Source organism: Thermogutta hypogea (assembly GCF_055386265.1).
On record NZ_AP042425.1, the window covers coordinates 346,029 to 807,401 of the forward strand.

General features: G+C 61.7%; 313 protein-coding genes and 5 tRNA genes (2 of these 318 running past the window's edge). 140 read left to right on the forward strand and 178 right to left on the reverse strand.

Annotated elements, in window-relative coordinates:
* Window positions 1-239: the 3' portion of an HDOD domain-containing protein gene (locus ACZ5B4_RS01125; protein WP_464912598.1), read on the forward strand. The gene continues 802 nt to the left of window position 1, outside the view; 239 of the gene's 1,041 nt are visible here — the last part of the coding sequence; the start codon falls outside the window, past its left edge; its stop codon occupies window positions 237-239.
* Between the two features lie 84 nt (window positions 240-323).
* Here ACZ5B4_RS01125 and dnaB read toward each other — a convergent pair whose 3' ends face one another.
* The 3 genes from dnaB to ACZ5B4_RS01140 form a co-directional block, all read right to left on the reverse strand.
* Window positions 324-1,790, reverse strand: a complete 1,467-nt coding sequence (gene dnaB, locus ACZ5B4_RS01130; RefSeq protein WP_464912599.1) for a replicative DNA helicase — start codon at window positions 1,788-1,790, stop codon at window positions 324-326.
* A gap of 207 nt (window positions 1,791-1,997) precedes the next feature.
* The gene (locus ACZ5B4_RS01135; RefSeq protein ID WP_464912600.1) at window positions 1,998-2,906 is read right to left on the reverse strand and encodes an SAM-dependent methyltransferase; all 909 of its coding nucleotides are present in this window, start codon (window positions 2,904-2,906) and stop codon (window positions 1,998-2,000) included.
* A gap of 186 nt (window positions 2,907-3,092) precedes the next feature.
* The gene (locus ACZ5B4_RS01140) at window positions 3,093-3,698 is read right to left on the reverse strand and encodes an isochorismatase family protein (protein WP_464912601.1); all 606 of its coding nucleotides are present in this window, start codon (window positions 3,696-3,698) and stop codon (window positions 3,093-3,095) included.
* Window positions 3,699-3,946: 248 nt separating this feature from the next.
* On the opposite strand from ACZ5B4_RS01140, the gene ACZ5B4_RS01145 reads away from it, so the two are divergent.
* Window positions 3,947-6,706, forward strand: coding sequence for a M16 family metallopeptidase (locus tag ACZ5B4_RS01145; protein ID WP_464912602.1), 2,760 nt, complete (start codon window positions 3,947-3,949; stop codon window positions 6,704-6,706).
* A 144-nt stretch (window positions 6,707-6,850) separates the two neighbouring features.
* Here the strand turns inward: ACZ5B4_RS01145 and ACZ5B4_RS01150 are convergent, their stop codons facing one another.
* A complete protein-coding gene (locus tag ACZ5B4_RS01150) occupies window positions 6,851-8,218 on the reverse strand; it encodes a hypothetical protein (protein WP_464912603.1) in 1,368 nt (455 codons plus the stop codon).
* A gap of 461 nt (window positions 8,219-8,679) precedes the next feature.
* Between ACZ5B4_RS01150 and ACZ5B4_RS01155 the strand changes: the two genes are divergently transcribed.
* Window positions 8,680-9,951, forward strand: coding sequence for a glucose-1-phosphate adenylyltransferase (locus tag ACZ5B4_RS01155; RefSeq protein WP_464912604.1), 1,272 nt, complete (start codon window positions 8,680-8,682; stop codon window positions 9,949-9,951).
* 32 nt (window positions 9,952-9,983) lie between these two features.
* Window positions 9,984-11,393: a sulfatase-like hydrolase/transferase gene (locus tag ACZ5B4_RS01160; RefSeq protein ID WP_464912605.1), complete on the forward strand. Its 1,410-nt coding sequence runs from the start codon at window positions 9,984-9,986 to the stop codon at window positions 11,391-11,393.
* Window positions 11,394-11,462: 69 nt separating this feature from the next.
* Here ACZ5B4_RS01160 and ACZ5B4_RS01165 read toward each other — a convergent pair whose 3' ends face one another.
* The 6 genes from ACZ5B4_RS01165 to ACZ5B4_RS01190 all read right to left on the reverse strand — a co-directional run bounded on the left by ACZ5B4_RS01165 (window position 11,463) and on the right by ACZ5B4_RS01190 (window position 20,037).
* Complete coding sequence (locus tag ACZ5B4_RS01165; protein ID WP_464912606.1) at window positions 11,463-12,581, reverse strand: ABC transporter ATP-binding protein; 1,119 nt, start codon at window positions 12,579-12,581, stop codon at window positions 11,463-11,465.
* Entirely contained in the window at window positions 12,571-13,605 is a 1,035-nt protein-coding gene (locus tag ACZ5B4_RS01170) for an ABC transporter ATP-binding protein (RefSeq protein WP_464912607.1), read from the reverse strand. The genes ACZ5B4_RS01165 and ACZ5B4_RS01170 overlap by 11 nt, the downstream gene beginning before the upstream one ends.
* Window positions 13,606-13,632: 27 nt before the next feature.
* Window positions 13,633-14,901, reverse strand: coding sequence for an ABC transporter permease (locus ACZ5B4_RS01175; protein ID WP_464912608.1), 1,269 nt, complete (start codon window positions 14,899-14,901; stop codon window positions 13,633-13,635).
* The gene (locus ACZ5B4_RS01180) at window positions 14,898-16,715 is read right to left on the reverse strand and encodes an ABC transporter permease (RefSeq protein ID WP_464912609.1); all 1,818 of its coding nucleotides are present in this window, start codon (window positions 16,713-16,715) and stop codon (window positions 14,898-14,900) included. Before ACZ5B4_RS01180 ends, ACZ5B4_RS01175 begins: the two co-directional genes overlap by 4 nt.
* Before the next feature lie 96 nt (window positions 16,716-16,811).
* Window positions 16,812-18,512, reverse strand: coding sequence for an ABC transporter substrate-binding protein (locus tag ACZ5B4_RS01185; RefSeq protein ID WP_464912610.1), 1,701 nt, complete (start codon window positions 18,510-18,512; stop codon window positions 16,812-16,814).
* Window positions 18,513-18,993: 481 nt separating this feature from the next.
* On the reverse strand, window positions 18,994-20,037 hold the full coding sequence (locus tag ACZ5B4_RS01190; RefSeq protein ID WP_464912611.1) for an NAD-dependent epimerase/dehydratase family protein: 1,044 nt from the start codon (window positions 20,035-20,037) through the stop codon (window positions 18,994-18,996).
* A 161-nt stretch (window positions 20,038-20,198) separates the two neighbouring features.
* Here ACZ5B4_RS01190 and ACZ5B4_RS01195 point away from each other — a divergent pair, with 161 nt between their 5' ends.
* Complete coding sequence (locus ACZ5B4_RS01195; protein WP_464912612.1) at window positions 20,199-21,248, forward strand: glycosyltransferase family 9 protein; 1,050 nt, start codon at window positions 20,199-20,201, stop codon at window positions 21,246-21,248.
* 33 nt (window positions 21,249-21,281) lie between these two features.
* On the opposite strand, the gene ACZ5B4_RS01200 is transcribed toward ACZ5B4_RS01195, so the two are convergent.
* The 4 genes from ACZ5B4_RS01200 to purH all read right to left on the reverse strand — a co-directional run bounded on the left by ACZ5B4_RS01200 (window position 21,282) and on the right by purH (window position 26,283).
* Complete coding sequence (locus ACZ5B4_RS01200; RefSeq protein ID WP_464912613.1) at window positions 21,282-21,752, reverse strand: TraR/DksA C4-type zinc finger protein; 471 nt, start codon at window positions 21,750-21,752, stop codon at window positions 21,282-21,284.
* Between the two features lie 22 nt (window positions 21,753-21,774).
* Entirely contained in the window at window positions 21,775-23,412 is a 1,638-nt protein-coding gene (locus tag ACZ5B4_RS01205; RefSeq protein ID WP_464912614.1) for a GH39 family glycosyl hydrolase, read from the reverse strand.
* Window positions 23,413-23,597: 185 nt separating this feature from the next.
* Window positions 23,598-24,674 (reverse strand): mandelate racemase/muconate lactonizing enzyme family protein, encoded by a 1,077-nt coding sequence (locus ACZ5B4_RS01210; protein ID WP_464912615.1) that lies wholly within the window; start codon window positions 24,672-24,674, stop codon window positions 23,598-23,600.
* 34 nt (window positions 24,675-24,708) lie between these two features.
* Window positions 24,709-26,283, reverse strand: coding sequence for a bifunctional phosphoribosylaminoimidazolecarboxamide formyltransferase/IMP cyclohydrolase (gene purH / locus ACZ5B4_RS01215; RefSeq protein ID WP_464912616.1), 1,575 nt, complete (start codon window positions 26,281-26,283; stop codon window positions 24,709-24,711).
* Window positions 26,284-26,823: 540 nt separating this feature from the next.
* Here purH and ACZ5B4_RS01220 point away from each other — a divergent pair.
* Window positions 26,824-27,615 carry a ThuA domain-containing protein gene (locus ACZ5B4_RS01220; protein WP_464912617.1) on the forward strand — a complete coding sequence of 264 codons (792 nt, stop codon included), beginning with the start codon at window positions 26,824-26,826 and terminating at the stop codon, window positions 27,613-27,615.
* A 29-nt stretch (window positions 27,616-27,644) separates the two neighbouring features.
* Here ACZ5B4_RS01220 and ACZ5B4_RS01225 read toward each other — a convergent pair whose 3' ends face one another.
* The 5 genes from ACZ5B4_RS01225 to ACZ5B4_RS01245 all read right to left on the reverse strand — a co-directional run bounded on the left by ACZ5B4_RS01225 (window position 27,645) and on the right by ACZ5B4_RS01245 (window position 34,251).
* On the reverse strand, window positions 27,645-28,919 hold the full coding sequence (locus ACZ5B4_RS01225; RefSeq protein WP_464912618.1) for a sialidase family protein: 1,275 nt from the start codon (window positions 28,917-28,919) through the stop codon (window positions 27,645-27,647).
* Between the two features lie 98 nt (window positions 28,920-29,017).
* On the reverse strand, window positions 29,018-30,745 hold the full coding sequence (locus tag ACZ5B4_RS01230; RefSeq protein ID WP_464912619.1) for a hypothetical protein: 1,728 nt from the start codon (window positions 30,743-30,745) through the stop codon (window positions 29,018-29,020).
* Between the two features lie 141 nt (window positions 30,746-30,886).
* Window positions 30,887-32,068: an FG-GAP repeat domain-containing protein gene (locus ACZ5B4_RS01235; protein WP_464912620.1), complete on the reverse strand. Its 1,182-nt coding sequence runs from the start codon at window positions 32,066-32,068 to the stop codon at window positions 30,887-30,889.
* A 56-nt stretch (window positions 32,069-32,124) separates the two neighbouring features.
* On the reverse strand, window positions 32,125-32,724 hold the full coding sequence (locus ACZ5B4_RS01240; RefSeq protein ID WP_464912621.1) for a flavodoxin family protein: 600 nt from the start codon (window positions 32,722-32,724) through the stop codon (window positions 32,125-32,127).
* A gap of 318 nt (window positions 32,725-33,042) precedes the next feature.
* Window positions 33,043-34,251, reverse strand: a complete 1,209-nt coding sequence (locus ACZ5B4_RS01245; RefSeq protein ID WP_464912622.1) for a cobalamin-independent methionine synthase II family protein — start codon at window positions 34,249-34,251, stop codon at window positions 33,043-33,045.
* A gap of 540 nt (window positions 34,252-34,791) precedes the next feature.
* Between ACZ5B4_RS01245 and ACZ5B4_RS01250 the strand changes: the two genes are divergently transcribed.
* Together ACZ5B4_RS01250 and rimO are read left to right on the forward strand one after the other, a co-directional pair.
* Window positions 34,792-35,922: a GNAT family N-acetyltransferase gene (locus ACZ5B4_RS01250; RefSeq protein WP_464912623.1), complete on the forward strand. Its 1,131-nt coding sequence runs from the start codon at window positions 34,792-34,794 to the stop codon at window positions 35,920-35,922.
* A 362-nt stretch (window positions 35,923-36,284) separates the two neighbouring features.
* Entirely contained in the window at window positions 36,285-37,742 is a 1,458-nt protein-coding gene (gene rimO, locus ACZ5B4_RS01255; RefSeq protein ID WP_464912624.1) for a 30S ribosomal protein S12 methylthiotransferase RimO, read from the forward strand.
* A 430-nt stretch (window positions 37,743-38,172) separates the two neighbouring features.
* Here rimO and ACZ5B4_RS01260 read toward each other — a convergent pair whose 3' ends face one another.
* Window positions 38,173-39,630: a Mur ligase family protein gene (locus tag ACZ5B4_RS01260; RefSeq protein WP_464912625.1), complete on the reverse strand. Its 1,458-nt coding sequence runs from the start codon at window positions 39,628-39,630 to the stop codon at window positions 38,173-38,175.
* Between the two features lie 550 nt (window positions 39,631-40,180).
* Here ACZ5B4_RS01260 and ACZ5B4_RS01265 point away from each other — a divergent pair.
* On the forward strand, window positions 40,181-41,590 hold the full coding sequence (locus ACZ5B4_RS01265; RefSeq protein ID WP_464912626.1) for a hypothetical protein: 1,410 nt from the start codon (window positions 40,181-40,183) through the stop codon (window positions 41,588-41,590).
* A gap of 124 nt (window positions 41,591-41,714) precedes the next feature.
* On the opposite strand, the gene ACZ5B4_RS01270 is transcribed toward ACZ5B4_RS01265, so the two are convergent.
* The 6 genes from ACZ5B4_RS01270 to ACZ5B4_RS01295 form a co-directional block, all read right to left on the reverse strand.
* Window positions 41,715-43,676, reverse strand: coding sequence for a YgiQ family radical SAM protein (locus ACZ5B4_RS01270; protein ID WP_464912627.1), 1,962 nt, complete (start codon window positions 43,674-43,676; stop codon window positions 41,715-41,717).
* A gap of 215 nt (window positions 43,677-43,891) precedes the next feature.
* Entirely contained in the window at window positions 43,892-45,496 is a 1,605-nt protein-coding gene (locus tag ACZ5B4_RS01275) for an amidophosphoribosyltransferase (RefSeq protein ID WP_464912628.1), read from the reverse strand.
* 378 nt (window positions 45,497-45,874) lie between these two features.
* Window positions 45,875-46,081 (reverse strand): YgaP family membrane protein, encoded by a 207-nt coding sequence (locus tag ACZ5B4_RS01280; protein WP_464912629.1) that lies wholly within the window; start codon window positions 46,079-46,081, stop codon window positions 45,875-45,877.
* Window positions 46,082-46,168: 87 nt separating this feature from the next.
* Window positions 46,169-46,426 (reverse strand): hypothetical protein, encoded by a 258-nt coding sequence (locus ACZ5B4_RS01285; RefSeq protein ID WP_464912630.1) that lies wholly within the window; start codon window positions 46,424-46,426, stop codon window positions 46,169-46,171.
* 62 nt (window positions 46,427-46,488) lie between these two features.
* On the reverse strand, window positions 46,489-46,737 hold the full coding sequence (locus ACZ5B4_RS01290) for an anti-sigma factor family protein (RefSeq protein WP_464912631.1): 249 nt from the start codon (window positions 46,735-46,737) through the stop codon (window positions 46,489-46,491).
* A gap of 142 nt (window positions 46,738-46,879) precedes the next feature.
* Window positions 46,880-48,136, reverse strand: a complete 1,257-nt coding sequence (locus tag ACZ5B4_RS01295) for a hypothetical protein (protein WP_464912632.1) — start codon at window positions 48,134-48,136, stop codon at window positions 46,880-46,882.
* 412 nt (window positions 48,137-48,548) lie between these two features.
* On the opposite strand from ACZ5B4_RS01295, the gene ACZ5B4_RS01300 reads away from it, so the two are divergent.
* Window positions 48,549-48,905: a cupin domain-containing protein gene (locus ACZ5B4_RS01300; RefSeq protein WP_464912633.1), complete on the forward strand. Its 357-nt coding sequence runs from the start codon at window positions 48,549-48,551 to the stop codon at window positions 48,903-48,905.
* Window positions 48,906-48,944: 39 nt separating this feature from the next.
* On the opposite strand, the gene ACZ5B4_RS01305 is transcribed toward ACZ5B4_RS01300, so the two are convergent.
* Entirely contained in the window at window positions 48,945-52,427 is a 3,483-nt protein-coding gene (locus ACZ5B4_RS01305) for a glycosyl hydrolase (RefSeq protein ID WP_464912634.1), read from the reverse strand.
* 1,617 nt (window positions 52,428-54,044) lie between these two features.
* Between ACZ5B4_RS01305 and ACZ5B4_RS01310 the strand changes: the two genes are divergently transcribed.
* On the forward strand, window positions 54,045-55,067 hold the full coding sequence (locus tag ACZ5B4_RS01310; protein WP_464912635.1) for a site-2 protease family protein: 1,023 nt from the start codon (window positions 54,045-54,047) through the stop codon (window positions 55,065-55,067).
* Between the two features lie 376 nt (window positions 55,068-55,443).
* On the opposite strand, the gene ACZ5B4_RS01315 is transcribed toward ACZ5B4_RS01310, so the two are convergent.
* On the reverse strand, window positions 55,444-55,896 hold the full coding sequence (locus tag ACZ5B4_RS01315) for a TraR/DksA family transcriptional regulator (RefSeq protein WP_464912636.1): 453 nt from the start codon (window positions 55,894-55,896) through the stop codon (window positions 55,444-55,446).
* 976 nt (window positions 55,897-56,872) lie between these two features.
* Between ACZ5B4_RS01315 and ACZ5B4_RS01320 the strand changes: the two genes are divergently transcribed.
* Entirely contained in the window at window positions 56,873-58,738 is a 1,866-nt protein-coding gene (locus tag ACZ5B4_RS01320; RefSeq protein WP_464912637.1) for an FHA domain-containing protein, read from the forward strand.
* A gap of 12 nt (window positions 58,739-58,750) precedes the next feature.
* Here the strand turns inward: ACZ5B4_RS01320 and ACZ5B4_RS01325 are convergent, their stop codons facing one another.
* From ACZ5B4_RS01325 to nusA, 5 genes are all read right to left on the reverse strand, one after another.
* A complete protein-coding gene (locus ACZ5B4_RS01325; RefSeq protein ID WP_464912638.1) occupies window positions 58,751-59,329 on the reverse strand; it encodes a hypothetical protein in 579 nt (192 codons plus the stop codon).
* A 229-nt stretch (window positions 59,330-59,558) separates the two neighbouring features.
* Window positions 59,559-60,668: a hypothetical protein gene (locus tag ACZ5B4_RS01330; protein ID WP_464912639.1), complete on the reverse strand. Its 1,110-nt coding sequence runs from the start codon at window positions 60,666-60,668 to the stop codon at window positions 59,559-59,561.
* Between the two features lie 70 nt (window positions 60,669-60,738).
* Window positions 60,739-61,194: a 30S ribosome-binding factor RbfA gene (rbfA, locus tag ACZ5B4_RS01335; protein WP_464912640.1), complete on the reverse strand. Its 456-nt coding sequence runs from the start codon at window positions 61,192-61,194 to the stop codon at window positions 60,739-60,741.
* Between the two features lie 129 nt (window positions 61,195-61,323).
* Window positions 61,324-64,467, reverse strand: a complete 3,144-nt coding sequence (infB, locus tag ACZ5B4_RS01340; protein ID WP_464912641.1) for a translation initiation factor IF-2 — start codon at window positions 64,465-64,467, stop codon at window positions 61,324-61,326.
* A gap of 227 nt (window positions 64,468-64,694) precedes the next feature.
* The gene (gene nusA, locus ACZ5B4_RS01345; RefSeq protein WP_464912642.1) at window positions 64,695-66,071 is read right to left on the reverse strand and encodes a transcription termination factor NusA; all 1,377 of its coding nucleotides are present in this window, start codon (window positions 66,069-66,071) and stop codon (window positions 64,695-64,697) included.
* A 695-nt stretch (window positions 66,072-66,766) separates the two neighbouring features.
* Here nusA and ACZ5B4_RS01350 point away from each other — a divergent pair.
* The 4 genes from ACZ5B4_RS01350 to ACZ5B4_RS01365 all read left to right on the forward strand — a co-directional run bounded on the left by ACZ5B4_RS01350 (window position 66,767) and on the right by ACZ5B4_RS01365 (window position 70,352).
* Entirely contained in the window at window positions 66,767-67,405 is a 639-nt protein-coding gene (locus ACZ5B4_RS01350) for an ABC transporter ATP-binding protein (RefSeq protein ID WP_464912643.1), read from the forward strand.
* Entirely contained in the window at window positions 67,402-67,974 is a 573-nt protein-coding gene (locus tag ACZ5B4_RS01355; RefSeq protein ID WP_464912644.1) for an efflux RND transporter periplasmic adaptor subunit, read from the forward strand. Before ACZ5B4_RS01350 ends, ACZ5B4_RS01355 begins: the two co-directional genes overlap by 4 nt.
* A 308-nt stretch (window positions 67,975-68,282) precedes the next feature.
* Window positions 68,283-68,876 (forward strand): glycine cleavage system transcriptional repressor, encoded by a 594-nt coding sequence (locus ACZ5B4_RS01360; RefSeq protein ID WP_464912645.1) that lies wholly within the window; start codon window positions 68,283-68,285, stop codon window positions 68,874-68,876.
* Between the two features lie 102 nt (window positions 68,877-68,978).
* Window positions 68,979-70,352 carry a DUF711 family protein gene (locus ACZ5B4_RS01365; protein WP_464912646.1) on the forward strand — a complete coding sequence of 458 codons (1,374 nt, stop codon included), beginning with the start codon at window positions 68,979-68,981 and terminating at the stop codon, window positions 70,350-70,352.
* Between the two features lie 152 nt (window positions 70,353-70,504).
* Here ACZ5B4_RS01365 and mgtE read toward each other — a convergent pair whose 3' ends face one another.
* Window positions 70,505-71,884 carry a magnesium transporter gene (gene mgtE / locus ACZ5B4_RS01370; RefSeq protein WP_464912647.1) on the reverse strand — a complete coding sequence of 460 codons (1,380 nt, stop codon included), beginning with the start codon at window positions 71,882-71,884 and terminating at the stop codon, window positions 70,505-70,507.
* A gap of 923 nt (window positions 71,885-72,807) precedes the next feature.
* On the opposite strand from mgtE, the gene ACZ5B4_RS01375 reads away from it, so the two are divergent.
* The gene (locus ACZ5B4_RS01375; RefSeq protein ID WP_464912648.1) at window positions 72,808-76,875 is read left to right on the forward strand and encodes a hypothetical protein; all 4,068 of its coding nucleotides are present in this window, start codon (window positions 72,808-72,810) and stop codon (window positions 76,873-76,875) included.
* Between the two features lie 197 nt (window positions 76,876-77,072).
* The gene (locus ACZ5B4_RS01380) at window positions 77,073-78,002 is read left to right on the forward strand and encodes a sugar phosphate isomerase family (RefSeq protein WP_464912649.1); all 930 of its coding nucleotides are present in this window, start codon (window positions 77,073-77,075) and stop codon (window positions 78,000-78,002) included.
* Window positions 78,003-78,139: 137 nt separating this feature from the next.
* Here the strand turns inward: ACZ5B4_RS01380 and ACZ5B4_RS01385 are convergent, their stop codons facing one another.
* From ACZ5B4_RS01385 to ACZ5B4_RS01400, 4 genes are all read right to left on the reverse strand, one after another.
* On the reverse strand, window positions 78,140-78,727 hold the full coding sequence (locus ACZ5B4_RS01385) for an LURP-one-related family protein (protein ID WP_464912650.1): 588 nt from the start codon (window positions 78,725-78,727) through the stop codon (window positions 78,140-78,142).
* A gap of 40 nt (window positions 78,728-78,767) precedes the next feature.
* Window positions 78,768-80,111 (reverse strand): outer membrane protein assembly factor BamB family protein, encoded by a 1,344-nt coding sequence (locus tag ACZ5B4_RS01390; RefSeq protein WP_464912651.1) that lies wholly within the window; start codon window positions 80,109-80,111, stop codon window positions 78,768-78,770.
* A 253-nt stretch (window positions 80,112-80,364) separates the two neighbouring features.
* Window positions 80,365-81,438: a prephenate dehydratase gene (gene pheA / locus ACZ5B4_RS01395; RefSeq protein WP_464912652.1), complete on the reverse strand. Its 1,074-nt coding sequence runs from the start codon at window positions 81,436-81,438 to the stop codon at window positions 80,365-80,367.
* 299 nt (window positions 81,439-81,737) lie between these two features.
* Window positions 81,738-85,277 (reverse strand): hypothetical protein, encoded by a 3,540-nt coding sequence (locus ACZ5B4_RS01400; protein WP_464912653.1) that lies wholly within the window; start codon window positions 85,275-85,277, stop codon window positions 81,738-81,740.
* A 332-nt stretch (window positions 85,278-85,609) separates the two neighbouring features.
* Between ACZ5B4_RS01400 and hisD the strand changes: the two genes are divergently transcribed.
* The 3 genes from hisD (at window position 85,610) to hisB (ending at window position 88,871) form a co-directional block, all read left to right on the forward strand.
* Entirely contained in the window at window positions 85,610-86,974 is a 1,365-nt protein-coding gene (hisD, locus tag ACZ5B4_RS01405; protein WP_464912654.1) for a histidinol dehydrogenase, read from the forward strand.
* A 126-nt stretch (window positions 86,975-87,100) separates the two neighbouring features.
* Complete coding sequence (hisC, locus tag ACZ5B4_RS01410; RefSeq protein WP_464912655.1) at window positions 87,101-88,189, forward strand: histidinol-phosphate transaminase; 1,089 nt, start codon at window positions 87,101-87,103, stop codon at window positions 88,187-88,189.
* 94 nt (window positions 88,190-88,283) lie between these two features.
* The gene (gene hisB, locus ACZ5B4_RS01415; protein ID WP_464912656.1) at window positions 88,284-88,871 is read left to right on the forward strand and encodes an imidazoleglycerol-phosphate dehydratase HisB; all 588 of its coding nucleotides are present in this window, start codon (window positions 88,284-88,286) and stop codon (window positions 88,869-88,871) included.
* A gap of 52 nt (window positions 88,872-88,923) precedes the next feature.
* Here hisB and ACZ5B4_RS01420 read toward each other — a convergent pair whose 3' ends face one another.
* Entirely contained in the window at window positions 88,924-89,865 is a 942-nt protein-coding gene (locus tag ACZ5B4_RS01420; RefSeq protein ID WP_464912657.1) for a nicotinate-nucleotide diphosphorylase, read from the reverse strand.
* Window positions 89,866-90,073: 208 nt separating this feature from the next.
* Here ACZ5B4_RS01420 and ACZ5B4_RS01425 point away from each other — a divergent pair, with 208 nt between their 5' ends.
* From ACZ5B4_RS01425 to ACZ5B4_RS01435, 3 genes are all read left to right on the forward strand, one after another.
* Complete coding sequence (locus ACZ5B4_RS01425) at window positions 90,074-90,508, forward strand: ComEA family DNA-binding protein (protein WP_464912658.1); 435 nt, start codon at window positions 90,074-90,076, stop codon at window positions 90,506-90,508.
* Between the two features lie 425 nt (window positions 90,509-90,933).
* On the forward strand, window positions 90,934-95,493 hold the full coding sequence (gltB, locus tag ACZ5B4_RS01430) for a glutamate synthase large subunit (protein WP_464912659.1): 4,560 nt from the start codon (window positions 90,934-90,936) through the stop codon (window positions 95,491-95,493).
* Entirely contained in the window at window positions 95,486-96,913 is a 1,428-nt protein-coding gene (locus ACZ5B4_RS01435; RefSeq protein ID WP_464912660.1) for a glutamate synthase subunit beta, read from the forward strand. The genes gltB and ACZ5B4_RS01435 overlap by 8 nt, the downstream gene beginning before the upstream one ends.
* 26 nt (window positions 96,914-96,939) lie before the next feature.
* On the opposite strand, the gene ACZ5B4_RS01440 is transcribed toward ACZ5B4_RS01435, so the two are convergent.
* From ACZ5B4_RS01440 to ACZ5B4_RS01450, 3 genes are all read right to left on the reverse strand, one after another.
* Window positions 96,940-97,902 carry a S1C family serine protease gene (locus ACZ5B4_RS01440; protein WP_464912661.1) on the reverse strand — a complete coding sequence of 321 codons (963 nt, stop codon included), beginning with the start codon at window positions 97,900-97,902 and terminating at the stop codon, window positions 96,940-96,942.
* Between the two features lie 197 nt (window positions 97,903-98,099).
* Complete coding sequence (locus ACZ5B4_RS01445) at window positions 98,100-98,912, reverse strand: hypothetical protein (RefSeq protein WP_464912662.1); 813 nt, start codon at window positions 98,910-98,912, stop codon at window positions 98,100-98,102.
* A 284-nt stretch (window positions 98,913-99,196) separates the two neighbouring features.
* On the reverse strand, window positions 99,197-99,790 hold the full coding sequence (locus ACZ5B4_RS01450) for an RNA polymerase sigma factor (protein ID WP_464912663.1): 594 nt from the start codon (window positions 99,788-99,790) through the stop codon (window positions 99,197-99,199).
* Window positions 99,791-100,284: 494 nt separating this feature from the next.
* Between ACZ5B4_RS01450 and ACZ5B4_RS01455 the strand changes: the two genes are divergently transcribed.
* Window positions 100,285-101,154: a hypothetical protein gene (locus ACZ5B4_RS01455; RefSeq protein ID WP_464912664.1), complete on the forward strand. Its 870-nt coding sequence runs from the start codon at window positions 100,285-100,287 to the stop codon at window positions 101,152-101,154.
* Window positions 101,135-101,383: a hypothetical protein gene (locus ACZ5B4_RS01460; RefSeq protein WP_464912665.1), complete on the forward strand. Its 249-nt coding sequence runs from the start codon at window positions 101,135-101,137 to the stop codon at window positions 101,381-101,383. The genes ACZ5B4_RS01455 and ACZ5B4_RS01460 overlap by 20 nt, the downstream gene beginning before the upstream one ends.
* An 80-nt stretch (window positions 101,384-101,463) precedes the next feature.
* On the opposite strand, the gene ACZ5B4_RS01465 is transcribed toward ACZ5B4_RS01460, so the two are convergent.
* Window positions 101,464-101,658 (reverse strand): hypothetical protein, encoded by a 195-nt coding sequence (locus ACZ5B4_RS01465; protein ID WP_464912666.1) that lies wholly within the window; start codon window positions 101,656-101,658, stop codon window positions 101,464-101,466.
* 252 nt (window positions 101,659-101,910) lie between these two features.
* Here ACZ5B4_RS01465 and ACZ5B4_RS01470 point away from each other — a divergent pair, with 252 nt between their 5' ends.
* Together ACZ5B4_RS01470 and ACZ5B4_RS01475 are read left to right on the forward strand one after the other, a co-directional pair.
* On the forward strand, window positions 101,911-102,900 hold the full coding sequence (locus tag ACZ5B4_RS01470) for a DUF6807 family protein (protein ID WP_464912667.1): 990 nt from the start codon (window positions 101,911-101,913) through the stop codon (window positions 102,898-102,900).
* Window positions 102,901-103,116: 216 nt separating this feature from the next.
* The gene (locus ACZ5B4_RS01475) at window positions 103,117-103,497 is read left to right on the forward strand and encodes an STAS domain-containing protein (RefSeq protein WP_464912668.1); all 381 of its coding nucleotides are present in this window, start codon (window positions 103,117-103,119) and stop codon (window positions 103,495-103,497) included.
* 84 nt (window positions 103,498-103,581) lie between these two features.
* Here ACZ5B4_RS01475 and ACZ5B4_RS01480 read toward each other — a convergent pair whose 3' ends face one another.
* Window positions 103,582-104,487 carry a hypothetical protein gene (locus ACZ5B4_RS01480; protein WP_464912669.1) on the reverse strand — a complete coding sequence of 302 codons (906 nt, stop codon included), beginning with the start codon at window positions 104,485-104,487 and terminating at the stop codon, window positions 103,582-103,584.
* A gap of 503 nt (window positions 104,488-104,990) precedes the next feature.
* Between ACZ5B4_RS01480 and ACZ5B4_RS01485 the strand changes: the two genes are divergently transcribed.
* On the forward strand, window positions 104,991-107,915 hold the full coding sequence (locus ACZ5B4_RS01485; protein ID WP_464912670.1) for an HzsA-related protein: 2,925 nt from the start codon (window positions 104,991-104,993) through the stop codon (window positions 107,913-107,915).
* 68 nt (window positions 107,916-107,983) lie between these two features.
* Here ACZ5B4_RS01485 and ACZ5B4_RS01490 read toward each other — a convergent pair whose 3' ends face one another.
* Window positions 107,984-109,123: an SGNH/GDSL hydrolase family protein gene (locus ACZ5B4_RS01490; protein ID WP_464912671.1), complete on the reverse strand. Its 1,140-nt coding sequence runs from the start codon at window positions 109,121-109,123 to the stop codon at window positions 107,984-107,986.
* A 92-nt stretch (window positions 109,124-109,215) separates the two neighbouring features.
* Window positions 109,216-110,688 (reverse strand): hypothetical protein, encoded by a 1,473-nt coding sequence (locus tag ACZ5B4_RS01495; protein WP_464912672.1) that lies wholly within the window; start codon window positions 110,686-110,688, stop codon window positions 109,216-109,218.
* A 353-nt stretch (window positions 110,689-111,041) separates the two neighbouring features.
* Here ACZ5B4_RS01495 and ACZ5B4_RS01500 point away from each other — a divergent pair, with 353 nt between their 5' ends.
* From ACZ5B4_RS01500 to ACZ5B4_RS01515, 4 genes are all read left to right on the forward strand, one after another.
* Window positions 111,042-111,770, forward strand: a complete 729-nt coding sequence (locus ACZ5B4_RS01500) for a YggS family pyridoxal phosphate-dependent enzyme (RefSeq protein WP_464912673.1) — start codon at window positions 111,042-111,044, stop codon at window positions 111,768-111,770.
* 68 nt (window positions 111,771-111,838) lie between these two features.
* The gene (locus ACZ5B4_RS01505; RefSeq protein WP_464912674.1) at window positions 111,839-112,144 is read left to right on the forward strand and encodes a DUF167 domain-containing protein; all 306 of its coding nucleotides are present in this window, start codon (window positions 111,839-111,841) and stop codon (window positions 112,142-112,144) included.
* 94 nt (window positions 112,145-112,238) lie between these two features.
* Complete coding sequence (locus ACZ5B4_RS01510) at window positions 112,239-112,967, forward strand: HAD family hydrolase (RefSeq protein ID WP_464912675.1); 729 nt, start codon at window positions 112,239-112,241, stop codon at window positions 112,965-112,967.
* Between the two features lie 45 nt (window positions 112,968-113,012).
* A complete protein-coding gene (locus tag ACZ5B4_RS01515; protein ID WP_464912676.1) occupies window positions 113,013-114,347 on the forward strand; it encodes an endo-1,4-beta-xylanase in 1,335 nt (444 codons plus the stop codon).
* A 34-nt stretch (window positions 114,348-114,381) separates the two neighbouring features.
* On the opposite strand, the gene ACZ5B4_RS01520 is transcribed toward ACZ5B4_RS01515, so the two are convergent.
* Window positions 114,382-114,720, reverse strand: a complete 339-nt coding sequence (locus ACZ5B4_RS01520) for an Hpt domain-containing protein (protein WP_464912677.1) — start codon at window positions 114,718-114,720, stop codon at window positions 114,382-114,384.
* A gap of 493 nt (window positions 114,721-115,213) precedes the next feature.
* Between ACZ5B4_RS01520 and ACZ5B4_RS01525 the strand changes: the two genes are divergently transcribed.
* The gene (locus ACZ5B4_RS01525; protein WP_464912678.1) at window positions 115,214-115,771 is read left to right on the forward strand and encodes a hypothetical protein; all 558 of its coding nucleotides are present in this window, start codon (window positions 115,214-115,216) and stop codon (window positions 115,769-115,771) included.
* A 225-nt stretch (window positions 115,772-115,996) separates the two neighbouring features.
* On the opposite strand, the gene ACZ5B4_RS01530 is transcribed toward ACZ5B4_RS01525, so the two are convergent.
* On the reverse strand, window positions 115,997-116,989 hold the full coding sequence (locus ACZ5B4_RS01530; RefSeq protein WP_464912679.1) for a family 43 glycosylhydrolase: 993 nt from the start codon (window positions 116,987-116,989) through the stop codon (window positions 115,997-115,999).
* A gap of 501 nt (window positions 116,990-117,490) precedes the next feature.
* On the opposite strand from ACZ5B4_RS01530, the gene ACZ5B4_RS01535 reads away from it, so the two are divergent.
* From ACZ5B4_RS01535 to ACZ5B4_RS01565, 7 genes are all read left to right on the forward strand, one after another.
* A complete protein-coding gene (locus ACZ5B4_RS01535; RefSeq protein WP_464912680.1) occupies window positions 117,491-117,730 on the forward strand; it encodes a hypothetical protein in 240 nt (79 codons plus the stop codon).
* 158 nt (window positions 117,731-117,888) lie between these two features.
* Complete coding sequence (locus tag ACZ5B4_RS01540) at window positions 117,889-118,011, forward strand: hypothetical protein (protein WP_464912681.1); 123 nt, start codon at window positions 117,889-117,891, stop codon at window positions 118,009-118,011.
* Window positions 118,012-118,303: 292 nt separating this feature from the next.
* On the forward strand, window positions 118,304-118,546 hold the full coding sequence (locus tag ACZ5B4_RS01545; protein ID WP_464912682.1) for a helix-turn-helix domain-containing protein: 243 nt from the start codon (window positions 118,304-118,306) through the stop codon (window positions 118,544-118,546).
* Entirely contained in the window at window positions 118,543-121,137 is a 2,595-nt protein-coding gene (locus ACZ5B4_RS01550) for a YfjI family protein (protein ID WP_464912683.1), read from the forward strand. The genes ACZ5B4_RS01545 and ACZ5B4_RS01550 overlap by 4 nt, the downstream gene beginning before the upstream one ends.
* The gene (locus ACZ5B4_RS01555) at window positions 121,134-121,550 is read left to right on the forward strand and encodes a hypothetical protein (RefSeq protein WP_464912684.1); all 417 of its coding nucleotides are present in this window, start codon (window positions 121,134-121,136) and stop codon (window positions 121,548-121,550) included. The genes ACZ5B4_RS01550 and ACZ5B4_RS01555 overlap by 4 nt, the downstream gene beginning before the upstream one ends.
* 52 nt (window positions 121,551-121,602) lie before the next feature.
* A complete protein-coding gene (locus ACZ5B4_RS01560) occupies window positions 121,603-121,980 on the forward strand; it encodes a hypothetical protein (protein WP_464912685.1) in 378 nt (125 codons plus the stop codon).
* A 35-nt stretch (window positions 121,981-122,015) separates the two neighbouring features.
* Window positions 122,016-123,254 carry a tyrosine-type recombinase/integrase gene (locus ACZ5B4_RS01565; protein ID WP_464912686.1) on the forward strand — a complete coding sequence of 413 codons (1,239 nt, stop codon included), beginning with the start codon at window positions 122,016-122,018 and terminating at the stop codon, window positions 123,252-123,254.
* Between the two features lie 53 nt (window positions 123,255-123,307).
* Here the strand turns inward: ACZ5B4_RS01565 and ACZ5B4_RS01570 are convergent.
* The 9 genes from ACZ5B4_RS01570 to ACZ5B4_RS01610 form a co-directional block, all read right to left on the reverse strand.
* Window positions 123,308-123,394: transfer RNA gene (locus ACZ5B4_RS01570), tRNA-Ser, on the reverse strand.
* A 278-nt stretch (window positions 123,395-123,672) separates the two neighbouring features.
* Window positions 123,673-128,025 (reverse strand): tetratricopeptide repeat protein, encoded by a 4,353-nt coding sequence (locus ACZ5B4_RS01575; RefSeq protein WP_464912687.1) that lies wholly within the window; start codon window positions 128,023-128,025, stop codon window positions 123,673-123,675.
* A 383-nt stretch (window positions 128,026-128,408) separates the two neighbouring features.
* Complete coding sequence (locus ACZ5B4_RS01580) at window positions 128,409-129,140, reverse strand: type 1 glutamine amidotransferase (protein WP_464912688.1); 732 nt, start codon at window positions 129,138-129,140, stop codon at window positions 128,409-128,411.
* 282 nt (window positions 129,141-129,422) lie between these two features.
* Window positions 129,423-137,102 (reverse strand): hypothetical protein, encoded by a 7,680-nt coding sequence (locus tag ACZ5B4_RS01585; protein ID WP_464912689.1) that lies wholly within the window; start codon window positions 137,100-137,102, stop codon window positions 129,423-129,425.
* Window positions 137,099-140,680 (reverse strand): hypothetical protein, encoded by a 3,582-nt coding sequence (locus tag ACZ5B4_RS01590; protein WP_464912690.1) that lies wholly within the window; start codon window positions 140,678-140,680, stop codon window positions 137,099-137,101. The genes ACZ5B4_RS01585 and ACZ5B4_RS01590 overlap by 4 nt, the downstream gene beginning before the upstream one ends.
* Window positions 140,681-140,879: 199 nt before the next feature.
* Window positions 140,880-141,668, reverse strand: coding sequence for a 3-ketoacyl-ACP reductase (locus ACZ5B4_RS01595; RefSeq protein ID WP_464912691.1), 789 nt, complete (start codon window positions 141,666-141,668; stop codon window positions 140,880-140,882).
* A 357-nt stretch (window positions 141,669-142,025) separates the two neighbouring features.
* On the reverse strand, window positions 142,026-144,371 hold the full coding sequence (locus ACZ5B4_RS01600) for a heavy metal translocating P-type ATPase (protein ID WP_464912692.1): 2,346 nt from the start codon (window positions 144,369-144,371) through the stop codon (window positions 142,026-142,028).
* 378 nt (window positions 144,372-144,749) lie between these two features.
* Window positions 144,750-146,039, reverse strand: coding sequence for a Gfo/Idh/MocA family oxidoreductase (locus ACZ5B4_RS01605; protein ID WP_464912693.1), 1,290 nt, complete (start codon window positions 146,037-146,039; stop codon window positions 144,750-144,752).
* Between the two features lie 121 nt (window positions 146,040-146,160).
* A complete protein-coding gene (locus ACZ5B4_RS01610) occupies window positions 146,161-147,288 on the reverse strand; it encodes a formylglycine-generating enzyme family protein (RefSeq protein ID WP_464912694.1) in 1,128 nt (375 codons plus the stop codon).
* A gap of 929 nt (window positions 147,289-148,217) precedes the next feature.
* Here ACZ5B4_RS01610 and nhaA point away from each other — a divergent pair.
* On the forward strand, window positions 148,218-149,495 hold the full coding sequence (nhaA, locus tag ACZ5B4_RS01615) for a Na+/H+ antiporter NhaA (protein WP_464912695.1): 1,278 nt from the start codon (window positions 148,218-148,220) through the stop codon (window positions 149,493-149,495).
* Between the two features lie 136 nt (window positions 149,496-149,631).
* On the opposite strand, the gene ACZ5B4_RS01620 is transcribed toward nhaA, so the two are convergent.
* On the reverse strand, window positions 149,632-150,489 hold the full coding sequence (locus ACZ5B4_RS01620) for a hypothetical protein (RefSeq protein ID WP_464912696.1): 858 nt from the start codon (window positions 150,487-150,489) through the stop codon (window positions 149,632-149,634).
* Window positions 150,490-150,623: 134 nt separating this feature from the next.
* A complete protein-coding gene (locus ACZ5B4_RS01625; RefSeq protein ID WP_464912697.1) occupies window positions 150,624-151,151 on the reverse strand; it encodes an RNA polymerase sigma factor in 528 nt (175 codons plus the stop codon).
* Window positions 151,152-151,365: 214 nt separating this feature from the next.
* Between ACZ5B4_RS01625 and ACZ5B4_RS01630 the strand changes: the two genes are divergently transcribed.
* Window positions 151,366-151,599, forward strand: a complete 234-nt coding sequence (locus ACZ5B4_RS01630; protein WP_464912698.1) for a hypothetical protein — start codon at window positions 151,366-151,368, stop codon at window positions 151,597-151,599.
* Between the two features lie 184 nt (window positions 151,600-151,783).
* Here ACZ5B4_RS01630 and uvrB read toward each other — a convergent pair whose 3' ends face one another.
* On the reverse strand, window positions 151,784-153,877 hold the full coding sequence (gene uvrB / locus ACZ5B4_RS01635; RefSeq protein ID WP_464912699.1) for an excinuclease ABC subunit UvrB: 2,094 nt from the start codon (window positions 153,875-153,877) through the stop codon (window positions 151,784-151,786).
* Between the two features lie 325 nt (window positions 153,878-154,202).
* Here uvrB and ACZ5B4_RS01640 point away from each other — a divergent pair, with 325 nt between their 5' ends.
* The 3 genes from ACZ5B4_RS01640 to ACZ5B4_RS01650 all read left to right on the forward strand — a co-directional run bounded on the left by ACZ5B4_RS01640 (window position 154,203) and on the right by ACZ5B4_RS01650 (window position 157,865).
* Window positions 154,203-155,090, forward strand: a complete 888-nt coding sequence (locus ACZ5B4_RS01640) for a phosphoribosylaminoimidazolesuccinocarboxamide synthase (RefSeq protein WP_464912700.1) — start codon at window positions 154,203-154,205, stop codon at window positions 155,088-155,090.
* 500 nt (window positions 155,091-155,590) lie between these two features.
* Window positions 155,591-156,730, forward strand: coding sequence for a chorismate synthase (gene aroC, locus ACZ5B4_RS01645; protein ID WP_464912701.1), 1,140 nt, complete (start codon window positions 155,591-155,593; stop codon window positions 156,728-156,730).
* A gap of 73 nt (window positions 156,731-156,803) precedes the next feature.
* Complete coding sequence (locus ACZ5B4_RS01650) at window positions 156,804-157,865, forward strand: hypothetical protein (protein ID WP_464912702.1); 1,062 nt, start codon at window positions 156,804-156,806, stop codon at window positions 157,863-157,865.
* Here the strand turns inward: ACZ5B4_RS01650 and ACZ5B4_RS01655 are convergent.
* The 4 genes from ACZ5B4_RS01655 to ACZ5B4_RS01670 form a co-directional block, all read right to left on the reverse strand.
* Window positions 157,856-157,929, reverse strand: a tRNA-Val gene (locus tag ACZ5B4_RS01655). The genes ACZ5B4_RS01650 and ACZ5B4_RS01655 overlap by 10 nt on opposite strands.
* A gap of 44 nt (window positions 157,930-157,973) precedes the next feature.
* Complete coding sequence (locus ACZ5B4_RS01660; protein WP_464912703.1) at window positions 157,974-158,351, reverse strand: YbaB/EbfC family nucleoid-associated protein; 378 nt, start codon at window positions 158,349-158,351, stop codon at window positions 157,974-157,976.
* A gap of 613 nt (window positions 158,352-158,964) precedes the next feature.
* Complete coding sequence (locus tag ACZ5B4_RS01665; protein WP_464912704.1) at window positions 158,965-159,852, reverse strand: PEP-CTERM sorting domain-containing protein; 888 nt, start codon at window positions 159,850-159,852, stop codon at window positions 158,965-158,967.
* 79 nt (window positions 159,853-159,931) lie between these two features.
* Entirely contained in the window at window positions 159,932-160,408 is a 477-nt protein-coding gene (locus ACZ5B4_RS01670; RefSeq protein ID WP_464912705.1) for a hypothetical protein, read from the reverse strand.
* A 340-nt stretch (window positions 160,409-160,748) separates the two neighbouring features.
* Between ACZ5B4_RS01670 and ACZ5B4_RS01675 the strand changes: the two genes are divergently transcribed.
* Window positions 160,749-161,288 carry a transposase gene (locus ACZ5B4_RS01675; RefSeq protein ID WP_464912706.1) on the forward strand — a complete coding sequence of 180 codons (540 nt, stop codon included), beginning with the start codon at window positions 160,749-160,751 and terminating at the stop codon, window positions 161,286-161,288.
* 89 nt (window positions 161,289-161,377) lie between these two features.
* Here ACZ5B4_RS01675 and ACZ5B4_RS01680 read toward each other — a convergent pair whose 3' ends face one another.
* A complete protein-coding gene (locus ACZ5B4_RS01680) occupies window positions 161,378-162,559 on the reverse strand; it encodes a GTPase (protein ID WP_464912707.1) in 1,182 nt (393 codons plus the stop codon).
* 583 nt (window positions 162,560-163,142) lie between these two features.
* Between ACZ5B4_RS01680 and ACZ5B4_RS01685 the strand changes: the two genes are divergently transcribed.
* Complete coding sequence (locus ACZ5B4_RS01685) at window positions 163,143-163,604, forward strand: hypothetical protein (RefSeq protein ID WP_464912708.1); 462 nt, start codon at window positions 163,143-163,145, stop codon at window positions 163,602-163,604.
* Here the strand turns inward: ACZ5B4_RS01685 and ACZ5B4_RS01690 are convergent.
* The 4 genes from ACZ5B4_RS01690 to ACZ5B4_RS01705 all read right to left on the reverse strand — a co-directional run bounded on the left by ACZ5B4_RS01690 (window position 163,576) and on the right by ACZ5B4_RS01705 (window position 170,089).
* Window positions 163,576-166,974: a polysaccharide lyase family protein gene (locus tag ACZ5B4_RS01690; protein ID WP_464912709.1), complete on the reverse strand. Its 3,399-nt coding sequence runs from the start codon at window positions 166,972-166,974 to the stop codon at window positions 163,576-163,578. The two genes, ACZ5B4_RS01685 and ACZ5B4_RS01690, sit on opposite strands and share 29 nt — an antisense overlap.
* 279 nt (window positions 166,975-167,253) lie before the next feature.
* The gene (locus ACZ5B4_RS01695; protein ID WP_464914042.1) at window positions 167,254-167,691 is read right to left on the reverse strand and encodes an RrF2 family transcriptional regulator; all 438 of its coding nucleotides are present in this window, start codon (window positions 167,689-167,691) and stop codon (window positions 167,254-167,256) included.
* A 66-nt stretch (window positions 167,692-167,757) separates the two neighbouring features.
* Window positions 167,758-168,633 (reverse strand): phosphoadenylyl-sulfate reductase, encoded by an 876-nt coding sequence (locus ACZ5B4_RS01700; RefSeq protein WP_464912710.1) that lies wholly within the window; start codon window positions 168,631-168,633, stop codon window positions 167,758-167,760.
* Between the two features lie 340 nt (window positions 168,634-168,973).
* Window positions 168,974-170,089 carry an IS4 family transposase gene (locus tag ACZ5B4_RS01705; RefSeq protein ID WP_464912711.1) on the reverse strand — a complete coding sequence of 372 codons (1,116 nt, stop codon included), beginning with the start codon at window positions 170,087-170,089 and terminating at the stop codon, window positions 168,974-168,976.
* 192 nt (window positions 170,090-170,281) lie between these two features.
* Here ACZ5B4_RS01705 and ACZ5B4_RS01710 point away from each other — a divergent pair, with 192 nt between their 5' ends.
* Window positions 170,282-170,839, forward strand: coding sequence for a YqgE/AlgH family protein (locus ACZ5B4_RS01710; protein ID WP_464912712.1), 558 nt, complete (start codon window positions 170,282-170,284; stop codon window positions 170,837-170,839).
* Between the two features lie 108 nt (window positions 170,840-170,947).
* On the opposite strand, the gene ACZ5B4_RS01715 is transcribed toward ACZ5B4_RS01710, so the two are convergent.
* Window positions 170,948-171,982, reverse strand: a complete 1,035-nt coding sequence (locus ACZ5B4_RS01715) for a GGDEF domain-containing protein (protein WP_464912713.1) — start codon at window positions 171,980-171,982, stop codon at window positions 170,948-170,950.
* 420 nt (window positions 171,983-172,402) lie between these two features.
* Here ACZ5B4_RS01715 and ACZ5B4_RS01720 point away from each other — a divergent pair, with 420 nt between their 5' ends.
* Window positions 172,403-175,528: a DUF4091 domain-containing protein gene (locus ACZ5B4_RS01720; RefSeq protein WP_464912714.1), complete on the forward strand. Its 3,126-nt coding sequence runs from the start codon at window positions 172,403-172,405 to the stop codon at window positions 175,526-175,528.
* A 30-nt stretch (window positions 175,529-175,558) separates the two neighbouring features.
* Here the strand turns inward: ACZ5B4_RS01720 and ACZ5B4_RS01725 are convergent, their stop codons facing one another.
* Window positions 175,559-176,164, reverse strand: a complete 606-nt coding sequence (locus ACZ5B4_RS01725) for an RNA polymerase sigma factor (RefSeq protein WP_464912715.1) — start codon at window positions 176,162-176,164, stop codon at window positions 175,559-175,561.
* A gap of 291 nt (window positions 176,165-176,455) precedes the next feature.
* Here ACZ5B4_RS01725 and ACZ5B4_RS01730 point away from each other — a divergent pair, with 291 nt between their 5' ends.
* Together ACZ5B4_RS01730 and ACZ5B4_RS01735 are read left to right on the forward strand one after the other, a co-directional pair.
* Window positions 176,456-177,259 carry an ABC transporter ATP-binding protein gene (locus ACZ5B4_RS01730; RefSeq protein WP_464912716.1) on the forward strand — a complete coding sequence of 268 codons (804 nt, stop codon included), beginning with the start codon at window positions 176,456-176,458 and terminating at the stop codon, window positions 177,257-177,259.
* Window positions 177,256-178,254, forward strand: a complete 999-nt coding sequence (locus ACZ5B4_RS01735; RefSeq protein WP_464912717.1) for a FecCD family ABC transporter permease — start codon at window positions 177,256-177,258, stop codon at window positions 178,252-178,254. The genes ACZ5B4_RS01730 and ACZ5B4_RS01735 overlap by 4 nt, the downstream gene beginning before the upstream one ends.
* 50 nt (window positions 178,255-178,304) lie before the next feature.
* Here ACZ5B4_RS01735 and ACZ5B4_RS01740 read toward each other — a convergent pair whose 3' ends face one another.
* Window positions 178,305-179,747: a neutral/alkaline non-lysosomal ceramidase N-terminal domain-containing protein gene (locus ACZ5B4_RS01740; RefSeq protein ID WP_464912718.1), complete on the reverse strand. Its 1,443-nt coding sequence runs from the start codon at window positions 179,745-179,747 to the stop codon at window positions 178,305-178,307.
* 468 nt (window positions 179,748-180,215) lie between these two features.
* The gene (locus ACZ5B4_RS01745; RefSeq protein ID WP_464912719.1) at window positions 180,216-180,455 is read right to left on the reverse strand and encodes a hypothetical protein; all 240 of its coding nucleotides are present in this window, start codon (window positions 180,453-180,455) and stop codon (window positions 180,216-180,218) included.
* A 606-nt stretch (window positions 180,456-181,061) separates the two neighbouring features.
* Here ACZ5B4_RS01745 and ACZ5B4_RS01750 point away from each other — a divergent pair.
* Entirely contained in the window at window positions 181,062-182,624 is a 1,563-nt protein-coding gene (locus tag ACZ5B4_RS01750; RefSeq protein WP_464912720.1) for an MFS transporter, read from the forward strand.
* Window positions 182,625-182,723: 99 nt separating this feature from the next.
* Here ACZ5B4_RS01750 and leuS read toward each other — a convergent pair whose 3' ends face one another.
* The 3 genes from leuS to ACZ5B4_RS01765 all read right to left on the reverse strand — a co-directional run bounded on the left by leuS (window position 182,724) and on the right by ACZ5B4_RS01765 (window position 187,416).
* A complete protein-coding gene (gene leuS, locus ACZ5B4_RS01755) occupies window positions 182,724-185,591 on the reverse strand; it encodes a leucine--tRNA ligase (protein WP_464912721.1) in 2,868 nt (955 codons plus the stop codon).
* Between the two features lie 394 nt (window positions 185,592-185,985).
* A complete protein-coding gene (locus ACZ5B4_RS01760; protein ID WP_464912722.1) occupies window positions 185,986-186,489 on the reverse strand; it encodes a ferritin in 504 nt (167 codons plus the stop codon).
* Between the two features lie 477 nt (window positions 186,490-186,966).
* Window positions 186,967-187,416 carry an Hsp20/alpha crystallin family protein gene (locus ACZ5B4_RS01765; protein ID WP_464912723.1) on the reverse strand — a complete coding sequence of 150 codons (450 nt, stop codon included), beginning with the start codon at window positions 187,414-187,416 and terminating at the stop codon, window positions 186,967-186,969.
* Between the two features lie 636 nt (window positions 187,417-188,052).
* On the opposite strand from ACZ5B4_RS01765, the gene dxr reads away from it, so the two are divergent.
* Complete coding sequence (gene dxr, locus ACZ5B4_RS01770; RefSeq protein ID WP_464912724.1) at window positions 188,053-189,219, forward strand: 1-deoxy-D-xylulose-5-phosphate reductoisomerase; 1,167 nt, start codon at window positions 188,053-188,055, stop codon at window positions 189,217-189,219.
* Entirely contained in the window at window positions 189,204-191,444 is a 2,241-nt protein-coding gene (locus tag ACZ5B4_RS01775; RefSeq protein ID WP_464912725.1) for a site-2 protease family protein, read from the forward strand. Before dxr ends, ACZ5B4_RS01775 begins: the two co-directional genes overlap by 16 nt.
* Window positions 191,445-191,500: 56 nt before the next feature.
* On the opposite strand, the gene ACZ5B4_RS01780 is transcribed toward ACZ5B4_RS01775, so the two are convergent.
* Together ACZ5B4_RS01780 and ACZ5B4_RS01785 are read right to left on the reverse strand one after the other, a co-directional pair.
* Window positions 191,501-193,111, reverse strand: a complete 1,611-nt coding sequence (locus ACZ5B4_RS01780) for a GTPase family protein (RefSeq protein WP_464912726.1) — start codon at window positions 193,109-193,111, stop codon at window positions 191,501-191,503.
* 15 nt (window positions 193,112-193,126) lie between these two features.
* Complete coding sequence (locus ACZ5B4_RS01785; protein ID WP_464912727.1) at window positions 193,127-194,341, reverse strand: YcjF family protein; 1,215 nt, start codon at window positions 194,339-194,341, stop codon at window positions 193,127-193,129.
* Between ACZ5B4_RS01785 and ACZ5B4_RS01790 the strand changes: the two genes are divergently transcribed.
* The 3 genes from ACZ5B4_RS01790 (at window position 194,340) to ACZ5B4_RS01800 (ending at window position 196,812) form a co-directional block, all read left to right on the forward strand.
* Window positions 194,340-194,573: a hypothetical protein gene (locus ACZ5B4_RS01790; RefSeq protein WP_464912728.1), complete on the forward strand. Its 234-nt coding sequence runs from the start codon at window positions 194,340-194,342 to the stop codon at window positions 194,571-194,573. The two genes, ACZ5B4_RS01785 and ACZ5B4_RS01790, sit on opposite strands and share 2 nt — an antisense overlap.
* A gap of 176 nt (window positions 194,574-194,749) precedes the next feature.
* Entirely contained in the window at window positions 194,750-195,616 is an 867-nt protein-coding gene (locus ACZ5B4_RS01795) for a ThuA domain-containing protein (protein WP_464912729.1), read from the forward strand.
* A gap of 230 nt (window positions 195,617-195,846) precedes the next feature.
* Window positions 195,847-196,812, forward strand: coding sequence for a sugar phosphate isomerase/epimerase family protein (locus ACZ5B4_RS01800; RefSeq protein ID WP_464912730.1), 966 nt, complete (start codon window positions 195,847-195,849; stop codon window positions 196,810-196,812).
* A gap of 101 nt (window positions 196,813-196,913) precedes the next feature.
* Here the strand turns inward: ACZ5B4_RS01800 and ACZ5B4_RS01805 are convergent.
* The 3 genes from ACZ5B4_RS01805 to ACZ5B4_RS01815 all read right to left on the reverse strand — a co-directional run bounded on the left by ACZ5B4_RS01805 (window position 196,914) and on the right by ACZ5B4_RS01815 (window position 200,894).
* A tRNA-Leu gene (locus ACZ5B4_RS01805) sits at window positions 196,914-196,997 on the reverse strand.
* Between the two features lie 291 nt (window positions 196,998-197,288).
* On the reverse strand, window positions 197,289-199,028 hold the full coding sequence (locus ACZ5B4_RS01810; protein ID WP_464912731.1) for an L-lactate permease: 1,740 nt from the start codon (window positions 199,026-199,028) through the stop codon (window positions 197,289-197,291).
* 333 nt (window positions 199,029-199,361) lie between these two features.
* On the reverse strand, window positions 199,362-200,894 hold the full coding sequence (locus tag ACZ5B4_RS01815) for a sulfatase family protein (RefSeq protein ID WP_464912732.1): 1,533 nt from the start codon (window positions 200,892-200,894) through the stop codon (window positions 199,362-199,364).
* 337 nt (window positions 200,895-201,231) lie between these two features.
* Here ACZ5B4_RS01815 and acs point away from each other — a divergent pair, with 337 nt between their 5' ends.
* Window positions 201,232-203,193, forward strand: coding sequence for an acetate--CoA ligase (gene acs / locus ACZ5B4_RS01820; RefSeq protein WP_464912733.1), 1,962 nt, complete (start codon window positions 201,232-201,234; stop codon window positions 203,191-203,193).
* Window positions 203,194-203,448: 255 nt separating this feature from the next.
* A complete protein-coding gene (locus ACZ5B4_RS01825; protein ID WP_464912734.1) occupies window positions 203,449-204,198 on the forward strand; it encodes a cytidylyltransferase domain-containing protein in 750 nt (249 codons plus the stop codon).
* Window positions 204,199-204,213: 15 nt separating this feature from the next.
* On the opposite strand, the gene ACZ5B4_RS01830 is transcribed toward ACZ5B4_RS01825, so the two are convergent.
* Window positions 204,214-204,765, reverse strand: a complete 552-nt coding sequence (locus tag ACZ5B4_RS01830; protein WP_464912735.1) for a hypothetical protein — start codon at window positions 204,763-204,765, stop codon at window positions 204,214-204,216.
* Window positions 204,766-205,262: 497 nt separating this feature from the next.
* On the opposite strand from ACZ5B4_RS01830, the gene ACZ5B4_RS01835 reads away from it, so the two are divergent.
* Window positions 205,263-206,567, forward strand: coding sequence for a tetratricopeptide repeat protein (locus ACZ5B4_RS01835; RefSeq protein ID WP_464912736.1), 1,305 nt, complete (start codon window positions 205,263-205,265; stop codon window positions 206,565-206,567).
* Between the two features lie 157 nt (window positions 206,568-206,724).
* Here the strand turns inward: ACZ5B4_RS01835 and ACZ5B4_RS01840 are convergent, their stop codons facing one another.
* The 7 genes from ACZ5B4_RS01840 to ACZ5B4_RS01870 form a co-directional block, all read right to left on the reverse strand.
* Complete coding sequence (locus ACZ5B4_RS01840; RefSeq protein ID WP_464912737.1) at window positions 206,725-207,042, reverse strand: FmdB family zinc ribbon protein; 318 nt, start codon at window positions 207,040-207,042, stop codon at window positions 206,725-206,727.
* Window positions 207,043-207,262: 220 nt separating this feature from the next.
* Window positions 207,263-207,853: a nucleotide exchange factor GrpE gene (gene grpE / locus ACZ5B4_RS01845; protein WP_464912738.1), complete on the reverse strand. Its 591-nt coding sequence runs from the start codon at window positions 207,851-207,853 to the stop codon at window positions 207,263-207,265.
* Between the two features lie 227 nt (window positions 207,854-208,080).
* Window positions 208,081-209,211: a molecular chaperone DnaJ gene (gene dnaJ / locus ACZ5B4_RS01850; RefSeq protein WP_464912739.1), complete on the reverse strand. Its 1,131-nt coding sequence runs from the start codon at window positions 209,209-209,211 to the stop codon at window positions 208,081-208,083.
* 379 nt (window positions 209,212-209,590) lie between these two features.
* Entirely contained in the window at window positions 209,591-211,210 is a 1,620-nt protein-coding gene (groL, locus tag ACZ5B4_RS01855; protein WP_464912740.1) for a chaperonin GroEL, read from the reverse strand.
* 67 nt (window positions 211,211-211,277) lie between these two features.
* Window positions 211,278-211,577: a co-chaperone GroES gene (gene groES, locus ACZ5B4_RS01860; protein WP_464912741.1), complete on the reverse strand. Its 300-nt coding sequence runs from the start codon at window positions 211,575-211,577 to the stop codon at window positions 211,278-211,280.
* A 144-nt stretch (window positions 211,578-211,721) separates the two neighbouring features.
* A complete protein-coding gene (gene groL, locus ACZ5B4_RS01865) occupies window positions 211,722-213,359 on the reverse strand; it encodes a chaperonin GroEL (RefSeq protein WP_464912742.1) in 1,638 nt (545 codons plus the stop codon).
* Window positions 213,360-214,078: 719 nt separating this feature from the next.
* On the reverse strand, window positions 214,079-214,951 hold the full coding sequence (locus ACZ5B4_RS01870; protein WP_464912743.1) for a ThuA domain-containing protein: 873 nt from the start codon (window positions 214,949-214,951) through the stop codon (window positions 214,079-214,081).
* A 304-nt stretch (window positions 214,952-215,255) separates the two neighbouring features.
* Between ACZ5B4_RS01870 and ACZ5B4_RS01875 the strand changes: the two genes are divergently transcribed.
* The 5 genes from ACZ5B4_RS01875 (at window position 215,256) to ACZ5B4_RS01895 (ending at window position 223,219) form a co-directional block, all read left to right on the forward strand.
* A complete protein-coding gene (locus tag ACZ5B4_RS01875; RefSeq protein WP_464912744.1) occupies window positions 215,256-215,804 on the forward strand; it encodes an archease in 549 nt (182 codons plus the stop codon).
* A gap of 199 nt (window positions 215,805-216,003) precedes the next feature.
* Window positions 216,004-218,109 carry a glycoside hydrolase gene (locus ACZ5B4_RS01880; RefSeq protein WP_464912745.1) on the forward strand — a complete coding sequence of 702 codons (2,106 nt, stop codon included), beginning with the start codon at window positions 216,004-216,006 and terminating at the stop codon, window positions 218,107-218,109.
* Window positions 218,110-218,282: 173 nt separating this feature from the next.
* A complete protein-coding gene (locus ACZ5B4_RS01885) occupies window positions 218,283-219,827 on the forward strand; it encodes a M20/M25/M40 family metallo-hydrolase (protein WP_464912746.1) in 1,545 nt (514 codons plus the stop codon).
* 268 nt (window positions 219,828-220,095) lie between these two features.
* Window positions 220,096-221,937 (forward strand): bifunctional homocysteine S-methyltransferase/methylenetetrahydrofolate reductase, encoded by a 1,842-nt coding sequence (locus ACZ5B4_RS01890; protein ID WP_464912747.1) that lies wholly within the window; start codon window positions 220,096-220,098, stop codon window positions 221,935-221,937.
* An 88-nt stretch (window positions 221,938-222,025) separates the two neighbouring features.
* A complete protein-coding gene (locus tag ACZ5B4_RS01895; RefSeq protein WP_464912748.1) occupies window positions 222,026-223,219 on the forward strand; it encodes a glycosyltransferase in 1,194 nt (397 codons plus the stop codon).
* Between the two features lie 23 nt (window positions 223,220-223,242).
* On the opposite strand, the gene ACZ5B4_RS01900 is transcribed toward ACZ5B4_RS01895, so the two are convergent.
* From ACZ5B4_RS01900 to ACZ5B4_RS01910, 3 genes are all read right to left on the reverse strand, one after another.
* Complete coding sequence (locus ACZ5B4_RS01900; protein WP_464912749.1) at window positions 223,243-223,626, reverse strand: ASCH domain-containing protein; 384 nt, start codon at window positions 223,624-223,626, stop codon at window positions 223,243-223,245.
* 66 nt (window positions 223,627-223,692) lie between these two features.
* A complete protein-coding gene (locus ACZ5B4_RS01905; RefSeq protein WP_464912750.1) occupies window positions 223,693-224,481 on the reverse strand; it encodes a class I SAM-dependent methyltransferase in 789 nt (262 codons plus the stop codon).
* An 85-nt stretch (window positions 224,482-224,566) separates the two neighbouring features.
* Entirely contained in the window at window positions 224,567-225,757 is a 1,191-nt protein-coding gene (locus ACZ5B4_RS01910; RefSeq protein ID WP_464912751.1) for a BtaA family protein, read from the reverse strand.
* 352 nt (window positions 225,758-226,109) lie between these two features.
* Between ACZ5B4_RS01910 and ACZ5B4_RS01915 the strand changes: the two genes are divergently transcribed.
* The 3 genes from ACZ5B4_RS01915 to ACZ5B4_RS01925 all read left to right on the forward strand — a co-directional run bounded on the left by ACZ5B4_RS01915 (window position 226,110) and on the right by ACZ5B4_RS01925 (window position 231,380).
* On the forward strand, window positions 226,110-228,173 hold the full coding sequence (locus ACZ5B4_RS01915; protein ID WP_464912752.1) for a hypothetical protein: 2,064 nt from the start codon (window positions 226,110-226,112) through the stop codon (window positions 228,171-228,173).
* Between the two features lie 89 nt (window positions 228,174-228,262).
* Entirely contained in the window at window positions 228,263-230,173 is a 1,911-nt protein-coding gene (locus ACZ5B4_RS01920; protein WP_464912753.1) for a right-handed parallel beta-helix repeat-containing protein, read from the forward strand.
* A gap of 511 nt (window positions 230,174-230,684) precedes the next feature.
* On the forward strand, window positions 230,685-231,380 hold the full coding sequence (locus tag ACZ5B4_RS01925) for a 3-keto-disaccharide hydrolase (RefSeq protein WP_464912754.1): 696 nt from the start codon (window positions 230,685-230,687) through the stop codon (window positions 231,378-231,380).
* 76 nt (window positions 231,381-231,456) lie between these two features.
* Here ACZ5B4_RS01925 and ACZ5B4_RS01930 read toward each other — a convergent pair whose 3' ends face one another.
* The 11 genes from ACZ5B4_RS01930 to argC form a co-directional block, all read right to left on the reverse strand.
* A complete protein-coding gene (locus tag ACZ5B4_RS01930; RefSeq protein WP_464912755.1) occupies window positions 231,457-231,933 on the reverse strand; it encodes a dTDP-4-dehydrorhamnose 3,5-epimerase family protein in 477 nt (158 codons plus the stop codon).
* Between the two features lie 112 nt (window positions 231,934-232,045).
* Window positions 232,046-232,384, reverse strand: coding sequence for a hypothetical protein (locus tag ACZ5B4_RS01935; protein ID WP_464914043.1), 339 nt, complete (start codon window positions 232,382-232,384; stop codon window positions 232,046-232,048).
* Between the two features lie 780 nt (window positions 232,385-233,164).
* On the reverse strand, window positions 233,165-233,467 hold the full coding sequence (locus ACZ5B4_RS01940) for a hypothetical protein (protein WP_464912756.1): 303 nt from the start codon (window positions 233,465-233,467) through the stop codon (window positions 233,165-233,167).
* 22 nt (window positions 233,468-233,489) lie between these two features.
* Entirely contained in the window at window positions 233,490-234,188 is a 699-nt protein-coding gene (locus tag ACZ5B4_RS01945; RefSeq protein ID WP_464912757.1) for an FHA domain-containing protein, read from the reverse strand.
* Window positions 234,189-234,788: 600 nt separating this feature from the next.
* Window positions 234,789-236,711, reverse strand: a complete 1,923-nt coding sequence (gene speA, locus ACZ5B4_RS01950; protein WP_464912758.1) for a biosynthetic arginine decarboxylase — start codon at window positions 236,709-236,711, stop codon at window positions 234,789-234,791.
* Between the two features lie 316 nt (window positions 236,712-237,027).
* Window positions 237,028-238,431, reverse strand: coding sequence for an MATE family efflux transporter (locus tag ACZ5B4_RS01955; protein WP_464912759.1), 1,404 nt, complete (start codon window positions 238,429-238,431; stop codon window positions 237,028-237,030).
* A 354-nt stretch (window positions 238,432-238,785) separates the two neighbouring features.
* Window positions 238,786-239,349: an O-acetyl-ADP-ribose deacetylase gene (locus ACZ5B4_RS01960; protein ID WP_464912760.1), complete on the reverse strand. Its 564-nt coding sequence runs from the start codon at window positions 239,347-239,349 to the stop codon at window positions 238,786-238,788.
* 109 nt (window positions 239,350-239,458) lie between these two features.
* Complete coding sequence (nikR, locus tag ACZ5B4_RS01965; protein WP_464912761.1) at window positions 239,459-239,896, reverse strand: nickel-responsive transcriptional regulator NikR; 438 nt, start codon at window positions 239,894-239,896, stop codon at window positions 239,459-239,461.
* A 99-nt stretch (window positions 239,897-239,995) separates the two neighbouring features.
* The gene (locus tag ACZ5B4_RS01970; RefSeq protein WP_464912762.1) at window positions 239,996-240,748 is read right to left on the reverse strand and encodes a YebC/PmpR family DNA-binding transcriptional regulator; all 753 of its coding nucleotides are present in this window, start codon (window positions 240,746-240,748) and stop codon (window positions 239,996-239,998) included.
* A gap of 264 nt (window positions 240,749-241,012) precedes the next feature.
* Window positions 241,013-242,206 (reverse strand): bifunctional glutamate N-acetyltransferase/amino-acid acetyltransferase ArgJ, encoded by a 1,194-nt coding sequence (argJ, locus tag ACZ5B4_RS01975; protein WP_464912763.1) that lies wholly within the window; start codon window positions 242,204-242,206, stop codon window positions 241,013-241,015.
* A gap of 68 nt (window positions 242,207-242,274) precedes the next feature.
* Entirely contained in the window at window positions 242,275-243,282 is a 1,008-nt protein-coding gene (argC, locus tag ACZ5B4_RS01980; RefSeq protein WP_464912764.1) for an N-acetyl-gamma-glutamyl-phosphate reductase, read from the reverse strand.
* 432 nt (window positions 243,283-243,714) lie between these two features.
* On the opposite strand from argC, the gene bioA reads away from it, so the two are divergent.
* The gene (bioA, locus tag ACZ5B4_RS01985) at window positions 243,715-245,079 is read left to right on the forward strand and encodes an adenosylmethionine--8-amino-7-oxononanoate transaminase (protein ID WP_464912765.1); all 1,365 of its coding nucleotides are present in this window, start codon (window positions 243,715-243,717) and stop codon (window positions 245,077-245,079) included.
* 83 nt (window positions 245,080-245,162) lie between these two features.
* Here bioA and ACZ5B4_RS01990 read toward each other — a convergent pair whose 3' ends face one another.
* Window positions 245,163-246,125 (reverse strand): lysophospholipid acyltransferase family protein, encoded by a 963-nt coding sequence (locus ACZ5B4_RS01990; RefSeq protein WP_464912766.1) that lies wholly within the window; start codon window positions 246,123-246,125, stop codon window positions 245,163-245,165.
* Window positions 246,126-246,265: 140 nt separating this feature from the next.
* Complete coding sequence (locus ACZ5B4_RS01995; RefSeq protein WP_464912767.1) at window positions 246,266-247,141, reverse strand: hydroxypyruvate isomerase family protein; 876 nt, start codon at window positions 247,139-247,141, stop codon at window positions 246,266-246,268.
* Between the two features lie 387 nt (window positions 247,142-247,528).
* Here ACZ5B4_RS01995 and ACZ5B4_RS02000 point away from each other — a divergent pair, with 387 nt between their 5' ends.
* Both ACZ5B4_RS02000 and acnA read left to right on the forward strand, forming a co-directional pair.
* Window positions 247,529-248,530, forward strand: coding sequence for a FliM/FliN family flagellar motor switch protein (locus ACZ5B4_RS02000; RefSeq protein ID WP_464912768.1), 1,002 nt, complete (start codon window positions 247,529-247,531; stop codon window positions 248,528-248,530).
* 377 nt (window positions 248,531-248,907) lie between these two features.
* A complete protein-coding gene (acnA, locus tag ACZ5B4_RS02005; protein ID WP_464912769.1) occupies window positions 248,908-251,625 on the forward strand; it encodes an aconitate hydratase AcnA in 2,718 nt (905 codons plus the stop codon).
* A gap of 23 nt (window positions 251,626-251,648) precedes the next feature.
* On the opposite strand, the gene ACZ5B4_RS02010 is transcribed toward acnA, so the two are convergent.
* Complete coding sequence (locus ACZ5B4_RS02010) at window positions 251,649-252,194, reverse strand: CxxCxxCC domain-containing protein (protein ID WP_464912770.1); 546 nt, start codon at window positions 252,192-252,194, stop codon at window positions 251,649-251,651.
* A 402-nt stretch (window positions 252,195-252,596) separates the two neighbouring features.
* On the opposite strand from ACZ5B4_RS02010, the gene ACZ5B4_RS02015 reads away from it, so the two are divergent.
* The 4 genes from ACZ5B4_RS02015 to ACZ5B4_RS02030 all read left to right on the forward strand — a co-directional run bounded on the left by ACZ5B4_RS02015 (window position 252,597) and on the right by ACZ5B4_RS02030 (window position 259,976).
* Window positions 252,597-254,348 carry a vWA domain-containing protein gene (locus ACZ5B4_RS02015; protein WP_464912771.1) on the forward strand — a complete coding sequence of 584 codons (1,752 nt, stop codon included), beginning with the start codon at window positions 252,597-252,599 and terminating at the stop codon, window positions 254,346-254,348.
* 418 nt (window positions 254,349-254,766) lie between these two features.
* A complete protein-coding gene (locus ACZ5B4_RS02020) occupies window positions 254,767-256,083 on the forward strand; it encodes a DUF6807 family protein (RefSeq protein WP_464912772.1) in 1,317 nt (438 codons plus the stop codon).
* A gap of 48 nt (window positions 256,084-256,131) precedes the next feature.
* A complete protein-coding gene (locus tag ACZ5B4_RS02025; protein ID WP_464912773.1) occupies window positions 256,132-258,189 on the forward strand; it encodes an FG-GAP repeat domain-containing protein in 2,058 nt (685 codons plus the stop codon).
* A 140-nt stretch (window positions 258,190-258,329) separates the two neighbouring features.
* On the forward strand, window positions 258,330-259,976 hold the full coding sequence (locus ACZ5B4_RS02030) for a sodium:solute symporter family protein (protein ID WP_464912774.1): 1,647 nt from the start codon (window positions 258,330-258,332) through the stop codon (window positions 259,974-259,976).
* An 85-nt stretch (window positions 259,977-260,061) separates the two neighbouring features.
* Here ACZ5B4_RS02030 and ACZ5B4_RS02035 read toward each other — a convergent pair whose 3' ends face one another.
* Entirely contained in the window at window positions 260,062-261,861 is a 1,800-nt protein-coding gene (locus ACZ5B4_RS02035; RefSeq protein WP_464912775.1) for a hypothetical protein, read from the reverse strand.
* 683 nt (window positions 261,862-262,544) lie between these two features.
* Here ACZ5B4_RS02035 and ACZ5B4_RS02040 point away from each other — a divergent pair.
* Window positions 262,545-265,790: a peptidylprolyl isomerase gene (locus tag ACZ5B4_RS02040; RefSeq protein WP_464912776.1), complete on the forward strand. Its 3,246-nt coding sequence runs from the start codon at window positions 262,545-262,547 to the stop codon at window positions 265,788-265,790.
* On the opposite strand, the gene lnt is transcribed toward ACZ5B4_RS02040, so the two are convergent.
* From lnt to rpsU, 6 genes are all read right to left on the reverse strand, one after another.
* The gene (gene lnt / locus ACZ5B4_RS02045) at window positions 265,767-267,602 is read right to left on the reverse strand and encodes an apolipoprotein N-acyltransferase (protein WP_464912777.1); all 1,836 of its coding nucleotides are present in this window, start codon (window positions 267,600-267,602) and stop codon (window positions 265,767-265,769) included. The genes ACZ5B4_RS02040 and lnt overlap by 24 nt on opposite strands.
* Window positions 267,603-267,761: 159 nt before the next feature.
* Window positions 267,762-268,346, reverse strand: a complete 585-nt coding sequence (locus ACZ5B4_RS02050; protein ID WP_464912778.1) for an anthranilate synthase component II — start codon at window positions 268,344-268,346, stop codon at window positions 267,762-267,764.
* A 106-nt stretch (window positions 268,347-268,452) separates the two neighbouring features.
* Window positions 268,453-269,217 (reverse strand): RluA family pseudouridine synthase, encoded by a 765-nt coding sequence (locus ACZ5B4_RS02055; RefSeq protein ID WP_464912779.1) that lies wholly within the window; start codon window positions 269,215-269,217, stop codon window positions 268,453-268,455.
* Entirely contained in the window at window positions 269,214-270,623 is a 1,410-nt protein-coding gene (locus ACZ5B4_RS02060; protein WP_464912780.1) for a hypothetical protein, read from the reverse strand. The genes ACZ5B4_RS02055 and ACZ5B4_RS02060 overlap by 4 nt, the downstream gene beginning before the upstream one ends.
* Before the next feature lie 169 nt (window positions 270,624-270,792).
* Window positions 270,793-272,868 (reverse strand): hypothetical protein, encoded by a 2,076-nt coding sequence (locus ACZ5B4_RS02065; protein ID WP_464912781.1) that lies wholly within the window; start codon window positions 272,866-272,868, stop codon window positions 270,793-270,795.
* Window positions 272,869-273,208: 340 nt separating this feature from the next.
* Window positions 273,209-273,406 (reverse strand): 30S ribosomal protein S21, encoded by a 198-nt coding sequence (gene rpsU / locus ACZ5B4_RS02070; RefSeq protein ID WP_464912782.1) that lies wholly within the window; start codon window positions 273,404-273,406, stop codon window positions 273,209-273,211.
* Window positions 273,407-274,143: 737 nt separating this feature from the next.
* Here rpsU and ACZ5B4_RS02075 point away from each other — a divergent pair.
* The 4 genes from ACZ5B4_RS02075 (at window position 274,144) to ACZ5B4_RS02090 (ending at window position 281,708) form a co-directional block, all read left to right on the forward strand.
* The gene (locus ACZ5B4_RS02075; RefSeq protein WP_464912783.1) at window positions 274,144-274,728 is read left to right on the forward strand and encodes a hypothetical protein; all 585 of its coding nucleotides are present in this window, start codon (window positions 274,144-274,146) and stop codon (window positions 274,726-274,728) included.
* A gap of 355 nt (window positions 274,729-275,083) precedes the next feature.
* The gene (locus ACZ5B4_RS02080; RefSeq protein ID WP_464912784.1) at window positions 275,084-277,606 is read left to right on the forward strand and encodes an MMPL family transporter; all 2,523 of its coding nucleotides are present in this window, start codon (window positions 275,084-275,086) and stop codon (window positions 277,604-277,606) included.
* Window positions 277,607-277,852: 246 nt separating this feature from the next.
* Entirely contained in the window at window positions 277,853-278,917 is a 1,065-nt protein-coding gene (locus tag ACZ5B4_RS02085; RefSeq protein WP_464912785.1) for an SAM-dependent methyltransferase, read from the forward strand.
* A gap of 235 nt (window positions 278,918-279,152) precedes the next feature.
* Window positions 279,153-281,708, forward strand: a complete 2,556-nt coding sequence (locus ACZ5B4_RS02090) for a hypothetical protein (protein ID WP_464912786.1) — start codon at window positions 279,153-279,155, stop codon at window positions 281,706-281,708.
* A gap of 24 nt (window positions 281,709-281,732) precedes the next feature.
* Here the strand turns inward: ACZ5B4_RS02090 and ACZ5B4_RS02095 are convergent, their stop codons facing one another.
* From ACZ5B4_RS02095 to ACZ5B4_RS02120, 6 genes are all read right to left on the reverse strand, one after another.
* Window positions 281,733-282,314, reverse strand: coding sequence for a thioredoxin family protein (locus ACZ5B4_RS02095; protein ID WP_464912787.1), 582 nt, complete (start codon window positions 282,312-282,314; stop codon window positions 281,733-281,735).
* 561 nt (window positions 282,315-282,875) lie between these two features.
* Complete coding sequence (locus ACZ5B4_RS02100) at window positions 282,876-283,982, reverse strand: saccharopine dehydrogenase family protein (RefSeq protein ID WP_464912788.1); 1,107 nt, start codon at window positions 283,980-283,982, stop codon at window positions 282,876-282,878.
* A gap of 48 nt (window positions 283,983-284,030) precedes the next feature.
* A complete protein-coding gene (locus ACZ5B4_RS02105; RefSeq protein WP_464912789.1) occupies window positions 284,031-285,734 on the reverse strand; it encodes a vWA domain-containing protein in 1,704 nt (567 codons plus the stop codon).
* Window positions 285,721-287,142 carry a magnesium chelatase gene (locus tag ACZ5B4_RS02110; RefSeq protein ID WP_464912790.1) on the reverse strand — a complete coding sequence of 474 codons (1,422 nt, stop codon included), beginning with the start codon at window positions 287,140-287,142 and terminating at the stop codon, window positions 285,721-285,723. Before ACZ5B4_RS02110 ends, ACZ5B4_RS02105 begins: the two co-directional genes overlap by 14 nt.
* 196 nt (window positions 287,143-287,338) lie before the next feature.
* The gene (locus tag ACZ5B4_RS02115) at window positions 287,339-287,992 is read right to left on the reverse strand and encodes a cyclase family protein (protein ID WP_464912791.1); all 654 of its coding nucleotides are present in this window, start codon (window positions 287,990-287,992) and stop codon (window positions 287,339-287,341) included.
* Between the two features lie 153 nt (window positions 287,993-288,145).
* A complete protein-coding gene (locus tag ACZ5B4_RS02120; protein ID WP_464912792.1) occupies window positions 288,146-288,985 on the reverse strand; it encodes a hypothetical protein in 840 nt (279 codons plus the stop codon).
* Window positions 288,986-289,356: 371 nt separating this feature from the next.
* On the opposite strand from ACZ5B4_RS02120, the gene gcvH reads away from it, so the two are divergent.
* From gcvH to ACZ5B4_RS02175, 11 genes are all read left to right on the forward strand, one after another.
* Window positions 289,357-289,818: a glycine cleavage system protein GcvH gene (gcvH, locus tag ACZ5B4_RS02125; RefSeq protein ID WP_464912793.1), complete on the forward strand. Its 462-nt coding sequence runs from the start codon at window positions 289,357-289,359 to the stop codon at window positions 289,816-289,818.
* A gap of 298 nt (window positions 289,819-290,116) precedes the next feature.
* Complete coding sequence (gene gcvPA, locus ACZ5B4_RS02130; RefSeq protein ID WP_464912794.1) at window positions 290,117-291,499, forward strand: aminomethyl-transferring glycine dehydrogenase subunit GcvPA; 1,383 nt, start codon at window positions 290,117-290,119, stop codon at window positions 291,497-291,499.
* A 57-nt stretch (window positions 291,500-291,556) separates the two neighbouring features.
* On the forward strand, window positions 291,557-293,023 hold the full coding sequence (gene gcvPB, locus ACZ5B4_RS02135) for an aminomethyl-transferring glycine dehydrogenase subunit GcvPB (RefSeq protein ID WP_464912795.1): 1,467 nt from the start codon (window positions 291,557-291,559) through the stop codon (window positions 293,021-293,023).
* Window positions 292,996-293,964, forward strand: coding sequence for a lipoate--protein ligase family protein (locus tag ACZ5B4_RS02140; protein ID WP_464912796.1), 969 nt, complete (start codon window positions 292,996-292,998; stop codon window positions 293,962-293,964). Before gcvPB ends, ACZ5B4_RS02140 begins: the two co-directional genes overlap by 28 nt.
* A gap of 77 nt (window positions 293,965-294,041) precedes the next feature.
* The gene (locus tag ACZ5B4_RS02145) at window positions 294,042-294,908 is read left to right on the forward strand and encodes a DUF6920 family protein (protein WP_464912797.1); all 867 of its coding nucleotides are present in this window, start codon (window positions 294,042-294,044) and stop codon (window positions 294,906-294,908) included.
* Between the two features lie 48 nt (window positions 294,909-294,956).
* Window positions 294,957-295,979 carry a uracil-DNA glycosylase gene (locus ACZ5B4_RS02150; protein ID WP_464912798.1) on the forward strand — a complete coding sequence of 341 codons (1,023 nt, stop codon included), beginning with the start codon at window positions 294,957-294,959 and terminating at the stop codon, window positions 295,977-295,979.
* Between the two features lie 265 nt (window positions 295,980-296,244).
* Window positions 296,245-298,545 (forward strand): hypothetical protein, encoded by a 2,301-nt coding sequence (locus tag ACZ5B4_RS02155; RefSeq protein ID WP_464912799.1) that lies wholly within the window; start codon window positions 296,245-296,247, stop codon window positions 298,543-298,545.
* Between the two features lie 78 nt (window positions 298,546-298,623).
* A complete protein-coding gene (locus tag ACZ5B4_RS02160) occupies window positions 298,624-300,054 on the forward strand; it encodes an amidohydrolase family protein (RefSeq protein WP_464912800.1) in 1,431 nt (476 codons plus the stop codon).
* A gap of 46 nt (window positions 300,055-300,100) precedes the next feature.
* Entirely contained in the window at window positions 300,101-302,029 is a 1,929-nt protein-coding gene (locus tag ACZ5B4_RS02165; protein WP_464912801.1) for a right-handed parallel beta-helix repeat-containing protein, read from the forward strand.
* A 78-nt stretch (window positions 302,030-302,107) separates the two neighbouring features.
* Window positions 302,108-303,148, forward strand: coding sequence for a porphobilinogen synthase (gene hemB, locus ACZ5B4_RS02170; protein WP_464912802.1), 1,041 nt, complete (start codon window positions 302,108-302,110; stop codon window positions 303,146-303,148).
* Window positions 303,149-303,312: 164 nt separating this feature from the next.
* On the forward strand, window positions 303,313-305,181 hold the full coding sequence (locus tag ACZ5B4_RS02175; RefSeq protein WP_464912803.1) for a B12-binding domain-containing radical SAM protein: 1,869 nt from the start codon (window positions 303,313-303,315) through the stop codon (window positions 305,179-305,181).
* A 96-nt stretch (window positions 305,182-305,277) separates the two neighbouring features.
* Here ACZ5B4_RS02175 and ACZ5B4_RS02180 read toward each other — a convergent pair whose 3' ends face one another.
* The 4 genes from ACZ5B4_RS02180 to ACZ5B4_RS02195 all read right to left on the reverse strand — a co-directional run bounded on the left by ACZ5B4_RS02180 (window position 305,278) and on the right by ACZ5B4_RS02195 (window position 311,132).
* Window positions 305,278-306,609 (reverse strand): alkaline phosphatase family protein, encoded by a 1,332-nt coding sequence (locus tag ACZ5B4_RS02180; RefSeq protein WP_464912804.1) that lies wholly within the window; start codon window positions 306,607-306,609, stop codon window positions 305,278-305,280.
* 334 nt (window positions 306,610-306,943) lie between these two features.
* Complete coding sequence (locus ACZ5B4_RS02185) at window positions 306,944-307,969, reverse strand: hypothetical protein (RefSeq protein WP_464912805.1); 1,026 nt, start codon at window positions 307,967-307,969, stop codon at window positions 306,944-306,946.
* Window positions 307,970-308,046: 77 nt separating this feature from the next.
* Complete coding sequence (locus ACZ5B4_RS02190; RefSeq protein WP_464912806.1) at window positions 308,047-309,816, reverse strand: hypothetical protein; 1,770 nt, start codon at window positions 309,814-309,816, stop codon at window positions 308,047-308,049.
* Window positions 309,813-311,132: a MotA/TolQ/ExbB proton channel family protein gene (locus ACZ5B4_RS02195; protein WP_464912807.1), complete on the reverse strand. Its 1,320-nt coding sequence runs from the start codon at window positions 311,130-311,132 to the stop codon at window positions 309,813-309,815. Before ACZ5B4_RS02195 ends, ACZ5B4_RS02190 begins: the two co-directional genes overlap by 4 nt.
* 424 nt (window positions 311,133-311,556) lie before the next feature.
* Here ACZ5B4_RS02195 and bioB point away from each other — a divergent pair, with 424 nt between their 5' ends.
* The 7 genes from bioB to ACZ5B4_RS02230 all read left to right on the forward strand — a co-directional run bounded on the left by bioB (window position 311,557) and on the right by ACZ5B4_RS02230 (window position 321,321).
* Entirely contained in the window at window positions 311,557-312,585 is a 1,029-nt protein-coding gene (bioB, locus tag ACZ5B4_RS02200; RefSeq protein ID WP_464912808.1) for a biotin synthase BioB, read from the forward strand.
* A 347-nt stretch (window positions 312,586-312,932) separates the two neighbouring features.
* Window positions 312,933-314,516 (forward strand): serine/threonine protein kinase, encoded by a 1,584-nt coding sequence (locus tag ACZ5B4_RS02205; protein ID WP_464912809.1) that lies wholly within the window; start codon window positions 312,933-312,935, stop codon window positions 314,514-314,516.
* Between the two features lie 288 nt (window positions 314,517-314,804).
* Window positions 314,805-316,226 (forward strand): 3-isopropylmalate dehydratase large subunit, encoded by a 1,422-nt coding sequence (gene leuC / locus ACZ5B4_RS02210; RefSeq protein ID WP_464912810.1) that lies wholly within the window; start codon window positions 314,805-314,807, stop codon window positions 316,224-316,226.
* 91 nt (window positions 316,227-316,317) lie between these two features.
* Window positions 316,318-316,911 carry a 3-isopropylmalate dehydratase small subunit gene (gene leuD, locus ACZ5B4_RS02215; RefSeq protein WP_464912811.1) on the forward strand — a complete coding sequence of 198 codons (594 nt, stop codon included), beginning with the start codon at window positions 316,318-316,320 and terminating at the stop codon, window positions 316,909-316,911.
* A gap of 317 nt (window positions 316,912-317,228) precedes the next feature.
* Window positions 317,229-318,581 (forward strand): Gfo/Idh/MocA family protein, encoded by a 1,353-nt coding sequence (locus ACZ5B4_RS02220; RefSeq protein WP_464912812.1) that lies wholly within the window; start codon window positions 317,229-317,231, stop codon window positions 318,579-318,581.
* A gap of 169 nt (window positions 318,582-318,750) precedes the next feature.
* Window positions 318,751-320,373, forward strand: coding sequence for a hypothetical protein (locus ACZ5B4_RS02225; RefSeq protein ID WP_464912813.1), 1,623 nt, complete (start codon window positions 318,751-318,753; stop codon window positions 320,371-320,373).
* 69 nt (window positions 320,374-320,442) lie between these two features.
* Window positions 320,443-321,321, forward strand: coding sequence for a deoxyribonuclease IV (locus ACZ5B4_RS02230; protein WP_464912814.1), 879 nt, complete (start codon window positions 320,443-320,445; stop codon window positions 321,319-321,321).
* Between the two features lie 41 nt (window positions 321,322-321,362).
* Here ACZ5B4_RS02230 and ACZ5B4_RS02235 read toward each other — a convergent pair whose 3' ends face one another.
* Together ACZ5B4_RS02235 and ACZ5B4_RS02240 are read right to left on the reverse strand one after the other, a co-directional pair.
* Window positions 321,363-323,450 carry a glutaminase family protein gene (locus ACZ5B4_RS02235; protein WP_464912815.1) on the reverse strand — a complete coding sequence of 696 codons (2,088 nt, stop codon included), beginning with the start codon at window positions 323,448-323,450 and terminating at the stop codon, window positions 321,363-321,365.
* A gap of 117 nt (window positions 323,451-323,567) precedes the next feature.
* Complete coding sequence (locus tag ACZ5B4_RS02240; RefSeq protein WP_464912816.1) at window positions 323,568-324,923, reverse strand: Gfo/Idh/MocA family protein; 1,356 nt, start codon at window positions 324,921-324,923, stop codon at window positions 323,568-323,570.
* 463 nt (window positions 324,924-325,386) lie between these two features.
* On the opposite strand from ACZ5B4_RS02240, the gene ACZ5B4_RS02245 reads away from it, so the two are divergent.
* Both ACZ5B4_RS02245 and ACZ5B4_RS02250 read left to right on the forward strand, forming a co-directional pair.
* A tRNA-Met gene (locus ACZ5B4_RS02245) sits at window positions 325,387-325,459 on the forward strand.
* A 923-nt stretch (window positions 325,460-326,382) separates the two neighbouring features.
* Entirely contained in the window at window positions 326,383-328,866 is a 2,484-nt protein-coding gene (locus ACZ5B4_RS02250; RefSeq protein ID WP_464912817.1) for a BNR-4 repeat-containing protein, read from the forward strand.
* A gap of 149 nt (window positions 328,867-329,015) precedes the next feature.
* Here ACZ5B4_RS02250 and ACZ5B4_RS02255 read toward each other — a convergent pair whose 3' ends face one another.
* From ACZ5B4_RS02255 to ACZ5B4_RS02280, 6 genes are all read right to left on the reverse strand, one after another.
* The gene (locus ACZ5B4_RS02255) at window positions 329,016-329,576 is read right to left on the reverse strand and encodes a BMC domain-containing protein (protein WP_464912818.1); all 561 of its coding nucleotides are present in this window, start codon (window positions 329,574-329,576) and stop codon (window positions 329,016-329,018) included.
* A 55-nt stretch (window positions 329,577-329,631) separates the two neighbouring features.
* Window positions 329,632-330,963: a 4Fe-4S dicluster domain-containing protein gene (locus ACZ5B4_RS02260; RefSeq protein ID WP_464912819.1), complete on the reverse strand. Its 1,332-nt coding sequence runs from the start codon at window positions 330,961-330,963 to the stop codon at window positions 329,632-329,634.
* A 204-nt stretch (window positions 330,964-331,167) separates the two neighbouring features.
* Window positions 331,168-331,683: a transcription elongation factor GreA gene (gene greA / locus ACZ5B4_RS02265; protein ID WP_464912820.1), complete on the reverse strand. Its 516-nt coding sequence runs from the start codon at window positions 331,681-331,683 to the stop codon at window positions 331,168-331,170.
* Window positions 331,684-332,139: 456 nt separating this feature from the next.
* Window positions 332,140-333,723 (reverse strand): trypsin-like peptidase domain-containing protein, encoded by a 1,584-nt coding sequence (locus ACZ5B4_RS02270; RefSeq protein ID WP_464912821.1) that lies wholly within the window; start codon window positions 333,721-333,723, stop codon window positions 332,140-332,142.
* Between the two features lie 323 nt (window positions 333,724-334,046).
* Window positions 334,047-336,080 (reverse strand): RiPP maturation radical SAM C-methyltransferase, encoded by a 2,034-nt coding sequence (locus ACZ5B4_RS02275; protein ID WP_464912822.1) that lies wholly within the window; start codon window positions 336,078-336,080, stop codon window positions 334,047-334,049.
* Between the two features lie 88 nt (window positions 336,081-336,168).
* Window positions 336,169-337,164, reverse strand: a complete 996-nt coding sequence (locus ACZ5B4_RS02280; protein ID WP_464912823.1) for an aldo/keto reductase — start codon at window positions 337,162-337,164, stop codon at window positions 336,169-336,171.
* Window positions 337,165-337,742: 578 nt separating this feature from the next.
* Here ACZ5B4_RS02280 and ACZ5B4_RS02285 point away from each other — a divergent pair.
* From ACZ5B4_RS02285 to ACZ5B4_RS02295, 3 genes are all read left to right on the forward strand, one after another.
* Entirely contained in the window at window positions 337,743-338,039 is a 297-nt protein-coding gene (locus tag ACZ5B4_RS02285; protein WP_464912824.1) for a hypothetical protein, read from the forward strand.
* Between the two features lie 645 nt (window positions 338,040-338,684).
* Window positions 338,685-342,443, forward strand: a complete 3,759-nt coding sequence (locus ACZ5B4_RS02290; RefSeq protein ID WP_464912825.1) for a hypothetical protein — start codon at window positions 338,685-338,687, stop codon at window positions 342,441-342,443.
* The gene (locus ACZ5B4_RS02295) at window positions 342,430-350,301 is read left to right on the forward strand and encodes a hypothetical protein (protein ID WP_464912826.1); all 7,872 of its coding nucleotides are present in this window, start codon (window positions 342,430-342,432) and stop codon (window positions 350,299-350,301) included. The genes ACZ5B4_RS02290 and ACZ5B4_RS02295 overlap by 14 nt, the downstream gene beginning before the upstream one ends.
* An 89-nt stretch (window positions 350,302-350,390) precedes the next feature.
* On the opposite strand, the gene ACZ5B4_RS02300 is transcribed toward ACZ5B4_RS02295, so the two are convergent.
* Window positions 350,391-351,431, reverse strand: coding sequence for a DUF1559 domain-containing protein (locus ACZ5B4_RS02300; RefSeq protein ID WP_464912827.1), 1,041 nt, complete (start codon window positions 351,429-351,431; stop codon window positions 350,391-350,393).
* Window positions 351,432-351,851: 420 nt separating this feature from the next.
* Between ACZ5B4_RS02300 and ACZ5B4_RS02305 the strand changes: the two genes are divergently transcribed.
* The 8 genes from ACZ5B4_RS02305 to yidD all read left to right on the forward strand — a co-directional run bounded on the left by ACZ5B4_RS02305 (window position 351,852) and on the right by yidD (window position 360,004).
* Window positions 351,852-352,796 carry a hypothetical protein gene (locus ACZ5B4_RS02305; protein WP_464912828.1) on the forward strand — a complete coding sequence of 315 codons (945 nt, stop codon included), beginning with the start codon at window positions 351,852-351,854 and terminating at the stop codon, window positions 352,794-352,796.
* Between the two features lie 64 nt (window positions 352,797-352,860).
* Complete coding sequence (locus ACZ5B4_RS02310) at window positions 352,861-354,438, forward strand: hypothetical protein (RefSeq protein ID WP_464912829.1); 1,578 nt, start codon at window positions 352,861-352,863, stop codon at window positions 354,436-354,438.
* 195 nt (window positions 354,439-354,633) lie between these two features.
* Window positions 354,634-355,836 carry an iron-containing alcohol dehydrogenase gene (locus tag ACZ5B4_RS02315; protein ID WP_464912830.1) on the forward strand — a complete coding sequence of 401 codons (1,203 nt, stop codon included), beginning with the start codon at window positions 354,634-354,636 and terminating at the stop codon, window positions 355,834-355,836.
* Complete coding sequence (locus ACZ5B4_RS02320) at window positions 355,833-356,759, forward strand: 1-phosphofructokinase family hexose kinase (RefSeq protein ID WP_464912831.1); 927 nt, start codon at window positions 355,833-355,835, stop codon at window positions 356,757-356,759. The genes ACZ5B4_RS02315 and ACZ5B4_RS02320 overlap by 4 nt, the downstream gene beginning before the upstream one ends.
* Before the next feature lie 112 nt (window positions 356,760-356,871).
* Window positions 356,872-357,828: a DUF1559 family PulG-like putative transporter gene (locus tag ACZ5B4_RS02325; RefSeq protein ID WP_464912832.1), complete on the forward strand. Its 957-nt coding sequence runs from the start codon at window positions 356,872-356,874 to the stop codon at window positions 357,826-357,828.
* A gap of 334 nt (window positions 357,829-358,162) precedes the next feature.
* The gene (locus ACZ5B4_RS02330; RefSeq protein ID WP_464912833.1) at window positions 358,163-359,167 is read left to right on the forward strand and encodes a DnaJ C-terminal domain-containing protein; all 1,005 of its coding nucleotides are present in this window, start codon (window positions 358,163-358,165) and stop codon (window positions 359,165-359,167) included.
* A complete protein-coding gene (gene rnpA, locus ACZ5B4_RS02335) occupies window positions 359,161-359,646 on the forward strand; it encodes a ribonuclease P protein component (protein WP_464912834.1) in 486 nt (161 codons plus the stop codon). Before ACZ5B4_RS02330 ends, rnpA begins: the two co-directional genes overlap by 7 nt.
* A gap of 46 nt (window positions 359,647-359,692) precedes the next feature.
* The gene (gene yidD, locus ACZ5B4_RS02340; RefSeq protein WP_464912835.1) at window positions 359,693-360,004 is read left to right on the forward strand and encodes a membrane protein insertion efficiency factor YidD; all 312 of its coding nucleotides are present in this window, start codon (window positions 359,693-359,695) and stop codon (window positions 360,002-360,004) included.
* Window positions 360,005-360,155: 151 nt separating this feature from the next.
* Here the strand turns inward: yidD and accC are convergent, their stop codons facing one another.
* The 3 genes from accC to ACZ5B4_RS02355 form a co-directional block, all read right to left on the reverse strand.
* The gene (accC, locus tag ACZ5B4_RS02345) at window positions 360,156-361,499 is read right to left on the reverse strand and encodes an acetyl-CoA carboxylase biotin carboxylase subunit (protein ID WP_464912836.1); all 1,344 of its coding nucleotides are present in this window, start codon (window positions 361,497-361,499) and stop codon (window positions 360,156-360,158) included.
* Between the two features lie 84 nt (window positions 361,500-361,583).
* Window positions 361,584-362,162 carry an acetyl-CoA carboxylase biotin carboxyl carrier protein gene (accB, locus tag ACZ5B4_RS02350; RefSeq protein WP_464912837.1) on the reverse strand — a complete coding sequence of 193 codons (579 nt, stop codon included), beginning with the start codon at window positions 362,160-362,162 and terminating at the stop codon, window positions 361,584-361,586.
* Between the two features lie 82 nt (window positions 362,163-362,244).
* Window positions 362,245-363,351 (reverse strand): M24 family metallopeptidase, encoded by a 1,107-nt coding sequence (locus ACZ5B4_RS02355; RefSeq protein WP_464912838.1) that lies wholly within the window; start codon window positions 363,349-363,351, stop codon window positions 362,245-362,247.
* A gap of 430 nt (window positions 363,352-363,781) precedes the next feature.
* Here ACZ5B4_RS02355 and ACZ5B4_RS02360 point away from each other — a divergent pair, with 430 nt between their 5' ends.
* Window positions 363,782-364,525 (forward strand): pyridoxine 5'-phosphate synthase, encoded by a 744-nt coding sequence (locus ACZ5B4_RS02360; protein ID WP_464912839.1) that lies wholly within the window; start codon window positions 363,782-363,784, stop codon window positions 364,523-364,525.
* A 103-nt stretch (window positions 364,526-364,628) separates the two neighbouring features.
* Window positions 364,629-365,519, forward strand: a complete 891-nt coding sequence (gene dapA, locus ACZ5B4_RS02365; protein WP_464912840.1) for a 4-hydroxy-tetrahydrodipicolinate synthase — start codon at window positions 364,629-364,631, stop codon at window positions 365,517-365,519.
* On the opposite strand, the gene ACZ5B4_RS02370 is transcribed toward dapA, so the two are convergent.
* From ACZ5B4_RS02370 to ACZ5B4_RS02395, 6 genes are all read right to left on the reverse strand, one after another.
* Window positions 365,516-366,265 carry an anthranilate synthase component II gene (locus ACZ5B4_RS02370; RefSeq protein WP_464912841.1) on the reverse strand — a complete coding sequence of 250 codons (750 nt, stop codon included), beginning with the start codon at window positions 366,263-366,265 and terminating at the stop codon, window positions 365,516-365,518. The genes dapA and ACZ5B4_RS02370 overlap by 4 nt on opposite strands.
* Complete coding sequence (locus ACZ5B4_RS02375) at window positions 366,262-367,182, reverse strand: response regulator (protein WP_464912842.1); 921 nt, start codon at window positions 367,180-367,182, stop codon at window positions 366,262-366,264. The genes ACZ5B4_RS02370 and ACZ5B4_RS02375 overlap by 4 nt, the downstream gene beginning before the upstream one ends.
* 168 nt (window positions 367,183-367,350) lie before the next feature.
* Entirely contained in the window at window positions 367,351-370,896 is a 3,546-nt protein-coding gene (locus tag ACZ5B4_RS02380; RefSeq protein ID WP_464912843.1) for an efflux RND transporter permease subunit, read from the reverse strand.
* The gene (locus tag ACZ5B4_RS02385) at window positions 370,893-372,317 is read right to left on the reverse strand and encodes an efflux RND transporter periplasmic adaptor subunit (protein ID WP_464912844.1); all 1,425 of its coding nucleotides are present in this window, start codon (window positions 372,315-372,317) and stop codon (window positions 370,893-370,895) included. Before ACZ5B4_RS02385 ends, ACZ5B4_RS02380 begins: the two co-directional genes overlap by 4 nt.
* A gap of 143 nt (window positions 372,318-372,460) precedes the next feature.
* A complete protein-coding gene (locus ACZ5B4_RS02390) occupies window positions 372,461-373,165 on the reverse strand; it encodes a TetR/AcrR family transcriptional regulator (RefSeq protein ID WP_464912845.1) in 705 nt (234 codons plus the stop codon).
* A gap of 379 nt (window positions 373,166-373,544) precedes the next feature.
* Window positions 373,545-374,744, reverse strand: a complete 1,200-nt coding sequence (locus tag ACZ5B4_RS02395) for a NupC/NupG family nucleoside CNT transporter (protein WP_464912846.1) — start codon at window positions 374,742-374,744, stop codon at window positions 373,545-373,547.
* Window positions 374,745-375,154: 410 nt separating this feature from the next.
* Between ACZ5B4_RS02395 and ACZ5B4_RS02400 the strand changes: the two genes are divergently transcribed.
* The 7 genes from ACZ5B4_RS02400 to ACZ5B4_RS02430 all read left to right on the forward strand — a co-directional run bounded on the left by ACZ5B4_RS02400 (window position 375,155) and on the right by ACZ5B4_RS02430 (window position 384,055).
* A complete protein-coding gene (locus ACZ5B4_RS02400; protein WP_464912847.1) occupies window positions 375,155-376,444 on the forward strand; it encodes a diphosphate--fructose-6-phosphate 1-phosphotransferase in 1,290 nt (429 codons plus the stop codon).
* Window positions 376,445-376,572: 128 nt separating this feature from the next.
* Entirely contained in the window at window positions 376,573-377,442 is an 870-nt protein-coding gene (locus ACZ5B4_RS02405) for an HAD family hydrolase (protein WP_464912848.1), read from the forward strand.
* A 133-nt stretch (window positions 377,443-377,575) separates the two neighbouring features.
* Window positions 377,576-378,337, forward strand: coding sequence for an imidazole glycerol phosphate synthase subunit HisF (gene hisF, locus ACZ5B4_RS02410; RefSeq protein WP_464912849.1), 762 nt, complete (start codon window positions 377,576-377,578; stop codon window positions 378,335-378,337).
* Between the two features lie 287 nt (window positions 378,338-378,624).
* Window positions 378,625-380,508, forward strand: a complete 1,884-nt coding sequence (lepB, locus tag ACZ5B4_RS02415; protein WP_464912850.1) for a signal peptidase I — start codon at window positions 378,625-378,627, stop codon at window positions 380,506-380,508.
* A gap of 76 nt (window positions 380,509-380,584) precedes the next feature.
* Window positions 380,585-381,382, forward strand: a complete 798-nt coding sequence (gene lptB, locus ACZ5B4_RS02420; protein WP_464912851.1) for an LPS export ABC transporter ATP-binding protein — start codon at window positions 380,585-380,587, stop codon at window positions 381,380-381,382.
* 382 nt (window positions 381,383-381,764) lie between these two features.
* Entirely contained in the window at window positions 381,765-383,216 is a 1,452-nt protein-coding gene (gene gnd / locus ACZ5B4_RS02425; RefSeq protein WP_464912852.1) for a decarboxylating NADP(+)-dependent phosphogluconate dehydrogenase, read from the forward strand.
* A 53-nt stretch (window positions 383,217-383,269) separates the two neighbouring features.
* Window positions 383,270-384,055, forward strand: coding sequence for an SDR family NAD(P)-dependent oxidoreductase (locus ACZ5B4_RS02430; protein ID WP_464912853.1), 786 nt, complete (start codon window positions 383,270-383,272; stop codon window positions 384,053-384,055).
* Window positions 384,056-384,144: 89 nt separating this feature from the next.
* Here the strand turns inward: ACZ5B4_RS02430 and ACZ5B4_RS02435 are convergent, their stop codons facing one another.
* From ACZ5B4_RS02435 to fliD, 26 genes are all read right to left on the reverse strand, one after another.
* The gene (locus tag ACZ5B4_RS02435) at window positions 384,145-385,353 is read right to left on the reverse strand and encodes a type II secretion system F family protein (RefSeq protein ID WP_464912854.1); all 1,209 of its coding nucleotides are present in this window, start codon (window positions 385,351-385,353) and stop codon (window positions 384,145-384,147) included.
* Window positions 385,354-385,511: 158 nt separating this feature from the next.
* On the reverse strand, window positions 385,512-387,293 hold the full coding sequence (locus ACZ5B4_RS02440) for a GspE/PulE family protein (protein ID WP_464912855.1): 1,782 nt from the start codon (window positions 387,291-387,293) through the stop codon (window positions 385,512-385,514).
* Between the two features lie 66 nt (window positions 387,294-387,359).
* Entirely contained in the window at window positions 387,360-387,695 is a 336-nt protein-coding gene (locus tag ACZ5B4_RS02445) for an STAS domain-containing protein (protein WP_464912856.1), read from the reverse strand.
* Between the two features lie 82 nt (window positions 387,696-387,777).
* A complete protein-coding gene (locus ACZ5B4_RS02450) occupies window positions 387,778-388,167 on the reverse strand; it encodes a response regulator transcription factor (protein WP_464912857.1) in 390 nt (129 codons plus the stop codon).
* Window positions 388,168-388,193: 26 nt separating this feature from the next.
* Window positions 388,194-388,937 (reverse strand): sensor histidine kinase, encoded by a 744-nt coding sequence (locus ACZ5B4_RS02455; RefSeq protein WP_464912858.1) that lies wholly within the window; start codon window positions 388,935-388,937, stop codon window positions 388,194-388,196.
* Window positions 388,938-388,988: 51 nt separating this feature from the next.
* Window positions 388,989-389,672 (reverse strand): PAS domain-containing protein, encoded by a 684-nt coding sequence (locus ACZ5B4_RS02460; protein WP_464912859.1) that lies wholly within the window; start codon window positions 389,670-389,672, stop codon window positions 388,989-388,991.
* 166 nt (window positions 389,673-389,838) lie between these two features.
* Window positions 389,839-390,609 carry a hypothetical protein gene (locus tag ACZ5B4_RS02465; protein WP_464912860.1) on the reverse strand — a complete coding sequence of 257 codons (771 nt, stop codon included), beginning with the start codon at window positions 390,607-390,609 and terminating at the stop codon, window positions 389,839-389,841.
* Window positions 390,606-392,909, reverse strand: a complete 2,304-nt coding sequence (locus tag ACZ5B4_RS02470; protein ID WP_464912861.1) for a type II secretion system protein GspD — start codon at window positions 392,907-392,909, stop codon at window positions 390,606-390,608. The genes ACZ5B4_RS02465 and ACZ5B4_RS02470 overlap by 4 nt, the downstream gene beginning before the upstream one ends.
* Window positions 392,910-392,988: 79 nt before the next feature.
* Window positions 392,989-393,684 (reverse strand): hypothetical protein, encoded by a 696-nt coding sequence (locus tag ACZ5B4_RS02475; RefSeq protein ID WP_464912862.1) that lies wholly within the window; start codon window positions 393,682-393,684, stop codon window positions 392,989-392,991.
* Window positions 393,685-393,753: 69 nt separating this feature from the next.
* The gene (locus tag ACZ5B4_RS02480; RefSeq protein ID WP_464912863.1) at window positions 393,754-394,299 is read right to left on the reverse strand and encodes a hypothetical protein; all 546 of its coding nucleotides are present in this window, start codon (window positions 394,297-394,299) and stop codon (window positions 393,754-393,756) included.
* Between the two features lie 145 nt (window positions 394,300-394,444).
* Entirely contained in the window at window positions 394,445-395,191 is a 747-nt protein-coding gene (locus ACZ5B4_RS02485; protein WP_464912864.1) for a PilN domain-containing protein, read from the reverse strand.
* 48 nt (window positions 395,192-395,239) lie between these two features.
* Window positions 395,240-396,358 (reverse strand): pilus assembly protein PilM, encoded by a 1,119-nt coding sequence (gene pilM, locus ACZ5B4_RS02490; RefSeq protein WP_464912865.1) that lies wholly within the window; start codon window positions 396,356-396,358, stop codon window positions 395,240-395,242.
* A gap of 73 nt (window positions 396,359-396,431) precedes the next feature.
* Window positions 396,432-397,040 (reverse strand): prepilin-type N-terminal cleavage/methylation domain-containing protein, encoded by a 609-nt coding sequence (locus ACZ5B4_RS02495; protein WP_464912866.1) that lies wholly within the window; start codon window positions 397,038-397,040, stop codon window positions 396,432-396,434.
* On the reverse strand, window positions 397,027-397,335 hold the full coding sequence (locus ACZ5B4_RS02500; RefSeq protein WP_464912867.1) for a hypothetical protein: 309 nt from the start codon (window positions 397,333-397,335) through the stop codon (window positions 397,027-397,029). The genes ACZ5B4_RS02495 and ACZ5B4_RS02500 overlap by 14 nt, the downstream gene beginning before the upstream one ends.
* 44 nt (window positions 397,336-397,379) lie before the next feature.
* Entirely contained in the window at window positions 397,380-398,948 is a 1,569-nt protein-coding gene (locus ACZ5B4_RS02505; protein WP_464912868.1) for a hypothetical protein, read from the reverse strand.
* A 5-nt stretch (window positions 398,949-398,953) separates the two neighbouring features.
* The gene (locus ACZ5B4_RS02510) at window positions 398,954-399,778 is read right to left on the reverse strand and encodes a hypothetical protein (protein WP_464912869.1); all 825 of its coding nucleotides are present in this window, start codon (window positions 399,776-399,778) and stop codon (window positions 398,954-398,956) included.
* A 34-nt stretch (window positions 399,779-399,812) separates the two neighbouring features.
* Window positions 399,813-400,454 carry a type IV pilus modification PilV family protein gene (locus ACZ5B4_RS02515; RefSeq protein ID WP_464912870.1) on the reverse strand — a complete coding sequence of 214 codons (642 nt, stop codon included), beginning with the start codon at window positions 400,452-400,454 and terminating at the stop codon, window positions 399,813-399,815.
* 449 nt (window positions 400,455-400,903) lie between these two features.
* Window positions 400,904-401,161: a hypothetical protein gene (locus ACZ5B4_RS02520; protein ID WP_464912871.1), complete on the reverse strand. Its 258-nt coding sequence runs from the start codon at window positions 401,159-401,161 to the stop codon at window positions 400,904-400,906.
* A 225-nt stretch (window positions 401,162-401,386) separates the two neighbouring features.
* Entirely contained in the window at window positions 401,387-402,193 is an 807-nt protein-coding gene (locus ACZ5B4_RS02525; RefSeq protein WP_464912872.1) for a sugar phosphate isomerase/epimerase family protein, read from the reverse strand.
* Window positions 402,194-402,395: 202 nt separating this feature from the next.
* Complete coding sequence (locus ACZ5B4_RS02530) at window positions 402,396-403,526, reverse strand: hypothetical protein (RefSeq protein ID WP_464912873.1); 1,131 nt, start codon at window positions 403,524-403,526, stop codon at window positions 402,396-402,398.
* Window positions 403,527-403,878: 352 nt separating this feature from the next.
* Entirely contained in the window at window positions 403,879-404,103 is a 225-nt protein-coding gene (infA, locus tag ACZ5B4_RS02535) for a translation initiation factor IF-1 (protein ID WP_464912874.1), read from the reverse strand.
* 230 nt (window positions 404,104-404,333) lie between these two features.
* Complete coding sequence (gene folD / locus ACZ5B4_RS02540; protein ID WP_464912875.1) at window positions 404,334-405,224, reverse strand: bifunctional methylenetetrahydrofolate dehydrogenase/methenyltetrahydrofolate cyclohydrolase FolD; 891 nt, start codon at window positions 405,222-405,224, stop codon at window positions 404,334-404,336.
* A gap of 29 nt (window positions 405,225-405,253) precedes the next feature.
* Window positions 405,254-406,834 carry a phosphoenolpyruvate carboxykinase gene (locus tag ACZ5B4_RS02545; RefSeq protein WP_464912876.1) on the reverse strand — a complete coding sequence of 527 codons (1,581 nt, stop codon included), beginning with the start codon at window positions 406,832-406,834 and terminating at the stop codon, window positions 405,254-405,256.
* Window positions 406,835-407,250: 416 nt separating this feature from the next.
* Window positions 407,251-408,111, reverse strand: coding sequence for a menaquinone biosynthesis family protein (locus tag ACZ5B4_RS02550; RefSeq protein ID WP_464912877.1), 861 nt, complete (start codon window positions 408,109-408,111; stop codon window positions 407,251-407,253).
* Between the two features lie 44 nt (window positions 408,112-408,155).
* Window positions 408,156-408,689, reverse strand: a complete 534-nt coding sequence (locus tag ACZ5B4_RS02555; protein ID WP_464912878.1) for a flagellar export chaperone FliS — start codon at window positions 408,687-408,689, stop codon at window positions 408,156-408,158.
* A 157-nt stretch (window positions 408,690-408,846) separates the two neighbouring features.
* A complete protein-coding gene (gene fliD, locus ACZ5B4_RS02560) occupies window positions 408,847-411,609 on the reverse strand; it encodes a flagellar filament capping protein FliD (RefSeq protein WP_464912879.1) in 2,763 nt (920 codons plus the stop codon).
* A gap of 442 nt (window positions 411,610-412,051) precedes the next feature.
* Between fliD and ACZ5B4_RS02565 the strand changes: the two genes are divergently transcribed.
* The 3 genes from ACZ5B4_RS02565 to xerC all read left to right on the forward strand — a co-directional run bounded on the left by ACZ5B4_RS02565 (window position 412,052) and on the right by xerC (window position 414,302).
* Window positions 412,052-412,999: a hypothetical protein gene (locus ACZ5B4_RS02565; protein WP_464912880.1), complete on the forward strand. Its 948-nt coding sequence runs from the start codon at window positions 412,052-412,054 to the stop codon at window positions 412,997-412,999.
* A 92-nt stretch (window positions 413,000-413,091) separates the two neighbouring features.
* Window positions 413,092-413,337, forward strand: a complete 246-nt coding sequence (locus tag ACZ5B4_RS02570) for a hypothetical protein (protein ID WP_464912881.1) — start codon at window positions 413,092-413,094, stop codon at window positions 413,335-413,337.
* A 50-nt stretch (window positions 413,338-413,387) separates the two neighbouring features.
* Window positions 413,388-414,302 (forward strand): tyrosine recombinase XerC, encoded by a 915-nt coding sequence (gene xerC / locus ACZ5B4_RS02575; RefSeq protein WP_464912882.1) that lies wholly within the window; start codon window positions 413,388-413,390, stop codon window positions 414,300-414,302.
* Between the two features lie 184 nt (window positions 414,303-414,486).
* Here the strand turns inward: xerC and ACZ5B4_RS02580 are convergent, their stop codons facing one another.
* Window positions 414,487-415,479, reverse strand: a complete 993-nt coding sequence (locus ACZ5B4_RS02580; protein ID WP_464912883.1) for a DUF1559 family PulG-like putative transporter — start codon at window positions 415,477-415,479, stop codon at window positions 414,487-414,489.
* Between the two features lie 127 nt (window positions 415,480-415,606).
* Window positions 415,607-417,184: a prenyltransferase/squalene oxidase repeat-containing protein gene (locus ACZ5B4_RS02585; RefSeq protein ID WP_464912884.1), complete on the reverse strand. Its 1,578-nt coding sequence runs from the start codon at window positions 417,182-417,184 to the stop codon at window positions 415,607-415,609.
* An 855-nt stretch (window positions 417,185-418,039) separates the two neighbouring features.
* Between ACZ5B4_RS02585 and ACZ5B4_RS02590 the strand changes: the two genes are divergently transcribed.
* Entirely contained in the window at window positions 418,040-418,261 is a 222-nt protein-coding gene (locus ACZ5B4_RS02590) for a CDGSH iron-sulfur domain-containing protein (protein WP_464912885.1), read from the forward strand.
* Between the two features lie 65 nt (window positions 418,262-418,326).
* Here ACZ5B4_RS02590 and ACZ5B4_RS02595 read toward each other — a convergent pair whose 3' ends face one another.
* Entirely contained in the window at window positions 418,327-419,151 is an 825-nt protein-coding gene (locus ACZ5B4_RS02595) for a sugar phosphate isomerase/epimerase family protein (protein ID WP_464912886.1), read from the reverse strand.
* Window positions 419,152-419,442: 291 nt separating this feature from the next.
* On the opposite strand from ACZ5B4_RS02595, the gene ACZ5B4_RS02600 reads away from it, so the two are divergent.
* Window positions 419,443-420,672, forward strand: coding sequence for a hypothetical protein (locus tag ACZ5B4_RS02600; RefSeq protein WP_464912887.1), 1,230 nt, complete (start codon window positions 419,443-419,445; stop codon window positions 420,670-420,672).
* Between the two features lie 90 nt (window positions 420,673-420,762).
* On the opposite strand, the gene ACZ5B4_RS02605 is transcribed toward ACZ5B4_RS02600, so the two are convergent.
* Window positions 420,763-422,316 carry a glycosyltransferase gene (locus tag ACZ5B4_RS02605; protein WP_464912888.1) on the reverse strand — a complete coding sequence of 518 codons (1,554 nt, stop codon included), beginning with the start codon at window positions 422,314-422,316 and terminating at the stop codon, window positions 420,763-420,765.
* A gap of 543 nt (window positions 422,317-422,859) precedes the next feature.
* Between ACZ5B4_RS02605 and ACZ5B4_RS02610 the strand changes: the two genes are divergently transcribed.
* The 9 genes from ACZ5B4_RS02610 to ACZ5B4_RS02650 all read left to right on the forward strand — a co-directional run bounded on the left by ACZ5B4_RS02610 (window position 422,860) and on the right by ACZ5B4_RS02650 (window position 440,697).
* Complete coding sequence (locus ACZ5B4_RS02610) at window positions 422,860-426,684, forward strand: outer membrane protein assembly factor BamB family protein (RefSeq protein ID WP_464912889.1); 3,825 nt, start codon at window positions 422,860-422,862, stop codon at window positions 426,682-426,684.
* Window positions 426,685-427,110: 426 nt separating this feature from the next.
* A complete protein-coding gene (locus ACZ5B4_RS02615) occupies window positions 427,111-428,244 on the forward strand; it encodes a prenyltransferase/squalene oxidase repeat-containing protein (RefSeq protein ID WP_464912890.1) in 1,134 nt (377 codons plus the stop codon).
* A 103-nt stretch (window positions 428,245-428,347) separates the two neighbouring features.
* A complete protein-coding gene (locus ACZ5B4_RS02620) occupies window positions 428,348-430,753 on the forward strand; it encodes a BatA domain-containing protein (RefSeq protein WP_464912891.1) in 2,406 nt (801 codons plus the stop codon).
* Window positions 430,750-433,269 carry a hypothetical protein gene (locus ACZ5B4_RS02625; protein WP_464912892.1) on the forward strand — a complete coding sequence of 840 codons (2,520 nt, stop codon included), beginning with the start codon at window positions 430,750-430,752 and terminating at the stop codon, window positions 433,267-433,269. Before ACZ5B4_RS02620 ends, ACZ5B4_RS02625 begins: the two co-directional genes overlap by 4 nt.
* Window positions 433,266-435,008, forward strand: a complete 1,743-nt coding sequence (locus ACZ5B4_RS02630) for a hypothetical protein (protein WP_464912893.1) — start codon at window positions 433,266-433,268, stop codon at window positions 435,006-435,008. The genes ACZ5B4_RS02625 and ACZ5B4_RS02630 overlap by 4 nt, the downstream gene beginning before the upstream one ends.
* Complete coding sequence (locus tag ACZ5B4_RS02635; protein ID WP_464912894.1) at window positions 435,005-438,265, forward strand: coiled-coil domain-containing protein; 3,261 nt, start codon at window positions 435,005-435,007, stop codon at window positions 438,263-438,265. Before ACZ5B4_RS02630 ends, ACZ5B4_RS02635 begins: the two co-directional genes overlap by 4 nt.
* Window positions 438,266-438,290: 25 nt before the next feature.
* A complete protein-coding gene (locus ACZ5B4_RS02640; RefSeq protein WP_464912895.1) occupies window positions 438,291-439,352 on the forward strand; it encodes an AAA family ATPase in 1,062 nt (353 codons plus the stop codon).
* A gap of 50 nt (window positions 439,353-439,402) precedes the next feature.
* Window positions 439,403-440,311 (forward strand): DUF58 domain-containing protein, encoded by a 909-nt coding sequence (locus ACZ5B4_RS02645; protein WP_464912896.1) that lies wholly within the window; start codon window positions 439,403-439,405, stop codon window positions 440,309-440,311.
* Between the two features lie 313 nt (window positions 440,312-440,624).
* Window positions 440,625-440,697, forward strand: a tRNA-Phe gene (locus tag ACZ5B4_RS02650).
* A gap of 325 nt (window positions 440,698-441,022) precedes the next feature.
* On the opposite strand, the gene ACZ5B4_RS02655 is transcribed toward ACZ5B4_RS02650, so the two are convergent.
* The 5 genes from ACZ5B4_RS02655 to ACZ5B4_RS02675 form a co-directional block, all read right to left on the reverse strand.
* Window positions 441,023-441,862: a DUF480 domain-containing protein gene (locus ACZ5B4_RS02655; protein WP_464912897.1), complete on the reverse strand. Its 840-nt coding sequence runs from the start codon at window positions 441,860-441,862 to the stop codon at window positions 441,023-441,025.
* Window positions 441,863-441,903: 41 nt separating this feature from the next.
* Window positions 441,904-444,153 carry an ATP-dependent helicase gene (locus ACZ5B4_RS02660; RefSeq protein ID WP_464912898.1) on the reverse strand — a complete coding sequence of 750 codons (2,250 nt, stop codon included), beginning with the start codon at window positions 444,151-444,153 and terminating at the stop codon, window positions 441,904-441,906.
* A gap of 81 nt (window positions 444,154-444,234) precedes the next feature.
* Complete coding sequence (gene serC / locus ACZ5B4_RS02665) at window positions 444,235-445,341, reverse strand: 3-phosphoserine/phosphohydroxythreonine transaminase (RefSeq protein ID WP_464912899.1); 1,107 nt, start codon at window positions 445,339-445,341, stop codon at window positions 444,235-444,237.
* Between the two features lie 415 nt (window positions 445,342-445,756).
* Window positions 445,757-447,244 (reverse strand): DUF1501 domain-containing protein, encoded by a 1,488-nt coding sequence (locus ACZ5B4_RS02670; RefSeq protein ID WP_464912900.1) that lies wholly within the window; start codon window positions 447,242-447,244, stop codon window positions 445,757-445,759.
* A 108-nt stretch (window positions 447,245-447,352) separates the two neighbouring features.
* On the reverse strand, window positions 447,353-449,479 hold the full coding sequence (locus tag ACZ5B4_RS02675) for a DUF1549 domain-containing protein (protein WP_464912901.1): 2,127 nt from the start codon (window positions 449,477-449,479) through the stop codon (window positions 447,353-447,355).
* A gap of 626 nt (window positions 449,480-450,105) precedes the next feature.
* Here ACZ5B4_RS02675 and ACZ5B4_RS02680 point away from each other — a divergent pair.
* The 4 genes from ACZ5B4_RS02680 to ACZ5B4_RS02695 all read left to right on the forward strand — a co-directional run bounded on the left by ACZ5B4_RS02680 (window position 450,106) and on the right by ACZ5B4_RS02695 (window position 455,747).
* Window positions 450,106-451,161 carry a sensor histidine kinase gene (locus ACZ5B4_RS02680; protein ID WP_464912902.1) on the forward strand — a complete coding sequence of 352 codons (1,056 nt, stop codon included), beginning with the start codon at window positions 450,106-450,108 and terminating at the stop codon, window positions 451,159-451,161.
* A 395-nt stretch (window positions 451,162-451,556) separates the two neighbouring features.
* Window positions 451,557-453,602, forward strand: a complete 2,046-nt coding sequence (locus ACZ5B4_RS02685; protein WP_464912903.1) for a tetratricopeptide repeat protein — start codon at window positions 451,557-451,559, stop codon at window positions 453,600-453,602.
* Between the two features lie 149 nt (window positions 453,603-453,751).
* Window positions 453,752-454,474, forward strand: coding sequence for a polyprenol monophosphomannose synthase (locus ACZ5B4_RS02690; RefSeq protein ID WP_464912904.1), 723 nt, complete (start codon window positions 453,752-453,754; stop codon window positions 454,472-454,474).
* A 286-nt stretch (window positions 454,475-454,760) separates the two neighbouring features.
* Complete coding sequence (locus ACZ5B4_RS02695; protein WP_464912905.1) at window positions 454,761-455,747, forward strand: DNA-methyltransferase; 987 nt, start codon at window positions 454,761-454,763, stop codon at window positions 455,745-455,747.
* A gap of 63 nt (window positions 455,748-455,810) precedes the next feature.
* On the opposite strand, the gene ACZ5B4_RS02700 is transcribed toward ACZ5B4_RS02695, so the two are convergent.
* The gene (locus tag ACZ5B4_RS02700) at window positions 455,811-457,637 is read right to left on the reverse strand and encodes a heparinase II/III domain-containing protein (RefSeq protein WP_464912906.1); all 1,827 of its coding nucleotides are present in this window, start codon (window positions 457,635-457,637) and stop codon (window positions 455,811-455,813) included.
* Window positions 457,638-458,298: 661 nt separating this feature from the next.
* Here ACZ5B4_RS02700 and ACZ5B4_RS02705 point away from each other — a divergent pair.
* Window positions 458,299-460,677 (forward strand): hypothetical protein, encoded by a 2,379-nt coding sequence (locus tag ACZ5B4_RS02705; RefSeq protein WP_464912907.1) that lies wholly within the window; start codon window positions 458,299-458,301, stop codon window positions 460,675-460,677.
* Here ACZ5B4_RS02705 and ACZ5B4_RS02710 read toward each other — a convergent pair.
* On the reverse strand, window positions 460,572-461,373 hold the 3' portion of the coding sequence (locus ACZ5B4_RS02710; protein ID WP_464911496.1) for an IS630 family transposase. 284 nt of this gene lie beyond the right edge of the window; only the last 802 of its 1,086 coding nucleotides appear in the window; the start codon falls outside the window, past its right edge; its stop codon occupies window positions 460,572-460,574. The two genes, ACZ5B4_RS02705 and ACZ5B4_RS02710, sit on opposite strands and share 106 nt — an antisense overlap.

Consider the following 461,373-nt stretch of genomic DNA (forward strand, 5'->3'; position numbering starts at 1 on the left):
TTCAGGAATTCCTCGAACGGCATTTCGACTTCGATCTCGACCGTTTTATCGATCTGGCGATGGAGTGCAAAGCGGACATCGCCGACGCCGCCGAGATGTTCGCCGTGCGCATCGAAGGGGATATCGACTGCCGTCGCTTGCGGCATGAGGCCGCCCGCCGCTTTCGTGAAGAGGCCATCGACACGGCCATCGACTACGACGGCGTGACCGCGGTCTTGGACCAAGACTTCGGCCCCTGAGCGCCGCCGCGTCTTCGCCTTGCCCCTCGACTGAGATCGTCCGGCCGGGCGTACGCAGCACGCTCTCCGCAGGCAGACGCGGCTTCAGAATGGGGCCTCGCCGTAGTCTGGCGGGCCATAATCGTCGGGCACGTAGTCAGCCGCATACCCGCCGTCGTCCATGGCTTCGCAATTCTCGAATCGCGTGAAGTCTTTCAACCAGGTCAGCTTCACCTCTCCAATCGGTCCGTTCCGCTGCTTGGCGATAATGATCTCCGCCAGACCGACGAGATTTTGCGACTGCGCCTCTTCTTGCGTGTGGTAATACTCTTCGCGATGGACGAACATGACCACGTCGGCATCCTGTTCGATGGCCCCCGACTCGCGGAGATGGCTGAGCCGGGGTCGGTTGTCCTTCGCCACTTCCGTCTGCCGGTTGAGCTGCGCGAGGCAAAGGATGGGCACCTTGAGTTCCCGGGCGAGGGTTTTCAGCCGCCGCGTGATCTTCGCCACTTGCTCCTGCCGAGGATCCTTGGCGTTGTCCGGCTCGATCAATTGCAGGTAGTCGATGACGATGAGCCGAAGGTCCTCCTTGCGTTTCAAGCGCCGAGCCACCGCCGCGATCTCGGTCACAGTCCGGCTGGGAGCATCGTCGATCAACAGCCGTCCGCGGCTCAGTTCGCCCGCCGTCTTCACGAGCTTCTCGCGATCATCGGCCGAAAGAAAGCCGCTGCGAAACTTGTGCCCGTTGATCTTGCCCCGGGAGCAGAGCATTCGCTGGACCAACTCCAGCCGGGACATTTCGAGGCTGACGAAGAGGCACGTCATGCCGGCATCGACGGCGACGTATTCGGCGATATTCGTCGCCAGCGCGGTTTTCCCCATGCTGGGTCGGGCGGCCAGAATGACAAGTTCGGATTCGTGCATCCCGCCCGTCAGCTTATCCAGATCGCTGAAACCGGTGGGAACCCCGGTGCCCGCTCCGTGCTCCATGCGGTGATCCAGGTGCTGGAACGCCTCCATGAGCACGTCGCCGATGGGGGCGATCTCGCTGGTGGAGCGGCGGTCCCGAACGGAGAAGATTCGCTCTTCCGCCCGATTCAATAGCTCGCGCGGCTCCAATTCGAGGTGAAACGCGTCGCGCACGATCTCGGTGCCGGCCTGAATCAAAGCCCGTACAAAGGCGTGATTCTGCACGATCTCGGCATAATAGACGGCATGCGAAGCCACCGCGACGGATTGGGCGATCTCGGCCAGATAGGCTGCCCCACCCACCGCCTCGTATTCTCCGTGACGCCGCAATTCCTCGACCAGCAGCATGGGGTCGATGGTGCGGTTTTCGGCGTGCATCGCCAACATTCGGGCATAAATGCGGCGATGGGCGTCCTGATAAAAATCGTCGGTGACGAGACGGATCGCTACGTCATCCAGGACGCGAGGATCCAGCAGAATGCTGCCCAGCACGGCCTTTTCAGCGTCGTCGCTATGCGGCGGCGTCCGCCCGAAAGGCGCTCCATCTCCGCCGTGCCGCCCAGAGCCTTTCTCGCCATCTTTGCGTCCGTTCTCGCTCACGGCAAACCTCGACCAGCAGTGCTCGGCATCGCCATCAAATCCTCCGCTTGACGCAAATCTAACGCTCCCGCCCGGATCGGGCAATTCACCCGTTTTAGGTCATGCCCCTGATCTCGCCGGGGTGTATCCGGGGCGCAAAAAAACTCGCCCCAACCGGCAGGGGCGAGTCGCAGGGGCTCCTCAAATACCGCGGAGGCGAAAACGCGGTCAGTGAGCATGTGCGCCGGATGGGGCCGTCGCTGCCGGCCGCTTGTGGCGAAACGTCAGAAAGTCGCCCACGTAAATCATGTATTCGAAAGGCAACTGCTCCGGAATCACCTCCGCTTGAATTTTCTCCAGCGTGGATTGGATGACCTGTTCCCTGCCCTTATATCCGGCCTGAATGACGACCGCCACGGGCGTTTCCGGCGGGTAATGCGTCTTCAATTTCTCGATGAAGAAGTTGAAGTCCGCCCGCATCGTGAACAATACCATCGTTGTTCGCAGTTGGGCCAGCTTGTCGATGGTGTCCGTTTTGCCGGGCCAATCGTTGGCCGACAGAATGACGGACTTGGTCTCCGACGCATTGGTCACTCCCTTGCCGATAGCGGCATTGCCGGCGTTGAACGCACTGACTCCGGGCACTACCGTGGGATGAAGGTCCTCGAACTCTTCCAAGCACCAAGACCACGGGCCGTAGATCAACGGATCGCCGTTGTCCAGGATCACCACGGTCTTGTCCTGCTCGATCGCCTGCCGGACCCGGGCGATGAATTCGTCGCGTTTTTTCGCCAATTCCTCGGCTCGTGGACGCTCTCCGGGGGGCAAGGTCTCCGGATCGGCTCCGTAGTATTCGAACAGTCGCCAATAGCCGGTGACGACCTCTTTGCCGGCCAGATATTCACCGAATTTGTCCTGAATACCATCGGTGCAGAAAATGAGGTCGGCTTTCTTGATGGTTTCGATGGCTCGCAATGTGATCAAATCCGGATCGCCCGGCCCGACGCCCACCAAGAACAGCCGCGTGGGATGCCCAAAAGCCGAACCGGCAAAGGCACACAAGAGCAAGGCCGTCCCCAGAACTCGGACGAATTGCAGCTTCCACCTCAACGCTTCCCAACGCTTTCGCGGCGACATCAATTCCGCTCCTTTCAACGGTGAGATCTTAAGGGGCTTTGGGAATCCGCGTTCGTTCTCTCGGAATCCCAAGTGGTAATACGATTTGTGTAAGTGTAATACGCGGGGAGGCAGACGACAAGACCGCGGAAGGTGGGAAAAATCCCCGGCCTGCCAAGTAGAGTAGAATTATTCAGCCGCGCAAGCTCAAGGCGCCGGGTCGGCGGGCGCGCCGGGCGGCGTTTCCTTGGCAAGTCGGCTGATTTCGCGAAACTCCGGCGTCCCGGCTCGAACGCACCATTCGAACATCGCGGACTCCGCCGTCGTCAGAACGACGCCGCACAGCTCCATCCGCCGCAAGGCAGTGAGATAATCCACCTCGTAACGCGAGCCGACGGCGTCCACCGCCACATAGACCCGAAACCCCATACCCAGCAAATCCAAGGCCGTCTGCTGCACACATACATGGGTTTCGATGCCGCACAGCAAGATGCGGTGGATGCCGGTTCGCCGCCAGTCCTCCAACAATTGTTTGCACTCGCGGCAACTGAACATCAGCTTCTCCAGCCGGGGACCCAATCGCTCCGCCAAGGGGGCCGCGGTAGTCCCCAATCCTTTTGGATACTGCTCCGTGGCGGCGAAGGCCAGGTTCAGAATCTTAGCGGCGTCGATCAGGCGGCGGATGTTCCACACCACCCGTTCCCGATCTCGAATCGCGGGCAACAACCGCTCCTGCACGTCGATGACCAACAGGGCCGTATCATCGGCCGCCATCAACTCCGGACTGCGCGGTAGGAATGGACTCTGATTCATGCCGAATGCACTCCCTGAAACGCTTATCTGCGACGATCGTTTTCGCTTTCGATCCCCCTTCCGGCGAGTCCCGCGAGGCGATGGTTCGCGTGTCCGTTCGTTGCGACTCGCCCTTGGCAACCCCGACGGCCTAACCAATAATGTTAAACGATCGGCTTAGGCTCCGCCTCGGGCGGCGGCCCAAACCGTCGGCGGGTTTCCCGAATCCTCGAGACGCCGCTCCCTCCGCCCAATGGAGAAACCATGGTATGATGCGTTTCCTTTCACGGTTGCGTGGTGTTGTCGTCGCCAAGTTCATCGCTGGAATGATCGGGGGGCTGACGGCGGCCTCCTGTCTCGTGCATGCCGCGGAACCCTCCTCTTCCGCGGAGTCCCCTGTGGAGGCTGAAGTGTCCGACGTCCCGCAGATTACCAAGCAAGTGGCTTTCCCGGACGGTATCTCCCTGTTCGAGCTGTCGAACGGTTTAACCATTCTGGTTCAGGAAAACCACACGGCGCCCGTGGCCACCGTCCGCTGCTTCGTCCGCAACACCGGCAGCATCTATGAAGGCAAGTATTTGGGCGCCGGATTGAGTCACGTTCTGGAGCACGTGGTTTCGGGAGGTACGACGACCAACCGCAGCGAGAAGGAAATCGCGGAGCTGATCGACCGTTTCGGCGGGAAGACGAACGCCTTTACCTCCAGCGATATGACCGCGTATTTCATCGACTGCCCGGCGAGAAATGTGGCCGAGGTAATCGAGCTGATGGCGGACGCCATGCAGAACATCGCCTTCGAACCGGCCGAGTTCGAGCGGGAGCTGAAGGTCGTGAAGCAGGAATTGGCCGACGGCGAGGCGAATCGGCAACGCGTGCTGTGGAAGATGTTGAATCAAACCTTGTATTTGCAACATCCGGCGCGGCACCCGGTAATCGGCTATTTGGACGTGCTCAGCCGAACGGACAACGAGGCGATCATCGACTTCTATCGCGCGCGTTACGTGCCGAATAACCAAGTCTTCGTCGTGGTGGGCGACGTGAAGACGGACGACGTGGTCGCACGCATCGCCCAGTGCTACCGAGGCAGCCGTCGATCCGCCGAGACGTATGTGCCGCTGGTCGAAGAGCCGCCGCAAACCTCGCCCCGCGAGTCGATTCGAGAAATGGAGGGCGAAACGTGCAATTTCGTCCTGGCTTGGCCCACGGTGCGCTTGAGCGATCCTGACCTTTATCCGCTGGATGTGGCCGCCGAGATCCTCACACGAGGCGAAAGTTCGCGGTTAGTCCGCCGGCTCAAGCGCGATCGTTCCTTGGTGCTCGATGTCACGGCGGCCAGCGCCACGCCTTCCTATGTCCGCGGCTGGTTCGGAGTGATCGTGGACTGCCCAGTCGAAAACGAGGCCGAGGCGGAGAAAATCATCCTGGAGGAGATTCAAAGGCTGTGCGATGAACTCGTGCCGCAAGAGGAGCTGGACCGCGTCAAACGCAAAAAGGCGGCCGACCTGATCTTCGATCGCGAAACGGTGGAATCCGCGGCGGACAGTCTGGGGCGAGCCTTCTTGGCGACCGGCGATCCGCGTTTCGACACCGCTTACACCGAGGCCGTCCAACGCGTCACGGCGGAGGAAGTGCGCGAGGCGGCTCGTCGTTATTTCGTGCCTCAGCGATTGAACCGCGTAGCGATTTACCCGCCCGGCAAGTCGCCCGTGCGTCAAGCGGAAGCTGCGTCCGCCGAAGAAAGCCCGGTGCAAATGGTTCGGCTGCCGAACGGTTTGCGCGTTATCCTGAAACGGCAGGCCAATCTGCCGCTGGTCACCATGCAGGTGGCGATTCTGGGAGGCAATCTGGTGGATGACGACACGACGGCGGGCCGCTCCAATCTCGTCGCCCAGATGCTGGACAAAGGCACGGCAAGTCGTTCGGCCCGGGAGATCGCCGAGCTTTTCGACACGTATGACGCCCGAGTCAGCTTCTCCGCCAATCGGCACACCTTTACGGCTCGGCTTTGGACCGTGCGCGATCAATTTTCCGCTGCGGGAAGCCTGGTCGCGGAGTGCCTGTTGAAGCCGACGTTCCCGGAGGAGGAATTGGCCAAGGTCAAGCAGCTCACCCTGACGGCCATCGCCAACCGCAAGGCCTCCCCCAACGCCGAAACGATGGAGCTGTTCTGCGACCTCCTGCCCCCGAGTTCGCCGTTCCATCTCCTTCCGGAGGGCAAGAGGGAAAGCGTGGAGGGCTTGACTCGCGACGACCTGATGCGGCATCACCAGCATTATTTTGTGCCGGAAAATACGGCCGTGGCCGTCTTCGGCGATATCGAGCCGCAGGCGGCGCTGAACCTAGTTCAAGAGTGGTTCGGCGCGATGAAACCGGGCGAAAAGCCCGTGGAGATTGCCTTCGATCGCGATAACTCCATTCCTCGCGACATCGCCAGGCACATGCAAACGCAAAAGCCGACGGCCTTCTTGTTTCTGGGGTACAGCGCGCCGTCCGTCCGCGACGAACGGGATTACGCCGCCATCCAGGTGCTCGATACGATCATGTCCGGATACGGTTATCCCGGCGGCTGGCTGCATGAGGAATTACGCGGTCAAGGACTGGTCTACATGGTGCACGCCACCACGTTCGCGGGCCCGACCCCCGGCTTTTTCGTGATCATGTCCCAGACATCGCCGGAATCCCTGGCAGAGGTCGTTTCCCGAATCGAACGCCGCGTGGAACAGGCCAAGTCCGGCCGCATCGATCCCAAGGAGTTCGAAATCGCGAAGCAACTCTTGACGGCATACCACGCCCAAGAGAATACCACCATCGGCGATCAGGCCTTCCAAGCGGTGCTGAACGAGCTTTACGGATTGGGCTACGACTACGAAAAGACGTTCGACGCCCGGATCGAAGCCGTCACGCTGGAGGACGTGATCGCAGTTGCACGGAAGTACCTCGGCCACGCGATCCTGGCGACGACCTCTCCGCTGCCGGCCGTGTCAGCCGAGGCGACTGTCAATCCGGAAACGACCTCCTCGGCGCGCTAGCGGAGCGCCGTCCCCGGTATGACGCCCGGTATGTCGCACCGTCCAAGAGAAAACGAATGCGGCCCGGATTCCTGCGATTCCGGGCCGCTGTCATTATTGGGGTGGGAAATATCGGCCGTCGGTTTGCCGTCGCAGCTCAAGCCGTCAGAATCCGTACTTCGCTACGAACTCCAGCCGGAAACTATCACCGGGCAGCTTACCCGCCCAATTCGTCTTCCATTGGCCGGCTTCCACGCCTACGAGGAACTTCTTGGTCAAGTCGTAACTAAGGTTGGCAAAATAGAACTGGTTATACGTTCGGCCGGAGGTGATGTCGCCGTTGAAGGGATCGTCGATGGAATAACCCACGTGACTGTGCAGCCGGTCGGTCCAGTCGTACCAAACGTCCACCCAGCCGCCGGTGGACCGAATGGTGGCTCGCGTCACGGTGTTCACGCCCTGAAGGGCACCGCCCAGGTACGCGCCCAGATTCTCACCGGTGAAGAATTCTCCCTGAACACCGAATCGCTTGGTAATGGGATAGCGGAAATCGACGTTGAAGGACCAGGTTCGCAATTCCACGTCATCCGCGGCAGGCGGCGTGAGGAAGTCCCAAACCTGTTCCCCGATATGTCCGGAAATGCCGAACTCCAAAGGCCGCCCGTCCTTGCCGCGATCGCCCAGGGTGAAAGCCAGACGCCCCTCCACGACCGGCCAATCGGCATGATCTCCGATGAAGTTCGAGCCGAACTCGGAAACGATGTCGGCGTTGATGGATGCCTGCGTTGTGACCAAGAGAAAATCCGACACGTGGAAGTACCTCTCCGCACGGAACTGCGCCCTGCGGTACCCGATGTTCCCCGCCCCCCAACCCACCGAGTACATCAACGTCCCCGGCAGAAGCGGCGATACGACATCCCATGTTTGGCCCGCCAGGAGCCGGAAATACTCGTCTTTGACCTCCACGTAAGCGTGCCGCAGAAGGACGGTCCCCTTGTTCTCCTGCGTAAAATTGCCCTGGAAGTCGATCTCCACCTTGCCGCCGCTCTGGGCACATCCGAGTGCCGGAATTCGCGGTCCCGTGAAATCCAGACCGAGCCGCGTAGACTTGGCGTCGACGTGCCAAGCAGCCTCGCCTTGATCGCTCGCGGAAAAGACGTAGAGCGAGTAGTCGCCGAGGTTGGAGTGGGAAGACTCATAGCTCGTCGATCCCCATAGGATGCCGTACGGCACGATCTGATAATCACCTTTGGTCCAGGCCAGTTTCTTCATTTCGGCCCGCAACTCATCCATCGTGTAATACTCGGCTTCCGATTCCGTCGGGGCGTTAACGGCGTAGGAAGCCGTCTCGTGGGTGACGGGCGGTAAGGGCCGAAGGGACTCCGACCGCAGTCGAACCAATTCGTCACGCAACGCTTGCGTCTCGGCCTCCAGCCGTTGAAGCCGCTGCTCGGCGGACTCTTGGCCGGACACGGGCGGCGGGAGAATCACTGAGGCAGCCGTTACCACGAAAAACAACCAACGCCATTTCATCGGATCCGTCCTTTCCTTCCCGGAAGAATATTCCGCCACGGTTTTGCGGGGAGTACCGTGGAGCGTCACAAGACAAGAGCGGCATAATCCGTGCCGCCCTTATCTCTGTCATCGTCTGTGAGTTACTGATATTTGATGCAAGTCGCCCGCCGCCCGCCGCGATATCCGCCCGGACGCCGGGATTGCGCGCGAAATGACAAGGTTAACGATTATGAGGGGACGTTGCCGGCGATCTCGCTTCCCTCCCGACGCTCCGCTATCGGATCACCTTTCCGCCGGCCCGATCGCCGGACTCTCGGGACCCGAACCGGCCTTTTCGCGGCGCCGTTTGCCTCGGCAAGCAAGACCGCTTGACGGTAGTTGAACTCGGTGGGCATTGTGATACCATGCAACCATCGGGAGATCGGTAGGGCAAGGCATCTCGGAGCGACGGACAGGCAACTCCTCGGGGAAGACATGTCATGAAGCAGACCTTGGCACTCATCTTGGGCGGCGGCCGCGGGACGCGACTCTATCCACTGACCAAATTCCGCTCCAAGCCGGCCGTGCCCATCGGCGGCAAATACCGCCTCATCGACGTACCGATTTCCAATTGCATCAATAGCGGCATCGAGCGAATCTACGTCCTCACCCAGTTCAACTCCGCGAGTTTGCACCGGCACATCCGCGCCAGCTACAATTTCGACGCCTTTCACGGCGGATTCGTCGAGGTTTTGGCCGCCCAGCAAACGCTGACGCATTCGGATTGGTACCAGGGCACCGCGGACGCCGTTCGGCACAATCTGACCTACGTCCGCCGTAAGGATGTGGGCCATGTCCTGATTTTGTCGGGCGACCAGCTCTACCGCATGGACTACGGCCGACTGATGGCCTTGCACCAAGAGCGGAATGCCGACGTTACGATTGCCGTCATCCCCGTCCATCGCAAGGCGGCGCCCGGCCTCGGAATCGTCCATTTGAAGGAAGACGGCGAAGTCGTGGCCTTTCACGAAAAACCCAAAACCGAAGAGGAGCTCGACGCCGTTCGCACCGAACCGGCCTGGATCGAAAAACTGGGTATTCCCGCCAAAGGCCGCGAATACGTGGCCAACATGGGCATCTACCTCTTCAACCGCGATGTCCTGGCCGACATTCTGGAACGCACGGACTACCGCGACTTCGGCAAGGAGGTCTTTCCGTCCGTGATCGATTCTTACCGCGTGCAGGCTTACATCTTCGACGGCTATTGGGAGGACATCGGGACGATCGGGGCTTTCTTCGATGCGAACCTGGCATTGACCCGACCTGACGCCGAATTCTCGCTGGAAACGCCGAACGCACCCCTTTACACGCGCGCCAGGTTCTTGCCGCCGTCTCGCATCGCCGCCGCCAACATCAAGAACAGCCTGGTTGCGGACGGCTGCGTGATCGGAGAAGGCTGTGTGATCGAAAACAGCATCGTGGGGCTGCGAAGCATCATCCGCCCTGACTGCGTGATCCGAAACGCGATCATCATGGGCAACGACTTTTACGATCGCGACGGCGCGATGCAAGACCCGCCCATGATGATCGGCGAAGCGTGCCACATCGAAAACGCCATCATCGACAAGAACTGCCGCATCGGGAAAAAGGTGCGCGTGGTCAACGCCTCGGGAGTGCAGGAATCTCCCGAGACTCAATTCGGCATGATTCGCGACGGCGTCATCGTCGTGCCGAAAGAGACGGTCCTGCCCGACGGTTGGTCGATGGCATGACGACGCCGGGCCCATTCAGAGAAGTGCTTGCCATGTTGTTACATCCATTGCGGGCCGTGATTGCAGCGGCTATCGCGGCCGCCTTTTTTGCGACGCTGCCGGGCTTCTCGCCGGGTACGCCGCATTGTTCGGCCGGGGAACCGCAAAAACCCAAAAACGTCCTGTTCCTCTTCAGTGACGATCAGCGATTCGACACGATCCACGCGTTGGGGAACGAAGAAATTCGAACTCCCGTCCTGGATCGGCTGACCGAGGAGGGCTTCACGTTCACGCACGCCTTCATCGTGGGTTCCACGCATCCCGCCGTTTGCATGCCCAGTCGAGCCATGCTCATGAGCGGACGCGGCCTGTGGCGGAGCCCCGTGAATTTGGAAAATGTGCGGACCTGGCCCGAGGTCTTCCGCGCTCACGGATATTACACGTTCGGCGTCGGGAAATGGCACAACGGAGCCCCATCCTATGCCCGCAGCTTCGAAGGCGGCGGTGCGGTCTTTTTCGGCGGCATGCACGACCACTTCGCCATCCCGATTTTCGATTTTCACGCCGACGGCAAGTACCCCGCAAAAGACCGCAAGATCGGCGAAAAGTTCTCTTCGGAACTGTTCGCGGACGAGGCGATTCGATTCCTGAAGACATACCAGGACGATCGCCCGTTCTTCGCCTATATCGCATTCACGGCGCCGCACGACCCGCGGACGCCCCCCGGCGAATTCGCCCGGATGTACGGACCGGAGACCGTCGCGCTGCCGCCGAATTTCATGCCGGAACATCCGTTCGATAACGGCGAGCTGAAGATCCGCGACGAGTTGCTCGCCTCTTTTCCCCGCGACCCGCAAGACATTCGACGGCAAATCGCCGAGTATTACGGCATGATCTCGCACTTGGACGCGCAGGTCGGAAGAATCCTGCAAGCCCTGGAGGAAAGCGGTCTGGGTTCCCAAACGCTGGTCATCTTCGCTTCGGACAACGGCTTGGCGGTCGGGCGTCACGGCCTGATGGGCAAGCAGAACCTGTACGAGCACAGCATCCGCGTGCCCCTGATCCTGAGAGGTCCCGGCGTGGAAGCCGGAAGGCGGAGCGACGCCTTGGTCTATCTTTTTGATCTGTTCCCAACCGTGGCGGAATGGCTCGATGTCCCCCTGCCCGACGGCGTCGAGGGCAAGTCGCTCTTGCCCGTCTTACGGGGAGAGGTCGCCGAGGTCCGCGACGCCGTGTACGCGGCCTACCGCGATTGGCAGCGGACGGTGCGAGAAAAACGGTTCAAACTCATCCGCTACCACGTGGGCGAAGATCGCCGTACGCAGCTCTTCGATCTGGAGCAAGATCCCTGGGAACTGCACAATTTGGCGGACCGGGCGGAGTACCAGGCGGAGAGAAAGCGACTCGAACGACGTCTGGAAGCGTTGCAAGCGGAATGGGGAGATCCCGCGACCGACTTTTGATCGCCGAACGTCTTGAGGTCGTTGCCGGCCGCTTCCGACGTCGCCTTTGGGGCGGGCGCTGCGTCGTATTCACCCGGCCGAGGCAGTGCCGGTCGGAAGACCGTCCGGCTCCTCATCCGTGAGGATTCGGCCCTCCTTGCCGCGCTCCATTTCCACGACATGGCACTTGACGAGGTGCCCGTCCAGGTCCAGCGTCCGCGGGACTTCTCGCTTGCAAATGTCCCGCACCAGCGGGCAGCGAGGGTGAAAGCGGCAGCCGCTCGGCGGATTGTCCGGGCTGGGGACGTCGCCCTCGAGCACGATCCGGCGACGTTTCGCGGTGGGGTCCATCTGGGGAACCGCCGACAGCAACGCCTGGGTGTAAGGGTGAAGCGGCTCCGCATAGAGGCGGCGGCTGTCCGCCGTTTCCACGATTTGCCCCAAATACATCACGGCGACGCGGTCCGACAAATACTCGACCACGGATAAATCGTGCGAAATGAACAGATAGGTCAAGTCGAAGTCCGCCTTCAACTTCATCAGCAAATTGATGATTTCGGCTTGCAGCGAGACGTCGAGGGCGGACAAAGGCTCGTCCAGTACCAAGAATTTCGGACGCAAGGCCACCGCCCGGGCCACGCAAATCCGCTGCCGCTGTCCTCCCGAAAACTCATGCGGATAGCGGTCGTAAATGTCGGGGGGTAGACGCAGCCGCCTGAACAAGTCCGTAACGATGCCGCGACGCGTTTCGGGATCCGTCCAATCTTCGTCGGGAACGTCTTCACGGGAACGCGAGGTCGCATCGTGTCGGCGGTCCGCTTCCTTCTTTCGTGCGGCGTGAATGAGTAAACCTTCCTCCACTGCGGCGCCGACCGTCATGCGCGGATTGAGGGAACTGAAAGGGTCTTGAAAGACGATTTGCATCCCGCGTCGCAGATCGCGAAGGGCCTTGCCTGGAAGATGGGTGATATCCCGCCCCAAGAACTCGATCGTGCCGGAGGTCGGTTCGATCAGTCGAAGGATGGTTCTGCCGACCGTGGTCTTGCCGCAGCCCGATTCCCCGACCAACCCCAAGACTTCTCCCTTGCGGACATCGAACGAAACACCGTCCACCGCCCGCGCCACCTTTCTCTCCCTGGAGAACAGGCCGCCCGGGCCGGGAAAGTATTTCCGCAGTCGACGCACTCGCAGCAACACGTCATCGCTCATAGTCAAGCTCACCCGCGAAATGGCAACGCACCTCGTGCCCGGGTTCGAGGATTCTCAGCTCCGGCTCCTCCTCTCGGCAACGGTCCTGCACGAACTTGCAGCGGAGGCAGAACTTGCAACCTTGCGGCAGGTCGGCGGCATTGGGAACGTCGCCGGGAATCGTCACTAATTCCTTCCCCTTCGTCATTCCCAAGACCGGCCGAGCGCGGAACAGGCCCCACGTGTATGGGTGCAGGGGATTGGCGAAGAGCCGCAGCACCGATGCCTGCTCCACGATCCGCGAGGCGTACATGACCAAGACCTCGTCCGCCATCTCCGCGATGATCCCCAAATCGTGCGTGATCATGAGGACCGCCATGTCCTTCTCGGCCTGCAATTGTTTGAGCAGTTCCAAGATTTGCGCCTGAATCGTCACATCGAGGGCCGTCGTAGGTTCGTCCGCGATCAATAGCCGCGGCTCGCACGACAAGGCCATGGCGATCATCACACGTTGCCGCATTCCGCCCGAGAGTTGATGCGGGTACCAATGCCGGCGGGCTTGAGGGTCGGGAACGCCCACCTTCTGCAACAGGTCGACGACCAACTCCCTCGCCTTGCGCGATCCCAAATCCGGCTGGTGCAACTGGATGGCTTCCAGGATCTGAGACCCGATCGTGAACACGGGATTGAGCGACGTCATCGGCTCTTGGAAGATCATGGCGATTTGGGAACCGCGAATCTTCCTGATTTCCGGCTCCGGCAAGCGGGCCAAATCCTTGACCGTATCGCCGTCGCGAAACATGATTGAGCCTTGCACGATCCGACCGGGGGGAGCCACCAACCGCATGATCGACAACCCGGTTACGGACTTGCCGCAACCCGACTCGCCCACGATTCCCACCGTCCTCGCCTTGGGAACGTCGAAGGAGACGCCGTCCACCGCCTTGACCACGCCCTTCTCGGTGAAGAAATACGTGCGCAAATCTTGAATGCTCAAGAGCGTCGAGGGCTGCTTGGTCGTATCGTGATCGACGAGCGTGGACACGTAGCTGATCCTCAGACCGTTGTCGTTCTAAACTCGCAACCGCGGATCCATGGCATCCCGCAGCCCGCTTCCCACCAAGTTGAAGACCGTGACGGTGAAAAAAATCGCCAAGGACGGGAAGACGACCAACCACCAATAGTGATAATTCTCGCTGCCGCTTCGCAGAATCAAGCCCCAACTGGGAGCGGGGAGTCGGACCCCGAAGCCGAGCAAGCTCAATCCCGCTTCCGTGATGATGGCCCCGGCGATGCCGAACGGAGCCGCCACGAGCGCCGGTGACACGGCGTTGGGCAGAATGTGCCGAAAGATGATCCGCATGTGGGATGCGCCCATCGCGCGAGCCGCCTGCACGTAGTCGATGGCGCGTTGCTTGAGCACCTCTCCTCGGATCAGCCGAGCCACCGTGGGCCATCCGGTCAGTCCGATCACCACCATGATGATATAGATGCTTTGCCCCAGCAGTCCGACCAGCGTCAAAATCAGAAAGAAGCTGGGAAACAGGATTATGACTTCAATGACGCGCGAGATGAGGATATCGACGGCTCCGCCGAAATACCCTGCGATCGCCCCCAGAATGACTCCGATCGTGATATATAGTCCCACGGCCACGAAGCCCACCGTCAGAGAAATCCGCAGGCCGTAGATCATGCGGACCAGCACGTCGCGGCCGACGTCATCCGTTCCCAGAAGGCGGGGAAAGCCGTCATTGCTCTTGCGCCAGTTGAGGACTTCTCGACCCGCCGAGTCGATTACGAATCGCGGCTTGCGGTACATCGGGGGCTTGACGGACGATTCGATATCCTGCTCCGTCGGGCCGAACGGGATCGGCGGATAGATCGCCGTGACGCCCTCGCCCTTTCGGAACTGTTCCTCGGGAAACGTCCTCGCGCGGTAGCGATTGTCCGGCCGGACGCCGGGAATCAGCAAGACGCCGCTCACGACTCCGATCAAGCCCACGTAGAGCGCCGCAATCCTTCCCGTCCTCGCCCATCGCCCCACCTCTTGCCGTCGCCAAATGCGATTGGCCGGTGTCGCGATGACGAGCCACGGAAAGAAGGCGACCAAGGCCGTGTTGAACCAGAAGTCGACCGTCTCCTCGGGATTCAAAAGAGCCCGAAACCAGGGCCAGAGCGTTTCGCCTCGGTCGTTGTAATAAAAGGGCACGTTCGAGGCGATGACCGGCGCAAAGATCGCCAATAGAAAGAGCGGGGCCAGTAAGTGCAGCGCAATGTAAGCCGCCCGGTTCTTCCGGAATTGCGACCACAGGATGTCGAGATAACCGTCTCGCTGACTCATCGCTGCCGATCCTGCGACGCAAAGCTGATTCGCGGGTCCACCACCGTATACAGAATATCCGTCAATAAAATACTGACCAAAACCACGATGGCATCGATATAAATTAAGGCCATCAAGGTCGGATAGTCCTTTTGCTCGATCGACTCCCAGCTTAGTCGCCCCATGCCGTGAATCCCGAAAATGTACTCCACCAGCACCGAACCGCCCAAAAGAGCCGGCAGGAACGATGAGAAGAGCGTCAGAATCGGAATCAGGGCGTTCCGCAACGCATGCTTCAGGATGACCTTGGATTCCGACAGCCCCTTGGCTCGGGCCGTCCGTATATAATCTTGCGATATGACGTCGAGCATGGCCGTCCGCGAGTACATTGCCAATCCGGCGAGGCTGAATAGAGATAAGCACACTACGGGAAGAAAGGCGTGCCAAAGGTAGTCCGCGAGATACCGCCCCCAGCTATAACGATCGGCATCCGGTGAGTGCAGCCCCAGCATGGGAAACCACTTCAAGTAGTCGCCGTAGCAGAAGAAAAGCAGAAGCAACATGCCGGCAACAAACGGGGGGATGGAATATAGGAGGAACAGCTTCAAGGTGATCCAGCGGTCGATCCAGGTATTCCGGTACACGGCGGCCGCGATCCCGGCCGGGATGGCGATGAGGTAGATCACCAACTCCGCCATCAGCATCAGTGGCGCGGAGACCAAAACGGCATTCCAGATCTTGACGGCGACCGGTTCCCGAGTCTTCGTAGCGGACCGGCCGAATTGGAACGTCGCCAACCGCCACAGCATGTGGGCGTACTGAGTATCCGTCCACAGATACACGCAGCGCTTCCAAAGCGGCGGCTCGTACTGTTGCCGGTTCAGCTCATAATGAACCAGCCAATTATCGGCCGCCTCGTGAATCCATTCATCGGGGGCCCGATTCGGCACGTCCAATCGCAACGGATCGCGGACCAAGCGGCGCAGAGCCAGCGCGGCGAGGAACCGCTCTTGCAGCGTAGACTCGGAAAGAAGCTTTTCGATGTAGAATCGCGTATCGGCCGGATCGAGATAATCCAGCTCCTCGAACAATTCGCGGCGGGGGAGGGAGAGCATTTCTCGAAAGCGCTCGTCGAGTTCAGCCCGCCGCTCGTCGGACAGAGGACGCGTCAGCGGTTCCGCGCGGCGCCACCACTGCCGCCAGGCGCCAACGACGCGCGGCGTCTCCGCATCCGCAGGCGTGTGAGAGTAAGTATAGGTAAAGGGCTGCACGACCATCGCATTCAAGGCATGAATCACGCCGATCTTCTCGGTTGAATCGATATCGCGCCGGCGAAGGAGATCGATCAGCGGCGGTACCCCGTGCATCCCGAGATCCTCGCAATACACGCGGGCATACGCGGCGACGGCCTTCGCCAGGCGAGGATGTTCGGCGGAATCGGCGAGGCGTTGTCGAAACCGAGGGATTCCGAGTGAATGCAGGAAACGCAGCGTGGCTCGATGATCGGGGTTATCCGGGGCCGCGGTGAGCGCCCCCAACAGTTCCGCGATCTCGGCCTCGTTAGAGACGAGAAGACGTGCGGCTTGGCGTACGGCGTCGGAATAGTCGCAAAAATAACGCAGGTTGATAATCAGGGGCCGATCCAATTTGAGGTCCCGTTTCTGAATGAGATAGGCTTCCCGAGTCTGGGTGCCTTGCCCGGCCAGCCCGCTCGCGCCCAATTGCATGAGCAACGGGTCCCCCGGCGCCAACTGCATGATGCAGAAAGACACGACCGTCACGCCGAAAAGCGTCGGCAGGATCAGAATCAGGCGACGAGCGATATAACTCAGCACGGGATCGATCGGTTCCTAGAGGGTTCAGCCGCATTGACAGCCCCCCGGCGGCCAATGTTCCATCGGAGCGACGGGAAAGCCCGCCGGCGTCTGCCGTCAGGGCATCTCTCGACCCGTCAGGCGGGGGCGGTCCGAATACCATTCGCGACCGTCATAGCAGGGACGAATCTTATAGAAATTGACATTGCGTATGCGGGTATCGTACCCGCCGGTGGCGCGGTCCGAAAATAGAAACGTGTAGGGCTGATCCTCATAGATCAGTCGATGGATTCGGCGATATAGTTCGTGCTGTTCGCTTTCATCCATGGTCACCCGCAGTTTCTCGATCGCAGCATCCACCTCCGGGTTCCGATAAGCGACGTGATTCGAGCTATCCGGCAGGTCGGCTTGGCTGCTATGCCAAACTTGGTAGGGGTCTTGCCTCCAAGAGAGGGCCCAGCCGAGCATGGCGGCATCGTAATCGCGCTTGCGGAGCTTTTGCAGCATCAAGTTCCACTTCGTGGGCGCGATGACCACGTCGATGCCGATCTTGCGACATTCCTCCTTCACGATCTCGGCGACCTGGCGGTAACTTGCCGAATCCGCGTAGATCATCAGCTCGAATCGCGCCGGAATCCGCTGATTATCGACGACCTTGTCGCGAATCCCGTCGTTGTCGGAATCCTGCCAGCCGGCCTGTTCGAGAAGAGCCTTGGCCTTTTCCAAATCGTAGGGAATGGGTTCCAATGTGGAATCGTAGCTGCTGCTGCCGGGCAAGAAGGGGCCGGTGGTGCGCTCCGCCAATCCCCGGAACACGCGCTCGATGATGGCATCGACCGGGGTCGCATGGGCCAACGCCCAGCGGAATTCGCGATCTCGGAAGACCGGGCGGTCCAGATTGTAACCGATGTAACGATAGCCGGGATAACTATAATCCACCAGCTTGACCTTGCCGGACTTGACGTTCGGGTGCGTTTGAGCCTGGAGGAACTGGTCTTTATCCGGCATGCCGGCGAAATCCAACTCGTTTTGCAGCAATTTCTGCGTCATGGTATTCGTATTGGAAATGCATTGGTAGAGCACGTCGCTGAAGTAATACGGCGATCCCCAATAGTCGGCGAATCGCGTCAGGGAAAGTCTCTGCTGGGCTCGCCATTCCACAAAGACCATCGGCCCGCTGCCGCACATCAGTTTGTTGGCCCAATGATTGTTGAACCCGTCGGCGAATTCCTTGGAGGAGAAATCATAGGAAATGGGATCGCCGCGTTCATCCACCGAGTACACGTGCCTGGGAATAATGGGAAAACCGAAAAGCGTGAAATCGCGGGCCAAAAAGTACGGCTTCTTCCATCGCACGACGAACGTGTATTTGTCCTTCATGCGATATTCGATCTTATACGGATCGTCCGGATTCTCCGGCTGCGAGTCTTCGAAATAGCTGCGGATGTGCGCGGCCTCGATGTTGGGGTTCAAAACGCAATCGAAGCTGAAGGCGACGTCGCGCGCCGTGACCTCGGCATCCGGCAGGGGTTTGCCGTTGGGGAGCTTCATGGGGTGCCACTTAACGCCTTTGCGAATGTGGATCGTGTATTCCAGGGTCTCGGGATCGAAGTCCCAGGACTCGGCCAAGACCGGCTCCAAGACATCGGGATCGGCAAACTTCGGCTCGGCGAGGGTCTCGTAAACGCGAGATTGGAAGGCCTCCGAAACGGTATCGCTGGAGGTGATGGGGTTCAGGGTATCGGGGTCCTCGGGATAGGCCAGCAGCAGCAAGTCCGCTGCGGCCGGTTCGCGATCCGATCGCGTCAGTTTTTTCACAGCCGGGCGTGCGGATTCACGAACTTCCGAGGCGGTTCCCGCAGTCTCGTCGTCAAGGGAATCGCCGGCGGGTCTCGGGCATCCCGCGAACATTGCCGGCAACGCGGCGAGGCAAGCCAAGCACACAAGCCGTTGCACGAAACGGGTGCCGCGCGACATCGGGCGTACCGATTCCCCGATGCAGGCCGAGGTTGTGAAATAGCAACGGATCGAAGGACGCAGCATGGCTGGCTCACTCGCGAAACGGGCGGCGCGGACCGCGTGCTAAGGACGGACGATATCTCGAAGCGCCGGGCCTATCGTATATCGTTCCCATGAAAACGCTGCGAGTCGCCCCGCGCAGGTGCTCCCCACCGCGTGGGCGGACCTCTTGTTCGGCATGGTAAAAGAATTATGCAAGGCGGTCAATAACACTTCGGGTTTGCACAGGCTGGGCAAAGTGGGATGGGTCGTGCGCAATGCGGCTTTGAGCCGAGGTCCGTCATGCCGCGCGTCTGGGGGGGCTCAGCCAACCTTGAGCAACATACCAATCGGCGGTTTGCCGGATCCGTTCCGCGAGGGTGGCGGCGACCTGGAAACCGAGTTGCCGCTGGGCTTTCTCCGACGAGCAAACCCAAGAACCGGCCAGGGCCTCCCGGGCTTTGTCGAGCGAGAAGGCTTTGGGGGTTCGGCTCAGTCGGCCGATCAAGGTGTTTACGCCGGCGACGAGCCAAACGACGGGCGGAGCAACGGGGAGCACCAAGACGCGTCTCCCGACGGCCGCACCCATCATTTTGCCGAATTGACCGTAAGTCGGGTTTTCCGGTCCGGCCGCAAAATAGTAACCGGTACCCGGCGCCGCACCGCCGGCTCGGGGGTCGGGCAAGCGCTCGCCCCGCTCGGCGGCCGACATCATCAGCGAAACGAGATCTTGCGCGTGAATGAACGAGAAGTACTTCCGTCGGTAGCCGGGCACCAAATGAAGTCCCCATCGTCGGATCGGCCGGAACATCAAGAAACAATCTCGGTCCCACTCACCGAACACGATCGCCGGCCGCACGATGGTGATGGGTACGTCGCCGGCCCGGTCCTCGGCGGCCAATTCTCCCGCACGCTTGCTGTGCCCGTAGAAAGAGACCGGACGAGGCGGGTCCTTTTCGGTGCGGAGGATCAGGCGACCGGCAGGCGTCGGCCCGGCCGCGGCGAGGCTGGATACCAAAACGACCACCGGCGGGTCGGAGACCCGGCGGCAGGCCTCCAGCAGTTCCACCACGCCGGTCTCATTGGTGCGATAGAGGTCGCGGCGTCGCAGGGCCTTGGTGGTCCCGGCCAAGTGATAAACCACTTGCACGTCGCGCAGGGGTTCCATTAGGCTTTCTCGATGCGACAGATCGCCCTCGACGAATCGCACCCCGAAGGGACGGATCTGCTCGACACGGGAAGTCTTCCGGATCAGGCACGTCGTATTGTGGCCGCCTTCGGTCAAGGCCTTGACCAGATGATAGCCGATGAAACCCGTGGCGCCTGTGACCAAAACTTTGGACATTTCCGCACACTTGCCCGGCGTGGTGGGGACAGGAAAAAAGCGTCGGCGGAGCAGGCCGGCGCTTAGGTTGAGGCGGCGCTCTCCGGCGCTCCGAATATCGCATAGCTTTGAAGAAGCCCGGTTTTTCGTCAAGAGGATTCTACGTCAAAGGATGGGGTAACGTGAACGCTTGCGAACGGATTTCGCTTTCGCCTCGCCCGCGAATCTTGATCGTGCGTCTCAGCGCGATCGGCGACGCGGTTCTAACGCTTCCCGTCTTGTGCGCGCTGAGGCGTCGTTTTCCGGACGCCTTTTTGGCTTGGGCGGCCGAGTCGCACGCTGCGGCCGTCCTTCGTGGACACGAATTTCTGGACGAATTGATCGAACTTCCGCGGGGGTGGCCCAAATCGGTTCATTACTTGCGGGAGTTTCGTCGCCGCCTGAAAAACCTGCGATTCGACGCGGTCGTGGACCCCCAAAGCCTCACCAAGAGCGCTCTGCTCGCGTGGCTCTCGGGGGCCGAGCACAGGATCGGTCTGGCCCGTCCTTGGGGCCGTGAATTGGCGCCGCTACTGAACAACCGTCTCATCCGAACGACCGGTCCGCACGTCGTTCAGCACATGCTTCAGTTGGTCCGGCCGTTGGGTGGGGACGCCGACCTCGTCGAGTTTCGCCTGCCGAGCACGCCGGTTGCAACGGCGGCTTGCGACGAGGTATTGCGTGCGTGCGGTGTGAACGGCCGGTTCGTGGCGATCAATCCGGGGGCCGGCAGCTCGTCCCGCCGGTGGCCGACGGAACGGTACGCCGAGGTGGCCTGCCGCGTGTGGCGCACCTTGGGCGTGCCTTCGGTGATTGTGTGGGGAACCGATTCCGAACGGACCGCGGCGAATCAGATCGCGGAATCCGGCGGAGAGGGATGTCGGGTCGCGCCGCCGACCTCGCTGACTACGCTCATCGCCGTGCTCCGGCGAGCGGCGTGCGTGGTTTCCGGGGATACCGGGCCGCTTCACATGGCCGCCGCCGTGAACACCCCCTGCGTCGGCATTTACGGTCCCACTTGGCCGGAATTCTCCGGACCGTTCGGCCCAGGGCATATTGTGGTGCGAGGCGGTTGGCGAGCGCCGCATCCCTTGAAGTGGCGTTCCGCCCCGCCGGACGTGATGCTGCAAGTCCCGGCCGAGGACGTGTTCCAGGCCTGCCTTGCCGTGCTGAATCGCCCCTGCGACGTGTGAACGGGGATTGCCGCGCCCGAGCAATCCTCCCGGTCAAACCCCGCGGCAGGGCGGATTCTTGGTGCAAACCCAAACGTAGCGCGTGACGCCGCTGATGTCGCGCGGCGTTAATTTCATCGGGTTACCGCAGCGGGGGCAAAACCTCTCCGGCTCGGCGGAACGTCCCGCTTCCCACGCGGCTTGGCAGTCCGCGCATCTCTCGGCATCGGCAAGAACGGCCAAGCGGGCGGGTGGAATCACGCGGCCGCAATCGCGGCATCTCCGCGACTCGGACCAATCGTCGGCCGACTCCAGACCCGTGATCCGCCAATGCTTCTCACCGCAGGAACAGGGTAGCTGCGAAAGAAGGGCGGGAATCAGCTCATCCAATAGGCTTTCATCGGAATCCCAAGCCACCGCCCGCAGCTTGCGCGCGGCGACAAGCCGAACCTGGGCTTCGTGGCGCGAGATCGTCTCGCGCTTGCCGCAGGAGCCGCAGGACAGCTTGTAGTATCGCACCGGCATGGGACTTCCTTTCGTGCAGGTCTCACGAGTTCAGAACCGTCGAGTCCGCCACGATCAGGGGATAGTCCGCCAGGGGAACCTCTTCGATCTGCCAACCGCCTGCAAAGCGACGTGCATGCAGGAGGTGGTGCGCGCCGCCGGAGAGCGGGTCGATCAAGACCGGCCGCCGCAGGGGCGCGCCCGGAGAATCCTGAATTCGGAGATCAACGATTTGCGGCACGGCATCCGTCGTGGTCGAAGAAGCCGTCCAGAAGACCCAGAGCGGTACTCCGCGGCGCAGAAATCCCGCCGGGCCGATCAGTTCTCCATCCACTTCGGGAACGCTCGGCAAGACCTCGGGGTGGGAAGCGTCCTGCTCGGCCAAAAGGCAGACCGCCGATGACGTGTCTACAACGGCAGCCTGGTCGGCTTCGGTACTCCGCTGGGTGGCGGCGTCGAAAAGGGCGCACACACGCTGATAGGCCGAATAGGCCGGCTTGGGCGAATAGTCCTTTCCTCGTAGCAAACCCTTGAAATTGCCGCGATCCGTCGGGCCGGAGCCCCAGTTGTAACGCAGCAGATCGACCAAGTGGAAGTACGAAGTCAGCTCCACTCCCAGCACCAAGTCGTAAAGGATACGGCGCAACAGCCACTTCGCCTGCCGCACTTCATTCCAGTCTTGATCGGCCAGAGCGCCGGCGCTGCCTTTTTGGGAGGGGCAACCGTTCTCGCCCTGCCACAGCCCGGGGACGGGGCGATTCCCGGCGTACTCGCGGAGGAGCCGCCGCCACGTCTCCAGCGTCTGTGCATAGCCTTTTTCCGGTATGGGACGGTAGGGGTGGTAAGACACCTTGTCCACATGATCCAAGAGCCCGTGCTGAAGGGCCGACGTGAGGTAATCCGTCGGCATGCCCGCCAAAGCGCCGCCGATCAAAACGGCATCCGGGATTTCACGGCGAATCGCAGAGGCGGTTTGCGCGACGAAACGAACGTAGATTTCGGCCGAGGGAGGATTCGGTTTCCAAAAGTTGGCGATGTTCGGCTCGTTCCAAAGCTCCCAGTGGCGCACGCGCCCGCGAAAATGTCGGGCGCAAGCGCTCACGAATTTGAGCCAAGCCGTCATCGCATCCTCGCGAAAAATCGGAATCCAGCCCACGGCGGAATCGTCAGGGGCCTCCGGTGTGTACAGGCGGTTTCCGTAGCCCAGGTTGAACCAGGGTTGAACGCCCCGGTCCGACACCGCGTCCACAACTTCGTCAAGCCAAGCGAAATCATAGACGCCGGGCCGGGTTTCGGTCCTAGCCCAGCCGGTCTGGAGGCGGGCCCATTTCACTCCCAATTCCGCCAGGGCTTCATAGGTCCGATCCGGCTCGAACATCCGCCGATCCAAGGTCTCCATTCCAACGGACAAGGGCGAGGCTGCGATATCTCGGGCGGGACGCGGCCGAACGACCCCGAATCGCGGTCCCACGTTTGTGCTCAGCCAATCTTGTGCCGCGGCGGAGCCGTCGAGCATGACGCGGGTATGCGTGCATGTCCGGGGATGGGGAGCTCGGACGACCGGAGTTGAGGTCTCGGCCGAGCTCCGCCGAATGATGCCGACGCCGACCCCCATGCCGGCCAGACCGGTCAGAATCGAACGGCGCGAGATTTTGACGAATCGCTCTTGCGGTGACGCCATGATACGAATTCCTACCAATGCCGGAGATTGGAATAAGAGCACATTTTGGACGCATGCCACGCAGATTAATTCACACTCGACCCAGGGGCAAGCGATCACCTTGGTTGACACGGCGACCGAGTTTGCCGATTCCGCATTCCGCTCCCAAATCGTCCCGTCGCACGACGGTCACTTGTGTTGCCGGTCTATTGCGGAAAAAGGTCGTCCACATCGCGAGCAGCCGCCAAGCCGTCGATCTCCTCGCGATCGATTTCGATACCCAACCCGGGACCCAGGGGGGCCTCGAACATTCCGTCCGACATCTTGAGGCCGCGGACGGCGGAAGCGCTCACTGCTTGGGGAGAGGGCAGGTCGTGCCCCACGGTCAAGGCCGGCAAGGCGGAAGCAAGCTGTAGCGCGGCTGCCGACTGGATTCCTACCGACGAGGGACAACAGAGCGAACACCCAAGATTGGCAGCCTCCGCCACCGCGACGCAATCTCGCGCGCGGAGAATCCCCCCGACCCTGGCAGGGTCCACGATGACATGATCGACCGCAGCCGCTCGGGCGGCCGCAAAAACGTCCGCCGGGCAAGTGATCTGGCGGTAGGCGGCAATCGGCACATCGCTGCCGCGCTGCAATTGATAATAAAGATCCCAGCCGGCGCGGCGCAAAGGATCGATGATTAGGAGCGACTCGAAGGCCTCCAGCTCGTGAGCCAATCGCACGGCGGAAGGGAGGTCGAACAATTCGGCCGCGTCGAAACGGAGGCTGACATGCGGCCCGGCCGCTGCGCGGACCGCCTTCAGGCGACGGACGTCGTTCTCCACGTATCCCGATGCGGCCAGCAGGAGCAACGCGTGCCCCGCCTCGATCGCGCGGCGAGTTTCGGCCTCCAAATCCTCCGGAGCTTCCGACTGAAGCCGCAGGGAGCACGGAATGCGTTGCCGATAGACGCCGCCCAACAGTCGCGCTATGGGCTGCCCTGCCGCACGCCCCAAGGCGTCCCAACAGGCGGTTTCCACGGCGGCTTTGAGTGCTCGCGGATAGAGCGGTTCCAGTTCGAGCAGTTCGGCGATGTCGGAGACATTGCGGCCCGCCAAAATAGGGAGCAGGAAGTCGCGTCTCGGCCCGGGTTCCGTGATGCGCCAAGGCAGGGCCGCCTCTCCCCAGCCTTCCAAATCCGCGTCGAAAACTAAACGAACCAGTACCAGGCGATCCCGCGCGTACCCCCGTTCATTCGGGACTCGGATCAATTGAAACTCCAGGTCGCGGATGATCATGGCTGGGAGAACGCGGCTCTCCGGGTCGGAGAGATCAATGTTTGAAATGCCGGCGTCCGGTGAAGATCATCGGCACGCCGCGCCGATTGCAGGCCTCGATGACCTCTTGATCGCGAATGGAGCCGCCGGGCTGAATGATCGCCCGAATCCCCGCGGTTGCCGCTCGATCGATCGAATCGGGGAAGGGGAAGAACGCGTCGGAAGCCAGCACCGAGCCTGAGGCGCGGTCGCCCGCCTTCTGAATGGCGATTTCCGTGGAGTCGACGCGACTCATCTGCCCGGCTCCCACTCCCGCCAACATCCCGTTCTTGGCTAGGACGATGGCATTGGACTTGACGAATCGGACCATGGACCAGGCGAATCGCAGATCGTCCATCAGATCGTCGGGGGGAGCGGATTGCGTGACCACCTTCCAATCGGTCTCGTCATCCGGTAGGTTATCGGCCTGCTGAAGCAACAGTCCGCCGGCGAGAACCCGAAACGACCACTCTTCGCGACGTCCCTCGATGTTCCCGACTTCCAACAAACGAACATTCTTTCGCCATTTGGGTCGCTCTTGTAACATCGCCAGCGCGGCCGGGTCATAAGCGGGGGCCACGATCGCTTCCACGAAAAGCCCTTCTCCGCAGAGCACCTCGGCGGTCGCAACATCGACGGTCCGGTTGAAACCTAAAATCGAGCCGTAGGCGCTGACGGGATCGCCCGCGAGGGCGTTTTTCGCAGCCTCGGCCAGGGTTGGGGCCGCGGCCGCGCCGCACGGGTTGTTGTGCTTGATGACCACCGCTGCCGGCGACGTGAAGAACCGAGCGATTTCCAGCGCGCTATCCAGGTCCAATAGGTTGTTGTACGATAGCTCCTTGCCGTGGAGTTGGCGGGCCGTGACCACGCCGACGCCGGAAAAGCCCGGAAAGACGTACACACCGGCCTTTTGATGCGGGTTCTCGCCGTAACGCAGGGCCGAAAGGCGGTCCGCCCTCAAATCGATCCGTTCGGGAAGTTCTTCCTTTGTCGACCGAGTTCGGTCGGCGAACCAAGCCGCGATCGCCCGATCGTACTCGGCGGTATGGGCGAAGGCCGCCGCCGCCAATCGTCGCCGGGTTTCCAACGTGGTGGAACCGCGCTCCTGCACTTGGGCCAGAATATCCGCGTACTGACTGGGATCCGTCGCGATCGTCACGAAGGCGTGGTTCTTGGCCGCCGCTCGCACCAGCGACGGTCCGCCGATGTCGATCTTCTCGATGGCTTCGTCCTCGGTACAATCAGGTCGGGCGACGGTGGCCTGGAAGGGATACAGATTGACCACGACCAATTCGAAACTCAAAATCCCGTGCGTCTCCAGGGCCTGCATGTCCTCGGCGTGGTCGTGCCGGCAAAGAATACCGCCGAAAACCTTGGGATGAAGCGTCTTGATCCGCCCATCCATCATCTCGGGAAAGCCCGTGTAACCGGCCACGTCGCGAACCGGAATTCCTTCCTGTTCCAGAAAGGCCCGCGTCCCCCCCGTGGAGAAGATTTCCACGCCGGCATCCGCCAGACCCCGCGCGAACGAAGCAAGGCCCAACTTATTACTGACGCTGACCAAAGCTCGCTGAATCTTGGGGTCGGGCATTTTTTCGAAACTCTCAGATTTCACTTTTCCAGCAAGGTTCAAGATGGAGGGTGTGTTTGCTCCGCCTCCGAACGGCAGCCGACAGCTCCGGCGCGACCGATCTCCTTCGTAGAGCCGGCGGCGTGCATTGCACAGCAGCAAATCACGCGGTCAAGGAACGGCCCGCAGACCCGCGGCGCGGGTCACGGTGAACGCATCGAAAGACCGCATCGGCTCACCAAAACCGGAGTGTAGCGCACGCTGCCCCATCGGTCAAGGATACGGGATAAGAAGCTGGAGAGAGCGACCGGTTTGACCCGCCAACCCCTATTCCCGGAAGACCTTGCCGCTAACACATCGTTTACCGGTTCGGCTCGCCTTGCCTGGGCCGTTCTCGCGGAACGCACTCCGAAGAAAACCTCGACAAGGGCGCTGGGAACGATTGGACGCGCGGCGATCGGCCGGGAATAATTGAGTAACGGCCCTGTCGGGAAGAGGGCAGCGGATCGGCATCTCGCCAAATTGTTACGCATCCTGCCATACGCCTGTGAGAGCGGAGCCATGTCTCGCCTGAACCGCCGACGTTTCATTTTCCACTCCGCGCACCAGACGGTCGGGCTTACCGCCACGTTGGCGGCGCTGCCGCATTCGGAGGTCGTGGCCGAGTTTCTGGAAGTTGAAGACGCACCCAAGCCGCCGCCCAAGACGTTGCGATTGTGCTTGGTTTCCGGCTCGGAGGAATACCGTTCGGACGAATCCTTGACCTGGTTGGCCGATTACCTTGAGGAGAATTTCGGCATCGTTTCGGATAAGGCCTTCGCGCGAGGTTTGACGGACCTCCCGGGCTTGGAGGCCCTGGATCGCTGCGACTGCATGGTGCTTTTCACGCGGCGGTTGGAAATCGACGGCGAGCCTTTGGAGCGGATCAAGCGCTACTTCGCCTCGGGGCGGCCGGCGATCGGTATTCGCACGGCGAGCCACGCTTTCCAAAAATGGCTTGCACTCGACAAAGAGGTTTTCGGCGGCGACTACGGCAACCATTACGGCAAGGACCTGCTGCCGCGAATCGAGCTTGCCCCAACCGGCAAGGACCATCCGATCGTGCGGGGATTCGAGCCGTACGTATCGCAGGGCAGTCTGTATCGCAATCCGAATGTGGCGGATGACGTTACGGTTTTGTTAAACGGCACCATCCCCGGGCATACGGAGCCGGTAGCCTGGACCCGAATCCACAACGGCGGTCGCATCTTCTATACGTCGCTCGGCCATCCGGATGATTTCCGTCATCGGTCGTTCGTCCGCATGCTCACCAATGCGATCTACTGGGTCTGCAAGCAGGAAGTGCCCGATTGAAGGCGGCGAAGTCGTGCCGTCATTGCCGGTCAACGTTTCGACTGCTGCTTGCCCAAGGGACGACTGATCAGCATTGCCAAGCGGGATTTGGCCCCGACGAGCTGCCGCGCCAAGACATCCTCTTCGGTGAAACGGGCCATGAGGATTTCGCCATCCGTGGCACGATTGCGGTCGTAAGAGACGTAGATCGTGCCGTCCGGGGCCTGAAATCCATCGGGATAGGACACGCCCGCGCGATCATCCAGGATCAGTCCGCCTTGCCAGGTCTTGCCGTCGTCTTCGGAAAGCCATGCGCTGAGCTTCACTCGGCCTTGGTGGGAGTCGATGGCGTCGCCGTGCTTGACCAAGAGGATACGCCCTGAAGCGAGGCGGCGGATAAAGAATCGGGCATTGGGATGCGCGACGCCCGATAGCTCGGTCGGTTGCGACCAGCTTCGTCCGCGGTCCGCCGAGGTCGATTGCATGATGCCCGACCGAGTCCGTGCCAACATCCACAGGGTACCGTCCTGACGCTCAATAAACATGTGCTCGATCCAATCCGGGTTGGGGAACTGGACGGGTCCCCCCCGTCGCTCCCAACTTTCGCCGTGATCGGTTGACACGAACATGTGAGCGCCGCGCCAAGGATCCAATTCCCGGAAGAGGTCTCGGAACGGCCCAAAACCCGGGAATTGGTTCAAGTAGATCGGCAAGACCCATTCGCCGGTGGAAAGCACGATCGGTTTGTTCAGCATGCCTCCGTGCCAGATGCGTCGCGGCGGCGACCATTGCGGCTTGGCATCGTCGGGGTTACTACAGATGGTTGCCCAAACGCCCGCCCGGCCGTCGAAGTGATTCATGGTCTGGTCGAAGAACAGCCACAATCGGCCCAAGGGATCCGTCCAAAGATTGCCGATGATCACGGTCCGGTCCATGGGCAAGTTGGCAGAGTGCGAGTCGATGACCAGGCACGGCTTGGACCAGGTTTCACCGTCATCGTCGCTCACGGCAAGGACGAAAAACGCTTTGGGGCTGTCTCCTCCGGCGACCCAACAGGCCCAAAGCCTCCCCTGCGGGGTGCGCTCGATACCGATCGTCATGCCGTAATCGAGCTTATCGTAGTCATACTGCGGCAGAGGGGTCGTGTTAAGCCGCGGCGGGATGAGAGCCAAATCGGCCACGCGACGCATGAGGTCCAGTTCGTATGCCCGAATCTCTTCGGGCGTCATGGCCAAGAATCGAGCCGCTTCGTCGTCGCCCAGACCGAGGCCCGGCCGAAACAGAAGCGAGAGCCACGCCAAAATCAAGAACCCGAGTCGGCGCATGATGCATTCCCTCTTCAAGAGTCCGGGCGACCCGGCCGCTGGTTGCGAACCATTTCGGGATCGGCCGCGAAGGCAATCGGCAGGCCGCTTTGGCCGATTCAATCCGCTCGCCCGCCGATCAGCCGGCCGAATTGCGGCAAGAGATCGTAGCGTTTCGTCCACGGAGTGTACATGAAGCCGCGCACGCCGGATAAATTGCGGGCCTCTCGCATCCAACCCTGGACGTCCTCCAGATCATCCGCGTCGTAATAGCACGCGACGAGCATGCGGAAACCCTGCTTGTCGAAGAACGTGAGGCTCTCGGGACGCGGCTTTCCACCCCACACCGCCATGATCACGTCCTTGGGCACGTGCTTCCACGATCCGGTGAAATCGCCCTCCACCAGGTAGTAATCGCCGTGAGCGTTGTGGTTGGGGTCGAACATGTCGGACCAGATATAGACCTCAACACCGGGATTGTACCGCCGCAGCGACTCCACCTGCCGCTGCACGCACTGTCCCAAAAGCTCCGCCATATCGCGACCGCGACAGGCCTCGCACGTTCCGCCCATGCGGACTTCATCCATGTTCAGCAAGACCTTTTTCGGCTGGAGGTGCTTCGCCAAAAGAGCGGCTTCATGGTCGAAGATCTCGTACAGTTCCGGTTCGCCCATGCAAACCGTGATTTGCGAGCCGTGAATCTTCTGCGAGTGATACCAGCTCACGCGCAGTCGCTGCCCGGGGCGGATGCGGCTGTTTTCCGTCAATCGAAGGACGGGAGCCTCGCGATCCGCACGGTACGGACTATAGGCGGGGTCCTCGAGGGGCAAATAGTCCTTGCCCTCCTCGTAGAGCGTGCCGTCCTCGGCTTTGACCGTGACCGGAGTTCCCGGACGCCGCAGCACGTTGAGCGGGCCGATCTCCTCGATCGACCAATCATCCAGCCAAAACCGTCCCCCTCGACCGCCCCAGACTCCGGCATACAGCCGCACGCGATCGAACTGAAGACTGTTGAAAACGAACGTGCACTTGGTCCAATCGGCCGTCTCAGGCAAGCCGAACTCCAGAGGGGCCAGCGTTCGGCTCCCCGCCAAAACTTGAATCCGGAACGCGCCGCGCGGCGTTAATTGCTCCGTCTTCACCCAGCACGTGACGCGATAGCAGCGGTAGGGATGGACGGCGATCTCCTGCATCACGCGGCCGTGCCCGTGCGGATTGGAGCCGAAATTCTCCATCCGCAGGGATGCCTTGCCGCCACGGAAGACGTCGGTATCGGCGAAGCTCACCTCCCCGGGCTGGTCATGGAAGTTGAAACCGCGAAAACGGTTGCCTGAAAAATCCTCGAATCCGCCGTTTGCCACTTCCACCGGCGGTTCCGGCGTCAAAACAGCGCGGTCGCCCTGCGTTACGAACAGGGCTTCCTTGACGGGCAAGCCCTCGGCCAGATAGCGATTGTGGCTGAGGATGCCTCCGCCGTAACCCACCGAAAAGACGGCGGGGATCAACTCCAGATTCAACCGTCGGCAGGTCTCCTGAACCGCCTCCAGGCGACGGAAATACTCGGGTGGTCGCTTGCACAGGCTGTCCAAGCCGAACGAAACCACGGCCCCGTTGCAGCCGTTTTCGGCGGCGGATTGGAGGACTCGGTTGACTTCGTCCACATCTCCGTCGCGGCCCAGCCCCCAGCCGAAGACCCAGACGAATCGGTCCTGATATTCCGCCGCGCCAGCCGCCGGCAAGGCGGATAGCGAAAGCCAGGCGACCAAAAAGACACCCAAGCGCGCAAGAGACATGCAAGGCGACTGCGGAAAGGAACCGACCCATGCCTGCGACCGCGGGCGACTCATGTTGCACCTCCGCTTCTGTCCATGCGCAACCCCATAATTCGATCCGGCAAGGGAACGGTCCCCGCGGTTCACGGCGGAATTTCGATCATTCCCCGTCGCACGCATTGAACGCGCGGCGTGTGGATCGTTCGGTCGCCGCGGCTATTTCTCAGCGTCGGGTGCCGGGCCCTTGTTCTCGAACCACATGGGTCCGCCCCACTTCCCTGTGACGACGACGTCCAGGTCCCCATCTCCGTCGAGGTCCACGACGGGAACGTTCAGCCCCGAGCCGATGCCTTGGTCATACGTGATGACGTGCTTGACCCAGCGGACTTCCGGCGTCCTTTGCAATTCGTACCAATACACGCCGAGCGGCTCGAACTCGCCCGGATCGCCGCCGTTATGGGCCATGAAGCGCTTGCCGGTCACCAGGTCGGGCAAGCCGTCGCCGTTAATGTCGCCCAGGGTGAGGGAATGGGCCTGCGTCCAGGAGTCGTCGATGACGTGCCGTTGCCAGGAGATCTGATCGCCCTGACGCCGCTGTTCGTACCAGAAGATGCCGTACTTGTGGGCCGAGCTGGTCAACACGTCGTTCAGTCCGTCCCCGTTGACGTCGATCACCAAGATCTGAGGCGTATGATCGGAGGTATTCTCGTCGGCGCCGCCCAGCTTCCAGGGGTGTTCGATCCAGGTACCATGTCGCGGATCGGCGGGAGCCTCGAACCAGGCGTCAGGCCGCAGGAAATCGGGACGCCCGTCGCCGTTGAGGTCTCCGACTCCCGCACCGAAGTTCATCCGTTTCTCGCTGATGACGTACCGCTTCCATTGCACGGAGCCGTTTACCCGCACGGCCTCCCACCATACCGAAATTCCCAGATTCGGGATGATTTCATGCGCGACGCCGTCGCCGTCCAAGTCGCCGATATCGGCCGTTTCGTGGTTTTCGCTGACGTCGATCACGGTTCGCGGCCACATGCGGCCGTCGAACCCGACGTTCCGATGCCAATCCAGGCATTTCTCGAACCAATCGCACGAAACGACGTCGATCTTGCCGTCGCCGTCCACGTCCAGCGGCAAATCGGCGAAGTTCCACATGTAGCCCTTACCCTGCTCGTCCACTTCGCCTTTGATATCGCGAATCTTGACGGCCTTCCAATCCGGGGCCAGGTAGACGAAAGGGCCTGCCACGACGTCGAGTTTGCCGTCGTTGTTGAAGTCGGCCACGCCGCAGGCCTCGCTGCGATAGTTGCCGATGCGATGCGCCTCGAATACGATCTCGGCCGCCCGAAGCGATGAAGCCGCAGGCAAGGCCGCAAGCAGGGCCAACCCAAGTGCTCGCAACATGATGCTTTCTCCATTTGCGCGGGAGTCGATCGCCGGCCGCGCGGCAAGGCTTTCGCTCACGAGGATGCGCGACCGACCTTCATTTGATGTGCTACCTCGGCTATGCGCCGACCGTAAGCCTCGGCCGTCTCCAGGTCGCCGAGCGGCGGGGCCTCATCCGGAGCAACCTGAAAGCTGGCAGCCATCGGCCCGATGCAAGATCCGACACGGTTGTGCGCGTCGGGGCCCGGACCTTGGAGGGAATTCATGCTGTCCGGCCGGTTGGCGGCGGGCGGCATTCCCAGGCCGACATAGATCATACCATGCTGAAGCGCGTTTATCATCAAGCCCACCAGCGTATTGAGTTTGTCGCCGGAAAACGAGCTGGAATTCGTGAACGCACCGGCGATTTTGTTGCGCCACGATTGCGTAAACCACTTGCCGAGCGCGGCCTCCAAAAATCGCTTCATCTCCGCCGACATGTTGCCCATGTAGGTGGGGCACCCGAAAACAATGGCATCGGCGGAATCCAAGCCGTCCAAATTGTCGATTGCTTGCTGCACGGTCCACAATTCGGCCTGCGTGCCGGACACGCTGCCGGCGCCTCTCTGAACGGCCTCGGCCTGCCGCTGCGTGTGGCCGAATCTGCTGTGATACACGACTACGACCCGCACCATATCCGCTGCCTCCTAAACCACAAGCCAAGCACTCCTGACGCGAATCCAGACGCAATAAGCCGGGCACAATAATGATGTTACCGGTGGCCGCTCCTTCAAGCCGGCGCGCAAGAAGCACAGTCCTCCGGGGACGGGAGGAGCCTGCGGAATCAACAGACGCCACACCCCGGCGCGATTCTGCGCACGGTCGCAACACAATCAAGTGGAAACACCCCGTGGGCCGGTCAAGCCGAACGCAAACCTTTCTCGCCCGTTTGACGCGGGGCCGTCGCCGTGTCACCGAGGAGTGTGCATCACCGAGCCGGGCGGTTCGCTCAATCAATTCGTGGCGGCAGCGGTCTTGGGCACGATGTCGATCTGCAAGGCGGGGTCCGCGGCAGGCACGCGAGTGGTCGGCAACCCCAGCTCTTGCCGGACGATGTTCACCCCCTGGGCAATCGCCGCCGACTTGTAAAAGGCGATTTCCCGATTGCACCCCTGGCGACCGAAGCCGCAATCGCTGGAAATGACCAGTTTTTCGGGCGGGATATACTTCAAGGCGCGACGCACCTCCGCGGCCACGTCTTCCGGGCGATCCGCCTGGAGCGTACGGTGGCTGACCACGCCCACGCAAATCTTCTTTTCCAGCCCGCGCGACAGCGACCCGAAGAGTTCGATGTCCTTGAAGTTGCGGTCCTTCATCTCGAGGGTCCACACGTCGCCTTTACACTCGTACAGGTACATCTCCAAGGAAGCGGCGTAGCTGGTGTCCTCCATCACGCGCTGCATGTTGGGATTTCCCCAGCAGGTGTGGATCCAGATCTCCACGTCGTCCAGCCCCTCCACCTCGCGATTATAGGCCTCCAGCATGAATCGCACGTCGGGATGGTCTTTTCCTTGGCTGTTGGCCATGAAATGCAAGCACGGCTCCTCCACCTGAATGCACTTGCAACCCGCGTCGCGCAGGGCCAGCAGCTCCTTGTTCATGGCGACGGCCATGTCCCAGATCAACTCGCGTTTGTCTTTGTACTTCTCCGTGTGGATGTCGAGAAACAAGCTCATGACCTGGGAGCAGCACGTGCCGAATCGCACCGGTTTTTGGGTCTTTGCTTGGGTCATCCGCCAAATCTTGGGGTAATCCAAGGGGCGATGCTCCACCTTGTCGGTGACGATGGGCCAACGCCAGCCGGTGTAGATTTCGTGCAGCAACGTTCCGGGCGGGTACCGCAACCAAGGCGACCGCGTCTCTTCCGATTGCAGCAAGTCGCCTTCCAATCCCTTCCAGCGTTGAAGCGGGTAGTGATGCCAGGATCGGCCCGCGAAATCCTCGTCGCAGTGGAAATCGCCGGGCGTCACAAGGTCCAACCCTGCCCGCTCCTGATCGCTGACCACCACGGCCAAGGCGTCCTGGAACTTCTCTCGGAAGCGGACATCCATCATGCAGGTGTCGAGCGGCCGTCCCCACATGCTTACGTCGAACCAGCGGGGGCGAGGAAAAGAACCGGTGGTCGTGCACGGCAGCATCAAGTCTTTGGTCACGGTGAACATGTTCACATCTCCCCGAGAGCAGCGCCGGATGGGACGTTTCCACACGAAACGGCCGTCAAGACCTTTAGGGATCGTCGAACGGTGTCACAACCGGCACGAAAACGAGACCGATTTCCAGCAACAACAGGTGACATTTTAGGAGCGGTGTTGCCTCGGAGCAACGAGGCAGCAAAGTGGGATTCGCAAAAAGACGCAGGATTTAGCTCGGGCAACCAAGCTTTGGTTTATCAGGCGATGTCATAGTGACTGCGCCTTGGCTGTCGGTTTGCTTGCCGTGCCAGCGGGTTGCGGGGGCGGGCCCAGTGCCCGCGGTATGGCGAGGCTGCGGAACATTCATAATCCGATTTTGAAGTTCCGTTGCGACAATAATCAAAGGACGTTTGGCTAGATTGTGCAATTTGCCCAATCGCTGGAATGTCTTTTGCTCGATAAGTAATCTCAGACTGGTCCCTTCGGTAGCACGCGTAGGGACCGCATTGCCGCCGTGAAGGGCATCCGCAACTCAGCGATCACCCTTTTTCGCCGAACTGCCTCCTCCGCATGGCCCGAGTGCTCGAACTCAATTCTCTGGACGCCCTCGAAGCCTACCGCTTCGTCTGGCATCGGCTTTGGGAGGAGACTCGCCGCGCCGACTTCTTTTTGACCTACGAGTGGTTCGCCATTTATTGGCGGCATTTTGGACACGATAAGCAGATGCGTGTCCTGCTGGTCGAGTCCGAGGGGGAAATCGTCGGGATCTTACCGCTGGTGGTACTCCGCCGCCCTTCACCGCTAGGACCGGTCCGCACACTCACCTACCCCCTGGATGATTGGGGAGGATTTTACGGCCCGGTCGGAAGCCGACCCACGGCAACCCTGCTGCCGGCTTTACGCCATGTTGCTGATTCCTCCGAGGGCTGCGACATCATCGATCTGCGCTGGGTTGACGGTCATCGGACGGACGGGATGCGAACCCCGGCGGCCATGCGTCAAGTGGGTATGACGCCGATCGCTCAACCCTGGATGGAGTACCCGCTGATCGAGACGGGCGGGGGTTGGGACGCCCTGCAACGCGCGCGGTCTCCCGAGCGTCGCCGCGAAGTGGAAAGGCACCTCCGCCGCTTGAGAGAGCGGCACAACGTGCGTTTGGTCCGCCACCGACCGGCCGGTCGCGGGCGGCAAGAAACAGACCCGCGATGGGACCTGTTCAACGCATGCGTTGCCATTGCCGAAAAGAGTTGGCAGGGAAAACAAGATTCCGGTACGACCCTGGCCCATCCGGCGACGCGGGAGTTTCTCCGCGACCTGCACGCCGCGGCCGCCCAACTTGGGTGTCTGGACCTGAACCTCCTGTATCTGGACGATCAGCCCGTCGCCTATGCCTACAACTATGTCCACCAAGGCCGCATCATCGGTCTTCGGATGGGCTACGATCCCGCCCGACGGGCAGATGGTCCGGGAACCGCCCTCATGCGTTTGATGGTCGAAGATAGCTGTCGGCGGGGCGATGTGGAATTCGACCTCGGCCCGGGACGTAGCCGGTTCAAGGATTACTGGGCCACCCAAGTCGCCGTCAGTTACCGGTACACGTACTACTCCGAGTCGTTCCGCGGTCGGTTGCTCCGATTGCGGCGCTGGTGGGGCGACCTGTTTTCGTCGCGGGACGCGATCCTCGCCCGGCGATCGGCTTGAGCCGGCCTTCAACCCAGCTGAAACCGCCCGCCGCTGCGGGAAAGCATCGACGGGCCCTCGCATCGTCCCGCACCCATTTCAGAGAGAATCCGCTTCCGAAAGCGATCGGTCGCCCCTTACCCAACCAGGGTATTGCGTATACGATGAATCGTTCACCCTTTAGAGTGCCGCTACTTAAAAAAAGGCCACAAAGGGGACGATGGTCGGAACGGCGCCGCAAATGCGCTGCAGGATGATTCGCCTGAAAGCGGCCGGCCGTCGAGGTGCCGCGTCGCTTCCCAACGGGCTCGGCACAATTCTAGGGGATCGGCGGTCCGCCGCCGGTTCGTTCTTGCATTCTTAGGTGTAAGCGAGATCGCTCGATGTCTGAGTCGCCGGACTCTCTACCGATCCTTCAGCATCCCCCGCGTTCGGACTCCAGGAATGCCTCCGGTGACGGCCCGGTATCCGGTGATGGCCGGATCAAGGGGACGTGCAGTCTCATCGCGCTGGGGTGTCCCAAAAACCTCGTGGACGGAGAACACATGCTCGGCCTGCTCGAGGCCGACGGCTATCGACTCGTGACCGAACCCGATCGGGCCGACATCGTCGTTATCAATACTTGCGGGTTTCTGCAAGCGGCACGTCAGGAATCCTTCTCGGTCATCGAGGATATACTCAAGCTGAAGCGCCGGGGGCGTATCTCGGGGGTGGTCGTGGCGGGCTGTTTAGCGGAGCGCGATCGCGAAGCGCTGCTGAAGCGCTATCCCGACGTGGATCAGGTGGTGGGCCTGTTCGCGCGAGAAGAAATCGTCCGTGCCGCGGACCGCGTCTTGGGCGGCATCCGGGAACAGCGGACGCTGTTCCAGCCCGCCTCCGTCGTGCCGATGAATGATGCCCGGCGCTTCCGCGTAACTCCCAGGCATCTCGCGTATTTGAAGATATCCGAGGGCTGCGACCGGCTCTGCACGTTTTGCACGATTCCCCACATCCGGGGAAAGCACGTCACCAAACCGATGGAAGAGGTGGTGGCAGAAGCGCGGAGCCTGGCGGCGGACGGCGTCCGCGAACTCATCGTGGTGGCTCAAGACACGACGTACTACGGCCTGGACTTGTACGGTCGTCCGATGCTGGCGGAGCTGCTGCGGCAACTGCGGGAAATCGAGGAAATCCGCTGGATCCGCCTGATGTACTTGTATCCCATGTACTTTACGGACGAACTGATCGAGGTCTTGGCCGAGGGGGGCAAGATTCTGCCGTATTTGGATCTTCCCCTGCAACACATCAACGACCGGATTCTGCGACGGATGAAGCGCCGCGTCGGCCGGGCGGAAACCGAGGTCTTGCTGGATCGCCTACGCTCCGCCGTCAAGAATCTGGTGCTGCGGACGACGATGATCGTCGGCTTTCCCGGTGAAACCGAGCGCGAGTTCGAGGAGCTTACCGAGTTCGTCCGGGAGCAGCGTTTCGAGCGCATGGGAGTATTCGAATTCTCGCGCGAGCCGGGCACGCCCGCCGACCGCATGAAGGAGCATCTTCCGCGTCGCGTGATCCAGGAGAGGCGCGACCGATTGATGGCCGTCCAGCAGAAAATCACCTACCAGTGGTCGCGAAACCAAGTGGGACGAAGGCTGACCGTGCTGCTGGATCAACCCGTGCCGGAGCAGGAGGGCGTCTGGCTCGGACGTTCGTACGCCGATGCTCCGGAGATTGACGGCGCGGTTTACGTGACCGGTGAGGGACTGCGGCCCGGACAGTTCGTGGAATGCGAGATCATGGCCGCGGAGGGCTATGACCTGGCGGCCGCGCCGATCGAGGAGGCCGCGGTCTCTGAGCAGTAATCGCCTTGCACACTCGGCCGGCGAAGCGGGACACAGGAAATGTGTGCTTGCCGATTCGGATGAAGAAGCCCGAATTTCGATCCCCTGACCGGCGAGGAGCGACGCGGCAAGCGTCGCCCCCGCCGTCAGGCAAATCAAAGCCCCACCGCGAAGCGCTCGCCGGAGCGGCCGACCCAGAAACCGCAATTTCCGACAAGCTTCGTGCTTCGACCCCAGGAGGGAGGGCTGCGCTAGGCTCCCGCAAACCCAGTCGCAATCGATGGGGCTTCCCGCTGGCTCCTTCCTTGATGGATTGGTTTTTCCGACGGTCCGCTCGAACCGCCGGCCCCTTCAAGGGGTAAAACAGCCGCACCTTCGATCCGTCGACACCGTCCCGTCTCTCCCGGCACTTCCGGTCGTTCGCGGCCGGCGTGCGGCGGAGGGCTTCGCATTAAGCCGACGGTTCAAACTCTTGATATAGCCACTGCTTGGCAAGTTGATAGTCGTCCACTCGCAGCGGATCGTGGGGACGCGGTTGCCACAACCTGTGCCCGTTGCCCGCTATCACCACGCAGTCGTTTTCTCGCGCTTGGTGCAAGGTCCACGCAATCGCTTCCGTGCGATTGGCAACGCGTCGAAAACGAGCGGGCGTATAAATATGTTTTTCCACGCGATCGATCAAGAGGGAAAAATCGTCGTGGGCGGGGTCGCCCGTCGTGAGCACGGCCAAATCAGTGCGGCTCTCCAGTACCCGGACCCACGCCGCGTCGTCGGCACGTCGGGCCGGCGGTCGGCTAATACAAATCAGCCGGCCGGCTACCATCGGCCGCAGGGTGGAGAGAACGGCATCCAAGGTGTGCGCGTCGCCCGCGGCGTCCACGAACACGGAAAACGGTTGGCCGCAAATCACCGGCTGCATGCGGCCGGGCAGCGGCGTAACGGCTTCCAGCCCTTTGACGACGGTCTCAATGGGCACGCCCGCCGTCAAACCCACACCTGCCGCAACCAGGCAGTTCCGTATATGGTGCCGACCGAACAATTTGGTTTGAACGGGAAAGGTTTCGTTCCCGGCCGTCAGGAAGAACGTCTCCTCTCCCAGCTCGCGCGTAATCTCTCGCGCTTGGATGTCCGCGGACTCTTGCAATCCGACCGTGAGCACCGGTTTGGACGCACAGGCGGCGGACGCTCGGCATGCCGCGTCGTCTGCATTCAAGACGGCGCAACCGTCCTGAGCCAAATACCGCAGCACGTCCAGCGGCATCGCGTCTGCATGCCCTGGGGTGCCCCGCTGATTCGTAACCGCGACGGCGCGGAAGGCGAGCCCGGCCAGGCGTTTGTCCGCAAGCCCCGCCGCAGAGACCTCCAGCACGGCATGGGTGCATCCGCTCTCGACCATGCGCGACAAGCGGCCGGCCAATTCATCCGGGTCGGGAGTGGATTGCGACGCCGCGGCCGAATCTTCGCCGTCGAAATAACCCAAGCTGCTCAACATGCCGACGCCGTGTCCGGCCTCGCCCAGGATTCTTGCGATGAGGCACGCCGTGGTCGTCTTGCCCGCCGATCCCGCCACACCCACCAGGTGCAGCTTGCGGGCCGGATAACCGTGCAGCGCCTGAGCAATTTCTCCGAAGGCCGTCTTCGCGTCGCGGACATAGCAGACCGGGACGGGCAGCTCTCCCAAGGGGGCATCGGCCAAGACGGCGGCACAGCCGCGTTTTACCGCCTCCCGCAGCGCCGCGTCGCGTTTCGGTCCGGGACCCAGAGTCACAATGTAAAGGTCGCCCGGCCCAATGCGCCGAGACTGTCGTCGGCACCCCGTGATTTTTACATCTTGGGCGCCGACCAGATGAAGATCGGGCAGCAGTCGGTTCAACCGAATCGTCGTTGCCGTATCGGGGCAAACACCCATCGCCAGAGGCCTCCATACCTCCGCGGTGATCCTCCAAGAGCGCCGACCGTGCGATAACCGGGCGACGCGGACCGCTGGGCGGAGAACGTCTCCACCCCCGGCAGGGCCCAAAAGGCCTTGCCTTTGCCGGCTTGGTGCGTCCGGCCCGTCGCAGCCGGCCACGCACTTCCTTGTGCATGTCAGGCGGGATTTTCCGGATTCCGCCGGATATGTCAAGCCGGGAAATGGCGGACCGCAATCGCGCGGTCCGTCAACCGTGGACGGAGGTCACCGAAGCGTCGCCGTCGAGCGGTGGCGCGGAAAATGCGGATCGTAACACGGCCGACTGCCGACGAGATCGCCGAAAGCCGAATCGAAGCGGGAACCGCCGGGCTTTTCGTTGACACTGCCTATTGGCGTATTTAGAATCGACTTAGGTCTCGCTGCTTATCCAGCTTACCCGGACCGCAAGACCCAGGGCACACTATTGGACATGCTGAGACGACCCCCCGTCCGGTCGTTCGCAGGCCTTTCTCCCAGCACCGAGTGATTTCTCAGGAGCGGATTCGTCATGGCGAGAGAAAACCAAGGGCTTCAAATCGCCTTGATCATCTTTGTCATTCTTACGCTTTTGCTGGGAGTGACGACGTACCTCTTTTTCCGGCAATACGACGAGCAATACCGGAAGGCTCAAACGGCCGCGGAAGAGGCGGCCAATGCCAATAATGCCGCCCGCTCCGCGCAGACCGATCTGAATACGCTCAAGGGCATCCTGGGTTTCAGCACCACGGAAGCGATGGACAAGATTACCCAGGATGTGAAAACCGAAATGGATACCTATGCCGCCGATCTCGACGATTCGCAGAAGAATTATCGCTCGGTGGTGAAGCACTTGTTCGACACGCTTCAGGCGAAGAGCGCGACCCTGGTGGCTACGGAACAGAAACTCCGCGATGCGGAGACCAAGATCGCCCAATTGGAACAGAGCAAGGCCCCTCTGATCGCCCAGCAGCAAAATCGGGCGGACGCCGCGGAGCAGACCCTCGCTCAGGAGCGGCAGAAATTCATGGCGGATATGCAGGCTTCCGTGCAGGCTCGGAACGATTTGCAGGGACGCATGGACAACCTCCAGCAGCAGGCCCAGGAGGCCCAGGCTCAATTGGCGTCCTTCAAGCAGGAGGCCGAGACTCGGCTGCGCACGGTATCCAATCTGCTCAACGCCCGCACCCAGGAAATCGAGCAACTGAAGAACCCGCGATTGGATTCTCCGGATGGAAGAGTTCAATGGGTGAATCAGCAGCTTGGCACCGTGTGGATCAACCTGGGTGAGGCGGACGGCCTCAGCGTCGGTGCGACGTTCGCCGTTTTCCCGGGCGACACGCTGAACGTCGCGGAGGCTCAGCGGAAGGGCGCGATCGAGGTGACCGCCTTGCGGGGACCGCATTTGGCCGAGGCCCGCATCGTCGATGACGTCATCTCCAACCCTGTGGTACCGGGCGACGTCATCCACACGCCGATCTGGTCGCCCGGCGACCGCCGGCGATTCGCGCTCACGAATTTCGTCGATATCGACGGCGACGGCAAGAGCGATCAAGAGTTGCTGATCTCGATCATCCGCAACAGCGGCGGCGTGGTCGACGCCTGGTTGGACGATCAGGGCAACATCAACGGCAGCATCACGCCGGAGACGGACTACATCGTCCTCGGGGCGGAACCTCCGGAGGGAACGGACGTCGCCGTCATCCAGGCCCGATCCGACTTCTTGAAACGGGCCGGGGAATTGGCCGTTGTCTCGATTTCGCTCAAAGACCTGCTCCGTCGCATCGGTTACAAGCGAGAATCGCAGGTCGTGCGCTACGGATCGGCCGCCAATCCCGAAGATTTCCGCGCTAAACCGCCCGAGGGCGTGGTTCGCGAATCGCCCGGCACCGTGAGCGAAATCTTTCAGAAGCGTCAACCGCCGCGAGGCGGCAACCGCTGAAATGGCGCCGGCCCCGGGCCGGAGTGCGAGGACTCCAGTGATCCTTAAAGGCGGCACGGGCCGAAGCTCGGAGATTCTCGCCGGCCCGCTGTTGGGTTAGGCCAGCCGATTGCCGGATAGCGGCTCACGGTTTCTTCCGCTCCCGGACGCCTTGCTCCCGCCGCACGGCGGTGGCTCGGTGCGGTCGGTAACCGGGGCGTGACGGCCCGGCCTGTCCGCCGCTTCGATTCCGCCCGGCCCGCGATTTGCCGGGAGGCGTTTTCTCTCGGGTCGCCCGTGCCTCCCTCGGAGGCTTGGCCGGGATCAGGCAGTGCGGACCGTCGCCGATCAAATCCTCCCGCCCTCCGGTCAACAACGCCTCCCGCACGGCGAAATAGTTCTCCGGCTTCCAGTATTGCAGCAACGCCCGCTGAAGACGCCGCTGCTTCTCCCCTTTGGCGACGTACACCGTTTCGCCCGTAATCGGATCGATCCCCGTGTGATACATACAGGTGGCGATATCGAAAGGCGTCGGCATGAAGTCTTGGACCTGGCGCGGGCGATAGCCGGTCCGCTTTAGGAACTGCGCCAGCCGAATCATGGCCGCCAGGTCGCAACCGGGATGGCCTGCGATGAAATACGGCACCAAATATTGCTCCTTGCCGGCCGCCCGCGAACTTTCGTGGAACTTGGCCGCGAATCGCTCGAAGTCCTCCACGGAGGGTTTCTTCATCAGCCGGAGGACGTCGGCGTCGCAATGCTCGGGAGCGACCTTGAGGTGCCCCCCGACGTGATGGCGGACCAACTCGTCGATGTATTCCGGGCTTTGTTGTGCCAAGTCCATGCGGATGCCGGACGCGACGAAGGCCTTTTTCACCCCGGTCTCTTGCCGCACCGCCCGATAGAGTTGAATCAGCGGCTCATGATCGACCTTCAACAGCTTGCAGATTTTGGGGTGGATGCAGCTTAGGCGGCGGCATTTCTCCCGGACCTCGGGGCGGCTGCAATTCATGCGATACATGTTCGCGGTGGGACCGCCGATATCGCTGATGACCCCTTTGAAACCGGGGTCGGCGGCCATCCTGCGCACCTCGTCCAATACCGAGGCCGCACTCCGGCTCTGGATGATCCGCCCTTCATGGGCCGTAATGGAGCAAAAAGTGCAACCGCCGAAGCAACCGCGCATGATTTGCACGGAGTGTTTCACCACCTCGAAGGCGGGAATCGGCTCGTCGCCGTAGCAAGGATGCGGGCGGCGTTGGTAGGGCAAGCCGTAGACCCGGTCCATCTCGGACTCCGAGAGGGGATAGGCGGGCGGATTCACCACGACCGCCTCGCGCCCGTGAAACTGCACCAGCCGTCGGGCATTGTAGGGATTCGTCTCGAGGTGGGCGATCCGCGTCATTCGGGCGAAGGCCTGTTTGTCCGCGGTCACCTCCTCATAGCTCGGCAGGAGGATGCCGTCTTCCGGCGGCGATTCCGCGGCCCCCAGCCGGTACGCCGTGCCGCGAACGTCGCGCACGGCACGGATGTCTTCTCCCGCCGCCAAACGGCGCAAGATCTCGATCAGAGGCCGCTCTCCCATTCCGTAGACGAGCAGATCGGCCTTGGAATCGAGCAGGATCGAGCGGCGGACCTTGTCGCTCCAATAGTCGTAGTGGGCGATACGGCGGAGACCGGCCTCGACGCCCCCCGCAATGATCGGAACTCCGCGAAACGCCTCTCTGGCCCGCTGGCAATAGACCGCCGTCGCGCGGTCGGGACGCAAGCCGATGCGGCCGCCCGGACTATAGGCGTCGTCGTTGCGAACCTTGCGGTTGGCGGTGTAGCGGTTCACCATGGAATCCATGTTGCCCGCGCTGATCGCGAAGCAAAGCCGAGGTCGCCCGAATTGACGCCACGGTTCGCAGGAACGCCAGTTCGGCTGGCTCAGCACCGCCACCCGATATCCCTCCGCCTCCAGCAGGCGGCTGATCAATCCCACCGCGAAACTAGGATGGTCCACGTAGGCGTCGCCGCTGACGAACACCACGTCAACGTACTCCCAACCGCGAGCGAGCATATCGTCCCGGGTAGTCGGCAAGAACGATTGACAATCCGGTTTCATGCGGACACTCTGCGTCTTCGAGCATTCAGGCCGCGGCGGGATCGGTGAACTTGCGGAACGATGACTCGTCCGTGTCCGACGGGGTAATCGGCGGCTTTGTCATTCTACGGAAGATTATGCGCCGGGCCACTGCAAATCGGTCCGCCGCGCCATGCTTGCGCGAGAAACCGCACCGGACTGGGTTTGAGAAAGGACCGGACCGTTGAATGTCGGCCCTACGAACCGCATTTGGCCCCCGAGGCCGCAGCTTCCTGGGTATCGATCTCGAAGGCTCGCCCGCTGATGCCGCGGCGCGAGTGCTCCAGCGATTCGGCGGCCAAAATCTGCCCCCAAGGCGTAGGATATCGGCCCGTAATGCAGGCTTGGCAAAGGCTTTCGGCGGGCAAGCCGATCGCCCTCGCCACCGCTTCCACCGGGAGATAGCGCAAGGAATCGGCCCCCAAGTGCTGGGCCATCTTGGCCTGAGCTTCTTCGGTCAATTTGCCGTCGGCCAAAAAGGGCGGGGCGAATAACTCCTTCACGGACGACATGTCGATCCCATAGAAGCAGGGGGAAATGATGGGCGGGCAGGCCACGCGGACGTGGATTTCGGCAGGGCGTCCCAACTGACGCATCCGCTGCAACAAGACGCGCATCGTCGTGGATCGCACAATGGAGTCCTCGACCAGCAGCACGCGCTTACCCTCCAGCACCTCGCGGAGCGGCGTGTACTTGGCCCTGGCCTTCCGCTCGCGGCTTTCCACGCCTTCGATGAACGTACGACCGGCGTAGCGGTTGCGGATCAAGCCCTCCAAGCAGGGAATGCCCAAGGCATAAGCCAAGGCGTCGGCCGCGGCCTTGCTGGTATCCGGAACGGGCACGACGATCGTCCGCCCGTCATGCACGTCCAGGGTTTCCAAGCGGGCCAATTCCTCGCCCAACGCCTTTCGGGCCAGGTAGACGCTGCGGCGATCAAGCGTGCTGGCCACATTGGAGAAATAGACCCATTCGAAAAAGCAGTGGGCACGCCGCTTCACCTCGCAGAACGCCTCCTCGCGGAGTCCGCGCGAGGAAACGATGATCGCCCGGCCCGGTTCCACCGGCTTGATCTCCTCGGGCGAGAAACCGAGGTTCAGCAAGGCCACGCTCTCGCTCGCTGCGGCGAAAAGCCGGCCGTCGAAGGCCCAACTCAGGGGTTTGATGCCGCAGGGATCTCGCACCACCATCATTTCGCCCAAGGCGTTCAAGAACACCAGGCTATAGGCGCCGTCGAATTCGTCCGGCAAGACGCGGCAAACGTTCAAGAGGTCCGGTGCGGGATTCGGCATCAGTTCCCGACACAGGACGTGCATCATGACTTCCGTGTCCGTCTCGCGTATCAAATGATGGTCGTTATCCTCCAGCAGTCGGTCTCGCAACTCCCGATAATTCGCCAATTGGCCGTTGAAGGCGAAGCTGAACCACTTGTGCTTCTTGATGTGACGCCGCTCAAAGGGCTGTGCATAGCCCACGTCGTCGCGGCCGCAAGTGGCGTATCGCACGTGGCCGATCCCCGCCGGTCCCGCCAAGCTCGACATCAAGCGATCGTACCGCTCGCGATGCCCCAAAGCGAAGACCTCGCTGACCGAACCGACTTCCTTATGAGTCAATAGAAGCTGCGGATCATCGGAGCGATAGCGGGTCAAGCCGGCGGCCAATTGCCCCCGATTCTGGATATCCAGCAGCATCTTGGGAAGAAGGCGGGTAGCCTGTTCCGAGCCTTCGGGGCAGAGAGGGCTTTTTTCCCGGCCCGGCAAATGATAGACGGCCACCACGCCGCACTCTTCGCGCAACTCACCCATGGGAGCTTGATTCCCAGTTCGGTTCCGGAACCGCTGTAAAGATCGCGGGGAGGGATCGGCATGTTCGAAGCACGAAGCATGTCGCGGCGGCCCCGGATGCCGACGCGTTTAGCCGGTCCACGCTCGGGCGCTTCCTCCCGCCAGGCCACATTCTTATTTTAAGGCCGCAACCGCGCTATCTCAACGGATACCCGAGCGTGGAAGGCCGCTTCTCCTCCCCGTGTGGCGATCAGCCTTGACCCCAGAAAGTGCGGCGAGAATCACAGACGACCCCGATGGCTAGGCCGGCATGCCGCCGGGGAGCGGCGGTCCGGCGGATTCGGGATTGGGCGGGAACACGCCGAGCGTCTGCATGGGGTGCACCCAACTTGCGGCCTGTCACCCGGCGGGCGAACCGCAAGGTTTTAGCCCCAGTTTTTGCAGCAACCAAACGGCCGGACACCAATTCGTGAAGGCCGACTGAAGCAAATTCAGCCCGGCAAACAGCGTTAGGAACAGCCAGTATTCGCTGTGAACCATCGCCAACACGACGCTTGCGGATACCACTACGCCGGCCATCAATCGCAATCCACGTTCTACGGTCATATTTTCACCTCCGGATATCGAGCAAAAACCAAGTATCCACTTCCAGGAAATCAAGGAATTCGGATCATTCCGCAATTCGGGGGCCCGCTAGGGACGCCCCGGAATGACGGACCGGTCTCCCGCCGGTATCGCCTCCTCTGCCCGATTCGCGGGCACAGCTTCTTCGACGCCCTTCGCATCGTCGCCATCCGCTTCCGTATCCGCGTATGTCGGCGGCAGGGGACAGCCCGTCGAGCAGCTACCGCTCATGCATGTGGGGATCCCCATCCAAGGCAGAACCCAACGATTGAGGGCGAACCAGGAGGCGAAAATGACCAAGAAGAGCAGGATTTCTTTTCCATTCATGACCTTCATCCTTCCAACGTCCACTCGTGTCGGTCGGTATTACAAAGAACCGGAGTTCGCGTTCACCGATCACCACCGAACTTCCGCCGCCACTTCTCGCGCAGTACTCCGCACAGCTTCTGATGGAACTCCGGGGGCAACTCGTACAATTGCCCCGACTTATACAGCGTGACCGTCTTGCGGATGTTGTCTACCACGATTTGGCAGGGATTACACCCCTCCAAATGCTTTGAAAACTCCTCGCACAAGGCGGGATCCACATCACCATCCAGGTAGTCATTGAGTGCCAGCAACAACTCTCGGCATTTCATGGCGTTTTCCCGACCCGTGGGAATCCGGACGACGCAACGTCGGCCATCGCTTGCGTCACACTGGATGGACGCGCGACCTGGGCGAACGGTTACAACGGTGCCGATGCCTTGTGGCCGTACCGCAGAGAGAAGCGGCAAGGTTCTATGGGAGCGAGGCCAGATACTCCCGTAGTGCGGCGGCGAGTTGGGAGCCGAAACTTCGGCCTGCCTCGGGATCAACCACGGCTTTTCCCGCGCAGGCATAAGGGAATTCGAGGGTGGCGGCCAGACGGATTCCCTCCAAGGACGATGCCCAGCGGGAAAACATCCGCGGTTTCTCCTCGGTGTTCCATCCCACACCGAAAGGGATGTTGTTTCGGGAGCGATAAGGCAGCGGTTCGCGGGCCTCGCTCTCCAGAATCTGCGAAAGGCGGTCGATTTCACCTTGAATACCCTTATCCGGGCTGCCGACCAAGAAAATCTCCTCATCGCGTGCGCCGCGGATGTAGGGACAGTGCAGGTCCAGCGCGACCCGCAAGAGTCCGTTCGACCAACCGGGCACAAACTCCTTCAGGGCGCGGACGCTCGGGTAAATGGGTTCATCCAGATAATCGCGATTATGGTCGTGCGGGCGGCGGTTCTTGCCCTGGTCGCCTTCCTCCACACCGTCTTTATCCATGAAGGGAACGGCCGCGAATTCCACGTTGTCGCAAAACCAGGCGGCATGGGGACCGGTGAGAACCGCTTCGATAATCCCCTCCAAGACCCAGTTGGCCATCATTTCGCACGCGTGGTGCCGACAGGTGAGCAGGACGCGGTGGACCGGTGATCGGCTCAGGCAGCCGAAATGGAGCCTTTCCGTACGCCGGCCCTTCCGAGTAAGGGAGTGATCCCTCACCTGCAAGCGAGGCTCGTCCCGGAAACGCTCAAGGAACCGCCGCAAGTCCTCTTTGAGATACGGTATCGCCAAGCAGAATCGGGCCTCTTCAACGTCGACCGGGAAGGCAAAGGATAGGGTGGTCCCGTCAACGGCGTGGCGGCCGAGCCAACGCCAGGGTTCCCCGCCAATCTTCGCTGCGGGACCTCGGCAGGTGAAGACATCTTTATTGGTGAAGTGGAAGTGCCACTCGGTACCAGGCTGCCCGCGGACCCGAAAGTACCAATAGAACCACCACCCCTCCGTGTCGCGCAGGTCCTGTCGAAGATAGACATGCCGGTCTTCGATCCGCTCGACAAGAATGTTGCCGCCGGGGAAATTCGCGTCAACGATCACGCTTGCTTCTGCGTCCGCCGCCGTTCGAGGCGATTCGGAGGCCGACAAGATGCGAGATGGCGACGCCGTCCCCAGCATGGCGCTGCTTACAATACCCGCCGTAAACTCCCGGCGTGTTACAGTGCGAATGGGCGCGCGATTGGACATTGCAGGATCCTTCCGGTGGCTGGAGATTGCGGAAAGCACGTTCTCAAAATAACCGGCCGAGCGTGAAAACGACGACCCTTCGCCCGCGGCGGGGCCGGAAAATCGCACAGCGCGCGTGACGCTGTGACACGGCTCTCAGTATCCGCGCTATCGTCTCGACCGTCAAATAGGTGGCGATGTCGGTATAGAGATATCGGCGGCATTGAGATATCGGCGGCATCAAGCCGTGATCCCAAATTTCCAGCGTCTTTGTCGAGGGACGGCGGCGAGCTGCGGTGCGGAGACAAGATTCGCAGGGTTTTCGGCACCTTCAAGCCCCAGTCCGCTACAATTATCCTGAGAGCAAGCGGCCGGACCGAACGGGGCTCCGCCGTCGCGTTTCGCTCATGTCCATACCAACAGGAAACACACGATGAATGCCGAGACGCCCTCGAATGGAAATCCGTCCGCCCGATCCGCCGCTCAAGTGATCGTCCCGCGAGCGATGATCGACATCCCATCGCAGGCGATCGTCAGTCGAATTCTGGTGAAGAACGCTTCCGGTTCGATTACGTTGTTCGGATTCGACGCCGGCCAGGAGGTCTCGGAGCACACGGCGCCGTTCGAAGCGATGATCCAGGTTCTCGAAGGGGTGGCCGAAGTTTCGGTAGCCGGAACTTGGCATACCGTCGGCGAAGGTCAGGCGATCGTACTTCCCGCCGGCGTTCCGCATGCCGTCCGCGCCAAGCAGGCGTTCAAGATGTTGTTGACCATGCTGCGAAACGCCTAGACGTCGTGCCGGGCCGAGGCCGCCCCGGTGTTGCGACTGCTAGCGTATCGGCGTTCGATGACGCACTTGAAGCGAGGCCGGGCCGATTAAGCCCGAGCGAAGCAGCGGCGTATCCTTCCACGCCACGCGCCACGAGATCGAGTACGGCATATTGGTTTCGGTAAACCGAGGCCCGCCGGAGCCGAGGGCGTCCCCGACCAAGCGATTCGACCAGGTGTTCGCCACGCGGATCGTGAGTTGATTCTTTCCCGGCCGCGCCGCGGAGGACAAATCCACCTCGAACGGCGGGGTCCACACCGTCGCCAATCGCCGGTCATTGAGCCAAACCTCGCCGATGCATCGGACGTCGCCGAGGCTCAAGATCAGCGACCCGTCTCTCGGGCCCTCATCCGGCAGGGTGAACTCGGTTTGATAGACGGCCATGCCCGAGAAATAACGCACGCCCGGATCGGGGTGCTCGGTCCACGAGATCAACTCGTTGAGCACGACTTCTTCGGGTGCGCCCCAACCAGGCGGAAACCGGACGGTCCACGGCCCGCTCAGCACCGTCTCAGCCGCCGGCTCCGCACGGACCGTAATCTCGCGACCGCCCGCGAATCGGACGCGGTATTCTCCCGGTTCGCGGGCTTCCAGTTGCGGCGTCCCGTCGGCATCGAGGTAGATCGCCATCGGAATGATGTCATGTGCCACGGCGGAGCGAAAGAGCACCTCGCCGCCGTCTTTCAAGATCGATACGATCGGGTCCTCGTTCACTCGGGAGGTATTCGCGACAAACACGACGAAGATCGATCCTTGCGGCGGCAAGTTCAAGGGGACGGTCATGCCGTGCTGCGAGCGTCGATAGGCCGGGCATGGAACGATCGACGCCTGACAGGGGTCCCACAACTCGGGCGGCCCGGGGCAATCGCGAAAGGTCAGGGTAAGCTGCCGTTGACGTGGCTGCCGGTTCCACACGAAATACACTTCCGCGTGGGGCAGGCTGCGGTGGATGAAGTCCAAATCGGCATCACCGGCTTCTTCCAAGGAGACATCCGGCAGCACGCCTTGCTCGGCCAAGACGTCGCGGAGCGGCTTTCCCCAAACGACGCGGCCGCCGCCGCGGCGATGCTCCATCGCACCGTTCTCGGCGCCATCGCCCCAAAGCGCGGCGGCGAGGTTCCGGACCTGATCGTCGCACCGGGGGTAATCGGTCAGCGAATTGCCGCGGACCGGTCGCGGTCCCACCACCGTCAAACCCTGCTCGACCAACTCCGCCAACTTGGCGAGCACGGCCGGTTGAATCTCGCGCTTGTCCGGAAGCACCAGGACGGCATAGGAGGTCCCGTTGCCGAAACTCAGCCGCCCCCTCTCCATGCGGGCGCGCGATAGCAACACCTCCGCATTGACGACGTCGTAATCAAAGCCGAAACCTGAGGAGGGGTCGATGTGCTTCGGCGGCACGGTGTTGAATCCCTGGTCGCCGTAGTAGTAACAGACATCCGCCACGAAACGGCCTTGCTGGAGGAGGAAACACGAGCGGGAAAGATAATCGACGAAACTGCCGGCCAGAGGCCACCAGGCGATGTGCGGCGAAAAGTGGGTGCCGGCGGTGTAGACCCAGCCGGGTAACCCGACCTCCGGCGGCCGGTGTGCCGCCGTATGGAACGTGAAGTGATTCGTGCCCTCGCAGAAGGCGCGGTCGGCGAGCGGTTTCAATTCGGTCGGCCCGTCCTGCCAGTGGCGCCAACTGGTGAACGCCTCCATATCCACCAACGGTTTGCCGTAGATATGGGCGGCGGCGGCCGTTTCCTTGACGACCCAGATGTTGTGTTCCTTCCAAAACTCTCCCCGCGGAATATCGACGGCGCCTTGGGCCTGTAGGGCGTCCACCGGCACCTGATGGAGAGGCAGGCCCGGCCCGCCCGCCTCGGCACAAAGCAACAACCCCTCCGCCCGCGACAGCTCGCTCGCCCGGCGGTAGAAGGCGTCCACCAGAAGCTCGCCCAAAGTCTTGCGAAAATCGTGCAGAAAGCGGCGGGTCCGATACTCATCGCCGATGAGGCAGCCGTCCAGTGCCGGCAGCACCCGTTTCATATCGTATCCCCGGCGGCGCCGAAACTCATCCAGAAAGCCGGGCGTCCAGGTCGCGCCGCGAAGCTCGTAACTGCACACATACATTTGCTTGAGCGCGGTGTCGCCGAGCGGTCCTAACTCCGCTTTGAGCGGTTCCAGAATGTGTTGAAAATGCCATTCCGTGGCCGCGGGATTGAAGTGATCGATTGCCAGGCCGGCCGAATTGGGGCTGGGCAGCACGAGCTTTTGTCCGGTATTTGCACAGACGTACCGCCGAACGAGAAAACGTCCCGGCGGCACTTCCACCCGCAGCCTGCCGTCGGCGTCCAATCGGTCGCTCCAATCGAGGATCTGTTGCGGGTCATCCACGGCGGGCGACGGCAAGCCGGCGGAGGACCAGCTCCCCCGCGGTCCGCCCCGGTTCCCATCATGAATGGCCGAAGCCGACCAGGGACCGTCCGGCTTGAGCTGAGATGTGTAATCCAGTAGTTTTCCGCCGGTCCGGCTGCCATCCTCATGCAGGGACGTGATGACGTTGCGTCCGTCCGTCGAATACAGCTCGAATTCCCCCAACTCGATGCGTTCCTCGGCCGGGTTGTGACCGCTGAGAATTCGCAGCTTGACGAACCTTGCCGGGCGGGCCGAGAAGTCGAAACGCTGCGGTTCGGTGTGCGCTGCGAGCTGCCCACGGACTGCCGGCTCAAAGCACTCCGGTTCGTCCGAGAAGTCGGAGATCCATATCTCAAAGTCGCGTGCAAAACGTTGCAACGGGCCGATCGCATCTCCGTCGCTGCTCGCCGTGTTGCACAGAACGGCGTGATCGACGTGGTGTCGTCCTGGGGAGCAGACCTCGAATACGAACTCATGGGCCGGTCGCCGCCGCTCCAGTGGAACGGCCAAGACGGCGACCTCCTGCCGAAATAGCGGGCGTCCGTCTCCGTCTCGTGGAGCGGCTGCCGGTAGCTCCGGGAACGGCAATGCGCCGTCGAAAGTCCCCGGCCCTTCGCAGACAATCTCGGAAGAGAACAGGCCCATCGCGGCATATTCCGGCGTCACCCAAGGGCCTCCCGCGTTCCAACTGCTGGAGGTGATGAGCCCGACCTCCAGACCCAATCGTCCCGCCTCGCGGACGGCGTGGGCGATCGACTTGACCGATTCCGGCCCCATGAAGGCGGGGCCGGCCGGGATGCGGTTGTTCGGATCGCGGGCCCCGATGTCGAAGATGTAGACGCCGCGGACGCCCTTTCGTTGGAATTCCTCTAATTCTCGGCTTAATTGGCCGGGGTCCACATGGCCGTTGAGCCAACACCAATACACGGCCGGCCGGGCAATATCCGGCGGGTCGGTGAACCCTTGCCGCCATGCAGGCGGATCGCCCGTTACTTCGCTGAAACCGGGAGAAACGGCAACCGCCGCGAAAATGCCGATCAACGTTGCCCAACAATAAAGGCGTCCACTTCGAACAGCCATGGAATTGCCTCTCTCAAAGGTCTCGCGAAACTTGCTCGATCATCTCCGGCAGGATCAGAAAAACCCAGCTTCGCGGGCGGATAGCCCGATCGTGCCCTGCGGTTGGAACTGCGCCGTGGCGGTGTTGCCAGTGTAACGCGGACGAGGAGGGCGCTACAAGAAAGCGACGATTATCTTGGCAGCGGGCGATTGCCGTTGCCATGCTCTTCCTCTCGGCATCAGCAGCCGCTTAAACCGGCGGCCGCCTCGCCTCGGGCGGACTAGGGGAAAAAGGGCGGGTAACCTGTGTCGGGGTAGAGAGGGATGGGTTCGACGGCCTCGGCTGCGGACCGAAGTCTATCGTGCGTGTCGCCGGCGGTCGCTCCCGGCGGAGGAAGGCGTCGTACGCGTCGCGATTCCGGGCTCCCCAGCTCGCGGGAATCGTGCGGAGGCGACGGCGGCACGCTCGGCTCTGCGGCGGCTAGCGGGCTAGTGCGGATTCCGTCGCTCTTGCCTCGTGGCCAAAGAATCGGTTCCAGCGGCGGGACATCATCACCCCCATCGGCACTCGCATCTGAGTCGCCAATCGCTGATTCCCCAGGCTCTGCCGCACCCTTTTCGCGGCCGTGGCCTGCCCGCGGTGCTTTCGCACTTCCGCTCGCGGACGAGGAATCGGCCGGGTTGGCTATGGCTGGCTGCCTCAAAGAGTCGCCTGCGCTGGCGCCGTTGCCCGGGCGAGCGCCATCGTCCGGGTTTCCTTCACCGTCTGCCTCGGCGGGAATGTTCGCGATTTCGGCCGCGGTGTCTCGCGAGACCTTAGGGCTCGAACCCGCCTTGGAGGGGATATCGTCTCGGGAGGTTTGTCCCGGCGCCGCCAGGACTTCCCTCGCGGTATCAAGGTGCCGCGAATCGGCATGGAGCGACGCCGGCGGAGGGACGGCTTTGTCCCTAGTTTCTGCGGAATCCGCAGAGTCTTCCAATCGTGCGTCGCTTGCCGTGGCAACAGCACCTCCATCCGGCGAAGCACCATTCTGGGGGGGCAACCCGGCCTGAGTGGCGGGAAGCGGACACGCCGGTTCCGGTTCGGACTGGCGATGGGTACCGCGGGCAAGGTCGGGCGGCGGGACGGACTCGGAAGCTGCGGCTGAGACCACCGGCTCGTCCCGTCCGACAGCATCAGACGGGTTTAGAGAAGCGTGCGGCTGGCGAACGGTCTGGACGTAACGCCGGACCTCTTCCCGGACCTGGGGATACAGAAAGACGTTGGCAACTGTGCAGATCGCCGGTATCAAGATGACCGGCAGAATCATCGGCCGTCGAGCCATCAAAACCCACAGTTTCCGAGAGTGTTTTGTTCACGAACCGAGAGGGCGCCCGATCGGGGCCGGATTACCTTCGCAAACATACACCACGGCGGAACGCCGCGCGGCGAGAAACGTCGGAAGAACGAGGATTCACCGGACCGATGGCGGTCAAGTTAAGCCGCAGAAAACGACTGGCGAAACTATGGCGGCCGACGTGCAAATGGGCGTAACCTGCGACTGGGCGCAGCCGCGGAGTCGCAGCCGAAACCTTCTACCACGTCCTGCGTGCGGACGTGCGATGACGTGGTTGGTAAGGCACGGAAAAAAGGGTAGGATGAAGAGGTCGTCGCGCAGCAGCTTGATTGTCGGACGAAAGTTTGGATTGATGGATATTCGCCGGCCCTCGAACAATGGTTATGAGCATCCCCAAGCCGATCCGCCTTTGGATTGGGGGCTCTCCGTCCCGAACATAACGCGCCGGGAGCCTACCGCGGATGAAGTGATCGTCGCCGAGCTGGTACCTCCTCGGTCGATCGCCCCGCGACCGCCCCGGCGGAACTGGCCGCTGTTTTTCGTGCTTCTCCTAGCGACGTGCCTCAGCACGTATTTGGCCGGCGGCGGGCTAAGCTCCCCCTGGGACGGCCTGACGTACAGCCTCTGCCTTATGACCATCCTGTTCTGCCATGAGATGGGGCACTTCCTTCAGGCGGTTCGCTATCATGCGCCGGCCACGCTGCCGATATTTCTTCCCATGCCCTTCTCTCCCATCGGAACCTTCGGCGCCGTGATCGCCATGGATACGCGACGTTTGGATCGGCGGCAGCTGTTCGATATCGGTATCAGCGGCCCGCTGGCCGGATTGATCCCAGCCTTGGTTTTTTGCGTGCTCGGACTTTATTTCTCCGAGGTCAAGCCCATCCAGAACGGACTCGGCGCGATTCAGCTCGGTGAACCCTTGATCTTTCAATGGTTGACCCGGTTCTTTTTCGGAGAGATTCCCAGCACGCACACCGTGTATCTCAGCTCCATGGCATTCGCGGGTTGGGTGGGATTGCTGATTACCTCGCTGAACCTATTCCCCATCGGGCAACTCGACGGCGGACATATCCTGTACGCCCTGCTGGGGCCGGCGGCCAACCTGGTGTCGCTCTTTGTGTTGATGGGTGCTACGGCGGCGGTCGTCCTCGGCGGCTATTGGGGCTGGATCCTGTTGTTGTTCTTGTTGGGGTTGATGGGGCCGGCTCACCCGCCCACGGCGAACGACGCAGCTCCACTTGGATGGACGAGGCGCATTCTCGGCTGGGCGGTTCTTCTGCTCCCAATCATCGGTTTCACGCCGCAACCGCTGACGCTGTAGGGTATTGGACGTCGCCCGGATGCGGAACACGAAGAAAAACTCCACGTTCCGGATCGCGGTGATCCCTGCTTCCGGGGACATAGTCCGTCGTGTCCGCCTTTTTTACCAACGGAGTGCCCTCTCCACGGAGTTGCGGTTTCATTTCCAAATACCCTCGGGCATATCGCCCGCGGTTTGGATGGCAGCCGGCGGTCCGATCCCATAATCGTCTGATAATCCTCTGAGAACCGTCGGCGAAAAGCTGTTTTCGTATCTTCAGTCTTTCGTTCAGCTCAGGGACCGGCTCAAGAAAACGCGACAGGGTGTACCGTTTTGATACACCCTGTCGATTCGCTTTCAAAGGAGTTGGAACGGTTCCCCGACCTCGAAAGAAGGGTCAGGAGACGTCTAGCTCGATGTCGTTGATGGTCAATTCGGCATCCGAACCGCCGGAATCGGATAGCCGACTCCAATCGACGTCACGGGCGTCGTCATCGCGATCTTCCAATTCGGCCTCGCGTTGGCACTTGATGCAAAGCGTGGCGTAGGGAAGGGCGGTCAATCGCGCCAAGGGGATGCTGCAACCGCACCCTTCACAAATGCCGTACTGGCCTTCCGCCATCCGCTGCAAGGCCTTTTCGACACGGAGCAACTCGCGGCTCTCCAACTCGGCGAGCTTGGAGCTGATCTCGTCCTGGACGGAGTCGAGCGCGAAATCGACGATGTCTCCGCCGGCTTCGGTCTTGATCTCCTTGAGGAGACTCAAATCGCCCGCCAACGCCCGGCGCAGAGCCTCTCGCCGCTTCAGCAGAATCTGCTGCATGTTCAGAATGGATTGTCTTCGGTTCATGATTCTTCCACCTCGGTGTCCGATCTTAGAAGTAGCTGAAGCCCCGCCCTCAGTCTTTCTTCGTCGAACGACCCCTTCTCATTAGTTGCCGTAACCCGTCGTTCCTTACCAGCCAAGACACATCTCTTGAGACCGGCCCAACCGACCCCACGCACCTCAAAAGCACTCTTGAGAGAAACACGCCATCGCAAGTATAGTACGCTTAGCCCAGTCGCGAGTTTCACAAAAATCGGGAAAACCGGCCTGAAACCACAAACGAAGAGCCGATTGTCGCTAAAACCTTTCCAATCAACCCAAAGTTACAAACCGCGCCCACGATTTTCCGTACTACCCCGGCGACGGCCGCAGTGCCGCCTGGCCCGGAGACTATCAGACCCTTATTTCGTTTGAACGGTTCGCGCAAAAATTGGTAGAACCAACTCGGCCGCTCCGAGAGCCGACACGCCATCGGCCGCCGATGGTATCACCCAAATCGGGGCGCTAAGCCGCAGAAACCGTTTCAGGTCGGAATCGACCCGCTTGTCATTGCAATCAGCGGGTTCGCCCAAGCGGGCCTCTGCACCGCCGATTGATACACCCCCTGCCGCTCTGGAATTGCTACCACAAGATCGGCAAAAGCGAAAAATATATCCAGAGCTTTTTCAATTATCTATTCCCCAAACGGGTGGAATAGTCCCACCGGCTTGACGATCTGAGTCGCGTGACCTACATCATCACAGGGCGACGGGTGTCTCGGCCTTCCGTGTCGAATCCGCTTCGCCGCACCACCCACCGTGAACTCTCCGGAGCGGCACTTCCGGATCTAGCAAATCACATACCACGCAGAGAAGTACGCCGAAGATAAGGCCCCTTAAAAACTCCCGACATTTGAGACCGTGGAATCTTACCGCCGATAACGCACGCGGAAAATAACCCCATCGAGGGGTTGCACCCCACGGCTCGGGATGGCGTCGTTCCAACTCCAAAGGGAATTCGCATGTCTGCCACGGTTCAGGACCTGTCATCCCTGCCGGAATCCGGATCGAGCGCGCGATGTCCCGTGACGTTGCGCGTACGGGGAAGTTCGCAGGACGGACGGGAGGTCCGTTTGTATGCGTCGCGGATCAGCATCGGATCGGCCGAGGGTTGCACGCTTCGCATCCGAGCCAGAGGCGTCCGAGCCGTGCATTGCCTGCTCATTCGCGGGCGGCGACGAACGATCGTGCGCCCCGCGCATCCGGACACCCTGCTGAATAGCCGCTCTTTTTCGGAGGCTGAATTGCAACACGGAGACCTATTGCAGGTCGGTCCCGTCGTGTTGGAATACTTGGACCACGCGCACGCACCCACGGACTCGTCGTCGTCCATGCCGGTTTGCGATCCGATCGCGACGACGGGCCACCTTGAAAACGGTGCCGGCCTCGGGGAATCTCTCGCATGCGAGAAAGCCGTAACGCGGCGGGAGGCAGCCCTTGCGCGGCAACAAGAGGAGCTGGACCGTCTTGCCGAGGCGTTACGGCACCGCGAGGCCGAGCTTAGTTTTCGGGAAAGCCGTTTGACGGACGAAGAAAACCGGCTTTCCGAGCGGCGACAGGAATGCCTGCAACTGGAACGCGACAACCGGCGGGCCGAGCAAGAGTTGACGACCCAGCGGAAACGTTTGGAGGAACGCGAATCCAACGTCGCTGCTCAGGAACAGGAATTGCGCCGCTGGGAAGCGCGTATCGTGGAGCGGGAGGCGCAACTGCAACGCGATGAAGAGGAGCTCCGCCGCCGCGTTGCCGAGATCGCCGCCAGGGAACGCGAACTGTCGGATTGGGAGGAAGCCCTGCGACGGAAAGAGCAGGCCGTCGACATTTCCCATGCCTCCCCGACACTTGCGCCCGAATCGGCGGCGGTCAGTGCCGACGTCTACTGCCGACGCGACGCTTGGGATCCTTTTGCCCCGGCGGAATCGGCACGGGCGGCGGACGTTCATGGCCGGGACGGCCTCGCGGAGCAATTCGAGGAGTTACAGGCAGATGGGAAGGTTGAGTCCCACGGAGACAGAATCCGGGAGAACGACGCGAATTCGTTGATTTCCGCAAAATGGCTGCAACGAGAGGAGCAAGTCGACGAGCCGGTCCGGGACGCCCCGGGTCCGATGACCGCATCTTCGGAGGCCATTAAGGATTCAACCGGCAATTCGGGCAAGAGCCGGGATTCGCGGCAGGCGGACGATTCCGCATCGGAAGACGTCGAGTCGTACATGCAATCGCTGTTGTCCCGGCTGAAAGGGCGGAACGATGCGATGAATGCCTCGCGGAGTTCTTACGACACACCCGCCGTGCCCGCCGAATCGAACGGTTTCCAGCCTGTTGGGGAGGCGAAATCGCAAGTGCCGGGGAAGGCGATGCGCCAACCCGCTCGTCAAACCCCGGCACGGGAACGCCCACAAGCCGCGGAAAAATCGGTCGATTTCGCGGCCATGCGCGAGCTGGCCGTGTTGGCCTCTCAAGGGGCGATCGATCGTTATGCGAAGGCCAAACTGCGAGCGGCCATGCGCGGGAAGCTCACCGTCATGGCGACGGCTTTAGGCTGCGGACTGCTGTTGACGGCGCTCGGCTGGGCGGGCCGCCTCCCCGGCTTTGCGGTTTACGGCATCGTCGCCGCCGCCGTGACGCTCTTGGTCTACTCGCTGCAATACGCGATCTTGAGCGGCCGACTCGTCGTCAATCCAAAGGGGCAGTTGCAATTGGCGGAGCGCCGGATTTCGCGGGAAATGCTCAAACTTCAAACGGGCGAGAAGATGCCCGTCGCCATCGACATCCAGTCGGCCCCCAAGCCGGATGCCGCCATGCCGGACCAGCCGCCCACGGAGTAAGCCTCGGGCTTATCATCGGGGCATCCGGATCATGACGACGGGATTCTCCCAATCCACGAGTATTCCGGCCTTTTCCGACGTCAGCCATTCGTAGTGGGAGGTCTGCATCGTTCCCAGTTCGATGTCGTTGTCGGATGTTTTCCGGCCGGGCAGGCGTTCCTCTCCTACGGCGGCCTCGATCCGTTTGAAATGCGGCAGCCAAAAGACAACGCGGTCGCCCTCTTTCTTGATCCGTCCCCAGAAATAGCCGTCTTTGACATCATCGCCCTGATTGGCGAATTCTTGGACCGGCACGGAGAAAAAGGTCCAGTCGCCGGACTGACGAATCTGGACGTGCAACGTGCGCATCCGGATCCGTTCATCTTCGATCCCTAAGAGAGCCACGTCCAGCTTGCCCGCTTCGGCGTCCGTCACTTTGACGACGCAGAATCCACTGGAGCCGGGAGCCTGCCAGGTACCGTCCCATTCCTCAGGCACAAGCGACACGGGCGACGCTCCCATCGGGCCGGTGGAGCGCACGATGGAGCAACCGGATGTGATGCTCACGATGGCAGCCGCTGCCAACACCGCGTATGGCAAGGACTTGGCCATGACCCAACCTCCCACTCCGCCCTGAAAAACGATACCCTTCCCGAGCGACCAACCGGCGTTCCGGCGTCGCCCGTCCCAGCGTCGGCATTATACAACGTGGTCCGGCGGCCGGAAAAGAATAATCCGTGCCGAGGAGTCGGATACCTTTAGAGACTGATTCATCGAGAATTGGCGCCCGGCAACGCGACGTCGCGACGGCTGTGACGGGCGCACGGTATCCGCTAGCCATTTATCGCGGTTTTCGGCGGGCGGATTTTCGGGCATCGCCTCTTTCCGATTTCGCGGGCGAAGAGGTGCGGGACGGGCCCTTGGACGCTGTATCTTCGCCCGACTTACGCGACCTTCCCGAAGCGGCCTTTTTTCCGCTGTCGGCCGGGGCTCGACTCTTGGGCGGTTCGTCCGCCTCATCCGTTTTTCTCCCGGCCTTTCGCCCTGCTGCGGTTTCCGGCTTGGGGGGCGGGGCCGCTTCCGCGCCGCGATTCTGGTCTGCCGCTTTCGGCACGGGCTCCTCGGCGGTTGCGGCTCGGGGCTTTCTTCCCCGCCGTTTAACGGCCGCCTCCGTCCCGCCGCCCGACAATGGGGCCGACGGCTCCCCGGCGGTCGCCGTGGCCGCGGCGGGTTGTTCTGAAGACGCGGCCGCAGCGGCAATCTGCCGTTCCCACGCCTCCAATCTTTGGAGCGATCCCGCGTCGATATCCTTAAGGATTTTGACGACCGTGGGATCCCGGCGGTCGGCGTAAAAGGCCGCCGCCCAATCGTGCAGCACGGCAGCGAAAGCGATGCCCTTGCTCTTGGGAACGGCTCGCTCCAAGCCCGCCACGCTGCGCGTCCGCATCTCTGCTTCGTCGGCGAGGCCCGCCACGAAAAGGACGGCCAGGGCGGCGTCATCCAGCGGGATGGTGTGGCCGCCCAGGGCGTTTTGCACCACGTAGGCCCGCATAAACGGCGAAACGCCCTTGATCTTGTCGATCCGTTCGAGGGCCTGATTGATCGTGAGCTTTCGCAACCCTTCCAGATCGAACGAATACGTACTTTCGAAGATGGACTGGAGCGGTTGCTTGATGCGAAGGGCGGCGCCGCCGGGGTCGGGCAGATCGGCCGCGATCTCGGTCAAATCCCGCACGGCACTGACGCGGATTTCGTTCCAATCGAAAAACTCGGTCCGCAACCTGCGGAAGGCCTCGGCCGCCGCCGCTCGGGGCGCGTTTTCCAACAGGGCTGCAAAAACCAGATGTTCCAGCACCGTCTCTCGATCTTCCGCCGACTTATCGTACCGATAGTGCTTGGCCAGCAATTGCTGCAAGCGCGTGAACTGCGGAACTCGGCTGGGGGGACTCATAAGCGACCTTCAAACCCTAGGAAAATGCGATGGCGTGCGGACCAACACTCTCCGACGGCGGACGGCCGGTTCAGGGAGACGGCGGCGGTTCCGTGGACGCATCGTCCGGAGAAAATCCCGTTTCACTCGTCTCCCGAACCTCGGCTTGACCGCCCGAACCCGCCGAGGCCGATGGGTCGGGATTGGGAGGCAGCACCTCCGCGAGTATCTGCGAGATCTCGATGGAGCGCTTGACGCCCTGGTCCAGGACGAACCTCAATCGGGGTGTGAATCGTGTCTCGATCTTTTCGGCGCAACGGGCCTGAAGGAATCCGGCCGCACTCTCCAAGCCGTGGAGCGCAAGACGTTGCCGCTTCTCATCGCCCATGACGGAGACGTGGACCTTTGCCGTCCGCAAGTCTTCGGCGACCTCCACGAAAGTGACAGTGACGTGAGCGACGCGAGGGTCCTTAACCTCGAATAAGATAGCCGAGCTGACGACTTGGCGAACCGCTTCGGCGAGTTTCAAAGCACGTCGTGACGTCATGTTTGTCCGTTTCCAAACCGAGAGCAAAGGCCGGCGGCGGGGCGCGAACTGCGACGCACGGCGAACGGAACACTCCCCAGGCGGCCGAATGCCGCCAGCTGGTGAGGCCGCCCCGTGACGGCGCCCGCGTCACACGCTTTGAACGGCGTCCTCCAGAGTCCGCTTGACCTCCTCGATGCGGTACGCCTCCAGCAGGTCTCCTTCCTTGACGTCGTCGAATCCGGCCAGCTTGATACCGCACTCCATGCCTTCTCGGACCTCGCGGACGTCGTCCTTTTCCCGCCGCAAGGACTCGATCGGGTAATCGCCGATAATGCGGCTTTGCCGGATGATGCGGAGGCGGGCGTCGCGGGTGATGTTTCCCGCCAACACGCGGCACCCCGCCACGCTCCCGATCCGCCCGATGTGGAATACCCGCTGAACCAATGCTCGCCCGATATCCACCTCGCGCTTCTCCGGACGGAGCATGCCCTCCAAGGCCGCCTTCAGGTCGTCGGCCACTTGGTAGATGATGTCGTATCGCCGGATTTGCACCTTGAGCTCCTCGGCGAGTTGGCGGGCCTCTTCGTCGGGCACGACGTTGAAGCCGATGATGATCCCGTCGGATGCATCCGCCAGGTGGACATCGGCCGCCGTGATTCCTCCCACCAAGGCTTGAACCACCTTGATCTGCACCTCGGGGTTCTCGATCTTGGTAATCTCCTTGAGGATGGCCTCGATGGAGCCGCGGGTGTCGGCACGGAGGAGGATGTTCAGCGTTTTCCGCTCTTGCGACTGCGACAGTTGATCGAAAAGATTCTCCAAGGTCACATGCGCCCGGGCCGCAGCCAATTCGCGGCGGCGCATCTGCTCGGCGCGATGCTCGGCGATGCGGCGGGCCTGGGCGATGTCCGGAACCACCACGAATCGGCTGCCGGCTTCGGGAACGCCGTCCAAGCCGATGAGATCGACGGGGGTGGACGGACCGGCTTCCTTCCAGCGTCTCCGCGCATCCAGGGTGTCGTAAAGGGCTTTGACCCGGCCGTGCGCCGTGCCGCAAACGACGATGTCGCCCGGTCGCAAGGTCCCCTTCTGAACGAGCACTTTAGCGACCGGACCTCGCCCGGCCTCCAATTCCGCCTCCAGGCACGTACCGCAAGCGGGCCGGTCGTAGTCCGCCTTCAATTCGTGCAATTCCGCCAACATCAGCAACGTGTCGAGCAACTGCGGAATGCCTTCGCCGGTATGGGCGCTGGTGCGGATGACCTCGACGTCGCCGCCCCATTCGCTGGGTACCAGCCCCAAACCGGTCAATTGTTGCATCACGCGTTCCGGCCTTGCCCCCGGTAGATCGATCTTGTTGACGGCCACGACGACGGGCACCTCGGCGGCTTTAGCATGGCTGATAGCCTCCTCGGTTTGAGGCATCACGCCGTCGTCGGCGGCGACCACCAGAACGACGAAATCCGTGCAATTGGCGCCGCGGGCCCGCATGGCGGTAAAAGCCTCGTGACCGGGCGTATCCACAAAAGCGATCGATTTGCCTTCCTTTTCCACGCGATAGGCGCGGATATGCTGGGTGATGCCGCCCTTCTCGCCCGACGCCACGTGCAGCCCCAGGATCTTGTCCAGAAGTGATGTCTTGCCGTGGTCCACATGGCCTAAGAATGTGATGACGGGCGGGCGGGGGCGGAGGGACTCCTCGTTATCGGGTCGATTCCAGATGGCGTCCACCTCGCTCTCGGGATCCGTCTCGGTCCGAAAGACCACTTCCAATCCCAGCTCGGCGGCCAGGAGTTCCGCGGTCGCCTGATCCAAGGCGGCGTTGATATTGGCCATCGTGCCCAGCTCGAACAGCTTCGCCAGCACTTTTTGCGAAGGCAAGCCGAAAGCTTCCGCAAATGAACGAACCGTACAAGGAAGTTCCAAGACCACGCTGCTTTTCCGGGGTGCGGCGGTGGAGACGCCTCGCGTGCGTCGCAACCGACTGGGACGGACCGTGACGACGGGTTCTTCCTCGACCTCGTCGGGCTTGACGTCAACCGTCGCTCGCTTTTTCTTCAGTTTAGCGGGCGGAGTTGCCTTCAGCCCCTCCATTTCATCGCTGATTTTGCCCCGCCGACCTCGCTCGCGCGGCAGACCGGGGGTGACGACGGCGGGATCTTCCAGCAGCCTTTCCTTCGCTCCCTTGCCTTTGCCTCCCTTCCGCTTCTCCTCTTGCTGACGCATCAGGTGCTCAGCCAGCGGTTTGGCACCCAACTTGGAAGCGCGCAGGGCCTCGATCGGCAATCGCATATCGGGCTTCTGCGGCGGCGGCTCCGCCGACTTGGCGGGAGCGATGGGTTGGGGGGCGGGCATCGGCGCCATCCGAGCCAACCGCGGAGCCGGTCGATCCGGCCGAGGACGCAATTTTTCTTTATCCTTGCCGGGCTGAGCCGGGGCCGCCCGACGCGAGCGAAGCACCGGGATCGGACGAGCTACCGGCGGTCTGACGTCGGGCGAGGGCGGCGGTTCCTGGACACGTGCGGCTCCCCCTGCCTCCGAGGAAATCCCGGTTTGCTCCTGCTCGGGAACAATTTCCGCTCCGGCCTCCGCCGCGGGAATGCTCTCCTCTTCGGTCGCGGATACCGGTGTTTCCTCGCCAACCCCGACCGCGGCTGGAGGAAGCGTTGCCCGAGTTGCCGGGGACTCCGCTTCCGCCGAAGTGATATCCGTTTCGACGGGGACAACCGCCGCCTCCGCACCCGGGGCGACCGGTTCGGTCTGCGTCACATCGCCTTCGGACGCGGGAGCACTGACAACCGGCGCGGTGACCCCGGCAGCTTCGCTTGCGGCGGCTTCGGCTACCACTTCCACTCGCGGCTCTTCAACGGGCGCCGCCGGTTCAGGCGTGCCGGTCGCGATATCGGCGGGCGGCGGCGATTCCGGTGCTCTCGCGGCCTCTTCCGGGGAAGGCTCGGGCCGGGGCTCTCGCTGGGGCGATGGGGGCAACCGATCGGGCTTGCGATCGAGGACCGGAACCTTGGCTGAGGTCACGCCCGCGGGGGGAACATAGTCTTCTCGGCGGATTGGAGCGGCCGCGGCCGATTCTCCCACGGCCGGACCGACGGACCGAGCACGTGTCGTTCGCCCCTTCGGCTGTTTGACATAGTCGCGAATGCGAGCGACTTCGTCGTCCGACAGGCTGGCCAGGCCGGACGTCTTATCGCTCATTTGAAGCTCTTTGCAGATCTCGAGTAAGGACTTCGTCTCGAGCTTCAACTCTTTTGCCAAAGCATAAATACGTGTCGCCACAAAAATCCCTCCGGATTCCCACGATCCCCGCTCGCGGAACCCTTGATGACCTCAAACTCTCAAACCATCGCACGCTCCTCCACGCTTTCACCGCATATCGGACGCCGGCCGAGACGACCGCGCGAGCCTTCGCCGTTCCTTGGATAGCGAGAACCGGCGGCGTAAACGAGGCTCAGCCTCCGGCTGTGAATTTCCCCGAGCGCCCGAGGCTCGCCATGCGGCGTCGATCAATCCTCTTCCCCGACGGCGGTCGCCGAGGTCCGATGTCCCTCTTCGGAAACATCGGCATCCGAAGGGCTATCGGCGCCCTCTTCCGGAGGCGTCGATTCTTCGTGCTCCTCCGCATCGGAAGGGGCTGAATCGACCGGCGGTGCACCCGCCTCCCCCTCGGCGGCCGCGGCTGCGGCCTCACGCTCGCGTTGGCGTTGCTTTCGCCGTTCTTCCGCGGCGATTTGGGACGCCTCCTCCGCCTTCTCCTCGGCCTGCGCGATGATATGGCGGACCTGCTCTTCCGTCAGGCCGCCCATCTCCATCAGGTCCTCCGGTTCGATGACCGAAAGATCCTCATAGGAAAGGAATCCCTCGCTGACCAACCGGTCCGCCAGTTCCTCCGTCACACCCTCCAAGGATGCAAATCCCATCAAAGCCTGTTCGAGCTGCTCATCGAGTTCCTGGCGGGTCATGATCTCGATATCCCAGCCGACCAATTTGCTTGCCAGCCGAACGTTGTGCCCCCATTTCCCGATGGCAAGCGACAATTGATCTTCCGGCACGAGAACGATGGCTCGGCCCATCATTTGGCAAAGAATGACTTCCTCGACCTTGGCCGGCTGCAATGCGTTCGGAATGAGCGTCAACAAGTCGTCGTCCCAGCGTACGATGTCGATTCGCTCCCCCGACAATTCCTCGACGATATTGCGAATCCGATTGCCGCGGACGCCGACGCAGGCGCCGACGCAATCGACTCGGCTATCGGCGCTGGACACGCCGACCTTGGAGCGGTACCCCGGCTCCCGCGCAATGGACTTGATCTCGATCACGCCCTCGGCGATTTCCGGGATTTCCTGTTCGAACAACCGCGCGACGAAGCTGATGCGGGTCCGGCTCAGAACCACCCGTAGCCGGATTCCTTGCTTGGAGACCTCGGCCACAACCGCCCGCACCCTCCCTCCGGGCTGATACGACTCGCCGGGAATCTGTTCGCTGCGGGGAAGAATCGCCTCGACGCCGGGGAGAGCAACGATCACTGCTCGAGGCTCGACCTTTTGGACCGTTCCGGATACCAATTGATTGATCTGATCGTTGTATTCGTCGAATAAGGCGTCGCGCTCGGCCTCGCGGATTTTTTGAATGATGACCTGCTTGGCGGCCTGGGCGCCGATGCGAGCGGCCAATTGGGCGGGATCCAGCACTTCATCGCCGCGGCGGCCCGTGATGGTACCGTCCCGTCGATCGATGCTGATCGTAATGTCTTCGTCCTCGCCGAATCGCTTCCGTGCCACCGAGACCAAAGCCGCCTCGATACTTTGGAAGATCACTTCCTTATCGATGCTTTTATCTCGGTGGATGACATCCACGATCCTGAGCAGTTCGTCAGGGTTCATCGCCGATCCGTCCAATCCTTCCGTTCTCGACAGGGGCACGGAAACTTTTCAGACAAAAAGCATATACCGACCTTCGACGTGCCCGAGCGCGGCAGGTCACCGCATCTCCGAACACGCTTCGGCCGGTCTGCAAGACGATATTGTACCCCATCCGCCAAGCCGCGCCCAACCCATGGATGCGACTTGACGCCGGCGGCAAATGACGGCGACGAAACCTTGCCCAGGCAACCTAATGAGAATACCAGTCCCCCCTTCGGGTGTCAAGTATCGCGCGCGGGGCGGCAGGGGTCGTGGTCGCATTCGGACGTCAGCCGCTCGAACGCATCTTGCGACCGTAGCACGCCTTGCCGCGAGAATCGCAAGGGACGCACGATCCGACCGACCGATCGGCCTTTCGAGTTGCAGCGATTGGCGGAAACACCTCGAACGTCGCGGGTTGCGTCGCCGGGCCGACGGTGTCACCATGGTAACCGTAGGGTGCTCCGCCGGGATATTTTCGAGTAAGGCCGATCCGAAATCCTCGAATAGTAAAGTGGAAATGCGAAAGACAAATAGCAGCGGCCGGGGAATTACCCGATAGCCCGTTCGGCTGGAACTCGCTTCCGGCAAAGACCGCGATGATGAGAAATCCGCGAGACCCAAGTCCGCCACCTTCGCCCCTCCTGCGTCTCCAGGACGTTTCCAAAGTATTTTGCATGGGAGCGGTAACGGTCGACGCCTTGCGGGAAGTGTCGATGGAAATCATGGAGGGTGAACTGATGGTTGTGCTCGGCCCGAGCGGATCGGGAAAATCCACCCTCCTGAATCTGATTGGGGGGCTGGACACGCCGACCGGCGGCCGCGTGTTGTACCGCCAACTCGACTTGAGTCGCGGCAACCAAAGGCAATTGACGGCCTATCGCCGCTCCGAGGTGGGCTTCGTGTTCCAATTCTTCAACTTGATCGCGGATCTTACCGCGCGGGAGAATGTCCTGGCGGCCGCGGAACTGGTCGAGCACCCGCTTGATCCGGATGAGGTACTGGACTGGGTGGGTTTGGCCGAACGAGCGGGGCATTTCCCATCGCAATTGTCGGGCGGTGAGCAGCAACGAGTGGCCATCGCCCGAGCGATAGTCAAGGATCCGCCTCTCATTCTGTGCGACGAACCGACGGGCGCCCTGGATGATGTTACCGGCAAGGAGGTGTTGAGGATTCTCTGCGACCTGAAACAGCGGCGAGGCAAGACCGTCGTCCTCATCACGCACAATACCGCCATCAGTGCCATCGCGGATCGGATCGTCCGATTGAAGAGCGGACGCATCGCCGAGTCGGTCCGCCAAGCCGCGCCGTCATGATCGCCCCCTTCGACGCGGTAGTCTTGCATCGACATGTGACGAGCGAGCAGTTCTTGGCCGCGGGGACCCCCTTGCTGGAATTGGGCCGCTGGGACCAATTGCAAGTGGAAGCCGATGTTTTGACCCAAGCCGCGGTTCGAATCAAACCGGGCCATCGCGTGGACGTGTTTCTCGACACGGGCGATCGTCAACCCGTCGCGCAGGGGACCGTGGAACGGATCCAACCCGCGGCTTTCACAAAATTCAGTTCGCTCGGCGTGGAGGAACAGCGAGTCAAGGTCATCGTCGCCCTGTCGCCGGAGACCGTCCGCGAGTTGCGACGGCGTTTTTACATCGGTGTCGGATACCGTGTCCGGGTGCACATCATCACGGACCGGCGCGAGAACACGCTCATCGTGCCTCGAATCTCGCTGTTGCGCGAAAACCTGGACGGATGGTTCGTCTGGTCGGTACGGGGAGGGCGACTGGAAAAACAGCCCGTTCGCGTCGGGTTGATGAACGATACCGATGCGGAAATCCTCGACGGCCTGCGGGAAGGCGAAACCATCGTCCACATGCCCGATTTCTGAGCCTTCACCGTTGTTCCTCCGCCGTCCCCCGCCACGGTCTCACCGGAGGGCAAGACTGACCCTCGCGATCGAGATTGGGGGTAATGCGCATTTCCGCCGGGGGGATTTACAATACACAACTAATGACCGAGAGGCGGTGCGGGCAATCCGCCCGGCGGCCGTCGGCGATGGCGATTCGGCGGATGGTCGGCGATCCTGTCAATCAACGAATCACCGCAACCGGTCGGATTACCTCCGCCTGGAGCCGGCGAGTCCCTGAACGACTTGCCGGGCCGGGTTTTTGGGCTCTTGTTCGGGTTCTGTGACCGATGATGACTCGCTTTGAGAACGCCTACGTTCTGGATGTGATGTCCGATGATCACCCCGGTATCGTGGCTGTGGTAAGTACCGCAGTGGAGGAGATGGGAGCAAACATCGACGCGTGCAGCCAAACCGTGTTGGGCGGTTATTTCACGCTCATCATGATCGTGAGTCTGCCCCGCCCCATCGAGCCGGAGACCCTGGCTCAGCAGGTGCGCCAAGCCGGCGGCGGCTGGGATTTGCAAGTCATGGCTCGCCGTGCCGCGGAGCCCGCCGTCGTATCGAGCGAAGATTGCGACCGCTTCGTCATTACGGCGTTCGGCAAGGATCAACCGGGCATCGTACGCCGATTCAGCCAGTATTTGGCGGGCAAGGATATCAACATCATGGACCTGTTCGGCGACCGCTCGGGCGACGAATTCGTCCTGATCGGGCAATTGGAGGTCCCCAAGCACTGGGAAATCCGCATGTTGCAAGCCGATCTGGAGCAGATGGGCAGCGAACTGGGCTTCGCCGTGCGGCTCCAGCACGAAAACGTCTTCGTGGCGACCAATCAGTTGCGATGCGTGATGCCCGCCGCGGTCAAATCCGAAGCACGGTGACCAGCACCCGAGGCGTGAAGGGCGGCTTTCGCAAATCCATCGGAACTTTCCCGGACCTCGCCCGGACACCCTCTCGCCTCCATGACAAGGAATCTTTCGATCATGCTCCGTACCGATGAGATCCTATCCACGATTCGGATGTTGCATGCCGAGCACTTGGACGTGCGGGCCGTCACGTTGGCCCTGAACGTCGAGGACTGCGCCGCCCCCGGCGTCGATCATCTCTGCCGCAAGCTCAAGGAGAAAATCACTTCCCGTGCCAGCCGTCTGGTGGAGGTCTGCGACCGAGTCGGCGCCAAATACGGCATTCCGGTAGTGAATAAACGGCTGGCAGTCTCGCCGGTTTCCTCGCTTTTGGCGGGCCACGGTCGCGGCGCCGCGTTGCAGGTGGCGGCGGCGCTGGACAAGGCGGCCCAAACCTGCGGCGTGGACTTCGTGGGCGGCTTTACGGCGTTGGTGCACAAGGGTATCTCCGCCGGCGACCGCGTGGTGATCGAAAGCCTGCCCGAAGTCCTGGCGAAAACCGGCAAGGTCTGCGCCTCGGTCAACGTGGCTTCACGCAAGGCGGGCATCAACATGGACGCTGTGCACGCCATGGGGCATGTGCTGAAGGACATCGCCCAAGCCACCGCCGCCCAGAAGGGGTTCGGCTGCGCCAAGCTGGTCATCTTTGCCAACATCCCGGAGGACAACCCCTTCATGGCGGGCGCCTACATGGGGGCGGGGGAGCCGGAGGCGACGGTCAATATCGGCGTATCCGGGCCCGGCGTCGTGTGCAGCGCCCTCAAGCGGCGGTTGGAACAGGGCGGCCGCGTCACCCTGGGAGATTTGGCCGAGGAAATCAAAATCACCAGCTTTCGCGTCACCCGGGTCGGGGAACTGATCGGCCGCGAAGTGGCCGCGGAGTTGGGCGTCAGCTTCGGCATCGTGGACCTCTCCTTGGCCCCCACTCCGATGGTCGGCGACAGCGTCGGCGAGATTCTGCGCACGCTGGGCATCGACCACATTGGGGCGCCGGGTTCCACCGCCGCGTTGGCCATGCTCAATGACGCCGTTAAGAAAGGGGGGCTGTTCGCCTCCAGTTCCGTCGGCGGGCTGAGCGGCGCCTTCATCCCCGTCAGCGAGGACGCCGCCTTAGCGGACGCCGTCCGTAACGGGCATCTCGTCTTGGAGAAACTGGAGGCCATGACGTCGGTCTGCTCCGTCGGCCTGGACATGGTGGCCGTTCCCGGCGACACCCCCGCGGAGACGCTGGCGGCCGTCATCGCCGACGAGATGGCCATCGGCGTCATCAACGACAAGACGACCGCCTGCCGCATCATCCCCGTGCCGGGAGCCAAGCCCGGCGACTGGGTGGACTTCGGCGGATTGTTCGGGGCCGCCCCGGTCATTGACGTACGCAATGCCGGTGCTTCCGACGCCTTCATCCATTTCGGCGGTCGCATCCCCGCTCCGCTGCAATCCCTGGGAAATTGACACCGCCTCCCCGATCCGCCGGCGCAGCCCGGTAGCGGTCGTGGTGTGCGCTGCGCAGCGGCGAATCGCCTCCGGTTTGCGCTGGAGGCTGCAACCGAGAAGCAAACGGAAAGCATTAGGAAACGCCGAAGCAAACGGCCGTTCCACCGCCGCTATAACCCCAAGATCCACCGCGCGGTGTTGAAGTAGATCACCAATCCGGTGATGTCCACGATGGTAGTCAGAGCCGGGCTGGCTATCACGGCCGGGTCGAACTTGAAGACCGTCGCCACCAAGGGCAAACCCGCCCCTACCAAGGCCGACGAAATGACTTGGAGACTCAGCGCAATCGCGATGCAAACGGCGATGTCCGACAACGAATAGCCGGCCGGTATTTCCGCACCTTGAGACAGGAACATGACTTTGGCCCACGATAACGCGCCGAGCACCAAAGCCAATAGAATTGCGATGCGAAACTCCATCCACAAGACCCGCAGCGTGTCGCGGAGGTTGATTTCTCGCAGTGCCAAGGCTCGGACCACCACGGTCGCCGACTGACTTCCCGTGTTTCCGCCGGTGTCCGCCACCATCGGCATGTACAACGCCAGGATCAGCATGTGGGTCAAGGTATGTTCGAAACTGTGGATGATCATGCCCGACAAGAGGCCCAAGGCGGCTAGGGCCACGATCCACACCGCGCGATTCTTGAAATGGGACCAAACACTGGTGCGAAGATAGGCTCCGGCGAGGTGAGCGCCGCCGATGGCCATCAACTTCTCGATGTCTTCCGTCTGCTCCTGCGTAATGATGTCCATCGCGTCGTCGTGCGTGATGATGCCTACCAGTTGCCCCTGCTCGTTCACCACGGGCAAGGCCAAGAGGTCGTATTTTTGAATGATGCGAGCGGCCTCTTCCTGGTCGTCGTTCACGCGGCAAAAAATCGCGTCGCGGTGCATGATGTCCGACACGGTCTGATGCGATAGGGCCAGGATCAAGTCCTTCAGCGAGACGAATCCCAGCAGCCGGCGATTGGCGTCCACGACGTAGGCATAGTAGATGGTTTCCTTGTCCGGGGCCTCCAGCCGGAGTTTTTGGATCGCCTCCGCCACGGTGATATCGGGCGGCAAGGCGGCGTAATCCGACGTCATAACGGCGCCGGCCGTTCCCTCGTCGTAGGAGGACAACCGCCGGATATCCTCTCTCTCCGCCCGGGCCAACAAACGCATCAACATTTCGCGGCGGTCCTCCGGCATCCGCTTGATCAAGTCCACGCGGTCGTCGGGAGGAAGGTCCGTGATGAGGCTCGCCAGCTCTTGTTGCGGAATCACTTCCGTGATCGCCATTTGCACCTCGGGGTCGAGGTGCGCGAAGATTTCCGGGCGAATCTCCGGATCAGCCAGGGAGAGAATCTTCCAGATTTCCTCCGGAGCCAAGGGGCTGATAAACTCGGCGATGGAGGCAGGATGGCAGAATCGGCAGAACTCGCGGATGCCCTCCACGTCGTTGGTGCGGAGGTAATCGCGGAGTTCCGGAACGAGGAGAGGATTCAACATGATCGCTCCTCCTTGCCGCGCGGACCGGCGGCAGGGAGGGCGAAGGGAACATCAGCCCCCGAACCGCTCTTGCCGCGTAGCGACGCGCACGGCGAAACAGGCGTGGTGGATTGTCGCTCTTGGTGCGATACGGTAGTGACCGAGGCACCTACCGCCGCTTTCCGATTCGGACCCGTTCATTGCTCGAACACGAAGAACCATGAACCGAACGTGCGTCAAAGAAGATGACGCACACTACACACAGGGCGCGCGGAGACGCCCATCCCAGGTATTCTAAAAATCGCACCTCGCCCCGTCAATCGCAAAGCCCAGCCTCAAAAGCCCTCAGCGTCGCTCCCCACGCCGTCTCCATATTGGGATTCAGGAAGAGCTCGGAATCATTTTGCCGGTAGGCTAGCCGGGCGTGCCGCGACCTTCCCTTTGCTCGACGTCTTTTCGTCATGCTTCTTTTCGTCATGCTTCGACCGGTCCGCGAACCATCGGAGGATTGCGCGGGCGGCGAGTCGAACACGCCGGGAATAGGTTCTTCGGGCGGCGGCCCATACTCCGTGTTGACCGGGATGCGCCCGTGCGATGGGGGCACTTGAGAAGCGCGCCGGGGATTTGGGAAGGATCGCGAGGCAGGAAAAAAGGAGGGGCCAGGATCGTCGTTGCAAGCCGGTGAGTGGCTTCTTCCCGCGGACGGCCATGTTTCCATCGCAATACGAAGCGCTTTCCGTAATGCGTGGCGGTTGTATGGAGTTTTCCGAATATCGGGGAGGAATCGACTGTACTTTCCGTATGCATTTTGCCGATGACATCAGCGAATCGCTCCAGTATAAGAGCGGCGCGCGGGGACAAAGTACGGTGATACTCCGCCCCTAGGACGCGGGAATTCGCCGGAACTGATTTAGAACATCCGAGAGTGAGCAAGGAAGGTCGTCATGGCATTGTGGAAGCGCCTTCTGTCGGGTCGAACTCAGCAGCGGCTTTCTCGGCACTCGCGCAAATCCACGCGGTTGCTTTTGGAAAGCCTCGAGGACCGTCAGCTCCTCAGTGGGTTGGGGCTGAACGATCCCGTGGTGGCTCCCCTTTCTCTGCCCGGCTCCGGCGTCTCGGGCGACTACCTTCCCGCCGAAATCGGGTTGATGACGACGCCCACCGTCTTGCAAAGCACGGCCACGCCCTACGCCCCACCGACGACCGTGGAGGCGTGGGTGGATGGCCATACCGTGCGATTCCGCGCCGACGTCGGCGGCGTTTGGATGGACGGCTCGCAGGATTATCTCGACACCCAAATCATCACCGATTTGATCGTCAACGACGGATACGTCGCCTGGACGGTGGGAACCCAGGACTCCTTGGGTCGGGTGGTCGCTCGCCGCGTCGGTTTTGCCGTTTACGACTACGACTCGTCGCAATGGATCATCGGCCAATCCGCGAATTTGGGTCGGCTCAGCGTGTTCCAATTCGAGAACCGCCAAGGGATCGTCTCGTGGACGGTGGGCTATCCGGAAGGGTCCGCCTTCGTCCCGCGGGAGATCGGTGCCGCCGCCTACGATGCCACGCTGAAAGAGTGGAAGTATTTTCAGACTGCCGGCTCGCTGGGCAGACGGATCATCGTGGAGACGGTCAACGAAGAGGGCGTGGTCGCGTGGACGATCGGGCTGCCGGAAGGTGCCGGCCACCGCCCGGCTTGGATCGGCATGGCGTATTACGATCGCGAAATCCACGAATGGAAGCGTTTTCAGACCTCGGTGCCGGCCGATCTCGAAGTACGCAATCTCTCCGTGGGATGGCAGTCCGTCGCCTGGCAGGCCAAGCGACCGGATGGAGGCGCCATCCAGGAGTTGGGAACGGCCTTCTTCGACGCGGCCCGCCATGTCTGGAAATCGACGCAATCGAACTACGGCCTGGGATGGCAAGTGACCGAAGTGGCCTCCAGTTCCGGAATCCAGGCCTGGGTATCGGTGAAGAAAGACGCTTCGGGAAGTGTGGTCAATAATCGACTCACCCTGACGGCCTATGACTCGCGAATCGGAGGCTTCCAAACCAAGACCTTGACGTTGGCTGCCAATAAGACGATTACTCAGCTCGTATCCAACGATTCCATGGCGGCCTGGGTCATGGAATCGACCGACGCCGGCGGGGGTGTGACCCGAAGCCTGGGCACCGCGTTCTACGATGCCGCCCAGAGGAAGTGGAAAGTGAACTCCACGCCGGAGGGTACGAATGTCCGCTTTGATAACATTTCCGTCAGCAGCGGCCTGGTGGCATGGACGGTATCGCGGCCCGACGGCTCCGGCGGCTGGGTGCAGCGAACCGTGGGGATCGCGGCCTACGATCCCGGGCGGGGACAGTGGAAATCGTTCTCCTCCCCCGAGGCGGCGAACCGTTCCATCGTGGACGTGCAGAATCACAAAGGTATCGTGGCTTGGACGATCGGCTACTTGGAAGGCGATACCTACGTCGCGCGGAACGTCGGGGCGGCCACCTACGACTATGGATTGGGGCAGTGGCAACTCCGGATTTCGACGCACGGCTTGGCGACGAACGTTTCCATGCTCAACGTGCGGGACGGGACCTTCGCCTACTCCACCCTGAATGACGTCGTTCTGGGCACTTACGATCGGACTTCGCAAAGCTGGCAAATCTACCAGTCCTCCAATACCACGACGGTCCGTATTCACCAGATTACGCTGCGAAAGGGCCTGGCCGCTTGGTCGGTGGCCTACGCCTCAGGATTCGACGCCACGTTCCAGCCGCGGGATGTGGGGTACGCCGTTTACGACAATCTGGCGGGCGGCTGGCAGACCGCCGTCGAATCCTTCGCGGGCGATCCCGCCAACCGGATCGAAGACCTTCATATCGAGGAAGCGGCGATTCATTTCTCCGTGGGCGGCACGCCGTATCGACGCACGTACGATGTGAACACGCAGGCTTGGGGGACCGGAGATCCGACGACGGTTTCTCGGTTCGTGGTCACGCCCACGGCCGTCCCGTTGAACCGAGCAGTCGTCTTCATGAACGCCTCCATCGGCTATGAAGACGTACTTTACGACTACGGCGACGGGTATTTCGATGATGCGGGTTTCCACACCTATTCCTCGGTCGGCGTTTACACGGTCACGCAAGGCGCTCTCGGTCCGGAGGAGGTGGACACCTCCATCCAAACCGTGGCCGTACTGCCTACAGGGACCGCCGCGGCGCTGGGGACGGTGAGCACCCTCAACCTGACCAATCAATCACCGGCGAACGGCACGCTGTGGTATAGTTTCCAAGTTGCTGCGAACGGCGCTTTCACGGCGGATGTCTCGGGAGCAGGCGTCGGGGCCGGCATCCAAACGGCTCTGGTGACGGTCGACGCCAACGGCTTGTACCAACTTCTGGCGGCCGACACCGCGCACCTCGGTTATGCCGGCGTAACTGCCGGTACCACCTACTACCTGATGATCACCGGCCTATCCGGCAACGTCGATGTCGCGCTCGCCAATCCGGCGACGCTCTCGCTCAGCGACCCGGAAGTCACGATCTTGGGTACTTCCGGCGACGATACCGTCCTGATCGGATACGACGGCGGGTTTTTCGCCCTCCTCAACGGAGTTCCCTACGAGTTGAATCCCTTGGTCAGTCGAGTGATTTTCCAGGGCCGCGACGGTAATGATCAAGTCATCGTGCTCGGCTCGGACGGCGATGACGTGGTAACGATGGGCGTGTACGGCGGCGATAGCGGCGCCGATGTGACGGCGACCGGATTCAGCGTCTCGTTGCGGGGAACGGAGCAGGTCCAATTCTTCGGTGGAGCAGGCCGCGACGTTGCTGAAATTATCGACACGCCTTTCAATGACGTCTTCACGGGCCGGCTGGGAAGCAGCGTGCTGGAAGGCGGCGGCTTCCGTTTCGAGGCGGTGGACACGGAAATCGTCCATGCTTACCGCCGCAACGGTGGGACCGACGTCGCCGACATCTACGACACCGACGGCAAGGACTTCTTCGTCGGCACCCCGCAGTGGTCCCGCCTAACCAGCGCCGATTACGATTATTTCGTCCGCGTCAAAGGGTTCGCGGAAGTACGCGCCCATGCCGTTGATTCCGGTCTCGATTCGGCCGAGCTTCGCGATTCGGCGGGGAACGACACGTTCATCGCCACTCCCCAATGGGCGAGCATGACCGGCCCCCGGTACCAGATCCAAGCCGAGGGGTTCGAGCAAGTGATGGGGCTTTCCGTGTCGGGCGGAAATGATGCCGCCCATCTGAAAGGTTCGGCCGGGGCGGAAAACCTCAGCGGCGCACCGGGAGCAATCGCCGTGGCCGGCAGCGGCTTCGTCCAAGCGGCCTACGGATTCCGCGAAACCACCGTCTATTCGATGGGCGGATCGGACTCGGCCTCCCTCACCGATACCGCCGCCGATGACGAGTTCGTCATGGCGCCGCGCCTCCTAACGCTCCAAGGCGGAGGATACAACCTGAGGATTCAGGGCTATGCCCTCATAGAAGTCACGGCGTCCCAGGGGGGAACGGACGTGGTCCATATCTACGATTCGGCAGGCGACGATCTCTTCGAAGGCGGGCGGGGCGCAGTCACAATGACGGGGCCGGGCTACGCCCTCAAAGCCAATCTGTTCGATTACGTGCACGCCTACTCCTTGGCCGGCGGCAACGATCGGGCGGTCCTCCGCGATTCGGCTGGAGACGACACTTTCGTCGGTCGGCCCACCGTGGCGCGGCTGTCCGGCTCCGATTACAGCATCCGCCTTCGCGATTTCGAAGAGGTCGAGGTGACTTCGTCCAACGGCGGCAACGATTATGCCCTACTCTACGATTCGAGTGCCGCCGATCATTTGGCCGCGACGGCGCTGGGATTAGAGCTTTCCGGCGGCCCCGCCTCGCAGCCGTTCCGCTATCGCGTGCTCGGATTCTCTCAGGTCCGCGCCGTGGCCTCCGACAATCAAAACACCAAGTCGATCGATCCGGCGGCCTTGGCCTACCTCAGCCTGACCGGCCAGTGGTAAACGCGCAGGCCAAGGGCTAGACTATTCCCGATCGCTCCATTCGCGTCCGTACCGCAAGTGCGGCGCGAACGGCGATGGCAAGGTCGGCCCGCTTGCCGCGCGAGGTGCCGTATCGGCCTCGAGCGGCGATTTCAGGGCGGGACGACGGAGCCCGGCGGTGGTGTGCCCTCGTGCTGCTTGACTTGGGAGACATGCTCATGGCCCGACCTCTCAGTAAACTGGCGCCCGACTGGTGGGATTACACGACGCTGTATCCGGAGATCCTGAAGGATGCCGCCAAGCTCACGGTCCGCCAGGTCGAGCGACTGTCGCGCCCGGGTTTTCGCGTGGTCCTGTACGACACGCTGGAGGAGTTTTATCTGGCTGAGGCCCTGGAATACATCCAGGCTTGGCGGCAATCGACGGCCGACAACCCTTGCGGCATCTGTGGACCGATCGGCCCGACCGAACAGTTGCCGTTGGTCGCGCGGCTGGTCAATGAATTGAACCTGGATGTCCGCGACGCGCACTTTTGGGGCATGGACGAATGGGTGGAGGACGGCTTGCCCGTCCCCACCGATCATCCCTTGAGCTTTGCCCGTGCGGACTGGGATTTATGCTTCGGCCGGATTCACCCCAAACTGCGTATGCCCAAGGACCACCTGCATTTTCCGACGGGCGACCTCGCCGCCTACTCCGCTTCGTACGATGCGATTCGCTGCGTGGTCATGCAGGGCGGGCAAGGGGATATCAAGCACTGGGCGTTCAACGATCCGCCCCGCCGTCGCGGTCGATGGAAGGACGATCCGCCTCCGCCGCAGGAATATCGAAAACTTCGCACCCGCGTCACCGACCTGCATCCGGTCACGATCATGCAAAACGCGCGGACCAGCGGCGGGGGCCAGGTGAATCTCGTCCCCACGCAGGCCGCCACCGTCGGGCCCGTCGAGACCTGGAAAGCCGAAAAGGTTTCCATCTGGCAGGCGGGAATGCACGACAACCCCTTCGGCATGAGGCTGACCACGCTCATGATCTCCAAGGGTATTGCCGATAGTGCCGTTCCCATGTCGCTGCTGGCCGATCACCCCAACGTGCAGTTCAACTTCTATCGCCCGGCGCTGGCCGAGGTGAAGACCGAAATGCACTGATCCCGCGGAACCGTGCCGGTCCAGGCCCTGCCGACGCCGCGCCGGGGCATTTGCGGCGGCGGGTGCCGTGCCATGCCCGACGGGATGCCGCCTTCACCTGGGAAGGTGTCGCTATAGCGTTAGCGATGGCGTCGCGGTCATTCCTTCAGCACCAAATCGATGCAGAGAACCGCGGCCAGAATAAGCTGTCTCAAGGGACTGGTCGGGGGAACGGCCTCGGAAATGATCAGGGCGTAGGTATCCGCCGAGGTGAACAACTCTTTCGCCAGGCCGCCCCATTTCTTGGTCACCCGCGCCAGCTCGTTGCCGTCGCGCTCGAAATAGAATTCCCAGCTCGTCCATTTCCCTCGCAAATCGCACAGATATTGGCCGTTGACGTCCAGCACGTCGAAGCGTCCGCCGATGGAAAAGATGCGCTGCCGGAACTGTCCGATCCATTCGTCGTTTTCATTGAAGACCTTGACTTGCGACCGAAAAATGGCGATCCCGCGGGCGACCCGCAGTACCTGATTCCCTTGCATGTCGCGGACGATGGAGTTGAAGGGCGTCATCCGCTTGTAATCGGTGAAGCGCAGCAGTTTGGTGAAGAACCCCAATCGTTCCTCTCGGCATTCCATCAAGGGTTCGCCGGTTTGAGCATCGAAAATGTCATAGTTGCTCGCGGCCTTGAACAGCCCGACGTGTTCGCGCACGAGGAATTGATTCCGCGACAGAATAGGGTGCATGGCCGCTCTCCTTCGCAATGCGAGACGGGAAAAGAAAAGGCTACAATCTCGGCTTGATCGCCGGGACGGTGCTTTGCAGTTTAATCAAGTGTTGCTCCGTGCGGACGTACAACGCGCCGTCGACCGCCGCCGGAGTGGCGTGCGAAGGCTCACCGAAGTCGTAACCGCCCAGCAAACGAAATTGGCGATCGGTCGCCACGACGAACATTTCGCCCGCGCGCGACAGCAAAAAGAGCTTGTCGCCCAGGCAGATGGGCGAACTGAAGAATTCGCCGGAGAGACGCTTCCGCCAAACCACGTCGCCGCTCTCCGCCTCCAGGCACGTCATGGCGCCCTTGTCATAGAGCAGGAAGACGAGACCGTTGCTCGCAACGGGCGTGGTGACGTAGGGGAGCGAGCCGCGGATCTCGTAGGCGACGGCCGGTTCCCTTTGCTTCTGCGGCAGACCGAGCCGCACGGCGACCATCTCCCTTCCGATCCCGCCTTCTCCGGAGGACGCGAAGACAAGATCGCCCACGATCAGCGGTGAGCCTACCGTGCGATTGTGAAACACCGGCAGCTCCCAGAGCGGATTACCGGTACGCGGATCGAGTGCGTACACGCCATGCGCCCAACTGGTCAAGATCAATTGCGGATCGCCTTGCGCGGGCCGGAAGAGCGTAGGGGTGGAATAGGCGGCTTTTTCGCTTCGCCGGGGCGTCATCCACCGCGTGTGCCCGTCCCGCACGTCCAAAGCTGCGATGAAGCTCTCGCCGTCCTGCTCGTTCGGCACGATCAGCAGGTCCTCGAAGACGATCGGCGACGCTCCAAACCCGTGCTGGGAGATGAACGGTCCCAAATCGCGCTGCCAAATCATCTCTCCGGATGAGCCGCGCAACGCGATCACGCGGAGGTGTTCCGGCGTGGCCCAAGCGTAAAAGAGCGTGCCCCCCGCCCAGGTTGGAGTGGAGGAGGCGAAACTGTTGAAGGCATGTTTGGGAAAGACTTGCCCCGGTGCCTGGTATCGCCAAATCTCGCGGCCGTCGCGTAGGTCAAGGCCTTGGACAAGTTGCTCACCCGTCGCCGGGTCGGCGGACGCGACGAACACACACCCATCCGCGACGATCGGTGAAGAATGGCCCTGGCCCGCCAATGCGACGCGCCAGGCGACGTTATTTTCACTCAAGGCGGCCGGGAAATTCCAAGTCGCGACGGAGCCTTGGCCGTTCGGTCCCCGGAATCGCGTCCACTCGTCCGCGGCCCAAACCGAGAGCGTCGTCGGTAACAATGCGGCCAGCAGCGTAACAACCGCCGTCGGGCGAGCGAAAAGGCGCCGGACGCCTTCCCGCCATGAGCCTGAATGAAACGCAAGACCGGACCGCGGCCTGCGAACATCGTAATCCATGAAGCCACCTCGTCAGTTCCGCAAGATGCCACGCAACGATGATCCCTTTCGGATCCTTCTTGTTCGCCCGGCGCGACCGGACGGCGAGTAGTATACCATTCCACCTGGGGAGCGGTAACAAGGAGTATCCGGAAAGGCGAGATCGCGAGCCAAGGGGCGGCCGCATCGGGACCGTCCCAGGAAGAACCACGGCACCGCGGGCCTGCCTGCACCGTTTGCGGAAAACACTGTCGGGCAACGCCTTTGCCGGCGGCTAACCGACGACCGCGGAGACGGCGGGATAGGATCCCAGCAATTCCAAACGGAGCGACTTTCGTTGAAGGGCCGCGATCGCCCGGCGAACGCGCAACTCGCTCTCGTGGCCTTCGAGCTCCACGAAGAAATAGTAGGCACCCCGAGAACCCGGCACGGGAAAAGACTCGATCCAAGTGAGATTGAGCTTGTTTTTCTTGAAGATGTTCATGGCCTCCGCCAACGTGCCCGGCCGGTGTTCCAATTGGAACATGATCGCCGTCTTGTCGTTGCCGGTTCGTGGTGAGGCGGTGCCCCCGATGATCGCGAATCGGGTCGTGTTTCCGACGTTGTCCTCGATGTTTTCCGCAATCACGTCGAGGCCGTAGTGGATCCCCGCTTGCACCGCCGCGATGGCCGCCGCCCCGGGTTTTTCCATGGCCAATTGGGCGGCCGTAGAGGTGCTGGTGACTTCGACCAAACGGGCGGCCGGCAGATGCTTGGAGAGCCAATTGCGGCACTGGGATAGGGCTTGGGGCCGGCTATAGACCTCCCGGATTTCGGTGCGCGGGCAGCGCGCCAAAAGCGCGTGATGGATCTCCAGCTCCACTTGCCCGCAGATTCGTGTCGGATGCCGCGAAAACATGTCCAGCGTATCGGCGATTCTGCCGTCCGTGGAGTTTTCCAGCGGCACCAACCCGAATTGCGAATGACCGCGCAAGACCTCCTCGAAGACCGCTGCAATCGTCCCCACGGGGACGTATTCGACCTGCGATCCGAAGCGGTGCAGCGCCGCCAGGTGACTGTACGTGTACTGCGGTCCCAAGTAGGCCACGCGGAGCGACCTGACGAGCGACCGACAGCCGCTGATGATCTCGCGAAAAATGGTGTGGATCGAGTCGGATCCCAGCGGTCCCTTGGAGGATGCCGCAACGTCGCTCAGTTGGCGGTCCTCGTCGGCCAACTGTACGTCCGGTTTGCCCTCAGCGAGACGCAATTCTCCGAGGCTCTTTACGTAAGCCGCGCGTTGATTCAAAAGCAGAAGTATCTTTTGGTCGAGCGCGCGAATAGCAGCCTGAAGTCGCGGAACCGACACAGGGAGGCGTTTCTTCTCACCCGGAGTCGTTTTGCGAGGGACTTTCGCCATGGCAACACCCTGTCGTTCCGTTGACGGTCCGCCAAAAAACCTTGATTTTACTTGTAGTTACGGACGGCGTCCGTGTCAATTGCGGAGCGGGCGATTCCACGAGAATCGAATAAATGACGCCCTTGAAAACGGTTACGTAGAACGGCTGGCGTTGTATTTGTGATTCACTCTGTAGAGTTATATGAAGTCATCCTATCAGGTTTCATAACGCACGTTCGTGGTTTACTTGGGCGATGCTGCACCTGAGGTCAATCTTTCGTTTTTGCAAGGTCGTCCAGGAATTTTTGGACGGATTCGCATACCGCCGGCGAATTGCGAGCCACCAGGCACTTGGCGGCGGAGAACGGGATTAGCGTGCCTGTTCCGCCATTGTCAACCCAGGAATCGGGGCTGCAATCAGCAATGACCTGCTCCCGAATCTTGCCGATATTGGCGCCCGACTCTAGCAGGAAACCAATCGGGTACACGCGAACGGCCGGTCTGTTTGCCGATTCCAGTGTAGTCAAAACTACCACACCGTCGGCCTCCAGGGTGCCAAGAGGCACCTCCCCCCCCAAATCTCCTAATACCTGAGCGATTGGGGCATCGTCGGCCGTTAACGTCACCGGCGTTTGAGGCGTGATTCCTGCCCGAACCAAATTGGACCAGTCGACCACGATATCGGTCTCGCACGCCTGATCGAGGGCCAAAATCACCTCGGCCAACGGGGTCGCCTGAAGAAAGGTGGCCGATACCGGAGAATCGCCGGCGTTTGGAGAGGGCCAATCACGGGGCCGGCCGTTTGCGGCCGATTCGCCAAGGCATAGTTGCTGGCGCAACAAGGTCTCGATTTCGCGATGCGTGCAGGGAAGGCACCTGATTTGTAAGCCTTCGGGTACCGTCACGACTTCGAAGTCGCCGGCGGCGTCCATTTCACGGTTCGGCCCGAACACCCCGCGGACAAGCTGGGCGAAGTTCTCGTCGAAGGGAAAGCATCCGCCGTAGTCAACAGCGCGATAGACCCGGGTATCGGGCGAATTCGCATGGATCGAAGTCAGCGTCACCACCCCCGACGGCTCGATGTGCACCTCCAATCCGGCTTGTTCGGCGACCTGTTGCATCATTTCCCGCAGGGTCATGTTCTCCACGGAAAGCGACACGGGCGAACGTAAAGAGAAGTCCTCGACGCACAACGCTTCCGGCTGGACGGACACCGGAATCGACGACCACTGCGTGATCGCGTGCAAGACCAAGCCCAGCGGCACCTCCTGCATGGTCAGGCGGGCCAATCGGGTGGCGAGGGCTTGTTCGGTGGGGAACAACGGCGTCTCCGCCGGAGTGGGCCTTTCCGCTTGGCTGCCTTCCGGCGACAGAGGCGGCGCGAAATCATTGAGGCCGGGCGGGGTCGTCCATCCGCCGACATCCGCCGTCGAAGTCGTCGTCGCCGACAAGAGGTCGGCCACGGTAGCCGAGCCGTTGCCGCGGACGACGGCTAGTCGTTCCAAAACCTCGGGCGCCACATCGCGGTGGATGAAGCGTACGGACCCGTCGGCCATCATCCCCAACATGCCTTGCGGCAGACCGCTGCCGAAACCGTCCGGTCCGTTCACATAAGGCTGCCGGGTGAGAGGCCGGGCAGTGGCGAATCCACCCTCGGCCCAAGCCCCCAGCCGTGCAGAGGCCCCCAGTACCGCCAAGGTATTGGTCGCTCCACGTTCGAGATCTTGCAGACTGCGGCGGCCGTTGTAGTTGAACAATCCGGCTCGGGGATCGTTCGGATCCAGCTCCGCGGCACCCTCCCCCACCCCCGCGACGCCCACCCAGTGCGAGTCGAAGAAGCCCTCACGCGTCTGGGTCGGACCAAGCAGGGGATTGACGACCTCCCGCAGTTCCCGCGACGTGATGGGCCGATTTTGCGGTGCCCGCCAGCCGTAGCCCGAATGGAGCCGTGCGTACCAATCGTCGTAACCCAAGTACGGCAACGTGGAGGCCAGCCAGCTCAATCGGGTCTCGGGCGGAAGCAGACTTCCCCCTTCCGCCGGAGCCGGGAAGGATCCCTCCGCTTGCGCAATCCCTTGCAATCCGGTGCCGAGCGTCTCGCCGCGGAGCCGCCACAAGGCCAAGCCGAGTTGCAACCAGTCCGACTCCAGCGGCGAGCGGGCTTCGCTTACCGCGGCGATCCAGTCGTTCGACTCTTCAGGGAAGAGGATCGTGAGCGAGACGTCCCCGTTCGATTTTTCCGGAGTAGCACGATCCAGGAGCGCGTGCAACGCGGAAAGCAAGGCTTCGACCGGCCGGGCCTGTTCCGCTGTGAGAGACCCCGACTGGATGGCCGAGGCAACGGCTTCCCTCCTTTGACTGATCCATTGCCGGGCGGCCGCCGTCAAGGCTGTCAATGATTCCAGTCCCGCGTCCGCGTCGCCGCCGTCGCGATAACTCCATCGGCATGCCAGGCAAGGCCCTTGCTCCGTGTTCAGCATCTCGATCGAGCAAGCGTCAGCCGAGTCCCATAGCCGTCGCCAATGCGGCATCACTTCCGGCACCCTATCGAGGACCCAGTTGGGAAACCGCGAATCCCGGGACCGCCAATGCTCCAAGTCGATTACCAAAAACCAGTGCCGTTCCCGTCCCGGATCGGAGAATAGGCCGCGGTGCCCGCTAGCCGGCCCATCCGCAGCGGCGATTCCTGATCGTAGGTACTCCGCGTCTCCCACCACCACGGTCTTGGCGTCAACCACGACGATGAGCTGATTCTTGCCGTTCACTTGGAAAGTCATGGTCTTGCGTTTGCGAATTGCGACGTCCGCGGGCCGGCCCAGCGATTCCAACGATGCCGTCGATTGGCCCTCGCGCAACTCGAATAAGACGACAGTCGGAGATGTGCCCGCCGGCCCCACTCCCATCGCGAAATAAGCGACCGCTTGGGGTAGGATGCCGAGGGACTTCATGGCGTCGTCGACGATGGCTTCGGCGTTGTATGGCAGGAGGGGAGCGAATAGCCAGGAGGTTTGGGCCAGCGACTGCCGGAACTGCTCCCCGCCGCCGAGCACGAAGACCGCGTCGTGCGGCAACCATGACGCGAAAACGTCACCGCGTCCCGTGGGCGCGGACGATGGGCCCGTAGAGGATGGAGCGTCAGCCATCGGCGGCCGGCCGGCCTCAGCCTGTTCCGGCGTTTGGGGATCGGCTCCCGCGCTAGGCGATTCGACGCCCTCATTCTTCGCAGTTGTGCCCCGCAAGGTCCATAAGCCCGCCAAAATTCCAATTACCGCCACGCCGCCCACGACGGCAAGGAGGATTCTGCGAACCCTCGACTCGGCCGGCGACAACCAGGTGGCGGTGGTATCGACGGGTTCGGAATCCCAGTCTTCTTCGGTGGCGCCAGAGGGGGCTGTGCCTCTTGCGATCGGCGGGGCCTCCACCGACCGCGGCGACGCCGCTTCGTTCGGCGCAGGCGGCACGGCGTGAACATCACCCGACGGACTCGGGTTCTTGGGTGCCGCCTCCTCCCCAGGCGGGGCTCGATCCGCGGAGCCCGGGCAAACGACGACGCCGTCTTGTGTCCGACCGTCGTTCGCGAGTCGGTCGTCCGTGTCGCTCTGCCGCAACGCCGTACCGGCTTCGTTCGGCGTCGAGGAGGCGGGCGACGGTTCCGCATGGTCTTCCAGAACGAAGCCGGGTGGCGGAACCACCTCGACCATGCACTGACACTTCGGGCAGGCCAGAATGGCGCCGACGGCGCGGCGGTCGGTCACTTTCAGCCGTGCCCCACAGGTGGTACAGTGAACATGGAAAAGGAGATTCGACACGTCCTTGTTAACGCTTTCGTGTTAGGAAATCGCGACTACGCCGGCCGTCGCCCAAGGCGGCTCCGATCCTCAGCCCTTTGCCGGAGGGGATGACGGCGGCGTTTTCGGTCCTCGGCGCGTCGCGGAACCGCAGAGTTGTATTTGTAGTTTGATGGAGTCCACTGAAATTGTAGGCCCCCGAAGAGCCTCATGCATTAGGACAAGAAAGCGCCGCGCGGCCGGGTCGCCGAGTTTCGAACGATCCAGCCCGATTTGCCCGAACGGCAGGCCGGACGCTGTGTCTTTCTTAAAGAGCCCACATCTTCGATTTTCCAATTTGACCGGTCCCACTTATGAGTAGCCCCCTCAAAATCCGCAAACTTGACACATCCGATAGCGGGAGTGCGGCTGCCCTGCGAAGGCTTCGGCAAGAGCTGAGCCCACGCGGGGAGGTGGTCTCGGAGGAATCCCGCCGCAGAACCATCGCGGTTTTCGGAGAACCTTTGAGTCCGGCTCAGGTGGTCGAGCGTATCTGCCGGGACGTACAATCGCAAGGCCTGACCGCACTCCTCGACTTTACCCAACGAATCGACGGAAAAACGTTGCGTGCCGACGAGCTGCGCGTGCCCGAGCAGGAATTGCGGGATGCCCATCGTCGGGCCGAGCCTTCGTTTTTGGAAGCAGTTCGGCGGATTCGCGAAAACATTCAGGCGTTCCAAAGTGCTATCCTCCAACGGGACGTTCGCGTGACGCGTCCCGGCGGCTATCTGGTAGAGCGTTATCGCCCTCTCCGGCGAGTGGGGGTTTGCGTCCCCGGGGGCGCGGCGGCATATCCTTCGACGCTCTTGATGACGGTCGTGCCGGCTCAAGTGGCAGGTGTGCAGGAAATCGCCGTCATGGCGCCGCCGACCGACTTCGGAGCCTATAACGCGGATATCCTGGCGACTTGTTACGAATTGGGGGTCCGCGAGGTCTACCGCATGGGCGGCGCCCAGGGGGTTGCCGCTTTGGCCTACGGCACCGAGATTTGCCCGCGTGTGGACAAGATCGTCGGGCCGGGAAACCTCTTCGTGGCATTGGCTAAGAAGTTGGTTTTCGGAGAGGTCGATATCGACTCGATCGCGGGGCCGAGCGAGGTCGTCGTGATCGCGGACCGCTCCGCGAATCCGCGCTTCGCGGCGTTCGACATGCTTGCCCAGGCCGAGCACTCGCCCGGGGCCTCGATCCTGATTGCCTGGGAGGACGCCGTCCTACAAACCGTCCTTGCCGCCTTAGAGGAGAGTCTCCGCGAGATATCCCGCGCGGACCTGGCCCGGCGCAGCCTGGAGGATTACGGGGCGGCCGTTTTAGTGCGTGACGAGGAAGAAGCCTGTCGCGTCACGGACGCCATCGCGCCGGAGCACCTCCACATCATCACCGAAAATGCCGAATTGCTGGCGGAGAAGATTCGCAACGCCGGAGCGATCTTCCTGGGTGAATACTGTCCGGTGGCACTCGGCGATTATGCGGCGGGGCCTTCCCACGTCCTGCCCACCAGCGGAACCGCCCGTTTCGCCGGCGCGCTTTCGGCCAATGATTTCCTGAAACCTACTTCGATCTTGCATTTCGATCGCGCGGGGATGGCCGAACTGGCGGGACTGGTCCGGACCTTGGCCGACAAAGAGGGCCTCACCGCCCACCGCGAGAGCGTGGAAGTGCGTCTGCGCCACCCTTCCTAGCGAGTTGCCGGTGCTTGTCACGGCGGCGAGCGGATGGGCATCCGTGGGAAGACCATCGACTCGGCGACCGTGTTTTTGGGCGTCCTTTGAGCCTCTCGTACTCACTTACATTCGCGTGCGAAATCCATGAAAACCTTTGAATCCCCGGGCGAATCCATCGGCGACGTGGATGCGATGTTTCGCCCCAACATACGAGCCATGGAGGGCTACACACCGGGAGAGCAGCCCCAGGAAGCCGGTTTCATCAAACTGAACACCAACGAGAATCCGTATCCTCCTTCACCCCGAGCGGCGGAGGCCGTTCAAGAGGTGCTTCGCCGCGGGCTGCAAAAGTATCCCGACCCCTTAGCGACCGCGTTTCGCGTCGCGGCCGGCAGAGTGTTCGGCTTCGATCCGGATTGGATCCTGGCCGGCAACGGCAGCGACGATATCCTGACGATATGCACGCGGGCATTCGTGGGGGCGGGCCACCGAGTCCGATATCCGTATCCCAGCTATCTCCTTTACGGCGTGTTGGGAAGGTTGCAGGAAGCGACCGTCGAAGAGGTGATGTTCCGCCCCGACTGGAGCCTGCCTGAGGCATTCGTTTTGCCGCGGGATGAACTGCGATTGTGCTATCTGCCCAATCCCAACAGCCCGTCCGGAACGATGATTGCCCCCCAAGCCGTGGAAGCGGCGGCGGAACGGCTGCCCTGCCCGCTGCTGGTGGATGAGGCCTATGCCGATTTTGCCGAGTCTAACTGCCTGGAGCTTGTCCGACGATGCAAGCGGGTTCTCGTCTCGCGCACGTTGAGCAAATCGTATGCTTTGGCGGGATTGCGTTTCGGCTTCTTGATCGCCCATCCCGATATCATTCGACAGCTCCGCAAAGTCAAGGATTCCTACAATTGCGACGCGCTCTCCATCGCGGCGGCGACGGCGGCCGTCGAGGATCAAGCATGGTTGCGGGAGAATCGCGCCAAGATCTTGGCCACGCGGAAACAGCTTGCCGAGGGGCTCGCCGGGTTGGGATTCAACGTCTTGGATTCGCAGGCGAATTTCGTGTGGTGCACCCATCGTGAGCGCAAGGCCGGGGACCTGTTCTGGGAACTGAAGCGGCGAAAGATATTGGTTCGGTACATGGCTTACCCGCAATGGGGTGACGGCCTGAGGATCACGGTGGGCACCGATGCCGAGATCGACGCCCTGCTTCGAGAGCTGAAGCCGCTTGTGTAAGCGCCGGCTGTGTACGAGTCGGCGGGGGGCCGGCGGACGGCCGAGCCGCGGCCTCCGCGCGCAGCAGCACAACCAGGCGGCCGGAGAAATTGGTATGGAACGCAAGGCCCGTATCGAGCGCAATACGCAGGAAACCCGCGTCAGGTTGGAACTCAATCTGGACGGGAAGGGTGAATCCTCGATCCGGACGGGGGTCGGCTTCTTCGATCATATGCTGACCTTATTCGCCAAGCACGCCTGCCTGGATCTCGTCGTCGAGGCCGAGGGCGATCTCGACGTCGACGCGCACCACACGGTGGAGGACGTCGGCATCGTCTTGGGGCGGGCCTTTGCCGCGGCATTGGGGGACAAGATGGGCATTCGCCGCTACGGGCACTGGACCCTACCCATGGAAGAGAGCCTCGCCACGGCGGCGGTCGATTTCGGCGGTCGGGCGATGCTGGTATTCCAAGCCGATTTTCCCCATGCCAAGATCGGCGACTTCGATGCCGAATTGGTTGCCGAGTTTTGGCAAGCCTTCGCCAACAACGCGGCCGCCAACATTCATCTCAGACTCCACTATGGAAAGAACGGTCACCATATCGCGGAGTCCATTTTCAAGGCCGCTGCGAGAGCGATTCGGCAGGCAGTGGAATCCGATCCCCGCGCGCCGGGCATCCCCAGCACCAAGGGCGTGCTGTGACGGTGTGGATCGAGCCGGCCCCGGTGCCGGCCGGGGCATCCGCCCCCTGACGCTACCCCCAATCCAAGCCAATGTCGACGGCAGGCACGCCTTGCGTCAGTGCTCCCACACTGATGCGATCGACGCCCGTTTCCGCGATCGCGCGGATAGTCGCCAATCGCACTCCGCCGGACGCCTCCAGTTCCACTTCGGGAGCGATGCCGTCTCGCAATCGGACGGCTTGGGCGAGTTGTTCCGTCGTCATGTTGTCCAAGAGAACGATATCCGGTCGCTCGGGCAGCACCGCCTGCAATTGTTCGAGGGTATCGACTTCCACTTCGATGAGAGGCGAGACCGGTGCCGGGAGGCGAACCTCGTCGGAGGGCGGCGGGGCATATCGGGCTTTGACGCGAGCGGCGGCCTCTTTCGCGGCGGCCGAGGGTGAAAGTCCCAAATGCTCCGCCAACCAAGCGATGTGATTGTCCTTGATCAGCACCGCCTCTGACAGGCTCATCCTGTGATTCCAGCCGCCGCCGCACCGTACGGCATATTTTTCGACCAGCCGCCAGCCGGGCGTCGTCTTGCGCGTATCGTAGATTCGAGCGCGGGTTCCCGCCGCGGCGGCCACGAAGCGCGCCGTCATCGTCGCTATACCGAACAGATGGGAAAGGAAATTCAAGAGCGTGCGTTCGGCCTGCAATATGCTCACGACCCGGCCGGATAATGCTCCCAGCGTCGAACCGGCAGAGAGTCTTTCGCCGTCACGAGCGGCCGCTTGCCACCGCAATTCCCCAGGGTAGGCGGCGAGCCAAATCGGTACGGCCTCCAATCCGGCCGCCACCGCCTCCTCTCGCAGCACCATGCGAGCAGTTCCCTCGGCCTGGGGGTCGATCAACGCATCGGACGTGATGTCCCCCTCGGAACGCAGATCCTCCGCCTTCGCCGAGGTCGCCAGACCGCGGACGATTTCCTCCAATTCGCTTCCCCACGTGATCTGCCGGAAATCGCGGCCCATGTCGGATGACCTCCACGATGTCTCCAGGGTTGCGTGCCAAGGCCGGTCGTCGGCGCCGGCAAGGTCGGCGCGGCTAACTCATTCCACCTGGGTCTGCCTCGTCTTATTATGATTGGGAGTTGGGAGCGAGGTTAAGCGGCGGCCGGTGCATGTGTGACCATGTTCGCCACTTCGGCAAGGGCAGTGCAACGCGTAAGGAGAGGCGATCTTGGGCGGAACGGACCGCAAGGATCGGCAACGAAGCCCCACCTCGCGGGAATCGTGGTGGAGTGCCCGGGAACAAGTGCCGTTGGCGATCGTTTTGGCGTTGGCGTGGCTCGGCGTCGTCCTGTGGTGGTTGATGCACGGCGGATGCTCCGGCCGAACCATCGACTTCGACCGAGCTCCCCCGCTGCGCGCGGAATTTCGCGTGGACATTAATGGGGCCGACTGGCCCGAGTTTGCGCAGCTTCCCGGTGTGGGTGAGACCCTGGCTCGGCGAATCGTCGAATATCGCGATTCCCATGGTCCGTTCCGGTCGCCGGACGAATTGCTCCATGTGCCGGGGATTGGAAGGGCTACGTTGGATCGAATCACGCCTTTCTTGGTGATCAATCTCCCGTCAGGAGTGTCCACGTCGAAACACGAAGCCCAACGGAAATGAGGGAGTGGAGGGGGCCGTTACGGCGGGACAAAAAAGTCATTGGGACGTCTGCAAGCCGCCCCTTTCGCCTTGTGAAAGATTAGAGATGCGGCGAGATAGATCCGTTCGATGCAGTCGCGGTACAATGAAATGTTTTGTGGCACGAACCTTGTGGTCCCGAGCGATGTCCCTTTGAAACGGCTTGAAGCGGCCTACCTCCAAGGGGGTGCGTGAACGGTTGCCCGCGATGATAACGCCCGATCCGCGCCGAGGCCGTACCCCCAAAGGGGCTGGGGTTTTTCGAGGTTCCGCCGCGTGTAATCCGAATTTCCCAACGATCCCCCATATTGCCGGGTATAAGCGGACGAGAGGGCAACGGGTCGGTATCGGCCGTCCCGGCCTTGGGTTCGTTCCGGATCTGGCACATTAGGACCGACCAACGCACGATGGAAAAGCAAGCAGCCCGCCCGCGATTGATGTACGCTCCGGAATTCGAGCATGATGCCTGCGGCGTCGGCGCGGTGGTAAATATTTCGGGTGCCCGCGAACACCGCATTCTGGAGTTGGCGAAGCAAATCCTCATCAATCTTATGCATCGCGGAGCAGCCGTCGCGGACGAGGCGACGGGGGACGGGGCCGGCATCCTCTTCCAGATTCCTCATGACTTCTTTCTCGATGTCGCCGATGAGAATCGTTTTTCCTTGCCCGATTGCGGCCGTTACGGCGTAGCCATGACTTTCCTGCCGCGCAACGACGGGGCGCGCACGCGAAGCGAGGCCATTTTCGAGGCGGAGGTCGTTCGGGAAGGCTTGAAGATTCTCGGCCGGCGCGAGGTGCCGACGTGCAGCGGCTGCCTGGGTCCCATCGCCCGGGCCTCGGAGCCGCTGATTTATCAATTCTTTTTGGACGGCGGGGGATGGCAGGGCGATGATTTGGAGCGACGCTTGTTCGTGATCCGTAAGCGGACCGAGCACCGCGTTCGAAGAGAATTGGGCATCGAGGCCGCGGACTTTTACATTCCTTCCCTGTCAGCCCTCACGATCGTTTACAAGGGCATGTTCTTGGCGCCGCAATTGGCCGCCTACTACCCGGACCTCAGTGATGAACGTGTCCGCTCCGCACTGGCGATCGTGCACCAGCGTTACAGTACGAATACGTTTCCCAGTTGGAAGCTCGCGCAACCTTTCCGCATGGTTGCCCACAACGGCGAGATCAACACGCTTCGAGGTAACATCAGCCATCTGGCGGCGCACGAGAAGAAGCTGGCGTCTCCGTTATTGCCCCGGGATTTGAGCGATCTTTTGCCCATCATCGAGCCCGGAGGAAGCGATTCCGCCGCGTTCGACAACTGCATGGAACTTTTGGTCCGCGCGGGACGCTCCGCCCCTCACGCCCTGATGATGATGGTGCCGGAGGCCTTCGGTCCGCGGTACCACATCAGCATCGACAAGCGGGCGTTTTACGAGTATCACGCCGCGATCATGGAGCCGTGGGACGGTCCCGCGGCCCTGATTTTCACCGATGGTCGCCTGGTGGGCGGCACGCTCGACCGGAACGGTTTGCGGCCTTGCCGCTACCTTGTTACGGATGACGGCCTGGCGGTGTTGGCAAGTGAGACCGGCGTGGTGGAATTTCCCATCGAGCGGGTCCGGGAAAAAGGGCGCCTTCAGCCCGGCCGGATGTTCCTGGTGGATACGGTCGAGCAACGCATCATTCCGGATAACGAGATTAAGGGCAACATCTCGCGTCGGCGTCCCTACCGCCGCTGGCTTCAACAGAACCGCATCGAGTTGCGGGGCCTGTTTTCGCCCGCCCACGAAGAAGAATACCATCCCGAGACCTTGAACCGCCGATTGCGGCTGTTCGGCTACACCGGAGAGGATCTGAGCCTGATCATCGGCCCCATGGCTCGTGATGCCCAGGAGCCTGTCGGCTCGATGGGCAACGACGCGGCCCTGCCGATCCTTTCCCAGCGGCCCAAACTCCTCTTCGCGTACTTCAAGCAGCTCTTCGCCCAGGTCACCAACCCGCCCATCGATCCCTTCCGCGAGGGGCTGGTCATGTCGCTGATGGCCTTCGCCGGGAAACAGCGGAACCTCTTGGACGAGACGCCGGAGCACTGCCGGCAGCTCAAGTTGCCGCATCCCATCCTGACCAACGAGGACGTGGCGAGGCTGCGGGAGGCGAATCACCCGGACCTTAAGACCGCCACCATCCCGGCCCTGTTTCCGGTGGATCATGCCCATCCCGGCGCCGCCCTGCGCGAAGCCTTGGATCGCATGTTGGAGCAGGCCGAAAAAGCCATTGAGGAAGGGGCGTCGCTGCTGATCATCAGCGATCGCGCCGCCGACGAGCGCAATGCGCCGATTCCGTCGCTCCTGGCGACCGCCGCCCTGCATCACGGGCTACTGCGGCGGCGGCTGCGCGACGAGGTGGGATTCGTCGTGGAGAGCGGCGAACCGCGCGAGGTCATGCACTTCTGCCTCCTCTGCGGCTACGGCGCCAACGCCGTCAATCCGTACTTGGCGTTCGAAGCCATTCAAAAGCTCCACCGCGAGGGCGACTTGCCCACGATCGCCACCGTCGATGAGGCGATCGACCAATATGTGACCGCGGTCAACAAGGGCATCCTCAAAACGATGTCCAAGATGGGCATCTCGACCCTACGCAGCTACCACGCGGCCCAGCAGTTCGAGGCGGTCGGGCTGCAATCCCTCTTCGTGGATCGCTATTTCACGGGCACGCCCTCGCGGATCGAGGGACTGGGGGTGGATGAGATCGCCAAGGAATCGCTGAAGCGGCATGCCGACGCCTTTGGGACGCGGATGCCGGGCGAACTTCCGCTCGATTTCGGCGGGGAATATCAGGAGCGCGTGGACGGCGAATTCCACCTTTGGAATGCCGAGACGGTCACGAAGCTCCAACATGCGGTCATGGAGAATTCGTGGGAAAAGTATTTGGAATTCGCCGAGCGGGTCAATCGCCAAAATCGTGATTTGTGCACGTTGAGGGGATTGTTCGAATTCGAGCCGGGCGAGCCGGTGCCCCTCGACGAAGTGGAACCGGCCTGCGATATCGTCAAGCGGTTTTACACGGGCGCAATGTCGCACGGCTCCATCAGCGCTGAGGCTCACGAGACGTTGGCTCTGGCGATGAATCGTCTGGGAGCGATGTCGAATACCGGAGAGGGCGGGGAAGACCCGCGCCGATATCTGCCCGGGCCGAACGGCGACACCACGAACTGCGCGATCAAGCAAGTCGCCAGCGCACGCTTCGGCGTTACCATCGAGTACCTCTCGCAGGCCAAGATCTTGCAGATCAAGATGGCGCAGGGAGCCAAGCCGGGTGAGGGAGGACAATTGCCGGGACACAAGGTCACGGACGAAATCGCGCGCTTGCGGCATGCCACCCCCGGTGTATCTCTGATCTCGCCCCCGCCTCACCACGACATCTACTCCATCGAGGACCTGGCCCAACTGATTTACGATTTGAAGTGCGCCAATCCGAACGCCAAGGTCTCGGTCAAGCTGGTGGCGGAAGTAGGCGTCGGCACCGTAGCGGCGGGGGTGGCTAAAGGTAACGCCGACGAGGTCTTGATCAGCGGTCACGACGGCGGAACCGGAGCCAGCCCGTTGTCGTCCATCAAACATGCCGGCATTCCCTGGGAATTGGGGTTGGCCGAGACGCAACAAACGCTTTTGCTCAACGGATTGCGGGATCGCATCGTGGTCCAAGTGGATGGACAAATGCGAACGGGCCGCGACGTCGTGATCGGCGCCCTCCTGGGGGCTGAACGTTTCGGCTTCGGCACCGCCGCCCTGGTCTCCCTCGGTTGCATTCTGATGCGGAAGTGCCATCTGGGGACGTGCCCCGTGGGCATCGCCACGCAACGGCGTGACCTCCGCGACCGATTCGCCGGCAAAGCCGAATACCTGGTCCGCTACTTGATCTTCGTGGCCGAGGAAATCCGCAGGATCATGGCGCAACTCGGCTTTCGGACGTTCGATGAGATGGTGGGGCGCGTGGACCGGTTGAAGGTCCGGTCCGCCGTCGATCATTGGAAAGCCAAGGGGGTGGATTTCTCGGCCGTTTTGACGCAACCCGACGTTCCGGCGGACGCCCCGCGACGCCGCGTGCGGCCCCAAAGCGATAAGCACCAGGATCGCTTGGATGAAAACTTGTTGCCGAAGTTGCAGGATGCGATCGAAGGAAAGCGTGCCATTCGCATGGAATTGCCGATTCGCAACACGGATCGGACCGTGGGGACGACGTTGAGCTACCACGTGGTGCGACGGCACGGAGCTCAGGGGTTGCCTGAAGACTCCATCCATCTGGTTTTTCGAGGCTCCGCGGGCCAGAGCTTCGGCGCGTTTCTCGCGCCGGGAATCACCTTGGAATTGATCGGCGACGCCAACGACTACTTAGGCAAGGGGTTGTCCGGGGGCAAGATCATCGTGCGCACCCCGGAGGGCGCGACGTTCGACTCGGCCGAAAACGTCATTGTGGGCAACACCCTGTTGTACGGCGCTACCGCGGGCGAAGTCTTTATCAACGGCGTGGCGGGCGAACGGTTCGCCGTCCGTAATAGCGGCGCCGTGGCGGTGGTGGAGGGACTGGGCGACCACGGTTGCGAGTATATGACCGGCGGCACGGTCGTGGTCCTGGGGAAGACGGGGCGCAATTTCGCCGCGGGCATGAGCGGCGGCATCGCCTACGTCCTGGATGAACATCAATTGTTCGACACGCTTTGCAATCTGGACATGGTGGACATCGAAACCGTCTACGCGGCCGATGACCAGCGCGAATTGCGGCGGTTGATCGAACGGCACGAGCACCTTACCGGCAGCCGCCGGGCCAGGCAAATCCTCGATCTTTGGCCCGCCATGATCGGTCGATTCGTGAAGGTCATCCCGATCGAGTTCCGGAAGGCCATGGAGAGGATTCGACAACAGGAACAGGCTCGGGCCGAACAGCCGCCGACAACGGAGGAGGTCTTCAGTGGGTAATCCGACCGGCTTCATCGAATATCCGCGCGTGGAGTTGCCGCACCGGCCCGTCGCCGTGCGGATTCGTGATTGGCACGAATTCGACTTGCCCTTGGCGGAAAGGGTATTGAACGAGCAAGCCGCTCGCTGCATGGATTGCGGGATACCGTTCTGCCACACAGCCGGCTGTCCCGTTCTGAATCGCATTCCCGAGTTCAACGATCTCGTGTATCGCGGCAAGTGGGCGAGCGCGGCGGAGAATTTGCACTCGACCAACAATTTTCCGGAATTCACGGGCCGCGTCTGTCCCGCCCCCTGCGAGGCCGCGTGCACCCTGTCCATCAACGCCCAGCCGGTACACATCAAGCATATCGAGTATCAAATCGCGGAATGGGCCTTTCGCGAGCGATGGATTCGGCCCTTGAAGCCCGCCGCTCGCAGTGGAAGACGCGTGGCGGTCATCGGTTCGGGGCCGGCGGGCTTGGCCGCCGCGCAGCAGTTGAACCGATTCGGCCACGAGGTCGTCGTGTTCGAGAAGTCGGACCGGATCGGCGGTTTGTTGCGGTATGGCATTCCCGACTTCAAGCTCGAAAAGTACATCATCGACCGTCGTCTCGAGCAAATGGTGGCGGAAGGCGTCCGCTTCGAACCCAACGTCTGCGCGGGTCGCGATCTTTCCGCCGACTACCTGAAACGCTCCTTCGACGTGATTCTGTTGGCCATGGGGGCGGGCAAGCCGCGAACCCTGAACGTCCCGGGCGCTGAGGCGCAAGGCGTCCACTTCGCGATGGAATTCCTGACGCAGCAGAACCGCCGCGTCGCGGGCGATCCCATTCCCGCCGATGGGCCGGGAGTCATTTACGCGAGGGATAAGCACGTCGTCGTGATCGGCGGCGGCGACACCGGCAGTGACTGCGTGGGAACCTCCATTCGTCAAGGAGCCAAATCGGTCCTACAGATCGAGATCCTCCCCAAACCTCCGGAAGGGAAGAACCCGGAAACTCCCTGGCCGCTCTGGCCGCGCATCATGCGGACCTCGTCCTCTCACGAAGAAGGTTGCGAACGCCGCTGGAGCGTGTTGACGAAGGCTCTTGCCGTCCGCGATGGTCGGGTTACCCATCTGCACGGTTGCGAGGTGGAATGGTATCGCAGTACGGAGGGCTGGCAAATGCGCGAAAAACCGGGTACGGATTTCACCGTCCCGGCAGACCTCGTGCTTCTGGCGATGGGCTTCGTGCATGTGGAAGCCGAAGGCTTGATCGAGCAACTCGGCGTGGAGCGTGATCGTCGGGGCAACGTGATGGTGAAGAACTGGATGACGTCCGTCCCGAGGGTTTTCGCCGCGGGCGACACCGTCCGGGGCGCCTCCCTGGTCGTCCATGCCATCTATCAGGGCCGGCAGGCGGCGCAGGCCGTCCATCAATTCGTGCTGCATTCCTAGCCGCTCGCGGCCGCGGTCCTCCCGGCTCAGGTGCGGGATTCGCTTTCCCGAGACTCGGCCGCGTCGCCCGGTTTCTCGCCGCGGTCTTCCGCGCCCGGTTTCTTGAGAGCGCGTTCCAATCGCTCCAAGCGCTTTTGCAATTCCTCCAGCCGACGCTCCGCGTTGCGAAGGCGTTCCGCATCGCCGTCGGGCAAGGTACCCAGGGGAGTCTTCAAGACGCCTTCGGGCACGGGACGAACGACCTTCGGCAGTTCCAGGCCGCGCTCGATCCAGCCGCGGCCGCTGAGCAGACGCTCCACATGCGGCCGAACGTCGGCGGGAAGTTTGTCCAGCTCATTCTCCGTCACTTCCCATTTCTTGGCCCCATGTTCCACCACGATCTTCGTCGGTTCGTCGCCCGACTTGGTGATGGTGATGACCATGCCTTTCGGCAACTCAGTCGCACGTCCCGGCGGCAGCACCGCACCGGGATGCAAAAACCGAAACGTCAGCGGCGGTTGTCCCGGCTGCAAACGGAACCTTTCGAGCCACTTTTCCCAGGCCTTGGGATCGACCTCCGGGCTGACAAGCGGAGGCGTAAAGTCTTGTTGCGGTCGTGGCTCCGGTGTGACAGAAAGCTCGATGTTCTTGCCGCCGCGTAGAACCCGCAGCGTCAACGGTTTGTCCGCGGCGCGATTCACCTCAGCCACCAAGTCGGCGGAGGATTGCAGGCTCTTCTCGCCGGCTTGCAGCAAGATGTCATGGACTTGCAGGCCGGCCTTTTCGGCCGGGCCTTCCTGGACCAAGTCTTCGACCAGCAAACCCGTGTCGTCCGGCAAGTCCAGATGAGCACGCAGGACTTCCGGTACCGGCCCGCAAAGGACGCCGAGCCAATAGCTTTTTTCCTTGCCGGGGCCGTGATCTTCGGCACGTACCGCCCCCACGCCGAACCCTGCTACCGCCAGGAACGCGAACGCGGCGGCCCATCGCAATGTTTTCTCGTACGACATTCCAGCACCTCCTTCCGCTACGATCCGGTCGAAAAATCGGGGCTTTCGAAATTGATAGCGGAGTACGATCGATCGGATCCCTCAGGTGATCCGTTCCCCCCATCACGCATTCGGCGACGCCGACGCGGCGTCTTCTTAGGCCGAATGAACCGATTCGCGGGGGACTTCCCTTCGATCCGAATCAGAGATACGAACGATCACTGGTAGTCTCGGTTGCCGACGTACTTGATTTGGAGTCTATCGACGGGGAAGACCGTCCGGCTGCCGTCCGGCAAATCAACCGGCACGTATTCCCGCTGATGCTCGACCTCGTGCCCGTTTTGCCGCAGCGAATCGACGAACTGAGGACGCGGCAAGTAAGGGCCCGGCGAAGCGGTCGCGGCCGCGCCCGAAGACTCCGAGTCGAGGACGGGCACATCGACCATCGTCATGGCACCGTCGGGACCGATGCCCAGGGGAACCGAGACAAGCCGCCAAGGCGACACCACCGGCTGTTGCGGGGCGTTGGCCGCGGGCAAAGCAGGGGCTGCCGGACCGGCGGGACCGGACGCGGGATCGCCTGCCAAATCCGCCCGAGTATCCCCGCTCGGCGATCCCGTTTGTCCGATCCCCATACCCAGCCACATCCCCAGGGTCCAAGCTATCACAAAAACGGCCGCCAAGGCCGTAGCATCAGCAAACCATGGTCTGGGTATCCAAGGCATGTATACCGGCGCTTTTAGCCTCGCCGCGAGCGCGAGCGGCCGCGGCGAAGCGACCTCCTCTTGTTGTTCCTCTTGCTCTCGCCGAAAGGATTCCCTCGCATCTTGTCTGGGAGCGAGCAGCTCGCCCAGCGACTGACGCCAAGCCTGGGCTTCCAAGAAGGTAAGAGCGAGTCGACGCCACCCGTCGGTCATGGAATCCAGGCGGCTAAGAAACTCCCGGCGAGCGTCTTCCGGCAGTTCGCCGTCTACCAAACGGTCAGCCCATTCTTGCGACCACCGAGCCGATATCTTTTCCGGCCGATCCATGGTTGTCAGCCTTCCACTCAAGCAAACTTACGAAACCCCAGATTCACCTTGCCGAAGTCCCAATCCCTCAGACGTGCTAGGCCTTCTCGGACGTGACGGACCAGGTCAACTCCATTTTTGGGAAGTCCGTACCGATCAAGCGGAGTCCCCCGCTCCGAGATTCCCAATATCCGTTTCATCGCCCGTGGATCTCGCTCTCCATGAGGTCCTCCATCTTGCTTCACGTGCCTTTCACGTGCCCGATCTCGTTCCGCATCAACGCCCCCCGGTCGCGCGGCCCTTCTTTACGGCGATTCCGCCGCGGAGCCGGCCGCAGCAGAGTTGCCAAATCGGGCGTCCATCTCGCTCCGCAGGCGGTTACGAGCGCGGTGCAGCCTTGCTTGAGCCGCGGAGAAACTGATCCCCAACCGTTCCGCGATTTCGTCGTACGAGAGGTCTTCCGCGTATTTCATGAGCAGGACCTCCGCATCACGGGCCGGCAATCGCGCCAAGGCTTCGCGTACCAACCTCATCCGTTCGCCATGTAGGAGCCATTCCAACGGGTCTCCGGGCGTGCCGACGGAGACCTCCCTGCTTTTCCGATAGCGTTCCAGGAGCTTTCGCCGCCGGCCTTGACGCCGCCGATAAAGCAGCGATTGCAACACCGCGAGGCGATACAACCATTGCGGTACCTTTGCCGGGTCGTGGATGGGAGCCTTTTGTCGTACCGCCTCGAGTGCTATCTCCTGCATGACCTCTTCGACGGCCTGCGGTTCCCCCACTCGCGCAAACACCACCGCCCTCAGCCAGCGAGCATGCTTGCGGAGTTCCGCATCCCAATCGATTTCAACGGCGTCGGGCGTCCGGAGCACTTGGTCATCATTCCCAGTGTCGAGCATTCGACCGTCCTGTTAAATCGTTACCGCGTATCGCCGGCCTGTTGTGACCGCCCGCCGGTTTTTCCCAATTCGCGAGCAAAATCCAAGCACCACCGGTCGGTATCGATCGACCGGCATGGGGAAACGGCTCAGAATAAGAGTAAAGCCGCAGCTCATCGCGCTCAATTGCCGCCCACGCATGCCTCCCACGCATGGGTTGGACATCGATTGTACCCCCTACGAGGGGGTTTCACGGCGTGTTAATCGGGCTTAGCCCGGACCTCGCAGAATGCGCCGTTGCCGCAGCATCCCAAGCCGCGGGGTTTCTGTTTGACAGGGTAAATTGCGCGAATTTATACTAGGGCCATACGCCGGTCAGTGTCGTTCAAATCGAAGCTCGGCTTGAGCAACGTCCACGGCCGGTAGTTTAAAGGAATTCGGTCGAGCAATCACGCCCGCCGCACGGGCGCGACGTCGAGGGGAACGGTCGTCTTTTCCCAAGAGAAGGTCGTCTTATGAACCTGGTCGGGAAGATCTTCGTGGTGCTCATTTTCGTGATGAGCCTGGTGTTCATGTCCTTCGCCATCATGGTGTATTCGGCCCACATCAATTGGCGAGAGATCGTGGAAAACAGCACCGCGACGCCGGACAAACCGTTGGGATTGAAATTGCAGGTCCAGAACGCTCGGCAAGAGAACGAGCGGCTCAAGGCCGAGCTGGATGAGCTGACCAAGCGTTTGGACTCCGAGATCGCCGCCAAGCGGGCCCAGTTGGCCAAACTGGAGGCGGAACGCGACGATCTGAAGCGGGAACTGGACCAGCGGATGCAGGAGTTGACGGCGCTCACGCAGCAAGAGCGTGAGGCCATCGCGGCCATGCAAGCCGCGCATCAAACCCTGGCTGCACGGACCGGCGAGGTCAACACGCTTCGCACCGATTTGCAGCAGGTTCAGAAAGACCGCCACGAGACCCTGATTCGGTTGGTGAGTCGGACCGATGAACTCCATCAAACGGCTAATGAATTGCGGACCTTGAAGGACCAAGCCACGGTATTGGCGCAGGATTTGGCCAAGGCACGCGAAGTGCTGGCGAAGTTCAACTTGAAGGGTGACCCCGGCGCCTACCAAGATCAGCCGCCGCAGGTGGAGGGCGTGGTCGTGGCCGCTCCCGGGAACAATTTGATCGAGATTTCACTCGGCTCGGATGACGGCCTGGCCAAAGGGCATCGCCTGGAGGTCTTCCGCTTGGCGGGCGGTGAAGGCAAGTATCTCGGTCGCGTGGAAGTGGTCCGTACTGAACCCAACCGTGCCGTTTGCCAGATCGTTCCCGAATTCAACCGCGGCCCCATTCAGCAAGGAGATCGCGTTGCAAGCAAGCTTGAGTAATCCTCAACAGTACCGGCCGCCGCGGGCCGACATCTATACGGTCTTGTTGGCGATTGCTTTGGTGGCGGTAATCGTGGGCTGCGTCTTCCTCTTTCTGGAAGTGTCGGATTACGGCAGCCCGCCTTATCCGGAGGGCGGTGTCACAGTCCAGGCCGCTCCCGAAGCAGGATCGCCGCCGGTCGGCTTAGTTTTGCAGCGGTCTTACCAGGAAGTCCGCTGCCTCACGTGATCGGCGTAAGGAAAACGCCGGTTGCTGGGGCCATTTTTCCGCCGTGTAACGGCCGGCACTGCAATCACAAGTACGGTGACCTAGCAAACATCCAGGCGAGCGACCGGCTCGCCTTTTTCGTTGCGCGTCGGTGGGAAAGCGGCAAACGGCGTCTTCCCGAAGCGAGCGGGAGCTTTCTCCACGTTCCGCGTCGTTCGCAAGGCTTGGGGCAGCAACGGAACGAGGCCCGCCGTCGCGAGGTTCCAGCCGTCGCCCACTGCCCCGCTTTCACCCACCGGTATGCTCGTAATGAGCGAGCCATGCGAATGCCCACGATCCTTCGGCGGACTCTTTCGCTCGGCCGCATGGGCGACTAGAATACCCAGCGGTTCACGATCCGTTCTTCGGCTGACGTACGGACGATCGGGAGGAGAAAAGCCGGGCGGTGCCGAGTCAGGCGATCGTGGCGATTGGGGATCGGCTCGTGCCCGCCGTTTCAAGGATGTGCAACCTGCTTAAACACCGAGAAATCATGCGGTGAGGGTGCCATGATCAACAAGGTATTCGGCAAGCGTTTCGCCGTCGTCGGCCGCGTTTGGATCGTTCTCGCTGTCGGCTTTTTGCCCCACCTCGTCGCCCGGGAGGTGATGGCGGCGGAAGACGCGACGAGAAATAGCGATCTCAACGTGCAATGCGGAGACGAGTTCTGCTCGATCACGTGGAACGGCAGGACGCTCATGCGTTACCGCAAGGCGGTCGGCGTGCCCAAGGCCTATGTGGCTGAGCTTGCTCCCCCTTCCGGCCGTAATGTGCTGCGGGACTCGCCCGCGGATCACAAACATCACCACGGCCTGATGTTCGCCGTCGGCGTGGACGGCGTGGACTATTGGGCGGAGTTCGACGATTCGGGGCGACAGGTCGAGGCCGGCGATTTCCAGGCATCGGCCGCCGCGGACGCCGACGCCGCCACGGCGACATTGGCGCATACGCTGAACTGGGTGACGCCGGATGGCAGGCAACAGCTCATCGAGCGGCGCCGTGTGCAGGTGCGGTATTCGGAGCAAATTCCGCAAGCCGTTTTGCTGTTGTGGCGTTCCGAGCTGCGCCCTGCCGCCGGCGCGGAATCCGTTCAACTTTGGGGCCGGGAGTATTTCGGTCTGGGAATTCGGTTCTTGGCGGCCTTGGACGGAGGGAATGATTTCCGCAATTCGGCCGGAGGACGCGGCGTGGAGAACACCGACAAGGCGTCGGCCGAGTGGTGCGCCTATACCGCCGAGCTTGACGGCAAGCCCGTCACGATCGCGGTGTATGACTTGCCGGGCAATCCGCGTGCGCCGGCCAAGTGGTTCACCATGACCCAAGGTTTCACGTACATCTCAGCCACTTTGGGTTTGGCGGAAGAGCCTTTGACGGTCACGGCGCAACAGGCTCCCTTGCTGTTGCAATACGGAGTCGTCGCTTTCGACGGCGCGGCAAGCGAGGCGGAAATCCAGGCCGCCCATGAGGCATTGAAAAAGATGGCGAAGGAAACCCCGTGATCATCGGCGTCTTTTTCCGGAGGGCGGCCCGGAGATCGTGCCTACCGCCCACTTGCATCAGCGCGAGCAAACCCGCATATTAGAGGAACCATCCGCGGGGTGACGGCCCAACGGTCCGTTCGGTATCACGCGGGTAAGAATTGGGAGCTTGTACCGACTGCTTCAGGGGCAGGCTTTCTCGTCTGCACAAGTCCATTCGCTTGAATGAGGCAAACGATGTCCCAGAATCCCACGAAAAAGCCGCTTCCGGAATTTCGACACTTGGACGTGTACGAAGTCGATGACGTGACGGTCGTCCACTTCAAGGATCAGAGGATTCTCGAGGACTTGGCCATCCAAGAGTTGGGCCAGGAGCTGTTCTACCTGGTCGACGTTGAGCATCGAAAGAAGTTGCTGCTCAACTTCGCCAACGTGAACTTCCTCTCCAGCGGCGCGTTGGGAAAACTCAACTCCTTGGAAAAGAAAATTCGCAACTTGGGAGGCGAGGTCAAGCTCTGTAGCATCCAGCCGACCATTTATAAGGTCTTTGAAATCACCCGATTCAACACGATCTTCGAGATATTCAAGTCCGAGGCGGACGCCCTGGCTTCCTTCTAAACATCGTCCGAGCCGAAAGTCGGCGACTCGGTTCCACCGTGATCTTCTCAAGCTGCGGGAAGGGAAAACCGTACCGGCAAGAATTTACAGCGCGGATCGGTTCGCTCCGACGGGTTGCGGAGCCGCCTGGGGATCGAACAGCGGGTCTTGTTGAGTCTGCGACAGGCGAATTACCAGCAGCTTTTGTTCGCGTTTTCCGCTTTGTGTGGTGGTGAGGAAGTAATCACCCAAGCTTCCCCGGCGACCCGGCAGGCAACCGACCACCAGCATATCGCCGGGGCTGATCGCCACCTCGCAAGCCAACTCTTCCAAGATTTGCCGATCGCGGCGCGACTCCAGACGCAGCACGCCTTGACCGCCGACAGGTTGCAGGTGAGGATCGCCGTGATGAATCTCAGGCACTACCCGCAAGCGGATCCGTCCGTCCTTCTCGGCCGAGCAGGTCAAAGCGAACATTCCCTGGGCTTTCTCGAGGCTGGAACCCAGCAACTTGCCTCCCTCCCGTCGCAGAAACGGCAGTTGTGCGTAAGTCTCGGAGGCGATGACTTCCACCCGGTTGCCTAACCGTGTCTGGATGTGTCGCCGTACGGGCGCATCGGCTTCGGTCAAGCTTTCGGCGTCATTTCCGCCGGTCTCTTGGAAGAGCAAAGGCGATGCTTCGTCGTTCAAACGCATGAGTTCGGCCAGTTCCGGAGGGACCTGTCCGGAAACCAATCCGACCCGAAAGCCGGCCCAACTCCAACGATCGCGGACCTCGCGAGGGAACCGCTGTTCGTCGGCCTGCCGCCAGACGGCGTCGACGCGCGCCGTATCGTTGGCCGGGATGCGGAGGAAGAAAATATCCAAGACCACGCTTTGCGGCGACATTCTCGGCGGCAAGAGCGGTGATTTGCCCTCCAGCCGCAAGGTAGTGCAGCCGCAGGCCCCGATCCAGACCGCGACCAGGGCGGGAGCGAGCCATCTCGGACTGAGAACGGCGAATCGAGTCACGGTGCAAAGCGGTTTCAACGCTGGGCGAAATCCTGGGAACGGCGGCCGGATGATTCCGAAAATCCGTCGGCTCCAGGGCCGACGGACCGCGGAGGGATGCGGCGGACCATGACTGCGCACCGCCGGTCCGCCCCGGCCCATCTGCCGTGGTTTCCGAAATCGGGCGAGAAATTACCGAAGCTGCGGAACTCTGTCAACGGCTCTCGATTCCCACAGCCCCTTCCATTCAGGGAATCAAGGTTGCCATACTTGGTTTGCACTTTCTACAGATGCCGCGGCCCAAGACGGTAATGACGACGCCTGCCATCCGCCGGTCAAGGTCGGATCCGCATGCCGAAATCAGCCGGAACGTGATTGACAATCTCCGCCGCCCGTCTCACCATAACCGTAGCGTGGCACACAATACGCCGCATCCGTCACATTACCCACGCGACGACGCCCAGACGGTATCGTTTATTCCTCACGATTTTCGCGAGTCGGCCCCGGGTAAGGGAGAATTTGGAATGAAGGTCGCCCGTCCGTTCCGATCGCGTTGCTTCCGCTTCTGCCTAACCGTCGGATTGCTGACCGGCTTCTTCGGGCAAGGATCGGCCGAGGAATCTTCAACCGCATCCGGTGAAGCCGTTTACGTAGAGACGACCATCCGCGCCGATGTTCCGCTCGACCTATCCTTTCCGCCCCGTTCGGCACGGTTCGTTCGCGTGATCATCGAGCGGAGCGCCGGCGGACAGCCCTGCATCGATGAACTGGAAGTTTACACCGAGGGAACGCAGAATGTCGCCGCGGCGGCCTTGGGCGCATTGGCGACGGCCTCGTCTTGCCTGCCCGGCTATGCCATCCATCAAATCTCGCACCTCAACGACGGCCTTTACGGCAATCCGCATAGCTGGATCGCGGCAGGCGATCGAGAAGAGTGGGCGCAAATCGAGCTGCCCGGTACGGCGGCTGTTTCCAAGGTCGTCCTATCGCGGGATCGTGACGGCGTTTACCATGATCGTCTGCCGGTGGATTTCCGCATCGACACCTCCGTGGACGGAAACGCCTGGACCACGGCGGCGAGAGTGCATGCGCGGCCGGTGATCCCGCCGCCTCGCGACTGGCAATACTCGGGCCGCCATCCCCTCCCCAGTGTATGGACCTGGCCCAAATTGCTCGAGTATGCCTTCAACTGCGAACGGGACTCGTGGCAAGGGATGTCGACCGACGATCATCTGTCGCCGCTGCGAACGGATCGGCCGGCGGTCCCGTACGGTCCGAGCTACTGGTCGCGGATCGCGCGACTGGATCCGCTCGATCGCACCCTGACGCAATTTGAAGAGATGATCGCCCGGCTGGAAAACAAGGGCGTGGACGTGGCGGAGGAACGGGCGGAATGCCAACGCCTGCACGACCGCCGCGCCGAGTGGAAAGCGGCGGCCCGCCGGGACGAGGAGTCGTACAACCGGCTTTTCTACGATGCCCGATCAGCCAAACGGCGGCTGATGTTTCGCGACCCGGACTTGGCGGGGGTGCAGAACATCCTCTTCGTCAAGCGCTATCCCTATTGGTCGTCGCACAATTACAGCGACGTTTTGGATTCTCAGTTTCGGCCCGGCGGCGGCATCTTCGTTTTGCGTATCCCTCGCGTGAACGGTCGCTTTGAACCTGAGGCGGCCGAGCTGGAAATGCTTTTCGATGCATCGAACGGAATTGCGCGCGATCCCGTGGCGGATTTCTCGGCCCGGCGGATCTTTTTCGCGTACCGTCCGGACCGCAGCCCTATCGAAGGCTGGTTGCCGTACTGGCACCTGATGTCCGTGAACGCGGACGGGAGCGACCTGCGCCGCCTGACCGACGGGCCGTACCACGATTATTACCCCTGCCCCCTTCCGGATGGCGGCTTGGCGTTTATTTCCACCAGAGTCGAAGCGCGTTTCTTGTGCTGGCGCCCCCAAGCCTTCGTTCTGTACCGCATGGACGCGGACGGAGCGAATCTCAGGCCGCTGTCGCACGCGAATTTGAGCGAATGGACGCCCTCGGTCATGCGAGACGGTCGGATTCTATGGACGCGCTCCGAGTACGTCGACAAAGGTGCCGACTTCGGCCATACGTTATGGGCGATCCGCCCCGACGGGACCCATGCGGAACTGGTGTTCGGTAATAACACGCCGAATTGCTACATCAACGGCCACGAGGTTCCGAACAGCCCCGAGATCGTTTGTACGCTGTTTTCTCACGGCGGGGACCACAACGGTCCGATCGGACTGATCCGGCGATCTTGCTCTCCCTTCGACTCGGCGGCGGTGACCAACATCACGCCGGACGTTACGCCGCATTACAACATGAATTGGCCGCGTTACGAGTGCTTTCGCGATCCGGTCCCGATTTCCCGGGATTACTTTCTCGTCGCCCACGCTCCCGGCGAGCGATTCGGGTTGTATATCATCGATCGCTACGGGAATCGTGAGCTGCTGTATATGGATGCGGAAATCGATGCGATGTCGCCGACACCGTTACGGCCCCGTCCCAGGCCGCCGACCTTGCCGTCGTCCCTGGATGCGGATCTCGCGGCGCGAGGCAAGGCTGTCCTCTCGTTGGCCGACGTGTATCAAGGGCTGGCGCCCTACGTTCGGCGGGGGCAGGTGAAATACCTTCGCGTATGCGAGGAGGTTCGTTCGCAATTGGAACATCTGCCCGATGGACAGTGTCGCTGGGACCACGAGGACTTCCAAGATTGGTACGCTTCGCCCACGCATGTGGTCCGCGGCCCCAACGGTTGGCCGAGCTATGTTGCCAAGGCGACGTGGGGGCTCGTCCCGGTGAGCGAGGACGGCTCCGCGACGTTCGAAGTGCCCGCAGGCAAGGTCTTGTATTTCCAGGTCTTGGACGCGGAATACAACGAATTGCAACGGATGCGAAGCGTTCTGCAGCTCCAGCCGGGAGAATATCGAAGCTGCGTGGGGTGCCACGATAACCGCCGTGCGGCTCCCGTGCCGGAACCGAAGCCGGGGGCAAGACCGCAAATCACGACCGTTCAACCGCCGCCTTGGGGCGCGGGGCCGTTTTCTTACGAAAAGGTCGTCCAACCCGTCTGGGATCGAAATTGCGTGAGCTGCCACAATGCCTCCGACGAGCGCGGACTGAACCTCAGCGGCGACCTCGATCTCGACAAAGTGCCGGCCTCGTATCGGACGCTGATTGCGGGCGGCTGGGTCCACTACTTCGATTACACGTGGAATCTCCGCCATCACAAGGCCGAACCGATGACCTTCGGCACGCTCAAGAGCAGGCTATGGAGCGTTCTCGACTGCGGCCATCACGGAGCGGCGCTGACGGAGGCGGAAAAGCGGGCGGTCAAATGCTGGATCGACCTCAATTGCCCGCTTTGGCCGGACTATCGTTATCGCCGCGACCGCCCCGCGACGGCGCGCGAACTGGTATCGCATTGACTGCGGCCTGAGGGGGGCGCGTGTTCGGCCTTGGAAAGACCGGCCGTCTTGGCCGCATGCCTCAGCGATCAGGCGGATTTGTCGAGCACGCGGCGGAGGACGGGCTCCAAAGCATCCGCCATGCGCATCATACCCAGGTCGGAGGGATGCGAGCCGTCAATCGTGGCCTCGTCGTCATCACCCAGCAAAGCCTCGCCCTCCACATACTCCAAACCGGCGACGCCGGCGTCGCGCAGCCGCCGATAGGCAGCCCGAAAAGCCGCGCGGCTCGTATCGTTCCGCGATCTCCGCTCGGGAAAGATCCACGCATTGCCGTAGGTGCGATCCTCGATCAAGACGATCGGCACGCCGGGCCTTGCGTCGCGGAGCTTCTTCACGAAGACTTCCGCGCGTTCCTCGACTTCCGGTGCCGTGAGGTTGGGCAGACAATCGATGCAGTAGACGGCGGCATCCAGTTCGGCCAGCAAGTCGGCCAACTCCGGCTCCATCTTGCCGTTTCCGGAAAACCCTAGATTGATGTGAGGAAGGCCGAGCCTGCGACCCAAAATTGCCGGAAAGGCCATGCCCGGCCTTCCCGCGCACGCCCCGTGGGCAATGGACGTGCCGTAATACACCAAGAGGCCGGTTTGTCGCGGCGCGACGGGCTTGAAAGCGGCTCCCGCCGCCACCCCGATGTGAAGCGATTCCACGCCGTTGTACAGCGGTAGGTAAAGCGCGTACTCCCTCATCCCGGGTCGCAGGTTGGTCGCCAAGGCGACTTCCATTTCTTGGCGGGTCGGTTGCGCGACGGCGACCCAGCGGATGCGTCCCGTCTCATCCTCGGCGTACAGATCCAGCCCGCTCACTCCCGTGGCGGCCATGTGCGGCATGGCTAAATTGGAGGAGAGGAGCGAATACCTGGCCTGAAGGAACGTCGAGTCCGTAGCGAAGCGGACGCACATGCCGGCCGAGTGCCGACTCAGGTTCCAGACGGCGGGGCGGACCAAGGCCTCGGCTTTGGCGGGCAACCGGTCGAAGTATCGAGCCGTATCATCCCACCCGCGACCTTCGACGCCCCAATCACGGACGTCGCGCCAATCAGCATTACCTTGCTCCGTGGCCGTCCAAGTGCTCGAAACGGCTTCGCGCGGGAATCCGAGCAGGGTGGATAGAACGCCGCCTCCCGCCAGGCTGAGGGCTTCTCGTCGTGTCGTGTGAACGGAAAACATGATGGATTCTCCTGCCTTCGCGTGCGACGACGCAATGGTCGCCGCGGTCGTGTTACAACGAGGCCGTGCTGATGATCCGGGATTACTCCGGCTCATTGCTCGGCCGCAGCGGACGCGGCCTGTTGCGCCTGGTGCGCGGCCCAGCTCGCGTACCACGGCAGCGGCGTGTACTTTCGGGCGAAGATGTGCCGCAATTGGCCGAGTCCCCAAACCTCCCGTTGGAGTCGCTCTTGAGCGTCCCAAAAGCGATCAACGAGCGATAAGCGAGTGGGCGTCCAGTCGTCACCTGCCATGATTTGGGCGTGAAGGCGGAACAGCTCGCACTTACGTTGCCACTGTTCGAGTCGCCAAGCATCGTCCGCGGGTCGCTCCGCCGGGGGTATCGTGCGCGCCGCCGAATCGGCATCTCTTTGGAAAGGCAGGCCCCATGGCTTGAGCCAGTCGGCCCAGGCTGCGGCGACCGCTTCGTCGGCTCCGAAGTAGCGGCGGGCGTATGCCCTCAAGACTTCGTCGGCGGAGGCGTATTCGCCCGAGGCCAGACCTGCCAGCAGGGCCTTATTGACGTCGTCGAAGACGCCTTCCGAATACGCCATCACGCCGGTGCATCCCTCAGTTCTCAAATCGCGGACGGTTTGCTCCAGTCGGTTCGGCGCGATGACCGGACCGAAGTGCCCGTACACGTCGCGGGGTTGGGCTTGATCCGCGTAGCCGATGTGAACGAAAGCGGATTTTTGGCAGCCTTGCGGCAACGGCACGTCGGCGGTGACGGTATTCCCGTAGGGAATGTGGAGATACATCCGGCGGACGCAGCCCGGGATATGTTCGTCGGCCCATGCCGCGAACAGCCGATGCTCTTCCGGTTCCCACCACCAACCGATCATGTGAAGTTCCACGCCCGGATGGTAGCGTTCGGCGAGAGCGTGGATTTCACGGGAGAGTTGGGCGAAGGTCAGAATCCAGGGCTTGCACCGGTCGCAACCGCAGCCGCCGAAATCATATGGAGCGGTCACCACCGCCGAGAGCCGCACCCCGTCGGAGGCGAGGTCGCGGAAAAGATTCTCGTAGTTGGACAAGATGATGCGTCGGGCCTCCGGGTTGGAGGGGCAAATCAACTGACCGAAAATGCGGCCGCCTTGCACCGCCGCCAGATCCTCGCGGCACTGATCCACATAGACGTGATTCGGTGTGATGATGAGGTCGCAGGCGAATCCCAAGGACTGCGCGGCCTGATAGTTGGCCCTCTTGCGTTCCCACATGGCGTGCGCGAGTTGATAGAGTTTCTTTTGGGTGAAGGGGTCGGAGCAGTCCTCCATGTCGAACCAATCGCCGTACCGGTTGAAGCCCCAGACCCGGGCTTCGGCCAGCAGACGCCGCATTTCGTTGATCCCCATGACTTCGTAGCTATTACCGAAATGAGCCGGGGCATAGAGTGCCCGGACGGCAAAGACCTCCGGTCCCGGAGAGCCTTCGCCGCGAATGGCAGGGGACGCGATCCAGCCGCCCAAGCCGACGAGACCGGCCAGGCAATAAGTCATCACACGTTCCGCCGGCATCGTATTCGGCATGGCTTCGCTTTCTCCAAACCGGCGGCAATTCTCCGCACTTTGGCACATTCCACGTCATCCGTGCCGATATGTTATCTCGCCGGTTTCCGCGGGGCAACCGACGCGTCACAGAACGAGTTTTCCGCGCATCCCGCCGTTCGCCATTCCGGCATCCACTTCAGCCGAGAGTGATGGGCCGATACATTGGAGGGGATGGGACCCGCGTAGCATCCCGCCAAAAGGGCCGGGCCACGTCACCGGGGAATCGGCCCAATTGCCGCTGTGGGGCAGGGGGGAGGTTCGGCTCGCCCGAGGGAGTCGCCGGCGCGATGCGTCCTGGGCGGCAGGAGGGAGAATCAACGGTTCTGCAAGCTATGAACGAGGACCTCCTGAAGGCGCAATTGCGACGAAACCTGCAAACCGTGCTCGAGCGGATCGGAGCCGCCGCCGCACGGAGCGGCCGATCTTCGGACTCCGTTTGCTTGGTCGCCGTCACCAAATACGTCCCTGTAGAAGTCGCGCAGCATTTGGTAGAGTTGGGCCGGCGGGATTTGGGGGAAAGCCGCCCGCAGCAGCTTTGGGAGCGGGCCGAGGTCCTCTCCGATTCGTCGATCGTGTGGCACCTCATCGGGCCGTTGCAAAAGAATAAGATTCGTAAGACGCTGAGATACGCAGCGTGGATACACTCGGTAGAGTCGTGGGAGTTGTTGGCCGCCATCGATCGGATCGCCGCCGAGGAAGGGATGCGTCCGAACGTGCTGTTGGAGGTCAACGTTTCGCAAAACCCCGCCAAGCACGGCTTCGCCCCGGAGGGGCTGCTCGCCGCCGCGGAGCGCTTGGCGGAGTATCGGCACGTTGCCATACGCGGACTGATGTGCATGGCGGGTTGGGAAGGCGATCTCGACGGCGCTCGAAGGGATTTTCAATGTCTGCGGCTACTGCGGGACCGACTGCGGGATAAGCTCCCAGACGGATTCACCTTGGAGCATCTGTCCATGGGCATGAGCGGGGACTTCGAAATCGCCGTTGAAGAAGGGGCCACCATTGTCCGCGTGGGATCGCTGCTTTTCGAGGGCATCGAAGCCGGGGCGGAAGAAGCTTGAAGGAACGCGTCGTCCTGCGGTAGCACGGGCAGAGGGGTTCCTTACGCCGAAATGGAGATTGCTGCGCGATGGGCTTTTGGGAATACGGCGAGGAGGGCCTCATCCTCAGGGTGCGCGTCCATCCCGGTGCCCGCCGCAATGAGATTCGCGGCGTCCACGCCGATGAGCTTTCCGTGGCGGTGACGCAGGCCCCCGAGAAAGGCAAAGCCAATAAGGCGGTGTCGGAACTGCTGGCCAAGGTCTTGAACGTCAAGCGGTCGCATGTGGAACTGCTGGCCGGGGCCGCGGCATCGTCCAAGCGGTTTCTCATTCGCGGCCTCGGTGAGCCGGAATGGAAGGAACGACTCAACGCCTTGCTTTCACGCAAGGGGTGACCATGCTGGGAACAGAAACGCCGGACGCCGCGAAAGCCCCCGTCGCGACGATGATGTTGTACCGGTAACGGGGAGTATGAGGAACGCGAACGGCATGATTGGTGAATACGAGAAATCCGATCGAAACGCCTCCGCAGATCACTTTTTGGCCGTGGTCTTCGATATGGACGGCTTGATGTTCAACACGGAGGACATTTATTTCCTGGTCGGCGACGAGCTTCTCAAACGACGCGGCCGCCGCTTCTCGCGCGAATTGAGCGACGCCATGATGGGGCGGCCGCCGCTTGCCAGCTTCGAAATCATGATCGAATGGCACCGTCTTTCAGACTCTCCGGAGAGTCTGGTGGGCGAGTCGGAAGATCTGTTCATCGAGATGATCCAAGGCCGAATTCAACCGATGCCCGGTCTGATGGAGCTTTTGGATGCGCTGGAGCGTCACGCCGTTCCCAAGGCCATCGCCACCAGCAGCAGCCGTCGAACCTTGCGGGCGGTGTTGGGCTGTTTTAATATGGAACCCAGATTCCATTTCACCTTGACCGCCGACGACATCACCCAAGGAAAGCCGCATCCCGAAATTTACCTTTTGGCGGCAGAAAGGTTCGGCATTCCGGCGGAACGCATGGTCGTCCTGGAGGACAGTGAAAATGGTTGCCGAGCGGCTGCGGCCGCGGGGGCGTTTACCGTCGCCGTGCCGGCTCCCCATAGCGCCCGCCACGACTTCAGCTCGGCCCGCATGAGCATCACGGGATTGGGTGATCCGGCGCTATACCGGTTGTTGAACCTTCCTCTCCCCGAAATCACGCCGACATCCCGGGAGGTTTAAGACTGCGGTTTGCGTTGTCATCGCACGCATGGGAGACGCCGACCTATGAATCGCTTCGCTTCCTTCCGGCGGATCGGCTTGGGGATCACCTGCGTTTGTCTCGCGGCGGGGCTGCTATGGGCCCTGAACGCGGCAGCCGAAAAACCGAGCTGGCTGAGCGACGCCGAAAGACGCATCGAGGAGTGCCGCAAAGGAGACTTCGAGGTCGCCGTCTTGGACGCAGAAGGGCATCCCGTCGCCGGGGTCAAGGTCGTATCCGAGCAAGTGCGTCACGATTTTCTCTTCGGCTGCAATATCTTCCAGTGGGGACGCATCCCGGATGCGGAATTGCAAGAGGCCTATCTCCGTCGCTTCGGCGAACTGTTGAATTACGCCACGGCCGCGTTTTACTGGCCCTCCTACGAATCCCAGCAGGGTACACCGAATCACGACTATACCGAGAGGTTGGCCCGGTGGTGCAAGGAACACGGCATCGTGGTGAAGGGCCATCCCTTGGCCTGGAACTTCGCCGATCCCGCGTGGTTGCCGGACGATCCGCGGGAGATCTTTCGCTTGCAGCTCGACCGAATCACCGACTGCGTGTCCCGTTTTCGGGGCCTTATCGACCGCTGGGATGTAGTGAACGAAGCGACGCATTTCGATCGGGAGCAGTTTCTGCAACGGGCGCCCAAAATGTCGCGAATGTGGAGCGAGATCGGCCAGGTGGAGTTCACGCGGCGGTGCTTCATGGCGGCTCGGGCAGCGAACCCCGACGCCGTGCTGTTGATCAACGATTACCGAACGGATCCGGCCTACGCCGCTTTGATCGAAAAGCTGGTCGATGACCAAGGCAAGCGGCTTTACGACGTGATCGGTATCCAAAGCCACATGCACTCCGGTGTCTGGCCGAATGAGCAGATTCGCACGGTGTGCGAGCGATTTTCGCGGTTCAACGTCCCGCTCCATTTCACGGAAACGACGATCGTCTCGGGAGCACCTGGTTGGGAGCGACCGCGACCTTGGCGTACAACTCCGGAGGGGGAAGAGCAGCAGGCAAGAGAGGTCGTGCGGTTTTACACGATGCTATTTGCCGAACCCGCCGTCGAGGCCATCACCTGGTGGGATTTTTCGGATTATCGCGCCTGGCAGGGCGCCCCTGCCGGATTGGTCCGCGAGGACATGTCACCCAAGCCCGCATACGAAGCCCTGCTACGCCTCGTAAAAGGCGAATGGTGGTCGCGCGGCGAATATCAAACGGATGAGAACGGCAAGCTTCGTGGGCGGGTTTTCTACGGCGAACATCGGTTTGCCGTCGAGCTTGCCGACGGCCGGCGCACCGAAGTCGTATTGCACGTGGCCAAAGGCGGCGCGAACGCTTTCCAAATCCGTTTGCCACGGTAATGGGCCGACCGTTTCGCCAAGAATCGGCAGCGATTCAGCCGTCAGGTGTTACTCGGGCCCTTTGGCAGAGGTCAACAAGCTCCTCCAGCCGACTCCGTACTTCTTCGAACGGTAGTTCTTGCCGGATAGCCTGCTCGACGGCTGCCGCGGCTGCCGTCAGACTGCCGTATCCGTAGCTTCCCGCCGCCCCTTTCAGTTGGTGAGCCGATCGCCGCAGTTCGTCCCACTTCCCCTCCTTGAGGAGGTCCTCGAATGTGGAAATGCGCGACGGCATCTCGTCCACGAAAAGCTGGACCAAGTCCCGCAATTCCGGATCGTCGCCAAGCTCGGAGTAGATCCAACGGGTTTCCTTGGTGAGGTTGGATTCCGTCATGAAATCGCCTTTCTCGCTGATGGTGAGAATTTGAGATGCGAATGCCGACGTGAGGGGGCAGCATATCTTACCCTGCTTTAACTTTAGCATATTGGATCGAGTAGGCAGTGCAGGGCGAGTCAGTAGAATAACGAGAGACTGCGGCTGGAAAGCTATATGGAAGCCAGGTCGATTGGGATTCCGACGATCATCGGCACCAATTTCATGCGAATCTAACGATTGAGTAAGGAAGAGTGCCTGGGAGTAATTCCTTCTTGTCCGGCAGCGGCGCTCGGGCGACCCGAGACGTCGGAATACCCAGCGATGCGGCCCCTAATCGTTACGCTCGGCACAATCCGAATGGGCAAGCAGTCACATTCTGGGTTTTGTGGGACAACCAGGCAAAAACTATCGCTTGCGGAGTCGATATAAGCTAACAGGTATTGTGAAGGATGCGTTCCTTCGGCAGGTTTTGTCGGTCCCCGACGTCCATCAGTTCAAGGAGAGGTGTTCCATGAGGCGTACTGCTTTGTTGGGTGTGTTGGCCGTTGCGGCCATGGTTTCGTTGGCGGGTTGGAAGTCCGCCGATGCGGGTCTATTCCACAAGCATTCCGCTTGCGCACCGGCCTGTGCGCCGGCGTGCGAGAAGCCCGCTTGTGAACCGGCTTGCGAACCGGCCTGCCGGCCCGTTTGCCGCCCCAGCCTGTGCGACCGGATTCGCGCTCGCCGCGCCGCGAAGGCGTGCTGCGCTCCGGCTTGTGAGAAGCCCGCTTGTGAACCGGCTTGCGAGAAGCCCGCGTGTGAACCGGCTTGCGAACCGGCCTGCCAACCCGTTTGCCGCCCCAGCCTGTGCGACCGGATTCGCGCTCGCCGCGCCGCGAAGGCCTGCTGCGCTCCGGCTTGTGAACCGGCTTGCGAGAAACCCGCTTGCGAACCGGCTTGCGAACCGGCGTGCCAACCCGTTTGCCGTCCCAGCCTGTGCGACCGGATTCGCGCTCGCCGCGCCGCGAAGGCTTGCTGCGCTCCGGCCTGCGAACCGGCTTGCGCCCCGGCTTGCGGTTGCGCCAACTGAGTCGATCGATTTGCAGCCGTGAATCGCTAACTCGAGAAGTACATCCGACGGATTAGAAAACGGCCTGACCGCGTAGCTCCCCGATGCGGTCAGGCCTTACCGTTTCTTGAGGTAGAACAATGTCCGTGACGCGTCGCCCGACAAACCGACCTCGCCATTTCGAGCTATCTCTCCCACGTGGGCTGAATCATCGTGGGAAGCCCATTTCGGCGGCACCCTTCGGCATCACTCCCAGTCGATAAGATTTCGACTCTCCAGCAAAAAGAAGCTGACGTGGCCCGACGAATCTTCACCTTGAAAGAGCATGTGGAAAGTGTTCGGTGCGGTCAAACCCTCCAGTACCACGGGAGCCCCAAATCGTCGGCTGGATTCGGGGAAGACCTTGACCCGGCACAAGCCCTTCTTTTGCCAATGGATCAAGTCATCACTCACAGCGTAGGCGATTTTCTGATGCCGAAGGCCGGCGGAATATAACATGAACCATCGGTCCTCCCGGCGAAGTACCCAATTGTTCTCGTTCCCGTCCGGTTGTTCATAATCTTGGTCGGCCGAAATGATGGGCAGGTCCGGTGAAAGGTCCGTCCAATTCTTGAGGTCATCGCTCACGGCCAGCCCGATCAGATTATGGCCGGATTGTCGTCCCCATCGCGTCGAGCCCGTGTAAAAAAGATAGTAACGTCCCTCCCACGGAATGATGAGCGGGTCGATCGTCCGCCGGTCGATATTCCAAAGATTCTCCGGCCCGGTATTAAAAATGCGTTCCGGTTCCGACCAGTGAAGCAGGTCCCGGGACCTGGCGATGCAGAGATAGTGCGGGAACTCGGCATACTGCTGATAGCACAAGATCCATTCGTCTCCCACTCGGATCACGTTGCCGGGCGAGGCATATCCGCTTGGCGAGATCAATCGGATCGGTTCGAACTGTAGAAAATCTTCGGTCGCGGATTGGCCGATGTGCCAGGTCACGTTTTTCGGATCGTAATAGGTGAACCAAAGATGGATCTTGCCCTCATGAACAAGGGCGGCAGGATCGCGGAGATGGATGCTCGGCAAGCGCCAAACCGGGTTCCGAATCGCTTCGTATCGAAACTTCGGCAAAGCGGGGGCCTCCGCAGCCCGGGTATCGGCTCGTAGCAAGGAATAGTTTCCCCACAGCATGGTGGTAAGGGCGCCGCTCGCAAGCCGCAGATATTTCCGCCGTGTGTGTCTTACCGGCATGGTGATATCCGTTGAAGAAGATGAAGACGTCGCCCGTACACCCGCGCGAATGAAGAACCGGCAATAGGAGGCGAACGGCCCGGACCCTCGGCCGTGAGCTTTCGCGAGCGCCTTGCAAAGCGGGGAACCCCGTTCCTGATGTGCCGGCAGCCGCGCTCGCCAAGCTGCTCATCGTAAGCTGCGGCTCGATAGCAACTTAACAGCCTGTTGAAAAACAAAAACGCTTGCACAAGCCGTCGTGGGTGGAAGCCGATTGCAACCGCTACCAGTTGTGCTAGCAAACACTTTTTCAACAGGCTGTTAACGGATGGGGAGGGATTCGAGTATCCGTAAAAAACGCGGGAAAAACGGCACTTTCTAATGGAAGCGGCGCATAAAGCGGCGCACGTCGCGCACTAGAAGCACGAGCGGACTAAGGATTAGAAGTTGGATTAGTGCTTAGCGATGTTCGAGTCTCCAAGTGGCGACGCCGAAACCTCAAGCCTAGGAAAGGGAGTCACGATGAGCGGTTCGATTGAACTTGCGGACGGTTGGACATTGACAACGGAGCACGCGGCGTCGTCCTACGGCGTGCCGGTCCTAGTCTCGCCGGACGGCAACGCCTACGGGCCTGCCGACTTCATGATCGACGACGCCGACATCGCTTGGACTGCCGCCCAGGTTGCAGCGAGAGCGGCCGAAAAGGCGGGCTTGATGCAGCATCCGGTAGTGAAGGCGTTCTTGCTTGAGCGGCCGGTCTAGTCGCGCTGCGCCCCTCCATTGGCGCATGAGCCGCCCGCCGTAAAATGCGGCTAAGCTAGCAAGGGGCGGGCTAGGGTTGTGCACCCCGAACCCGCGCTACCGCACGCGGTGCCCGCCCCCTTTCTTTTATTGCGGTTCTTTGTCACGGAGCGGTAACCGTGTCTGGCGGTGATCTAGTCCACCACGACGTCGCCCGCATCGAGAAACCCAAACGGGCGCTTGCCGTGCTGTTGTCCTTGGTCTATGAAGACCTATGGTCTTCCCAGGACGATGACGACTAAAGCCCTGCTAAAACTATCCCGCGACTATTCGGCGCGATAGTCTCTATCCTCACGCCCTCTCTCGCCCCCTCTGCTAAGCGACGCGCCCTCGCCTTGTGTAGTTCCCGGGAGGTTCCCGGGAAGTTCCCGCGCTGAAAAAAACCGGTCGCTATATCTCGTGATCTAACCGACACTTGCGGTTTCTCACACCGTGGGAAGTTCCCGCTTTTACTTCCCAAATCCGGATTTTCTAAGAGAGGGCCGTTAGTGCGGCCGGATTCCAAAGGCCCCTTTTCAGTTAGGGAGTAAGAGCATGGCGAAAGACGTTGAACCGTTGGCCGTGAGGCCCCGAGAGGCGGCAAGGCTGCTGGGGGTCAGTTTGCGGACGTTATGGTCCTGGACGCAGCGCGGGATAGTGCCTTGCGTTAAAGTCGGCACCGGCAAACGGAAAGCCGTTTTGTATCCGGTGCGCGAGCTGCAAACCTGGCTGGCCCGGCAAGCCGCGGAGCGGCAGGCTGCGGCCCCCCAGGGCCTCGCGGAGGGCCCGGACCGATGATCGACGCTAACACGGTCAAAGCGGCCCTCCAAGGCAGGTGGGTCGAGCTGTTCACGCACCACGGAATGCCCGCCGAGGCCTTAGACGGCCGACATCACCCCTGCCCGAAGTGCGGGGGCAAGGATCGGTTTCGGCTCATCGACGCCGAGCGCGGTGCCCTGCTCTGCAATCAATGCCTCAACCGCGGGAACGGGGATGGGTTGGCGGCCCTGCAATGGTGGCTGGGCTGCGGCTTCCGGGAAGCGCTTCGCTTGGCGGCCGAGTTTGCGGGCTTGGCCGAGGGCAAGTCGAGCAAGCCGACCGGAGGCAACGGCAAGGCGAATCGAGAAATCGACGATCGGGTGTTTCTCACGGCCAGTGACGCCTTGCAAGAGCTGAAGCGACGGCTCGGCCCGCCGGCGGCGAAATGGGTGTACACCGACGCCCAGGGGCAGCCTGTCGGCGTCGTCGTGCGGTGGAACACCTCCACGGGGAAGACCATCCGTCCGATCGCGCGTTGCAACGGCGGTTGGCGCATCGGGCAAATGCCCGAACCGCGGGTGCTGTATCGGCTGCCGGAGGTGATCAAAGCCGATCCTGGTGCCGCCGTCTGGATTGTCGAGGGCGAGCGATGCACGGATACGCTGGCTGATCTTGGTTTGCTGGCGACGACATCGAGCGGCGGGGCACAAGCGGCCGCGAAAAGCGACTGGTCCCCTTTGCGGGGCCGAAAGGTCATCGTTTTACCGGACGCCGACGCCCCTGGACGGGGGTACGCCCAAGCCGTCGCCAAGCTCGCCCATGCGGCCGGAGCAAGCGAAATCCGCATCTTGGACCTGGGGGAGCGATTCCCCGCCTTGCCCGAAGGGGGTGACATCGCCGACATCGTGCTAGACCCGACGCTCGTGGGCTTGGCCGAAGGCATACTCCCCGAAGAGCTGCGGGCAACGCTTGAGCAATGGGCGGGTGAGACGACGCCCTGGGCGCCGGCGGAATCCCACGATCCCGACGAACCGGATGACGCATCGCTCGATGAGCGCTACGAACCGTTCCCCACGCATGCCCTTCCGGAACCGCTGCGGCGATTCGTGATCGAGGGGGCGGACGCCCTGCAATGCGATCATGCCCATATCGCGTTGCCTTTGCTGGCGATGACGGCGGCGGCTGTCGGCAATTCGCGTCGGCTGCGGCTGAAACGCGATTGGACCGTGCCTCCCACGCTGTGGACCGTGATCGTGGCGGAATCCGGCCAAATGAAGACGCCCGCAATGCGCTTGGTCCTCCGCCCCGTCCGTGATCGGCAACGCAAGGCGCTAGAGCGATACGCTGAGGCTAGTCGCAACTATGAATCCGATCTGCTGATTTACGAGAAGGCATTGGCGGAGTGGAAGCGATCCAAAGACCCGACCGCAATACCGCCGGCCAGGCCGGAACCTCCGCAATGCGAGCGATTCATCGTCGTCGATACGACGCTGGAGGCCTTAGCTCCGCTGCTCTTGGCGAACCCGCGGGGGCTGCTGCTGACGTGCGATGAACTGACCGCGTGGGTCGGGTCGTTTGACCGATATGCCAATACCAAAGGCGGAGACCTTGGCCGCTGGCTTTCGGTCCATGCCGGCGAGGCTTTACTTGTTGATCGCAAAACGGAGCCGCGGACGATCTTTGTTCCCCACCCTGCATTGTCGATCTGCGGGGGAGTGCAACCGTCAATCCTCAAGCGATTGATGGGGGATTCATACAGGGAATCGGGGCTGGCGGCCCGAATCCTGTGGGCATTCCCCCCGAAACGCCGGAAGCGTTGGACGGAAGCTGAGATCGCACCCGAAACCCAAGCGGACATCGTGCGACTGCTGGATCATCTATTCGCCTTGGAACCGGCGACCGACGAAGACGGAAGGCCGTGCCCGGCCGTTCTCGGTCTGACGCCGGACGCCAAAGCCCTATGGACGAGCTTTTACGATGCACACGCGGCGGAGTTGATCGACCTAGAGGGCGACCTGGCGTCGGCATGGGCAAAGCTGGAGGAGGTTGCCACGAGACTGGCTTTAGTGATCCATTGCGTCCGGCGGGCGTTCGGCCATGCGGCGACGGACGCCGTGGACGCCGCCAGTATGCGATCCGGGATCGAATTGGCGACGTGGTTCAAACGCGAAGCAAGACGCATTCACAGCCTGTTCTCGGAGACGGACGAAGACGCGGACCGAAGGCGACTGATCGAGTGGATTGAGGCCCGAGGCGGAGCGGTGACGGTTAGAGACCTAACCCACGGCCTATGGCGGTTTCGTGGTAAACCGCATACGGCGGAGGCGGCGTTGATTAACTTAATCAAGGCCGGTTTTGGGCGTTGGGAATTGCCGCACGAAAACCAAAAGGGGGGTCGCCCGACGCGCGTGTTTCGCCTCATCACCACATCACCACATCACCAAAACCTCAAGAAAACGCCGAAAACCGGGGGTTTTGGTGATGGTGATGTTGGTGATGCCGAGACTTCGACGCCCCCGACGCCGGAACCGCCGAACCTTACGCCCCCCGTAGGTGGTGGTGACACGGAAGCGGCTACTTCCCCTGCACGAGAGGGGGACGACGATGGCTGGGAGGAGATCACCTTATGAACCTTATTACGCTACTTTATCGCGACGGCGTGCAGGTTGATTGGGCGGGCGGCGAGCTGCGATTGCGTATCCGCCCCGGGGCGTTGACCCGCGAAGAAATCGAAGTCTTACGGGAGAACCGGCACCTCGTGGGCGGCTGGCTCCTGCTCCGGCGGTTGTGGCAGGCCGGCTATGAATTGCGGCTGGAGCGGCGGTCGGACGGCCAAGGCCACTTTCTTCTCCCCAAGGGGCAATGCCCCCCCGGCACGGACATGGAAACGCTGTTCACGCTTTACGAAAGCTTCAGCGATATTGCGGCCGAGCTGCTCGTGGACATTTGCCGGCGGCTCCGGATCGCCCCGGAGCAATGGCACGTCAAGGCCCGCGAAATCGTCCGGCTGCCCGTGGGCGAGGCTGAGGCGGCGGAGGCGTGAAACGTATAAACTAGGAAGCAAGCGTTGACAAAGTTGACAGGCGAGGGGTACCATGCGGCTGAAGAAAAGCGACATCATCAAGGCGCTCGAGGCGTCGCACGGACTCGTAGGGCCCGCGGCGAAATTATTGGCCTGTTCCCGACAAGCTCTCTATCAACGGCTGCAAGCCGATCCCGAGCTGGAGAAAGTGCTGCGGGAATCCCGCGAGCAAATCTTGGACCTGGCCGAGAGCAGGTTGTTCAAGCTGGTCGAAAACGGCAACCTCGCGGCGGTGACGTTCGTTCTGCGAACCATCGGAAAATCGAGAGGCTACGGCGAGCGCATCGAGGCGGAGCATGGCGGCGGGGTCCAAGCCCGTATCGGCGGGGTGTCGCCCGCAGAGCTTGCGGAGAGGCTTCAACGCTGGCTGGCGACGCACTGCCGTAAATGAAACCAGGACCACGGTGAGGCGGAAGGGGGAATCTCATGGCGAGCATAGCGAACGACAGGAACGGCACGCGGCGAGTGTTGTTCGTGGACGGCGACGGCACGAGGAAGACGATTCGCCTCGGCCGGGTGGACAAACGGACGGCCGAAGGGATTCGGCGGCACGTCGAAACGCTGCTGGCGGCGAAGATCGCGGCCCAACCTCTGCCGCGGGAAACGGCCGTCTGGCTGGCTGAAATCGGCGATACGCTGCGGACCAAGCTGGCTGCTGTTGGATTGATCGAGGGGCGGCCGACGTGGACGCTGGGAGCGTTTATCAGGGATTACGTCCGGAGTCGCATCGACGCGAAACCCGGAACCGTTGAAGTGTGGCGGCAAGGCGAAATGGGGCTGTTGGAGTACTTCGGCCCCGAGAAAGCCCTAGGCGACGTCACGCCCGGCGACGCCGACGCCTACAAGATGCACCTATTGGCCAAGGGTTTGGCTCCGATGACCGTTCGCAAGCGGTTGCAATTCGCCACGATGGTGTTTCGTGCCGCAGTGCGACGGCGGTTGATCGCCGAGAACCCCTTCACCGGCGTTTCCGTCAAGGCGATCATGCCGGATCGCGGGCGATTCGTCACGCGAGAAGAGACCGCCCGGTTGCTGGATGCCTGCCCGAATTGTCACTGGCGCGCGATCGTGGCCTTGGCCCGCTACGGCGGCTTGCGTACCCCGAGCGAGACGCTTTCGCTTCGATGGCAAGACATCAATTGGGAAACCTCCAGGGTCGTGGTGACGTCGCCCAAGACGGAGCACCACCCCGGCAAGGCGACGCGAGTGATTCCCCTGTTCCCCGAGCTGCGGCCGATCCTGGAGGAGTGTTTCGAGCTGGCCCCGGAGGGGGCCGTCTACGTGGTCGATGAGCGGATGAGGGCAAGCGCCCAAGGCCCGACGGGCTGGCGAGGTTGCAACCTACGGTCGACGTTCGAGCGGATCGTCAAGCGTGCCGGTTTGACGCCCTGGCCCAAGCTGTTCCACGCCTTGAGGTCGAGTCGGGAAACCGAGCTGGCGAAGGAATACCCCCTCCACGTCATAACCGCGTGGCTGGGTCATACCCCCACTATCGCGCTACGGCACTACCTCCAAACGACGGACGCGGATTTCGAGCGAGCGATCAAGGCACCGACGGAAAGCGGCGCAAAAAGCGGCGCACGAAGCGCGCAAAAAGCGGCGCAGCAAGCGCACGCTCCGAATCGCACGGAATTGCACGACCGGACGCAAGTTCAAGACTGGTAAGGGTTTGGTGCAACCGGCGGCACGTGCCTGCAACACGGTGCGCAACCGCCGAACGGATGGGGAGGGATTCGAACCCCCGGTACCCGAACGGGTACAGCAGTTTTCAAGACTGCCGCCTTAGACCACTCGGCCACCCATCCATACCGACACCGGTGGATGCTTCTTGTAATTCTAACCAAGACGGCCGCGGCAACCCACTGAGGAAACTCGTCGTCAGCCGAATTCCTGACGATCATACCCTGGGGGTCGCCCTCCAACGCCGGTTTTGCCTCGTCGTCCCCCGTTGGTGGAGGCCGACAGTGCCGGAAGGTCCCAAGCGACGTGAGGCATGGTCCGGCGTTGATCGTTCGCGGACCGAGCATCTTTTGGGGCAGGATAGCAAACTCGGCGGTCGGCCAACAAGGGGTGCCTGCGCGGACTACTGCCGCTCCAGTTTTGTTCGGAGCCGCTCGAAGGCCGCGTGTTCCAGGGGCGGAAGCGTCTCTTTTCGCAGGTCATGGACGCGCCGGGCGGTTTCCCATTCGCGGGTGGCGGCTACTGCGTCACCCAGGGAATCCAACGCCATCACCAGGTGCAAGTAATTCAGAGGGTCCGGAGATTCGGCGACGGATTGCCGAGCGAACCTCAGGGCGAGGTCGGGGCGCCCCTGCCTCAATTGAATCAGGGCACGGGTGTCCAAGATGTTCGCCCTAGGCCCCAGAACTTCTTCGGCCTGATCGATCAGCGAGTCGGCCTCGCGAAGATTTTGCTCGGTTTCCTGGGGGGAGCGGCCGTCTGCGGCGGCCAAAACGTATGCCAAATTGTTTTGAACGGCTGCCCGCTCCAAATGGCCGAGATCCTGCCGTGCCAGGAGTTCCCGATAGACGGGCGCCGCATCCTGATGCCGCCCGGAAAGGTGGAGGAAGTTACCGCACGTCAAGAGCCACGCGCGTGTCCGGCCCGACGCCTTTTCCGCAGCTTGCAAGATCTCCTCAACGACGGCGATGCGATCGGGCGTGCGATCCTCTCGCCGGTCGCGCAAGATGCCGACGGCGGCGGCCGCCGCGGTTTCCGGTGGTGCGGATTGCAGGGCGGCCCGGCAGAGGGCCAGAGCCTCGTCAGTTCGCCCTCGGCGTCCGAGGAACGCCGCCAATCCTAAGGTCGCATGCGGTTGAGACGAGACCAGCGAGCGCCGGCGGTCTTCAGCCTCTTGGTAGAGACCCAGCTCTTCGAACCACTGTAATACCAGGGCGGTCGGCGGTCTGGGACGAGAGTCATCCTCAGCCTCCAAGAACGTGCCGAGTATTCGACCCGCCTCCCGCGAGTCACCATCGCGAGCCGCCAGCCGAGCCTTCAGTTCGTCCACGGTCCAAGGCGACGGCGCGACCTTTTCCAACTGCTCCAACAAGGGGCGGATCTCATTCGCGGGGGAGTCGTGTTCGATCAGCTTTCGGATATAGAACTCCAGGTGCGTGCCCGACGGCGTCCGCCGCCGCAACAGCTCGACCAGCCGAGCCCGGGCCTCCGGCCAACGCCCTAACGATTCCAAGGCCACGGCCCATTGGAAGCGGTCCTCGAGCGGCAGATTCGAGACGGTTTGAGCCTCTTTCTCGTAGTCCGTCACGGCTTGCAGCCGGAAAGATTTCTCGGGCCGGCTCGCCGTCAGGCGAATTTTCAAGAATCGATCCAGGGCCGCATCGTTTTCGCGGAGGTTTTGGTCCAATAGATCGCAGGCACGGCGAAAGTTTCGGTAGTCACCGTCGGCCGCCAGGAGCTGCGCCAAATTGCGGCGCGCGTTGCGGATGATCCATCCCGACTCCGGGGAGGGGTCCTGTCCGGCCAGTTCCTCGAGAACCCTTCGCCCTTCCTCCCAACGCTGGGTACGAATCAGAAATCCGGCCCATTCCAGTTTCGGCCCCGGATCGAGGGGGGCGATCTCCAAGGCGCGGCGATAGCAACTCTCCGCGGACTGCCAATCGCCGACGGTCTCATATCCCAGACCGACGGCACACCGCCCCGGGGCATCTTGGAGGCGCCCCGCCGCTTCCGCGAGGATTTGCGTCGCGACATCCTTTTGTCCGCGGAGGAGGGCCAGGGACAACAGCGAAAGGTAAGGCGCGGGCCAGTCTGGGGCCAGGGCGACGGCTGCGCGGAGTTTTTCCTCGGCTTCATCCAGGCGGTTTGCGAGGGTCAACAGACGCGCTTGCCACATGTACCCGACGGGGTCCGGTGAATCCGCCGTATCCTGTCCGGCAATTGCAATCGCCTCATCCGCCTTGCCCTCGCGCAAGAGCAGTTCGGCTTGAATGCGACGCAATTCCGGGCGGCGCCGGTCCGGTTGCAGGGACGCAAGCAAGGCGTCCGCTTCATCCTCCCGACCGGTCAAGAACAGGAGTTGAATCAGTTGCGCCGTTTGTTCCTCGGTGGCCAGTCCCCGCGAATGCAGGTCCTGCAAGAGGCGTATCGCGGTATCCCAGCGGCCTTGCAACAAGGCAAGCTCGGCGCGCAGCCGGGCAAACTCGGTCCACCCCGGTCGTGTGCTTTCGGCCGCGGCCAATGTCTCGTCGGCCTTCCGCAGCAAGTCTCGACGCTCCTCCGGCGAGACGCCATCGCGGGTCGCCAGAGCGATTTGATAGGCGGCCTCCGTGAAGACCGACTCGGGGCCGTCCGGGGCCGTCGCGCGTATGGCGGATCGCTGTTTTTCCATCTCGGCATAGTCGCGCCGGGCCCGGGCAAGCTCGAAGAGCAGGCGGCGGCTCTCGGCGTCGTTCGCATCGGATTGGGCAAGGCCTTCCCACAATGCGGCGGCGCCGGCGGGGTCGGCGAGTTTTAAGTGAGCGGCGGCGATCGCTCGAAGAACTAAAGCTCGATTCGGTTCCGCGAGGCTCTCGGCGGCTTGGCGCAACTCGGCGAGCAACGTCAAACTCAGGTCTCGGTCTCCGATACGCGTTGCCGTGCTCGTCAAGAATAGCACCGCTTCCGGAACCGAGGGGAACCGCCGCACGGTCTCGCGGGCCGTCGCCGCGGCCGCCTCAACATCGCCGGATGCGACTTGCACTGCTACCTTGGCGGCCCAAAGGCCCAAAGCCTCCGCGTGCCGTTTCAGGGCATCGTCCAGGACCGCCTGAGCCCCCGCCGTATCTCCGGTCGCAGCCTTCAATCGCGCCTCCGCTGATATGCGTTGCGGTTCGGGCAGCCGATCGCCATACCGACGCAGGGCGTCCTCCGCCGCGGATCGGGCCTCGCTGCCGCCGGATCCCGAGAAGGCGGCCTGGATCAAGACTTCGAGATAGTCCGAGGTCGCGCCGGGCACGGACAGCAATCTCTCCATGCCCAATTCCCGCTCCAAACGCCGAAACTCCGCCAAGGCACGATCGTGCTCACCGACCCGTGCGAGGATTCGGGCGTAGGCCAGCCGCACCCTCTGAGAGTCGGGCGATTCTTGAAGAAAGTTCGCCAACAGGCCGGCGGACCGTTCCCACTGTCGCCGCTCCCAGCAGACCTGCGAAAGCGTCAACACGACCTCGGCCTTCAAGGCATCGCCGCGACGACACCTGCGGAGCAGGTCTTCCAGGCCCTGCGCCGCGGAACGAAGATCGCCTTCGGCGGCCTTCAAACGCAGCCCGAACAACTCGATCCAATCCGGCGAGAAGGATGCTTCCCGCATTCGGTCCAGGGTCTTCGTCGCGGTTGAGAGGTCCGGCGGAGTTTGATCCAGGCAGACTTGAAACCATTCCGTCAATCGGGCCGGCTCCCGCTCGGAGAGCTTTGCCAGGACGGCTTGCAGGACCGGATAATCGCCTCTGGCGGCCGCTATCCGCCGGCGAATCTCCAGGACGTCGAGATCGTCTGCGTCCGGCGATGGGACGGCCGACAAATGAGATTCCGCAGTATCGATGTCGCCCCTATCCAACGCCACCTCGGCCGCCGCGATCCGCACGACAGCGTCGCCGGGGGCAAGCTCCAGACCGCGAGCAACGTCCTCTTCCGCAAGGCGGAGCGCATCCGCGCTCTCTTGCGGGTTGCGCGTATTGCGGCGCAACCAAAGACGAAACCGGGCGCGTTGGGCATACGCCGTTGCATCGCCGTTGCACACGCGGCCCAATTCGGAGAGGACTTCCTCGGCCGCCGCCGTGTTCCCGATCGTGGGTTGGCGGTAACACCTCGCCAACAAGATGTAGGCAGGCACGTTCCGCGGGTTCGTCTTGATCGCCTGCCGGAGGACGCGAACGGCCTCTTGATCCAGCGACTGTGCCGCCAAGCATTGGGCCCAATGGAGTTGTGCATCGGAATCGTCGGGTGACAACTCGGCGACGGCCCGCCATCCGTCGGCGGCCTCCGACCACCGCCGCAAACGCTCGGCGAACTCGGCCAAACGGCGAAGCAGGACGGCGTCCTTGGGAGACTTCGAAACGGCACGATTGAGGACCTGGTAGGCATTCCATTGCAAGTGGGAATTCCCAGGCGCCGCGGCGGCCTGCTCGGCGACCGCCAAGGCCAGACGCTTGAGGGTATTCGTGTCGTTGGGAGCCTGGCGAAGATAGGCGTCGTAATTGCGGACCGCCTCCCGGAGTGACGCCAGATAGGCCTCTCGATCGCCCTGCGCGCGGGCAGCGGCGGCAGCCGCCTCGGCCTGTTCGGCCCGCTCACGAATCTTGAACAGCGTCGAGCGGACCTGACGCGCGTGCAGCCACGGAATGAGCAGTCCCAACCCAACCAGAACCGCGACCAGAATCGCCCAGGCCCGCCAGTTGGGTTTCCATCTCGTCGGCCGATCCGATTCCATCACCATGCTACCCCCTGGCGGACGACCAACCGCTCTTGCCGCTCCAGCCTCAAATCAGCCGGTACTTGAGAGGAATGACGGACGCATGCCGCTGACTTTTCCGGCGCAGCAAGTCACCCCGGAATAGTCGGCACCGTAAGACGAAAGTTTAATCCCTCCGTCCCTGAAAATAAAGAACGCCGGTATAAATGAGAAAGATAGGAGTTGTGGGTAAGCAACTGGGGCCTTGTCAACCCTTGCTGGTATGGGATTTTTGCGAGGGATGCAGAGATGAAGGTTCGACCAGCCGAAACGATCGGAGGGTCGGCCACCCAAATCGACGCCGTTGTTTGGGTCAAGGACGTTCGGATAACCGCGCGGCAGTCGGGGAGGCAGAAGAGGTGATGAAGTCACTGTGACGCATTCTTGCGTCGGCTGCAACACGCGGCGAATCGTTCCAGCACCGTGGTCGTCCAAGTGCGGTAAAGCCGCATCATCACCGGCGTTTTCGAGCGAATCGTTTCGGTGTAACCGCAGGGAAAGCAGCTTAGATCCTGCGCATTTTCCGGGGCGGAGAGCCAGTCCGTAATCATCTCGACGGTCATTTCGGGGTGGAATTGCAGACCCCAGGCGTTGCTGCCGAACCGAAAGGCTTGATTGCGGCATTCCTCGCCGGTGGCCAGTAGCACGGCCCCCTGCGGGATGTCGAAGGTATCGCCGTGCCACTGGAACGTAATCAGTTCGGCGGGTAACCCGATGAATAGGGGGTCAAGTGCGGACGCATCGGTAAGCCGGACCTCGTACCAGCCGATTTCTTTTGTTGGGTTCTGATACACGCGAGCTCCCAGCGCTTTAGCGAGCAATTGCGCACCTAAGCAAATCCCCAAAATGGGAATCTCGCACGCCAAGGCCTGTTTGATCCATTGGATTTCGCGTTTCAAAAAGGGGTAGGTTCGCGTTTCGTCGACGTTCATCGGGCCGCCGAGGACGACCAAGCCGATGATACCGGTCCAGTCCAAGTTTGCGGGAACTTCCTCGTAGAGCGGCACGACTTGAACCGCCAGACCTGACGCGCGGAAAATTTCGTGCAATGCTCCGAGATGTTCTTGCGGAGCGTGCTGAAAGACGACGACGCGACTCACGATTCCGATCTCCTGATGACCTCCGAGTCTCGCCAAGTCAGTGTCCTGAGGCTCGGCAAAAAGCGATGGGAACTTCCTTTGCAAATGCCGTGCCGGACGGCACGCTTGCAAAGTCCGAAGACCGGGTTGGACGCTTTCGGAATCGGCTTTCTCCAGGACGCGCAGTTTGTTCCGGCGATGCAGAGTCGTCGGCTACCGCCGGCATGCCATTTTCGGCCCGTGTTTCGGCCGCGATAGGGCAAGATCGGCCCACAGGGCGAGAATGACGGCCAGCTTGGGGGGTTAGGGTTTGGGCATGTGAGCGTGGGTGCTGCCCACGGATGAGGCTTTGCTCGACGCGGCGGCAACGGAGTGCTGCACGATGATGGGCACCACTGCCTCATCGGTAGGCACCAGGCGCCATTTGGGACGCAGAAGCAGATAGATGCCCAAACCGATGAATACCCAGCCCAAGAAGGGTGGATTCATCCACAGCCACCAGGTGACGCCGACGAAGACGACGACCGGATGCGGAAATCGCATCAGCCACTGCCCCAAGGCCCCTGTAATCCGTCGGGGAATCCACGGGCTCAAGAGCAAGACCAAGGCGACGGGGATGACGAAAACGAGCACTTGGCCGAGGTCGCCCAAGGCCGATGGCGGCGGCGTCAGCAATAATGCTCGCGGGTATTCGGTTGCGACCCCGTACTCCGCCTCTCCCCCGAGGCTTTCGTAGAAACCGCGTTCCAAAAAACCTTGAACGGTCTCGTTGAAGATCGGCGGGGCGATGAGGGTCGGCTCTTGCGGCACTTCGCGAAAGACCTCGCGGCTTTTTTCCAACACGCGCGAAGCCGCCAATTCCAAGTTTGCCAACCGCGTCTCGGCCGACGGTCCCTGTTGGAAGCCCTTTCCGTGAAGCAAAACCCCGGCCCTAGCTGCTTGTCGGGCCGATTGAAAGGCTTCTCTCCAAAACACGAACCGCCGCCACGTTTCCTCGTCGGCTCCGGCGGCATTCTCCAGCAACTCCGACATCCGGTCCAAACATGCCCTCGCCGTGGCCGAATAGTATTCCCAGGCCGAGACGGAGGTCCATCGTCCTGAATCCAAGCCCGGCCGCTGCGAATCGCCGAATACCGCGAACGCGCACGATTCGATCGGTACGTCGAATTGCGGTAGCGGCAACCAAGCGGAACCGTCCGCTGTCTCGGCCCTGTTAGCCCGACCTTCGAACACCATCGTCACTAGACGAGTACGAGGCGCCTTGGGAAGCGGTATGCCGACTTGCCGCGGCGAAGTCGTGGCATGGATCGGCAGGGGGTGACCTTCCTGCCATGCCTGGAGAATTCGGCCGTTGGCGGGCAGGTCCACTCTCAGTTCAGGCCAGTCTCCGACGTCGATTTGTAGATGGATTACTGCCAGGAATCGGTCTTCGCCGGTCGGCCGCAGGACAACATCGGCGAAGGGTATCCGCGCCGGTCGCGTGCGGGCCGGGAGCACCAAAACGCCGCCGAAACCGTTGTCAAAATCGGCGCCCGCCAAGCGATACCCGCGATATTCGGGCAGAGGCATCGCGGAGAAGCCCGCTATCTCTTGGATCGCACCGGGGTCCAACTCGCCCGCTTCTTCCTCCAACGTGCATTCCCTCGGCAAGAGGAGCACCGTGTCCTCAAATACCACATCCTCCAGTTCCGGTACCGGAACCATGAGTCGGCCGCCGGAATCGAGCTGTAGTTCGGCCTCCACTTGAACCGTCGTGCTTCCGGTCCAAGGATTCGTCGCAATCAGCCGGTAAGAGGAGGCTTCCCCGTTTTCCATCGGGAGAACGGTCGCCGCGGGCGCCGTGGGCGTCCCGGCGATGCCGCCCGACGGGAAGAAAAGGCGGAATTCACCGGCGGTGCCGCCGTCGAGCAGCAGCAGGAACATCGCTTGGAGCACCCAGCGGTCTTGCTTGCGTTCCAAAATCAGGATTCGCTTGCCCCGGATCGTCGGATCATTGGGACGTACGGACAACTCCACGTCGACGCCTTGCGGATCGCGCGCGGCGAGTGTGACGACGGGAACATCCTGCGCCGCCGGCAAGACGGGCGGGAGGCTCGGCTCGGCGGTCAAACCGGCGGATCGGCGGACTTCGGTCCAGGTGTCGGGCGAGCGATAGATGTTCCAGCTCGACGTCCGGAGTCGTGCGTCGAGAAGCTGCGGTCTGGGAACGGTGAATTGTCCGTTCGACGGATGGGGTATCTCGCCCTCCAAAACGATGCGCCGGTCGCCCGGATACTCGCGGTCGTTCCACAGCAAGAGCGTGCTCGAATCGGCGATTCTTACCGGCCGCTCGGAGGCCCCGTAAAACTGGGAAACAAGCCGCAGCTTCCATTCGGGAGGAACGCGCAGCCGAAAATAGCTTCGCGGTTCGCGATCCGCAGGGATCAAGAATTGCCAGCGCAAAAGGGCACGCTCGCGTTCGACGCGGACTTGCACGGATTCATCGGCGATGAGTTCGGGGAGGACGGGTTCCGCCACGGCCGCCCAATAAGTCCTGCCGGAAGAAGCCTGATACGCAGCCGCGAACTCCGCCCCGGCTTCAGGCCAGGTTTCGGAAATGGCAGCCGTCGGAATCGAATCCCAACCGCGAATGTCATCCGGCCGAACCCGGATGCTCGGGTCCGCAACGAGCGCCAAACGGCGGCGGCTGAGCGAACCATCGAGCAGCGTCACACTGGGCAGCGTGACGCGGCCCCAACCGCCGCCTTCCTTGAGTTGGAACATCAGACGCAGGTTGGTGCTTTCCGTGATCGGCTGAGGAAAATCGATTTGCAAAACCGGCCGGCTCGGTGATTCGGACAAGAGCTGGGCGATCGGCTGAGCGTTGCCGTCAACACCCAGCCATTGCAGCCCCGGTTCGAACGTCGCCCGCACACGAGTCAACCGGCCGTCGATTACGCGCAACCGCCAGTAGACGTCCAAGGAGGCCCCGGCGGGCGTGATTCGCAGCCGGCTCAATTCGTCCGCCTCGCACAGTCCGCCGCCGAGAAGCGCGGGGCGGTCGTACCAGCGAAGCACGACCACCTCCGCGGCTCCCAAATCCACCGACCAATGGGTGCCCTCGGGGTCTCGCCTCGCTGCGCCGGCCGCGCCCACGGCCTCGATCTGAGCGATGTCGGGCGAGATGGCCAGCTCAATGCGGGAATCCGCGACCGGCGGAACGCGGACGCGAACCCCTGAATACGTTTCGCCCGCTTGCGAGCTGAGCTTGATTTGGGCTTGAATACTGTGGCGACCGGCTTGCGGAATCAGGCACCGGACCACGTTGCCTTCCACGGCGGCCGCGGCAGGCCGACCGTCCACCAGGATCCCGCCCGAAATGATTCCTTCCTGCTCGCCCCCGACGCGAAGCTCGATCTCCACATCCGACTTGAACGTCACGCACTCCCAGACGGCTTGCAGTTCCGGCAGCACATATTTCGCCGTATCCGTGCCGGGAACCAAGCTCCCGCGATATTCGGCCGACACCAGCAACCAGGCGGGAATATTCTGTGAGCGGACATTTTTTCTCCGCTGCAACTCGCGATAAAAGTCCTCCGAAAGGTAGACTTCTTTCCCGATCGGATTCCCCAGTTCATCGGTAGGTATGAAGACGCGATACGGCGGTCGCGACACGCCCGGCGTCGATGGCGAGGGGGTGGTGCCGGCCGAAGGCGTCGCCGCCGGAGCGGTGCCAAAAGGCGCGGCAGAATCGGGCACGCGGGAATCCTCGGCGACGGATATGATCCGCGCCGCGGAGGAGTTACCGCCGGGCGCGAACTCGAGCGGCTGCATTGGAGCGGCGCTTCTTTGCGGGGCGGCCGCGGACGGGACCGCCTGGGCGGATTCCAAGGCAGCCAGGCAAAACGCACCAAGCAGTACCACCTTGGAAAGGCGGCCGACGACCCGACAGGCGTCGCTGGACCCACTTTCCGCGCGATGTCCGTCGAGCGGAAGCAGCAACAAGACCACGAATCCAAGCACGGTTCCCAGGAAGACGCCCGATAACAACGGAGCGAACACGTCCGGCACGAACAATTCGGCTATCACACAAGCCACGGCCAAGAACCACAACAGACGTCGCCGATGACGCATCAGCGTCACGCAGACGGCAAAGGCAAGGAGTAGGGCGATCCACCGCGCGGAATCCACCACGGCCCGCGGAAGCAACCAAAACGTCATGCCCGGGGAAGCCGACAACGAGGGATGCGGCGGCAATTTCGCCCGCCAGCCGCTTGCAACGGGAATCTGGAAGGGAAGAACGCCGCGATCGAGGGCCCCGCGTTCGGATTGCTCACCTTGGCTTTCGCCGGGAAGTTCATTCCAAACGCGAATCCGGCAGATCCCGCCGTTTCCATCTTGGATGGCGGCTTGCTCGAACCGCTCCCACCAATCGCTTTGGGCCACGAGCTTGAAGAGCGGCGGCCGACTCCATGCAAGGTTGTCGCCGTCGCGGAGGAAGGGTAACTGCTCGCGGGCGGTCAACGTCACGGCCCGACGACCGATGAGCAGGATCAACCCCAGCTCTTCCAACACCCTCTCGCCCAATGCCGCATCGTCGGATTCCTGGGTAGCGGCCTCCCGAATCCGGTCCATGTCGGCCTGCGGAATGGGCGCCCAAGGTCGCACTCCCACACGCTCCAACATCGCGGCATCGGCCAAGAACAAGACGGCTCGCGTTGAGGGGGGGTGACTGTGAGCCGCCTCGATCAGGGAATCCGAGAATAGCCGGCCCCAAGTTAACGGCTGTAATTGCGGCGCGATTCCATCGGATACCGCCTCCCGGCCGGAAACGGCGGTAGTCGCGGCGGACGCGCCAGAATCCATCGGCTGCGGAGCGGCGGGGCGCGGGCCGAACAACCGCCGACTCTGCCGCCCCAGCTCCAACAACAAATTATCCGCCTTGCGAACCGCGGCGTCCGGAGAGGCACCCGCCGCGGAAAAAAGCACCCGGTTGATCTCCTCCAAAACCAGGAGCGGGCGATCCTCCGGACGTCTCAGCGGTCCTAGCAAACGTTGCGGCAGCGCGGTCCAACGATGATTCGGGCGCGTCAGATCGTACCACGAGACGGCCTCCCAGTCCGGCGGCACAAACAAAACCCAACGCGTGGAAGCCACCGGAAAGAGTGGCGTGGGAATGGCCGGTTGCGACCGCCGGATGAGACCGCCGCCTTGGCCCGGCTGTTCGCATTCCAAGTCCACGACCAGCACGGGTTGATCGGGAACGGAGTCCGGATCCAGCTCAAGCTCGCCCTTTTCACCCCGAATGCTCCATCGCACGGGACGGTCGTTGACCTTGGCGGACACGACTTGGAGGCTCGGCTCGTCGCCGGGCAGCCTCCAGCGAAGTTTGCCGGCGTAAAGGCGATCCACCCGGGTTCGGATGATGTGGCGGAACCGTCCCGATCCGTCAACGGCGCTGAGGACGACGCATTGATCGGCCCATGCGCTACCCTGTGAACTCTCGCCGGGCGTGACGACGATAGCGGGGACGCCGCGTCCGGCATGCAAAAGGTTCTCTTTCGAGGCCGTATAAGAGAACGTCCCCGCCCAGAGAAAATCCTCCGGCGGATCGTCGAGCAGGACCGGCAATGCTTCCAAGCCGCGGACCGTCAACCCCGCCTGAAAGCCGTCCCGTTGAAAAACCTCCACGGTGATCGGGGCATCGGGTTCGTCGGCGAAGAAGGGAAGGGCGAGACTTCCGGGCGAGAACCGTCCTTGTCGTACGCCGAGAATCGTGAAATCCCCGGCACTCTCTTCCGGTAGATGGACCTCCCAGATGGAAACCGCCGCCACCCCGGTGTCACCCACGGCTTGGGTTTCGGCGTCGCCGTTTCGGGCAGGCTGTGCGTCCGGATCGGAAACGATTCGTCGCGTGGTGCACGGCACAAATGTGCCGTCCGGTTGTCGCGCGCGCCATTCAATCTCGGACGCCGCGGGAATCCCTCCCACAAAACCTATCCGCAAGGGAGCTTTTCCGGGCCGCGTCCGGCGACCGATGACCCGGAGCTGCTCCGTGATCGTGTCGCCGTCCAAGAGAATGCGGCACGTTCCTCGCAAGTCATGATGCACCGTTCGCGGTAGAAGCCTCAACACGTAGTTCCGCCCGGCGGCGGCGAGATCCTGAATCTTGAGATCGGCGGTCGCGGCGAGGAATTCCTCCAAGGCCGGCACTTCCAAAGGTCGCTCGTGGTCCAGTGTTCCGACGCCGCGCAATTGCCACGGAATGGCCGGATCGGCGGCCAATTGGATGCTCAAGGAGTGCCTTCCGCCCGTCTCCGTCGCGTCGATACTCAGGGGAACCAATTCGCCGGGCGAGACTTCGTGCGGCTGCGGGCCGTTCCAAGGGCGGTGCGCCGTCAATCGCAGCAGGGCGGGGCGTTCCGGGATCAGTGCCCGGTTCCATCGCGTTCGGATGCACCGGCGTCCATCGTTTTGCGTCTCGATCGTCCAATCGGCCAAGGCGTTCGGTTCGACCGATTCCACGCGCTGCGGCACCCAGCCCTCCGCCAGCGGCAAGTTCCAGGCCCAAACGGCGCCGCTATCGATTTCACAGTAGACCAAGACTTCCGCGGACGCCTCGTTCGCCGCCCACTGGGTCTTGGTTGCGCTGCTCCAGGTCACGACGGGGCTGAACGCGCGGAGATCGATCCCGATTTTCGCACGAGGATCATAGCAGTTCAGTTGAATCACCCGCCCGCCGGGATCGGATGGTAACGAGGTGAACTGGGTCACTTGCCCGCCTTGAAGTGCCAAGTCCGTGACCTCCAGCGGAGCACGTACAATCAATTCCACGCGGCTGGACCGCCTGGCGAAACCGGGCGCGCTGAGCACCGGCAATTCGAGGCGACGATCCGTCCACAAGGGCATTACCGCTTGGATGCGGAGGACGCGGTCCCTTCCCTCGATCGGTGAATCAGGCCGAATGACCAGCCGTCCCGGCGAGCCGTCGTCCGTGTGCTCTTCCGACCACGCCGGTTCGCTGCCGGCCAAGATTACGCCCGTCACGCGAATACCCGGCGGCAGATTTACGAGAACCTCCGATAAAGGCTCGCCCGACACGCTGATGGACCATTGCCAAATCAAATCCAACCCGCCGAGCGAACAATCGAAAGCGGCTTCTTCGCCGTACTCGCCCTGGGGTACCGATTGATCCATGAAACGGGGGCGCACTACGTGCAGTTCCACCTTGGAGCCGGCGGCAAAGACGATATGCGTGCCGCTCCGACTACCCGTACCGGCCTGGTCGGGAACGACCGCTCCCCCTTCGACTTTCCCTAGCCGCAACGCCTCGGGCAGGCGCAGCTCCAGCTCACCTTGGAGCGAAGGCGGAAAGTGGATTTCGAACTTCAAGGTTCCATCCGGCTGGCGTCGGCCCGCCACGGACCAGCCGAATCGTAATGTGCCGCTCTCCGGGACCCAGAGCCGTGTTTCACCTTGCGGCGCGACACCCAGGGTCGCCGGGCGCGCCGCGAAGGACTCCCAAACCGGGTCGTGGATGGCGATGTTCGTGGGGGCCAAAGGCAGAACACCCGGCTCGGTATCACGGAGCACGACCTCCAATCGAGCCTCTTCCCCGCGCAAAGAATCGCCGTCCAGTACGGCCGAATAGCGTGCCCGCGCCACGTACGCCTTGGCCGGATCCTCGAGGGCCGAGCGGTTCAAGAGCGTCAGCAAGGCCTCGAACTCGTCCTTGGCCATGGGATAATACGGGACTCGGTCTCGAATCGCGTCGATATCGCCGAGGGGGACGAAAACGCGCCGAAATCGTAACGGGGGCAGGGTCGGAACTGACGAAGACTCCGCCGGGGCAGGGGTGACCGCAGCCGACGGTTCCACGGCGGCGGCGCCCCGCATCTCCGTCACGGCGAGAAAGGCGAGACAAAGCACGGGCAGCAGCCATGCCGACGCCATGGGCGAAACAACGGCGCGGACGGCGCGGCGATCGACGGCATCGCGCTTCATGGCACCGACTCCGCCTTGACCTCCGCGGCGATCATCTCCGCCGAACGAGATTGGGCCTGGCAGACGACCGTATCCGCGGAACTGCGTTCCTCCGACGCGTCCCAACCCGTTCGCGCCGGCCGCGGGCCCGCCAGACTGCGTTGCAGCATCCACGCCAGCACGGCCAGCGCGGCGCCGAAGGCCGCCGCTTGGGCGACGAGAACGCCCCAATCCATGCGAACCGCGAAGAAACTCAAAGCGGCCGTCAGCAGCAACCAGGCGAACCAGGGACGACGAACGGTCGGCGCGTAGAGCCAGAGCAAGCCCAGGGCCAGGATGACTCCGGAGCAGGAAGTCACCAACCAGGTACGGCGAACGATCCACACGCGACTGACATCGACCGGATGCAGCGAGCTGAAAAGATAGCGATTGGCCCGCAACGCCGACTGCCGGCTGTCCGTGGTCGAGCCGATCCAGGCTTCGAGTTCCTCTTCCGTGAGGCTGGGTCGGCGAGCCCAACCATAACCCTGCCATTCCCAGCGATACTCCTGGACCCATCCTTGCCCAATAGCCAAAAAGTGCTCCGTGGGAGGAAGAATAAGTTCCCAGTACCAATTCCTGCCGTAGGCCTCCGGGCCGAGCCTTGGAAACTCCAAGCGATGGCGTCCCCAACCCAGATCGACGCGCGGCAATTCATACCATACCTCGAGCAGATGCGTGACGGGTCGGCCTCCATCCGAAGGGGCTTCCAAAGGGACGATCAAGCCTTTAGGAGTGGGAGCCGAGACCTGCGCGGGCTTGCCGTCCAAAACCACCTGGACGGCCTCCCAACGCGTTCCGCGGGGCAGCGCCAATTCCACATTGCTCAGCTTGGTTCGGAAGCGGAATACGGCTCGCTCTTGGCGCCCGATCGGATCCAGCCAGGTCTGAATCCATGCCCGATCGACTGCGATCGTGCGGGCGGACGGCGAACGTACCCAAGAGATCCGTACCGAATCGACGGGTCCCGTCGCGGAGAAGAAGGATACCCCGTTGGAATCCCGTGTTAGAACCGCGTCGTCATTCTTGCTCCAAGGCGGAAGGACTTGCTGCCACGCAAGGTCCTCATCCACTTGCAAGGAAAGCATTTGCCGCACGTCGGTCGCATCCAAAGGTTGAATCAGCGGCAACACCCACTCACCGTCCTTGGCGGTGGCATTCTGAGGCAAGGCAATGGAATACGAAAGGACGACGTTGGAGTCTCCCAGCACGGCGGCGGGGAGCGGGACTTCGATCACGGTATCTTGTGCCGCCCCGGCCTCGTCACCGGCGGCTTCCGAATTCCCGGAGGGCACTCCGGCGGGTAGCTCCAGCGGGATTCTACGCCGATCCAAAAGGACCGAAAGCCCTGTAGTAGGCACCATCGCCGGCACAACCAGCCGCCATGGTTGCGTTCGCGGTTCGTACGCCACCTGAAAACGAATCTGTTGCTCGATATCCGCGCGGTTCGCTCCCACTGCGATATGCGTGGATATCTGAGCGCGCACTTCCTGCGTGTGCGTCTTCCAATCCGCGACCAGGACCGCCGGATTCTTCTGCACGCGAAAGAGCTGTGCACTCTTGCCGCGGTCGCTGTTGCCGCCCGACACGAGGCTTGCCAGCCCGACGCATTCCGACGTTCTGGGCGTCCATTGCACATTCGTCGCCGGAATGACCACCAATTCGGCCGGGACGACGACGTCGGCCCGCGGCGAGGGAAGGGTCAGTTTCAAGGGCAATTCGTCCGCACGGTGATCGCGATGCAACTTGAGGGTAACGTCGAGTTTTCCCAATACCCGCTGTTGCAACGAAAAGGTCGTCACGCCTTCGTTTTCGAAGATTCCCTCGGGCGGAACCAAGGATGAAGGCAAGATATCGTCCAAGACCCAATCGTGCAGCTCGACGGCAAAGGAGCCGCTCTCCGCGCCGCGCACTTCGTAACTCAGGCTTACTTCGGCATTGGTGCGCGACGCCGTCACCTCGAAGCGGTATCGGGGAGTTACCGTCACATGGCTCCGTCGCGGTACGGGAGTGACGCTCAGGTCGTAAGGGAATCCGAAGAATTCGAAAGCAAACGCGGCTTCCGCACCCCCGGCCAGGAGTTTGGGTTCAATTTGCCGAATCCCCTGGGAATTGCCCCACAAAAGCAGCAGATCATTCGGCACGACAAGCCCGATTCTTCCCGTTTGCCGAACGGCCCCCAGCACTTCGAACCCGGCGAGCGGTATGGGGGAGTTGCCTTCGGGAACAGAGCGCTGAGCCGCCAAGCGGATTTCTACGGGCCCGGAGGCGGGGCGTTCCGCCACGAGTTCCACCACCCTGCCGCCGGCCGCACCGTTCACCGGCCCGCCCGGCTGTGCGCGAAACGTCGTGCTCACCCCGTCCGCGCTCACCAAATCGCATTCCGGAGGCAGCTTCACCGTGAGTCTTTCCAGCGGACCGCCATACGTCTTGACCGACAGCCGGGCATCGAATGACAGTTTCCCGGTTCCGAAACGGACCAGGGTCTCACCGTCGACCTCCATCACGGTGCCGCCCTCGGCCTGCTTCGAGCGATCTTCCTGCCAGGCGATTTTCAGGGACGGGCCGAGCCCTATCAATTCCAAGCGGGATCCGCCCTCCGGCAAGGTCGTCACTTGAAGGATGCCGCTCCCGCTGCGATTCGTCGCGATTAGCGGCGATTCGGGGATTTCCAGTTGCAAATGGGAGACGGCGGCGTCGGGTAAACTCAACGAGATCCCGTGCTCATTTCCCAGGTCCTCCACCGGTACGAGCATTTCGAGCCGAATCAACTGGTCCTGAGCCGGATCACCACGTACGTAGGCCGTATAGTCCCAGCCCGGCCGATTGGGGACCAACCACATTTCGCCTCCGCCTTGGTACTCCGGCGGACTTACCGGAACGGCTTCGCCCATTCGCAAGGGTACGCGGACCGTTTCCACGTCTTTGACGCGCAGCGAAATCTCGGCCTTCAGTCTGGCGACAGCGCCCTCGATCTTCCCTGTCAATTTGATCTCATTCACCACGAACCGCGGCGTGGAATCGGTCTGCACCAAACCGTCCCGGATGCGGACCAATTCCTCGAATTGTTCCATCGTCCAGCCCAGCATCAGTTTCAGATTGCCGTCGGCATCGCGAAGGTAGATCTGCTCCGGCTGAGCCTCTTGCACCACAGGGCCCGTGACGGGGGGAGTTGCCCGCGGTAACGCAGGCGTCGAGGGCGGGGTGGCAGCTTCCGACGGTTCCGATCCGCCGGCGACCGACGGGGGCGTGCCTTGCGCCGCCGCCTCTTCCGCAAAGGCAGCCTGAGATATTCCGACCACGTGCGCGAACGGTCCGTTCAGCCCCGCCACCAGGCCGAACACCGCAACGAGGAGAAATACGCCGGCACAAGCGCGGACCGCTGCCGCCTTTCGGCTGGGAGCGGCAGACCGCTCCTCGGCGAAGTTGCGAATTGGTTCGCGAATCGACTCGCAATCCAAAGCTATCCCCCCTGAAAGCCGGGGTTTCGGGATTTCGGCTAGACCTAAAAGATGAGACCGGCGGATATTTTCCCCGTAACCGGCAAGGTCAATACCCATGCTCCAGTTTACTCAATCCTTTGATTCGCGGCAAAGATTCGCAGGCGAACCATCGGTTTACGGACCGGACGTGCGAGACTGAATTCGAAGCGGCGCTCCCCAAGAGCCGCCCATTTGGGAACAAGCGTCTGTAGCTATTTGCTAAACGCTTTATTTCGACATCCGATACCTAGGTCGGGTGCGAGATGACGGCATACGATCAAAGCGTGCGGATGTGAAAGCCGCCATCCACGAGGAAACAATTGCCGGTGCTGAAGGAGAAGGCTCCCGATACGATCGCCCCGACGGCGGACGCCACGTCCTCGGGGCTGCCCCAGCGGCGAATCGGCCAGTAGCCCTCCGCGATAAGGCGATCGTACTTTTCCTTGACCGGTGCCGTCATGTCGCTTTCGATCACACCGGGGCAGACCTCGTGAACGAAAATATGCTCGTCTGCCAGGCGTTGGGCGAAAAGTTTGGTCATCATCCCAATCGCGCTCTTGGTGATGCAGTAATCTCCGCGGTTCGTGGAAACGGCGAAGGCCGATATGGAGGAGATGTTGATGATATGGCCTTCCCGGACGATTCGCGCCTGAATCAGGCGAATCATCTCTTTGGCCGCGATCTGGGACAAGAAAAACGGCCCTTTGAGATTGGTATCGAACACGGCGTCCCAGGACTCCTCCGTGGCCTCCAGGATATCTCGGCGGCCGACCGAAGTAATCCCGGCGTTGTTCACGAGGACGTCCAGGCGACCAAACTCCCTCAGAGCGGAGTCAAGGAGGTGTTGTCGGTCTTCTTTGTTTCCGACGTTGCCTTGCAGCGCCGCCGCAGCGCCGCCGTCCGCGCGGATTTCTGCGACCACCGATTCTGCTGCATCGACGCTCCGCGCGTAGTTCACCACGACCGCGAATCCGAGCTTGGCCAAGCGGCGACAAATGGCGGCCCCGATTCCTCGAGATCCCCCCGTCACCAGGGCGCAGGGCATTCCCTTTGCCGAGGCATTCATAACCGATTCTCCCACGTGCACGATAGGACCAAAGAGCACTCCCGGCGTTGAGTCACCCGTGGAACGGCGGCTCTCGACACGAGAACCTCGCGACGGCCCGCTTACGACGGCCAGATTACGCATTCTCCGAGGGTGTGCGGCAATGGGACCCGTCCAAACGCCCCGGTTCGATGGAAGGGCACGTTCCGCCGTGTTCACCTCGCTTTCCGGACGGAACACGCTCCTCTCGGCGCAGGCGGCTCCATTCCCCATCGCCCTCCATTATCGCAAAGCGCGTCGGGGCGTGCGACCCGGCATCAGAATCGGCGGGAAAGCGTCGCCGTCTTTGTCCCCAGGGCGTGGGGGGCGTCCAAGAACTTACTCCAGACGCTTGCGATACAGTCGCAGACTGTTGAGGACGACGGAAACGTCGCTGAGGGCCATGGCCGCCGCGGCGGCCGGAGCGGGGACGAGGAAGCCGGTCCACGGGACGGCCACGCCCGCGGCTAGGGGAATCAAAACGGCATTGTAGATCAAGGCCCAAAAGAAGTTTTCCCAAATCGTCGCCATGGTGTTGCGGCTGAGGGCCAAGCACTCGGGAATCGCGCGGAGATCGCGCCCAATGAGGACCACGTCGGCTGACTCCTTGGCCACATCGGCGCCCGCGCCCAGGGCAATGCCGACGTCGGCCGCCGCCAGAGCCGGTGCGTCGTTCACGCCGTCCCCGACCATCGCCACGCAATGCCCCTCGCGTTGCAGCTTCCGTACTACCTCGAATTTGTCGTCGGGCCGGACTTCCGCGACGATCTCCTCGATACCCAGTCGGCGACCGATTCGTTCCGCCACCTCGCGGCGATCGCCGGTCAACATCACAATCCGTAGTCCCCGGCGACGGAGCGCGGCGACGGCCTCGTGGCTGCTTTCGGCGGGGACATCCGCAAACTGGAGCAATCCCAGCAGCTTCCCTTCGCCCACCACCCAAACGCGGATTTCCCCTGCCGTGTCGGTTTGCCCGTTCCCATCGTTTGGTTGGGAAGATTGCAGGAAGGCGACGGCCTCTGCCGGCGACATACCGTCGGGAAGCACCGCGTCGCCGCCGACAAGCAATTCCCGGCCGTTCAGCAAGGCTCGAATTCCGATGCCGGGAAGAAGATCCGTCGTTTCCGCAGGCTCCCAAGAGATTCCTCGGCGCCTCGCCTCGGTGACAATAGTCGCCGCTAGAGGATGAAGGCTGGTTTGCTCGGCGGCGGCGGCCCACCGTAACAGGTCCTCCGGCTCGGTTCCTGGAGCGGCCGTCGTTTTCACCAGTTGCGGTCGGCCCAACGTCAACGTCCCGGTCTTGTCTAAGACGATGACATCCACGTTGCCCATCGTCTCCAAGACTTCCGCGTTCTTGCTGAGGATGCCGCGGCGAGCGCCGATGCCGGCGGCGACCATCAGCGCGGCGGGCGTGGCGACGCCCAAAGCGCATGGGCAGGCGATCACCAAAACCGCCACCAAGGCATTGAGAGCCGTGCCCCATCGACCCAAGACGAGGCCCCATATCACCAGCGAGGTCAGCGCAATAGCCACAACAACGGGTACGAACCAGGCCACGAGGCGGTCGGCCAATCGCCCGATCCGCGGTTTTCCCGATTGCACCTGGCGAACGAGCCGAACCACCTGGGCCAAAGCGGTTTCACTCGCGGGCTTGAGTACCTCCACTTGCAACGGACCGGTTAGGTTGATGCTTCCCGCCAAGACCCCTTCGCCGGGCCTCTTGGGCACGGGCAGGGCTTCGCCCGTCAACCAAGACTCATCGACGTCCGACGTCCCTTGCACGATGACGCCGTCCAAGGGAACCTTTTCTCCCACGCGAACCAGCACGAGGGCACCTTGGGGGATGCCGTCCACCGGGGTCTCGCGAAAATCGTCTTCCACCCGCATCAGTGCCGTCGGGGGAGACAAATCCATGAGCTGCCGAATCGCGTGCGAGGCGCGAACCTTGACCTTGGACTCCAGATATCGTCCGAATGAAATAAAGGTCAGGATCATCACCGAGTCACTGAAATACATCGAAACACCGGACCCGCCGTGTCCGATTCCCATCGTCTCGTGAAGCGAGAGGCCGGGAAACAGCGTTTCGGCGAAGGCCGCCGCGAAGGCCGTCCAGGTTCCCAGGGCGACCAACGCATCCATGCCGATAGCACCGTGACGAAGCTGCCGCAGTGCCGCCCAAGCGATCGGACCGCCGACAACGAGCTGCACCGAGCCGGCCCCAACCACGGCCAGGACGAGCGCCCATCCCGACGCAGGCAGCGCGAACATGGCCGCCAAAACGATTACCAGACCGATCAGCCCGAAAAGCGAATCTCGCAAGCGGCTCTTGGCATAACGTTCCTGCCGGTCCCACGGAGACTGCTGATGGTCCGATTCCGGTAGGACGTCGGTCCCCGAGGGACGAGTATGTCCCTCGGCAGTTCGGGGCGTCCGTCCTCGCAGTTGAGCCTGATAGCCGGCCGAGCGAACCGCCTCGATTAGTCGCGTGGGAGTTTCTTCCCCTGCCGGGGCGATGACCCGAGCCTGCTGCGTCATCAGATCGACAGCGGCATCGGCCACGCCGGGCACCGAGCGGAGAGCGTTTTCCACGCGAGCGACGCATCCCGCGCAGTGCATCCCGTCGATATCCAACACGATTTCGCACCCGGCCGCGCTGTCGCGGGGGAATTCCCGAGCTTGTTTCATGACGATCGTTCGAACTATTTCAAAGGTCTGTCCAACTACACGCGGATGCTCAACCGAGGATTCTCATCTCAGCGCTATTCGAATCGAGGCTCGCCCTCTCCGGACCGCGGAGCCGAATGCGCATGGTTGAAAATGCTCAATGTCTCTAGGGAATTGTATCGCTCTTTTGCCGCAAGCGTTCAAAAGGTCGGGTAGCGTGGCGGCATGCTCTTTTCGCCACCCGGCCGGCCGAGCAGTACTGCCACGCAGAATAAAACGCGACCCCCGGCACAGGGCCGAGGGTCGCAACATGGCAAAGGCAACTGGAGCCAGGACAAACCGACCGTTGCCCGCCGAGAATTCCGGCGGACACCTTGGCTCAAAGAGCTATCGGCGCGATCAGTACGGTTTGTAAACGCCGGGCTGCGGGATCGGATATTCGCCGTTTTCATTCTTCGTGACAGGCGGATCCTGCTCCCACGACGTGATCTCGGGGGCCAAAGCCGGCATCCCTTGAACGGCGTCGTCCCACTTCACGACCTGCCCGCTGTAGGTCGCCAAGCGGCCGAGGATGGCCGTAAACGTGCTGTTGGCGCCGAAGTAACCCTCGTTGTAGTGTTCGTTTTTGACGATCGCGTTCAGGAGGTCGATGTGCTCCTGCACGTACGGGTTCGTGCCGCCGGGGCCGCTGGTGCAACCGGAAACGCCCTTGGTGCCGTGGGCGGCTTCCGAAACGCTGTTCCAACAATTGTTGATTTGCCGGCACTGGCTGAACATCTTCACTCCGTTCGCATAGGTAAATTCCACGAAGTGATGATCGAAGATCTGGCCCACGCCGCGGTTGTCGCCGCGATACCGCATCTCGCAGCCGCCCATGCCGTTGGCCTCAACGGGGTGATCGTCCATCACCCAGTTGCAGACATCGAGGTTATGGACGTGCTGTTCAACGATGTTGTCACCGCTCAGCCAGGTGAAATGGTACCAGTTGTGGACCTGATATTGCAGCTCATTCATGCCGGGATCGGGACGGCGAATCCAAATGGCCCCGCCGTTCCAGTAGCAGCGGAGGAAGGTGATGTCGCCGATCTTGCCTTCCTTGATGGCGGCGATCTCGCGAATGTAGTTGGCCTGGTGATGGCGTTGCAGCCCCACGCCCACTTTCAGGCCCTTCTCATCGGCCAGCTTATTGGCCTCCATCACCATCCGATAACCGGGGGCGTCCACGCAGACCGGCTTTTCCATGAAGACATGCTTGCCGGCCTCGATGGCGTACTTGTATTGATACGGCCGGAATCCCGGGGGCGAAGCATTGATCATCATATCGACGCCGCAGTCGATGGCTTTTTTGTAGGCGTCCAGCCCCACGAACACGCGGTCGTCGGGTAGATCGACGACATCCGGGCCGAATTCCTTGCGGAGGTTTTCGGCGGTACCCTTCGCCCGGTTCTCGAAGGCGTCGGAGACGGCCACAACCTGGACCTTCAGGCCGGCCTCGGCAGCCGCCTTCAGGTTGTCGCGGACGGCACCGTTACCCCGACCGCCGCACCCGACCAAGCACACTTTGATCACGTCGCTGCCCGCGGCGTGCACCGCACGGGAAAGATGGAGGCCGGTCACGGCCGCTCCGCCCACGATCGCGGAGCTTTTCAAGAAACTTCGCCGAGAGGCCGATGTCAAGTTCTCGTTCATTGCCGCATCTCCTAATTCATCGGTTGCAAAGGACACAAAATTATGTTCACCGCCCGGCGGCCGTGAACATGACCGCATTCCAGCGCACAAACCCCGCCGGCAAGCCTTGTCCGGTGCCGAATCAATACTTCCCTCCCTGCGCCTTGCGGTAATTCCGCAGAATTTCGGGATCAGGCTCGTACATTTTCGCCTCTTCCTCGGTTGGAAGTCGCAAGGGACGGATCACGCGGAAACCTACGAACGGAGCATCGGTAAGGTACCAGATGCTCTGCGGAATCTGCGGGTCCTGCATCTTCCAGTCGGGATGCGAGCCGCGGCGAGCCGCACTGCGGAGCATCTCCGGATCGTCCGCCCAAGAGCCGCCGCGGACCGTGATCGGGAACTCCTTTTGCACCGGAATCAACGGATTCTTGACGGTCTGACCGGCGAAGCGTTGATAGGCGTCGGGTACGTACTGATCCAGGACCCATTCCGCCACGTTCCCGTGCATGTCGTAAAGGCCCCAGGCGTTCGGCTTCTTCTCGCCCACCTTGTGAAACTTGTCGTCGCTATTGTCGAAGTACCAGCCGTAGTCGTCCAGATCCTCGGGATCGTCGCCGAAGGAATAGGCCGTAGTCGTGCCGGCACGGCACGCATATTCCCACTCCGCTTCGGTGGGGAGCCGGTAATAGCGGCCGGTCTTGGCGGAAAGCCATTTGCAGAAGTGCTGGGCCGCGTACTGCGTCATGCAGGCGGCGGGCCGATCCTTTTTGCCCATGCCGAAAGACATATCCGTATAGGGCGGGGTGGGACGGGCGATCGCGTCCGCGAACTTGTCCCAGTCGGTCGCCTGTTCCCGCAACTGCTCCCGACGACGCTTGTCCAATTCGAAGGACCAGGTTTCGTAGGCGTCCCAAACGGTTTCGTATTTCGCCATCCAGAACGGTTCGACGATGACTTCGTGCTGCGGGCCTTCATCATCCTTGCGGCCCTCTTCCGATTCCGGGCTGCCCATCACGAACTTCCCGCCCGGTATCGGCACCATGTCGAATTTGATGTCGGTCCCGACGATCACTTCCGTGTAGGGTTTCATGTCCGCTTCCGCAGCGGCATCGGCATCCGGGACGGGATACGGCTTCGGCAGCCACTTGATGACATAATCTTCCGCGGGGTTCACGTCGCCCGCGGACTCTTCCGCCTGGGCAAGCCTCCAGCCGCACACCATGGCGCCTACGGCCAAACCAACCAGCAACATCGACCGAAATTGCATGTACCGACGACCTCTCCTCAAGGGGCCTATGAAACGATCCCACGCCGCTTTCGGCCGGCCCTCGCCGAACCTTATCGGCGAATGCCCGCATACCACGCGGCGAACCCTATGTCCTCCCCGCAAACATTCATCATGACCTACCCCGGCGGCGGTCCGCAATCATCCGGCCGAAATACCCGGCGTTGCGAACTGGCCGACCGATCTCGTGCTCACCTTTTGTGCGGTGGCGCGATCCCGAAAAAACCGGATCGCCATCGGCGGCGGGAACCCGACAATCCTACGACTATGCGGGTTTCGGTATGGATAGGTCCGGCGCATCGTGTCGTGATGACGAACACGAAACGGCCGTCATTATAAGTGGAGCTGTTGTGGAACGCAAACCACCCGAAGGCCGTTAATCGAATATTGCCAACTGCGTCCGGCGACAAAGCCGTAACGGACCTCGCGATCGGCACGCCTGCAAGCCGAGTCTTGGCGAACAGCGCGTGCGGCCCCGCAGCCCCATCGCGGCCGCAAGCGCGCCCCGTTGCCGACTGAAGGATCGCAAGCCGCCTGTCTCGACCCCACCCACCCCTGAATGCGCGGCCGGAGAACGACGCGGTTTGTAATTTACGGGCGGCAGCGCAGTCCGGTTCACGCTTGCGACGGGGAAATCAGCCCGGGTGAATCGTGCGGTAATTTCGTGCGGTGCTTGTACGGGCGGCGGCCGTTCATTCGACAGTAAACAAGGAAGGACGCGCACTTGACGCTTGCCCGGGAACTCGGCCGATGCCGCACGGGCCGAGAAATCGCATTTGCGAGTGAAAGCGAGAGTCCGGACGGGCAACTGCCGGCGAACGCCCAACGCGCGGTTGTTTCGCGGCGGGACGGCGATATAATTCCGCGATTCGTACACGCCTTCCGTGCTGCGCCACCCGCGAGGCCCGGTCATGCACAATTCCGAGCCGAAGCTCGTGAGTCCGTTCGGCCGTTTTCTCGGCCCCTTTCAAGAATTTTTCCGGCAGGAGGCAGCCGGCGGCGTGGTCCTTCTGGCTTGTGCCGTGCTTGCCATGGTTTGGGCCAATTCTCCCTGGTCGGCATCCTATCACGAGCTCCTCGCGAGTGTGATTACGGTCAAATGGAGCGGCGTCGGGATCGAAAAGCCGCTGCTGCTATGGATCAACGACGGTCTCATGGCGGTGTTTTTCTTTCTCGTCGGCCTGGAAATCAAGCGAGAGATCACCGGCGGTGAATTGGCCGGCTTTCGCAAGGCGGCACTCCCCGCGGCTGCCGCAGTCGGCGGAATGGTCGTTCCGGCGCTCTGTTACGTCGCGTTCAATTGGGGTGGAGAGGGTATGAGCGGCTGGGCGGTGCCCATGGCGACCGATATCGCCTTCGCCATCGGTGTTCTCGCTTTAGCCGGACCGCGCGTGCCGGTTACCGGCAAGGTGTTTCTGGTCGCCTTGGCAATCGTGGACGACATCGGCGCGGTATCGGTCATTGCGATTTTCTACACGAGCCTCATTCATACCGAGGCCCTGCTCTGGGCAACGGTCCCCCTGCTGACGCTTCTGGTATTGAACCGCGCCGGATGCCGATCCGCAGCTCCGTATGTCGTGGTCAGCGTGGTCTTGTGGTATTTGATTCTCAAATCCGGCGTACACGCCACCGTGGCGGGAGTTCTGGCGGCACTAACGATACCGGGCGGGGGACGCGCCGGTCACGGCCTCCACGCCGAAACCAACGGCGTGACCAAGGATGCAGCAACCTCGCCGAGCGATCCCGGCGACCGCCATTCGCTTCTGGAGCAAATGGAGCACGCCCTCCATCCCTGGGTGGCGTTTTTCATCATGCCTGTGTTCGCCCTCGCCAACGCCGGTGTGACATTGGAATCCGGTTTCCTCTCCGGTTTCGCTCACCCCGTCAGTTTGGGCATCATGACCGGCTTGTTTTTCGGCAAACAGATCGGCATTTTCGGGGCATCGTGGCTGGCTGTGCGATGCAATCTGGCGGAACTGCCCGCCGGCGTGTCGTGGCGCCAAATTCACGGGCTGAGTATCATTGCCGGAATCGGCTTCACCATGTCCCTCTTCATTGCGGCCTTAGGGTTTGGACAAGGACCGCTGCTGGATACGGCAAAAACGGCCATCCTGACGGCTTCCTTGCTGGCCGGCGTCGTCGGCTGGTCCCTCCTGCGGTTTTCGCCCGGTACGCGAGATCCGGCCTGAAACCTCGCCGAAGACCAGCGGCTTACACCGATGAATAGAGGCCCGGACGGGCGAAAAAGCCGCGCAGGACCACTTGCTTCGAGGCACGAAGTTGACGCGGGTCGCGCTTCGCTTCCGCGCGGGACCGGCTTTGTACTCAGGCCACCGGGCCGAGCGGAGCCAAGAACCGCCGGTAAGCCGCCACATCCCCCTGAACGACCAAAACGTACGTTAATGGGGCGTCGTTCCAGGCGGCAACCGCAGTACGGCTCGTTCGCAATAAGGGCCGACTCGGCGCCGCTTGGGGCAACCCGGTCACGGCTTCGGCCAAGGCAAAGAGGGTCGCCGCGTCCCCGGCCGGAGAGCGCATATCGAACGCGACGGCCGGCCGTTGCAAGAGCACCACCGAACGCCACCGGATGTCCGTACCCAACACATCACGACTCAAGCGGTAAGGTTCGGCGGGACGACGTTCCGCCAGCGGGATGCCGGTACCGAAGACATCCTCTTGCGTTTCGAACAGCGTGCCGGCCGATTGCATGAGCGTTCCTGCATCGAGCGGCCGAAGCACGGGGCGCCGTCCCGTGAATTGCAGGATGACCGCAGCGGCGGTGCCGCCCGCCAAGGCCGCGGCGGTCCAGCGGAGCCAACGGCGACGCGGCCAATCGTTCCCCACATCGACGGCTGCGGCAGTTTGCGCCACACCGACCGCGCTGTTGCCGCTCGGAAACTCCCTGTCAGCAGAAATCTCAGCAAGCGGAGATGGGGCTTCCGCCTCGCGCATGACGGCCGCCAAGAGCCGCTCGCGGAAACCCTCGGGCGTCGGGACCGCACGGAGTTGTCGCCGCAGCGCGCGACCGAAGCAGCTCTCACGTTCCGTCTCTTCCGCGGCACCGGCCAAGAACTCGTTGACCGCGAACACGTCGCGCGCCGCCGACTCGGTTTGGGAGTCCCAAGCGGGACCTCCCAGCGAATCCGGTCGGCGGGGCTTGTCGTTTTGCGGTTTATCGCTCATTCAAGACCTCAAAACCCGTCCGTGTCCACCACCGGCCTGCTTCTTTCCAAATTTGGGAGCAACGATGCCGCTCGTCCGTCCCGTTCGCGTCGGTCACCTTCCTGACCGTTATCCCATAACCTCATCAGCGCCGCTCAATCCTGGGTTGACGGCGAGACCGCCACCGGTCCCGCCAATTTGACTCGTAACTGAGCCTTTGCACGAGACAATCGACTCATCACCGTGCCGACGGGGAGTTGCAATTGCTCGGCAATCTCCCGATAGGAAAGCTCTTCGAAATAAAACATCAAAATCACGACGCGATAGTCGTAAGGCAGCTCCGCGAGGGCCTCCTGCAACCGGTCTTCGTCGAATGCCGTGTCGTCGTTCCCGGCGTCGTCGCCGGCGATTTCCGCAGGTTCCGGCAATTCCACCATCGGCAGGACCTGGGACGCCCGCCGCGAAGCCAGGTAGGCATTGCGGGCGACGGCCATCAGCCAAGCCCGGACCTTTTCCGGCTCGCGAATCTGGGTTCCTTTCCGTAAAGCGGTCAAGAACACCTCTTGCGTCAAATCCTCGGCAGCGGAAGCCGAACCCGCAAGACGATACAAATACGCATACACGGCATCCGCGTGATCGCGTACCCAGTCTTCGAGAGTTTTCCGCCAATCCAAGTCGGTCATGAAGACGGTGACACTTGTAACGATGCGCCGGGCGGGCAAATTATTCCCTCTCTAGGACGATTCGCCTCCCGGACGGAAAGATTTTCGATACGGTACGGAAATCTTGGGAATAACCCGGCCTTCCCGCGCATCATACTCTCAGGAGCGACCTATGGTTAAGAGGTCGCGGTACGGTATTTGGTTGTTTGGGTACCCGAATAGGGGGTTACAACAGATGAAGAAGTTTGCTGCGTTGCTGGTCGTCCTGAGCCTGGGTTTGTTCACGGTTGGTTGCCCGAAGCCCGCCGAAAAGCCCGCCGATTCCGGTGCGCCCGCGGCACAGGGTCAGACCGAGGCGGCTCCCGCCGAGACCGGTGGTGCTGGTGAAGCGGCTCCCGCCGAACAAGCCCCTGCCGAGCAGGCTCCCGCCGAGGCCGCCCCGGCTGAAGATGCTTCCGCCAATCAATGATGGTACGGAACGAGTCGGCACGGTTTCGAGCAGCTCGAAATCGTGTCGCGGCGTGCCGGTCGCTTCGTAGGGCGAGTCGCCGACGATGCGACAGAGAGGTGGGTGTTTGAAAGTTGTCGGAAAAAAACGGCGGCGACTCGCATGGGTCGTCGCCGTTTCCTGTTTCTTGCGATGCCGAGTTGATTCATGATCGCCCTCGGCGGTGACCTTTTCGCCGACTGCCGAAGAGCGGTTTAGCCTCATTTTGCCGCGCCGATCGGCGTTTTCCTCCCGAGGTTTTCAGGGGTTGGCCGATCTTGCCGCGGAGTTCCGTGATGCGGTCCCGCAATTCGGCGGCGCGTTCGAACTCTAGGGCCTCTGCGGCGGCGAGCATTTCCGCTTCCAATTCATTCAAGTATTCCTGCGTCACGAATTGATCCGCGTCCTGACGGACCAATTCGTAGGTCTTGGCATGAGCCGCCGCCTCCGCCTCGATTCCACGATGAAGATTCTTGCGAATGGTTTCCGGCGTGATGTTGTGCCGCCGGTTGTACTCCTCCTGCAATTCACGCCGGCGCCGGGTTTCCTCCACCGCCCGCTGCATGGATTCCGTCACCTTATCGGCATACAGCAAGACCTTGGCATTGACGTTTCGAGCGCAGCGACCGATGGTCTGAATCAGGGAGGTCTCGCTTCGGAGGAACCCTTCTTTGTCGGCATCCATGATGGCTACCAGCGACACCTCCGGCAAATCCAGGCCCTCCCGCAAGAGGTTGACACCCACCAAGACGTCGAATTGCCCCGATCGCAGGTCGCGGAGCAGTTCGACGCGTTCGAAGGCGTCCAGTTCGCTGTGCAACCATTTACACCGTACGCCTTGCTTGGTGAAGTAATCGGCCAGATCCTCGGCCATGCGTTTGGTGAGCGTCGTAACCAAGGTGCGTTCGCCCTTTCGGGCCGTCGTCTGGATAACCTCCAGCAAGTGCGGCACTTGATTCCGCGCCGGTAGGATTTCGATCTCGGGATCGAGCAAACCCGTGGGCCGAATCAATTGCTCCACGACTCGGCCGCCGCTTTGCTCCAATTCGTACGGTCCCGGCGTGGCGGAAACGAAGATCACATTGCGGATTTTCCGCTCCCATTCCTCGAAACGCAGGGGTCGATTATCCAGGGCCGAGGGCAAGCGGAACCCGTGCTCCACGAGCGTCTTTTTGCGGCTGAAATCTCCTCCGTACATGCCGCGGATTTGAGGCACCGTCACGTGCGATTCGTCCACGAAGAGCAGGAAATCGTCGGGGAAAAAACTGAACAGGGTGTCGGGGGGGCTGCCCGGGGCACGCCCCGCCAAGTGACGGCTGTAATTCTCGATGCCCGGGCAATAACCCACCTCTTGCAGTAACTCCATATCGTAACGGGTCCGCGCGCTGAGACGCTGTGCCTCCAGCAGCTTGCCCGCCGATTTCAGCTCGGCCACTCGCTCCACCAACTCGGCGCGGATCGATGCCAGGGCGTTCTCGATGCGTTCCTCGGGCAGGACGAAATGCTTGGCCGGATAGATGAACACCTGATCCAGTCGTTCCAGCACCTCGCCGGTCAAGGGATGAACGGCCGACACCTGCTCGATCTCATCGCCCCAGAACTCGATCCGATAGGCGAACTCCTCGTACGAGGGAAAAACCTCCACGCAGTCACCGCGTACCCTGAATTTGCCGGGCTGAAAATCGACATCCGTCCGCTCGTACTGAATATCCACCAACCGCGCCAGCATGGCATCGCGATCGAGGCATCCGCCACGCTGTACCGCGACCATCATCGAACGGTAATCCTCGGGCGAACCTAGGCCGTAAATGCAAGAGACGCTGGCCACGATGATGACGTCCCGGCGCGTCATCAGGGCGCTTGTGGCCGCCAAACGAAGCCGGTCGATCTCCTCATTGATCGACGCATCTTTTTCGATGTAGATGTCGCGTTGGGGGATGTACGCCTCGGGCTGATAGTAGTCGTAATAACTGACGAAGTAGTGGACGGCGTTGTGCGGAAAGAACTCGCGAAACTCCGCGTATAACTGGGCGGCCAACGTCTTGTTGTGCGACATGACCAGCGTCGGACGCTGCGCCCACTGAATGACGTTCGCCATCGTGAACGTCTTGCCCGAACCGGTCACGCCGAGCAGCACCTGGGCACGTCGATTTTCTTCAAGCCCGCGGCAGAGCGCCTCGATGGCCTGGGGTTGGTCGCCGGCCGGATGGAACGGACTGACCAGCTCGAATTCCCGCGATACTCCTACGACGCGTTGCACCGGCAATTCTCCCAGCTTTCAATTCCGGGGACGACCCTCTCCGATCCAAACGAAGCGAAGCCACCCATTCGGCATATCTCCGGCATATCCTGCTTCTATTGTATCCCTCGCGGGCGCCGTTCATGGATGCCGAACGGCTCGGGCGGCGAGGGTTCCCGGGATAGTGGCCCTGCCTAAGGGAAAGGTATAATATGTCTCGGCGCCGCCGGCCGGAAGGAATGGCTTGGGCCGGGCGCGCTGTTGCGCCCTGTCGTTTCTCGGCAGCAAGCGGCAATCCCAGACCGCGCCACGTCGCTCGAGACGGACAAGACAAAGGACCTTGAATATGTCACATCCCCTGCTGCAATCGGAACTCCCCGGCCTGCCGGTCCGCCGTGGCAAAGTCCGTGACATCTACGACCTGGGCGACTCCTTGTTACTGGTAAGTACCGACCGCATCTCCGCCTTCGACTGGGTATTGCCGACGGGCATACCCTACAAAGGACAGATCCTTAACCGCATCTCCGCCTTTTGGTTCAGCTTGATCTACGAACCCAATCACATCATTACCACCAATGTGGACGAGATGGGCTTGCCCCCCGACGTCGATCTTGCCCCACTCCGGGGTCGGACGGCTAAGGTCAAAAAGACTCGGGTCGTGCCCATCGAGTGCGTGGTCCGCGGTTATCTTTCCGGGTCGGGTTGGAAGGAATACCGTCAAAACGGCCGGGTGTGCGGAATTCCGTTGCCGGAGGGGCTGCTGGAAAGCCAGGAGCTTCCCGAGCCGATCTTCACGCCCGCTACCAAGGCCGAGACGGGCCACGACGAGAACATATCGTTCGAACGAATGACGGAAATCGTCGGCAGGGAAACGGCCGAGGAATTGAAACGCCGCAGCATCGCCATTTTTCAGCGGGGGACCGAATATGCCCGCGATCGCGGCATCATCATCGCCGACACCAAGTTCGAATGGGGCTGGTACGACGGCGAGCTGATCCTGATCGACGAAGTCTTGACTCCCGACAGTTCCCGCTTCTGGCCGGTGGAGCAGTACGAGCCGGGACGGCCGCAGATTTCATTCGACAAACAATTCGTTCGCGACTGGCTGGAGCACATCGGCTGGGACAAGAATAGCCCGCCGCCGGAACTGCCGGCCGACATCGTAAGCAAAACCCAGGCCAAGTATATCGAGGCGTTCGAGCGGCTGACGGGAACTCGGTTTCGCCCTGAGTAGTGTCGCCTTGCCGCTGACAGGACGCCCTTGCACTCGACGGCACTTGCCCCGGGCGATTGCCGATGTTTTCCCGCAAACGCCGATCCGCGTCCGGACCGTGTGAGGGAACAAATTCAGGCCGGGGGAGTAGCGCTCCCTAATCTTGCCCATAAACGATCGGGGGTTGGCACTCGTTCGGTGTCTTGCCTGTTGGATTACCCTGTTGGATTACCGGCAAAACCAGCACGGTGCTCTGAATCGGTCTGTGCCGTTTTCGGGGGATTGAATAAAATAGGCAAGTGTACGTTGCCGGTGGGTCCTACTCTTCGGAGTGCCGGACTCGTTCAACACCATCGGCAAGTCATGGCCCATGATAGGGCGGGACGATCCGGGACGTGCTCTCGCCGCCCATCATGGCGGACGAAGCGGTGGCGCGGCACGAGCGGCGTGCCGTGATCGTACCCGATCAGCGGCCCCGCGCGTTCTTGTTTATAAGCGTACTAACGAATTCGGATCCAGGCATGCTTCGATATTGGACGGCTGGCGAATCTCACGGAAAAGGCATCCTGGCGGTGGTGGACGGTTTTCCCTGCGGGATCGCCCTCGATACCGGCGTCATCGACCGGGAGCTGGAGCGGCGGCAGGGCGGCTACGGTCGCGGCGGACGCCAGCGATTGGAGCAAGACCGTGTCGAGGTACTCTCCGGGACCTGGCGTGGGGTGACCCTGGGCAGTCCGATCGCCCTGTGGGTCAAAAACAACGATTACAAGATCGAGAAGATGGAGGACCTCGATCGCCCCCGGCCGGGGCACGGGGATCTGAGCGGATCCATCAAATACCTCACGTCGGTCCGCGCCATCTTGGAGCGGGCGAGCGCCCGCGAAACGGTGGGGCGGGTGGCGGCCGGGGCCTTGGCCAGACAACTGCTCACCGCCGTGGGGATCGACGTCCTCGGCTACGTCGTAGCTCTGGGACCGGTCGATCTGCCCCCTAGGCAGGGCAGCCTCGAGGAACTGCGTGCGATTCGCGATCAGTCGCCCCTTTACAGCCTCGCGCCCGAAAAGGACGACGAAGCCGTCCGGCTCATCGACGCGTGCCGCAAACAAGGCGACACCCTGGGCGGCATCGTCGAGGTCCGCGTCGAAAACGTGCCCTTCGGCCTGGGAACGCACGCCCAGTGGGACCGCAAGCTCGATGGCCGCTTGGCGCAGGCCGTGATGGCCGTCCAGGCCGTCAAAGGCGTGGAAATCGGTCTCGGGTTCGAGGCCGCGCGGAGGTTCGGTTCCGAAACCCACGATCCCATCGCGTACGATCCGAATCGGGCCGCCGAGCGGTGCTTGGGGTTTGTTCGGCCCACGAACCGGGCGGGCGGCATCGAGGCCGGCATGACCAACGCTCAACCCATCGTGATCCGCGCGGCGATGAAACCGATCAGCACTTTGGCCAAGCCCTTGGAGTCGGTCCATCTGCCCACCAAGCAACCCCAAGCAGCGGCCTACGAACGCAGCGACGTCTGCGCCGTGTCCGCCGCCGGCGTGATTGTGGAAAACGTCGTGGCCTTCGAAATCGCCGCGGCGCTGGTGGATAAGTTCGGGCAGGATAACATCGAAGAGATCCGCCGTCGGATCGCACTGTTTGAAGAGATGGCTCGAAGCCGATAAGTCGCATCCGCCCGCACCCAAGGTCGTCGGATTGCGGCCGAGAAAAACCCTCATGACCGCACGGAGGCGGCTCATGCACGAAGGAACCCGACGTCTTCTCTATCTGGGCGGATTGCTTGCCGCCTGGTTGGTGCCCGGCCTGGCGATCCTCGCAATCCTCTTGGGCCGTCACCGACCGGCGTATCGCGACGGGTGGCGCATGCAACTGACTTCGGCGACGGGGATGCACGCCGAGTTCCCAACGTTCGAACACCCGCTGCCGAGCATCGTTCGATTCCCGCGGGTATCTTTCCGCGATCCTCTGTACGACCAACTTCAAGCCGACTTCGAATCCTTGGTCGTGACGGCAGGTACGACTCACAAGTGGAATGCCCGGACGGAGAGCGTCCTTTTGGATGTTCGCACGCTTCGGGCGTGGTGCGATCGCCTCGCGGCCGAATTGACGCAACCGAGCACGCATACGCCGCCGTCTTGGCAAATCTCCGCCGATCGCGTCATCATCCGCCGGCAGGACGAAGTCCTTTGGCGCGGCGCGTCGTTCCGGGGTTGGACGGCGATCGAGGATGGCCGGCCCGTATATCGGGCGACCTGCCGTGCCGCCGGGGACGATCCCCAGCTCCCGCCGGTCTCGTTTCAACTCGTGGTCCGGCGTGGGAACTCCCAGAATACGGAACGTATGACGATGATGGATACCGGCGGTCGCTTTTTGCCGCTGGAGTTGTGCCGCGCAGCGCTCGGCCGAAATCCGCAAGTCGCTCTCGAAGCCCAAGCCGAGTTCAAGGGGGCGATGATCGTCCGTGGGACGGAAGGTTTACCGGCGGACACGCCGTTCGCGCCCGATCCGATCTTGGAGGAAACCGTGATCTCGGGGGAGCTGCGCTGCGTTTGGCACCAACGGGCCAATCCGGCCGACGGCGAGCCGAGAAGCGAGAAGTCGGGCATGATGCGCATTCAGCTAGACCGCTTGCGGCTCCGGAACGGTCGCGCCGTGGATGGGGCGGCAAGCGTCGTGGAGGCGAAGGGCATCTCGTCCGAGGCCGTCAGCGGACTGTTCCACCGATTGCTCGGCGATGATGCCATCAGCGGCCCGTCGGACAACCCCGCCCCGCTCGGTCGTCTCCCCAGTGGGCGATGACGGACTCGAACCGCCGACATCCACGTTGTAAGCGTGGCGCTCTAACCAACTGAGCTAATCGCCCAAACGCGATTGGAGCCGATTCCGTACCGTTAAACGTGGCAAGCTCTACCGAGATTCTCCGCCGTCGTTTTTGGGACGCGGGGCCAACATGTCTTTCAGCCCGTCCATGATCGGCAGATTCAGGCCGCCGCTCAACTCCTGGAGCAGTTCCGCATGGCGAGCGCGGGCCTTGCGTACCGCATCCCGCATCGCGCCGACGAGCATCTCCTCCAGCAGCTCTTGCGACTCGCGGCTTAAGAGTTGCGGCTCGATGGATACGCCCCTCGGCTCCATCGTGCCATCCAATACCACTTGCACCAGCCCGCCCCCGGCCGCACCGGTAAACCGCTCTTGCGAAAGACGCTCGCCCAGCGATTTGACACGATCGCTGATCTCCTGGGCGTTGCGCAGCAAGGCGGCGAGGGATGAAAGCTCTTTCAGCACGGGCGGAGTCTCCCAAATACGTGCTCCACGGCCGAAACGGATCCCGCGGCCGTCCAGCCCGGTCGGTCACGGGATGCCAAGGGCGTCCGGGCGCCGGCAGGGGGCCAAAGGCGAACGGGCGGAGCTGGGGTGCTAATGGCGTCACGCGCTAGATTTTACACCATTCTGTCCCGCGGTCGTAGCCCCGCCCCAGCACGGAGCGCCCCAGCGTAAGAGCCACCAGCGTTAGCTGGTGGTGAGTTCTAGAGCCACCGGCGTAAGCCGGTGGTGAATTCTAGAGCCACCAGCGTAAGCCGGTGGTGAATTCTAGAGCCACCAGCGTAAGCTGGTGGTGTATCCTGGGTTGTGTTCGAGACACCTCCAGCTCACGCTGGAGGCTCCAGCAGATTACCCGAGCCACCGGCGTAAGCTGGTGGTGAGTTCCAGCGCTGGCGTCAGCCGGTGGTGCGACGCTGACGTCGCGACCGAAGCGAAACGAGCCGCCGACGGCAGTCGGCGGCTCGCGAACGTTTGCTAGTGCTCCACCTCGGGCTTACGCCCGAGGCTCAAAGCGCCAGCCGAGCCTCAGGAGGCTCACGGTAGCGCCCGGGAATCGGATCCCAGAACGCCAACCTCACGCCTTACGGCGGCGGACGAAGCCCAGCCCGGCCCCGGCCAGCGCCAACGACGCCAAACCGATCATTGAAGCCGGCTCGGGGACGTAATTGACGCCGTAATTGCCAGAATCATTGGTCAATATAAATCCGTTACTGTTGAAGATAGTTGTGTTGAGGACCTGCGTACCCTTCTTGACAAGCGCACCCTCATGCCCGGGTATTCCGAAGAGTTCTTTAAAGTCCGATAGATTGATCCCGGGGGCAGCGTATGTCACGGACAACTTTGCATTCACATTCAGCTTAATTCGTCCGCCATTTGTCAACTCACCACTGTTGGACGTTTCAAACAAATCGGATTCGTTGCTATTCAAACCGAACGCAAACAAAACGTTGGCATTGTTGGATACTTCTGTGATCGCAGACTGCAATTGAGTAACCGAGGCGAATACGTCTTCGTCCCCCCACGGAAGGTTGGTAATAGCGGAACTTGCAGTCCCGGCAAACTCGACAACAGCCGCCATGGCATTGGTTCCGGTAAACGCCGTTGTGCCAAGTAAGCTATTTAATTTAGCCTCCGCAGGGTTATACGACCATTTAAATGGATCGTTGGGATCGAGTTGCGTACCAAAGGTGACCGCATAAACCATATAAACCTTTCCTAACGTCGAAACAGCGCTTAAGCCACCAGGCTTAACGGTACTAATCTCTATCAAACCCCAAGCGATATCCCCCACCTGGGGGGTGTTGTTAGAGTGCGAAACTCTTTCGATGACCCCCAAACTATTATCGTTCAAAACGTCATTCGCCGTGTTGCCGGATGCCAGAAGGCTCATTAAACCACCCTGGCTAACAGATGCGAATCCAGCGAGAAAAGCAAAACTTAATAACATAGAAACGCGCTTCATAGTTTACTCTCCGACAAAAGTCCATGAATCTACCCACAAAAAAATCAACCCATCATTCGATCTAAACTCGTTGCCGCACCTACGCCGGTCTAAGGATCTCGAAGATGGGCCCGGTGGGGAGGATCAGAAGTGGCCGGTCGATGATGCGGCCGGTCAACGGTGGCGAGAAGCTGTGGAAAGTCCAATAGGCAATAGCGACCGGAGCACCCCCGCCGGAGCCGGCGCTGGTCAAAACCGATGGGCTGCTCATACCGGGGGCGGAGGAAAGCCCGACGTGCTGCGCGGCCCAGAATTGCCAGAAAGGATTGGTTGCAGGATCGGCATCCGGACCGGGTAGTTCGGTATCGCGGGCCGCCGCTGCCGTGGACCGGACGACTCCGGAATCTTGGGCGAGCAGGGCCTGCGTCAACGCCTCGTCGTCGCCGGTGAGGAGGACCTGCAGGGGGGCGTCGCACACACTGATGAACCCCGCCTGGACCGGCAGTGCGACCCACGCCGCCCAAAGGAGCGCGGCCGCCATCAGGGCCGATCGTCGCCAGGTCAAAACCGAGTTCATCGTCGTGGTTGCCGAATCTAAGTTTGCCGGATTGCCCCAGGGAACTCACCGCCTGTTTACCGCAGGGAACTTCCCATTCATCGGTCCATTATAGGCGGGTCGAGCCGGAACGCAAGCAAAATTTTTTCAAATCGAAAAAATTTTCGCCAAACGGGGGGGCTACGCTGGATTCGCGAGCCGGCGGCGTGAGCCGGCGGTGAATTCTGGGTTGTGTTGGAGACACCTCCAGCTTACGCTGGAGGCTCCGGCGCTGGAGGTTTCGGGGATTTTGGAGCCACCAGCGTGAGCTGGTGGTGAGTCGTAGGTGGATGTTCGGCGACCGCGCAATGGGGCGAAAGCGATGCAATATTGGCTCCTCACTTGGACGGTCTACGGCACGTGGCTGCCGGGCGATCCGCGAGGTTCGGTGGCCTCCGTGCGTCGCGGCCCGGGGCCCCGCCGGGAACGTGACCGCCGCGGGGAGCCGTTCGAGCCTCCCATGCCGGGTCTGCAAGTGACGTCGGCTCGGAATCAAACCTTCTCAACCGCGGCATTGCAGGCCGATCTTGCTCGGGCGTTGCTCGACCAGTTCCTGCGGACGGCGTGTGTTCGGGCGTGGCGATTGGAGGCTGCGGCGATCATGGGCGATCATGTCCATGTGGTCATCGGCATTCCGGACGATTGCCGCCCGGAGGATGTGTTGCGCGATTTGAAGGCCTACGGCTCTCGGCGGCTGAACGGCCTGACGGGAACGGCGCGCCGCTGGTGGACGCGACGCGGTTCGCGGCGTTTGCTTCGCGACGTGAAGGCGGTGGAACATGCCGTGAATTACGTGTTACGGCAGAAGTCGCCGCTGTCGGTGTGGGTGAGGGGACAGGACACGGCCCCGCCACCGGCGTAAGGCGGTGGTGAATTGTGGGTTGTGTAACAGGCACCTCCAGCTTACGCTGGAGGCTCCGACGTTGAAACTTGTGACAAGGCACCTCCAGCTTACGCTGGAGGCTCCAACGCTGGAGGCTCAGACGCTGGAGGCGCCGACGTGGGAGGCGTCCACTGGCGGAGGCGGTGTGCGGCGGCGCGGGGGCCGGCGCGTTGCAACAACTCCAGGGCCTCGCAGACGGCAGCGGCCTGCTCTTCGGTGAAGGGGATCGCCTCGCCCGGCACAGGCGGCGAAGGCACCAATCGCCGGACCACGGCATCTAAGATCGTCGGCACATCTTCCGGCCGGTGGGCCGACACTTCCAGTCCCGGCGGGCGCTCGCCCGGCGCGGCGGCAAGATCGGCCTTGTTGTGCAGGAGCAGGGCCTGGGGGTAACAGCCCAGTAGGGCTTCGTGCTCCTCTTCCCACGGACGCGAGCGGTCGAAGACCAGGATCACGAGGTCGGCCGCCTCCGCCGTCGCTTGGGCCTTTTGAACCCCTAATTGCTCAACGGGGTGATCGGCTCGCCGCAATCCGGCGGTGTCGATCACCTCAATCGGCCAGCCGTCGGCCACCATGACGGCCGAGACGAGGTCGCGGGTGGTACCCGGGGTGGGATGGACGATGGCACGGTCGTAACCGGCCAAGGCGTTGAGCAGGCTGCTCTTTCCGACATTCGGCGGTCCCAGGATGACGACTTGCCACGGCCGGATCAAGTGCCGACCCGGCGGTATGCGCGAGGCCAGGCGACGCAGGCGTTCCGGGGCATCGGGGCTGCCTTGTTCGAGGGCTTGCGCGATCGTTTCTACCGCGGAGCGGAGGGACCCGTGGTATTGGTCGAGGAGGATACCGGCTGTGCGGAGGGTTCGGGCGTGAGCCAGGGCCGTTCGGGCGGCCGCCGCAATGGGGTCGCATTCACGACGGGAAACCCATTGTCGCCAAGTCAGGCGGGTGAATCCGTCGGCCGCGGCCGCCGCGACGAGGTTTTCCACCACGCGGGGGCCGCCGTGGCAGTGGATTTCCAGGACCAGCTCGTCGGGGCGGTAGAGCACGGCCTCCTCAGGCTCCGGGCCGCCGAAGTCCCAACGGACCAGGCGGGGGCGACTGCCCGGTGGGATTTCCACCGGTTTGCCGGCGCGGCTCCGCGCACGCCGTCGAACGGCCGTCTCGACCAGGGGGCCTTCCAGCCGGACGACGGCGATGGCGCCCGCCGCTTGGGCGGTCAGGACCGTTGCCAAGTTTTCGCGAACCATCGCGGCAGTTTGGGAGGCGTTCCGTTTCGAGAGGGCGTCGGGTTGCATCTGCGTTGCGTGCGACCAACAATGAGGGCGGCCGGGCCGCCGCAGGGGGGCCGAAAACGGGTTGAAGCCGGGAGAAGACCGTCACGTGCCGATTCGGGTTTGCTGTCCAGCCGGTCACCGCATCACGGTGCCGCGGGATTTCGCGGGCCGGGAGATGGTATGTCCGGTGTGCGGGCTGCCGTTTATTATACCGACGGAGAGGGCCGCGCCGGGGGATGGAGGCGGCCCGGAAAATCCGCCGTCGGCCGACGTCGGGGCCGGGGGGGCACCGCCGGGTGATTTCAGCGATTCCAGAGAGTCACCGCCGGCTCACGCCGGCGGCTCGGGTGATCCGCCGCCTCAGAGCAGCGACACCAGAGAGACACCGCCGGTTTACGCCGGCGGCTCGCAGAGTCCGCTGGATGAGAGCAGCGATACCAGAGAGTCACCGCCGGCTTACGCCGGCGGCTCTAGCGAGGTGCCGCGGAATGACGCCGGCGGCTCAAAGGATCCGACATCGGATGAGGGTGGGGCCTATCGGACGAATCACGGGGATTTGGCTGCCGCGAGATGGGCGGCCCTGTGGTTGTGGGCGGTGAGCGTTTTTACCCTATTGCCCGCCGCACTCGCGATGAAAGGCGGCGATACTCCGGCTTGGGCGGGTTGGCTGTCGGCCGCAGCCGTAATTCAGGCCTGCGCAACCGGCGCGACCCTGGTCTTTCCCGACTGGTCTGCGAGGCGGGCGGTGGGGTGGGGATTGGCCGGCACCGCGGCCGTGTTCGCCTACCTGACGGCGGTCGTGGGTCTCAGTCCGGCGACGCGGTCCCTCCCCTTGGATTTGGATGCCTGGCGGCGCGAGGCGACGCACTGGCTGCTCTCCCTGACGGCGGTCCACGGCACGGCAGCCTATCTGTGCTTTCGCTCGGCCGCAAAGTGGAAACGGCGGGTGGAGCTTCTCGCTCGAACTCGACGCAAGCGGCCCTCTCACCTTACGGCTGCATTTCGATCCGAAGCGTGAGCATCGCTCGCGGCGGCAGCTCGATCGGGCCGGTGACGGGCTGCAAGGATGCTTCGGCAATATTGCCGTACCATGCCCGACCTGTCTTGCCGGCAGCGAACTCGACGGTCGCCTTGCCGGGATTCGTCGCCGGGTTGAACAGACGTACGATCCAGCCGTCGCCCCGGCGGGCGGGCTTCAGCGTCTCGATGACGGCGCCCTCGGCTTGCACGCAGAACGGAAGGGCGAAGCCGGTCGGGGCGTCGGGGCGGACCGCGACGGGCAGGAGGGGGCGACTCGCCTCGATCGCAAGTTTGGCGGCGGCCGTGCCGTCGTAACCGCCCGCGTGCGGTCGCACCACGTAGGCGAACGGCGTCGGGCCTTCCTGGTCGGCCTTGTAATTCGTCTCCCAGTAATTGTTCATCACGTATGAATACAGTGTACCGCTCGGCTCGATGGTCTCCAGCCAGCCGGTCGGATCGAAGGGTTTGGGAACGTCGGTGCGGATGGCTCCGATTTCGACCAGCGGGGCGTGGACGGTGACCCAGGTCACGCCGAACTGATCGTTGGAGAGGTCGGCCCAGCGCTGGACGGTGAAGTAGTTCTTGCACGCGCCGGGCAACTGATCGGTCTCGGGGCGGACGACGGCCCAAGCGGTATCCAGGCGGAGCGCGGCCTCGGGAACTTGGAACGGGAAGGCGATGTGAACGCCCTCGGGCGTGCGGATTTTTTCCTTATCTGGGATGACCGTGACGTGCAAGGCGTCACTGTCGGCGAAAAGGCGATAGACGCGAGTTAGACTGCGGCACCCGGGAGCGGGTGACCGGACCTCGAGCGAGGCGACGAGGGGGCCTTTCTCGAGGACGCGGACCTGGACGTCGCCTTCGGCCCGTTTCGCGGCGGCGGGGTCGCGGCCCGCCACGTAGAAGAAATCGGCGAGGGCCAACCCGCCGGCTCGGTCCACGACGTCTCGGCCGGAGGGACGGTGGAGGAGCTTGGCAACGCCGCCGGTGGCCGGGTCCAGTTCCATCGTCAACACGGAGTTTTGCAGGGTAAGCCCCTCCGCTCGGGCGGCTCGGTCGGCGGAAAGGTCGGTGTGCGTCGCACTGCCGGACTTCAACACGAAACGCCGGCTGCCGAAGGCGGGGACGTCGTCGGCCCAAAACAGTAAACGGCCGTCGGCCATCCGCTCGCTGAGGACCGGTTTGCCCGACGCGTCGAAGACGGCGGAGTCGGCGGGAAGGGACGGAGTTTCCAGGACCACCGGGCCGCTTCGGCTCCAACCGCAGGTATTGAAGACTTCGATAGCGGAGGACGGGGAGTCGGCGGCCGGGCCCTGCACGGCGGCGGCAAGCAGCTCGCGGGATTGCCGATCGGCGTCCACGGCGAATTGGCGTTTGATCGCCCATTGCGACTGGGCGAAGTCGCTGTCCGGCTCGGTGATGCTGTTGTGAGCGCCCCAGGTGTGCTCGTCGTAGAGGACGACGTTGCGCCAGGCTTGATAGAAGGCCTCATCGGGATAGGCTTGCGGATTGAGCACGGCCCAGAGGGCTTCGGCCTGGGAGAGGCGTTCGGCGGCGTCGCGATTCATCGCCGTTTCGAGGGCGGACGAAGCCGCTCCATCCTCCCAGTAGGGCGTGAAGTCGCCGGAGACCGTGGGGACGGAATCGCCGTATCGCGTCTCGAAGTCGCGCATCATTTGCGAGCAGGTGGAAATGACGAGGCGCGGATAGGCGAAGCGGGCATTCCAGTCCTTGACGAAATCGGAAACGGCCACGTCCGGCGGGGCGTTGTCGCCCATGCAATGGCGTAGCTGCACCAGGTCGTAGGGATAGTCGGAGTCTTGGAGATCGCTCAAGTAATCGAGAAGTTGATCGCCGCCCAGGAAGCCCCGCCAATACCCGCGACGGGGAATCCAACAAAGGACGCTGTGCGTGCCGTCGGGAGAAAGCCAGCGGAAGGCTCGATCGCCCCAAACGCGGAGCGTGTGACCGATGCGGTGACCGCCGTTGGGCCCGATGGAAAAGTACTTAACGCCCGCCTGGCCGAACACGGACATCAAACCCCAGGTATAACCGGGAACGTCGCTGATCATGGCGGAATCGACGGTTAGGCCGTAATCGCGGGAAAGGCGCTCGGCGAAGTCCACCAATCGCACCAATTCCTCGGGTCGGCAAAGGGCCGTTAGTTCGTTGCCGTAAAGGGCGTCCAGCCCGATCACACCTTCGCGAACGGCCTTCAAAAAGGCTTCCTTCTTCGCGTCATCGGCCTGCCGCAGGTAGCTATCGACGGCCCACAAGACTTCGACGTTCCACTTGAAGCGGGCTTCAGGCGGGTAGTCGGCGGACCGCGCGGCGGCTTCGATCGCCAGGTCGATGAAATGCCATTGGTCGCGCTCGACCTTGGTTTGCACCTCGGTGTAACCGATGTCCACGTGGGAGTGCGGCAACAGGTAGACCACCCACGGGCGAACCGGCACGAGCGTGATCTTTTGTTCGAGCAGCGTACGGTCGCCCAATTTGAAAGTGAACGTCGCTTCAGTGGGTTGCTCGACCCGATCGGCAGGTACCACGACTTCAGCGGAGCCTCGCTCCAGGGTACCCTGCCAAACTTGCCTGCCGTTCAGCCACGCGGTGACCTCGGCCGGGTCGGTGGCAAAGGCGGCGACTTGCACGCCCTGAACCAAGGCCTCGCCCGCCTGGACGAGGACCGGGAGCGGGCGGATGGAGCGGACGAAAACGGCGTTCCGAACCTGGTCGACCGCGGCCCCGGCCGGCCCCATCATCTCGATGCCGTCGTACAGGAACCAGCTACCCTGGTCGCCTTCCAGCGTGAGGACGTTGGAGCCTTGCTTTAGCAGATCTCCGGAAATCGGCACTTCGATGACGCACTCCTTGCCCTTGGAAGCGTCACCCCGGATGGTGTCGTCGGGGCCGCCCGCGGGCAACCGCTGCTGGAATATCTCCGAACCGTTCAGGTGGACGCGGAGGACGGGGGGAGCGCGGTCGTGCGTGTCGGTAAAGTCGAGGATCAAACGATACTCGCCGGCCGGGCGACGGCTCAGACCAAAAAAGATCGTCGCAACGTGCGGTCGGGAATTCGCCCAAACGTCCGCCGGGCCGGGATGCACGTAGGGCCAATCGGCCTTGGGATCCGAAAGACCGACGATGAAGACGGGATCGTTCTTGTATCGATCGAATTGATCGGGGGCTTGCGAGAACTCAGCCGAGTTGTTGTCGCGGACACCGATCCGCCAGAGCACTTCACCAGGCTCTTGCGCGGCGACGGTCGAAACATTCAAGGCCGCCAAGGCGAGCAAGCCGGCAGCGAACGCCATGAAGCCGAGCCGCGAGGCGCCAGCGGTTAGGTAGCGTTGGGGGGCGACATGCATGGTATCTCTCCCGGTCGAAAACGATTCAAATCCGCGGCAAAGGGCGCATCGCGATCCGACGGTTTGCGCTCAAGACGTTGAACTCAAGCGGTCCGCGAAACTCCGCCAATGTCGCCTAATGTATCGTGGCCGGATGGGATCAGCAAGCAAAGCCGTTTCCGTTCCGAAAGCGATCGGGGAGCGAAGGACGCAGCGGAGTTCTTGGGGAGTGCCGAAGCCCCTGAGTCGCGAGATGAGAAAAAAAGCGGGAAGGCGGGCAAAAACGTCGTCAGGCTCGGCTCAAATGTAGTACATGGCGGTATCGTAGCGGCGGGCGTCTTCGAGTAGTTGGGCGAAGGTGATGGATTCGAGTAGTTCCCTCTCCTTGCGATACACGCCGCGCCAGGCATCGATCAGTGCCTTGACGGCAGGGGATTCGGGCGACGCTCCGGTGACCATCGCTTCCTGGTCATCCCGGTTGCCCTCGACGATATCCATCACACGACCGAGGCTCAAGTTACTCGGGGGCACGACGAGGCGGTATCCCCCGGCCGCGCCCCGCGTGCTCTCCACGATGCCCGCCCCCTTCAATTGCAGGAGAATCTGCACCAAGAAACGGGCAGGAACGCTGTGCCGCTCGGCGATCTTGCGAATGCGGACGGGCTCGCCGGATTCGTAGCGTGCCGAAAGTTCCAGCAGGGCGACGCAAGCATATTCCGTCTTGGCGGAAATCTTCATCACGGCCTCATCCGAGATTCATGGAAGGCATTCTGATCGCGAAAGGCTCCGACCTCGCTCGATCGCTTATAGGCTGCCGAATTGCGTCGGCGGAGGGGGCGGCGGATCATCGGAAAGGTGAAGCCCGCACTCCGTCTTGCCGGTTCCGCTCCACCTCCCGGCCCGTTCGTCCTCTCCCAGGAGGACGGGCCGCGTGCAAGGCCGACAACCAATGCTGGGGTACCCCTGATCGTGCAAGGGATTATAGGGAATCTTTTCGTCCAAAATGCGTTGCCACACCTGCCCTTTCTTCCAATTGGCCAGGGGATTGATTTTGACCAGGCCGAACTTTTTGTCCCAACCGACGATCGGGGCGTTGGCACGATGGGGACTTTGATCGCGCCTAATTCCGCTGATCCACGCCCGATAGCCGACGACCTCGCGCCGCAGCACCTGGATTTTTCGGTCGAAGCAGCAACGGTCCGGATTGGTCTTGTAAAGCGGCCCGCCGTGCAATCGCTCATATTCTTCGACCGAGGTTTCGGGCTTCGCCAGTTCGACCGCGATACCCAAGTCCCGTGCAATTCGATCTCGCAACTCCAGAGTTTCCTGAAATTGATACCCTGTATCAAGATTGAAAACCCGAACCCGGGACTCGATTTTGGCCAGGATCGAAAGGATGACGCAACCCTCGGGACCGAAGGCCGTGGCCATGGTCAGTTGCGGGAAAAAAATCTTCACCGCCCATGCTAAGATCTCTTCTGCGGAGGCACCTTCCAGCAGTCGGCTCACTTCCGCAAGGCGGTTCAAGTCGTCTTCGCTCGGACAGCCGACCTCTCCGGGTGCCCGTACCGGTTCGATGCTGGGAAAACGCCAATCGAGGACCGAGGAATCCGGAGACGATTGGTTTTCCAAAGCAGCCTCAGGTAAATTGTCAGCTTCTTTAGCGATTTTATCAAGCATGGCCGAACAAATCATATCAAGTCATATCAGGATCGCCACTGTGATCGTCACGGCGATACACGAGGAAAATGACTTCGCACGCTTGCGCACTGTGGGTTCGCAAGCCTTGCGCGACCTACTCCACAACTACCTCATCGTCAAAACCACGACACAATATTGTACTAAGTTTGTCAACTAAGTCAAATATAGCCCTGTGAGGGAATTCCCGAATCGCCCGAGCGAAATTACCTTCAGGGGCGGCTGTCGGCGGGAGGCTGTCTTCGGCAGATAGCAAGGCGGCCCTGGTGTACGGAAACAACTCATTGACGGTACGACATTTCCGAACGGGCGAAGCCCTGACTTATCCCCACTTTTCGGCCTCGGCTAGAAGCGCGCGGAGCAACGCGGAAAGTGCTTGCCTGGCCGTGAGTTCCGGTCGCCGGATCATCTTCCGCCCGATGAAGAAGACCCCGCAGGCTTGCGGATGATTGCTGCTGCACCACATGCCCGCGGGATACTGCCTCAGCGCGGTCAAGCCGACGCCCACGAGCAGCCAGTAGGCGAGCGTCAGAATGAGCAGTAACCGGTCGAACCGGTCGGGCCGCGTGATCTGCGTGTTGCGCAACGCCCAGCCGTGGCGGCGATTCTTCTCGTCGCGGAACAGTTCCTCGATCGTCATCCGCCGACCATACAGCTTCGTCAGCTTTGGGACCGAGTAAGGCAGGTCGGTCATCAGGAACCAGCACTCGTCGCGGTGCTTCGGCAGTCCCCGTTTCCAGCACACCGCCACGTGCTGCGTCACCGGATCCCGCTTGCGGAATTGCACGTCGCGCAGCAGCCGTTGGGTGCCGCGTTGCACCGGCAAGACCTCCAGTTTTCCCCGGAATTGATGGCACGTGACATACACGTTCGGCTTGATGCGGATCACGTAGTGAAAACCCAAGTCCTGGCAGGTTCGGGCCAACTCCGTGCGTCCAAAGCCCCGATCGGCGACCACGATCCCCGTGATCCACTCCGGCAGCAGGGACTTCAGCAGTCGCAGCAAGCCTTCTTCCAGGTTGTTCTGGCTCTTGTACAATTCCCACTTTTCGTAACTGGCCCAGAGCAACGGCACGCCGCGGCCGCGAATGACCGCGGCCGCCATCAGCGTGCAGAACCCACGGACCTCGGTCCAATCCAGCGTCACCACCAGCGGACGCTTCTTCCAGTACTTGCGACAGTGGAGCAGCCAGCGGAGCGGCCCTTGCATGGCGTCGCTGATCTGCACGCGATGGTTGGCCGTAAAACGCCAGGCCCGCTTGATGCCGTGCTTGGCGGCCCCCTCGCCCTGTTCGGCCAGCAGCCGGCCCAGTTCCGACAGGCTCACCCGGCCGATCTGTAGGGCCACGGACACCAAATCGCCCAGAGTTTTGCTCTGGCTCTTTCGCAGCCCGACACATACACTGGTGATCCACAGCACGGCTTCCATTGCTTTCATGGCGGTTCCCTCCGCTGCTCGTGGTTGAGTTGAGGTGTTTTTTCTCTGCAACTCTATACCACATCAGGGCTTTCGAGGGACCGCCAATTTTTCTGCGCGGCACGCCGAAAAGTGGGGATAAGTCAGGGCGAAGCCCGGTTGAATTCTGCGACACCCAGCCCCATAAAATACGGAAGGAGGAGGGGACCCGTTATGGATTCGCTTCAAGGTCGATTCCTGATTGCCGCGCCGCAGCTAGTGGATCCGAACTTCATCCGCACCGTCGTGCTGATGTTGGCCCATACTCCCCAAGGGGCGCTCGGTTTGGTGTTGAATCGGTTGCATCCCAAAACCGTTAAAGAGTTGTGGGAACAAGTTTCACAGCGCCCGTGCAAGGTGGATCGTCCTTTGAACTCGGGCGGCCCGGTCAGCGGCCCGGTTCTGGCGCTCCATCGGCGGAGCGATTGTGCGGACGCGGAAGTTCTGCCCGGACTATATTACTCGGCCCAGCGAGAAAAGCTCGAGCAATTACTGGCCGAGGAGAGTCAGGACGTTCGCTTGTTTCTCGGGCATTCCGGGTGGGCAGGCGGTCAATTGGAAAACGAGTTGGCTCAAGGGGCCTGGTTCGTTCTGCCGGGGAATGTCGAGTTGGTCTTCGGCCCGGTGGAAGGCCCGGCCCTGTGGCAACTATTGCTGCACACGGCGGGACGGATGGTTCTTCGGCAGGTCATCCAGCCTCGCCACGTCGCCCCGGATCCGTCGCTGAATTGAATGTCTCCGGAGATGGTGTTGCATCGGATCGGCGAACCTTGCCTCACGGGTTCCGGTGCCCACTTGCCGGAGTCCACGGGCGGAACCCCGACGGCTCTTGAAAAATTCTTACGAAAGGCGAGCCAAGGCGGAACGCAGGCTGTCCGCTAGGACTTGGTATTCAGCGTCCATCTCCAATCGGCCGCGGCGAGGTGAGTCGCCCCCGGATTCACGCGTATCCGCCGCCGCTTCGGAGTCCTCCCCGGAGATGGGTACGGCTTCCCGACCGTTGTGCAGGTAGCTGCAATTCCGGCCGCCGTGTTTGGCAGCGTAGAGGGCCTCATCAGCCCGCCGAATCAGGGCCTCAGGCGGCTCGTCGTCGGTAATACTTGCGAAACCGCAACTGACGCTCACGCGCACCCATTCGGTATCTTTCCCGACCCTGATCTCCGACACGGCCCGGCGGATCCGCTCGACGGTTCGGGTGACGTCCTCCGAGTCGGCACCGGGACAAAGAACGGCGAATTCCTCGCCTCCGATTCGCGCCGGCAAATCGGTCTCGCGCACCGTGCGTTGCAGTATTCGTGCCACGCGAATCAGCGCCTCATCTCCCACAAGGTGACCGAAGCGATCATTGATTTGCTTGAAATGGTCCAAATCCATCAGCACCACGCTGAACGGTTGGCGCGTGCGACGCCAAGCGGCGAATTGCCGCGATAGCTCGCCGTCGAAAGCTCTGCGATTGGCCAGACCCGTCAGCGGGTCGGAATGGGCCTGGCTCCATTGTTCCTCGATCCGCTTGGCCTGCTCGGCGAGTTGCGATTCCGCACCGGCAAGGCGTTCCTGGAGCATCTGATTGGCAGCCACGAGGCGTCGCACCGCGTCCAAGACGGCCTCATCCAAAGCGTCGGCTTGCGGCAATAGGAGAAAGTCTTGGCTGGCGGTCTCCAAAAACCGGCGGTAGTCGGCCACGTCATTCTCGATGCGCCGCGTAATCCCCCGAATCTGCCGCAGCACGGCACGGCGCCCCTCGGAGCTTGAAGCCCGGCCATGGGAATCCGCCCGAAAATACCGCTCCAACAGTCGACCCAATACGATGCCCACGGCAAGCTGTACAGCGCCGAGCAAGATCCCAAGCAAAACGTAGTTGATAGCAGCCGGCATGAGAGAACCTTCCGACGGACCCACGCACGCCGCGCAGCGGAACCGGCAAGACGGAGCAATACCGGGAAAGCCTGCGACAGGCCGCGCGAACCGACTTGAATGCCGATTCAACTCTCTTCCCGTAGCTTAGCTTTTTTGCAAACGGACTTCATCTTCCCAAGAGCCGGGAATAACCGCGGAACCGAACGGATTCCTAAATCCTGAAAGAAGCAACCTTGACCTACCCCCGCGAAACCCCGACCGTGATTTGGCCATGTTGCAAGGTCTGGGGGGCGAACCGTCGCGGTGCGTGTCGGGCTGTCCGTGGGTATCATGTCGAGATCGATACCTCGACGCCTCCAAATGGGACCTTCCATCGGCGGTTTCGTCCGCTAATATGGGTTCATACGTGACCCGCCTTAACCAGGGGAGATCATTCCAATGCAGCCCACCTCGTTGAATCCTTTGCGGCGCCGAAAAACGCATCCGACGGCACGCTCTTTAGCGACGGCCGTGATCGTGGGCGTCACTATCTTGGCCGGCCCCGGTATCGGGAAAAAGACGGCGGCCCAATCGTTGCCGGACGGAGTCGTCAACGGGCAGTTTCGCGAAGGAGACTCGCAACCTCAGGGTTGGACGCTCAGCGGTGAGGGCGGCGCCTGGGTGGATGGCGACGTTCTGGAACTCAAGGGGAACGGGCAGTCGGCGGCATCCTGGACGACGCGGCAGCACATCATAAAACCGGGAGGGTTATACCGGCTGCAATTCTCGGCCCGGCGGCTGCAAGGCGGGGGTGGGTGCATCGTGTCGGGACCGGCGAACGTCAATCGCGACTATTACGACCTCGGCCCTCAGTGGCACACGTATGGCCACGTCTTTCGAGCCGGCGATTCCTCTTTCCCTGACGTTCCCTTGCGGTTGGGTTATTGGCAGGCGGCCGGGACCATCCAGTTCGATTGGGTCACGGTGACGCCGGTCGTGCCGATCTATCGAAGCACGGCCGTGGGACCGCTTGGAAACGACGAGGCCGTGCGCAACGGCAAGTACGTCTTCCAAACCCAATTCGGAGGACGGGGAACGAACCATCACCGCGTTTTGCTTCGCGCCACGGCGGGATTCAACACGCATCGCTGGACCTTCGGCAACGGCGAGGTGATCTATCGCTTTCAGTTGCCCGGACGAAAGTTTACCGGCGCGAAAATGCAATTCGAGGTCGGCTATCACCAGCGCGGGGCGATCGCGGCGGAATGCTCCACGGACGGTGATCGGTGGACGCGCGTGGCGTCTCTTTCCGGATTGGGTACTTCCGAAGGCGACGTTCCCGCCGCATTACTTCCCGCCGATGTCATCTACGTGCGACTCAGCTCGGAGGGGGAATCGGCCTCCGCGCAGGTGTACCAGGTCCGCTTCGAAGCCGATTTGGATCGGCCCACGGAGGACGCCGAGGGTGAAACTTGGTATGCCGTGTGGCGCGGCGAGGAGGACCGGCCCGCAGTCTTGGAATCGCTCGAGTGCCGAGCAACTCCGGCCGGATCGCGATCCTTGCAGGGGGTTTTGCGCGGCTCCGGCACTGTTCAAGGGAAAGTGAACGTTGCAGTTACCGTTACCGATCCCCAGGGGCGGACGACAGGCCCGACTCAGTCCCAAGCGGTTTTCGACACGGCCGGTCGCGCGGAATTCCACGCGCCTCTGATCTTGGGGTCGCCCGGCACGCACTTTGTCGAAGTCCGATTCTCGGACGGTGATCAAGTTTTGGGAGGGTTGGAGCTGGAAGTACCGGTCGCCGAGTTCGAGCGGACGGATTACGGCAGCATGGTTGCCGAGACGTCGTCGGCAAGTGTGTGGTGGTGCGAGGCGGGCTGGAAAGTGCCCCGCGAACGCCCCCTTCCGAATGCTTCCTCCGAGAAGTTCGTCGTAGTCCGAATGGAGGCAGCCAAAGGCGACCACGAGGCCGTTCAAGTCGTCTTGCGTCCGAAGCATGATTTGCAAAACGTCCGCGCGGAGATTTCCGATTTCCACGGACCGGACGGCGCCGTCATTCCGGCAAGTTGCGTGGATGTCTTGCGAGTGTATTACCACTTCGTGCATTCTCCGACGGACGCTACCGGTGTTCGCGGTTGGTGGCCCGATGCCTTGCCGCCTCTGCAATCGCCCATCGCGTTGACGGCCGGGCTGAACCAACCGCTGTGGATTCTGGTGCACGTTCCTCGTGACGCCGCCGCCGGCGAATATGGTGCTATGCTGCGGCTGACGGCCGAGGACTGGAAGCTTGACGTGCCGATCCGATTGCAGGTCTGGGATTTCGCCTTGCCCGAACGGAATCACATCGAAACGGCCTTCGGTTTCAGCCCGGGCACGGCTTTTCAATATCACAATGCCAAGACCGAGGAAGATCGGCGGCAAGTCTTGGACATGTACCTCCGCAGCTTTTCGGCGCACCGCATCTCCCCGTATGATCCCGTCCCGCTGGACGGTTACAGCGTGAGGTTCGAACCGGAGGCCGATCCACCGCGCGCGATCTTGGATTTCTCTCGATTCGATCCGGCCATGACCCGGGCCGTCGAAGAGTTCCGCTTCACGGGAATCCGATTGTCGATCCAGGGTATGGGCGGAGGGACGTTCCACGACCGCTACGAGCCGTCCATCGCGGGAATGGGCGAGGACTCTCCCAAGTACCAAGCCATGTTCGCCGATCAAGTGCGACAACTGGAGCAACATTTGCGGGAAAAAGGTTGGCTGGACATGGCCTACGTCTATTGGTTCGACGAGCCGGACCCCAAGGACTACGAGTTTGTGCGAAAAGGGATGGAGCGATTGAAGCAATACGCCCCAGGCCTCCGCCGCATGTTGACGGAGGAGCCGGTGAAGGAACTCTTCGGCGCCGTGGATATCTGGTGTCCCGTCACTCCGAATTACGATCACGACCGCGCGGAAAGTCGGCGGGCGGAGGGGGAGCATTTTTGGTGGTACGTATGCACCGGTCCCAAAGCTCCGTATTGCACGCTTTTCATCGACCATCCGGCCACCGAATTGCGGGTCTGGTTGTGGCAGACCTGGCAAAGGAAGATCGAGGGCGTGTTGGTCTGGTCGGCGAATTATTGGACCTCCTCGACGGCCTTTCCCGACGGGTATCAGGACCCCTATGAAGACCCCATGGGCTACGTCAGCGGTTATTCGACTCCCAAGGGCGTGAAACGTCATTGGGGAAACGGGGACGGGCGATTTATCTATCCGCCGCTTTCGGCACGAGTCCCCGGCCGCAACAACGGTCAACCGATCCTAGACCCGCCCGTCTCCAGCATTCGTTGGGAAATGCTCCGCGAGGGGATCGAGGATTATGAGATGCTGTACCTCTTGCGGGAACTGTTGCAGGCTCACGGGGACCGATTGCCTCCCGCGCGCCGCGGCGAGGTGCAATCTCTGCTGGAGGTGCCGCCGGATATTACTCGCGACATGACTACCTTCACGACCGATCCTCGCCCCATCCACGCGCGGCGCGCGGCGATTGCCAAGGCGATCGAGAGCCTCTCGGCGGCGGGCGCCGGTGCTCGTGCAACCGCTCCGTGAAACCGAGGCTTGCGGCGAGCGGCCGGCTTCTCACGTGCGGAGGTCGGCGGCATCGCGCAACTTTTTGCGGAGGCGGCACAGTTTGGCGCGAAGGGGGCCGGCCGGAAGGCCGAGTACGCGCGCGATTTCGGCGATCGTCATGCCTTCCAATTGGAGCTGGAACAGGCGCCGCTCTTCCGGCGTCAGTCTTTCCAGCAATCGGGCCAAGTAATCCTCGTTCTCGATTTCCCGAACGGCCGAATCGTGCTGGAGTCCGGCGACCTCGGCGAGTGCCGCTTCGGGAATGGAAGGCACGTTTTTTCGCCGTTGCCGTCGCCAATAAAGGGCGACCTTGCGCCGGATGACCGTGGCGGCGAGTGCTACCAATTGCTCGGGCGACTCAAACTGGAACCGACCCGCCCGCAACCCTGGTATCAGCATCCGCTTCATCGACTGCACCAGATCCAACGTATCGACCTGGGAACGGAGAAGCGGGCCGAGGGAAACCCGGGCGACGATCTCGAATTTCGGTTCGCAACGCTGGAGCAAGCAGGTGAGAGCGGCATCGCTCCCGGCCGCCGCGCGACGAACCAACTCTTGAAAGTCCATCTCCGCAAAGGACGGCGATTCGTCTTGCGGATGCGTTTCCCGATTCATGGCATGCTACGGTCGGCGCATCAGGCCGTATGGGAGGGCTGGTAACGGCGACAACCCGGCACGTGGTTCGGCCGGCGCGTCATCGCGGCGGGGACGGAACCATCGCCTACTTATTATAATGCGGGAATGCCTCGGCGGTGTCGGTCGCCGCCGGTACCGACCTTGCCCCGAGGGCGCCCCGCCGTCGTTCGGACGCCCGGATGCGAGCGTTCGCGGGTCAATCCCGTCTCGAAGTCGTGCTAACCGGGAATCGGTCCGCACATCGATCGGAGAGGAGAGGAACTTTCGCACATGTCGGACGATTCCCTGGTCCTTCGCGTTGAACATCTCTCGCTTTCCCTGGGGGGCCGAGCAATACTCCGCGACGTTTGTTTTGCCCTCCGCGAAGGCGAGTACGTATGCCTGGTCGGCGCGAACGGCTCGGGCAAGACGACATTGCTACGGTGTTTGATCGGCTACTATGCTTCGTATTCCGGCACCGTCCTGTGGTGGGGCCGTTCGGGACGGGCGTTTTCGCAAAAAGGCTTGGCGCGTCGGGTGGCCTACGTACCTCAGGGCGAGGGGCGATCGGCGCCCTTTACGGTCGCGGATTTCGTGATGATGTCCCGCTATCCCCATTGGAGTCCTTTCAGCGCCCCGGGTCCGGCGGATCGGCAAGCCGTCGCCCGAGCCTTGGAGATGACCGATGCGTCGCACCTGACGGCCCGCGTGGTCGGCAGTCTGAGCGGGGGAGAGCGGCAGCGGGTTTGCCTGGCCGCCGCCTTGGCCCAGGAGGCCGACGTTCTGCTGCTCGATGAACCGACGACGTTTCTCGACTATCGCCACCAAGAGGACCTCCGCCGCTTGCTCACGCGGTTCAATCGCGAATGCGGGGTGACGATCTTAGCCGTGACGCACGATTTGAACGCGGCCGTCCTATCGGGCAAACGGGTCATGGCCTTGCGCGACGGAACGTTGGCTTTTCAGGGCACGCCCCGCGAACTGATGCGCGGCGACGTGCTGGAAAGCATTTACGCCGCCAAGTTGGTGCTGACGCCGCATCCGTTTGCCGATCTGTCCATGGTGGTACCGTCCGCGCCCGAGGAGCAACCGTGAAGCGTGCCGACTTGCTCCTCGTTTGCGTCCTGCTCTTGGGAACCGCGGTCCTAATCACGGCACCGCTCCTCGGTCCCAAGTGGCTCTCCCCCACCTTGCTGTGGTCGGGATCCGAAAACCTCGACGCGCGCATCCTCCGCGAGATTCGCATTCCCCGCGTGTTGACGGCCTTTACGGCGGGGGCCGTTTTGGCGCTGGGAGGGATGGCATTCCAGGCCCTGTTTCGCAATCCCTTGGCCACGCCGTACACGTTGGGCATCGCAGGCGGGGCCTCGTTTGCGGCCGCCCTCGCCATCCAGCTCGGATGGAGTGCGTCCTGCCTAGGCGTCTCCAGTATCTCCTTCGCGGCCTTCGTCGGGGCCTGCGGCGTGATCCTATTGGTGTTCGGCCTGACCCGACTTCGCACCGATTTTTCCACCGAAACCCTGCTGCTGACCGGCGTCACACTAAGCTTCTTTTTTTCCAGCATGATCCTCACGCTCCAATACCTCAGCGATCCCACGCGAACGTTCCGCATGTTGCGTTGGATGATGGGCGGATTGGAGGGTACGGCCGGTTACCGCGACTGGCTGGCGATTCTGATACCCGCCTTGCCGGCCGTCGCGACCCTGGCCGCCATGCGCCACGAAATGAACCTGCTGACGCTGGGTGAGGAGTGGGCGATCGGGCGCGGAGTCGCGTTGGTTCGCACCAAGGCCCTCCTCCTGGGTCTCGTCGGCTGGATGGTTGCCTCGGTCGTCGCCGTATGCGGTCCGATCGGTTTCGTCGGTCTAATCGTGCCGCACATCTGCCGCTTGCTCGTCGGTCCCGACCATCGGCGGCTATTTCCCGTGACTCTGGCCTTCGGCGGAGCGTTCCTGGTGATCTGCGACGCGGCGGCGCGGACCGTCTTGGCTCCCACCGAGATTCCCGTGGGCATCGTAACGTCGCTGCTGGGCGGCCCGTTCTTTTTGTGGTTGCTGGTTCGAAGATCGCCGATTGCAAACGTGTCCTAAACCGGGCGACTGTCAGAAGGTGGTTGCCGGCCTGTCCTGACCACACAAGGTCACGGCGCAGTCGCCTTGCCGTATAGCTCCTTGAGCATCTGGACGGCCTGGGCCGTCAACAATTCGCCCGAACCCTCCGCGCAGCGGGCACTGATCGCTTCGTATTGGCCCTCGGCATAGGCGGAACGATGCGGCAAATAGCCCAGCGAACCGTTCGCCAATTCCACGACGAAGGTGTGCCGGAAGGGCGAAGCGGCCTTGATATTCAGCCCCAGCGTGACGAAGACCTCCCCCGGCAAGGCCACCCAGGCTAAGTCGTCGCCCAGACTAATGACTTGAACCTCGGCAGCCAAAGGTTCGCCGTTGCGGGCTGCCACGTCCAAGACTTTGTACGCGAAGACTTTGTCCAAGAACGCAGCCTTGTCGCCTTGGGCCGTGATTTCGCGGGCACGGTTCAAATCGTCCTCGCTGAATGGGGCCAAGGGGAGGGGAACGATTCGGCTTGTCGCTTGCAGCGGACCGCCGGAGATCGGACGCATCCGCATCAGGGCCTTGAGAACGTCGCCCGCCAGCACGGTACCGATGCGTCGCGCCTCGCCCGGTCCCTTTTGCGCCACCGGTGAGCGGACGTCGATGTGGTTGATGTCGCCGCACGCGCCATTGCCGAAGAGCGTCACGAAGTCGGCTCCTTTGATTTCGGCCAGCAGTCGGGAGAGCGCGCCCGAGTAGTCCGCGGAGATGAGCGTCCCGCCCGTGGTGTCCGCGTGCAGGGCGAAATTGACATACGCGGCGAGGGGACGTCGATCCGCGGTCTCGACGTACAAGACCAAGAGTTCCGGGTCGATCGGCCCTACGGGTCGGATGATCTTCGGATTCAGCTTGCCGGGGTTCCAGCCGACGGTCCCGTCGGTCATCCAGAAGCGACGATTGAAGGACACGTCGTATTCCTCGTAGCATGCCGCGAAGACTGCGGATGGCGTTCGCCCGCGGTATGCCGCGGCCACCGCCTGGGCGATTTTGCCGGGAAGCTCGGCTGCATAAGCGGCGGCAATGTCGGACGCCCCGCCGTCCACGGTATCGCGTTTGGAACCCCGCGGCAGGGACGGTCCGGTATGCGTGTGCGTCGCGGAAACCAGGACGGCTTCCGGCGGGATGGGCAGCTCGGCCGCGATCAGGCGGCGCGCTTCGTCCGTGATGGCTTGCGGAATACTAATCAGGTCGCAGGCTACGAACGCGACGGCCTTTTCCCCGTCGTCCAGCACGAGTGCCTTGGCAAAGAGGTCGTCCAGGACGCCCTCACTGCCCCGGGGAGAGTAATAGCCCGCCATGGGGATGCCGTTGGGCGGCGTAATGACCACTGCCGCCGCCCCGATTTGAATGGTCTTGGATGGTTCGGCGTTCGCTGCATGACATGCCAAGCCGAACACCGCGATCATGGCGACCACTAGGCGCTTTGCCGCAATGCGTACCGATTCCAGGTTCGTTCGCTTCTCCCGTCGCATGCTTTTCGCTCCCACCGACAGCGTCGGTCCTCGTCTGGAAAAACCCCCACGGTTTGCCGAGCCGAACCGGGCACGGGTCGGCCCTCCTTATCTCGCCGTAAGGGTCGCACAAAGGACCGGCCGGGTCAAGCGATTTCTAAATTGCGAGCAATAGAAATAGAAATGCCCGCACCGGCCGGTGGCGGTCGCGAGTGCGCGCGTGAGCTAGGTAGATACGCGGCACGTGAGCCGCCGTCGTAAGCAAGCGATGAGATCCCCGCAAACAGGTACAACAGGCGGCTTCGCTACGTTTCGCCGCAAGGCCCGTTGTCGGCGCTACCGCGACCTTAAAGCGGTGCGGCCGTGAAGCGGTTCCCGGTTTGTGCCCGAAGTCGAACGCCCACGACGGGAGACCGGACGAGCGGCGATGTTGCGGACGTCGTCCGCCTGCTGGAAGGAACGAAAGAGTCTTTGGCGAACCCGCGCCGGCTACGCGGAAGGACGACGGTAGTGCTGATACGCCAACAAGACCTCGTAGAGATCCGTGGAGATGGTGATTTCCTCGTCCTGGAAATCGGAGAGCCAAGTCCGCTCCGATCGCACGGCATCCACCAAAAGAGGGAGGACCTCCCTCAGCGGTACGCTGACCACAGTGGTTACATTGACCGGCTGGGCGGTCTCTTGGTCTTCGGCGGGACCGTAATAGACGCGGAGATGCGACGGCATCATGCTGGCGTTTGCTCCTTCCTTGGAACCACCGACTTCCGCCCTTGCTCAAGGCTCCGGCAGCCGCACCGGCCGGCGCAGGCGGAAATCGCTTGACGCACCCTTCGCGCGTCATGTATCGACGGTAGGGTCTCTTGAACTTGAACGTTTTTTTCCCAGGGCACCGGTCGCAACGCTTCGTTAGACAATGCGGGAAATTTGGGACAGAAGGGTAAACTTCCTGCCGCCTGCCGCGGGTCGCGGAGAGTACCAGCGCCTGAACGTCTCCGAATCCCTTGGGAACCCCGACCGGCATGGATCGGCGCTGCCGGGGCCGGCCAAGAGGCGAAAGGGCACCGCCCTTGACGCTGGTCGGCATGTGATACCGTCGGGAAAGACGAACCGATATCTCGCTTTCGCCCTTTTCCGGAAAGCCCCGGCTTGCGTATGATGGGTGATACGCCGCGCGGCGCGGTCGGATTTGCAAGTTCGCGGACGTTTTGTTCCGCGAACTTTTTAGATTGCGTTTCGAAGCGAACCCGCCCGCTTCCGTCGGCCTCTGGTTATTGAGCTGGGCCGCTCCACACCCATTGCCCATCCTCGGTCCGGTTTTTGCGCCTCGGTTCCCGTATGATCTCCCCAGCGTCCAAGCCAGCCCAGACATCCGCTACCGCGTCCTCTTTTCCCGGCGAGCGGACGGCGCATAACGCGGAGACGACGTTTCCCAAAGACGGAGACGACGTTGTAACGCCCTCCTTTTCGGAAGCGTCGCGGGCGGCGACGGGCGGCGGAGCCGCGACGGATCGTGTTTACGATTTCTCGTTCTGGTGCGCGTACGCCTCGAATACGTTGGTCTCGATCGCCGCCACGCTGCTCTGCCGTTATGCCGACTTTGTGAGCTTTTTGGGCGGGGATGAATTTCACCTCGGCTGGATCGTCGGCGTGGGAATGGTCGGCAGCCTGGTAGCCAGGTTCGCGGTGGGCCGCGGCATCGACCGCTACGGGGCCAAGACGGTTTGGGTGATTGCCACCTACGGCACCATCGCGGCCTGTCTCGTCCACCTGTGGATTACCGACTATCGGTCGCCCTGGATCTATGCAGCCCGGGTGACCTACGTGTTGATGCTGGCGACCGTCTATAGCTCATCCTTGACTCTCATGTCGGCCAGGGCGCCTCGCGGGCGTTTGGCGGAGGTGATCGGGATCTTCGGTTCCGCCGGATTCGCCGGCGTGATCCTGGGCGCTCCGCTGGCGGATTGGCTGTTTTCCGGCGCCGTGCCGACGCGACAACTGATGGACGAAATGTTCCTCATCGCCGCGGGGCTTTGCGCCCTGTCGCTCCCGCTCACCTGGGTCGTTCCAGCCGGAAATGAATCGCAGACGGCGACTTCCTCTGCCGAGGCTGCGCACCGCGGACGCCGCCGAAAGGCGAGGGCGGAGCCGATCCTTGCGACGCTGCGGCGATACTCACCGGGACCGCTAATCGCGATCGGCATCGTGGCCGGGGCGGCTCTCAACATCCCGCAGACGTTTTTGCCGCGATACGTGGCGGGCTTCGAGCAGAACGTCATCAGCTCGTTTTTCGTGGTCTATGCTCTCACGGCCATTGTCGTCCGGGCGGTGTTGCTCCGAAGCCTCCAGCGTATCGGACTGGAGCGGATCATCATCGGCGGAATGGGATTATTGACCCTCGCCTTTCTCTTGTTCCTGCCGGTCGGCGGGCCGGTCGGGCTGCTTTTGCCCGGGTTCGTGTTCGGTCTGGGGCATGCGATTCTCTTTCCGGCTATCGTGGGCTTGGGAAGCGGCGCTTTTCCCAAACGCCATCGGGGGTTGGCCACCACCTTGATGTTGGCCGTCTTGGATACGGGCCTATTCCTGGGAGCACCGATCGTGGGCGCCCTATTGCGAGCAGCGGAGCATTGGGCGCTGCCGCGCTATCCCACGATGTTTTTCAGCATCGCGGTCGTGCTGTTCGCCGCCGGCGGGCTGTATGCGCGATTCTACCGGCGGAGAAAACGTCGCCGGCAAAGCTGCCTAGCCATGACTGCGGCGGTACCGGTACCCGTCCGACCTTTACCGCTTACCCAACCATCTGCGTCGGTCGCAGCCGGATCGTTTGGTCTAGAACCGGCGAAGATCGACTGCGTTTCGACCGACGCTCCGCCGGCGGAGCCCGTCGGGCTGCCGGGTTAGAAAGTGCTTGGGAATCGCGGTGGGGGGCTACGGCCGCGATTTCACCGCGATTGCACCTGGACGGCCCTCCACGTTCGGGGCGGGCGGCGCGATGGTCGGCTACTGCACCACGAAATTGACCATCCGTTTCGGTACCACCACGGCTTTCACCACGCGCTTGCCTTCCAGCAGGGCGGCGACTTTGGGATCGGCTTTCGCCGCTTCTTCCATCGCCTTGGCATCGGCTTCGGCCGGAACCACGATGCGGCTTCGCAGCTTCCCGTTGATTTGGACGGGGATTTCAATCTCGGCTTCCTTGAGCAATTCGGGATCGAATTGCGGCCAGGGATGGTAGGCTAAACTCTCTTTGCGGCCTAGGATTTGCCACAATTCCTCCGCCACATGCGGGGCAAAGGGGGAAAGCAGCAAAACGAAGGTTTCCATCGCGCTGCGCGGGCGAGTCTCTTGTTTCAAAAAGAAGTTCACGCATTCCATGAGCCGCGCGATGGCCGTATTGAAGGCCATGCACGCTACGTCCCGAGTGACTTCGCGAATCGTGCGATGGAGGATCCGGGCTTGCTCCGCGGTCGGTTTCGAATCCCGGACGGCGGGATTGGGTTGCAAGGCCTCGGCACGCTCGTCCACGATCATGCGCCAAACACGCTCCAGGAATCCTCGCACCCCGTGAACGCCGTCCATGCTCCACGGCTTGGTGGACTCCAGCGGTCCCATAAACATTTCGTAAAGCCGCAGCGAGTCGGCCCCGTATTCGCGTACGATGTCGTCCGGGTTGACCACGTTGCCGCGACTCTTGGACATCTTGTAGGCGCGGGCATCGACCCGGACCGTCGGGCATTCCTTGAGCACGAAGACATCGCCCCGCTTCTCGACTTGATCCGGCTGGAGCTTGACGGCCTTCAGCGGCACCCCGGAGACCTTGTGCGCAAAGCGGGATTCGCCCATCTCCGCGACGTCGCCCTCGTCGATCCAGCGGCCGTCGGGGTCCTGGAACGCCGCATACTCCATTTCACCCAGGATCATGCCCTGGTTGACCAGCTTTTGGAACGGCTCGGGGGTACTGACATAACCGCGATCGTAGAGGACCTTATGCCAAAAGCGGGCATAGAGGAGGTGCAAGACGGCGTGTTCCGCCCCGCCGACGTACAAGTCCACCGGCATCCAGGCCTTTTCCAGCTCGGGATCGACCAGGGCTTGATCGTTGCGGGGGTCGATGAAACGGAGATAGTACCAGCACGAGCCCGCCCATTGCGGCATGGTGTTGGTTTCGCGTTTATAACGTCGGCCGTCGAGCGAAACGTAGAGCCATTCCGGCGGGGCTTTCTCCAGCGGCGGCTCCGGCGAATCGTGCTTGGCGTCGAAGGCCATGTCGGCGGGCAAATCCACGGGAAGGTCTTGCGGCCGTAGGGCTCGGACTACTCCGGTGGGATTTCCGCTCGCGTCCAGCTCGTGCAGCAGCGGGAATGGTTCACCCCAGAAGTGCTGCCGGCTGAAGACCCAATCGCGGAGCTTGTAGTTGACGGCCTCACGGCCGATTCCCTCGGCGGCCAGGTCTTGCGTAATCCGCTTTTTGAACTCGGCGGTGGGAGTGCCGTCGTAGTCGCCGGAGTTGACGGCCGTGCCCTCGGCGATGAAGGCTGTTTTCCCCGCCAAAACATCGTCGCGGGAGACGTCCCCCCGCTCGCCGGGATCGACCACCGGTATGATCGGCAGGCCGAATTGTCGGGCGAACTCGAAGTCGCGGGTGTCGTGAGCCGGCACCGCCATGATCGCCCCGGTTCCGTAGCTGATCAGCACATAATCCGCGATCCAAATCGGAATCGCTTTCCCGTTCACCGGATTGATCGCATAAGACCCCGTGAAGACGCCGGTCTTCTCCTTGGAAAGCTCCGTCCGATCGAGGTCGCTCTTCCGCGCGGCTTGTTCGCGGTACTCCCGAACGGCATCGGCATATTCGGGCAGGGTGAGCCGATCGACGAAGGGGTGTTCGGGCGCAAGTACCATGTAGGTGGCGCCGAAGAGGGTGTCCGGCCGGGTGGTATAGATGCGGAGGCACGATTCATCTGGCTTGCGGGGAAAGCCGGCCAACTGCCGATCCCGCCGCCAGCCCGCGTATTCTTTCTCGGAAGGCATCCCCGGTTTTGCCCAAAAGGTACCCACGAAGAAATCGACCTCCGCGCCCACGCTGCGGCCGATCCAATTGCGCTGCAAGAGTTTGATGCTTTCCGGCCAATCGAGCAGATCGAGGTCCCTCTCCAGGCGGTCGGCATAGGCGGTAATGCGGAGCATCCATTGGCGGAGCGGCAGTCGAACGACGGGATGCCCGCCGCGCTCGCTGACTCCTCCGACGACTTCTTCGTTGGCCAAGACCGTACCCAAGGCGGGACACCAGTTGACGGGGACCTCGGACTGATATGCGAGGCGATGCTCATCCCGGTAGCGTGCCACGGCAAGCGGTCCTTCTGCGGCGACTTCCGGCGGAATGGGGAGCTCCGCGATCGGGCGGCCTTTCCCGGCGACCGGGTCGTACCAGGTATCGTAAATCACGAGGAAGATGAATTGCGTCCAGCGGAAGTATTCGACATCGGTGGTCGCGAATTCACGGTCCCAGTCGTAGCTGAAACCGATCATCTTGAGCTGGCGGCGGAAGTTGGCGATGTTCCTTTCCGTCGTCACCCGCGGGTGCGTGCCCGTGCGCTTGGCATGCTGCTCCGCCGGCAATCCGAAGGCGTCCCAGCCCATCGGATGGAGCACGCTGCGGCCGTTCATACGGTAAAAACGGCACATGATGTCGGTCGCCGTGTAACCTTCCGGATGACCTACGTGCAAGCCGTCGCCGCTGGGATAGGGAAACATGTCCAAGACGTACATTTTGGGCCCGGCCGGTAAACGCGGCGTCGCGAACGTCTTGTGCTTCTCCCAATAATGCTGCCATTTCGGTTCGATTTCGGCCGGATTGTAGCGCGGCATGTCGGTCTTTCCTCGCAAGAATTCTTCCGTTGACGGTCTTCCAAGGGTCGCGGAGTTGTCTTCCCGCACGCGTGCCACGACGTGCCCCGCGATGCCGACAGGTGAAGCATTTCCAAGCAGTCTCGAACGGGCGACTGCCGTCGGCACAAAAAAATGATTCTACCCCGCAATGGGGAAACCGGCCAAGGGCGCGGAGCCGCGGCACGACATGCCAGGGCCGGTCGGTCGATTCTCCTCCCACAGACCGGCAAAAAGAACCGCCGGCACATGGCCGGCGGCTGGAGGAAGTGGGATTGCCTGAATAGGGAAGCACGGCACCCAGTTTAACGCCGTGCATCCGAAAAAACTCTTGGCAGCGCAGCGCGTCAACGGAGCAGACGGCTTCTCCGGTTGCTCACGCCTCACCGCCGAGCTGCCGCTTGGCCAGCTCTCGGTCCATGATCAACAGTCCGGAGGGGCTTCCCGCCATGGCCTTCAATTGATGCACCAAGCTGTCGACGGAGGCTTCTTCCTCGACTTGCTCGGTGACGAACCAATGCAGTAGGACCTCGGTCGCGGGGTCATTTTCGTCCCGTGCCAATTTCACCAGGTCGTGGATACGCTTGGTGATGTACTGCTCGTGCTTGAGTGCATCCTCGAAGACAGTCAAGGCGTCCGGCCAGTCGCCCTTGGGCTTTTCAATATTCTTCAGCTCCACGGTCCCGCGCCGCTGCAGGATATAATCGAAGATTTTCAGCGCGTGCGCATTCTCCTCTTGCACCTGAATGCGGAACCAGTGCGCGAATCCCGGCAGATTCATGTCTGAACAGCGGGCCGCCATCGCCAAATAGAGGTAGGCGGACGAGTGCTCGGCCTGCAACTGATCGTTCAACGCCTGCAACATTTTCGAACTTAGCATTTTCCAACTCCCCGCGGCGGTCGACCGCCGCACATGTTTTCCGTTCGGATCGAACCCGTTGCGTTTATGGCAAGTCCGACTTCTTTCGGACGCAATTTCCACATTGAAGGTGGGGCCGATACGGCACCCGTTCGTCGAAAGGGACGTCTCTTCATTTTTGCGTGGCCCTCCGAAGAGACAAGACCCACTCCGCCCCGGCTGAGGCACGGTTAGCGTCCGTCGTGGGAGCATGTCGGATTGCCGGTTTTGCAACTTGCACACCGAAAAAGTGTTCGAAGTATGCGAACCCGGTCGGCGGGCGGGGAACTCGTCGGCCCGGTTCGCATCAAGGGCATGTCTTTAAAAAAGCCCCCCGCCGTGCAGGGGGCCAAAGCAACGGCCCCCGAAAATTCCTCGGGGGCCGAGAGGGACACATTGAGCGGCCGGCAATCCCGGGCCGTCCAAGCACTCCGGGTGGGAGTGCCCGATCGCGCGTCATCACGTCTTCACCGCGATGCGCTTCGCTTGGGCGGACTCGTCCTTCGGCACGGTGATCCGCAGCACGCCGTCCTTGTATTCGGCCTGAATTTGGTCGGCCTTCACCGCCGTGGGCAGACTCACCGCCCGTTGGAACCGCCCGTATTGACGTTCCACGCGGTGATAAGTCTTCCCTTTCTCCTCGTGCTCGTGCCTGCGTTCACCGGAGATCCAGAGTTGGCCATCCTTGAGTTCGACGGCGAATTCTTCCGGCTTCATGCCGGGGAGATCCACGCTAATCTCGTACGCCTGGTCGGTCTCGGCCAGATTGATGCGAGGCGCGAACCAGGGGGTCAATTCGTTGCCGTCCTGAGTTCCGAAGAACTCGTCCATCAAGTCGTTCATCTCTTTGCGGAGAGACTCGAACATGCGCACCGGATTGCCGGTCCAAGGAACCAAGGTACGTGCCATCTTCACACCTCCTTTCCACCACCACCTTCTATGACCCGCTTATCTTCAGCCCCACCCGCCGAACCCGAGCGGCTCCTTCAGCGGTAGGCTAGCCAACCGCGATGGACGCGATTCAACCGCCCGCTGCCGAAGCCCACTCGCGGCACAGCTTGGATGGGGATCCCGATTGCCGCTGGGCCGCTCATCGCAGCCACCTCGTAGATTTGCAAACAGCGTTCCATTGGCCGTGGGTCGGCCCAGCCGTCTCGATCGTTCGCAGGTGCTTTGAACGCAAATAATTGATTTACAAGTATTTGCGAAATCAAAACAGAATTGCGCATGGGGCCCCTGAGGGGTGCTTGCGAGGGGCGCGAGGCGGCCGAGAAGCACCATTTTCCTGCCAAAATGGCACTATGAGAAGTATGTGGAGTCATAGTGACTGCGCACTTTAGACTCAGCTTAGCCCCGGACGCAGTCCGCCGGTCAAACGGAAGCCGATCAAACTGAGATTGCCGCCCCTCATCATCCCTTCGTTGGCAACGGTTACAATCCATCCATCGCGGCATCGAAAGGCGCCGGCCCGAGCAAACTTGCGAAATCCGCCGGTCGGCGCCTAGAATGATCGATTCGCCTATCTTTTGGAGACGGTAGCTTAGCATGGCGTCGGAAAGAGCGAAGGGCGTGGCGGTGCTCGGTTCGACGGGCAGCATCGGCCGCAGCGCCTTGGAGGTCATTGCCGCCTCTCAAGGAAGCCTGCGTGCCGCGGTTCTCGTTGCGCGCCGTCAGACTTCTCTACTGTGGCGGCAGGCTCGGCAATTTCGGCCCGATTACGCCGTCGTAACCGATTCCGAGGCGGCGAACGCTCAAGATTGGTCGGGGCTGCCCGAGAATACCCGGCTTTTGGTGGGTGCGGAAAGCATCCGCCAGGCCATCGCCTCGGATCGCGTGGATATCGTCCTTTCGGCATTCGTGGGTGCCGTGGGGCTGCAAGGGACCATGATCGCCATTCAAGAGGGCAAACCCGTCGCCCTAGCGAATAAGGAAAGCATGGTCGTGGCTGGTCCCATCATCACTCGCTTGGCGCGCGAACGCGGGGTGCCCATCCTGCCGGTGGACAGCGAACACTCGGCGATTTTCCAGTGCCTTCAAGCCGGGCGGCGGGAAGAAGTGCGCCGCATCGTGCTGACCGCCAGCGGCGGGCCTTTCCGCAAACGGAACGCGGCGGACTTAGCGAATGTAACGGTGGAAGAGGCTTTAGCGCATCCCACTTGGAACATGGGACGCAAAATCACCATCGACTCCGCCACTTTGATGAACAAGGCTTTGGAGATCATCGAGGCGCGATGGTTGTTCGATGTCGAGGCGGGTCGTATCGGCGTGCTGATTCATCCGCAATCCATCGTGCATTCGATGGTAGAATTTAACGACGGGTCGGTGATCGCGCAACTCAGCCCGCCCGACATGCGGCTCCCCATTCAATACGCCTTGTATTGGCCGGAGCGTCGCGGCGGCGTCGCACGCAAGTTTGACTGGGCGCAAGGGCTGACCTTGCAATTCGAGCCTCCCGATTTTGAGAGGTTCGGGGCACTGAAGCTCGGCTTGGAGGCGGCCGAAGCGGGGGGAACGGCCGGTACGGTTCTCAATGCCGCCAATGAGTCCGCCGTGGACGCGTTTTTGAATGGTCGGCTGCGGTTCGATCAAATCGTTCCTGTTTGCCGCCGCGTCGTCGATCGTCACCCCTTTCATCCCGAACCCTCCTTGGAACGAATACTCGAACTGGACGCCTGGGCTCGTGAGGAGATAAACCGTTGGATTTCGGCCTGATTGTCACCGCGGTAAGTTTGGCCTCCGTGCAATATGTTCTCATGGTGGTGGTCGGTCTGGGGCTGATCATCTTCGTGCACGAGTTAGGGCATTTCCTAGTTGCCAAATTGTGCGGCGTTCGCTGCGATAAGTTCTACTTGGGCTTCGATTTTTTCGGTCTGAGACTGCTGCGATTCCGTTGGGGAGAAACCGAATACGGCATCGGGATCGTTCCCTTGGGCGGCTACGTCAAGATGCTGGGGCAGGAAGACAACCCCGCTCGATTGCGTGAGGAGCTGGAACGGGCCAAGTCCGGACGTAATCGGCCGGAGCAGCCCAAAGAAAACCCGGAGGGTGATGCAACTCAAGCCGATCCGACCCGTATCGCCAACGAAAGCTCTCCGAATATCGCCAAGGACGGTTCCCCGAATATCGAGGCGATCCGCGAGGCACTTTACGATCCCCGCAGTTACTTGGCCAAGAGCGTGCCGCAACGGATGGCGATCATCTCGGCCGGCGTGATCATGAATTTGATCTTCGCCTTCCTGGCGGCGGTCACCGCCTACTTGATCGGCGTTCAAGAGACGCCGTGCGGCGTGGGCGATTTGGCCCCCGGCGAGGGCGCGTGGCGTGCGGGGCTTTTGCCGGGCGATCGAATCCTGGCCATCAACGGGAACCCCGCGGTCCGCTTTCAAGACCTGCAATATGCCGTATCCTTGACCCGCCGCGAGCAACCGGTGGAAATGCGGATTGAGCGGCCCGGCGTCGGCGAGCTGAATGTGGTGATCATGCCGGACCGGATTCGCATCGTGCCCACGATCGGCGTGACCAATCCGCTCTTGCCCGTCCTCAACGACGGTCTGCCGTACTTCCCCGCATCTTCGGCCGCCGAATCCGAGCCCCCGTTGACGGCGGGGGATCGCATCATCGCCGTGGCGGGCAAGCCCGTGGAGGACTACGCCGACATCCATCGCGAGTTGACGTTACGCTGGGATCAGCCGGTCCTTCTGACCGTGCGGCGATCGTCGGGCAAGCCCGGCGGACAGGACGTCGTGCTGGACGCGAACGTGCCCGCCCAGCCGGTGCGAGACATCGGAATCCGGCCGCTTTGGGGAAAGATCTTGGCGGTACGCGCCGGCTCTCCCGCGGAGGAGGCGGGCATCCAGCCCGGCGACTCCCTGCTCGATATCGTGCTGCCCGATGGAGAAACCTGGGACCGTGACATCCTGAGGCTTCCGGATCGGCTCCAGCGAATCGCCCCGGCGGACGGCTCCGTCGAGATTGCGTTGGTCCTCGGGCGCAATGCGGGCGGCAATGAAGATGGCAACGCACCTCCTAGCCGGGCGACCGGTGCGGACGAAAGTCGCAGGACCGTAACCCTGCAACTCCGCAAAGCGACCCATTACGCGGACCTCTACACGCCGGACAGCGGGCTGGAGATACCGCAACTCGGGATGGTGCTTGCACTTCTGCCCAAGGTTGGGGAATTGGAGCCGGATTCTCCGGCGCAAAAGGCCGGAATCCGTCCCGGCGATGAGCTCCTCGCCGTCCGCATGATCCCGCCGAAGCAACTCCCCAACCTCCCCGGGATGGACCAACTGCAAATCCGCGAGACGACTCTGCGGTTCGACGCCGAGTCCGGCGAAACGAAAGCGAGCTATGCCTTTTTTTGGCGAGAGCTTCAGCGTGTCTTGCCGGGCACGCTGGTGGACGTGACGGTAAAACGCGAAGGATCGGCAGTGCCGACGGTGATTCGCGGGCTGGAACCCCAAACCGCATCGGTTTCGTCGTGGACGTTTCCTGACCGCGGACTGCTATTTCAAGCCCAGACGACGGACCTCCGCGCGGATGGGTTCATCCAGGCCTTGGGCTGGGGCGCGGCCGAGACCGGAGCGGCGGTCACGATCATTTACCGGATGCTCAATCGCATGGGCCGCGGCGACGTCTCGCCCAAAGCCTTGGTAGGACCGATCGGCCTGGTAGGCGCGGCGTATCGGATCGCCTCGCAGGGTTGGGGAAGATTCCTCCTGTTTTTGGCTTTATTGAGCGCCAATTTGGCCGTCATCAACTTCCTGCCCATTCCCGTGTTGGACGGCGGTCACATGGTCTTTCTGCTCTACGAAGGGATTCGCGGTAAGCCGCCCCACGAGGGCGTATTCGTGGCCCTGTCGTACCTGGGTTTGGCGATTCTGCTGTTCCTCATGCTGTGGGTCTTCGGCTTGGACTTGGGGCTGATCGCCCGCTGAGGCTCGCCTGCCGCATGGGACATGGCGACGTCCTCGACCACGGGCCAACCGCCGGTTCACTTGCCCAAGTGATGGCGCACCAATCGGAAAAGATCGGTCGGTAAAGCGGCGACTTGGCGGAAGAGTTTGCCCCGCGCGGACGTTTCACGGTAGCCGTACAAATGCCGTCGTCGGCGACGAGGATCGGCTTCGCGTACGGCTCGTTCCAAAAGGGATCGCAAGCCCGACCGGACGTTCCATTCGCGATCGGCCGCCGCGGAGACGCCGCAAACACGATCGCGGGGAACGGCGAGGTCGTCTGCCAAGGTTTGCAGGAAGACCGCCATCGCCGACGCTTTCGGACCGACGGGATTTTCGAGGTCGTAAGGCGGGTTCCATTCCGCTAGCGGGCGCAATTGGTCCAAGCAGGTCCCGACGACCAGGACGACCGGCTGAATTTCCTGGGGATTTTGGGAGAACTGTCGGCGCATGAGTGCGAGGAATTCTCGATCGGCCTGGCGACCCGCGTTGCGGGTCGAGCAAACGACCATGATGACGTCGCTCGCGCGGATCTCCGGGAGCAGCCGCTCAAAATCGGCATCCGGCGCGTCGTCGCCGTATCCCGGCGTGTCGAGTACGTAGACGTCCGCCGCGATTTCCCCCGCGGTAGGCCCGGCCGTTCCGGTTCGGGACGCGACTCCGTCGGCAGGCGGCTCACCGTGTTTCGGCAGTCGATAGGCGAAAGTTCCCTCCGTGCAAGGCACGGCATCGACCGGGGCTTGATGCGAGCCGATCAGGGCGTTGATCAAGCTGGACTTGCCGGCCTTCTTTTGGCCGACGACCAGCACGCGGAACGGTTCGGCGCAGGCGGCCTCGTGGGCCTTGCGAAGCGATTCCGCCTGGTCGGAGGTCCGGCGTCCGATGGGCGACACGAATCGGCCCAACTCTCGGTCGTCCGGCGCGATGCGTCCGGCGTACAACTCGATCGCATAATGACCCGCCCGTCGGACCGCGTAACCTTTCAGCCGCCGAGTCGCCTCCTCCAGCGAGGCCTGAGTGGCCCGACCCAGCAGGAAAAAACGAAGCTCCCGCAGAAGAGAGGCGCCGGGCGCCAAAGGAATCGAGGCCAGACGGTACAAGAACCACGCCCACTGGGAAACCTGCCACCAGTCACGAATTCGCAACCAATCACCGATCGTCAAGACATGCGAACCCGGTATCTTTTCGCTGACGAGCATTCGCAGATCGGCCGTTACCTGTTCCAAGAGTCGGAGGACGTCGGGCAGCGGCACCTGTAACATCGCCTGCCGACTGTCGGCATGGTAAACCCGCGCCACGTCCTCCAGCAGTTGCAGGAGCAATGCCTTGGCGGCCTCGGGGGAGTCGAGGGGTATTTCCCCCTGTTCGACTCGCCCTGCGAGCCGCTCCACCGTTTCCCAGGCACGCTCATCCAGGGGCGAGCGGCCGTACGGGGCGGGATATCGCCAAGTCTCCGCCGCGGAGGGTTGCGATTTCCGCAGATAGTGGATCGTCGCCCAGGCCGCCGCCGTGAGCGCAGCCAGCCCTCCCAAGAATTGCCACAGGAATCCGTGCTCCCAAAGCCAGAGGCTCCCCAGAAGGATGAGGAGGAGATAGGGAACCGCGTAAACGCCGGCCACGATCATCCAAATCCAGCGGGAGGATTTCATGCGCTCACCGGCCTTTCACGCGCGGTCTCGAAGGATGCCTTCCCTCACGCGAAGGCGGAGCCATTCCCGTGACTGCTTCAGTTCCGCTTGGTAAAGGCGTCGCAAAACCTTCGGATCGGGGGCGGCCCCGCGACGCAGATCGCCGTAATACCGGCACATGGCCGCCCCCAAGGCATAGGTAGCCCCGGCCGCGAATCCCGCCGAGGCGACGGAGCCGACGAAAGGAATCCAGCGCGTCAGTTGTCTGGCCAAGTACCGCGTGGCAAAGCGGAAACCGAGAGCCCCCATGATTTCCAAGACACGCTCCGAGTTCCACGGTTGTTCGTAGATCGCGGCCAACCGCTTGGTCATGAGCAAGGGGACGGCGATGACGGCGGGCAGGTCCGCCAGCGGTACCGGGACGGCGGCGGCGGTACCGGCCGCCAAGGCGTACCACACCACGATGGGATGGGCCTTGCGAAACCGGACGTCTGCGAAATCGCGGTATAGCTCGGGGTTGCCGACAATCGCCTCTCGGAGCCCCCAAGGCAAGGCCTCCTCGATCGCGTCCCAGAGTGCCTCCAAGCCGTAGAGCACCGGCTCGAATCCGTCCTCGGGAAGCGTGAAATCGACGGCCGCGAACCGCACGTGTGATCCCGGAAACCACGATCGCTGTAATTGCAACGCTCGGGCCAAATCGGAAGGCACGGTTGCGGGGAAGCTTTCATCCCGAAACGGATAAGGCAGGATGTGCCGCGGCTCGCGCCAAGGGTAACCCTCGTGGAGGCAGGTCTGCACGACGACCAACGGGCGGCTCGGCTCGCAGGCCCATGCCTCGGCTACGGCGCGCCGCACGGCCTCTTGTCCCGGGTCCATGGCCTTCATCACCGCAACCAAGCAGTCGCAGCGGTCCTCAAGCTGTCTGTCCCCGGACGGCTCGACCCAGGAGTCGGTATGCTCCACATCGCCCAAGCCCGGGGTGTCCACGAATTGGACGAAATATTGTTCGTCCGAGGGAAACCGGTATACCCGCGTGTTCTTCGTGCACGGCCGAAAACCGTCGCCGATCTCTTCCCGCGACCTGCCGGTAAGGGCGTGAATGATCGAGGTCTTGCCCGACTGCGTTTTCCCCACGAGCCGAAACGTCAAGACCGGCAAGCGATCGCGCAACTTGGCGACGGCTTGCTCGGCTTCGTCAAGTTCCGTCGGCGACAAGGGCGGTTTCTTCCATATACCGTCGAGGATGCTCATGGGATCGCGGGTTTTTCCCGCCCCGAAGATTCAAGACCGCCGCCGTTTCGTCGCCACCATCGCCGGGCCGGCCGGCGCCGGGCTACCGATCACCGGCGTATCAGAACGATCGGCGGCGGGACGCGGCCCGGAAGGGGGCATCTTCGCCGGCGTGCTGCAAATGGATTTTTCCTGCGCACATCGCTTGGTTTTCGCGGTTTGGGGGACTATGCTGGATGATCGGTCAGGATAGCCGACGGCGGTCGGCGCGGTTGGTGCTATGTCGGTGCTTCGCCCCGCATTGGTTCGACCTTTCGGCTGATCATGCTCCAATCGTTTGCAAAAGGTTCCGCCGAACGTGCTTTCGGCGGGCGAGCTTTCCGTGATCGGTGTCCCCTGCCTCATTCCCACCACAAAGGAGATTTCGTCATGAAGCGTAGAGATTTCTTGGCATCCGCCGGAGCGGCGGCGATGTTGTCCGCATTTCCCTTGCGCTGGACCAAAGGGGCGTTCGGCCAAGGCCGCAAGATTCTTTATTTTACCCGCTCCGCCGGATTTCAGCACTCCGTTGTGGCTCGTAAAGACGGCGAGCTGGCACACTCCGAAAAGATCCTCGTAGAGTGGGGCAAGGAGTACGGCATCGAAGTCGTTTGCACGAAGGACGGTCGCGTATTCGACGAAGACCTGGACCAATTCGCGGCCATCGCTTTGTACGCCACCGGCGATTTGACGAAGCCCATTCAGGATCGCGATGAGCCGCCCATGACGGAAAGCGGATTGAAGCGGTTCTTGGACGCCGTTGCCGCCGGCAAGGGCGTGGTCGGATTCCATGCCGCCAACGATGCGTTCCATAGTCGCGGTGACGAGGTGTCTCCTTTTATTCGGATGCTAGGCGGCGAATTCTTGACACACGGCAGGCAGCAAGAGGCCGTCATGAAGGTGGTTTCGCCCAAGTTCCCCGGCGTCGAAAAGCTGGGCGATTCCTTCCGCATGATGGAAGAGTGGTACGCCATGAAGAATCTGGCCTCCGATTTGCACGTGATCCTGGTGCAAGAGACGGAGGGCATGGTGGATGAGTGCTATCAGCGGCCGCCGTATCCCGCTACTTGGGCACGTCTGCATGAGAAAGGCCGAGTCTTCTACACCTCCCTAGGACATCGCGAGGACGTTTGGACCAGCGACATCATGAAGCAGATTACGGTCGGCGGCTTCGCTTGGGTGCTCGGCGAAGTGGATTTCGACCCGGTGCCGAACATCGCCCAGGTCACCCCCGGCGCCAACCAGTTGAAGCGATGAGCCGGGGCTAAGCCGTTCCGGCTTGGACGAGCCCGCAGTCGGCTCGTCACCGTTCTATCGTATGAGAAACGCAAGGACGGGGGACGCGTCCGTCGGCAATGGGACCGTCCCCCGTCGGATATGAATTCTGTGTCATCTGACCGATCGGGATCGGCTCGGGTTGCATTCGATCCATCGAGCGTTTTTTCCAAGCCATCGGCGCGACGGACTACTTTGGAGAAGATCAGGCCATGTTAGAGCGGTCACGGCGCGATGTCTTGCGTGTCGGCTGCGCGGCGGTCGCCGGTTCCTGGGTCGGCGGTCGAGCTGTTTCCGCGGCCGAAAACGCTTTGCCGGCGGCGGAAAACAGGACGCAAAGCCCCTTCCGGTTTTGCTTGAACACCAGCACGATCCGCGGGTACAAACTCTCTCTTGTTGAGGAGATCGACATTGCCGCGGATGCGGGCTACGACGGCATCGAGCCGTGGACGCGCGAGATCGAGCAGTATCTCGAGGTCGGTGGAAAGCCGGCCGAGCTGCGAAAAAGGCTCGACGACCGCGGCCTGCGATTGGAAAGTGCGATCGGCTTTCCATCGTGGATGGTGGATGACGAGGAAAAACGCCGGGCCGGCTTCGAACGCATGAAGCTGGAGATGGACTGGATCGCCCAATTGGGTGGAAACCGCATCGCGGCGCCCCCTGCCGGTGCCTACGGACCGCCCCTGCTGGACTTGGACGCCGTGGCGGAGCGATACCGACTTCTGTTGGAGTTGGGACGCCGGATGGGCGTCGTGCCTCAACTCGAAATTTGGGGGGGATCGGCGAACTTGTCCAAGCTCAGCCAGGCGGCCTATGTGCTCGTCGAATCCGGTGATCCGGACGCCTGCGGCCTATTCGATGTATTTCACATCTACCGCGGCGGCTCGGATGTTCACGGCCTCATGCATTTCAGCGGCGCGTCGATGCACGTTTTTCACGTCAACGATTACCCGGCCGATCCACCGCGCGCTAGCATCCAGGATTCGCATCGGGTCTTTCCCGGCGATGGCATCGCGCCGCTCGGAGAAATCTTCGGCATCCTGCGCCGCATCGGCTTTCGTGGGGCACTCTCCCTGGAGCTTTTCAACCCCGCTTACTGGAACGATGATGCCGCCGCGACGGCCCGAACGGGTTTGGAAAAGATGCGGCGGGCCGCGGAACAGCCCCCGGCGACGTGACGCCCCGGCCCATCGCCATGCCGTCACGGAGGGTCGCGCGACGCAACAAAAAACGCAAGGCCGTCGCTCGCCCGTCGACGAACGACGACCCTGCGTCAAGGTGCCCTGGAGAGGACTCGAACCTCCAAGGGGTTGCCCCCACATGGTCCTGAGCCATGCGCGTCTGCCAGTTCCGCCACCAGGGCTGAATCCGTGAAAATACGGGGATCCCGCACTTCCTCCGGCCGAAATCCGGGACGACGCCCCTCGGGCCGCACGGATACGGAACCCTCTTACACCCCTATTTTTAGGGCAAGCCGGTGCGATTTGCAAGGGCGTCCGCAAAAACTTTGTCAGCCGCGAGTAGAGAGGCGTCCCTGATTCTCACGAACAGAGATTTCCCCTGCTAGGGGTTCAAGGAACGGCGGAATCGGGCGGCGGAACGGAGGGCGAGCGGAGCGATTCCGGAACGGAGCCGTGCGCAGCCGCAAATTGGACTAAGGAAGCAACTGCAAGAGCATGGCGAGCACGCCGGTCGCGGCCAGATAATAGGCCGTCGGCAGCAAGGTCTTGCGAATCACGAGACCCTCTCGGCCCAAGATCCCCACGGTGGCCGCCGCTGCCACGACGTTGTGCACGCATATCATGTTGCCTGCCGCGCCGCCCACCGCCTGTAGCGCGACGATCGCCACGGGATCGAGACCGCTCTGCAAGGCCACACTGAACTGAAAAAGAGCGAACGTCATGTTGCTGATGGTATTGCTTCCGGCGACGAAGGCCCCGAACGCACCCACGGGTGCGGCTACCAGCGGCCAGGCTCCGCCCACCAGTTGCGAGACGGCGGACGCCAGTTCGTGCGGCATGCTGCCCAGTCCGGCCAAATTGACGTCCGATTGCAAAAAGACACGCACGGCAGGGACGGCGAAAACCAGCACGATCCCCGCTCCAAGTGTACCTCCCAACGTTTCGCGAAGGGCTTGTCGCGTCGCCGATGCCCGCATTCGCAGCAAGATCACGGCCGCGCCGGCCGCGATCAGAAAGGCCGTGCCGGGCGAAAGAGCGGGATTCCAGCGCACTTCGATATTGGACCCTTGCGCAGCGGGTTGATCAAGAACGTGGCGGAATTCGGCATGCTCGAGAAACCGGCGAACCATCGGTAATTGCGTAGACACCAATAGACCGGCCACGACGAGATACGGCACGACGGCCAAAGCCGGATGCCGCGGAAAGGCGGAGGCGTCTTCGTTTTGTGCGGCTGCCGGGGCCGCGCTGCACCATTCGCCGGGCCATGATTCCGGCGGCGAAAAGTCCCAAGATTGCTTGGGCATGAACCACCCGCGGCGAGCGGCCGTGAGCGTCAATACGGTCGCGCACAAGCCGCCCAGCAGCGACGGGAACTTGGGTCCCAGGGTCAAACCGAAGATTACATAAGGCAGACAAAACGCAAGGGCGGCGAAGAGACAGAATCGCCACGCCCCAAGACCCTCTCGCCAGGAGCGTCGGGCGCCGAAAAAGCGGGTCATCATGCAAACCATGAATAGCGGGATCAGCAAACCGATGAGGGCATGCAGCACGGCCACGTATCCGCCGATCATAAAAAGCAGCCTCTCGTAGGCGGCCTCGCCGTGCAGACCGCCGAATCGGTCGGCGTGCGCCGCCAAATACTCCAAGACCGAGGATTGGTTTTGCAGCCCTTTGTTGACGCCGATCAAGATGGGCGTTCCCACAGCACCGAAAGAGACGGGCGTGCTCTGAATGGTAACCGCCGCGATGACGGCGGCGAGCGGGGGAAAGCCCAGGATGACGAGCAACGGCCCCGCCACGGCGGCGGGCGTGCCGAATCCGGATGCCCCCTCGATGAACGTTCCAAAGGCCCAGGCGGTGATCACCACCTGGATTCGGCGGTCCGGCGTAATGTTCTGAAAGGCGCCACGAATCGCGGCTACGGCGCCCGCATGCTTCAAGACGTAGAAGAGCAGGAGGGCTCCGAAGATGATGTACAACAATGTCCCCGCAATTGCCACGCCCTCCACGGTCGCGGCGTACATCCGCCCGAGCGGTACCCGCCAGAAAAGACCGGCGACGAGCACAGTGGCAAGATAGGCCATCGGCATGCTATGGCGAGCCGGCCACTTTCCGATCACCAAGAGGCCGAACACCAGAAGGAATGGAAAAAGCGCTACCAGGGCATGCCACACGTTTTCCATCTCCCAAATCGAATCACACGCAACGATCACCGCCCTTCCTTGAGCCGACATTCTACGGGGCGTCGATGTGGTTTGCCACCGGCGGCTGAGACGCGAAAGCGTGAGCTGCCGGCGTCAGCCCCCAGTGAACGCCCCCTCGCCGCATGATTCCTTGGTTGATATCACCACCGGTTTGCGCCGGCAGCCTGGGACTTGGATGGTCAGCCGGTGAACGCGACGAAAAGCGTTGTTCCAGGGGCGGCGCGACGAGGAGGGATGCGCGCATAGTCTCCCTCAAGGGAGGTCCGGGCTAAATCGCTTCAACAATCGAGGAAAGCGAAACGCGGCCCCCGCAAACAGAATTCCCGTCCGGATTCGCGAAGGTCATGGAAAGGATGCCGTGCGGTCGAGCTGCCGGCCGGGACGCCAGTGGAATCGCGGATCGCCGTCCTCCAGCACTCCTGCGGGCCGGGCGCCCTTGGCCGGCATGTTGCGCAAGGCGTCGCCGAGGTCCTCTCGCATCGAGTCCGCCAGGGCTTCGATCTCCTGAACCACTTGCGGATATTGCTCGGCAACATTCGTGGTTTCGCCGGGGTCCGATTCCAAATCAAAAAGTGAAAGGCCGATGGATGCCTGCTCGTAGGCGGCCGGCTTGCCGCCGGTGCCGCCCGGCCGACCCGCCAAGGTCGGGTATTGATGGGGAAAATGAAGCTTCCACTTTCCCATGCGAACGGCATGCAGTTCCCGGCCCCAGTAAAAGTACAGCGCTTGGTGCGGGCTTTTCGCTTCGGCGTCGCCACGTATCAGAGGCAGTATGCTCAGGCCGTCGATCTTGTGCGGCGGCAGCGATGCGCCGATGATCTCCGCGATGGTCGGCAGCAGGTCGATGGTCATGACAGGCTCGCGGCAGACCGTTCCCGCGGGGACCGTCCCCGGCCACCACATCACGGTGGGCACGCGACAACCGCCGTCGAACATGGTGGCTTTTCCCTCTCGCAGGGGTTTGGCCGATCCGGCATGGTCGCCGTACGACAACCAGGGACCGTTGTCCGTCGTGAAGACCACCAGCGTGCGCCGGTCGAGCTGATTCTCGCGGAGTGTGTCGAGAATGCGGCCCACCGACCAATCGATCTCCATGACCACGTCCCCGAACAGCCCGCGGCGGCTCTTGCCGGCGAATTTGTCGCTGACGTAGAGCGGTACATGGACCATGGAATGCGGCACATAGAGCAGGAACGGGCGGTCCTTATTCTTCGTGATGAAGTCCACGGCATGTTCCGTGTACCATGTCGTCAGATTTCTCTGGTCGTCGCCCGTCACGTCGTCGTCGATGACCTCGGTTTGTTGCAAGAGCGGCAGGTTGGGGTAGTGCTGTCCGGCCGTGGGGTGGAACGGCCACATGTCGTTGGAATAGGGCAAGCCGAAGTATTCGTCGAAGCCGTGGTTCGTGGGCAAAAACTTGGGGTGATGCCCGAGGTGCCATTTGCCGAAGCAGGCCGTGGCGTAGCCTTTCTGCTTGGCGATCTCGGCGATGGTGACTTCGTCGGCATGGATTCCGTGGTCGGCGGTGTGGTTGAGCGCGCCGAGGATGCCCACCCGGACGTTATAGCACCCGGTCATGAGGCCGGCGCGGGACGCGGAGCAGACGGCTTGCGTGACGTAGAAGTCGGTGAAGATTCGGCCCTCCGCGGCCATGCGATCCAGATGCGGAGTGGAATAGCCCTCGGCTCCGAACGGCCCGATATCGGCGTAGCCCATGTCGTCGATAAAGATGATCACGAAATTCGGCGGCGTATCAGCCGTCGGTGCGGCGGCGGAGGTTAGGTCGACGGGGCCGAGCCACGCCGCCGTGAATCCTACCAAGAGCCGAGAAACAAAGCCGCGGATGCCGAGCCTCGAGGCGTGATGGGGCTTCATGATCGTGGATTCTCCCAGCAAACCGTGACGAAGAACGCATGCGCTCCGGCAGAGCGGTGTCGCCGGTCGGCCGGCGTGCTCCAAGCTCTCGCCACTATATCGCATCCGACCGGGAAAACCAATGCTCAGCCTGCGCTGCTGTGCTCCGGGGGCGTTTTTCGCACGGCCGGTTTGTGTTTCCGGAAACGGGCCCGGTCCGGGATTTCGTCCGGGATTTCGTAATTATTGACACTTATATCAGGGGTCTCTAGAATCAGTCAGACTTTAAGCCGACGGCGGTCCGAGCTGTCTTTTCACTCCGTAACCTTCACTCTTTCCGGAAAGGGAGGTGCCATCGATGGCAGCGCAGGGACAATCAGGTATTGTGAACGTCATGAAAGAGGCCCGCTTGTTTCCCCCGTCTCAGGAGTTCTCTTCCAAGGCCCGCATCAAAACCATGGCGGAATACGAGGCCCTGTGGCAGCGTGCCAAGGATGATCCGGAAGGCTTTTGGGGAGAGTCGGCCAAGGAGCTCCACTGGTTCAAACCCTTCGAAAAGGTCTTAAACTGGAACGAACCGTTCGCGGAATGGTTTGCAGGCGGTCAGACGAATATCTCTTACAACTGCCTCGACGTGCATTTGACCACCTGGCGCCGGAACAAGGTGGCGTACATTTGGGAAGGCGAACCGGGCGATGTTCGCGTTTTGACCTATGAAATGCTGCATCGCGAGGTCTGCAAGTTCGCCAACGTGCTCAAGGGTTTGGGCATCCAAAAGGGTGACCGCGTTTCCCTGTATATGCCCATGGTGCCCGAATTGGCGATCGCCATGTTGGCTTGTGCGCGAATCGGGGCCGTGCATTCAGTGGTCTTCGGCGGCTTTGCTGCGGAAGCCTTGGCGGATCGCAACAACAACGCCCAGGCCAAGCTGATGATTACGGCCGACGGCGGTTGGCGGCGCGGCAAGATCGTTCCCCTGAAGGATAATGTGGATGCGGCACTGGCAAAGTCGCCGAGCGTGCAGAAGTGCATCGTCTTCAAGCGGACCGGCCAAGATATTCCCATGGAGGAAGGTCGCGATCTGTGGTGGCATGAATTGATGGAGAACGCTTCGGCGGATTGCCCGGCCGAGCCTATGGACAGCGAGGCGCCGCTGTTCCTGCTGTACACCAGCGGTTCCACCGGCAAGCCGAAGGGGGTGAAACACACCACCGCGGGCTACAATCTGTATGCGAAGAAGACGACCGAGTGGGTGTTCGACGTCCGCGACGACGACATCTACTGGTGCACCGCCGACATCGGCTGGATTACCGGCCATACCTACATTGTGTACGGTCCTCTGTCGGCGGGAGTGACCTCGTTCATGTACGAAGGTGCCCCGAATTTCCCGGCCGAGGATCGTTGGTGGGACATGATCGAGCGCTACAAGATCAACATCTTGTACACGGCGCCCTCGGCCATTCGCACGTTCATCAAATGGGGCGATGAGCACGTGGAAAAGCACGATCTTTCCAGCCTCCGCCTCCTGGGCAGCGTGGGCGAAGGCATCAATCCCGAAGCTTGGATGTGGTACTACGAAAAGATCGGCGGCGGTCGCTGTCCCATCGTCGATACCTGGTGGCAAACGGAAACCGGCGGGATCATGATCTCTCCGCTGCCCGGTTGCACTCCGCTCAAGCCGGGAAGCGCCACCAAGCCGTTGCCGGGCATCGTTCCGGAGGTCGTCGGCGAAGACGGCAAGCCCGTTCCCCAGGGAACCGGGGGCTGGTTGGTCATCACCCAACCCTGGCCCGGCATGCTGCGCGGGATTTGGGGCGACGACGAACGCTATAAACAGCAATATTGGTCGGATGTGCCCCATAAGTATCTCGCAGGCGATAATGCACGCTGCGACGAGGATGGTTACTACTGGATCATGGGCCGGATCGACGACGTGCTCAACGTCTCGGGCCACCGGCTCAGCACGATCGAAGTGGAGAGTGCGCTGGTCAGCCATCCCGCCGTGGCCGAGGCGGCCGCCGTGGGACGACCGCACGATGTCAAAGGCGAGGCCATTTGTGCTTTCGTGACCTTGGCCGAGGGCTTCGAGCCGTCCGACCAATTGCGGGCGGATTTGAAACAGCACGTCCGCAAGGAGATCGGCGCGCTGGCCGTCCCCGATGACATCCATTTCACGGCTTCCTTGCCCAAGACCCGGAGCGGCAAGATCATGCGACGCTTGCTGCGGGATATCGCTTCCGGTCGAGAAACCGTGGGCGACACCAGCACTTTGGAGGACTACAGCGTGCTGGCTCGACTCCGCGCCGGAGACGAAGGTTGATCGGCGGCGGGGCGCAAACGCGTGCGGCTCCCTCGTGGGATCCGTAGCGCGCAGTGAAAGATCGTTTTACTCAGCAATGCAGGATGAGACGGGATGATACCGCCCGCGGCGGCCCATCACGGCTGCCGTGGGCGGTTCCTTTTTCGGGGGGATTTTGCTTGACGCACGCTTGTTCAGCCCTCTATATTAGAAGGCGAACGCAGGTCCGGCATCTGTGAGCGACTGGAGACGGAGAGCCGAAAGGAGGTGGGCCGGATGTTGGAAAATCTCGGTATCGTCGATGCTTGTTTCGCGCTCCCGAAGGAGCGGGCGAGGGCTTCTCGAAAACTCAACGGGAAGTCGGTCTTGGAGTGGGTCGCCCGGCGCGCCACCGACAGCCAGCAATTGGACGGGGTGATCGTTGTTACCACGGCGGCCCCGGACAACGAGTTCGTCAAGCATGTGACGCCGCTGGACGTACCCGTCTTCGTCGCGCAATCGGCGGATCCCTTGGGTGCCTTAGCAGCCGCCTTGGAGGCCTATCCCGCCTCTCACTTTGTGCGGATCGAGACGGCCTGTCCGCTCTTTGACCCCGTGCTTTTGGACCGTTTGGTAAAGGAAAGTCGCCGTCAGACCGAACCGGTCGATTATCTTGGTTACCGCAGCCACGACGGCACGCCTGCGATGTCCACGCCGGTCGGGGTGTTCGGCGAATGGGTGAACGCGAAGACGTTGCTGGAAGTCTCCCGGCGCGTGCAATCCGCCAAACACCGCGCCCACCCCACGCGCTACATCTACCAGCACCCGGAAAGGTTTCGCGTGCAGTGGATTCCGCTGCCGGAAGAGATCGATCGGGAGGATATTCGCCTCACCCTGAATAGCGAGGATGATTGGGAATACCACCAGATCATTCTCGAGACGCTCGGGCCGGATTGCGACTTGCGGACCATCACCAATCTGCTGGACCGTTGCCCGTCGCTCCGTTATCAAATGGCCGAATTGAACCGTGCTTCGCGTATCGCCTGACAAGCCGCTGGGGTCTTAGGGAAGATTGATCGAACCGCTTCCGCCGTTCTCCAGTTTCGGCAGGCGAGGTGCAGGCATCGTCTCCATGTATTTCCGCTCCAAAGAATCGACCATTTCGGCGGGCCAGCCGGGAGGCGAGATCTGCACCACTTCGATGGCGACGTCGTCCGGGGAGTTGATGAGCTCGCTCGCCCAGTTCCGCACGGCATCGACCCGTCGCTGAGTCTCCTCGGCCTTATAAGTCTGGCGCACGTAGATGGTTCGATGCGTGCTGGGCGCCTCGGTCAAGATCCACTCAATTTTCAGCTTGCCCGCCTGGTTCAGCTTTCCGGTTTCCTGATCGAAATGCTGTTCTGAAATCAGGTTCTGGGCCATCCAGCCCTTCCTAACCATCAACTCGAGTGGTGCTTTAGCGGCGAACCGGTCGTTCGGGACGAAACAATCGGGCCAAGAGTTGTTGCGGCAGGTATCTTCGCCGACGCGGTGGAAGAAGGCCTTCAGTCCCTGTCCCGATGCCTGCGGGCTAAATGCCGCGACCATCATGCCGGCCAACGCGGCAACAATCATCCATGACCTTTGCATGGCAACCATCCTCGTGTGGTGGCGATGAGTCCGTGGTTGTTCGGTCCGCGCGATGCGCCGAACCAACGGAAACCGCAGCCGGTGGGAAAGTCTCGACGACAATCGGGCTTTCGACGTTCCGGCGCTCTTAACGAGGTATCGGCAAGGAATGGTGAGATTTTGCGGCGGATTCATGGAGGCTACGCATATTCTCTATCTTTCGAGTTGCGGTCGGCATGAACTGGGGATAGTGGGAAATCAATGCTGCCGAAAAAATCATCGCATTTATCCTAAGTCGCGCAGTTCTCTGAATTCTTCCGGAAGATCTGCCGATGACAAGAAAACGGGTATTGCGGAATCGGCGAACCGTTCGATTTACGAGAGGTCGCTCCGGTCAGGAAGTTGCCGTCGTACCGAGGGGCGGTGGGAACTTGCGACGGTCTCACTGCGGTTCGGCGAAGGACTTGGCCGAACTTCAACATTATGCCACGGAGGGTGGTGCCGTGCTCAGATTTCGCGCTTTGCTATCCGCGCTCATCGTCGGCCTTGCCGTTCCGGTGACGATCGGGGGATGTACCGCCCCGCGAAGCGCTGCGCAGCCGCAGAATACGATCCAGTCTGCTTACGGGAACGCTTCCGGTGGGACATCGCCGTTTTCTTTCTTGCCCGCTCCTGCCGGAGCAGCCGTTACGGCAAGCTACTCGGAGCCGGTGCAAACCGCCGATCCGACGTCGCTTTCCACGGAGGCCAAGCCCAGCCCGCGTCTCTACGTTGCCATGGCGAAGCTCCATGAGAAGTCCGAGCAGCTCAACAAGGCGGAAGAGCAGTACCGCCGTGCACTTCAAATGGACGGCCGATATCTGGACGCCTTACTGGGATTGGGACGACTCAAGGATCGCGAAGGGCAATCCAAGGAAGCCTTGGATACGTTTCAACGGGCGGTCAAATATCATCCCGGGAGCGCGGCGGCTTGGAACCACCTCGGTCTTTGTCTGGCGCGGCAAGGGAGGCTTTCCGAGGCGGCCGACGCGCTGCAAAAAGCGGTCAACCTCGAACCGCGGCAAGAGCTCTACCGCACGAACCTGGCGGTAATCTTCGTTGAGTCCGGGCGGACGGAAGATGCCTTGCGGCAACTTCAGGCCGTGCATGACGAGGCTCAGGCCTATTACAATTTGGGATACCTGCTGCAAAAGAAGGGCGATACGGCCGCCGCGGCACGGTACTTCAACCTTGCTCTGCAACGCAAACCCGACTTCGAGGAGGCGCGGCAATGGTTGGAGTCTTTACGCACCCGGAATGACAACTCGTTGATTGCGAAGGAACCCAGCCTTGGGCGGGCGCAGCAGCAGGTCTCTCTGACCGAGCAATTGGCCGAGCCGGGCTTCGCCGCGTCCGGCACTTCCACTGAGCCTCATTCCGCCCCGGCGGAAAAGCAAAACGGGAGCCGTCGCTCGTTCAACCTTCCGTTTTTCGGCAAGCCGTCCAACGCATTGTCCGTTTCTTCTTCTGCGGGGGACGAGGAGACGCCAGGCATGGTGGGGCCGCATGCAGGAAGTCCGGCGACAGGCTCATGGCCCGCGATGTCGAAACAGTCCCCGTCCGGCCCGGAGCCTCAGCGAAGTGTCACCACTTCCCGGAGCACGCCTCCCGCCCTCGGCCTTCCCGCCTCTCCACGGCCGCTGCCAAATACGGGCAACCCCGTCGCGATCGAGTCACCGAAGGTCGGCTCCGTCGTGGCACCGTTGCCGCCGGTACTGGCCGAACCGGTGACCGAAGTGCAGCCCTTACCGCCGATCACAAGCCGGTGAGCCGGTAGCCGGGCGGTAATTGTGAATCGACAGGCCAGGGCTGAGAAGATCGACACTTCATGACCGGGCAAGGCCCATAAGCGGGTTCCCCGGGGTATTCGGGACCGCAAGATGCAATCCGGGCCTTGAGGGGGAGCAGGGGTGAAACGGGCAGCTCTTACTTCGCCGCTTCGCCAGCCGTCTTCTTGGCCGAGGTTCGACCGTTGCTGGAACCGTTGCTCGACCCGTTAGTCGAACCGTTGCCCGAGGAGGACTTGCCATTGTCTTTGGAAGCAGCCTGGCGGTACGAGTCGCTGCGATAATCGGTGCAATAGAAGCCCGAGCCTTTGAAAATGATGGCTGCCCCCGTCCCGATCAAGCGGCGGAGCTTTTTCTTGCCGCATTCCGGACACTTTACCAGCGGGTCCGCGGTAATGCTTTGAAATGTCTCGAATTGGTGTTGGCAAGCATCGCAGACGTACTCATAAGTAGGCATCGATCTATCTCCGAATCACGAAGCGTACCAATGGATGCGACGTGTCTCCGAGTTACGAAAACGGATTCGCGTCCCGTAAGGTCCTGATTGTCGCCATTTGCAGTCGCCGGCGGCCGTGTCCCGGCAGGCCGTTCGGATTTTCCCCGCGCGGAACCGAGTTGTCTTCGGGAGCAAAGATGACGCTTCTCCCATCGGCTCCACAGGCGATTCCGTCGGCCGGCTACGTGTTTTCGGGCCGCTCGCCTTCGCCATCCAAGGGCATGGAGACCACGACCTGGCTCGGTCGCACAACCCGATCGTGCAGGACGTAGCCTTCTTGCGTCACGTAAATCACGGTGTTGGGCGGAGCGTCGCCCGTCGCTTGACGCGAAATCGCGTGATGCAGGTTCGGATCGAAGGGCTGATTCAAGGCCTCGATCCGCCGGCATTCGTGCTTGGCCAAGACATCCTGCCATTGCTTGACGATCATATTCAAGCCCGCCAAGAGCGCGGACAGATCGTGATTCTTTTCCGCGGATTCGATGGCCCTTTGAAGGTTGTCCAGGACCGGCAGCAAGTCGCGAATCAGATCGGCGGCGGCGTACCGGCGATCGTCGGCCATTTGCCGTTGGACTCGCTTTTGGTAATTCTCGAATTCGGCCTGCCATCGCATCGCGCGATTCCGGTGTTCGTCTGCCTCCCGCCGCAATGCCTCCGCTTCCGACTGAAGCCGAGCGACTTCCGCCTGCTTTTCGCCTTCGCCCGTGCCCGGGACGTCGGAGGCGGATTCCTCGTGAGGCAGAGGTTCTTCCGAAGATTGGACCGTGTGCATGTTGCTTTCCGATTGCGATACTTGAGGCTCTCGTGAAGTTTCGTTTGGTCTCGCGTTCGCTTCGCGCGACGCTGTTTCTTGCGGATTTCGGTTGTGAGATCGCTTCGCCATGGCCGTGCCCTCGTTTCATTACCAATCCGTCACGATACACCGTCGGGCGAACCGTCGTCTCATCCCAACGCCGAAGCCGTTCTTCCGGCCGGGCCGCGCCGATTCTGCGCGGCAGCCTATCCACGCTTGGAGAACAATTCCTTGATCATGCCGAAGAAGTCCTTCCGTTTGGGCATCACGTCGGAATTCTCGATCTCGGCAAGCTCTCGCAGTAACTTCTCGTGCTTCGGATTGAGGGTCTTGGGTACCTCGATGAAGACCTGTACCAGCAGGTCGCCTCGCCTGCGAGACCGCATATTCGGCATTCCCTTGCCTCGCAGAACGAAGACTTCTTCGCTTTGCGTGCCGGGGGGAATCTTGAGATTCTCCGGCCCGTTGAGGGTGGGGACCTCGATGTCGGCGCCCAAGGCGGCCTGCGTATAGGTGATCGGTACCCGACAAATCAGGTTCTGGCCGTCCCGCTTGAAAAGCGGGTGCTCGCGGATGTGGAGGAGAACGTAGCAATCTCCTCGGGGGCCGCCGTTGGGGCTGATTTCGCCCTCGCCTTGCAGACGAAGGCGCGTGCTGGAGTCCACGCCGGGCGGGATGTTCACCTCCCGGGACACCGTCTCGATCACCACTCCTTGGCCTTTGCATTGCAGGCAAGGGTGGCGGATGGTCACACCGCGTCCTCCGCAGGCCGGGCAGGTCGTCTGCATCGAGAAAAAACCGGCCGATTGCATGACGCGACCGCGACCGCCGCAATACTGGCAGCTCTCCGGCTTGGTTCCGGGCTTCGCTCCCGAACCTTGGCATGTTTCGCAGATTTTGTGCCTCCGAAAGCGGACGGTTTTTGCGGTTCCCTCAGCCGCTTCGCGGAGATCGAGCGAGATTTCGCAGACGATATCCTCGCCGCGCCGCGGACGATTGCGACCGCCCAGCCCGCCGAAAATATCACCGAACAATCCCTCGCCGAAGATGTCGCCGAAGGCGGAGAAGATCTCGTTGATGTCGCGGAACTGATGGGCCTGGTAATTTCCCGAAAGGCCGGCATGGCCGTACCGGTCATACGCCGCCCGCTTTTCCGGGTTGCTGAGAACCTCGAACGCTTCGGCAGCCTCCTTGAATCTGGCCACAGCCTCCTCGTCACCGGGATTCCGATCAGGATGGTATTTCAAGGCGAGCTTGCGATAGGCATCCGCGATCTCTTTATCCGAGGCGCTTCGCGAAACGCCCAGAACCTGGTAATAGTCTTTTTTTTGGGACATGGTTGCCATGTCTGGCTCAACGAGATTGGAGGGACGCGGATCGCAACGGAGAGGGCGGCATCAACCGACGGAACACGGGGGACGAATCGGAAAGGATCGCTCCTGCTCCCCGAATGCGTTCCCCCTGAAGACGGCTCTTGAAGGCCTTCATCCTCTCAAGTGTAGCTCCATTCCAGGTTTCGCGAAACGCCGCAACTCGCCTCGACGGTTATCTACGAGTGTGGATTCCGTTGCACACGCGCGGTCGCGGCCCTCATGCCGGGGAGACAAGCTTCGGGCCGCCTCCCGTGAGACGGCCCTGGCCTGCATTCCCGCACACGATTTGACGCTCGACATCAGCATTCGCCCTCGCGCTGATGTCATCGCGAGGTGCCGATGCTTATCGGATCACGCCTTCCGCGACCGTTTCCTCTTCATCCTCCTTGGGCACGTCGGTCACCAGCACCTCAGTGGTCAACATCAGCGAGGCCACGCTGGCCGCGTTCTGCAAGGCGCATCGGACGACCTTGGCCGGGTCGATGATGCCCGCCTTGAACATGTCGACGTACTTATGCGTGAGGGCGTCGAAACCGACGTTGACGTCCTTTTCCAAAAGCTCTTGCACCACGACCGCGCCGTCCACACCGGCGTTGGCCGCGATCTTCTCCAAGGGCTTGGTCAAAGCCCGCCAGACGATATCCACGCCGATCTTCTCGTCGCCGCGAGCAGCGCCGCGGGCCTTTTCGACGGCGTCACGGCAGCGCAGCAGAGCTACTCCGCCGCCGGGCACAATCCCTTCCTCGGCCGCGGCTCGCTTCGCGTGCAAGGCGTCCTCCACGCGGGCCTTGGTCTGCTTCATCTCGGCCTCGGTCAAACCGCCGACCTGCACCACCGCCACACCGCCGGAGAGCTTGGCCAGACGCTCCTGATACTTTTCCCGGTCGTAGTCGCTGTCGGTGGTTTCGATCAACTGCCGAAGCTGGTCGGCGCGGGCCTTGATGTCGGCGGGTTTTCCGCCGCCTTCGACGATCGTCGTCTTGTCGCGATCGACCGTGATCTTCTTGGCCCGACCCAGGTGGGACAACTCGACGTTCTCGAGCTTCATCCCCAGGTCCTCGCTGATCAATGTACCGCCGGTCAAGATGGCGATATCGCCGAGCATGGCCTTGCGGCGGTCGCCGAAACCGGGGGCCTTCACCGCGCACACGTTCAAGACGCCGCGCAGCTTGTTGACCACCAGGGCCGTCAACGCCTCGCCTTCCACGTCTTCCGCGATGATCAGCAAGGGCTTGCCGGTCTGCGCCGTCTTCTCCAAGACGGGGATCAGCTCGCGAAGGTTGCTGATCTTCTTCTCGTGGATGAGAATGAAGGCATCCTCCAGGTAGCAATCCATCTCCGGCATGCGGTTGATGAAATAGGGCGAAAGGTATCCCTTATCGAATTGCATGCCCTCCACGATTTTGTAGGTCGTCTCGGCGGATTTGCCTTCCTCGACGGTAATGACGCCGTCTTTCCCGACCTTTTCCATCGCCTCGGCCAACAGATTGCCGATCTGCGTGTCGTTGTTGGCACTGATGGCGCCCACGCTGGCGAGTTCGGACTTGTTTTCGATCCGCTTGGCGATGGTTTGGAGGTGATTGACGGCGGCCTCGACGGCCCGCTCGATGCCGCGACGGATGGCGGTCGGATTGCTCCCCGCCACGACGTTCCGCAGCCCTTCGCGGTAAATGGCATGGGCCAGCACGGTGGCGGTCGTGGTGCCGTCACCCGCCGTGTCGGATGTCTTGGAGGCCACCTCGCGGAGGAGCTTGGCCCCCATGTTCTCGAATTTGTCCTCCAAGTCCACTTCCTTGGCCACGGTGACGCCGTCCTTGGTGACCTGCGGTCCGCCGAACGACTTGGAGAGAATCACGTTGTGGCCCGCCGGTCCGAGCGTAGCGGCGACGACGTCGGTCATTTTTTCCACGCCGCGCAGCAGTTTGGCGCGGGCCTGATCCTGATACAGCAATTGTTTCGCCACGATTGCGGCTCCTTATGAACTGAATCCGAGCGATGCGTTTCCATGCGCCTGCAACCGGCGCCCACCGTCATTTCACGACCTTGGCCAACACATCGCTTTCGCGAAGGATCTTGACCTCTCGACCGTCGATCTCGATATCCGTGCCGCTGTACTTGCCGAAAATGACCTCATCGCCAACGGCTACCGAGACTTCCGTCCGCTTGCCGCTGTCCAGCAGGCGACCCGGGCCGACCGCCAAGACGATACCGCGTTGCGGCTTTTCCTTGGCGGTGTCGGGAAGGACGATGCCGCCGGGGGTCGTCTCTTCAGCCTCCACGGGTTCCACGACGATCCGATCATCCAACGGGCGCAATTTGATATCCTTCATGTTCTCCACCCTTTTCATTGAAGTCCGGTCCGGATTGAACCAACCTGTATCCCTCGGGGAATTGGGCCAACCTCGGCCGCTCTTCCCCGGATCGTTTTCCGTTTGCACTTCGCCCGCGTCGGAGCAGGCGAGGCGTCGTTAACATCAATAGTCGTAGTCGTCCATATCGTGGTTGTGGCCGCCCGGCTTTTTATCCGTCTCCTTCTTCGGGATCTCGGTAACCAGGCAGGAGGTCGTCAACAGCAGACCGGCAACGCTGGCCGCGTTCTGAAGCGCGATGCGGACCACCTTGGCCGGATCGATGACGCCGGCTTCCATCAGATCGACGAACTGATCGCGATCGGCGTCATAGCCTTCGTTCTTTTTCATCTTGCGAACACGGTTGACCACGACGGCGCCTTGTTGGCCGGCGTTCTCGGCGATCGTTCGCAAGGGAATTTCCAAGACGCCGGCGATGATCTTGGCTCCCAAAGCCTCGTCGCCGGTCAGCTCCAACTTTTCCACAGCCTTGGCGGCACGAAGGAGCGCGACGCCGCCGCCGGGAACGACGCCCTCTTCGAGGGCCGCTTGTGTGGCGTTCTTGGCGTCTTCGATGAGGAATTTACGTTCCTTCAACTCGGTCTCGGTCGCGGCCCCCACATAAATCTGAGCCACGCCGCCCGACAGCTTGGCGAGCCGCTCTTGCAACTTTTCGCGATCATAATCGCTGGTGGTGGTTTGAAGCTCGCGGCGAATCATCTCGCAGCGGCCTTCAATCTCCTCCTTGTTGCCTGCCCCGCCCACGATGGTGGTGTCGTCGGCCGAAACGATGACCTTCTTGGCCTGACCCAAGTCGCTGAGTTTGACGGATTCCAGATTGATGCCCAAGTCTTTGAAGATGGCTTTACCGCCGGTCAGGATGGCGATGTCGCCCAACATGGCCTTGCGGCGTTCACCGTAAGCGGGGGCCTTCACCGCGCAGACGTTGAGGATACCGCGGAGTTTATTGACCACCAGCGTAGCCAAGGCCTCGCCTTCAATATCCTCGGCGATGATCAGGAGCGGGCGGTTGGCCTTGCTGACCGCTTCCAGCAAGGGCACCAGCGCCCGGGCGTTGGAAATCTTCTCTTCGTGCACCAAAACGAGGCAGCGCTCCAATTCGCAGGTTTGCGAATCGGGATTGGTGACGAAATGCGGCGAGAGAAAGCCGCGGTCGAATTGCATGCCCTCGATGAATTCGACGGTCGTCTCGGCCTGCTTGCCTTCCTCGACCGTGATCGCGCCATTCTTGCCCACCTTGACAAAGGCGTCGGCCAGCACGGCGCCGATGGAAGGATCGTTATTGCCGGCGATGGTGGCGACCTGGGCGATTTCCTTGCGGCTCTTTTCGTCAACGCTCACCGCCATCTTGCGGACGGCTTCCACCGCCGCGTCGACCGCCTTTTGGATGCCGCGATTGAGCGCCATCGGATCGGCGCCGGCCGCGATCATTTTCAGACCTTCCTGAAAGATCGCTTCGGCCAGGACGGTAGCGGTGGTGGTTCCATCACCGGCCACATCGTTCGTTTTCGAGGCCGCTTCGCGAACGAGCTTGGCGGCGAGGTTCTCGTAAGGGTTTTCCAGATCAATGTCTTCGGCAACGGTCACCCCGTCCTTGGTGACCTTGGGGGAACCCCAGCTCTTGTCGAGCATCACATTACGACCGCGAGGGCCTAACGTGGCCTTGACCGCGGCCGCCAGTTTATTCACGCCGGCCGCCAGCGATTGCCTCGCGACATCCTCAAATAAAAGTTGTTTTGCCACAGTGATTCCTCCTCAAATCTGTGATAGGTTAACCCCACTCAGGAAGGTCCACCGAAAGGATCCGCTCGAAGAAAGACGCTGTCGGTAGGCGGCGCACGCTGTCGAAATCGCTCCTACCTACGAGGGGTCTTCAGCAGCCGCTCGAAGGCTATTGAACACCGCATGTCATTACCGTCGCCGACACGTTTTCAAAACAATCTTTTAAGGCTGCCCATAGCACGGCTCGAAACAGCAGTTTCCGGAGTGGCAGCCGCTCGATTTGAATGCTCCCGTTTGAGCAACATCCGTTCCCAATGAGCGATCAATTTCATAAAATGCTACAAGATATGGATTTGTGGCTGAGGTCTCGCTGCGGGGAGCGATAGGCTGCGGCGAACGATTCCTATCGGAGTGCCATTTTGGCAGATGCCGGGATCAAGCGTTCCGCCGACCCTGGCCGGCACATGGTGGGCATTTATCTCGCCTTGATCGAGCCCAAAACTGAAACCGGCTCCGATCGTTTCGGATTCGGACGTGTGCGCCGATTCTTGCTCGATCTTCGAGCGCGGCAAACGGCCGAATTCGGGCTTCATCGAAGTCTTGGAGGCGGGGACAAATCACGAAAAGAGCGGTCGCGAAGGATAGGTCGCGACCGCTCAGTCGGCGTTGCTACGGATCAGGTGAAACGTGGGCAGGACAGTCGGCTGTGCACTCCCGTGATTGCGGTGCTTGAACGGACGTTACTCCCGCGTTTTCGCCTCGTCTGCCGTGGGGAAATCTTTGGGGATGGGCAGCGTGACCTTGCCGCTTGCCGCCCATTCGGCGCCCCGTTGATACGTTACGATAAACGCCAGGCTTTTCAGTTCCTTGGCGGTGTGCCCCAGTGCGTTGAAGAATACCCGCCCTTGGCCGTACCGGACGGTGAAGAGCAGCGGTTCGTGCTCGTCCGAGCCGCCTTTGTCGGCGGGAGCGAAGGCCGTGGCGAGCACCGTGAGATTCTTGGCCGGCCCGCGAAGCCAACCGTAGAGCTCGTCGGGGACGTGCATGAATTTCTCGGGCAAACCTTGGGTAATGGGATGCTCTTTGTGACGGATGACGATTTGGAAGGGTTGCATGGGACCATGCCCGCCGCCTCGGCCCGGCGAGTAGTCGAAAACGGCTCGGCCGTCGCGCCAACGCACGTACGGCCCCCAGTTCTCGTTTCGACCGCCCCAGCCGCCGAGTCCGATGATTTCGTTGTATTCGGGCCAGTCGGGGAAGGCGGCGCAGGCGAAGTGGTACACGAGTACGCCGCCTCCATTCTTGACGTACCGGACGAATGCGGCTTTGGGTTCGTCCGGCCAGGCATCCCCCTGATAGTTGAGGACGACCAGGTCGTAATCCTGGAAGGACGGCTTGAATCCCGACATATCCTGGCCTTTGGCCGGAGATTGGGCCACGTCCACTGTGAACAGACCCGTCTCTTCCAACAATTGTTTCAGGACCGGCGTCGTTTCTTGCCAGTTGTGACCGTTCTGGCCGGTCACCAGCAATGCCTTATACTGGGCGGCAAAACCGTTCACGGCGAACAGGAGGCATAACGTTCCTGCCCAGAGAAAACAGCGTCGATGCATGGCGATTCCCTTTCTCGCGAGAAGCTGCGGAATTGAAAACACAAACCACATCCAAGGGCGTCCTCTTGGCATCGCGGCGAACCTGCCCAATGTTTTGACTAGCATAGCCGCCCGGTTAGCATAAAAAAAGAGCTTTGCCAGGGACTTGGCTGTCGATCGCCTCACGCCGCCTCCGGACGCAAGAATCCCTGACCGTCATCGCGGCGGTCAGGCGTGACGTGAACGGCGTCACCCGTTGCAACCGCGAACATAAAACCGGCGACTCAGGTACCGCTGAAGCGGCTATGAGGGACTGCCGAGAAACGTGGCAATTCGGCGTCAACACCGCGTGCATGCCGCCGGCTTTTGCGGAAAAAAGGAACCGACGTACGGCATGTTCGAGATCATCGACCACACCGCCGATATCGGATTGCGGATTCAAGCCGCTTCGCTCGAGGGACTGTTCCAAGATGCGGCGGAGGGCATGTTCTCGTTGCTATTGGAAGACTTGACCACGGTGCGACGGGTGACGACGGTGTCGTTCGAGATTGTTGCCGGCCAAGGGTTCGCCTTACCGCAGCATGGCGGCCGGGACGAGGTGTGCGGCACGCCCATGCGTCTCTCAGAGGCGTGGGAGGACCTCTTGCACGACTGGCTGGCCGAGCTGTTGGCTAGCTTTGACGCGAGACGCATGGTTTTTGGTCGATTCGAAGTGCGATTTGCGGCGACCGGATTGCACGGACGGGCATGGGGCGAAAAGTTGGATCTCTCAAGGCATCGGGCGAAGATGGAAATCAAAGCGGTGACCTATCACCAGCTCCATATTTGCAAGACCGAGCAAGGATACGAGTCTCAGGTGATCTTCGATTTGTGACCCATTGCCGGGTGGTCGCCCGGCGGCATCGGTCCCTCGCCGTGAGCGTCGGGAATGCGGAATGTTGCAAGCCGGGGCGGGGTGAGCGATGAAGAGCGTTGCGTTGCGGTCCGCGGGTACTCCATAATTCCGTTCACGGCTTCGAAGCCGGCCGTTCGCATTCACTTCGTACTTCGCTGCCGAGACTGGGAGGTGCTTCATGTCTCGATTCGTGTGCGACGAATTCCGTTGCGTCCTTTGGATTCTCGCAGCGTGCGTCGGCGCCTTTGCCGGTTCGTTAGCAAATGGCAGTCCGGCCGAGGGTGCTGAGCCAGATGAGGGTGTTGTGCCGGCGACGCATGTCGGTCAAAACGACGACGGAACGTGGTTCTTGGAGAACGCGGCACTCAAAGTCCAGTTAGACGCTCGCACGGGCGCCTGGTCCGTGCTCGACAAACGTTGCCGTCGGCAGTGGGTATCGGCCACGGAGTACAAATCGGATTCACCGCGGTTTCGTCACGTCGAGGCGGTGCCGGAGTCGGGCGACGCAATCCGATTCGAGGCCGCTTTCAGTTGGACGGACGGTCAGCCCGCTTTCATGCAGGTCGCGGTGACGCTGCCCGCCGACGCGGCCGACGTGCGGATCACGGCGGACATGGCGGACCGTACGCGAAAGATCGGGACGAGCCGGTTTTGGGATCCGCTGGGCGCCGACGCGGATGGTCTGGGAATCGCCGTGGCGGACTATTGCAACGGCCATCTGTATCCCGCTGACGCCGAATCCTTGCCGCGGCGGTGGTTCTCGGCATCGCGGCTGGACATGCCTTGGATCGGCATTTGTGAAGGAGAGAAAGGGCCGGCCTTTCTGGTACTGTTCGAGACCAGTGACGACGGAGCCGCGGAGCTGCGGAAGTTCAACTTGGGGGGCCGCTCGCTATTTCTGCCGCAGATTCTATGGCACGATTCCAAAGGTGCCTTCTCCTATCCGCGGCGGCTTACCTATTCTTTTGCGGCGGAGGGCGGATACGTCGCCTTGGCCAAGCGTTACCGGGAGTTCGCCAAGCGATCGGGTTTGATCGTTCCCTTTGCGGAGAAAGTGAAAGCGAATCCCGAGGTCCGACGGTTGTTCGGGGCGCCCGATGTTTGGGGTTACGCCGCTCTGGAATTCGCGCAAGCGGCGAAAGATGCCGGCGTGCGGCGCTTGCTGGTGCAGGGACGCATGCCGCCGGACCAGATGCGACGGGTTAACGAGTTGGGCTACCTGACCAGCGAATACGATAACTATACCGACATCACGCCCGTCGAGAGCGAAGACCGCATCGACCGCTCGCACGACTTCGTCCCGCAGAGCGTGGTCTTGAAGGCGGACGGAGAGCGGATGACGGCATGGCTCACCTTCGACAAAAAGACGCAATTCATGAAGCGGTGCCCCTCGCTGTGGTTGCGAACCGCGCGGATGGATATCCCCAAGATTCTGGGCGAGTATCCCTTCCTGGGAAGATTCATCGACGTGACCACCGCCGAGGATTTGTATGAGTGCTACGATCCGGCCCATCCCTTGACGCGTGCGGACAAACGCCGCTGCGGCGAGGAATTGTTGGCCTACGTCCGCTCGCAAAAATTGGTGGTCGGGGGCGAACACGGGATATGGTGGGCGGTCCCGCACGTGGATTATTTCGAGGGAATGATGAGCGGCGGCAGTTACTCGTGGCCGGCAGGACACCTCATCCCGCCCAAGACCAAGGAAGAGCGATTCCAAAGCCCGTGGGGACAGGAGTTGCCGCCGTGGCAGGAGTACGAGAAGTGGGGCATCGGGCACCGGTATCGCATCCCGCTGTGGGAATTGGTGTTTCACGATTGCGTTATTACCACGTGGTATTGGGGAGACTCCAGCGATTTTCTGTTGCAGGCTGCTCCGGAAATCACGCCCAAGAAGGATGCGTACAATATTCTTTACGGTACGATTCCGTTGCTCTGGGCCGACGCGCGGCGCGGTTCGTGGCGGGATCATCGAGATGTCTTTTTGCGAACCTATCGCAACACCTGCATTTTGCACGAGGTCATCGCCGGAACCGAAATGCTGGACCACGCATTCCTGACCGAGGATCGTCGCGTTCAGAAGACGACATTTTCCGGCGGCACCTGGGCGGTGGTCAATTTTGGGCCGGAACCGTTTGAACTCACCGTAAACGACCGGCAATGGCTGTTGCCCGAAAACGGTTTCGTGGTTCACGGTCCGAATATCGAGCAATCGCGCGTCGTAAGTAATGGAGCCGTCGTGACCACGATTCGCGGGCCCGACTACGAGTTCACCGAAACCGAATGACGCGAGGCGACTTCGGATTTCGCGGACGCTTCCTGTTGATGGAGATACCGATTTTGTCTGCAAGCTCTCGAACGACGTTGCTTTGTCGGCCTGCGCGCTTCTTGAACGGTCGTGAAGTCGGGCCTCCAACGGGGTCCCGACGCCGGTTTTCGCTTGCCGCGGCGGCCGTGGGCATGGTGATCGTGGTCGCCGCCGGTTTCAGCGGCACCGGATCGTTTTCGGCGGCGTGCGACGCTGTTGCGATCGATCATGCCGCCGTCTTGTCGATCACGGGCGAGGAACTGCACGACGCCGTTGCCTTTCTCGCCGACGATGCGCGGGAGGGGCGGGAAGCCGGCAAGCCGGGCGGCCAAGCCGCAGCGGAGTTTCTTCGCGGCGAACTGGACAAGTTGGGGCTTAAGCCCGCAGGCAGCGACGGATTCTTCCAGCCGTTCGGCGACGGTTACCGCAATCTGCTCGCGGAATGGCCGGAAGATGCCGCAGCCGACGCTGAGATCATTGTCGTCGGGGCGCATTACGACCACGTGGGTTACGGGAGCAAACGCAACACTCGCGACGGACCGGGATTGATCCACAACGGGGCCGACGACAACGCCAGCGGCACGGCCGCGGTGCTGGAGATCGCCGAGGCCTTCACCGTCCTCGCTCGGCCGACGCGGCGCAAAGTCCTCTTCGCGTTCTGGGACGCCGAGGAAAAGGGACTCCTCGGCTCCAGGCATTGGGTCGAGAACCCGACCAGGCCGCTCGATAACGTCCGCTTCTTAATCAATATGGATATGATCGGGCGACTACGAGACGGTCGGGTCGAGGTGTACGGCGTCCGCAGCAGCTTCGGCCTTCGGGAAATGTTGGCCGGCTTGAACCGCGAGACCGATTTGCTGTTGGATTATTCCTGGTGGAATCGCGGAGACAGCGACCATGCCCCCTTTTTCCGCAAGGACGTACCGTATCTGCTGTTCCACACGGGAATGCACGAGGACTATCACGCCGCCACGGATGATACGGAGAAGATCAACGTGGAAGGCATGGTAGCCGTTACACGCTTGGTTTTCGAACTGGTCCTCACTTTGGCCGACCGTGAGGAGCCGATTGCTTTCCGATCCGCCGCCAAGAATGAATCCGCAACAGATTGGGATGCGCTGTTTGCGGAGCCGAAACCGTGGCGAGATCGCACGGGCTTGGCAATGGAGGATTTTTCGCCGCCGGAATCGGGAGGTCTTGCCGTGCGAATAGCGCAAGTCCGTCCGGAATCGCCTGCGGCGCGTGCCGGGCTGGAGACGGGCTGGTTCGTCGAGGCCGTGGACGGCGTGCCCGTCACTTCCGCGGAACGCTTGTCGGCCGACCTCTTGCTGACGCGGCGGCCCGTCGTACGTTTGACGCTAGCTCTTGCCGACGGCGCTCGGGTGGAGCGGGACTTGGTCCTTGACGGAAAGCCTTTGCGGTTGGGAATGCAGTGGCAGCCGGACGGCGCGGAACCCCGAGGAGTCCTGGTCACGCACGTGCTGTCCGGGTCGCCCGCGGAGCAAGCCGGCATCCGGGCGGGCGATTATATTTTTGCGGTCAACGGTGAACCGCTGAACGAGCCTCATCGCTTCGAGGAACTCATTGAACGGACGGCCGCACCGTTCACACTGCTGGTGGATCGGCAAGGCCGGTTCAAGACCGTATCGGTCGAAGATTCGACGGACGCGACGGGAGAGGCTCCTCCCGCTCCGTGAGTCGGCCTGCGAATCGACCTCGGGGCTTGGCTGAGATCGGGGACGGGCAAACCGACGGATTGCCGCCCGGGCGGCGCGTTGCCCCCATTCGTCTCTTCCGCGGCATCCGTCATAATGATCGAGATGATCCCAGTTCGAGACAGACGGTATGGGCAGGCGGCCCGTACCGTTGTTGTGGAATTCGTGGATTCCGCACGTGATCGGTAGGATGGCCGGGAGCCCGTGTACTGGGCGGTGCGGCGCAAAGGTTCGGAAAAGCAGCAGCTCGATGACCGTACGACCCTCATTCGGCGAATTCTTGCAAAAGGGTGTGGTGGTGTTCGACGGCCCCATGGGGACGGAGATCTACCGGCACCACGTGTTTACCAACCGCTGTTTCGATGAGCTTTCGTTGTCGGAGCCGAAGCTGATCCGGCAAATCCACCAGGATTATTGCGATGCCGGGGCGGAAGTCCTGACTACGAACACGTTCGGCGCCAATCGAACGCGATTGGAGAAGTACGGCCTGGGAGAGCGACTCGAGGCCGTCATTCGTGCGGGTGTTCGATTGGCTCGGGAGACGGCGGATAGGGCCGATCGACCCGTTTACGTGGCCGGTTCGATCGGTCCGTTGGGGGCCGCCGTGCGCGACGAGAGCGCCAATCGACGATTGATCTTGGAACAAGTGGATGTCATGGCGGAAGCGGGGGTCGATTTCATCCTCTTCGAGACGCAGCCCAATCGCGAGGCCCTGGAACTATGCGCGCGGGCCATGCAGGAGCGGCCCAAGGTGCCATTCGTTCTTTCGGCGGCCGTGTACGAAGACGGTGAATCGGCTTCCGGGGAAACGGTGGAGCGATTGCTGGCCCCCTTGCCCGACGAATTGCCGCAGCCCATTGCTTGGGGGTTGAATTGCGGTTCCGGGCCGCACGGTCTGCTTGCCGCCGTCGATCGAGCCGTAAAATTCGTGCGCCGGCCGCTGATCGTGCAGCCCAACGCGGGAACGCCCAAGGAGGTCGAGAACCGCCTGATCTACTATTGCTCGCCGGAGTATTTCGCGGAGTACGGCAAGCGTTATGTGCAGTTGGGAGCGGCGGCCGTCGGCGGGTGTTGCGGAACCACGCCGGAACACATTCGTGCCCTGTGCGAAACGATCAAGCCTTTGGCGCGGGCGAGAACCAAGCCGATCGCCGTTTCGGCGGTCGAGCCGGCCGAGTTGAAGACGCCCGTTCCCCAAGCCGATCGTTCCCGGTTTGCTGCGCGCTTGGCGCAGGGTCGCTGGGTGACGTCGGTGGAGCTGGTTCCGCCCCGCGGCTACGACCTGGAAGAGATTCTGGCCAAAAGCCGCCTCTTGCATCGTCGCGGTGTGGATGCGGTGAACATTCCCGACGGCCCGCGGGCAAGTTCGCGGATTTCGCCTTTAATTACCGCCGATCGCATCCAGCGCGAAGCCATGATCGAGGTGATCTTGCACTTCTGCTGCCGGGATCGCAACTTGATCGGCATGCAGGCCGACTTGCTGGCGTGCGCCGCTTGCGGAATTCGCAACATCCTCTTCGTGACCGGAGACCCGCCGAAGCTGGGCAACTACCCGCACGCCACGGGAGTCTTCGACACCGACTCCATCGGCATGGTGCAGGTGCAGAAACGACTCAATCAAGGCGTGGACCTGGGCGGCCAGTCGATCGACCCGCCGACGGCCGCTTTCATCGGCGTGGGGCTGGATCCCACGGCCTTGGATCAAGAACGCGAACTCGATCGATTTCGCCAAAAGGTGGAAGCGGGAGCGGAATTCGCCATTACACAGCCGGTCTTCGATCCCGATGCCCTGTTGCGCTTTCTTGACCGCGTGCAGCAGTACGAGATTCCGATCATGGCCGGGATCTGGCCCCTGGCCAGCCTGAGGAATGCGACCTTCATGAAAAACGAAGTGCCGGGCGTAGTCATTCCGGACTGGGTCATGGAGAAGATGGCCTCGGTTTCCGGCCGAGACGATCAATTGAAGATGGGCGTGGAAATCGCGCGGCAGGCCGTGGAACGGGTACGGGACCGCGTCGCGGGTATTCAGGTCAGCGCCCCTTTTGGAAAAGCCGAAATCGCCCTCGCCGTCATCGACGGTACCGCGCCTTGAGCCGGTCGGTGTCGCGTTTCGGCTTCGGAATGGAGACGAAGTATGTTGCGTCCCGCCGTTCGCGCGGATCGGGGCGGCGTACTCCCTCATGAGGTTTCTCGCCGTGGAGGATGGCTCGTCCGATCGGTTTTGTCGCGACCTGGGACGGCGTCCGTCGGTCCTGCATGTCCGAACTGTGACGGGAACGGGCGGCGGTCCCGAAAAAACGATCTTGCGGTCGCCGGCTTATTTGATTGCGGCGGGCTGGGACGCGCGGTGCCTTTATCTCCATCCACCGCAAGATCCAGGCTTTGAGGTTTTGCGCCGCCGGGCCGAAGCCTGGGGAGCGCCCCTCATCGACTTGCCGGATCGCGGTCCCTGGGATTGGCGGTCGGTCCGCGAACTCGGCCGGATGTGCCGCCGTTTGCAACCCGACATCTGGCACGGCCACGATTACAAGAGCGATCCGCTGGGGCTGCTTTTACGTCGCAGGCGGAAAGAGATGTTCTTGGTCAGCACGGTCCACGGTTGGGGCGTGCCGGGACGCCGCGTCCGCCTTTATCGCTGGATTCATCAACTCAGCCTGCGAGGCTTTGATCGGGTGATCTGCGTCTCGGAGGATTTGAAGCGGCAATGCGTTCGGGCGGGCATTTCGACGCGAATCTGTCGTGTGATCGAAAACGGCGTCGATACCGATCTGTATGCCCGGCGTGAATCGCCTGCCGAGGCCAAGGTCCGCCTCGGTCTTCCGGGCGACGTGTTCTTGGTGGGTGCGGTGGGACGCCTTTCCGCGGAGAAGGATTATCCCACGCTGCTGCGAGCGGCGCGGCGCCTTGCGGAGGCCGGCTTGCCGGTCCGCGTGATGATCGTCGGCGAGGGGCCGGAATACGAGTACTTGGCCGGTTTGATTCGGCGGGATCACTTGCAACAGATGGTAACGCTGGAGGGGTTTCAGCCCGATCCGCTACCCTACTATCAAGCCTTCGATGTCTTCGTCATCACCAGTCTCGACGAGGGGTTGCCGAACGCGCTTTTGGAGGCCATGGCCTGCGAAGTGCCGGTCGTTGCGACGCCGGTCGGCGGAATCGGGCGATTGATCGAAGACGGCGTGACCGGTCTGACGATTCGGCCCGGGGACGACGCCGGTTTGGCCGACGCTCTGCGAAGACTCCGCGATGCTGATCGGCGGCTCAAGTTGGGCCGGGCGGGCCGGGAGCTCGTCCGCAAGGACTACGCGTTTGAACGACGAATGCAGCGGGTGCTGGCCGTCTACCGCGAATTGATCGAGACGCGAATCCGCTGACTGCGTCGCATGTGCCGGATCGGTCACGCGGATTGGGATCCGGCAGTCTTCTCGCGGCGCCGCGCCTTCCGCCGGCGGCTCTCCTCTCGCAGACGCTGCTGATCTTCGGGCGGGCAGACGTGAAAGCGAACACGGAACGCGCGGTATCCCTCGGCCTCCGCGGACGGATAGAGCTGCGCTATCTCGGCCCGCAAATCATCGGCAGAGGCGAAACCGTCGGGTTGGGCGTCGTCGTCGGTCAAGTCCTCGAGGCGGACCTCCGCGATCTCGTCGATGACGATGTAACCCGCCCCGGGGATGTAGCTGTATTGCCCCTCCCGCATCCGTCTCCATCTCCAGAGCCGAATCGTTTGGGTCTTCGTTCCGCGGCGAATGGCGTCCATGAACTTCTTTTTAAAAAGAAGCATCGTCGAGCCTTCTCTACGGGCGGACGTCGGAAACGAATTCGGGGTTTAGTTTACGATCTTGGCGGATCATAGGGACGCGGTTGCGGCGGTACCGGCCGTTGCACTGGTTTGTTGCTCGCGGTCGTTATCCAACGGCTTCCTGCCCACGAAGATGTAGTAGGGAGCCTTCGCGAACGGGAGGTAGGGCACTTTGGCGCGGTGTTCTTCCAAGAGGATGGTATCGAAATGGCGCTGAAGGAAAGGGATGTGGTCCGGCGAGGGGAAAACGTTGTCGTAATTGAACCAGAACGTCCAGAACAACCGCGAACACGCTCCGTGGCGCCGAAGTCCCTCTGCCGGAAACTTCCTTGAGACATAGAAGTCCACGACACCGATCTTGCCGCCCGGCTTCAGCATCGCGCGTGCATTTTCCACGGCCGCAAACCAGTCGGGAATCATCGTGAGCGAGTAAGAGAACGTCACGACGTCGGCGGGTTCCTCGGGCCGGAATCGCGTGGCGTCCGCAACGTGAGTGACGACGTTCTTCCAACCTCGGTCCGCGATGCGCCGCTTGGCGACCTCCAACAGCGAGGGCGACAGATCGACCAAGTGCACCTTTCGCAAGCGTTCGATTTGGGGGCCGAAATGCTCGGCGTTGGCCCCGGTCCCGGCGCCCAGATCTACCCAAACACCGTCGGCGGGGATTCCCAACGCTCGCCACAGCTCCTCGCGCCCTTTGAGCAGGCGTTTTCGGAACGCGTCGTAATTGTCGGCTTGCGCGGCGTAAAAAGACTCCAGTCGTTGGGCATGGTCGGCGCCGCGACCGGGATGGAATACCATGCGGTACAGAATTCGAAGGTCCGCAAGCACGCCCATGATGGGTATCGCTACTCCTTTGAAGGCGGCAACCTATGTGCGTTGGGAAACCGGCAGAGTGGCAAAAGGCCTGCCGCCGCGTGCTTCACACGTTGAGATCGGCGATGTAGAAGCTGCCGTACGTGTGAACCCGGCACTTTGCGTGGAGTTCTTGTGCCTGTTCACGGTGGTACGTGAGTTGTTCCCCCAGCCTGATCGGCCGGCCCTTGAGCTCGATCTTGACGCGATCCACGAAATCGGTGCGCAGCCCGCCGCTCCGCCAGATGGCCCGCGCCCCCGGCGCCGCGCGATCGACAATGGCCTGCCATTCCCGTTCCAGGATCGGGAAGTATCTGCCCGACAACCAATCCATGTGATCGAGCAGGACGAAGCGCGAGATGGGAGCGTCGTGCGAGGCCAGGAAGCCTTCAACCGTATCCGTATGGATTTCGATGCGATCGACCCATCCCGACTTCAGTCGCTTGAAATTTTCCTCCTTCAAGTACTCCGGACAGCACGAACGGGTGTAGCTGCCCATAATATAGACCCGCCAGAAATAGTTGTCGGCGAGCGGCAACTTGGCGAACACTGCTTCCACGGCGTCCTGAACATACTGTGCGATTCCGCCGGCGTATTGCGATTCGATCTGCTGCCGCTGCGCGCGGGGAACGCCGACCAGGGAAAGCATCGTGTCGCGGCTGACCAAGAACCGCAAGACCGGCGTCCACACCTGCTGCCGCAGATGCTTGTCGTAGATTTCCCGCTGTTCGTCCAGGGTTTGGGCGTCCAAGATTCTTTCCACCCACGGCCGGACTTTCGCGACCCGAGTGAGATAGGTGTTCATCACCCGGGCGAAAGCCCCCGCCGTTCCACGGAAATAGAAGGATCGCTTTTTCCCGAAAAAGCGGTGGACGTATTTGTCCCAAAAGCGGCGAGCGAAAGGCGTCAATTCCTCGCGGAGGACGTCGTGATACAGCTCGTCCATGTGCCGGAATCGCCCTTCGCCGAAGATCAGGAAGAAAGTCTCGAAATCGAGCTTTCGGATTCCGGCAATCTTCAGTTCCAGGAGGGCGTTTTGCCGGGGATTCATATCCACGGCGTAGACCCGCCGCGGATTGCAAAGGGCGTAGTCCAAGGCGTTGCAGCCTGCGGACGTGATGACCAAAATCGTGTCGTCGGGGCCGATATTTAGGGCTTGCCGGTCGAGACGCGGATCCTCCCAGCAGGTGTTGTACACCAAGTTGTGTCGATGGACGAGGTTGAAAACTCGACCGCTCACCCATTCCCCTACGGACATAGCGGAAACCCTTTTTCAGTGCCATTGGAACGCCCCCGCCGGAGCCTCCCTCATCCGGAGGAATCGGCGCAGGTCGAGATAATACCTCAATATACGGGAATCAGCGCGCTTAACAAGAACGGCGGCAAATTTCTCCAAACCCGGGGTTGACGCGCCTAAACCCCGAGCGGGCGGGTCGCCCCGGTTCGCCCGCTGCCGTACAGCCCGCCTTAATTTGAGCTTCCCTTCAGTGCTGTCAAGGTTGCCAAACGCCGTCGCCAACCTGCTATAATGCTCGACAAACGGCGGAAGCGATGTCGTCCGTTCCTGCCTTGCTCATGTTCGCCTGCCTTTCACGATGAGGTTCCTGCCCATGCGAGTCGTTGCGGATTGGATGGCGGTATGCCGCTTCTGGAAGCGTTCGGCGGGCTTGGCGGTGCTGGCGGCGATGTGCCTGGCGGTTTTCCCTCTGCTCACGGCGTCGGGACAAGATGGCGGGGCGATTCCTCCGTCATGGAAGGCGGCGTGGGAGAATCCGCCCTTGGATTGCCGCCCCATGCAGATCGTTCACGGTGTGGCCCCGCGGTTTGCCCGCGCGGACGGGATGGAGCAAATCTTGGGCGAAAAGCGGGACTCCACCGTTTCCGATGAGGGGATGGAGTACTTTCTCCGGCGCGGTCGCGGCGGCATCGTCTGCAACGTGGCCTTCGACCGGTACCTCGAGTCCGAGGAGCATTGGCAAACGTTGATCCGTGCGGTGGACGTTTGTTCGAATCTCGGCATGCAAGTCTGGATCTACGACGAGAAGGGCTATCCCAGCGCGGCGGCGGGGGGATTGGTACTCCGCGGCCACCCCGAATTCGAAGCCCTGGTGCTGGCCTTTGCCGGGACCGATCTTTCTGATCCCGCCGCTTTTTTCCTGAGGCCGGCCTACGAGCACACTCATGCGGCCAACAATTACCACGCCAAACGGCGTTATCCGAACCTGCTCGACGACCGGGCGACGCGGCGGTTCATCGAGGTCACGCACCAGGCGTACTATCAGCGGCTGGAAAGGCACTTTGGAGGCGCGATTCGGGCGTTTTTTACGGACGAACCTTCGTTGATGGCGGTGGATTTGGGACCGATTCCCGAACCCGCCGGCAGCAAAGTCCCCGTTGATGATCCCCTTGATCCCAACGTTCCCAGCCTCCCCACCGTGCCGTGGGTGTATGATTTGGCCGACCGCTATGAGGAGCGCTATCACCAGAATCTGGAGGCGTGCCGCAAGTCTTTGTTTGCGGGGGATACCGAAGAGGACCGCGAGGTTCGGCGGCGGTATTGGAGCTTGGTCGGGGATCTGACGGCGGAACGGTATTTCGGGGAGATTCAACGCTGGACGCAAGCGCACCGGACGGCTTCCTCGGGGCACAATCTGCACGAAGAGTCGATCATCCACCACGTACCGCTGTACGGAAATGGACTGAAGGCGATCTCGAAGATGGATATCCCGGGTCTCGATATGTTGACGTCCGATCCACAGGCGGTGATGCACTCAGGCTGGCAGACGGCCGCCATGCCCCTATCCGGCGCGCTGTTGCGCGGAAATCGCCGTGTCATGACGGAGGTCAGCGACTTTGCGCAAAAGATGTCGGGGGCCGGTCCCGCTCCTTTGGACGCCATGCTGGCAACCGCGGCTTGGCAGGCCGCCTGGGGCGTCACGGAATTCACGCTGTACTATAGCCCTGAGGATCGCTCGCCCGAGGAGAACTTGCAGTACGGACTTTTCGTGGGACGGCTGAATGCCGTGCTTCGCGACGCCATGCCCGTTCGGCAGGTCGGATTGTATTATCCCATCCATGATCTGTGGTGCGAATATCGGCCTGTAGCGAGACCGTTGAGCTTGGCCTCGCAAAGCGAGCGGGCGCAGCGGCTGGTAGGCTCTTACTATCGCTTGGGGCAAAGCCTCCAAAGGCGCCAGATTCCGTTCGTACTCACGGACCATGAGTTCTTGGCCGCCGGGAAAGTTACGGCCGAAGGCAAACTACGGCTGGGCGGTGTGGAATTGTCGGCCCTGCTCTTGCCGCTGGATGCGGAATTGCCTCCCGACGCGGCAAAGGTCGTGGCCGAATGGCAGGCTGCGGGCGGCAAGGTCCTTCGCGATACGCCCGAGCAACCGATCGGATTGAGCAACGTGCGAGCCGAGATCATGCCTGACATCGTGGTCGAGCCGGCCGACGATGCCTTGACGCTGGGACGCTTCTCTCGCGACGGACGCGAGATTCTGCTGCTGGTCAACGTCGGCCGCGACGCATGGACGGGGCACGTTCGCACGCAGCAACAGGGAGCGTGGCTGGTTCTGAATCCGCATTCGGCGTCGTTAGAAAGCCGCCAAGGCGATGTGGAAGGCCTGCCTCTCACGCTGTCGCCGCGAGAGACGCGAATCTTGGTGCAGTGAGCTTACCTCTACGCGACGGGCCGGCCCCCGCGACGTCGCGCCGGAACGACGATGCTGATGTTTGGTGGACAGCACATCGGAGATCAAAGATGCTAGCAAGAATGCGTTCCGCGTCGGGCACTCAAGTCAGGCTGTTCGGATTCATATTGAGTCTGACGCTGGGCGTGCCATGCCTCCTCGGCGGCGACCGATTCGCGATTGCGGGTGAAAACACGAGCCATGTGATTCACGTATCTACCGGCGGGGACGATTCGAATAACGGTACGGCCGAATCGCCGGTGGCCTCGTTGCCGCGGGCCGTCGAATTGGTGCGGCAAATGCGGCGACAGTTGGGAGGCGGGCCGGATATCCGCGTGGCCGTCCAAGCCGGTGTTTATCGTCTGCGGCAGCCCATCTCGCTGGGAGCGGCGGAATGCCCGGGACCGGGTGCCTTGGTTTTCGCCGCAGTAGGGCCGGGCCCGGTCGTTGTCAGCGGAGGTCGCCCCATCACCGATTGGCGCGAGTCCAACGGCCGCTGGACCGCTCAGACCGCCTCCGCTACGGGGGAGCGCCGGAGTTTTCGCGAATTGTTCGTGAACGGACGCCGCGCGATTCGGGCCAGGACGCCGAACGACGGGTTCCGCCGCGTCGATCGGTCGGGCGAGGATCGCCGTACCAGTCTATTCATTTATGCGGACGACGCCGCGCTGTTCTCCGGGGATCTTTCGCAGGCGGAGTTCGTGTACTTCCATGATTGGTCCACCTCGCGGGTGAAGATTGCCGGATTCGATCCTGGGACATTGGAGGTGCGCTTTTCGCAGGTCGTCGGCTGCTCCGCCCCGCACTATGCCATCTGCAATTGGCCGCATCCGCGTTACTATTTGGAGAACGGCCGGGACATGCTCGACGCCCCCGGTGAATGGCTGCTGGATGAGTCGAGCGGGCTGGTGAGTTACATCCCATTGCCTGGTGAGAAGCTGAGCGAGATCGAGGCGACGGTTCCCGAGGCGACGGCGCTGCTGGTTGTAAGCGGTGACCCGGCGACGGGAAAGCCCGTCCGTAACCTCGTTGTGGAGGGGATTACCTTTGCTCACTGCCGTTGGGATTTGCCCGAGGCCGGCTATGCTTCCGGACAAGCCTCGGTGTACGAGCCTCGTCTGCCGGAGCGGCCCGGACGCGAGTTGCTGCCCGCCGCAGTAACTTTGGACTATGCCGAGAATTGTGTCTTCCGCCATTGCCGGTTTACGCAACTAGGGGGGTCGGGGTTGTGGTTGCGCCGGCAAGTCCGCGATTGCGGCGTGGAGCGATGCGAATTCACGGACATCTCGGGCAACGGCGTCAATATCGGCGAAACCGTGACCCGTCCGATGGAGGAAGCGGGGTCGGCATGGTCTTCGCCTTACGGAAACGCGTGCAGTTTCGGGAATCGGGTTGCCGATTGCCGCGTGGTCGGGTGCGGCAAGCAATTCTACGAGGCGGTCGGAATCTGGGTCGGCCTCTCCGCCGGCAACGTCGTCGAACACAACGAAGTGGCCGATTTGCCCTACACCGGCATTTCGGTGGGATGGAGTTGGAATGATTCTTTGACGGGTTGTCGCGACAACCGCGTTGTTGCGAACCATATCCACCATTGCATGCTGGTGTTGCACGACGGCGGTGGGATCTACACCCTGGGACGGCAGCCCGGTACGGTCTTGGACGCCAACCTCATCCATGACATCCCGCCGAATGAGGACGGCGCGGAGAGCAACGGCATCTTTATGGATGAAGGGAGCAGCGACATTCTCGTGACGCGGCAGATCATTTACGGGACGGGTCGCAGCCCTATCCGTTTTCACCGTGCCCTGGAAGTGACGTTGCGAGGCAACCGCTTGATCTGTCTGCCCGGCGTGCCGCCGTTTCGTTACAACCGAACGGATCCGGCTACCTTGGTGTTCGAAGAAAATGAGGTCATCGAGGCCGCATCCTGGGAACCCCCGGACGACGTGCGGGCTTCGGCCGGACCGCGGGCGAGACGGTAAGTTGACCGCTCACCGCCTTGTGACCAGGTCGCGCAGACGAACCTGGCGTCGGGCTGGAGCGAACGAACGGAAAAACGATCGATTGATTGCGGCAATGCCGGGCGCGGTCTAAGATGGATGAAAATGAGTGAGCGTTGCGAGCGTTTGTTGCCGGCGTCGGCCGGTTCCCGCGTAATAATGCCGTTCGCAGCGTCCCGCCCGCGTCGTCCAGCCTTGCGTGATTGATTCGGCGAAAGCTCGCACCTCCCGTTTTTTTGTGTTTGCGTGGTGGGTGCGGTCGGCTGCCGAACCGTGTCGGGCTTCGCATGGCGATGGGATTTCGCCCATCGCACATGAATGAAGCAGTCGAGATCGCCTCGCCCCGGCCCGGGCATGGTTTTGTGCGGCGACATTCCGTGGCGTAACCGGATTTTGCCCCGTGCCGGAAATGAGGGGGGCGACGGCATGTTGGCGCGTTGCTTCGGCATGGTTCAAGTTGGTGGTTCCCTACAACAGGAAGGAGAGTCCTACCGTGAAGAAAGTAAGCATCTTTGCAGCAGCTTTGTTGGCGACCGGATTGATGACGGCGACGGCCGGGGCGGAAGATGGATGGATTTCCATTCCCGTCAAGCCCGGGTTGGACGGTTGGAAATTCAAGGGAGATGCCGAAAAGAGCAAGTGGAAGGCCGGCACGGCCGCCGTCGATCCCGCCAATCCCGCGGCATTGGTTTGCAAGGAGGGTGGGGCCGAATTGGTGAACGTGGAAGGGCACGGCGTGGACATCTACACCGATCAGACTTTCGGTGATGCCGTGATCGAACTGGAAGTCATGGTGCCCAAAGGCTCCAACTCCGGCGTCTACGTGATGGGCGAATACGAGATTCAGGTCTTGGACAGCTACGGAAAGACCCAATTGGGAATGGGCGACATGGGCGCCGTCTACAGCATGGCCGTGCCCAAGGTCAATGCCTCCAAGCAGCCCGGCGAATGGCAGAAATACCATATCGAGTACCGCGCCCCGAAATTCGATGCGGAGGGAAAGAAGATCGCCAACGGTATGTTGGTCAAGGTCGTCTTGAACGGCCAGGTGCTGCATGAGAACCTGGAGCTGACGAGCCAAACGCCGGGCGGAGTGACGGGCAAGGAAGTGCCGCGCGGACCGCTCATGTTTCAAGGGGATCACGGCCCCGTGGCGTATCGAAACATCCGCATCAAGCCGCTGAACTAAACCGGCGGCCTGGGAAGGGCCTGCGACCGCGATCGGGCGGTCCTTGCGGCTCGCCGAACATCGGGCAACGAAGGCTCTAATCCAGCACAAAGGGCGAATCCGCCATGTCTTCATGGCGGATTTCGTCCACCTTTTCTTTCTTGCCCCAACCGGCGTAGAGCCGGTTCGGAGCGTTGAAGACCAGACCCGGGACGTTGCCGATGTTCTTATAGGCATGCACAACCCCGGGCGGAATTACGGCCAGGGTGGGGTGCGACGCGCCGACCACGGCGACTTGACGGCAGCCATAAGTCGGGCTTGCCGGTCGGGCGTCCCAAACATACAGCTTGAAGTCCCCCGGCCCGAAAAACGCGAAAACGTCGGTCTGATCCGCGTGTTCGTGCGGGCCTCTGGCGACGCCGGGAAGCGTTTCGCTCACGTATGCCATGACGGGGTGAATTTGCGGGGCCAGCTCATCGTGGCGAAACAATTCGATCAGCCAGCCCCTGGCATCGCTGAATCGACGGAGAGGACGCAACACGACGTCGTGGATGGCCGCATCTCGATAAATCATGGCAATCGTCGAAGGATGCTCGGAATTCGCTCAGGCAACCGCACGCGCACGGAACCTACGAACCGTGGGCGGGGCTGACGGGGGAGATCGGAACGGAAATCGCCGGCATAGCCTATCCCGCGGCGTGTGCCGAGTCCTCGGCTTCATCCGCTTTCATCGGTTCGGCATGCGTGGCCGCCGGGCGCTTTTCGTAGCCGAGATTGCGGAGTACCTCGAGGATTTCACTGCAAGTGGGAAACATCCGCCCGCTGGCACGCTTGTAGGCTTCCAATGCCCGCATGAACTCGACTTCGTCGGCCGAATAATCCCGTTCGCAAGTCGTGGGGTCGATTTGGCGTCTGCGGGGTACTTTGGCGCGTCGCTCCAGCTTCCGTCGTTCGACGGCCACGGGAACTTGCTTTTGCCTACGATCCTGGTTCGTTCGTCGGTCGCCGCCGGCACGGCGATCCAAGGTGACGATCGCGTCGCCATGAGGCGCGGAATGCTCCTCGGTGCCCGCTGCAACCGATGACTTGACGCCCGCCGATTTGGATCGGGGCTTTTCCTGCCGAGCGCGCATGAAGACGGGCGTAGCCGGTCGCGATTGCCGGTTTTTGCGCGGCGTAGAGTCTTCGGCGGCTTGCTGTTTTTGATGCGACTTCGAGGCGGTTTTCTTTTCGCGAGCCACGTCGTTGATCTCCTTCCCTTGCGAAGTTGCGGCAGACCTTGATCCCAATGGCACCCATCGCACACCCGCTGCATCGCCGGAGGCGCCGCGGCAACTTCGGTCCTTCGCCGCGGAAGTATTCGGCACAGGTATCGCCGTGGCGCCGGAGGCGCGAGGCACACTCGGAGAGCCACGATTTCGGACTATCTTCCCCGCGGTCGGTTGGAGCGCGCGGTCCGGTGGCACAACCGAAAACGCTCCGGCCTGCGACGATGGTCGCCTAGGTGGGAAACGGGTGCGTTAAGCGATATCGAATGGCCAATCTAGGTAAACTAAATGGCCAAGAAAGTATAACACACGTTTTGAGCTGGGAGACGGAAGAATCCGGAAAACTTTCCCCAGAGCGAACAGCTTGCCAAAGAAACTTCCCGTAGAGATATCTCTCCAAAGGGGGGGTGAGTGGTCTGGCGACCAGGTGCGAATGCCAGGATCGCGGATTGCGGAGTTGATAGGAAGGTTCGACGCCGGCGAGCGCAGGGATCTCGCACGGCGGCCTGGAAAAGAATGAGCGAATCCGCCGCGGATTTACTCGCCTTCTCGACGAATCCCTAAAGACTCCGTCACTTCGTGGAAGATTTCCCGCAGTTCCTTCGGCGACACGTCTTGCAGTTGCCTTCCCCGTTTGTCCAGGGATTCGTTCACCTTGATCGCCGTCTCTTGCATGATGGCGTGCGTATCTTGGCTGCCGCCCCAAAGGACGAAGTTCTTTCCCCGCGTGATTCGCGTCTGTCCGTCGTCTCCATCCAATCCGACGCCGAGGATGCCGGTTATTTTCGGCTTGCGTTTTCGTGGCTGGTGGTTCGATGGTTCCTCGCGGTTTTTCGCCAAGGTACACCTCGCCAATGACGGGTTAAGTCCTTCGGAAAAGGTTTTTCAAGACGTTGGCGGCTGCCGAATCCGAACTGGCGGGCTGCGGCTTCTTGAATTTCCCCGATTCGTCCTTCTTTTTCTGGTCGGACGAAGTAGCGGTCGCCTGATCATCGTCGCTGAAAATGCTGGCGAGTGCCTTGCGAGTTTCGGGGTCGACGGGCTTTTCGGGCGTATCGTGCGGCGGTTTGGTGTCCGTCAGGGAAGCTTGGCGAGCACTTTGGGGCGGCAATTCGATGGTCTTGGTTTCGGCGTGGGCTTCCGCCCCTTGGGATTCATTCTCCAGCCAAGAGTCGACGTCGAAGTCGGTGGAGGCGGCCTGAGCCGCGGTTCGCGTCACGGCCTCCATGACGGATTCGACTTTCGGCTTGGAGGGTTTGGCCGGAGCCGCCGCCGTTCGCACCGTGAATTCGAGCACACCGACCGTGAGCGTGTCCCCGTCTTTGAGCGTAATTTCACCCCGGACGCGCTGACCATTCACATACGTGCCATTCTTGGACCCAAAGTCGCGAACGGCCACGTAATCACCCTCCACGATGATCACACAGTGGTGCCTACTGACCAATTCGCTGGCGGGGCGAAGCTGACAATCCTCGGCCCGTCCGATGAAAAACTTCGGTCCTGTTACCGGAATGGCTTTACCGGCAAATTTCCCGTTCGCGACGACAAGTTTAACATCCATCGCCTAACACCTTCGCTTATGTCAAGGGCAATGCGGAAATCTCCGCATGGAACCGACAGCCGACCTGGAAGTCGTTCAAAAGAGAACGAACCCCCAAGGCCGTCCCAACGTCCGATGATGCCGGTTACCTGCCCCAAACGATCGGGAAAATAATGCCTTCCGCCGTTCCGATTTGCCCATCCTGCCGAGCAATTCCACCATGGGTGCGACTCGAGGTCGGCATCCGAGGTGGTCGGGCGACCGTCCGGATCGTGTCGCGCCCGATAATCAGCGTTGATATCACCTGTCCAGATGCATCGTACCAAAGAGGGAGTCGGCAGTCAAAGCCTGATCCCTTGTCGCCCCTCGATATTTTCCTCTTTTCCCAGACTACGAGTCTATCTCCCTTGATTGGTGGGGTGCCATGCATCTTGGGTATGATTCCTGTGGCATCCCGCCTCACGAAGTCTCGATCGCTTACGCTACCTCGAAGAGGCAATGCCTCCGAAAAGAGGTCGGGGAAAAAAGCCGCCCCGCCTGCGTTTTCTTCAGCCGCGCGGCCTGCCGCTCAAGTTACCTGCTCCCTCAGTCCTACGATAGCGGACGTTGGAGCGTTCAAGATCACTCCGACGGGTTTTCCAGGTACGTGTAGCCTTCCAAACCCGATTCGTAGAACCGCAGCAACCTGCCCGCTTGCCGGTCGTCGATACGTCCCTTGCGAATCGCGTCTTCGAGGCTGCTTCTCAGGCGGACGACCAGGCTGTTGGGATCGAACTCGACGTAGGAAAGGACCTCTCGGACCGAGTCGCCGTTGATGACGGTTTCCACGACGACGTCGCCGTCCTCATCCAAATCCACGTGAACGGCGTTGGTATCGCCGAAGAGGTTGTGCAGGTCGCCGAGGATCTCTTGGTAGGCGCCCACCAGAAAAACCCCCAGAAAATACGGTTCCCCGCGAAATTCGTGCAGCGTCAAGGTACGTTTCACGTCATGGCGATCGATGAACCGGTCGATCTTGCCGTCGGAATCGCAGGTGATGTCGGCCAGGATCGCTTGGTGAGTGGGCTGTTCGGTCAACCGGTGGATAGGCATGATCGGGAAGAGTTGCTTGATGGCCCAACTGTCGGGCAGCGACTGGAACAGCGAGAAATTGCAGAAGTAGGTTTCGCTTAAGAGCGAGTCGAGGACCTCCAACTCTTCGGGAACATACTCCAGTTGATGCATCATGCGGTGAATCTTGCGACAGATCGCCCAATAGAGATTTTCGGCGAAGGCCCGCTGTTCCAACGACATGTAGCCGTTATTGAACAGCGTGATGCTGTTTTCCATAGCCTCCTGGGCATCATGGAAACTTTCCAAGAGGTTGCGGACGTTCAAGGAATCGTACGTCTGCCGGAGATCGTGGAGGGGTTGTTCGGCGTCTTCGGCAATAGCCTCGGGAAGGCCGTTCTCGCCGCGGTCCGCTACTCCCAAGACGTTGAAGATGAGAACGCTGTTGTAGGAAACGACCGCGCGGCCGCTTTCGGAAAAGATCGTGGGGTGCGGAACGTCGGTATCGTCGCAGACCGTCTGAATGTGATAGACGACGTCGTTGGCGTACTCTTGGAGGGTGTAGTTGACGCTGGACTCGAACGTCGTCTGGGAGCCGTCGTAATCGACGCCCAGCCCGCCGCCGACGTCGAGATATTCCAGCCCGGCCCCTTGCCGATACAGATCGGCATAGACGCGCGCGCCTTCGGTGAGGGCCCCTTTGATATGGCGAATGTTGGTGATTTGACTCCCCAGGTGGAAATGGAGGAGTTTGAAGCAGTCCGCCATATCATGCTCCTTGAGGAGCTGAAGTGCGCGGAGGATCTCGCTTACGGTCAGACCGAACTTGGATCGATAGCCGCCCGAGGACTGCCATCTTCCGGATCCGGTAGCCGCCAACTTGACCCGCACGCCGATATTCGGCCGGACGCCGACCTCCTTGGCGAAGTGCAAGATGAGTTCCAGGTCCGTGAATTTCTCGACCACCAGGAAGATGTTGCGGCCCATCTTTTGGGCCAGCATGGCGGTCTCGATGAAGCGGGCATCTTTGAAGCCGTTACAGACGATGGGGGTCTCGTTATCGGCCAGGGCGATGACCGCCAAAAGCTCGGGCTTGCTCCCGGCTTCCAAACCGAATTGGTAGCTGGAGCCGTATCGGAGGATCTCCTCCACGACCTGCCGCTGCTGATTGACCTTGATGGGGTAGACCAGATGGTAGCGGCCGCGGTAGTCGTGTTCGGCGATGGCCTGCGTGAAGGCCTCTTTCAGGTCGCGGAGCCGATGTTTCAATATCCCGCCGAATCGCAGGAGGACCGGCGTCTGAATGCCGCGGACGATCAACCGATCCAGAAGGTGCTTCAAATCGATAGCGCGCTGCGGATCTTTTTCCGGGTGAACGCAAACGTGTCCCGCTTGGTTTACGGAGAAGTATCCTTTCCCCCAACTGGCGACTTCGTATAACTCCTCGGCGTCGGCAACGGACCAGCGACGCGCCTGCAACTCGATTTGGAGCATGGACTTTCACCCCCTTTTCTTGTTCGATGGTGGAAGTGCGCCGGGGAGAAATCCCCCGCATGGTCGTGCCCTTTGCCGGACCGCGGCTTAAATCGTCCCTGCGGAATGGAGTACCGCGCGAATTCGCTTTGCCGTTTCCGGGAATCGAGCAGCGGCGGATTCGTCAAGCGGGGAACGAAGGAATCATTATCGTATGGTATTCCTTTTCCGCCGGCTGAAAAGGGGGCAAAAGCCGATAAACCACGAGAGCCGTCGGCGGGCGATCGGGTTCCCGGATATTTTCCTCCTCCGCAGCGCGAGTAATTGCCGGGCCGAGTCACACACGAACGTCCTTCCAGCCGCCGTGCCGTACCCGCCAAACCATCAAGACGGCCCGCACGTACAAGTCCGTCACCATGGCGTACCAAGCGCCGACCACCCCCAAGCCCAAGCCTGTGATCCTGGCACCCAACAGCGGCACATGGAGCGCTTCCAGGGCCAACCAGTGGGCGGCGGGTACTCGAATTCCCAGTAGGCCGATCAGGCTGAAGGCGAGCGGCCATCGTGTATCTCCCGCCCCGCGGAGCGCACCGCTGAGTACGATCACCAGCGTCAGGGGCGGCATGGCCAGGGCGATCGTCCGTAACAGCGGTGCCGCCGCGAACGCGATCTCTTTTTGGTGCGGTCCAAGCAAGAGGGATGCCAAAGCCACCGGGCGAAAGTAGAACAACAACCCGGCCAGGCTCATGAAGACCCCGCCGATCAGGCACGCCGCCCACACGGAGCGTTCGGCCTTGGTTTTCAGGCCGGCGCCCAGGTATTGGCCGGCCATCGTCGCGGCTGCCACCTGAAATGCCGCGGCCGGAATGAAAGCCAGCGACTCCACGCGAATCGCAATGCCGTGCGCGGCAGCCGCCCGATCCCCGAGCATGTTGATCACGCTTAGAAACCACAATTGGCTGCCTACAACGGACATGGTGTCCAAGCCGCCCGGGATGCCGATGCGGAGTATCCGCCGCATCAACCGCAAGTTGGGCCGAAAGCCGTGGACGTTCAATCGCAAACCATGGACTCCTCGCCATAACATCCAACCCACGGCCAGCCCGCCGACCGTATAGCCGCAAGCGGTTCCGAACGCGATGCCGTCCCAGCCCCATCGCGGCAGCGGTCCTAGGCCGAGGCAGAACGCCCAACTAACGCTGATGTTCACTAGGTTGACCAACAGCATGACGACCAGGCCTTGGACCATGGCGCCGGCGCCCCGCAGGCAGGAAATCCCGACTGCGTTGATCATCACCATGGGCATGACGGGCATGATGTAGTACAAGTATCGAACGGAGCTTTCCGCGGACGGTCCCTTGAGCTGCAAGATACCCACCAGGGGTTCCGCGAAAACCAAACCGAAAGCGGCTCCGGCGACCGCCAGGAGCATCCCGATGAGAAACGACTGCTGGATGGCACGCTGCGCCACGGCGGGTTTTCTGGCGCCCACGTAGCGGGCGACGAGCGCCGCTGCTCCGGTCGCGACCACGCTGAATATCGCGTAGAACAACCAGAGCAGATAAGCCATCAGGTTGATGGCCGCCAAATGACGCTCCTCCAGGAAATAGCCCGTCAGCGCCGTATCGGAAAGCCCGACCAGCATTGCGAGCAATTGCTCGGCAAGCACGGGCCAAGCCAGACGGAGCAGCGGCCGAACTACCCCCGGTTCATCAATCCAGTCATTCCTCAAGTCGGCCATGCATATCTCGAATGTCGCGGACTACGGTCCATCAGCGGTTGTGAGGGTCGGTTTGGTGGTGGTCGGCACGGCAGGCTCCCAACGTGGCGACAACGAGCTTTTTCCGACACCGTGCGCGAGGATCATCGCGCCGCGAGATCGGGAAGCCTTCCGGGGTGCTTCATGCGGAGAAGTCTCCGGCCGGTATTTCGTCCAAGCTTGCGTCCCCGTCCTGCCTGTGCCTCTGCTGCGAGCGATCCAAAAAGCATAAGTATAACGCAGAATTCGCCCCGTGAGTTCGCCGCGAGCGCGCGAGCGGCGAGGCACTTTGGTGGATGACCGCGAGGCGGCGGGCGACTCTGAGCGGATGTAGGGCTACCCTTCGGGGGTTGAAGAAAGAGTTCGGCTATAGTTTGCCAAGGCCGCCTCGAACGCCCGGTACGCCGTCTCGCCGAAAAGGACGAATCGCACCAACTCCGGTGCCCCGTGGTTCCGCAGAAACTCTCCCACCGTCTCGACGGCGACCGCCGCGGCTTGCGGCAGGGGGTACCCGTAAGCACCTGCGCTCAAGGCGGGAAAGGCCACGCTTCGGCATTCGTGTTCCCGGGCCAATTCCAGGGAGCGACGGTAAGCCGACGCCAACAATTCGGCTTCCCTCGATCGGCCGTCCCGGTAGATCGGGCCCACGGCGTGGATGACGTAGCGGGCGGGGAGATTTCCCGCTGACGAAATGACGGCGGAGCCGGTCGGGCACCCATCCGGGTAAAGCTTGCGCGTCTCTTCCATAATTTGAGGCCCGCCGCGGCGATGGATGGCGCCGTCCACGCCGCCCCCGCCGGCTAAGCGGCTGTTCGCCGCGTTGACCACGGCATCCGTCGTCTGGTCGGTGATATCTCCTTGCGCAAGCTCGATGATGCACTTGCCGATCTTTACCTTCATACGAGCCGATCCTCCTCTCAGTACCCGCATGGATCGAGTTCGCAAGCACGGACACCTCACGGGGGAATCGCGAGTGTCGAACGGGCGGCCGCGTGTGGTACCCTCTCCGTCATTTGGCGGCATGCGTGTGCGGTTTGTCTTCGGGGACCCCGGCGAGGACCCATTCGCCGCGATGGACGCCTTTCAGGCCCTTCAGACGTGCCACCAGCTCTCGGATTCGCGAAGCCGGTCCGCGGAGCACGACGACCTCGAGGCACAGGTCATGGGTCAGATGGACGTGCATGGTCGAGACGACGACGTCGTGATGCTCGTGCTGCAACTCCGCCAACTGATCGCGGAGCTGCTCGCGATGGTGGTCGTACAGGAGGGTGAGCGTTCCGGCGACGTCGCGGCTGTCATCCAACCAGGCACGGCGAGTCAGCATCTCTCGCATGAGCTGGCGCACCGCCTCGCTTCGCGTGGCGAAGTGCTCTTTCCGGCAGAAGCGATCGAACCGCTCGAATAGATCGCTTTCCACCGAAACCGAGAAACGAACGATTTCCGACACGGCCGGACCTCCCATGTGACGGCTTGGATAGCGGTGCTATCGGCGTCCCAACGGCGGCACGATCGGTCACATTCCGCACGGATCGACCTTCCCGCCCCACTACGACGCGGACAGCTCGGCCATGACTTCGTCGGGGATGTTGAAATTCGAGGAAACGTTTTGCACGTCGTCGTGCTCGTCCAACTCTTCCATCAGTTTGAGGACCTTCCTGGCGGTGTCGGCGTCGAGATCGACGTAATCCTTGGCGATGCGAGTAATCTCGGCGGATTCGCAGGGAATTTCCGCGGCCGTCAGGGCATCGTTCAGGGCGGCGAACGCGGCGGGGTCGCAGGTGACGACGAAGCGTTCACCTTCTTGCTTGACGTCTTCGGCGCCCGCCTCCAGGGCCGTCTCCATCAGCTTTTCCTCGGAGACCTTGTCCGCTGCGATGAGAAACAGCCCCTTCGTATCGAACATCCAGGCCACGCAACCGGCTGAGCCGAGCTTGCCGCCGTGCAAATCGAAGCATTTGCGAATTTCGGCCGTGGTGCGATTGCGGTTGTCCGTGAGAACGTCGCAAAGGATGGCCACGCCGTTGGGGCCGTAACCCTCGTAGACCACCTCTTCCAAAGCGGCGCCTTCGATTTCTCCGGTACCGCGTTTCACGGCCCGAGCAATGTTATCTTTGGGCATACCGGCGGCCTTGGCCGCGTCGATGGCGACTCGCAGCCGGGCGTTGAAGTTGGGGTCGCCGCCACCCGTCCGCGCCGCCACGATGATAGCCTTGGAGAGCTTGCTCCAAATCTTCCCGCGTTTGGCGTCCACCGCCGCCTTTTTGTGTTTAATGCCGGCCCAGTGTGAATGACCCGCCATTTCGACTCATCCTTAAATTCTTTGACACAGCTTGGAATGAATTTCGTCCGAAACCGAATATCGCGGCCAGGGGCGTGCGTCCTTCAAATACCGATCGGGTGCACGTATGAGGCGTCTGCCGACCGTCGACTTCGCGTCGGGCACGAATCCAACCGTTAATATAGCAGAAATCGGTTCCGCCGGTGATGACCGGCGGCGTTGCCGGCCGACGGCCGAGCCGTTGCGGCGGCGAAGACGTGCACCCAAATCGGAACCGGTTCGCCGTCAGGTTCGGTAATCGGCGTTCAATCGTACGTATTCGGGAGTCAGATCCGTGGTCCAAAACCGCCCGGTCGCATTTCCTTCCTCAAAGACGAGCTTGATGTGCGTGTCCTTTTCCGCACGGATGGATGCCGAGACCTCGGCGTCGTTGAAATCCACGGGAGACCCGGCGCGATACAGGAGGTGGCCGTTGATAAAAAGATCCACCTTCATAGGATCGAAATTCACGCCGGCGTAACCCGCGGCCGAGATGATTCGTCCCCAGTTCGGGTCCGCTCCGTGAACCGCCGCTTTGACGAGAGGACTGTTGGCGATGGACCGTGCGATCCGCAACGCATCTTCTCGGGTGCGACAGCCTTCCACCTCGATGATGACGAGGTGGGTCGCTCCCTCGCCGTCGGCGGGGATCATCCGCGCCAATTCTCCGCACAATTCGTGTAGTTCGCGGGTGAACTCCTCCAGAAGGTCCCCGGTCAGGGGAGGTCCGCCGGAAGCTGCGTTCGCCAGCAACAGTACCGTGTCGTTGGTGCTCATGTGGCCGTCCACGTTGATGCAATTGAACGTGTCGTCCACGACCTCGCGCAGGATGCGTTGGGCGGTCTGGGGATCGAGGGCGGCGTCGGTAAAGATGACTCCCAGCATGGTGGCCAGGTTGGGGCCCATCATGGCCGCTCCCTTGACCATCCCGGTGATTTGCACCTCGCGCCGCGCCAGGGAGATAGTTCGCCCGGCCAATTTGTAGACGGTGTCCGTGGTCATCATGCCGCGGGCCGCCAGGATCAACGCCTCTTCATCATTTCCCAGCCGCGCGGAGGCCAATTCGATGCCGTGGGCGATTTTGTCCATCGGCAGATAGACGCCGATCACCCCCGTGGACATCACGAGCACTTGATCCTCTTCCACGCCGACGGCGCGGGCGGCGAGACGGGCCATTTGCCGGGCATCCTCCATTCCCCGATCGCCGGTGCATGCGTTGGCGTTGCCGGAGTTGATCACCACCACCCGGATCCGGTCGCTCGGCGTCCGTTCGCGATCCAATCGGACGGGAGCGGCGCAGACCAGATTCTGCGTGTACACGCCCGCCGCCGAGGCGTTGGATTCCGAGACGATGAGCGTCAAATCCGGCTTGCGGAGATCCCGCTTCAGACCGCAATGCACGCCGGAAACGAGATATCCCTTGGGTACGCGAACCGACATGGCCATTCTCTCCTCGACATGCCGCGGCGGGCGCGGTGGGAAATTGGATTCGAAACGGGAAACACGGCTCATAAGGCCGTCGTTTCCGGATATCCGAACATCAGGTTGAAGTTTTGGACGGCGGCCCCCGCCGCGCCCTTGATTAGATTGTCGATGCAACTGATGGTGACGACTCGCCCTCGCACGACGCGAGCCGTGAGGTGGCAATAATTGGTGCCCATGGTATCCTTCGTGCCCGGCAAATGATCCACGACCTGCACGAACGGCTCGTCCTTGTAGAATTCGCGGAGACAGTCCAAAATCGCCTCTTCCGTTGCGTTCCCTTGCGGTCGCGAGTAGGTCGTACTGAGGATGCCGCGATCCATGGGGATCAGATGGGGCGTGAAAATGATCGAGGTGGACCGCCCGCCGAATTCGGTGAGAATCCGGTCGATCTCCGGCACGTGGCGATGCCGGCCGACGCCGTAGGCGGAAACACTTTCGTTGCACTCCGGGAAATGCGTCGTCAATTTTGGAGATCGTCCCGCGCCCGAAACCCCGCTCTTGGAGTCCACCACGATGTCCTGGGCGGAGATCAACCCCGCCCTCAGCAGCGGGCTGAGGGCCAAAATGACCGAAGTCGGGTAGCAGCCGGGATTGGCCACCAAGTCCGCCCCGGTGATCCGCTCGCGGAAAAGTTCCGGCAATCCGTAGGGCACCACACCCAAGCGAGCGGGATCCGGGTGCTTGTGCCCGTACCACTCCTCATACACATCCGCCGAAGCCAGGCGATAGTCGGCTGAAAAATCGACTACGCGGGCCCCTCCCTTCAATACCTCGGGAATGACTTCGGCCGACGCTCCGTGCGGCAGGCAACCGAAAACGCATTCCGCCCGGGCGGCAAGCTCGGCCGGGCTGAAATTCTGAAGCGGCAAATCCAGCTTTCCGATCAGTGACGGGTGAATGGACGAAATGGGCGACGTCTCCTGACGGCTCGTGACCGCCACGATCTCGACGTGCGGATGCCGCAATAGGATTTTGATCAATTCGAGGGCCGTGTAGCCGGTGGCCCCCATGACTGCGACGCGTGTTGGCATCTTTCGCTTCTCGGTTTTCTCGGAATCCGGAAGTCCGACACTCCTTGGAATCTTGACCGGGGGTTACGGCGGCCCTGAGCTGTCAATTACCGGACGGACGCTTTCCCGGCAGCAATAACCGGCGGGAACGTTCTGCCCAGGACCTTGCCCTCCATGCAGATTACCGATTACGGACTCCGCCGGTTGAGGGGTTTGTATCGACCCCAGGCGATGGTTGATGGAAACGCAGATTCGTTGCGCCCCCTTGGTTTGGGACCTTACATGGATCAACCTTGAAATATACGACGGCTTTCCCGTTTACCACAAGGGGCGATCGATAAGGGGCGATCGATCCGGGCGGATCGTGGTTAACGCCAGTGTCGCCCGTCAAGCCCTCCGAAGTCAAACAGCCGATCAGCCGAACCAGGACGGTTATTACCGACGAACCCAAACATGTTGGACGAACAAGAGAAAGAGCTTTTGCGGACGTGGGACCGCACCGTTTACTGGCACGCTTTCACCCAGATGGCGGAGTACGAACCGCTGATTATTGAGCGAGCCGAGGGTTGCCGCCTCTGGGACATCGATGGGCGCGAATACATCGACGGAGTGGCCAGCCTCTGGTGCAATGTTCACGGGCATCGCCACCCGGTCTTGGACGCGGCGCTGCGCGAACAGGCCGAAAAGGTGGCTCATGTTACCTCGCTAGGGTGCTCGAACCCAGCCGCCATCCGGCTGGCGAAGCGGTTAATCGATTTGGCGCCGGCCGGTTTGAATCACGTGTTCTTTTCCGACAGCGGAGCGACTGCCGTTGAAGTAGCGATCAAGATCGCGCTGCAATTCTGGCGGCAATGCTCCGATCCTCGACCTCGCAAGACGCTGTATGCGGCGCTCGGCGACGCCTACCATGGAGATACGTTGGGGGCGGTCAGTGTGGGGGGGGTGGATCGTTTCAACGCCGTCTTCCAGCCCTTGCTCTTCGAGGTCCGCCGCCTGCCCTGCCCGGACACCTATCGCACGCCGCCCCAGTGCGCGTCGCGCGATCTCACCGATTTCTATTTGTCGCAAGCGGAAGAGCTTTTCCGTCGCGAAGGGGACCGGATTGCGGCAATGATCGTAGAGCCGTTGATGCAATGCGCGGCGGGGATGGTTGCCCATCCCCCGGGCTACCTACGAGGAATTCGGGAGCTGACCCGGCGGTACGAGATCCTTTTGATCGCCGACGAAGTCGCGGTGGGTTTCGGGCGGACCGGCACCATGTTCGCCTGCGAGCAAGAGGGTGTGTCTCCGGACTTGCTGTGTCTCGGCAAAGGCATCACGGGCGGATATCTGCCGGTGGCCGCAACCCTCACGACCGACACTGTTTACGAAGCTTTTCTAGGGGACTACGCGTCGCTTCGCACGTTTTTCCACGGGCACACGTACGGAGGCAATCCGTTGGGGTGTGCCGTGGCTTTGGCGAACCTCCGGGTCTTCGAGGAGGAAAAGACGCTGGAAGGCCTGCCCGCGAAGATCGCACGCTTGGAAGAGCGATTGGCACGAATCGCAGAGCGGCCTCACGTGGGAAGTGTCCGGCAAAGGGGCCTGATCGCCGGCGTGGAATTGGTTCGCGATCGGGGAACCCGGGAGCCGTATCCGTGGACGGAACGCCGCGGCTGGAGCGTGTGCCAAGTCGCGCGAAAGTGCGGCGTATTCTTGCGTCCCTTGGGAGACGTGGTAGTCATCTTTCCGCCGCTGGCGATCTCGCTGGAGGAATTGGATCGCATTTGCGACGCCGTGGAAACAGGCATTCGCCGCGTTACGGAAGAGACGGAATAAGGCTGCGCCGCGCGCGGCAGGTCAACTTAGAAGCAACGGCCGCGCGAAGCGCAGGCCAAGGCTGAGCATGGACCGTCAGCGCCTCACGCCGCACGGTTTTCCAGGCAGTCGGCGGCGGGTTGATCCGCGGAATCCCGACCGACTTTGGGTTGGGTCTTCCAGCGGCGATGAATCCACCAATACTGCTCGGGCGCCGAACGAATAATCGCCTCTAACTCGGAGGTGTACCAGCGGGTGATGTACTCTACCGCCGCGCGGGGGCTGCGATCGGAGAGCGTCCGCGGATCGAGGAGTGCTTGCACACCCATTTCGAATGTCATCGGTCGGTCCAGTCGCTTGACGTACACGACGGCTAGCGGAGCATCGTATTCCAGCGACAGCAAGGCCAGGGCTTTGAACGTCGATGCGGGACGGCCGAAGAAAGGCACGAAGCATCCCTTTCTGCCCGCATCCTGATCCGCCAAGAGGGCCATCGTTCCGCCGCGTTCCAGTGTTTCCTCGATTTGGCGGTGTCCGCCGTTTTTCGGGATGATGAATTGACCGGTAGCTCCCCGAAAACGGTTGAGGAAGCGATCCAGAAATCGGTTGTCCAAAGTGCGAGCGACGGTGTGGGTCGGAAATCCCAACATTCCCAACAAATAGCCACCGATTTCGAAATTACCGAAATGTCCGGTAACGAGGATCACCGGCCGATCCTCTAGGAGTAGCTTGACCAGGGGACGGACCCGATGGAGCCGGATGAATCGCCGCCAATTGGTTTCGTGGATTACACGCGAAGAATGTGCGATTTCGAACACCATCAAGAACAGATGCTCCCACATGCGGCGAATGGTGTGGGCGATCACTTCGGGCGACATGTCGGGAAATGCCGTCCTTAGGTTTTCCTCGGCAACCCGCCTTCGGATGTGCAAGACATCGGCAAACAGCAGGGCCAATCCCTTGGCCACCGACGCAAGCGCCGACAGGGGAATCGCCTGGACGATGAGAATCAACGCCCGAACGATCAGGTACACCAAATAGTCGAAAACCGTCCGCGAGAAGCGCACGGCTGAACCTCCGTGAATCCGAGGCTGGAAGCGATTCCGTCCGATGGAGCGCAATAACACCCCCCCGCCTCCACAGCATAACCTTTGCTCGATGCCGCGGACAAGGGCGGTTTAGCGGTCGCGAGCGGACCGTGCGGCGATCACACGTCGCAAATGCGAATCGCCTTTTCCAGCGATTCCAGCGGGTTGGGATTCTTGGGAACGAACTCCTGCCCGACGAAACCCTTGTACCCCGTCTCGACGATCGCCCGCATCACGGCCGGGTAATAGATTTCCTGGGTTTCGTCGATCTCGTTGCGGCCCGGATTTCCGCCAGTATGGAAGTGGGCGATGTACTGGATGTTCTCGCGGATCGTCCGGATGAGATCGCCTTCCATGATTTGCATGTGATAGATGTCGTACAAGAGTTTCAGGTTTTCGGACCCGACCGCCTTGCACAACCGGGCGCCCCAAGCCGTGTGGTCGCACATGTAATTGGGGTGATTGACCTTGCTATTGAGCAACTCCATGACGAGAACCACTTTGTGCTTTTCCGCCAGGGGAAGCACACGTTTCAGCCCCACGATGCAATTTTGCAGGCCTTGTTCGTCATCCAGACCGGGTTCCCGATTGCCGGAGAAGCAAATCAAGTTGGTCAACCCGGCCTCCGCGACCAGGGGGATCATTTTTTCGTACAGGGCTACCAACTCGTCATGGTTTTCGACCGTGTTGAAACCCTTCTCGATCCGTGCGCCGGAAGAGCACATGGCGCAAGTCAGGCCGTGTTGGAGAACGGTTGCCCAGTCGTTCGGGCCGAGCAGCTCGATCGACTGGATGCCGATTTTCTTGCTGAATTGGCACAATTCCTCGAGTGGAATCTTGCCGTAGCACCAGCGGCTCACGGAATGGCGGATGTTACCCTTCAGTTCCGGCTTGGTTTCTTCGGCAGCCGCGCGGAGACCTCGCAGTCCCGCCGTCGCCGCCACACCGGCCGCCATGGCCCCGATCGCCGTCCGCCGTGAAAGAGACTCTCGCATCTTTTTGACTCCTCTCTCGTCCATTCTCCGCGATCAATAAATCTCAGTGGGGAACTTCCCGCGCCGACCGCCTCGGATTTGTCGCGTCAAAAGGATAGGCACCGTCGTGAAGCCTTGCGAATGCGGTTGCCGCGAGTGCCCCATTTTAACACAGGCGGCGCCCCGAAGCGACAACCGGGTGCGATTTCAAATCGTCCCAAGATCTTGCCGGCGCCACGGAGGATGCGGCTACCGAGTTGCAACCCCGCCTTCGAGTATCCTGAACCTGCCCGAAACTTGCAAAAGAGGGGTTTGGGGAAAGTTTTCCGATTGAATCGACGATAACAAAAGGGCGTGGTCGCAGTATGCCCGGGCTTGGTGTTTGCACGAAGGACCTTCGGAATCGTTATGAGGTCACTTCTTCCCGAAGATTTCCTAGGCATCATCCAAAGCATCCGTGAGGGTGCCGCGGAGATCGCCGGTGCGTTTCTCCGCGGAATCGATGTTGAGGTGCGCATCAAAGAGGCCGACCTAAAAGTTTTGGAGAACGGCAAATTGCCCGCGATGACCGGGGCGGGCCTGGAGGTTTTCCTCGGCACCGGCGACGGAGATCAGGGGGTGGTCTTGTTGGCGCCGCTTCCCAAGGAGGTGCAAGCAAGTTGGCTGGAATCCCCCGACGCCACCGGAGAATCACGCCTCGCTACTTTGGCGCAGGAGCTAAGCGTCTTGCTGTTGCCCGCTGATTGCGCGGGCGAAAAAGCGGAAACGCGATTCCGTGCCGATCTCGCGGCAGCGTCTTCCCGGCTTTCCGTCGGGGAAGCAACGCGGGTCGTGGAGATTCCTTGCGAGGTTATCTCGGGCGAAAAAAGCAGCGCTGTTGACTGGTACTTGATCGGTCCGGTCCCATTCGCAGCCATCGAAGCCGCAGGTCGGCCGGCAGGAAATGCAGCCTCGGATGCCGTCGCCGGTAAACCGCAGGCTGAAACGCCGATTCCCGCGCCAACGGCCGGTCCGGCTCCTCACGTGCCGGAGCCGATCGAACGTCGCTCACCGAGACAGCCTCACGGCCCGAACCCTCGGAGAACAGAGCCGCGCAGCGTCCGTGATTTGCCGCTGATTACACGAAGTCTGCTGCGAATTCGGGTGCCGGTCCAAGTGACTCTTGCCGAGACGCGGCGTCCCTTGAGCGAGGTCCTTCAATTCGCGCCCGGCGTGATCATCCAATTCAACAAATCGTGCGAGGAACCCCTGGAATTGCAAATCAACGGCCGGACGGTCGCCGTGGGGGAGGCGGTCAAGGTCGGCGACAAATTCGGACTTCGTATCACCAAAATGACTCCACCACCGGAGCGATATGTCCGGTTGGCCCCTGCGGCGAAAGTTAAGCCGGTACAGACGCAGTCCTCGTGATCTGTCTTGCGTTGGGCGTTGGGGAGAACGGCGGAGATTGATCCGACTGCGCATCCAAATGTCCCAGGCTTCGCTTGTTGCCTATTTTTTTGGGCGGCTCCAAGGGGCGGCCTTTCTTTTGCAAGCCGGGTGAGCATTTGCCGGGCGCTTTCCATTTCAGCTCCCACTGCGCGGGTCGATCTGCCGCAAGGCTACGGAACTACCCTTAACCGCCGGGAGGCGGTAGGATAGTGGAAATCTGGGGCAAATCTTATACGCCCGGTCGCCGTTCGCGTTGTCTTGAAGGTCGATTCGGGCCGTGATTCGGCCCCTCGCGGTCTTGATGCCGACGATGCTCGGCGACCGCTCCCGCCTGGAACCCGTTTGGATTGAAGGTTATGGCTGACAAAAATCAATGCGGTGCCTTCGGCGCTCGCGCGGAAATCGATACAAGTTTGGGAAAACTGGGCATCTATCGTTTGCGGCGTTTGGAGGAGCTGGGGCTGACTCGGCTGGACCGATTGCCGTTTTCCATTCGCGTGCTCTTGGAATCGGTGTTGCGGCACTGCGACGGCTTCGCGGTGACGGAGGACGACGTCCGAAACCTTGCCCTTTGGGCGACCGATCGGGGACAAGCCGGAAAAGACATCCCCTTCAAGCCGGCCAGGGTCTTGCTCCAAGACTTTACGGGGGTCCCGGCAATCGTCGATTTGGCCGCCATGCGTTCCGCCGTGGCCCGTTTGGGCGGCGATCCCAAGCGGATCAATCCCCTGATTCCTGCGGACCTGGTGATCGACCATTCGGTGCAGGTGGATTTCTTCGGCGACGCCGACGCCCTCCGGCGTAACGTGGAACTGGAATTTCACCGCAATCGCGAACGCTACGAATTCCTCCGCTGGGGGCAAGAGAGCTTCGATAACCTCCGTGTCGTGCCGCCTTCGGTCGGTATCATCCACCAGGTGAATTTGGAATATCTCGCCCAATGCGTTTTCGTGGGGAAGGACGCGTTTGGAGACGTCGCCTATCCCGATACGCTGGTCGGCACCGACAGCCACACGACGATGATCAACGCCTTGGGCGTGCTGGGCTGGGGGGTCGGCGGCATTGAGGCGGAGGCTGCCATGCTGGGGCAGCCGCTTTCCATGCCCGCCCCGGAGGTCATCGCCCTGGAGTTGACCGGTGCCCTGCGGCCCGGCGTGACGGCCACGGACCTCGTGCTCAGCGTCACCGAACTCTTGCGGCGCGAGGGAGTGGTCGGCAAGTTCGTGGAGTATTGCGGCGAAGGGGTCGACCGGATGCCGGTTACGGACCGGGCCGTGCTAGCGAACATGGCCCCGGAATACGGCGCCACGATGGGATTCTTCCCCATAGATGCCCGCACGCTGGAATACCTGGTGCAAACCGGGCGAAGCGAGTCGCATGCGGCCATGGTGGAACGGTATTGCAAGGAGCAGGGGCTGTTCCGCGAGGCCGGCGCTCCGATCCCCGACTACACCAAAGTGTTGCGTCTCGACCTCGCAACGGTGGAGCCTTGCTTGGCCGGTCCCAAGCGGCCGCAGGATCGGGTGCCGCTGAGCGAGGTGGGGGCGCGGTTTCGAGGCTCGTTGACACAGCCGACGCAAAATCGCGGTTTCGGTCTGGCGGAACCGGATGTGGCCGGAACCGTCGCCGTTGCCTCGAACGGGGCCCAATACGAACTGCGGCACGGAGCCGTGGTCCTAGCGGCGATCACCAGTTGCACCAATACCAGCAACCCCACGCTGATGGTGATGGCGGGGCTCTTGGCAAAGAAGGCGTTGGCGCGCGGCTTGAAGGTACCGCCCTTCGTCAAGACCAGTTTGGCCCCCGGTTCGCGCGTGGTGAATCGTTATTTGGCCGCGGCGGGGCTTGAGGAAGCCCTCTCCGCTCTGGGGTTTGCCACGGTCGGCTATGGCTGTACGACGTGCATCGGCAACAGCGGGCCGCTTCCCGAACCGGTGGCTCAAGCCGTTCGCGAAGGCGACTTGGTGGCGGCCGCCGTACTGAGCGGCAACCGCAATTTCGAAGGCCGTATCAATCCCTTGGTCAAAGCGAATTACTTGGCCTCGCCGCCTTTGGTCGTGGCATTCGCTTTGGCCGGGACGGTGGATATCGACCTCACGCGAGAACCGCTGGGAAGGGATGCCCAGGGGCGCGACGTATTTTTGCGGGACGTTTGGCCCGGCGAAGAAGAGACGGCCGCCGTGCTCCGCGATGCGATGTCGCCCGAGGTCTTCCGCCGGTGTTACGCGGAGGTGTTTTCCGGAAATCCGATGTGGAACGCCCTGCCTTTGAAAAAGAGCGAGCTTTTCGATTGGTCGGAGGAAAGCACCTACATCCACGAGCCGCCGTTTTTCAAGGACCTCGCGCCGGAGCCGCGGCCGCCCCAGCCGATCCGCGCCGCCCGCGCCTTGCTGGCCCTGGGCGATTCCGTGACGACGGACCACATTTCTCCGGCGGGCAACATCGCCAAGGACAGCCCGGCCGGCCGCTATCTCATGAGCCGCGGGGTTCCGCCCGAGGAATTCAATAGTTACGGTGCTCGGCGGGGAAACGACCAGGTCATGGTGCGGGGAACGTTCGCCAACATCCGCCTGCGCAACCTGTTGCTGCCCGGGACGGAAGGCGGGGTCACGAAGTATTTTCCGACGGGCGAAGTCCTCTCCGTGTATGACGCGGCGGTCCGATACCAAGAGCAGGGGATTCCAACGATCGTTCTGGCAGGGGCCGAGTACGGCACGGGCAGCAGCCGGGACTGGGCCGCGAAGGGTACCGCGATGCTGGGAATCCGGGCGGTTCTGGCGCAGAGCTTCGAACGCATTCACCGCAGCAATCTCGTCGGCATGGGAATTCTGCCGCTGCAATTCGTCGGCGGCGCCACGTGGCAATCTTTGGGACTGCAAGGCGACGAAACCTTTCATATCCCGCTATCCGCGGACGAAGTCCGCCCGCGCTGCGAAATCACGGTGGAGGCCGTGTCCGAGGAGCGGGGAGTGAAGCGGTTTCCCGTCCAGGTCCGCATCGATACGCCGGTGGAAGTTGAATATTACCGCCACGGCGGCATCCTGCCGATGGTCATCCGCAAGCTGCTCGAGTAACGGCCGGCGGAAGCAATTGACGCCTAAGAGGCGTCGTCCGCCGTGCTGCGTGAAGGGGCGGTCGGGCGGGGTGGAACCGTATTTCGCGAAAAGTGGGGGGCACGCCTCGCCGGTTCGCCGCGGTCCACTCGCAAGCCGGGCGTCAGTTGTCGCAAACCGGATTCGGTTACTGTAACCACGAAATCGCAAGCATCCCTCAGCCGCTTCAGCATTGCCGCGGCGGCGGAGGACTGCAAGGCTCCCGGGTGCAGCTCATAGACCAGCGCGCCTATCAGCGATTCCCCCAAAGTTTCCGTGATGCACAGCAGGCCGACGCGGTCGGGACGCCATTCCGGCGGCCAATCAGGGCTTTTCAACCACGTGCAGACGAAATCGCGGCAGATCGCCGGGCGCGTGGGGTAAACCGAGCAGCCACACGCTCCCAGCAAGGGACACGGTCGGCCTTCCGTTTTGGGACCGGCCGCGACGACGCCGGCCGGTATCGACAGGCGAACGCAGCAAGCAGTGCAGCGGCCGCACGCGCGGGGCGAATCGTGGCGATCCTCGCCGCCGGCCGAGAATTCCGCCACCCGATCCCTCTCAATGGAGCGTGCCTCGTTTCGGGGATGGTCATTCGACGAAGGTGCGGAGTGAGCGGCCGTCATAACCGTTGCAGGTTCCTCAACCGGTGCGTTCGATTTTGAGACCCCGACTGGTTGGGGCGGGCCGGCGCGTCGGCATCGCCGGGCGTACGCAGAGCCGTATGCGATGATCCATCATCCTCATCGTATGGTGGAGGGCCGAAACTTGGGCACAAGCCGCAATCCCGGCGATTTCCTTCGCCCCGGCGCGGAAGTAAGACCGAAAGATTCCGATTGGAAAAAATTTGCCAACGCCGAAACATAAGCTAGCTTTCATATTGAGCAAACAGCTTTTCGCGCCTGTCTCGTCCTGGTCGGTTCGCCTGTCTCGTCTGCTTGAGGGAGCCTGATATGTCAAGTCGCACCCACATGCTTGGGTCGCCCCGGCTGGGCGGCAATCGGGAGAAGGGGCGTCGCGGCGCGATCCTTGTTCTGACTGCCCTGTTTATGGTCTTCCTGATCGGGCTGCTGGCCTTCAGCGTGGACTTGGGCTACATGATGACGGTCCGCGCCGAGTTGAAACGGGCCACCGATGCGGCGGCCTTGGCGGGAGCCGGCGCTCTTATCGACGGCCCCCAAGCGGCGGAACTCCGCGCCTTCGAGTTCCTGGCTCGCAACCCCGTCGCAAGTCGTACTCTCTTGGACGGCAGTGACTGGAAGGATCGGCTGGCCGAATTGCGGGCGCAGAATCAGGACAACTTCGAGGTCCAGTTCGGCGAATGGAACACGGAGACTCGGACCTTCTCGGCCTCGGCCTTTGCTCCCTCGGCGATTCGCGTCGTGGCGAAGCACAACAATGCGCCGTTCTTTTTCGGCCGCGTTTTCGGCCACGACACGTTCAATCTGGAAGCCGAGTCGATCGCCAAGTACCAGCCGCGCGATATCGTCCTGGTGCTGGACTTTTCCGCCTCCATGAACGACGACAGCGAATTGCGCCGGATCACCGAATTCGGCGAAGGCACGCGCAGCATGGTGGAAGCCAATTTGCAGCAAATCTATCAGGAGTTGGGATCGCCGCAATACGGGTCGCTTCAGTTCGTTCCGGAGTATTACGTACAGACGGGTAAAGCGCCGACGACCGGTTGCGAACCGCAGATCGTCGTGACCTTCCGCGGAAGCGACGTGTACGTGACTTCGACGAAGGATCTCTCCAACGTAGTCTTGCAATTCTCGGACGGTACGAAACAGAAATTCGACGGATTGAAAGGCAAGACCGGCACGTTCAAAGGTACCGGCGGCAATGCCAACAAGCGCATCGATCGCTGCTGGGTCAAATCCGGCTGCAACCAAAGCGGCGAAGGTTCCGGTTACGGCGAACGATTTGAGGACACGCCCGCCAACATCAAAGCCTATTTCGGCCTGACGAACGTACCCTACCCGTATCCATCCGGTAGCTGGGACGACTATATCTCCTACGTAAAAAGCAGCAGTTACGTAAACAAAGCGGGTTATCGGAAGAAGTACGGTTTCCTCACCTTGATCAACTATTGGCTGGAGCAGAAACCGCGAAATCAAGATACTCCCGACCTCTGGATGGTCAGTGAGCAACCGGTGCAGCAGCTCAAGGAGGCCACGCGGATGTTCTTCGAGTACATTCAAGAGGTGCCCACGAACGACCGCATCTCGCTGGTCATATACAATTCTCCGAATCAAACTGCCTTGGTCGAACACCACCTGTCCGACAATTTCTCCGGCGTGCTCGAAACCGTGCGTCAACGCCAAGCCGGGCATTACGATCACTACACAAACATCGGGGCGGGAGTGCAGCATGGAATCGACGAGCTGCTTGCCAATGGTCGCCAAGGGGCGTTCAAGATGATCGTGCTAATGACGGACGGCGTGGCAAACCGCCCGAACAATACCTCGGAAGCTAGGGCCTTTGCCCTTCAGCAAGCCCAGCGTGCCGCGGAAAACCGGCTGCCGATCTTCACCATCGGCTTGGGGATGGAAGCGGATACCAATTTGCTTGTCCAAATGGCCGAAATGACGAAAGGGAAATACTTCATCGTCAACGGCGGCGAGTACATCGTGGATTACCAAGCGGACTTGGTGCAAAAGTTTCGGGAGATCGCGGACCACCGGCCCCTCGTACTCGTGAAGTAGCTCGGCGGCTTCGGCGAGATTTTGCGAGATGAGGCCATCCTTCGCTCATACTTCCGGGGTGCGGTGAAACGATCTCGGAAGGGCTCGGGGTTGCCTTGGCGACAGGCGCGGACCTCCGTTGAATCCGGCTGCGGCGGCCGGCGTTCGGCGGAGGTTTTCCGCTTTCTTGAACGCACATATCCTGTCGCCGATCACCCGGGAGACTCTCCCCACTCTTCGCCGCCATGCTGGGCGGGGGCTCGCGATCCGCATTGGAGTACGACTCGCTGTTCCCCTCCGCTGCTTCGAAAACCCTTCGGCCATTGATCGTCGAGGTGGCATGCGGAATGGATGTCCCTTTATAATCGGAAACATTGCGCGGCCCGGGAAGGTCGCGACGAGAGCGCTTCATGTTGCCATGAGCTGGGAAAAGACGGCTATGAAAACGGCGAGTCGATCGTTGTGGATTGGTTCACTCCAATCACCGGTACTGTTGATTACGTCGGCGCTGATCGCTTCGGTGGCGGTCATGCCCAAGTTCGGGTTCTCGGAGGATTCCGTTTCGGAGTCGGGCACGATCCGCGCCGCAGCCCGGATCCCGTTCTCCGTCACCCTTGCGGATTCCGAAACCGCAGGCTTAAGGGAAGTGCTCGCCGCCGAAGACGGACGTCCCTGGGGGCTTGCGGAAGTGCTTCCCGGTCCGGACGCCGAAGGGCGACCCCTGCCTCTCGGCCGCCTCATTTTGCTTCCCCAACAGATTGCCGGTGAGGAGCCGACCTTGCCCGCCGATTCTGCGGAATCAGCCGCCGGCGAAGAAACGATGGCGCTGCGTCTCGGCAAACCGATTAGCCGACCGGCGCACGCGACGTTTGAGTGGCATGAGACGTCGGATACCACCCTGCAACTGGCCGAGCAGAATCGTCCGGTCTTGGCGTACAATTTCGGGGTGATTACCCGTGATGACGTGCCGGAAAGCGATCCGCGGCGAAGCCGTTCCTGCTACGTCCACCCCTTGCACGGCCTGGACGGCGAGGTCTTGACGGACGATTTCCCGAAAGACCATTACCATCACCACGGTGTCTTTTGGACCTGGCCTCACGTGGTCATTGACGGGCAAGAGTACAGTCTTTGGGAGGACAAAGGCTCCCTCCGCCAGCGCTTCGTCCGTTGGCTATGCCGCGAAGAAGGTGCGACCGCGGCGGTGCTGGGGGTCGAGAATGGTTGGTTCCTGGGCGACACCCAGGTGCTTACGGAACGCGTGTGGTGGACCGTCTATCGCTCGGGCGATTCTCGCCACATCGACGTGGACCTGTTTTTCACTCCTCTCGATCGGGACGTGACCCTGTGGGGAGCCGAAGGCAAGAGCTACGGCGGTTTAACGGTACGTTTTTGTCCCCGGCCCGGGGAGCGGCCCAGGATCACGGTTGCCGACGGCCTGACCGCCGATGACTTGTACGAGACGCCGCTGACTTGGGCGGATCTGAGTTCCCGCTTCGGGGAAGGGGAGGCTTGGAGTGGGGCGGCAATCTTCATCTCGCCGAGCCATCCCGATTATCCGCCGACTTGGTTGACCCGGCACTACGGTCCGTTGTGCGTGGGTTGGCCGGGGATCCGTTCTCAGACGCTTGCCGCCGGGAAATCGGTCCACCTGCCGTACAGGCTGTGGATTCACCGGGATTGCCCGGCGGCGGACAATATCGAGACCGTGTATCGCGCCTATTGCAAGGTTTCCACAACGGGAGCGACGGCGGAGTGAAAACGGGCGCAAAAGTGCCGCTGCATGTCTTTAAGGAGGAAGGGTCACGTGAAAAGCCTGGAGCATGTCCGCGCATCAGTCTTGGACCGACAAACGGTCCTGATAATCGGCGGTCTTTTGGTCGCGGTTGCGGCTGTTCCCTTCGTGCGCGGGGAAACGGGTCTGAGGCCGCTTCCGTATAATCACCCCGGTTTGACCGTGGATCTGGGAGTGGGCCTTTGGGCGTGGCCGATTCCGTACGACGTCAACCAAGACGGCAATCCGGATTTGATTGTATCGTGTCCCGATAAGCCTTCGAACGGGTTGTGGTATTTCGAAAACTCCGGCGCCACGGCAGAGAACGGGTTGCCGATATTCCGTAAGGCGGAATATCGCGGTCCGACGCAGCATTACGTCATGCCCAGTTACGTGAACGGCGGACTTCGTGTGCTCACGCCCGGCAAGGTTTATCCCGACTTCCTCAACAGCGGCCTGGCCTCGCCGGTCTCGTTGCCGATTCCCGCCGGTTTCTATCGTCCGGTGGGGAATCAACCCAAGGGGCCGAAGGTGCGGCACAACCAATGGCGACTGGTCGACTTCGACGGCGACGGGGATCAGGACGTCGCGGTCGCGATTGAGGATTGGAGCGATTACGGGTGGGATGACGCCTGGGATTCTCAAGGACGTTGGAAGAACGGACCGCTTCACGGGTTCGTTTTTATCTTTCGCAATTTGGGGAGCGACACGCAGCCGAGTTTCGGTGATCCGGAACAGCTTCTCGCCGGAGATCGGCCGCTCGACGTGTTCGGTTGCCCATCTCCCAACTTCGCGGATTTCGACGGCGACGGGGACCTGGACCTACTTTGCGGGGAGTTTCTAGACGGGTTGACCTACTTCGAGAACCAAGGGACGCGAGGCGAGCCGAAATATGCGGCGGGCCGGCGATTGACGTACCCCGACGGCGAGCCGCTTCGACTGGACCTGCAAATGATCGTCCCCATTGCGTGCGATTGGGACGGCGACGGCGATCAAGACCTCATCGTCGGCGAAGAAGACGGCCGAGTTTGTCTGCTGAAAAACCTGGGCGGAACGGACGGCAAACGAGCGCCGCAATTCGCCGTGCCGCGCTATTTTTCACAGGAAGCCGACTGTTTGAAATGTGGTGCCCTGGCGACGCCGGCGGTCTTCGACTGGGACGGCGACGGCGATCAGGATATCCTCTCCGGGAACACGGCCGGCTATGTCGAGTTCTTCGAGAATCTTAGCGGTCCGGGCATCGAAACGCCGAAGTGGGCCAAGCCGGTACGCCTGGAGGCGGGCGGGCAAGTCTTTCGCGTCATGGCCGACCCGAACGGATCGGTGCAGGGACCGGCGGAGGCTAAGTGGGGCTACACCGTACTTTCAGTCGCCGATTGGGACGGAGACGGCTTGCCGGATTTGGTGGTCAATTCCATCTGGGGCAAAGTGGTGTGGTTGAAAAACGTGGGCACGCGGACTCGGCCCGAATTGGCGCCGCCGCAACCCGTGAAAGTTGCTTGGGAAGGCCCGCCACCGAAGCCCGCCTGGGTATGGTGGACGCCGCAACCCGGCGAATTGGTCACGCAATGGCGGACCACGCCGGTCGCCGTCGATTGGACGGGCGACGGCCTAATCGATCTGGTGATGTTGGACGCGGAAGGGTACCTCGTCCTTTTTCAGCGGAAGGAGCGCGACGGAGAGCGGGTGCTTCTGCCGCCGCGACGGGTCTTTTTCGGGATCGATATCCAGGCGACGGACTCGCAGCATCGCGTTCTGCAAGCCGGGCCGGGACCCCTGCGATTGAATGCGGGGATCGCGGGAGGCTCTGGAAGACGCAAGATTTGGGTGACGGACTGGGACGGAGATGGCAAGCTCGACCTGCTCGTCAATTCCGCCAGTGCCAATTGGCTGCGTCAAGTTCGCAACGATGCGGAGGGGTGGTTCTTCGAAGACATGGGACCCCTGGTTAGCGACGATATCAAAGGCCACACCACCAGTCCCTGCGTGGCCGATTTCAACGCCGACGGCATTCCCGACCTCCTGGTGGGAGCTGAGGACGGACGGTTCTATTACCATCGCAATCCCCGATCCTCCGGCGAGTCGCAATGAAAGGCAGGCATTCCTAGGAGGGCGGCGGTGCGTTCCGGCGGTTCGCGAGCCGTTCAGATCGGCGTGCCTGAAACCGCGGTGAAATGCCGCATTGCGGCAGTCCGGCCCAAGTGCAACGGGCAAGAGTGAAGCGAGGCGACATGGACGCCCATTTCTACCTTTTGGACTGGGGTGTGCTCGTGGTCTATTTCGCGGCCATGGCGGCACTGGGTTTTGTGCTGCGAGGGAAGGCGCGTTCCAGTGAGGGTTTCACGGCGGGGGATCGCTCGATGTCCGGCTTGCTGTGCGGACTCTCGATCTTCGCCACGTACTTGAGCAGCATCAGCTACCTGGCTTTGCCCGGCAAGTCGTTCGCGGCCGATTGGAATCCCTTCGTGTTTTCATTGGCCGTGCCCATCACCACCTGGATCGCGGTGCGGTGGTTTCTGCCCTATTACCGCCGGTACGGAGAGGTCTCCGCATATGCCCTTTTGGAAAAGCGTTTCGGAACGTGGGCTCGCGTCTATGCCGGGACTTTCTATCTGTTGTTCCAATTGGCCAGGATCGGAATCGTCCTTTATCTCATGGCCTTGCCGATGGCCGTGATCTTCGGCTGGGATATTCGGGCTGTGATCGTCGTGACGGGAGCGTGCGTGGTGGCGTACAGTCTGCTCGGCGGGATTCGGGCCGTGATCTGGGCCGACGCCATTCAGGCCGTGGTTCTGCTGGCGGGCGCGATTTTCGCTTTGATTGTGATCTGGTCGCGACTGCCGCAAGGCCCGGCCGAGATGCTATCCCAGGCCGCCCACGACGGGAAGCTTGCGTTGGGAAGCATGAATCCGCTGGTCGTTTCGCAAGCCACGTTTTGGGTGGTATTGGCCTACGGAATTGTGGAAAATCTGAAGAACTTCGGCATCGACCAGAGCTATATCCAGCGCTATATTGCCGCCCGCAATGAGAGCGAGGCCAAAGCCGGCTTATGGTTGGGAGGGCTGCTTTATCTCCCCGTCAGCGCCCTGTTCTTCATGATCGGGACTTCCCTGTTCTATCTCTATCAAGCTAGCCCCGGCGAGATCCCGGAGGTCAAGCGGATCGTCGCCCGGCAGCGATTGCTCCAGCAAGGCATCCGCCCGCCCGAAAACGACGCGGATTCGTCTCCTCAAGCTCGCATCTACTACGAGCGTCTGCAAGCCGACGCGGAGGGGCTTGAGCCGCGGGACATCGGAGATCGTGTCTTTCCGCACTTCATCGCCAAGCACCTGCCGCCGGGGCTGACGGGGCTATTGATCGCGGCAGTCTTCGCCGCCGCCATGAGTACCGTGTCCACGTCGCTTAATTCCTCCGCCACGCTGGTCATGACGGATTTCTATCGCCGCTTTTTCCATCCGGGCGCGCCGGACCGGCGCTTGCTATTCGTGCTGAGAGCCGCCACGACGGTATGGGGAATACTCGGTGTCGCGACCGCCTTAGCGCTCGTCCGGTTGACCGAAAGCGTGCTGGACATCTGGTGGACGCTGTCCAGTATTTTGAGCGGAGGAATCGTGGGGCTGTTTTTGCTCGGCCGAATCAGCCGCCGGGCCGACAGTCGAAGCGGAGCGATTGCGGTCGCGGTAGGTTTGGCGGCTATTGCTTGGATGGTCCTATCCGCGAGCGATGCGTGGCCCCTGGCGTGGAGCCGTTTCCGCAGCCCCTTTCACGCCTTTCTCGTCACCGTGCTGGGAACGGCCGCGATTTTGGGCGTGGGCATGCCGGCCACGCTTCTGCTATCCGCGAGAACTCGCCCCGGCGGCGCTTCGGACGCCGACTGATCGCTTGCGGCGCGGCAGGGACGCCCGAATAGTTCGAGCCGCGACCGAGGATTGGGAGGATTCGCCGACCGTAGGGATTCGCGGCTTAGGGAAGCTTCTTCCGCAATGCAAAGCTGACGAGATGCCAGCCGGTGCCGTCGTCGATCAACAAGATGCCTTGCGGCGCGAAATATTTCGCCAGGACGTCGAAGGGCGGTAGCTCGTGTTTTTCCAGGGCCTCTAAGAAGGCCTTGGCCGGCGGGTTGAACTCCGCGGATCTCCGCAGAGCTTGCCGTCCCTCTTCGCTGCGGGCGCTTTCGTAGAGGGCACGCAATCCTTCTTCCGGTCGACCGTAGGCCATCATGGCGACCTCGTTCGATCCGGCGAGCTGCCGCACCTTTCCCAGCGTCAATTTGAACTCCAGCGTCTCCCGCAAGGATTGGTTCGGGTTGTCCAGCGTCGTGAACATTTCGCCCAGCAAGGTCGCGCTGTCGGCTACCACAACGCAATCCTCCAGGACTGCCAAGCACGGGTTCGCAAATCGGGCTTGCGGCGGAAGGGCTTCGGGGCGGCGGCGGATGATTTCGTAATACTCGCGCGTGCCCAAGCTCTTAAGCTGCATACGGTCGCCGAGCTTTTCCTGAACCCTTTCCAAGAGAACGGACGCGGCCGCCGCGTCGGAAACGTGGAAGATCAAGCCTGACGCCACACTGTTGATGCGAACCGGTTGCTCGAGCCAAGTGACGAGGCTGACACGACCGGCGGTCAACGGTAACACCTCTTCCGTCAGACTCAAACCCAAATTGCGCTCGATTCGTTGGACCACGCCGCGCTGGAAGGCTCCCTGGCCGCGAAGCCCGTCGAAGAGCTTTTCCACGCGAGAAAGGGTGGTCGGCAGGTCCATGTAAAGGGTCGCATAGCGGATTACGGAACCGGGCACGAAGACTTCGGGAATCGCATCTCCCTTTTTCAGGGCCGGGACGTCCAGCACTCCCGTCCGAGGATTGTCGAGGAACGCGTGGAATTCGGAAATCGAATCCCAGGCCGCCACGTCGGCGCTCATTGCCAATCCAAGGGAGTTCAGGCCGTCCAGTCCCAGGACGGGTAGAACGGCCAGAGCGAATCCCGCCGAAGGCTGTTCGACGGCGATGCCCTCCATTAATTGAATGGGATCGGCGAACACCACGAAATGCAGCGTTCCTTGAGAGGCCAGGCGGCATTCGCGCATCAACCGCTGGAATTCTGGATTATCGGCCAGGACTTCGTCCGAGGATTCGCCGCCGATCCGCTCGGCCAAAGCCTTCACCACCGCGGGATTGTTTCCCGCGAAGAGCGTGGATTCGGAAACGAAAAAGCAAATGCGCTCGTTGCTGTCCTCGGGGGCATCGGCATCCTTAATTTGGATAATGTCCAATCCCGCCGCAGACTCGCGCGTGACGCCGGCCCCGTCGCTGGTGGCGGCCTGCTGCGCGCGATCCAACAGCTTGCGCAGGTCCTCCACGTTCCCGCCGGACTCCAACATCAAAAGGAACGAAGGGGACTGCGTGGAGCTTGCCACAATGGCGAACGATAGTTCCCCTTGCGGGATCGCCAGCATCGTGGGAATGGATAGGCCCACCTGTTCCTCGAGTTCGGCTGCCGATTGCAGGAGTCCGCTCCAAAAGTCGCTCAGGAAGGGAGTCAGTTGGGGATCTTGCAACATGCGTCCGGCCGAGGAATCGAGGAAAGCCTTCTTGAGGGCCGGTACGCTGGGGATCGAGACGAAAATCACGCTGTCCTTGGGAAAGACCTTGGCGGCGCGTGGGAGCTGGGCGCTCGGGGTTTCCGCCGCCGAGCCTCCGCTCGCCGGGATGGACGCGAAGGTCACGATGACGAGGAACGCGGCGAGGATTCGACGGCAATTCATGGTGGTTTTCCTTTCTATACGATCCCGGAAAAATCGGCCGCCTAGGGGAGCGAGCACCTGCTGAATAGTATTCGATCCGGCCGGTCGTCTCTTTTCGGCGCAAGGCCGCATTTCCCGCCCTTGCCGTGTCGGCGTGGGTTTCGGAAGCCGATCCCCGCTTCGCGCGGACGATCGGCGCACGCCGCCCATCTGGTGATAGCATACACCTTTGGACCGGCCGCGGTTACTGTTCCTTGATTTTTCGAGCACAAGCGAAATGATTGGCATGCCCCGCCCGTCGCCATCTTGTGCTCAGGGCGGCGGTCCGGCCGTGTCTTTCGCCAAACCCTATGGCGATAGGCATGTTTCCAAACTGCAACATTTTCGCAGGTCGGTTTTTCGCCACCCGGCGTGAACGGCATGATCGTCTGGAACACCGGCGGATCGGCGTCCCCAACAGGCCCCAGCGATGGTCTTGTGCGGAGGAATCAGGCCGACCGTTCCGCTGCGGACCGGTTGGAAATGCCTTTGTGAACCGAGTTTTTCTGAAAAGATAATAAGGATGGAGCATCCTTCCGGCGCAGCGGGCGTGGGGACCCATGCACTTTTGGGAATGATATTTGCACGGAAACTTCCTGTGCCCGAAGTGCGTCTAAACTCAAGCACCATCGCGCTGCCGTCAACCTCGAGGAAGCACATTGCCGATGTCTCGCATTTCTCAGACGATCCGAAGCGTTCCAGGTTCCCGGCGAACCGTGCTCAAGGGATCGCGCCGGCGGCGATTTCGGCGGGCGGTCATGGAGGTGCTGGAACCGCGGTTGCTGCTGAGCGGCAATCAGCCTCCGACGCTGGCGGAGATCCCCAACGTCGTCGTGTACGGCGGCGCGCCGCTGCACCTGGCGCTCGACGGCTTCGATCCCGACGGAGATGCCTTGACGTTCGAGGTCAGCGTGTCGGATGCCGACCTGGTAACGCCCGTCGTTTCTCAAGCCAATCCCAGCCTCCGCTTAAGCGTCGCCGATTACGGCGACATGGTGTTCCAGCTCTTCGAAGATTTGGTTCCCAATACCGCTTCGCGAATCATCGAGCTGGCTCAGCAGGGATTCTACGACGGGCTGTTGTTTCATCGTGTGATCAACAATTTCGTTATCCAGACGGGCGACCCCACGGCGACGGGTAGCGGCGGCAGCGGAACGACATTCGACGACGAATTTCATCCCCTGTTGCAGCACACCGGCGGCGGCATTTTGGCCATGGCCAAGAGCATCGACGACTCCAACGATTCGCAGTTCTACATTACGGCGGGACCGACGCGGCACCTGGATTTCAATCACACCATTTTCGGGTTTTTGACCGAGGGCGAGGCGGTCCGCCATGCGATAGAACAGGTGCCGGTCGACACTTCGAACAAGCCCACGACGGCTGTCCAGATCACCCAGGCCGCCGTCTTTCAGGACCTGGAAAACGCCGTCTTAAGGCTCATCGCGCCGTCCGGCGCGACCGGGCAAACTCAGGTGACGGTGACGGTCCGCGACGGCAACGGCGGCGAGTTCTCGCGAACGTTCACCGTGACCGTTCTGCCGGATACGGTGGACAACTACCCGTTCCTCTCACCGATCAATCCGATCGTGGTATCGTCCGGAGGATCGGCCACGTTCCAGATCCCCGCCCAGGACGTGGACGGCGGCGCGATCTATTATGCCGCCTCCGCCGCGGGCAATTCCTCGCCGCTTACGGTGAACGTGGACTCCGCGACGGGAGTGGTTACCGTCACCGCCGCAGCCGGGTCCTACGGCGTTGCGGCAATTTACGTCGATGTGCGAGCCGTGAACCCCAGCGGGTACTTTTCCGGACGAGACGTCTGGGACTCGCAGATGGTACCCGTCTATATTGCGCCGCCCGCTCCACAATCGGTGTTCCTGTCGGCGGGCACGGATAGCGGCCTCAGCAACAGCGACGGCATCACGAATCGCGACAACGGCCCCGATGCCGGTTTGCGTTTCCACGTCTTGGGCGTCGTCCCCGGCGCGGACGTCACGCTGCTGATCGACGGGCAAGAGGCCGCCCAGGCTACCGCCGCCTTCTCGGATATCACGCTCGAAGTCCCGCAGTCTTTCGGTACGCTTAGCGAGGGAACGCATACGGTCACGGTGCGGCAAACCCTTACGGATATCCCCGTCCAAGTCGGAAACTTTCACTCCACGACGACGCTGAACGGTCCGGCCGGGGCCGCCTACACCTTCACGATCGACAAGACACCGCCCTTGGTGACTTCCTCGCCTCCCAGCGCGGTGGCCGTGGGGCAGAACCTGAGCTACGACGTGCAGACCGCCGAGGAGGCGGCCGACGGCGTTCGGTACGCGGTCGTCGGTGGACCGGCGGGACTGACCGTCCATGCGCAGACGGGCATGGTGAACTGGTCGCCCGCGGCGGGGCAGGTCGGCACGCAGACGATCACCATCCGCGCCACGGATTTGGCGGGCAACTTCGTCGATCACACGTTCGCAGTCCAAGTGCGGACGCCGCCCCAAATCACAGGCATACCCGCCTTGACCATCCCTATCAACGAGGGAGAGACCCTGGCGCTGGCACTCGGCACGAACGGCGATCCGGCCTATGGTCCCTACCGTTTTGCCTTGGTGTCCGGGCCGTCGGGTATGACCGTCGATGAGACCACGGGGCAACTCACCTGGACCACGGGCGAATCCACGGGGCCGGCGACTTATACCGTGACGGTGGAGGTTCGCGACTCTCAGGGAGCCGCCGGGCGAAGCAGCTTTGAGATTCTTGTGGCCGAGGTCAACACGCCGCCCGTGTTGAATCCTGTGGCCGACCGAACCATTCAGGAAGGCGAGTCGTTGGAATTGGTGCTGAGCGCGAGCGATGCCGACTTGCCCGCCAATCCCCTCCGCTATCGCCTCATGGGAGAGATTCCCGCGGGCATGACGCTCGATCCTGTGACGGGCAGGCTTCATTGGACACCCGATGAGACCTACGGCGGCCGGACGGTGACGGTGGAAATCGAGGTTCGTGATCGAGATTCCTTGACCGACCCCGCCGTATTGACGGATCGCCTTACTTTCCAAATTCACGTGGAGGAAGTCGATCTGCCGCCGGTTTGGCAATCCCTGCCGACGCTGACCGTGTTTCCCGGCGAGACGTTGCGGTTCCGGTTGTCCGCCCAGGATCCCGACATTCCCGGCTTTTCGGTGCGATACTCCGCCGAGTCGCCTCTGCCGGACGGTGCCGTGCTGGATGCGGAGACGGGGTTGTTTGAATGGCCGATTCCCGACGTCTTTTCCGAGGACTTCCCCTCCGTTCTTCGATTTCGCGCGACGGAGGATAGCCCGGGCGGCCTATACGCCACGTTGGATGTCCGTCTGATCTTCATCGATCCGCGGGCGGCGGTGACGCCTGGTAGCGCCGCTCGGGAAGCCGATTTCAGCAGATTGCCCGATCCCAGGGGAAAGGCATTCGGCAACGCGGCCGAGTTGGGATCCGTCGTACCGGCGCGCGAGTTCCGACCGGTCGTTGGAGCCGGAGGAGCGAGCGGATTGACGCCGACGCGGTATCTCTTGTTCACGGGCCCCGGCAGCGGAGGGACGGTGTCACCACAACCCGAAGCGGTCCCTGCCGGTTCCGGTGAGCAGAAAACGGGCTCCTCCGACCGGCCGGCTGAAACTCCGAGAGCGACCGTCCCTGCCGCTCAGCCCGCTCCCCGGCGGGATGGACGCGTCCAGCCGACCACTTTTGATAACGCCGATCCCACCGACCGTGACGAAGTCCTGACCGCCCTCGCCGTGGACGAATTGCTGGCCCGGTCGTCGGCCGAGGAGGAAGATTGGAACCTTTGGGTCGCTGCTTCGTTGCCGGCGGAACATACGGATGGCACGGCGGAGACGGCGGCTTCGCCGGAAGGAGTGGAACTAGGCGATGCCGCGGGACGATAGCCCGCGGACGAAGCGGACTACGGCTTGACGCAAAGCGATCAAAAGTGTGAGGGCGACCCACAGACTGTTGAAAACGGGCCCCCAGTCGGTGTACAGGGATCGGAGAGGCGAGCCGCCGACTTCGGCGACAAGCGGTCCGGCGGCGCGACGCGGACCTTGTTGCACGATTCGCCCGGCGGGATCGATGACCGCCGAAAACCCCGTGTTGGCTGCGATCAGAAAAGGCTTGCGGTTCTCCAGGCCGCGGAAGACGCCGCAGACCAAATGCATGTCCAGCTCACTGGATCCCCAAAACCAGCCGTCATTGGTGAGATTAACCAAGACGTCCGGCTCTTGACCGCGGGCCTTCAATTGCCGCACCTGGTTTCCGACGGCCTGAGGCACGGCGCTCTCGAAACAGATGTTCGGGCTGAAGCGAATGCCCTTGATTTCGAAGACGGCGGCGGCTTGCCCCGGCGTGGTGCTGCGGCTCAAGGGAGTAATCCCTTGGAGCCACGGTATGCGATCGGCGAAGGGAACGTATTCCCCGAACATGACCAAGTGCATCTTGTCGAATCGCCCGGCGTAGCGGTAACGGAATCCGGCCGCCGCCGCACCGAGTGATGGGGAGATAGCGGTTTCGTCGCCGTTTTCGTGCACCGCCTTGGTTGCCGGCTCTTTCACAATGAAAACGGCGGAATTGTAGAACCTCCGGCCCGTCTTGCCGAAGAACTGGGTTTCTGCGCCCAAGATCAGGGCGGTCCGTAGGTCGGCCGCCAATTGTTCCATGGCGCGTCGACTTTCTCGGACGGCCGCCGGCAATGCGGCGCGAAATTCGGCCTCGCTCATACCGCCCAACTCCTCGGGAGAGGGCAACGCCGGTTCAGGCTCGCTCTCGTAGAGAAGGCCGCCGTACACCGTTTCCGGCCAAATCATGACGTCGACGTCGCGGTGGGACCGCACGACCTCGTGTGAAAGGCCGAGATAGTGGCGGTGGATGCGCTCCATCTTTTCTCGCCCGTCCTCGAGGCGGATGTCTTCCGAGCCTTGGATGAGGGCGACTTTGACGGTGGCTCCCGTCGGCCACGTGCCGAGCATGCTCAGGCGGTACTGCCCGTACACTAGGGTCGCCGTCAGCAACACGATCCCGCTTGCCGGCCGGACTACGGCGCGCCATCCTCTTTCGCGCAAATTTCGGGGTGATGCCGGATCCCCGACCGGGCTGGGGATGAGCCGGTTTCGGCGGAGAAACAGGTCGAGGCGGCTCCACGGCAAGGTCCCGTAAAGGCAAGCCGAAAGGATTACGATCAGGCCGCCCACGCCGTAGTCGCCGAAGAGGTCTGCGCATTGGATGAACGGTATCCAGCGGTACTGAGTGTGGGCGAGGTTGGCCATGCCGAAGCCGGTCAGCAAGTTGCCGCGGCAGACCTCCAAACCCATCCAAACCAGGGCCGCCGCTATCGGCAAAGGCAGCTTCCAACGGCGTATGGCGATTCGGGTGATCGCAATGAAAAGCGGCACATAGACGGCCAAGTACGCGGACAGCGCGATCCAACCGAAAGCGGTCGCCCAGTGCGGGAGCCGGAGCCAGTGCAGGGCGGCCAGCCAAAACAGCAGCCCCGCTGCATACACGGCGGCATAGTCGCGTCGGCCGAACGAACGCGGCGCTTCGATCAGGCCGAACCAGGGCCAAAGGGCGATCCAGCCGAGGAGGGACCATTGCAAGGGTGGATGAGCCGCCCACAGCAAGGCGGCACCCAGTCCGGCCAAGGCGACCGTCACTCGGGCGGTATGCCGAACGTCGGGGTCGAGTGCCGGCGAACCGGGTCCCACACTGGAGCGGCCGGCGTTCGCCCTCGCGGGACGCGGAACCGTGAAGGATTTCGCCGATGATTTTGCCGGTCGCATCGAAATCAGCTAAGCGTGGGCATGCTCGTTGGGATTGGTGAGCGTCTCCAGGCCTCCCTGTCGGCGTCGGCGTGCGGCGCGGGGTCAGCCGACCTCGAGGAATTGCCGCAAAATCTCGGTGCCGCAGTCCGTGAGGAAGCTCTCCGGGTGGAACTGTAGCCCAAAGATCGGCCATCTGCGATGCCGAATGGCCATGATTTCGCGATCGCCGTTCGGGAGATTCGACCAGGCGGAAACGATGAACTCGTCGCTGAGCGTTTCCGGGGCGATGATCAGGCTGTGATACCGAGTCGCCGTGAAGGGGTTCTCCAATCCCACGAACGGGACTTGTCCGTCGTGATGGATTTGATCCGTCTTCCCATGCATCAGTCGCGGGGCGCGGACGATCTTGGCTCCGAAAGCTTGCCCGATGGATTGATGTCCCAGACACACGCCCAGGATCGGAATGCGGCCGCTGAATCGTCGAATGCACTCCACGGAGATCCCGGCTTCGCTGGGAGTGCACGGCCCGGGCGAAACGATCAAACGCTCCGGACGCACGGCCTCGACTTCGTCCACGCTCACGGCGTCGTTCCGGTACACGGTCATGGGCAGAGAGGCGTCGATCTCGCCCAACCGTTGGACCAGGTTATACGTGAAGGAGTCGTAATTGTCGATGATTACAATCATTGCGCGAGGCTTTGGCTTGCAGGGGGCTTCGGCATTTCGGCTTGCCGGTTTTTCCGTTCCGCGAAGGCGATTCTCAAGCTTTGATGATACGCGAGGACGCCGAGCCCTACGAGAGGCCCGCGAATGCCGCGGCCAAGCCCGCGGATTCCCACACCTCCGGCAACGGGGCCGTTACCTGAATCGGTTCGAACGTCATTGGCTGCAAATACGAGAGGGAGCGGGCGTGCAGCGCGATCGGCCGGAGTCGCGGGTCCGCAATGTCGTCATCGAGGCCCCTCGTGCTGCCGTAGGTAAAGTCGCCCAGGACGGGGTGACCGCGCGAGCCGAGCTGCAAGCGAATCTGGTGCATGCGGCCCGTCTCCAGTTCGATCTCCAAGGCATCCCAACATGCCGTCCGGTCGATGACGCGGTAGTGCAGGATTGCCGGTCGCGCATCGGGATGATCGGGCGAAACGATTTCGGCACGCGGTTCGTCGGGCACCTTCCGCACAAAGTCTCGCAGCACGCCGTGGCTGGGTTGGATGCGGCCCTTCACGCATGCCCAGTATATTTTGCGAACCATTCGCCCTTGGAATTGTTCGGTGATGCGTCGGGTGGCGCGAGCATGGCGCGTGAACAGGATGGCTCCCGTCACAGGGCGGTCCAAGCGGTGAGGAACGCCCAGGTAAACCGTCCCGCCGCCACCCTTTTTCGCGGAAAGGTAGGCTCGAACCTCCTTGTCCAGTGCCGGAATGTGGGGCGGACCTTGGGTGAGGATTCCGGCGGGCTTGTTGACCGCCAGGCAAGCGTCACACTCGTGCAAAATCTCGATCGTCAACGACGGCATCACATGGCTTGCCGAAAGCTTGGCGCTCGTCCAGGGACGATTCACTCGGTCAGGGAATCCCGGGCCGGAGCCAGACGAGGATCGTCCAGGTCCAGCCGATAGAGCATCTGGTTGTAATCATACCGCGGCGTGGCGGGCGCGTGATCGGCGAACTGCCGCGTGTAGGTCGCCTCGAAGAATAACGACGGCGCACCTTCCGGCGTCCATTCCGGATGGATTGCCGGATTGTAAAACGTGTAATTGTCGTGAGTTACAATCTTGACGGCCCTGCTCCACGGTCCTGTCGGGCGGTTCGCTTCGGCGTACCACAATTCGCCGAAGACGGAAGGATTGCCGAACCGCTCCATGAAGATCGCGACCCAACGGTTGCGCCAAGGGTGCCACGCGACGGCGCCGCTGTGGGGCACGACTTTGTTTTGGTGATCCGCGTCCCAGAGAAACGCAGGCGGCTCCAGCGTTTCCCATTGACTCGGGTCCTGCCACGCTTCGAATGCGGCCGGGCAGCGTAGGGTGGGAAATGGATCACCGAACAATACCCAGTCGTGACCGGCGTCGTCCGTCCAAAAAACGGCGTGGCCTTTCGGCAGGGGCGGGGGCGGCCGCGAATCGTCCGCGGACTGCTCCCAAAGAATCCGTACCGGCTCGAATTGCCCCCGGTCGTCGTCCCATACGGCAAGTCCCCAGAGGTAGGCGTCCAGCGGGGGGCGTATCTTGGCGTAGGTGCATCCCATGCGCTCCCGGCCGTCGCGGTCGCGGAGGCTTACGAGGGCGGTAATCCAGGTCGGCCCTTCGCCCGGCATGGGAGCCACACCCCGCGGTCGCCCGGCGGCGTCGCGAAAAACCTCGTACTGTACGGAAATCGGCGGTTTGTCCACGTTCCGGGGCCTCAATTCCGTGGTTGCTCCGGTGGTGTGGAAGATGCCCAAGGGGTAATGAGGTAGGGTGGTATCGCCCCAGAACCAATAGAGCTTGCCTCGGTAAACCGCGTTCTGTACGCTGTCGCAGCCGAGGATGCCGGTTTCCGGATCGTCGGCAGCCGGCCCCAAACGCCGACTTTCCGCCAGGCGTCCGGCGCCGGTCAATCTACCAAGACGTCGGGCGGCCAGGGTGCGATGTACGACGACGCGCAGCGTTTCGTTGGGGCGGGGCGTCAGCCTCACGCCGCGATAGCCGAAACCGTCGGCCGGTACCTCGTAGCCGTGACCGATCACGTCGAACCAGACCTCGCGGTTCATCAGTTCGGGCAGGTCGAAGGCAATGATTCCCGCGTTATCCGTCACCAAGCGGACCTGATGCACGGTTCGCAATTCCACCAGAGGGACCGGCCAACCCTCTTCGTCCGTGACTTCGATTCGGCACAGTTCCTCGCCCGGGGCGGCGCCGCACGCGGCGAGGAGAAAGAAACCGGAAAAGAGGCGGGCCAATGCCGGAGGTATTGGGGGCGATCGCATGGTTGAGGTAACACCTTTTGGGTCCAGGCGGTCCAACGATTTATCTTGGGCGGGGCGACGACTGCCGGCGGTCGGCTTCACGCGTTGCAAGCTGCTGCGGGGAAGCCTCCTAAACCCGTCGCTGATTTGGCTACGAACCCCGAGCCGTTGCCCGGCTTCGACGGGGTCGCTATTTCGACGGACTGTGCCGCAATCGCGCCCAGCCGGGTGCTTCGTCAATGGCGGTTTCGATGCGGCTGAGCATTTGGGTAAACTCGCGGCCCATTAATCCGCCGTAGCGGGCCTGCAAATTCGCGGCCGTAATTCCCTCGGGAAACAGAGCGAGACGCGGCACGAAATCCGTGACCGCGAAATCGCGTTCCACGTCCTCGAGGGTAACGAGGCTCCGTTTCAAGGCGTCAGCCAGTCGGACGCCCGCGTAATCGGCGGCCAAATCGGCGAAGCTGAAGCCGGATTGCCCTTGGCTATCTCGCCATTCCTTCATCAATCCCAGGCTTTTCGCCGGCCCGGTCCCCGTCAATTCGACCAAGGCCATGGACACGGCGAAATGCTGCGCCCAATCTTCGCGGCCTTGAATCGTAAGGCGTCCCAACAAGGCAATACGTCGGGCACGGTCCGTCGGAGATTCCACGCTGCGCCAAACGACCCCCACCACGGGCTGATCGAGCAGCAGATCGGTGGAATCCGTCAGCACGCCGACGGAGATCAGGAATCCGGCGACGGCGTTCGGTCGGGAGTGTTCCGGAAGTCGCCGGGCGCCGACAGCCGCGCGACGTACCAACCACTCGAAGCGAGCATCGGAATCGTTTCCGCCGGGAATTACGGACGATGGCGGGCCTGGGCCGCCTCGCTCGTTCGAAGCGGCTGCCAAGTCGGCCATGACGCCGCGAACGATGGCGCGGGCGGCTTCCACTGCCGGAGGGGATGCCTGCGGGGCATGCCCTTCGGCGAAGCCGTCAGGCCGAGCGGCATCCGGCGGGGGAAGGTTCCCTTGCGGCAAAGGCGAAGCTGTCAGATCGTCCTCATGCGAGATCAGGGCTAAGGCCTGCCGCGCGGTGGCGTCCGTTTGAGGAAGAGATGCCGCGAAACGATAGGCCGATTGCAAGGCGGTTATGGTTTCGCGGGAAAACTCCGCGACAACGCGCCTGCCTTGCAGCAGCTCTTCCGCCGTGCAGTTCAAAATCAAGGCGTTGATGGGATCGAAACCCACCCGGAAGCGTTTTCCCCGCACCAGTTCGGGACGCGTCTTGGGGAACATGACGGATTGGTCGGAGGGGACGTGCACGGCCCCGAGGTAGTGGCCTAGCTCGTGGATGAGAACGTCCAAATGATCCGCTTCACCCGCCTGGATGCCCGTGTCGCTGATCAAGAGATGCTCGGCCAGGATTCCATGCGAGACCCCGAGGTGACCGGTGGTCGGCTCGGCCCCGAATTGGCTCGAGTACCCGATCGCCAAAAGCGCTTCACGCGGCTTCACTTTTGCCGCGAAGTCATCCAAACCCTGGCCGAGGTCCTTAAGAGAGTTGTCACTTTGCCAAGTTCCCGTCTCTCGAATCTGGAATTCGATTCCGCAGGTCTCGCGAAAGACTTCGTTGGCCGCCTCCAGACGCCGTTGCAGTCGGGTTACCCAGAGCTGTCGCGAGGCCGTCTGCTCCTCATCGACGTAAATAGCCACAGGAATGGTATGGAGGACCGAGCCGCGCGATGACCAATCGAGGACGCCCCATGCCCAGAAGCCCGGGAAAGCGGTGGATCCCGCGCCGTCAAGAAGGGGCATGAACGCGTCGTCGGCGGGGATCGGATCGCGGCTTCGCCAGCGGGAAAGACTCGCGAACGGGTCCGCGGGAGCGACAGGATCGGAAATCCAAATCAAATCATATGCGATAAGCTCGCGGCCATTTTTTTCCGTATTCCCGGGCAAGGCCAAGCGGACTGTGGGCAGGGGGGGGTTGTCGGTGGGCTTCTGGAACCGCAAAACCATCATGCGATTGGGTGCCAACTTCACCGGCAACCCGTCGCTGTCTCCTTGAGGCCCGTCGGAGGTGAAAACAAACGTCTGGAGGTGCGGCGTTAAGTTGGCGATGACGACGCGAGAGTGAGTGGATTCCGTCTTCGCCCCTGATTCGGCGAAAACCATTCTCGGAAGCCCCGTCCAAACAACGGCGGCAAAGCAGATCGCGGCGAGTTGCAAGCCTGCGCTTACCTTGCCGCAATCCAACTTGGAGCGGGAACGCGGGACCGTCATACGCGCAACCCGAGGAGTCGATTCGCAGTAGAAACCAACGACCGGAACATCTCTCGGCGGATGCTACCGCCGCTATCACCGTACGGCGGGGCATCGCCGGTGGATGACGAATACCAGTTTAGCGAACGATCCTGTTGGCGTCTTTAGAGGATGCCGAGGGCAACGGAAAAACGGTGGGAGATGGAAACCGGCGGGAATTGCCGTCTGGAAGCCCGGAGCGGAAGAAGAGCGCGCCAAAACTCTCTGCCCGCTTTTTGGGGGAAAGCGGAACACAAAAAGCCGCTTTGTTTTCGACGCTTCGTTAAACCGGGCGGTCCGGTCGGTTCCGGACGCAGGGCGGTCAACGGGCCATCAGCAGGCGTGCGCGTCGTGCGCGCCGCTCGGCACGTAGGCGGGCGCGACGACGAATTTCACTCGGCTTTTCGTAATACTCACGACGCCGCATTTCTCGCTTGATTCCCGCCCGTTCGACTAGCTTTCGAAACCGCCGTACCGCTTCCTGAATCGACTCACTCTCGCGCAAGATCAGTTTGACCACCCGGCATTCTCCTTTATGAGAAACGAATCACAGAGACAAACATCCTTCGACCGCGGAACTTCCTTGCCTGTTGGTTGGTAGCCTGACAGGCCCCGTGAAGCACGCGGGCGACACCCAAGATCGATCAATTCCGCTTTATCGTACCCCCTCACCGGGCAACTGTCTAGCGGTTCGGCGAGAGGGAAAACGTCTTGTTGCCTGTTGCGATTCGCCCCAAGGAGCGGAAAGTGCGTTCCGATACCGCTTGCATCAGAGCATCGGTCGCGCCGGCAATCGGAACGAAATCGAGGTCAAGCCGAAAGGCAGGCTCGCCGTGGCTGTTGTTTCGAGTGCAGGTCGCGAAATGCCGCACAATTGAGGGGGTAAATGGCCTATGAAATGAGGTAAACGGTCGGCTGGCTTGAGTCCTCCCGTGAGGTGGCTGCTGAGGATAACTAGGAAGGATGCGTGATCTGGGATGGATGTATCCGCGATTCCAACGTCAACCATCGCTCTGATCTGTTGCGAACGACTCAAAAGCGTCATCCGCGTCATGGACGAAATCATCCTATCGTTCGGAAAAACCCGCAAGTTCGGAGCACTTTGTCACGATAAGAAAAGTAGCTTGATTTTCCAGCGCACGCAGCAGGCGAGGACTGACCGTCCCGAGGCGAGCTTGCAGACGCGTCGTGCCGGAGTGAGCGCGAGATGCCGACAAAGACGGGGAGCCATTCGGGGTGACCATCGAGGAGCGATATATGGCACGCAAGACCGGTCTACGTGTAGGTTTCGGCTTGGTTTCCGGGCTGCTGTTGCTCGGAGCGGCCGGCTGTGGGACGGCCGTCAGTCCGATGGATTGGGGCGTCCTGAATTATCCCATTCCGGTTTCGCCCTATTTTTCCGATCAGTTGGAAGACCGGGCTTGGGAAGAGGAACGGTATAAGAAGATGCCGATTCTTCCTCCGCTGGTGGAGGGCGTGCCGCACACGGCGTTGGATGAGCCGTCCGACGATGAGATCATGCGGGCATTGGAGAAGGCGCGGCCGTCCGAAGGCGGGCTGCCCTTTCTGCACGAGGTTCAGCGTAACAACGTTCGCATCGTGAAGGAGCTGATCACGGACTCGGTCGATCCGCCGCGGGTATATCCGTTGGTCGGACCCGCCCAATTGCACCACGTCCACTGGAAGTGCACCGTCTATTTCACCGAACAGATTTGGGTGAGCTGGCCGATTCCGCACATGATTCGCAACGAGGACGCCGTGGAAGTCGTGTACATCGACCACGATCACTTGCACATGGTGGGTAACGTGGACGGCGGGGCGGGCGATTCCTCGAATTACTGATCACCGCCGAGCATCGTCGCCCGATCGCAAATTAAAACGCCGGCTAGCGGGTCTCGATCTCGGATCGGGACCCGTTTTTGCGTCCAGCGGCGGGGCCGACCGGGGTTGCCGCATGGGAACCGGGAGCGGCGTGCGTAGAGATGGCGGGCAGCGGTCTTGGGAGGGGCGATCGGGCTGCAAAACGGCGGCACCCGGTGGAAGGAACCGATTGCATTCGAGGAGGCCGTTTTGCGGCGGGCAAAAGGCAGGTCGCGATTGAGAAGGGTTGGGCAAAGAAAATCAATGGCGTAACCTTTGTCGGCGTCGCATTTCTTTGTCTTGGCGAGCCTTAGAGATTTGATACGATAAGGGGAGAATGCCATTCGTCGCGCTCTTGCCGAGATCCGGCGAGCGACGGCGGACCGTGGAAATCTTGCTTCAGCAGGGATCGGGTGACAACGTGTTGGATCGCCTCAGCCAGTTGGTAACACGGCGCTGGTACCTGGTCTTCGTCGCGTGGGCAATTCTTTTCGCGATTTTGCGTTTGTCGGCCCCGAACTGGGACGACGTCGCGCGAGACGGCGATTTCGCCTATCTTCCCGATTCGGCGGCCAGCGTGCAGGGCGAGAAGCTGCGAACGGCGGCGTTCGGCGAGGTGAATTCCAAGAGCGAAGTCGTGTTCGTGTTGGCGCGCCGCGACGGTCCGTTGACGAAAGAGGATTTGGCGTTCGCCGATCGAGTGGTCGCAACGTATCAGCCGGCGGAGGATAGCGACTCCCCCATCGTAAACGTCGTCAGCCATCGCACGGAAGTGATCGGCAAGAAGCTGCTCAGCCCGGCGAACGAGCACGGCCAAGCCCTTTTGATCATCGCCCAGATGAAGGGCGAGATCATGGCCGTGGAAAACATGAAGCCGCTGGCGGAGATTTACGAGAAATTCCAAGCCTTGCGCAATGCGCCGGACCGACCGGCGGGGCTGGAATTGGGGGTGACCGGCTCCGGGGCCGTCGGCACGGAAATGCTGTTTGCGGCGGAAGAGAGCATCCGCAACACGGAATATGCCACGATCGCCTTGATTATCGCGATCTTGCTGCTGGTTTATCGCGCTCCGTTGCTGGCCGCGGTGCCGTTGATCGCCATCGCCGTGGCCGTTTTCACGGCTTTTGACGCCTTGGCGATTTTGGCCGGCATCAGCTACTCGACCAACGCCTTCGAGTTCGCGGTCTTCAAGACAACCAAGATCTTTGTGGTGGTCGTGCTGTTTGGTAGCGGTACCGATTACTGCTTGTTTCTGATCGCGCGATACAAAGAGGAACTCAGTAAAGGGCTGTCCACGACCGCGGCCGCCGGGAGGGCCCTCTATCAAGTCAGCAGCGCCCTTTTGGCGTCAGCCCTGACGACGATTCTCGGGTTGGGGATGATGATTTTCTCCGACTTCGGGAAATTCCGCAACGGAGGTCCGGCGATCGCCGTGGCCTTGGTGGTGGCTCTCATGGCCTGCCTGACCTTGGCTCCGGCCATCTTGGCGCTGTTAGGGCGGAAGGTGTTTTGGCCGTTCAAGATTGACTTGGGAGGCGACGAACAGAGCGACGACATCCGCTTGGGTCGCGGCAGGACCGGCGGGCGCTTTCAGGGGTTTTGGAACGGAATCGGCCTCGCGGTGACCACTCGGCCGGGCCTGATTTTCGTCGCCTCCGTGCTGGTGATGGCTCCTTTCGTTTGGTACGCCCAAAACGTCCCGTTGACCTACGACTTGTTGAGCGAATTGGGGTCGGATCGCCTCTGCGTTCAGGGAACCAATCTGTTACGCGAATATTTTCCCGCCGGCGAAACGGGGCCCGTGACCATCTTGGTCTACCACCGAAACGCCGATTTCAACGAGGGGCCGGACCGTTACGATCGCCTGCCGCGGTTGGTCAAAGCCCTGTACGACATGGAGTATACCGACGAGAAGGGAGCGACGATCCGACCGATCCAAAGCGTCCGCAGCTTGGTGGATCCCTTAGGAGAAAAAAGCGGGAGAGCGGGTATTTTCGGCGGCTTACGGCGGGGCGTCATCAGCAGTCGCGCCAAGGCCATCTACGTGTCGCAGGAAGGAGAGTATCGGGGCAAGGTCGCGCGATTGGACGTCGTCTTTCCGTATGATCCCTTTTCCGTCGAGAGCATTCACCTGCTGGATCACATGGAAGAATACCTCGCCGCGATGGCGAAAGACCCGGACTCGCCGTGGTATCAGGCGGAGTTCTACTTTACGGGCACACCGCCGGGGATTCGCGATCTTCGCGCCGTCACCTTGAGCGATCAGAAGTTGATCCAACAACTCGTGCCGATTGCAGTGCTTTTCGTCTTGATTGCCATCTTGCGACGCCCCTTAATCAGCGTCTTCCTGGTGGTCTCCGTCGTTTGGGGTTATTTCGTCACGCTGGGTATCACGCACCTCTTGTTTGCGTGGCTTTACCAAGGTTCGTACCACGGATTGGACTGGAAGCTGCCCACCTTCCTGTTCGTGATCCTAGTGGCAGTGGGGGAAGACTACAACATTTACCTCGTGACGCGGGTGTTGGAAGAGCAGAGAAAGCTGGGATTCATGGAGGGGTTGAAGTCCGCCCTGCGAAAGACCGGCGGGATTATCACAAGTTGCGGGCTGATTATGGCCGGGACCTTCATCGCCATGATCACGGGCTCCCTGCGGACCATGCACCAACTGGGATTCGCTTTGGCGCTGGGCGTCATCCTGGATACTTTCGTCATCCGCACCGTCTTGGTTCCTTCCTTCCTCGTCCTTTGGGGCCGGATGTGGGGAATCACGGATCGCGGGCCTCAGGCCGTTCCTCCGCCCGTCGGGCCCAATCGCAGCCGGCGAACCCAATCGCCGTTGACGGCGGGCAGGTGTTCCTAGCCGGGTTGCCTTCCGAATTGCGGAAGTCGAGCCTCGTCTGCGGCAACCGGGTGCAGCCGCCGCCCTTGCGCCGACCGAAGGCTAGCGGCCTCGCGCGGCGGGGTATGACGGCGAATCCAGGATTTGGTTTTCCCCCAACGGCCCGCGGCATGCCTGGGCAGGGGCGGGGATGAAGCATATCCTGAAGCTATGACCCCACCGCCGCAATTTCTTTTCGCAACGTGTCAAATCGGAGCCGAAAGCGCGTTGAAAGCCGAGATCGCCCGAGCTCATCCGGAGCTTCGGTCGGCCTTTGCCAGGCCCGGTTTCGTTACCTTCAAGTTTGTCGGCGACGCCGCGGCCGGGCCGGGGTTTCGGCTGCGGTCCACGTTTGCCAGAGCTTGGGGATTTACCGCCGGCAAGGTGGACGCCGCCGCATTCGGACGCCGGACGGCGTGCCGCCGCGTGTGGGAGTTGATCGAAACGGTACCGGTAACCAAGTTGCATGTTTGGCCGCGGGCGGGGGCCTTGCCGGGCACCGACGACTGTGATCTCCCGTGGCCGGAAGAAGTGACGGATTTGCGCAACGCTTTGATGGATGCGATGTCTCATGCGGGGAAGAATGCAAAGGCGAATGCGCTGCATGGCGAAACGGACACGGCTTCCCCTGGTGAATGGGTCGCGGATTGTGTACTGGCGGAGCCGGAGTTATGGTGGGTGGGCTACCATCGGGTGGAAACGTTCCACGAGGCCTTTCCGGGAGGAAGGCCGTTTTTGCGTTTACCTGCTCATGCCGTTTCGCGGGCCTGGCTGAAAATGGAAGAGGCCCTGCAATGGTCGCGTCTGCCTTGTCCGCCGGGAGCGGTTTGGGCCGAACTAGGTAGCGCGCCGGGGGGAGCGGCACAGGCTTTGCTGGAACGTGGTTTTCGCGTTCTGGGAGTGGATCCTGCCGAAATGCACCCCGACGTACTGGCCCATCCCAATTTCACGCATCTTCGGCAGCGGACGAATCAAGCCTCGCGAAAAGAATTCCGAAAGGTGCGCTGGCTCGCCGCCGACCTGAACGTGGCTCCCAATTACACGTTGCGTGCCGTCGAATCGCTCGTGAAGCACGCCCAGGTCAAGATCAAGGGAATGCTGTTGACGCTCAAGTTGGTCGATTGGACGCTGGCGGATCGACTTCCCGAGTACTTGGCGCGGGTTCGATCGTGGGGATACAATCCCGTGCAGGCGCGACAGTTGTGGCACAACCGGCAAGAATTGTGTATTGCGGCTGTTCGAGCCCGCGGAGTGCGAGGCGGCGCAGCATCGTCACCGGTTGCTTCGGTATAATCCGTCGAACCGGATGAATCGGAAGCACCGCCACAACAGTAGATTTGCGCCTCGTCGCTTTCCGAAGTAAACCAGGACTACCTTCCGGGTCCATTCTCGCACAGCTCGCCGCTTGGTCGCCCCTCATGGTGCGCGCCGTGCGTTGCCGTTTGGAAACCCGGCGAACCACCCGGTGTTACGGTCTACTTGCGGATACGGATGTCCCCCGCCGCTTGCACTTGAGGAGCGATTCCCCATGGGTACGTTACGTCGTGCGTCGATTGCGGCACTGCTCGGGTCAACGATCGCTTTGACGGGTTGGGCGCCCGGGACGATCACCAAATCCTTGATGGGTGGGGATTTCGGTGCGGCTCGGTGGACGGGCGATAGGGCGATCCGGCTCTATCCCAGCACCCGTACGGAATTCATTCCGGATGCCCTTCACAGCGATTACATTCCGCCACGACCGGTGCTTGACGATCGCTTGCACGGCGGGCTTGGGAGACTGGGGAGCGGCACCGATTCCTCGCATTCGCCAGTTGCGCGACATCTGACCGCGGTACGGAGTACCGCCGCAAACACGCTTGAGGCCGGCGTGCCATCCGAGGGATCAGCAGAAGACTCCGTGGGATCGGCAGGGAAAAAAGTGGATGCTCCAAACGAATCGGAGCCGGAGTTGCCGCTTCCCAGCCCCGGCGAAATGGAATCGCACTCGGAGGTGGAGAAGGCGGCGCAACCTCCCGCCGCCGTGGTTGACAAGGAAGCCGAAAAAAGCCGGCCGACCGACTCGGCACAAACGGAAAAATCCGACGATCCGGCGGAATCCGATTCGTTCGGAAATCCCTTGGCGGCCGGAATCGTGCGACTGCTTCGCCCCGAGGTGGAGCAACAGCTTGCCGGCCGCGGCGTGAACCGGCAATTCGATCAATGGAGGGCCTATGCGGCCTCTCGGCTGAACGCCACGGCCGGGCCGTACGGCGGGTCCGAAATCAACGGTCTGGCCAGGCTTTCGTGGTTCGATCAGTTGCTCCGCGATCCGTTGCGAGGGCCCGTCGAAGCCGAGGAGTTTACGCGAAAGCTGCATGCCGGGTTCCGGCTTGCCACGGCCGACGGCATCCGCCAGGGGCTGCGGGTTGCTCGACCTCGCATGGATGTTTCGGCGAACCCGTTGGACGAGGGCTGGGGCTCGCCGTCCAACGGGCAAGAAGCCCTTGAGATGGTCAAAAGGATTCTCCGTCGGGCAAGTGCGGATATGGCCCGAGCCGTCAAACCGTTGGAACAGGCCGAGTTGAGCGAGCTTTCGCGCAATTCGTATTCCATTCTTACCACCGGCACGTCCGTCGGACATACCATCAACAGTCGCGGAAGCGGCGTGCGGCTCTGCCGATTGATGGGCAAGATGGACCGCGCGGCGCTGTTCGATTTGGCCGAGACCTTGGCTCAGGCCGCGGATCCCTCTTTGCTTTCCGCTTTGTCCGATTACTCGGCGGACGGGGCTTCGCCCGGATCGTATCCGGGGGTGGAAGGATCGGTCGCGGCCGTCCTAGAAACCGAGGTCGGGGCGATCGTCGTGGGCGGAAAAGGTAACAACGTGTACCGCCTCGATGAGATGAACAAGGTCGCTGCGGTCATTGATCTGGGTGGAAACGACGTTTACGTGGAAGGCTCGGTCAACGTCTCGCGGCCGATTTTGATCGTCATCGACTTGGGAGGGAACGATCGCTACCAAGGGACGCAGCCCGGCATCCAAGGGGGAGCCGTGGTGGGCGGCAGCATCTTGGTCGATGTCGCCGGCGACGATGTTTATTCGGCTCGGGATATCGCGCAAGGCAGCGCCCTGGTCGGCGTGGGAATGTTGGTTGACCTGGCGGGAAACGATCGATACGTCGGATTCCGCCGTGTGCAGGGCCAGGCTTTGGGCGGAGTGGGCCTGTTGATCGACCGGGAGGGCAAGGACGATTATCGTGCCGCCTTATGGGGGCAGGGATTTGCAGGGCCGTGGGGATTTGCCGCCCTCGAAGACGTGGCGGGAGACGATCATTATTACATCGGCGGAAACTTTTACGACTCTTACCCGGAAACGCCCGGCTATGATGCTTGGGGGCAAGGCGTCGGTGCCGGGATCCGCGGGGTTGCCAATGGCGGAATCGGCGTCTTACTGGAAGGCGCCGGCGACGATGAATACGAATTCGACTACTTCGCCCAAGGAGGCGGCTATTGGTTGGGAATGGGCTTTGCTCGCGACTTCGCCGGAAACGATCAACGCTTGGGGGCCACCCGAAACGCCTACAATGGTTCCGCACGGACCCAGCAGAGGTTTCAGCGATTCGGCAACGGCTGGGCCTGTCACTACGCCGTGGGATTTCTGATCGACGATTGGGGCGACGACAGCTACGACGGTACCATCATGGGGACCGGGTTCGGATGGGATTTGTCGGCCGGTTTCCTCTTGGAGCTCGACGGAAACGACCAGTACTTGGCCACGGTGGGCGGCGTTCAAGGTCAAGGCGCTCAGGCGTCGCTGGGCGTTCTTTACGACTTCGCCGGCGATGACGTTTATAAGGGGACCAGCCAAGGCTACGCCTCGGGCAGCATTGCCTATCATCCCTACCCCACGTGCGGCGGCAATTTCAGCTTCGTCGTGGATTACGGAGGGACGGACCAATACGGTTCCCGCGCGCAGAACAACGCCGTCAGTCGCCGCGGCTCGTCCGGCGGCTTCATTGTCGACCGCCCGAAGAAGGAAGAGCTTGAAGCGATGCAAGCGTCGACGGAGAAGGCGTCCCGCGGCGACCATTCGGCTTCGCAGTGACCGGTCCCGACGCCCGCGAACGCGTCAACCGCTGAAGTATTCCGGCTCGTGCCCGGGCTTCCACTTGATGTTGCAGCCCAAGCTGGGCTTTTGATCCGTGGGAATGGGCTTCCCGGCAAGCACCGCATCCACCGCGGCCGTCAAGTCCTTGCCGGTGACCGGCAAACCGTTGCTCGGCCGGCTGTCGTCTAATTGCCCGCGATAGACCAGCTTGCGATCGGCATCGAAGAGAAAGAAATCCGGCGTACAGGCCGCCCGATAAGCCTTGGCCGCTTCCTGCGTCTCGTCGTAGAGATAAGGGAAGGAATACCCCCGCGCGGCGACCTCTTCCCGCATTTTCTCCGGCGAATCTTCGGGGTAAGCCGTCACGTCGTTGGAATTGATTCCCACGACGGCCACGCCCCGATCCATGTATTCCTTCGTAATACGAGCCAATTGTTCCGCGATGTGTTTGACGTAAGGACAGTGATTGCACAGGAAAATCACAAGCAGGGCCTTTGCGCCGTCGAAGTCGGCCAAGCGGACGATCTTGCCGTTGGTGTCCGGCAGGGCGAAATCCGGTGCCTTCGTGCCCAACGGAAGCATGGTGCTGGCGGTACGAACCATCGCGATCACTCCTTTCCGAAAGTTGCGCGCGGTGAATTCTACTTCAAGTCAGACCGAGGCGGTGCGGGCCTGATGGGCCCCGCCACCCGGGTGCCACGTAGCCGCGGCGTCTGCCACTCCGAGTTTGGATCAATTCTAGAAATCACGTTCGTGCGAGAGAAGTGCGCGACTCGCCAAGCAGCCGACGTGCAAAAGTTTCTCGATCGGCGATTGCGTCGAATGGCCGAGAACGAGGCGAAATTGCGGATCCTTGGGAGACGTCCGCATCGATGTTGGTGCGGCGTACCGGACGTTCGCTTGCTAGGCGGGGACGGAAACGCAGGGCTTGAAGTTCCAGGGCGGTTTTGCTGGAACAAGATGTGTCAAGAATGGACACTCCGTGAGTCGATACTATAGGCGACGAGGATTTCGCTTGATCCCGTTGACGGGACGGGTTTCAAGCAAGGTAGCAACGTTTGCCACTTTACCATCATTACGCCCAACGTGCCCAGGGGGGAAGCAGCCCGGCTCGCAAAATAGCGTGTCGGGCTGCTCTTTTAGCGGGCGGTTAAGTCCGTCGTTCTAGACGGCCACCACGTTGTCGCAGACCGCCACTCCCGGCATGGCGTCGATGAAATCGGGACCGAAGGCCCGCGCCGGTGTCGTGAATCCGAACGGCAAAGACTCCGTCAAGACGCGCTCCACGGAAGCTAAAGCCGTTAACACCGTAAGCGCGTAACCGTCGGGAGTCACGATCGCGGCGGAGGCGACGTCTCCCGCTTCGTTTCTCACCTCTCCCCAGAACTCGCTCCGGGAACCGTTGATCAGCTCGTTTTCGGCGCCTGCTTTCGGTTCGGGAGGCGAGCCCGCGTGCGGCCGACTCAAGAGATTGCGGAGGGCGGTTTCGACCATGGGGTTGGAGGGCATGACTTTGCCGAGCGACAGCAAGGGCGCCGCCCAACGCATCACCCGCAACGTCTTGGGCGGCAGGGCCAAATAGACTTCGATGTTGGGGATCCCGGTCGTGTACCAAGCGGTGGCGACGTCGCCCCAAGGGATGGTGACCGCGGTGCGCGGTCCCTCGGGAAAGGGAATCTCGCGGATGCGGTACGTGAGCGGCACGCGTTTCAGTTTGCCGTGGCGGCGAATCATGCCGCCCTTGGGCAGGATTTCCCACACGGTCCGGGCCGTTCCGGTGCTCACCATTCCGATGCCTGTGAAGGCCAAAACCAGATGCGTGGGTTGCGCGATCCGGCACGCGAGCTTGGCCGCCAGGCAATCGCTCGGGACGACGTCGAAACCGACGCCCGGCACCAACGTCACACTTCGCTCTCTCGCCCTGGCGTCCAGGGAAGCGGCATGCTCGAAGACGTCGATCTCTCCGGTGATGTCCAAGTAGTGGGTGTGCGTTTCGAGACAGGCCTCCATCATGGGGCGCGCCGTTCGCGAGAAGGGGCCGGCGCAATGCAGAACCAACCGCAGGCCGGCCACCGCGGCGGCCAGGTCGTCCGGCGCGTCCAGCGAGAAAATGCGGTAGGGGCAGTTCAGCGACTCGGCTAAGTCGACCACGGCGTCGCGATTACGCCCTGCCAAGATGGGACGATGTCCCCGGGCTACGGCTTCCTCGGCAATACGGCGTCCGGTGAAGCCGTTAGCCCCATAGATCATCCAGCGCGGATCCTCACTCATGTGGTGTTTTCTCTCCCTGGTTGTGATTCAAAAGCTGCCGTTGCAAACCTAAGCGATGATGTCGCGCCTTCTTTGAAGATAATCCCACACCACGTAGCGGTCGAGGTCCTTGCCGGCCGTGAAAAAGACGCGGCCCTGGGCGGACTCCGCCAGACGGTAGGCAAACCGTACGTCTTCTCGGGTCTGACTCCAGCCTGCTAAGAGGAAAATATTAATGGTAATTCCGGCCCGGCGGCAGAGTAAACCTTCGCGCAGCGTCGCTTCCTCCGTGCGCTCATGCGGGGGGTAGAGCAGATACAAGTAACGCCCTTCGAAATGGGCGGTAGGCAGCCCGTCCGTGATCAGAATCACCTGGCGATTCGGCGTGTCCTGAACTTCCAGCAACTGCCGGGCCAGTTGCAATCCGCGCTGAATATTCGTGAAGTGCCAGGGCACGTCTATTTCCGTAATACGCGGGTCGCCCATATCCGCTCGCAGGCGAATGACGGGATCGTATACCGTCACTGACTTGGGCATCAGTTGCGAGATCTCGGCTGGAGGAACGCGGCGGGCGAAGCTGTAAATCTCGACGAAGTCGAGGTAGTCCCCCGGGTATTCCTTGCGGATCAAACCCTCCAGCGCCAAGGCCATCCTTTTGACATCGACGTACAGCCCCCCGTAACGCATGGAGCCGCTCATGTCCATCAAAACGGCGGTAGCGCACTTGGGGTTATTGCGCGTGCGATGGATCAGGATATCATCCTGCCGCAATGCGACGGGAACTCGCGGGCCGCCGCGGATCAAGGCGTTCACAAAGGTACCGGCGATGTCCATGTGGGAGGGAGAATCGCCGAACTCGAAGGGTCGGGTTTGCGGCAGTTCGACGTTGCCCTCGCCTTGGATCGGCCCTTGATGCCGCCCCGATCGCGCAGCCTGCAAACAACTGAAGATCCGCGCGAGCAAGCGATCTTGGAACAGCCGGTGGGCCTTGGGAGTGAGCTGATACCCGCCCTTTCCGCGTTCCAGTCCCTGACGTTCCGCCAATTCGCGAATCAGGTCCTGAATCTGCCGCATGAAGCCACGCAACTCGCCGACGTCCTCGTCATCCACGAAACGCCGGAGGGCCTCCAAGTCGATGACCCCGAGGCGGGCATTCTTACGAGCCTCCTCCAATTGCTCGAGCAGGCGGTCGATGGTTTCCAGGATCTCCTTGATTTCCAATGCCTGCGGCACGGACATCCGCTGCCGCCCCGTGAAAACGTACTTCGCGGCCAATTCGTCGACCAGGTACTTGTCGCCCAATCGCTGGGCCAGGCGCAGCACCTGCCGGGCGAACTCGCTCTTCTCATCGTCGCACAAATACCACAGGCGCTCGAGGTCGAAGATTTGTTCCTCGCGGAACGCCCGTTCAAACCGCTTTTGCAACGTCTCCGGGGGATGGACGCTTTGGCCCAGCTTGCGGTAGGCCTGTTCCGCCTCCGCCCGAACGCCCTCGGTTTCGTAAGTCGCTAAGATCTTGGCTTTTTTCTGCTTCAGCATTTCGATGATCGCATCGAGGGACGGCCCCAGTCCCGTGATCATCGAAGGGTCGAGCTTGACGGCCCGGGCCAGCTCCTCCTCGCTCAGTTCGCGGAGGCTGCCGAAGGCCAGCATGTGCTCCATGACCGGGGTCACCAAATCGGGCATCGGCTGAGTCGGGCTGGGGAAGCGGACGGGATTGTACTTTTGATAAACATGAACGACCCCGCCGGGCCGACGCTCAGGAGATTTCATAGGTCACTTTTCCCCGGTACTCGGCGCGGGAGATCCGGTCCGTCACGTACAGCCCCGCCAAAACGAACTCCACACAAGAGGCGCGGACCGCCGGATCGGCGGACACGTTGACCTCGAAGGCCTTTTCCCAAGCCGGCGGAACGCGCTTCAAACGCTCGGCATAAGCCGAAGAGGGCAGCAGATCGCCGACCTCGATCTTCGTGCCTCGGCCGAAGACCTCGGCGATCTCCGCCAGCCCGTGCTCATCCACGTACTCTTGAAATACGTCGCGAATCGCTTCGGCAACGATCGCATCCAGGACCTGCTTTTCGGTCATCTGGTGGCCGGCCATCAAATCCAGCTCCAATTTGCCGAGAGCGGAGGAGGAGAGATGAGCCAAATCGCTGATCCGCGGCACGGCCGGCTTTTCTCCCAGCACGATACCGCGCCGCCTGGCCGAGGCTACCATGGTGCGATAGTTGGCGATGCTCAGCCGGGCGCTCACGCCCGACTGGTGATCCACGTATTTCGAGCGCCGCGCCGCCATGCTGATTTGCTCGATGATTTCTTTCATGAAGTAGGGGACGACCACGGGGTACTCGCCGTCCAAAGGTATGCCGGCCTCTTGCTCCGTGATCGTGACGGCGGAATGCCGATCCAGCGGATAGTGCGTGTGGATCACCGAGCCGATGCGGTCCTTGAGCTGCGGGATGACTTTGCCGCTGCGGTTGTACGTGGCGGGATTGGCCGAAAAGAGGATCAGCACGTCCAAGTCGAACCGTACGGGATAGCCGCGGATTTGTACGTCGCGCTCCTCGAGGATGTTGAAAAGGCCGACCTGGACCAGTTCATCCAATTCCGGGAGTTCATTCATGGCGAAAATGCCGCGGTGCATGCGGGGAATCAGGCCGAAGTACAACGCGTCTTCCGCCGACAGGCTCACGCCGCCCGCCAACCGCGCGGGATCGATTTCGCCGATGATGTCCGCGAATTTGGTGCCGGGGGCCAATCGCTCGGCGTAGCGACGATCTCGCGGCCACCACCCGATGGGCACCTCGTCTTCCGGCGTCTCGGCGAGAAACCGCTTTCCCTTGGCTGTAATCGGTCGATACGGATCCTCGTGGACGGGGACGTCCGGGATGTCGAGATAAGGAATCTCTTCGTCCAAAAACCGCGACAAGAGACGCATCAACCGGCTCTTGGCTTGGCCCTTCTCGCCCAAAAACAGCATGTCGTGACCCGCCAAGACCGCGAGGCTGATTTCCGGGATCACCGTGTCGTCGTAGCCGACAATGCCGGGGAACAGGTCTTCGCCTTGGGCCAACGCCCGGGTGAAGTTGTCCCGCAGCTCCTGCTTGACGCTTTTGGACTTCCAGCCGCTTTCTCGCAATTCCTTGAGAGTTCGCGGTTTGACCGCCGCAAAGGGCATAAGGCCGCTCCGTGTGGTGCTTATGACTCGCCGCCGATGGGGTAGGTGCGCCCCGCGTGGCGGCGTGGACTTCGGCGCCGAATCGTTCGTTTTCATTCTAGCGCGGCGAAAGACCGGGCCAAGGGTGAACCGGCCGGAAGTGCGCTGCCGACGATCGAAAAGGCAGGGCGAGTCTGAGATCGCAAGGGCGTCTCGTTCAATCCGGCACTACCGCCACCGCCCTGATCGGGGAACCGTCCAACCCGATGAAATTGAGCGGAAACCCTACGAAGATGAACTGGGACGGCAAGTCGTGCAAATTGGTCAACGCCTCGACGATGACGATCTCAGCCCCCGGGCCGAGCAGAGAACGGTGGCATTCCCTGCCCGCGATTTTGCTGGGCGTGGGCATGTCCATACCGAGGAGGGCGATGCGTTTGGCGGCAATCCATTCGGCGGCGTCCGCCGTCAGCGAAGGGAGGTCGGTGAAGTATTCCGGGCAACCGAATCGGGAATACCAGCCGGTCCGCAGAATGACGCGCCCACCGGGCACGAAGGCCGCTTCGTGCGGGGCCAACATTGGCGGCGAGATGGGCGTCTTGGCGGGCAGTTCACCGCCCGGCGCGAGGTCCACCAAGACGGCCGGGCCGTAAAAGGCATCCAGGGGGATTCGATCCAACGTTCGGCCGCCCTCGATGAAATGCCACGGGGCGTCCAAATGCGTGCCCTGATGGGTCCCGATTGAGACTACCGAGACATTGCATCCCCCGGCGGCAAGCGTGCGATAGGGCTGGATGCGGAGCGGGGGATCATTCGGATAGCTGGGTCCGCCATCCCTCAACGGTAGCGAAAGATCCACGATTCGCGGCATGTTCGGTTCCTTTCGATTCGATCACTGGGGGAAAAGATTGCAGGGATGTTTGGATCACAGAGGACATTCGTGTGCCGCGGTTTGGAAGATGCACGGGGCGAAGTTCCGCCCTCGGCCTTCCACGTCACGCCTGGTGTCGTTCCCGGCTGCTGATTATTGCGCGACGATTCGGAGCCGCGAGAGATCGAACTCGACCTGATAGCGTCGCGGGTCGGTGCCCAGACCGGAATACTCCGGCTTGGCGGGCGGCTCTTCCGGCGGCTTGTCGAATCGCGTGACCCCGACGATGATTTCCGCGTCCGGGCCGGGGCGATTGATGGCGACACCCGCCACGACATAACAGCGCGCGCGGGTCTCCCGAAGCTCGCAAACGGCGCGTTCCAATTCTCGAACCGCGGCCGATGCTTGACGTTCCGCGTGCAGAACCGCGAAATACAGCATCCGAAGCGATTCGGCGATGTTTGCGCGGACAAAGTCGCAGGCATCATCGGGCATCGCCGCCAAGGAATCGGCGATCTCGGCGAAAGCCGCCGTGGAGCGATCGCCTTCGACGGCCGCCGTCAACGCGCCGCAGCAGGACGACGGGTGCCCGAACCGCAAGAATCGGCCGAACACCGGTCCATCGACGGTGTCCATCATGCCGACGTGCGCGTCGACTTTAACGGCGTAGGTTTGGAGGGATTCCGGACCGCACTCTTCGGACCCCGCCAAGGCAAAATGATGCACCATGACGCCGCATGCGCCGGCCTCGTAACGGGCGCCCAAATTGACGGAGCGGAATGCGGCCTTGCGTCCGACTTTCAAGGAAGGGAGGAGTGGTTCCACAAAGTCTCGTTGAAAAGCCGCCGCCGTCTCCCATTCGGCCTCGTCCGAACAAGTGACGTGGAGCGCTCCGACGACTGCGGGACGATCACGTTCCACAGTCCGCCGCAAGGCCGTGGTCACGGTGCGTAGGTCGCTTTCTTGACCGATGAGAGCGAGTAACTCTTCCAACGATAGGTTCTCCCTCGATTGTTCGGGATCTCGTGCGGTTTCGGCGGCGAATTTCCATCGGCCGAACGAGGTCCGCCGTCGAGATGCCGTCTTGTTCGATTCGATATTCGTTGCCGACGCGGCGCCGGCACGGATCGCCCGCTGTATTTTTGCGCCGACTCGGCCGCTCGGCAAGCAGTTTGGGTGAATCCGCCGCACGAATGGCATCATCAAGCCCTAGCTATGCCGGCGCGGCGCGTTCCGATAGAATGGGGTGGTGAAGACGGCGGCGAAATCGCTCGCCGTGAACGGCCGCCTTGCGGGGAGGACGCCCCTCGCCGGCAACCAACTTTCGGCCGTGCCGCATGCGTGCTCCGTCGGGGTCGGTTTCCGTGAATCTCGGTGGAACCGACTTCTTTCGTTTTCCATTGGGGGTGATCAACGTGCAGCTATCGGACTACAGGTTTACCACGACGCACGAGTGGGTGAAGGTCGCGGAGAACAATCAGGGCGAAACCATCGCAACGGTGGGCATCACCGACCACGCGGTGCAAGCCCTCGCGGATTTGGTCTTCATCGAGTTGCCGCCGATCGGGAAGGAACTCCAGGCGGGCGAGCCCTTCGGGCAAATCGAATCCGTCAAGGCGGTCAGTGATCTCTACACGCCGGTTTCGGGAACCGTTGTCGAGACCAATGCGACGCTCGGCGAACGCTTGGAGACCTTGCCCGACGACCCGTACCAAGCCGGTTGGATGATTCGCTTGCGAGTGAGCCGGCCGGAAGAGTTGGAGAAGTTGCTCGATCGCTCCGCATACGAAAAGCTATGTGCCGAACAGGCCGAGGCGGACCATTGAGCGGAGGCCGACTTGCGGAGGTGGCGCCGCCTTCGATACCGCCCGTGACGGACATGCCCGCTTCGAGTATTGCGTGACGCTCTTGTCCGGCGCGCTGACGCTCGAGGGGTACCGGCGGGAGGGTGATGGGCGACCGGATCAACCCGCTCGGTTTTGCTTCCGGGACATCTTTTCGCGTTTTCGCGCGATCGTTCGCGGGTTTTGTCAAGGCGTTATTTCAGTCGCAAGGTTGACGGTCGGCCGGCGGCCTTGTTCCGCGGCGTGGGTTTCGCAGCAAGCATAGGTAGGGTGATTCGAAATGGCATACTTGCCGCAGAGTAAAGACGATATCCAACGGATGTTGGAGGCCGTCGGGGTCGCCGCCGTCGATGACTTGTTTTCCCATATTCCGCCGGAGGTGCGATTCGGCGGACGGCTGAATCTGCCGGCCTCTCTGAGCGAAGCCGCCCTGCAACAACACATGGAAAGCCTGGCGGCACGCAATACCGGCACGGACCGGTCCGTTTCGTTCCTCGGCGGCGGCTGCTACGATCATTTCATCCCCGCCGTTGTGGATTTCGTGGCCTCGCGGAGCGAGTTCTACACCTCGTACACGCCGTATCAGCCGGAAGTCAGCCAGGGAAATCTCCAGGCGCTGTTCGAGTATCAAACGCTGATTACTCAACTTTTCGGAATGGATGCATCGAATGCCGGGCTGTACGACGGGGCGACGGCAACGGCCGAGGCCGTCTTGATGGCGATCGCCGCCCAGTCCGGCAAACGCAAGGTACTGATTCCGGAGAGCCTGCATCCCGAGTACCGACAGGTGCTGCGAACATATACGGCCAACGTGGACGTTACCATATCCACGTTAGCGACTCCGCGCGGCCGGTTGGAGCCGGAGACCGTCGCCAAGCAGCTCGACGCCAAAACCGCCTGCATCGTCATTCAGCAGCCCAATTTCTTCGGATGCGTGGAACCGGTCGATGCCCTGATTCGCGCCGCCCACGAAGCCGGTGCTCTGGCCGTCGTCGTCGCGGATCCGATCAGCATGGGCGTGCTGAAACGTCCCGGCGACCTAGGCGCCGACTTGGTCGCCGCGGAGGGGCAATCGCTGGGGATTCCGCAGCAGTGGGGAGGGCCGTTTCTCGGCATTTTGGCCTGCCGAGAGCCGTTCCTGCGTCGGATGCCGGGCCGCATCGCGGGTCAGACCACGGACCGCCATGGGAGACGATGTTGGGTTCTGACCCTGCAAACCCGTGAGCAACACATTCGGCGGGAAAAGGCCACGAGCAATATCTGCACCAATCAGCATTTGATGGCCGTGCGAGCGTCCGTCTATCTTGCGTTGATCGGGCCGCACGGCCTGCGCCGGGTCGCCCATCTGTGCCTCAACAAAGCGCGCTATGCGGCAAAGGCTTGGACTGACGGTACCGGCCTGAGGTTGGCCTTCGACGCCCCGTTTTTCAAGGAATTCGTCTTGCGGGCCGAAAGCGAGACGGAAGCGGCTCGGCTTCAAGAACGGGCTTTGGAGGCCGGCTTCTTCGCCGGGACGGCCCTAGGGCAATGGTATCCCGAATTGTCAGACGCCATCCTCTTGGCCGTCACCGAACAGCGGAATCGCGAGCAAATCGACGCCTTGGCCCACTGCTTCGCGTGCGGGCGTCTACGATCGCCTGTGCCGCAGCATGCCGCCCGTTGAGGCCGGCTCCGAAATCGCTTTACGACGGCGGGCTGAAATTGAGAAAGCCGAACGGAAATGAAGAATCGTTACGCGACGCAATTGTTGTTCGAACTGTCTAAGCCGGGAACGGCGGAAGAGATTTTTCCGGATTGCAACGTTCCGGAGGATCCGCCGGAGTCGTTCCTTCCGAAGGAACTTCTGGCTCCGGAACCGCCGCCCCTGCCGGAATTGTCCGAGCCGGAGGTGATTCGGCACTTCATCAATCTTTCCCAGCGGAATATGTCGGTGGATACGCATTTCTATCCGCTGGGGTCGTGCACGATGAAGTACAATCCCAAGCGGAACGATCGCGCCGCCAACTTGCCGGGCTTCGTGAATCTGCATCCTTATCAGCCCGCGGCGACCGTGCAGGGCCTGCTGGAGTGTCTGCACACCCTGGAAGGGATGTTGGCGGAAATCGCGGGCATGGATGCGGTCACGTTACAGCCCGCGGCGGGAGCTCAGGGGGAGTTGACGGCCCTGTTGATGGCGGCGGCCTACTTTCGCGATCGCCGCGAACACCGTACCAACGTCCTGATTCCGGACGCCGCGCATGGAACGAATCCCGCTAGCGCGGCGATGGCCGGCTTCCATGCCGTGGAAGTGCGAAGCGACCCGCGCGGCATGGTCGATCTGGAAGATCTGGCCGCCAAACTGGATGCCCGAACGGCCGTCTTCATGATCACCAATCCGAACACCCTGGGTCTGTTCGACGTGAATATCCGGCGCGTAGCGGATATGGTCCATGCGGCGGGCGGATTGGTGTATTTGGACGGCGCCAATATGAATGCCGTGCTGGGCATTGTGCGGCCCGGCGATTGCGGCGCCGATATGATGCACTTCAATCCGCACAAGACCTTCAGCGGACCGCACGGCGGGGGAGGTCCGGGGGCCGGGCCCGTGGCGGTCAAGCGTCACTTGGCCGATTTCCTGCCCGTACCGCGAATCCTTGCCCGGCAGGGAGGCTTCGCTCTGGATTACGACCGCCCCAAGTCCATCGGCAGGATGCGCAGCTTCTACGGGAATATCGGTGTTTTGTTGCGTGCCTATGCCTACATTCGAACGCAGGGGGCGGAAGGGCTAAGGCGCGTCAGCGAGCGCGCCGTGCTCAACGCCAACTATTTGCTGCAACGAGTGCGGCACATCGTACCGGTACCTCACGGTCCTCGCTGCATGCACGAGTTCGTGGCGTCCGCAATGAAGTTGAAGGCTGCTCGCAACGTTTCGGCCATGGATTTGGCGAAACGGCTCTTGGATTACGGATTCCACGCTCCCACCGTCTATTTTCCCTTGATTGTTCGCGATGCCCTGATGGTGGAGCCGACGGAGACGGAAACCAAGGAGACGCTGGATTCGTTTGCTGAAGCCTTGTTTCGAATCACGGAGGAACCGGAAGAGCTGCTGCACGAGGCACCGCACACGACTCCCATCAGCCGTCCGGACGAGGTCCGCGCGGCCCGCAATCCGATCCTCAAATGGACGCCCAACACCGACTCCGCTTGATTCTCGACCCGCCGCGGGACGGTCCGTGGAACATGGCCGCCGATGAGTGGTTGCTGCACGCGACGGCGGAATCGGGCAGAGGTTGTCTGCGTCTCTACCGCTGGGCGCCGGCGACGCTGTCGTTGGGGTATTTCCAGGTTTGGCAGCCGGAATCATCCCGCCGGTTCGGAGAGGGGCTGCCTGTCGTCCGGCGCTTGAGCGGCGGAGGGGCTATTCTGCACCATCACGAGTGGACCTACGCTTTGACGCTGCCCATCCGGCACCCCCTCGCGCAGGATCGTTTGCGGCTGTACCAAACGGTTCACCGGACCTTGTTGGAGTGGATGGCGACTTTGGGGTTCTCCGCCCGAATCTTCCAAGGCGAAGATGCAGGGAGACAAGAGGCCGCCTGCGGCAATCGCGCCGGAGAGTGCTTGGATACCTCGATATCGCCGGGAATCGAATCTCGGTCCGCCGCAGACGACGGCGGGGACGCACCGGGGCGGGGGAAGTGCCCTTTCTTGTGCTTTTTGCGACGTTCGCCGGGCGACATCTTGGTACGATCGGCGGACGGCTCGATCGAGACGAAAATCGTGGGCAGCGCGCAGCGGCGGGAGCGTGGGGCCGTACTCCAGCACGGAAGCATCTTATTCGCTCAATCGCCCCTGACGCCGGAATTGCCGGGACTGCAAGAATTGACCGCGAACGGCGGGCCCCGGGCCGCGGCGGGGGTGGACGCCCTTGACGAGGCACGGCCGTCACGGAGCTTGTCCGCGGCGGACGTGCTCCGGCATTGGGAACGCGTGTTTCCTGACCAGTGGCTGCCGAGCTTGGAGCAGGAGGTTGGTTGCAGGGCAGAGCGGGAAGATTGGTCGGGGCAGGAAGTTGCCGCCGTCGAGAGATTAAAGCCGAGATACGAAGATCCGAAATGGAACCGGCGTCGTCGGGCGGCCGGGCAATGAGGCAGTGCATGTCCGCAAAGCGGTCGCTTACGGATTTCCTCGGCCTCGGTAATCGTCGGAAACGGAGAGAACGTCCGATGCCGTATCTTGTGATCGCGGCGGGGGTGCTGGGCTGCTTGGTCGCCGTGATGGCCGTGATCGGTTGGGTCGGGCGATATCGCTGGAGGGCCGTCACTCGCGACATTCATTTGAGGATGGCGATGCAGGCGGGCCGCCAACCACCGGAGTTGTCCGCCGACGAAGGCCGGGACCGATTGCCCGCACCGGTACGGCGGTATCTGAGGCACGTGCTCGGCGATGGTGGCTGCCTGATTCGCCAAGTGCGGATGCGGCAGACGGGCACCTTCAATATGAGCGAGTCCGGCGAGAATTGGCGGCCGTTTTCCGCCGAACAATGGGTAATCGTCAACGGGCCTGCTTTCGACTGGGATGCCTGCATTCAGGCGGCGCCGTGGGTTCCCGTCCGGGTCCATGACGCCTACGTTGATGGAGAAGGGCTGATTTCGGCCGCCGTCTTCGGTCTATTTCCGGTCGTCCAAACTACGGATGGCGAAGGGACGGCACGGGGGGAATTGATGCGTTTTTTGGCCGAAACGCCGTGGTACCCTACCTTGCTGCTGCCCGGCAACGGAGTCAATTGGCGGGAGATCGACGACCGCACGGCGGAGGCCTCTCTCACGGACGGCAGGCACACGGTGCGCATGACGTTCGGCTTCAATGCGGATGATTTGCTGTCTGAAGTGCGGGCGGAGGCAAGAGATCGGCTGGTGGCAGGTCGCCGGGAAAGCTCGCCTTGGCATGGGCGATTTTGGGACTACCGGAATTACCAGGGCATTTTAGTTCCCACGGCGGGGGAAGTGGCGTGGGTGCTGCCGGACGGAGAAAAGCCTTATTGGCGGGGCCGATTGCAAACCATCCAGTTCGATTTCACCACGAGACATTGATTTTGGCGTCGGCAGGCGACCGAATTGAAGTCCGGACGGCGCCGGTCTATGTTGCAGTTCTCACAACGCTGCGTTCTCGACGCGCGACGCTCCCGGCTTCCAACGCGGGCGAGCGACGGCAATCGCATCTCCGGGGATTTGCCGATGCGCGGCCTGAAGAGCGGCTGCCCGGACCATGATGAGGGAGTTTTCATGTCGGCGGAAGGCGTGAGACGCGCACTGATTCAAAGGTTGGAGTCTTGGTACGCCGCCGGCGTCCGGGTCTGGCCGAAGCCGACGGTCGCGGAGCCGATGGGTTTCGGAAAAAACGAGCCATCGAATGCGCCCGCGGAAAAGCCGGGCGTTGTGAAGAGTCTCGCGCTTCCCGCGGAGTTCGCGGCAAGCCGGGCGCGCGCAAACCGGGGGGAGCCGGCACCCGGCGGAGACGCGACGGACGCGGCGGAAACGCCTAACATCGTGCCGGGCCGACAGGCGACGGAGGTGCCTCGGACGCGAGAGGATCTGCTGAAGGAATTGGCCGCGCAGGTCGCCGCCTGCCAACGGTGTCCGGTCCTCGTCCAATACCGCACGCAGACGGTCTTTGGTGTGGGTAATCCCTACGCGGAGTTGGTCTTTATCGGTGAGGCCCCGGGGGCGGACGAAGATCGGCAGGGCGAGCCTTTCGTGGGTCGCGCCGGACAACTATTGACGGACATGATCACCCGGGGCATGGGCATGCGACGCCAGGATGTGTACATCTGCAACATCCTCCGCTGCCGCCCCCCCGACAACCGCACGCCCACAGCCGAAGAGGCGAGTCATTGCCGGCCGTGGTTGGACGCCACGCTCTCCGTGATTCAACCGCGGTACATCTGCTGTCTGGGCGCGACCGCGGCCAAGTACCTCTTGCAAACGGAGCAGCCGATCGGTCGCCTCCGCGGGAAGATTTGGGAGTACGGTTCCGCGAAGGTGGTGTGTACTTATCATCCCGCCTATTTGTTGCGGTCTCCCAACATGAAAAAGGAGGCTTGGGAGGACATCAAACTCCTGCTGCGCACGATGGGTCGCCCTATTCCCGGACGGTCGTCGTAACGTCGCAAGATCTTCTCCGCGTAAAAGTGCCCTGCGTGCTTGCGGCCACCGCCTCTCGTCCCGATAATCATCGACGCTGAGCGGTCGACTTGCGATCGGGAAAGAACCCCTTTCCACGGTGGGGCGTTGTTCGGATCGCGATTGCGCGCTCGATTGGTGTGTACCGAGCGGCGTCTTTTCCCGGTTCGGAGACATGCGGGCGGCGCAAGCGGGTCAGCGATCGCGAAGGATATTTCACGGGTCGATGGACGGAAGGATTCAACTCATGCGGACGCCATGGCTGATGTTGTGTTGCTTTGTCGCCGCCTTGGCCGACATCGGGGCGCGAGCGGCCGCGGAGGAATTCGCCCTTCCCGTTGGGACAAAGCCGGCCGCACTGGATTTTCCTCATTTCCCGGATGCCGCCCATGCCGTCATTTGGCGGAATTGGGGATTGGTATCTCCGGACGATCTTGCACGGGTATTGGAAACCTCGGGCGACGCGGTGCGCGCGGCTGCCGGGGCCATGGGTTTGCCGCCGACCGATGCGACTTCGGACCTCTTCCGAGGTCGAGGCTACATCACGTTGATCCGGCGGAATTGGCACCTCTTGCCCTATGACCAGCTTCCTGAACTCCTGGACATGACGCCGGAGAAGCTGGCGTACATCTTGCGGGAGGACGATTTTCTCTACGTGAAACTCGGCAATCTCAAACCCGACTGCGACAGGGTCCGGTTGGTGCCGCCGACGGCCGAAGTTCAAGCGGCGGAAGCCCGCATGCGTGCCATTCTTACCAAGCATTTGGGTCCAAGTGCCGAGTTCCAAGAGGAACCGAGATTCGCTTTTGTGCAGGAGCTATCGCGGCCGGAAAGACCGGTTACGGAGGCTGCCCCCGAAAGGATCCGTCAGGGCTTGCGACTGATTTATTCCTACTTTGCGCCGTACGGCGATCCGCTCATGCATCCCGAGTTGGATCCCTACCCGGACGGCTTGCTACAAAGGTTGGCCGACCTGGGCGTCAACGGCGTCTGGATGCACGTGGTGCTGCGAAATCTGGCCCCGGGCGGCGATGATTTTCCCGAATTCGGCGAGGGTTCCGAAACACGGCTGCGCAACCTGCAAGCGCTGGCCGCGCGGGCGAAGCGCCACGGCATCGGCATTTACCTTTACATCAACGAACCGCGGGCCATGCCGCGTGCGTTTTTCGCGGACCGACCGGAAATGGCGGGCGTGAGCGAGGGAGAGTTCACGGCGATGTGCACGTCCGATCCGCGGGTGCAGGCGTGGCTGCGCAACTCCCTCACGCACGTTTTCCGCGAGGTGCCGGATTTGGCCGGCGTGTTTACGATCACCGCCTCCGAGAACCTCACGAACTGCGCCTCGCATTTCCGCCGCCAAGATTGCCCTCGCTGCGCGGCGCGGACCGATGACGAAATCTTGGCCGAAGTCAACCGCCTGATCGCGGAAGGCGTTCATGCCGGCAACCCCGAGGCGAGGGTCATCGCCTGGGATTGGGGGTGGCACGGCCATCAGGACGCATCCTCGCTGATCGCGCTCTTGCCGAAATCGGTTTGGCTGATGTCCGTCAGCGAATGGGCGCAGCCGTTCGAACGGGGCGGGATTCGCGGTACGGTAGGCGAGTACTGCATTTCGGTGCCCGGCCCGGGGCCGCGCGCGGTCCGGCACTGGGCGGAGGCTCGCCGCCACGGGTTGAAGACGGCGGCCAAGGTCCAATTCAACATAACCTGGGAACTCTCCAGCGTGCCTTTTTTGCCGGTTTTGGATTTGGTGGCCGAGCATTGCGCCAACCTCAATCGACAAGACATCGACGGTCTGATGCTGACGTGGACGTTGGGCGGCTACCCGTCTCCCAATTTGGCCGTGGCATCGCGATTTGCCGCGAACAAGGAGGCGACGGCGGAGGACGTCTTGGACGCCGTGGCCGCGGAGCGCTACGGCCCAAGGGCGGCCCCGCAAGTCCGCCGGGCGTGGGCGGCCTTCAGCAGGGCCTTTCGGGAGTACCCCTACAGCGGCCAGGTCGTCTACAACGGCCCGCAGCACATGGGGCCGGCCAATCTGCTCCGGTTGCAGCCGAGCGGTTATCACGCCACCATGGTGGGCCTGCCTTATGACGATCTGAACGGCTGGCGAGGGCCTTACCCCGAAGAGGTTTTTGCCTCGCAATGGGATAAACTGGTGGATGGCTGGCGGCGGGGGTTGGATGAATTCCGTGCCGCGGAGGCCTTGGCGGACCAGGACAAACGCTTCACCCTCGAGAGCGACCTGCGGGTGGCGGAGGCGGCCTTTCTCCACTTCGCCTCCGTCCGCAATCAGGTGCGGTTCGTCATGCTGAGGGACCTATGGCGGGGGGCGAATCCCGACTCGCCGGCGCGGAGGGAACTGCAAACCAAGCTGCGGGCCGTCGTGGAGGAGGAGCTTGTCCTGGCAAAGCGGATGTTCGTCTTGGCCTCCGTCGATTCCCGGCTGGGATTCGAGGCCTCGAATCACTATTTCTACGTTCCCAACGACCTGCTGGAAAAAATCCTCAATTGCGAGGACGTTTTGGCGCAATTGAATGCCCCATGACAAAGTGGCGCCCCTGGGCGATGTTTCGCCGATGGCAATCCCGGACGGCGACCGCGGAACCTAACAGGAGGATGAGCGATGGCGCCTAAGCAGAGAATTTCGCGTCGCGACGGCCTGAAGGGGTTGGGCGTCTTGGGGACCACGGCCTTTTGCGGCGGGGTTGCGGCCCCTCTGGCTGCCCGGGAATCGGCGACGATCCCCGATCCGGATACCGCGGACACGATTCTCAAGACGGTCCTGGGCACGCCGCTTATCGACACCCACGAACACTTGCCGGACGAACAAGATTGCTTGCAAGGGCCGAACGGCGGCCCGCAGGAGGATTGGACCGTCATCTTGCGTCATTACCTGGATTCGGACCTTCGCACGGCGGGGATGACCGGGCAGGAATATGCGCGCTTTTTTCAAGACCCGCTGGAACCTGCCGTCAAATGGGAAGTGTTGGCGCCGTATTGGCCGGCGGTGAAGAATACCGGTTACGGACAAGCGGTGAGAATCGCCGTCGAAGAACTCTACGGGGTGTCGGATTTGTCGGCGGATACGGTGGAAACCGTCGCGGAGGCTTACCGGAAAACGCGATGCACGGGTTTTTACCGGCGCATTCTTCAGGAAAAGGCCGGCATCGAGTCGTGCCAGGTCAACACCGGAACCTACCGGGAATCGAAGCAACCGCTGCTACTTTTCCAAGACCTGAGCATCGTAGGCATGTTCAGTGGGCCGGACTGGAAGGCGTTCGGTGAACCGACCGGCATCGAGGTTCGCTCCTTGGGCGACTGGCATCGCGTCATCGATTGGTGGTTCGACAAGTACGCGCGGTATGCCGTGGCGGTGAAGAGCCAAGATGCTTATCGCCGCAACATCGACTACCGGCCTACTCCGCCGGAGCAAGCGGAAGAACCGTTCACGAAGCACTTGCGAGGCGATCCGCTGTCGGCGGAGGAACGCAAGAGCGTCGAAGACCATCTATTCTGGTACGCCGTCGGGAAAGCCGCCGAGCACGATCTGCCGGTCAAACTGCACACCGGGTATTACGCGGGCGACAACTACATGCCTTTGTCCCGCGTGGCTCGAAACGCGGAGGCGGCTTGCGATTTGTGTCGCGCCTCTCCGGCGACCCGATTCGTGTTCATGCACATTTGCTATCCCTATTACGAGGACTTGATAGCGGTCGCCAAGCACTATACCAATGCGTATGTGGATATGTGCTGGTCGTGGATCATCAATCCCGCGGCGGCCAAGGACTTCTTGAAGAAGTTTCTGGTCGCGGCCCCGGCCAACAAGATTTTTACGTTCGGGGGAGATTACTTCGTCGTGGAACCGGTATTGGGCCATGCGGGGATAGCGCGGCGCGGCATCGCCTTGGCGCTGCGTGAGCTTGTGGAGGAAGGCTGGCTTTCCAGGCAGGACGCGTTGGATTTGATTCCGACCGTGATGCACGGGAATGCCCGACGGTTTTTCCGTTTGGACGAAAAAGCGGAGGCGTTGAAGTCCGCCCCCTGGGTCCGGTAAGTCGAGGTTCGAGTTTTGCCGCATTTGTTTGAGGAGCTACCAGGCAATGAATTCACGCCGCCTCTTGCTTTCGATTGCCGTGGCAACGGTCTTTGCGGCTTGGGTTATGACGGGCACGGCCGTCGCTCGGGAGTACCATGTGGCCGTGAACGGCGATGATGCGTTTCCCGGCACGGTGGAGCAACCCCTGCGGACGATTTCGGCCGCCGCCGAGATGGCCCAACCCGGCGACGTGATCACAGTTCACACGGGAACCTACCGCGAGTGGATCCGGCCTCCGCGCGGGGGAACGTCGGACGAGATGCGGATCGTGTATCGGGCCGCACCCCACGAAGAGGTGTGGATTAAAGGTTCGGAGATTGTTAAAGGCTGGATTCCCGAGGGCGACGGCGTTTGGAAGGCGGTTTTGCCCAACGCATTTTTCGGCGACTACAACCCCTATGCGGACAAGATCGAAGGCGACTGGTTTTCCGATCGCGGCCGGGTCCATCACACGGGTGAGGTTTACCTGAACGGCAGGTCGCTCTTCGAAGTGACTTCCCTGGAAGCGTTGCGGCAGCCTCAGCCTCTGTCCGGGGCTGTGGACGCCGACGCATCCACGTACCAGTGGTATGCCGAGGTCGGCGAGCAAGAGACCGTGATCTACGCCCAGTTTCACGCATTCGATCCCAACCGAGAGACCGTCGAGATCAACGTCCGGCCGGCTTGTTTTTATCCGACGCGAACGGGAATCGACTACATCACGATACGAGGATTTCGCATGAGCCGGGCGGCTACGCAATGGGCGGCGCCGACCGCGGAGCAAATCGGCCTGATCGGCACCTTTTGGAGCAAAGGCTGGATCATCGAGGACAACGTCATTAGTCACTCCAAATGCACGGCAATCACCTTGGGGAAGGATCGCGCAAGCGGCCACAATGCATGGTTGGCCGAGCCTCAGAAACCGGGGCACGTGGTATATAACGAGGTCGTCCTGCGGGCCGTCGAGAACGGTTGGAACAAGGATCGCATCGGGTCGCATGTAGTGCGGAACAATGTCATTCACGATTGCGAGCAGGCGGGCATCTGCGGGAGCATGGGCTGCGCCTTCAGCGAGGTCAGCGGCAACCATATCTACAATATTTGGGTCAAACGTCAATTCGGCGGGGCGGAAATCGCGGCCATCAAGTTCCACGGCGCCGTTGATACGGTGATTCGCGGCAATTGCCTGCACCATTCGCAAAAAGGGCTTTGGCTCGACTGGATGACGCAGGGGACCCGGGTGAGCGGGAATCTCTTTTTCGCGAACGTGCAGATGGATCTTTTTGTGGAAGTCAATCACGGACCGTTCGTGGTGGACAACAACCTATTCCTTTCGCCCACGGCCCTGTTGGACATGTCCGAAGGAGGTGCGTACGTGCATAATGTTTGGGCCGGCCGGCTCACCCTCCGGCCAGAGCCGCGGCGAGACACCCCCTACTTCAAACCGCACTCGACGGAAATCGCGGGCTTGGCGTTTACCCAAAACGGCGACAATCGCTTTTTGAACAACATTTTCGTGGGGCCGACGGACGCCGTGGACGAGAAGTCCGCGCCGCAGCACGGGTTGGCGCACTATGCCGAGGCACCGCTGCCGAATTCGGCGGAAGGTAACGTCTATTGGCACGGGGCGAACCCTTTTCCGCAAGAAGAGTCGGCGATTTGGGAGGCCGACTTCGATCCCGGTTTCCGCATCGCCCTGGAGGAAGACGGTATCTACTTGGAATTCCGTTATTCTCCCAAGTTTGCAGGCTCCGAGTCTCGCGTGGTGAACAGCGAACGTTTAGGCGTCTCGGCGATTGCCAAGGCTCCGTACGATGCCGCGGACGGCTCGGCGTTGGCCGTGACGACGGATTATTTCGGGGACGCGCGTGATGCGGAGCGCCCCATGCCGGGACCGTTCGCCTTTCGCGGGACCTGGCCCGCCAAGATGCGATTGTGGCCGAAAACTCGTTAACGGATCGGGGCCGCCAAGCCGCCGTGTGCGATGAAAGTGGTCCCGGGGCTTGCGTCATCTTTGATAAGGAATGAGCGTATGTTCCTCGACGATGATAGCGGACATCCGCCGCGTGAACCAGCTTTTCTAGGGCGATTCCCGACCGTTAGAATGCGGCGGCTCCGCTACCATCCGGGGGTGCGACGCCTGGTGCAAACCGTTCGGCTCGACCCGGCACACTGGATTCAGCCGCTCTTCGTCCACGACAGAGGCGGGGAGAAGAAGCCGATCGACTCCATGCCCGGCCAATTCCAGTTGTCGCCGGAGCATCTAGTGGAAGAAGCCCAAGAGGCCGAGGAATTGGGTCTGGGGGGCGTCCTCCTCTTCGGTATCCCGAGTCGGAAGGATGATTCGGGGTGCGACGCGCTTGACGAAAACGGCGTGATTTGCCGGGCGGTTCGCCGCGTCAAACAGACGGTGCCGGACTTGCTCACGGTCACGGACTTGTGTTTTTGCGAATACACGGATCATGGGCATTGCGGGCGATTGGGGCATGCAGGAGCGCAGCCCACGGTCGATAACGACGCCACCTTGGAGCTTCTCGGGCGGCAGGCGGTGCTCCATGCCCGGGCCGGCGCGGATGTGATTGCACCGAGCGGCATGATGGACGGAATGGTGGCGGCGATCCGCCGAGCGCTGGATGCTGCCGGTTTCGTCCATGTGCCCATCATGAGTTATTCCGCGAAGTATGCGGGGCCGTTTTACGGTCCCTTCCGAGATGCCGCGGAGAGCGCTCCGCGGTTCGGGGATCGGCGGAGTTACCAAATGGATCCCGCGGCGGCCGCGGAGCAAGCCCTTCGCGAGGTTGCGTTGGACTTGGAGGAGGGAGCCGACATTGTGATGGTCAAACCCGCGTTGGCCTATTTGGACGTCATCCGTCAGGTTCGCGATAGGTTTCCCGGCGTGCCGTTGGCGGCCTATAACGTCTCCGGCGAATACAGCATGGTCATGGCCGCCGCCGCGGCGGGATGGATCGACGGCCCGGCGATGATTCGCGAGATTCTGACCTCCATTCATCGAGCCGGAGCCGATATCATCATTACCTATTGGGCCAAAGAGGCCGCCCGTTGGTTTTCTTGATGGAATGATCCCCGGACGCATCCGCGTGCCGCATGCGCATCGGAGAAGTTCCGTTTGGAACTCGCCTTTCCCGCCGGGTTACGCCGACCTCCGGAGCTTGTCCCCCCGGGTATACTTTGGAAAAGAGCGGCGGGACGCAACTTTCGACCTCCGTCGCGGATGGGATGTGCGATGATTTGGCGGGCCGGTCCGAATTGGGACGCCCGCCCGGCAAGGCGTCGCGCGTGGTTTTGGGCCGGGTGAAGACGGCTTGGCATGAACCGATTGCTGTTGTGAAAGTGCTGTTGCTGCAACTACCGATCCCTCCCTTCGGGCCGGAGACCGTGCGAGGCAATGTGCCCTTGGCCGCGGCCTATTTGAAGTTTTACGCGCAGCGCGTCGAGAATATCGCAGCGGACATCGAGATTCTTCCCGCGTCTTTGGCCGACGGTCGAGGGGATGCTGCCCTCCTGCGCGAAATAACGGACCGGCGTCCGGACGTGCTGGGCCTTTCGTGCTACCTCTGGAATGTCGAAAGGTCCCTTTACTTGGCGGAGCAGGTCAAGCGTCGGATGCCGCAGGTTCTCGTGGTCCTGGGCGGGCCTGAAATCACCGCGGACAACGCCTGGGTCTTGGAGCATCCGGCCGTCGATTACGCAGTCATGGGAGAGGGCGAGCAAACGTTCGCCGAATTGCTCCGGTTTCTGACTGAGACGGGCGGCGATCCCAACTCGACCCCGGCGATCGCGGGACTTTGGAACGGAAGAAATCGGGCGATCCCGCCGGCGCGGCGACAACTGGCCCATTTGAACGATGTCGGTCGCGTCTACCTGGAGGGAATCCTCGACCCCGCACCGTACGACAGCCTGTTTTTGGAGACGATCCGCGGCTGCATCTTCAAGTGCGGCTTTTGTTTCTATCCCAAGAGCTTCGATCGCCTGGCGTATATGGATGACGATTTGGCGGCGGCGAATCTCGCCCTTGCCCGACGGTCCGGCGTATCAGAAGTCTTTCTTCTGGATCCCACGCTGAATCAGCGGCGAGACTTCACGGAGTTCTTGAAGCTGTTGGCGGCGGGTAACGCCGATCGCACCTTCACGTATTCGGCGGAACTGCGAGCGGAGGGGATTCGAGCGGAACATGCCCGGCTCATGGCCGAAGCCGGCTTCGCGGAGGTCGAACTGGGCCTGCAATCGATCGATCGAACGGCCCAGGCCTTGATGCATCGCACCGTCAACCTGCCCGCATTCGAACGCGGTGTTCGGGCGCTGCTGGATGCAGGCATTCGGGCACGCGTGGATTTGATCGTCGGACTGCCGGGAGACACCGCGGAAACCGTGCGTCGCGGTTTGGATTACCTGGCGAATTCCGGACTTTTCACCGAAATCCAAGTCTTCCGGCTGGCGGTGCTTCCCGGGACGGATTTTCGGCGTCGTTACCGCGAATTGGGGCTGGAGTTTCAACCCCATCCGCCGTACCACGTTCTCCGCACGCCGACCTTGTCGAGCGACGAAATCGGCGATTTGATGCAGGAGGCCGAATCGCTGTTCGATACGGAATTCGATCCCCTTCCCGAAGTCCCGGGGCGGTCGTGGGGGGCTTCGGCATCTTCCGGCCCCACGCCCCTTGCGGGAACGCAGTGGGTGGTCGATTTGGATGCTTCTCCGCGGAAGCCATCGCCCGAGGAGGTCGGCCTGGCGCACATTCTGCGATTGGTTTCCCGGGATTTCTCTCGGCACGGCGCTGCCATGCGCGGCTGGGTCGAACACGTCCTCGATCACAATCCCCACATCACCTTGTGGATCGTGATCGAACTCGGCGAGGGAGCGGACCTGCCGCGGAAACGGGATCTGGAGTCGCTCTTGGAGGCGTGTTATCGCCGTCCGCTCAGCTATCTCGACTGGTATTTCAGTCTTCAACCGAAGCCCGGCAGAACGGGGGCCAAACGCATCATCGTTTCGGCGCCGCACTCGCTGGGTGAGCGGGTGGAAGGGTTGCGTCGAAGACTTCCCGGAATCGACTTCGTCGTGCCTGAGACAAGCCCCATGCAGTGACGTCCGAGGAACCTCGGCGGCCGCGGATCCCGAATCAGATCCACGGCCGCCCCGTTACGGTTTGACGCGAACATGGCCGCCGCGCGGCATCGGGCATCAATTGGCGGCGGATGGAACGGCGGCCTTGCCCGCTTTGCGAGGCTTTTCGTTCCCCTGTCGGGGCCGCTCGGGTTTACCGGCGGAGGCGGGCGAGCCGGGCTTATTCCGGGCTTTCGGTCCCTCGACCGCGGGTTTCGTCTCCGGCGCCCTTCGTACAGGCTTGGTCGCCGGCTGCGTCAGCGGCTCGCCGTCCAGGGGTGGTTGCAGCTTGCTGAGGTCGATTCCGAATCGGGCCAGGATGGTCGGGGCGATATCCTGTCGCATGCCCTCCCGTTGAACCAAGGGATCGTTGGTGCCTAGGAAGACGTAGGGCGCGTAACTGTGACGGGTTGCGCCTTCGTCGAACCCATGATCGGCCGTCACATAGACCAACGTTTGGTCGTAGAGGCCCAGCTCTTTCAGTTTTGCGATGATCCTTCCGGTCCACTCATCGTTGGAAATGAGTGCGTCGTTGTATTCCTTGGAGTTCTCGCCGAAGCGGTGGCCGTTATGGTCCACGGACGCGAAATGAACGAAGAAGAAGAAAGGACGGTCCTTGTACTTTTCCAGCAATTCCAGGGCCGACATGCCGACCTTTTCGTCTTCCATCAGGCCGTACTGCCAAACGTCGCAAGCGTGATGCATGGTGTAGTACGGTGAGCCTTCGAACACGAGGTACTTCTCACCGTCCTCCTCGACGATCCGGCCGACGACTTGCCGACCGGCTCCCGGTTGGGCGGGTTGCCCCGCGGCCGCGCCGCGACCGTTGCCTGTACGTGCTTGGCCCCCCCGCTGTCCGCGCGGTGCATCCGACGACTGGTTTGCTTGGGCGTTTTGCGTCCCTTGCCGCTGTCGGCGTTCCTGCTGCTGTTGCAATTGCTGCTGAATCCGAGCGGCCTCCTCGTCGGTCAGCTTGCGTTTGAAGGGTTCGCGGATTTCGCCGCAGTGGTCCCTCTTGCCGATCACGGCGGCGCATACGAAGTCGGAGCCGAATTGGGCTTTCAGCCGCTCGAAGACGCTCAGCCCTTGGGGGACGTCGCGGAATCGGCTGTTGCTGTAGACACCGGTGACCTCAGGGTGATAGCCGGTCAGAATCTGCGTCCAACCTGCCTTGGTATCGGTAGCGCCGGTGATGACGTCAATGTCCACGAGCGTGCCTTCCTCGCTGATCGCCTTCAGCGTCGGCAATTCACCCCGCTGTAGGCACTCTTGCACATGGGCACGTTGTGCGCCGTCCCAGCCGATCAGGATGATGTTGCGAGGCGGGGCGTCCCGTCCCTGCTCCATGCCCGCGCAAGGCAGGGCGAAGAAGAGTGTCAACGTCGCAAGCCAACAAGTCAGCCGTCTCATCGTAGCCTCCCGATAGAAAGACTCTTGGGGGACTCACCGTCACTTCGACCGCCGGAGTCCCATTCGCGGTGATTGGACATGAGAACGCTTCTCAGAAACGACAAACGGAAAAGTCATCATGCGATCCCTCAAACGAGAGGGAGCTTTTCTCCGGCCGATCCAACATGGGAGAAAGGATTGCATCGTGCTCGCGGGATACGCGCGGCCGAAAATCACGACCGATTGCGAGCGAAGGATTGCCGCTCTTTATACATGAATGCGCTAATCGGGCACGGCGCACGCAGAGCGTTTAGAAGGCGGACTCGCCGCCGGGCATCATGCGGCAGCGGCGTCGTCATTGTGCCGCGGATTTGGAGCCGCCGGGAGAACCCGTGATCGGATACCCATTGGGGAGAGGACGGCCCGCCACGCTAAAGCCTTGCTGATGGAGGAAATCGCGAAGTCGGCGAAAATCCGCAAAGCCGTCCGGATAGCACCAGATCGTGACGATGGTTTTCTCCGGGTGATAGCCGGCCAGACGTCTCCGAAATTCCGATGTCTCGTCGAGGACCTTATCGGTCGGGTCGCCGATGTCGGCGATCGGTTGCAAGACCCATCGCTTGAGCTGCACCATGGCCCCGTTGACGCCCTCGCCCGTGCGGTCCTCGATCTGGACATTGCGCCGTACCAGAACGTATTGCAAGCGATAACCGCCGAGCGGTCCGACCGTGCCGGATACCTCCGGCACCTCCAGGAGGCGGTAAATCTTTTGCCTGGCGTCGCCGACGAGTTCTTTGAGCAGTCGTTCTAGGGGGATGTAGGCTACGCGGCCGTTGCGGATTTGAAAATGCAACTCTTCCCCGTCGGCGGGAACGCTGAGCGGGGTCGGGTAGTTGACCAGGGTTACTACACGGTCAGTGTCGATGCTCGCACTTGCCTCCAGCTCACGGCGCAATTGGTCGGCCCGATTTCGGGACTCGGCCAGCCTGCCCTGCAGGGCGATCCGCTCCTGTTCTCGGTCGGAGACTTGGGCCGCGCGTTCCTGAATCGCTTTGCCGAGCTGGGCGACCAAGCCGGCCAGATTCCGGCGTTCGAACTCTCGCGCCGCCCGATCGAGTTCCACCTGCCGCATGGTCTCATGAAGCCGCAGCACGTCCGTCCGCAGCGATTCCACAAGGTCTTTCCGGCGACGAAGCTCCTCCCATTCTTGAGCATATTGCTCCGGCACGTTTTCGATTTGAGGCGAGGCCGGCGGGAGCTTGGACGCGCGGACGCCCACGACCATCACCAAGATGATCAAAATGCCGACGATGTTCGTCACGATGTCCAGGAAGGAGTCGTAACCGGCGGTGAGTTCGTGCTCTGGTTGAAGATCGTGCATGCGTGGGTTCCTCGGCCATCGCGATCGACGCGCTCCCAATCGTGCGAGCGGCGGTACCCGCAGCCCGACGTCAAGTATTAACGATTCCCGGCCGGCTCGATCTCCAAACCGCTGTCTTGCAAAAGGATTTGCAACCGACGGAAGACCGGTTCGGCATCGGGAGCCGCTCGAACGGTCAAGACGGGCCGCCAGTACATCCCGTTTCCGGCGATTCCCCAAGACCTCATGTATTCGTTGACATTCTCAATCAGGCGATCGACGGCCGACTCCAACCCCTCTTCGAAGGTAAAGACCTTGGTCTGATCCAGCCCTTTTTCCGGCACCAGCACGATGCGATCGGGGTAGCACTCGACTCGGATGGGACGAGTGACGGGAATGGCCCCGCGTTCGTGCTCGGGAACGGCCCAACCGGCGCCGCGACGGTCCGCCAAGGGGCGGACGTCGGACTCGTCGCTGCCGGGCCGCCCGAGCCGTCCGTCGGACGGTACGGTGTAGTTTTCCGATGGTGGGCGGCCGCTCCGGATTCCGTCGCCGACGCCGAAAGCCGGTTTCCGCTGCTGAGAAAGGAAGGCGTCCTGATTCCCGGTGCCGGGTTTTGGGCCGCCGCCGAGGTTTTCGGGGCTTCCGGCATTGCGGAGGGATTGGTCGGCGGCATCGTCGGGGATTCCGCCGAGATTATCACCGACCGCCGGATGGGGCGTTGCCGTGGTCGGGCCGGGGGCGGTGCCGGCGTCAAGAAGGGCGGCATTGCCGGCGCTACCGTCCTCCATGTCCGTCAAGGAGGCGAAACCGGGTGAACCGCCGGAACTCCGGACGGATGCGGTCTCGTCGTCACTTCCGTCGCTCTCGCGCACGGCGCCGTCGACGTAGGGAGATAGTCGGTATTTGGGAACGCTCCTTCCGTAACGCCCGGGAGCCGCCCGGGCCAGGAATTCTTGACGTTCCCGGGCGGTTTGAACGGCCTCACGAACCGCGGCGGCCAATTGCGGTTGGGGCGGAGGGTATACGAGCGTCCAATCCGCTTCGATCAATTCGTAGCCGAATTCGGTGCCCCAAGAGGTCAACGCGGCGCGGGCGGCGTAAAAGGCTTCGATCCCGTCCGGGCGGACCAGCAGCAAGGGGTAGGTATCACCCTCTCGCACAGGATCGATTTGTCCGGATCGCACGAGGAATTCGCGGGCTGCGCGGAGTGCGGCGTCGAGGGGGTTTCCCGGCCCCAGCGAACCGAGGAAATCGGACAGCACGAACTCGATCCCCTCCGGCTGCATGATGATCGCCTCGCCGCGGCATTCGAGATAAATCGGGCGACGCGCGGTACCGTGTTTTCCCAAATAGGGGACCACCGCATAAGACACCGTTTGGGAAGCCGGCCGGCCGCGTTCCGCTAGTTGTCGCTCCAACGCGGCAACCTCTCGTTCCGCGGCGCGGAGTTGCTCCTGAAGCGTTTCCGCGTTCGCTTCGGGGTCGGAATGTTCCAGGGATTGCAGCCTGTCCTGAAGCGTGGCCAACTCTGCGCGCAAGCGGCGAATCGACTCTTCGCTGTGTCCGAGCAAGGCCCGGGCGACGTTTAATTGCTCTTGGGTGGCCCGGCGCGCCGCTCGTATTTGTTCCTGCTGCCAGGTTAGATCTTCGCGGAGTCGCGCCAAGTCTTCCGGGGAGGGGAGTTCGGACGCCGTTTCCTGCGAGGCTTGCCGATGCTCGACCTGAAGTCTTACTTGGCGGACCAAAACGACCAATAGCAGAATGAGCGTGCCCATCGTGCAAATGAGCACGGCCAAGAACGGGAAGAGCGAAATCGGATTGCCCTCCCGCCCAGGAACGGTATGGACGAAGGGGCGTCGCGTCATGCGGCCTCGCTTGCGGGACGGATGACACCCGATCGAAAGGCCTCTTCGGCGGACTCTCGCTGCAAATGCGCGCTCAACAGGCTGGCAGCCGCGGCCAGGGTGGTCAAGGCCTGTTCAAAATGCTTGGCCGACGCCACCGCCGTCAGGTTCCGGTGCAAAGCATCTTCCAGCTTTCGCAGATCCGCTCCGCTCTCGGACAACGAAATCCAAGCCTCCGTCTGCTCTTTCAAACGAAGGGTCAGATCTTCGAGCTTGTTCAGTTGTGCGGCGATTACGGATTCCCTTCGGCGTTCTTCCTCCCGCCGTTCCGCCGAGCTTGCATTTTGGACTTCGGCCAATTCCCGCGCGAAACCGCGGAGGCCGGCCTCCAAGGCTTCGGTCAGACGGTTGCCGAAAGACTCGGCGGTATGGCGGACTTCGTCGTGCCAGCCCTTCTCCACGCGTTGCAGGCTTTGTTCCCAGGCTTGGACGGAAAGCCGGACCCAATCCGCGGCTGCGTCGCTCCAATGAGAAAGCGCGGCCTGGAGGGCGTCGGCTCCGCGGCCGGCCGCCTTCTTACCCGTGAATCGGTGCAGGATTTCGTTTTCGGTCCGGCGCGTGATGCGATCGAGCAGGCCGTCCTCCCACCGTTGCACCAGGAATTGGGCCAGCATCAAGATCATGGACAAGCTCAATGCCAAGGCCGTCGTGTCGAAAGCCACCGTCAGCCCGGACATGACGACCGGGAGCGTTTTTTCCAGGTCGCTGGGGGACAGGTTCCCGAGGGCCAGCGCGATGCCGACCACCGTCCCCAAAAAGCCGAGAATGGGTACGGCCCAGACAATCAACCGGAGGAGGGCGTAGTCGGCGTACCGCCGCTGCGAGTCCTGCTCGCTCAGCATGACCAGGCGTTCTTCGGGCGCATCATCGCCGCTCAGAACGATTTGAAGCACCTGTTTCCAACGCTGGACCGCGGTGTCGGCATGGAAGACCGGCGGGAGCCGCCCAAGGTATTCCAGTGCAGCCCGAGCCTCTTGCCGGATGTCATCGGATGCGGCACGCTTCGGCAATCGCAATCGCGAAAGTCGTTGCCGCTGGGCGGTGATGTTGAGAAAGCGGATGCCCAACCACGTCAGGCCGAAGAAGAACAAGTAGGTCTCGACATGCTCAATGGGATGACTGGCGGTGTAGCGGCGAAGAAACTCGATTCCCGGCAAATTGGTAGTCAGGAGCCATTGGAAAAAAAGATAGGCTGCCGTACCCCAAATTAAGGGCGAGGCGAGTATCGATTTGCCAAAGTTCTTGGGAGTTGGGTGGGTCAGTGGTTTCGTTGTCATGGAACGTGATATTCAATCGCACGGGGCCAAGGAAATCGCGGCCGATCCGGCAAAGCCGTCACCTCGACCGGGGGATGGGCCGTTCGGGGCGGCACGGAATCCTGGTCCAAATGGGAAGGGGATTCCGCAGCGCACTCTGAGGTGAATCAGGAACGGGTAGATACCAGAAACCGGTCTCGGACGTCAATGGAGTTCGGCAGCGGACAGGCTCTTGCGGTGGATCACCTGTGGCCGCTGCATTCCCGGTAGTCGGCGGTGCAGCGGCACCGCTTTTGGATGACGGAGAGACGCAGTGCTTTCCGATGACGGCCGCGCAGTGTTTGCGGTATCTGCGTTCCTATCTCCTGAGCCCGTTGGTCGTTTTAGTCGATTCGCGTACAATACGAACATATTGCACCCTGAACCACGACTTGGATTTTGAATCATGACTACGACCGACGCGCTCTTGATCGGGCAACGGCTGGATTCTCCGTCCCATTGGCGAGAGATTGCGGATAGAGTCCTTGAGGGGGGCAAAATAACGCGTCAAGAGGGGTTGGCCGTCCTTCAGGCGCCGGACGAAGAGATCTTGGACATCTTGGCAGCCGCGTACCGTGTTAGGCTGCGTCATCACGGTAATTTGGTGCGGCTCAATTTGCTGATCAATGCCAAGAGCGGGATTTGCCCGGAGGATTGCGCCTATTGCTCACAGTCGCGGATATCCTCCGCGGAAATCACTAGGTATCCGCTGGTCAATCGAGAAGAACTCTTGCGGGGTGCTCAGGCGGCTGTGGAACGACAGGCGACGATGTATTGCATCGTCATCGCGGGTCGCACGCCCAAGCCGGGAGAACTGGATGCCATTTGCGAGGTGGTTTCCGAGATCAAGTCGCAATGGAACATCAAGATTTGCGTCTCGCCGGGCCTTCTAAACCGCGAGCAAGCGAACCGCTTCAAGGCGGCAGGCGTGGACCGCATCAACCACAATCTCAATACCAGCCGCAAGTTTTATGATCGAATCTGCTCCACGCACTCCTACGAGGATCGGCTGGCCACCCTGCGCGCGGCGAGAGAAGCGGGGCTGGAGCTGTGCTGCGGTGGCATCATCGGGATGGGAGAATCCCTGGAAGATGTGGTCGATTTTGCCTTGGAATTGGGTGAATTGCGCCCCGAATCGCTTCCAATCAACTTTTTGATTCCCATTCCCGGTACGCCCTTGGAGAACCAAGGCGACCTTTCACCACTCTATTGTTTAAAGGTGTTATCGCTCCTGCGTTTTGCCAGTCCCCCCTCGAACCTGCGGATTGCCGCCGGTCGCGAGCTGCATTTGGGGCCCCTCCAACCTCTGGGGCTGTTTCCCGCTAACTCGATCTTTGTGGGCGACTACCTGACGACGAAAGGCCAGCCGCCCGAGGAAGATTACCGGATGATCGAGGCACTGGGTATGAAAGTAGTCTTGGACCCTCATAGTTGACACAACGGGCAATTCGGCGCTAAGTATCCTTTGTAAAAAATATCGGCTTCCGAACCCGAATCGAGGGCGGATTATCAAGATTCGGCGGCGTTCGTCGAATGAAAGGGGACGGCGAGCTGCCGTGGACTCGGTTCGGGGGGAACCTGGCGGCAAAGGCTCACGTAAATTATCGGGATAGGGTTTCGCGCCAGCCACGTACTGCTTCAAGTCTTATGACCTCCGGATCACCGAGTTCGATACCCGCGGGTGATGAACCCACACTGGACATGGCGCCGCGCGACAGCACGGCTGCCGGCGGGGACTCCGCATCGCAAAGCGGCGCGATGCTAGCGGAGCCGAAATGCCCGGTGGTGCGCTTGGTTTCCGGGTCGGCCGAGGACTGGACGTGCGCGCTTCATGAGGCGCTCCACCGCCGATTGCGGCTGGCCGTCTGGATCATCGCCGCAGGATTCGCGGTATTTCTCCCCTGGCAATTCCTGCTGTTCCAGCCGAATGTCGGCTGGGAACGCTATAACCTGGTGTTCCACGTCCTGTGTACGATCTTTCTGATCGGAGCCGGGGCTTGGCTCACCTGGGGGAAATGTCACGGAGATTACGGCGTCATCCGATCCCTGGAATTGGCGGCGTTTGCGGTTCCCGCCCTGTTCTTGGCCTACGGTTCTTGGTTCGGCATGGCTCACTCCTGTCAGGAGCGAGGCTTTTTTGAGTTCAACAGCGGCGGCTGGATGCTGTTGATCTTCGCCTACGCCTTGTTCATCCCGAACACGGTCCGGCGGGCGGCCCTGGTGATTGGAATCTTGGTGGCCGTACCGATCTTGATTCTGGTTGCCGGGCGATTGTTTCATCCCGACATTGCGCACGCAATGCGAACGGAGCACATGACGGTGATTCCGTTGATGTTCCTGGTTTCGGGGGTGATGGCGGTGTTGGGAGTCGATTCCATTCAATCTCTACGCCGCGAGTCGTTCGAGGCCCATCAGTTCGGACAGTATCGCCTGCGCGAGCGGTTGGGCGGCGGCGGGATGGGCGAGGTCTACTTGGCCGAGCACGTGCTCTTGAAGCGGCCGTGCGTGGTCAAGTTGATTCGTCCCGAGCGGATGGCGGATCCCCGAACTTTGGCTCGTTTCGAGCGGGAAGTCCGCACCACGGCACGGCTTTCCCATTGGAACACGATCGAAATCTTCGACTATGGGCTGACCGGCGACGGCGTGTTTTACTACGTGATGGAATATCTTCCCGGGTTGGACTTGGGAGCCTTGGTTCGCCGGTTCGGTCCGCTTCCGCCTGAGCGGGTCATTTTCCTGTTATGCCAGGCATGCGATTCGATTCGAGAGGCTCACGAGCAGGGATTCATTCACCGGGACCTGAAGCCGTCCAATATCTTCGTCGCGCAGCGAGGCGGCGTGTTCGATGTGGTCAAAGTCTTGGATTTCGGATTGGTCAAACCGATTGCGGATATGCAGGATTTGAGCCTTACCGCGGAAGGGTCCGTTACGGGTTCGCCGTTATTCATGTCGCCCGAGCAGGCCATGGGCAATACCGATCTGGACGCCCGCAGCGACATTTACTCGTTGGGGGCGGTGGCATACTTCACTTTGACGGGCCGGCCGCCCTTCGAATCCGACAAACCGATTCGAGTGATTCTTTCCCACATCCAGGCTGAGGTGGTTTCGCCTCGCGATTTGAGACCGAATCTGCCGGAGGATTTGACGCAGATCGTACTCCGCTGTTTGGAAAAGAATCCCGAAGACCGCTTCCAGACGGCGAGCGAGTTGCGCGAAGCGCTCGCCCGTTGCGAGGCGGCGGGACGGTGGACTCGCGAACGGGCGGCCGCTTGGTGGAAAGACCGGCAGCTCGATCGTCCGCGCGATGTGCCGCCCCCAAGCCCATCGGAAGAGCGTGTTCCGGCCGTCGGCTCGGCGGCGAATTGAACCCTCGGTTTGCCGGCGGTGCGATCCCGCAATTCGCAGTGCCGCGTCCCTGTGGCACTCAAACGGTATCCTGCCCGGTCGGACGGTCGGAAGGTAGAATCAAGGTTTCACCCACTGCCGACCGGAGATCCCGTAAGGGTCGGGGTTGGTCGGAGCCGGAATCGGCGGGGGCCGCGGGCCGCGAGAAACCGTGAATCGCCGGCGGGGTGGTGGCAGCCGCGGGCTGAGGTGTGATGGATCGAACGTGTTATTCAGGGTCATTTCGAATAAGGGTAAGTGTTTCGGATCATGATTTCCGCCTCGCGACCTCGGACGATTCTCGAGAAGATTTGGGATGACCATCTGGTTTACGCCGAGGAGGGCAAGCAGGCCATTCTGTACATCGACCTGCATTTGGTGCACGAAGTCACCAGCCCGCAGGCCTTCGAAGGATTGCGTTTGGCGGGGAGAAAGGTCCGTCGGCCGGAGCGGACCGTGGCCACGGTCGATCACAATGTACCGACCACCGACCGGTCCCTGCCCATCGTCGATCCCATCTCCAAGCAGCAGATCGACACGCTGCGGCGCAATTGCGAGGAGTTCGGCATCCGGCTGTACGACTTGAATCATGAAAACCAAGGGATCGTGCACGTGATCGGGCCCGAACTCGGTTTCACCCAGCCCGGCATGACGATCGTTTGCGGGGATAGCCATACGGCCACGCATGGGGCGTTCGGGGCGCTGGCGTTTGGAATCGGCACCAGCGAGGTCGAGCACGTGCTGGCCACCCAGACGCTGTTGCAGTACCGGCCCAAGACGATGGAGGTTCGGGTCAACGGCCGACTGGGACCCGGTGTGACGGCGAAAGACCTAATTCTCTACGTGATCGGTCGACTCACCACGCGCGGCGGAGTGGGGTACGGTCTGGAATATACGGGCGAAGCGATTCGTTCCCTCTCCATGGAGGAGAGGATGACCGTCTGCAACATGTCGATCGAGGCGGGGGCTAGGGCCGGACTGATCGCGCCGGACGAGACGACCTTCCGCTATCTCCGCGGGCGTCCTTTCGCCCCGCAAGGTGAAGCCTTCGATCGAGCCGTGGAACGTTGGCGGCAGTTGCCCAGCGATCCCGGAGCCGTTTACGATCGTACCGTCGTTTTCGAGGCGGCGGACATTCAGCCGCAGGTGACTTGGGGAACGAATCCGGCCCAGGTCGTCGGCGTGAACGATGTCGTGCCGTCTCCCTCGCAGTTCGAGGATCCGGTCGATCGCAAGGCGGCGGAAGACGCCCTCCGCTACATGGACTTGGAGCCCGGGATGCCGATCCGCGAGATTCGCTTGGATAAGGTCTTCATCGGCTCATGCACCAATGGTCGGATCGAGGACCTGCGGGCGGCGGCGGCCGTCGCCAAAGGTCGGCGGGTTGCCAAACATGTCCAGGCGTTGGTGGTACCCGGCAGCGGCCTCGTGAAACGGATGGCGGAGAAAGAGGGCTTGGATCGCATCTTCCGCGAAGCGGGGTTCGAATGGCGCGAGCCGGGTTGCAGCATGTGCTTGGCCATGAATCCCGATCGGCTTGAGCCGGGAGAGCGCTGCGCCGCGACCAGCAATCGCAATTTCGAGGGGCGGCAGGGCCGCGGCGGTCGCACCCATTTGGTCTCGCCCGCCATGGCCGCGGCGGCCGCCATCGCTGGAAAATTCGTGGACATCCGCGCCTGGGACGGTCGCTGAAAGGCCGCACCGTCACCGCTTAAGGCCGGGGTTCCCGGCAGGCTCCCAGGACTATCCTGCTTACCGCTTTCCAAACTCAAGGGATTTCTTCATGCAGCCGTTCGTCAAGCATACGGGACTCGTGGTGCCGCTGGACCGCTCCGACGTCGATACCGATCAAATCATCCCCAAACAGTTCCTCAAGCGCATTGAACGAACCGGATTCGGGGAATTTCTCTTCTTCGATTGGCGCTATTTGGAGGACGGCAGCCCCAACCCCGAGTTCATCCTCAATCGCCCGAAGTATCGCGGGGCGACGATCCTCTTGGCGCGCCGCAATTTCGGCTGCGGATCGAGCCGCGAGCATGCCCCCTGGGCCTTGGCCGATTATGGATTTCGCGCGATCATCGCCCCCAGCTTCGCCGACATCTTCTACAACAACAGCCTCAAGAACGGGCTGCTGCCGGTCCGCTTGCCCGAGGATGCCGTGGACGAGCTTTTCCGGCGAACCCTGGGCGAAGAGGGATATCGCCTCACGGTGGACCTTGAGCATTGCGTTGTCGCGGACGAACGAGGATTTCGCGCACCTTTCGAGATCGACGCCTTCCGTCGTGAATGCTTGCTGAAAGGGCTCGACGACATCGGTTTGACCCTGGAGCACGAAGAGAAGATCGCCGCCTACGAGAAGGCCCGGGGCATTGCGTAGTTCCGCGCGGATGCGTTGTTTTCCCGGCTCGACTAAGGTACCACGGGCAATTCTTCCCCGCTTTCCTGCGGCACCGTGACGGCCGGCGGACAGGCGGCTCTCGTTCCGTAGCCCGCCCGCTCAATGCCGTTTCCCCATCAGCGCGATTGAGACGTCGGTCTCGTTCCTCGGCATCCTTCGCGGAGAATGCTTGACATCCCGGTTTCGGCGATCAGAATGTGGGAAAATCCGGTAAGCTATCCTTTAAATACGGTGGGGTAAACAACCCTTTCCGCTGCCGGTTGGCCTCATTGTTCGAAGCTCCAACGGAGGTGGTCGTGCGCAAATTCGAGAACACCGATCGGAATGTTTCCCAAGGCGACCGAAATCAGGGCGGGGCGTTGTGGACTCGCCGTCGAGCCGTGCAGGCGATCGGCGTCTCTGCGTTATCGTCTGCGTTCTTGGCACGTAGCGTCCACGCCGCAGAGCCCGCGGAACGCAAGGTGCGCATCGGCATCGTGGGCGGACGTTTCGGAGCCTCGTTCCAGTGGCACGAGCACCCGCAGTGTGTGGTGGCGGGCGTGAGTGATTTGCGTCCGGAGCGAAGGGCGACCTTGCAAAAGGTGTATGGTTGCGAGCAAGCGTATGAGTCCTTGGAGGTCATGCTCCGGGACGGCAAGGATATCGAAGCCGTCGGCATCTTCACCGAGGCCCCCAATCATGTCCCGCACGCGGTAGCCGCCTTACGGGCTGGAAAACATGTCATCTCCGCGGTTCCCGCCGCGATGACATTGGAAGAGTGCGCCTTGCTCGTCGATACGGTCCGCAGAACCGGCTTGACGTACATGATGGCCGAGACCGGCTACTGGCAACAGCATACCATTTCGGCCCGGCGGTTTTTTCAAGAGGGCCGATTCGGCACGGTCTATGCCGCGTATTCGATGTACCGTCACGCCGGACTGGAGGACCTGTTCGTGGAAGACGGAAAGCGGACTTGGCGTTACGGCTTTCCGCCCATGCACTATCCCACCCATTGCACGGTCCATATGGTGGGCGTGACCGGAGAGCGGTTGAAGGCGGTGAGCTGCATCGGCTGGGGAGACGGCTCTTCCTTCCTTAAGGACAACGTCTACGCGAACCCGTTCTGGAACGAAACCGCGGAGTTTCTCACCGAGAAGGATCACTCGTTTCGTGTCGAGGTGTGGTGGTCGGGCGCGCATGTCGGCGGCGAGAGGGCCGAATGGTACGGCGATCAAATGAGCTTCTTGTGCCCGAACGGTTACGGCCAGCCCGCCACCATCGTGCGTGCGAGTGAGTTGAAGGAGCTGGACACCGGCGGCTTCCAGCGCGCCGCGGCGAAGGTGGAAAAATACGATATCCCGCAGTGGTGGAACACGGACATGTTACCGGAACCGTTGCGGCACGATTCCGGCCACGAAGGCTCGCACACGTTCATTACCCACGAGTTCATCGATGCCCTGGTGCATGAGCGAAGGCCGGCCGTGGATGTGTACGAAGCCGTGGCCTATACCGCACCCGGCATCGTGGCCCATCAATCGGCCCTGCGAGGCGGTGAGCGACTTTGGATCCCGGACTTCGGTCGTCCCGAGGATTCCCCTTGCCCGAGCGGGTCGCCGCCCGCACGTCATGTCCCGGCGCCGTCGCGGCGTCGTCTTTTCGGCCGGCGATGAGCGCGGGGCCGCCGGTTGTCTTTATCCCACCGCAAGGAATAATACCCAAAACCGGGCGCCGAACCGGCATCGGGATGTGCTGCCATCCGGCTGGGCGTGAGGTTGCGAGATTCCGTATCTGTTCCGCTCTCGAAAAAGGTTGCACGCAATGGGGTTTGGGACGAGCAAGGTGAGGTCCGTATCCGGTTGCTTGAATTGGATGGGTCTGTTTGGCTCGCTCTTGGCGGTGCTTGCAGTGTTGAGCGCGGACGCCGGGAACGGACGCCCCGCGGTTCTGGCCGCGGAAGACGATTCGGCCGCTCTCAAGCCCGTACCCCGGCTGGGAATGAATCTTGCCGGACCGGCCGATTGGAACACGGAATTGCCGTTCGTCGACGTCTTCCGCCTCTCCAGGCCGTGGATTAGTCAGCGGGAGGGCCAACCCTGGGGTAAAGGCCCGGCGTTGGACCTGGACGAGCATGGTTGGGTCAAACGCCTTCAGCCCGACTGCTACGCCGAAACGCTGATGTGTACGATCGACGACGGCCATTATCCGTCCGGCCAATACGTGATTTTGTACGAGGGCAAAGGCGAGCTGGATTTGGCGGGGGCCGGCAAGATCGCGTCGCAAGTTCCCGGCCGAATCGTGGCCGATGTTGATGCGAGCAAGGGAGCCCTGTTCCTCAGGCTGAGGAGGACCGATCCCGCCGACTATGTGCGGAACATTCGGGTCATCATGCCCGGTTTTGAACAGTCTTTCGAGAAAGATCCTTTTCATCCCGCCTTTCTTCGGCGATGGCAGGGTATGGCTTGTCTGCGTTTCATGGATTGGATGGAAACGAACAACTCCCAGATTCGAAGCTGGAGTGAACGCCCCACACCGGATTCGGCCACTTTCTGTGAAAAAGGGGTTCCGCTGGAATGGATGATCGACCTCTGCAATCGGTTGCAGGCCGATGCTTGGTTCTGCATGCCGCACCTCGCGGACGACGAGTACGTGCGCAATTTCGCCCGGATGGTCAGGGACCGGCTCGACCCCAAGCGGAAAGTGTATATCGAGTATTCCAACGAGATCTGGAATGCCATGTTTCAACAGAGCCGCTGGGCCGGCCAAGAGGGTATGCGTTTGGGCTTCGCCGAGAAACCTTGGGAAGCCGCTTGGCGTTATACCGCCTACCGTTCGGTGCAAATCTTTGCGATTTGGGAGGAAGTTTTCGGCGGCCGAGAACGTTTGGTTCGCGTACTCGCCACGCAGGGCGCCAATCCGTATGTTTCCGAACGCATCTGCGAATTTCAGGACGCCTATCGCCGCGCCGACGCGCTGGCGATCGCGCCGTATATTTCGCTCAACGTTTCGCCTGAGGGTCATGCTGGGATCAACGTCCAAACGGTGGAAGGCTGGTCGCTCGATCGACTGATGGGCCATGTCGAGGATGAATGCCTACCGATGGCGATCTCGTGGATTCGCGGGCAAAAGGAAGTGGCGGATAAGTTCGGCTTGCGTCTAATAGCCTATGAAGGCGGGCAGCACCTGGTGGGAGTAGGCGGCGGCGAGAATTCCGAGATCATGACCGCCCTCTTCCTCCAAGCCAACCGTGATCCCCGCATGGCTCGCATCTATGATCGCTACTACCAAGCTTGGGAAGAGAACGGCGGTGACTTGTTCTGCTATTTCAGCTCCGTCGCGCACTGGTCGAAGTGGGGGAGCTGGGGGCTTCTCGAATTCTTCGATGAAGATCCCAGACAGTCCCCGAAATTCATGTCCACCATGGGTTGGGCCAAGCGACTGGGGCAGCCGGTTCACTTGCCCTAAAGGACATTTCGGGGCGGCTGCCCCCAAAACCCACGCACGTAGGTACCTCCGCCGAAACGAGAAACGCCGGTGGCACGACGCACCCCTCTGCTTCTCGGTGCTCACATGTCGATCGCGGGAGGCTACCACCGCGCCGTGGAGCGGGCCGTGGCGGTGGGTTGCCAATGTCTTCAGCTTTTCACCAAGAATTCCAACCAGTGGCGCGATCCGGACGTTTCGCAGGAACAGGCACAAACCTTCCGTGAAGCGCTGCGGAGTAGCGGCTTGACGGCGGCCATCTCGCACGACTCGTATCTGATCAATCTCGCCAGTCCCGATGAATCTCTCTGGAATCGTTCCGTCGATGCCTTGGCCGCCGAGTTGGAGCGGGCGGACCTGCTGGGATTGGACTACGTGGTGGTCCATCCCGGAGCGTACATCGAAGGCGGCGAAGAGGCCGGTCTGAGGCGAATCGCCCAGGCTCTCGACTCGGTTCACCGACGGCTGCCGCGGACCCGGACGCAACTCCTCCTTGAGACCACGGCGGGCCAAGGCACGAATCTGGGGTGGCGATTCGAGCACCTGGCCGCGGTCTTGGAGGCTGTGCGCGATCCCGGCCGACTCGGCATCTGCTTCGACACTTGCCACCTCTTCGCGGCGGGTTATCCCCTTCACCGACCGCGAGGTCTTGCCGAAGTCCTGCGCGAATTCGATGCCGTGGTCGGCCTCACCAAGATCCGAGCCGTTCATCTCAACGATAGCCGCGCGGACTTCGGCAGTCGCGTGGATCGGCACGCCCATATCGGCCAAGGCAAGCTCGGCACGGATGCCTTCCGCCGTTTGCTTCGCGACGACCGCTTGGCCGGCATCCCGATGTACTTGGAGACGCCGAAGGGTACGAACGCGGAGGGCCGAGATTGGGACGCCGTCAATCTCGAGCTGTTGCGCAAGCTCGCCCGTTCGCGGTGATACGAGAAGGCGTTTCACCGCGGCCGAAAGGCGGCAGGTCGTTATTCCCAGGCTCCGAAGCGTCGGCGAACTTCAGTCGATTCCAGCATCTTGATGAAGACGCCGCCGATCACGGGCCGCGCTCGAAAGCCGCGGACCTTGGCCGAATCGGTCCAATACCAATCGGTCAGGGGGATTCGGTCGGGCGTTTCGTCCACGAAACGGTATACCGGGTTCATCAAGGCTTCGAAATCGGCCCGGTCATCCGCCAGCGTGGCCGTCCAAACTTCCCAATCCGTCTTCGTGAAGAGCGATCGGTTGTCGAGCGGCAGTCCGTAGGGCTGAAGTTGACCCTTGTAGTACGCGATTTCCTTAGCCCGAACCTCCGGCCCGAAGAGGTCGAGACCGAGGAGCTTATCCCATACCAGATTGTACTTTTGGCTCCACGTGCCGGGTTTGTCGAAGGCCAGGCGGAAGTGATCGCCGTCGTCGGCCAACGACGCCCACTGTTCGGCATAGGTTTTGGCCAAGCTCAAGTACTCCGCGGCCTGATCAGCCGATTTCCGCATTTCGCATAGCTTGCCGAAGCATGCCAACGCGACGATCGCCTTGATCGACAGATTGGCGTTATGGGCCAAATGGCCCGTGAAATCGTCCGTACACAACTGGTTTTCGGGATCCAAGCCTTTGGCCTTCAGGTACTCCGCCCAGGTTACGAGAAGGGGCCAGTAAGGCTCCAGGTACTGGGTATTGCCGTCATTCAGGGCGATGACGTAGGCAACGATGATCATGTTGCCCGACTCTTCTACCGGCATCTGGTTCTCCTCGCTTTGCTCACGCCCCCCATAGACTTGACCGTTGGCGAGGGGATACTGGCCCAAGTCATGCGGCGCGAAGGGGAACCGCCATCGCGGCATGGCGGCATACTCGAACACCGGTGTGACCGTGGCCTTGAGCAAGTCGTTATCCAAGAGCATGAAGATGGGCGCAGCGGGATAAAGCACGTCTACGGTTCCGATGCAGCCGTTGCTGAAGCATTCCTTGCTGAAAAGCATGGGCTTTCCGCCGGGGCCGGCCGCGAGCTTGTGCGCCCCGACGGCGTGCCGGTAAGACAGTGCGATGAGGTTGGCGTATCCCCGGCCGCCCACGCTTTCGGCGGCGGCAAGGAGCTGGTCATCGAAGGCGACGGCTCGCCGTAGCAGGTCGCCATACTCGCGATCGGCGGCAGACAGCAGATCCTCCGCCTCCCAGCCGTTTCGCCGCCAATACGGCCGCAGATTCTCGCCGAAATACTGAATGGAGAAAAGGTCGTCGTACGCCAGCATGATCCGGCACGTCTTGGCGGTCTCGGCGACTTCTCCCAAATCGAAGCAGCACACGGCGGCGGGCCAGCGATGATCCGCCCTCCGAGGCTGATCCGTATCGTCCGCCCCGGGAATGACGCCGTCCGTCCAAAAAGCCTCCCGCGCCGTGCCGGCATCGGCCAGGACCGTGCGAAAGGCAACTCCTCCCGGCACCGCCGTGTAGAGATACCCCCAGTCGATGCGCCGGTCGTCGCCCGAGGCGGCTAAGACGGGCTGCTCTTCGGATCCCATGCGCATCCAGACCGTGCCGTCCGAGGAGCCGCGGCTCCAGACCACGCGCTGCCGCGGTTCGTTCACGACAAGCTCGGCCGTGCTGTCAAAATAGACCTGTACGGCGTGGGTCAGTCCGTCGACGGACTGCACCTCCCAAAGGATGTACGTGAGCGGTCGCGAAAGGACGTCCAGGTCCTTCGGCAAGACGGGAGAGAAGAAAGTCAGGCCCACACGTACGCCGCCGCCCTCGAATTGGTAGATCGTTCGAGTGGGCAAGACTCGCAGGCCGATCTGCTTCATGGCCGGGATGTCGGGCGAAGGCCGGCCCAGGATGCGGAAGGTCGTTCCGTCCACACGGACCATGCCGCACAGGGCGTGGACGCGCCCCGTCCAATGCCGCGGCCAATCGTCGGTCAAACGGTCGCCGAACGACCATACGCTGAAATACGGATCGTGCACCACCAGCGGCACGGCCGGAGGGCGGCCCGCCGGGACTTCTTCCGACCGAGAGATGCCCCCGTCGTACGCGGCGATGATTGCCAGGAACAGGCCGGCTCTGAAGATTCTCGTCATGATTCCCTCTGATTAAAAAAGAGTATGCCAAGCGGTAAACGGCGAGCAGGACTGAAATGTCGCCTGGTCGCTCGCACCGGACCGTCGTCGTTTGGGAAGGCTGCCGCAGTCGAGTCTTTACAGCTCGGTCCACTGCCCCGCCACCGGAGCCGGGAAATAACCCTCTTCGTCGGCAGAGACCGGGGCCGGAGAATCGTAATTCAGCTCATCCAGATAGTTGCAGAATTGGAATTGCGAGTTGAAGACCTCATCCCAGGTTACGATGCGGTTGTAGTGAGCCGCCGCCCGCCCCATCAACGTGGTGAAGTCCGAATAGACGGCCCGCTTGCACTCGTTGTGGGGACGATCGGTCCGAATGCTCGTGATGAAATCCCGCCATTCATAAACCCAGGGACTGAATCGATCCGGTTCCGGCGACCATTCGATGTTGTCGTCCGCGATCCGCTGATCCTTGAACATGTGCACGGTGGCGGCGTGGACGTTTCCCGAGAACTGGCCGGCCTTCTTTGCGCAGTGCACGAACGTGGCGAACTCGGAATGTCCGTTCAGGGCGCGGCGGAATCCGCAAAAGGCCTTGCGCCCGTCGGCGAAGGTATACTCCAAGGAATATACGTCCAAGTTCTGGCCGTGATCGTCGCTGCCCGCCTCCCGACCGCCCATACCGTGGCACGACACAGGCCACGAGTCCATCAGCCAGCAGCATTCGTCGATCTGATGGATCAAATAATCGACGAAATGGCCCGATCCGACCCAAAACAGGTGGATCTTGCCGAATTGCAGTTGTTCCAGGAGACTGTTCGCCTTCTGTCCGACGCGGCCTAGCCAGGATCGGCCCTCCAAGCGGTTCGCGCGAATGCAAATCAGGTCGCCCATCGCTCCGCTTTTGATCTTTTCGATCAGGGCGGCGCGGGCCGGCGAATGCCGGCATTGCAAACCGGCGGCGATCTTGACGCCTTTTTTCTCCGCCTCCTCGCCCGCCTTCAAGAGCCGACGCAAGCCGACCGGATCCGGCGCGAACGGCTTCTCCATGAAGACGTTGATCCCCTTCGAGACCGCATACTCCACATGGATCGGCCGGATGTACGCCCGGGTGGTGCACATGGCCACGTCGCCGGGCCGCAAGAGATCGGTCGCCTTCTTGTAGGCGTCGAATCCCACAAAACGGCGGTCCGCCGGCACGTCGATGTCCTCTCCGAACTTCTCCCGCAAGGCATCGTGCGACGCATTTAAGCGGTTTTCGTCGATATCGGCCATCGCATAGAGCTTGATCGGCCCCATTTCGCGGGTGCTCAGGGCGTCCGCTACCGCTCCGGCTCCGCGCGGGCCGCAGCCGAGCAAGGCCAAGCGAATGGTGTTGTCTTCCGCGGCGTGGACGGCGGGAACGCCGCGGGCAAGCGCCGCCGCGCCCAACGCCAAGGCACTGGTGCCGGCCAAGAATTGCCGCCGATTCCCTTGCAAGAACGTGTCGTGCATTTTCGATCCCTTTCCTATTCCGGTTAAAAGAGAATTGCGTGGCGGGAGAACCTTCGCCGTATACTGAGAGGCGAAATATCACCGCCTTCGGAAGGACCGCGATCCGGTGCAAGCTTGCGCCGAACGGCCGAGCGGTGTGTTGGTGTTATAGTAACTTCCCCGACATGCTCCCGCAATAAACCGCGGCCCGGGACCCCGACTTGATGACCCGTCATGATGATGGGCACCGATTTATCCTTGGATCTCCCTTTCGGCCGGAATCGCTTGCCGTAACGCGGTGAGCACGTCCCAGAGATGTCCTTTTCGCGGCAAATAAAAGGCGAGACTCAAATGCGGTAATTCCGCTTGGCCGCGACCAGAAGGGGTACGTTGACCAGGGACCGAAATCCGTTATATTGGATGGAATGAGAGACGGCTTTCGTGAGTCGCCGGTCCGTCGGCGATTTGCGGCCTTCGGAATTATCGCGGGGTGGAGCAGCAGGTAGCTCGCGAGGCTCATAACCTCGAGGTCACAGGTTCGAATCCTGTCCCCGCAACTAAGTGCTTGCCTAGTCGGGCTTTACGAAAATCCATCCGTTGCACGAAGCCGCAATCCAGGGAGTGCGCGGGCGGTTTTTCGTTTCGGTGTCTTTTCTCGTGGGAACCCGTATTCGGGTTTTTGCTACCTCTGGTAGCGCTCCTTGGCCTGCCGGTTGCTGCGGCGTTCTCCATTCGCGTTGAATTGGGATAGTGCCTTTTGCGGACTTCCTCGGTACACGGCCCAGCCGAGCGGTTAAGAAGCGCAGAGCGCACCTTGCCGCGTGTCGGGGTTTCTCGCGAGCCTTGATCGCGTGCCACGACCGGGGCGACGGCTGTTCCCCTATTCGGGCAATCAATTGGAATCGATGTTACCGCACGTTCGCGGCACCGGACCAACCCCGGCCCGCCTCCACGACGCTCGCTTCCTGAGTTGGTGGCGGATGTTAGCTTGTCCGAGTCGGGCCGCTTCGAGTGCCGCCGCCAAGTGCGGGAGCACAGGCGGGAACATCGGGCAAACGGATAACCTTGGCCATGACCGTCCGTTTCAGGCGGAGGAATCCGCAGGATATGCCTTCCCGGATCCGCGCAATCCCGGCTCTTAATCAACTGTTTCGACGTTTGTTGCGACGCTACGCCGTTCGCGGTCACGCGGGGTGTAGTGACTCCCATGCCAACTCACCGGCGTCAGGCATATGCGGCCGGGAAGGGCCGGATTGCGTCCAGCGACCTCTCCTCGAATCCATAACCGGCATACGCTTCCCCCGACGCGATGCACCGAGGCCGCGATCTTCCAGCCACGGGACCGGATGGACGGAACTCCTGGATAATCCGACCTGCATCGGTAGGTTCAGCAGTCCGGACCGTGTTACAATGCTTCGATCGCCGCGGCGAGCCCGTGGGCGGGCCGTTCGTCCAATTCGAGACTCGTGGGAGCATTGCCATGCGTTTGGTTTTCCGCCTGTTGCCCTTCTTCGTGAGCCTGGGCTGCGTGCTTGGTTTCAGCGGATTGCCGGCCCCCGCGATGGAAACGCCTACGCCGCGGGTGTTGTCCGAGGAACGGGTGTTGTCCGAGGAAGAGGTACCTTGGGCCGTCGGAGGGGCGGGGGGAGCTTATTTCTTCGCCACCGAGGGGCCGCTTTGGGTGGAAGTTTACAAACGCGATCTTCACCGTTACAACCGCGTGACGGAGCTGCGCGCCATTCTGTTCGGCCCGGATCGCCGCGTGCTAGCCGAAGCCCGTATTCCCGACGACGGCTTGCCCGGCGGCAAGGGACCGGGCCCTTTTCGGGCGGTACGATTGGAAGCGAAGGTCCATCGTCCCGGCGTTTACGGCCTGAATATCACGGTTTCGCAAGATCGGTATGGGGACGAAATCGCCTGGGGATTCCGGACCAACTGTCCCCGCTACGTCATTGAGACGGCGCGCGGCCATCGGGATGAGGCCCATCGCGAACCGATTGTGTTGCTTCAGCCCGGCAAGCCCGGCGACGTCGTCTTTCTTCCCCGCCTCGGCGAGTTCGGCGTGGAGGCCGAGGGGATTCCGGAAGACGTGAGGGCATTGCAAGTCTTCGACGCCCGCAACAATCATCTTGCCGAGATTCCCGTGACGGAGGGAAAAGCCGCCTACCGCTTTTCGGCGAACATCGCGCGGGAAGCGGTCCCTTGGCGAATCCATTTTTCCAAACAGCAGGGGGTGTTGCACATCGACGGCGTCACCCAATGGGAGTCGGGCGATCGTTACCGTGACGTGACGGTCTGGACGCCGCAGCGGGATGCTTGGTTTGATTGGCCGCCCAACCGTTGGCTCATCACGCCCTACCGGTGCACGGCCTACGGTGACCCGCAAACCGAAGGTGCGGTCGTCTTTCAACTCCGCAACATGGCGCCGACAACGAGGCAGTTCCGGCTTGGGCTAGAGTTTCCGCAGGATTCGTGGCCCGTACGGATTGACGGCCCTGAATCGTTCGATTTGAGACCGGACGAAACCACAAGCGTTACGATCCGCTATCAGGTCGGTTCTTCCGGCGAAACCCGAGAGTGTTTTGTCCGGGTTAAGCCCGATGATGGATCGGGTATCACGACCTACTCCACTCTGACGGTCGTTGCCGGCAAGTCGCCCGCCGAATCCCCCTTGAGCTTGCCGCTGACGCTTCGTCCCTACGAGCACGAAAACGAACTGCTCGGCTATCTGCCCGATTATCCGACGGACAACCAGGTATATTTCGACATGGAGAATCGGCCGTACGTAAGCTCGGGGAATGCCCTTTTCGTGTGGGACGGCCGACAGTGGGATCGCCGCGAGCCGGCCGCCGTCTGTCGTTGGGCCGGGACGGGAAAGGCCGTGGAATCGGCCGTCGCCTTGACGCCGAAGATCGCCTTTGACCGCCGGAACCGGGTTTACTTTGTCGGCCAAGCCGACGGACGCTCGTGTTTGCTGGTTTCGGGCGACGGGGCGAGGACGTGGACAGCGTGCGAGATTCCTTCGCGGCAAGGGGACGGTCGCACGTTCGACATCGAGGTTTTCACAGGGCACAATGTGTCGGACGGGCCGCCGCCGCTGCTGCGCTACACCTTTCTACAGGCCGACCCCAAAGTCTTTTGGCGGCGACTCTATCGCTTGGAGCTGATTTTGCCGGAGTTTCGCGGAGAGGAAATCGCCTTCGCCGAGCCGGTCGTAATCTCCGAGAGCGTGCTCGGCCATTCGGCTCACTCCGGCAGTCCGTCGTGCGTCGTTTCCCGTGAGGGTCGGGTCCACGTAATTTGGTCCGAGGCCACGGACCCCGCGGAGAAAGTACCCGGCGCGCCGACGTGTGTCGCGACCTATGACCGAGCAAGTGCGGAACTCGGGCCGAAGGCATTCGTGGGCTACGGTCCGCCCGCCAACGACGTACACAACACGCCCAGTATTACCATGGATAGCCGGGGCTACCTGCACACGCTGGGCGGCACGCACGGGGCCCCGTTTCCCTACGCCCGGTCCCTCGCACCCAATGACGCAGGGGGAGGCTGGACGGAACCGCAAATCCTGGGTGAGGGGCTAAGGCAGACGTACATCGGCCTGGTGTGCGGGCCGGACGATGCGCTGCATGCCGTTTTTCGCCTTTGGAAGTCGCAAGAACCTCCCCATCCGCTGAGCATCTTCGCGACGCTGTCCCACCAGCAAAAGCCGACGGATGACGCATGGCAATCGCCGCGGGTCCTCGTCATTCCGCCGTTTTCGGAATACAGCGTTTTTTACCATCGGCTGACAATCGATCGTCTCGGACGGCTCTTCCTCTCGTACGACTGTTGGTCGACCTACTGGTTTTACCGCAACGATCAACCGGCGAGGCGTCGGGCATTGCTCATGTCGCCCGACGGGGGGCGAACCTGGAAACTTGCCGATCGAACCGATCTCGTTCGACCGGGCGGCGTGTCACAGTGAATGACGAACGCGGCTGGGCCGTGCCCGATTTCGGCCACCCAAGAGGCGGGTTCTTTTGACGGGGCAAGCGCGGGCCGCAATCGGTCTTGCGCGAGCGGAACGTCGTACGGTGCTCAAGTCGCGCGACGGGACGGAAGACCGGCGGCCGGTCACAAATAGTCGGCGAAGAGTTCGGGGGCCGGGCGGGGTAAGACGACCTCGGAGACGAGCAAGCCGCGAGAGCGGGCCTCGTCCGCCGCCGCCTGCACGCCGGCACGCACGTCCGCCACGCCGCCGGTCATCAAGATCAGCCCCTTGCCGCCCAGGGCCATGGCGACGTGGATGCGGAAAAGCGTGATTCGCGCGGCCTTCGCCGCGGCATCGGCCGCCGCCAAGGCGCTGGTCCCGCTGAACGTTTCCACCACCCCCAGCGCTCCCGCATGGTCCTTGCCCAGGATCACGGATTGCCCCAGCGCGGGGAAGACCGATTCGTGTACGTTGGGAATCAGCAGGTGGTCGATGATGGAATCGCTTGCCTCGTTCAATCCCGCTTGAATGGCGGATTGCACCTGGCTGACGCCGCCGCCGACCACGAGGAGGTACTTGCCGGAGCAAATCGTCCGCGCGATCAATAAGTCCACCGAGGCGGCCTTGAGCATCGCGTCTTCGACCAGGTAACCGATTCCCACGCTGGAAAGCTCGATCGCGCCAATCGCCCGCGGAGTGGACATCGGATGGACCTTCCTTTTCTACTGCTAGGGAGGAAAAGCACGGTGAGACACGCCGTCATTCGGCCGCAATCCAGACCGCCGACTCGTCGACCGCGACGACGCGGCCGTCCAGGGATGCGTGGACGGGAGCCCCCAAAGCGGGCTTCCCATTCACCTCGGGTGGAGCGCCGACCAATTGTCCCCGCCGCACCAAGTCGCCGACCTTGACCGTAGGACGACACGGCGCGCCGACGTGCTGTTTGAGTTTGATCCCGACCCGGCTCACCGCGAGCGGACGATCCACCAAAGGCCCCTTGTTGGTGAATACGGTAAGGCCGAGTTTCCGCATCAACCTCGCGGTGGGCGCCCGGCGGTTCTTCAAATGGCGTTGGGCGCGGTCGGGCAGGAACGGCGGATCTTCCCAGCGACGCTTTTCCGCCGCCAAGCGTCGTTTGTTTTGCGTGCAGACGTTCTTCGGGTCCAGGTCCTCCGGACAGGAGTAGAGGCTGCACAAATTGCACTCGCAGCAAAACGACGTGCCGATGAAGTTCGCCTCGCCCACCAGGTTGAAACCGAGACTGCGCATGGCGCGATGCGGTTCGATGGGGTGGCCCAGCAACCAGCGGGGGCACAACTCGGTGCAGTAACTGCACTGATCGCAAGCCGAGCGGCCGATCCGCGCGATTTGAGACCAATCTTGGCGCCGTCGCCGCACCACGACGTGGTCTTCCGGCAGCACGATCACGCCGCCGGTGGTCTTGTCCACCAGGGCCTGATGGTTGTCCTCCAAATACCCCATCATGACCCCACCGACCAAGTACTGGGGATTGGGCACCGTCGGTCCGCCCGCGGCTGCGACGCAATCCTCGAGGGTGACGCCGATGGGGACCCGAATCGTAACCGGTTCCGCTACCGCCCCGGCAATCGTCAGGTATTTTTCCGTAACGGGATGCACGGCCGCTTCGGCGATGTTCTTGGCCGTCTCGACATTGATCACGACAGCGCCCACGTGCAGCGGAATGCCGCCCGGCGGGATGACGCGGCCGGTGGCCTCGTAAACAAGGATGAACTCGTCGCCGGAGGGATAGGCGTCGGGGAGCGGGACGATTTCCACGCCGCTCGGCAGACGGGGCCGGAGCAGCTCGATGACGTCGTGATATTTGCCTTTGATCCCGATGATGCCGCGGGAAGCGCCGACCAGGCGCATGGCTTGCGCCAGCCCTTCCATGACGGCGTCGGCGTAATCGCGAAGGACTTCCTTGTCCTTGTGAAGCAGCGGCTCGCACTCGGCGGCATTGATCAAGACGGTGTCGGCTTTGGCCGCCAGCTTGACGTGGGTGGGAAACCCGGCACCGCCGGCACCGACGACTCCCGCTTCCCGTACTTGCTCGACAGTGATCTGCGTCATGGACCGGAGAGGCGAAAGTTGCAAGGGGAGAGAATGCGCAATGAAACGCGGGTTTATTCAAACCGGACCGCCGGCGCGTGGCGCCAAATGCTGAGACGCCGCGTCGGGCGAGTATTCAAGCATACTCCGCCGATCTTGCCCCTGCCAACGGATTCAGCCCGACCTTCTCCGCCATGCCAAGCCCGCAGCATCCGGAAACGGCTGTCAGAGCTCCGAAGGACTTTGGGTGTCCCCGTCGTCCAAACCTTCGTAGCGAAGATCAAGGATCTGGTAGCGCTGCGTGCCGCGCGGGACCGTAACCTCGACGATATCGCCCTTCTTCTTGCCGATGAATCCTTTCGAGAACGGACTGGTGATGAGGATACGATTGGCGTCGAGGTCTTCTTCGCCCGCCCCGACCAGGGTGAAAGTCTCCTCTTCGCCGGTGTCGAGGTCGCGGAGGGTGATTGTGGCTCCCAACGCCACGACGTCTCGCGGCACGCGGGCAGGGTCGATGACGTAGGCCCGGGACAATTTGTCCCGGAGAAATTGGATCTTCGCCATAACCATTCCCTGCGTCTCCCGGGCGCCGTGATATTCGGCATTTTCGCTAAGATCGCCCTCTTCGCGAGCTTGGGCGATTCGTTGCGTGACTTCCGACAGGACGACGTTTTCGAGATGCTCCAGCTCGGCGCGAATCTTGTTGTAACCCGTCTGGGTCATGGGAATTCGATCGTCCATGTACGGTCTCCACAAAAAACGAAGGCAAGCCGGTGTGAAAACAACGGCTGCCTTACGGGCATCTTAATCATGTCTTATGCGTGTTGCTGCCAGCTTGTCGTAAGCAAAGCACGCGAAACAATCGGTCCTCGCCGGCGGAAAACGATGCTTCCAGCTCTTCACGAATTCCCGAATCAAGGCGTATTATAGCATCCCGCGCCCATTGGGGAAACCTGCGGGTTCCAACCCACCATAGGGGGGCTTTCCGCTCTATGCCGCCGTTCCGTTGCCGGGAAGCACGGCGAGGCAGGCCGCGGATTCGGCTTGCAGCCGATCACGGTCGGTCGTCCTCGGGGGTGTCGGCGCCGTCCGGTGGCTTGCGGCCGCCTTGCGGCGACGGAAAAGGGCTGGGAGAATCGCCGCGATTCCACCCAGCCCTTGCCGGAACTTATCGGCAGACGGGACTCGTCTTCTTCGTCACTCGGCGACCCGAATGGCCACATACCGCGTGCCCGCCGCCGATTCGACACGCAACAGCAGGCCCTTGCTGAGCGGTTGCTCTTGGATGGCTTTGCGCAGATCCTCCACGCCGGCGATGGGTTTTCGGTTGGCTTCGATGATGACCATCCCCGTGTCCAAGCCCGCCAAGGCAGCGGGGCTGCCCGGTTCGACTTGGGTGATGGCGGCACCTTTCTCGGCTTTGACGCCGAGACTTTCGGCCAGTTCCGGAGTCAAATCCTGGACCGAGATGCCGAGCTTGGCGAAGTCGGCGGAATCGCGGGAGCGCGGAGCGGCTCTACCGCCGCGGGACCGGGCCAGGCCGTAGTCTTCCGGCTGCTCGCGAACCACCACGTCCAATGTCGTCTTCTTGCCGTCCCTGACAATCTCTAGCTTGTGGCGTTGATCCAGCGAGGCCTCCTCCACGAGACCTTGCAATTCGTTGGGAGAGGACACCGGCTTGCCGTCGAAGGACAAGATCACGTCGCCGGACTTCAATCCCGCCTCTTCGGCCGGCGTTTGGGGGAAGACCTCCGTGACGACCACGCCGCTCTTGCTCTCAACCCCTAGCTGCTCGGCGAGATTGGCGTCGATAAGTTGGATGGCTACGCCGAGATAACCCCGCCGGACCACGCCATCGGCGGCAAGCCGCTCGGCTACCCATTTCGCAAGGTTGGAGGGGATGGCGAAGCCGACTCCTTGATACCCGCCGGATCGGGTGGATATCGCGGTGTTGATCCCAATGACCTCGCCTTCCAAGTTCACGAGAGGACCGCCGCTGTTGCCCGGGTTGATGGCGGCGTCGGTCTGAATGAAGTTTTCCCGTGCGGCTATCCCTAAGCCTCGGCCTTTGGCGCTGACGATGCCCGCCGTCACGGTGCCCTCCAAACCGAAGGGTTGCCCTAGGGCGACCACCCAATCGCCGACCTGAACGCGATCGCTATCGCCCAGTACCGCCGCCTTAAGGTCCTTTGCGCCGTCGATGCGAACGAGGGCCAGATCGGTCTTGGGGTCGGTCTTCACCTCGGCGGCTTCGAATTCGCGGCCGTCGTGGAGTCGGACCATGACTTTCCCTTGGCCTTCCACGACGTGTGCGTTAGTCAAAATGTAGCCGTTTTCGGAGATGATGACCCCTGAGCCAAGCCCTTCGACTACACGAGGCTGTGCCGGAATCCCCCGAAACATCTCATCGAAGTCGGGATCCTGAAAGAGGTCTTCGAAAGGCGTGCCGCGAAACGGGTTGGGAATCCGGTTGGGGCCGATCCCCTCTCCAAGATCCCTGCCGCTTGGACCGCCGCGGCGTCCGGCGGGGGCGGAGAACGTACGGATCATCACCACGCTGGGCAGAACTTCGTTGGCACAGTCGCGAAAGGCGGCTGATAGTTGGTTCGCGAACTCATGATTGGGGGACGCCCCATCCTTCTTGGGCGTGGCGAACTTCAATTGAGCGGACGCGGATTCCCACGGAGCGAATGCCGCTCCCAGCAAGAGTGTGGCTGTGAACAGCGCACAGAACGCGAAAAGTGTCTTCTTACGCAACACGATCGCAAAGACCTTGGCCATTTCGATAATCTCCTTATCCCAAAGCCAACCTTAGCAGGACTGCCACCGCGGAACCGACGGCATATGCCCCTTAGAACCGTTCGCTCCCTCGCCGGGAGCCGTATTCCGGCGGCAAGTTGAATGGAGGTCCAATCCGGTAAGCTTCTTCCGACGGCAGTTGCCATCACTCGGCCGGCGGAGCACGGGGCCTCGCCCGGGCCACGGGCAGGCACAAGCAAGGCACCGCCCCCACGACGCTTCCGCCGATCGACGGTCCTATGAGAAACGTTGCCGCGGGAGCGAAGCTGTTGCCGTCCTGTCGCGCACTTTGAAGCAGTCGCAAATCAGGCACGGCCGGTCGGCAAGGCGGCGGAGTCGCGGAGGACGATAGCCGCCAGATCCGATTGATCCGGTACCCAAACGGCCAAGGACAAAAAAGTCCCTCCCAATTCCACCATGAGACCCTCGTGGCAACATTCCCGCAGCCACGATTCGCAGGCTTGGCCGAGCGGGGGCGAAGCGAATTCCCGGGCGAGGAATTCCACGACGGCCCGAAGCGAGCGACCGCTATCACAGAATTGATACGCCGCCGCCTCCCAACCCGTCAACCGCCGTTGAAATCGAGCGGCGCACGGTCGGGTGTCGGTGAGAATCAGCGCGCCGTCGGGCATCCTCCGCATGGACAGCGAGGCGGAGTCATGGTGGCGTCGCCATCGCTCTACGGCGGACATGAGCGGGCCGACGTGGTCCTCCGGCCGCCTTCCGTCGGCGAAGTCGAAGTCGAAATAGTAGGCCAATCCCGAAAGCATCTCCTCGGGAAACGGGTAAACGTAATGAAAGGCCTGCGACGGCCTCTTGCCGGTCATCTGATACGCTTCAGGACGTTCAAAGAACGGAGAAAATCGGTCCATGCGTGCTCGCCCGACGGCCAGGGGCGGCGAAAAGTGAACGATCTTCTCAATCAGATCGGCCATCCAGGAGTAATCCTCCGGCTCTTCACCCGGTAGGCCGTAAAGGATGTTCCACTCGGCCTCCACGCGGGCTTCGCTGAACCATTTGAGCGTTTGCAGATTCTGGATCGCTCCGGCGCCTTTGTGGATTTCTTTCAACACTCGATCGATAAATGTTTCGATCCCAAGCTGAGGGGCTCGAAGCCCGGCCGTTAAGAGCAGGGCTACTCGGCGACGCGTGAGATTGGTTTTCAGCTCGCAGGCGAAACGAATCGGCAAGGCAGCTTCCGCCAACCGTGGAAGAAGATTGTCGAAATAGCGGTGGTCCAGGATGTTATCGGCCGCTGAAGCCCGGACGACGTGGTAGCGATCCCAGAGGTATCGCAACTCCCCGAGAACCCGATCCGGCGACTTGCTGCGGTATCGCAGGGAATCGCCGTTGAGACCGCAAAACGCGCAGTGGTGTTTTTGTCCCCACCAGCACCCGCGAGACATCTCGAAGAACAATTGCGGCTCGACATCGTAACGAAGCGGGCTCGCATCCCGACGGGAGAAGTAATCGTCGAAATCCGGAAAGGGTAGGGAATCCAAATCCTCGACGAGGAGTGCGTGCGTATACCGGCTCTCCGCCAACGGCAAGAGCGGCGAAGAAGCTTCCTTTCCGCCTTCGGGGGCGGGTCGCGGTGGGGCGTTGGACGGGCATGATGATCGCCCGACGTCGGCGGCCGAACTTGTTTCCCGCAACCCGCAGTCCGGCGACTTGAAAGGCGAATGACCCCGAACCAAGACCCCGGGCGGCGGTTGCCGACAACGTCCTTCTGCAAGAACTTGGGCGGCCACCGGAGGGAAAGTCAGATCGGCTTCGCCGGTAAAGACGATATCGATTTCCGGGAACGAGGCCAAAAGTTGCTCGCCCATCTCCCCTTCGCATGCCGCCCCGCCGAAGAGCACGCAAATATCCGGATAACGGGCCTTCAACTCACGTGCCAGGCAAAGCGACGCAAGCGTCTGTTGAAATGTGACGCTGAATCCGACGGCTGCGCAATCCTCCCAAGGCACGGCCGCGAGACATCGGTCGAGAAAGGGGCTGACGAACTCCCCTACGCGGCGATAGGCGGCGTAATCCCGATCGCTGAATTCAGGATCCACGCGCTGGAGGACTTGGCGATAGTAAAGCTCGGCCGGGGGAAGTCGTTCCCCGAAGTAGTATTCCGCGAAAAGCCGTTCCCCGCCGAGCGCGAAGGCGAAGCAATCGGCAATCCACTGGTAATCGTCGGCCCCGATAAGTTCCGCCAAATCGTAGTTCAGGTAAGCGATGCGGCAAGGTATGCCTTGTTGCAGCGCGGACGCTTTGAGGGCGCTGATCCCGAGATTGGGCCAGGCGAGATTGGCAAACGGCATGTTGACGAGAACGATGCTTGGCATCATTCCGCTCGCGATTCATCCCGCCGAACGACTCGGTCGACGATTCGGCCGTCGAGCGCGGCCGGGGAGGTTTTTCCGCACGAAAGCCCCTTCAGCTTGGAGACTTTTCGAGGTTGTGCCACCAGTCGCATCCGTAGTTGCCGACCTTGTATTGCTCGATTTCGCCGGAGGCCGCCGGTTCCTTGGTCCGTTCGAGCAAGGCCACGACCTCGCCTTCCGTCAGCGGTTGGAAGTTCCTCGCCATTTGCACGTCTTGGCGGAGATTCTCTCGGGACTGAATGCCGCAGACGAGGCTGGTGATGGGAAGCGAGAGGGCGAAACGTCGCAACGTGGTGGCCTCGATACCGGTGTCCCGCGGAATACGGCCGTTTTGGGACCCCAAAGCCTTCATTCCAAGCACTCCGATCTCGCGCCGGTTGCATTCCGGCAAGACCTGCTTTTGAAAGCTCAGGTAATGGGCGTCCAGAACATTGATGGGCATCTGCACCGAGGCCCAGTCGTACGGCTTGGCCAGCATGGCGAGGTGGAACCGCGGGTGCTTGTGGCCGGTGAAGCCGATGTACCGAACTTTGCCTTGCTTTTGTGCTTCCAAGGCGAACTTGAGCGCTCCGTTCTCCCCAAAAATCAGGTCGGGATCGTCGTCCCATTGGATCCCGTGGAATTGCCACAAATCGATCCGATCCGTTCGCAGTCGTCGCAGGCTGTCTTCGAGGTTGGATTTGGCGGTCCGGTAGTCTCGCCCGCAGACTTTCGTCATCAGAAACACTTTGTCACGGTAGCCGTTGACGGACAGGGCCTTGCCCATGACCTCCTCGCTGCCGCCGTTGTGGTAATCCCATGAGTTATCGAAGAACGTAAGTCCCTCGTTGATCGCTTCGTGCATGATGGCGACGGCCTCGTTTTGATCTTTGACGGCGCCGATGTCCCAACCGCCCAAACCGATGATGGAAATACGCTCGCCGGTCTTGCCCAGCGGACGTGTCGGCAATCCGTTGGGACTGCTCTCTTGGGCCAAGACCATCCGCGATCCTAAGGCCAGGCCCGCCAAAACACTCTGAACGAATTCGCGGCGTGTCGAAGGGCTCATCACTTGCTCCTCTCGGAAATGAGGCCGTTGGCTCGAAAAAACGGCAGGGGCGACATGGAATGCAGATACGAGTCGGCACGGGAACAAATTGTTTTTCGACTTCCCGCCCGACGACCGGATTAATGATACGATTCTCAATTTGGTCGGTCAAATAGATGCCGTCATCGGCGGGCGGCGATTCCGGTAATCAAACGCGATTCCAGTAATAAAACGATGGTCGGACCTCTTGGGTCTCCACGGATACCAGGTTGCCAAAGCCATACAAGGTTCTCTCCATATCCACCATATCTCTTCAGGTCCGGTGAGTCATGTCTCCGAGAAAGTCGTTTCGGGCACGATGGCTGTATCGAACGTATGGTCCGTCAGCATGAGAAACATACGCACAACGGGGCAAGATGTGATATCTGGCGAAAGATTGCGTGCGAGTTGTCCGATTCGTCAGTAATGGATCAAATCAGAGTTTCGTCTTCTTCTGTGGAGGTGTAGCGAACGCAGTCGAATGAACGTAGAGTCCTTGATCCGCGCTTAGGGCTGCGGCCGAGGAGGCGGATTCGAGAATTTCGGAAAGGGAGGGGGTCATGTCTGAGAATTCTTTGCAGGGGCATCACAACGGGGCGGCGGCACCGCAGCTTTACGAACACGAGTGGACTCGGGCCGCTCAACTGCGATTCGATCGCAGCAGCTATCCCGCTTTACGACAATTGCGATGTCGATTTGATGACGGTCGGCTCGTGATTCACGGGAAAGTTGGCAGTTATTTCCAGAAACAATTGGCGCAAGCGGCGCTCTCCGACCTGGGCGACGTGGAAATCGTGAATCAAGCGGAGGTCGTAACCCCGCTCGAATCGGCTCTGTCAGCGAGCGATTTGATCTGAAGACCTGAAACCGGCGATCGGCCTTCTACGCTCAATACGAACGTCCAGCTTTCCGACGCGGTCAGCCCGGCCCGGCCGACGCTAATCCTCCCAACCGATCCGCGCAGAAGATCTTTCGCGGATAAGAGCCTGTCTGGCCCGACGGCGCAGCGCAAGGGTTGGACTCCGTCGGCTTGAACTTTTCCTCTCGTAACGGCATCCAAGTGCATAGCCCTGCGCGAGTTTGCGCTAATCACCGGTCAATATGCTTCTCAATATGCTCCATGCTTCATTTTTCCCGGACCGGGCTATTTCGGTGGGTTCTTGGTTCGGATGCCGGAAGTTCTGAAAAATACCCCACGGCGGAATGGTTTTCTTGAATCGTTCGGTGATCGCTCGCCTCCGTGAATGGACGCCGGAATACGGAATTGTGAATACCGCCAGAGAGTTGATTTCCAAACATGGGAACGGCGGCGAGATTGTCGCTCAAACACTATCGCTGAGGCCGGCGGAGAGCTACATTTTAGCTGCGGAAGTCGCGGCCGCATTGCGGCCTTAACCGGCACCGTGCTCGTTTGGTTGTGAGCCGGGGTGCCTCGTTGCACGCCCTACCGCTGTAGGATTTCCGGGCCGGTCGGCCGTCATCACTCTTTGAGGATGGTTTCCATGAATGCGCCTGTTCTGGGTCAGCGGATCATGTTAACGACCGGAATGTTGGGCAGCCGTGCCTTCCGCTGGTTCCGGCCGGCGTGGGCGTGGTGCTTGGCGATAGCCATGATGGTTGTCGCATCTCCGATACCGGGGGAGGAAGGCCGAACTTCCGACCCGTCCGTTTCGCCGCCCTCAATGGCGACGGTGGCGGAGGAATCGCCCCCGGTCGAGGCGGTGATTCGTGAACAGACGATCTACGTGCCTTACGAAAAGTTTCGAGCGGTGTTCGAGAAAGAGGGGCGCGGGGTCTTTTTGCCCTATGAGAAATTTCGGGAATTGTGGCAAGCAGCGCAATCCGCTTTACAGTCGCAACCCGAGCCGCAGCCTCCCGTCGGTTACCTCGTTCGCGCCGCGTCCACCGAATTGGAATTGGGGAAAGAGGCCGTCTCGGGGACCATGACGTTGGACGTCGTGGCCCTGACCAAGGGGTGGCACCTGATACCGCTACGCATGTCCGATGTGGCCGTTCGGCGGGCGACGATCGAGGGCGCGGCGGCCGACCTGATTTTCGAGCAAGGCTATTTCTTGCTTGTTCATCACGAGGACTCGGAGCCGCGCGATCTGCATCTGACGCTGGAATTCGCTAAGGGGATAACCCGCGATTCCGGAGATCGGACGGTCACGTTCGAGACGCCGCCGGTACCGGTCAGTCGCTGGCATGTTCGTACTCGGGAGCCTGGAGTTCGTATCGAAGTGACGCCCGCCGCCACGCCGCCGGACCAAGAATCCGCCGCGACCGATATCGCTCCCGCTTCACCGGAAGACGCGCCGGGGGATGGGGGCGGGGAGCGAACTCTCGGCAGCGTAGTGACGGCGTACGCCGCGCCCGGACCCTCGGTGACAATCCGCTGGACGCCGACCGCGGAAGGGGCGGCGGGGTTGGAGGCCTTGGCCTCGGTCCAGGCAAAGGCCGAAGTCTTCGTGGCCGTCACGGAGACCCGCATTCAAACGCTGCTGGATTATTCGGTCAGCCGGGCCGAGCTAGCATCGCTGCGCATCCGATTGCCCAAAGAGTGCTCGGTGGGAGGTGTCTTCGATCCAAACGTTCGCCGTTGGACGCGGAGTTTTCCCGAGGACGCGCCCCAGTTCCAGCAGATCGACGTCGAGTTGTTCGAGCCGGCACGGAAAACACAACGCCTTTCCTTGGTCTATTCGTTGCCCACGAAAACCGGCGAAAACATGTTGTTGCCCGTCGTTCAGCCCCTGGGAGTGGGGCGACACGAGGGCTACGTGGCCCTGCGATTGGGTGAGGGCCTGCGCGGAGAGATTACGGATTCGCGGGGACTGATGCAGGCCGATCCGTCGGAGTTGCCTGCTTCGAACCGGCAGCAATCTTGGGATTGGGTCTTTCGATATATCGCGGTTCCCTATCAATTGGCGTTGATTGCCGAGCCGGTTTCGCCGCGCGTGACCGTCGATGAAACCGTGGAATTGTACGTGGCGGACCGGGCGCTTCAGCTTTCCGCGGTGGGAGTTTTCAGCATCGAACGTGCCGGCATTTTCCAAGTGAAGTGGGCGATTCCGCCGGGGTTCGAGGTGGGTCGCGTCCAAGGCCGAGCGATGGAGAACGCCCCGGCCGTCGAGATCGCGGATTGGCGCGTCGAAGGGGATGGCAAGGATCGGTTGACGATCAACTTCCGTAAAAGGGCCTTGGGGCAGGCTGCGGTGGAGATCGCGTTGCGGCGCGATCTTCCGGACGCGGAGCGTTTGGACCGGCCGACGGAAGCACGGGAGTGGAGCTTGCCTCTTCCCCGCGTTGCGGCCGAAACGGTAGAACGCAGTACGGGACGGGTGACGCTGTTCGCTCCTGAATACTTGCAGGTGGACGCCAAGCCGGGTGCCGGGTTGCATCTGATCTCTCTCTCGGAAATCCCTTCGCAACCGCAGTCGCCGGATCGTCCCGCGGGACTGGCGCCGATCGTCGCCTATGCCTTCACGGAGCCGGCTTCCACGTTGGAGTTGAAGGCCCGGCGAAGACGCCCGCAATTGAATCTGGCTCAACTGTTGGTCATGAGGATCGAGGACCGCGTCGTGCGTTATGAGAGCACGTTCTTCGGCGACGTGCAGTTTAGCGGCGTCAAGGAAGTGCGGATCGATGTTCCTGAGGCCGTGGCCGATAGGCTGCGGAATCAAACGCCGCAGATTCGAGAAACGCGATGGACGCCGCAACCGGAGGACGTGGCGACGGGATACGTGGCGTTCGGCTTTTCGGCCGCCACCGAGCTATTGGGAGAGTTTACGATTCGACTGACTTGGGAGGAGCCGATATCGGGCGACTTGGATGAGGGTGCGAGTTTGCGCGTGACGGTGCCGCATTTGCAACCCCGCGGAGCGGACCAAGCCTGGGGGCAGATCGTCGTCGTCAAATCCGAGAATATCGAGGTGCGGGAGGCCGGCGAGATATCTGGTTTGCGGCCCATCGATCCCCAACGCGAACTGATGCGCGGTCAAAGCATGCCCGAAGCGGCCGGCGCGTTTGAGTTCACCGGCACATGGAGCCTGATCCTGGATGCGTTGCGATACCGGATCGAACCGGCGAAGCAGGCCGCGATCGAGCGGGCCTTCGTGCGGATGGTCGTGACGCGCGGCGATCGGATCGCGGTACAGGCCCTCTATCGTATTCGCAGCGTGCAGCAACGACTCGCCGTAACGCTCCCGCCGGGAGCCGAACCCGCCAACGAACAGCGTCTCAACGGTCGGCGCTTCGATCTGGAATTGGCCCCGGAGACGGTTCATTCCAAGGCGGGGGAGCCGGAACGGGGGTTGTACTACGTCCCCCTGGCTCAGACTTCCCCCGACGAAGTCGCCATACTCGAACTGCGCTACCATACCCCATTGCAGAGACCGGGGCTGATGATCCCGGAGTTTCCCATCGACCGGGACGTACAGCCTTCGGCCCCGGCGGTGCAGCGGGTGTATCTGGCCGTGTACGTGCCCGAGGAAATGCGGGTGCTGGCGAAATTCGGGCCCTGGACCGAGGAATTCGACTGGGAAATGCAGCCGGGGCGAGGGCTGCAACCGCGGGTGAAGCAGGCGGCCGATCCCCAGTCCCTGATGGACTGGGTTACGGAGGGGGCGAACGTGACGGTGGGTGACTTCGCGGTCGATGGAACAGGTCTGGTCTACTCTGCCATCGATCCGCCGCCGGGCGCCCGAGGAGCGTTGAAGTTGCGGATGTGCGACGGCCGGCTTTGGAACGGGCTGGTGATGATCGGCGGGTTGATCGTGGGTGCGTCGCTCCTCCGCCTCCGATGGGGCACGCGACTGTGGATTTTGGCTTGGCTGACGCTGCTGTGGTGCATCGCATCGGTCGTCTTCCCGATTGCCGCCGCCCAGATGGTGGACCGGACCTTATTCCTAGTGGGGACCGGCGTATTCGTTGTCTGGCTGTTTTCGGATGCCGTCCGAAAACGTCCGAAACGGCCGCCGCGCGGTTTCATTCCTGCTGAAGTATCGGGCGAACCGCCGCCTGCGGGCGGCCCGCTTCCGGCGGAGATTCCCCCGTTACCTGCCGAAGCAGTGCCCCCGGCTGTTCGCGAGAGTGGCGATGGCGTATCCGCCGCAGTGGTACTGGAAGATGACGACGTCATGATCGAAAAGCGGAAATCGCGGACGGAAACCGCCCCGGATGTGGCCGATCGGCCGCGACCCGAGACGACCGCTTCCGAAGACCTGCGCCCGCAGGAAGGAGATCGTCGCCATGACTCGGAGTGATCCTTCCCGCAAAGCGTTGATTCCGAACGCGATCCGGTGGCGGCGGCTGCTCTTCGCAGGCTGCACGGCGGCCTGCTTCGCATTGCCGGCGACGACGTTGGGGTCGGCCGACGAGGGAAAGCAGCCGGTGGAGGACCGGCCGGCGATTCACGTACGGGAGATATTCGTTCCGGAGGGCGAGTGGACGGCCCTGTTAGAGAATCGTCCCGAGCGGGTTTTTCTGTCTCGCGAGGAATACGACGGACTCCTGGCGAAGGCCCGAAAAACGCCGCCACCGGCCGCCGCTCCGCGCCCCTGGGCGCTGACCGATGCGGAATACGAGCTCCGTTTCGACCGCGATCGGGCGTGGATTGAAGGCACACTGCATCTGCGGTTGCTAGCCGACGGCCTTCACGCGATCCCGCTTCCCATGCGAGGGGCCGTCATTCACTTGGCGCGAATGGACGGTCAACCGGCCGCGCTCTCCTTGGTGCAAGAGAAGGGCGCGCCCACCGCGATCGAGTTATTCGCGGAAGGAGTGGGGGAACATACCTTCACGTTCACGGCTGCCGCTGCGCTCCAGGTCTCGTCGGTCCAGCAAAGTCTGACGTTTCAGCTTCCGCAATCCGCGTCTTGCCGAACCCGGGCCGTCGTTCCGGGAGACGTGGAATTGAAATCCGGCGCCGTGGTGCTGGAGCGGCGGCTGGAAGCGAGTGGAGAAACCCGCTTCGACTTGGTTCTCCCGGCGGACGAGACAACCTTGGTGCTGACCCTGAACAGCCGCTTGCGGCAGAATCGGCGGCTGGTTCACGCGCGCAGCGTCAACGTGGTGGAGGTGGGAGAAGCTTCGCGGCGAATCTGCGGCGAGATCGCGTTCGATGTGCTCGATCAACCGGTATCCTCGCTCGAAGTTTCGATTCCCGATGGATACACCGTGACCGCCGTGGACTGCCCCGCAGCGGCGAAATGGCAGGAGCGCCATGGGGACGAACGTCGCGAGCTGATTCTTGCCTTGCGTGAACCGGCGACCGGGCGGATCACGGCTCGAATTCAAGGTGTGCAAACCGCGGCGGACGACCCCGACGTGCCGATCGCCCTCTTCCAGCCGCTGAACGTAACCACGCATGCGGCGGTGGCGGGATTGCTGCTGGACGCGAATCTGCGAGTGAAGGACCTCAGCGAGGCCGGTGTGGTGCGAATCGACGGTTCCGCGGTTGCGGCGGTGCTCGCCCCGCTGACGGAGACCGCCGAGGGGGCGTCGCGCGGCCGTTTGATCGCCGCCTGGTATGCGCCCTGGGGAAACCCGGAGATTACGGCTCGCGTGGAGCGTCCGCGGCCTCAGCTCGATGCTTTGATGAATCTAGTGCTTACGGTGAAGGAAACCGAACTCAGTCTTTTGGGGGAAGTTTTCCTGACGCCGCTGGAAGAAAGGCTGTATGAAGCGGTGCTGATTCGTCCGGCCGATTGGCATGTCATGCGCGTGACGTTGCCGGACGGCACGGCCTTGCGTTTCGAGAACTTCGGTCGGCTGGATGAGGAAGGTCGGGTCGTGATCCGATTGCCTCAGGGAATCGCCGTGGGGGAGCAGACGAGGGTCGATTTTCAGGCGGTGAGTATGGTGCCCGCTCGCTCGTGGGACGAACCGGGCGAGGTGGTTTTCCCTGCATTTCGGGTGGCATCGGCAACGCGCGAGCGGGGTGCCGCGGCTTTGACCACGGGGACGGATTTGGAAGCTCGGCCGATGCTGCTGGATCGCCTGGCGCCTCTCAATGCGGCCGATCGCAAGGAGTTCGGCCTGACTGCGGTTGAAACCGCTCTGGCGTATCGGGTGGTGGAGCAACCCTTCTCGGCTCGGTTCCAGATACTCAAGGCCAAGCCGCGACTCAGTGCGGAACTGTTCCAATGTTTTCGATTGGAGACGGTGGCGTTGCACGCCCATGTCGAGCTGGCTTATCGAGTGGAGGGCGCAGGGGAGGATACCTTCTCGTTCAGCTTGCCGCTTTTTGCTCCGGAAGGAGTGCGGGTGGTTGCCGGTGAAGGAAAAGCGGTGAAGCAGGTGTCGCATGAGGTTCGCGGCGAAAGGCGGTACTGGACGGTCCGCTTGCAGGAACCGGCGGTCGGGGCGGTGCGTCTTATCGCTGAGTGGCGGCAGGAGCGGCAGTCGGGCGGCGATGAACCTGCGCCCTTGCCGCTGGCGGCATGCGAAAACGTGGTTTACCAGACCGGTATCGTTTCGCTGGAAGCCACGTCCGAATTGGAAGTCGATCTGTTGGGCGAGGCTCGGCGGGTGGATGAGGGCGAACTGGCCGCGGCCGAATACCAGCCGGGACCCGGCCTGTTGGCCGTCATGAGTTACGGGGGGGAGCCGCCGCCCTTGCGGATTCAAGAACGTCGCCACGAGGTGCTGGAAACGCCGCCGCTCCTGATTCAGCGGGCCATCCTGCGAACGCAGGTCGATGCGGGCGGGGCCTTGGTGGGACAAGCCGATTTCTTCTTGCTTACGGGAGGCGCCTCCCTGCGTTTAGAGCTGCCGCGGGACGGCGAACTGTGGAGCGCGCTTTTGGACGACCGGCCGGTACGGGTCCGGCGGGTGGAAAAGGAATCTTGGCTCGATATCCCGGCGGGCGACCTGCATACGATAAGGCATTTGCGGCTGGTTTACGGGCAGCGTTTCAGCGGATTCCGTTTTTGGGCGGCGACGGAGCTGCGAAGCGTATGGTTCTCGGTGGCGGCCGCTCCCGGACGTGCGCCGCAAGAGCCGGCCTGCACGGACTTGGATTGGAAGGTGTTGTTACCGCCGGGTTTTGCGGTGGTGGGCAGCCGCGGCAATGTCTTGCGGCTTCAGGCCGATCCGGCACCGATTCTCCTTTCGGCGTTGAAGATGTTCGATCTCGCGTACCTGGGACCGGGTTGCGGCATTCATGCTGCGAGGGAATCGGCTCATCGTCGGTTTCCCATGGAGGATACCGTTGATGTGAATGGGGCTGTCGATGGCGCAATGAATAAACCGGCCGTTCCCCAGACGGAATCGGCGGTAAAGGAAGAACTGGCGGCGGACGGCCGCGAAGCCGCGGTCTTGTCGGAGGCGGACACGGGGATGGGGCAGGCCCAGGCACACTTGGACGCGGCGCCGGGGATGCAAGACGCGACTCCTCGGCCGGAAGAGCAGCCGCCCACCGCCGCGATGCCCGGAGCACCGCCGAGGGACGTGGGGCCGCAAGGGACGCAAGTCCCGGTTCAGGTTCCCACCAAGCGGCGTATGCAGGTCGGGTTCGGTCATTTGCCCATGGCGTTGCAGATCCCGGACGGATACCAAGTCGTGACGTTGAGTAACTTGGGATCCCGCCCGACGGTACGCCTGACGTTGGTGCGATCGCATGATGTCTTTGCGTTGGCCGCCGTGTTGTTGGGCGGGATGGCGGCGGTTTATTTCAAGATGCGGGCTGCCCGAAAAGGAGGCCACGGTCACGGGCCGCTGCTGACGCTCTTGGCGGCGGCATCCTTGATTCCGCTCATCCCGGGCTTGGAGTTCATGACGGAGACCGGCAATCGCTTCTTTTTGGGGGTCGTGGGTGCTTGGTCGGCCTGGTTCCTGCTGCCGCCGATCGCGGCAGCCTACATCTACTGCCGGAATAACCTGGCCGGGGCTTACGTCTGGATGCGGCGCGCTTTGACGAAGTTGCCGCGGGGATCGTCCTCGGCCAAGGCCGGCATCGTGATGGCCATGGCCCTGCTTGTGCCGGGACAAGGCGGCCATGCCGTCGCCCAACAAGACGACACGAAAGAGACGGCGGTCGTGGCGACGGATCCGTCCGGACGCCTGACGGTTCGAATTCTCGACGCGGAGCCGCCGTTGAACCCGCCCGACGACGCCGTCATCATTCCCTACGACCCGGCCGAGGGTTGGCACTCGCCGGGGCGGCGAGTTTTGATTCCTTTGGCTAAGTACCTGGAATTGTGGAAAGCGGTTGAAAGTAGTGGGCCCGTCGCGGCGCAACCGGCGCGACCCTTCGCGGTGGGAGGCGTCGCCTACCAAGGTTCCCTGGATTCGGCCGACGTTCTGCGGCTCCAGGGCGGGTTCGAAGTGTTCGTTTATGCCGCCGAACCGGTGCGGATACCCCTGCTCTTCGGGAATGCCTCGCCGATCGCGGTACGACTGGACGGCCGGCCCGCGGCTCTGGAACCCGGTACTCCGGGTGCCGCCTCGGAATCCCCCGCCCAAATCGCTGCTCCGCAGGTGAGCGGCGATCCCGTAACGCCGATGGAGGTCTTCCTTCACGTCGCCGGCAAGGGCCGCCATCGCGTGGACATTGAAGTGCTTGTCCCGCTCCAGCGCACCGGCGGCCTGCGGAAGGCTGACGCCGTTCTGCCCTGTCCCGCGCCCGGGGTCTTGAAACTCGCGGTCCCCCAAGCCGGAAGCGAGGTATCGTTTCCCGCGGGCACGGGGCGTTTGAGGACGGTTACCGCGGAGGCGGATGCTTCGATCGAAGGGACGCTCTTGCCGCCGGGGAATCTGTCACTCCAGTGGCGACCTCAGGTATTCGAGGCCGTCGTCGATCCGTCTCTTTCGGCTACGTCCTTCGTCGTGGTCGATGTTCGCGAAGAAGATCTCCTGTGTCACTGGGCGACCACGTTGCGCTTTCGCCAGGGCGAGCGTCAGAGCTTCGAATTCCTGGTTCCCGCGGACTGGGAAATCGAGCAAATCGAGGGCGAAAACGTGAAGAGTTGGGATATGACGGAGGCCGCGGGGAAACGCGGGGTGACCGTCACGCTGCTGGCAGCGGCACGTACCGCAGAAAAGATTGTACTTCATTTGCGGCGACCCTTGCTTCAAGCAGGGGAGACGGAGGCCGAGTTCGAGGCCCCGAATCTGACGGTGCCGGGCGCGGCGTCTCACGGCGGACGCATCATCGTGCGGCGAAGCCCCTACTTGGAGGTCACGGCGACGGAAGCCGAGTCCTTGGCCGTCGCGGCGCTCCCCGATCAGGCCGAGTATGTTCCGGCCGTGGGGAATGCCCGCGTGAGTCCCTTGGGAGTGCAACCGCAGATCGCGTATTCATTCTTTTCGGAGGCGCATCGATTACGACTTCGGGCACGGGTTCGCGAGGGGGGACAATCAGCGGTCGTGCAGGCGGTCTTTCGCGTGGGTTCTTTCCGCAGGTCGCTGGAGGCGCGAATCATTTGGCGCGTTGCGAATCGGCCCTTCTATCAAGGTACCGTGTTGCTGCCCGGCCGAATTCATCGCATCGACCAGGTGGAGCTGCCGGGCGAAGGGACTTGGGACATCCAGGCCGCGGAAGATCGTACGCGTCTGAACATCTTTCTCAAGGACGGCATCCTGGGGGATGTACCGGTGGTGATCCGCGCTACCTTGTCGGTCGATGACTTGCCCGCGGAATTGAGCGTGCCCGCAATCGAAGTTCCGGGAGTGCGGTCCCTCCAAGGCGAAATGGCGGTCAGTGTGGAACCGCGATATTCACTCGAATTGCGGTCGACGCGCGATTGCCTGCCGGTCCTCGTCTCTCGGTTGGCATGGTTGCCGGAAGACCGGCGGACGCTTACGCCTTTGGCCCTGGAATTCGGAAATGCACCTTTGGAGGCCGTGATCGGTCTCCGCTCCCGGACGCCGGTGGTGGCGTGCGAGACGGTCGGGAACGTGCGATTTACCGATCGTGCCGTCGAAGAGACGGTGCTGCTGGAGCTATCGGTGGAACAGGCGGGGATTCGCGGCCTGCGGTTTCGCTTGCCGTCCGGTATGCGGGATTGCCGGATTCAAGCCCCCATGCTGCGTTCGAAATCGATCACTCCTTGCGAGGACGGACCGGATTCGGACGTATGGGTCAACATCGAGTTTCAGGATGAGTTGATGGGACTGTTGCGAATCCTGGTGGAACAGGATTTCCCCGTGACGGATTCACCGCATCGAGCCTCGGTGCCGACCGAGATCGTCGTCCCGGACGGTCCGCCGGTGCGCATGGGGATTCAGGCGGTGACCTTGCAAAATGCGGGGCGCGACGAGGTGGTTGTCGCCGAGTCCGAGGATGTGGAGCCGGCTGGAACTCAGCGGCGCGCTCAATTGGAGGAGCGGCTGCGCGGTCCGGACGGTCCGGCCCTGCGGCTGACCGACGCCTATATCATTCGCGCGGGGGCGAAGAATCCTCGATTGGCTTTTCGCCCTCGCACCCGGGCCACGCAGCGCGGCGGAGGCATTCGGATTCGATTGGCGGACGCCCTCTTGACTCTCGATGGAAACGGCGATTATCGCGGTGAGCAGCAATACTGGATCGAGAATCGGCAGGAACAGTTCCTCCGTATACGATTGCCGGACGGCGCGCGCCTGTGGTCCGCTTCCGTCGATGGACGTCCCGCCAAACCGATCGGCGCGAACGAGGCGGCCGATGCCTCCTCGGTACGCATCCCCGTCCCACGCACCGCCGAAGGCGATCTACCGCTGAAGGTCAGCGTCAAATACGGCGGTTCGGACTGGTCGATCGGTTGGCAACGTCGGAAGGCGCTGCCGTTGCTCGGTACGCCGGATGGCACTCCGGAATGGTCGCAGCTTCGCGTGCATTCCAGCGATGATCGCCTGCTGTTCGATTTCGGGGGGACGGCGCGGCCCGTTCCGGAACGCGAATTGGCGTCGGGCTATGAAGGCTTTCGGCAAAAGCTGGCCGCTGATTTGGTGGAGACGCTGAAGCAAGGCGACGACTATGCTCGAGTGCGGGCCGGATTGAACCTGCGGATTTTGGGGAGCAGCGTCGCAGGTCGGCCGTACGCCGAAGAGTCCGAAGGCTACGGCATCCTGGGTTACGGCGGCTATCCGGGATCGGGATTGCCGTCTTCGGCCGGGGAGCTGGTGGAGGCGTTGGAACAGGCCGAACGAGGAGATGCTTCGAATCGTAGCCTCAATAATCGGACATTGCTAGGCTCCCTTTACGAGAATCAGCAGGCGATCAGCGTCCGCGAGGGGGCAGATGACGCCGTTGCCGCGTTTCCAGGACAAATCTCGACGGACAAGGAGCGGGGGGGCGGTGCCTCGTTTGACCAATCGTGGTTCCAAACCCCTCCCGGCGCGGCCAAGGCCGTGCCGAAAGGGGCTGCCCAGGCGGAATCGGCCGCCGAGAGGAAAAAAGCTCCCGCGCTTTCCACGGCCCCATCGAGGCAGCTTCAAAGCCGGTTTGAATTCGGCGATCGCAAGGAATCTGAGCAGCTCGAGCGGCGGAGCGGGGCCGTCCAAACAAGAGAGGGCAGGGCGACGCCCGGCGTCCCTGCCGACGATTCCTCGGCTTTAGGCCTGCAGGCTGCCGACGAAGCGGCTCGCCGCTATGGGGAACGCTATCAAATGCGGCAGCGAGGACTGTACGAGTCCCAAGAGGCAGGCAGGAGGACCGCGGCCGGAGATGCCCTGGAACAAAAACCGGCAGCTTGGGCAATCGATGGATCGGCCGCCGGGCTTCCGCCGGGGGATAGCGCGAAAACTGACGCACCCGCGTCCGGTGCGGCCGTCGGCTTAGGGCAGCAAGGTCGCCCAACGCCGGATGTAGCCATCCCGACCCGAGGAAAGTTGTATTGCTTTGTCGCCCCGCAAGGCGAAATGCAGGTACACGTCAGGGCCGTTCCCGCCGATACCGTCACCCGGTTGCGGCAAGCGGCACTCGTCTTGATCCTCATGGCGGGGCTGGCGGTCGTGCTCTGGATCTCGAGACGAGCGTGGAAGTACCTGACTCAACATCGGGAGCTGGCCTTCTCGATCAGCGCCGCTTCGCTGGTGTTGGTCTGTTTCACCGGCGTACTCGGATTGCTACTGCTGTGGGTAAGCATCTACGCCTTTGCGGCGGGAGCGGCGGGCATTCGGCAGGAAACCCAAAGTCCAGCTTGAGGGAACGACGGCGGCATCCAAGCTCGCGCGATCGCGCTTGCACCGTAAGTCGGCGGCCGATTGCCGCTGCTGACGGGCGTCGCAGAGGTCTATAATTGCCCCGGCACTTCACCGCCGTTGATGGAACCCAGCGCCCGCCACGCCTCGAGGTCCACGGTCTGGGCCACAAATCGAACGGAGCCGTCGGCAAAGCCCACATTGACGCCTCCGGGGTGGCGGCTCCGCGCCATTTGCCACAACGAGCGGATGGGCGCCCATTTGGAGCAGTCGGGGACATCGGAATTTGGCTCCCACCAGTGGTAGTAAGCGGTATAGAGGACAAAGCCGTCGAACCAACGTGTCGCCCTACTGGGGCGCGCAGCGATCGGCTCACCGTAGCGCATGCACCACTCTTTTGTCAACGTGCCGCCCGAGCCCCCGCTGGACGCACCCACGATCACCAAATCCTTATTCGTCCGGCTGAGCACGATTCCGCCGCTCCACGACATATCCGGGTTGGGGAGCAAGCTCTCCGAAAACGCGGCAGTGTTGCTGGTGCCGTCGATTACTTCCGCGAAGGTGACCGGATACGTCTGCTTGAACAAACCATCTCCGTTATACACTTCCGTGCCGGTGGCAGTGGGCGCTCCACGTCCCCAGCAAGCCATATAGTTGGTCGATCCGTAGGCAGGATCGACGCGCCGGCGCACGTCGCTAGGGCAGTAGAAAAAGCTGATGTCCAGCGACAACGGGGCGATGTTGTCGGGATGGATCCCGCCCCCAGGCCCGTTGAAAACGCCCGTGTGACCGTACAGCGGCACGTCCAAGTTCAAGGATTGGTACGTGTTGTATTGCTCGATGTACGGAGTGAGCATCGCCATCGGTCCCCAGCGGTACTGCCAAGCGGGGATGCTTTCGTAACCGGGGCAGACCTTCTCGGGCGAACCGATGGGAAACCCCTGGTTGACGTCATGAAAGTTGTGGAGTGCCAGGCAAAGTTGTTTGAGGTTGTTCAAGCACTGGGAGCGGCGGGCCGCCTCCCTTGCCATTTGAACCGCGGGCAAGAGTAGGGCGATGAGGATGCCGATGATGGCGATGACCACGAGCAATTCCACGAGAGTGAAGCCGGATCGATTGCGACTTACGAGCATGGGAACGTCCCCAAAATGAGCTCGGGTATGACGAATAGCGAAATAGTATTACCGCGCTTCTCGTGGTTATCAAGGGTGCGAGGATTGCCCGCGGGAGAAAAGCTTACCGGCCGGGTCCATTCCCCGTAGACCACGCCCCCTATCCTCGGCCGGAGTCCCGAAGAAATGCCAGCCTGAGCGGTCAGGCACCTACCGGAATTGAACAAGTGGAATTCAACAAATGATGTTCCGGCAAATGGGATTCGACCGCTAAACTGAATTGCCGACGCGTCGCCCTGGGATGCGGCGCCTGCCCGGTGGGGTGTGTACACTCCAGTCGCCCAGGGCCGCCGAAAAACCTCGCGCCGGCGGCGGTGGGCTTGCAGCCCTGCCCGTCCGCGGGATGCGACGGAGCAAACGGCGGTCGGGGCGCTAGCAAGATTGAGCACGGTCGCGTTGCCGATCGAGGTCTCCAAAGTGATCACCTATCGAAACCACCGGTTATTTGCGAAGTGGATGCACTGGGGAGCGGGGATGGCCGCCGTAGCGGCGGTTTTGTACCTGTGCGTAGGCTGGGCGGTCGCCGCCCAAGGTGAGCTGAGCCTCCCGGCGCGCGCCGGCCGGCACGTCGGTTGGCCTCTCCTGGGTGCTGTCACTGCGGGGCTGATATGGGCGATGACCTCCGCCCGTCCCATCGGCCGGATCGGACGGCGACTCCGCCGCGTCGGGCTCCGCTTTACCATTCTCTGGCGGAAAGCCGGTTGGAGGAGGCGGCTGGTAATCGCAGCCTTGATCGCTCACGTGCTGATCGGCTTGGGTTACTGGTTGGAGGTTCCTTGGACGTTACACAATGTGAAGGACGAATTGCGCCAAGCGTCGGTCGCCCCGGTACGAAGGTTCCGGGGTGATTGGGCGGCCAATTACCCATTCTTTGTCCGCAAGGTGATCGCGGAAACGCCGCCTGAGGCGAGAATCCTATATCGCGGCGGATGGGAAGGCATGGTCCTCTCCTACGATGTATTTCCCCGTCGTGTCTTTGCGCTGCCCGACGACTTGCAAAACTTGGCCGGACGATGGCACAAGCATGCTTGGCTCGAAATGAGGACCGGCGGTCGCTCCAACGCGGATGCCGACACGGATCTTTACTGGACGGCGGCGATTCGCTTCGAGCCCATCCCGTATGAGGAATTCGTCCGGCGTTACGCCATCGACTACGTGGTCGCGTTCGACGAGAGCCGCCCGTCCGAATGCGGTATCTTTCCCGTGGACGTAGCGCGTTCGGAAGAGCGAGTTTTCGAGGTGCCGCCGCCGAGACACGACGGGGCTCGTCCCTTCCAAAGGCGAGCGATCAAGGACGGGGCATTTGCAACAGAGACGGGGTCCTGAAGTAATTCCATGCCGTTACCGCTGTTTGGGATGCCATGATTCTTCCTCCAGGATGAAGTCGGACATGAATGATTCGGTCTGGTGTACCGCCGGCGTCCTGCTGGTCTTGTGGTTCTCAGGCTATCCCCTGGCGCGACTCTTATTGCCCGACGGCGGGCGACGGGCGGCGGATTCCTGGTTCAGAGCGGGAGCATCCTTGCTGCTGGGCTGTCTGTTGTTCGTCGGGCTCTTATATTTCCCTTTGGCCCTTGGAGCGCGGTGGACCACGACTTATTGGACGGCCGTGTGGGCGATTCATGTCGGACTCGCACTCGCGGCCGTATGGCTTTTGATTCGGGATCGTCGGCGATGGAGCGAGACCTGTCAAAACACGACTCAAGGTGCCTTAGTCGCCGTCGTCGCGACGGGGATAATACTGCTGTCGGCAGCGGCGGTCGGGGGAAATCTGGGACTTTTGGGTTACGATGCGCGAGCCATCTACGGGCTGAAGGCCAAGGTCTTGGCCGAGCAACGGGCGGTCGGCGGCGATGATTTCCACGATGTGCATCGTCTCCATTTCATGCCCGGCTATCCCCTCTTGGTGCCGATCCTGGAAGCCCAAGTCTTTCTTTGCAGCGGCAAGTCCAACGACGAAGGCCTGCCCCTCTTGTTTTGGGGTTTCCTGACGGTGATCGCGTTCCTTTGGGCAAGCTGTGCGGCTCGGTACGATCCAGGCGCGGCGGGTTGGCTTACCTTCTTCTGCGTCCTCACGCCGTGGCTGTGGAAATTCTCCGAAGGGGCGGGATTGTCGGGGTCGGCGGATGTCGTTCTGGCGGCCTACCTGGCGGCGGCGGCTATTTGCGCCGCCGACGTGTCGCCCGGTGCCGACGGCCGTTACGCCTTGCTGTGCGGCCTGATGCTCGCCGGGGCCATGGCCGTCAAGCAAGAGGGAACGCTTTGGAGCGGCCTAGTCCTGACGACGCTCGCACTAACGCGGCTCACGACACGCCGGCGAAGCCGAGATGCAAGTCGGCGTTCCGGATCGAACGAAGACTGCGTCGCCGGAAAAGGCACGTCTCTCGGTGCCCGCTTGCGTCGGCAGCCGCTTGTGGATTTCGGAATCGTCCTCCTGCCGATCCTGATCATGTTTGTCTTGCTGCGACTGACTCACGGAGACATCCCGCGCTCGCCCCTGTACCGCTCGTATCTTGCCGCGCTCTCGTGGGATTGGCTCACGCGGTGCGTGGGAAGAGTACCGCAAATCGCCTCCTTCGCCGCCTCTGAATGTGTGAACAATGTTTGGGGATTCGGCTGGGGTGCCCTATTTTTGTCGCTCCTGCTGAAGCGGCGCTGCCCCCTCTCGACCGAAGCGATGTCTCTGCGGCTGCTCACGATGCTGGGGGCGGCGTCCTACCTCGCCGTTTTCGTCGTGACACCCTATCCCCTCACATACCACCTTTTCACGGCTTTTCGCAGATTGATGTTCCATCTTTACCCCGTGGCGATGCTGGTGCTTTTGGAGCAATTAACGGCGACCGGCGTGGTCGCCGACTTGGGCCGGGTCTTTTGTTTTCGTAATCCGCCGCAAGGAAATACGGTCCGGTCGCCGGAAGAGGCAACTTCGTTCCAACGTCGGCGAAACTCGCATGAAGATGCCGCCTAACGATCGTCGTCCCTCGAGATGTGTCGGTCCGCAGCTTGCATGACGGCCTCGGAAGGCCTTCAATAGATCGAGTTGGGCGCCGCGTTCCGGCTGCCGCCCGCGTAAGACGATGGCAGCCCGAAACGGTTGTAAGAGCGACGAGCGTCGCTCCGGCGCACAAAAAGGCTTTTCTCCCAGAGCAAGGGATCCCAAACGATGTCACGGGGGCGACCGTCGGAGTGCTTGCCGCCTTTTGATTTCGCGACTACCCGGAAGATCGTCTTCGGATGGGAGCGTCGTCGCGAGTTGCCGCGCTATCTTCCCTCGCTGGGTCGGCAATGCTTCTTGCTGGTGGGTTCTCGGACTTTGCTTCGGTCCGGCATGGTTGAGGAAATCGCCGAGTCGGTTCGGCTGAGCGGGTGCGTCGTTGCCGACACGGCTGAGATTCATCGAGAGCCTCAGGTCGCGGACGTCGATGAGTTGGCCCAACGGTGGCGGGGATCGGCGGATTTGGGGGATGCGGTCATTCTCGCCCTGGGCGGGGGGGCGGCTATCGACTTGGCCAAGGCTGTTTCGGCACGCCTCACGCACCCGGAAGGCGACTCCATTCGCGACTACCTCGAAGGCGTGGGTCGGGGGCTTCGACTTTGCCGGCCGTGCCTGCCCGTAATAGCGATGCCGACTACCGCGGGGACGGGTACGGAGGCCACGAAGAACGCCGTGATCTCCAGCCTCGAACCGCCCTTTAAGAAGAGCCTCCGTGACGACCGCATACTGCCCGCCTTGGCGATCGTCGACGCCGAATTGACCGCCTCGGCTCCGCGGCACGTGACGGCCTACTCCGGCATGGATGCGATCACGCAACTGATGGAGAGTTACTTGAGTCGCCGGCGCGCACCGCTTCCCGAGGCTTTGGCCGAGTCGGCACTGCGTTCCGCCATTCCAGCCCTGCGAAAACTCGCCCGGGATGAGGGGGATCAGGCGGCACGGGAGACCATGGCCTACGCCGCTTTGGTTTCCGGCATCTGTTTGGCCAATTCCGGACTGGGCATGGCCCACGGAATCGCCGCTGCGCTCGGCGTGCAGGTCGGCCTGCCGCACGGATTGGCTTGCGCCCTGATGTTGTTACCCACCCTCGAGTTCAATCGCGCCACCGAAGCAGCGCGGATGGCCCAGCTCGCTCGCCGTGTACTCGATTTGCCAGCCTCCATGCCGGAAAAGGAACAGGTCGATCGGCTTCTGGAGGCCATTGCGGAACTGCTGAGCGAGTGGAAGATTCCGCGGCGACTGTCGGAAGTGGGCGTGTCGGCCGACCGCTTGCCGGCTATCGCGGCCGGCTCGTCCGGCAGCAGCATGAGCGGCAACCCGCGCGAGGCATCGCAAGAGGACGTTTTGGCCGTCCTGGAGGGCATATTGTGATCATCGCGGCGGGACTGACACCGGCTTGGCAACGGATCATGGTGTTCGATCGCGTGACGCCCGGCGAAGTCAATCGTGCGGAACAGGTTATCGAATGCCTCTCCGGGAAGGTGACGAACACCGCCGTCGCGGCGCGTTCCTTGGGCGGCAGCGTCACGGCAATCATGCCGATCGGGCCGAACGTCCGCGACAACGTGGAACGCGAAATGGCGGGCCTCAACGTGGACTGCGACTGCGTCGCCACGGCCGCTCCGACCAGGACTTGCGTGACGGTAATCGAACGGGCGAGCAGCCGGGTCACCGAGCTTGTGGAAGAGTCGGCGACGCTCTCCCCTTCCGAGTTGGCCGATTTCGCGGATCGCCTCCGCAAGTGGTGGAATAGGGCCGACATTCTGGTTTTCAGCGGATCGCTGCCGCGCGGTATGCCGCCTGAAACGTATCGGGAGTTGCTTGCGTCATGCCCGGCTTCCGTTATCGCGGATTTTCGCGGCCCGGGTCTGATCGCGGTCTTGCCCCTCCGACCGTTCCTGGTCAAGCCGAATCGGGCGGAATTGGAAGCGACCCTGGGATGCCGATTTCGTGATGACCGAGAGCTGGTCTGCGGAATGCAAGACCTGTGTCGCCGCGGCGCGGCGTGGACGCTGGTATCGCAAGGCTCCTCCGCGGTATGGCTGGCTTCGGAGTGCGAAGTCTATCGATACGATCCGCCTGCCGCGGAGGCTGTCGTAAATCCGATCGGCTGCGGGGATGCCCTGGCGGGGGCTTTGGCGTGGGCGGTTCAAGCCGGATTCTCGGTGCCCGACGCCGTCCGCCTCGGCGTGGCCGCGGCCCAAGACAATCTCCGCGCCTTGCTTCCCTGTCGTCTGGATCCGGTCTGGGTGCAAAACCGTGCGGAGGGGATTCTCGCCGTTCGAATCCGGTGACCCCTGCGGCAAACTTGTTTGCGGCGGCAACCTCGTTCTATGATGGAGGCTGACGGGGTGGCAAGGGCGGGACTGGAACCAGGCTCGTCCGTGAAAACCACGGGGAATTCCTATGGCACCTACCCAGCGTCCTGGGTTCACCATCGTCGAATTGCTGGTGGTCATTGCGATCATTGGTTTGCTGATCGCCTTGCTCTTGCCGGCCGTGCAGATGGCACGAGAGTCCGCCCGCCGCGGCCAATGTTTGAACAACCTGAAACAGTTGGCCATCGCCGCGCACAATTTCCACGACGTATACAAAGCCTTTCCGCCCGGATATTTAGGGCCCTTACCGCAAGCCGCGGTACCGCCCTATCCCGGTCAGTGGGCCACGGTCCACGGCTTCCTGTTAAGCTACACCGAGCAAGAGAACCTGCGGAGAGCGAGCGACGCCGATGCCGCCGATTTCGGGGGCGTGTCTCTTTACGACGAAAGCAGGAGTGGGGCGGGCTACTGGCAGCGGCCGTCGGGGTGGGAGGCGGCCAAAATCCAGCCGCCGCTCCTCCTTTGCCCTTCCGATTTCGCCCGCTCCGCCCCCGACGCCATAGCCCTGCTGCATTTTCACCATGTCGCTCCCCATGTTAGCTTGGTGGGAGCAAGCTTTTCCGATGGGAGCGGGGCCGCCTTGGGACGCACCAATTATTTGGGAAGCGGCGGCTACATGGGCGTGACGGGCGTCGCCAGTTCCGACGTCTTCCGCGGCGTCTTCTGGAATCGATCCCACGAATCCTTTGCAACGGTGGCCGACGGCTCCAGCAACTCGCTGCTCTTCGGCGAGGCCATGGGCGGAACCGAGATACCCCAGCGCTCCTACGGATGGTTCGGCTGCGGCGTCATGGCGGCGGCATGGGGACTGGCGGCCGACGCCCAAGGCAAGACGGGTTGGTTCCAATTCACCAGTCGTCACCCAGGCGTGGTGCAGTTCGCCATGGTGGACGGTTCCTGCCGCCCCATCAGCCAGAACATCGACCGCGATACGTTCGTTTATCTCAGCGCGATCTCCGACGGCAAAGTGGTTCAGGGATACTGACCCGTCCGCGGCGTTCGGACCGTGGAAATCGCTACCCGACGGCATCTTCCCCGGGGGCAGTCAGCCCACGGTTGACGCTTCCAAGGAGGCATCCCAAACCCTTGAGCAGCCTGCTCCGAAGCCCGTGGTCAGCCTGCTCCGCGTCTGCCCTCTCCTAATCCCTGAGGCGGCGGGGTTGATGGAATGGTAGTTGCAACCGATCGCCTGACCGAGTTCCGGGATGGCCGATTTGTGCCATTTTGGCAGGTTTCTGGGGTTTCATGGGGATTTGTGTGAAGCTCGAAACTTGCCATAATGAAAAGCTGGATTTGCTAGGGAGTTCGAGAACGCCGGTATGGTGGGAGTATTCAAGAACACTCGCATGGCCCGTGATTACTACCAAGTTCTGGGAGTGTCGCGCGACGCGTCTCAAGCGGATATTCAGAAGGCCTATCGCGAATTGGCCCGGAAATACCACCCCGATCTCAACCCCAAAGATAAAGACGCTAAAAAGAAGTTCCAGGAGGTGCAAGAGGCGTTCGAGGTGTTGAACGATCCCAAGAAGCGAGAGATGTATGATCGCTATGGGAGTTCGTTTCAAGGGGCGGGGCAGGAATGGGCCGGCAATGAGCGGGGAGGAACGGCGAATTTCACCTTCGACGACTGGAATGATTTGGCGAGATTCTTCGGGGGAGGCGAATACGCGGACGATATCGGCGTCGGTGGGCTGGGCGACATTTTCTCCAACCTCGGCCGCGCGCAGCAAAGCCGCACCGGATCACGTCGCACTAGGACCGGTTCAACTCGGGGAATCGATCTGTTTCAGGAGATCACCATTCCCTTCAAAACGGCCATCGAGGGCGGAGAAATTCCGCTTGTCATCGGGAGGCCGGACGGTCGCCGCGATTCGGTTGCAGTAAAGATTCCGGCGGGAATCGAGGACGGCAAACGTATTCGGTTGCGAGGGCAGGGCGCCACGGCCACGCCCGGCGGACCGCCCGGCGATTTATTCTTGACCGTCCACGTGACGCCGCACCCGCATTTCGAGCGAAAGGGAAAAGACCTGTACCTGAAGCTACCGATCACCATCCCCGAGGCCGTCTTGGGCGCCAAGGTCGACGTACCCACGCCGCACGGCACGATCAGCGTCAAGGTTCCGCCCGGAACGTCCACCGGAAAGCGCCTGCGCGTGCCCGGCCACGGGATTAGGACCAAGGATGGGGAGTCGGGAGATTTGTACGCGGAAATCCAGATCGTCTCCCCGGACCAGGTCGATGCCCTTACCGAAACCGAGCGGCTGGCGATTCAGGATTTGGGGAGGGGATACCGCCGCAGTCCCCGCGCTGATTTGCGATGGTGACGCGAGACACCCCGGGGCGTAAAGGCCGCGGTGAGCAGACCGAGGTGCAATCGAACGGCGTGCCCCGTCCGCCGGATCCGGGCGATCGAAGCTTCCCAAAGATCCTGAGACTCCGCAAACGCCGCGAATTCGATCGGGTCTTCGCAAGGAAGTGCTCCGCCTCGGGAAGCTGCCTGATTATTTACGCTTGCGAAAACCAATACGGCTTTCCTCGGCTCGGGCTTTCGGTATCGAGGAAGTGCGGTAAGAGCGTCGTCCGCAACCGTTGGAAGCGTCTTATGCGGGAGGTTTTTCGTTTGAATCGCGCCCGCATCCAGGCCGGGATCGATCTGGTGATGATCCCGCGTCGAGACGCCGAACCGGACTTCGCGACTATGGCGCGCGAATTTCCCGGACTTATCCGAAGGTTAAGCGACAGGCTGCGTCGAACGGCGGCATCAGCAACCCGCAAGGGCGGGGGCGAATGCGCTCAGCCATGATTTCGGCCGCGGCGAAACCTTGGTGCTCCATGAACGACGGGGCGGAATGAGGCGACAGACTGTGATTTCCGGCGTGGGACGCGTGGCTGTTTGGACGATAGCCGTGATGCTCACCGCGATTCTCTTCGCGGTGTGGCTGATGGACCGCGTGGCGGCCATACCCATTCTCGGGGCCATCAAGGCTTATCAAATCGCTTTGAGTCCGCTCGTGGGAAGGGCTTGTCGCTTTCACCCCACATGCTCCGCCTACACATACTCAGCCGTCAGCCGTTACGGAGTCCTGATCGGCTGCGCGCTAGGGGCGATTCGCATTGCCTGTTGCCAGCCGCTGTGCCGTGGCGGATTCGATCCACCCTAGACTCCGACGTCGCAAACACGCTTCTTTTCGCGCCATTCCGGCCCAACAGCGTTTCCCTCATCGGGATGCGGCAACGGCGGTTATCCCCAAGAGACTGTCGGCCACCCGGCGGTTTGCACGGCGGGCGCAGCGCACGGCCGTGAAGCTCCCCTCAGCCCGCCCACGTGCGCTCGACGAACGTGGTATCGGCCCGAGCCTCGGTAAAGACCGGGTGAGAGAGAATCTCCATGTGCAACGGTACCGTGGTCTTGATGCCTTCGATGCGCAGCTCGGATAAGGCGCGCTTCATGCAGGCGATCGCTTCCGAGCGCGTGCGTCGATGCACGATGAGCTTGCCGATCATGGAGTCGTAGTGAGGCGACACGACGTAGCCGGGATAGGCGTGGGAATCGAAACGCACACCCGGTCCCCCGGGCACGAACATGCGGTCGATGCGGCCGGCGGACGGCCGGAACTTGTTGGCCGGGTCCTCGGCGTTGATGCGGCATTCGATGGCGCAACCGCGGTGTTCGACATCCTCTTGCTTGAACGGCAAGGGTTCCCCCGCCGCAACACGGATCTGGGTTTGAATGAGATCGATTCCCGTGACCATTTCCGTGACGGGGTGCTCGACCTGGATGCGGGCGTTGACTTCGATGAAATAGAAGTTGAATTGCCGATCGACAAGAAACTCGACCGTACCCGCATTCGTGTAGTTTGCAGCTTTGAGGATTCGGACGGCCGAGTTGCAAATCGCCCGACGGACTTCATCCGGCAAGTTGGGGGCCGGACTTTCTTCGATCAACTTTTGATGACGGCGTTGGGTGGTGCAATCGCGCTCCCACAAATGGATCACGTTGCCGAAGTGGTCGGCGATCGCTTGAACCTCGACGTGACGCGGATGCTCGACGTACTTTTCCAGGTACACGGCCCCGTTTCCGAACGCGGCTTCGGCCTCTTGCTGGGCCTGTTGCAGCGCGGATTTGAGGGCGTTCTCGCTGACGGCAATTCGCATTCCCTTGCCGCCGCCGCCCGCCGCCGCCTTGATCAGCACCGGATAGCCGATGTCTTTGGCGACTCGCAGCGCCTCCGTCTCGCTTTCGATCGCGCCGTCGCTGCCGGGAACGATGGGGACGCCGGCTTCCCTCGCCAACGCTCGGGCGCGGTTCTTGTCGCCGAGCATGGACATCGCCTCGTGCGGCGGGCCGATGAACTCGATTTGGCAACTACGGCAAACCTCCGCGAAATGAGCGTTTTCGGCCAAGAACCCGTAGCCGGGGTGGATCGCCTGAGCATTCCCGACTTCCGCGGCGCTGATCACGCGGTCGAAACGCAGATAGCTGTCGGCAGCTTTGGCCGGCCCGATACAGTACGCCTCGTCCGCAAGCTCCAAATAGGCCGCGCCCCGGTCCGCCTCGCTGTACACCACGACCGTCTCGATGCCCATCTCACGACAGGCACGAATGATCCGCAGGGCGATTTCTCCGCGATTGGCAATCAGTATGCGCTTGAACATGCCGGCTCACGCTGAACCCGTCGAGGCTGAAAAAACAACGCCGCCCGCTTGATCTCCGTAAAACACTCCGGGAAACGCGATGGGCTAAACGGCCGGATCCACTTTGAACAAGGGCTGCCCGTATTCCACCGGCTCTCCGTTCTCGACCAGCACGGCCACGATCTTTCCCGAGACCTCCGCCGGCAGCTCGTTGAAGACCTTCATCGCCTCGACGATGCCGACCACCGTCTCGGGGCCGACGTGGTCGCCGACCTTGACGTAAGGCGGCGAATCGGGGTCCGGCGCCGAATAGAAGGTTCCCACCATCGGGCTGCGGATCAGAAGGAGATTATCGGCGTGGGCGGCGGGGGAAGGTTCGGGCTTCTTCTCGTCCTCTTCCCGCCGCACGGCGGGCGCAGCCGCCGTCGCTTCGCCGGCCGGAGCGATCGGCGAAGAAACCGGGAAAACGAACGGCATGGGGACACTTTGCGGAACACCGACGGCCGAACTCGGTTGCCGTCCCTTGCGCAAGCGGATTCGCACATCGCCGTCGCGCAAGTCGATTTCCGCCAACTCGTGGCGTTCCATCAATTCGACCAGCTTGCGGACACGGCGTACGTCGAAAACGTCTTGACCGCCGGATTGCGGGCGACCGATAGGTTCTTCAGTTGGCTCGGAGTGCATGATTCGGCAATTGCGGCGAGAGTGTCAAAGAGTATCAAAGCGTTCCGAACGACGGGATCGAATCGTCCTGCCGAGATCCCCATCAAGGGCTTATGTAGATGTCTTCCAATGACTTTGGAGTGGAGGTGAGCACTTCCCTCCCGGAGCGGGTTACGAGGACGTCATCCTCGATTCTTATTCCGCCCCAACCCGGAAGGTAAACGCCCGGTTCGACGGTCACGACCATCCCCGGCTTCAAAACGGTTTTGGACTTTGCCGATAGGCTTGGGGCCTCGTGGATTTCCAAGCCGACACCATGCCCCAAGCCGTGACCGAATGCCCGACCAAAGCCCCCCTCTTCGATCACCTTGCGTGCCGCAGCATCGACCTCGGCCGCCGTCACCCCCGGGCCGATCGCCGCGATCCCGGCTTCCTGAGCGCGCAACACAAGCTCGTACAGCCGCTCAAATTTGGGACCGATTTTACCGGTCACCAAAACCCGGGTCAAGTCGCTCTTGTACCAGCCCTCGTCCGCGCCCCAGTCGATTAAGAGGATGGGATGTTCCTCCACGCGGCTGCGTCCCGGGATGGCATGCGGCAACGCCGCGCGCGGGCCGACGGCGACGATCGTGGGAAACGCCGCGCAGCGTGCGCCGAGGAGCCGCATCTGGTGCTCCAGGAGATCCGCGATCTGTTTTTCGTCGTGATCGGGACGCAGGCCAGCGCGAACCGCCGAAAAAGCGCGCATCGCCTGGCCGGCGGCTTTGCGAATCCTTGCAATTTCCTCGGGGTCCTTTACGATTCGCAGCTCTTCCACCCAATGCGTCGTGGAGACCCACTCCACGTTGCCGGACTCATTCCCCAACGCCTCGCGAGCTTCGACCGTCAAGTGGGCGGCCTCGAAACCCACGCGGGAGAGCTTGGCGCGGCGGACGGCTCGCGCCGCGGCCTTCACGATGCCGACGCCGCCGGGACGGATGATGACCTCCAGCCCCGGACACTCTTCGGCGATCTGCAATGTGAAGCGCGAGTCGCTGATCAAGACCTCGCCGTCGTGCCACAACAGCAGAAACGAGTCCTCACCGCTAAACCCGGTGAGGTAGGTCACGTTCTGAGGCTTGGTTATCAGGAAACCGGCCAAGGAGTTCTTTTTCAGCACGCGCCGAAGACGATCTCGCCGTAGCTGAAAGTATTCGTTGGGATTTTTCATATTGGACCTATTCGCGGACTCGGAACGGCTGCGGGCGACGTGCCCATGCTGTTAGCATACGTCACACGGAAGTTTCGGGGGAGGCATGCCCCTCCGCAGCCTCAGTTCAGGAGCCGACCGCACTGGCTTTCAGAGGGGGGTTGCGGGGTTTCTTTCCACGACTTCGCAATGCCGATATAATCGCCCGGAGATATTGAGAATGATGCAAAGCCTTCCAGATCGGAGCATCGGGAGACCGCTGTACCTTTGGAGGCCATGTTTGGGGCGGTCAGCGTAAAGCCGGCAACCCAGCCGTTCAACAGGCTGTCACTCGGGCGCCGGTTTGGGGACGCGACGGCCGGGACGAGTTCGTGAGCACGTTGCGGAGAGAAACTATCCGGCGTTTTGCGGGAAGGCGCCGCGCCGAACATGTACGGCTGATGACGGGACGATGATTCAATTAGGCGTCAATATCGACCACGTGGCGACGCTCCGGCAGGCAAGACGGACCTACGAGCCTGATCCCGTAGCGGCGGCCGTACTTGCTGAATTGGGGGGAGCGGACGGCATTACACTCCATTTGCGCGAGGATCGGCGGCATATTCAGGATCGTGATTTGCGAATCCTTCGAGAGACTACCGCCGTCAAGCTGAATCTGGAGATGGCGTGTGCTTCGGAAGTTCTTCGGATCGCGCTGGAGGTCAAACCGGACCAGGCCACGCTCGTCCCGGAAAAACGAGAAGAGATCACCACCGAGGGCGGGTTGGACGTGGCGGCACAGAAGGAGCGCGTCCGCGAAGTTGTGAGCAAGCTGCGGGAGGCCGGTATCCAGGTGAGTTTGTTCATCGACGCGCAGCCGCATCAGATCGAAGCCGCCGCCGAGCTGGGCGTCGAGGCCGTCGAGTTGCATACCGGCGGATACGCCAACGCCAAGGGCCGTGCCGCGGAACAAGAGTTGGCCGTCCTGCGGTCGGCTTCGGCTTTGGTTCACGAACGCGGCTTGGTCTTGCATGCGGGGCACGGTTTGACCTATCGCAATGTGCAGCCGGTGGCGGCGATTCCGCATATGCACGAGTTAAATATCGGGCACAGCATTGTCGCTCGGGCCGTCTTGGTGGGTATGACCCAAGCCGTGCGGGAAATGAAGCAATTGATGGTGTCCGCCGCAATCGCTTCTCCGGCGGCCGCGACGTGACGAACTAGGGTGCGGCCGTGTCCACCGCCGGTGCGGGTGTTCGTCGGCCTTGCCCATCCCACTTTGATTCCATCCTCATTCCAGCCCGTCTGACGAGAGACGTATGGCCACACGCGCAGAACAATTCGCCGGTCTTTCAGTCGCCATGGTCACCCCCTTCCGCGATGGAAAGGTGGACTATGCCTTGTTGGAGGAGCACGTGGAGTTCCAGGTCCAAGCCGGCACTACCTGCTTGTGTCCCGTGGGAACGACCGGCGAATCCCCGACCCTTTCGCATCCCGAGCATCGCGAGGTCATTGCCGCGGTAATCAAGGCTGCCGCCGGACGCGTCAAAGTCATGCCGGGTACCGGCTCCAACAGCACCCAAGAGGCCTTGGAGCTGACCCGCTGGGCGGCCCAGGTCGGGGCCGATGCCGCCCTCGTCGTTGCGCCCTACTATAACAAGCCCACCCAGGAGGGTTTCTACCGGCATTTCAAAGTCTTGGCCGAGGCGGTGGATATCCCCATTTGCATCTACAACATCCCCGGACGGACTGGGAAGAATATCGAGCCGGAAACAATCCTTCGCCTGGCTGAAATCCCGAATATTGCCATGGTCAAGGAGGCTACCGGTTCCTTGGACCAGGTGTCGCAAATCACTTGCGGCAGCGATTTGACCGTGCTGAGCGGAGACGATAGTCTGACCTTGCCCATTCTTTCGGTCGGCGGTCGCGGGGTGATTTCCGTGATTGGGAATATCGTTCCGCGAGAAATGATGCAACTCGTCGCGGCCTGGGACCGCGGGGATATCCCGACGGCTCAGGCTCTTCACAAGAAGCTTTTCCCCCTAGCGCGGGACATGTTGGGCTTGGCGACCAACCCGATTCCCATCAAGGCCGCCATGCGGCTCTTGGGACGCGATACGGGTGAATTGCGGCTGCCCATGACGCCGCTCTCGCAGGAAGAGGAGGAATGTTTGCGGCGGACCTTGCGGACGTTCGGGCTGCTGAATTAGCGGCAGGAAGCGTTCCCGTGTGCGAACGGGCGTGCGACCGGGGATTTCGCGTCGGCATAGCGCAAGAACGCCTGAATGAGCCTGAGTCCCACGGGGGTCAGAATCGACTCGGGGTGGAATTGCCAGCCGACGACGTCCCAGCGCCGATGGCAAATGGCCATCACGGTCCCGTCGTCGGTCCAGGCAAGGGGGATGATGTCGTCCGGCAATGAGTCCGGTGCGACGCACAGCGAATGGTATCTTCCCGCCTGGAACGGATTCGGCAATCGGGCGAAACACGGGTGCGGCACGTATCGGATCCACGTCCCGCGGCCGTGACACGGGTCATTCGATTCGACAACCTGGGCGCCGAATGCCTCGGCGATGATCTGATGCCCGAGACAAACGCCCAGCATCGGGACTTTCCCCGCCAGCCGGTGAACCAGGGCGAGGCTGTTCGGTTCATCGGCGGGACGGCGCGGGCCGGGTGAAAGAATGACCGCCCGAAAGCCCTCTTCCAGTACCCAGCCAGACTCCAAGGCATAACTCCGGCGGATGGTCACATCGCAGCCGACAAGCTGGAAGTAGCGGGCCAAATTATGGACGAAACTGTCCTGATGGTCCACCAGCAAGACACGCGGCCTCTTTCGGCCGTCGGTAACCGCGACGCGGCCGGCACTGAGCCCATCAAACGGGACGGGGTGTTCTTCGAAGGCTTGGGGCCTTTTGTCCGGCGTGCGACCCGTACGTGTGGGCCGAAGCGTCATGCCGTCTTTTCCGCCTCCTGCTTTTCGCGCCGCTTGATGAGGGTGACCTCGTTGCCTTGCGGGTTGAAATGCACTTCGTCCATGAACGTGCGCATTAAGGAGAACCCGCGATGTTCCTCCAATTCGGGCGGGGCACCGGTTGTCGCGGCGTACCTCGCCACATCGAAACCGGGACCGTCGTCGCGGACGACAAATCTCGCTTGCCGACGGTCGATTTCCACGTGGACATAGATCTTGCGGTCGCGGAACTCCGGCTGGGCCCGTCTTTGATCGACCAGGCTGACCTCGTCCTCCCCCAGCAGTCGATCTGAAACGGCGGCGATTTCATCCCGCGTAATTTGAAGATTGCCGTGGAACAACGCATTCAGGACGGCTTCCTTCAGCGAAACCCCCATCTGTAACCGGCCGGCAAAGTCGGTGAATTGCATTCCCGCCAATGTCTGCTGCACCAACGAAACCAAAGGCTGGATCAATTCCGGCTCGTTTTCCAGCACGAAATCAAACTCAATGCGTTCCAATCGTTGCAAAAGCCTTTCGCGCTCTTGATTTTGCTCCGCGATACGGAGAATGCTGTCGGCCGTTTCCGGCAACCGGGCCGCCAGTTGAGATTTGGGGACGTAGCTGGCGGCGCCGAGTTCCAAGGCCTCCAGCGCCAAGGTATCGGTCCCATATGCCGTCATCAGAATGACCGGTACCTCGGAGTAGTGCTGCCGCACGGCGCGGACCAGCTCGAGTCCGTCCATTTCGGGCATCGTCAAATCGGTGACTACGAGATCCGGCAATACCAGCTTCATCTTTGCCAGCGCTTCGGTGCCGGTTGCCGCGTACTCGATCTTCCAAGGGAACCGGTGTTCCAGCAATGTTCCCACCAGCTTCCGATCAACCGGCGAGTCATCCACCACCAGGATCGTAGTCATGGCATCTTTCCTCCTATGATCGACCGACAGCTTTTATAGCCCAAGCGGTCCGCGGTTTCCAGTGCCGCAGGGAACTCTTGTTCGATGCCAGGATTTCCGTGGGCCGCCGGATCGGCGGTCTCGGCGCGCTGAGCCTTGGAGCGTCTCGGAGATCGCAGCGTGAGCTGTTCAGCGACTGTCCGTGGTTTGCAGAGAGTAACCGATGGTTAGCGGCTCCTCGATTCCTTCTTTCTCTTTCTCGACCGGTGCCGCTGCCTCCGCTACGTCGCAAGAGTCCTCTTGCGAGTCGTCGGCGACGGCGTATTCATCACTCTCCCGCGGTATCGGCACGAACCAGGAATAGATCAGATACAACGTCGGCACCAAGAACAGCACCAGGATCGTGGAAAACGCCAGACCGAAGGAAAGCGTGACCGCCATGGGAATCAAAAACTGCGCTTGCACGGATTTTTCGAACGTGATGGGAGCCAGTCCGCCGATGGTGGTCAGCGACGTCAACAACACCGGTCGCAACCGGCGTCTGCCGGACTCCAAGAGCGCCATCTTGATGGGCATGCCGCCGCGGACTCGGGAATTGATGAAGTCTATGAGCACGATCGAATCGTTGACCAAGACCCCCGTCAATGCCACCAGTGCAAAGATCGACATCAGCGTCAAAGGCATCCCCATGATGAGGTGCCCGATGATGGCGCCGACCAAGCCGAATGGGATGATCGCCATGATCATGAGAGGCTGGAAATACGACCGGAATTGGAAGGTCAGCAGGGCGAAGATTCCGATCAGGGAAATCAGCAGCCCGCGAATCATGGCCGTTACCGATTCGTTGGTCTGTTCCTGCGCGCCCTCCCAGCGGATCTGGATGTCGGCGAATTTAGGGTCGGACAGGAGTTGAGGCAGGAAATCCGTCTTGAACTCTTGTACGACCTGCTGGGCGTGGGTACGATTCTCGTCAACATCGGCGGTGATGCTGATGGACCGTAATTGATCCAGTCGGTGGATCTGCGAATAACCGCGTTCCACGCGGACGTCGGCCAGCTCGCGAATGGGGCGCTCGACTCCATCGACGCGAACGCGCATTTCGCCGAATTGCGCCAACGATCGGCGCTCTTGCTCCGGATACCGTACCATCAATTTGACTTCGTGTCGTCCGCGTTGCAGCCGCATCGCTTCTTCGCCGTAATAGGCCGCCCGGACCGCGCCCGCCAGATCCGTCAGGGAAACCCCCAGGGCCTTTCCCGTCTCCAAAGTCTTGATTTGGAACTCCCACTTGCCCGGGCGGGAGTCGTCCTGAATATCGAAAACACCGTCGTACTCGGCCAATTTCTGCTTGCAGCGTTCGACGACTTCTTCCAAGGCGGCCATCTTCGCGGGAGGGGCCAGCAGGCGGAACTCGATCGGCGATCCGCCGGGGCCCATCGCCGCTCCGGCGAAGGTCACGCTTTCCGCTCCGGGGAAATGCCGTCCCAATTCATTGGCCTTTTGACGCCACATGTTGACGAGTGCCAGGCTGTCGATCGCCCGCTCCGTCACATCTACCAATTGCACTTGAACCTTGCCGGAGTGGCTTCCCGTCGGAAGTTCATTCCCCACACGTAAGGCGCTCACCGTCACGTCGCCGACCAAGCGATAAGTCGTTTGGATCAAACCCTTGGGGTGCTCGGGGTGGTTCCGGATATACTCATCGTTGATCTGCCGCATCGCTTCCTCGATGACTTGCGTGGCGTGATCGGTCACGATTTCCGGCGTTCCGGCTGGGAAATAAACGGACGCCTCGATGAGGTTGGCATCGGTTTTCGGAAAGGTCACGAAGGGAATGATCCCGGAAACGACCAGACCGAGCGAGGTGACGAGGAAGGCTATCGCGCCGCTGACGGCAACCACGGGGAAACGAAGGACCGCGCCCAGGAAGGGCGTATAGACGTGGTCGATCACCCAGCGCAAGGCGGTGTCCGCCCGATCGTTGACCGCATTGGTGAATCTCTCGATGAGGGGCAGGTAGGTTGCCGCCACGGTCAGAAAGAGCAGTACGGCCGATACGATCCAAATTTGCAAGGAGATTCCGTAGGGCAGAGGGGCGCCGAGAAGCAAGGCCAAGCCGCCCAGCAGCAGCCCGACGGCCGCCACCCTCCAAATCAGCGTACCCAAGCGACGCATACGGGCGGTGCCGTTCCCTGCGGCATCATCCTCGCGATACTCTTGTGCACCGCGGCCGTCACCCCCGTTGCTGCGATGCCGTTCGTTCGCCGAACCGTGTGCCAGGTGGCAGGGCAGGATGAAAAGGGCCTCGACCAACGAAACGAGCAGGGCCGATACGACTCCGAAGGGCAAGAGCCAGATGAACTTTCCCATGATGCCGGGTACGAAGAACAAGGGGCTGAAGGCGATGACGGTCGTCATAACGGCGGCAAAAATGGAGGGGAGGACCTCATACGTTCCGTCGACCGCGGCTTGGATCAATCCTTTACCCATGTTGCGGTGCACGTAGACGTTCTCGCCGATCACAATGGCGTCATCGACCAACATTCCCAGCGCCATCAGGAACGCGAACATCGACATCATGTTCAACGTTTGGTCCGTGCCGACGAAAACGATGCAAGTGCCCAGCAGCGAAATGGGAATACCCAAGGCCACCCAGAAGGCCAGGTGCAGTTCCAAAAAGATAGCCAGCAGGATGAAAACGATGAGAAGCCCCTGTAAGCCGTTCTTGGCGAGGAGGTTCAAACGGTCGCGGACGTAAACGGAGACGTCGTCCCAAGTCGTCAGCTCGTAGCCGGGCGGCAGCTTCTTCGCGGCCAAGTACTCTCGTACGTCTTTGGTGGTGCGCAACAAGTCCTCGGTCGAGGTGCTGGTCACCACGATGGCGATCCCCGGGCGTCCGTTGATGCGGCTGATGGCCGAAGCATCCGAAAAACCGTCCACCACCTGGGCGACTTCGCCGACCGTGAGCACGGTCCCGTCCGGCCGAGTAATCAGCGGCAGCGCCGCGATCTCTTTGCCGGTTAATCCTTTATTTTTCCCCCGCAGCAATACCTCTTGCGAGTCGCCGCGAAGCGTGCCGCCCGGCAACTCGACGTTCTCGCGGCGAATGATCTGGGCAACCTCTTGCAAAGTCAGCCCGTATTTCCGGAGCGTTCCTTCGGAAATCTCCACGGAAATTTCGTACGGACGCACCCCCATCAGATCGGCCTGATTGACGTTCGGCAAGGCGATCAATTCATCGCGGATTTGCTCGGCCAATTCGCGAAGGGCGATTTCCGATTGCAGATCCTGTTCCGCCGGGCCGATCAAGCCGATCGTGATGGCCGCGCGACGGATCGTGATCTGCTTGATTTCCGGGTCCTCGGCCAGGAGGGGGAAGCTGGGGATGCGGTCCACCTCGGCACGCACCTCGTTCAAAACCCGCTGAGGGTCCCGAACGCTGGAATAGAGTTCCAGGATCACGGAGCCCATGCCTTCCCGCGCCACGGCGTTGATCTTCTTGATTCCCGCGACGGATCGCACCGCCTCTTCGATCTTCTGACAAATACCCTCCTCGACTTCGGTGGGACTGGCGCCGGGATAAGGCACCGAAATCAGAATGATGTCGAGGCTGAAATCCGGAAAGACTTCGCGGCGTAAATTCAGCAGCGAATACGTGCCCACGACGAGAATCGCCGCCAGCAGCGTATTCATGGCGGGCGTGTTGCGAATCGACCAGGAAAGGAGCGACTTCATGGGATCAATTGTTCCTGAACAGGGACTCCCTCGCCCGTCCGAGCGATCGGCGTGTTTTCCAAGAAGGGGGTGGGGGAGACGGCCACACGGTCGCCGGCCCTCAAAATCTCGGTGGAAGCCAGGACCATCGCTTCGTCGCCCAAGGTTTGAATAACCTCGACGGGAACCAAACGCAGGCGGCCGTCGCGGACGCGGGCAACTTTGCCCCCCGGTTGGACGCCGCGTGCCGGCAAACGCAAGATGCTTTGCTCGGGAGAGACGTGTATTCGGATCGAGACATACATCCCGCGCAACAAAGCCGGGGGTGCCCGATCCGGAACGGCACTCGCCGCACGGCGCTCGGCGGCCGCGCTAGCCAACATCCTGACCGACGTGGGATTGTCGACCATGACGCGACAGGGGACCATCCGCGTCTGCTCATCCAGACCCAGCCCCTCATAGCCGTCGAGGATACCCGACCAGGCATATTGCAAACCGTTCGATTCATAGACTACCGTCGCGGGCACCTTGGGTACGGCGTAGGCCGTGGTTTGCACATCCGCGGCGGCGTCGCCGTTTCGCCGCAGCACGGCCCACAACCAAGCCAACTGGTCCACTCTCAGGCTGCACTTGACCTGTGCCTTCGACGTATCCTCGAATACCAGAACGGTGCTACCTTTGCGGACGTAACTATCGGCTTCCACGAGGTCCTGTACGACGACGCCGTCGGCGGGGGCGCGAATATCCGTGCGCGCCAGGTCCAACTCCGCCTTTTGCAATAGCACGACGGCCTGATCGCGGGCCGAAGCCAATCGTTGTCGTGTTGCCTGTTTCAGACGGAGCTGGTTCTCCAGGTTCATCAGGGCCGATTGAGCGGTAATGTAATTGCGTTTGGCCGCGTCCAATTCGGCCTGAGTCATTGCGTTGCTGCCGAACAAGGTCTCCGCACGTTGATAATCCCGTGCCGCGATTTGAAGTTCGCTTTGCGACAGCTCGATCAGTCGGCTGGTGTTTTCGATTTCGACGTCCAACTCTTGGACTGAGTTCTCGGCCTGCTTGAACTGCTCCTTCAATCGCTCCACTTCGATCTCGAAATCGCGTTTCTCGATCGATAGCAGGAGCGTGCCCTGCTTAACGTAGGTGCCGGCCTTGCACTCCGGCGCCTTGAAAACGACGCGGCCGTCCACCTCCGCCGCCACCTGGATTTCGCGATACGGGACCACGATTCCGTCGCCGGAAATCTCCAGGCCCGCCTCGTGCGGCTTCACCACCGCTACTTCCACGGCGGGTAGGGTTGCGGGCGGTTCCTCGCGGGCCGGCGGCTGCCGCAAGCTTTTCAGCAACAAGAACCCCGCGACTCCTAATATCAGAATCAGCGGCGGAGCTCCGTATTGGATCAGCGTTTCCCAAAGGGCCGATCTGTAGACGGTAGCACTGGCCATAAGCCAAAGTCTCGCGGTAAGAAAATGTTGAAAGCCGACCAACGAGTAGCTACTTGCAAGTTCGGCGGGACGCCTGCGATCTTGTTCGGATGAACGCCGCCACGGCCGAATCGCCAAAAATCCCCGAGGACGGCGCCGTGATCTCAGTCCGTCTTCGCACTTTGCCCCAGTGCCGGCTCCTTCTCGCATTCAGGGCAATCCGATTCGCCCGTGCGCCAGCGGTCCACAAACGAGGGCGTCAAACCCAAGGCCGAAAACACGAATTCGGTGATGTGTCGAACGATGTGTTCGACGGTGAACTGCGGCCGGAGCGTCTCGGGGATGATCTTTTCCAGCAGCCGCCCCGCCGCGCGATAGTGCGTACACTGACCGACGATACTCAGAGCGATCTGGTACTTGCGGTGTTCCGGGACTTGCTCCGGCAAAAGCCTTTCCAGAATACGGAGAAGCGTACGAAAATTGCTCAATACGTGTTTATGAAAAAACGCTTCACAAGCGGGGGTCGGATCCAGCATTTCGCGCATGATGAGCTTGATCTTCCACGACGGCGTATCTTGCCCGATCATATGCTCCAACATGAGCCGAATGTAGTCCGCCAAGAGCCGCTTGGGATCGCATTCATTCGGAGGAGGCTCTTGCCTATCGAAGACCGCCTCTGCGCGAAACAGCGGCGCGGCGGCCTTCACCGCTTCGACGTACAGAGCCTCTTTTCCGCCAAAGTAGTAATTGATCGCAGCGACGTTCACCCCGGCGCGATCGCAGATTTCGCGCGCGCTTGCCCCATCAAAGCCGCGCTCCGCGAACAGTTCCCCCGCCGCCAGCAAGAGACGACCTCGCGTATCTTCCACAATCGCCTCCTTTGGCCTGAAATGGGGCAAATGAATGATTAAAACGATTGTATAAAACAACTGCTTGCGTGGCAAGTTTTTTTACAATGTCTGCTCGAATTGCTGGAAGAACGGTCCCCAGTGGGGAGAGGTGGCGGGTAACGGCGCGCGATCAAACCCCCTATCCCGCGTTCGCTTGATTCCATACACCCGATTTGTGCCTGAAGTGCCACGCTGTATCCGATTTGGTGCCTGAAAGGCCGCGCTTCGTCGTGGCCGAGGCTTTGAATGGGGCAAGATGCTGCCCAACAGCGCGACGCGACGGAGCGACTCCCTCAATAGACTGGGCGACCGACTTGACGCACGCTCGGCTCGGCTGATTTTCAGAGCCGGCGAGCATTCAGGAAAGAATCGCCGCAATGCACGCGGTCGAGTAGCAAGCCAGCGTCCCCGCGATCATGGATCGCAGCCCGAGTTGAGCCAGTTCCCGGCGTCGATTGGGTACCAGGCTTCCGATTCCGCCGATCATAACTCCGATGGAACCCAGATTCGCGAAGCCGCAGATGGCATAAGTTGCGATTAGAAACGCTCGCGGGGACAGGCTTTCGCGGATCGACGTCAATTGCTGGTAGGCGATGAATTCGTTCAGCACGAGTCGCGTGCCGAGCAAGGACCCCACCGTGCCGGCATCCTGCCAGGGAACCCCCATCATCCATGCCAGCGGGGTAAAGATCCAACTCAGGATCCGCTCCATCGTCAGAGGTTGATTGCCCGGATTTCCTAACAGGCTCAAGAGCCAGTTCACCATGGCGACTAAAGCGATAAAAGCGATCAACATCGCCGCAACGTTGATTGCCAGTTTCATTCCATCCGAGGCACCACGGCAAGCGGCGTCGAGGATATTGGCGTCCAATCGCTCCACCTGGACGGCCACTTTTCCTTTTGTGAGGGAGTTTTCCAACTCGGGCACCATGATCTTGGCAAATACCAAGGCAGCCGGCGCCGAAATCAGGGATGCCGTCATGATGTGTCCGGCATCGACGCCCATCGTGACGTAGGCCGCCATGACCGTTCCGGCAATCGTGGCCATCCCCGCCGTCATCATGGCCATCAATTCCGACCGCGTCATCGTTTCCAGATAAGGGCGAACGACCAACGGGGCTTCCGTCATGCCGACGTACACGTTGGCGGAGGCGGCCAGCGATTCGGCTCCGGACACGTCCATGACCCAAACCATGATGTGGGCCATGATCCGAACCAACCACTGAAGAATCCCCAGGTGAAACAGCACCGCCGTCAGGGATGAGACGAAGATGATGACCGGCAGGACCTTGAACGCCACTTGGTGGTGCTGCCACTCCGGGCCGAAGACGAAGCTCGAACCTTGATCGACGAAGAACTGCAATCGTTCAATGAACGATCGAGCCGCGGTGAAAGCAGCGCGTCCCAGGGTCGTCCGTAATAGCAACGCCGCCATGAGGAATTGCAGCAGCAATCCGCTTGCAATCAGACGCCAGTTCATGCGGCGACGGTTCTCGGAGCCCAGCCAAGCCAGAAAAACCATCGTGAAAAGACCAAGCACGGGAGTCCAGCGTTCCATGTTGCCATCTCCGGGCGGAGTCTAACGGCATCGAAAACCAACCTCGGACAACGACCCGAGGACGCGGGGATGCATCATCGGTCTGAAGCTAATCGGCGACCAGCGGCCGTTGAGACCTTGCGTCGGTGCCTTCCGGCAACTGCTCTGCAAGTGCTGTGCAGGCAGCGGCCGCGCCGCCCGCCCATTGTGGGCGTATTCTTCCAGCGATAAAATGGGGGCTCATCGCGCTTTGGTCGTTTCCTGCGACCGCCGCGGCGAGTCTCCGCGGGCCCGTTTATCCCCGGGCTGCACCCTAGGACTATCCTCGGGCGGTATCCTTGGACGGTCGCAATCCGGGGATGTTGGGGGCGGAAAGCTCGTCGTTCGGCGACGGACCCTGACCGGTGAGAGACTGACAAACGGGGAAGAAGATGGCCAAAAGGAATCTGGTAGTTGCCCAAAGCGGGGGGCCGACGCCCGTCATCAACAACAGTCTGCGCGGAATTGTCGATGCGGCGCGCGATTTCGATGCCATTGGTACCGTTTACGGGGCCAGGCACGGCATCGAGGGCGTGTTGAAGGAGGAACTGCTCAATCTTTCCTCGCAGCCGCCGGAAGAGATCGCCTTGCTGCGTTACACGCCGGTCGCAGGCTCGATCGGAACTTGCCGCTATAAGTTGAAGCCCTCTCAAACGGAGGATTTCGATCGCGTCATCGACGTGTTCCGCGCTCACAATGTGGGATATTTCCTGTACATCGGCGGCAATGATTCGATGGATACGGCCAATAAGATCGCCCACCTCGCTCAGTCGCGAGGCTTGGACCTTGTGGCCGTCGGAGTCCCCAAGACGATCGACAACGACGTGGGCGACTCGGAGTTTCGGTTGGTGGATCACACGCCCGGCTACGGATCCACGGCCAAATATTGGACGCACATGATTCAGTACGCCAACGAGGAGAACGGGGGCTCTTGCCCGGCGGACCCGGTCCTCGTGATGCAGGCGATGGGGCGGAAGATCGGCTTCATCCCGGCCGCGGCCCGTCTGGCCGACCCTTATCGTGAAATGCCCCTACTCATTTACTTGGCGGAACGCCCCTGCTCGCTGGAGCAGATCGCCGACGAGGTCAACGACATGCTGCGGAAGCGAGGCCGCTGCCTGGTCGTGATCAGTGAAGGCTTCCACGTGGGCGACGTCGGCGAGATCAAGGACGCGTTCGGCCACACGTCGTTCAGTTCGAGCAAGTTGACCGTGGCGCAAATACTCGTCAACTACCTGAACGAAAAGGGCCTGGCCGCCAAAGGCGCCGCGCGAGGAAATGTTCCCGGCACCGATCAAAGGCATTCGATGGCCTACGCATCGACGGTGGATTTGGAGGAGGCGTACAATGTGGGCCGCGTGGCGGCCGCCTTGGCGGCCCAGGGCGCTTCGGGCTTCATGGCCACCATTCTTCGCAATCCGGGGCCGGCGTACACCGTTCGCTACGATAAAGTTCCTCTGCCCGAAGTTGCCAACAGCGAGCGAAAGTTCCCCAGCGCGTGGATCGCACCGACGGGCCATGATGTGACGGACGATTTCGTGAAATACGCCCGGCCGCTCATCGGTGAGGATATGCTCACGCTGCCCATGTGCGAAGGACGGCAACGGATGACGCGCTTCCAGCCGATCTTTGCCGAAAAGAAACTTCCCGCCTACACGCCTCAGATGGATCGCAAAGGTTAGGCGGCAGCCGGTCGGGATTCGTGCGGACCGTCCGATCGGCGGGTTCGTTACGATGTCACTACAAACTTAATTGAGGGAAAACCGATTCGAACGGCCGAAGGCCTTTGCCAAGCGAAAACGAGGGTCGCATGTTCGATTTGACGCCGAAGCACGACTTTCTAGTGGGTATCGACTCCGACGGCTGCGCGTTCGACACGATGGAGCTGAAGCACAAGGAGTGCTTCATTCCGAATATCATCTACTACTACGATCTGCAAGGCGTCAGCAAGTATGCACGCGAGGTGGCGGAGTTCGTCAACCTCTATTCCAAAAGTCGCGGCATCAACCGCTTTCCCGCCCTGATCGAGACGTTGCAGCGACTCCGGCGGCGGCCCGAGGTCAAGGCCCGCGGAGTCCCGATTCCGCTTCCGCAATCCCTCATGGATTGGATGAAGCGGGAAAAAAAGCTGGGAAACCCTGCCCTGGAACAAGCAGCGGCCGAATCCGGTGATGCGGAATTGGGAAGGGCCTTAGAATGGTCGAAGGCCGTCAATCGGAGCGTCGAATGGATGGTGCACGGTGTTCCTCCATTCCCATGCGTGCGAGAATCGCTGCAAGCTCTGGCCGACAAGGCGGACATCCTGGTGGTTTCGGCGACTCCGGAGGAGGCCCTTCGTCGGGAGTGGCAGGAACATGGGCTGGACGGTTACGTCCGTGCCATTTTGGGACAAGAGAGCGGAACGAAGAAGGACTTCTTGGCTTTGGCCGCCAAATATCCGGCCGGACATGCCCTGATGGTCGGTGATGCCCCGGGAGACCATCAGGCTGCGGTGGCCAACAAGGCGCTTTTCTTCCCGATCAATCCGGGCGACGAAGAAACCAGTTGGCGGCGGTTCCTGGAGGAGGGTTTGCAACGTTTCCTACAGGGAACATTTCTAGGGAAGTATCAGCAGGCCTTGCTGGAGGAGTTCGATCGCCGGTTGCCCGTCAATCCGCCCTGGGTGGAGGAAGCCGAGTAAGCGCGAATTCGGGCACGGTGCCGGCATTGCTCGGGCCAAGGAAATTACGCAAGTCCTCCGCGGGCACAGGTTAGGACGACTCGTTCGCCCGTCTCCGTTTGACCGCAAACAGTATGAGCAAGGAATCCCCCCCATGCCGGAACCCGTCAGAATCATGCCTTGCTTGGATATGCGCGACGGCCGCGTCGTGAAGGGCGTGCATTTTGTGGACATTCGCGACGCGGGCGACCCCGTGGAATGCGCTCGAGCGTACTGCGAGGCCGGCGCGGACGAACTGGCTCTGCTGGATATCACGGCCACCGTGGAGAATCGCGTGACCTTGCTGGACGTCGTCCGCCGTGTGGCGGAAGTCACGACCGTTCCCTTCACGGTCGGGGGCGGTATTTCCGATTTGGCTTCCGCCGCCGCCGTTTTGGACGCGGGGGCCGACAAGGTCTCCACCAGCAGTGCCGCCTTCCGCAATCCGAACCTCATCGCGGAAATGGTCAAGGAGTTTGGTGCCGAAAAGGTTACCGTCGCCATCGATGTGGACCGAAATCCTCAATTACGGTCCGGTTACGAGGTCTACATCGACGGCGGTCGTACCGCGACCGGCGCGGATGCCGTGGAATGGGCCAAACGCGCGGTGGGATACGGCGTCCGCACGTTGCTCCCTACCAGCAAAGCCGGCGACGGCGCCAAGACCGGCTACGATCTCCCCATCATTCGTCTGTTGAAGGCGGAAACCGGCGCGGAGATTGTGGCATCGGGTGGGGCGGGCACGTTAGAGCACTTCTACGACGCCGTCCAAGCCGGGGCTACCATCCTTCTGGCAGCGTCGGTCTTCCATTTTCACATGATCGACATCCCACAACTCAAGGCCTACCTGCGAGGCAGAGGGGTGCCGACGAAGTAATCGGTCGGACCTCGCAGTCCCGGTGTTTCGCCCAAACCGAACCTTGCCCTTCGCAAGCGATTCCGAATATCACCGTTTCCCAGTTTTCGCGGGTTAAGTATATTAACAGAGGTGCCCGGTCTGGGGAAACTCGGACCTTGCCGCGGAAACATGTCATCCGGGCTTGCCCGCCTTGCACGAGATTGGCACGATGTTCAACCGGCGGTTGCGAAGGACGGTTATTGCACCCCGGCGATGTGTTTGTGATGGCGGCGTGCTCGGACAACAACTCCGGCTAAAAAGCGATCATGAGTGAACTCTCCCGTAGCGCCTTTTCTCGTTTCGGCCGGTTTTTCTCGGGATTATCCGCACCCGGACGGGCTGCGGAAAGCGGCCGCGGAAAATCCCCCGGCAAGACCGGCAGGCGGCCGTATGCAGAGGCGGCTTCCCCGGCGAAAGCGACCGGCAATCCCTCCGATCGGCAAATCGGCTGGCTGCGCGAGGTGGTGGAGGCCATTGCCATCGCCTTGGTGCTCGCCTTCCTGTTTCGATCGTTCGAGGCCGAGGCGTTCGTTATTCCCACCGGATCGATGGCTCCAACGTTGATGGGGCGCCACAAGGACGTGATTTGCGATACCTGTGGGTTTCGTTTTCAAGTCGGTGCCAGTGAGGAAGTGGACAAGATCACGAATCAGCCGACGGGGCGCTGGGTAATCGGAGGTACCTGCCCGAATTGTCGCCATACCTTGCCTTTGGGTTCGAATCGGCCGGTGAAGCCGTCCACTCCGTCGTTCAAAGGAGACCGAATTCTGGTTTCCAAGTATGCCTATCACATCGCCGAGCCGAAACGCTGGGATGTTGTGGTCTTTAAGTATCCCGGCGGCGCCACGACCAACTTCATCAAGCGGTTGATCGGGCTTCCCAAGGAAACGGTTCGCATCTTTCACGGCGACATTTTCATCAAGAAGCAGGGTGATAGCGAGTTCTCCATTGCGCGAAAGCCGCCCAAGAAGATTCTGGCCATGCTTCAGCCGGTTTACGACGACGACAGGCCGTCGCGGATCCTCCTGGAAGCCGGGTGGCCCGAACGCTGGTCGGACGAGGGTTCTCCGCTTGCGGAAAGCGGGGCGGCATGGCGGTTGGATTCCGCCCGACGCGAATGGGAGTGCAGTGCCTCCGAGCAGGACGTCGCCTGGCTCCGGTATCGTCACATCGTGCCCGATTGGGATGTATGGCAGGCGATCGAGGACGGGCGGCCCGTTGCGCTCGCGGCCGCGAAACCGCAGCTCATCAGCGACTTTGTGTCGTATAACACCAACGAATCGGACGACGAGCCGTTCGCACCGGTGAGTCCGCCCCGCGGCGATCAGTTGGGGCTGCATTGGGTGGGGGATATCGCCGTCGAATTCGAGGTCGAACTGGAAAACGTGCAAAACGGTGGTGAGCTTTACGTAGAGCTGGTGAAGGGCGGTCGGGTCTTCCGGGCCGTGATTGACGCCGGTACCGGAAAGGTGCGACTCGAGGCGATTGGCGACGGCGTCACGCTCACTTCTCGAGATCACGGGAGCGATTCCGCCACTTTCGCCACTTCGTTGCGGGGGAAGGGACGCCATCTTGTGCGGTTTGCCAACGTGGACGATCAGCTCGCACTTTGGGTGGACGGTAAGACGAGCGTGTTGCCGTATGAGCGGGACGCTTGGCATGGTCCTACGCGAGCCGATCTCGAACGCCCCATTCGAATCGGCGCGCGGGCCGCGGACATTCGGGTTCGTCATCTCAAAGTCTCGCGCGACATCTACTACATCGCCCACGATGCCCGCTCGCGGTCCTTTATGCACGACTTCGACTGGAGCGAATCGCCGTACGCCCGTGTCGTCTGGAGCGGCGATGCCATGGATCGCTTCCGCCACATGGTCGCCGAGGTGATGGCCGATCCCGAGCAATGGGGCTTTCTCGGAACCGGACATCCCTTGGAATTCGAGCTGGAAGAGGATCAATTCTTTGTGTTGGGAGACAACAGCGCTCAGAGCGAGGACGGGCGATTCTGGACCAAGGAGCATTTCGTGCGGCGAGAATTGCTGGTCGGCAAGGCGTTGGCCGTGATTTGGCCGCACGCCCTGAATCACCTGCCGGGTACTTCCGTGCCGTTTCCCTTCTTCCCGAACTTCGGCGACATGCGGATCGTGCGTTGATGGTTTCGCGGCTGCTTTTTTCGGAGCCGGGCCGCGGTCGGATCGGCGGCACGGTGCATCTCAAGAGACGGAACTCATGAGGCTTTTACGATCGCTTTTGGCCACGGAAGAGATCGAATCGCCCCCGCACATTCGGCCCACGCCGGGCGCGGTCTTGGCGGTTTGCGGTCTCGTTAAGAGTTACGGCGCCCGAAAGGTCGTGGACGGCGTTAGTTTCGAGGTCTGGCCGGGCGAGATCGTCGGACTTCTGGGGCCGAACGGAGCCGGTAAGACCACCAGTTTTCGCATGACTTGCGGGCTCATCCGTCCCGACGAAGGTACCGTGTATCTGCTGGGCAAGGACGTAACGCAATGGCCTATGCATCGGCGGGCCCGCGAAGGCGGCATGGGTTATCTGGCCCAAGAGTCGAGCGTCTTCCGCAAGTTGACCGTGGAAGAAAACTTGCTGGGCATCATGGAACTGCTGGGCTTTGACAGGAAAAGCCGGGTGCTCCGGTGCCGGGAACTCTTGGAACAATTCAGCCTGACGCCGCTCCGAAAGTCGCGTGCAGGGTCGCTTTCCGGCGGGGAACGGCGGCGTCTGGAAATCGCCCGCGCCCTGGTCTCCGACCCCAAGATCATCCTCTTGGACGAACCTTTCACGGGCATCGACCCGGTCACCATCGACGCGATCCAAGCGATCATTCGGAATTTGCGAGATCGCGGCATCTCCATTCTCATCACCGATCATCAGGTCCGCGAAACGCTCCAGGTTACGGACCGCAGTTACGTGGTCCGAGCGGGACGCGTGCTTTGCCACGGCTCTCCCCAGGAAGTCCTCGAGAACGCCGAGGCACGGAAATACTACTTCGGCGACGACATGCAGCTTTCTTAGCGGGCCGAAAGAGACGCGAGCGGGGCAGGACGCTCTCGTCGCGGTCGGACGCCCATGCTTCGGCCGGGCCGTCCACTCCGGTTGCCAATAGGTCGGGCCGTGAAACCGCGCGGCCGAGTTGTGGCCGAGTTGGGCGAATTGTTACGGCATGCGCGAAACGTTATAGTGAGGAGTTCGTAGGCGAAACGATAGTGACGCTTTCGGGACCGTGGCTGGCCGGCGCGGGTACGTTCTTGCCCAAACCGGAATACCCGCTTCCCGTCGGCGCGTGCCGGGCAGCGGCGGGCCGGGATCGCGGCCAGGAGGGTATCCGTCGCGAATACGACGGACGGGTTTCAGGGCAATTTCGGATCGGTATCGGGGTTCAAGGGAGATGCGAATCATGACGGCAACGTGTGACATTGCTGTGATCGGCCTGGAGGTCATGGGACGGAATCTGGCCCTGAACATGGAAAGCCGCGGCTTCACCGTGGCCGTCTATAATCGAACAACCGAAAAGACGGACAAGTTCATGGAAGGTCCGGGCAAGGGCAAGCGCTTCACGGCCTGCCATACGCTGGAAGAGGTCGTCGCCGCCCTCAAGACGCCGCGGAAAGTGATGATGATGGTCAAGGCCGGACCGGCCGTCGATACGCTGATCGACGCACTGCTCCCCCACCTCTCGCCGGGCGACGTCATCATCGACGGGGGAAACACGCACTTTGCCGATACCGAGCGACGCACGGCCTATGTGGAGAGTAAGGGCCTGTTGTACATCGGAACGGGCGTTTCCGGAGGTGAAGAGGGCGCGCTCAAAGGTCCCAGCATGATGCCGGGCGGCAGCGAAAAGGCTTGGCCGTTAGTCAAGCCGATCTTCCAGGCGATCGCCGCCAAGGTCGGCCCGAACAACGACATTCCTTGTTGCGATTGGGTCGGGCCGCGCGGCGCCGGACACTACGTCAAAATGGTCCACAACGGCATCGAGTACGGCGACATGCAACTCATTTGCGAGGCCTATTGGCTGCTCAAGCACGTCCTCGGGCTGAATTACGACGAGTTGTACGACGTCTTCGATCGATGGTATCAAGGGGAGCTGAACAGCTACCTCATCGAAATCACCCGCGACATCTTCAGCGTCCGCGATCCCGAAGGGGACGGCTACCTTGTCGAGAAGATTCTGGACAAGGCCGGGGCCAAAGGCACGGGCAAATGGATGAGTCAATTGGCCTTGGACTTGGGGGTCCCCAGCACGCTGGTAACCGAGGCCGTTCATGCCCGGAATCTGTCCGCGATCAAGGAGGAACGCGTCCGGGCGTCCGCCCTGCTGACTGGGCCGACGCCTCAACGCTACCAGGGCGATCGCGAGCAGTTCATCGAGGACGTCCGGCAAGCCCTTTATGCCTCCAAGATCGTGAGCTATGCCCAAGGTTTCGTGCAACTGCGGGAGGCCGCCAAGGAACACCAATGGCCGCTGAATTACGGCGGAATCGCCATGCTGTGGCGAGGCGGCTGCATCATTCGGGCGGTGTTTCTGGAACGCATCAAGGAGGCCTACGGCGAACGTCCCGACTTGGAGAATCTGCTCTTGGCGGGATACTTCCGCCAGGCCGTGGAAAAGGCGCAACAACCTTGGCGGCGCGTGATTTGTACCGCCGTCGAAATGGGAATTCCGACTCCGGCGTTCTCCACCGCGATCGCATATTATGACGGCTACCGTTCCGCCGTTCTGCCGGCGAATCTCCTTCAGGCGCAACGCGACTACTTCGGTGCTCATACCTATGAGCGGGTGGATAAGCCGGGACAAGGGCCTTTCCATAGCGATTGGCTTGCCTTGCGGCGACCTCCGAAGAATTGACGCGAGGTTTGGAATACGATTGGAACGATACCTGTCTGCGAGAGGATATTTCGATGTCGATCAAGGACTATCTTTACGAGCTGTTTAACCTGGAAGGGCAAGTCGCCGTCGTGATCGGCGGAGCGGGCGAGCTGGGCGGGGCGATCTGTGAAGGAATCCTTCGCGCGGGTGCCCACGTCGTCGTCGCCGACCTCGGCGAGGATGCGTGCCGACGTCGCGTCGATCTCCTCCGCAAGTTCGGGGACCGTGTAAGCTATGCCCTTGTGGATGTTACCAACCGACGGTCCCTGGAAGGATTGTTGGAAGAGGCACTGAAGATCAAAGGCCGGGTCGAAATTCTCGTCAACTGTGCGGGAATCAACGCCGGTACATCCTTCCTGGAAGCCGATCCGGTCCTCTGGGACAAGATTATGGCCGTCAACTTGAAGGGCGTGTTCGAGGCGTGCCAGGTGTTCATCAAGCACATGCTGCCGGCGGGCGGAGGTGCCATCCTGAACATCGGTTCCGTGACGTCGCATTTGCCCCTTTCGCGGGTTTTCGCCTACGCCGCATCCAAGGCCGCGGTTGTGAACCTGACCAAGAATATCGCTCAAGAGTTCGGGGATAAGGGGATTCGGGTCAACGCCATTTGCCCGGGTTTCTTCCCGGCCGAGCAGAACCGTCGCCTATTGGACGAGGAGCGCGTGCGAAACATCATGGACGGCACGCCCATGCACCGCTTCGGTGAGCCTCACGAGTTGATCGGCGCCGCACTGCTGTTGCTGTCGCCTAAGGCGGGCAGCTATATCACCGGGGCGGCATTCAATGTGGACGGCGGTTTCACGGCGGCGTGGTTCTGATACCGCCGGGCGGTCCGCTGATCGGGTGAGAATTGCGACACGGCTTCGGTCACGGCACGTCTTCCCGGCCGAAGGCGGCGAGCCGGAATTCAACCGGGCCGACTGAGGCTGAAGATGGGCAACAAAAGGGCCAATCCGATGGTCCCCACCACGCCGCCCATCACGATGATCATCGCCGGTTCGATCAGACTGACGGCCGTTTTCACCGAGGTCTCCAACTCCCGGTCGTAGAACGCCGCCGTCTTGGAGAGGACTTGATCCAGTTTTCCGGTCGCCTCGCCGGCCGCCACCATCTGCACCAAAAGGCGCGGAAAGATTTCGTGCCGTCGCAGTGCTTCGCCGAGGCTTTTGCCCTCGACCAAATCACGGTTGACTTCGTCCCAGGCGGCTTTATGCAGGCTGTTGCCTGCGGTGTCGCCGGTCAGTTCGACGGCATCGAGCAGCGGCACACCGGCCCCGAGCATCGTGCCCAGGATGCGCACGCAGCGGCACAAGATGATCTTCCGGTAAATGGGGCCGATGACCGGTAGAGACAGTTTGGCGCGGTCCAGCCATCTCCGTCCCGCCTCGGTTTGTTTCAGTCCCCACCAGCTACCGGCCAGGGCCAGTGCCGCGCCCAGCAAGTAGGGATAGTTGCGGGTCACGATATCGGACGCCCGCAACACGGCCTTGGTAACCGTGGGCAATTCCATGCGGCGGGATTCGAAAACCGGGACGAATCTCGGCAGCACGAACGTAAGCAAGAAGATCGTGACCGCAACGGCGACGACCAGCATGACGCATGGATAGATCATGGCCGCACGGATCTTGCCGCGCGTCTCGTGTTCGGCTTGAAGGCTTGCGGCGACGCGAACCAGCATTTCGCCCAACGCCCCCGTTTTCTCTCCCGCCCGCACCAACGCCACGTAGACCTGATCGAAGACGTCATCATGTCGGGCCAGGGCGGTGGAGAGGTCTTCTCCCCCTTCCACCCGGGCCTTGACGTCCATGAGGATGCCCTTCAATCGGGGATTGCGTTCCTCTTCGATCGCCGCCGCCAAGGCCGGGGCCAGCGAGATGCCGGCGTCGGTCAAGATGGCCAATTGATTGGTGGCGTAGATCAATTCGCTGCGACGTACGCGGCGAAAAAGAGCGATCCCATCGTCCTGGTCCTCTTCGTCCTCGGCTTCCACTTCCAAGGGTAGCAGGCCTTCCCGCTTCAACTGGGCGGAAACATCGCCTTCGGACTCGCCGCGGATCGAGCCTTCGATGATCTTTCCCAGCGGGGTCTTCGCACGGTAGGTGAACGAAACGGACATGGCCGCATTTTCCTACTGATTTGGGATTCCATCGACGGCGTCGTGCCGGGTGAAATCGAACACACGGGGCGGTTCGGCTTGGGGACCGCGCATCGACTACTCGATGGGGCGCTGGAGCCTCGGGTCCGTCGGTGCCGTCTCTCCGCCGGATACCAAGCTCATTCTCGCTCCAGTTGCGACAGACCGGCCCAATCGCCGATATCCCCGACCGCATGCAATACCTCTTCCACCGTTGTCAGTCCCTCTTGGACCTTGCGGAAACCGTCTTGCCGCAAGTTGATCATCCCTTGCGTCTCGGCGGCCTTTCGGACCTGGTGCGCACTGGCGCCGGCGACGATCATATCTCGGATTTCGTCGTTGAGAATCAACAGTTCGTGGATGCCCACGCGGCCGCGGTAGCCCGTATTGCGGCAGTTGCGGCAGCCCACGCCTTTGAAGAAGGACTCGGCGGCGTAGCCCATCCGCTCCAAAGCCTTGCGTAAAGGGCGGGGCGGATCGTACGGATGCTTGCACTTGGAGCAGATGCGCCGCACCAGGCGTTGTGCCAGCACGGCGTTCAATGCGGCTGCGATCAGGTAGGTCTCGATCCCCATGTTCGCCAATCGCGTGACGGCGGAGGCTGCGTCGTTGGTATGCAGCGTGCTGAACACCAGGTGGCCCGTCAAAGCCGCCTGGATCGCGGTCCGCGCAGTCTCCTCGTCCCGAATCTCGCCGACCATGATGACGTCCGGATCCTGCCGCAAGAGGGTCCGCAAGGCCTTGGAAAAGGTCAGCCCGATGCGTTCCTGCACCTGGAATTGATTGACTAACGGCAAGTGATATTCGACCGGATCCTCGACCGTGCAGATGTTCGCCTCCATGGACGAAATCGCATTGAGACAGCCGTACAAGGTCGTGGATTTGCCGCTGCCCGTGGGGCCGGTCGCCAACACAATGCCGTTGGGCGCGCGAATGAGGGCCTTGAGTCTCGCTAGGGTGTCCTCCGCGAATCCCAGGTCTTCCAAGTTGAGGGACACCACGCGGGTATCCAGCACGCGAATCACCGTCTTCTCGCCGCGTTGCGAGGGAAAGGTGTTGACGCGCAGATCGATCTTGCGGCCGTCCAAAAGCACGTTGACGCGGCCGTCCTGCGGCAGCCTGCGTTCGCTGATATCCAGCGAAGCCATGATCTTGATGCGGCTGGTGACGGCGTTGATGAGATGGGCCGGCACCTCGAGCGCCTTGTACAATCGCCCGTCGACGCGGTAGCGCACCCGCACGCAGCGATCGGCAGGCTCGATGTGGATATCGCTGGCGCCTTCCTTCACCGCGTTGTAAATGATGTAGTTCACAAGGCGAATCACCGGCGATTGACCGGCCACGTCCGCCACGTCGCCGATGTCCTCGATCGCCTCTTCGATCAGGGTCACATCGGCGTTTTCCGAGCCTTCAATGATATCCTCGATCACGAATACGGCGGAGTTGGGAAGCGAACCGATCATCCGCCGGATATCGCGGACGGTCGCAACGACGGTTTGCACCCGCAGCTTCGTCAGGGATTCGATCTCTTGAATCAGGAAGAGATTGGAGGGTTCGGCCACCGCGACGGTCAGCGTCTCGCGGATCTTGAACAGGGGCAGGACCAAATTATTCTCAATGTACTCGCGGGGCAACACGTCGACGATCTTGGCGTCGAAGAGACGCAGTTCGAGCCGGGCGAACGGCAGGCCGTACTCCTCGGCCAAACATTCGGCAATCTGTTCTTCCGAACAATATCCCAGTTCGACCAGGAGTTCGCCGAGCAGTTTGGTGCGTCCCGACTGCCGTTGTGCATCCAAGGCGGCGCGGAGCTGATCCTCGCGCAGATAGCCTTTCTCCAGCAACAAGTCACCAAGCCGGCGACGCGAAGTCGCGCCGACCGCCGCTTCCGTCATGGAGAAGGAAATCGATTTCGGATGCATCGCTCTACGCCTTGGGGACGCGCCGCTGCGTCCGTGGTGTTCGTGCGGCGGGGTCAGGAGCCCCGACTACAGGCCCGCCCGAAAGCTCTTGACGGCCTCCACGAGTCCGGAGAATACCTCCAATTCCCGATCCAGTCGTGTGATTTCCAAAATCTTACGATTGACGGCGTTCGCGGTGGCAACCTTGAGGTCGCCGCCGCGACTCCGCAAAAGCTCTTGCAGGTTCAGCAACATCGTCAAGCCCTGGCTGTCGATGCTCTCCGTATCGTCCAGATCGGCCACAACTCGGCAAGCCCCCGTGCTTTCGATGCATTGCCGCACCGAGTCGGCCGTCTCTTCGCTGAATTCCTCCGGCGTGTGTACCACGAGGACGTCGCCGAAGACCTCGGTTTGGATATTCATAGAGGTTACCTCTCACGGGTTGCTTTCCGTCGCCTCCGCGCCGCGCCGACGTGTGTCCCGTTCGACGGAAAAGCGGAAACCGTCATGCGGGGGTTTCGACCTCAAGTAGGGCCTTGGCTCGGGCCAGGATTTCGCGCGGGCTGAAAGGCTTCACCATGACATCCACGACCCCCAAGATTTCCTGTAGCATCCGTTTGTCCAGTTCCAGACCCTTCGCGGTCAGCATAATGACGGGCAAACCCGCGAATCGCTCGTCCGCGCGTAGTTTCCGCAGCAGCCCGATTCCGTCCAGCCGCGGCATTTGGTAGTCGCTGATAATGAGATCCGGGCACTCGCGGCATGCGGCTTCCCAAGCAGCCTCGCCGTCGCCCGCCGTAATCACGCGAAAGCCGGCGCCGCGCAATTTGAATTCCGCCGCCTTCAAGATCGCCGGTTCGTCATCGCACAGCAAAATCGTCTTTCCCACGGACATGCTCTTTTCCTTGCGTTGATTCGAAATCACCCCGCGGCGGGCACGGTTTGGTGGGAGGCCCGCGGCAGCAAGACGCGGAACGTGCTGCCTTCACCCAATCGGCTGGCTACCGACATCTTGCCGCGATGAACGTCTTCCACGATGTGTTTGGCCAAAGGTAGTCCCAGTCCGGTCCCAGAGGCCATATCTTTATTGCGATCGACGCGATAGAACCGCTCGAAGATGCGCTCGCAGTCCTCGGGGGTAAGCCCCACGCCCGTATCAGCGACTTCGAAAAGCACGCTGTCATCGTCCAGGCGGCTGCGGAGAGTCACCGTACCGCCGTCCGGCGTATACTTCACAGCGTTGGAGAGCAAGTTGATCGCCGCCTGAAGAAGCAGGTCTTTGTCCGCCAGCACGGGCAAGTACAGCGGACTGAGTTCCCGGCGCAACGTGATTTGCTTGAGGCCGGCCTGCGGCTCCACCACCCTGGCCGCCTCTTCCAACAGATCGTTCAGCGACTGGGGCTCTTTGTTGACCTTGATGATGCCGGCCTCGATCCGGGCCAAGTTCAGAAGGTTTTCGATCAGCCGTTGGAGCCGCGTGGTCTGAGCATCAATGATGGCGAGAAATTCGTCTCGGGTCTCTTCATCGCTTCCCTCGCCGTCCGCCAAGAGTTCCACATAGGCCCGGATGGCGGAGAGCGGCGTTTTCATTTCATGACTGACCGACGACACGAATTCGGCGTGTCGGCGCCGGAGATCGCACAAGGCGGCCAGATCACGAAACACGATGACGTTGAACGCTTTCTCTTCGTCGGCGCCCGTCGGATCGCCCTGAAGCTAGGAGCGGTACAGATGGATTTGAAAGCTCCGCTTGGTTCCGTCGGCTGTCTCGCATTCCCACGCGGTCCCTTGCTCGACGGCGTTCTTGCGACGCAGCATGGCCGAGAGCAGTTCCCACAACGACTCGGCCCGCAGGATCGTCCCCAAGGCTCGTCCCTCGGCCGAATCGGCGTCCATCGCGAATAGCCGCCTTGCCGACCGGTTGGCGAAGCTGACGTTCTGCGCGGCATCGCAAATCAAGATCGGATCGGGCACCAAATCGAGAACTTTTTTCAAACCGGCCAATTCCGCGGTCAATCGCCCGTATTTGATTTCCAAGGCGGTATGCAGTTCCGCACGCTGCGAGGTTGCCGCCGCGGCGTCCGACAGTCGCCGGGCGAGCGCGATCAGCACGGAATCGAAAGGCTCTCCGATGCTCGCACGTACGGCGAAATCGCCGTCCTCGTCGCCGTGTTCCGCGGCCGCAACCAGATCCGCCAGGCAATCGGCCAGTCGTCGCTCACGGCGACGCATCACGGCATAAACCAACCACGCCGCCGCGGTCGCCGAGAGGATCACCGCCGTCGATGCCGCAAGCCACAACAATCCGCCGCCCGAGATCGACGAAGGCGTACCGCTCCACATTCCCCACAGAGAACCGACCGACGACATCAAGTGCGGTCCTTGCTCGAACAACGTCATGGACGAGAATCCCTTCACTCCCTCGATTTTCCCCCGTTTGCAGGGGACTTCTTGTGCGCGCGGGACAAAACCGCACCGACGCGAATAGTACGGCTCGCGCGCGAGACGACCTCAAAGGGGCGATGCGCTCGGGGCGGTTTCGCGCAAAGGCGACGGCGCGGTCTCGCTACAGGCCCAGTTGAGAGGCCCTCTCGAAATAGCGTCTCGCCTCTTGCGGTTGATGCAGCTTTTCCGCCGTGCACCCCAAGAAAAGGTAGGTCAGGGGGAGGGTGTTGTCCAATTCCAAAGATCGCAGCAATACCCGTTCGGCATCGGAAAATCGGCCTAAACGGTAGAAAGCTAAACCCAGGACCTGGTAAAGCCGGGCATCCGGAGGTAAATCCCTCAGAATCGGTGCAATCTTATCTACCACGATGTCCGCGCGGTTGACGCGTAACAATTGAACGGCCGCCGCGTGCACCATGATCGGATCGCGGCCATGCCGTGCAAGTAGATCCTCCAGTCGTACCAAAGCGGCAGGGTCGTCTCCCCCAACGATGTCGTCGATCACCTCGCGGAGCCTCTCTTCCCACGGCGCAAGGTTGTCGTCAGGCGTGCCGCGGTCATTCTCGGCCGGAATCTCCGCCGTCGCGGGCACGACCGCCGATCGGCCGGAACTCGAATCGCTTGCCTTGGCGGTGGAAATGGTCGCATTCTCGGCCGACAAGGCAGCCGCATAGCGTTGCCGAAAATCGCGGCGAACCTGCTCCCGACGCTGCAACCTTTGGTTGGTAATGTCGGCGGCTGAGGCCGTCGGTGCCGTGGAAAAGAGCGGGGCTTTCGGGCGGGGCGAGGTGCTTCGGCATCCGGCCAAGACGCCGAGACAGGACGCCAGCGCAAGCCCGGCAATGACGGGCGCGGGAGCACGGCGATGGGAGTTAAGAGACGTGGGCGTCACGGCTGTCGGACCTCGCCGGGGGAGCCGCCGGGCGGCGGAGGCGGTGAAGGCAAGGGCGGCGCCGGCGGTGTCGCCTCCAAGGCATCGAGAATCGCCGGCGGCAATTGATCGCCGTCCAAAGCGGTCGGAGAAAGCAAGAATGCATCGTCGGCGGATTCGGGAGGGCAGACGCCTTCAAGCGAATCACGCAAGGCGATGGCTTCGAGATTGGTCGGGTCGAAATGCACGGCCAACCGTGCGAATCGCAGCGCGATCACCGGGCGTCCCGCCGCCGAAGCCTCGCGCGCCCGCTGCAGGTAGTGGCGAGCCGCCGATCGCTTGCCCAACGGACTCATGCTTTCTGCATAGGTCTGCTGTCGATTCGCATTCTCCAATGCGGCACGCTTGCCCTCGGCCGCCAATTGATAGTCGCCCATGATGTGCGGCGTGATGAGTACGATGATCTCCTGCTTGGTCGTGGTCTCGGTCTTATTGCGAAAGGCCGCGCCCACCAACGGAAGATTCCCCAAGAACGGGAGTTGCGAACTGGTGGTTTGCAGGTCTTCTCGCATCAGGCCGCCGATGATCACCGTGACGCCGTCGGGAACCATGATGTTGGTCGTGACTTGGGTGGTATCCTTATTGGGAACCGTGAAGTTGTTGGTGATTTGCACGGCCCCCGTGGAAAGCTCCGGATGCACCTCCATGCGGATCAAACCGTCGTTGGATATGAACGGTCGGATGATGAGTTGGGCGCCGACTTTCAAGAAATCCACGGTCTGCGACGCGCTGGTCTCCGTGATGGTGGTGCTGACGTAACCCAACTCCTTTCCGATCAGAATCTCCGCGCGGTGTTTGTTGAGAACCAGCAATCTCGGACTGGCAATGACGTTGGTATCCCCGATGGACTCGAGGGCGGTGATGAAGCTGGAGACGCTGGCGTCCAAATAGGCGACCTTCAAGCCGCCGTCGAAGCTGACCTTCTCCAGATCATTGGGCGGAAGGCCCCAACCGAGGCGTATGTGTCCCTTGTTGCGGAGGAGTTCGAAGCTGACGCCGAATTGATCCTTGTCGTCGAGGTTCACGCTGACGATCATGGCCTCGATGGCGACCTGGGCGGGCCGAACATCCACTTCTTGCACGATGTGATCGATCTGCCGCAGCACGGTTTCGTAATCGCGGACGAGTACGATGTCGACGCCCGCGTAGGCGTTTCCGCCGGCCTTGGTGGGGTCGGGCGCAATTCCGATTTCGGCGGCCGTGGACAGAGTGACCTTTCCCGTCTCCGGCGTCAGGATCGGCTCGACTAGGGCCTTGATCTCTTCCGCGGTTACGTAGTTGGGGCGATAGATGCGAGTGGCCACCACGTCCTTGTTTTGGAGCATGCTTTGAATGTCAGCCGGCGTCCCGACATAGACGACGTCGCCCTGCCGATGCATCGCCAAGCCGTGCGCGGCGATGACCGCGGAGAAGGCGTCGTCGGGCGACAATCCGTTGAGGGAGGCCGTTACCGTGCCCTGTACGTTGCTCGACATCAGCACATTGAGGTTCATTTGCCGAGCCAGGGCGTGCAACGCGTCCCGGAGGTCGGTTTCGCGAAATTGCATCACCAAGGGATCGACGAGGGCGACCTCGGCTCCTTGGGACCGACTCGGTGTCGCAACGAACGGTGCCTTGGGCAATGGCACCACCTCTTGCATTGCGACGGTTTCCACCCCGCTGCGACCGGGCGGATCTCCCGAGGCGGCTTCATCGCAGGGGATGACCGTCGCCCCCAGGCTCTGCGCGGACAACCCTTGGTTGGGCGTCGCGTCACGGCCGGGGAGATCGAAAACCGGAGGAGCGTCCGCAGGGGCCCACTCCGGAAAAATCGCGGTGCCGCAGGAGGCGTTGGTGCATACCGAGTTTATTGCCGGTACGGTGGGGCGGCGGTTGGTCGAGCCGCTCTCGCAACTGGTGTCGTCGGAGCGGTTCGGCGGCGTAGGGGCGACGCTGCCTTGAGGAGCGGAACGAGGCGTTGTCGCGGCGAGGGGCGAAGGCGATGGGGCGTTGCCCGCCGGTTCACATGGGGAGGCGCTCAATTCTTGCGGCTTCAATTCTCGAGACGGGTCTCGAGACGGGGCCGCGGCCGTCGAAGACGCTGCCGCTATGGGCCGGTACGGATCGTCCTTGGGAAGAATGAGGCTGGTGATGTGATATGGGCCGTGGTTGGCGGAAGGGGCGTCGGGAAGGGGAACCATCCCAAGCGAGAGCAACACCGCCAAGGCGACGCCCGCCGCGCCGAAAGCGCTCATCACCAGGATTTGCAGTAGAGCTTTCATGGTCATCCTTGACCGGAGTTGTCGTCGGCCCCGCGGCTCCGTCCGTTGCTACCTCTGTCGTCTCACGCGCCTGTTCCGTTCAGGGAGATTCGATCGAGGTCAGGGGAGGAAGGGACAGTTCGTATTCCTTGTCGCCGATCTCGAGCGACACATGTTCGTTGGTGATTTCGGTGATACGAACCGGAATTTTCCGTCCCTTCTTGTTGAAGATGACTTGCGATCCTGCCTGAACCACCTGATCCCCCAGGAACGCCAAGTTGCCTTGCTTTCCGATGATTACTCCCCGCAATTCAAGCCCCAAGTCTTCCGGCCCAATTGTCGCGTCTTCGCTTTTGTCACTCGGTTGGTCGTCGGCTACGTTGGGCTCGGTTTCGCTCGTCACGGTTGCCGGCGGTTGGAAAGGGTCTCGCCAGAAAGCCGCAGCTTCATCGCCCTCGTTCTTCTGCCGCGAAAGCCAGTCTTGGAACTGAACCCAAACCGGTGTCGGCGTCCCAATACCGGAGGGCGCGTTGGAAGCCGACTCTGCCTCGAATCCGGGCGATGTTCGTCCTATACCATACGCCGTCATCCCATCAGCCGAGCCCGCCTGCGTTGTCAACGCACTCATGGGGGTGAAAGATGGCTCCGATTCTCCATCCACAGTCACAGGACGAAAAATTCTTCCGCCCCACAAGTAGGAAGCGACGACGGCAAGGCCGAGCAAAGCGGCCGCTTTCAATGGGCTACGTTTTGCCTCCTTGACCAAAATGGTTGTCCATTTTTTCTTTTTTCGCATGGCCTGTTTGCATGCCGCCTATCGAGACGGCATGCCCTTCCTCTTATCGGAAAACACGGCTCATTTTCACTAATCGAAATAATCGGAGTTAACGGAACAAACTAACAACTCTACGCGACATGAGACCAGGTCGGCTCCCGGGTCGCGACTGAGGCGGAGAGTCTTAACCAGGGCAAGGTTACGGTGGTTGTCCAATGCGCGTAGGAATCGAACGATGTTTTCTGTATTTCCTGAGAATTGAAACTCAATCTCACTTAAGGTCATCCAGCCTATCTGCTGCATGGAACGTGGCGCAACCCGACTGAAATTGACCCCCTCGCTTTCACCAGTCAAAGTCGTATCGCGGAGGAAGGTGGAAATCGCGACCTCGGGAGCAGGTTCCGACCGCTGCGGTTTCAGGAATGCATCCACGCTTTCAAGCTTGGCGACCACCTGATGCATGCGTTCGCGGAGGGCCGAGGTCCCCGCGGATTCCCGCTGTAGCTCGAGAATTCGGTGCCGTACGACGGCGATCTCGCGAAGTGTCGGCACCAGCCAAAAGCCGAGATACGCGGCCAGCAGGATTGCCGGGACGGCGATTTCCCATTTTCGTGAATGGAACAAGAAACTTCCCATGGTTCCGGTATCCGGCGGCGGCAAATCGAGCGCCGCGCTAAGGTAGGGCAGAGCCGGCCGCACTCGAACAAAAATGTTTCACCTACTCAACTCTAGATCACGCGAAATCACGCGGCGGGGCATGTACGGCTTCCCGCCGGCCGCGTCACGGGGTCGCGGCGAGGGGCGAACCCGCAGGGGGCCTCTCGGTCGCCTTGCCCGTCGCTAAAGGGCTCGCGTTCATCGTCAACGATATCCGAAAGAGATTGTCGCGGACGCCTTCCTTTTCTGCGGAATCCTCTACCGAATCCAGCCGCACCGCGTCGAATCGCCCACTTTGAGACAACACCGAGACGTATTGGTGAATGGCGCGCAGTTCCCGTGCCCGGCCCTGCAAAGTGATCGTTACTTGCGCCCGTTCCAAATCCTGCTTGAGCCTTTCCAGTGCCGCCCGATCAGCAGCCTCGCGATCTTCGCCGATGGCGGCATTGGTTGCTCGGCCGGCCAAGGGATCGGCATTGCCGGCGGGGGGGATCCGTTTCCATTCGATGTCCTCCAACACGATTTCATCAGGCAGGACGGCCATCAGGCTGAATAGGACGCGCGAAGGCGGTGTCTGATAGCCGATCCGCGCTAACCAATCGGCTCGTTCCTGCTTTTGGGCAAGTTGCTTCGAAACGGCTTCCAGGCTTTCAGCCGCTTGTGCCCGTTCGGCGGCCTCGGCCAGTAAGCGCGCCTGTTGCGATCGGAGGTTCGTCAGGGAACGGTACTGGTATCCGCTCAGCACGAGCAGGACGATAAGCAGCCCCGCCGTCACGACGAGGGAGAACAGGACGGAACGGCGGCGCCGCCGTTGCGCGAGGTATTCCGTCGGCAGAAAGTCTCTTTCGGCATAGGATGCGACCGTCATCATCGTTTCCAATCGCGGCATATTCCCATTTTGGCGAAAATCATGACCGTATTACCTTTTTCCCACGGGTTCCGGCTCGGCGGGAGTGCTTTTCCGCTCGACGGAGCGTGCTCTTTCGGTAGATCCGAACAGGGCCAGTCCGATTGCCGTCTCCCATTGCCGGGGCCGAGGGATGCGGCACCGAACCTCGAAGGCCCTGAGCGGATCGCTGAATTCCACGGCGGTATGGAGTTGTTGTTGCAGAAGGTCTCGCGCAAGATCGTCCGCTTCGCTTCCGCCCAGAATCACCGCGGCCGGCGGTTCGCCTCGGAACGTCACGCTGAAGTAGCGAACGGCCATGGCGATTTCCCCCGCCAGACGTTCCAGCAGAGGGCGAACAGCCTGCTGCACGCTTCGCATCACTTCCGGGTCGCGGTGGCTTGCACGACGATCTCCGTAGTTGCGTCTCAAACCATGGCCGACTTCCGGCCGGAGTTGCAGACTCTGACACACGGCGGCATCGAGTTCTTTGCCCGCCACGGCTACGTTTTTGATGAAGGCGGGTTGATGATCCCGCACAATCATCATCTGCGTCAGCCGATATCCCAAGTTCACGAACATCTTGGGTTCGTGCCGGTCCTCTTCACGGCGAAACTGTCGTAGGCGGCACCGCAGCAAGGCCAGCGGCTCGGCGTCGATCCCGCACAAATCCAAGCCGACTGCGTCCGCAATTCGAAGCAACCGCTCGGTCAGGTTCCGGCGGGTCGCCAGCACGATGACCTCGCGTCGTACCGTTTCTCCCTGCCGGACCGGTCCGACATCGAGATAGCGGATCTCCGCGGTTTCCGGCGAGAGTCCCAGCCGGCCTGCGCATTCGTCGGCCACCGCCGCCGCGAGAGACTCTTTTCCGCCGTCCGCAACCCGGACGTTTTGGGTCATCAAATCGGCGGCGGAAAGGCAAAAGACGGCCCTTCGCCCGTGGAAACGTCCTTTCGACAGCGCCTGCCTTAAAGCCGCGGCGGTTTCCTTGACCGACTCGCCGTCGTCCGGGCCGGCCGATGATGCTTCAAGGCCGTCCCATCGCACCGCCTCGACGAGCGTCGTTCCGTCCGCCGAAAGCTGAACCAATTTGATCGAGCGGTTACCGATATCCACGCCGATCGGACCGTGACTGCGTTTCCATAGTCGCATGAGACCGCCGTCCGTTTCTGTCGATGACCTGAATTCGTGCTCAAGGGGAAAATACGGGCCGATCCGATCCCGACTAGCGGAACAGCCAGGCCGGCGGCCCGATGGCGTCCAACGGCCCGACCTGAACGGAACCGGTAACGCCGTCGATGATGATCGCCACGTATCGGGGTGACGGCTGAATGCCGTCCGTCAGCCAGATCATGGTTTGCCTCGCGGTCTCCAACGATCCTGTCGGACCGAATTCCACGAACTCGGTCGGTTTTGCCGACGCGTCGAAGTCAGCCGCTCCGACCAAGCGAACACGGCCGATCACGGCGGCGCGTTCGTCGAGATCCAGAATTCGTTTCGTCGGATCGCCGTCGCCGTCCGAGAGGAAGTCGTCCGGCAAAATGTTCAGGGCGGCATTGTTTCCACTGTGCTTCCAGTACAAACGATTCCCCGGCACGTCGAAGACGACGCGATACTTGCTGTTAAACGTGATGGCGTAATCCCGTGCTTGGGTGATCTCGGCCGCCACGATTTGGGCCGCCGCTCGGAGCTGCTCATGGCTGCTGGGGCGGAAGGACGGCCACGCAACGGCCAAGATGACGGCCAAAATCAGGAATGCGAGCATCATCTCGATGAGCGTGAACGCCCGCCGCGATCGCCCGCGTTCGGTTGCCGAAAAATCATCGTTTGTCATCACCGTCGCCGTTTTTTTCCGATCTCGTCCGATCCGCGGGGACCGGCCGTTTGAGGACCTGGAGCTGCTCTTGGAGCAGCTTGTTTTGCTCGACCAGGAGGCGATTCTGCTCCGTCAGCGCCTCGCGGACGGCCCGCAGATGCGCGATCATCTCCATCCGCTGCTCAACCGCGTTGGCGAAGGGCTGATTGGAGACTTCCCCCAACGCCGATGGACGTCCCCTGGAAAAGTCTAGCACGACGACGGCGGCCAAGATCGCGGCCGATACTACCGCTACGAACGATAATTTCGTCATAGAATGTTTCCTTGTCCAATATGAGTCGCATGTGCCGCCGTGGATTATGAGGCTGGCGAATCCCACCGAATCACCGACCAACGCAAGCCGGGCGACGGGTCCAGCACTGTCTTGTCGTTGGGACCGGGAGCGTAGATCGCTTCCCCGGATCTCAACCAGTGATAGGTCGGTTCTTCACTTTCGGGCTCCACCCGAATTCGCGGGGCGGGATCGAGTCCGCGAGCGTTGCGCAGCCAAAGCGGAAAAAAGCGGTTCTCACCCGAGGCGGTAGGGTATTGGGCTTCGAAATCCTGCCGCAGCCGCTTCCAGTCCTGCTGATTCCAGGGGGACCGCGAATCGATGCGGAACTCCGGGGCGAAAACTTTGCCCTGGATGGTCAATTCCGTGGTCGCGGCATTCTCTCGCACGTGAAAGTGACCGAATAGTCCCACCAAACCGTGGATGGTCCGCGACGTTCCGAACGTGTCCACGTGCAGCTTCTTGCCGCTCAGCGTCGGAATACGGAGGCTGGCGTTGGTCGCACCGGGGGCCGGCAATTCCGTCGGCTCTAGGAGAATCTGGCTGCCCGTCACGATGATATCTCCGTTCGCATACAGGCTGCCGTGCACGGTGACGTTGCCGCGCAGTTCCAGGTTCCCACCGGAATAGTACAGTCCCAGTGGATTGGAGGCCGGGTCTGAGCCGAGGACGGTGTTCTCCAGCACGCCGGCGAGACCGGGGATGACGTAACTCGGTCCGCCGGGAAAAAGGCGGTATTCGGTCAGATCCGTTTGCAGCGTCAAATCGGATTGGACGTTCATTCCAGCCGCCGGTTTCGTTTCCACGCCCAGTAATACAGCGAGCGTATTGACGGTTTCCGGGGGTTGCACCGTGAAAGGCAAAGTGACAGTCGCGGAGAACGGCCGAAAGTCAGGATAGCCGCTCAGCATCATCTTTCGCAGATGGTCCATGTAGAGGTACCACGCCGTGGAGTCGTTCGGGTAGGCATCGGCGATCGAAAGACTGCTCTGAAACCGGGCCTTGCCCCCGAAACGGTAAGGCACATTCAATTTGCAGGCGGTGGTTTGCGTTTGGTAGACGGCGTGCGAGGTAATGGAAATCCAATCTTGTGGTTGCGGCGCCAGTGCCCGCGGCACCAGCTCCAGGGTCACACGCTTCTCGCAGACGGCGGGATAGTCGGGCCGCCCTGGAGGCCAGGCCTTACCGATCGCTTTCATCGTGATCCGCAACGGCAAGCGAGAGTAGTCCGCGTCGCCGGGGCTTAGCTGCGAGTCGCCGGGTAGGAAACGCACTTCGAAGGATTGATTGTCGCCGCAGCCCCCCGCCAGCAGCCCGTCGACTCCGGGCCATTGGGACGAGAACACCTTTTGCATACCCACGGACAGGCCCGTATCCGCTGCGCGACGCGCCGATTCCGCAAGCGTATGGTTGTTCTCGATGGCGCTTCGGCGGGCAAGGATATAGGACGCGGCGTACGAGATCGCCAGCGCCGCCATCACCGCGAACAGGATGGTGAGCATCACCACGGCGCTGCGCGTGGGTCGGCCGTGCACGCGCCCCGCCAAAGTCCGGGAGCGAATCCTGGGGGACCGCTGGGGGGGGAAATTTGCCATGGCGACTACCTCCGGTCGGCTCTCACGACGTACATGCGGCCGGCCGAGCCGAACAACGGCACGGCGCCGGTTGCAGAGGCGTCGGCGGTTCGCACCTGGATTTGCAGCTCCGTTGCCAACCAGACGTGCCGGACTCCGGTTTGCAGACTAAATAGGCCTTGGGGCCAAGCCATGGTCTGCCAAGAGACGGCTGGATTGTTCCACTCCGCAAACGTAGGACGTAACCGAATCGCAAAACGCAACGCACCCCGCCGGGTGCCGTCAATTTGGAACGTACGCAAGCGGTCGGACCAGGTCACCGTCTTGCGCAGGCCGTCCGACTTGACCATTTTCAGCAGAATGCGCCAAGCGGACGCATCCGCGTAGGCCGGGGCCGTTTCACTACGATGGGGCACCGTGACTTCCAGGACCTCATTCGGTTGGGACGGGTTGGGATAGAAAAACACCAGCTCCTTGACTTTCGGCAGGCCGTCCGGATCAAGAGGGCTGCCGGCCGGATGCCACAACACAAGGCACTCGGGAAACGTGCCCGAGGGGCCGACGTCGCTGACGACGAGCGCGCCGGGAAACAGCTCGTTGGCGTAGCTCTCCGAGAAGAGCCGCCGGATTCGCTCCAAACACATCCGCCCGGCCTGCACGGCTTCGGCTTGTCCCGTGTTTTCCTCGAAGGCGTCTTCGGATGTCTTCAGAAGTGCTGCTGTGGCCGTCATGATCATGGCCGCAATCCCGACGGCGATCAGGATTTCCAGTAGCGTGATCGCGTTGCGGCGCGACAGCCGGGTCGCGCCGGTTTTCCAGCTCGGTCGCTTTCCGGCGTTCAATTTCGACATGGCAGTCCCAACGTTTACGCGCGGCGCGTCGCCTTCACCAGGTTTCGGTAGGGGTGTGGGCCACAACCTGAGATGCCCGGGCCAACAGGACCAACCCACCGTCTTGTTTGCGGCGATAGACTCGCACCTCAACCAGCCGAAAGTCCGTCACCTGGCCGTGAGGAAGCGGCGTGGAGTAATTCGGGGGCGATACGTAGGCGACGCGAACCTCTCGGCGAAATCGTTGGAGTGATGCACTTCGCGCCGCCGGCGGACGATACCCGCCCGAACCGTCCTCTCGCCCCAGGGGTATCCCCCAGGGGTCCTTGGGCGGCTCCTCAACCCAACCATTGAAGTCATCGATGTCGTCAAAGGCGGAACGATTGCCCGTTGCCGCCTCGGCGAAGCCGGGACGAAGGTAGGTATCGTAGGGGATCGCGTTTCCTTCGCTGTAACAGTTTCCCAAGATCTCGTCCAACATTTGCCCGGCCAGACCTTGGGCGATCAAGCGGTCGCGAGTGTCCTCTGCAAGGGCGAGGCTCGAAGTGATCGACAAGGCGATGGCCGCCGCGGTGATTCCGAAGATCGCCAAGGCTACCATGACCTCGACCAAAGTGAATCCGGCGTTTCGGAGCGGTCGTCGTCGCGGCGATGCCTGAAACCGCAAATCGGGAGTCGCAAAAGTGCGATGGACCATGGCAGGGTGGTTGCGGGGGCGAAGCGGTAGGGGTGACCAGTGAGGGCCGAAGGCGAAACTACGGATCAAAGAAACTATAGCTTGCACACCGGCCTCGACCGGTTTGGCGACCGGTCGGGCAAAGCGTGCGCCGCCCCGGCAACAACCGCCTACGCGAAGCACGGCGCGCGGTGATGCGATGCGAAGAGTCGGGCCGACCGTCGCACATCATTCCCCGCGAGTCAAGACGACGGTCGGATCGTATGGAAAGAATGGGTTACGCAATCCCAACCGGAATGGTGCACGGTCGGTTCGCAGCGGTGGTACGTCGCTCCTCGGCCGGCATTCAAAGCAAAAGGTTCGGCCTGTGGGACCGAACCTCAAACGCGGTATCGACCATTCTGAGTCCGGCCGGCACGAAGTGATCCGCGGAGCGAATCCCACTCGGCCCGGCAACGGGCGGTGATTTGCTACTTGTGCGGTTGGTTATTTCGGGCCGCCGCCTGGATATCCTCAAGGCTGCGTCCCAATTTCCGACGAGGAAGCCGCCCTGAAGATGCCGTCAATTGCTTCCATTGCTCAGCCTCGGGCATCATCCGGAGCGCTTCTCCGATTCGTTCGCGGTAATCCCCGCCATCGGGGGTTGTGCCCAGGTTGTCCACGGCATCCGCAACACCTAACAGCACGGCCTGCCGCACGCCCTCTCGTATCCAGGAGAAGAAATTCATTGTCTCGCGACCTCCTTGTTTCTTGCCACGGGCAAAAACGACGTCATGTTGGAACGGGTCGCTTGACAAAACCGCATTCATCCTCGCGGCCGTCCCAGCGAACACGCCCGGTCAATTACCCATTCCGGCGGAAAGATACTCAGTGCGGACGCTTGCGTCCAGATCATTTCACAGGGTTAATGCCGTGGTGTGATTGTCCTGGGATAAGCAAGGCGGCAGGGATGGCTAGAAAAGATTCGCGGCGTGGCAGAATTGGATGGATTCCTGGAGAATCTGCTCGTAGTCCATGGACTCCAAATCCTCGCCGATCAGTTCGATTTCGAAGAACCCGTCATATCCGTGGGTCCGCAGGTGAGATAAGATTTCTCGCAACGGGACGACGCCGGTGCCCAATAAGCAGCGATTCTGTTCCATGGTCGGCGCGGCCCTGCCATCGCCGAGTTGAACCAGGCCGATTTGAGGGACCAACTCCGGAATCCGCTCGAGCAGGTCTTCCTCGAAACCCAAATGGTAGGTATCCAACAGAAGCTTGATTCGTGGCGAACCCACGGCCGAGAAGACTTCCAAATACTCATTCCAGTTGGTGACGAAGGTGAATTCTTCCGCACAGGCGGGATGCATTGGTTCGACGGCCAGATTGATTCCGTATTGCTCGGCCATCGGGGCCAGCGTCTTGAGGGCATCGCGAAAGAGACGCCGGGCATGATTGTAGGTGTGGCCGCCCCTCGCCCCGCTGTATACCAACAGGCATTCCGCCTTCAGCTCTCCCGCCAAACGGACGGCATCCATGGCGTCTTCGATGGCGGCCTTGTAGGAACGGCCGTCGCTTCCCGTGAAACCGCCCGCCCAATGCAGACTGGATACCTTGAGCCCGTACTCCGCCAGCAAGTCCGCGCCTTTTTCCTCGCCGAAGTCGGACAGCTTTTGCCTCCACACCCCAATCGCCGGAATGCCCAACCGACGATAGCGGTCGACGTCTTCTTCAAAGGACCAGCGGAAGGTGGTGGTTTCGCAAACCGAAATTAACGCCATCCGTGTCAAACTCCGTCAAGATCTTTCCGTCGGAGGAATCCATGAAACCAAAGCGGGGGATTCCCGGGGCGACCGTTCCCCGAGCAGCAAGTATGCAGCATTTGTCGCTCCGCGTAAAGAGGCGGCTTCGTTCCGTCGAGGTCCGGTGTCAGCGTTCCGCGCCCGGTCCGATCACGCAGGTTGCATCCTGCGGCGGGGTGTTTTAGGGTGTTGTTTCGGCGGGATCGCGGAGATCCCACGCGTTCAACCACCGCGTCTTGGTGACCTCAAGGCCGATTTCCGTCAATCGCTGGTGAAAATGCGGCATGTGGCCCGCGCCGTAGAAAATGGCGATCTTTCGATGTCCCTTTGCGACCTCGCGACGGAGCACCTCCAAGACCCGCTCGTTGCGGCCGGCAATCAGGGTGGATCCCTCCGGCCCTTCCATCGCTTGGATCTGCCCCTCGGGGTCCTCGGCCAATTGCCGGGCGAAGATGCGTTTCAGCTCCAAGTTGCGGTTCTTGCTGAAAAACGCGGCCAATAGGTCGGCATCGCTGACCTTGGCCTTGCCGGACGCGTTCTTGGCCATCTGGTAGCCCATCGAGCGAAGCGCCATGGCCCAAAGACTCTCGCCTCGCTCTTCCATGCTCTTGGCGAATTCATCCGGCGATAAATCGGCATGGACGAAATTGTCCCGGTGGTAGTCGATGGCGCTGAGTTGATAGGTTAAGCCGAGAATCGCGGTCATGCCTCGCTGAAGGAACGAGATGGGATGATCGGACCTGCCCCCGCCCGCCGGGACCCGCGTCCCTTCCGGCGCTACCAACTCGTACAAAACGACGTCATACTTCGTGAGGATCTCGTTCAACGTTTGATAATAGACCGTCTCACCCAAGTGGATGACGCCCACCAAGTCGACTTGAAGGTCGGCCGGGAGATCGTCGGCCCTCGGTTTCGTCCGATAGGTCACAATGGAAGTCTGCAAGGCAACAGGCTGATCCTTTTTCTCTAGCAAGCGGATGAACTGCGGTTTCGATTTGTCCCCCGAACGGCTATCTCGGTCTGATGCAGTATCCGTGTTCGGTGTGCCTTTTTCCGCGGGCAGGGCCGGAGCGCTCCGCGGGCGCGGAGGGCGAACGCGCCGCAAAATGCGCGGCTGTCCGATCGCCGTCACCGTCGCTTCCGAGGCTGGGCCTTGGGCCGCAGCCGCCAAGACGGGCGAGCGTTGTTCGGCTGCAATCGCGAGGTCTGGGCCTACTCGGTCCAAGATAACCCCGCAGCAGAGAATAATTGCGACCAGGCCGCCGTAATTGCTGCAACCACGGACGTGATAACTGATACGTTGTGAAACCATGGGATCGCCCTTTTGGGGGGATTTGAGCCGGATCAGCCCCTGCGGAGGAATTGGTAACCGATGGCGTACCCGCAGCTTAGGCCGGCCCCTTCTCAGTTTAGCTCCTTAATTCTAGCCGTCCTGTCCAAAAACCGCCATGATTTGCCGATGCCGGTCCTCCCTGATGGCAGGCGCGCAAAGAATGCCGAAATGGAAAGGGCCTCGGGAGATCGAGGAGGAAACGGGGGTGCGGCAGAATCGGGGACCTGGATCGGACCGAGGAGGGAAAACTTGCCGATCTGCCGGAACTGGTAAGAAACGGTAGTCCGCTCAGCTTGTACGTCTCGGCTGATCGGAGAAAAGTCGAGCGTGTTTACCGCTCCCGATAGGTAATGCGTCCCTTGCTCAGATCGTAAGGGGAAATCTCGACCCGAACCTTATCGCCGGGGACGATTCGGATAAAGTTCTTTCGCATTTTGCCGGCCACGTATGCCGTCACGATATGGCCGTTCTCGAGCTGCACCCGAAAATTGGTGTTGGCTAACGCCTCGAGCACCGTGCCGGAGACTTCGAACCCCGATTCTTTTTCCTTCGCCATAAACCTCTCCCGGGAAGACCTCGAACCGAACCGTGTCCCTTGCGCACCGGGAACGGAATTCTTCATGGTAACAACGAGTCCGCTCTGTTCCAAGGGCCGAAGGCTCGCAGTTCGACGCCGTCTCCGATTTCGTCGCCGTCGGGCATTGTTGCGGACGGGCGACAAGAGCGCAATCGCGGCGGCAGTTCGCGGCGTCTTCCGAACGATGGTTTCCTACCAATCCGCTGATCTCAGTCAGTGACGCCGGCTTTGAGCTTGGCTGCTCGGAGCGTGTTTCGCATCAACATGGCAATCGTCATCGGACCCACCCCGCCGGGAACCGGCGTGATCTTGCCCGCCACCTCACTCGCTGACGCGAATTCGACATCGCCGACCAGCTTGGCCTTTCCGGATTCCGTGGTGCCGACCCGATTGACGCCGACGTCGATCACCGTCGCTCCGGGGCGAATCATGCTCCCCGTCACGGCATTGGGTCTGCCCGCGGCCACGATCAGAATCTCCGCACGCCGCGTGTGCTCTTGGAGGTTTCGAGTCCGGGTGTGGCATATCGTGACGGTGGCGTCGGCACCGGCCTGTTTTTGCACGAGCATCACCGCGATGGGCTTTCCCACGATGTTGCTGCGGCCCACCACCACGACCTCGGATCCCGGAATCACCGTTCCCGAACGAATCAGTAATTCTTGGATGCCGGCCGGGGTGCAGGGGGGAAACACCGCCTCGCCGATCATCAATCGGCCGACATTGACGGGATGAAACCCGTCCACGTCCTTATCGGGATCGATGCTGAAAAGCACTTGCTTTTCGTCGATATGCCGCGGCAAGGGCAGTTGCACGAGGATGCCGTGGACGCTGCGGTCCTGATTCAGCCGTTCGATGAGAGCGAGCAGAGTTTCTTGCGAGGTATCGGCGGGAAGCGGATGATGAAACGACTCCATGCCCAATTCTTTGCAAGTGCGGTTCTTCGCCGTCACATAGGAAATGGAGGCCGGATCCTCGCCCACAAGCACCGTCGCCAAACCGGGAGCGACGCCGTAGCGTGCCGTGAAATCCGCCGCTTCCCGGCGAATCTCATCGCGGACCTGCTGAGCGATCGCCTTGCCGTCGATGATTTGAGCCGCCATGATCGCAATCTTTTTCCGCCGGAAAGGATCTAAGGTTGGAACACCTTGCGGATCTCCGGATGCAGGCCGGGAAACTGATCGATGAATTCGGCTCGGTGCTTTTCCAACGCCTTCTGTCGTTCCTCGAAGACGTCGTGCGGGAAAAGCTTTTCCGGGTGGAACAGAATGGAGTCCACCAAACGCACCGCCGCCGGAACGTGCAATCCGGTTCTGGGAGAGAACACCCATTCATCCAAACCGCTGCGGAGGACGGAGTCCAAGATACCCATGGTATCCGCCAGCCGAATATCCCGCATCGATTCGCCTTCGCCGACGAATCCGGTGTTGAGCAGATAGCACTGGATGTGGGAGTTGGCCTTGAGTATGTCGTAGAAGAGGTTCGCGTGTTCCGCGCGATCGCCGGCCAGGAACGGGTCGTAGAAGAAGCAATTCTTGATTTTCCCGGCCTGAGTGGGGTCGCCCGCCGAGGACTCCATCGACTGCCCCAGAACCATGAAGGCCGCGGCCTGCTCATGGGTCAGCTTGGCGATCGCCGGGATGATGTTACCTCGGGTGATCAGGAACAGGTTGTCGACGCGGTCCGAGTTGATCGATTGAGCGGCATGCATGAAGTCGCGTCGCTCGATGACGGCTCGGCCGTTGGACGTGCGTTCCATATTGAAAAAGTCGATGGCCCCGTCCGGCTCGATCCAGACGTTCTCCAAGAAGGTTTCGCGTTTGAGCGAGGCATAGTAGGCTTCCAATTGATCGCCCGGGTTCAGGCCGTCCGTCTTGACGAAGATGCCGCCCGGCTCGAAGCCGTGAAACGTTCCGTCCCGATGGAGCGAGCCGCCGTCATCCTGGATGAGCCAAGATCGTTCGCGCCCCTTGCGGGCGAGCACCTTGCACGTGGTGCTGGTCTTGCCGTTGGCGCTCAAGGCCGCGAACAACGAGCAGGTCGTATGATATTCGCCGTGCGGAGTCTCCAACGTATCGCGCCGGCATCCCACATGCAGGAATACCGCGTTGCCGCTCTGCTTGACGCGAAAATCCTCGCCCGCGAAAACCCCCTTCTTCCACTCGCCGAAATAGTTGCTGTTACGGACGATCTTGACCATGCGGCCGGTGCGCCGGTCGTGGGCTAACCGGATCGTGATGTCCTTGTTCGGCAGCTTCTTCTGCTTATTGCTCTCGAAGGCCTCATCCGTAAACATGATGACCTGGTAGGTCGGCTCTTCGGTCGTGGCGGGCTTGAACAGCTTCAGCCCGGCGAAGGCAACATGCGCGAACCGCCGCGGCACGATCAGCCTCGCCGTTATGCCTTCCGTGCCGTCGCCGACTTGCACGTCGATGCTTACGATCTCGACCTTTTCGAGTGCCGCTTTGACCGCCTCCAAGAGGTCGTATTCGGGCTTTCCGAACTTCGAATCGATGTTGTTCTTCGTGAACATCGCGGCCCGGGAAGTGGGTTCCGAATCCACCGCCAAGGATCCGTACCTGCTCTCGCGGACCTCGGGTTCCTCCAAGGCGAGCAACCGTAGGCGGGAAGTATCGGGGTTGCGAATCAGCCGACCGTCGTGCTGGGCCTTTTCAAAAATCGACTTGGCCGCTTGAGAGAATTCCTCAAACATACGGTTGACTCCTAGAGCAAGTTGGCAAAAAGCCGTCCTCGAAACGAATGCCCACCGGGCCTCGCGAGCCGAGCTTCGAAACGAGGGTGTGCGACCGTCCCGGACCGCACGCATACCTCCCCGTGGAAACATGAGGCGGGGAAATCAACACGTGCACCGGCCGCACTTTCCCAACGAGTGCGGGCGACTCCGGCACCTATCGCGAAAGCGAACCCGGCTTCGGTTTATTCCCAAGGAACGGGCGATTCCATCGCGGCATCAAGACCTCAAGTCTAACCATCTCGATCGGCATTCACCAGGTCCGGCATCTCGGACCGCCAAACCCCAGGGGAAGCAACCCCGGCTGTGAGCCGTCGAAACGGCCCCTGCTCGGCTCTCCGATAGGAAACCGAGACGGGGACGAAGCCGTCGAGCTGTCAGGTTATGAATTCCGGCACAACCGGGCTGGGGAGGGCACCGCATTCGAAGCCGCGCCGCAAGAACTCGGCGATGGCCGTGCGGCCGCGCGGACCGAAATCGAGCGTCCAATGGTTGACGTACATTCCCACAAAGCGGTCGGCCAAGGCGGCGTCCAAATCACGGCCGTATTGCCGGGCGTAAGCCAAAGCCTCTTCTCGGTGCTCAAGCCCGTAGCGGATGCTCGCCAGGAGAAGCCGTTCCACGTCCGCGGCGACTTCCGCGCCGAGATCTTTACGGACGGCATTGGCGCCCAAGGGCAAGGGCAAGCCGGTCTCCTGCGTCCACCATTGCCCCAAGTCGATGATTCGCTTCAGTCCGCTTTGGGAATAGGTGAGCTGCCCTTCGTGAATGAGCAGACCCGCATCCACGGGCCGATCACCGTAGCGTCCCTCAGCCACCGCGCGGGGGATCCGGTCGAAGGGGACGATGACGTGATCGAACTCACGGTTCAGGTAGAGGCGAAGGGCGAGAAAGGCGCTGGTAAGACGGCCGGGCACGGCGATCGTGGACCGAGTTAAGTCTTGCGGCGGATCGCCTTCTCGGGTAACGAGCATCGGGCCGTAGTTATCGCCCATGCTGGCCCCGCAATTGCACAGAATGTAGCGATCCGGCAGATAGGCGTAGGCGTGGATGCTGAGGGCCGTCAGCTCCAATTCGCCGGTGAAAGCCCGTTGATTCAGGGTCTCGATGTCGACCAATTCGTGCACGAAGCGGTAGCGCCCCGTCGGAATCTTGTCCTTGGCCAGGGCGTAAAACATGAACGCATCGTCGGGGTCCGGGCTGTGCCCCACTCGGATCAGAAACGAGGAATTCGCCATCCGCAAACCTCCGCGCGAGCGTGCCGCCCGGCGCGGAGACGCACTCACGCCTCCCAGGAATGACCGGCGGCATCTTCCACCGAATAGTCGTTCGGTGCGGCGGCTGTCAAGTAGCGAGGCGGGGCCGGCGCGGCAGGCTGGGAGGCGGAGGTCTCGGCCGACGGGGCGGCCGTCGATAGGGACGCCTCATCATTCCCGCCGCCCGTACCCACTTTGCGGCAGACTTCCAACCACGTTTCGCGTTCAATGTGCAAAACCCGGAGGGCGTCGTGCAGCAGCTTTTCGTCCTGCTTCAGGCCGGCTTCCACCAAGGTTCGATACACGAACGTGTAAATGGCGGCAACCTGCTTGACGAAGTCCGGCGCGGTATCCATCTTCATCGCCGCCAGCATTTCGGCGACGATTTGTTGAGCCTTCGTAAGCGCCTCGAACGCCGTTTCGCGGTCTTGCCGCTGCCAGGCGGCGCGGGTCCGCTCAATGTACCGCACGGCGGCTTCGATCAAAAGCAGATGCAATCGCTGCGGGGAAGCCGTCAGCACCTCCGATTCCAAATAACGATCACCGTACGAGGCTTGCATGCGCGCGGTCCGAGCTTGCGGGGAATGTAGTAATGTCACATGGCGGGGCAACGCTTACCTTGGCGGAAGCGGGTTGCTTATCGAATAACCGGTCCGTCATGCTCCGGAACGGCTTCGGCCTGGGACGCGCTTCGGGACGCCGTCCCCGTCGTAAGGATCACTGATTGCCAGACCGGAACAAGGCACTCATGTCCAACGGCCTGATCGCCGACAGGGCGTTCATCTGTCCCTGGAGCTTCGCAATGGCCGTCTCCATGCGGTAAAAATAGAGCATGAGCTGTTCCCGCCGCTTCTCCAGCTTGGCATCCCACCACTCCAGCTTTTGCGTATTTTCTTCGTATTTTCGCGTGAGCGAAATGAATCGCTGCGCCATCAGCGATACATCTTTCCCCGTCAACGCTTCCAGCAGCTTGTCGAACTTGGCGGCAAATCCTTGGGTCGAATCCGTGAAGAAGCGTTTGACGGCATCCGGATTCTCGGCGAAGCGTGCCTTGAGCTTGGCGGAGTCGAATTCCAAGGTACCGTCGTCCTTGAAGCTGATGCCGATTTCCGCCAGCGATCGGATTTCGCCCACCCCCGAAAAACGCCCACTCAGCAGGCGAGTCAAGTCGTTCTCCAATCGCAATACCGTGGTGTCGCCGGTCAATACTTGCTTGATGTTGGTATCCGGATCGTACTTGGTGAGCTCCTTGAGTCGTTTGTAATACTTGTTGTAGTTATCCACGAAGGCCTGGACGCTGGCCGTCAGGTCCGCATCGGTGTTTTGTACGCTGATCAATACAGGCCCCGCCGAAGGCTGTTTGACCTCCAGCTTCAGCCCGGGGACCACGCCGGAAAAAGTGTTCGTGTGCGATGCCACGATGAGGGTGCCGGCGGTTTGCAGTGTGCCGACGGCCAATTGGGCGTCGCGGGCCTCGGCGATTCGGTTGAGACTCAATCCCAATTCGGATGTGTCGATGACGAGGCTTCCCAAGGCCCCAAGCCCCTCCCCGGTCAGACTCAGCCGATAGGGCCGCGAGGATCCGTCGAAGAGCACGGTCGCCTGAAGCCCGGCGTTGAGGTCATTGATTTTTTTCGTCAGGTCGTCGAGGGAGTCGTCGGCCGAGATTTCGATCCGCCGCGTCGTCGATCCGTCGATCACCCAGTAGGTATTCGAGTCGATCGTCTTTTCGACCGGCGCGGCCGTCAATCCGAGGTCCGCCGCGGTCGTGGACGTGCCTTCGCTTACGGACGGCTTTCCGTTGCCGCCCGCCGTGTCTCGAATCCAAATCCCGTCGCCTTTGTCGTTGATCTCGGCATAGACCTGGGCCGCTCCGCCGTTGATCTTGCGAATGACGTCTCCAATCGTCCGGACATCGTCCCCGGTAAGATCGACCGTCGTGCGAGCGCCTTTGCTGTCGGTGATCGTGAATTTTCCGCGAGCGACGCCGCGCCCGCCGTTGAAATCGCTCAATTGGGTGCTGAACGAGACGGATTGCAGGTGCAAGTCGCCGCTATTGACTTGGGCCACGGCGTCGTCGACGGCGATCCCCAGGTTCTCGGCCGTCTGGGTCGCGTCGGCGCTGACTATTTTCAAATGGCCGCTGCCGGCGGAGGTGTCCTGAATCAAGATGCCGTTCTTGGCGGCGTTCAAAGTTGCGGTGACGCCGATTCCCGCCGCATTGATGGCGGTGAGTACGTCTTCCACGGTCTCCGCGGACGAGAGATCGACGACGGCTTCGGCCCCCGCTCGATCCGTGATCGTGATCGATCCTAGGGTTCCCCAGCCCCGGCCGCCGTTCAAGCTGGAGAGCAGGACCGACTGCAATCCCCCCACCAAACTGCGTCCGGTCACGACGCCGTTCGACGCCGCGGTATCAATTCCCAAATCGTGCAACGTCGAAGAGCCGTAGAGGGACGTGAGCTGGAATTGGCCGGCGCCGGAAGTCAGGTCCGTCACGATCAGGCGTTTGCCGTCGGCGGATACTTCGGCCTGAAGTTTACCGGGAGCCGCCTGGTTGATCGTCGCGAGAACGTCCGCCAGGGTTCGTTCTTCGCGATGGCTGTTTCCGCCCGGGATCAGGGCATTGAAGTCGATGACACCCTCCGTGCCGTCTCTCAACTCGAAGGAGATTTCCGGCAGGGAGTATTGAAAAGCGACGCCCATGCCGTCGTTGAGTTGCGAGAGTTGGGTACTCGAATTAACGAAAAGAATCGATTCCCCGTCGGCCGCGGACGCGGCAACGTCGATCCCCGCCAATCCGAGCGAGGCCGCGGCGGAACCTCCGCCGATCTCTTGTACCCGAAGATTGCTGAGGCTCATGCCCGTCCGGTCGGTCAGGCGGATGTGATCTCCCACCGCTTCCGCCCGAACATTGATACGGGTATTGGTGTTGATGGCCGTCAGCACGTCGTCCAACGTTTGCACGGTCGTCAAGTCGATGTCCGCCGATGAACCGCTGCGATCGGTGATGCGAATGACCCCGCGCTCGAATCCGGCTCCGCCTCGCAATTGGTCCAAGGGCGTGCTGCGAGCCAGATTGGAGCCGAAGCGAAAGGTAATCGCCCCGCCGCCGAGCGCCGCCGTGGTCGATTCCACCCCGGAGGCCAGCCACTGTTCGCTTTGAGCGGTTCGGACGGGGGTGAAAAGGTAAGATCCTTTCGGCGGCGTACCGGTTATCGTGGCGGTCAGGGCCGATTCGTTGCTGCTAGTGGCAAGGCGTTTGTCATAGACTTCAGGTTTGGCGAGGTTCTTGACGACGTATTGCGTGGCGATGACTAGGGCTGACAGCTCCGTGATCGCGGCCCGCTCCTTGTCAATCTTTTTCGTTGCGGCGTCCAAATTGTCGCGCGGCCGGGCCTCCAGCTTCATGAGCTTGTCCACGGTTTCCCCGATGGGTACGCCGCTAATCAGCCCGATGCTGCTTTGAATTCTGCCCATGCCGTCGTCCTCATTCGGAAAAGCGTTCGCAAGCGATAGAGTCTACCAAGTCCTTTATCGACGGATTCGGCTTGGCGCCTCAACTGAACCTGCACCTCCTCCGCTTAACCCTAGCACGCGCTGCTTCCGCCCATCCGTCCGATCCCCCTAAATAGGTGGCAATAAACCGTGGGAAGCCTCGCTGTTTCCGTCGAGCCTGAATGAATTTTTCGAAAAAGATGAGTGTAGGTTTTGCGTAAAGTTTGCCGATAGTTATTGCCGTCCGACCACCCTCACGGCGGAACCGCCCCCTGTGATTCCGTCGTGATCCAAGGTTGGTACATAAAGCCTAAGTGAAGACTGGCAAGAGATGGACTGCGGACTTTTGGGGAATAGCTCAGGAAAAATAGGAGGCGTCGTTCGGCGCGAGGGCGACCGGGGCCGGGGCGGACGAGTGCCGTCCGTGGCTCTTGCCGCAATTCTGGCTGCGTGCTGGATGGCGTTCGCCGGCTGCTCGCTGGTTCCGCATCGCACGGAGATTCCCACCGTCCACAATCCCTTTCCCCAAATCCACAAGGTGGCCGTCGTACCCTTTTTCAATCTCAGCACGGAACCGACGCTGGACGGTCGGAAGGTGGCCGCGGCCTACTACAACGAGCTGCAAGAGGTGCCCGGATTTGAGGTCATTCCGGTCGGCGTGGCGGAACGAGCCATGGTTGAGGCTCGCTTGACGCTCAATCGGCCCGAAGACGTCCGACAATTGGCCCGGATGTTGGGTGCCGACGCCGTCGTGGTCGGGGCGGTCACGGAGTATTCGCCGTACTATCCGCCCAGGATCGGATTGCAGGTCGAATGGTACGCCGCCAACCCGGGATTTCACCCGGTCCCACCGGGATACGGGCTACCGTGGGGAACGGCGGAAGAACAAAACATCCCCGAGCGGCTCATTTTGGAATCGCGTCTCGCCTACGCGCGGGAACAAATGCGCACGCAGGCCCCTCCGATGGACGGGGGTGTTTCCGCCATGTCTCGGCAATCTGATGGGACTCAACTGATCCTCGGCGAAGGTGTCGCCGCATCGGAAAACGTAAAACTGCCCGAAAACCGTCCGGACCCACGCGGCTTGATCCCTCCGCCGCCACAAGAGACACCCCCTCAATTGATCCCCTCGAACGAGCCGGTTCTGGTTCATACCCGGGTATTTAAAGGAGATGACGGTGACTTCACAGCCGCACTAGCGAGCTATGCGAGTCAACGCAATGACGCTCGTTTTGGTGGTTGGCAGACCTATCTCGAGAGGAGTGATGATTTCATCCGTTTCTGCTGCCGAATGCACATTTGGGAAATGCTGAGCGCACGCGGGGGTGCCGGCAAAAGTCAAGTGGTTTGGAGGCAGGAGAAAATCCGATAAAAGAGAAAAGCGGGCGGGTTGGGGAGGTTGCTGAATCGAGCCACAGGCGGTTCACCACCGTCACGAGCTTCTATGATAGGAGACGCCGTACCGTGGGTCGCGAGATCAACGTCGTTGCCTTGATTAAGGGCGCGGAGCGATACATTTTTCTCTTCGACGACGATAGCAGGGCCGAAATGCTGCGGACTTTGGGCCGTTTTGCGTCGAACCCGGAGCTGAGCTTCTCCTGGTATGATGCCGCGGTGCTGAGTCAGAGGGTCAGACAAGAGGCCCGCCGCCGTGCCCTGGCCGCGCGATTCAAGATGTCGCAGGTCACGGATCCGGACGACGCCCCCTGAACGCGTCGATAGCTGACGCCGCCGCCTGAAGGTCGGTTTGCCATTCCCGAATGTCGCAAAGCCCGGACTTCGTTTCCGCCGTCGCTCGCTTCTTGCGGTATCTCGCCGCGGAGCGCGATGCGTCGCCGCTGACCATTAAAAGCTACCGCGAAGACCTGACGGCCCTGTTGGAATACTTGAACGACGCGGGCGGTCCGGTGGCGCTCGACCGGATCACGGTAGGCGATCTTCGCGGATACGTTGCCGCAATGCACGAGGCCGACTACGCGGCGGGCACGATCGCCCGCCGCTTGGCGTCCCTGCGTAGCTTCTTCCGCTTCGGCATGCGCGAGGGTTGGGTCAACGACAATCCCGCCAAACCTCTCCGCAATCCCCGAAAACCGCGCAATTTGCCCCACGTTCTGTCCACGGAGGAGATCGGGCGACTCTTGCAGGCCCCACCGACCGACGATCCGATGGGCCTCCGCGACCGGGCCATTCTAGAGACGATGTACTCGGCCGGACTTCGGATTAGTGAAACCGTGGGCCTGAACGACGCCGATTTGGACCTCAACGAGGGGATCGTGCGGGTTCGTGGCAAAGGGAAGCGCGAGCGTCTTGCGCCGCTGGGGTCGTACGCGGCGCGTGCCGTCCGGCGGTGGCTACAGGTACGCCGCTTACAGCCGGGTCTTGCGGCAGCCCCGGACCGGCCGGTATTTGTCAATCGATTCGGCCGCCGTCTCACGACTCGGAGCGTGGCCCGGATGCTCGAAAAATACCTCCGGAAAACCGGGCTGGACCGCCGTACCACACCCCATACGTTGAGGCACAGTTTTGCTACGCACCTTTTGGATCGTGGAGCCGATATTCGCAGCGTGCAGGAACTGCTGGGGCACAAAAGTCTGGTGACAACGCAGATCTACACCCACGTCAGCACGGCAGGGTTACGGGCGGTTTATGAAAAGGCCCACCCCCGGGCCCGTTAGTCGGCGGCCTATCTCACCCGTCGGTGTTGATTCAGCGCAACTTAAAACATCGTTGCTGGGAAATCGGGCAACGGCGCACAAAAAGAGGCCGGGCGACAACACGCCCAGCCCTGGGAATTGCAATGACTCGAGATGCTCCAACCGAGCTACGGTTAAACCGAACGCCGGAGCATACCCCCGCCGATCACTTCTTGCCTTCATCGAAGATGCCGGCTCGCAACTCCGGATCGGGTGTCGGACCACCCGTCCGGCCGGCTAGGTAGCCGTCCGGAGTCATGAGGTGCTTATACACCAGCCAGTCGATATCGTCACGCAGGTAATCACCGTGACCATCGCAATAGAAAGCGACTACCATTCCCGGATGCCTGCTGGACGGGCGCGCGGTGTTTACGAGGGGATTGAACAGATCGCGCGGCGCCGTGATGCACTGATTGATCTTTACCGGACGCAAATCCGAGGGATCGCACAAGCCCGGTGTTACGTCCCAGACGATCCCCAAATCCCGCTCGTTCGGCCAGCGAGGTCCGCCCGAAGAATCGATCGGCCTCCACAGCGTCGCCTGAATGTTCTCGGAAATCAGGAGCGTGTTCGTGGAGCCGTCATGGCGGCTGAGGTAATCCAACGACATGGCCTTCTTGCCGCCGGTTGGGGCCGCATGGTCGAAGAAGACGCCGTGCTCGATTCCTTCGCCGGGATAGCCGGTGATGCCCGCCGCCGAGTCCGGATCCGGCACGCCGCAGTTGCCCGCATAGGCGCACATCGCGGGATTGTCGCGACGGGGGTCGCTCGGGCAGGACAGGAACTTCAACTCAACCACGGGCTTGTTCGCCCAAGTGACGCTGTCGTCCTTCCAGATTCTCTCCAAGTCGGCTCGTTCCAAGTATGGGAACAAGCTTACCATCCACGTTCCGACGATGGGATCATCCAGCGTTCCGTCGTTGTTCTCATCCGGGTCCACGATAAAACGATACCCCGGAAACTCCCGGCGGGACGACTCGTAGTTGAGGAGCGCCGTGGCTAGCTGTTTTTGGTTGTTCAAGCATTGGGCGCGCCGACCGGCTTCTCGTGCGGCTTGAACGGCGGGCAACAGCAAGGCCACCAACATCCCTATAATCGTGATGACCACCAGCAATTCGACGAGCGTGAACCCTCTCCGCCGCGAACGTCTGCGAACCATGGGACTCCTCCGAGATTAGAATGCCTGCGCCTTGCCCAATATCATTTTCCCACATCGACCCACGATTTTCCAGGCCTTTTTCGAAAATTTACCGGAAATCGCGATAGCGCGCGACCTTTGCCGCAGATCAATCCAGGGGGAAGTTTTCTTCCGTCGTTTGTTTACGATATAGGGGCAGATGGCGGTAGTAGACCTCCAAGATCATGCAGGCCAAAGCGGTGCAGTAGAGCCGCCCGCCGCGATCGGTCTTATGGCCGTCCGCGAAGAACCAGCTTCCCGTCTCGTGCCCGGCCTTGGCCTGGGAGTTGACCAAGAAATCCCGCATTTCCGCATTCCACTTTTTCCACTCCTCGCCTTCCCAGTGCCTTAAAACCTGAGAGGCATAGTAATTGTAGTACATGTCGGTCTTAGAGGGACCGCGCTCACTGAGCCATTTGACGCCTCGCTGGAGTGCGGGGTTATCTTTGTCCCATCCCATGTACATGCGGCAAAGCAAGCCTACCGCCGTGGTAGCGGGGCCGGCCCCGGGGTCCGTGTAACCGTAGTTGGCTCCCTCATTGCTCTGTACCGAGTCTAAAAAGCGGACGGCCTTCTGAATTGTGACGGGCGGGACCTGAAGATAGCCCATGTAACCGCTTTTCAATGCCATCAATTGCCACCCCACCACGGAGGTGTCGCCTTTCTGCCTCGGCTGATAACGCCAACCCCCGCCGACCGGGTCTTGAGCCGAGACGATGAAATTCAAGGCCTCTTGGGCTGGGGCGCGAAGCACCTTGTCCCGGGTCATGGCGTACGCTTCGGTTAGGCAGATGGCAGCCAAACCATGAGAGTACATGCTGCCGCCGCTCTCGTAAAAACTTCCGCCCTCAGGAGAGACCTTCATCCGGTTGGTAATCAGATAATACAGACCGGCTCGTACGTTCTTCGAATACTCCCCTTCCCGGTGCGTCTGGCCGGCACCGAGAAACGGCAACAGGGCCATGGCCGTGGCACCGCTGCGCGCATCGGCTAGACTGCCGGGGTTTCGGCACTGATTGCCGCAACCGCCGGCCTTGGTGTGATCGAAACTCCAGCCGCCGTCGGGCATTTGGTGGTCGGCCAGCCATTTCAAGGCCAGGGCCACCGCTCGCTCGCTCCCCTCGCTGCCTCCGGCCGTGGCCACCAACCGGGCCTTACCCGAACCTCGCCCCGACATGTCGTTGCCGGACAAGGCCCCGACCGCCGCCATCAAATCGGACTGATTGGCGTGTTCCAGGCCGATGGGGCTGAGTTCCACCACCGCCGTCGCCGCCGTGGCATCGTTGAAAGCCGACACGTCTTGCGACGAGTCTACGTTCGAGGCCACTTCGACCGGGGAGAGATCCGTTTCCAAGTTGATGTCTTGGGGGGCGTCTTGCAGCAAATCCTCGATCTCTTCCACGGCCTCATTTTCTCCCGGCGCCACGACCAATTGCTGGGCCGTACTCTCTTTCGGCGCGGGGATCGTGATCATGGCCATAATGAGCAGGGCCGCCGCGTGCACCACCATGCTCACGAACCAACTGGGCGTCCAATGAAGAATCTCGCCCAAAAGGTAGCGAAGCCGACTTTTCGGAGGAGCCTCCTCAATGACGACTCCCTCACCGGGGGAAGCCGAAGATGGTTGCCGGGCCTTGCCGCCGGCGTTTTCCTTCTTGGCTGGAGAGCCGGCGGTGTCCGCGGTCACCGCCTTTGCTTTGGGTAACGCCGGAGGCTTGGCTGCGGGTTTAGATTCTGCGGCAGCACCTTCCACCGTGCCCGCCGGACGATCTACAGGCGACGTGTTCTGCTGCGGAAGGCTCTCCGGCGGTCCACCGGTCGGCGCACTCCCGACGGAGCCGGTGTCGGTTTGCCGCGGGGCGGAATTCTTGGGCTTCCCTTCGTCCCCGTTACCTGCTTTGGGTGCTGGAGGCACTTGAGGCATCGAACACTCTCCAAAAGCCGAGCTTCTCTTTTCCGATCGACGAGCCTTTTCGAGACGGAGTAGAACGTCACAACAAGATTCGGGAGCTCCTCCGACCGCCGCGATGTCGCCGTCGTCAGGCACGGGCAAAACAGCGTCGACGGCTCACCCTGCGCCACCTTATCCATGCTACGACCCGTGCCATCGAGCGGTCGTCTCCAGATCATTCTAAATCAACGCGGGGCACCCCGTACAGTCTTTTGCGATGACGAAGATGCGACGACGAAGAATTGTTTGCCGTATGTCGGCCTCCACGGGGGGCGGCCCTTCATGGCGGCGCCCTCTGCTATCGCATCATGTTTGGACGGATGTGTCCCGTCGCGCGGTCAAGTTCAGGTCCTTTTAGCACCATCACCGACTTCGGTCCTTGTTCCGGGCGAGACGTTGGCGTGAGGATGACACTGCGTTGCCGACTCCTCCGCGGATTGCACCGCACCAAGCAGTTGCCAGGTTTGCCTCGGCATTGACCGTTGGAATACAATCCTCTCAAGTATCCCGCATCGCAATGGCATCGCCAGCCGGATCGCGGCGTCTTTTACGCAGTCACGAATTTGAAACCTGGCGAGGGAGGAAGTGAAAATGTCGGAATCGAAAACTACCATCGTTGTTCGCCCCAACGGTCCGCTCGTCGTTCAAGGCTCTTTTGAGATCGTGGATGCCGATGGCAAGCCGTACCCGGTCACCCCCGGCAAGCCGGTGGGCTTGTGCCGTTGCGGGGCATCTCAAACGCGACCGTTTTGCGACGGCTCGCATCGCACTTGCGGATTTCAAGCCGACGATCATGCGCCCGCCGTCGCTTGAGTTCCGATCCACAAGCCGGCGACGTGCAACCGCCCGACATACGCTTGGGATGCCGGCGTGCCCGGTCACAGGAGCGAACGGAGGTGGCGAATGCTGCGTTCCGCTTGATCGATCGTGCCGCACTCCACGCTCAGGACGATGTCGCGCGGGGCCTTCCGGCATAGGTCGATGACCTTGGCCCAATCCACGACTCCATCGCCGCAGGCGCATCCCACCGGGGTACCGGTGACTTTGCCCCGCTCTTGCTCGGATTGCGTCACCGAAATGTCCTTGGCGTGAAGGTGCACCAACCGATCGAGTACGCGTTCCAGCCAAGCGATCTCGTCTTGGCCGGCCAGATAGGAGTTTCCCGTATCGAAATTGATCCCGATGACCGGGGAGCGAACCAAGCTCCAAATCCGGTCCAGGCCGTCGGGGTGCTTGCTGTACTGTTGATGCGGCTCCAGACCGATCAGGATGCCGCGTTGCTCCGCCACGAACGCGACTTCCTGTAACGTGTAGTGCATGAGGGCGAAGTCATGCTCCTCCGTGGTCCAGGTCGCTTTCGGCCCCTCATCCGTGTTCACGACCGGCGCACCGCACTCGGCCGCATAACGAACAGCTTGCTTGAGATATTCGACGCTGATTTCCGGTTTGCCCAGCGGGCAATGGGCGGAAAGGCCGGATAACTTGACGCCCGCCTTTTCGCAAGCCCGCCGAATCCGGTACGGGTCGTCCAGCATGGAGACGCTATGGAAATACCCGGCCTCGGACAGCAATTCCCGCCCCCAGTGGACCATGGGTTCGACGTACTCGTAACCCAATTCCGCCGCTTTTTGGACTCCCCATTCGAAAGACTTGTCCGCATGGCGAACGAACTCCATGTTGACGCCGATGGATACTTTTCCCATGATCGAAAACTCCTCGCCCGCACCAGCTCCCAATACCGGACCACCAACGGGGGCCGCCTGCCGAATGATGCGCCGGCGGGACGTGCCGTACTACACAGCAATCTGCCGCCCGGCTTGGCCACGGCTCGCGGGCAGTATACGGTGCCGGATAGCCCGAAACAAGACGCGCTCGAAAGCAGTTACGGCGTCGATTAGCCTGCGGCAGCGGGCTGATGAAGCGGTGGTCGGCAGGTTTTCGCTAAAATGGGTAGACTATACTTGAGAGAAGTCGCCTGCCGCGGAGATCGCTTGATGTTAAAGACCCTCGACGAAAAGCTGGCTCGGATTCGGGCCGATCGTTCTTGCCGGGATTTCATCTTGGCCGACGCCAAGGATGCCGACATGGCGTTCGGGCTTTCGGCGCCGGGAAAAAGCCCGGAACATCACTCCGGCGAAGCCCGGTTCCGCACGCTCGATGAATACCGTCAGATCATTCGCGAAATCGTGGCGCAAGGTCTGGTGGATATCGTGCTGATGAGCGCGAGCACCAACGAGGTGCTCACGATTCGCGAGCGGATATTCGACGGCTCACACGTGACCCCCGCCGTGCGTGCCAACGACACGACCGATATTTGGTTGGCCGGCGGAGGTCTGGGCCAATACGACCGGCAACCGTCTCGCCCGTTTCGTACCGCCACGATCGACCACATCATGTGCGGCAAGGCGGCGTGCGATCCGACGGAGCGCGGCTTAGGTGCGGACCTGGGCTTGTACTCCGTCACTTTCAACAACGAGACCGAGGCCGATCTCAGAACGCTCGAGGCGTACCGCGCATTCCGGTTGGAGGCGGAGGCGAAAGGCTTTCGGCATTTCTTAGAGGTTTTCAGCCCGAACGCGCCGGGAGAGAACGCCCCCGGCGACGTGGCCCGATTCGTCAACGATCATATTGTCCGCACGCTGGCCGGGGTCACCAGTCGTGGTCGGCCGCTGTTTCTCAAAATCCCCTATTTCGGCCCTCGAGCCATGGAATCGCTGGTCCGCTACGATAGCTCGATCGTGGTGGGAATCCTCGGCGGCTCGGCCGGGACGACTTTGGACGCATTCCACATGCTGTGGGAGGCGAAGAAGTACGGTGCCCGGGTCGCGCTGTACGGGCGCAAGATCAATCACGCGGAAGATCAGTTGACCTTTATCCGTTATCTTCGTTGGGTGGCCGACGACCAGATCGAACCGGCGGAGGCCGTCCGGGCTTATCACGGCGACCTCCGCAAACTCGGCCTGACGCCGTACCGCAGTCTGGAAGAAGACTTGCGACGGACGGTCGGCTCAAGCTCGTACTCGGGGCGCACGGATGCATCCGCGGCCGTTGTCCCCACGGGAGTTGAGTCCGTCAAGCCGCCGAGCGGTCCTGCCGAAAAAAACGTGCCGCGCGTCACGATGTCCACGTGGCGTGCGCCGGCGGACGATCCGGACTTCAGTCGCTTGACCCCTGCCGAAAAAGCGAAATTCAATCTCGAGCGCTGGAAGCGGATTCTCGGCTGAACGGCTTTTGGGAGGCGGTTTTGGGGTTCCAGATTCTCGCACGTCGGTCCGACCGCACTGCGGGTGGCGGATGATCCGCTCGTCGCAGCTTTAGGCGGCTACTCGTTGGATTGCCTCCTTGGGCTTCTCGCCGACGATCATCCAGGAGAGGCTGGGGGTCGGCAGTACGCCATCGCAGAGCTGGAATATCGGCCAGAGCCGATCGAACCAACGCATTTGGCCGGGGTAAAGGCGATTGCGGCGCAGGAGTTGACCGGAAACGAGCCAGGCAACGGCCCCGACGCGGTTGAAAGCCCTCTGATGAATGACGCGAAAACCCGCCTGTTCGAGCTTCTTCCGCAGTTCGTCCCCCTCATAGCGGCGAAAATGCCCGAGGGCGCGGTCCAGGGATCCGAACAGCCGACGATTTGCCGGTACGATCAGCACACAACGTCCGCCGGGCTGCAACGCCTCGAAAAAGCCTTTCAACACTTTCTCGTCGTCCGGCAGATGTTCCAGTACGTTGGCACAAAAGATCGAATCCAAGCGCTCGGCCTTCAGGGCCTCGTATAGGGCCGCATCATTCAAGTCGCCTTTTCGGACGCTCACTGTATGGGAGTGGGAAAAGCGGGCTGCCAGGATATCGACGTATTGCGGGTCGTGATCCAGCAACACCAGGGCCTCGCGACGGACCAAAAATCGGCTGAGGTTGCCGATTCCCGCGCCTGCTTCCAGCAATCGGCGTCCCAAGAAGGGCGAGGCCTGCTCCACGATCCAGCGATTGTAGGTTGAGGCTCGGCTCACGGCGTCCAGGGTGGCCAAGCCGTCATCGCGGGATACTCGAGTATCCCACAATCGGCAGTACAGCAACATGGCCAAAGCCTGGACGGCGTCCCATGCACCGATCTTCTTGCCTTCCGCATAGGTTCGACCCGCGTAGGTAATGGGGACCTCGTAGATCCTGGCTCCCAATTGGGCCAAACGGCAGGTCAACTCGGGTTCGATGGTGAACCTGCGAGAAGACAAGTTCAGACGGCGGAGGATGTCGGCACGAATGACCTTGTAGCCGGTCTCCATGTCGGTCAGATTGAGATCGTTGACGGCATTGGCCGCCAGCGTGAGGAGTTTGTTCGCCAAAGTATGCCAAAAATACAGCACACGCCGCGGATGGCCCACAAAACGCGATCCGAAGACGGCGTCGGCCTTGCCGGAAAGGATCGGCTCTAGAAGGTTGGGAAAATCCGCAGGATCGTATTCCAGGTCGGCATCCTGAATCACAGCCACGTCGCCGGTCATATGTTCGATGGCCGTGCGAATCGCCGAACCTTTGCCCTGATTGACGGGATGACGCACTGCCCGCACTCGGAGGTCTTGCGCCGCCCAGCTTTGCAGAATACTCCACGTTGCGTCCTGTGAGCCGTCATCGACCGCAATGATTTCGACCGCCAGGGAGACGGGTGAACGGAGCACGCGGCGAATGGCTGCGGAAACCGTGGCTTCCTCATTGAAGACGGGCATGAGAACCGAAAGTTTGGCGAACCGCTGAGAGTTCCCGCTGGACGCCACGTGGCGGAAAGCGGCGTCGGGCTCTGCATAGTCCAGTACGTCTTGCGCGGTTGAGAAGCCCTCTCCACAAAAGACACGCGCGTCCGTGCGCCCCAACATGGCCGCTTGCTCCGGGTGGATGGCTGATTATTGGGATTCCAACGATCCCTGATTCTAGTGCGGTGACCATGACCCGCCAATAGCGATTAACCCTCGCTCGGCACGCAGATTCGGCTCGGCCGAAGCCGTCATCCAGGCATTGGGTGATAGCGGTGATGTCGGGGCTGTTCCTTCGCCGCTTGTTCTGACGGCAACGTTGTGAGTACGCTCGAACATGTGGGACGTCCACTCCCGCGTAGGCACGGAAACAAATTCGCCAAGGCCAAACCGTGCGTCGTTCCCGGCCCGAGACTCCGGCTGGTCGCGAGGGCTCGGGGGCTTTTTTTCGGATGAGATAAGGCTGTTTAGCAGTAGGCCAATCTAACCCGTTGAGGCGGCTGCTTTGTCAGAAACGGAAGCGGTAGATAAGGGAGCGCGTCCCTTCGGCGGGCGATTTGTGCGGCTTTATTGCCGGACTTCCTTCATTTTAGGGTTGCGAAAATGCGACTGGGAAATGGATTTATGACGTCTCTTGCATTCCATTCTCGTCGCGGAGGCGTGCTCGTGAAGGCCGTTCTTGCGGCGACCGCGATACTCGGCTGTTTGGGATTCCCGGCTCCCGGATGGCGCGATCGGCAAGCCCTTTCCCAGCAGCCCGACTCCAAGGAGGATCCACCATTACCATGGGATCGCATTTGGTTTCGGGAAGTGCCTTGGCCGGCCGACGGCGACTCGGATTTTGCCTCGCAGTTGTTCGAGTCGCTACCGCCGGGGCCCAGTTTCGGCCTCCGTGCCGTCCGCCGCGACGACGTGAACCAATGGGAATTCAAGGGTACGTGCCGCATTGCGGATCCCTTCCATGACGGCCGATCTTTGTGGATCGCCTTGGTAAAGGCGGAACGGCTGGCAATCCTAATCCGGAACGAGCGCGAGGCCGTCGTATTGCGGCTATATCCCTCTTTCTACGATGCCTGGGCCGCGTATGAAATCGATGCGAATGTTGCGACTCCGACGGCCGCCCGCCCGTTGGGCCTCTTAGCCACGGACAATGGGCGATACCGCCGCAGCGGTGGCGGGAGCATTGCGTTGCATTGGTCGGCCGGGCAACTCATCCTTAGCCGCGGCAATCTTCGCTTGTTGACCGCTCCGCTCCCCCGGCAGCCCACGGACCTCATTCTGGAGGGTGATTTTCGTTTGCAGGACTGTCGTCGGCATGCCTTCGGCGGTATACCGGACGACGACTCCGTGCTTGACCGTGAAAGCGGCGACGGCGTTACGGATAAACCCGCGGAGATGTCGCCGAGCAAAACAGAACCGCGAACCCTAGGCATCGCGGCTGCGACGGGAGGGGCGCGGAAACAGCTCGACCCGCCGGGACGGATCGCGTGGGAGCAACTGGGCGAAAAGTCCGCCGTTTCGCTCGATTACTTGTCGGACGGCTCACTGCGAATGGCCGCCCCGCCGGGGCGAGAACCGGCTTATTTCGCGACGACGTTGCCGGCCGGGGCCTTTTACGTCGCTGAGTTGGACGTCGGCCGAGCGACCCCGGGAACGGGGATCTTCCTCGCGGATCGAGAAAAGAAACCGATCTGCGGCCTGCAATTCGATCCGACGCCGCACGCGGGGACTCTGTGGCTGAGCTTCACCGATGCCCGGCGAGGAAGCGAGCAGAAAAGCCGCGATCCCGCGCGTGAAATCGTTCCCGTGACGCAGGGAAGCATTCGGCTTCGCATCCTCTGGGGTGCGGGTACCGTGAAATGGATGATCAGCCCCGACGGCATCCATTGGAGTTTTTGCGGCCCGCTCGCTGAGCGAATCGATCGCAGGCCCCACATGTTCGGAGTTTTCCACACCTCCGCCCAACAAGAGCGCGTTTTGGAGTTGCGAGGGATTCGCTTGACTGTGGACGAAGGTTTGCCGGATTGGCCGAGTCGCGATTGGTCGTCATTCGTGCCGCCGGGAATCAGCGATGCGGAAAACATCGATCGTTGGTGGCAAGAGGTCCGGATGGCTCAACCTCTCGGCGCCGAGTTTACGGAGTGGACTGCGGCCTGCGCTCGGAAGACTTTGGCGGAGAATCCCAGGGCGTGGCTGCTCCCATCTGTTTTGGAAGCTTACTGGTTTGCGCTCTTGGATTCACATCTGCCGTACGGGGAGAAGTTGTGCGGCAGTCGTGTCCTGGCCGGCTACATGAACCCGCGGGATTGGGGTGTTTGGGAGCGATTTTACGAGCGGATGGAAAGGGCGGCGGTCCAGACCGCCCGGCAGGGCGAGGGAAACGTCTTCGAACGACATGCCGCAACCATGATGGCCGTTCCGCTCTGGAGCGAGTGGCAGCGATCCTCGTTCTCGGAAGCGTTGCTACGCCACGAATTGTTCACTTGCATCCATCGAGGCGACGAGCGGGCCGCCGTGGATTTGGCCCTGCAACCTCTTTTTTGGGCGGTCCCCGGCGACGATTTCGTAAGCCGTCACATGCGACGTCTCTCGCTGGGGACTCTGGCCCGCTATCCGCGTTATTGCCCGGCGGGCTTGACGCACGGCAGGAACTTGGGCGAGCCTTCCGGGGCCGTTGCCGACGGGGATAAGGAAGCCTATGCCTTTTGGCACGAGCTGGAAGCGATGCTGCGCGAAAAGGCCTGGGACGAAGCCGCGCAGCGCATTTGGAATGCGTCCGCCTCCCAGATGCCGCCGGGGCTTTTCCCGCATCCGGACCGGCCGGATTTGCTGCTCAGCCTGACGTGCCTGCTCCGAGTTCTGTACGAACGTCATCGGGAGCTGAAGGAAGCCTTGGTGAACCGATATCAAGAGCAATCGGAAATCCGGGTGCGGGAAGCACAGCGCCGCGGGGACGAGCGATTGGCGGTCTCCGTAGCGGTAGGGTTGCCCGGGCCGGCGGCAGCCGCGCAAGCCGCAGAATGGCTGGGAGATCGCCGCGCGGTCTTGGGTCGCTTCGCGGAGGCCCGAGGCTGGTACGAAACCGCCCTGCTCTATGCGGCGACCGAAGCGGATCGGGAGCGGATTGCGACCAAATCGACGGGAGTGTTGGGAGGGGTCTCCGAAAGCCGTGCGACCGGGGGCGCCGGGCAGCCCCGGTACCTCTGCGCGGACCTCGATGGCGGCGTTGCGCCGGCAGGGCCCCCCAGTCGCATCACGCCTCTCTTCGAAATCCCCGCTGACCGCATGGTACGTCCCGACTACCTCCCGGAGCGGGATTTCGATTGGCCCCGGCGGCAGTTGGGAGCGGCGGCGGCCGAGGAGCGGCTGATCCTCAACACTCAACGCGATGTGATCTGCTATCGTTCCCGAGACGGCGCCTTGCTTTGGGAGCAGCGGTTGGGCGGCGATATCGGCAATCGGGCCTCGCCGTGGGCAAGGATGCAGCCCGTCCTCCGCGGAGAGACCGTTTTCTGTCGGCGATCGACGGCCCGCGGCGTGGAGATCGCGGCGCTTAGCCTCATGGACGGCCAAGTACTCTGGAACCTATTGCCGCTGGACGCAGCCGTGAGCGACCCTTGGTTCGTCGGCGACGAGCTGTTCGTCCTGGCGGCCGATCGTCTCGGGGCGGGGCAAGTAGGCGTCGTACTCGTGGCGCTCGATCCGGACGGAGGAGCAGTGTTACATCGGCACAGCCTGCTCCAATTGCGGAGAGTGTGGAGCGACGACCTGAACTTTCTCGTTCGTTTAAACGTCGGGACCTTCTTCGCGCAAGGGGGGGGCGTGGTATTCCGGGCCGACTATGCCGGGCGCGTACACTGGCTGCGAGAACAACCTTGGATTGCCCCGAGCGATCGCAGTTGGTGGCAGGCCGGCCCGTGGTACGTGCCGGTCGCGACTCCCCCTGTCGCAACCGATGGTCGGCTGTATGTCCATCAGCCGGGGAGTTGGACGGTGGAAGCCTTATCCCAAGAGACAGGGGAGCCGATCTGGAGTCGCTCCGACGGGCGATTGATCGGCATCCTGGCCGCCTGGGACGATCGGCTGTGGCTGCAAGCCGAGGACGGTCTATTAATTCTGGCGAACAGCGACGGCCGAGTGGAGCGTTTTTGCCCGCTGACGAATGCCTTGGCATGTGGATTCTCGCCGAAAATGGAACAGGTATGGTGTGTGACGTCACGCGAGGTGCCGGGCAAGGGAGAGGAACGGCAGTGGCGGTTTCTCTGGCTCGATGCGAGGGATGGCCGCATCGTTCATGAAATGGCCGTGCCGGCCGAGGGGAAGGATTGGCAGTTCCTCGGGCCGGTAATTGCCGATTCGGAAGGAATCCTCTTCATGACGGCGTCGCGTGTTCAACCGGCCGCTCGCCGTTGCTATCGCATGGAGTTCCCACCGCAAGCGTCGTCGCCTTGGGCACCGGACCACTGGAAGTCGTTCAACCCAAGGCGTTAGCGACGAGCCGTCTGCGGCGTTGTCCCAAGGACGCGGCCTGCCAAGTCCGCATCCGGTTGTTCGGCATGCCCACTTGGATTTCCCGAAGCCGTACGGTGAGCGGCATTCCTTCGCCGAGTGCGAGCAACGAAGGGCGTCTCCACGACGGTATCTTCGCCAATGTTGACTTTGTTCTACAGGCTGCCAAAAATGGGCCAAAGGTGTGATGGTTGCCGGTCGCCGGGCTCCCGCCGTGCGCGGAATATTCGGCCCAGGCACGGCGGCACGCCTCACTTCTCCAGCCGGAACACTGAGAAGATGGCCCTTCACTTGCAGACACATCTCCCGTCGCGGAAGCACGGAGAGTGGCGCGAGTCGTTCGCGCTTCGCGATCCGATTCCCTCAACTCGGAGCAGGCGACGCCCGGCCCCTCTTGGGCGATTATCGTTGCTTTGCCTTCTCGCGATTCTGGTCGCATTGTTCGGGCGGTTGACTGCCGCGGCCGATGAATGGGAGATTACGCCGGCGAGCGAGGAGGCGCTGAATCGCGGCTTACGGTGGTTGGCGAGGAATCAGGGGCCGCAAGGAAACTGGTCCTCCAACGATCTTGGGTTGGTGAGCACGGGGGTTTTGGCATTTCTCGCCGCCGGGCACTTGCCGGATCGAGGCGAATACGGCGGGCAGGTGCGCCGCGCAATCGATTATGTGATCCGCGGCGCCGACACCTCCGGATTGCTCAACATCGCAGAGCCTCGCCGTGGGGTGTACAACCACGGGCTTTCCACATTCGTGCTGGGACAGGCTTATGGAATGACGCGCGACTCGCGGCTTGGCCCCGCCCTCGATCGCGCGCTCCGTCTGATTGCCGACACCCAGTGCGAGGACGGCGGGTGGGATTATGTTGCGGTCCGGCAGCGAGAAGGGCACGATCTGAGCTTGGCGGTGATGCAGGCCTTGGCCCTGCGCAGCGCCGTCGATAGCGGCTTGGACGTCTCGCCCAACGTGATTCAGGCGGCCATCCGCAGCGTGCGGGAGCATTACACGCCGTCCAATTGCCCGCGCGACGCCCCCGAAGAGGAACAGAAACGCCACCTCGGCCAATTCACGTACACGCGCGGCGGCGGCAATCCGTCCACGGCCATGGCCGCCGCGGGCGTGGTCTGCCTCCAAGAATTCGGTCAGTACGATGACTGGCGGATCAGCAAGAACGTCGAGGTGATCCGCAAGGCGGTGCGCGAGGCCGCATCGCCGGAGCGGGCGCGGCGGGAGAGACGGGCACCCTTTGATCCCTACACCCTGTACTATGTCTCGCAGGCCTTGTACCAGGTCGGAGATGAGCCTTGGCGGGAATGCTACCCCCTGCTGCGGGACGCCGTGGTAGCCTCACAAATCGAGGATCCCCAAAACCCCGCGCGCGACGGCATGTGGAGCGCTCAAGGACATGTCGGCGGCAAGCCGGGCGATTTGTACATGACGGCCGTTTGTTGCTTTGTTCTGGCTATTCCCAATCGTTACTTGCCCATCTTGCAGGAAGGGCGGATCGAGACCTTGGAAAAACGGTTTTCGGCCCCCACGCCTTAGGTCCTTATTTGCGGGCATTCCTTGGGAAGGCGTGCCCGGCTGACAATACCATGCGGCCCCGGCTGCGTAAGTCCGTTGCGAAACCTTCAATCGGAAGCGAAAAATGTTCGCGGCGCCATGGTTTCTGGCCGGAGGGTTGATCACGGTCGTTGCACTGACCGTCGTTCACCTGATGCACCGGCGGCGCTATCGCATCGTGCGCTGGGCGGCTATGGACTTTCTCTTGCAGGCCGCGCGCCGCAGTCGCCGCATCCTGCAACTTCGCGATCTGCTGCTCTTGCTGATGCGCGGAGCGTTTCTGCTATTGTTCGCGCTAGGCATGGCCAGACCCTATCTGCCGGGACAGTACTCCTTCGAACCGGGCGGTAGCGTTCATGCCGTGCTCATCGTGGATAACAGCCTCAGCATGGGCTACGGCGTGTTTGGAGGCTCGCTGTTGGACGATGCCAAGCGGCAGGCTGAGTCGTTCTTGCGGAATTTGCCGGCGGGAAGCCGAGCGACCGTCATCGCTGCCGCGGGTTCGCCCCGGGAATGGCTATTGGGAGCGTATCCGGAGTTGGACGACGCCGTGGCCGCAGTCCGTGGGATTGCCGCAGTCGATCGCACGCCCAACCTCGTTCAAGCTCTGGAGCACGCCGCCGAGGCTTGCGGTCGGGTCCCCAGCCCGGCGACCAAGCGGATCATCATCTTTTCGGATTGCCAGCGGACGAACTGGGACGACGCGAGGCTCCGCTCCGCGGCCCAAGGACTCGGCCGCCCGATCGAAGTGCGAGCGGTCCGGCCGTCTACGCCGAGCAATGCCTGGGTACAAGCCGTTTTCTTGAGGGACCGGTTCTGCACCCGGCAGGAATCCGCCGTTTTTGTGGCCGAGATCGGGTTTTCCGGTGATCGGCCGCGCGAGGGCGTCGAAGTCCGGCTGTGCATCGAAGGCATGCCGGCGGCATCGCAGGTGGTGGATCTGCAACCGAATCAAGTGCGAGAGGTGCTCTTTCCGCCCGTGCCCATACCGGGAACCTCCGCCCCGGAAGGCGTGGAATGGGTCACGGCGAAGGTGGCGCTCACCCCCGACGCCTTGACCGCCGACGACGCGCGCACCGTTCTCGTGCCGGTGTTTTCCGCCTTTCCCGCGATCTTTGTCGATCAGATCGGGCAGAACGAGGTGGTCGCGGAAGACCGGTTGGGCGAGACCTATCTGCTCCGCCGATTGTTGGCGGCGAGCGAGGGCGAGGGTTCCCCCGGCCTCGACCCGTTGTGGACGTCCGTCACGCTCGATCGCTTCCGACGTGAGCTTTTGGCCGAGGCGAGACTGGTGGTTGTGGCAGGGGTGCAAGCACCGGGGAAGGCGGCCGAGCTCCTGACCGAATATGCCATCCTCGGGGGGAACGTGCTAATTGCGGCGGGCGGCGAATTCGACCCCGCGGCATGGAATCGCGATACCTGGGAGTCGGGGCTGCCCTTGTTACCGGCTCCGCTACAACCTCTTCCTTTCGACGCCCGTACGATGAACGGCGGGGGCTTGGAGGGAGTCTTGCAGTGGGACGCGGCGTCCCTTCAGGATGAGTGCTTTCGCATCGAGGGTATGACTGCGGAAGAGCTTTCGGCTCTCTATCACACGCCTTATTTCTTCCAAATCGTCGAGCCGGACCTGGATGCCGCTCGGGTGATTCCGTCGCCAAAACCGATCACGGCGGCCTCGATCGAACCTTGGTTGAGTTGGCGGAATGCACAGCGGACGCCGAAGATTGCGATCTCCGCACCGAGATCGCGCCCCTCGACGGAGGTGAGTGACGCCGGAATTCTTGATGTGCGACACGCCGCCTCGGACCTCGATGAGCAGGGCGGGGAGTGGACCGCGCCGCGCGTGGCGGCCCGATTCACGAACGGCTCGCCGTTCCTTATCGAACGGCGGTTGGGGCGCGGGAAGGTGCTTTTGCTGACCAGCGGTATTGCCCGGGAATGGAATACCCTCGCCGCGACGCCGGCCGTCGTTGTTCTGGATCGACTTTGCCGCCGATTGATTGAAGAAACCCTGGAACGGCGGAACCTTTCGACCCATGATTCGCTCACCGTAACGATTCCGGCTGCGTTCCGCGGCGATCCATGCCGGATGATCAAGCCGGATGGAGCATCGGAGCCGGTGACTACCGGTGCGCTGGGGACCGGGCAATGGGGGGCGGAAATCGGTGCCTTGCCGCGCCAGGGAGAGTACCGACTTCAATGGTTCGATGGGGCGGTGTCGGCGGAGGCGGACGGCCGGGCGCTACCTGCCGCACCGCGCACGGAGTTGCGATTCGCGGTCGCCTGTCCCGCTGAGGAGTCCGATTTGCAATACCTGGATGATGCTTCGCTGTCACAGACTTTGGATGGGGTGTTGGTCGCGGCTGCCGGCGACAACGCCGATCGTACGCGATCGTCGGGGCTGTGGCGATACCTGATATTTGCGGGGATGCTCTTTCTCTTGGCGGAATCCCTCTTCCTTGCCTTTCCTCGGCGGGAGGTGCGGCCATGAACGTCCCCGCCATGCTTGCTCGTTTCCTCGGAGTGTCTTCCGGAAGCATCGAACATATTCGCATCGGCTGGACCGCGCCCTGGTTACAGAGCGGATCCGGCCGACTGGCGATCGCGGTCTTGGCCGTTATCGGCTGGGCCGTGTATTTCTACTACCGTCGCCAAAAATGCGCCCGGCCGCTGACGCGCCTGACGCTGACCGTCCTCCGCGCGACGGCGTTGGTCTTGGTGGTGACGATTTTGGCCGAGCCGGTCGCGGTCATTCGCCTGGCCAAGCCGATTCGCCCCGCCGTGTGGTTGCTGCTGGACGACACCCAAAGCATGGCGATACGCGACGCGTGGTCGCCCGCAGAAGTTGCGGATTTGGCTCCCCTGATTCGGGCTTCGACGGAGGCTTCCAAGATTGCGCCTCGGGGCGGCGATGCAACAACGGGCTTCCCCGCACCTTCGCGCTTAGACTTGCTCCGCGGGCTGTTTGCGGCGAACGATGGGGCATTCTTGCGGGAACTCCGCGGACGCTGCCGCGTGCGTCTGTTTCGGTTCCACCGCGCCGACGGCGTGGATTACCTGGACTTGGGAGACGGCGAGACGAAGGGGGATGCGTCCGCTGAGAATGCCGACCTTGTCGGACAAGGGCTTGCCGCGCGGGGCGGAGTCACGGCGCTGGGAGCGGCGCTGACCGATCTGGCACGCCGCAAGAACGGTCGGGACCCGGCCGCCGTCGTGGTCTTTAGCGACTTCAATCAAAACGCCGGTCCGTCGCCGGAATCCGCACTCCTCGGCCTCGGCGTTCCCGTTTACACGGTGGGGCTGGGCAAAGCCGAAGCCGAAGACATCGTCCTGGAAATGCAACTGCCGCCCCTCATGAAAAAGGGCGAAGCGGCGTCGATCCGCGTGGTCCTTCGCAATCAATTGTCGGCCGGTCGCCAAGTAACGGTTCGGCTTGGGGTTCGCCCGTACGGAACCGCAGGGACGGCGCCGGTTGCCGCCGCCGAATCGGGCGGCGACGTTGCTCGGGAGACGGAGCCGACGCACACCATCGGTGAACACACCGTCACCTTGACCGAAGAGGTGCGGACGCTGGAGTTTCAGTACACACCGTCCGATGTCGGCCGCTTCGTATTCGAGGCCGAGGTGGATTCGCTCCCGGAGGAAAGCGTCACGGAGAACAACCGCGTCGTGCGCGATAATTATGTTCGCGATTACTTCCTGCGGTTGTTATTCATTGAGGATGAACCGAGTTGGGAATGGCGATTCATCAAGGAGGTGTTTCACCGCGATCCCTTGGTCGGTGCGGAGGGATTCCGTACGTTTCTCCGCTCCGCCGACCCTCACGTGCGCGAACGGAACCCGCTGTTTTTGCCCGTCTTGCGAATGCCTCGTCCGGAATTCTTCTCTCATGACGTGGTCATCCTCAGCGACGTACCCGCGAGTATGTTGACGGACGGGTTTTGCGAGCAGTTGGAGCAATTCGTATCGCAATTCGGCGGAGGGTTGGTCGTGTTGGCCGGACCTAGATTCGGCCCCGGGCAGTGGGCGCAATCGCCGTTGGAGCCGATGCTCCCGGTGCAGGTGTCACCGCAAGCGCGGCTGCGCGATCGTCCGTTCCCACTGATTCGTACGCCGGAAGCGGCCTTGACGGATTTTATGCAATTGGGGGATAGCCCGGAAGAGAACGAAAAGGCGTGGGCGAACCTGGGCGGCGTACCGTGGTACTATCCGGTGGAGCGTGTCCGCCCGTTGGCCGGAGTCTTGGCCGCGCATCCCACCGACCTTTGTTTGGACGGCAAGACGCCCCAACCGATCGTGGCGATTCAGCGGTACGGACGCGGTGAAGTCGTCTATATCGGTTTCAATGAGTGGTGGCGTCTGCGGCGAAAATACGGCGACCTTTACTACCGTCGATTCTGGGGTCAACTGATTCACCGGTTGGCGATGCGGCATGTGCTGGGTACGCAAAAGCGTTTCGTCGTGCAGACCGATCACGCGCGCTATCAGACGGGCGACGAGGTGCTGTTGACCGTGGAGGCCTACGACGCCGATTTCCAACCGCTCTCGGAAAGCCGGGTGCCGGGCGGCGTTTTGCAGGGCGTGATCAAGCCGACGACGCCCAACCTGCCGCCGGGAGGCGAACGCGAGATCGCCTTGACGCAAGTTCGGCCCGGCCTGTTCCAAGCCCGATTTCCCGTCTTCGAGGAGGGCGAGTTTGCGGCCGAGGTGCTCGATCCTCTAACGCAGGACTCAGCGGCGGTGGAATTTCAGGTCGCCGCTCAATCCATCGAGATGGCTGCGGCGACGCGGAACCGCGATTTGCAAGAGTCATTGGCACGGGCGTCGGGGGGCCGGAGCTACGAGATCACGGAAGCGATGCGACTGCTTGAGGATTTGCCGCAAAACCATCAGACGGAGACGATCGTTGAGGAAGTCAGCCTCTGGAATAGCTGGGCGGCGTTTTTGGCGGTAACAACCGCGCTGCTGGCGGAATGGTTCGTTCGGAAATGGGCGCAAATGGCATGAACGATTTGAGACCGCTTCACGCCCTGCTGCAACGGATCGGCCGGCGCCGGCGCCGGCTGCGTGGGCTGATCGGGGGAAGCGGCATCATCGCCGCTGTTTCCGCGGCCTGGCTCGGACTGTTCGCGCTCGACTGGGGATTGCAATTGGGCGGAATGGAGCGGGCCGTCGCCATGCTCTTGGCCGCCGTCGCGCTGGGCTGGGCCGTGCGAAAATTCGTGCTTCCCGGGTGGATGTCTCGCGAGTCCGAGTTGCACTTGGCGCTCCTATTGCAAAAGCGAGCCGGGATCGACACCGATCTGGTCGCCGCCCTGCAATTCGAGGCCGCGGAGGCCGGGCGCTGGGGTTCGCCGGAGCTGCAAGCGGCGGTCATGCGCCGTGTTGCGACCGCGACGCCCTCCTTGCCGCTGCGAGAGGACATCCCCGGGCGAATCGTGGGTCGCCGCGTGATTGTCGCTGCTGTGGCGCTGGCGTCCGCGGCGGCCGTCGCGCTCGTCTTTCCCAGGCATACCCGGGTGTTTCTCGATCGTTTGTTGCTGCGATCGGCGTCGTATCCCACGGCGACCCGGATCGACGAAATCCGCATCGCCGGGCAACCGGTCCGCTTGGATCGGTCGCCTCTGGAGGTGCGCTGCCCTCTAGGCGCGGCCGTCGATTTCCGTGTCACGGTTTCGGGACGCGTCCCGCAAGAGGGGCTGGTGCAACTGTCCGCGGTGGCGGCCCGCCAAAGCAGCCGCCTTCCTCTGTTGCCGGAGAGCGGGACCGCGGGCAGGTTCGCCGGTAGTTTGCCGCTTTTGACCGGCGATTGCGAGTGCCGCATCCGAATCGGGGATGCCTCCGCCGGACCCATTGTCCTGAGTCCCGTCCACCCGCCCCAGGTGCGGTTGGTCTTCGAGATCCGCGAACCGGATTACGGCGACGGGACGGATCGAATTCGACGCCGGCAGGAGGACATCCTTCAGATGACGGTCCCGGAAGGATCCTGGGTTCAACCGTGGCTCGTGTCGGATCGGCCGTTAAGTCGTGTCGTGCTGCATTTTGGGGACGAAGTGACGGATCTCCGCCTGGTCGCCGAGCCGACTCCCGCAAATGAGGGAACGGAGACGCCGGCGGCGAATGACGTTCGCGATGGGCGACGGCCAGGGATGACCCCCGAATACTGGTGGACGCCGGAAGCGATTCCCAAGGCGCTTGCCGATGTCACGGAGCCGGTCCGTCTCGAGTTCGTGGTGGAGGAGGAAGCCGGTTCATCGCCTGTCACGATTGAAGCCGTTCTTCGTCCACGTTTGGACCAACCGCCGCGAATTCTTGCGGAATCACGAATCTCGCTGGTGCTGCCCCGGGCCAGGCCGACCATTCTCTGCCGCGCCGCCGACGATCGGGGACTCGTGCGAATCGATGCGCGAGCGGAGCGTGTGCGGCCGGATGGAAGCACGGAGATCCTTCCCACGTGGACGTTATGGGAGGCGGAACGGCAGGTACAACGGGAGTTGGTAGAGCGATTTCCTTTGGACCTTTCCATGACGGGAGCAGCCAAAGGCGATCGGATCCGGGTATATCTTACGGCGGTGGAGCAGGGACGCGGCGGCCTGCCCGGCCGGAGCATCGAATCAACACCGATCACGCTGGAAGTAACGGATGAGCAAGGGATTCTGGCCGCCATGGCCGAGTTGGATCGAAAGTCGGCCGACCAACTCCAGCAGATGATCGACCGACAATTGGAAGTCGGAGGTTCGCCATGACAGCCGGTCGCCGCAATCTCCCGATCGCCGAGCCTTTCATGGTTGCCCGCGACGGCGGACGCCATGGTTCGCAAAGTCGATGTCGGACAGTCTGCTTGGCCCTGAGTTTGGCGTGGATGCTTGGGCTTGTGCCTTGTCTGGTTATCCGCCCGGTTGATGCGCAGGTGTCGTCTTCCGACGCCGCGCGCGAGACGGCGCGCAAGAGGGTCGCGCAGCAGCAGGTCCGCGAACTGGCCAAGCGTTTGGTCGGCGAGCAACTGGATTTGCAGATGCTCCAATTGCAGGAAAACGGTTTGGACGACCTGCCCTTGTACGCCGAGCTGGCGGAGATGCGGGCGAATCTGGACTCCTTGGTCGAGATTCACATGCAGGCAGTCGTCGCCTTGCTCAATCGGTTGCAATCCGGCGACGCCGTTGATGAAAGAGAACTGCTCGCGCTTGCCCGCGAAAAGAGTCGTGAAATCTTGGTGAGGCTCCTGGTGGAACGGCAACGGTTGTTGCGTCGTCTGAAGATGGCCGAGTTGGAATCGCAGGTCGGGCGTCTCATCGAACGACAAACCGCCGTTCGGGACGCAACCGCCGGCCTGCCGGGTTTAGCGGAATCGGCCCGCCCTTCGGCCGCTGTGGATTGCCGCGAGGATCAAAGAGATATTACGGTCTTGTACGCTCAGATGACCGCATTGCTGGAAGACGTGGCCGGCTGGGACGCGGAGATCGGCCGGGAAGCGGCCGCCGCTCTCGCTCTTTTGCGGGAACAAAAAGGCGAGACGGAACTGGCCGCGGCCGTGCAGGGCCTCGCTGACGCGAATTGGTCGGTTGCGGTTGAGCATCAGAACCGGGCCATCGAAACGTTCGAGCAATTGCTGGCCCGCCTGCGAAGCGTTTCGGGGCTGCTGGAACGGAGCGAGCCTTCCGAACGGAACGCCGCCTTGGAAAGGTTGGCCGCCAGGCAAGAGGAGTTACGGCAGCGAACGGAATTGGAGGCCGCCCATCCCGAGACCGCGAACCGTTTGGTGGAGGAGCAGTTGGGTATCCAAAAAGACCTGGAAAAGACCGGTGCGAATCTTCCGGGTGCGGTGCGGGAATCGCTGGAGCGCGCTGCCGACGCCGCCGGCCAAGCCGCCGAGCAACTATTTCAAGGGAATGCCGCAGAGGCAACGCAGTACCAGGATCAAGTTCTCGCGAACATCGCGGAGGCCTTGGCCCGGCCCGTCGAAGGAGCCGCTTCGGAACCGTTGCCGGCCGCGTCGGGGTCGCAGCGCGATGCGCTGTCCGATCTGGAAGAGGCCGCTCAGTCGTTGCGGCGGGCGAGGGAGAAGCAGAGCCTGGCCTCGGAATCCGCACGCGACAATCGTATTTCCGAAGCGGCCGATCTGGAGCGACAAATCGCAAGCGAGGTCGCCTCCATTCCCGATGGCCGCACTTTGCCGGATCACGTCCGATCCGCGATAGAAGAAGCGGCGCAAAAGGTCGGCGAGGCGGCGGAATCCCTCAGCAAGCCGGGCCCCGATGCTGCATCGAGCACCACCGCCGCGAGTGCGTCCGATACTCCCGGGCAGCGAGAACCTTCGGATGTTTCCCCCGGGGCTGCCGCGCACTCACCGCGCGAGGACGAAGGTGTTGCAACGCCCTCAGCCCAATCGCGACCATTAGGCTCGGAGTCCAAGCCGTCGTCGGAGATAACTCGATCGGCGGAACAATCGCTGGAAAAGGCGCTTTCCGTGGTGGAAACCGAGCTGGCGGACCTTGCGCGGCAACGGGCGGCCGGCGAAGTCGTCGCAGCGGCGAGGGAAGCCTTTCGTGCGGCCGCGAACGGGGCGGATTCCTCGCCTTGGTTCGAGCAGGCGAGGCAAGCGGCGCAGACGCTTGCCGATGTTACCTCGCACCAGTTGCAGGAAGCGCGGAACGCGGCGGAGGCGGTGGAGCGTCACTTGAACACCAATCCGCTTGCGTCCGCCCAGGCGTTACAGCGGTTGGAAGAAGCCCGATCCGCGCTCCTCGAGGCCGCCGCCGCGCAACAGAGGGCGGCCGGAAGACCCCAAGCGGCGGAGGCCATCCTCCAGTCCGCAAACAAGCACGAGGCCGTGGCCAAGGCCCGCGACGCAGTGCAAGAGATGGCGTCAGAAGATTCCGGGCCCGACAGCGGCGATGCCGATACTTCCCGGGAGCCGTTTACGGAAGACCTGTCCGACATCGGGACGCGGCGCAATAGCCGCTCGCCGGCCTTGGCAAAAGATGACCGGCGTCGAGCCGACCAGTCGCAGGTTGTCGAGGCGTTGGACCGCGCGAGAGACTCGCTTCCGCGACAGCCTGATTCGCCGCAGCTTGCCGCGGCGTTGGCGGCCGCGGAGTCGGCTTCTTCCGCGGCGCGACAAGCACTCGAGCAATGGCCGGCCGCCCCCGACTCCGGGTTGCCGCCGGTCGCATCCCTACAACGAGATGCCGCTCAAAACATCGCCGCGGCGGCCGAGAACGTGCAAGAGGTCATGCGGCAGATGGAGGAGAATGCGCGACAGGAACTGGCACGCAGTCGTGAAGCCGCGCAGGCTTTGGTCGAGAAGGCGATTCCCGTGACGCCCCAGGCCACCGAGTCGCTGCATCAGGCGGAGTCGGCGGCTGCCGAGGGAGTGCAAGCGGACGCCGTAGCCGCCTCCGCGGCCCAAGCGGCATCCCACGGAAAGTTCATGGACGCCGCGGCCGCCGTGGCCGCTCGGGAGATGCAATTGAAGCAGGCGTTGGAAGCGGCGCACCGTTTGCCCGGCTTGCTTACGCCGGAGGCGATGACCGCGCAAGTCGTGGATCCGAACGCGGCGCAGGATACGTCCCCGTCGCCCGCAGCGGATCCGGTCTCGGCCGCCTTGCGTGCGGTTCAGGAGCTGGCTGCGACGGCCGCGAATCCGTCAGCGGCTCCGGCCTCATCGCTTCCGAGCGCCGCCGTGTCGCGAACGGACGCCGGGGAAAGCTCGTCCCTGCCTTCCGCCCCTACGACGGCGGCCGGGCAAGCCGACGGGCCTCCCGCCGGAACCCCGCCGAGCAACGGTGATGCCGGTCGCCGGCCGGCATCTCAATCGACGGTTTCCCAAGGGCGCGGGGGCGAGTCCGGCGCCGCGAACCCCTCGGAGTCGGTGAGCGGCGATCCGCTTTGGATGCCGCAGCTTCCGCCCGACGTCCGCGCCGCGATTCGTGCCGCGGCCGAGAGTCCTCCGCCTCCCGCTTACAAGGAGCGTTTGCGCAACTATTTCAAAAACGTCCAATAAACGCACAACATCCAACGAGGTCGCCATGAACCAACCGGAATTGAGTGAGGGAGACGTCGCGCGTGTTCATCGATGCCATCAGACCTATCTTCGCCTGCGGGAAGAATTGGCCAAGGTGATCGTAGGGCAGGAACGTGTCATCGAGGAGGTGCTGATCGCCGTATTGGCCCGCGGCCATGCACTCTTGGAAGGGGTACCGGGTCTGGCCAAGACGTTGCTCATCAGCTCGCTGGCCCAGGCGACGCACTTGACCTTCAAGCGCATTCAATTCACGCCCGATCTCATGCCCAGTGACGTGACCGGCGCCGACATCATTCAAGAGGATCCCACGACCGGCGAACGCGGCTACCGTTTTCTGCCGGGACCGATCTTCGCCAACATGATCCTCGCCGACGAGATCAATCGTACGCCGCCGAAGACCCAAGCAGCCATGTTGGAGGCCATGCAAGAGCGGCAGGTGACGGCGGGCGGCAAGGTTTATCCTTTGCCCGATCCCTTCTTCGTATTGGCGACGCAGAACCCGTTGGAACAAGAGGGAACCTATCCGCTGCCCGAGGCGCAGCTCGACCGCTTCCTGCTGTACATCCACGTGGACTATCCTTCCGCCGCCGAAGAGTGGGAGATCGCCCGCCGTGTTACCGCCGGCCGCCAAGCAGGCCTCGAATCGCTGCTCACCGGCGATGACTTGATTCAGTTCCAAGAATTGGTCACCCGCATTCCCGTTGCGGACCAAGTTTTAGGCTACGCCTGCACCTTGGTCCGGGCAACGCGACCGGGATCGCCGGAAAGTCCCGACTTCGTGAGCCGTTGGGTTGCTTGGGGAGCCGGACCGCGCGGTCTGTTGACCTTGATCATGTGCGCCAAAGCCCGCGCCGCGATGCTCGGGAGATACCACGCCACCATCGGTGACATCCAGGCCGTCGTCAAGCCCGCTTTGCGTCATCGTCTCGCCGGCAATTACGCGGCCCAAGCGAACAACCTCACGAGCGATCGGTTGATCGAAATGTTGCTGGAGGCGATACCCGCCGATGTTCCTTACGAGCGGCCGGGCGGCGATCTTTCACTCGCCCATACCGCGGGGCGTTGACTGCCGCTTCCCAGCCTATCCGGGCGAATCCGCAGAGGAGAGGAAAAACCGTGTCGCAAGGTGTTTTGGCAAAATTCATCGACGCACAAGCCCTCGACCGCATCGCTCGGCAGCGTTGGGAACCGCGGGGCTTAGTCCAGGGTAATCTGGCGGGCGGGCATCGTTCGCCCCTGGCAGGCTTCGCCGTCGAATTCGTGGGGCATCGCCAATACGTTTGGGGAGATGATCCGAAGTACATCGACTGGCGCGTCTACTTCAACCGCGATCGTTTGGTCGTCAAACAATACGCCATGGAGACGAATTGCGTCTGCCATTTCGTGCTCGACGCCAGCGCCTCCATGACGTACGGCTCGAACGATGAGCAGAAACTACGCTACGCCGCGCGATTGGCCATGACGCTGGGGTACTTCATTCTGAACCAAGGCGACAAGATTTCGCTGGCCACCTTCGACGACAAGCTCTTGGCCTTCATTCCGCCGGGGAACTCGCCTGCGCAACTCGTGCGGATGGCGGGCCATCTGGAGTCGCTCGAGCCCCGGGAAAAAACCCACATCCGCCGCGCCCTCACCGAAATCAGCGAACACTTCCATCGACGCGAGATTGTGGTGTTGCTGAGCGACTTTTTTTGTGATTTGGCGGACTTGGAAAAAGCAGTGCAGCAATGGCGGCACCAGCGGCACGAGGTGGTGTTCTTCCACGTGTTGCACCACGATGAATGGGCCTTCGAGTTCGAAGGGCCGGTGAAATTCCTGGGATTGGAATTGCCGGATGAGTTGTTGACCAGGCCCGAGGAATTGCGGCCCTTCTACCTGCGAGCCCTCCACGACTTTCAAGAGCGGTTGGCCTCGATTTGCCAACGCAATGCCGTGGAATACCTCCCGGTCGATACCAGCCGCTCGCACGCGGATGTCCTGGCCGACTACCTCATGCAACGCTCGCGATTCCATCGTAAGCGTTGACAGACGGCTTCAACCGTCGCGGATGCGTGCGAACGCGGAAAGCAACCCCCTTTGACACACGGACGCGGCTTTTTTTATAATCATCTTTGAGCGTTGCAAATAGGTAGTTCCGCGAACAAACCTCGGGACGCTTTGATTGGCGTTTCGCGGACGCCGTCGACCGTTCGATGGCGGCGAAGGCGTTGCGAATCGTTTCCGCGGAGAGGCGGTTCTCGGCGGCCTGAAGCGGAGCCGACCGGCGTTTTCGTTCGGGAAGCGGCGGCGGATAAGGTCGTCGTAGCGATCAAGCGGTGCGAAGAATCTTATTGAAATCGGACAGGTAGCTCAGTTGGTAGAGCACTGGACTGAAAATCCAGGTGTCGGCGGTTCGATCCCGCCCCTGTCCACTGTCGGCGCATCGTTTTCGCAATTTCGCGTCCGGAATGAGCGGTCGCCCAGCTTGCCTCGGATTCAATATCCGGCGGTCGTCGTCTTTGTCGCCGGGTAGGCTTGTCTGCCGGTACCGTCCTAGTGATCGCCGCGCATATGTTGCGGGGCGTCGAAGTTCTTTGCGAGCAAGCGCTCGCGATAGGACGCGGCCGCGATGCTCTTCGATGTGCGATTTCTTAGCGCCGGCGCCGCGCACCATGAAGTCCGCGGGATCGAGCCGGTCTAGCGGGGCGCTCGATGCCGACGGCCGCATTTTCGCCGCCGATGGCCGTGGGGCCGAGCTTACGCGCCCAGGTCCCTTCTGAGATCGGACAGATCGGTTCGCAAGGCTTGGACTTCTTCCTTGAGAGCTTCCATCTCCGCCCGGATCGCTTCCAATTGTCGTTCCAGCTCGTGAAAGCGGCTTTCCGGCATGGCGATGGGGCCGGCCGTCGGGATCCTTGATGCAGGCTGGGGCGACGCGGCTTGGGGTGATCGTGCATCGCTCACGATCGCACGAGGCGGCTGAGGGGAAGCGGGGGCTCCGTCCGGCTCGTTCGCCTCGCACCAGGCCGCGGAGACGGCCCGAAATTGCGCGCGAATCCGCTCCAGTTCCTGCGGCAAATGAAAGGAATGGGTTACCGTGTGGCCTCGTCCGGGCGGCGTCAAACGATGAAGCAAGCCCTTCTTTTCCAGACCGTCCAACACGATGCGAAGGGCCGGTAGATCGGGAATCGATTCCATCCGCGAGACATGGGATCGCAGTTCGCCTTCCGTCTGCGGACCGCGGAGAAGCAACTCGCAGAGGACGCTGAGTTCCAACTTATCGACGCCCAGCCATTCATAGGCGTAATGGCGATACTTGTCGACGCGACCGGAACCTTGGATGATGCCGACCGCTCCAAGCCGGCGCAACGTTTCCAGAGCCGCTTCCGCGGCGGGTTCGTCCACCTGCATCACGGGGTCGCGATTGCTTTTTTGATTGCCGGCGGTGATGATGGCATTGAGTGTGAGGGGATAGGCGGCAGGCGTGGTCTTGGCCTTTTCGATCAGGACGCCGAATACACGCCGTTCGACGAGGCTCAACGTGCTTTTGCGGCCGGGATAGTCTTGGCGTTCGCCTGCGGTGTCGCCGTCACTCATGGATATACCCTCCACTTTTTCAAGGACCATCCGGATGCGCACTATCGGGATCGCTTGAGGGGTTTCAGGTCCGTCTTGGAGAGGATGAATTTGATTCGACCGATTCGACCGCCGAAATCCACGACGGCCTTGCGATTTTCGCCGCTTCCGCTGAGCGCCACGATTCGACCGACTCCGTGCCGGGGGTGGGCCACCAGCATATCCTGGGCATAATCGTCGGTACGGTTAGGGCCGGAAAGGCCGGAGCCGACCAATGCGGCGGCGGTGGTTAGTTGCGGGCCTCGGCCGTCGCCCGCGCGGCGGAAGGGCGGCTCCGGCCGTTCGGAGGTCCGTGTGGGACGCGACGCGGTTCCGGCGAGTTCGGCCGCTCGCCCGTGCATTTGCAGGCAATTCGTGGGCAGCTCCATGAGGAAAGGGCTGGGAATGGTCAGGCGGCGCTGGCCGCGGAAATCCCGCATCATGGCATAGCTGATCTGCAATTCCTCCATGGCGCGGGTCATACCGACGAACATCAGCCGCCGCTCTTCCTCCATCTGATCGTTCGACTTGAGGCTCCGTTCGTGCGGCAGAATGCCTTGCTCGACGGCCGTCAGGAAAACCACGGGGAATTCCAGCCCCTTGGAGGCATGGAGACTCATCAGGGTGACGCGATCATCGCTTTCCCACGCATCGACGTCGTTGACCAAGCTGACTTCCTCCAAGAACGCGTCCAATCCGCCCGGCTCGGGGTGCTGCTCGTCGAATTGACGGGCATACGTGAGCAGCTCTTCGACGTTCGCCAATCGCTCCTGATCTTCCTCGGCGGACGATTTGCGAAACATCTCGCGATAACCGGTTTCGGCGAGAATGCAACCCAGCAGTTCCTCGATGGGACCGCCGGCCGCCGCAGCCAGTCCGTCGATCAGCTTGATGAACTGGGCAAGTTTGCTCGCCGCCCGCGATTGCAGGCCCGGGATACCATCCGCCCGGGCCAGGGCGGTCCAAATGTCCCAGCCTTTTTCCCGGGCGAACTCCACCACGTGCGTGATGGTGGTGTTCCCGATGCCGCGGGGCGGGTTGTTGACGATGCGAAGAAACGCGGCTTCGTCCCGCGGGTTTTGGATGAATTTGAGGTAGGCGACCAAATCCTTGATCTCGCGCCGCTGAAAAAACTCCACGCCGTTGACGATTTGGTAAGGGATGTTGCGGCGACGGAGCGCGAGTTCGAACTCGCGCGAGAGGGCGTTAACTCGGTAGAAGATGGCGAAGTCGCGGGCGCGGCGGCGGCCCTCTCGAAGCGCGGATTGGATGCGGCTCGCCACGTCTTCCGCCTCTTCCGTTTGATCGCGGTAGGCGACGAGACGCACGTCCGCCCCCTCGTCGTTCAGGGTGAAGAGGTCTTTCCGTTTACGCTTCACGTTATGCGCGATCAGACCGGCCGCCGCCTGCAAGATCTTCTTCGTGCTGCGGTAATTCTGTTCCAGTCGCACCACGCGAACGTCGGGAAAGTCGCGTTCGAACTCCAGGATGTTGTTCAGATCGGCGCCGCGCCAGCCGTAAATCGACTGGTCGGGGTCCCCCGTCACGGCGAGATTGGGGTAGTCGACGGAGAGTGCGCGGGCGATGGCGTACTGAACGAGATTCGTGTCCTGATACTCGTCCACCATGATGTAGCGGTAGCGGGCGTCCAGATCGCGGCGAAGTTCCGGATTGCGCTGGAGCACGACGGCGGTGCTGAGGAGCAGATCGTCGAAATCGACGGCGTTGGACCGGCTCAGCCACCGTTGATACAGCGGATAGACCTTTTGCACGATAGAACCCATGGGGGAACCGTCGCGGGGACTGTATTCGTGGGACTGGATGAACGCGTTCTTGGCCCAACTGATGGCGGCGGCGACGGCATCCGGCGTATAGTTCATCAGATCGACGCCGGCCTCCGCGATGACGCGTCGCAGCCCCCGCAGCGAATCCTCCTTGTCGTAGATCGTGAAGTTGGCTTGCAGTCCCACGTGGCAACCGTGGCGGCGGAGAAATTGGGCCGCAAAACGATGGAAGGTCCCCAGCCAGACGCGGGCGCCGGGCGCCAATTGTTCGACGCGGCTCGCCATTTCGGCGGCCGCCTTGTTGGTAAAGGTTAGGCCAAGGATTTGGCCGCCGGGAATGCCCCGGCGAAGCAAATAGGCGATGCGATGGGTGACCACCCGGGTCTTTCCGCTGCCCGGCCCCGCTAGGATGAGAAGCGGTCCGTCGACATGCGTGACCGCTTCGCGCTGAGCGGGAGTCAGACCCGACAATAAATCGGCGTCATTCATGGATTGGTTCGGTCCGTTGTCTTCCGGTGCCAACGGCGCTATTCGCTTGGAGGTGGCGGCCGCCTCTGGAACGGACGATCGTCATCCGACTTTGTCGCGATTGGCTTGGTAGAATTGCAGCATGAAATCGCGGAGGGCGACCACACCTTCCCACGGCATGGCGTTGTAGATGGAGGCGCGGCAGCCCCCGACGGAGCGATGTCCCTCCAGGTTGTGCAGTCCGGCCTTCTTCGCTTCGGCCAAGAATTGCTTCTCGATCTCGCCGTTCGGGAGGCGGAAAGCGATGTTCATCGCGGAGCGGCTGCCGGGCGCCGCGTGCACGGTGTAAAAACCGCCGCACGATGCGATCGCATCGTACAAGAGGGCCGCCTTCTTCTCGTTGAACTCTTTCAGCTTTTGAAGATCGCCGAACTCTCGCAAGACCCAATCGGTCACCAGCTTGACCATGTAAACGGCGAAGACGGGAGGCGTATTGAGAAGGGACTTGTTCTCGGCCAATTGGCGATAATTGAGCATTACCGGCAAGTCATTGGGGCAGCGCTCCAAGAAGTCTTTGCGGATGATGACGACCGTGACGCCGGCCGGCCCCAAATTCTTCTGAGCGCACGCGAAGAGGATTCCGTAACGGCGGATATCGACGGGGCGGCTGAGCAGCTCCGACGACGCATCGCAAACCAGCGGGATCCCGTTCGTTTCGGGTTCGCGTGGGAACTGGACGCCCGCGATCGTCTCGTTGGAGCACAAGTAAACGTAAACGGACTCCGGGTGGATGCTCAGTTGGTCGTCCGTCGGAACGCGATCGTAGTTGGTGGCTTTGCCGTCCCACGCGACATGGACCGTACCTTGTCCCGCCGCCTCCGCCGCGGCTTGCTTGCTCCACGTTCCGCTCACGATGTAGGAGGCTTTTCCGCCGGTATTGCGGAGGAAGTTCATCGGCACCATGCCGAACTGCAATTTGGCGCCCCCCTGAAGGAACAGAACGGCATAGTCCTCCGGGATCTGCAAGAGCGTGCGGAGATTGCGCTCGGCCCCCTGAATGATCTCGGTGAAAGCCGCCGAGCGATGGCTGATTTCCAGAATCGACATTCCCACGCCGGGCAAGGCCATGAGATTCTTTTGGGCCTCTTCCAGGACCGGTTCGGGCAGCACCGCCGGACCGGGCGAAAAGTTATAGACACGCTGGGCCATCGAGGTCTCTCCTGAGGTCTTGGATTAGATTATCAGCCGATTGCGTTGCAGTCTCTCGAAGGGGAAGCGGATCGGCGGGACAAAGCCGTGGTTTCGCGCGAGCCGGTTCGGCCACGGTACGAGGTCACCGTATCCCCTAAAGATAGGGAGCAGCTCACCGAGGTTCGCGGTCCCGGTCGGCATCACGCCGCGCGTCCGCACTTCGCTAGGGTATCCGCCCTCGGCGGGTTCTGCAATTGGGGGGAAAACGGAGCCGTAGGCTGGTCGGCAGGGATTGCTAGAGTTATAGATCCCGACACGTGCGGGCTGTTCCCGGGCAGAAGCGGCGCGGCCGCAAGCGATCGATCTCTGCTCACAGCGGCCCCTTGGACACGAACACGGTCAGATGCCGACGCCCGGGGGTAGGATCGGAGATTTAGGCGAACAAGCGGGTCTCGGGCTTTCCCTTGCCGTCCTCAGTGACGTAAAAAGGACGTCGTTCGACCTCCAGCGCCGTCCGCGGCGATATGCCCATGGCGGTATAAATCGTGGCGTGGAGGTCGGTGACGCTGATCGGGTCTTTGACGGCCATGCAGGGTCTTTCGGGTGCGGATTCGCCAAAGACCTTGCCCCGGGCGATGCCGCCGCCGAACATCAGAACCGAGCTTGCCCCCGTGAAGTGGCGGTGCAGTCCATAATGAATCATCTCGCCCATCACATCGGCCGGCGCGCGTGACTGGTCCTTGGCGTTGCTTCCCGGCACGCCCTCCACGAGCATATCGCGGCTGAATTCACTGGCTAGAACAACCAGCGTGCGATCGAGCAAACCCCGTTCCTCGAGGTCGCGAACCAACCTTGCGACCGGACGGTCGATCAGCTCCTTCATCTTGGCGTAGCGTGTGTGGCCGTTTTCGTGGGTGTCCCAGCCTTCGAACGGGACGTATTCCGTGGTGACTTCAATGAATCGAGCGCCGGCCTCCGTCAAGCGACGGGCCAACAAGCAGCCCAAGCCGAAGCGGCCGGTGTTGTACTCGTCGTAAACATCCTTCGGCTCCAGCGATATATCGAAGGCTTCGCGCTTGGGAGAGGCCAGTAAGCGGTAGGCGCTCTCCATGGCCCGCAGAATCGATTCCCGATGGAAATCACCCGCCTGCACGTACCTGGGATCGGCCTCGGCCAATTTTCGATAGAAATGGTATCGGTTTTCGAAACGTGAGGGCGTCATGCCGTGCGGCGGGCGGACCGCCTCCGCTCCCTGTTCGGGATACGGTATGACGAAGGGGCCGTACTCGCCTCCCAGAAATCCGGCCGTGTGGAACGCCTTCAGTTCCTCCTTCTCGCCGATCCCTTCCAGTCGCTGACCGATCACGATGAAGGGAGGCATGGCGTCGTCGCGAGGGCCCAGCAGGCGCGCCATCCATGCCCCCATGTGCGGCGCAGCCACCGTCTGAGGCGGTACGTAGCCCGTGTGCCAGTGATACTGATGCCGGGAATGCAAGATGTGCCCCAAATCGGGCAACACATGGGAGCGGATCAACGTCCCGCGATCCAAGACTTGGGCGATGTTTTCCAGTCCTTGAGAGATTTGCACGCCCGGCAAGACGGTGTCGATGGCGGGAAACGTGCTCAGAATCTCCGAGGCGGGCAGCCCGACTCGGAAGGGAGCGTAACGTTTGGGGTCGAAGGTGTCCGGAGCAGCCATTCCGCCCGCCATCCACAAGAGGATGCAGCAGTCTGCCTTGGCGGACGGTTGGTTGCCTCCCGCGGCGGCAGACTTGCTCTCAGCCTGCGGGGACGCCCAAACGCGAGGTTCTCCCATCGTCAAGGTCATCGCGGCGGCGGCCGAAGCCCAACGCACAAAGTCGCGGCGCGTCCAGCGGCGTGGGTCTTGTCCAAGCCGGAGTTCCTCATGATTGAAATTCATCGCTCTTACTCCCTGCGCATCGATAGTTTCCGTCGCTCCGACGTCGCGGCGGATCCGTTATCAATGGGAAACGGCAAGCAAAGGGACTGCGGTATGGGATTGCCTTGGTCAATAAACGGTCTGGAATTCCGGAAGCATGAATACGATCCATAGGAAATCGACGATGCCGTTTTGGTCGAGCGTCTGGGCGGTTTCGGAGGGGCCCGGTTGAGCCGTTTCACGCTTCCCCGTCAGAATGCTCTCTGCAATCTCGATTTCCGCATCGGTCGGTTCGCGAGTGAGGGTGTTCAAATAGACGAAGCGGATCAACTCATCCGGGGCCTTCTCCGCGAATCGAACCATGAGACGTTCGGCGCCGCGCTTGAGCGCTTCGTGCAATTCCGGACCGATGGCGAGGTCCAAGGCCTGAAGCGTCGTGACATCCTCCGGCCGCGTGGAAACCACCACGTCGCGCATCGGCCTGCCGAGTGCCAATTGCAAGCGGTCCGCCGCGGTAAGAGAGGTACGGAACCATGTGGCATCCTTTTCCCCGGCCGGAGTGAACGCGGCTTTCTCCGGCCCGCTGCCGGTGAGACGCCATAGGGAGTCCGTGAATTGCTCGGCGGTCAACCTTTTGGGTTGGGGGCCGTGGAACACGTAACCTTCAGGATCGTCGGAATGCGCGGGGCTGGAGACGGCGGCATAGACTTGGGACGAGCAGATATGTTCGATGAGCTGCTTCAGGTCCCAATCGTGTTCCATGAGGTAGGCGGCCAAGTAATCGAGGAGCTGTTCGTCCCAGGCGGGACGGTCCATCTCATCGACCGGGTGGACCAATCCCCGCCCCATCAGACGGTGCCAGATGCGATTGACGATCGTCCGTGCGGTTCGGCCGTTTCTCGGGTCGGTCAAAAGGCCGGCGTACTGACGGAGACGCTCTTCCCGCGGCGCGCTTCCATCGATACTTCCCAGCTCGGGATAGATGAATCGGGCTTGGGCGGTCTCGCCGATCGGTTTGTCGCAGCGGTAGATTTCGAGCGGTTCATTCGCCGTGATGGCAGCCAAACCGTAGGCGTCTTTCAAAGTCCAATGGTCGACAAAGCTGTCGTGGCACGAGGCGCATTTCATGTTAATGCCGAGGAAGACCTGAGCCGTATTCTGCGAGAATTGCAACTCCGTCCTTTGGCTGGCGTTCACATTGCCTCGCCATTGGATGCCCCGCATGAATCCTTCCGATTCGGGCGTCGGGGCCACCAGTTGCCGGACGAATTCGTCGTAGGGCATGTTGTCGAGGAGCGCCTGATACAGCCAGGCGGTGATGGGCTTGCGTCCGCCGTCGATGTACCCTGTCCCGGTGTAATCGTTTCTCAGCAGATCGTTCCAAAAGCTCAGCCAGTGCTCGGCGTATTCACGCCTCGAATCGAGCCGTTTTTTCAGCCATCGGGCGTATCTTTCAGGTGACTCGTCCGCGGTGAAGGCGGCGATCTCTTCTGCCGTCGGAGGCAATCCGATCAGATCGTAGCTCATGCGCCGGAACCATTTCAGCGGTTCGGCCGGGGCGGGGAACGGGAGGCCGCGGCGGTCGAAATACGCCCCCACCAGGCGATCGATAGGGTGCTTGCGCTCGGCGGTTTCCGGGGGAAGCTCCACGGGCCGGAGCGACAAGGGGCGAGCTTCCGCCGGCCGAGGTCCCGAGAAGGCGAAGCCTTCTTCCCACGGCATCCCGATCGCGATCCAGCGGCGCAACAGATCGATTTGTTCCGCCGTCAAGGGCGGACCGTTCGCCGGCATCCTCTCGTCCGGATCGCTGCTCATGACGCGGCGGAGGAGTTCGCTTTCTTCGGGTTTACCGGGGACGACCGTATTGGATTGCAGAATCAATTCCCGTGTATCGAGTGACAACCCGCCCTCGCTCTTCGAGCCCAGATGGCACTGGCCGCACCGCCCCCTTAAGAGAGGAACGATCTCGTGGGAGAAATCGACGCCGGTCGCGGCTTCGGCCGCCGTCGGCGGCTGGGAGCCTTGTTCGCGGCTGGGCGCCGCGGCAATCAAGGGTTGGCCGATAGGGGCCGCAGCCCCCGTAGGGAGGGGGGCATTCGGCGCCGTCTTGTCGGCTGGGACGCTAACGGAGTCGCCCGCACCGAGCGTCGATCTTTCGCCGCCGGATGTCAGGAGCAATGTCGCTGCGGTGACGACTGCGCCCAAGGTTCGCCACGTGTTAGTTGTAGCGATACTAATGCGCAAGGAGGTGGGCATTCCATGTGCTCCGGTGAATCGGCGGGGGGTAGCGCGTGTCCGAGAGTGCGTCACCTAATGCATATTGAGACTCACTCGCATACGGCGTCCAATTCTTGACGCCGTCCGTGTATTTGTCAAGCAGCTCAGACAAAAAACCGCGGCGTTTGGGTTAGTGCGGCGGAGGGAAGGCGACGTGCTACGCTCGGGAGCTCGTCTCGGAACGCCCCGGCATAACGTATATTTTCCCAAGCACTTGCGGCGATGACGCAAAGTTAAGGAATGGGGCTGGAATGGGGGGCCTCGTGACCATGAACCTCGAAGATTTGCTGGATATCCTGGATCGCGAGGAAAGCGAGGGCCATTGGTTACTTGGCCGGCTCGGTGAGTTCGATTCAGTGCTTCCCGTTTCACTCGTCGGTGTTTTGAATGAAGAGTTCCGCTGGGCGTCCGTGTACTCGGCACCGAATGCTTCGCTTGTGCTTCCGAAGCAAGTCAGGGAGTATTTGAAATCGGCGTCGGTTACGGAGGGCGATCTGGTTCATCCGCTTGCCCCGACGAATTTGACCTTGTTTGCCACACCGATTGAGTGTCGGTGTGTTCAGCCGCGTCGTGGCATCCCGGTGCCCATTCGTGGAACCGCCGTGATGGTTCTTGCTTCGGATACCGCGAGGGTCGCAGCTCGAGCCGCGCAATTGCGGCCCACGCTTCAGGCCGCAGGCTGTTCCGCCCTGCTTGCGGGGCTCGTGGAGCAGTACGCCGTTTGGGTCGAGCAACTGCGAAACGAGCGTACGTCTCTTCAGCAGTCCCAGATGAAGGCCGTGGAGCAGGCGCTGGAGGAGCATGAAAAGGTACTCTTGGCCGAAGAAAGCCACCGCGCTCTCCGCGAGCTGATGGAAGCCCGCGACGCCGCCCAACGATCGAAGGACCTCTTTTTCGCCAACCTCTCGCACGAGTTACGAACGCCGCTTCACGGAATCCTCAGCTATGCCGCATTCGGCATTAAGAAGGCGGAGACGGCGGAGCGTTCCACCCTTCTGAAGTACTTCACGCAAATTGAGCGGAGCGGTCAGACCTTGCTCGCATTTCTGAACGATTTGCTGGACCTGGCCAAGCTGGAAGCCGGCAAGATGCAGTACGATTTTGCCTGGCACGATCCCGTTCAGCTCATGGCCCGCGTGTTGGATGAATTCAGCTCCGCGTGCGAGCACCGCCGGATTCACTTCGAATTTGTCCCGCCGTCGGAACCCATTAAGGCATGGATGGACGATCAACGCATCCAGCAGGTCTTTCGCAACCTTGTCAGCAATGCGATCAAGTTCTCTCCTCAAGAGGGGGCAATTCAAGTCACCATAGCAGCCGCGGAGGGCCGCTGCTTGGTCGCCGTGGCTGATCGGGGTTGCGGCGTCCCGCCCAATGAGATCGAAAGCATCTTCGATCCCTTTGTTCAGTCCAGCAAGACGCGGACGGCGTCCGGTGGAACGGGTTTGGGGTTGGCGATCTGTCGAGAAATCGTCCATTCTCACGGGGGCAGAATTTGGGCCGAGAATCGTCCCGACGGAGGGGCTTGCTTTCGGGTTCAGCTTCCCATCCACCCGCCGGAATCGGCGAGCCACGTTCAGCAGACGGGTGTCGGACGGATGCCTTCCGTTCCGGCGACCGAGCCTGCCCCCTTATCCCAGGCTACCGCAAAGACCGAGTGAGGTCAGAGGCGGGAATGATTTCCTTCCCCTTCGGCTGTCGTTAGGCAAAACCCGCCATAGCGGGAAATGAAGACGCATCCGCATGATGCCCTGATTTTTGGCCTTCCAGCTGGAAAAAACGCTCTGGACGCAGACCGAAAAGGAACGCTAAACTACCCCCCGACTCGGCAGGCTGCGTCCGTTGCAGCGGTGGCGTGTTGGTCCGGTGGAGGGGCTTGGTGAGTGCGACGGATCGTCATCGAGGATTCTCTGGGCACGATGATTGTCGCCATAGTCGGGGCAACCGGAATTGCCGGCCGCGACCGCAAGTTGCCGCCTGTCTCAGCCGGTCGGATGCATTCGCGTGCTTTTTCCCAGGCCCGACATCGGGCTGCGATGTTCAGGAGGAACTCGCTATGTGTTCCCTTCCGTCCATGATTCGATCCCTTCTCGTGCCGTTCTTTTGCGGCCTGGCGCTATTCTTCGGCGTAACAGTCCGCGGCCAGGACGGCGCTTTGCCGTCGACGAACGACGTTCGCACGGTGCAGGCAGGGGGAAACGCAGCGCGAAACTCCCAGCCGACGCTTGAACCGGCGGTCGGACCGGCGGAATCCGGACCCACGCTGACGCTCCGCAACGAAACGCCTCAAGCGGGCGCCCCCGAATCGCCCTCTCCGCCCGATGCGTCTCTCGGTGGTACACGCGACGCAAGCCGGGTCGATGCCGCCTCCGGCCGAAGCTCCACATTGGAACCGACCGTCGATCCCGTCACGAATACGGAGGTGACCGTAGACCCCGCCGCGTTCAATGGAATTACGCCCGGCGTTTCGACGATGGAAGACGTCCGCAAGGCGTGGGGGGAGCCCACGGCGCGGACGGAGCAGGACGGGGATCTGCTGCATTTGTACCAGGTCGGACCTTTCAATCGGGTGGAAACGCACTTCCGCGACGGCAAGGTGGTGGGCATTGTGGTTCATCTCGAAAAGGCCTATCCCGCCAAGTTGGTCGGCGAGCATCTGCAATTATCCACTGTGCGACCGGTCTTGGTTTCCGATCCTCGCGGCATGGTGATCGGCCAGGCCTTTCCCGAAAAAGGCGTGTTATTCGGTTTCGCTCCCTCCGATGAGGCGGGCAAGGCTTCCATGTTGGTGACGCAAATCGTGCTCGACCCGATCTCGGCTGAACCCTTTGTACTCCGTGCCGAGACTTTCCTTGAGAACGATCCGGAATCAGCGGTGAAAGACTTGCGGGTGGCGTTGCGTCTGGATCCCGGTTACGCTCGGGCCCATTGGCTCTTGGCCAAGAGCTACATGTTGCTTGGGGCCGCGAATGACGGCTTAGCCGCGGCGCGTCAGGCCGTGACATCGGCTCCCAATGATCCTCAATACCGATTAACGCTGGCTCAACTGCTGGCGTCCACGGGTGAGCGAGAGGCAGCCTTGCGAGAGTTGCAGACGGTGGCGGCCGCGTCGGAGAATCGACCGCACCTCAAGGCCCGGGCCGTGTGCGCCCAGGGCGATCTGCATGCCAACGGAGATCCGCCGGACTACAAGAAAGCGGTGGAATACTACACCGAGGCGATCAAGATTGCGCACCCCATCGCGTCCGATCCTCATCCGGCGTACCGCTTGGCGGCCAAGGAGGTTCTTGTGGACGCCCACATCGGCGCGGCGCGGGCCATCGCCTGGGGGCCGTGGGAGCAAAAGGAGATCGTCGTACCGCGTTGGCTGGAGCGCGCCGGAGCAGCCGCCGACGAACTCGCCAAGGAAGGCGGCTCGCCGCTGTTTCGCATTCGGGTGGCGGCAGCGGCCTTGAGTGCTTCGGTGGGCGTGCCGAGCGGCCTGGATCCCCAGCCGTGGATTGCCCGGTTGGAGGAGGCGGCGCCCGCGGCTTTGGCCGAAGCCGGCGGCGTGCGGCGTCTGCAAATCCAGTGGGATATCGGCGTCGCGCTCTACGACGCGGTCCAGTGTTTCCAAATCCGCGGGGAGCATGACGCGGCCCTGCAATACGGATTGGAAGCCGCCGAGTTGCTGGAAAACGGTCAAACCTCCCGGACGTTGCAACAAAGCGACTATTACTTGATGGGACGCCTCTACTTCCGACTGGGGGCTATCCATGCGATCGCCAAACAGGATCACGCAGCCGCCGTGGAATTGTTCGACAAAGCGGTTCCGATGCTGCAAAAAGCGGCCGCTGGAACCACGGGCTTGTCGGCTGGAAGGCTGGGCGAAACGTTCGTCAGCATGGGCGTTTCGTATTGGGAATCGAATCAGGCGTCCAAAGCCATCGAGTTGACCGAGCAGGGCATCAAGCTCCTCGAAGCCGCCGTGCAGTCCGGCGCGATGGACGCCACGGCTCTGGAAGTTCCGCATTCCAATCTGGCGGCCATGCGGCGCCAAGTCCGAACCGCGTCTTCCGCGGCGACATCCCCCAACGAACCGACACCACCCATTCCGCGTTAGGGCCTGACCCGGCTCGGACGGCTCGCGATGCCGATCTTGCTGCCTGCACGATTTCGGTGAAAAATGGCAAGCGGCGATGACGGGTCGCTTTAGCCGGCGGATCAGTGTCCGCCGGTTTCCGCCTTGTTCGCCAAGGGGGTGGGTCATCGATGCAAACCGCGGAAACGCTCGTCACCATTGCCACCTACAACGAGCGGGAGAATCTCCCGCAACTGGTGGAGGCGATCTTCTCCATCGCTCCGATGGTTCATGTTCTGGTGATCGACGACAATTCCCCCGACGGAACCGGCCGGTGGTGCGATGAATACGCCGCGCATGACGAGCGGTTTAGCTGCATCCACCGCGAGGGCAAACTGGGCTTGGGGACTGCGACGCTGCTGGCCCTGCGGTCCGGGATGGATCGGGGTTACCGGTACATCCTCAACATGGATGCCGACTTCAGTCATCCGCCCGAGAAGATTCCCGAGTTGATCGCTGCGATGGACCCTCCGGAGAAACCGCCGGCCGACGTCGTGATCGGCTCGCGCTATGTTCCCGGCGGGGGGGTGGAGGGTTGGCCCCGGACCCGCCGTTGGATGAGTGCCGCGGTCAACGCCTACGCGCGTCTTCTCCTGCGACTGCCCGTCCGCGATTGCAGCGGGGCGTTTCGCTGTTACCGCGCGTCCACGTTGGAGCGGCTGGACTTCGCGGCCGTGCGATCGCGCGGTTACTCGTTCCAAGAAGAGATCTTGTATCGTTTGCGGCGGGCAGGTGCGGTTTTCCGGGAGGTCCCCTTTACCTTCACCGATCGGCGGAGAGGAAGCTCCAAAATCAACTCCCGCGAGGCGGTCGAGGCACTCTGGATCATCGCCCGACTGGGGCTCCTGGGCTGAATTCGCCGCTCTTTTCTGCTTCGTCCTCACCACGTCTTCCTCCCTCGTGGCAACGTGGTCCGCCATCCCCCGACTGATTCTTCGGCCGGGCCGGAGCATAATGACGGTACGAGCCTGCGGTGAACCTGCAACGGGGGCAGGCAACGTGGGGCCGGCGAGAAGGAGATGGTATGAATCGGATTTGCGCGCGGTGAACTCCGGGAAGGTAAACTTTTCCCGGGGTAGACAGGTCACATCCTGTATCGGCGTATTGAGGCCATGCGACCTCGTGAAGGAGGACGTCTTGATGGAGGAATACGATGTGCCGTCACTCACCGAGGGGGTATTTCACGGCGATTGCATTCAGAGGATGAAGGCCTTGCCGCCGGCGTCGGTGCATCTTGTCTTCGCCGATCCGCCTTTCAACATCGGCTACGAATACGACGTTTATCGTGATCAGCTCAACGACCAGGAGTATATCGACTGGTGCCGGACGTGGACGGCGGAGGTGGCGAGGATCCTGCGACCGGACGGCGCATTCTGGCTGGCCATTGGGGATGAATACGTCGCCGAGCTGAAGGTCATGATTCAGCAGCAGCACAGATTGGTACTGCGAAGCTGGGTGGTGTGGTACTACACGTTCGGCGTTCATTGCAAGCGCAAGTTCACCCGCTCCCACGCGCATCTGCTTTATTGGGTCAAAGATCCCAAGCGATTCACGTTCAATGACGAGGAGATTCGCGTACCCTCGGCGCGGCAGTTGGTCTACGGTGACAAACGGGCCGACCCGCGAGGGCGTTTGCCCGACGACACCTGGATTCTCCGGCCTCAAGACGTGCCCGACGGTTTTCGCCCCGATGAAAACACCTGGTATTTCCCGCGCGTTTGCGGCACATTCCGGGAGAGGGTGGGCTTTCACGGGTGCCAAATGCCCGAGCAATTGCTGGGACGGATCATCTCGGCGTGCAGCCGGCCCGGCGAGTGGGTACTCGACCCGTTTGCCGGAAGCGGCACGACCCTGGCCGTGGCGAAGAAGTTGGGACGCCGATACCTGGGCTTCGAGCTGTCCCCGGAATACACCGCGAACATCCGGCGCCGGCTGGACGCGATCCAACCCGGTGATCCGCTGGAAGGATCGGCGGACCCGCTCAATAGCGTTCCCTCCACGGATCAAGGTCGCCGCTTGGAGGACGTCGAACCGCGAGCCAACCGAAGGCGGTTCGTGCGTCGCCCGGCGGCCCCGGCCGCAGATGCCGGACCGCCGAAGGGCCGTGACGGCAGCCGCACCGCGTAAGGCCCGAACGTGCACCTCGCGTTCGGCAGCCGCGCAACCCGCCGCCTGTTGATGCAAGCTCGGCTATCGTTGCGGCGTGATCGTGAGGCTGACTTCGAGGCTCGACACGGGTTCGGTAAAGCGAATCCCCAATCGCTTCGGCTTCTCGGAATACCGGATCGGTTCCTCGATCTCTTCGTCTGTCAGTTCGAATGCGCGGCCTGCCGCGTTAATGGTGACCACCGCGGCCGCTTTTCCTTCCCCTATTTGGAGTTGATGGTCCGTCAAACGCTTCCAAGGCGAGAAGGTTACGAGCGCCTCTTCAAACTGTTGCGGCGAAGAAAACTCGACGCTGTCCGTTACCGTTAAACTTCCCCCGTCACCCCGGCGAAATAAGAAGGTTCGCTTCAAGAACCGCAATTCCGAAACCTTGTACGCGGAGGTCATATCCATTGAGATGAGGTCGGCTTCGTCGCTGAACTCGGCTTGCAAGATCGTGCCCTTGGCATCGGCACCGGGCCGCTGCAATTGCCCGGCTACCACCGGGACGGGATGACCGTAGGAGTTCAACAGTTTGCTCTGGTAGCGCCGAGAGTCGAAGGTTCGAGCGGTGTAGACCTCGGCGCCCGGATCGACGATCGCCGCCTCGCCGCCGATCACGACCAAGAATGATCCGACGTCGTTGTGGTTGTGGTGTTCGGCGTTGTGGCCGCCCTTCAGGGCTACCGCCAGATCATCGGCACGATCCGGCGACGGCCGGGCGATGAGTACGCCCGCGTTGGGGAACCAGTCGCGGAGCGTCCTTTCGAGCCGATCGGGCTTGGCGGACGGCGGGCCGCCCGCGTCCGGCATGGCGTATACGGCAAGTCCGGATAACGAACTGGACGGTCCGGTCTTCGGCCCAAGATACCGGTCTTCGAGCTCTGTCAAGCCGAAGCCCAGACGTCGGCTGAGGTAGGCCGTCAACCGCCGGTCGGGCTTGGAGCCGAACGAACAGTCGGCGAAGGGGGGATAGAGATCTTTCACGATGTGCATTCTGTAACCGAAGCGGGCGGGTGCCGCCGCCGCGGGATCAAGGATCAAGTCTGCCTTGCCGCCCGACACTCGGTAGAGAATATCGGACAGTATGACGTAATGCCCGAAGCCGTAGTTCCAGTAGCCCATCCCCTCGGAACAATAGCCGTCCGGCGTAAAGCCTCGCAGAAAGTTGCGGATGAAATGCTCAGCGGCAGCCGCGAAAAACGCCCTGCGTTCGAGGTCGTCGATGGCAGCCATGGCCGCGCCTGCGGTATTGGCCAAACACACCGCGTTCCAATTGTTCGTGGTGGTCAGCCACCACAATTCGGGTTGCCGATTGCGAACCGCTCCTTCAAAGGGCTGAAAAACGCGCCGCTCCAGATTCGCCATGACGAGGTTTCGGACTTCCGGCGAGAGCTTGTCACCTAGCCAATTCAGGGTCAGCGCCAATTCAAAGCCCGTCGCGGACGAGGCCAAATCGATCTCAACGATTCTGTCCTGAAAATTGGCCAAGCTACGGTCGTGGGCGGGCAAAACCCAAGTCTTTTCAGCGCAAAAAGCTCGGAGGGTTCGCTCAATCTCGGGCAGGAATCGGCCGCGGTTCTCAAGGCACTCCGCCAGCACGAGCAAGCAGTGCCGTTGGCGCCTGGCAAACAGCACCGACTCGTAGCGACGACGGGTGCCCGTCTTGGAAAAATCGAGATACAACTCATCCGTGGCTTCGGGAAGAGGTCGTGCCGCTTCGCTTGCGGCTCGTGCGGGAATGTCTTGGAAATCCTCCCTTGCGGCCAAGTCGTCCCACACGCGACGGTCCGAAATCGGCGCGCCGATTCCACCCGCCGATGGTCGCAGCATCGCCTTCCAAGCCGCGACGCGATCCGCAGGCGGAGCCATTTCCTCCGCGACGACGCGGCCGGTTGCCCCAACGGCAATCCAGGATACGACGACCGCGGTTAATGCAATAAGTCGTGCTGACGTTCGGACAATCGGCTTGGAAGTCGGCATGTCGATTCCTCGTTGGTAGTGGGGTTCGTTGGTAGTGGCGTTCAGGTGGGGCCTTTGCAAGTGATTCCGGTGGGGCGTTGCAGCCGCGCGAATCCGGCGCGATGGCTACGCGGGGAGCACGTCCGGCGGGCGCATTTTCCGGGGGGCTGGTTTCATTACGCGGAATTGTAAAAGCAACCCGGCGCAAACGCAATCATTTCCGGTTGGAAGAGGCCAGTGTACGGGGATGCGGTTCGGGAGGAAGTGAATCCCTTGAACGCTCATCCCCGGCATCAAGTCGCGCCGATGCTTGCTCCTGCCGTCGGATCGCCGGCTCGCGCGCAATTACACAGTAGGGAAGTATCGCAAACCGCTCGAGGGGAAAAGGCGGCCCTCCGCCCCGTCACGGCTGGTGTGAACGGTTTTCGGTGCGTCGCCAGGCCTAACAATTGCCGTGCAAAACCTGATAATTCCCGTGATCGTAGCCGGCTGTTTGATTGACGCGCACTGCGCCGCGATTTCATAATGCACCGTTTGACGGATTCGCTTAGGGATGAACAGGAGGATTGCGATGCGGGCGGTTCTTTGGTGTGCCTTGTTGGCTGGTTGTTTTTGCCTGGGTTCGGTCATCCGGACAGCCTTTGCCGGCGAAAGCCTTTGGATCGAAGGCGAATCGCCGCATTCCCATACCATGAATCGGCATCCTTGGTGGTATGATCAGGTTCGGAAAGAGCATCTGTCAGGCGGGGATTGGATCAGCAATTTTTCCGAGGAAAAAGAGGGCACGGCGAGCTACCGCGTCGTGGTGCGAGAGGGCGGAGATTACGCACTTTGGTTGCGTGCCAACCCGGTGAAAAGCCATCTCGCGTTTCGCGTCGACGGAGGCGATTGGCAAGAGGTGGCGTTCGATGCAGCCTCGGAAGTCACGAACATCGCTGCCGACGACAAGCCCGACTTGCGATTCATCGGCTGGGTTTTGGCGGGCCGGCTTTCCCTGAATCCCGGCGAACATCACATCACCTTCCGCATGTATGGAGAGTTGCAGAACCACGGGGGACTGGATGCTTTCGTTTTGACCAACGAAGTGTTTGTGCCTCGGGGATTGTCGAAGCCCGGCGATCCCGCCACGCAAGCAAAGCGTGTGGACGAGAGCGAAACCTGGGCCTTTCAGCCCGCTACGGATCCCTTTTCATCGGAAGCGTTGCTGGATCTTCGGTCCTTGAATGAATCGCGGGCGGGCGAGGCCGGATTTATCCGCCTTACCCCGGACGGCATGTCTTTCCTCCGGGGCGACGGGCAGCCGATTCGCTTTTGGTCCGTCGTCAGCGACGGATGGCGCATGGAGCCCGAGGCCATGCGCCGCCACTTGCGGTGGTTGGCCAAATTGGGCGTGAACATGGTCCGCGTTCACGCGCAACTCTGCGTGGAAAAGGAGGGCGCCCGCCTCACCGATGTGGATGAGAAGGTCGTCGACGGCATCCTGCGTTTTGTGGCCGAGGCCAAGAAGCAGGGTATTTACGTCACCATTTCCCCCTATTGGTCGCACACGCAGAAGATTCCGGCAAGCTGGGATCTGGACTCCTACACCGGTCAGTCGGGGCCGGAGGGACTCCTATTCTTTGAGCCGCGTTTGCAAGCCGCCTACAAGGCTTGGGTCAAGGAGCTGTACACGCGTCCCAATCCCTACGCCGAAGACCGCACGCCCTTGCGAGATGAACCCGCGGTGGCCTTGATCCAAGTACAAAACGAGGACAGCCTGCTTTTCTGGACTTCGCAGCGGATTCTGGAGCCTTTCGCTGGCAAACTTCGACGTCTCTTCGCCGAGTTCCTGGTGAAAAAGTACGGTTCGTTGGACGCGGCACAAAAGGCGTGGGGCTCGGCAAGGCACAAGGACGACGATTTCGCGGCGGGCGAGGTCGGCTTGGAAATCATTTGGCGATTCACGTCGCAGGCACCGCGGCCCGATCCCGACTGGGCGAATCGGTTGGCCGACCAATTGGAATTCATGGCCAGGCTGCAATACGGCTTCTATCGCGATGTCGCAGCATACTACCGCGAAGAGCTCGGTTGCAAGCAGCTCGTCAACGCGACAAATTGGCGGACGGCCGACCCCGTGTTACTTGAAGACGTGGAGCGCTGGACCTATACCGCCGCGGATGTGGCGGCAATCAACCGTTATACCGGCGGTATCCACAGCGGTCCCATGAACGGCTGGCGGATCGACCCGAATCACTTCTTCCTCAGTCAATCCAATCTCTTGGAGCCCGAAGAGTTCCCTGGAGCGCTCAAGCAAACGTTGGGACAGCCGATGTTGATCACCGAGGTCTCGTGGACCAGCCCGTCTCTTTACCAGGCGGAAGGCCCCATCATGGCCGCGGCCTATATGTCGCTGACGGGAGTCGATTCTTTCTATTGGTTCGCGTTCGGCGACGAAACGTGGCACGCCGATCCGGTTTGGCCGTACTGGAAGGTTGGAAATTTGAATTCCCTGAAGAAATGGTCCAGCGCCATTCCCACCCACGCGGGGATGTTTCCCGCAGCCGCACTGGCATATCGGATGGGGTTCATTCGGGCCGCCGATCAACCGGCCGTTTATGAAGAGCGTTCGCTTCGGGGGATGTGGGAGCGCCGCGTGCCGATCATCTCCGAAGCGGGAAAATTCGATCCCAACCGGGACCCCGGCGATTTCGCGCCCACCTCTTCTGTTCGCCAAGAGATCGACCGTCTGGCCTTCTTCGTCGGGCCGGTCGTGATCAAATTTGACGGGAATGAGAGCAAGAGCCGGACGGCCCCGCTCGATCGCTACATCGATCGGGATCGCGGCGTCGTCACTAGTGTAGTGTCTCACTCAGATGGGGCCTTATCCAGTGCGGCGCGGGCGCGACGGACTTTGGCGAGGATCGCCTCGGCCTTGGCCGTCCACGTGAAGCCCTTGGGATTGGCATTGTGATCGGCAATGTATTCATAGATCGCCCGTTCCAACTGCCGAACGCTCTTGAAGACGCCGCGGCGAATGCGGCGATCCGTGATGTCGCGAAACCAGCGTTCGACCAGATTCAGCCAGGAACTACTCGTCGGCGTGAAGTGGATGTGAAAGCGTTGGTGCCGTGCCAGCCACCGCTGCACCTTCGGATGCTTGTGCGTGGCGTAGTTGTCCACGATCAAATGCAAGTCGAGTTCGGGCGGCGTCTCCGCATCGATCTTCTTGAGAAACTTCAACCATTCCTGATGGCGATGTCGCGGCATGCACTCGGCGATGACCTTGCCTTCAGCCACCTCGATGGCCGCAAACAGCGTCGTCGTCCCGTGGCGTTTGTAGTCGTGCGTCAGCGTACCCAACCGGCCGGGATACAGCGGCAAACTTTTCTGCGTGCGATCGAGCGCCTGAATCTGGCTCTTCTCGTCGCAGGAGAGCACCAAGGCGTGTTCGGGCGGGTTGAGGTACAGGCCTACGAGGTCCACGACCTTTTCGACAAACCGCGGATCGTTGGAGACCTTGAAGGTCTTCACCAAGTGCGGCTTCAAGCCGTGGTCACGCCAAATGCGATGCACAGTCGCCTTGCTCACCCCCACGGCCTTCGCCATCGAGCGGGTCGACCAGTGCGTGGCGTTGGCGGGCTTCTCCTGCGTCGTCTTGCGGAGGATC

Bases quoted from the DNA above. Each gene is read 5' to 3' on its own strand.
- ACZ5B4_RS01325 (WP_464912638.1), bottom strand. From the start codon at position 59,329: ATGGCCAAGTCCTTGCCATACGCGGTGTTGGCAGCGGCTGCCATCGTG.
- ACZ5B4_RS02385 (WP_464912844.1), bottom strand. From the start codon at position 372,317: ATGGCCAGTGCTACCGTCTACAGATCGGCCCTTTGGGAAACGCTGATC.
- ACZ5B4_RS02160 (WP_464912800.1), top strand. From the start codon at position 298,624: ATGGCGCCTAAGCAGAGAATTTCGCGTCGCGACGGCCTGAAGGGGTTG.
- yidD (WP_464912835.1), top strand. From the start codon at position 359,693: ATGAGGCGACAGACTGTGATTTCCGGCGTGGGACGCGTGGCTGTTTGG.
- ACZ5B4_RS01190 (WP_464912611.1), bottom strand. From the start codon at position 20,037: ATGTCCAAAGTTTTGGTCACAGGCGCCACGGGTTTCATCGGCTATCAT.
- bioA (WP_464912765.1), top strand. From the start codon at position 243,715: ATGTTGGACGAACAAGAGAAAGAGCTTTTGCGGACGTGGGACCGCACC.
- ACZ5B4_RS01135 (WP_464912600.1), bottom strand. From the start codon at position 2,906: ATGTCGCCGCGAAAGCGTTGGGAAGCGTTGAGGTGGAAGCTGCAATTC.
- ACZ5B4_RS01330 (WP_464912639.1), bottom strand. From the start codon at position 60,668: ATGAGTCCCCCCAGCCGAGTTCCGCAGTTCACGCGCTTGCAGCAATTG.
- gltB (WP_464912659.1), top strand. From the start codon at position 90,934: ATGGAAAAGCAAGCAGCCCGCCCGCGATTGATGTACGCTCCGGAATTC.
- ACZ5B4_RS01280 (WP_464912629.1), bottom strand. From the start codon at position 46,081: ATGACCGTAGAACGTGGATTGCGATTGATGGCCGGCGTAGTGGTATCC.
- ACZ5B4_RS01500 (WP_464912673.1), top strand. From the start codon at position 111,042: ATGAACGAGGACCTCCTGAAGGCGCAATTGCGACGAAACCTGCAAACC.
- leuD (WP_464912811.1), top strand. From the start codon at position 316,318: ATGCAGCCGTTCGTCAAGCATACGGGACTCGTGGTGCCGCTGGACCGC.
- ACZ5B4_RS01960 (WP_464912760.1), bottom strand. From the start codon at position 239,349: ATGAAGGTAAAGATCGGCAAGTGCATCATCGAGCTTGCGCAAGGAGAT.
- ACZ5B4_RS01275 (WP_464912628.1), bottom strand. From the start codon at position 45,496: ATGGGTGAGTTGCGCGAAGAGTGCGGCGTGGTGGCCGTCTATCATTTG.
- ACZ5B4_RS02325 (WP_464912832.1), top strand. From the start codon at position 356,872: ATGGCACCTACCCAGCGTCCTGGGTTCACCATCGTCGAATTGCTGGTG.
- ACZ5B4_RS02695 (WP_464912905.1), top strand. From the start codon at position 454,761: ATGGAGGAATACGATGTGCCGTCACTCACCGAGGGGGTATTTCACGGC.
- ACZ5B4_RS02285 (WP_464912824.1), top strand. From the start codon at position 337,743: ATGTCTGAGAATTCTTTGCAGGGGCATCACAACGGGGCGGCGGCACCG.
- ACZ5B4_RS02355 (WP_464912838.1), bottom strand. From the start codon at position 363,351: ATGAAAAATCCCAACGAATACTTTCAGCTACGGCGAGATCGTCTTCGG.
- ACZ5B4_RS02505 (WP_464912868.1), bottom strand. From the start codon at position 398,948: ATGGCAAATTTCCCCCCCCAGCGGTCCCCCAGGATTCGCTCCCGGACT.
- ACZ5B4_RS01880 (WP_464912745.1), top strand. From the start codon at position 216,004: ATGTCTCGATTCGTGTGCGACGAATTCCGTTGCGTCCTTTGGATTCTC.
- ACZ5B4_RS01420 (WP_464912657.1), bottom strand. From the start codon at position 89,865: ATGGGCCGCGATTTCCGGCAGATCACGTGGGGAAGCGAATTGGAGGAA.
- ACZ5B4_RS01725 (WP_464912715.1), bottom strand. From the start codon at position 176,164: ATGAATCGGGAAACGCATCCGCAAGACGAATCGCCGTCCTTTGCGGAG.
- ACZ5B4_RS02190 (WP_464912806.1), bottom strand. From the start codon at position 309,816: ATGACGCGACGCCCCTTCGTCCATACCGTTCCTGGGCGGGAGGGCAAT.
- ACZ5B4_RS02625 (WP_464912892.1), top strand. From the start codon at position 430,750: ATGAACGTCCCCGCCATGCTTGCTCGTTTCCTCGGAGTGTCTTCCGGA.
- ACZ5B4_RS02450 (WP_464912857.1), bottom strand. From the start codon at position 388,167: ATGTCCGTGGGAAAGACGATTTTGCTGTGCGATGACGAACCGGCGATC.
- ACZ5B4_RS01475 (WP_464912668.1), top strand. From the start codon at position 103,117: ATGTCCCAGAATCCCACGAAAAAGCCGCTTCCGGAATTTCGACACTTG.
- ACZ5B4_RS02395 (WP_464912846.1), bottom strand. From the start codon at position 374,744: ATGGAACGCTGGACTCCCGTGCTTGGTCTTTTCACGATGGTTTTTCTG.
- ACZ5B4_RS01640 (WP_464912700.1), top strand. From the start codon at position 154,203: ATGTCACATCCCCTGCTGCAATCGGAACTCCCCGGCCTGCCGGTCCGC.
- ACZ5B4_RS01825 (WP_464912734.1), top strand. From the start codon at position 203,449: ATGTTGGAAAATCTCGGTATCGTCGATGCTTGTTTCGCGCTCCCGAAG.
- nusA (WP_464912642.1), bottom strand. From the start codon at position 66,071: ATGAACCCTGACGAACTGCTCAGGATCGTGGATGTCATCCACCGAGAT.
- ACZ5B4_RS02675 (WP_464912901.1), bottom strand. From the start codon at position 449,479: ATGCCCACCTCCTTGCGCATTAGTATCGCTACAACTAACACGTGGCGA.
- ACZ5B4_RS01440 (WP_464912661.1), bottom strand. From the start codon at position 97,902: ATGTCGTACGAGAAAACATTGCGATGGGCCGCCGCGTTCGCGTTCCTG.
- ACZ5B4_RS01510 (WP_464912675.1), top strand. From the start codon at position 112,239: ATGATTGGTGAATACGAGAAATCCGATCGAAACGCCTCCGCAGATCAC.
- ACZ5B4_RS02360 (WP_464912839.1), top strand. From the start codon at position 363,782: ATGATTCAATTAGGCGTCAATATCGACCACGTGGCGACGCTCCGGCAG.
- ACZ5B4_RS02050 (WP_464912778.1), bottom strand. From the start codon at position 268,346: ATGATTGTAATCATCGACAATTACGACTCCTTCACGTATAACCTGGTC.
- aroC (WP_464912701.1), top strand. From the start codon at position 155,591: ATGCTTCGATATTGGACGGCTGGCGAATCTCACGGAAAAGGCATCCTG.
- ACZ5B4_RS02545 (WP_464912876.1), bottom strand. From the start codon at position 406,834: ATGTTTGAGGAATTCTCTCAAGCGGCCAAGTCGATTTTTGAAAAGGCC.
- ACZ5B4_RS01525 (WP_464912678.1), top strand. From the start codon at position 115,214: ATGAGGCGTACTGCTTTGTTGGGTGTGTTGGCCGTTGCGGCCATGGTT.
- ACZ5B4_RS01265 (WP_464912626.1), top strand. From the start codon at position 40,181: ATGGCGAGAGAAAACCAAGGGCTTCAAATCGCCTTGATCATCTTTGTC.
- ACZ5B4_RS02375 (WP_464912842.1), bottom strand. From the start codon at position 367,182: ATGACTACGATCCTGGTGGTGGATGACTCGCCGGTTGATCGGAAGCTG.
- infA (WP_464912874.1), bottom strand. From the start codon at position 404,103: ATGGCGAAGGAAAAAGAATCGGGGTTCGAAGTCTCCGGCACGGTGCTC.
- ACZ5B4_RS01445 (WP_464912662.1), bottom strand. From the start codon at position 98,912: ATGGATCGGCCGGAAAAGATATCGGCTCGGTGGTCGCAAGAATGGGCT.
- ACZ5B4_RS01365 (WP_464912646.1), top strand. From the start codon at position 68,979: ATGCTCCGTACCGATGAGATCCTATCCACGATTCGGATGTTGCATGCC.
- ACZ5B4_RS01700 (WP_464912710.1), bottom strand. From the start codon at position 168,633: ATGCTTGATAAAATCGCTAAAGAAGCTGACAATTTACCTGAGGCTGCT.
- ACZ5B4_RS01885 (WP_464912746.1), top strand. From the start codon at position 218,283: ATGGTGATCGTGGTCGCCGCCGGTTTCAGCGGCACCGGATCGTTTTCG.
- ACZ5B4_RS02705 (WP_464912907.1), top strand. From the start codon at position 458,299: ATGCGGGCGGTTCTTTGGTGTGCCTTGTTGGCTGGTTGTTTTTGCCTG.
- ACZ5B4_RS02185 (WP_464912805.1), bottom strand. From the start codon at position 307,969: ATGCACGATCTTCAACCAGAGCACGAACTCACCGCCGGTTACGACTCC.
- greA (WP_464912820.1), bottom strand. From the start codon at position 331,683: ATGGACGATCGAATTCCCATGACCCAGACGGGTTACAACAAGATTCGC.
- rimO (WP_464912624.1), top strand. From the start codon at position 36,285: ATGTCTGAGTCGCCGGACTCTCTACCGATCCTTCAGCATCCCCCGCGT.
- ACZ5B4_RS02635 (WP_464912894.1), top strand. From the start codon at position 435,005: ATGACAGCCGGTCGCCGCAATCTCCCGATCGCCGAGCCTTTCATGGTT.
- ACZ5B4_RS01955 (WP_464912759.1), bottom strand. From the start codon at position 238,431: ATGGCCGACTTGAGGAATGACTGGATTGATGAACCGGGGGTAGTTCGG.
- ACZ5B4_RS02595 (WP_464912886.1), bottom strand. From the start codon at position 419,151: ATGGGAAAAGTATCCATCGGCGTCAACATGGAGTTCGTTCGCCATGCG.
- ACZ5B4_RS02690 (WP_464912904.1), top strand. From the start codon at position 453,752: ATGCAAACCGCGGAAACGCTCGTCACCATTGCCACCTACAACGAGCGG.
- ACZ5B4_RS01235 (WP_464912620.1), bottom strand. From the start codon at position 32,068: ATGTTGCGAGCACTTGGGTTGGCCCTGCTTGCGGCCTTGCCTGCGGCT.
- ACZ5B4_RS02430 (WP_464912853.1), top strand. From the start codon at position 383,270: ATGTCGATCAAGGACTATCTTTACGAGCTGTTTAACCTGGAAGGGCAA.
- ACZ5B4_RS02075 (WP_464912783.1), top strand. From the start codon at position 274,144: ATGGCACGCAAGACCGGTCTACGTGTAGGTTTCGGCTTGGTTTCCGGG.
- ACZ5B4_RS02605 (WP_464912888.1), bottom strand. From the start codon at position 422,316: ATGTTGGGGCGCACGGACGCGCGTGTCTTTTGTGGAGAGGGCTTCTCA.
- ACZ5B4_RS01140 (WP_464912601.1), bottom strand. From the start codon at position 3,698: ATGAATCAGAGTCCATTCCTACCGCGCAGTCCGGAGTTGATGGCGGCC.
- ACZ5B4_RS01250 (WP_464912623.1), top strand. From the start codon at position 34,792: ATGGCCCGAGTGCTCGAACTCAATTCTCTGGACGCCCTCGAAGCCTAC.
- ACZ5B4_RS01360 (WP_464912645.1), top strand. From the start codon at position 68,283: ATGATGACTCGCTTTGAGAACGCCTACGTTCTGGATGTGATGTCCGAT.
- pilM (WP_464912865.1), bottom strand. From the start codon at position 396,358: ATGCGACTATGGAAACGCAGTCACGGTCCGATCGGCGTGGATATCGGT.
- ACZ5B4_RS01690 (WP_464912709.1), bottom strand. From the start codon at position 166,974: ATGCATGTCGCCCCCCAACGCTACCTAACCGCTGGCGCCTCGCGGCTC.
- ACZ5B4_RS02580 (WP_464912883.1), bottom strand. From the start codon at position 415,479: ATGGTTCGCAGACGTTCGCGGCGGAGAGGGTTCACGCTCGTCGAATTG.
- ACZ5B4_RS02590 (WP_464912885.1), top strand. From the start codon at position 418,040: ATGTCGGAATCGAAAACTACCATCGTTGTTCGCCCCAACGGTCCGCTC.
- ACZ5B4_RS01870 (WP_464912743.1), bottom strand. From the start codon at position 214,951: ATGCATCGACGCTGTTTTCTCTGGGCAGGAACGTTATGCCTCCTGTTC.
- ACZ5B4_RS02660 (WP_464912898.1), bottom strand. From the start codon at position 444,153: ATGAATGACGCCGATTTATTGTCGGGTCTGACTCCCGCTCAGCGCGAA.
- groES (WP_464912741.1), bottom strand. From the start codon at position 211,577: ATGAAGGATATCAAATTGCGCCCGTTGGATGATCGGATCGTCGTGGAA.
- ACZ5B4_RS01535 (WP_464912680.1), top strand. From the start codon at position 117,491: ATGAGCGGTTCGATTGAACTTGCGGACGGTTGGACATTGACAACGGAG.
- rnpA (WP_464912834.1), top strand. From the start codon at position 359,161: ATGGTGACGCGAGACACCCCGGGGCGTAAAGGCCGCGGTGAGCAGACC.
- ACZ5B4_RS01220 (WP_464912617.1), top strand. From the start codon at position 26,824: ATGTCTCGCCTGAACCGCCGACGTTTCATTTTCCACTCCGCGCACCAG.
- ACZ5B4_RS02275 (WP_464912822.1), bottom strand. From the start codon at position 336,080: ATGATGCCAAGCATCGTTCTCGTCAACATGCCGTTTGCCAATCTCGCC.
- ACZ5B4_RS01270 (WP_464912627.1), bottom strand. From the start codon at position 43,676: ATGAAACCGGATTGTCAATCGTTCTTGCCGACTACCCGGGACGATATG.
- ACZ5B4_RS02195 (WP_464912807.1), bottom strand. From the start codon at position 311,132: ATGACAACGAAACCACTGACCCACCCAACTCCCAAGAACTTTGGCAAA.
- ACZ5B4_RS02600 (WP_464912887.1), top strand. From the start codon at position 419,443: ATGTTAAAGACCCTCGACGAAAAGCTGGCTCGGATTCGGGCCGATCGT.
- ACZ5B4_RS01290 (WP_464912631.1), bottom strand. From the start codon at position 46,737: ATGAAATGCCGAGAGTTGTTGCTGGCACTCAATGACTACCTGGATGGT.
- ACZ5B4_RS01530 (WP_464912679.1), bottom strand. From the start codon at position 116,989: ATGCCGGTAAGACACACACGGCGGAAATATCTGCGGCTTGCGAGCGGC.
- ACZ5B4_RS01565 (WP_464912686.1), top strand. From the start codon at position 122,016: ATGGCGAGCATAGCGAACGACAGGAACGGCACGCGGCGAGTGTTGTTC.
- ACZ5B4_RS02030 (WP_464912774.1), top strand. From the start codon at position 258,330: ATGGACGCCCATTTCTACCTTTTGGACTGGGGTGTGCTCGTGGTCTAT.
- ACZ5B4_RS01830 (WP_464912735.1), bottom strand. From the start codon at position 204,765: ATGATTGTTGCCGCGTTGGCCGGCATGATGGTCGCGGCATTTAGCCCG.
- lptB (WP_464912851.1), top strand. From the start codon at position 380,585: ATGAGGCTTTTACGATCGCTTTTGGCCACGGAAGAGATCGAATCGCCC.
- ACZ5B4_RS02700 (WP_464912906.1), bottom strand. From the start codon at position 457,637: ATGGCTCCGCCTGCGGATCGCGTCGCGGCTTGGAAGGCGATGCTGCGA.
- ACZ5B4_RS01495 (WP_464912672.1), bottom strand. From the start codon at position 110,688: ATGCCGAATACGATGCCGGCGGAACGTGTGATGACTTATTGCCTGGCC.
- ACZ5B4_RS02180 (WP_464912804.1), bottom strand. From the start codon at position 306,609: ATGAGACGGCTGACTTGTTGGCTTGCGACGTTGACACTCTTCTTCGCC.
- ACZ5B4_RS02380 (WP_464912843.1), bottom strand. From the start codon at position 370,896: ATGAAGTCGCTCCTTTCCTGGTCGATTCGCAACACGCCCGCCATGAAT.
- ACZ5B4_RS02290 (WP_464912825.1), top strand. From the start codon at position 338,685: ATGAATGCGCCTGTTCTGGGTCAGCGGATCATGTTAACGACCGGAATG.
- ACZ5B4_RS01515 (WP_464912676.1), top strand. From the start codon at position 113,013: ATGAATCGCTTCGCTTCCTTCCGGCGGATCGGCTTGGGGATCACCTGC.
- ACZ5B4_RS01890 (WP_464912747.1), top strand. From the start codon at position 220,096: ATGACCGTACGACCCTCATTCGGCGAATTCTTGCAAAAGGGTGTGGTG.
- ACZ5B4_RS02315 (WP_464912830.1), top strand. From the start codon at position 354,634: ATGTCACGGGGGCGACCGTCGGAGTGCTTGCCGCCTTTTGATTTCGCG.
- ACZ5B4_RS01675 (WP_464912706.1), top strand. From the start codon at position 160,749: ATGCAATATTGGCTCCTCACTTGGACGGTCTACGGCACGTGGCTGCCG.
- ACZ5B4_RS02435 (WP_464912854.1), bottom strand. From the start codon at position 385,353: ATGTCCGTTTCGTTCACCTACCGTGCGAAGACCCCGCTGGGAAAGATC.
- ACZ5B4_RS01470 (WP_464912667.1), top strand. From the start codon at position 101,911: ATGATCAACAAGGTATTCGGCAAGCGTTTCGCCGTCGTCGGCCGCGTT.
- hisF (WP_464912849.1), top strand. From the start codon at position 377,576: ATGCCGGAACCCGTCAGAATCATGCCTTGCTTGGATATGCGCGACGGC.
- ACZ5B4_RS01380 (WP_464912649.1), top strand. From the start codon at position 77,073: ATGGCCCGACCTCTCAGTAAACTGGCGCCCGACTGGTGGGATTACACG.
- ACZ5B4_RS01895 (WP_464912748.1), top strand. From the start codon at position 222,026: ATGAGGTTTCTCGCCGTGGAGGATGGCTCGTCCGATCGGTTTTGTCGC.
- ACZ5B4_RS01245 (WP_464912622.1), bottom strand. From the start codon at position 34,251: ATGTTCACCGTGACCAAAGACTTGATGCTGCCGTGCACGACCACCGGT.
- ACZ5B4_RS02110 (WP_464912790.1), bottom strand. From the start codon at position 287,142: ATGCCCTTTGCGGCGGTCAAACCGCGAACTCTCAAGGAATTGCGAGAA.
- ACZ5B4_RS02235 (WP_464912815.1), bottom strand. From the start codon at position 323,450: ATGACGAGAATCTTCAGAGCCGGCCTGTTCCTGGCAATCATCGCCGCG.
- ACZ5B4_RS01285 (WP_464912630.1), bottom strand. From the start codon at position 46,426: ATGAATGGAAAAGAAATCCTGCTCTTCTTGGTCATTTTCGCCTCCTGG.
- ACZ5B4_RS02175 (WP_464912803.1), top strand. From the start codon at position 303,313: ATGTGCGATGATTTGGCGGGCCGGTCCGAATTGGGACGCCCGCCCGGC.
- ACZ5B4_RS01560 (WP_464912685.1), top strand. From the start codon at position 121,603: ATGCGGCTGAAGAAAAGCGACATCATCAAGGCGCTCGAGGCGTCGCAC.
- ACZ5B4_RS02655 (WP_464912897.1), bottom strand. From the start codon at position 441,862: ATGAGTGACGGCGACACCGCAGGCGAACGCCAAGACTATCCCGGCCGC.
- ACZ5B4_RS01670 (WP_464912705.1), bottom strand. From the start codon at position 160,408: ATGAACTCGGTTTTGACCTGGCGACGATCGGCCCTGATGGCGGCCGCG.
- ACZ5B4_RS02060 (WP_464912780.1), bottom strand. From the start codon at position 270,623: ATGCGATCGCCCCCAATACCTCCGGCATTGGCCCGCCTCTTTTCCGGT.
- ACZ5B4_RS01710 (WP_464912712.1), top strand. From the start codon at position 170,282: ATGGATTCGCTTCAAGGTCGATTCCTGATTGCCGCGCCGCAGCTAGTG.
- ACZ5B4_RS02080 (WP_464912784.1), top strand. From the start codon at position 275,084: ATGCCATTCGTCGCGCTCTTGCCGAGATCCGGCGAGCGACGGCGGACC.
- ACZ5B4_RS01485 (WP_464912670.1), top strand. From the start codon at position 104,991: ATGAAGGTCGCCCGTCCGTTCCGATCGCGTTGCTTCCGCTTCTGCCTA.
- accC (WP_464912836.1), bottom strand. From the start codon at position 361,499: ATGTTCAAGCGCATACTGATTGCCAATCGCGGAGAAATCGCCCTGCGG.
- ACZ5B4_RS02405 (WP_464912848.1), top strand. From the start codon at position 376,573: ATGTTCGATTTGACGCCGAAGCACGACTTTCTAGTGGGTATCGACTCC.
- ACZ5B4_RS01715 (WP_464912713.1), bottom strand. From the start codon at position 171,982: ATGCCGGCTGCTATCAACTACGTTTTGCTTGGGATCTTGCTCGGCGCT.
- leuC (WP_464912810.1), top strand. From the start codon at position 314,805: ATGATTTCCGCCTCGCGACCTCGGACGATTCTCGAGAAGATTTGGGAT.
- ACZ5B4_RS02475 (WP_464912862.1), bottom strand. From the start codon at position 393,684: ATGCGAAAAAAGAAAAAATGGACAACCATTTTGGTCAAGGAGGCAAAA.
- ACZ5B4_RS02630 (WP_464912893.1), top strand. From the start codon at position 433,266: ATGAACGATTTGAGACCGCTTCACGCCCTGCTGCAACGGATCGGCCGG.
- ACZ5B4_RS01795 (WP_464912729.1), top strand. From the start codon at position 194,750: ATGAAGCGTAGAGATTTCTTGGCATCCGCCGGAGCGGCGGCGATGTTG.
- ACZ5B4_RS01595 (WP_464912691.1), bottom strand. From the start codon at position 141,668: ATGAATGCCTCGGCAAAGGGAATGCCCTGCGCCCTGGTGACGGGGGGA.
- ACZ5B4_RS02255 (WP_464912818.1), bottom strand. From the start codon at position 329,576: ATGTCCACTCCGCGGGCGATTGGCGCGATCGAGCTTTCCAGCGTGGGA.
- ACZ5B4_RS01305 (WP_464912634.1), bottom strand. From the start codon at position 52,427: ATGGCTGTTCGAAGTGGACGCCTTTATTGTTGGGCAACGTTGATCGGC.
- ACZ5B4_RS02295 (WP_464912826.1), top strand. From the start codon at position 342,430: ATGACTCGGAGTGATCCTTCCCGCAAAGCGTTGATTCCGAACGCGATC.
- ACZ5B4_RS02330 (WP_464912833.1), top strand. From the start codon at position 358,163: ATGGTGGGAGTATTCAAGAACACTCGCATGGCCCGTGATTACTACCAA.
- ACZ5B4_RS02370 (WP_464912841.1), bottom strand. From the start codon at position 366,265: ATGACGCTTCGGCCCACACGTACGGGTCGCACGCCGGACAAAAGGCCC.
- ACZ5B4_RS01840 (WP_464912737.1), bottom strand. From the start codon at position 207,042: ATGCCTACTTATGAGTACGTCTGCGATGCTTGCCAACACCAATTCGAG.
- ACZ5B4_RS01905 (WP_464912750.1), bottom strand. From the start codon at position 224,481: ATGGGCGTGCTTGCGGACCTTCGAATTCTGTACCGCATGGTATTCCAT.
- ACZ5B4_RS01760 (WP_464912722.1), bottom strand. From the start codon at position 186,489: ATGCTAAGTTCGAAAATGTTGCAGGCGTTGAACGATCAGTTGCAGGCC.
- ACZ5B4_RS02400 (WP_464912847.1), top strand. From the start codon at position 375,155: ATGGCCAAAAGGAATCTGGTAGTTGCCCAAAGCGGGGGGCCGACGCCC.
- ACZ5B4_RS02100 (WP_464912788.1), bottom strand. From the start codon at position 283,982: ATGAGTGAGGATCCGCGCTGGATGATCTATGGGGCTAACGGCTTCACC.
- rbfA (WP_464912640.1), bottom strand. From the start codon at position 61,194: ATGACGTCACGACGTGCTTTGAAACTCGCCGAAGCGGTTCGCCAAGTC.
- ACZ5B4_RS01175 (WP_464912608.1), bottom strand. From the start codon at position 14,901: ATGAGTCAGCGAGACGGTTATCTCGACATCCTGTGGTCGCAATTCCGG.
- ACZ5B4_RS02020 (WP_464912772.1), top strand. From the start codon at position 254,767: ATGAAAACGGCGAGTCGATCGTTGTGGATTGGTTCACTCCAATCACCG.
- ACZ5B4_RS02155 (WP_464912799.1), top strand. From the start codon at position 296,245: ATGCGGACGCCATGGCTGATGTTGTGTTGCTTTGTCGCCGCCTTGGCC.
- ACZ5B4_RS02250 (WP_464912817.1), top strand. From the start codon at position 326,383: ATGCGTTTGGTTTTCCGCCTGTTGCCCTTCTTCGTGAGCCTGGGCTGC.
- ACZ5B4_RS01630 (WP_464912698.1), top strand. From the start codon at position 151,366: ATGAAGAAGTTTGCTGCGTTGCTGGTCGTCCTGAGCCTGGGTTTGTTC.
- ACZ5B4_RS01650 (WP_464912702.1), top strand. From the start codon at position 156,804: ATGCACGAAGGAACCCGACGTCTTCTCTATCTGGGCGGATTGCTTGCC.
- ACZ5B4_RS02670 (WP_464912900.1), bottom strand. From the start codon at position 447,244: ATGAATTTCAATCATGAGGAACTCCGGCTTGGACAAGACCCACGCCGC.
- ACZ5B4_RS01545 (WP_464912682.1), top strand. From the start codon at position 118,304: ATGGCGAAAGACGTTGAACCGTTGGCCGTGAGGCCCCGAGAGGCGGCA.
- ACZ5B4_RS01375 (WP_464912648.1), top strand. From the start codon at position 72,808: ATGGCATTGTGGAAGCGCCTTCTGTCGGGTCGAACTCAGCAGCGGCTT.
- ACZ5B4_RS01910 (WP_464912751.1), bottom strand. From the start codon at position 225,757: ATGTCCGTAGGGGAATGGGTGAGCGGTCGAGTTTTCAACCTCGTCCAT.
- hisD (WP_464912654.1), top strand. From the start codon at position 85,610: ATGAGTAGCCCCCTCAAAATCCGCAAACTTGACACATCCGATAGCGGG.
- ACZ5B4_RS01750 (WP_464912720.1), top strand. From the start codon at position 181,062: ATGATCTCCCCAGCGTCCAAGCCAGCCCAGACATCCGCTACCGCGTCC.
- ACZ5B4_RS01620 (WP_464912696.1), bottom strand. From the start codon at position 150,489: ATGAGCGATAAACCGCAAAACGACAAGCCCCGCCGACCGGATTCGCTG.
- ACZ5B4_RS02270 (WP_464912821.1), bottom strand. From the start codon at position 333,723: ATGGCCAAGGTCTTTGCGATCGTGTTGCGTAAGAAGACACTTTTCGCG.
- ACZ5B4_RS02105 (WP_464912789.1), bottom strand. From the start codon at position 285,734: ATGAAATCTCCTGAGCGTCGGCCCGGCGGGGTCGTTCATGTTTATCAA.
- argJ (WP_464912763.1), bottom strand. From the start codon at position 242,206: ATGTCGGTTCGCGTACCCAAGGGATATCTCGTTTCCGGCGTGCATTGC.
- acs (WP_464912733.1), top strand. From the start codon at position 201,232: ATGGCAGCGCAGGGACAATCAGGTATTGTGAACGTCATGAAAGAGGCC.
- ACZ5B4_RS02140 (WP_464912796.1), top strand. From the start codon at position 292,996: ATGGACGCCCAACACCGACTCCGCTTGATTCTCGACCCGCCGCGGGAC.
- ACZ5B4_RS01550 (WP_464912683.1), top strand. From the start codon at position 118,543: ATGATCGACGCTAACACGGTCAAAGCGGCCCTCCAAGGCAGGTGGGTC.
- leuS (WP_464912721.1), bottom strand. From the start codon at position 185,591: ATGCCGCGCTACAATCCGGCCGAAATCGAACCGAAATGGCAGCATTAT.
- ACZ5B4_RS01355 (WP_464912644.1), top strand. From the start codon at position 67,402: ATGATCGCCCCCTTCGACGCGGTAGTCTTGCATCGACATGTGACGAGC.
- ACZ5B4_RS02685 (WP_464912903.1), top strand. From the start codon at position 451,557: ATGTGTTCCCTTCCGTCCATGATTCGATCCCTTCTCGTGCCGTTCTTT.
- dxr (WP_464912724.1), top strand. From the start codon at position 188,053: ATGGCGTCGGAAAGAGCGAAGGGCGTGGCGGTGCTCGGTTCGACGGGC.
- ACZ5B4_RS01600 (WP_464912692.1), bottom strand. From the start codon at position 144,371: ATGAAACAAGCTCGGGAATTCCCCCGCGACAGCGCGGCCGGGTGCGAA.
- ACZ5B4_RS02095 (WP_464912787.1), bottom strand. From the start codon at position 282,314: ATGGTTCGTACCGCCAGCACCATGCTTCCGTTGGGCACGAAGGCACCG.
- ACZ5B4_RS02680 (WP_464912902.1), top strand. From the start codon at position 450,106: ATGGTTCTTGCTTCGGATACCGCGAGGGTCGCAGCTCGAGCCGCGCAA.
- ACZ5B4_RS01745 (WP_464912719.1), bottom strand. From the start codon at position 180,455: ATGATGCCGTCGCATCTCCGCGTCTATTACGGTCCCGCCGAAGACCAA.
- ACZ5B4_RS01695 (WP_464914042.1), bottom strand. From the start codon at position 167,691: ATGAAGATTTCCGCCAAGACGGAATATGCTTGCGTCGCCCTGCTGGAA.
- ACZ5B4_RS02495 (WP_464912866.1), bottom strand. From the start codon at position 397,040: ATGACAAACGATGATTTTTCGGCAACCGAACGCGGGCGATCGCGGCGG.
- ACZ5B4_RS02065 (WP_464912781.1), bottom strand. From the start codon at position 272,868: ATGACGGTCCCGCGTTCCCGCTCCAAGTTGGATTGCGGCAAGGTAAGC.
- ACZ5B4_RS01625 (WP_464912697.1), bottom strand. From the start codon at position 151,151: ATGACCGACTTGGATTGGCGGAAAACTCTCGAAGACTGGGTACGCGAT.
- ACZ5B4_RS02640 (WP_464912895.1), top strand. From the start codon at position 438,291: ATGAACCAACCGGAATTGAGTGAGGGAGACGTCGCGCGTGTTCATCGA.
- ACZ5B4_RS02115 (WP_464912791.1), bottom strand. From the start codon at position 287,992: ATGCCGCGAATCGTGGATCTTTCGCTACCGTTGAGGGATGGCGGACCC.
- ACZ5B4_RS01610 (WP_464912694.1), bottom strand. From the start codon at position 147,288: ATGCAATTTCGGTCGATGTTGCTGGTTGGTTTGGCCGTAGGCGCCATG.
- ACZ5B4_RS02550 (WP_464912877.1), bottom strand. From the start codon at position 408,111: ATGGCGAATTCCTCGTTTCTGATCCGAGTGGGGCACAGCCCGGACCCC.
- ACZ5B4_RS01260 (WP_464912625.1), bottom strand. From the start codon at position 39,630: ATGGGTGTTTGCCCCGATACGGCAACGACGATTCGGTTGAACCGACTG.
- ACZ5B4_RS01390 (WP_464912651.1), bottom strand. From the start codon at position 80,111: ATGGATTACGATGTTCGCAGGCCGCGGTCCGGTCTTGCGTTTCATTCA.
- ACZ5B4_RS02240 (WP_464912816.1), bottom strand. From the start codon at position 324,923: ATGCACGACACGTTCTTGCAAGGGAATCGGCGGCAATTCTTGGCCGGC.
- ACZ5B4_RS01160 (WP_464912605.1), top strand. From the start codon at position 9,984: ATGTTGTTACATCCATTGCGGGCCGTGATTGCAGCGGCTATCGCGGCC.
- ACZ5B4_RS01490 (WP_464912671.1), bottom strand. From the start codon at position 109,123: ATGTTTTCCGTTCACACGACACGACGAGAAGCCCTCAGCCTGGCGGGA.
- ACZ5B4_RS01730 (WP_464912716.1), top strand. From the start codon at position 176,456: ATGTCGGACGATTCCCTGGTCCTTCGCGTTGAACATCTCTCGCTTTCC.
- ACZ5B4_RS01915 (WP_464912752.1), top strand. From the start codon at position 226,110: ATGCGAGTCGTTGCGGATTGGATGGCGGTATGCCGCTTCTGGAAGCGT.
- dnaJ (WP_464912739.1), bottom strand. From the start codon at position 209,211: ATGTCCCAAAAAAAAGACTATTACCAGGTTCTGGGCGTTTCGCGAAGC.
- gcvPA (WP_464912794.1), top strand. From the start codon at position 290,117: ATGGCATACTTGCCGCAGAGTAAAGACGATATCCAACGGATGTTGGAG.
- fliD (WP_464912879.1), bottom strand. From the start codon at position 411,609: ATGGGCAGAATTCAAAGCAGCATCGGGCTGATTAGCGGCGTACCCATC.
- ACZ5B4_RS01210 (WP_464912615.1), bottom strand. From the start codon at position 24,674: ATGATCATCCGCGACCTGGAGTTTCAATTGATCCGAGTCCCGAATGAA.
- ACZ5B4_RS02445 (WP_464912856.1), bottom strand. From the start codon at position 387,695: ATGAATATCCAAACCGAGGTCTTCGGCGACGTCCTCGTGGTACACACG.
- purH (WP_464912616.1), bottom strand. From the start codon at position 26,283: ATGCCCGACCCCAAGATTCAGCGAGCTTTGGTCAGCGTCAGTAATAAG.
- ACZ5B4_RS02520 (WP_464912871.1), bottom strand. From the start codon at position 401,161: ATGAATTTCTTCTCCTGGATACGAGAGGGCGTGCGGCAGGCCGTGCTG.
- ACZ5B4_RS01800 (WP_464912730.1), top strand. From the start codon at position 195,847: ATGTTAGAGCGGTCACGGCGCGATGTCTTGCGTGTCGGCTGCGCGGCG.
- nhaA (WP_464912695.1), top strand. From the start codon at position 148,218: ATGCACAATTCCGAGCCGAAGCTCGTGAGTCCGTTCGGCCGTTTTCTC.
- grpE (WP_464912738.1), bottom strand. From the start codon at position 207,853: ATGCACACGGTCCAATCTTCGGAAGAACCTCTGCCTCACGAGGAATCC.
- ACZ5B4_RS02150 (WP_464912798.1), top strand. From the start codon at position 294,957: ATGTTGCAGTTCTCACAACGCTGCGTTCTCGACGCGCGACGCTCCCGG.
- ACZ5B4_RS02310 (WP_464912829.1), top strand. From the start codon at position 352,861: ATGAATGATTCGGTCTGGTGTACCGCCGGCGTCCTGCTGGTCTTGTGG.
- ACZ5B4_RS01970 (WP_464912762.1), bottom strand. From the start codon at position 240,748: ATGGCGGGTCATTCACACTGGGCCGGCATTAAACACAAAAAGGCGGCG.
- ACZ5B4_RS02440 (WP_464912855.1), bottom strand. From the start codon at position 387,293: ATGCATCCGAAATCGATTTCCTTCTCCATGACGGAAGCGGCGGTCGGC.
- dapA (WP_464912840.1), top strand. From the start codon at position 364,629: ATGGCCACACGCGCAGAACAATTCGCCGGTCTTTCAGTCGCCATGGTC.
- ACZ5B4_RS02485 (WP_464912864.1), bottom strand. From the start codon at position 395,191: ATGATGACGGTCGCATCCTATGCCGAAAGAGACTTTCTGCCGACGGAA.
- acnA (WP_464912769.1), top strand. From the start codon at position 248,908: ATGGCTGACAAAAATCAATGCGGTGCCTTCGGCGCTCGCGCGGAAATC.
- bioB (WP_464912808.1), top strand. From the start codon at position 311,557: ATGACTACGACCGACGCGCTCTTGATCGGGCAACGGCTGGATTCTCCG.
- argC (WP_464912764.1), bottom strand. From the start codon at position 243,282: ATGCCAACACGCGTCGCAGTCATGGGGGCCACCGGCTACACGGCCCTC.
- ACZ5B4_RS01765 (WP_464912723.1), bottom strand. From the start codon at position 187,416: ATGGCACGTACCTTGGTTCCTTGGACCGGCAATCCGGTGCGCATGTTC.
- ACZ5B4_RS02035 (WP_464912775.1), bottom strand. From the start codon at position 261,861: ATGAATTGCCGTCGAATCCTCGCCGCGTTCCTCGTCATCGTGACCTTC.
- folD (WP_464912875.1), bottom strand. From the start codon at position 405,224: ATGGCGGCTCAAATCATCGACGGCAAGGCGATCGCTCAGCAGGTCCGC.
- ACZ5B4_RS02300 (WP_464912827.1), bottom strand. From the start codon at position 351,431: ATGCTCGTAAGTCGCAATCGATCCGGCTTCACTCTCGTGGAATTGCTC.
- ACZ5B4_RS01295 (WP_464912632.1), bottom strand. From the start codon at position 48,136: ATGTCCAATCGCGCGCCCATTCGCACTGTAACACGCCGGGAGTTTACG.
- ACZ5B4_RS01815 (WP_464912732.1), bottom strand. From the start codon at position 200,894: ATGAAGCCCCATCACGCCTCGAGGCTCGGCATCCGCGGCTTTGTTTCT.
- ACZ5B4_RS02280 (WP_464912823.1), bottom strand. From the start codon at position 337,164: ATGAGCCCTTCGACACGCCGCGAATTCGTTCAGAGTGTTTTGGCGGGC.
- mgtE (WP_464912647.1), bottom strand. From the start codon at position 71,884: ATGTTGAATCCTCTCCTCGTTCCGGAACTCCGCGATTACCTCCGCACC.
- ACZ5B4_RS01150 (WP_464912603.1), bottom strand. From the start codon at position 8,218: ATGAAATGGCGTTGGTTGTTTTTCGTGGTAACGGCTGCCTCAGTGATT.
- ACZ5B4_RS02000 (WP_464912768.1), top strand. From the start codon at position 247,529: ATGAGGTCACTTCTTCCCGAAGATTTCCTAGGCATCATCCAAAGCATC.
- ACZ5B4_RS01575 (WP_464912687.1), bottom strand. From the start codon at position 128,025: ATGGTGATGGAATCGGATCGGCCGACGAGATGGAAACCCAACTGGCGG.
- ACZ5B4_RS02620 (WP_464912891.1), top strand. From the start codon at position 428,348: ATGTTCGCGGCGCCATGGTTTCTGGCCGGAGGGTTGATCACGGTCGTT.
- ACZ5B4_RS01200 (WP_464912613.1), bottom strand. From the start codon at position 21,752: ATGCCGGTGCGATACTACAAGCTGTCCTGCGGCTCCTGCGGCAAGCGC.
- ACZ5B4_RS01350 (WP_464912643.1), top strand. From the start codon at position 66,767: ATGGGAGCGGTAACGGTCGACGCCTTGCGGGAAGTGTCGATGGAAATC.
- ACZ5B4_RS01520 (WP_464912677.1), bottom strand. From the start codon at position 114,720: ATGACGGAATCCAACCTCACCAAGGAAACCCGTTGGATCTACTCCGAG.
- ACZ5B4_RS01920 (WP_464912753.1), top strand. From the start codon at position 228,263: ATGCTAGCAAGAATGCGTTCCGCGTCGGGCACTCAAGTCAGGCTGTTC.
- ACZ5B4_RS01165 (WP_464912606.1), bottom strand. From the start codon at position 12,581: ATGAGCGATGACGTGTTGCTGCGAGTGCGTCGACTGCGGAAATACTTT.
- ACZ5B4_RS01930 (WP_464912755.1), bottom strand. From the start codon at position 231,933: ATGATTTATCGAGATGCGGCCATCCACGACGTCGTGTTGCGTCCTCTC.
- ACZ5B4_RS01450 (WP_464912663.1), bottom strand. From the start codon at position 99,790: ATGCTCGACACTGGGAATGATGACCAAGTGCTCCGGACGCCCGACGCC.
- ACZ5B4_RS02510 (WP_464912869.1), bottom strand. From the start codon at position 399,778: ATGTCGAAATTGAACGCCGGAAAGCGACCGAGCTGGAAAACCGGCGCG.
- ACZ5B4_RS02500 (WP_464912867.1), bottom strand. From the start codon at position 397,335: ATGACGAAATTATCGTTCGTAGCGGTAGTATCGGCCGCGATCTTGGCC.
- ACZ5B4_RS01230 (WP_464912619.1), bottom strand. From the start codon at position 30,745: ATGAGTCGCCCGCGGTCGCAGGCATGGGTCGGTTCCTTTCCGCAGTCG.
- accB (WP_464912837.1), bottom strand. From the start codon at position 362,162: ATGCACTCCGAGCCAACTGAAGAACCTATCGGTCGCCCGCAATCCGGC.
- ACZ5B4_RS01740 (WP_464912718.1), bottom strand. From the start codon at position 179,747: ATGCGACGGGAGAAGCGAACGAACCTGGAATCGGTACGCATTGCGGCA.
- ACZ5B4_RS01790 (WP_464912728.1), top strand. From the start codon at position 194,340: ATGGGATCGCGGGTTTTTCCCGCCCCGAAGATTCAAGACCGCCGCCGT.
- ACZ5B4_RS02530 (WP_464912873.1), bottom strand. From the start codon at position 403,526: ATGGTTTCACAACGTATCAGTTATCACGTCCGTGGTTGCAGCAATTAC.
- ACZ5B4_RS01225 (WP_464912618.1), bottom strand. From the start codon at position 28,919: ATGCGCCGACTCGGGTTCTTGATTTTGGCGTGGCTCTCGCTTCTGTTT.
- ACZ5B4_RS02525 (WP_464912872.1), bottom strand. From the start codon at position 402,193: ATGGCGTTAATTTCGGTTTGCGAAACCACCACCTTCCGCTGGTCCTTT.
- ACZ5B4_RS01145 (WP_464912602.1), top strand. From the start codon at position 3,947: ATGATGCGTTTCCTTTCACGGTTGCGTGGTGTTGTCGTCGCCAAGTTC.
- ACZ5B4_RS01780 (WP_464912726.1), bottom strand. From the start codon at position 193,111: ATGAAATCCTCCCGCTGGATTTGGATGATCGTGGCCGGCGTTTACGCG.
- ACZ5B4_RS01720 (WP_464912714.1), top strand. From the start codon at position 172,403: ATGCAGCCCACCTCGTTGAATCCTTTGCGGCGCCGAAAAACGCATCCG.
- ACZ5B4_RS01590 (WP_464912690.1), bottom strand. From the start codon at position 140,680: ATGGGTATTGACCTTGCCGGTTACGGGGAAAATATCCGCCGGTCTCAT.
- speA (WP_464912758.1), bottom strand. From the start codon at position 236,711: ATGCTCCAAATCGAGTTGCAGGCGCGTCGCTGGTCCGTTGCCGACGCC.
- ACZ5B4_RS01205 (WP_464912614.1), bottom strand. From the start codon at position 23,412: ATGGCGTCACCGCAAGAGCGATTCGTCAAAATCTCGCGCCGTTCGATT.
- hemB (WP_464912802.1), top strand. From the start codon at position 302,108: ATGTTCCTCGACGATGATAGCGGACATCCGCCGCGTGAACCAGCTTTT.
- ACZ5B4_RS01310 (WP_464912635.1), top strand. From the start codon at position 54,045: ATGAAGAGGTCGTCGCGCAGCAGCTTGATTGTCGGACGAAAGTTTGGA.
- ACZ5B4_RS01665 (WP_464912704.1), bottom strand. From the start codon at position 159,852: ATGAAGCGCGTTTCTATGTTATTAAGTTTTGCTTTTCTCGCTGGATTC.
- ACZ5B4_RS02040 (WP_464912776.1), top strand. From the start codon at position 262,545: ATGTCTCGCATTTCTCAGACGATCCGAAGCGTTCCAGGTTCCCGGCGA.
- ACZ5B4_RS02260 (WP_464912819.1), bottom strand. From the start codon at position 330,963: ATGACGCAGATCACTGTCGAGCAAGTACGGGAAGCGGGAGTCGTCGGT.
- ACZ5B4_RS01680 (WP_464912707.1), bottom strand. From the start codon at position 162,559: ATGGTTCGCGAAAACTTGGCAACGGTCCTGACCGCCCAAGCGGCGGGC.
- ACZ5B4_RS01605 (WP_464912693.1), bottom strand. From the start codon at position 146,039: ATGAACGAGAACTTGACATCGGCCTCTCGGCGAAGTTTCTTGAAAAGC.
- ACZ5B4_RS01900 (WP_464912749.1), bottom strand. From the start codon at position 223,626: ATGCTTCTTTTTAAAAAGAAGTTCATGGACGCCATTCGCCGCGGAACG.
- ACZ5B4_RS02165 (WP_464912801.1), top strand. From the start codon at position 300,101: ATGAATTCACGCCGCCTCTTGCTTTCGATTGCCGTGGCAACGGTCTTT.
- ACZ5B4_RS02480 (WP_464912863.1), bottom strand. From the start codon at position 394,299: ATGGGAAGTTTCTTGTTCCATTCACGAAAATGGGAAATCGCCGTCCCG.
- ACZ5B4_RS01585 (WP_464912689.1), bottom strand. From the start codon at position 137,102: ATGAAGCGCGATGCCGTCGATCGCCGCGCCGTCCGCGCCGTTGTTTCG.
- gcvPB (WP_464912795.1), top strand. From the start codon at position 291,557: ATGAAGAATCGTTACGCGACGCAATTGTTGTTCGAACTGTCTAAGCCG.
- ACZ5B4_RS01155 (WP_464912604.1), top strand. From the start codon at position 8,680: ATGAAGCAGACCTTGGCACTCATCTTGGGCGGCGGCCGCGGGACGCGA.
- ACZ5B4_RS02515 (WP_464912870.1), bottom strand. From the start codon at position 400,454: ATGGTCCATCGCACTTTTGCGACTCCCGATTTGCGGTTTCAGGCATCG.
- hisC (WP_464912655.1), top strand. From the start codon at position 87,101: ATGAAAACCTTTGAATCCCCGGGCGAATCCATCGGCGACGTGGATGCG.
- ACZ5B4_RS02470 (WP_464912861.1), bottom strand. From the start codon at position 392,909: ATGAAAGCTCTACTGCAAATCCTGGTGATGAGCGCTTTCGGCGCGGCG.
- ACZ5B4_RS01945 (WP_464912757.1), bottom strand. From the start codon at position 234,188: ATGGATGTTAAACTTGTCGTCGCGAACGGGAAATTTGCCGGTAAAGCC.
- lepB (WP_464912850.1), top strand. From the start codon at position 378,625: ATGAGTGAACTCTCCCGTAGCGCCTTTTCTCGTTTCGGCCGGTTTTTC.
- ACZ5B4_RS01385 (WP_464912650.1), bottom strand. From the start codon at position 78,727: ATGCACCCTATTCTGTCGCGGAATCAATTCCTCGTGCGCGAACACGTC.
- ACZ5B4_RS01320 (WP_464912637.1), top strand. From the start codon at position 56,873: ATGTCTGCCACGGTTCAGGACCTGTCATCCCTGCCGGAATCCGGATCG.
- serC (WP_464912899.1), bottom strand. From the start codon at position 445,341: ATGGCCCAGCGTGTCTATAACTTTTCGCCCGGTCCGGCGGTGCTGCCC.
- ACZ5B4_RS01455 (WP_464912664.1), top strand. From the start codon at position 100,285: ATGAACCTGGTCGGGAAGATCTTCGTGGTGCTCATTTTCGTGATGAGC.
- ACZ5B4_RS01315 (WP_464912636.1), bottom strand. From the start codon at position 55,896: ATGAACCGAAGACAATCCATTCTGAACATGCAGCAGATTCTGCTGAAG.
- ACZ5B4_RS01785 (WP_464912727.1), bottom strand. From the start codon at position 194,341: ATGAGCATCCTCGACGGTATATGGAAGAAACCGCCCTTGTCGCCGACG.
- ACZ5B4_RS02555 (WP_464912878.1), bottom strand. From the start codon at position 408,689: ATGCAAGCCTCGTACGGTGATCGTTATTTGGAATCGGAGGTGCTGACG.
- ACZ5B4_RS01240 (WP_464912621.1), bottom strand. From the start codon at position 32,724: ATGGTGCGGGTCGTAGTCGTGTATCACAGCAGATTCGGCCACACGCAG.
- ACZ5B4_RS01705 (WP_464912711.1), bottom strand. From the start codon at position 170,089: ATGAAAGCAATGGAAGCCGTGCTGTGGATCACCAGTGTATGTGTCGGG.
- ACZ5B4_RS01555 (WP_464912684.1), top strand. From the start codon at position 121,134: ATGAACCTTATTACGCTACTTTATCGCGACGGCGTGCAGGTTGATTGG.
- xerC (WP_464912882.1), top strand. From the start codon at position 413,388: ATGTCGCAAAGCCCGGACTTCGTTTCCGCCGTCGCTCGCTTCTTGCGG.
- ACZ5B4_RS01300 (WP_464912633.1), top strand. From the start codon at position 48,549: ATGAATGCCGAGACGCCCTCGAATGGAAATCCGTCCGCCCGATCCGCC.
- ACZ5B4_RS02015 (WP_464912771.1), top strand. From the start codon at position 252,597: ATGTCAAGTCGCACCCACATGCTTGGGTCGCCCCGGCTGGGCGGCAAT.
- ACZ5B4_RS01505 (WP_464912674.1), top strand. From the start codon at position 111,839: ATGGGCTTTTGGGAATACGGCGAGGAGGGCCTCATCCTCAGGGTGCGC.
- gnd (WP_464912852.1), top strand. From the start codon at position 381,765: ATGACGGCAACGTGTGACATTGCTGTGATCGGCCTGGAGGTCATGGGA.
- ACZ5B4_RS02090 (WP_464912786.1), top strand. From the start codon at position 279,153: ATGGGTACGTTACGTCGTGCGTCGATTGCGGCACTGCTCGGGTCAACG.
- ACZ5B4_RS02145 (WP_464912797.1), top strand. From the start codon at position 294,042: ATGCCGTATCTTGTGATCGCGGCGGGGGTGCTGGGCTGCTTGGTCGCC.
- ACZ5B4_RS01995 (WP_464912767.1), bottom strand. From the start codon at position 247,141: ATGCGAGAGTCTCTTTCACGGCGGACGGCGATCGGGGCCATGGCGGCC.
- ACZ5B4_RS02460 (WP_464912859.1), bottom strand. From the start codon at position 389,672: ATGACGTTGTTCGAGCAAGGACCGCACTTGATGTCGTCGGTCGGTTCT.
- hisB (WP_464912656.1), top strand. From the start codon at position 88,284: ATGGAACGCAAGGCCCGTATCGAGCGCAATACGCAGGAAACCCGCGTC.